Here is a 371,275-nt window from a genome sequence, read left to right as displayed (position 1 = left end):
GCCAGCTCCGCCACACAGTCCTCTTCCATATAACAGCGGATAAACTCCCAGTAGCGGGAGAGCTCATCCCGGGTGCCCACATGGCCAAAACTGAAGGTGTTCAGCACGGTGTCGTTATCTTCCGCCAGAATGTGCCCGACAATGCATTCATTTAACCGTTGCCGGTTGGTGGTGAAATAAATCTTATTCCAGGGAACGGTGATTATCTCGCCACTGACCTGAAAGATATGGACCTGCCGGGTTTTACGGTTAAAACGAACCGGGTAATGGGTATAACGGAACCATTCTTTTAACAGAATCCGCCCAAATAAAAGCAGGACAACAATAAAACCAACCGAGAATAAAATAATTCCGTAAGCACCACCTTGATAATCATCATGTAATATAGCAATAAGAAAAAAATCGATCACAAGTAATGCTACCGATAGAATAAAAGACATTATAACTCCAGTAATAACCCCCTTAGTTGAATAAAACTTATCAGTCACTTCCAGATAAGTGGTATTTATCCGAATTACCGTTTCAAAATCCAGCACCGCAGCCTCACCCGGGCAGTGTCTTTTCTGCCCCTGAATAAAGCGTCGTTTTTTCTCTTCCGCCGTTAATGGCCGGTTTAATTTAAATGGGATATAAAGCCCGGTGGTATGCATCAGCCCCATGTGTTACTGTCTCCTGTAGTGCCAGACATGGTAACGTTCATGGCCCTGTTATGAGCCATTTTATCCCTTATTTTCTGGTTGGCATCTTTCAGATACTGGTTTTTGGCATCGTAAACAGCACGGGGTTCGTTGGCCAGTACCGTGCGCCAGCGGCCAGGCCCATTATGCTCTGCTCCCACATTCACCGGGTCACCCGGCTCTGGCCGGCAGGCCATTTCCACCTCTGCTGACCACTGCGGGCGCCTGCTGGTCTGCGTGCCTATATACCTCGACACACTTTCCACCAGTGACAACGGCAACAGCAGCAGGGTGGGCAGCCATTCCAGCCGGGATTCCACCTGCAGCAGCATCTGTAAACCTGTGATGTACCCTTCCCTGCCATACTCCACCGGCGGGCAGTACAGCACTGTGGCAGCCAGCTCCGCCACACAGTCCTCTTCCATATAGCAGCGGATAAACTCCCAGTAGCGGGAGAGCTCATCCCGGGTGCCCACATGGCCAAAACTGAAGGTGTTCAGCACGGTGTCGTTATCTTCCGCCAGAATATGCCCGACAATGCATTCATTTAACCGTTGCCGGTTAGTGGTGAAATAAATCTTATTCCAGGGAACGGTGATTATCTCGCCACTGACCTGAAAGATATGGACCTGCCGGGTTTTACGGTTAAAACGAACCGGGTAATGGGTATAACGGAACCATTCTTTTAACAGAATACGGATCAAAAAATAAAAGCAGATACCAAATGCGACAAAATAAAAGATAAACCCAAGAATACTACCATTATTAAAAATAACAATCTTAGTTATAACAGAAAGAAAAAAAACAATCATGATACAGAACCCCATGATAAATGCGGTAATCATCCCTCGTGTAGAGTGAAACTTATCAATCACCTCGAGGTAAGTGGTATTTATCCGAATTACCGTTTCAAAATCCAGTACTGCAGCTTCCCCCGGACAGCGTCTTCTTCGTCCCTGAACAAAGCGCCGTTTTTTCTCTTCTGCCGTTAATGGCCGGTTCACTTTAAACGGAAAAAATAACCCTATATCATGTGAAATTCCCATTCCTATTAGCTCCCTTTAATTAATTTTTCCAATGCTGCCATTTCCATTTCCATGGTTGGCCAAATCTCCGGCACGTTACTCTCACTCTCGGGGATTTTTCGCCACCAGCAGGCGGATAACCATTTTTGAATATCATCTTTATTCTGAAGTGAAATATAAATTGAAGAACCAATCAGAACACCGAGAGCAATAGTTATTCCAACTGGACCAAGAGCAAACTGACTAAATAAAGCAGATACTACTAATGACCCACCACCTATTACTGATATACCATATGCTATAGCCAGATTTATATTTCCCCTTTTAAATTCACTCACACCATGATAAAAATCCCAAAATACTGTTATGAAACTAAATGCCGAGCAAATACGTATAATAAAGCGTAACGAGCTGGCTAGTTTGATTAATCCAACACGCCCAAAATGAAGCCGCACCAATGGTGTCAGGCGCAATGCCTTAAAATTGAAAATTATCCGTTCCGCCATATCTAACAGAGCACCACCAGCACCAACAACATCGGCAACAAATTTTGTGGCTTTCTCTTTACCCGCTAATTGCCCTTTCATCAGTTCGCTGGCGGTAAAACTAACGGCACTAACCTGTAAAACCACTGCCAGTGCGCTCCCGGCAAAAGGCAGTATCTGTGCGCCATCATGCGCAAAATTACGCCGCAGGTTTCTTTTTGCCAGAGCCAGTTTGTTTTTCCAGTGAGGTGGGTACAGTGTATTGCGTATTTCATCTGCAGACTGTAATGGCACTGGCCGGGAACTGGCAGCTACTGTGCCTCCCTGAAGGTGTTTGAGCTCGGTTATATCAACCAGTACCAGTGTTTTTTGCTGATGAACCCCTTCTGTAGCCAACCCGTTTACTGTCATTCTGCGTACTTCAATATCGACATACTGACGCATCATATGCGCTGGTATCCTGAAGTCAGGATCAACCATTTCGCCTGTTTGCCTGATAACCGCGTGAATAAAATGCCTTCGTTGACCTGTACTGGTTACCGTTTTCAGCCCCATACCGCAAGATGCAGCCAGAGAGACCAGACATGGGAGTATTTTATCTGCTGCCCGGCTCAACATTCCCGTCAACACGCCACTAACCGTGTTGAGATACCCTTCCAGTGCCAACTGAACCCGGCCAATTGACTGGTCCGTAATGCTGGTATAAAGAATAATCAGTTTATCCCAGGGAACATTACTGTAATCTTTATTCGCGTGGGTAATATTGATGACCAGCTCTGACCAGGCAGCATTATTCATGACTGCGGCCCGTAGCAGAATATTGCTGTCGCTCAACGTAGTTTCAGATAACTGATTTTGCACCCATGAGGCCACCATTGGTTTATCCTGCATAGCCTGCAGGCAATCCATCATGGTCTGGGTAAATAATGCGCCACTATTAATGTCTGTTGAATCGAAATTACCATTAAGATAATTCAGCAACCCAGGCCCTTTTAACCAGGCAAGATACATCGAGACCATGGGTGAAATAATTTGTTCATCATAAGATGACAATGCAGCATTATACGTTTCTAAAAATGCCTGCTCTTTTTCGCGGTCAATATATTTTTCATATTCTCCCCACCACATTGCTACCTGATACTGGAGTGACTGATTGTTATGGTGATAAAGCGCACTATGCTGTGCCCCGGCCATTGTGGGTAGCATACTCCCGGCTTTTACGGCAGGGCCATTAAGCGCGAGTTGCTCCATATTTTCTCCGAGCGTTAACTGGTCTCGCTCAAACTGATTAGTCAGTGCGTCTTTCAGACCACTTAAAGATGCAGACAGTGCCAGACCACGTGAGTATTCCGGGTTATGAGTAAACTGAGTCTCAAGCCGGTAACTGGCAAGCGAGGAAATGTCCTGAATGACTGCAACGGGATCTTGCAGAACAACAACGCAACCTTTTCCCTGATACAGAGCTTCTGCGGCATCCAGTATATATTGCCCAGCCAAAGGCCGCATTTGCCTGACTTCGGCAACAGACCATTTTTTGTGGCCAGAGGCATGTATTTTTGAGCTGTACTCCGCAACAGAAGAGACCAGACGGGTGATGGAAAATGTTTGTTCCGCCTTTCCTGCGGACAACCACTCCTCCATATCAAAGCGCTGCATCACCCGGCGGCGAAAGTCAGCATCTTCGTGCTTTTTACGTGTGGCTGCTGTCCATTCCACTTCAGACCAGCCAAACCAGAACACTCCATTTTTCATCCCAACCGGTTTTACAGGGAGTGTTATTAACGAAGCAGTCGCCAGTTCTTGTGGTTGCGTAATACAGGGCTCTCTTGCACCAGTAATGATATCTTCCGGAACACTTCCATCCTCAGGCAGGGGATAATAGTACCCCTCACCTGTAACATAATAATTTATCCAGCGGCCACCTGATTCATGCCATATATTAAGAAAACCTTCCCGCATGAGTCTTAATGTATATGCAGTATCGCCCTGCGCCTGTATGGGAATAAAAATATTTTCAGGCAAATGTGGCAATGCGTCATTTTTCTCCATAACAGCAGGACGTACAGGTAATACAGGCAGGCCATAGCGAATACAGAATTTACATCCCTGACGAACTATTTCCATTCATTCCCTCCTGGCATTTAATTATCCATTTATAGATCATTAATAAATAGCTTTATATGGCATTATTCATTTCCATCAATACTCTAATTACAGAATCAACTTAGCATGCTTGACAATATGTTGTTTCAGGCACATCAAAAGAGTTCAATTTTATGCCGACGTGAATCTTCACAGGTCATTTCCTGCCAGTGGTTATCATCCCAGAGATGGGTTTCATCCCGATAGCACCCAGGGGAACGCCGGACCTGCTCCAAAAATGTGACCATTTTGGGTGCTTTCCAGAACCCCTCTGGTTGCACCAGCCCATGAGAGGCAAAAGCAATACAATCTTCCTGGTCTGACAACCCGCACATTTCTGCCTGCTCCAGAAGTGCATTGATTTTACAGCTGGTTTGTTGGCACCCGTCAATGTCACCCGCGGATGTCATGTTTTTAAGAACAAGATTTATTTGCCCAATACGCCGTAATTGTTCCAATGGAAATACCATATTATCGCGACATACAGGCTCTGTATCCTGAGTAAATTCAAGAGTACGCCAGTTCCCGTCATGCCAGAAAGTCCAGAAAGGTATCCCTCTGGCTGATAACTGATTAAATAGTTGCGCAGGCTTCAACATCCAGTGAAGATGAAATAACACACGCGGATCGTAATAACGCAGAATATATCCCCGCTGTTGTTTATCTTTAAAATGCAACGCACCAATCAATGCGCTGCGTATTTCTGCAACCGTTAAGCTGCCCGATAACAGAAGCGTACACTCACGCGGAATATGCGTGGACATAAACGCCCACCACTCTTCAGGTGAGAATTGGTGTAATGGTATCAACCAAGGGTAAATATGCGCCTGAGGTGCCAGTACTGGCGATATGAGTTCAGTATACTGCCAGTGTTCGGGTAATTCCGGAACGTTCATACGATCAATCACAGCATACTGGTGCATTCCCAATGGGCGATGTTTCTCTAAATATTGAATAGCCATGGTTACCCCTGGCGCAAAGATATTAACGACTCACCCTGGCCAGCAGCTGCAGAAGCAACAGATTCACAGGCAGTAAATTTTGTGCAAGGAGCGCTCTGTGTGGCAGGAGCCATATAATCAAAATCAGCGCTTTTTACTTTAAAGCCCCCGGAAGTACCGCTCGTAATCTCCCCAGGCTCAAGGGTGATAAAAGACCCCCCGCATTGTAATGTGATTTTTTTCTTCGCTGAGATTAAGATTTCATCATCACTGCTTGTAACAGTAAGCGCGTTACGGGCAGTGATCTCCATAGCACCGGTTTGCGCCTGTAGCTGTACCTTCCCGGCAGCAGCAACCAGTTTCATTCCCAGTTCATGGGCAAAAACGACTATTGCTTTTTTTGCCACCATGGCGATACGCTGCATCGCTGTAATTTCAGTATTCTCTCCAGCACTGATTACCTGATTCTGGTTGGCACTTGACTGAATATGCGATGGTGTTGAAAAAGCGATGCCGCCAGGTGCGCCAACAACTATTGAAGGCTGTTGCAAACTGTCCACATTCCGTTCAACAAACCTTGTATGAGCATCATAATTCAACGGATCAATATCCGCCTGTTGCAAAATAACTGATAGTGCATGTATTTCAGACAACGCTTCTGACAGCTGGCTGCGAATCTCTGCCATTTCCAGTTGCTGCGACATCGCTTTCGGCTGTGCCTGTGACGTCAGCAGCAGGCCTTTTCCTCCACGAACGGCTACCCAGTCATCAGTGCGTAATTCAATTCCCTCACCGCGCTGCTGTTTCTCGCTATCCACCAGGTGGCCCAGGTTTAACTGGCTTTTGCCACCGTATTCAGTGGAGATTTTGATATGCTCCTGGCCGCGGTTATCCTCCAGGCGAATTTTATTGTTCGCCGGAGTGCGTAGCACATTTCGGCGATAATTACGGATGGTGACCAGATCCGGGTGTACTGAGTCATGCAGCACACCGGCAATATAGGGGCGGTCGGGGTTACCATCTTCAAACCCTATTGCCACCTCGGTTCCTGCCAGTAAAGGTAAGTGCAGGCCGAAGGTATCACCACCATAAGGCCGGGACTGACGTAGCCACATACTTTCCGAGCCCCGTTCCCAGTCATCCCGGTCAAACAACATGTTGACCCGATAACGCCCGAACTTATCAATATGCCCGTAAGGATCGTTTTTCGTTGTACTGGTCACCCTGGCGGGTAACGTCCCGGCCATTATTGGCCGACACCCCCGTGGTGGGCGAAAACTGTAATCAGGATTAGTCGGTATCGCGCCAAAACGCACTACCAGGCTTTTGTCTCGCCGTGCCTGGCTTATGACGGAAGTAATCGCCACACCTCGGGCGAAGGCTTCCGTCACCTCATGGCCGCCCGTTACCTTCAGTACCTGCCCCGGGCACAGCGTGGCACAACTGGACATCCCGGAAAGCGTTGCCAGCCCGTTCAGGTAGCGTTCATGGCGCATTCGGGCGTAGAACACCCCATTCTCAGGTGGAGGGTTGTGATCATAAATACTACCGGGAACGCGGTAGTTGTCGGCATAGTGGTACGCTTCACCATAAGTGCCCTGGTCATCACGGGCAACATCCACCCGAATATCCATATCCTCTTCAGCTTCCCGGTAGTTGTAATCCCGCAGGCTGACCGCTTTTTCCACCACCTGGTACCGGCTCTCAAGCCCCCATACGGACTCTTCCCCCCGGTCAAGTTGCCCGGAAACCGGAACCGAAGGGAGTACAGGGCCTGTTTCGTAACCCTGTCGGCTGTCGTAGAACTCCGCAACATCAATTCTCAGGCGCGTGTCGGTGGTGAAGCGAAACCAGATCCCCACCTCGCCGAGCAAGCGGGTAATAAACTGCAGATCATCCTCGTTGTACTGCATGACCTGTTCACGGCGTGGGTAAGTTTTGGTCAGTGAAAAGAGAAAATCCTGCCCACGCATTTTATGGCGCTCACGCAGGATTTTCTCCACGATTTGCGGAACTGACATATCCTGGTAAATCGCGTTATGACGAGTCCGGCAAAGCAGCGCCAGGCGGGGTTGCAACGTCACCGCATAGTGTGTTTCGTCTTTAGATGTGCTCAGGCGTTCAAACCCGGTGACCACGCCCTGAATGACTCGCACTGGCTGGCGAACTTTAATGCTGAACCCCTGGTCTGTTGGAGCCTGCAGCGTCAGTGATGCTGCTTTCATCAGCATGCTTTCCCGGCCAATGCCGTGGTCAGTACTGGTAAACTCAATGCGGTAACTGAATGGCTCACTCAGCGCTTCGCGGCCTTCAAAAGCCAGGACATCTGGCTGTGACTGGCAATCTTTAATCTTCAGTAAATGGTGGCTGTGGCTGAACAGCACCCGGGAAGGATTGCTGCTCATTGCACGCCTCCGCAGTCAGGGTTATCAATATCGCCAGCAGGCGCGCCAAATACCAGAGTGACACCTTCAGTTTCATGCCACCCCAGCGCCAGGCTCCGGGGCAGTTGTTTCTCCGCAAGGTAAGCCAGCAACTGCTGGCTCAGTACCGGCAAAATTTGCTGGTTAAGCAGGCTGTCGATATTGCGCGCACCGGTATCAGGTAACAGACAGGCACTGGTTAATGCGTCATACAGGCTGTTTTCTATTTGTGTTTTCAGCCCATAATGGCGCTGCAAACGCTGGTTTACCTGTGCCAGTTTCATCTCGACAATAGCGCGCATAGCAACAGGTGATAACGGGCGATAAACTACTGTCTGGAAACGCGCCAACAGCGCAGGCTGGAAATGGTCACGCAACAATGGACGCAGTAATTCATGTAAATCGCCATCTGTGGCTTGAGGCTGGTCATCGTGCATTTGCATCAGCAAGTCGCCACCCAGATTAGATGTCATCAATATCACTGTATTGCGGAAGTCTATTTCACGGCCTTCCCCATCACGCATAAAGCCACGGTCAAAAACCTGATAGAACAGGTTCATCACGTCCTTATGCGCCTTTTCGACTTCATCCAGCAACACCACACTGTACGGGCGTTTACGCACCGCTTCAGTCAGAACGCCACCCTGCCCGTACCCTACATAACCTGGTGGTGAGCCTTTTAACTGAGAAACCGTATGGGGTTCCTGGTATTCAGATAAGTTAATGGTAATCAGTGAGTTCTCACCACCATACAACGCGCTGGCCAGCGCCAGTGCGGTTTCCGTTTTACCGGTACCACTCGGGCCAACCAAAAGAAATACGCCCTGAGGACCATTTTCAGAGGTCAACCCGGTTTTTGCGGCCCGCAAGCGCTGGGCCAGGGCATTCAACGCAGCCTCCTGGCCAACCACTCGCTTGCCGATTTCATGCTCCAGGCTTAACAACTCAGTTTGCTCGTCTTTCATCAACGAAGAGAGCGGAACGCCAGTCCAGTCTGCAATAACATTTGCTACTGTACGGGGCTCAACATCCGGGTAAACCAGCGCCTGTTCCTGTTGAATCTGGCGCAATTGTTTAAGCAAAGAGGCCCTCTGTGCAGAGCCGGATGTATCACCTTTGCAAGCCAGAATTTGTTCAATCACAGCCTGTTCTTTACCGTATTGCGCTTCCAGTTCATCCAGCGCCACCACCAGGCTAATTTCTTCCTGTTCGAGCGCGGAAATACGCCCATCAGCCACGTCTCCTCCCGCATCGATATCAGCCTGAAGAGCCTGGCGCTCCATTTCCAGCGCAGTAATGCGCGAACGGTAGCCGGTTATAACCTCTGGTAACGTATCAAGGCTCATACGAACACGGGCAGCCGCGGTATCCAGCAAATCAACCGCTTTATCCGGCAACTGGCGTCCAGTCAGGTAGCGGCGTGATAAAGCCACCGCTGTACGCACCGCATCATCTGTAATATGAACACCATGATGTTGCACATAACGAGGCTTAAGACCTCTGAGCATCAGGCAGGCAGTGTCATCATCCGGTTCATCAACTTTCACCATTTGGAAACGGCGCTCCAGCGCGGCGTCGCGTTCAAAATATTGTTTATATTCGCTCCAGGTTGTGGCTGCGATAGTGCGCAATTCACCACGAGCCAGCGCGGGTTTGAGCAAATTAGCAGCGTCTGCACCACCAGCCTGGTTCCCGGCTCCAATAATGGTGTGAGCTTCATCGATAAACAGCAGTACGGGTTCAGATGATTGTTGTACCGCATCAATAATATTTTTCAGCCGCTGTTCAAATTCCCCTTTCACACCGGCTCCGGCCTGTAACAGGCCAAGATCAAGGGTGCGCAGGGTGACTGGCTTCAGGGATTCGGGGACATTCCCTTGTGCAATACGCAGAGCCAGCCCTTCCACTAACGCTGTTTTTCCGACACCCGGCTCGCCGACCAAAATAGGGTTGTTTTTACGTCGCCTCGAAAGAATATCTATCATCTGGCGAATTTCAGTATCACGCCCAAATACCGGGTCGATATCCCCTTTGCGGGCTTTGGCTGTCACGTCAACGGTAAATTTATCCAGCGTATTCTGTAATACGCTGTTCAGTGTTGCCGCATTGTCTGGCTGGCTTTCCGGGCGGCCCGCCAGGGTGGCATTATCAAGCAGTGAATGGGCAAGTTCGTCATTCTGCTGAGCTTCAAGCCGCTCGTCAGATTGTGTGTCAAGGAGTGACCGCAGGCGCTCTAACTGAATTTGCCTCAAAGTCAGCAACGGCCACAAACCATCACACGATACCAGGCGAGGTTTGTTAACCAGAGCCATCAGCAAGTGAACACTGCGAATCTGCTCTTCGCCAGCCAGTGATGCCCGTAACCAGGCTTCCTGTAACAACGCCAGAGTTTCATCCGATAATCGTGGCCGGTGATGAATCTGGCGAGGTAACGCATCCAGCCAGTTCATCAGGTCCTGCCACAGCGCATCCATATCCCATTCGTAACGGCGTCCCAATACCGTCAGGTCACCCTCGCCTTGTTCAAATAGCTTTAATAGCCAGTGCTCTGGGTGAATTTTCGCGTGAGCCCGGGTTTGGCACAGAGAGGCAGCACTTTCCAGTGCACGGGCACAGTAAGGGTTTAGACGACGCAACAGGTTCGCTGAATTTTCCATATTCTTTCACTCGCTGTCAGAGACCTTCAGGCACGCTACCGCCCATCGCTTTTCCTTGTTTTCAGGAACCTAAGCGCATCCGGTCTGGTTTGGGGTTTGTGGTATTTTTTGCTGAACACCCGCTTCACCGATGCTCAGCAAAAAGAAAAGCGGACAGCCGAAACTGCCCGCTTGAATAACTTACGCGGTGGCGCGCTCATTCCATGAATCAGAATGAATGATGTTGCCGTCTTTGTAAGTCCAGGTGATCTTTTCGTAACGCAGTTCAATGCGCTCCAGGTGATTGTGTTTCTCGTAAGCAGGGTCTTTGATGTCATGCATAACCGGGTTTACCTTCACCACCTTCACGTTCTCAAGTTTGGTGTTGAAGTACTCCACTTCCTGGCCCGCATCATTGATTTTGTACCACTTAAATTCAGCTGACTGCAGCGTCTGGCCTGTGGTCACCGCCTTGTATAAATACGGGCTGGCGGAATCAATTTCTTTGGTGAACAAAAAAGGTGTGTGGATACGGGTGCCAGTCAGTTTCCCGGTGTTGTTATCAGTCGGGATATACAGGTTGTGCTCCTGCGCCACCACTTCAATGCTGCCTTCACGGTCCTGAACATCTACAGAACCTTTGATATCAGCACCGCCATCGTCTTTCAGCCAAAGATAAACAGGAATTGCCATTTGTTACTCCATTTCGTTTCGTGACACGCCACCATCCAGTGATGGCGCAGAGGATAAACCTGCTGCCAGACAGGCATTCGCCTGTGGAACCAGGTTGATTTCGACACGGCGGTTAAGCGCACGGCCTTCCGCTGTATCGTTAGTTGCGACGGGGCGACTTGCACCATGCCCCTGAACCGCAAAACAGTTTTCCGGTATTTCGCCGGTATCGCGCATCCAGTCACGCACCGACTCCGCCCGTTGCAGAGACAACGCCTGGTTGAGTGATGTGCTCCCGGTGTTATCTGTGTGCCCGGTTATGCGAATCAGCCACCCTGGCCGGGCTTTAACCCCCACCAGCGCATTCACCAGCACTTTCGTGGAACCGGGTTTCAGCTCAGACTTCCCGGCATCGAACAAAGACATACTATCGAGGTGAATAATATTGGGTTGGCTTGTTTCCGGAGGTGTGGGAACAACAGGTTCTACCGGTACAACGTAAGACTGGATGGCGGCCATAACCGGTGCGCGTAAATGCTCCCCACGGTACAACCCCAGGCTCAGGTGAAGTGGGCTACCATTACGAGCCCAGCTATTCAGTTGGGCTGCGTGCAGGCGCAGCTCATTTACCGCTTGCGCCTTCTGCCTGTTATCTGCCGGGCCAATATGGTGGTAATGCTGTAAATCGAAACTGATGCGTTGCAGTAATTGCTGGTTGTTCCAGGCACTGCTGGCTAAAGCCACGCCGATGCTCAGCGTGAACAGCACAAAACCGTTGCACAACATACGCTGACCGGGCGTTACGCCTTCCCCCTCAGGCAGCAGCGGTAAAATAAAATCGGGTAACAGTGGCATCACTGTGCTGTCAGCCCCGGCAGGATGCCAGCCAGCGACGTCATTCAATGCTGTATGCCGGTGTAACCATTCGGCCCAGACTGAACGGGGTAAACTTCCCGCCAGAACCGGGCTTATTCCCCAAACCACTGCTGTGGGTTTAATGGGTGGCATATCCGGTTTTGTATCTATAAATACGGCGTGAACATAACGGTTGAACCAGTTTGCCAGGCTATTCATCAACACCGGGGGCTCAACAGACTGGGGATTCTGCGTATTAAGCCAGCCAGCAACTGTTTCCGGCACAGATGAACTATGCCAGACACGGATACGCCCCTCCGATGTTGCAGATTGCCAGTGCATATCTTTCACCATTGCGGTGCCCACCAGACTACTGAGCAATAGCGGCACAGCCTGCCCGGTTATACGGTGCAACTGGCTTATTTGCCAACGCAAAGCGAGCAACTGGCTGGTGAGCGTTTCCAGGTCACCATGTTGTTGTGGGCAAACGCAGACCATTACCGAAAGCTGGCGACCCCAGCCGGGGCGTTGAGACAACAGTTCGCGGGTAACTGCCGCCAGGTCATGCGGAGTTTCCACTCTTATCCAGCAACCCTGGCTCACAGTGAGAACCGGTGAGGCCTCTGGCCAGTTGCCTGGCAAATCACCGCAAACCAATACAACAGGCTGGCGGTATGCCACTCCGGGCAAGTCAGTAAACCAGGCAATAGCGCCTGGGTTTCCCCGGCGGTTTGCCATGCCCACCCATACAGCGGCACTTCCCCAAATAACAACCACCGCCAATACAGCAGAAAAACGCGAGACAGGCAGGAACCCGAGACAGAGCACACTGCTTAACAGTGCGGCCCATAACACCAGCAGTCGCTGTTGTGTGGGTGTCATTGAACCACCTCAGGCAACCGTGTTGCCAGAACCTGGTCCAGCCACAGATCCAGACCCAACCACAGTACAACCAGCATAAACACAGCCAGGCCAATACGTGCAGGCCAGGAGGAAAAACAACGCATTACCCCCACATCATCGAACCTTTCGTTCAGAACGGGTTGCACTGTTGTACAGGTGATGCCGCCAACTTTGTCATTAAGCGCATTGACCAGTTTGTTACGTTCCGGATCATCCAGTGAACGATAACTGCCCAAAAAACCTAACATCAAAACCCGGTGGAAACAGACCAAAACCGCCAGGTCTGGCGCAGGCTCACGCAACACTGCGCGCATGCGGTCGCAAAGGGTATCCCCCGCATTCATCGTGCCCAGGAAATGCCCTTCAAGAGGAATGCTGTACCACTGCGCACAGGCATCATCCTGAACACCACGACTTTTAACCGTTTCATCCAATAGTGCGCATTGTGCAGTGAGGATGTGCTGGCAGCTCACTTCATCCAGTTGTGTTGCTTTCAGCGCCTGTTGCGCCCCGGTAATGTTCTCGACACAGCGCTCCCACAATATCGCCCCTTCGCCGGACTTAAATTCAGGGCTGTGGCGTAAGCTGATAACCTGCAGCCAGGTACTATGCAAAAGTGAATCAATATCAACAGGTTTAGTAATTTCGAATGTTTGCTCACTCATGTTCTCAGTACCGCGTAAAGTTCAAGTTCAGGTTCGCCCAGCATGCCCGGGGTGTAGAACATGCAACTGCCGCTTTCCAGCATTTCTTTTGCCGCCGGATGAGACAAATCAAGGGAGAAGTACTGGTTTTCCAGGCGCAACGGGATAGCTGCCGGGACATGGTGCAAAGGCTTGAGTGGGATACCCTGACGAGACGCGTTCACCAGGCTGGTGACAAAGTCCGGGCTACCCACACGGCATTGCAGAGGAAATTGCTCCTGCAACCGCGCTGCAGGTATGGGTGAGCGTACCGAAAGGTAGTAGTCGGCCCCATCACGCAACCGGGGGTCATGCAGCCGCGCCGACCACAGCCGCAGGCGTGTGTCACACGTCAGTTCAATCGACACAACCCGTGATGGCAGGCTGGCTTCTAATAAATCACTCAACAAATTAAATAATGGTGGGAAGACATCGTTCAGTGCCTCATGGCGGTAGTGAGGAATAGCGGTAATCTGATGCTCCAGGGAAAATGTCAGCAAACTACCGGCAAGCCGGGCAAGCTCGGGATACAGACGTTCCACGGGTGATTGTGGGTGGTGCTGAAATTGCCCGAGTACCGGTTCAGCGCTGTTAAGGGCATTCAGTAACCAGAACAAAGACACATCTGCGACAGCAAAGTCTGCCATACGCTCATTGCTTTCACGCCTCATGGCCATCAACCGTGCAAGCCGCGCACGTAGTTGGGTCATCAGTTGTTCCAGGTGAACCACCAGCCATGAGCTACTGCGCACACTGAGTAACGGTGGAAGGAATGTCTCGTCCACACGCCATACTCCCTGTGAATCCTGAATCAGGCGAGCCACAGGGCAGGTAAGGAAATCACCATTCTTCTGGTGAGCAAAACGCAGGCTAAGTTCTGGCTGGAGTATGGCAATCTGGCGGTCATCATCCCCAAAGAGATTACGCACGTCATGCCAGGACTGGCGAAAGCGGACTGGGTGAGCGGCGACTTCTTCGGGTTTCAGGCAATTGCCACCATTGGCACGCATCCGGGGTAATGCGAGAAGCACTGTCGTTTCATGGGTTTCGCCAGCCAGGGGCAACGCGGGTGGCAATGCCTCCGCGTTGTTGGTATCAATCAATGTGCCGTCCTGGAAACGGACATGTAAGTGGCGGGCCTGGAGATGACCCAGTTTCAATGCATCAGCTTCAAACGAAACCTCAACCACTCCCCACGGATGGTTGAGCCCCATTCTGGCAATGCATTCGGCAGACCAGGCTGCATACGCAGCCTGTTGTTGGAAATGCTGGGGCGAAAGCATAATCCCTCGCCCCCATAACGGTTGTTCCGTTTTCATCGGCTTCCTGCCTTGTTAAGATTTCGCCTTTGGCATTCGGGAAACCAGCGACAGGTTGACATCCATGCCTTCGACCTGGAAATGGGGCACCGCGTACAGTTTCACACTGAAGAAACCCGGGTTATCACTGATATCTTCCACAACCACTTTCGCATCACGCAGTGGATGAGAAGCCTGCAATTCATCACCCGGATCAGTCATTTCTGTTACCAGCCCACTCACCCAGGTATTCAGTTCCAGTTCCAGTAAACGGCGATCTTTCGTGGTACCGATGTTTTCGCGTTGAATCAGCTTCAGGTAATGCGCAATACGCGACAGCAAGAATATGTAGGGTAACCGCGAATTAATGCGGCTATTCGCTGTTGCATCAGCCGTATCATACAGTGCGGGTTTTTGGGTGGAGTTTGCCGAAAAGAAACACGCATAATCGCGGTTTTTGTAATAGGAAAGCGGAATAAAACCGAGGTTGGCAAATTCGAACTCGCGGGTTTCAGGGATCATCACCTCAGAAGGGATCTTCACCTGGTTGCCCGTTCCCAGATCATACAAATGGATTGGCAGATCCTGCACTGCACCACCCGCCTGCGGGCCGCGAATTTGTACACACCAGCCATTATTGATAAAGCTGCGCACCATATTGGCAGCAAAGGCAAATGATGCATTGGTCCACAAATACTTGTCGTGATCCGGCCCTTTTACTTCTTCAACATAGTTAAAGCTACGTACCGGTACTGTGTCCGGGCCATAAGGCAGGCGTCCAAGTACTCGTGGCATCACCAGGCCAAGGTAACGGGAATCGTCCGTTTCACGAAAAGATTTCCATTTGATGTACTCCGCACGGTCAAAGTAGTTACCAATATCTTTAATGGCCGCGACTTCTTCCATTGAGTCTTTCAGAAAAAATGCCGGGCCTGCCGAGCCAATAAAAGGCATATGCGCTGCCGCAGACACTTTTGAGATATTGCGCAACAGTGCAACGTCCTGAGCCGATGCATCAAATTCATACGCAGAAATGAGTGCCGCTATCGGCTCGCCACCCGGTGTATCGTATTCAGCAACATATGTCTGCAAATACAGGCCGCTCTGAATAATTTCTGGTGCATCTTCAAAATCCTGGCGCAGGTCGTCTTTGGATAAATCCAGGAGTTCAATTTTGACGTTCTGGCGGAAGTCTGTTTTATCCACCAGCGATTTAACGCCACGCCACAAGGATTCCACTGACTGGAAGCTTTCATGGTGCATCACCGCATCCAGTTGGCGGCTGATTTGCCAGTCCAGTTCCGCTATATGGTGATCAATCAGGTGTTTATCCAGTTTTTCCACACGGGCTCCCGCTTTACTCAGGCACTCGAGGAAAACCTGCATGCCAGCAGTCAGGCGTTCATCGGCCGTAGCGTCAGACATCGCCTGTGCATCCTGCCAGATATCCAGCGCGCTAAGTTCTGAAACCGGGTTAAGATTAATTTTCTCAAACAACGAGGTATACACACTGCCCATTTCAGGGCGTTCCAGTACCACACTATCCCCAGTGGTTGCGCTTTCAGTATTTACAGCCATCAGCATTCCTTATTTAGTCCGTTAAAATTGTTACTGGTGTTATGCCTGTTTTGGCGCAAGCGCAGACAACTCATTACGCAGCTCAGCGCTCAGGGAAGGGTCAAGCAGGATTTTTTCCAGTTCCTTACGAAAAGACTGGTTATCCAGCAGATTTGCTTTCAGATCCCGGAGCAGGTTACGCATAGCCAGCATCGCTTTGAGTTGAGGGATTTGCCGTGCAACCTGTTCGGGAGAAAAATCATTCATATCACGGAATGTCAGGCTGACATTTTCTTCACTGCCGTCACCAGCAAGCGTATTCTCTACAGCCATGCTCACAGAGGGTGAATAGTCAGCAAGCACACTATTAAAGTTATTTTTATTAATGTTGATTTTATTCCGCTCAGATAATGCCAGTGTCTCCTTGCCGTTACTAAAATCACCAGCAACTAATAACTTTAAAGGCAATTCTGTTTTCTTCTGCGCCCCTCCTGTGTGCAAATCCAGTTTTAAGTTAATGCGGGCTTTAGGTATTTCCCTTTGGAAGCTGTCGCTCATATCCCCTCTCTCATTAGTGAATGTTTTATTGGTGTCATCCGGACTTCCGCCCGCACATACAATAATAGACAGATGAAAATATTCAAATACGTTAATTTGATTAAATAAATTATGAAGACAGTGCATTGCGTATTTAAACCTGAATAAGATAACAACTCCCTACATCCTTTACTGGGTGAAAATAACACATAACAATCATTATATAGAATAAAAACCCAAATAAAAGTAATAAATCAGAATAAAACAACAAAAAACAACCAATTATCAATTTAAAAACGCTGTAAACAGAGACCAAAAGGTAGGAAATACAGAGTAGTAATGGAGATAAAAACGAAGAAATACTCCTGCTTATCAATAAAAATATATGCATTATATAAAAGCAAAAAGAGAAGAATTAATAAAATCAATAGATAAAACCTTTTTATAAAGGAAAAGATACCAATTTCCTTGTATAAATCTCCTGCCAATAAATAACAACAATCAGTAACAAGGTAAAAAAAACGCTACTCATACAGCAATCTGATTCAGAAAATCAAAGAAAGAGATAATGGCTAAAATAAAAAGAGACAGCCGAAAAAAAATTATTTCAGGAAACATTCACCGCCATTCAGAAACATTAAAATATAGTCATATAAAAGGATTTTCTTTGTCCCCACCTACATTTATTATGCAACCAGACTGCTACAGGAATAAAAAAGGCCACCCTGCAATAAGCTAAGACGGCCTTGTTATCTTTATTAGTATGAGTCAGTGAGTCTCTTGTTCCAGATACCTTGCCAGTTGCTCAAAGTAACGCTCTTGCTCAACCCAGGCACGGTGCGCTTCTTCATGAGTGCACTGCATAAAATGCAGTGGTTCGCCAAGGCGTAACTGCGCCAGATGATATCTGTCTGCTTCAATCACACAGGCAATGCGTGGGTAGCCCCCCGTGGTTTGCGCGTCAGCCATCAATACGATGGGCTGCCCATTTGGCGGCACCTGAACCACTCCCGGAACCAACCCGTGGGACAGCAACTCATGGTCAGATTCGCGCTCCAGGCTGTTTCCCACCAGACGGTACCCCATGCGGTTACTTTGTGCCGAGAGTTGCCAGCCGTTACGCCAGAAATCCTGCCGGGCTGATGGGGTAAAATCCATATATTCAGGACCAGGTAATGCCCGTACCCGATTATTCCACAGCAACTGTTTAACCCCTCGTGAGCGCGTGACAATGCGTTCTGGCTCACCTGCCAGCAGGTTGTCTCCATCACGAACTAATCGCCCTTCCAGCCCACCAAAACCGCCTTTAAGATCTGTACTTTTTGAGCCCATAACCTCTGGAACCACAACCCCACCGCTGACGGCAAGGTAACTGCGCATCCCATGGCGAGGCTGGCGCAAACGGAGTTGATCCCCCGGCTTCACCGGAAAACACCAGCCCGTCCACAAGGGTTTTCCTGCAAGTGTTGCCTCACAGCCGGCACCAGTCAGTGCTACCCAGCCAGTTGACGTAAATTCAGCCACAAAATTGCCCAGAGTCACCTCCAGGCCTGCGGCAAATTGATCATTGCCGACCAGTAAGTTGGCTGTACGTAATGCGGGGAGGTCCAGTGCGCCACAGAGGCTAACTCCCAATTGGCGGAAACCAGAACGGCCAGCATCCTGAACGGAGGTATGTATCCCGGCATGATGTATTTTCAGCATACTCCCTCCTTTTGCGGAACAAAACGCACGCGGTCACCCGGCCTCAGTAACGCAGGAGGCTCACTATGTGGGTCAAAGAGTACAAGGGATGTTCGGCCAATCAGGTTCCAGCCGCCCGGGGTTTCCAGAGGATATATCCCGGTGTGTTGACCACCAATTCCTACCGTGCCAGCAGGCACATTCAGCCGCGGCTCAGCTCTTCTCGGGGTTGCCAGTTCGTGAGGCAACTCACCAAGGTAAGCAAACCCCGGCTGAAACCCCATAAAATACACCACATATTCCACACTACTGTGGCGTTCAACGACTTGTGCGGGAGTCATGCCACAATGCCGGGCCACTTCGCCGAGATCTGGCCCATGTTGCCCACCATACACGACCGGGAAATCCACGCGCCGGGATTGTGGCGTCCAGGCTTCACTCTCTTCCCACCAGCGTTGTAACCGTTCAATAGCATCCAGCGCATTGCTATTGGCAACACGGAGAATCACCGTGATATTGTTCATGCCCGCTATTGCTTCCAGTACCTCTGGCATTCCCTGCAGGCGCTGCATCAGCCCCCATATGCGCTGCTGGCTTTCCAGGCTTACTGGTGGTTCCAGAGATAAAACTACGCAATTCTCACCCAGTAAATAACACCGTGCTCGCTGCACTCCCGCCTCCTGTGGTACTGCTGACCCATGTTTCACAGAGAACTCATGCCGGGTTGTCTATATCCACAAACATCACATCCAGCCCATACTGCGCAGCTAACCATTCACCCAATGCTTTTATCCCATATCGTTCAGTAGCATGGTGGCCTGCGGCAAAAAAGTGGATACCCTGTTCGCGGGCCGAGTGAATCGTCTGTTCAGACACTTCACCTGTAATAAACGCATCTACACCAAACTGGGCTGCACTATCAATGAAGCTTTGCCCACCGCCGGTACACCAGGCGACACGCGTAATTTTTTCCGGGCCATTGTCACCACACCATAACGGTTTACGGCCTAAACGCGCCTCCAGCCAGGACGCGTACTCGGCCCCTGAAACCGGGATTGCCACTTCACCCCAGGGCACCAGCGGTTCAATCACACCTTTTACAGTAATCCCCAGCAGTTGAGCTAACTGGCTGTTATTTCCCAGCTCTTCATGAGCATCAAGGGGTAAATGCCAGCCATAGAGATTAATGTCATTAACCAGCAAGGTTTTCAATCGCTTCTGCTTCATACCACGAATAACGGGCGATTCACCTTTCCAGAAATAACCATGATGAACAATCACCGCATCCGCTCCCAGCCTTACAGCTTCGTCGAGTAACGCCTGACTTGCGGTAACGCCTGTGACAATCTTTTGCACTTCTGGCTGGCCTTCAACCTGTAATCCATTAGGGGCATAGTCATTAAAAGTTGCAGCATTCAACTTTTCGTTAATAACTTGTTCCAGTTCAATATTATTCATTGTTCATCCTTCATTTTTTCTCTTGCGGCTTCCCAGGCAGCCAGCGTATGCAAACGTGCCGTTTTATGGTCCACAACCGGACGGGGATAATCAAGAGTAACCCCTTGCTTATCTGCCCATTTCCACGGGTTATGAATGGCGCTGGCAGGAACCAGACTGAGTTCCGGCAGCCACTGGCGAATGAAATTCCCCTGAACATCAAAACGGGTACTTTGGGTTTCAGGGTTAAAAATACGAAAATAGGGTGCAGCATCGGTTCCCGTAGAGGCTGCCCATTGCCAGCCACCGTTATTGGCAGCAAAATCACCATCCAGAAGTTGCTCCATAAACCAGCGCTCACCCTCCCGCCAGTCAATCAGCAAGTCTTTGGTGAGGAAGCTGGCGGTAATCATCCGTAACCGGTTATGCATCCAGCCAGTACTGTTTAACTGCCTCATTGCGGCATCCACAATGGGGTAGCCAGTCTTTCCCTGCTGCCACGCACCAAGCAAAGCTTTATCATGTGACCAGGCGACGTTATCCGTCCAGCCAATGAAGGGCCGGTGTCGGCACAACGCAGGCCAGGCAACCAGCAAGTGGCGATAGAACTCACGCCAGATAAGCTCATTCAGCCATACTGCTGCTCCCTCTTCGTGTTCCATGACATGAGGATGCTCCGCCAGCAGTCGCCGGAAACACTGACGTGGTGACAATGCACCAGTCGCCAGCCAGGGGGAAAGCATGCTGGTTCCATCCTGTGCCGGGAAATCGCGCTGTTGCTGGTAATTCTGAACCCTCTGTTGGCAGAACATACGCAGCTTTTGTAATGCCGCTTTTTCTCCAGGGGGAAATTGGGTTGTATCTACTGGTTGCAGTGGGTAATCAAATTCAACTGGAGTGTCATCACTGATTGCCGGACCGCGAGCATGAGGAGCAGGAGCACACTGAGGCATTATTTCGCGCAAGCGGCGCAAGAATGCCTTGCTGAATGGCGTGAAGACACGAAACATTTCATTATTGCCTGTCAACACACTCCCCGGTGGTAATAAAACGCTGTCATCAAACCCCTGACAAGTGACTTTACCTGCCAGTTGCTGTTCCAGTTGTGCATCGCGGCGCCTTTCATTCAGTTCATATTGATAGTTATAAAACAGATGCGATACCTGGTGTGCTTCACAAAATTCCACCAGTGTGCCAACTGAATCAGTAAAGTCAGCCGCATTGAGGCAATAAAGTGGGATCCCTTTTTCGCCCAGGGAACGGCGCAGTAAAACCACCTGCTCACGAATAAACCATGCCTGGCGGGCAGCCATACTGTGTCTGCGCCATTGCTCAGGGGTGGCAATAAACAGGGCAATAACCTTAGCATCATCTTCGTTGCACGCAGCAGCCAAAGCCAGATTATCGGTAATGCGTAAGTCCTGACGAAACCAGACTAAATGGACAGTTTGTTGAGTAGACATCATGCTGACACTCTGCCCCCAACAACCGTAAAGAACAGGCATGACCGTAAGTGCCGCTTAATCTCAGGGTACAAGGCTGGCACAAACCATAAGTGAAAATTTAACCGGAAATGTCTGCCCGGGGCTGAGCCTTTTTTTTCTCGCATATCCACTCCTTATCACTTTTACCTGTAAGTTTAGCCAGGTATTTTGGCACTGGGAATGGATAAAAAAATGCCACGGAGAAAAACACCATGGCAGGGAATGTTCGAAGAATAGTGAAATGCGGTGGCATAAAACTCAGTAAAAGTCACCCGCCGCTGACTCTGCATGGGCCAGCCATACAGGTTTGTCGCTGGTTTTCATCCATATGCGGTGCAGATAACTATAAAAACGTGCACGGTCTTTCCAGAACAACATAACCGGCAATGCTAATGTACCAATGATAATGACACCGGCCCTGCGCAGGAGAATGCGGTGCAGAGGCCAGGATTGGTATAGCGACATAATGTTCTCCCCCCTTTTGGACCAGCTCAATGTGCTGGTAAGCATAAATAAGTTCTCTGCTGTAAATCATATCGGGAATGATGAAACTTTACCACTCATCCGACCACATAAATGGTCATTTTTTCACCTCAGGTGCAGAATGCCTGTAATTTAGTTACAAGATTGTTAATTTAATACTAAACATTAGTTATTTCACGGTTATGTTTTTATATTTTTTTTACACCCTGACGGCTTTTTTTTGCGAAATTTTTCCAGCCCTTTGCTTACCGTAACCCCCAGATAACCTCATAACTGGAGTAAACGTGATGAGTCTTTCCCTGGTCGCTGGCATAGTGCTGGTTTTTCTGCTACTCGGCTATCTGGTCTACGCCTTATTACATGCGGAGAAATTCTGATGGGTAATGCGATTTTGCTCACCATCAGCTATCTGCTGGTGTTGATATTACTTGCCCGCCCACTGGGGCATGGCCTGCGTTACCTGATTGAAGGTAACCTGCCACGCTGGATGCAACGCCCGGAACAAGGTATCTGGTTTATTACCGGAATACCGCGAAATGAGATGGGCTGGCGTGAATATTTAACAGCCATTCTGATGTTTAATCTGACAGGGATTGTGCTGTTATTTACGCTGCTGATATTACAAAACCACTTGCCACTCAACCCACAGCATATAGCTGGAATGACATGGGATCTGGCACTCAATACCGCTATTAGTTTTGTGACCAACACCAACTGGCAGGCATACAGCGGTGAAACATCGCTGAGTTATTTCAGCCAAATGGCGGGATTAGGTGTGCAAAACTTTTTATCCGCAGCCACTGGCATCGCGGTTGCGTTCGCACTGATCCGCGGCCTCACCCGCAAGAGTGCTCAAACACTGGGAAATGCCTGGGTTGATATCACCCGAATTACACTGTGGGTACTACTGCCAATAGCGCTGATAATGGCGCTTTTCTTTATTCAACAAGGCGTACTGCAAAATTTTGCGCCAGCACAACCCTTTACCACGCTTGAAGGGCTACATCACCTGTTGCCAGGGGGGCCAGTGGCTTCTCAGGAAGCGATCAAAATGCTGGGTACAAACGGTGGTGGGTTCTTCAATGCCAACTCAGCTCACCCTTTCGAAAACCCTACAGCACTGACTAATTTCATACAAATGCTGGCTATTTTTTTACTGCCCACCGCACTGTGCTTTGCATTTGGTGAAGTCGCGCGCGATAACCGCCAGGGCCAGACATTGTTATGGGCAATGGGAATTATTTTTGTCTTGTGCGCAGCTGTTGTTATGTGGGCCGAAACACAAGGGAACCCACACCTTGCCGCACTTGGTGCAAACAGCACCGCCAATATGGAAGGCAAAGAAAGTCGTTTTGGCATTTTGGCTACCAGCCTGTTTGCCGTGATTACAACCGCGGCCTCCTGCGGTGCAGTTAATGGCATGCACGACTCATTCACTGCACTGGGCGGCATGATTCCCATGTGGCTAATCCAGTTGGGGGAAGTGGTTTTTGGCGGTGTCGGCTCAGGCCTGTACGGCATGATCTTGTTTGTGATCCTCGCCGTTTTCATTGCCGGTTTAATGATTGGGCGCACACCAGAATACTTAGGCAAACGTATTACTCTTGCCGAAATGAAGTGGACAGCACTGGCTATTCTGGTCACGCCTGCACTGGTCTTACTGGGTACAGCACTGGCAACCCTGACACCTTTCGGCCGCGAGGCCATTCTGAATCCAGGCGCACACGGTTTCAGCGAGGTGCTGTATGCCCTGTCTTCCGCCGCAAATAACAATGGCAGCGCCTTCGCCGGGTTAAATGCCAACACGCCATTCTGGAACCTGCTACTGGCGTTTTGCATGTTCATTGGCCGTTTTGCCGTCATTGCCGCCGTCATGGGCATAGCCGGTTCTCTGGCCAGTAAACCGGCTCAAACACCACAAAACGGCACACTCCCCACCAGCGGCCCGCTGTTTGTCGGGCTGCTTATTGGCACTGTCATTCTGGTCGGTGCCCTTACGTTTGTTCCTGCACTGGCACTGGGTCCAGTGGTGGACAGCTTAAACCAATTGACCCATTAACGGAGCGCATATGACACGTAAAACACAGGCTCTGTTCGACCCAACACTGGGCCGCCAGGCAATCATTGATGCCATATTTAAACTTAACCCTGCGAGGTTATGGTACAACCCGGTGATGTTTGTCGTATGGGCCGGAAGTGTCCTGACGACATTATTGGGCCTGGCCATGCTAACAAAAATCACTCACGGAGAGGCCGGTTTTACTCTTGCTATCAGTGCATGGCTGTGGATAACCCTGCTGTTCGCTAATTTTGCGGAAGCCCTGGCTGAAGGCAGGAGTAAAGCCCAGGCCAGCGCCCTCAGAGGTGTCAAAAAGACCAGTCTGGCAAAACGCCTGTCTGAACCACATTATGGCAGCCTTCCAGAAACTGTACCGGCAGAGACCCTGCGCAAAGGCGATATCGTACTGGTTGAAGCGGGTGACATTATTCCGTGTGATGGCGAAGTCGTGGAAGGTGGTGCATCGGTAGATGAAAGCGCCATCACCGGTGAGTCAGCGCCGGTTATTCGTGAATCCGGTGGGGATTTCGCCTCAGTCACGGGTGGTACACGTATCCTGTCTGACTGGCTGGTTATTCGCTGCAGCGTCAACCCTGGCGAAACATTTCTCGACCGAATGATAGCCATGGTTGAAAACGCCAGTCGCCAGAAAACCCCAAATGAGATAGCTCTTTCTGTGCTGCTCTCAGCGCTGACCATTATTTTTCTGCTGGCGACTGCCACACTCTGGCCTTTTACCGCCTGGCTGGGTCATGCCGTCAGTATTCCGGTATTGGTAGCACTGCTGGTTTGCCTGATTCCCACCACCATAGGCGGATTATTATCAGCGATTGGTGTGGCAGGCATGAGCCGTATGCTCAGCGCCAACGTCATTGCCACCAGCGGTCGGGCGGTTGAAGCCGCAGGCGATGTCGATGTTTTGCTACTGGATAAAACCGGTACGATAACATTGGGTAATCGCCAGGCGGCCCGTTTTATGCCCGCGCCCGGGATTGACGAAAAGCGCCTGGCCGATGCCGCTCAACTGGCATCGCTGGCCGATGAAACGCCGGAAGGCCGCAGTATCGTGGTATTAGCGAAAAAACGCTTTAATTTACGTGAACGGGATGTCAGCCAGCTTAACGCAACATTTGTGCCGTTCACCGCTCAAACCCGCATGAGCGGTATTAATCTGGAAAACCGCATTATCCGCAAAGGCTCAGTAGACGCTGTTCGCCGTCATATTGAAGCTAATAAAGGCCGTTTCCCGTCACAAATAGATAAGCAAGTTGAAGAAGTCGCAAGGTCAGGCGGTACCCCACTGGTAGTCTCAGAAGGCGCTCAGGTATTGGGTGTTATTGAGTTGAAGGATATTGTGAAAGGCGGTATCAAGACCCGTTTTGCTCAATTGCGCCAGATGGGAATTAAAACCGTGATGATAACGGGTGATAACCGGCTGACCGCTGCGGCAATCGCCGCTGAAGCGGGCGTGGACGATTTTCTGGCGGAAGCAACCCCCGAGGCTAAACTGGCCCTGATTCGCCAGTATCAGTCAGAAGGGCGGCTGGTTGCGATGACAGGCGACGGAACAAACGATGCCCCGGCGCTGGCTCAGGCCGATGTTGCAGTGGCAATGAATACCGGAACCCAGGCAGCAAAAGAAGCGGGCAACATGGTTGACCTTGATTCCAGCCCAACCAAACTGATAGAAGTTGTGCATATTGGTAAACAAATGCTGATGACCCGGGGATCACTGACCACCTTCAGTATTTCCAATGATGTCGCAAAATATTTTGCCATTATTCCGGCCGCGTTCGCGGCGAACTGGCCACAATTGAACGCGCTGAACATCATGCACCTCCACTCGCCCAATTCAGCCATTCTCAGTGCGGTTATCTTCAATGCGTTAATTATTGTTTTCCTTATCCCACTGGCCTTACGCGGCACGCATTATAAGCCCCTTGGCGCATCTGCCATGTTACGCCGGAATTTACTGATTTATGGGCTGGGCGGGTTAATCGTACCCTTTATTGGTATCAAACTTATCGACCTGCTGCTCAGTGCCACAGGCTTGTTTTGAGGTGAATATGTCTCCGTTGCGTTCTGCTATTTCGCTGTTACTTGTTCTGACTGTACTGACTGGTGGTGTCTACCCCTTCATCACCACAGTGCTTGGGCAATGGTGGTTTCCATGGCAAGCCATGGGCTCTCGTGTTGAAATACAGGGACAAGTTCGTGGCTCTGCGCTGATAGGGCAGGAATTTACTCAGGCCGGGTATTTTCACGGCCGGCCTTCTGCTACCGCAGAGTTCCCTTATAACCCGATGGCTTCCGGCGGTAGTAATCTTTCTGTCGGTAACCCACTGTTAACACAAGAGTTAACCAGGCGAGCACAGTCACTCCGGCACAATAACCCACAAGCCACTGGCCCCATTCCCGTCGCTTTACTTACTGCGTCGGGCAGCGGCCTTGACGGGCAACTTCCTCCCGAGGCTGCTTTGTGGCAAATTCCACGTATTGCTGCCGCGCGCCATATTCCGAAGAGTGTGTTAACTACTCTGGTCGAACAGGCAACGCACTACCCAGTACCCGGTTTCATTGGTGAACCCGTTGTGAATGTGTTATCGCTGAATCAGGCTCTGGACAGTTACCGGCAGTCAAACTAATTAAGGAATATCCATGCACCAGGAACCACTACGCCCTGACCCGGACCGTTTAATTGCGCAAGTTAATCTCCCGGAGCGGGGTAAACTACGCATTTTTTTCGGCGCCTGTGCTGGCGTGGGTAAAACATGGGCCATGTTGCAGGAAGCACGCCGGTTGTACGAACAAGGGCTGGATGTGGTTGTTGGTGTTGTTGAAACCCACGGGCGCGAAGAAACCGCCAGGCTAACAGAAGGCCTGGTTTTTCTGCCTCCCAGGCGGCATGGGCACCGAGGGCGGGTACTGGAAGAATTCGACCTGGACGGTGCCCTGGCACGCCACCCGGCTCTGGTTCTGGTTGATGAACTCGCCCACAGTAATGCACCAGGCTCACGCCACCCGCGGCGCTGGCAGGATGTCGAGGAATTACTGGATGCCGGTATTGATGTTTTTACCACACTCAATGTACAGCACCTGGAAAGCCTGAATGACATAGTTGGTGCCGTAACTGGCGTTCAGGTAAGAGAAACCGTCCCCGACCCTATTTTTGATAATGCCAGTGATGTCGTTTTGGTTGATCTGCCGGCAGAAGATTTACGCCAGCGGTTACGTGAGGGCAAAGTCTATATCCCAGGCCAGGCAGAGCGCGCCATTGAGCATTTCTTCCGTACCGGGAATCTTATCGCGCTCAGGGAACTGGCATTACGGCGCACAGCCGACCGGGTCGATGGGCAAATGCAGGACTGGCGGGGAATCCAACAGCCAGGCAAAGTCTGGCACACCCGTGATGCCATTTTACTGTGTATTGGCGCCCGTAGTGGCAATGAAAAACTGGTACGTACCGCCGCCAGAATGGCAGCAAGGATGGGGTGTTCCTGGCATGCGGTGTATGTCGAAACCCCCCGTTTACACCGGTTGAATGAATCCAGGCGGCGGGCCATTCTCTCTGCACTGAGCCTGGCACAAGAATTAGGCGCAACTACAGCGACGTTGTCTGCCCCTCAGGAAATCAATGCCATTGTACGCTATGCCCGTGAACATAATCTGGGCAAGGTTATCACTGGCCGCCGCCAGGGGAAACGCTACTGGCCTGCACGTTCCTTTGCCGACAAACTGGCGCAACATGGGCCTGACCTCGACTTAATTGTCGTCGCTATGGATGACCGCCCTGACCCGACCGGCAATATGCCCGACACGCGCCGTTTTTTTGAAAAATGGCGAGTACAGCTACTGGGATGTGCTGTCGCGGCATTATTTTGTTTTGTGATAACGCTCTTTGCCAGCCTGTGGTTACTGGGCCTGGATACCGCCAATATGGTAATGATCTACCTGTTTGGAGTTGTCGTTGTCGCATTGTTATACGGGCGTGGCCCTTCGGTGTTCGCCACAGTAATCAATGTTGCCTGCTTTGACCTGTTTTTCATTGAGCCCCGTGGGACCTTCGCTGTCTCTGATGTCCAGTACCTGCTCACTTTCGCTGTAATGATGGCTGTCGGGTTATTAATTGGCACCCTGACCGCAGGTGCCCGTTACCAGGCACGCGTGGCCCGCCACCGGGAGCAGCGCACACATCATCTGTATGAAATTTCACGCGCCCTCGCCGTCACCCGAAACACTCAAGAGATAGCGCTCACCAGCCAGCAGTTTATCCGCCAAAGTTTCCAGGCCGATGCGCAATTATTACTCCCTGACAACCAGGGGCAACTGCGGCCAGTGAGTGATCAAGGCACACCAGTGTGGTGGGATGACGCGATTGCGCGCTGGAGCTTTGATAACGGGCACCCTGCTGGCGCGGGCACCGACACACTGCCAGGCGTACTCTGGCAGATTCACCCTCTGCGCACACAAGGGAAAACGCTGGGGCTGATGGTTATCATGCCCGATAATTTGCGCCAGCTAATGATACCCGAACAGAAGCGATTGCTCGAAACAGCACTGCTGTTGGTCACCTCAGCACTGGATCACCTGAATCTGATGGTCAGTGAAGAACAGGCACGGGTTGCCGGGGAACGGGAACGCATTCGTAATACGCTGCTGGCAGCACTCTCCCACGATTTGCGCACGCCGTTAACTGTGTTGTTCGGCCAGGCGGAAATTTTAACCCTCGACCTGGCTTCTGAAGGCTCACAACATGCTCCGCAGGCAAATGAAATTCGCCAGCAAGTGCTTAATACCACTCGTCTGGTGAATAACCTGCTGGACATGGCACGGATCCAGTCCGGTGGGTTTAATTTGCACCGGGCCTGGATCCCAGTGGAAGAGTTAATTGGTGGTGCTCTCCAGCAACTGGATCCGATAACGGGGGGGCGTGAAATCCATCTCAACCTGCCCGACCCCTTACTGTTAATTCATGTGGACGGAACATTGTTTGAACGTGTACTGATTAATCTGCTGGAAAATGCTGTGAAATACGCAGGCAATCAGGCACAGGTTGGGATTACTGTTCGCAGTGATGAATCCATCATTGACCTGGAGGTTTGGGATACCGGCCCCGGTATTCCTCCCGGCCAGGAGACCACAATTTTTGAAAAATTTGCCCGCGGCACCAAAGAATCCGCCATCCCAGGTGTCGGGCTTGGCCTGGCAATTTGTCAGGCAATTGTTGATGTCCATGACGGTGAGATTTATGCTGAGAACCGTACTGAGGGCGGTGCCAGTTTTCATATCCGCCTGCCCCACCTTACCCCTCCGGGGCTTGATGAAACTGACGAGGTGATGTGACTACTATTGTTGTTGTCGAAGATGAACAGGCAATTCGTCGTTTTCTACGCAATGCGCTGGAAGATGAAAATGTACGCATTTTTGAAGCAGACACATTACAGCGCGGGCTCATTGAAACAGCGACACGAAAGCCTGACCTGGTTATTCTCGATCTGGGTCTGCCTGATGGCGACGGGCTGGATTTTATTCGCGATGTACGCCAGTGGAGCCAGATTCCCATTATTGTGCTTTCGGCTCGCAGTGATGAGCAGGATAAAATCGCCGCACTGGATGCCGGAGCAGATGACTACCTGAGTAAGCCCTTTGGCATTGGGGAACTCCAGGCTCGTTTGCGTGTGGCCCTGCGCCGCACTTCTGGCAATGAGGAGGAGAACAGCCTGTACACCTTTGGTGACATTCAGGTTGATCTCGCAGCCCGGCGTATTTGCCGTAATGAAGCCGATATTCACCTGACACCCATTGAATTTCGTTTGCTGGCTGTACTGCTGCGCCATCATGGCAAAGTGCTGACTCAACGCCAGTTACTCAACCAGGTGTGGGGGCCAAACGCTGTCGAGCACAGCCACTACCTGCGCATTTATATGGGGCATCTGCGCCAGAAACTGGAGACTGACCCCGCACGCCCGCGCCATCTGTTAACTGAAACCGGTATTGGTTACCGTTTTATGCTGAATTAACGCAGCTTGCATCAGACTTAAAGAGCGCCACTGGCGCTCTTTAAGTCTGATGACAAACCTCATGTCCGCACAGAACAAGAGGGTGCTACCCAATAAAAACCAGGAAAATCAATTCATTGATTTTCGGCTGCTAACTAAAAAGAAGGAAAAAATCACGCTTTTTCCTTCTTTTTCATCAATCTGAGCGCCGCTGGCGCTCTTTTTGACTTATTCAGGAAAGAGAAACTGGCAGTTTCTCTTTCTGACTGACATTATTTAGCACTGCTCAGTACCGCACTCACAATTTCCACCGCTTCTGTTTCTATCTGTTTACGGTGCTCCGCACCCAGGAAACTTTCACAGTAAATTTTATAAGCGTCTTCCGTACCTGACGGACGCGCGGCAAACCAGCCGTTTTTAGTCATGACTTTCAGGCCACCAATTGCAGCACCATTGCCAGGCGCTGTCGTCACACGGGCAGTGATTTCATCCCCGGCAAGTGTACTGGCACTAACCATTTCCGGTGACAAACGGGATAACGCAGCTTTTTGCGCAGAAGTGGCAGACGCCTGCAGGCGGTTATAGCTTGGCGCACCAAAACGCGCAGCCAGCTCATCATAATGTTGTTGCGGGTTTTTCCCCGTCACTGCTGTAATTTCCGCAGCCAGCAGGCACATGATGATTCCGTCTTTATCAGTTGACCATGGCGTACCATCGAAACGCAGGAACGACGCTCCGGCGCTCTCTTCCCCACCAAAACCAAAACTGCCATCAAACAAACCGTCAACAAACCATTTAAACCCAACCGGCACTTCCACCAACTTACGGCCAAGGGCATCCACAACCCGGTCAATCATGGCTGAAGAAACCAGGGTTTTACCCACAGCGACATCACTACCCCATTGCGGACGATGCTGGAATAAATAATTAATGGCGACAGCAAGGTAATGGTTTGGATTCATCAACCCAACTGGGGTAACAATACCGTGACGGTCATAATCCGGGTCATTCGCAAATGCCAGATCAAATTTATCACGCAGTGCCAGCAGACCGGCCATGGCGCATTCAGAAGAGCAGTCCATGCGGATCACGCCGTCTTTATCCAGGTGCATAAAGCGGAACGTTTGATCAACCTGATCATTAACCAGAGTCAGATTCAGTTTGTAATGCTCAGCAATACGTTTCCAGTATTCAATGCCGGAACCACCCAGTGGATCCACTCCCAGTTTCAGGCCTGCTTTTTGAATAGCGGCCATATCAATGATATCGGCCAGGCCTTCAATGTACGCCTGAACAAGATCAACTTCCTGGACATGCCCACTTGCCAGCGCTTCATCCAGAGCCACGCGCTTAATACCCGCAAGGCCTGTTGCTAATAACGCATTGGCACGTTCTTCAATGAGTTTTGTTACACCGGTGTCTGCCGGGCCACCATTAGGTGGGTTATATTTGATACCACCATCTTCTGGTGGGTTATGCGATGGCGTAATCACAATACCATCAGCCAGCGGGCCACCTTGCTTGTTATGAACCAGAATCGCGTTGGAAACAGCAGGCGTCGGAGTGAAACCGTTATCCTGCTGAACAATGACATCCACACCGTTGGCGGCCAGCACTTCCAGAACAGAAATAAATGCTGGTTCAGAAAGCGCATGCGTATCTTTACCGACATAACACGGCCCGGTAATACCGTTCTGGGCACGGTTTTCTGCAATCGCCTGGGCGATGGCAAGAATATGGCTTTCATTGAAACTATGGCGACCGGCACTACCCCGGTGGCCTGACGTACCAAACTTCACCGCGTGCTCTGGATTACCTGACACAGGTTTCAGTACATAATACTGAGCGGTCAGTTGAGCGACATTAATCAAATCACTCTGCTGCGCAGGTTGCCCTGCTCGAGGATGGTTAGCCATTGCTGGTCCTTTTTGTCACAAGCGTTAAATAGTGCCGCAAACCTTTTCAATCAATTCTGCCGGGAACTGCATCGACTGCATAATATGCTCGACCATGCTACGTTTGCGGCCCGTATTGGTATTCGTGATAACCCAATAAGGGGTATCGGGAACTTGCTTAGGTTTAGTCTGATTACCATTCTTCAATAAGGTTTGCTCATTAACCGCAAAATACACCCGGGTGCGCCCATGTAAAGACTCCGTTGCCTGAGCAAATGTGGAAGAATCCAGAGAGTAGAGCGTTGAAAGCACCAGCATGAAGCGGTTAACCGCTTTCTTTTGCTCCGCATATTCATCTGACAGCAGTAATTCACGCATTGCCCGTACTTTATCTTTCGGTTTTTCTGGCGCTTTTTCAATACGTGAAACAGGAACACTGCTGTTCGTTGAAATTGTAGAAGAGGACAGCGCAACAGGTTGCTGACCAGAAGAGAGTTTCAGCATACGCCGCAAAATGTCTGACGCGCTTTCACCAATATGCAGTGTGTGGCTCGCAATGTAGCGATACAGCTCGTCATCAACTTCAATCGTTTTCATTTTAATCCAGTTACATATCTTTTCTGAATACAAATCATTGGGATTATAGAGTCAAAACCCAATGGCGAATAGCATCAACCCGGGATGGTGTCAAAAGTCAGAATTAACTGTAACCCTTGCAGCCGGATGGCAGAATAGCCAACATAATACTCTATTCCTGAGACAGCGAAAAAAAGAAGTTTTCTATGAAATTACACGCTCGCCTGCAATCTGCTCAACAAATGACTAACAATCCACCGATTGTGCTTATCCATGGATTATTCGGTACGCTGGACAATTTGGGGGTTCTGGCAAGAGACCTTGTGAAGGACCACGACGTACTGCAAATAGACTTACGCAACCATGGCTTGTCTGCACGCAGCGACACCATGACCTGGCCTGCTATGGCTCAGGATGTACTGGATACGCTGGACGAACAGCATATAGACCGGGCGATTTTCATCGGCCATTCAATGGGCGGCAAAACCGCAATGGCGGTGACACAACAAGCACCAAACCGGGTTGAAAAACTGGTCGCTATTGATATAGCCCCGGTCGATTATCATGTTCGCCGCCATGACACTATTTTTGCCGCTATAGACGCCGTCAATGCAGCCGGTGTCACTACCCGGCAAGATGCAGCAACCGTGATGCGTAACATTATCGATGAGGAAGGTGTTATTCAGTTTTTGCTGAAATCCTTTGTTAATGGTGAGTGGCGTTTTAATGTCCCGGTACTCAAAGCGCAATACAGCAATATTGTCGGCTGGGAAACCGTCGCGCCATGGCCGCACCCGGCACTCTTTATCAGCGGCGGGCAGTCACCTTATATTCAGGAACAGTATCGTGAAACACTGCTGGCTCAATTTCCTTGTGCCAAAGCCTGGGTAGTTGCAGGTGCCGGTCATTGGGTTCATGCGGAAAAACCCGATGCAGTCATCCGCGCGATTCGCCGTTTTCTTAACCCCGCAGACCAAAACTGATTAAAAAGCCGCCGACTGGCTGGCAAATGTGGCTTTCGCGTTGGCGCGTCATGTTGCCTGATGTATCATGGCGCGCTGTAATGCGCCCGAGCACGTTGCTCAAGCCACCTGTTTTCCTCACTATTCTAATCATGGCAAAAGAACAAACGGACCGTACGACATTAGATCTGTTCGCGGATGAACGCCGTCCGGGTCGCCCGAAAACAAATCCACTGTCACGTCACGAACAATTGCGTATTAATAAACGCAACCAGCTTAAACGCGATAAGGTTCGTGGGCTTAAGCGTGTGGAATTAAAATTGAATGCCGATGCGGTAGATGCGCTGAATGAGCTGGCGCAGGTGCGTAACATGAGCCGAAGCGAACTTATTGAAGAGATGTTGATGGCTCAGTTAGATAACACAAAACCCGGTCATATATAATCCACGCATTCCCGGCCAGTTTTTCCTTTTCATGTAGCAGCGTGTGCACCCGGTAGTGATAGCTGTTTCCGCATGGGAAGCTGTTCTGCTATCATTGCCTTATCTGTGGACAAACTCACGCCACCATAACATTAAGTTTCAAGAGGTTATTAAACTCATGGCGATCGTAGGCATTTTTTTCGGCAGCGACACCGGCAACACTGAAAACATTGCAAAAAGCATTCAAAAACAGCTTGGTAAAGATGTTGCTGAAGTGCACGACATAGCCAAGAGCAGCAAAGAAGATATTGAAGCCTTTGATATTCTGCTGCTTGGTATCCCAACCTGGTATTACGGTGAAGCACAGTGTGACTGGGATGATTTTTTCCCTACACTGGAAGAAATTGATTTTACGGGTAAATTGGTAGCCCTGTTCGGTTGCGGTGATCAGGAAGATTACGCCGAATATTTTTGTGACGCCCTTGGCACAATGCGTGACATTATCGAACCGCGTGGTGCGGTTATCGTCGGCCACTGGCCAACTGCCGGGTATCATTTTGAAGCCTCGAAGGGTTTGGCGGATGACGACCACTTTGTCGGCCTGGCTATTGATGAAGACCGTCAGCCAGAGTTGACAGCTGAGCGTGTTGAAAAATGGGTTAAGCAAGTTTCTGAAGAAATGCAGCTCGATAGCATTATTAATGCCTGATAATTCAACGGCGCAACTATATTGCGCCGGATTGATAGGTAAAACCGATAAAAATAATTGCTACATTTTTTTAACTTTTTCACGTTAGCGCTGTACAATGATCCAGTTGACAGCATGTTTTTTTGGTAAATGTGCCAGTGCTGTCAGATTATTATTTTTCAATTTTGCTGGAGACTTGCGGTTTTCTTTAGGGAGTGTCAAACCTATAATGAGACGCATTAACTTTAGCGTATTACGTCGTATGCCCATTCACGGGTACTTTGCAAGCAACAGGACATATTCCGCATGACTGACAATAATACCGCATTAAAGAAGGCAGGCCTGAAAGTCACGCTTCCCCGGTTAAAAATCCTGGAAGTGTTGCAGGAGCCGGACAATCACCATGTCAGCGCGGAAGATTTATATAAGCGACTGATTGACATGGGAGAAGAGATTGGTCTTGCTACCGTGTATCGTGTGCTCAATCAGTTTGATGACGCCGGTATCGTTACACGCCATAACTTCGAAGGCGGCAAATCGGTATTCGAACTGACGCAGCAGCACCATCATGACCATCTGATTTGCCTGGACTGCGGTAAAGTTATTGAGTTCAGCGATGATTCTATCGAAGCTCGCCAGCGTGAAATTGCTACCAGCCATGGTATTCGCCTGACAAACCACAGTCTGTACCTCTATGGTCATTGCGCTGAAGGCGATTGCCGTGATGATGAACATGCGCACGAAGGCACCAAATAATCGGGTGTACCCGTAAGCCTGTGTAATGTGACATCAACAAAAGCCAGGCTTAATACCTGGTTTTTTTGTCAGTGAGCTTTGTTCCGCTGGCAGGGCTTCCATCTCCCACAAGCGAATCAGCATTACTTAGCAATAACGCCCCTGCTGGTACGCGCTTGCCATCCGGGCTCACAGCGCGCACCTGCACATTACCGCTGACACAGAGCCGTATTTAAACTTTGCCGCTGCTTTACACAGGCGGATACCACTCTTATCGCCGCGCCAGTCTTCCTTGTATGCTTTATTGCCTGATAACAAGCAATTTCATTGGAGTGACCGCTTTCAGGAGACTCCGCCATTTCAATTGCGGTAAAAACCGCAAGCTCCAGGCCGAACATTTCGGCGAGATAACCGGACTGAAAATCCAGATTTGTGTTCCCTGTTGTGTGAGACAAATTGGTTTTGCAGTCAGAAAAGTGAAAACAACCAGACAGGTTAATTGAGGTTCTTTACTGAATCGCGAATGACCAGTTCACCGGGTAAACTCACGCAAGATTTATCTGTATGCGGTGAGATACCTAACAAACGTTCAACGGCCAGTTTGACCATGTCAGTCAAGGGGATTTTAATGGTGGTGAGTGCAGGAGAAACAAAACCGCCAATGCGCGAATCATCAAACCCGGCAACAGAAATATCGCCAGGCACCGCAATTCCCGCCTCTTGCAGCGCTTTCATGGCCCCTAATGCCATATCATCATTACCGGCAAGGATCAGGCTAAAGGGAACTGCCTGCTCAATCAGTTGCCGTGCAGCGGCATAACCACTTTCCATACTCCAGTCACCGGCCACTGCCAGAGCAGGTTCAGGAGTAAGACCCTGTTCAGATAACGCATCTAAATACGCCTGATAACGCATAATATTGGTTGGAGACCCATTCCTGCCGCTTATCCAGGCGATGTTGCGGTGCCCCATATCCAGAATAAAGGCCATCATCATTCGGGCACATTGATAGTGCAGGACGCTGATAGCGCATTCAGGATGGCGGGGTAATGTGCGGTTGAGGACAATAACCGGAACCGGGCTGGCATCAATAATCGCATCCAGTTTATCCGGAGTAAGGTATTGCGGGTAAACCATAATACCAGCGCATTTCATGCGCACCAGGTAATCAATAGCCGCCGTTTCATCTTCTGCTGAGTGCTTACCATCGGCAAAAATAAGCTGATGCTGGTATTGTTCGCTCCAGGTTGCTGCACCATAAATTAGTGTTGAGAAATAAGGGCCATTGTATAAAGCATTGGTCATCACAAAACCCACTAACCGTGTTTTCTGCGTCGCCAGTTGCTGGGCCAACAAATTAGGCCGGTAGCCAGTTTCTTCAATGGCTTTAAACACCAGGCGTTTAATTTCATCACTGACGATGTCTTTACCATTCAACACCCGGGACACGGTAGATTTAGATACCCCGGCGGCTTTCGCGACATCCAGCATTTTTACCATTGAAAAACGACTCCCCAAATTATCTACGGCCTGAAAGGCAGGTTAGCCTGAGCCCTGAAAACTGGCAGATGTATTCAGGGCTACACGACTGTAATGGGTTTCGCGTGCCGTTTCAATTTTGCGGCAACAAGAGTGGGGCCAGTAATGCTGGACCCCGAGTATTTAAGCAACAGAAAATAAAGGGTTACCGCTATCAACCCTGCCCGACTGCTGGTGAAATAGCAAAGCATGTTCATCGCTGTTCACCACCAGTACCGGCGTCGTAATGTCATAGCCCGCTTCAATTACCTTTTCTTTATCGAACTGAATCAACGGGGTACCGGCGGTCACATAGTCACCTGTTTTAACCAGCGTGGTGAAATGTGCGCCCTGGAGCTTCACTGTATCAAGGCCCACATGAATAAGTAGTTCAGCACCATTCGCGCACAGCATCCCGACAGCATGTTGAGAGTCAATGACCGAAGCCACTTCCCCATCGCAGGGGGCAACAATGACGCCGTTGTCAGGTAAAATAGCAATGCCATCACCCAGCAGCTTGCTGGCAAAGGTTTCATCGTTAACCTGGCTCAGGGAAACCAGCGTCCCTGAAACCGGGCTATTTAAAACCAGTTCACTGGGCACATGTTCTTTAGCGTGTGGTTCTGGCGCGTTTTGTTTATTTTCCGGCATTTCCGGTTCCGTAAAGCCCACCATAAACACCAGAGCGAAAGTCACCGCCACTGTCACGCCAAGCCCCACCAGCTCACCAATGAACGACTGGGGGTTTTCCGGGCTGATAGCATTCATAATGGTCAGCAACCCCGGGAGCCCGGCATACGCGTAGTAATAACTGCCAAAGAAACTGGCGACGCATGCCCCAGTAGCCCCACCGATACAGCCGCAAATAAACGGTTTTTTCAGGCGTAAAGTGACACCATAAATCGCGGGTTCAGTAATGCCAAACACCCCGGTTAACCCGGCAGACCAGGCAACCGGACGGAATGCGGCCTGGCGGGTTTTCATCGCACAGGCAAAGGCTGCAGCCATTTGCGCCACAACAGCCATCGTCTGGAACGCCTGGAAAGAGTCACGGCCATACATATCAAAGTTAGCCATGATGACAGGAGTAATCCCCCAATGGACACCGAAAATAACAATAACCTGCCATACACCGCCTATCACCGCCGCAGCCAGTGGTGGGGCCGCATTGAACAGCCAGTTATAGCCATGTGCAATACCATTTGCCAGCCCCGCCGTCACAGGCCCAATCACCACCAGCGTTAAAGGAACCATAACAACAACACAAACTAATGGTGTGAATAGCGGAGCCACCACATCAGGTAAAGCTCGTAATACCAGGCGATCCAGGTGCGCCAGTCCCCAAACCAGAAACAGCGGCGGTAACACAGATGAGGTATAAACTGTCTTCGCTAACGGAATACCGAGGAAAGTAAAGCCTTCGCCACTGGCTATTTTTCCGGCAATAACTGCCCAGTCCGGGTTGATTAATGCACAGCAGCACAACACGGCGATATAGGTATTGCACTTAAAATGTTTTGCGGCCGTTATCGCAATGAAAACCGGCAGAAATGCAAACGGTGTCCATGAGATAAAATTCAGTACGCCAAAAGTGCCTGTTGTATGAAAGGATGCGGAGAAATAATTGATGATGATAAGCAACCCTTGCAACAAACCCGCAGCGGCCAGCACGTAAATAACGGGCGCAAAAACCGCCGACATCGTTGCCACAACAGCATCCAGCGGGCGTTTTTTCTCTGTTGTAGCATTGGTTAACGTGTCGCTGTCAACCAGCCCGGAAAATGCCTGATATACATCGGCGACATGAGTGCCAATAACCACCTGGAACTGGCCCCCGCTCAGGACAACGGTAATTACACCAGTAAGATTTTTTACCCGCTCAATAGCCGATTCGGGAACTTCCTTTAACACCAAACGTAATCGAGTTGCGCAACGGGAGAAGCTTACCAGATTCGCTTCCCCACCAACTTCAGTGAGAATATTGTTTGCCAGCGCGCTGTAATCTCTGATAGTGCCCATAGCTGATCCTTTGTTTGTTTGCTCTCTGCAACCGGTTTCAGACTGACTGAATATGCACTACCTCTGCAACCGGTTTCAGAGAGAATTGCGGCAATTCTCACAGAATCAGCTTATGGATAAATCCGTTGAATTTATGGTGCTAACCGCTGTGCATAATGACGCGTACTGGCGGGAACGCTCTCAGGGGATAGTGCAAAAAATGTCTGTTACAGGTAAAAAAAAAACCGCAGTCGCGCACCACGACTACGGTCAGTTCTCACCCGGTAATGTCCGGGGGATTCAAACAATTAACCAGCGATTTTCGCCCAGGTATCACGCAACCCAACAGTGCGGTTGAATACCCGTTTTTCGGTTGTGCTGTAGCGCTCATCCAGGCAGAAGTAACCTTCACGCTCAAATTGCAGCGCTTTACCAGGCTGGGCGGATTTCAGGCTCATCTCTGCCACGCCTTGTTTAATCACCAGGGATTCCGGATTGACTGTTGACAGGAAATCATCTGCACCACCAGGGTTCGCAACACTGAACAGGCGGTCATACAAACGAATCTCCACTGGCAATGCATGGGCTGCACTCACCCAGTGAATAACCCCTTTCACCTTGCGCCCATCTGCCGGGTCTTTACTCAGCGTGTCTGCATCGTAACTGCAGAAAATGGTGGTGATATTCCCTTCGTCATCTTTCTCAACACGCTCGGCTTTAATCACATACGCATTACGCAAGCGCACTTCTTTACCCAGCACCAGGCGTTTGTATTGCTTATTCGCTTCTTCACGGAAATCTGCACGGTCGATAAAGACTTCGCCACTGAATGCCACTTCACGGCTGCCCATATCCGGGTTATTCGGATGGTTAGCCATGGTTATCATTTCACTCTGCCCTTGCGGGTAGTTTTCAATGACCACTTTTACGGGATCAATCACAGCCATTGCCCGAGGCGCATGTTCGTTCAGGTCTTCACGGATACAGGCTTCGAGCGCTGCCATCTCCACGGTATTATCCTGTTTAGTAATACCGATACGCTTACAAAATTCTCTCACTGAAGCCGGAGTATAACCACGGCGGCGCAAACCAGAGATGGTTGGCATACGAGGATCATCCCAACCTTCAACAATTTTCTCAGTGACCAGTAAATTCAGTTTACGCTTGGACATAACCGCATATTCAAGATTCAGGCGTGAGAATTCATACTGGCGCGGGTGAGCCGGAATCGTAATGTTATCCAGCACCCAGTCGTACAAACGGCGGTTATCCTGGAACTCCAGCGTACACAGAGAATGTGTAATACCTTCCAGCGCATCAGAAATACAATGGGTGAAGTCGTACATCGGGTAAATGCACCATTTATTCCCGGTCTGATGGTGTTCTGCAAATTTGATACGGTAAATCACCGGGTCGCGCATCACCATGAATGGCGAGGCCATATCGATTTTGGCGCGCAGGCAAGCGGTGCCTTCCTCGAACCCACCAGCACGCATTTTTTCAAATAACGCCAGGTTCTCTTCAACACTACGTGAACGGTAAGGGCTGTTTTTCCCGGGCGCTGTCAGCGTACCACGATATTCACGGATTTGTTCCGGAGTCAGCTCATCAACATAGGCCAGGCCTTTGTTAATTAATTCCAGCGCATACTGGTACAACTGATCAAAGTAATCGGATGAGTAATGGACATCACCAGCCCACTGGAAGCCTAACCACTGCACATCGTGTTTGATTGATTCAACATATTCGATGTCTTCTTTAACCGGGTTAGTATCGTCAAAACGCAGATTACATTGCCCCTGGTAATCTTGCGCAATACCAAAATTCAGGCAAATCGACTTGGCATGGCCGATATGCAAATAACCGTTGGGTTCTGGCGGAAAACGGGTGCAAATATGGTCATGCTTACCAGCAGCCAGATCTTCATCGATTATCTGGCGGATAAAATTTGTTGGGCGGGCTTCAGCCTCACTCATCGCAGAGTCCTCAAAGCGTAAACATCATTTAACGGAGAATGATCTAATAAGCGGCGCGTGGAAACAACCTTTATGTTGCAATAATTCTGGATTTATTGCTCTGCGTAGTTACTGCAGGCGTAAAAAACGGCTGAAGAAAACCTTCAGCCGTTGATTTACGTATCAGGCGGGATTAATTACTTTTTAATGTCGAACAAAATAGTCTGCCCGGCGATAACCTGGCCTTCTGCTTTTAATTCCAGGCCAGCGAAGTCGTCGATATTACTGCAGACAACCGGGCTAATCATGGAGCGGGCATTGGCATTCAGGTAATCAAGATCTAACTGCAGCACCGGTTGCCCGGCAGTTACAGTTTCGCCTTCTTCAACAAGGCGCGTGAAACCTTTACCGTTCAGTGCGACAGTATCAATCCCCATATGCACAACCAGTTCGGCACCACCTTCAGTTTCCAGGCAGAATGCGTGGTTGGTATTGAAGATTTTCACAATAGTCCCCGCTGCCGGAGCAACAACCATACTGTCGGTCGGTTTAATTGCCACACCATCGCCAACTGCTTTACTGGCAAAGGCTTCATCTGGCACCTGCTCAAGAGCAACAATCGCACCGGTAACCGGCGATACCAGTGAAACTACAGTTTCTGCCGTTGAAGTGGGAACAGACTGCAATTTAGCACCACTCTGTGCTGGTGCTGGTGCTGGTGCTGGCGCTGGTGCGGCTTCTACGTGCCCGGTAGTTTTCATGGCATTGGCAATTTTCTCTGCGATAAAACCGACAATGATCTGCACGCTGGTTTTATTCAGACGAATCACACCGGTTGCGCCCAGTCGTTTCGCCATCGCTTCATTAACCAAAGAAGAGTCTTTCACATTCAGGCGTAACCGCGTAATACAGGCGTCAATGGCAGTCAGGTTATCAGAGCCCCCCACGGCAGCAATATACTGGCGGGCAAGTTGAGCTGCGTTCTGCTCTTTCGATGCACCACCTTTGCTGACATTTGTGTCTTCACCATCAGCTTCGCTTCCGGCAACCGCCAGTTCACGGCCCGGCGTCATCAGGTTGAATTTGGTGATAGTGAAACGGAACACCACATAGTAAATAGCGAAGAACACCAGCCCCTGAGGTATCAGCATGTACCAGTGCGTAGCCAGTGGGTTACGCGAAGAAAGCACCATATCCACCAAACCGGCACTAAAGCCAAAACCGGCAATCCAGTGCATAGAGGCTGCGATATAAACAGAAATCCCCGTCAGGATAGCGTGAATCACATACAGTACAGGCGCAACGAACATGAAGGAGAATTCTAACGGTTCAGTTATCCCCGTAAAGAAGGCTGCAAACGCCCCCGCCATCATGATCCCTAACACTTTTGCTTTGTTTTCCGGGCGGGCGCAATGGTAAATAGCCAGAGCCGCACCAGGCAAACCGAACATCATGATTGGGAAGAAGCCAGCCTGGTAGCGGCCAGTAATGCCCGGGATCGCCTTGCCCGCTTCAATAGACTGAGCGCCACCAAGGAAATTAGGAATATCGTTGATACCTGCGACATCGAACCAGAACACGGAGTTCAGTGCATGATGCAAACCAACCGGAATCAACAAACGGTTAAAGAAAGCGTAAATCCCGGCACCCACTGAACCCAGTCTCTGGATATGCTCACCAAAATTAACCAGGCCACCAAAAATAATAGGCCATGTGTACATCATGATGAACGCAACAACAATCATCACGAAGGAAGTCAGGATGGGTACCAACCGGCGGCCACTAAAGAAAGAGAGTGCTTTAGGCAGTTCAACGCCACTGAAGCGGTTATAGAGTTCAGCAGAAATTATCCCAACAAGGATACCAACAAACTGGTTTTGGATTTTACCGAAAGCAGCCGGAACCTGGTCGACAGGAATCTTTTGAATCAGGGACACAGCCGCCGGTGAACATAATGTTGTCAGAACCAGAAAACCGACAAAGCCAGTCAGTGCAGCCGCACCATCTTTGTCTTTAGACATACCGTAAGCCACACCAATAGCAAACAGCACTGACATATTATCAATGATGGCCGAACCGGATTTGATGAAGAACGCCGCCAGCGCACTTTGACTTCCCCAACCAACCGGGTCAATCCAGTAGCCAACCCCCATGAGTATTGCCGCGGCAGGCAAGGTCGCAACAGGCACCATGAGCGCGCGACCAACGCGTTGTAAATAACCTAAAACACTCACATATTCCCCCTTGTAAGACCCGATAAGTCTTATCTAACTGTCTGTTTTTATTTTGACTGGCACTGAAATACCTGCACAGCTTTTGATATTACATCCAGAGTGTGTGAAAAAATAATTCGCATCGCAAATTAATTACACTCATTTGTGATAAAAATCACCAAAATTCTCTTATTACCTCCCTTTTAACTGGCCTGAAACCAAAACTTATTTTATCATTCGAAAAATCGAGACGGATTGACCCTGTTCGCTCTTCGACTGACGGAGCATTACACTTTAGAGCAACTCAATTCGGCTTTTCTGTTTCTTTCTATCTTCATGAGGTGAACAATGAGACTGATTCCCCTGGCTACACCACAGCAAGTTGGCAAATGGGCAGCACGCCATATCGTTAACCGCATCAATGCCTTTAAACCTACCGCTGAACGCCCTTTTGTTCTCGGCCTGCCTACGGGAGGCACGCCGCTTGAAGCGTATAAAGCACTTGTTGACATGCACAAAGCAGGCCAGGTTAGTTTTAAGCATGTAGTCACGTTTAATATGGACGAATATGTCGGCTTACCTAAAGAACATCCGGAAAGCTACCACAGTTTTATGTACCGCAACTTCTTTGAACACGTTGATATCCCGGAAGAAAATATCAACCTGTTGAATGGTAACGCACCCGATATTGATGCAGAATGCCGTCAATATGAGGAAAAAATCCGTGCTTATGGAAAAATCCACCTTTTCATGGGCGGGGTGGGTAACGATGGGCACATTGCCTTTAATGAGCCGGCATCTTCTCTGGCCTCACGGACCAGAATCAAGACGTTGACACACGAAACCCGGGTTGCCAACTCACGTTTCTTTGGTGGTGATGTCAGCCAGGTGCCAAAATATGCGCTCACTGTCGGTGTAGGCACATTGCTTGATGCCGAAGAAGTCATGATTCTGGCGCTGGGCCAGGTAAAAGCCCAGGCATTGCAGGCTGCAGTGGAAGGCAATGTCAACCACATGTGGACAATCAGTTGCCTGCAACTCCATCCTAAAGCTGTTATCGTTTGTGACGAGCCGTCAACGATGGAATTGAAAGTAAAAACATTGAAATATTTCAATGAATTAGAAGCTGAAAATATTAAAGATCTTTAAGCTCACGCTATTAACCGGGGGAAATTATGTACGCTTTAACCCAGGGCCGGATTTATACCGGCCGAGAAGTTCTCGATGACCATGCAGTGGTCATTGCCAATGGTCTGATTGACCGTATCTGCCCAGTGTCCGAACTGCCCGATACGCTGGCCCAACATGGCGTGAACGGCGCCATTATTTCCCCTGGTTTTATTGATGTGCAGCTCAACGGTTGCGGTGGCGTACAGTTCAACGACACAGCTGAAGCCGTCAGTGTGAAAACGCTGGAAATTATGCAAGCCGCCAACGAAAAGTCCGGTTGTACCAGTTTCCTGCCGACCCTGATTACTTGCAGTGACGCCCTGATGATGCAGGGAGTTAATGTGATGCGTGATTATCTGAGCAAACATCAGAATCAGGCACTTGGTCTGCATCTTGAAGGCCCCTGGTTAAATATCAAGAAAAAAGGAACACATAACCCGGAATACATTCGGTTGCCGGAAAGCCAGTTGGTTGATTTTCTCTGCCAGAATGCTGATGTCATTGCCAAAATCACGCTCGCCCCGGAAAAAGTACCGGCAGAGGTTATTAAGCAGTTAGTCAGTGCAGGTATTGTCGTTTCCGCCGGGCACTCCAATGCCACTTTGCGCGAAGCCAAAGCAGGATTCCGCGCCGGTATTAGTTTTGCTACGCATTTATTTAACGCAATGCCTTATATCACTGGGCGTGAGCCCGGCCTGACCGGCGCAATTTTTGACGAAGAAGATGTGTGGTGCGGTGTTATTGCCGATGGCCTTCATGTTGATTTTGCCAACATACGCACTGCGAAAAAAGTGAAAAAAGACAAGCTATGCCTGGTCACAGATGCAACCGCACCAGCAGGTGCAAACATCGACCAGTTCATTTTTGCTGGTAAAACAATATACTATCGTAACGGGCTCTGCGTAGATGAAAACGGCACATTGAGTGGTTCATCACTGACTATGATTGAGGGAATACGCAATCTGGTTGAGCACGTTAACATTGCGCTGGACGAAGCACTGCGGATGGCAACACTCTACCCGGCGCGAGCTATTGGCATGGACAAACATCTTGGAACAATTGAGCCGGGCAAAGTGGCCAATTTAACCGTGTTTACCCGTGATTATCATATTATTAAGACCATCGTTAATGGTAACGAGGTCGTTGCAGAGTAAGTAAGGCATGACAACTGGCGGACAAGCACAAATTGGCAATGTGGATTTGGTAAAACAACTGAATAGTGCGGCGGTTTACCGTCTGATTGATCAGGCAGGCCCCATATCACGTATTCAGATAGCCGAACTCAGCCATCTGGCACCCGCCAGTGTCACCAAGATTACCCGCCAGTTACTTGAGCGCGGGTTAATTAAAGAAGTCGATCAGCAGGCGTCAACCGGCGGGCGACGTGCCATTTCTATCATTACTGAAACACGTCTGTTCCAGGCAATTGGGGTGCGGCTTGGCCGCCATGATGCCACACTGACTTTATTTGATTTAAGTGCCCGCGCACTGGCTGAAGAACATTTTCCACTTCCCGAGCGTACTCAGGAAACGTTACAAGATGCGTTGCTGAAAACTCTCACTACATTTATCAATAATAATCAGCGCAAAATCCGGGAGTTAATTGCTATCTCTGTGATACTTCCAGGGCTTGTTGAGCCAGATACAGGTGTGGTGCGCTATATGCCTCACCTCCCGGTCAACGAGTGGCCGCTGGTGTCCGTTCTGGAAAAAAAATTCAATATCACCTGTTTTGTCGGTCACGACATTCGCAGCCTGGCGCTCGCCGAGCACTATTTTGGCGCAACCCGGGATTGTGATGACACCATTTTGGTGCGTGTGCACCGGGGAACCGGGGCTGGCATTATCTCTAACGGGCAGATATTTATTGGCCGCAATGGCAACGTGGGTGAAATTGGTCATATTCAGGTCGACCCGCTAGGTGAGCGTTGCCACTGCGGCAACTTTGGTTGCCTGGAAACCATCGCTGCAAACGCTGCTATTGAAAACCGGGTGCGCCAGCGTCTTGAGCAAGGCTATCCCAGCCGTTTATCCCTTGATGACTGCGATATTGCCAGTATCTGTAAGGCCGCCAACAAAGGCGACACACTGGCGACAGAAGTGATTGAACATGTTGGCCGCCAACTGGGGAAAGCAATCGCTATTGCCATCAACCTGTTTAACCCGCAAAAAGTCGTCATTGCTGGTGAACTGGTAGAAGCAGAAAAGATACTGATGCCAACCATTCAGGCTTGTATCAACACTCAGGCACTGAATGCATTCCGGACAAAACTCCCTGTTGTCCGTTCTCAACTGAATGACCGCTCAGCGATCGGCGCGTTTGCACTGGTTAAACGCGCTATGCTGAACGGCGCGCTTCTCCAGCGTTTGTTGGAAAATTAACAGGATTTTCGTCTGTTCCAGGCTATAGTTAGCCCCTTGAATGTGCTGATAAAGAGTATCGAATGACCATCCAGAACGTGATTTGCGATATTGATGGTGTGCTGATGCACGACAATGTCGCCGTGCCTGGCGCCAGTGAATTTCTGGCGCGCATCATGAGCAAAGGTTTCCCGCTGGTTTTACTGACCAACTACCCTTCACAAACAGGCCAGGATCTGGCTAACCGGTTCTCTGCAGCCGGTATTGAAGTGCCAGACTCCGTGTTTTACACCTCGGCCATGGCGACTGCAGACTTTCTGCGCCGTCAGGAAGGTAAAAAAGCCTATGTAGTGGGTGAAGGCGCATTGATTCACGAACTCTATAAAGCCGGGTTTACCATTACAGACATTAACCCTGACTTTGTCATTGTCGGTGAAACCCGGTCGTATAACTGGGAAATGATGCATAAAGCAGCCTATTTTGTCGCGAACGGCGCCCGGTTCATTGCCACCAACCCGGACACCCATGGGCGGGGGTTTTACCCTGCCTGTGGTGCATTGTGTGCCGGTATTGAGAAAATATCCGGGCGAAAACCGTTTTATGTTGGTAAACCCAGCCCGTGGATAATCCGCTCTGCGCTGAACAAAATGCAGGCACATTCAGAGCACACGGTTATTGTCGGTGACAACCTGCGTACAGATATTCTGGCAGGCTTCCAGGCCGGGCTGGAAACCATTCTGGTTTTATCCGGTGTTTCCAGTATGGACGACATAGATAATGTGCCTTTCCGCCCAACCTGGATTTACCCTTCTGTTGCTGAAATAGACATTCTCTGATTTTCGTCCACCACAACTTCTGACGGCGCACATGCGCCGTTTTTGTTATCTGCGCACCAAAACAGCACAATTAATGTTTATCTAACAAAACAAAGAAAATAGTGAAGATTCGTTAATTCAAGACGCCACAATCATATAAAAAATCACTTTTCCGCAGCAGCAGGTTAACTTTTATTTTTTGAGCCCTGAAAAGGCTTGCACCATTATGCACATTGGGGCATTTTCTTACTTACGGAATGCGGCAGACAGGATTTGCTGCACAATATAGATAAAACAACATCACCGCCCAGTTCGGTTAAACGGAGAAGTGTATGTGTTCGATTTTTGGTGTGCTGGATATTAAAACCGACCCGGCTGAATTACGAAAAAAAGCACTGGAGTTATCCCGCCTGATGCGTCACCGTGGCCCGGACTGGTCCGGCGTTTATGCCTGTGACAAAGCGATTCTTGCCCATGAACGTCTGTCCATTGTCGACGTTAACGCCGGTGCCCAGCCACTGTATAACCCGGAACACACTCATGCGCTGGCAGTCAATGGTGAAATTTATAACCACCAGGCTCTGCGTGCTGAATACGCTGACCGCTATGCTTTCCAGACAGGTTCTGACTGCGAAGTCATTCTGGCGCTGTATAAAGAAAAAGGCCCGGAGTTCCTCGATGACCTGCAGGGTATGTTCGCCTTTGCGTTATATGACAGCGAACAGGATGCATATCTGATTGGCCGCGACCATATCGGTATTATTCCGTTATATATGGGCCATGACGAACACGGCAACTTCTATGTCGCATCAGAAATGAAAGCACTGGTACCGGTTTGCCGCACCATCAGCGAATTCCCTCCGGGAAGTTACCTGTGGAGCAAAGACGGTGAAATTCGCCAGTACTACCAGCGTGACTGGTTTGAGTACGACGCTGTCAAAGACAACGTGACGGACAAAAACCAATTACGCCAGGCTCTGGAAGATTCAGTAAAAAGCCATTTGATGTCTGACGTACCCTATGGCGTACTGTTGTCTGGCGGTCTGGATTCATCTGTTATTTCGGCTATCACCAAGAAATTTGCCGCACGCCGCGTAGAAGATCAGGAACGCAGCGAAGCCTGGTGGCCGCAACTGCATTCATTCGCCGTTGGTCTGGAAGGTTCGCCTGACCTGAAAGCAGCGCAGGAAGTGGCTGACCACCTGGGTACGGTGCATCATGAAATTCACTTCACGGTGCAGGAAGGTCTGGATGCCATTCGTGATGTCATTTATCACATTGAAACTTATGATGTCACCACCATTCGCGCCTCCACGCCAATGTACCTGATGTCACGTAAAATCAAAGCAATGGGCATCAAAATGGTGCTGTCCGGTGAAGGTTCTGATGAAGTATTTGGCGGCTACCTCTATTTCCATAAAGCGCCCAATGCTAAAGAGCTCCATGAAGAAACTGTGCGTAAATTGCAGGCACTGCATATGTTTGACTGCGCCCGTGCGAACAAAGCCATGTCTGCATGGGGTGTGGAAGCGCGCGTTCCTTTCCTGGATAAAAAATTCCTTGATGTGGCAATGCGTATCAACCCGCAAGATAAAATGTGCGGCAACGGCAAAATGGAAAAACACATTCTGCGTGAATGTTTTGAATCCTATCTGCCGGCCAGTGTGGCATGGCGCCAGAAAGAGCAGTTCTCAGACGGTGTTGGCTATAGCTGGATTGACACACTGAAAGAAGTGGCTGCAGAACAAGTTACCGACCAGCAACTGGAAACCGCTCACTTCCGTTTCCCGTACAACACACCAACCTCTAAAGAAGGTTACCTGTACCGTGAAATTTTTGAAGAACTGTTCCCGGTACCCAGTGCGGCTGAGTGTGTACCAGGTGGCCCGTCAGTTGCCTGCTCTTCTGCCAAAGCCATTGAATGGGATGAATCATTCAAAGCGATGAACGATCCATCAGGCCGTGCTGTTGGTGTGCACCAGTCTGCATATAAATAACACTGCGATACAATTTCACTGCCAATGCCCGCTATATGCGGGCATTAAGGCTGATGGCAAACCTCATGTCCGCACAAAACGAGAGGTTCTCACCCAATAAAAAGTCTGGGAAATCAATTCATTGATTTTCGGCTTCTAACTAAAAAGAAGGAAAAACCACGTTTTTTCCTTCTTTTTCATCAATATGAATGCCCGCTATATGCGGGCATTTTTTATGCGGGCAGCAAACGCACATAAGCCAGAACTGTTATCTCGCCAGGCATTTCTGCAATACCGTATTCCTCAGGCGATTGCCGGCTGGCGCGCAAAAAACTTTATCACTGATAATGATGACTTTTTAACCAGATGATTTATAAAAGTCGTGAGATTTTGTTGATTATCACGCCAAGTCGTTCGCAAGATAGTCAAACAGACATTCAGAGCCACTTTTCGGGAAAAAATGTGTTGACGCTGCAAGGCCCAATACGCATAATGCGCCCCGCAACGCCGATAAGGTAACGCGAAAAAAGATGGCTACGTAGCTCAGCTGGTTAGAGCACAGCACTCATAATGCTGGGGTCACAGGTTCGATTCCCGTCGTAGCCACCATCTTTTTGCGGGAGTGGCGAAATTGGTAGACGCACCAGATTTAGGTTCTGGCGCCGCAAGGTGTGCGAGTTCAAGTCTCGCCTCCCGCACCATTTCCGTTAGCGTTGTCGGATGGGGTATCGCCAAGCGGTAAGGCACCGGTTTTTGATACCGGCATTCCCTGGTTCGAATCCAGGTACCCCAGCCATTTTTTTTGCGACTCCTGCGTGGAAACGCGTCAGTCGTTGGGGTATCGCCAAGCGGTAAGGCACCGGTTTTTGATACCGGCATTCCCTGGTTCGAATCCAGGTACCCCAGCCAGTCGTTTTCGGGCTGGTCAATAGCAGTACAATTTGGCTACGTAGCTCAGCTGGTTAGAGCACAGCACTCATAATGCTGGGGTCACAGGTTCGATTCCCGTCGTAGCCACCATTTTCTTGGGGTATCGCCAAGCGGTAAGGCAGCGGATTCTGATTCCGCCATCCGGGGTTCGAATCCCTGTACCCCAGCCAAATTTAAAAGACGTTACTTGTAACGCACCTGTTGGGGTGTCGCCAAGCGGTAAGGCAGCGGATTCTGATTCCGCCATCCGGGGTTCGAATCCCTGCACCCCAGCCACTCAATAGAAAAAGCCCGTTTATCGGGCTTTTTTTACATCTGTAGTTTACTGAACTGTAGTTTACTGAACTGTAGTTTCCCGAACAGTCATTTACTGAGTTCAGGCTTATTCAAACCCGCCGCAGAAAAGCCCGGCGGCAACCACCGGGCACAGAACTCAGCTCCGGCTACAAACCAATTGCATATTTCAGCACCTGTGTTTTGACCTTTCCGGCATTCGCTGCCGCCATCAGGCCTAAATTCCGGGCCAGCTTTACCGGCCCCAGCCGGTTAGAGAAACTGGCATAGAACAGATCCATCCCGGTTTGCATCAATATATTGTCGGGGTAGCGACGGGCCTGGTAACGCAGCAACACGTTTTTGGATGACCAGTCCTCACCATAACTACGGGCATTAATCAGCACATCAAGTAATGCTTCAACATCACGGTATCCCAGGTTAACGCCCTGCCCCGCCAGCGGGTGAATAGTGTGTGCCGCATCGCCAATCAGAGCCACACCTTGTTTGACATAGCGCCACGCGTGGCGGCGCACCAGCGGAAATGCTCCCCGGGCAACCACCACGGTCTCGCCAATACGTGCAGGAAAATGAGCCCGGATTTCATTCGCCAGTTGTACCAAAGGCAATTTATTCAGCGCCTGAATGCGCGCTGGCTTGTCATACCAGACAACCGAACCATAATTTCCCATTAGTGGTAACCACGCCCTGGGCCCGTCTGGCGTAAATTGCTGCCAGGTACGGTCTCCTGATTCCTGTGGCCGTTTTACCGTAATCAGCATGCAGGCCTGGTCATACTCCCAACCATGAATACCAATACCTGCCATCTCGCGTACTTTGGAATGCGCACCATCTGCACCCACCACTAACCGCGCAGTGAGCATCTCTCCGGAATCGAGTACCAGTTGCAGCCCTTTCGCAACAGTGGATAGCGAACGCAATGTTGCCGGGCAGAAGCACGTCACCGCCGGATGTGACGAAACGGCATCCCACAATGCGCGTTGCAATACTGGATTTTCAACCATATGACCTAAAACCGGCACACCTAATTCCCCGGCAGAAAAAACCACCCGGGCATTGTCCCATTCCCATGTTTCCAGCTCGCGCCAGGGGTGGCTGCGCATGGCGGTGACAGACTGCCAGACCCCAAGGCTATTTAATAAAGCGATGGACGCGGCACTGACCGCAGAGACCCGCACATCAGGGGGTAACTCCGGGTTAAAAACAGCTGGCGTCTGCTGCTCAATAAGCGCGACTGTAAAGCCATTTTGGGCAAGCCCCAGGGCCAGTGCCGCCCCAACCATACCGCCGCCAATAATCGCAACGTCAGTGGATAGATTCGTCATGGTTAATTATCCTTAGCACACATGGGCTAAGTGTACCGGATTTTCAATCCTGTGCGCTGTCTGTCTCTCACCTACTGGTCACAACAGCGCCAAAGCATTACAATACGCGCCCTGCATTCCTGGCGTTAACTGAGCAATGAGTCAATGACAAAAAAACTGCATATCAAAACCTGGGGCTGTCAGATGAACGAATACGATTCATCGAAGATGGCCAGTCTGCTGGAGACCACACACGGCTTTACTCTGACCGAAGTGGCTGAAGAAGCAGATGTTCTGCTGCTGAATACCTGTTCAATTCGTGAAAAGGCACAGGAGAAGGTTTTCCATCAGTTAGGCCGCTGGAAAACATTAAAGGACAAAAATCCTGAGCTCATTATTGGTGTAGGTGGCTGCGTAGCATCGCAAGAAGGTGAGCATATTCGCCAGCGCGCCCATTATGTCGATATTATTTTTGGGCCACAAACCCTGCACCGCCTGCCGGAAATGATCAAACAAGTCAGTGGCACTCGTAGCCCCGTCCTGGATATCAGCTTCCCGGAAATCGAAAAGTTTGACCGACTGCCGGAACCCCGCGCAGAAGGGCCAACGGCTTTCGTTTCTATTATGGAAGGCTGTAATAAGTACTGTACTTACTGTGTGGTGCCTTATACCCGCGGAGAAGAAGTCAGCCGCCCAAGTGACGACATTCTGCTGGAAATCGCCCAGCTCGCGGCGCAAGGTGTGCGTGAAGTTAACCTGTTAGGCCAGAACGTCAATGCCTACCGCGGTCCAACTTTTGATGGCGGTATCTGCACCTTTGCTGAACTGTTGCGCCTGGTAGCGGCCATTGACGGGATTGACCGGATTCGCTTTACCACCAGCCACCCAATTGAGTTCACTGACGATATCATTGAAGTCTACCGTGATACACCAGAACTGGTGAGCTTCCTGCACTTACCGGTACAAAGTGGCGCAGATCGCGTTCTGAATATGATGGGGCGCACCCATACTGCGCTGGAATATAAAGCTATCATTCGTAAACTACGTGCGGCACGGCCGGATATCCAAATCAGTTCTGACTTTATCGTTGGTTTCCCTGGGGAAACTGAACAGGATTTCGAGCAGACCATGAAACTGATTGCCGATGTTAATTTTGACATGAGCTTCAGCTTTATCTTCTCTGCACGCCCGGGTACCCCGGCAGCCGATATGGTCGATGATGTCAGCGAAGAGGTGAAGAAACAGCGCCTGTGGATCCTGCAAGAGCGGATTAACCAACAAGCGATGGCCTGGAGCCGCCGGATGCTGGGTACCACACAGCGTATACTGGTAGAAGGCCCTTCGCGCAAAAATATTATGGAGCTGTCAGGGCGTACTGAAAATAACCGGGTGGTTAACTTTGAAGGTACACCGGATATGATTGGTAAGTTTGTCGATGTCGAGATTGTTGATGTCTTCCCTAACTCATTGCGCGGGAAAGTGGTGCGCACTGAGGACGAAATGGGGTTGCGTATCACCGAATCTCCGGCGTCTGTCATTGCCCGTACCCGTAAAGAAAATGAACTGGGTGTAGGTACCTGGCAACCTTGATGTCGGTCTGGCCCTTTCGCAGGGCCAGTTCCCCTTGCATTCTGCGCAATCTATCCCCATATCCGCCTTAAGTGTTGTGCCCAGCCTTATGGGCAGGAATAATTTCACATGCCGCTCATGTGCGGCGCGTCTTCTTTGCTAACAGGCCCTGTGTGACCCAGAGGATAAGTTTGAATATCGAAACACGCGAATTAACGCTGGAGCCAGCAGACAACCAACGGCTGTTGAGCTTATGTGGCCCGTTTGATGACAATATCAAACACCTGGAACGCCGGTTAGGTATCGAAATTAACCGCCGTGACAACCATTTTAAACTGACCGGCGGCAGCCTGGTTATCAATGCCGCAGCAGATATTCTGCGTCATCTGTATGTTGATACTGCCCCGGTACGCGGCCAGACGAAAGACATTGACCCCGAACATATTCACCTTGCGATAAAAGAGTTCCGGGTGCTGGAGCAGGCTGCAGAAAGTGTGCCGGAATATGGCAAAGCGGTTAATATCAAGACCAAACGCGGTGTCATCAAACCACGCACGCCAAACCAGGCGCAATATATTGCCCATATCCTTGATCATGATATTACCTTTGGTATTGGCCCTGCCGGTACTGGTAAAACCTACCTTGCTGTTGCTGCTGCAGTCGATGCCCTGGAGCGCCAGGAAATTCGCCGCATTCTGCTCACTCGTCCGGCAGTGGAAGCCGGTGAAAAACTGGGCTTCCTGCCAGGCGACCTGAGCCAGAAGGTCGACCCTTATTTACGGCCACTGTACGATGCGCTGTTTGAAATGCTGGGTTTTGAGCGGGTCGAAAAGCTTATGGAGCGCAACGTTATTGAAGTTGCCCCACTGGCTTACATGCGTGGGCGAACCCTCAATGATGCATTCATTATTCTTGATGAAAGCCAGAACACCACCATTGAGCAGATGAAAATGTTCCTGACACGTATTGGTTTTAACTCTAAAGCCGTGATTACCGGGGATGTCACCCAGATAGACTTACCACGCAATACCAAGTCTGGCCTGCGTCATGCCATTGAAGTGCTGTCTGAAGTTGATGAAATTAGTTTTAACTTCTTCCACAGTGAAGACGTAGTGCGCCACCCGGTGGTTGCACGCATTGTTAATGCTTATGAAGCATGGGAAGAAGCCGACCAGAAACGTAAGGCAGAACTAGCCGAAACACGTAAACGTGAAGCGCTTGCTGCCCAAAACAGCCTGCAGGAGCACAAATGAGCCAGGTGATAGTCGATCTCCAGTTAGCCTGTGAGAACAATCAGGGGCTGCCAGACGAAGCCGCCTTCCAGCGCTGGGCTGATGCAGCCATTCTGCAATTTCAGGAAGAAGCAGAAATCACTGTACGCCTGGTCGATGAAGCTGAAAGCCATGAGCTGAACCATACTTACCGTGGTAAAGACCGGCCAACCAACGTGCTCTCTTTTCCGTTTGAAGCCCCGCCGGGCATTGAAATGCCACTGCTGGGTGATCTGGTGATTTGCCGCCAGGTTGTCGAGCGCGAAGCTCAGGAGCAGGAAATCACTACCGAAGCGCACTGGGCGCATATGGTAGTACATGGTTGCCTGCACTTGCTGGGTTACGATCACATCGAAGATGATGAAGCCGAAGAGATGGAAAGTCTGGAAACAGAGATAATGCTTGCTCTTGGCTATGCTGACCCGTACATTTCCGAGAAAGAATAACGGTATTTTGCTGTTATTCTTAAATGTAAATGATTGCCGGCCGGGTGAGTTTGCTCCGGGCCGGTTGTTTTTCAACTGATACAGGAACCCAAAATCACCGCCATGAGCGACGATAATTCACACAGTAGCGACACACCTCACAGTAAAAAGGGGTTCTTTTCCCTGATCCTCAGCCAGCTTTTTCATGGCGAGCCCAAAAACCGGGATGAGCTGCTCGCGCTAATTCGTGATTCTGAACAAAATGAGCTTATCGACCAGGATACGCGCGATATGCTCGAAGGGGTAATGGACATCGCTGACCAGCGAGTTCGCGACATTATGATTCCCCGCTCACAAATGGTCACCCTCAAACGAAATCAACCTCTTGATGAATGTCTGGATGTCATTATTGAATCCGCGCACTCTCGTTTTCCGGTGATCAGTGAAGATAAAGATCACATTGAAGGGATTTTGATGGCGAAAGACTTGCTGCCTTTTATGCGCAGCGATGCTGAGCCATTTAGCATGGATAAAGTGTTACGGCCTGCGGTGGTGGTACCTGAGAGTAAACGTGTAGACCGTATGCTCAAAGAGTTTCGTTCTCAGCGTTACCACATGGCTATCGTTATTGATGAATTTGGCGGTGTTTCCGGTCTTGTTACTATTGAAGATATCCTTGAGCTGATTGTCGGTGAAATTGAAGACGAATACGACGAAGAAGAAGATATCGATTTTCGCCAGTTAAGCCGTCACACCTGGACGGTGCGCGCCCTGGCTTCGATTGAAGATTTTAACGACACCTTCAGCACGCAGTACAGTGACGAAGAAGTGGATACAATTGGCGGTCTGGTGATGCAGGCGTTTGGTCACCTGCCAGCCCGTGGCGAGACTATTGACATTGACGGTTACCAGTTCAAAGTTGCCATGGCTGACAGCCGCCGTATTATTCAGGTTCATGTCCGTATCCCGGATGACTCTCCGGCGCCTACAGTGGAAGAATAATTGATGGCACTCGCCTTTTTGTCTCGCCAGTGGCAACGACTGCTGCTGGCGTTACTTTTCGGGGCCTGCGGTACGCTGGCCTTTTCTCCTTATAATTTCTGGCCAGCAGCGATTATTTCGCTTACAGGTCTTCATTTACTCACACTGAACCGCCGCTCATGGCAAAGTGCTGCGATTGGTTTTGTCTGGGGTTTTGGCCTGTTTGGAACCGGGGTCAACTGGGTTTATGTCAGCATCGCTCAATTTGGTGGCATGCCAGGCCCGGTCAACATCTTCCTGGTTATCTTGCTGGCAGCCTGGTTATCCCTGTTCCCTGCTCTGTTCAGCGGCCTGCTCAACCGCCTGCTTCCGTCAACCACATTATGGCGGCTGGCTCTGGCGAGCCCGGCGCTCTGGCAAGTCACCGAGTTTCTGCGCGGTTGGGTGTTGACTGGTTTCCCGTGGCTGCAATTTGGCTACAGCCAGATAGACGGCCCGCTAAAAGGCCTTGCCCCGGTTTTTGGCGTGGAAGGCATTACCTTTTTACTGATGATGCTCACCGGTTTTCTGGCCTTCGCGATTGCGCAAAAAAGCTGGCGTTCATTGGTTGCAGCATGTGTGTTATTAGTGCTGCCATGGCCCCTGCGCTACATCATCTGGTATCAGGCACAACCTGAGCGGGCGGTTAATGTCGCACTGGTTCAGGGCAATATTCCCCAGTCAATGAAGTGGGATGAAAGCCAGTTGCTGCACAGCCTGCAAACCTATGTCGACCTCAGTTCGCCCTGGGTGGGGAAAGCGCGCCTGGTTATCTGGCCGGAATCGGCAATCAGTGATCTTGAAGTTAACCAGCAACGTTTTTTGCACCAACTGGATGATACTTATCAGGCGCATAATACCGCGCTGGTTACCGGTATTGTGGATGCACGCCTGAATAAACAAAACCGTTACGATACCTACAATACGGTGATTACGCTTGGGGAAGGCAACCCCTATAACTATTTTTCCCCCGACAGGTATAACAAGAACCATTTAGTTCCCTTTGGGGAGTTTGTCCCGCTGGAATCCATTTTACGCCCACTGGCACCGTTTTTTGATTTGCCCATGTCGTCATTCAGCCGCGGGCCTTATAAACAAAAGCCACTGGAAGCGAATGGTTACAAGCTTACCACCGCTATTTGCTATGAAATCATTCTTGGCGAACAGGTGCGTGACAACTTCCGCCCTGATACGGATTTTCTGCTGACCGTCTCAAATGATGCCTGGTTTGGTCATTCAATTGGTCCGTGGCAGCATTTCCAGATGGCCCGTATGCGGGCGCTGGAACTGGCTCGCCCACTTCTGAGAAGCACCAATAATGGCGTGACAGCTGTTGTCAAACCTGACGGCGATGTGCAGGCAATTATCCCGCAATTTACCCGCCAGGTTCTGGATGCCACTGTCACACCAACCCGCGGTCTGACACCTTACGCTCGTTTCGGCAACTGGGGGGTCTGGCTGCTTTCATTGCTGGCGGGTTTCGCCGTAGTGGTCTGGGGCCTGGGCCGCCGTAAACGCTGATCCCTTCCCGGCGCAGGCTCCGTTCTGCGCCGTTTTTTTATCCGCTTGTTATGCTGCTGTAACCTTTATTTTCCTTTCTGGCACGACCTTTGCTTAGATATTTCCAGAGGTAACAACTGTTTGCTGCTATAACAGTAAACATTAATACCAGGTTGCACCATCAGGGTTCCCAACCAGCACCACAAAGGTGCAATGGTTTCTTTTTGCCTCTATTTGGTGCGTGGTGTATCGCAAAAAATACATCCGCATTACGCAATTTGTTTACATTCGCCTGGATTGAATGTTAATAAATTGAGTGTATCTACATACTAATTTTAACAACACAACTACAAACTCACGACAATAGCCCGGGTGATTACACTACGGGCTGCAATAAAGGAGTTGGATATGCAATTAGCAAAACTGGCCACAGCACTGTTAGCCGCGGGTATTTGCGTTGGTGTGGCTCATGCAGCAGATGCACCCCAGTCCACACTGGACAAAATTAAAAGTAGCGGTGTGGTTGTGGTTGGTCATCGTGAATCTTCCGTACCATTCTCCTACTACAACAACGAACAGCAAGTGGTGGGTTACTCACAGGATTTTTCTAACGCCATTGTTGATGCCATCAAAACTAAACTCAACATGCCAAACCTGACTGTGAAGCTGATTCCTATCACTTCTCAAAACCGTATTCCATTGCTGCAAAATGGTACCTTCGATTTTGAATGTGGCTCCACCACAAACAACCTCGAACGCCAGAAACAGGTAGCATTCTCTGATACTATTTTTGTTATCGGCACACGCTTGCTGGTTAAAAAAGGCAGCCCAATCAAAGATTTTGAAGATCTGAAAGGGAAAAATGTCGTTGTCACTTCCGGTACAACCTCTGAAGTACTGTTGCATAAACTGAACGACGAGAAACACCTTGGTATGCGCATCATCAGCGCGAAAGACCATGGCGACTCTTTCCGCACCCTGGAAAGTGGCCGTGCCGTTGCTTTTATGATGGATGATGCGTTACTGGCAGGTGAACGCGCCAAAGCTAAAAAACCAGGCGACTGGGTGATTGTAGGGACTCCGCAATCCAAGGAAGCTTATGGCTGTATGCTGCGCAAAAACGATCCTGAGTTTAAAAAGCTGATGGATGACACCATCGCCAAAGCTGAAACCTCCGGTGAAGCAGAAAAATGGTTTGAGAAATGGTTCCGTAACCCGATTCCGCCGAAAAACCTCAACATGAACTTCGAACTGTCTGATGACATGAAAGCGTTGTTCAAAAACCCAAATGATAAAGCATTAAACTAATTACAACACAGAGGGGCGGGAAAACCTGCCCTAACGATTGACCACAGGGACCAGGACAGACTATACGCCGGATGGTCGTTCCCCATCGGGCGCGAAAAGAGGTCTCTCATCAATCTTGGGGGGTAGCGATGCTACCCTCATTTTTTTCGGAGTTGAAATATGTCTATAAACTGGGACTGGGGAATCTTTTTTCAGCCTGCCCCTTTCGGGAACACCACCTATCTGGGCTGGTTATGGAGCGGTTTTCAGGTCACTATCGCATTATCAGTTTGCGCCTGGATAATCGCTTTTCTCGTCGGTTCGTTCTTCGGGATTTTACGTACCGTACCGCATCGTGGCATTTCAGCGATTGGTACCTGTTATGTTGAGTTATTCCGTAATGTGCCGCTTATTGTGCAATTTTTTACCTGGTATCTGGTTGTACCGGAATTGCTGCCACAAAACATCGGCATGTGGTTTAAAGCGCAGTTGGATCCGAATATTCAGTTTTTCGTCTCTTCCATGCTGTGTCTGGGCCTGTTTACTGCCGCGCGTGTCTGCGAGCAAGTCAGGGCCGCCATTCAGTCTTTGCCGCGTGGGCAAAAAAACGCCGGGCTGGCAATGGGCCTGACCCTGCCGCAAACCTATCGTTATGTTCTGCTACCCAATGCATACCGCGTTATTGTTCCACCGATGACATCAGAAATGATGAACCTGGTTAAAAACTCAGCTATCGCATCCACCATAGGCCTGATGGACATGGCGGCGCAGGCAGGCAAACTGCTGGATTATTCTGCTCATGCGTGGGAATCATTCACCGCCATCACGCTGGCCTATGTGCTTATCAATGCCGTCATTATGGTGCTGATGAGCATTGTTGAACGTAAAGTGCGTTTGCCAGGTAATATGGGGAGCAAATAATGTATCAATTTGACTGGAGTTCTATTCCGCCTTCCCTGCCCTTTTTAGCAGATGGCATGATTCTGACTTTGAAAATCACCCTCACGGCGATTGTATTCGGTATTGTGTGGGGCACCTTGCTGGCGGTCATGCGCCTGTCCTCTTTTAAACCCCTGTCCTGGTTTGCCAAAGCCTATGTCAACGTATTCCGCTCAATTCCGCTGGTTATGGTGTTGCTGTGGTTTTACCTGATTGTACCGGGCTTCCTGCAACAGGTATTGGGCTTATCCCCGAAAACAGATATCCGCCTGGTGTCAGCATTAGTCGCGTTCTCCATGTTTGAGGCCGCCTATTACTCGGAAATTATCCGTGCGGGTATTCAGAGTATTTCCCGTGGGCAATCCAGTGCGTCACTGGCACTGGGAATGACCCACTGGCAGACCATGCAATTAGTTATTCTGCCCCAGGCATTCCGCGCTATGGTGCCTTTACTACTGACACAAGGCATTGTTCTGTTCCAGGACACATCGTTGGTGTATGTGCTCAGTCTGTCTGATTTTTTCCGCACTGCATCCACGATTGGAGAACGCGACGGCACCCAGGTTGAAATGGTGCTGTTTGCCGGTGCGGTCTATTTTGTAATAAGTCTCAGTGCCTCCTTGTTGGTCGGCTGGTTGAAGAAAAGGACTGTGTGATGATCTCCCTGAAAAATATTTCTAAATGGTACGGCCACTTTCAGGTACTGACCGATTGTTCGACTGAAGTGCAAAAAGGTGAAGTTGTGGTGGTGTGCGGCCCATCGGGTTCCGGTAAATCAACCCTGATTAAAACCGTAAATGGCCTGGAGCCTGTTCAGCAAGGTGAAATCATTGTCAATGGCACCAAAGTGAATGACAAAAAAACCAACCTGGCACAGTTACGCTCCCATGTGGGTATGGTATTCCAGCACTTTGAATTATTTCCGCACCTGTCGATTATCGATAACCTGACACTGGCGCAGGTGAAAGTGCTCAAGCGTGATAAAGCTTCCGCACGGGCAAAAGGCCTGAAACTGTTAGAACGCGTCGGCCTGTCTGCTCACGCTAACAAGTATCCGGCACAATTATCTGGTGGCCAGCAGCAACGTGTGGCTATCGCCCGTGCGTTGTGTATGGACCCTGTCGCCATGCTGTTTGACGAACCAACCTCCGCACTGGATCCGGAAATGATCAACGAAGTGCTGGATGTTATGGTTGAACTGGCAAAAGAAGGTATGACGATGATGGTGGTAACTCATGAAATGGGCTTTGCCCGTAAAGTGGCAACCCGGGTCATCTTTATGGATGAAGGGAAAATTGTCGAGGACTCACCCAAAGAAGCGTTCTTTGCCAACCCTCAATCTGACCGGGCCAAAGACTTTCTGGCAAAAATCATTCACTAAATTGTGAAAAATCGTGCATTACATAACAGGCTGAAAGGTGACCCTTTCAGCCTCAGATTGATGAAAAAGAAGGAAAAAGCGTGGTTTTTCCTTCTTTTTAGTTAGCGGGCGAAAATCAATGAATTGATTTTCCTGTTTTTTTATTGGGTCACATCCTCTGGCACTGTGCAGGCATGAGGTTTGTCATCAGCCTCAGGGATTAAATGGCTGGCGATGAAACTGGTTATGCCCACATTTTGGGCAACGGGGCAATATATCCGGGGTATACACCGCCAGGTGATAATGGCAATGTTCGCACACCAGGTTACCCAGCCCCACCACCTCACCACTGTGGTAGACACCGTGACGGGTTAAATCCTCAAAGACTTCATGCCATTCCAGTTGCGTTTTATCAGTGATATCGGCAAGTTCCTGCCACAAACTCTCCTTAATCACGCGCATAAAAACACTGTCGTTGACTTCCTGCTGGCTTTCCTGATAACTCAGCGCAAACTCTTCCAAATCCCGGCGTACCGCACGCACCAGTTCATCCATCTCAGTACGCGTGAGTGCTCCCGACTCATTCATATGACGCCGGGCACTCGCCACCAGCGCGTCAATATCGCGCTCCCCATTACGTAAACGCTCACTCAAGGACGAAACAAGTTCACGGTAGTATTGCGCAACTTTACTCATGGCGCTGGCCTCCTGGACTTAACGTCTTCTAATAATAGACGTTATTCTGTCATGCCAGTGTTAGCCACCCCACAACCGCACCAAATATTTCTCACAGGTAACAGGGCAGGAAATCATTCTTACGGGCATGGAAGTGCTGTTTTGCCGCGCCCTAATCGGCTATGCTATGCCGATCTGAAAAAACACACACAGGCTACATTTGTAGCTTTCTATAGCACAGGACCACTCGCAGCCATGCAAGAGCAATACCGCCCGGAAGAGATAGAATCTAACGTTCAGCTTCACTGGCAAGAGAAGCGTACATTTGAAGTAACTGAAGACGAGAGCAAAGAGAAGTATTACTGCCTGTCGATGCTTCCTTATCCTTCTGGTCGACTACACATGGGTCATGTGCGCAACTACACCATTGGTGATGTGGTTGCCCGTTATCAGCGCATGCTGGGTAAAAACGTCCTGCAGCCAATTGGCTGGGATGCATTTGGTTTGCCCGCTGAAGGTGCTGCGGTAAAGAACAACACAGCACCGGCACCCTGGACTTACGACAACATCGAATACATGAAAAACCAGCTGAAAATGCTGGGTTTTGGTTATGACTGGAGCCGTGAACTGGCAACCTGCAAACCAGAATATTACCGTTGGGAACAGCAATTCTTCACCCAACTGTATAAAAAAGGTCTGGTTTACAAAAAAACCTCTGCGGTTAACTGGTGCCCGAACGACCAGACCGTGCTGGCCAACGAACAAGTTATTGATGGTTGCTGCTGGCGTTGTGATACCAAAGTTGAGCGTAAAGAAATTCCACAGTGGTTTATTAAAATCACTGACTACGCTGAAGAATTGCTTAACGACCTGGATAAGCTGGACCACTGGCCAGATACCGTTAAGACCATGCAGCGTAACTGGATTGGGCGCTCAGAAGGTGTGGAAATTACCTTTGACGTTGAAAACAGCGACCAGAAGCTGACTGTCTACACCACCCGTCCGGATACCTTTATGGGGGTCACTTACCTTGCTGTTGCCGCAGGCCACCCACTGGCGCAACAGGCAGCACAAGGTAACGCAGCCATTACCGCCTTTATTGACGAATGCCGTAACACCAAAGTAGCCGAAGCCGACATGGCGACTATGGAGAAAAAAGGTATCGCAACGGGCATTAACGCCATCCATCCGCTGACCGGCGAAGCGGTTCCGGTGTGGGTTGCTAACTTTGTCCTGATGGAATACGGCACGGGCGCAGTAATGGCAGTCCCGGGGCATGATCAGCGTGACTGGGAATTCGCCAGCAAATATCACCTGGCCATCAAACCCGTCATTCTGGATGCCGAAGGCAATGCACCAGACCTGAGCAATGCAGCACATACCGAAAAAGGCGTGCTGTTTAACTCCGGTGAGTTTGATGGTCTGGACTTCCCGGCAGCATTTAACGCCATCGCCGACAGCCTGGCCGCAAAAGGGGTTGGCGAGCGTAAAGTTAACTACCGCCTGCGCGACTGGGGGGTTTCCCGCCAGCGTTACTGGGGTGCGCCAATTCCAATGGTGACACTGGAAGACGGTACCGTGCTCCCGACGCCTGAAGACCAGTTACCGGTTATCCTGCCAGAAGACGTGGTAATGGATGGCATCACCAGCCCGATTAAAGCCGATCCTGAGTGGGCAAAAACCACGGTAAACGGTCAGCCTGCACTGCGTGAAACGGATACTTTTGATACCTTTATGGAATCTTCATGGTATTACGCTCGCTACACCTGTGCGCAATACGACAAAGGCATGCTGGACGAAAAAGCCGCGAACTACTGGCTGCCGGTTGACCTGTATGTGGGAGGAATTGAGCACGCCATCATGCACCTGCTCTACTTCCGCTTCTTCCACAAACTGCTGCGCGATGCAGGTATGGTCACCTCTGATGAACCCGCCAAACAGTTGTTGTGCCAGGGTATGGTGCTGGCCGATGCCTTCTACTACACCGGTGTAAATGGCGAGCGTAACTGGGTATCTCCGGTTGACGCCATTACTGAACGTGATGAAAAAGGCCGTATTGTTAAAGCGACTGACAGCGCAGGCCATGACCTGGTTTACGCGGGCATGAGCAAAATGTCCAAGTCCAAAAACAACGGTATCGACCCGCAAGTCATGGTTGAGCGTTATGGTGCCGACACCGTGCGCCTGTTCATGATGTTTGCTTCCCCGGCAGAAATGACGCTGGAATGGCAGGAATCGGGTGTTGAAGGGGCTAACCGCTTCCTGAAACGTGTCTGGAAACTGGTGTTTGAGCATACAGAAAAAGGAGCAGTCGCTGCTCTGGATGAAGCTGCACTGTCAGAAGACCAGAAAGTACTGCGCCGTGAACTGCACAAAACCATTGCCAAAGTGACCGATGATATTGGCCGTCGTCAGACCTTTAATACCGCGATTGCGGCCATTATGGAACTGATGAACCGCCTGACCCGCGCTGCACAGGACACTGAGCAGGACCGTGCACTGATGCAGGAAGCTCTGATTGCAGTAGTACGCATGCTGTATCCGTTTACTCCGCATATCTGCTTCAACATGTGGCAGGCGCTGGGTGGTGAAGGTGATATCGATAACGCGCCATGGCCGGTTGCTGACGAGCAAGCCATGGTTGAAGACACCCGTCTGGTTGTGGTTCAGGTCAATGGTAAAGTCCGTGGCAAAATCACCGTCCCGGCAGATGCCAACCAGGATCAGGTTCAGGCTCGCGCGGCACAGGAACACCTGGTCGCAAAATACCTTGAAGGCGTAACCATCCGCAAAGTTATCTACGTGCCGGGTAAATTGCTCAACCTGGTTGTTGGTTAAACGCAGGAGGACATGTGAGATATTTGCTCACTATCATCTTAAGTATGGCGGTGCTGGTCACCGCCGGGTGTGGCTGGCACCTGCGGGGGTATTCCGCGGTGCCAACCAGTATGCACACATTGATTCTGAACTCGGGTGACCCGAATGGCCCGCTGACCCGTGCAGTACGCAACCAGTTACGTCTTAATAACGTGACGATTGTAGAGGCATCTTCTGCTCGCCAGGATATCCCATCCTTGCGCCTGGGCGGTGCGTTAATACATAAAGACACCGCGTCTATCTTTGAAAATGGGCAGACGGCGGAATACCAGATGGTAATGACAGTAAACGCAACCGTGTTGATGCCAGGGAACGATATTTACCCCATTTCAACCAAAGTCTATCGTTCATTCTTTGACAACCCGCTCACCGCACTGGCGAAAAGTGCTGAGCAGGACCTTATCATCAAAGAAATGTACGACAAGGCAGCCGAACAACTGGTGCGTAAACTAATGTCAGTGCAGACAAAAGCGCAGCAGAGAAGTGAAGAGAATGACACGCCTGCAACGCATTCTTCTGCAGTAACGTCTCCCCGCCAGTCGGCTACGCTGACTCCCGCGCCTGCACAGTAATGGTTAAGTTGTATCCGGAACAACTCAGTACGCAGCTCAATGATGGGCTGCGTACTGTTTGGTTATTATTGGGCAATGACCCTTTGTTATTGCAGGAAAGCCAGCAGGCTATTTTGGACGCAGCCAAAGCTCAGGGCTTCGATGAGCATTACAGTGTACAAATTGATGCCACAACAGACTGGCAGGACTTGTTCACTCGTTGCCAGTCTATGAGCCTGTTTTCCAGCCGCCAGTCTCTGGTTTTGCAGTTCCCGGAAAATGGCCCAAATGCCGCTATTAATGCACAACTGGAAACCCTGGTTAGCCTGTTACATGAAGATTTATTACTGGTAATTCGTGGTAATAAACTCACCAAAGCGCAGGAAAATGCGGCCTGGTTTGCGGCAGTCAGTGCACAGGCGGCCCAGGTCACCTGCCAGACGCCCGAACAGGCGCAGCTCCCCCGCTGGCTTGCAGCCCGCGCCAGGCAGATGAAACTCTCCCTGGATGACGCGGCCAGTCAGTTACTCTGCTACTGTTATGAAGGTAACTTACTGGCCCTGGCTCAGGCACTTGACCGGCTTGCTTTACTCTGGCCTGATGGCAAACTGACGCTGCCCCGTGTTGAACAGGCTGTTAATGACGCCGCGCACTTTACCCCCTGGCACTGGGTAGATGCGTTGTTGGCGGGTAAGAGTAAACGCGCGTTACATATCCTGAACCAGCTCCAGCGAGAAGGTGATGAGCCGGTTATTCTGGTACGAACACTTCAGCGTGAATTGTTGCTGATGGTTAATCTGAAGCGCCAGTCATCCCAGGCACCACTGCGTACACTATTTGACCAAAACCGTGTATGGCAGAACCGCCGGGGGCTGCTGACTGAAGCACTGAACCGGCTACAGCCTGAACAGCTGTTTCAGGCTGTGAAGTTACTAAGCCAGACTGAGCTGACGCTTAAACAAGATTTTGGCCAGGATATTTGGCCGTCACTTGCAGCTTTGTCACTGTTACTCTGCCACGGCGCATTACCCGATACCTTTATTCATGGCTGATTCTTTATCTGAACTGATAGCACTCTATGGCGGCACCTTCGACCCGGTACATTACGGGCACATCAAGTCTGTCATCGCCATGGCAAAGGCGGCACAACTTAAGCAGGTTATCGTTCTGCCCAACAATGTGCCGCCACACCGCCCACAACCTGATGCCAGTAGTGAACAACGCAAAACCATGGTGCAACTGGCGGTAGCAGGTAACCCACTGTTTACTGTGGATTGCCGTGAACTGGAGCGGGACACGCCTTCCTGGACTGTCGCCACGCTGGAAACCTTTCGCCGTGAATACGGCCCGGAACAACCCCTGGCATTTATTATTGGTCAGGATTCCCTGTTAACACTCCACAAGTGGTACCAGCACGAAAAAATTCTGTCGTTGTGCCACTTGTTAGTGTGCCGCCGCCCCGGATACCCATTAACCCTCCCGGAACCAGGCCGCCAGCAATGGCTGGAAGATAACCTGGTAACAGAGGCACACCTGCTCCACCAGTCACCTTGTGGCTCAATTTTCCTTGCCGATACACCGGAGTATGCCATTTCAGCAACAGAAATTCGTACCCGGCTTGCCAACAACAGCCCGTGTGATGATCTACTGCCAGACAGCGTACTGGACTACATCCGCCGCGAGCATTTATACCAAAGCTGACATCACCTGTTGCAGCGCATCCAGCAATGACTGGTTCGCTGCATGTGACTTCACCGCGACACGGTAGTAACGCGCATCAAGCCCTGGGTAGTTAGCGCAAGAACGAATTAACATCCCCGCCTGTTCCAACAGCGCCCACTGTAAATCCAGCTCAGGGACATCGCAGCGAAAAAACAAATAGTTTGCCTGCGGCTGCCATGCCTGAATGCCGGGCACCTTACTCAGCGCCTGATACAACCACTGATTCTCTCTACGCACCCACTGCCATGTCTCCTGCTGATACGCTGTTTCCTGTAACACCTGTTCACCCGCGATGGCCGCCAGGGTGTTAATACTCCAGGGAGCACGCTTTGCCCGCAGGGATGCCATCGACGCCGTGTGGCTACTTAGCGCATAACCCAGTCGCAACCCGGGAATGGCATAAAATTTTGTCATCGAACGCAATACCCACACCCACGGCATGTTCCCCAGCACAGGAATAAAACCAGGTTGTTGCGGGACAAAATCAAGGAAGGCTTCGTCAACAATTAACCAAATATGATTATCCCCACACTTGTGTGCGATGCGCTCCAGCAAAGGCCAGTCGGGCAGCAATCCGGTGGGGTTATTTGGCGTACATAAAAAAACACAATCAAGCTCCGGGGTTAACGCACTAAGAATACCGTCATCTAACTGCCAGCCAGCACTTTCCTGCAACCACCAGGTATGCACCTGGCACTTAGCCTGGGCTAATGCACGTTGATACTCAGCAAACCCGGGAGATACCACTAAAGCCTGTTTTGGCTCCAGGGTTTTCACCAGGTCAAAAATCAGCTCGGTTTCCCCATTACCTGCCTGTATCCAGTCTGGCGGAACTGCGTGATAAGCCGCCAGCGCCTGGTGCAGTGATTGATAGGCTACATCCGGATACTGCTCCAGTTTATCCAGTGACTCTGCCAGGCGCTGGCGCACCCCCAACGGCATCCCCAGTGGATTAATGTTGGCGCTAAAATCCAGAAGAGTATCCTCATCAACCCCCAAATATTGCGCAACCTCGCGTCGATTTCCGCCATGCTGACTGGTGAAACGGGACATGATTTTTCCTTTTATTAAAAGCGTTATCATAGCGGAAACTTGCGCGCTATTAGATAATGCGGTCTGGACCGCAATCATTGCAGGAGAGAAACATGCGCTTATGGCTGGTACGGCACGGGCAAACTGAAGCAAATACCCGGCAGCTTTTTTGCGGTAAAAGCGAATCACCTCTGACGCCGACGGGTATTGGGCAGGCCTGTGTAGTTGCCAACCTGCTACGCAATGTGCCCTTCGACCATGTGTTAATGAGTGAACGAGAACGCGCCCGCCACACAACACAACTGATCCTGCAACCGCATCACCCACAACCACGTACCAGTGCCCTGTTGAACGAAATGGATTTCGGTGCCTGGGAAATGCAACACCATAGTACGCTGATTGAACAGGATAAGCAGTATCAGGCCTGGTGTGCTGACTGGCAGCATGTCACCCCACCGGAAGGGGAAAGTTTTGCCCACTTTACGGAGCGCGTCGCAAAACTTGCCCTGGCGGCCCGGTCGCTACAGGCAGACAACCTGCTACTGGTCAGCCACCAGGGCGTGATAAGCCAGTTACTGGCGCAACTGCTGAATATGCCACCCGCAGCCATGTGGCACTTTGCTATTGAGCAGGGAACATGGAGCCGTATCGACCTGAAAGGCGATTATGCAACTCTGCGTTATCTCAATAACCATGGAAACAGTACACATAATGATTAACCAACCCGCCGCACCACGGTTACCGGGCCATTCGGGCATTGACACCCCTTGTCAGCCTGTTATTCTCCGCTGCCAGAATTGCCTGCGCCGCTGTTTCTAAATTGTTTTACAAAAATGGCGATGCATTCCAGACCGGCCAGTGGGAAGATAGCTCGCCTGGCGCAGTGCCGCTGGCTGGCCAGCCGGGCTGTGGGCATCGGTATGGTATCATGCAGGCACCATCACACATTGTTAATCCACCAGGGGGAACACTTGCAGGGTAAAGCACTCCAGGACTTTATTGTCGACAAAATTGATGATCTGAAAGGTCAGGACATTATTGCCATTGATGTCAAAGGCAAATCCAGTATCACTGACTGCATGATTATTTGCACCGGCACCTCCAGCCGCCATGTCGTCTCCATTGCCGATCATGTTGTTGAGGCTTCACGTCAGGCCGGGCTGCAGCCATTGGGTGTGGAAGGTGAGAACGATGCTGACTGGGTAGTCGTTGACCTGGGCGATGTGATTGTGCACGTTATGCAGGAAGAAAGCCGTCACCTGTATGAACTGGAAAAACTCTGGAGTTAAGTGTGAAGCTTCAGTTAGTTGCCGTTGGAACCAAAATGCCCGACTGGGTGCAGACTGGTTTCAGTGAATATCTGCGTCGTTTCCCTAAAGATATGCCTTTTGAGCTGGTTGAAGTTCCGGCTGGCAAACGAGGGAAGAATGCGGATATAAAGCGCATTCTCGACAAAGAAGGCGAAGCCATGCTGGCCGTTGCCGGGAAAGGTAACCGAATCGTCACTCTGGATATTCCAGGCAAACCCTGGGATACGCCGCAACTGGCTGAACAACTGGAACGCTGGAAGCAGGATGGCAGGGATGTCAGCTTACTGATTGGTGGCCCCGAGGGGCTTTCTCCCGCGTGTAAAGCGGCAGCCGAGCAAAGTTGGTCCCTTTCCACACTGACACTGCCACACCCACTGGTACGTGTGTTGGTTGCGGAAAGTTTATACAGGGCGTGGAGTATCACCACGAATCATCCCTATCATCGTGAGTAATGCACCAGGTAGATTAAGCAGCGGATGAAATTACAGGATTCTTTTCGCGATTATACGGCTGAGTCCGCGCTTTTTGTGCGCAGGGCAGTAGTTGCCTTTGTTGGTATTCTGGCGCTGACTGGGGTACTGATAGCCAATCTTTATAATCTGCAAATCGTCCGGCATGATGACTACCAAACCCGCTCGAACGAAAACCGTATCAAGCTGGTTCCCATCGCACCAACCCGGGGCATCATCTACGACAGGAACGGTACACCACTGGCGCTTAACCGTACCATTTACCAATTAGAAATGATGCCAGAAAAAGTGGACAGCGTGCAGGGCACACTGGATGCGTTACGCCCGGTGGTTAACCTGACAGACGAAGATATTGCCAATTTCAAAAAAGAACGCTCCCGTTCACACCGTTTCACCTCTATTCCCGTCAAAGTTAACCTGAACGAAGAACAGGTGGCTCGCTTTGCCGTCAACCAGTACCGTTTCCCGGGGGTAGAAGTCAAAGGCTACAAACGCCGCTATTATCCTTATGGTTCGGCCCTGACTCATGTCATCGGTTATGTTTCTAAAATCAACGACCGTGATGTTGAACGCCTGGATAAAGACGGGAAATTAGCTAACTATGCCGCAACCCATGATATAGGCAAATTGGGTATTGAGCGTTATTACGAAGACCTGCTCCATGGCCAGACAGGCTATGAAGAAGTGGAAGTCAATAACCGTGGGCGCGTCATTCGCCAGTTAAAAGAAGTGCCACCTCAGGCCGGGCACGATATTTACCTGACACTCGACTTCCAGTTACAAAGCTACATTGAAACACTGCTGGCTGGCAGCCGGGCTGCAACCATTGTCACAGACCCGCGTACAGGTGCGATTCTCGCTCTCGTCTCCATGCCCAGCTATAACCCGAACCTGTTTGTCGATGGCATTTCCTCTAAAGACTATTCAGGCCTGCTGCATGACCCGGACACACCACTGGTCAACCGCGCGACACAAGGTGCCTACCCGCCGGCATCCACAGTGAAACCTTATGTTGCGGTATCAGCCCTGACTGCCGGGGTGATTACCCGCAGCACCAGCCTGTTTGACCCTGGCTGGTGGCAACTTCCTGGTTCTGAGAAGCGTTACCGTGACTGGAAAAAATGGGGGCACGGGCATCTGAATGTTACTAAGGCGCTTGAAGAATCAGCAGATACCTTCTTCTACCAGGTTGCCTACGATATGGGAATAGACCGCCTGTCTGAATGGATGGGCAAATTTGGCTATGGTCATCTGACTGGTATCGACCTGGCGGAAGAACGTTCAGGCAACATGCCAACCCGCGAATGGAAACTCAAACGCTTCAAAAAGCCCTGGTACCAGGGGGATACCATCCCTGTTGGGATTGGTCAGGGCTACTGGACAGCCACACCCATTCAGATGAACAAAGCGCTGATGACACTAATTAACAATGGCGTCATTAAAACACCACATTTATTGATGGATACAGTCGTGGATGGTAAGAGAGTGCCCTGGGTTCAAAAGGAAGACGGTCACATTGGTGACATCCATTCAGGCTTCTGGGAAATCGCCAAAGACGGGATGTATGGTGTGGCAAACCGCCCTAACGGCACAGCACACCGTTATTTCGCCGGTGCGCCATATAAAATTGCCGCAAAATCCGGGACAGCACAGGTGTTTGGCCTGAAAGCCAATGAAACCTATAACGCCCACAAAATTTCTGAGCGCCTGCGTGACCATAAACTCATGACCGCGTTTGCACCTTATGATAATCCGCAGGTCGCTGTTTCTATTATTCTGGAAAATGGCGGGGCAGGCCCGGCAGTGGGGACCGTCGTTCGGCAAATTCTCGATCATATTATGCTTGGCGATAACAACACCGCATTACCAACTGACTCCCCTGCCCAACACGTCGCCGGAGAGGATCAATAGCCCATGACTGACAATCCGAATAAAAAGTCCCTCTGGGATAAGATACACCTCGATCCCATGCTGGTCGTCACCATTCTGGCATTGCTATTATACAGCGCGCTGGTTGTCTGGAGTGCCAGTGGGCAAGACCCGGGCATGATGGAACGCAAAATCGCCCAAATTTGTATGGGGCTGGTCATCATGATTGTGCTGGCTCAGGTCCCCCCACGGGTCTATGAAGGCTGGGCTCCCTGGTTGTACATCCTTTGTATCGTGTTACTGGTTGCCGTTGATGCCTTTGGGGCAATATCCAAAGGGGCTCAACGCTGGCTGGATCTTGGCATAGTGCGCTTTCAACCGTCAGAGATTGCTAAAATTGCGGTTCCCCTGATGGTGGCCCGTTTTATTAACCGCGATGTCTGCCCACCCACACTAAAAAACACGGCAATCGCATTAGCGCTGATCTTTATGCCAACCCTGCTGGTTGCGGCTCAGCCAGACCTGGGAACATCCATCCTGATTGCCGCATCCGGTATCTTCGTGTTGTTCCTTTCCGGGATGAGCTGGCGCTTAATTGGTATAGCCGTAATACTGGTGGCGGCCTTTATTCCCGTTTTATGGTTTTTCCTGATGCATGATTACCAACGCGCCCGCGTCATGATGCTGCTTAACCCGGAGAGTGATCCACTGGGTGCGGGCTATCACATTATTCAGTCTAAAATTGCGATTGGTTCCGGTGGGTTGCGCGGTAAAGGCTGGTTGCATGGTACGCAATCCCAACTGGAGTTTTTACCAGAACGTCATACTGACTTTATTTTTGCTGTACTGGCTGAAGAACTGGGGCTGGTTGGCGTGCTGGCCCTGTTAACACTGTATTTATTACTGATTATGCGTGGGCTGTGGATTGCGGCACATGCACAGACCACCTTTGGCCGGGTGATGGCCGGTGGCCTGATGTTGATTCTGTTTGTTTATGTCTTTGTTAATATTGGTATGGTTAGTGGAATTCTACCGGTGGTGGGCGTTCCCCTGCCGCTGGTAAGTTATGGTGGTTCCGCGCTTATCGTACTCATGGCGGGGTTTGGTATTGTTATGTCGATACACACCCATCGAAAACTGTTATCGAAAAACGTATAAGAGGTAAGTGATGCGCAAGCAATGGCCTGGAGTTTGTGTTGCCGCACTTTTACTGGCGGCCTGTAGTGGGGAGCAACAGCAGGCAGGTGTTGAACAAGTGCCTGCCACACCAGTATGTAATGGACCACGCGTTGAGGTATCTGGTGCTGAACCGCACTATGAAACCCCATCAGCCACAGCGAACCAAAACTACCAAAGGGATGGACGGACTTATACCATTGTCCAGGACCCGTCACGCTTCAGTCAGAGTGGGCTTGCTGCTATTTATGATGCCGAACCAAACAGTAACCTCACGGCATCCGGCGAAGTGTTCGACCCGACCCAACTTACAGCTGCGCATCCGACCCTGCCCATTCCCAGTTACGCGCGAATTACCAACCTCGCTAATGGCAGGATGTTGATTGTTAAGATCAATGATCGCGGCCCTTATGGTGACGACAGGGTTGTCGCAGTATCTCGTGCCGTAGCCGACCGTTTGAATATGTCCAATAATACACGGGTACGTATCGACCCAATTCTGGTCGCTCAGGATGGCACAATGTCTGGTCCGGGTATGGCGTGTATTACCATTGCCAAACAAACTTATGCCCTGCCCGCCCGCCCGGATCTCACGTCCGGGTCAGGCAGTGCGTCTTCAGTTGTTCCTGCGGCACAACCGCAAAACAGCAATGTGCAGGCTATCAGTAACAGTACACTCCAGCCGCAAGATACCAGCGCCCCGGCACAAAACGGCAGTTTCCTGGCTCCGGCATCACAGGCAACCCCGAATGCAGGCGTGACATCTGGCAACGCAACTGTCGCGGCGGGAGACGCCACGTCACAAATGCTGACGCCGCCGAATCAAACATCGCCTGCCTCCACAGCTACACCCGCCACAGCCCCGGCCACAACTGAACCGGCACCGGCACCGGTTAACCCGGCTCTTGGCCTGCACAGTGATCCCGTCACTGCGCCCGGTTCTATTCAGGGGAGTGTTGCCGGGCGTAGCGCCACGGTAGCGAGCGGGGGTTATGTTGTCCAGGTGGGCGCGGTAAGTGATGCCGGGCGCGCGCAACAGTGGCAGCAAAAACTCAGCCAGCAATTTAGTGTACCCGGTCTGGTCACTCAGAATGGGGCTATCTGGCGAGTACAACTGGGGCCATTTAGCAGCCGTAGCCAGGCAATCAGCCTGCAACAACGCCTGATGAATGAAGCACAGCAGCAGTCATTTATTACTGCGGCCCCGGCTCAATAAGTTTCCTGGCGCCAGCTTTGTCAGTTTGCGTAAATAACATTAACAAACTCATGCGCAAAGTCTGGTGCCAGGTAAAAAACCATTTGTTATAGTAAGTCACTTTTTTAAATTCCATCACGGATGTTGCTGTTCTGACCATGAATACCACTTTCTCCGCTAATGCTGTAAAGCGTATTGCCTTTGGGGCTGCGTTAACACTGGCCGCAACTGGGTTAGCCAGGGCTGATGACCTGAACATCAAAACAATGATTCCTGGCGTACCACAAATCGACGCTGAATCATACATTCTTATTGATTACAACTCAGGCAAAGTGCTTGCCGAACAAAATGCCGATGAACGCCGCGACCCGGCAAGCCTGACGAAAATGATGACCAGCTATGTTATTGGTCAGGCAATGAAAGCGGGTAAATTTGATGAAAACGCTGTAGTCACTATCGGGAAAGACGCCTGGGCGACAGGGAATCCAGTCTTCAAAGGTTCATCGCTGATGTTCCTCAAACCCGGCATGCAGGTTCCCGTTTCTCAGTTGATTCGCGGGATTAACCTGCAATCAGGGAACGATGCCTGCGTGGCGATGGCGGATTTCGTGGCGGGTAGTCAGGACGCCTTTGTTGGCCTGATGAACAGCTACGTTAATGCACTGGGCATGAAAAACACCCATTTCCAGACTGTCCACGGTCTGGACGCTGATGGTCAGTACAGCTCCGCGCGTGATATGGCGTTACTGGGCCAGGCACTGATTCGTGATGTTCCAAACGAATATGCAGTCTATAAAGAGAAAGAATTCACATTTAATGGCATTCGCCAGATGAACCGTAATGGTTTGTTGTGGGATAAAAGCCTGAATGTAGATGGCATCAAAACCGGCCATACTGAGAAAGCAGGTTATAACCTGGTTGCTTCAGCCACTGATGGCAACATGCGCCTTATCTCCGCGGTTATGGGCGGGCGGACATTTAAAGGTCGCGAAGTGGAAAGCAAAAAACTGCTGACCTGGGGCTTCCGTTTCTTTGAATCTGTTAACCCTATTAAGGCAGGTAAAGAATTCGCTTCTGAGCCAGTATGGTTTGGTGACAGTGACCGTGCATCACTGGGTGTGGATAAAGACGTTTGGCTGACCATTCCTCGTGGCCGGATGAAAGACCTGAAAGCCAGTTATGTGCTGAACAATTCGGAATTACATGCACCACTGCAAAAAAATCAGGTAGTGGGTACCATTAACTTCCAGTTAGACGGCAAAACAATCGACCAGCGCCCACTGGTTGTACTGAATGAAATCCATGAAGGTAACTTCTTTAGCCGGATGATTGATTACATCAAACTGATGTTCCACCACTGGTTTGGTTAAAAACCGCACACTTGAAAGTGTGACGGCTGCCCCCATATACTAAGTAACACTGGAACTCCCGCTCAGGCGGGAGTTCGTTTTTTATTTTTGCTGGAGCTGACATGAAAACCAAACTGAATGAACTCCTCGAGTTCCCCTGCCCGTTTACCTACAAAGTAATGGGTCTGGCTCAACCTGAACTGGTGGACAGGGTCGTTGAGGTTGTACAGCGTCATGCACCTGGTGACTACACACCTCAAATCAAACCCAGCAGTAAAGGCAACTACCATTCCGTATCCATCACGATTACGGCAACCCATGTAGAACAGGTAGAAACACTTTATGAAGAACTGGGCAAAATTGAAATTGTCCGTATGGTTCTGTAGCAAAAACGTCGTTTTCCGTTACCCGGCCTGAAGGCCGGGTGTTTGTTTGCTCCGCTATGCTATACTGGCCGCCTGTATTCCCGACTCCGGAGACATCTGTTTTGTCTCAAAATACCATTCTTATTCGCCATCTTGGCCTGCAGCCTTATGAACCTGTATCACTCGCCATGCATCAGTTTACTGATACTCGTGATGAAACTACGCCCGATGAGATTTGGCTGGTAGAACACAACCCTGTGTTTACTCAGGGCCAGGCGGGCAAAGCTGAGCACCTGTTAGCGACAGGTGATATTCCCGTTATTCAGAGCGACCGTGGCGGCCAGGTAACTTATCATGGCCCAGGCCAACAAGTGATGTATGTGCTGCTCAACCTCAAGCGCCGTAAACTGGGTGTACGTGAGCTGGTAACGCTACTGGAACAATGCGTGGTCAATACCCTCGCAACACTGGATATTGACGCCCATGCCCGCCCTGATGCACCGGGTGTTTATGTAGGTGAAGATAAAATCTGTTCTCTTGGGCTGCGGATTCGCAAAGGGTGCTCATTTCACGGCCTGGCGCTGAACATCAATATGGATCTCACCCCATTTTTACGTATTAACCCTTGTGGCTACGCTGGCATGAAAATGACCCAGGTCAAACAGTTTCGTCCCGGTATACAAGTAGCAGATATTCAACCGGTTCTGCTGGATAATTTTTTGCATTTACTGGGTAACCCACCCATTCGTACAGTCAGTGAATAATCAAAAAAAACCGAAACAAGAATGATTTTGTTTCGGTTTATTAGTTTATTTAACGGGTTTTAATCCTTCTCTATTTTTTGCTTAATCGCTAGTTTACGTCTACCTTTTATTCATGTTGTGCAAGCACTTAGCACGACAGCAAACTTATATAAAAAGTGCTTTGCCGTTTTGTCTTTCAAAATGGCGGTATTTCCTTGTGCCCAAAACAGACAACGCTTTTTCAGTAAACAGACAACACATTATAAAAATGGGAGAACGAATGAATAATACTGGCAAGGATAATAATTTTCTTTCCCGTTCGAATAGTGCACGCCTGAGTGGTTTCCAGGCACTTCGTACTATCGACCTTAACTTATTGACGGTATTTGAGGCAGTTTACATTCACAAAGGCATTGTCAACGCAGCAAGAGCGTTGAATCTCACGCCTTCGGCTATCAGTCAGTCCATTCAAAAGTTGCGTAACGTCTTCCCAGACCCATTGTTTGTACGTAACGGGCAGGGGATCATGCCCACCAGTTATGCCGCCCACCTGCATGAATATATCAGCCAGGGGTTGTCATCCATACTGGGAGCACTGGAGTTTAATGAAGTCAGTAACGCGCAACGCACCATTACCATTGCAACCCATCCTTCTGTTGGCGCACTGGTGATGCCGACTATTTATAAAGCTATCCACCACCGTTGCCCCAATATCAACATTAATAATGTCCCGATATCGCAGGCAGAAACGCAGTTAAGCCAGCTTCAGGCTGATATGGTGATAGACACTCGTCGGCCGGTAATGAGCAAAATAGGCAGCTTTCGCTTGTTTGAAGAACGCGTGGTCATCGTCTGCCGCAATGATCACCCGGAGCTAACGGACGAAGTGTCATTAGATATTCTGAATAAACAACAGCAAACCATGCTGGTATTGCAGGATGATATCTTGCCGGATGTGCGTAATGTGGTTGAGCAGACATTCCCCGACCGGCAAATCACTTTCAGCAGTTACAATGTCCTGACACTGGCAGCCATGCTGGCTAACAGTGATCTGGTTGGTTTTATGTCTTCGGGGTTGTACCACATGTTTCGGGATAACTGGAACCTGCGTGAAGTTGAGTGTGAGGGCTTTGCCGGGGGAAAATTCGAAACGCACCTGTTTTATAACAAACTCAGCCAGCATGACGAGGTATTACGCAACTGCATGGAAACGATTCAGAATGCATTTGTGCAAAAACACGGAGAAGCCATGTTCTGACAGACAAACGCACAAAATAACAACTTATTTACACTAAAATCACGTTTTGCGTGCCCGGCAGGCTGCTTTCACAGCAATATAAATGTTATACTGCCTGCCATTAATTCAAAAATAGTTGATAAATACAACATTTGATTGAATTGAAACGTTTTCACTCGATATCCGCAACTGGAATACGCACGTTATGAGTAAACCCATTGTCATGGAACGCGGTGTTAAATACCGGGATGCCGACAAAATGGCGCTAATCCCGGTGAAAAACGTCGCCACTGAACGCCAGGAGCTGTTAAGAAAGCCGGAATGGATGAAAATCAAACTCCCGGCGGACTCCACCCGTATTCAGGGTATCAAAGCTGCCATGCGTAAAAATGGCCTTCACTCTGTTTGTGAAGAAGCATCCTGCCCTAACCTTGCCGAATGTTTCAACCACGGAACGGCTACCTTTATGATTCTGGGTGCGATTTGCACCCGTCGCTGCCCATTCTGCGACGTTGCTCATGGTCGCCCGGTTGCGCCCGATGCCGGTGAAGCAGAAAAACTGGCGCGCACCATTGCTGATATGGGTCTGCGTTATGTGGTTGTCACTTCCGTTGACCGTGACGACCTGCGCGACGGTGGTGCCCAGCATTTTGCCGATTGCATTGCCGCCATTCGCCGTGAAAGCCCAAATATAAAAATTGAAACACTGGTTCCTGATTTCCGTGGAAGAATGGACCGTGCGCTGGAAATTCTCACTGCCACACCGCCAGATGTTTTCAACCACAATCTGGAAAACGTTCCCCGCCTGTACCGTCAGGTACGCCCGGGCGCTGATTACAACTGGTCACTGAAATTACTCGAACGGTTCAAAGAAGCACATCCGGAAATTCCGACCAAATCAGGTTTAATGGTTGGGCTGGGTGAAACCAATGAAGAAATCATCGAGGTGATGCGTGACTTGCGCCGTCATGGGGTAACCATGCTAACACTGGGGCAATATCTGCAGCCAAGCCGCCACCACCTGCCGGTTCAGCGTTATGTCACCCCGGAAGAATTTGATGAAATGAAAGCTGAAGCGCTGGCAATGGGCTTTACTCATGCGGCATGTGGCCCGTTTGTACGCTCCTCTTACCATGCTGACCTGCAGGCGCGTGGTGAAGAAGTAAAATAAACCTGAGCCCACCAGGCTTGCAGAATAAAAAAACCGGCGCTGACCGGTTTTTTTATTCAATTTATAGCCCTGCCAGAAATAACAACCTGATAGTGGCCAGCTATATTTCATAGCCACAAGGCTACTCTTTGTTGTTCAGGCGCTCACGCGTGTCTTGCGCGTCATTTTTTTCGCCAGAGATTATCGACTGATTATTATCGTCTTCACTCATGGCTTTTTTGAAGCCTTTAACCGCTGAACCCAGATCGCTGCCCAGGGTCCGTAGCTTTTTAGTACCGAAAAGCAACACGATCAGCGCCCCGACAACCAGCAATTTAGTAATACTAATCTCACCCATATTTACCTTCTTAATCTCCAGCCATACTCGTTCGTAATACACTACACCCGCCACAGTGCATTACCTACATAGCCTTGTACTATTAACGGTTATTCATGCCCCATATACAAAATAATTCTGTAACAAAGTGAATCAAAGTCACCGCGAGTTACCCAAGCACCGGGGTCAAAAAACGCCGGTTTACCAACACCGGCAACCGGGCACGGACCTGTTCCACATGCGCCAGGGTAATGTCACTGACAATCATGCCTGGCTCAAGGCCGGCACAGGCAAGCATGTTACCCATAGGATCAATAATCTGGCTCATACCAATATTTTTCTCACCGCACTCACCACTTGCCACAATGTAACAAGTGGTATCAAGAGCGCGTGCCGCAAGTAATGTTTGCCAGTGATGCACTTTATTTTCACCTTTAAGCCAGGCTGCCGGCACCACCAGAACATGCGCACCAGCCAGTGCAAGGCTCATTGCCAGGTCAGGGAAGCGCAAGTCGTAGCAGGTCATTACACCCACCATCAGGTCGCCAACAGCAATCAATGGTGCAATAGCCTGCCCTGGGCAGACAAGCCGGGACTCCTGAACATTAAACGCATCATACAGATGCAATTTATCATAGCGCGCAGTCACCTGCCCGCGGTGCAGAGCCAGCAAGGAATTTGTCACCCGCCCCGAATCATCCGGGATATGCAGGGTGAACACCAGTGTCAGGTCACAATTTTCCGTGAGCTGGCGCATGCCCTGAATGAATGGTCCGTTGAGGGTTTGCCCGTGCCGTACAGAATAGCCGGGGTCAGTGTTGTCCCTCGCCTGAATAGCTTCTGGCAACACCAGTAAATTGACGCGTTTCTCAATAGCCTGGCTGACTAACAAACGGCATTGCGCTAAATTGTCCTGCCAGTCTGGCATAACAGCAAACTGCCCGGCTGCAACATTCATACAAACACTCCCCGACACATTGCGTGAATCAACACTACCCCATAGCCAGCTTGCGCGGTAGACTTTCCGCTTTAATGATTAATGAGATATACCTTATGCAGATGTTATTTGCTGTATTTATTGGCGGCGGCCTTGGGAGTATTTGCCGCTGGTTGATTAGCCAACGCCTGAACCCGCTTCATCATGCCATCCCAATGGGTACACTTTCAGCTAACTTACTCGGTGCTTTTATTATTGGTATCGCGCTGGCAAGTTTTAGCCGCCTGACTAACCTCGACCCGATGTGGAAACTATTAATTACCACCGGTTTTTGTGGTGGGCTGACGACGTTCTCAACTTTTTCATCAGAAGTGGTATTTTTACTACAGGACGGACGTCTTGCCTGGGCCGCGACCAATGTAGTGATTAACCTTGCAGGTTCACTTATTATGACCGGGCTCGCATTTTGGCTGGTTTCAGTGCTTGCTGCGCGATAATTTTTACTCACGACGTATGGCGTTAATGTAGGCTTCATCTTTCTCTGCCAGTATCTGCCTGAGTTAATCACACAAACATGGGCACTATAATGAAAGAAAGCCTGGTAAACATCAGTACGCTACTGTTAAGCGCACTCATTGTCGGTTGCTTCCTGAAACTTTACTTGTTTAGCTGAACAAGCTTACCGAACCCGGTAGCAACCGGGTTAACCTGTTAAGAAACCAGATTTTGAGCAAAAAAAACCCGCCTGAAGGCGGGTTTTGTCGTTCTCAGCCAGACGTTATTACAGAGCAATTACGTTAGCAGCAGAAGGGCCTTTGGCACCGTTAGTGATTTCGAACTCTACACGCTGACCTTCAGCCAGAGTTTTGAAACCATTGCTCTGGATTGCAGAGAAGTGTACGAACACGTCTTTGCTGCCATCTTCCGGAGTAATGAAACCGAATCCTTTGGACTCATTAAACCACTTAACGTTACCTTTAATCTTAGACATCAAAATTACCTTTTATGAAAAAACGACACAAATACCGTGTCGGTAACCAGTACATCAATTGTGGTGCCGTTTGTCCAGTTGATATTTACTAAAAAGTGATAAAAATCGCTATCTTTTTACTTTCAGGCTGATAACCCCTTGCTTTTCCGTGCAATGGGTACGAAAAAAAATTTTGCAGCCGTTATCAGAACTGGAAGCGCAACCAGGCAAACCAGACATTACCATTGTTATAAGTACCTGGGATGTACGTCATCTGGAACGTTGCCGGGCCGTAACCAACAGATGCCAGAGGCAATACCACCGGAATAGGGATATAGTTCCAGTTATCACGCGCTGTTACGCCCAGTGTATACCCCAACCCCACATGAAAACGTGAATCTGCGCTGACAGGCCGCCAGGTCGCCTCCCAGCCATACCCACCTATAGGCTCCCATTTGTTAAACGAGTCTTTAAACGCCATTAAATATAAACCGTGCCAGTTCCCTTTCTCATCCCAGCGAGAAACACCAAACCCGGCCCCCCAGGGGCGCTCATTGTAATTATCTGTTTTTTCTTTATCGTACGCAAAACGCGCATGCCAGGTGATAGCCGGAACGTACAAATCGTAGTGCTGAGGCTCACGCCATGTTTCACCCATGTTCCCTGTCAGAGTGCTGAACCACCCACCATCACTTGCCTGCACCTGAGATGAAAACAAACAGGGAACCAATAAACCACATACTACAAATAAATGCTTAATCATCTTGAACACTTTGTCGCCACCAAATACTTTCAAATATGCACAGACTACGGGTGCTTTTATTAACGAAACCTGAACAAAGAACCGGAAAAATTATTTTCTTGAAAATCAAGATGTATAATTCCGAAAAATACCTCAGTTTTTCCCACGCAAAAAAATGTTGAACCAGTGGCAATTATCTACGCCACAAACCAGACCTGGCGTACCTTACAAGAATTCATATTGTATTGATGAATTATTAATTACCCTTCTGACGAACCCGTTGAAATATCTAAATCTGGTATTCTTGTTTACGGGCTATCATAACATGCCATTTTACGAAAAATTTATCACACAGAAAAATCCTGGTTATTTTTATCACTAAATAACAGATATCAGCAGCCATTATTAATATTCTTTCAACCGCCGCGTATTTCCAGGTAAACAGATAGCCTGGCAATTAACCCAGGACCTGTTCAGGGCCGGCAGCCAACACACGCCCCCTTCACTGATACATTCAATCCATAAAACCGCAAAATATTAGATTTTATTGCTGTTTTATTGATTTTTGTCAGCAAAAAAAGTGGAATGATTAGGCACATTCCTCTGCGATACTTACATAATTTACACTGTGTTACTGAACGTCATGATTGCGACTTAGCGCTATAGCCATGCTATGCCACATGTCACCGTGCGCGTTTAGCCACAAACAGGGGAAACTATGCTCACTTTTTTTGAACTTGCCGTTGGTATTCTGGTAATCATCGGCGTTGCCCGTTACATCATCAAAGGCTATTCCGCTACTGGCGTATTATTTGTCGGTGGTCTGGTGCTGCTTATCATCAGTGCCATCATGGGCCACCGTATTCTGCCTGCCAGTGAAGCCAGCACGGGTTTTCTCAGCGTAGATATCGTGGAATACATCAAAATTTTGTTGATGAGCCGCGGTGGCGATCTCGGCATGATGATCATGGTGCTGTGCGGTTTTGCGGCATATATGACGCATATTGGTGCCAATGACATGGTGGTAAAGCTGGCATCCAAACCACTGCAATTCATCAACTCGCCTTATTTGCTGATGGTCGCAGCTTATTTTGTTGCCTGCCTTATGTCACTGGCGGTTTCCTCAGCAACCGGGCTTGGCGTGTTGTTAATGGCGACGTTGTTTCCGGTAATGGTCAATGTCGGCATCAGTCGTGGTGCCGCTGCCGCAATTTGTGCCTCTCCTGCCGCTATCATTTTGTCGCCCACATCGGGCGATGTCGTGCTTGCAGCCAAAGCGTCAGAAATGGATCTGGTTAATTTTGCCTTTAAAACTACGCTGCCTGTTTCTATTGCCGCAATTATCTGCATGGCCATCGCGCATTTTTTCTGGCAGCGCTTTCTTGATAAAAAAGAAAACATTACCAGCGAGCAACTGGACATCAAAGAAATTGACACCAGTGCACCCTCTTTCTATGCAATTCTGCCTTTCACGCCAATTATTGGGGTATTAATCTTTGACGGCAAATGGGGCCCCAGCCTGCATATCATTACCATTCTGGTTATTTGTATGCTGCTGTCAGCCATCATCGAATTTTTGCGCAGCTTTAATACCAAAACGGTTTTTGCCGGGCTGGATGTGGCATGGAGAGGAATGGCCGATGCTTTCGCCAACGTGGTCATGCTGTTAGTGGCTGCCGGGTTATTCGCCCAGGGGTTAAGCACTATTGGGTTTATCCAGAGCCTGATATCCATTGCGACATCCTTTGGCTCCGGCAGCATTATTCTGATGCTGGTGCTGGTTGTTCTGACTATGTTAGCGGCGATGACCACAGGCTCGGGTAACGCCCCGTTCTACGCATTTGTTGAGCTGATTCCGCGCCTGGCGCAGCAAGCTGGCATTAATCCGGCATATTTAACCATTCCGATGCTTCAGGCATCAAACCTGGGGAGAACTATCTCACCGGTATCTGGCGTAGTGGTGGCTGTTGCCGGTATGGCGAAAATATCCCCTTTTGAAGTGGTAAAACGCACGTCAGTGCCGGTTCTGGTTGGCCTGATAGTGGTCATTCTGGCAACCGAAATACTGGTTCCCGCCACTGTTATGCTCCCTTAATTCGCACAGCACCCAAAAAGGGGGCTCAGCTTGATGAAAAGAAGGAAAAAGCGTGGTTTTTCCTTCTTTTTAGTTAGCGGGCGAAAATCAATAAATTGATTTTCCTGGTTTTTATTGGGTGACATCCTCTTGTTCTGTGCGGACATGAGGTTTGTCATCAGACTCAGCTCCCGAAAAGGGCTACACTGTAGCCCTGAACACAACAGCAACAAACGTAATGACAGGCACATGATTAACCGCATAATAACTGGCGCTTTTCTCGCCGCACTGTTTTCGCTTGCCATACCAGGCTATGGCGCTCCACTGCAGGCACAGCGCTATAGTGACTTTGACCACTATGTTCTGGCGCTTTCCTGGCAGCCGGGTTTTTGTGAAACAATGCACCAAAGCCAGCGCGCATTACCCGCAGAATGCCAGAACCAGCAGGAACAGGCAGACAAAACACAGTTTCTGACCATTCACGGGTTATGGCCAGACCTGCCTCGCAGTATTGCCCGTCAGGGAGTGGACAGGCGCCGCTGGATGCGGTTTGGTTGTGCAACCCGCCCGGTTCCTGATATGCCAGAAGTAAAAGCCAGCAGAAAATGCGCCGCTCCTGATACGGGCATTTCGCCTTCGCTGGCAGCGCAACTGGTGCAACACATGCCGGGCGCAGGTGGCACTTCATGCCTTGAACGCTATGAATACGCAAAACATGGGGTCTGTTTTGGTTTTGTACCCAATGACTACTTTGGCACCATGTTGCGGCTTAATAGTGAGATTCGCCACAGTATCCCTGGCGCTTTTCTTGCCAGCCATTATGGCGAAACCGTTTCGCGTGATGCGCTTAACCAGGCAATCAGCAAGGCTTATGGCGAGAAAAGTGTAAAAGCTTTCCGTTTTATGTGCCACGGCAACCCGGCATGGCTGACAGAAATCCAAATCGCCATTCGGGCTGGCAGCATCAACGCACCATTATCGGCAGGCAGTTTTGCGCCGGGCGCTCACCCCGGTAACTGCCCGGCACAATTCCGCCTGGACGCGGCCGGTTTCTGACACATTTTTTATGCCTGTTATTTAATTAACGGGCACTTTCTTCCCCCTGAATATGGCATCCAGTGGGAATAATTATGTGCTCACTTAAGCCCTTTCGCCCATCGTCACGCCTCCTGAGTGACTGTCACCCCTTCATTCTTGTCATAATTTAATTTTACCCACGCACCATAAAAACGTTATTTATTCTCACGCCCGGGGTTATATCCGGTGATAACACTATAATTAATATAATGATTAACATAGAAGTTACATTTAACAATCAATGCGCTAACAAAGCTATTTTTTAAAAACAAGTGTGCAGATCAACAAAGTGGGTATTTATATCTAATGCTTGATATACATCTCAAAATATTAATAAACATGTCAGGAACGCTTTAAGTGCAGAGAATGTTACCAGTATCATGTTACCGGTATCAGCACAGAACGAAGGGTTTTCCTTTTCGTACTACGCTCAAGTTCATAGGGGTTATTCCATGACAGAATTAACACACGCATATAGTGCAGGCACCCTTCTGGGGATTGCTGCTGCCTCGGTAGTTGTTCTTCTAATCCTCATTATGCGTTTCCGGGTACATGCATTTCTGGCCCTCACTCTGGTCAGCATTCTGGTGGCGCTGGTAACAAAAGTGCCTTTCGACAAAGTGGTTCCCACGCTGTTAAATGGATTTGGCAGTACACTGGCGAGTGTAGCCTTGCTGGTGGGTCTGGGTGCCATGATTGGCCGGCTGCTTGAGGTTTCTGGTGGAGCGCAAGTTCTCGCAGACACCCTGGTTAACAAGTTTGGTGAGAAGCGCGCACCACTGGCAATTGGTGTTGCCTCGCTGATGTTCGGCTTTCCTATCTTTTTCGATGCAGGCCTGGTGGTGATGCTGCCAATTATCTTCAGCGTGGCGAAGCAATTCGGTGGTTCCACACTGAAATATGCTTTCCCGGCTGCCGGTGCTTTTGCAGTCATGCATGCGCTGGTTCCGCCCCACCCAGGCCCGGTTGCCGCCAGTGATTTACTGGGTGCCAATATTGGTCTGTTGGTTATCCTTGGCCTGATTATCGCTATCCCGACCTGGTATATCGGTGCGTACCTCTACGGGCAATATGCTGGCAAAAAATTTGACGTGAAATTACCGTCATCATTTTTGGGTGACATTGAACGTGACGCGTCGCATCAGCCCCCCTCTTTCGGCATGGTAATGACAATTCTGATGCTGCCGCTGATCCTTATCTTTTTAGATACAGGCCTGAATACGGCAACCGTTATCGGCTGGGTATCAGCAGATAACACACTGGTACAAATCTTACGTATGCTGGGTAAAACACCGGTAGCCCTGCTGATTACTGTGTTCTTCGCACTGCAAGTTTTCAGTGGCAGCCGTAGCCGCCAGCACCTGGAAAAAATCTGTGATGGTGCGCTGGGGCCAATTTGCGCCATCGTGCTGGTAACCGGTGCCGGTGGGATGTTTGGTGGTGTACTGCGCGCCAGTGGTATTGGTAATGCGCTGGCCGATGTTCTGAGCAACATTGGGTTACCGCTGATTGTCGCAGCATTTGTTGTGTCGGCAATTTTGCGTGTGGCTCAGGGTTCGGCAACGGTTGCGTTAACCACCACAGCGGCACTGGTTGCACCGATGGTGCAGGCAACACCAGGCCTCAGCCAGTTCGACCTGTGTTTTATTGTGATTGCTATCGCAGGCGGCGCTACCGTGCTGTCACATGTGAACGACTCAGGCTTCTGGCTGGTTGGTCGTTTCCTTGAAATGGATGAGAAAACCACACTGAAAACCTGGACTGTAATGGAGACCTTGCTGGGAACAATTGCTTTCCTGCTGGCAGCCCTGGGGAGTCTTATCCTGTAAGCCTGTACCTGAACGGTTCCGGTAACGCCCCGGTATGGCAGCTTTACCGTTAGTTACCGTAAAAGTAAAAAAAGGCTGCCAACAAATGGCAGCCTTTTTACTGTATGAACAATTAATTATGCTGTTTTGGTGCGAATCAGGTAATCAAATGAGCTCAGAGACGCTTTTGCCCCTTCGCCAGTCGCAATGATTATCTGCTTGTACGGCACGGTGGTGCAGTCACCCGCAGCGAATACCCCTTTCACACTGGTTTCGCATTTCGCATCAATAATAATTTCACCCATGCGGTTGCATTCAACAGCCCCGTCAAGCCAGGTGGTATTAGGCAGTAAACCAATCTGCACAAAAATCCCGGCCAGTGACAACTGATGCACATCACCACTATTACGGTCACGGTATTCAAGGCCGGTCACTTTAGTGCCATCGCCTTTCACTTCCGTGGTTTGCGCATTCAGAATGATATCCACGTTGCTCAGGCTGCGCACTTTGTCCTGCAATACCTGGTCGGCTTTCATTTCTGGCGCGAACTCAAGCAAGGTGACATGTTCAACCACACCCGCAAGGTCAATCGCCGCTTCAACACCCGAGTTACCACCACCAATCACGGCAACACGTTTACCTTTAAACAGCGGGCCATCACAGTGCGGGCAATACGTTACGCCGCGAGTACGGTACTGGTCTTCACCAGGAACCCCCATATTGCGCCATTTGGCACCGGTTGCCAGAATGATGCTGCGTGCTTTCAGCGTTGCACCGGATGCCGTCTGAATCTGATGCAGGCCACCTTCAACATCTGCCGGGATCAGTTTCGCCGCACTCTGGCTGTCAATCACATCCACATCATAATCATCAACATGGGATTTAAGCGCACCCGCCAGTTTTGCACCTTCGGTTTTCGGCACTGAAATATAATTTTCGATATCTACTGTATCAAGGATCTGGCCGCCAAAGCGCTCCCCCATCAACCCGGTACGAATACCTTTACGTGCAGAGTAAACGGCTGCGGCAGCGCCTGCCGGGCCGGAGCCCACAATCAACACATCATAAGCATCGCGCTTGCTCAGCTCTTCTGCAGTGCGTTTTTCTGCACCGGTATCCACTTTGGCGACGATTTCTGCCAGAGTCATGCGCCCCTGACCAAATTCCTGACCATTCACAAACACCGCAGGAACACCCATGATGTTGCGTTCAGTTATCTCATTCTGATAAACACCGCCATCAATCGCAGTATGTTTAATACGCGGATTGAGGATAGCCATTAAATTCAGTGCCTGAACAACATCCGGGCAATTGTGGCAAGAGAGCGAATAGTAAGTTTCAAATTCGAAATCGCCGTCGATATCGCGGATCTGCTCAAGCAGAGCCTGCGCTTCTTTTGACGGGTGCCCACCGGTCCACAGCAATGCCAGCACCAGTGAGGTAAATTCGTGTCCCAACGGTGAACCAGCAAAACGCGGCCCCTGTTCACTGCCTGGGTTAGTTATCAGGAACGACGGTTTACGTACATTCCTTGTGTTGTCTTCTTTAACAGAAACTTTGTCAGATAATTCCGCTATTTCTGCCAGAAGCTCCTTGATTTCAGCGGACTGTGCACTGTCATCCAGTGTGGCAATCAACTCAACAGGTTTAGTCAGACGCTCAAGGTAACCCTTAAGCTGTGTTTTCATGGTTGCGTCGAGCATGTTTATCTCCCTGGCAAGAAATTCGGGTGCCAGGCACCCGAATGCGTTGATTCATCGCCCGTCAGTTCGGGCGATTTTTTTGACCAGTGCAAGTGGCTATTACAGCACTTGCACCAGTGAGGTGTGGTAATTAGATTTTACCAACCAGGTCCAGAGACGGAGCCAGAGTGGCATCGCCTTCTTTCCATTTAGCCGGGCAAACTTCGCCTGGGTGAGTCGCAACGTACTGAGCCGCTTTCACTTTACGCAGCAGGTCAGAAGCGTCACGGCCGATGCCTTCAGCAGTAACTTCGATAGCCTGGATGATGCCTTGTGGGTCGACGATGAAAGTACCGCGGTCAGCCAGACCTTCATCTTCACGCATATTTTCGAAGTTACGGGTCAGGGTGCCGGTCGGGTCGCCGATCATCGCGTATTTGATTTTAGCGATGGTGTCAGACTCGTCGTGCCATGCTTTGTGAGTGAAGTGGGTATCAGTCGATACAGAGTAAATATCAACACCCAGTTTCTGGAATTCGTCGTAGTGGTCAGCTACGTCGCCCAGTTCTGTCGGACATACGAAGGTAAAGTCAGCCGGGTAGAAGAAGAACACGCTCCAGCGTCCTTCAACACTCTTTTCGGTAACTTCGATGAATTCACCGTTTTTAAATGCCTGGTTTTTGAAAGGTTTAATTTTGGTATTAATTAAGGACATCTATACTTCCTCCGTGTTATCGACGGGATATAAAGTAGCGAATATTCGTCACTTCAGCCAATGCGTTTACGTTATCAAATCAATAAGCAATACCTACTATGCACGCTTATTGTTGCAACCTGACGTATGAACCGCCAGACCAGCACGCCCTGTCGGGAGCCTTAAAATAAAAAGGCCACCCGGAAGGCGGCCCGAGACTGAAATACCACTCAGTACTTCAGTGCCATAGCTGGCGTATACTGTCACTCCATTTTTCAGGCGTAACAACTCAAGATTACACCATCTGTCTGGCTGGCGGACAATGCTTCCGGCCTTACATCCTGCCTATGGCTGTGATTGGTTTTACATATCAAACAAGCCGAGGCTCCTTTTCTCCGGCATAAGCCTGTCTGTATATAACAGTGGCTATGGTGCCGGGCCTGTAATACAGGCATAAATAACCATACATAAAAAAGGGAATATAAATCAAGAACGCGCTCACCATCCGGGCATTATCTGTGGCAGTCACATGCAAAAAGTTATTAGCAGCACAGCATGTAACCGTTGAACAACAAAAAACCAAAAACAAGAATTATCCATATTCACAACCTCTAAAAACCGGCCACTCCACTGCTTAAAAGGTGAGTAAAATCGCGGCTCACCTTATATACCGGAAAGATTTCGTGATGTAACACATGCTTTCATTATGGAACGCACATCACAAAACAACATGCTGAAGCACAATAATCCATATCACTGACGATTTAAGCCAGACGCAAATAAACGGAAATACCGTACCGTAGCCTCATAAAAACAACCCTATGCTGGAGTTACACTATGTCTTATGTCAGCGAAACAGGCGATATACTGTCCATCCAGGCACAAAGAGCGCGCCGGATGAATCTGTTTGTCTCGATCTCAGCTGCCGTGGCTGGCCTGCTGTTTGGTCTGGATATCGGCGTTATATCAGGTGCTCTGCCTTTTATTACTCACTACTTCACCTTAACCAGCCAGGCACAGGAATGGGTTGTCAGCAGCATGATGCTCGGTGCGGCGCTGGGAGCACTTTTTAATGGCTGGTTATCTTTCCGTTTGGGCCGCAAATACAGCCTGATGGCGGGCGCAATTCTGTTTATACTCGGTTCGCTTGGCTCAGCGATGTCCACCAACCTGGAAATCCTTCTGCTATCCCGTGTTGTGCTGGGAATTGCGGTTGGGATTGCTTCTTACACCGCGCCACTGTATTTGTCTGAAATGGCATCAGAGAATGTACGTGGCAAAATGATCAGCATGTACCAGTTGATGGTGACACTGGGTATCTTGCTGGCGTTCTTATCAGATACCGCTCTGAGTTATAGCGGTAACTGGCGCGCCATGCTCGGTGTTCTGGCACTGCCGGCACTCGCTTTACTGGTGATGGTGGTATTCCTGCCAAACAGCCCACGCTGGCTTGCGGCAAAAGGCCAGCACAACCAGGCAGAAAAAGTACTGCATATGCTGCGCGATTCCTCAGAAAAAGCCCGCGAAGAACTGAATGAAATCCGTGAAAGCCTGAAAGTTAAACAAGGTGGCTGGGCACTGTTTAAAAGCAACCACAACGTGCGCCGTGCGGTATTCCTGGGGATGTTGTTGCAGGCAATGCAGCAATTTACCGGGATGAATATCATCATGTATTACGCGCCCAAAATTTTCCAAATGGCGGGGTTCACCAGTACTCAACAACAAATGATGGCCACGGTGGTTGTTGGGCTGACCTTTATGCTTGCTACATTTATTGCCGTGTTCACTGTTGATAAATCCGGGCGTAAACCTGCACTGAAAATTGGTTTTACGGTGATGGCGCTGGGGACACTGATTCTCGGCTATTGCCTGATGCAGGTAGAAGGTGGGCACAGCTCTGGCGCACTGTCCTGGTTGTCTGTTGGTATGACTATGATGTGTATTGCAGGTTATGCCATGAGTGCTGCACCGGTCGTGTGGATCCTGTGCTCTGAAATTCAGCCGTTGAAATGCCGTGACTTTGGTGTGACCTGCTCCACCACTACCAACTGGGTTTCCAATATGATTATTGGGGCCACTTTCCTGACACTGCTCGACAGCATTGGCGCCGCGGGTACCTTCTGGCTGTATACCGCGCTGAACGTTCTGTTCATCATTGTCACCTTTGTACTGATTCCGGAAACCAAAAACGTCACACTGGAACATATTGAACGTAATCTGATGACCGGTAAAAAACTGCGCGATATCGGCCAGTAATAACCCACCCCCAAAAACCTGGCGCTGTTACCGGCGCCAGGTTTTTCATATTACAACCACCAAAACAATCACAGTTTCACCAAACGCTCTGCCGCCGCATCCAGCGTTGCTTCCTGCTTGGCAAAGCACAGGCGAATCAGTTTATGGGGGAACGGGTCGGCACAGAATACAGACAACGGTATTGCCGCCACACCCTGTTCAGCCGTTAACCAGCGGCAAAAGCTCACATCATCCATATCAGAAATGGCACTGTAATCCGCCAGTAAGAAATAGGTTCCACTGCAGGGTAAAACCTCCAGGCGGCTGGCAGCTAATGCCTTAACAAAACGGTCACGTTTCGCCTGGTAAAACGCTGGCAGTGTACGGTAATGTTCCGGTTCTGCCTCCAGCATATCTGCCAGGGCCAGTTGTGCCGGAGTATTCACCGAAAAGGTCAGGTACTGGTGAATTTTACGGATCTCCACACTGATGGCAGCAGGAGCCACACAGTAGCCCACTTTCCAGCCTGTCATATGGTAAGTTTTACCAAATGACGATACCGCCACAGCGCGCTCACGCAACGCTTCATGCGCCAGTACACTGGCATGGCCTTCAGGCGCAAAACAAATGTGCTCATACACTTCATCGCTCAGCACATAGATTTCCTGGTCTGCAATAGCCTGCCATAACTGGACGAAATCGCTCTGTTGCCACAGGGTTGCGGTGGGGTTATGCGGTGTATTGAGGATAACCATACGGGTTTTCGGCGTAAGCATGTTTTTGAATGCGTCCCAGTCCACCCGGAAATGCGGCGGCTGTAACGCCAGGCGCTTCACCACGCCACCAGCCAGTTCAATAGCCGGGGCATAGCTGTCGTAACTGGGGTCAAAACAAATCACTTCGTCACCGGTGCGCACTAATGCAGTAATGGCTGCATACAAGGCTTCTGTCGCTCCGGCAGTGACGGTGACTTCACTGTCAGCATCCGGCAGCCAGCCATACAACTCAGCGGTTTTGCGGGAAATCGCCTCACGCAATGGCTGAGCCCCGGTCATCGGTGCATACTGGTTCGCTCCCCTGGCGACATGCCAGGCAAGGCGCTCTTGTAAATAACGAGGCCCGTCAAAATCAGGGAACCCCTGAGACAGGTTAATGGCTTGGTGAAGCTGTGCCAGAGCGCTCATCTGGGTGAAAATAGTGACACCCGATGCTGGTAACTTACTTTTTGGAATCAAAGGGTTACTACTCTTCATTCTCTCCCCTTTCCGGTATTTTGTTGTAATGCTTGTGTTGCTGCAACTATAACACGATGTTAATATTTGGCAATCAAGACGCTTAGACGTCCAAATAATAATGTTATGCCCGAATAACTCCTGCACATAATAAGGAACGTAATGACACAACAACTGCAACTGGCGGAATTAGTCGCGGCCTGTCGCTGGCTCGGTGCCAAAGGCTGGGCTCCCGCAACTGGCGGCAACATGTCTTTGCGCCAGGACTCCGAATGGTGCTGGCTGAGTGAATCCGGTAAAGATAAAGGCAGCCTGACAGAAAGCGATTTTTTGCAGGTCAACATTGGCGACAATACCGCGCCCTCCGGGCGTACACCTTCTGCGGAAACCGGGCTGCATACCCTTATTTACCGCCTGTTCCCTGAAGCACAGGCGGTTCTCCATGTTCACACTGTTAACGCGACCGTGTTATCTCGCCTGGTCAAAGGCAACCGCCTGACACTTCAGGGCTACGAAATGCAAAAATCCCTGCGCGGCCAGTCGTCGCACCTGGATGCCCTGCAACTCCCGGTGTTTGATAACAACCAGGATATCAGTGCACTGGCGCAACGAATTAACTCGGAAACCAGCAAAGACGACCTGCAATGGGGGTTCCTGCTACGCGGCCACGGCCTGACCTGCTGGGGAAGAAGTGTTCAGGAAGCCCGCCGCCATCTGGAAGGGCTGGAATTCTTATTTGAATGCGAAATACTGCGCCGCCGCCTGGAGGTATTATGATTAAAGCCATCGTGACGGATATAGAAGGCACCACCAGCGATATCCGCTTTGTACACAATGTATTATTCCCTTATGCACGCCAGCATCTCGCTGCATTTATTGCCAGCCATGAGCAACAACCCGATGTTGCTGCTGAACTGGATGCCGTGCGCAACGAAATCGGCCAGCCACAAGCCACTACCCGCGAAGTGGTCAGCGCACTTCTGGCCTTTATGGATGAAGACCGCAAATCAACCCCGCTCAAAGCCCTGCAAGGCATGATCTGGCAAACCGGTTATCAGCAAGGTGACTTCACCGGTCACCTCTACCCGGATGTGCTGCCAGCACTGCAAAAATGGCAGGCTTCAGGTATTGCGTTATATGTTTATTCGTCTGGCTCTGTCGCCGCGCAGAAACTGCTGTTTGGTTACAGTGACGCAGGTGATATCACGCCGTTGTTCAGCGGGTATTTCGATACACATGTTGGCCACAAGCGGGAAACAGCTTCTTACCAGGCAATCGCCCGCAAAACGGGTTTTGCACCAGGTGAATTACTGTTTTTATCAGACATACGCCAGGAGCTGGATGCCGCGCGCGAAGCAGGCTGGCAAACCGTACAACTGATTCGTGGCGCGGCGGATAACGCCAGCCAGCACCCCCAGGTTGGCGACTTTAGCGCCATCAACCCAGAGGCATAACTGAATGAGCACACTTACCATTTATTCCGAAAACGATGCCAGCCAGGCGCTCTGGCACAGCCAGGACGCAGAGGCTATCCGCGAACAACTCAATGCCGCCGGTGTGCGTTTTGAACGCTGGGAAGCTAACCAGCCACTGGGAGAAGCGCCGACACCAGAAACAGTGCTGACAGCCTACCAGCACGAAATTGAAAAGCTGGTTGCCGAGAAAAACTACCAAAGCTGGGATGTTATCAGCATGCGCGCCAGTCACCCGGAGAAAGCGGCGCTGCGGGAAAAATTTCTCGCTGAACATACTCATGGTGAAGACGAAGTCCGTTTCTTCGTTGAAGGCGCGGGTTTATTCTGCCTGCACCTGAATGGCAAGGTTTACCAGGTCTTGTGTGAAAAAAATGATTTAATTTCTGTTCCCGCAGGCACACCACACTGGTTCGACATGGGTTCACAACCCAATTTCACCGCCATTCGTATTTTTGATAACCCGGAAGGCTGGGTGGCAAAATTTACCGGTAACCCTATTGCTGATACTTACCCGCGCATTGACTGAATCCTGCCTGCGGCCAGGCTGACTGGTTACCTGGCCGCGCCACTCTTCAGGCCTGAGCTTTAAACACCCCGTCGCGCACCTGTTCCGGGGTAATCACGCCACTGTCCAGTACCCAGCCACTAATCAGTTCTGCCGGGGTGACATCAAACGCCGGGTTGCAAACTTGCGCATTCGCTGGCGCCCACTGCACCGCGCCAAAACTCCCTGCCACGCCGGTTACTTCCACTGCCGCCCGTTGCTCAATAGGAATAGCCTCGCCATTCGGGCAGGATGAATCCAGGGTGGTAACCGGTGCCGCAACATAAAACGGAATACCGTGGTACTTTGCCAGCACCGCCAGGCTGTAAGTGCCAATTTTATTCGCCACATCGCCATTGGCGGCAATGCGGTCAGCACCCACCCATACAGCATCCACCTCGCCTTTTGCCATCAGGCTGGCCGCCATGGAATCACAAATCAGTTGGTAGGGAATATTCAGTTCTCCCAGTTCCCAGGCGGTTAAACGCCCGCCCTGCAATAGCGGGCGTGTTTCATCCACCCAAACCTGCTGCACATTGCCTGCCAGAAAGGCTTTGTGAATCACCCCAAGCGCAGTTCCGCACCCTGCCGTCGCCAGCCCACCGGTGTTGCAATGAGTTAACAGGCGGCTGCCGGGCGTAACTAACTTACTGCCAGCCAGAGCAATAGCGTCACACAGTTGTTTGTCTTCCTCCACCAGCCGCCAGGCTTCATTAACCAGGGCACCGGCCCAGTCGCTCTGGCCCAGCGCCTGTTTCATCCGGTCGAGGTTATTCATCAGGTTAACGGCTGTTGGCCGGGCGGCGCGTAATGTTTCCAGCGCCGCCCCCAGCTTTTCACGGCTCTCACCACGTTCCGCCAGCGAAGCCAGTAACAGACTGGCAGATAGCCCTATCAGGGGCGCACCACGCACCCGTAAAGCATGGATATGGCCCACCAATAATTCGACTGTACTGGCATCCAGCCAGTTTGACTGTTGCGGTAAGGCCTGCTGGTCGAGGATCCACAGTTGGTTGTTGGCAATGCGCAAGCTGGTGGTCTGGAGATTATTCATTTTAGTTAAATCCTTGTTGCGTTGATGTGTTCTATTGTGTCAGGATGGAAAGCGGATGTATAGACGTCTGAACGGCTTATTAACCAGAATGCCAGAACTGAAGAGGAAAGAAGTCACATGTCGCACTACCGCACTTTTACCGCCAGGGACGCCGTTGCCTGGGCTCAACAACATGGTGGGCTGGCGAACCCGGAAACACTGACCCATGCTGAAGAAGTGGGCGACGGTAACCTTAACCTGGTGTTTAAGGTGTTCGACAACGCAGGAATAAGCCGCATTATTGTTAAACAGGCGTTACCTTATGTGCGCTGCGTAGGGGAATCCTGGCCATTAACCCTCGACCGCGCCCGCCTGGAAGCGGAAACCCTTATTGCCCACTACCAGCACTGCCCACAACATACAGTCCATATTCTGCACTTTGACCCGGCACTCGCCGTCATGGTGATGGAAGATTTATCCAGTTACCGTATCTGGCGCGGCGAACTGATTCGCGGTGAATATTATCCGCAGGCCGCCAGCCAGTTAGGTGAATACCTGGCGCAGGTGCTGTTTCATACTTCCGATTTTTACCTGCACCCGCACCAGAAAAAAGCCGAAGTCGCGCGGTTTATTAACCCGGACATGTGCGAAATCACTGAAGACCTGTTTTTTAACGACCCGTACTGCCAGCACGAACGCAATAATTACCCTGCGGCACTGGAAAGCGAGGTTGCCGCCCTGCGTGAAGACACAGACCTGAAGCTTGCTGTGAGCGCCCTTAAACACCGCTTTTTCTCCCATGCGGAAGCACTACTGCACGGTGACATCCACAGTGGTTCTGTTTTTGTCGCCAAAGGCCGCCTTAAAGCCATTGATGCCGAATTTGGTTTCTTCGGCCCCGCCGGGTTTGACCCGGGTACAGCAATTGGCAACCTGTTGCTCAATTACTGTGGATTACCCGGTTTGCTCCCGCTGCGTGAAGCCGCCGATGCACGCGAGCAACGCCTGGCGGATATTTGCGAATTTTGGCACACCTTTACGGAGCGCTTCCAGGCACTGGCGCGCGAGAAAACCCGTGACCAGGCGCTGGGTTGCCCCGGTTACACCAGCCAGTTCCTGAACAAAGTGTGGCACGATGCGATTGGCTATGCAGGTACGGAGCTTATCCGCCGCACTGTAGGGTTATCCCATGTAGCTGATATCGACACCATTACCGATGACGCCATGCGCCTTGCCTGCCAGCGCCAGGCGCTGGCACTGGGTAAGGCGTTGATTCTGATTGCAGATAAAATTGACAACGTGGAAGAGTTTATCGCGCGGGTGCGGCAGTACAGTTAACCCCGTTCAGGGTGAAGAGAGTCACTTACCAATGGCTCTCTCCCTCTGGCAGTAATATGTTGCTCCACTGCGGTGAACATCGCTCCAGACGATATCAACGCTGGCGTACCGGAAATCAGCCCAGGTACTGAAAATTGACAGCCCGGCGTTACAGCCAGTGCTGCAGATATTCGCTGCGCATCCACCAACACATCACAGGGCTGAATAACCTGAGGCCTGGTCAGCCGCATATTGCGGCTGTATTCGGGTTTCAGCAACGATATGCCTTCTTTAACGCCTTATTTAACGCCTTATTTTTGCTGCTTCGCTTCCAGCGTGGCGAACCACGGAGCGATAAAGTCCTGAGACTGGCCCCAGCCTGGAATAATTTTACTCAGGGATGCCATATTCACATTACCCGAATGGCCTGCCAGCAAGGCCTGGGGAATTACCGCAGCTTTAAAATCGTAGGTAGCCGGTGTCGGCTCGCCAGCAATTTTGTAAGCAACCAAACGGACATTGATAGCGCCAATCAGTTTTGGGTCAACAGCTGCTGTCACTTTCCACGGGCTGTTGGCCTCGCGCATCAGTTGTAAATCCTGGTTAGACGCATCAATGCTGTACAGTTTGATTTCAGTACGGCCATTCTCTTCCAGCGCTTTATAAGCCCCCTGGCTGAACGCATCCCAGGTACCCCAGATTGCGTCAATTTTCCCTTTCGGGTATTTCGCCAGCACCGCGCCCACTTTATTGGCCGTATCGCCCTGCACATCAGAAGAGACTGCGCCAATGGATTCAAGTTCATGGATCCCCGGGTTGTCTTTGCGCATTTTTTCGTATTCAACCTGGCGGCGCTCCATCGGTGGGAAACCGGCCACCCACAGCTTGATGATATTGGCTTTACCATTGAAGTCTTTTACCAGTTGGCCAAAGGAGAGCCGCGTCAGTGAAGCATCATCCTGCTGGGTGGCAGTCACACCCGGAATGTTACCTGTTACCGCTGTATCAAAGACTGACACTTTGATCCCGCTATCCACAATACGTTTTACCAGTGCTGTTGAATAAGGTTCGCGGCCCTGAGACAAGATAATCCCGTCGTATTTCTGGCTGATAGCCTGGTTTACAAAATCCTGAAAGCGCGCATCATCGCCATTGGTTAGAAACACGGTCACTTTGAACCCCAGCTTCTTGCCCTGTTGAATGGCACCGGCAAGAAACTGCGAAGTATTATCATCTGAGCCCAGATTACGAATCACCGCGATTCTTATTGGCCCATTGTGGTCTGCAATTGCCGCAGGCACTGGTGCAAGTGTGGCAGCAAAACTGGTGGCGGTACCAGCCAGTAACCCAAGGGTAATTAACGAGTACTTCAGCATTTTCATTATTGTCTGTTTCCTGTCTGTTTTAGATGATGTTGTGCAATATGTTGCAGGTTTGCCCCACACAAAATTCGCCTGATTAACGGCGCTGGATATAAGTCAGGGCCAGAGCGCCTGCCAGTACCAGGCCTTTAATGATGTCCATGGCGTAATACGGTACAGAGATCATCACCAGCCCGTTTTGCAGCACACCAAGAATGATGGCGCCCAGCAAGGTTCCCAGCGCATTGGGTTTCCCTGAGCCTGCCAGTGAAAAACCTATCCAGGCGGCAGCCACGGCGTCCATCAGGTAGCCACTGCCTGCGTTTACCTGAGCTGAACCAATGCGTGACGCCAGTAAAATCCCACCCAACCCGGCAAGTAACGAGGCCAGCACATACGCCAGCACACGGTAGCGTGTGGTGCGAATACCAGACAGCCTCGCTGCTTCCGGATTTCCTCCAATGGCATACATCCGGCGGCCATGAGTCGTCAGCGAGAGGCCAAGTTGTGCCACCACTGTAACCACCAGCATGATTATTACGATGACTGGCACCTGGCCCAGTTGGCTGAAGCCCGGCGGAATAAGGCCTTGCGCCATATCACCACTCGGCAGCACCATATTCTCCGTAATGGAACCACCGTAGCTGTAAGTCATCGCCACGCCCTGAATAACAAACAGACTGGCAAGGGTTGCCAGCATGTCGGGAATTTTCAGAACCACAATCAGAAAGGCATTAAACAACCCAACCAGGCAGCACAACGCCAGCGTGATGACTATCGCCTGCGTTGTGTCAAAGCCGTACCAGACAAACAGGGAAATCACCAGGGCATTGGCAAGTGAAGCGGTCGAGCCCACCGATAAATCAAAGCCGCCAACAGTCAGCGACAACGACACGCCCACCGCAATCACGGTTACGATAGCGATAGAACGCAGAATATTGATAATGTTATGCGGGTCGAGAAAGTTATCTGTCGTTAGCCCAAATAACCCAATCAGGGCCACAACAGTGAGCAACATTCCCCACTTATAGAAAAAATCAAACAGACGCTGGCGCCCGGGGGCCTTCGCTTCAAGGGACAGGGCTTTACTCACGCGGGTGTTCCTCCAGTGGAATACATCAACAAAATTTCTTCGCTGGCCTCACGACTATCCAGTTCCGCCACAATACGCCCATCCCAGAGCACACAAATTCGGTCACACAACCCAACCAGTTCGGCAAATTCGCCACTGGCGTAAATCACCCCTTTTCCCTGCTCCGCAAGACCGGATATCAGGGTAAACAAATCGGTTTTAGCCCTGACATCCACCCCTTTAGTGGGTTCATCAAAAATCAGTACATCGGCGTTGCCTTTCAGCCACTTACCAATCGCTACCTTTTGTTGATTACCACCAGACAGGCGCCGTAACACCTGATCAGGCCCGTGAGTGCGCACACTAAGGCGCGCTATCACTTCTTCTGCCCAGCGCCTGGCGGCACCGAAACCAAACAAACCGCCACGGGAAAAGTGTTTATCCGCGCTGACGGATAAATTCATGGCAACCGGCTCATCAATAAAAATGCCCTCTTTGCGCCGCTCTTCCGGCACCAGAGCTATGCCACGAGAAACTTCGTGCGCCGGGCTTACTGGCCGCCATGTTTTACCACGCAACACCCCATGAGCCACCTGGCAAGGTGAAGCGCCAAATAAGGCTTTGCACAATTCCGTTTTACCCGCGCCTGCCAGCCCGGCAATACCCAGAATCTCCCCCTCGCGCAGGGTTAAACTGATATCGCGTAACAGATGTTCATCATTCAGCCCTTCAACCGCCAGTAATACAGGGGCATCTGCCGCCACACCGGTCCGTTCCGGGTAGAGGTTATCCAGGGTGTGGCCCAGCATTTTCTCTACCACTTCCTCGCCAGACAGCGATGCCATTGCCCCGGTTTCAACCAGGCGGCCATCACGTAATACTGTGAGCGTGTCGCAGATAGCTTTAAGTTCATGAATGCGATGGGAGATAAACACCACGCCAATCCCCTGAGCCTGAAGACGCCGGACCACGGCAAACAGGCGGTCGCTTTCATGCTGGTCAAGGGGAGCGGTGGGTTCATCGAGGATCAGAAAGCGGCAATGGTGAGACAGCGCACGCGCGAGCAACACATGTTGTTTCTCAGCAAGGGAGCAATGCTCAATGGTTTTTTTTACATTAAGGCTGATATCCAGTTGTGCCAGTGCTTCGCGCGCCTGCTGCCAGACAGCGCGCCAGTTAAACCCATGCCCGGGAGCCGCCAGGTGGTCAAGCATGATGTTTTCACCCACGCTGAGTCCGGGTACCAGCGCAACATCCACTTCCTGCTGTACCAGGTGAATGCCCAGTTGCTTTGCGTCACGCGGTGTACGCAATTGCACCGGTTCACCATCAAGCAAAATCGCCCCTTCATATTGCGCCCATATACCAGACAACACAGCCATAAGGGTTGATTTTCCGGCACCATTCGCCCCCGTCAGCGCGTGAACACTTCCGCCTCTAAGAGTGAAATCCACGCTCTGCAAGGCATTAAAACCACCAAAGCTGATGGAAATACCACGCATCTCAATCTGGTGAGGTTGTGCCATAAATGCCAGTCTCTATGAAATTAACCAAATAATTGAGTCTGATGACAAACTTCATGTCCGCACAGAACAAGAGGATGCCACCCGATAAAAAACCTGGAAAATCAATTCATTGATTTTCGTCCGCTCACTAAAAAGAAGGAAAAACCACGCTTTTTCCTTCTTTTTCATCAATCTGATAATTCATGGTATTTTTCATATTGCCCCGGCCATGACAATGAATGAAATGGCATAACATAAAGCGAAATATTATTAGCCATCCGGACATCCAGACGCATTATTGGGCAGATAATATAAAACAGAGAGGATTGCTTCTGTCCCCACTCAGACAACGGACGAAAATCGCCTGAACACAGACAGAAACCGAATATATGCGACATAACGGCAGCCGCGTTGTGCCAGGCCCGGCAAGCTTCAGGCCCCAGCCTGGCGCACAGAACCAATGTGCGTGTGTTACCAGAACAGCGCAAACTGGCGCTACAGGAAACTGGCACCAGTACACCTGCAAGCGGCACTGAAAAATATCGAAGCCGTAACTCGTTAAATGATTGCGACCTGCACAGACTTATTACACGCAGGCCGCCATAAAGCGCCGTCGAATATCTTCCGTGGGCAAGTTTCTGCCAATGATAACCAGCCGGGAACAGGCTGTTTCACTGTCACGCCAGGAGGAGCCATAATCAAACCCCACCACGCTGTGTATTCCCTGTACCACCAGGCGTTCTGGTTTTCCCGCAACCGCCAGCACACCTTTATAACGCAACATATCCGCACCCCAGTTTTCCACGCACCAGTTCATAAACTCACCTGCCGCATGCAAATCCAGCCAGCCTGCTTCGAGCACCAGAGACGAAATGGCGTCATCCCAGTGCCGGGTTACGCGTGGCTGTGAAAGTGGCTGGAAGCTTAGCGCCTGGTCCAGTTGTGGCCGGGCAATAAAAAAGCCACGCTGCACAGTGGCGTCATCACTCAGCGTGAAAGCAGCCAGATCAAGCCATAACGCTGCAGGGCACTCCCCGTTGGTTACCTGGTAAATCGCGGCACGCGGGTTGATACGGTTAAGGCGGGCCATTACGGCATCGCGTTCCTCGGGTGTCACCTGGTCACCGTGGGTGACCAAAATCCGGTCAGCAAACCCCACCTGAGAAACCGCCACCGGGTGCTCATCCAGTTGCCGGTGAATGTGTTGCGCATTCGCCAGGGTCACCACGGCGTCCAGTTGCAATGACTCACGTAAGCGCTCATCCACAAAGAAGCTTTGAATAACCGGAGCCGGGTCGGCAAGCCCCGTGGTTTCCACCACCAGCCGGTCAAAATTCAACCCACCATCAGCCCGCTTATCCAGCAGGCCATGCAATGCCGCGGTGAACTCGCCACGCACATTGCAACACAGGCAACCATTGCTTAACTCCACAATACTGACGTTATCACCTGCTTCCAGTAATGCGCCGTCAATATTCACCGGGCCAAACTCGTTTTCCACAATCGCCACAGCTCCCGCTTGCGGCTGGTGCAAAAAGTGGTTAAGCAGGGTGGTTTTCCCTGCCCCCAGAAACCCGGTCAGCAAGGTGACAGGGACTGTTATTGATTGCATAAATATCCTGTATTAACAGCAGCGCGGGCCGCCATTGCCGCCATAACGGGCATCCTGGCGCTCACGGAAAAATTCTTCATAACTCATTGGTGTCTGTTCGGGGTGATTCAGCCGCATATGCTGCACATAGTTGTCATAATCCGGCACCCCGACCATCAGTTTGGCGGCCTGACCCAAATACTTTCCGGCTTTTGCAAGCGTATCAAACATGTTTCCTCCTTCCGCCTGCCCTGGTCATCACAGGGGCGGTTGCCCGCCCCTGCCGCTTTAATGTGCGTTACGAGCCGAGTGCGTTGCTACCGGTGTTTCTGGCGGCATTGCTTCCCACGGCACTTCATTCACTGTCGGTTTATCACTGTTCAGCGCTTTCAGGCAGCAGCGTAATGCAAACCAGGCCAGCACCACGACAACGACCATGAAAAACAGCGTCAGCCCGGCATCAAGGCGGTTGTTAAATATCAGCCGCACCAACTGGCCTTCTGTGTATTTCGCCGGAATCGTGCCGGTATCGATCATGGTCTGGAATTTGTTGGCGATAGCCAGGAAACCAACACGCGGGTCGCTACTGAAGGTTTTCACCCAACCGGCAGACAAGGTACAAATCAGTAACCAGGCGGTCGGCACCAGCACAACCCAGGCATAACGCTGGCGTTTCATTTTAAACAGCACAACCGCACACAACAGCAGCGCCATGCCTGCCAGCATCTGGTTGGCAATCCCGAACAACGGCCAGAGCGTATTAATCCCGCCCAGCGGATCGACCACGCCCTGATACAGGAAATAGCCCCAGGCCAGTACACACAGCCCCGTAGCAACCAGGTTAGCCGGTAATGAATCCGTGCGTTTCAGGCCAGGTGAAACCAGGCCGAGTAAATCCTGGAGCATAAAGCGCGCGGAACGCGTGCCTGCATCCACCGCCGTCAGAATGAACAAAGCTTCAAACAAGATAGCGAAGTGATACCAGAAAGAAACATCCATCAGGCCACCCAGCGCCCCATGAAGAATGTAGGCCATACCTACCGCCAGCGTTGGGGCACCACCAGCGCGGGAAACTATACTTTGTTCACCCACTTCACGGGCAATGTTGTGCAGAATATCCGGTGTTATCTGGAAGCCCCAACTGCTGACCACATGTGCGGCCGATGTCACCACATCAACGGTATTGTCCGGCACCAACAGTGCAAGCGGGCTGTTCATAGCAAAGTAAACACCCGGGTCAATCACACACGCCGACACCAGCGCCATAATGGCCACGAAGGATTCCATCAGCATGCCACCATAGCCAATAAAACAAGCCTGGTTCTCATTCGCCAGCATCTTCGGTGTAGTGCCAGAGGCAATCAGTGCATGGAAACCAGACACCGCGCCGCAGGCAATAGTAATAAACAGAAACGGGAACAAATCCCCGGCCCATACCGGCCCGGAGCCATCAACAAAACGAGTCAGGGCTGGCATTTTCAGCTCAGGGCGAACCAGCAAAATACCCACCGCCAGGCCAAGGATAGTGCCAATTTTAAGGAAGGTAGACAGATAATCGCGAGGAGCCAGCAGCAGCCAAACCGGTAACACGGCAGCAATGAAACCATACACGCCCAGCATAATGGTCAGTTGTACACCCGTGAAATCAAAAAAAGCCGACCATGTGGGGCTTGCCGCCACCCAGCCACCAGAAATAATGGCGAACACCAGCATCACCAGGCCAATAACCGAAACTTCACCAATCCGCCCAGGGCGCAAATAACGCAGGTACACCCCCATAAACAGCGCCAGAGGAATGGTAAACGCAACGGTCCAGGTTCCCCACGGGCTGTGGGTCAGTGCTTTCACCACAATCATTGCCAGCACCGCAAGAATAATCACCATTATCATAAAACAGGCGACCAGTGCGATAACACCGGCAGTATTCCCCATTTCCGCTTTAACTAACTCCCCCAAAGAGCGGCCATCGCGACGGGTAGAAACAAACAGCACCATAAAATCCTGTACTGCACCGGCCAGCACTACACCAGCCAGTAACCACAGCATACCGGGTAAATAGCCCATCTGCGCCGCCAGCACCGGGCCAACCAGAGGCCCCGCCCCGGCAATCGCGGCAAAATGGTGGCCGAACAATACTTTTTTATCTGTCGGGACATAATCCAGCCCGTCGTTATGGCGCACGGCAGGTGTCATGCGGGTGGCATCCACCGACAGCACTTTATTGGCAATAAACAGCCCGTAATAACGATAAGCGATTAAGTACACGCAGGTTGCCGCTACGACAATCCATAATGCATTAATTTGCTCACCCCGATTTAACGCAATGTAGCCCAGAGCAAAGGCACCCAATAGTGCCAGTATGCCCCAGACAAGGTGTTTCCCCGTGTTATTCATAGGGTTTCCTTTTTTATTTTCACAACAGAGGTTTGACAGAGGATATGTGCGCTTATTTGACCTGCTTCTGTGGGTAAAAAACGCTGCAGGGATCATGCTTTAAGCAAAATGTTAAATAAAATGAAAAGGAATGTAATTTCGATGTAAATCACAAAACAGCGGCAGATCACTGCATCATGCAAAAATGTACCCGGGGCTTGCATCGTATAAAAATAAAAATAAAAATGAGAGTAATTTTCATTAACCATGATGGCGATATAGTGAAACAACCCGTTCTGTTTTTCATCTCCTGCCTGATGGCGCTGTTGTCCTGCTCCGCACAGGCCAGCGGCTGGCCACGCACATTCACTGACAGCAAAGGAACCCATACGCTTCAACAGGCGCCTGTACGCATTGTTTCCACCAGCGTCACACTCACGGGTTCGTTACTGGCGCTGGATGCGCCAGTCATTGCCAGCGGTACAACCAGGCCTGGCAACAAAGTGTCTGATGAACATGGCTTTTTACGCCAGTGGGGAGAGATAGCTGTTCAGCGTAACATCCAGGCCCTGCCTCCCGGAGAGAGCAACCCGGAACTGATTGCCACCCTGCGCCCGGACCTGATTCTGGTGAGCGCGACGGGCCTCGATTCAGCAATGGCTGAGTGGGATAAGTTGTCAAAAATAGCGCCAACAATCGTAATTAACTATGGTGACCAAAGCTGGCAGGAATTACTGACCGAACTGGGGAAAATTACCGGGCACGAACAGCAAGCGGCAGCGCGTATTGCCCAATTCAGTACGCACCTTGCACAGGTAAAATCTGCGATTACATTGCCGCCTCAGCCGGTAAACGCCCTGGTGTGGAATGCCCGCGCTTCGCAGGCTAATGTCTGGACAAGGGTGTCTGCTCAGGGGCAGTTACTTTCCCAACTGGGATTTACCCTGAGTGAACCCGGCCAGGAACAGCGCATGGTCAGCCTGCGAGGCACACGCCAGGATATTATTCCACTACAAGGCGAAAACCTGGTTGTCGGGCTAACCGGGCAAACATTTCTGCTGTTTGCCGCCAACTCACAAGATGTGGCATCGGTAGAAAATCACCCTCTACTGGCTCACCTTCCGGCAGTAGAAGCCAGGCGTGTCTATGCCCTGGGTGGGGATAATTTCCGCCTGGATTATTACAGTGCCAGCCACTTACTGGACACATTAGCGAAGTTATTCCCTGCCCACTAATCATCGCTACCACACCGGCCCTGCTCCCGTTCCACCTTGAGTAAACCGTGGCGAGCCGGGCCGAAAACACCTGCCAGTTATTTGATTCAGAACAGTAAATACGCAATAAAAGCATAAAACAGCAAAAATAATGAAAACGCTATTGATAATTATTTCTATTTGCAATAGCGTATTGCTCGCTGTTAATCACCGTGCCTGTAGCACTTATAAAAAATAAGGCGTCTTGCTGGCTGCCGGATTTTGCCAGACAAGCCGTTCCGCGCACTTTCACGCATTTTGTTGCCCGGTTTCCGTGGGAGGGAGCCTGTACCGGCAACAAGACGAGCAGGAACTCAACATGATTAGAAAACGCAATACACTGGCTACGCTGGTGCATCTGGGAATTTATGGCTTTGCGCTTCCGGTCTCAGCAGCCAGCACGACAACACAAGAAGACACCATTGTTGTCAGTGCGGCGGAGCAAAACCTTCAGGCCCCGGGTGTTTCAACCATTACGGCTGAAGAAATCAAAAAACACCCCGCCGCACGCGATGTGTCAGAAATTATCCGCACCATGCCTGGCGTGAACCTGACCGGTAACTCAACCAGCGGTCAACGTGGTAACAACCGCCAGATCGATATTCGCGGTATGGGGCCCGAAAACACCCTTATCCTGATAGACGGTAAACCCGTTACCAGCCGTAACTCCGTGCGCCTGGGCTGGCGTGGTGAACGAGATACACGCGGTGATTCCAACTGGGTTCCTGCTGAGATGATCGAGCGCATTGAAGTCATTCGCGGCCCGGCGGCGGCGCGTTATGGTAATGGTGCGGCAGGTGGCGTGGTCAATATCATTACCAAACCCAGTTCCAGTGAATGGCACGGCTCATGGAACACCTATTTCAACGTTCCACAACATAAAGATGAAGGCGCCACCAAACGAACCAACTTCAGCCTGACAGGGCCAGTGGGTGGAGACGTAAGCTTCCGCCTGTGGGGAAACCTGGCGAAGACACAGGCCGATGCCTGGGACATCAACAAGGGCCATGAAGAAAACCGCACAGGCACGTTTGCCGGTACTTATCCCGCCGGGCGCGAAGGTGTTATCGATAAAGACATTAATGGTCAGTTGCGCTGGCAGTTCGCCCCTATGCAGTCACTGACTTTTGAGTCTGGTTACAGTCGCCAGGGCAACCTGTATGCAGGCGACACCCAGAACACCAATACCAGTGCGCTGGTAAAAGAGAACTATGGGAAAGAAACCAACCGCCTGTACCGCCAGACTTACTCCCTGACCTGGGCAGGCGCCTGGGATAACGGTGTCTCCACCAACACCTGGGCGCAGTATGAGCACACGCGCAACTCACGCCTGAGTGAAGGGCTGGCTGGCGGGACCGAGGGGTTATTCTCCAGTAACAAATTTGTCGATATCGACCTGAGCGATATCCTGTTGCACAGTGAAGTGAACCTTCCGCTTAACCTGCTGGTCAACCAGACTCTGACTCTGGGTAGCGAGTGGAACCAACAGCGGATGAAAGATAATGCGTCGAATACCCAGGCATTGTCAGGTGGCAGTCTTGACGGGGTTTCCAGCACCAACCGCAGCCCATACGCCAGTGCGGAAATCTTCTCACTGTTTGCCGAAGACAACATGGAACTGACCGACAGTACTATGTTAACCCCGGCGTTACGTTTTGATCATCACACCATTGTGGGGAATAACTGGAGCCCGTCACTGAACCTGTCTCAGGCGCTGAGCGACGACTTCACACTGAAACTGGGGATTGCCCGCGCGTATAAAGCCCCCAGCCTGTACCAGACCAACCCGAACTACATTCTCTACAGTAAAGGCCAGGGCTGCATGGACAGCTCAACAGCCTGTTATTTGCAGGGGAACGCAGACCTGAAAGCCGAAACCAGTATCAACAAAGAGATTGGTTTAGAGTTTAAACATATGGGCTACCAGGCAGGGTTGACCTGGTTCCGTAACGATTACCGTAACAAGATTGAAGCGGGTTATTCTGCTGTTGGCGCCACCGGCTCCACCAATATCTATCAGTGGGAAAATGTGCCGAAAGCCGTGGTTGAAGGGCTGGAAGGAACGGTGAATGTGCCTGTTACTGATACAGTGGCCTGGAATAATAACCTGACCTGGATGCTGCAAAGTAAAAACAAAGAAACCGGTGACCGCCTGTCGATTATTCCGCAGTTTACCCTTAACTCAACGCTGAGCTGGCAGGTACGCAGCGATGTTTCTCTGCAAAGTACCCTCACCTGGTACGGACGCCAGAAACCGAAGCTGTACAACTACCAGGGCGAACCGGTTTCAGGCAGTGAGAAGACCGAAGTCAGCCCCTACAGCGTGATTGGCCTGAGTGGTACCTGGGATGTTAACAAAAACCTGAGCTTTACTGCAGGAGTGGATAACCTGTTTGATAAACGCCACTGGCGTTCCGGTAACGCGCAAACCACCGGTAACAGCAACACCAACTCTTATATGTACGGCGCGGGGGCCGCAACCTATAACGAATCTGGCCGGACGTTCTTTATGAGTATGAATACCCAATTTTAAATCTCCGCGGCGTCTGGTTCTCAGGCGCCGTTTTTATTGAAACGCTCCCCAGTTTCGTCTGGCACAGCGTCACATTACTCGCCGTTCCTTTTTCAAGAAATCACAGTAAAATAACGCGTTATATGCTGTGCCTGTTGAGTAAACCTGATGCATCACAATGCCTGCACGCCCTGTGCACTTTGCAGAAGCGGCCATAACCCGCAACACAACAGAATGTATAAATATGAAAACATCTGTCTGGCTGGTGCAGGCGCGGTATAATGATGTTTTCGGGAGTACCGGTTGCCCGCCTTTATGCCACGGTGGTATACCCGTTCAACGCGAACTTGCGTTAGCGGCATAAACCGTTAAAATTTAGACAATTAGCAGCGTTACTCTGTACATATTGAACAACTCTGGTGACAGTACGCTCCCATTAATCACCTCAACAGGTTCTGGCTATGTCAATACCCACACACCGGCAGCTTATCGCCGTTGCTATCCGCTCTCCGGAAGAGGCGCTGCCTTTCCCGCTGGATCAAATCAAGCAATCACTACTCGATGGCGTCACCGTGGAAGCACTGATGTCCACGCTTAATCAAAAAGGGATCCGCGCCTGGCGCGAAAGTGAAAGCGACCAGGGCGATGTTACAGCCTTCTGGATCCAGGGTGGTGGTGAACAGGCGGTGCTTATTTCCTGCCAGTACGGCGATATCCCCATTCACTGAGCCAGTGAAAAATCAGAAAAACGTCGCTCTGGCCCGGTTATTCACTTTTTCTTTTTGCCTTCCTGCACGCACAGCCGCAAAATAAAACAGCATTCCATTATGCAATGGATCCGTTCTGCGACAGGAAAGCCGCTTATGTCAGAAATTGTACTGCCCAGCATCAGTGAGTTTATCGCTCAAGTTTCTCCCCTGAATTCATTACCCGTCAGTGCGCAAAAAACCATTGCGAGCCACTTGCGTATTCGCTACCTGGCGGCCGGGGAAACCCTGCCTTTCGATGCCAGCGAAGAAGAGCGCTGGCTGTATGTGGTGCGCACCGGGGCGCTGGAACAACGCTGGCGTGATGGCGTATTGCGGGCCCGTCTCGGGCCAGAAGACTTATTTGGCTTTACCTTTCTCGAAGGAGTACCGGGCAATCCGGAAGATTGTTATAACGTGACCGCGTTACAAAACACCCTGCTCTATCAAATTCCGCATTCTTTGTTGAAAAACCTGCTGAACACCTGGCCAGAATACGCCACCCATTTTTCGATTAACGCCCATGAACGGCTGGGCTCTGCCATGAATGTGGTCTGGTCAAACGACGAAAAAGGGTTGTTTGTTCGCAAGGTTGCGGATGTCGCCAGCGATGTGATTTCTGTCGTTCAGTCAGAGACCACTATTCAGCAAACCGCCTGGCAAATGCGCGGTATCGACCGTTGCTCTACGGCAGTAGTCATGGAAGATGACCAGATTGTTGGCATTATTACTGACCGGGATATGTCATTACGTGTCGTCGCCCAGGGGGTTGATACCCGCCGCCCGGTCAAAGAGGTCATGACACCTTCACCGGTCACTATTGGCCCGAACGAACTTATCATGCAGGCAGTCGCCTTAATGATGCAGCACGGCATTCGCGGGTTGCCCGTCGTCAACCAGAACCGGCCTGTCGGGCTGTTAACCACCTCACATCTGGTGCAGCACCACCGGGTGCAGGCCATTTTCCTGATTGAAAAAATTAACCACTGCAATACGGTTGAAGAACTGTCTGCGCTGGCCGTTGAACGCCAGGCGGTGTTTGAAGCGTTGGTGGAAGGCAATTTGCACAGCGAAAGCACGCATCTTGTCATGACCATGATTATGGATGCCTGCACCCGCAAGTTAATTAACCTGGCCATTCAGCACCTGGGAACACCCCCGTGCGAGTATGCCTGGCTGGTGGCAGGCTCCCACGCCCGTAACGAAGTCCACATGATGTCAGACCAGGACAGTGCGCTGGTGCTGGCCGATACTGCAACGGAAAGCGATATTATTTGGTTTATGCATATGGCGATGTATGTCAGCAACGGGCTGGATATGTGTGGTTACCCACTGTGCACGGGCAACTATATGGCTGTCTCCCGCCGCTGGTGCCAGCCTGCGCATGTCTGGCAGGAATATTTCAAAAAATGGGTGTGCAACCCGGAATACAGCCAGTTGCTCAATGCCACCGTATTTCTGGAAACCCGGGCGCTGGCAGGCAATGCTGCCCTGTGTGAAACAGTACAGCAAACGCTGCTTGATAGCATTGCCCGGTGTCCGGGCTTTTTACGCGCACTCACCCGTGATGCCGTTCAGACCAGCCCGCCACTGGGGATTTTTAATAACCTGGTGCTGGAAAAAAGTGGTACGGACACCAAAACGCTGAATATCAAACGCTATGCCCTGACGCTGATTATTGACCTGGCCCGTATTTACGCACTGGCGGCAGGTTGTAGTGAAACGCGCACCGAAGCCCGGTTTATTGCCGCCAGGGATAAAGGCTTATTATCAGCAGACAGCTGTACCAATATTATCGACACGTTCCATTTTCTGACCCGTCAGCGCCTGTTACATCAGTGCCAGCAAATTCGCCAGGGTCAGCCAGCAGACAACCAGATAAACCCACAGGATTTTGGCAGTTTCGAGCGCAAGCATCTCAAAGACGCGTTCAGGATAATTTCAGGTTTGCAGGATGCCGCGAAGTTGAGGTTTGTGAAAGAATGAGGCTGCAATTCCCCTGGCCCGGCCCCACCCAGCGTTGGCGCAAATTACACCAGCAACAGCAGCGCTGGCAGCAGACTGGTGGCTTACCTCCGGCGTTGCAGCGCCTGGTGAATACTCCCCTTCCGGGTGCAGATACCTTGTTGCACGATTACCCCTGGCTGGCGTTTGATTTTGAAACCTCCGGCATGAACGCAGAACAGGCGCATATTCTGAGCATTGGCTTTGTACCTGTGCTTGCCCGGCAAATCGCCCTTGATCAGGCGCAACACCACTATGTTTCCTCCTCCGTAACAATAGCAGCCCAAACCGCTGTTCTCACTCATATTACGCCGGAAATGCTGAAAAATGCCGCTGGCATTGATGCAGTAATGGAACAGTTGTTCACCCACCTGGCCGGGCATGTTGCTGTGGTACATGGCAAAATGGTGGAGGCCCGTTTTATCAATCATTACCTGATGACGCGCTATGGGCTGGACACTCTACCCATTATCTGGCTGGACACGCTTGAAATGGGGCGTCGGCACCAACGTCTGCAACAGGATGGCAGGGAAGACTACCGGCTGGCATCATTACGTTCCCGCTGCGGTTTACCTTCCTATACCGCACATAATGCGCTGAGTGATGCTGTCGCGACAGCCGAGCTTGCCCTGGCTCAACTGGCCTGCCGCTTTTGCAGCATCCCGCCAACTATTGGCGCTATTCTTGGTTAGCACCTGGCATTCACCTGTTTTTCCGAGGTTACCTATCGGCTTATCTTTCACTTATCATCATTAAATAAAAACTATAAAAATACTTACTTTTCATTACGTTATAAATAAAACTATTCATGACCTGTGTCACTTTGTTTCCTGATTATCTGCCCACAATAGCGGCTCCACACTATGGAGAGAAGATAAAGGAGCCCTATGTCTGTTTCCCCCACTCACGATGAACCTGCGGTGACACCCGGTGCCTGGCTGGCACTGGCCTTTGCCGTGGTATTTTTCTCCGGTATTGCCAGTGGCGATAGCTGGTACGGCATTTTTGATTTCACTACATTAAATGGCGCATTTGGCCGTGTGGTCTCTGGTGTGCAACTGAATGATGGCACGCTAACCACCAGCACCATAAGCTTTCGCGGTGTTGGCGGGCATGGTGCGATGGACGGCTTCCTGTTTGCTCTGGGGCTGATACCCGCCGTGATGTTTGCGCTGGGCATGATAAACGTCCTGGAGCACTACGGCGCGTTGCGTGCCGCCCGCCGTTTACTCACTCCACTGCTGCGCCCTTTATTGGGGTTACCAGGCCATACCGGGCTGGCCCTGATTGGCAGCCTGCAAAGTACTGATGTTGGGGCATCATTAACCCGTAATCTCGCCGAACAGGGCGAAATCAGTGAAGACGAACGTGATGTTTTTGCGATGTTTCAGTTCTCGGCGGGTGCCATGCTGACCAATTTTTTTGGTTCTGGTGCGGTGTTATTTGCCCTGGTTGCTGCAGACGGCTCAGTGGTCGTTCCCGCCTCAATTGGTAGCTGTATTGCCGTGATGTTTATCATGAAGATTGTCGGCGCAAACATGATGCGTCTGTGCCTGCTGACCCGCAGGGGTAAAACTGCCACCCCACCTGTTACCCGCAAGGAGAGCTGATATGTCGACAACCCCGCGCCCTATGGTGACAGATATTTTTATTGAAGGCGCCCGTAAAGGCTGGACCGTCGCCACGACCAGTACATTACCAAATGTGGTAATGGCGTTTATTCTTATAAAAGCACTGGAAATTACCGGAACCTTGTCTCTGATAGGCAAAGTGTTCGCGCCTGTAATGGGGGTGTTCGGTTTGCCTGGTGAAGCCGCTGCGGTTCTGATTGGCGCCTGGATGTCAATGGGAGGTGCTATTGGTGTGGTTATCGGCCTGTTTGAACGCGAAATACTGGCCGGTGAGCATATTGCGATTCTGGTGCCCGCCATCTATCTGATGGGTTCGCAGGTACAGTATCTCGGCCGTATTCTTGGGGTAATTGGTACCCGCGCGGCGCGCATACCGCTGATGATTGGCATCTCATTGCTTAACGCCTTCCTCGCTATGTGGCTAATGCGCATCATTCTCTGACGATAAGGATACTGAATATGGATATGAACCATTACACCCGTCTGCTCAGCCAGCTGGTCAATATTGATTGTGGTACCCAGACGCCGCAAGGTGTCGCCACGGTAGCATCACGGCTTTGTGCCTTGTGGCAGGAAGCTGGCTGGTTTACCCGCACAGTAGAACTGGACGATGCCTGTGGGCCAGGTTTGCTGGTCACTAACCGCCATGAAGCGGCACATTATGATGTACTGCTCATCGGCCATATGGATACCGTTTTTCCTCCAGGGACTGTAGCACAGCGCCCAATGAGCGAAGACGAAACCCGGATATATGGCCCGGGCGTGTCAGACATGAAAGCCGGTTTACTGAATATTTTCTTCGCCCTGAATAACCTGACCAAAACAGACAATGAGCGGTTGTCGATTGCGGTTGCCATGAACCCGGATGAAGAAGTCGGTTCTCCCTGGTCTCAGCAATGGCTGAGCGAACTGGCTAGCCGTGCCCGTGTTGTACTGGTTTGCGAAGCGGCCCGTGCCGATGGTTCACTGGTTAAAGCACGTAAAGGCGTGGCAACCTGGGAAATACACTTTAGTGGGGTCGCAGCCCATGCGGGTAATGAGCCGGAAAAAGGGCGCAGTGCGATTACCGCCCTGGCACATACAGTACTGGCCGTTAACCAGCTTGCCAGTCCGGATGCGGGGACAACAGTGAATGTGGGGATTATCAGCGGAGGGGATGCGCCAAATATTGTCGCGGCCCACGCTTCTGCCACAGTCGATATCCGTTTCTGGGAAAACAGTGATTACGAAAGGGTAAAAGAGGCTCTGTTCACATTGTGCAGCAAACCGGGGTACAACGGAGTGGCGCTGTCTGCTCACTGTCTTGCCCATAAACCTGCCATGACGCCAGGCAAAGCGACCGGGGCGCTAATGCATCATATTGAACAGGCTGGTGAGCGTTGTGGCGTGCCCATAACCTGGCAAGCGGTTGGCGGAGGAAGTGATGCGAATTTAACCGCGGCATTAGGGATCCCTACCGTGGATGGACTGGGGCCTGTTGGAGGTGGTTTCCATTCACCTGATGAATACCTGGAAAAGGCGTCTGTCGCACCGAGAATCGCGCTCTTAGGCGAAATTATCAGCAGATTACCTTGCAGTGAGGATATAGTAGAAAACACTAATAATTAATTAATCTTATCTATAAGTGCTATTTTTAACTAAAAATAGTCATAATGAAAAAGTATTAGTCTACTACCAGTTTAAGTAGCCCCCGATGACAAGCCGATTAAATCGGTTACAATGTCGGCGAATAACATAAAAATTAATCCGTGAAAATTGCCCGGCCAGTGGCCGGGATTTTTTTCTTGCCTGCTACAGATACCTGCAAATGGCAAAGAACAGGGAAGTAAAACAACCCGCAATACTTTGCCTGAATTGCGTGTTCAGCCATGGCGCAGGTATAACCGGGGTACGTGCAGTATCACCGCCCCACTCCCCGGCTATACATCAGGTTAAAACGATTCCCAGTCCCCAGCGGTACTGACTTCTGTCCGGCTGGTTTTCTTCACCGGCGAACTGAGTGCTGCTTTCGGTGCAGAATGGCCCAGGTTTGCCTGACGCCCAATGTTGTCGCGCTGATCCGTGGACAGGCGGAATTTCGCCACAGAACGCTGCAGGCCTTCCGTCTGGCGTTCCAGTTCTGCTGCTGCAGTGGCAATTTCCTGAACCAGTGAGGAGTTTTGCTGGGTCACACTATCCATCTGGGTAATCGCAATCCCCACCTGAGACACACCTTTACTCTGCTCTTCAGAAGCACTGGCTATCTGCTTCATTATTTCGGTCACATTGGAGACAGCTTTAACAATATCCCCCATGGTGCTACCTGCTTCATCCACCTGGCGGGAACCGTTATCCACCCGTTGTACTGAGTCGCTGATAAGCGCTTCAATCTCTTTTGCTGCCCCGGCGCTACGCTGGGCCAGGTTACGAACCTCACTGGCCACCACGGCAAAACCACGCCCCTGCTCACCAGCACGAGCGGCTTCAACTGCTGCGTTCAGTGCCAGAATGTTGGTCTGGAAAGCGATACTGTTAATCACATTGGTAATTTCAGCAATTTTCTTCGAACTCTCGGAAATCCCCTGCATGGTACTGACCACATCGCCAACCAGGCGACCGCCTTTGCTGGCCGTTTCAGAAGCCTGCTGCGCCAGCGCACTGGCATGATTAGCGTTTTCCGCATTGAGCTGCACAGTAGACGTGATTTGTTCCATACTGGCCGCGGTTTCCACCAGGGCAGCGGCCTGCTGCTCAGTGCGCGAAGAGAGGTCGTTGTTACCGGACGCAATTTCCGTCGCCCCCTGCCAGATATTCTCGGTACCAGAGCGAATTGCGCTGACCGCAGTCCGCAGGCTGTCCTGCATTGCCCTGAGTAATGGCACCAGTTTCCCGACACAGTTACGCCCTTCATCCACCAATGGCTGGCTCAAATCCCCTTCCGCTATGACACGGAAATGCTCGCGGATCCTGTCCAGCGGTTTTACCAGGAAACGGACTAAATAGCGGTCGGTGAACAGCAACAATGCAAGACCAATCAATACGGCAATAATAATGATGGTTTTAGTCACCGACGTCAGGTGAGCAACTTCTCTGCGCGTCTCATCAAGCTGAGCGCCAGCGGCTTTATTGTAGCTGGTTGCCGCTGCGCCAAAGGCACGGCTTAACGCAGGCGTCACATTGTGCGCATGATTGCGGTATTGATCCGCAGTACCAGAGCGCGCCAGCTCCATTTGTGGTGTAACGCCTTCTTCATACAACTTTTGCCATGCGTTGATAACCTTGTCGGAGGTCTCTTTATCCATAGGGCCTGGCGAGCCTTGTTTAAAAACAGCCAGTTGATGCGCCATATTGTCCAGCGCTTCTTTGACTGGCCCAAAGTCTGCCTCAGTCGGCATTTTGCCATCCGCTTTGTTTTCCATTAAGCGGGTCAGGCGGGTTATAAAACGGAAGTATTGATCATTACCACGGCTCAGCGCATTCATCTGATCCGCCAGTAACTGACCTTTGGTATTTCCTGCGGTCTGCTGGTCAAGGGAGTAGACACTGTAGGCACCGACACCACACCACAGCAGGCAAAACAAGCCCAGCACTGACAGCATGACCGAACGAATTGTAAAATTTTTAAGGAAGCCCATATCTGCACCTTGTAACTGGTTATTATTTAATCGCAGTTCGAAACATCTGAAGGGGTTATCGGCACCCGGTGCAGAACATGTAACTTATTTTTTTATTGTCACGATGTAATTTGATGGCCGCTCACAAATTACCGCTAAAACATTGGGGAAATCAGGTCAGCCGGTGTTGTTTATCCGGATACATTTTCGCCGGGCAGTGGCTGTCTCCTGCCATCTGGCATAGCTCAATTTCAATCGTATTGCATATTGCGTCCAGAGCGAGATCGTTCGCTTCTGTTCCGAAGGGCTCTTCCAGCTCTTCCGCCAAAGTATCCAGCGAGATAAAAGTATAAGAAATAAAGACAGAAACCAGCGGAGTAAAGACGTGGATCTGGTTTATCAGCGCAAAAGGTAACAATGTACAAAAAGCATAGACTGTGCGGTGCAAAATCAGTGAGTAGGCAAACGGCACTGGTGTATTGGCGATACGCTCACAACCACCCAAAATACCAGAGAGTTGATTCAGGTGTGCATTAAGGTTCTGGTAGAGAATATCGGAAATCCGCCCACTACGGCGCGCCTCAGCCACCTTTTCCCCCATGATTAACAATAACCGGTTACAGGGGGTTTGCTGGGTATTCACGAAAGTGGCTACGGGCAGTTCAATAAACCGTTGTAACACTGCGGCTACCGGTTTATGGCGCAACTGGTAATTAAGGCAGTAGCAAAATGCCAGCAGGTCGTTTTTCAGGCTTTGCTGATAGTGAGCATCGTTGGGAAATAAGGTTATAACTTCACGCATTAATGAACGGCAATTAATTAGCAGGCTGCCCCACAATTGGCGCGCCTCACAATAACGCGCCCATGACGCACTGTTACGGAACCCAAGGAAAATCGCAATCGCAATACCCAACAGGCTGAAGGGCGCAAGGGTTATTTTAACATGCAGGCTTTCATACCAGCTATATACCCCAAGCAATATCAAGGATAACAGCAAATTCAATAATAACCGTGAGTATATTTTAGACATCACGGAACCGTGCCACGCAAATAACCGCGTGAACCAGTGTTGAGCCGGGCGAACAATCATAATAGTCAGTCTGTGTCAGTCATAACGCGTAGTGCGCTTATTGTATGCAGGCCGGGTAACGCTAGCACAAGGGCACGTTCAACTCTAGCCAAAAAGCTAAACGACTTATGTCAGCCAGCCGCATTAAAAGAGGAAATCATGAGTAGAATAAAGGGGATTATTTGAGTGTTTTTTCCCTGCCAGCCAGCCTGCAACATAATAACCAGCGGCAAGGCCAATACAGCAGATAACAGACCATAAATGGGTAAAAAACCTTTTTTTTAACTACCACTGTTAGCTTTACGACAATTTCTCAGCGTAATTACAGGGTTTTAACCACAGAAACAGAAACATATAACCAACAGGCTGGCAACATCCCCAATACTTCCCGCCACAAAAATAATCCCCTTATTTTTAAACCGGAATAGCCTTATTGACTATGCGTCACTCCACGATACAGAGAAGAAAAAAAAGCCTGCTAAATAGCAGGCCTGAAACCGATGACACCCTCACTTAAACAGCGGAATACCATTGGTAAGTACAAGGGAATACCCAAACAATTAATTCATTGATATACGATACATCGCTACAGTAACAACCGGTTAGTGGTTAACCGATAATGCATCGTAACCTTTCCAGCGGTAATTCAGCATTGATACTATCCAGCAGAAAATAAATAAGCCGACCACCACAAACCCGGCATTACCTAAATTATCATTGAGTAAACTCACGATATTCCAGAAGCCACCCTGTAAATCCAGTTTTTCCATAACCAGGCCAAGCGCTTCCATACCACCAATAAACAGCGCAACGACCACAGAAGTTCCGGTAATGGTCATATTGTAATAAAGCTTGCGTTGGGGTTTGTTAAACGCCCAACCATATGCGCCAACCATCACAAAATTATCCAGCGTATCAATCAACGCCATTCCACTGGCAAATAACGCCGGGAAGACCAGTATTGACCAAATCGAAATGCCGTTGGAAGCTGACGCCGCCGAAATACCCAGTACACCAATTTCCGTTGCGGTATCAAAGCCCAGGCCAAACAAGAAGCCAACAAGATACATCTGCCAGCTATGGGAAATTAACCGAAATGTCCGCTTAAACAACCAGCTCATGATGCCGCCGCCAATGGCATCTTCCATAACATTGTTTGCCGGCTCGCCACGTTTCAGGCGGCTAAATGCGTGCCATACTCCACGCAAAATCACCAGATTCACCAGTGCCATAGCCAGTAAGAACACGGCAGAAACCGTTGTGCCTATTACACTACCGGTTTCATGAAACCAGTCCATTTTATGCTGAAAAGCCGCCGCTGTGGCTGCAATGGCAATCGTGGCAAGAATCACAATGCTGGAGTGCCCCAGCGAAAACCAGGCACCCACACCCAGTGGACGTTTCCCTTGCTGCATCATCTTGCGGGTAACATTGTCGATAGCGGCAATATGGTCAGCATCCACGGCATGGCGTAAACCATAGCACCAGGCCAGCAAACTGGCAGCCATCAGCGCCGGGCTGTGGCTGAAAGAGATAAACGCCCAGCCCCACGCGCCAAGGTTAGCTAATAACAAAGCACTGACCAGTGACACGGCGCGCCCATCCAGATGAGACATTTTCAACAACATAACAGGTTCCTTGGTTATCCCTGCAACCGGGCAGCCGCGACCAGCGCCTGCCCCCATGAAAGTGCGCCGTCTCCTGCCGGAAGAGCATGGGGAAACAACACATGATAATCGCCAAGCCAGTGCTGAAGGCGCTGGCGAAAAAGCCGATTGTGAAAAACACCGCCTGCGCAGACCACGGTAGTAATACCCTGTGTCCGGGCATGCTGACTGGCCAGTTGAGCGAACCCCCGAGCCAGCGCATCATGAAACACCCAGGCTTTTTCTGGCACCGTTGCATTCAGCGCCAGAAAAGCGGGCCAGAAAACAGCCAGGTCCAGCATGTTATTCTTCACGGGTAAGGGAATGGTGTGGCGCAAGCCTGAGCACTGCAAAGCCAGCGCCTCAAGGCTACAGGCCGCTTCCCCCTCCCAGGTTTGCTGGTCTGCCACACAACCCAGTGCTGCGGCTACTGCATCAAATAACCGCCCGGCAGAAGACGCCAGCGGTGCATTAACTCCCCGGACAATGGCTTTCTCCAGCACAGCCCAGGGGTGCGCCAGCAAACTGGCGCAGTACGGGTTGCTCTGCCAGCCTGGCACAAAAGCCAGACATTGCGCCAAAAAATTACGCCAGGGCTGGCGTGCGGCCAGGTCTGCGCCGGGTAAAGCAACAGGGGGCAACCCACCCAGGTGGCGGCACTGGCGGTAGTCCACCAGCAAACACTCCCCACCCCACAACGCGCCATCACTGCCCATGCCAATACCGTCCAGGCTGAGCCCTATCACAGGTTTGGTGGACCGTGGTAAACCATGCTCGCCCATACACGCGGCCAGGTGCGCGTGGTGATGCAATACCGTTTGTACCGGTAACCCCATGTCACGGGCAATACTGTAAGTCCGGTAACCCGTATGCGCATCGGCCACGATATGCCGGGGAGTAAAACCATAGACTTCGCACATCACATGCCAGGCCTGCCACCACTGTTCCTCCACCTGAGGGTCGTGCAGATCCCCCAGGTGCTGGCTGAGAACAGCCTGGTGACCACGCGCCAGGCAGAAGGTATTTTTAAGGTCGCCCCCCAGGCTCGCCAGCGGTTCCACTGACGCAAATCCAGGTGGTAGCAGTAAGGCATCGGGGACAAAGCCTCTGGCCCGGCGCAGCATTGCACCATCGGCAGCCAGTACTGAATCATCCATGCGTTGCAGAATGTCGCGGCTATGCAGCAGGAAACCATCAGCGATACCCGCCAGGTCGCTACAGGCGTCTTCATTACTCAACACGGGAGGCTTGCCGCTCAGGTTGCCAGATGTCATCACCAGTGGGCGGTTCACGCCCTGCATCAATAAATGCTGAATAGGGTTGGCTGGCACCATCACCCCCACTTCGTTCAACCCCGGCGCGATGGCGGAACACAGATTATTAACCTGCGTTTTATCCACCAGCACAACGGGTGCTGCCGGTGTTAACAACAGTTTCTGCGTGCTGGCGCTCAGTGATGCGGCATCTGGCAGCATCACCGCCAGCGGTTTGCCTGGGCGCTGTTTGCGCTGGCGCAGGCGCATCACCGCCTGCAGGCTGGTAGCGTCACAGGCCAGGTGAAATCCGCCCAGGCCTTTAACCGCCACAATCTCTCCACGCAACAAACAGGCGATAGCCTGCTGTAGTGCCGCTTCCCCTGCCAGTGCGGGTTCCCCACTATGCTGCCAGGAAAGTTGCGGGCCACATTCCGGGCAGGCGACAGGCTGGGCGTGGAAACGCCGGTCAGCCGGGTTCTGATACTCGCGCTCACACAGGGTGCAGAGCGGAAAAGCGGCCATTACAGTATTTGGCCGGTCATAAGGCATCGCACGGATAATCGTGAGGCGCGGGCCACAGTGTGTACAGTTGATAAAAGGATAGCGATAACGGCGTTCAAGCGGGTCATTCATTTCAGCGAGGCAGGCCGGGCAAGTTGCCGCATCCGGGGCTATTTGCGTCACCATTGCGCCTTGTGTTGCGCTCTGGCGAATGGTAAACCCCTGCGGCTCTGCAACCCAATGAAAGGGAGACGGCTCAATGCTGTCAATCCGCGCCAGCGGAGGGCAGTGTTGATGTAAACCGTCAACAAATGCCTGGCTGTTGCCATACAGGCGCACCAGCACGCCAGCGCTGTCATTGCAGACATCGCCAGCCAGATTCAAACGTTGCGCCAGTTGCCAGACAAAGGGACGAAACCCCACACCCTGAACTTTGCCGCGAATGCGTAAGCAAATACCGTTATCGTTCATCTTTTTATCATGCGCTGCGAGCCAGGCCCGCAGCGCATTTCCAGCCTTATGCGATAGCTTCGCGCAGGCGTGCTTTCATATCGTTGTAAGTGGTTTGTGCATAATTCTCTGCCCAGCGCTGGTCTTCAATCGCCGTCACGTTAACCGCACAATATTTGGTTTCCGGTGTTTTGGAGATGGGATCCAGATTGTCCTGAGTCAGTTCGTTACATGCGCCAATCCACCACTGGTAGGTCATGTACACGGCACCCGTATTGATACGTTCGTTGATATTGGCACGGCTGATAACTTTCCCGCGGCGGGAAGCCACCCAGACCAGTTGCTGGTCTTTCACACCAAGGCGTTGCGCATCTTCCGGGTTAATCTGGACAAAGCCCGGTTCATCCGCCAGCGTTTGTAGTGCAGCACAGTTACCGGTCATAGAACGGCAAGAGTAGTGGCCCACTTCACGCACCGTACACAAAACCAGCGGGTAGTCGTTATCCGGCACTTCAGCCGGTGCACGCCACTGTGCAGCAAACAACTTGCCTTTGCCGGTATCGGTATCGAACTTGTTATCTTTGTACAGATACTGGGTCCCTGGGTGGTCAAGGGTTGGGCAAGGCCACTGAACGTGCCCCATATCCCCCATTTTTTCGTAGGTCGCGCCATAGAACAGCGGGCACAACTCACGCAACTCATCCCAAATTTCCTGGTTATTTTCGTAGTGCATCGGGTAGCCCATTGCTGTCGCAAGCAGGCTGATAATTTCCCAGTCACGTTTTACGTTGTACTGCGGCTCAATGGCTTTTTCGAAACGCTGGAAACCACGGTCTGCACAAGTGAAGACACCACCATGCTCACCCCATGACGTCGCAGGCAGCAGCACATCCGCCACTTCTGCGGTTTTGGTCATGAAGATATCCTGCACAACAACAAAATCGAGCGCTTCGAACCCTTTACGCACCAGACCCAGGTCGGCTTCGGTTTGCAGCGGGTCTTCGCCCATGATGTAGTAGGCTTTGATTTTCCCTTCCAGCGCCAGGTGTGGCACTTCAGTAATGCGGGTACCCACTTTGTCATCCATGATTGCCGGGTCAATGTTCCAGGCTTTGGCAAACTTGGCACGCACATCGGCGTCGGTAACATTCTGGTAGCCAGGGAACTGGTTAGGCAGAACCCCCATATCACAGGCGCCCTGTACGTTGTTCTGACCACGAACCGGGCCAACCCCAACATTTTCACGTCCCAGGTTGCCGGTCAGCAAAGCAAGGCTTGCGAGGCCTTTCACCACGTCAACAGCCTGGCCAAACTGAGTAACCCCCATCCCCCACATGATGGTGGCGGAAGGTGCTGCAGCATAGGTACGCATCGCCTGGCGGATTTGTTGCGCGCTCACCCCGGTCAGGTGTTCTACGGCTTCCGGTGCGTAGTCTTTTACCACTTCACGGTAAGCATCCAGACCTTCGGTATATTTCGCAACGTATTCTTTGTCGTAGAGATTTTCTTCCAGCAGAACGTAGGCGAAGGCATTGACCAGCGCCATGTTACAACCGTTTTTAATTTGCAAATGCTGGTCAGCAATACGGGCGGTTTCAATGCGACGCGGATCGCAAACAATGATTTTGGCACCATTTTCTTTGGCTTTAATCACCCGGCGCGCCACGATGGGGTGTGAATCCGCACAGTTGTAGCCAATAACCAACAGGCAACGGGAATTTTCAATGTCACCAATGGAGTTACTCATTGCCCCATTACCTAATGTTGCCTGTAAACCGGCAACCGACGGGCCATGGCACACACGCGCACAGCAATCGACGTTATTGGTATTGAGCACTGCACGGGCAAACTTCTGCATCACAAAGTTAGTTTCGTTACCCGTACCGCGAGAAGAACCGGTAGTCATGATAGACCGTGGGCCATATTTGGCTTTGATATCGCTTAAACGCTTTGCGGTATAGCTAATCGCTTCTTCCCAGGAAACAGGCTGAAGCTTGCCGCCTTTTTCATAGCGAATCATCGGCTGCTGGAGGCGTGGCGTCAGCAATTTGGTATCGTTCAGGAAGTCCCAGCCATAGTAACCTTTAAGGCATAATTCGCTCTGGTTGGTTTTCCCGTCTGCGGCTTCGGCACGGATAATTTTGTTGTTTTCAACGACAAGTTTCAGTTTGCAGCCTGCTCCGCAATAGGGGCAAACACTGGTAATTTTTTTCATCTATAACAGACCTGTTAAAAGTTGAAAGTCACTGAGGTTAAAACATCAGCGAGGTGGAGGTATCCAGAGCAGCACGGCGGCGTTTTTCCGCACTCATTGACTCCAGCTTATTTCTGTCGACACAAACAATTGCGTTGGTCGGGCAGGCTTCAACACAGGCAGGGCCATTTTCACGGTGAAAACACAGGTCACATTTGTGCGCTTCTGCTTTTTCAGCCTGAATATTCAACCCGGCACCGCTGTTACGCACCACCGGTTTCACAACGACATCCATCGCGCCATATGGGCAGGCAACAACACAGGTTTTACAACCAATGCAGCGTTCTTGCATGACATGAACAAAACCTTTATCGCGGCTGATGGCGCCGTTCGGGCAAACATTGGCACAGGGAGCATCTTCACACTGTCGGCACATGGTTGCCGTCGAGATATTGACGCCTTTAATAACGTGAATGCGTGGTTGAAAAGTCTGTGGCGTCAGCGCAGCGCAATCCTGGTTTTCCTGGTGAGATACCACACATGCCACTTCACATGTGCGACACCCGATACATTTGCTCGCATCAGCAAGGATGAAACGGTTCATCTACTTCTCCAGCAGTAATAGTGGTTTCCGCGCTTATTAAGCACGTTTCATGCCAATTATTAACCAACTGTTATTTAACACTTTTATTTTTTATTCTTGCCAAAAAAAATGTCATCGACATAAGTGACGATGACATTTGACAACATGATGACAGCGAAAAATCAGCAGTCTGGCTCCAGTAAAGCAAAGCCGCCCTGCCCTTCCCAACTGGCAAGCCGGGCATAGACGTGTTCCACGGCAGCAATCACCGGTGCGGTCATGGGGTAATAAAAGCCCACGATATCGGGCTGAATCCCGAGAAAAATCACCTCGCCCACATCCTCTTTGATTTGGTCAACCAAATAGTTCAGTGGCATGTTATGGGTGGTCATCATGAACATTTCAGCAATATCATCCGGGTTGATAACCCGGATTTCCCCGGGGTTGAGCCCCATTTCGGTGGCATCGACCAGCAGCAGGCGGTCTGGCCGTAATTCCCGAATCGCCACGACGTCATTTTCCGGGGCGCTACCGCCATCTATCAGCACCCAGTTACCCTGAGGCGCCGACCGAAAGCGTTCGGCCAGTAACGGACCGGCGCCGTCATCGCCCATCATGCTGTTGCCAACACATAACAGAACATCAGTCATGTTGCCTCCTGACCATCAGGTACACTGCCGGCTCCTGGTGAATAGCCTGCAACATGGACAGCATTTGCTCACTCCAGCTTTGTTGCTCTGCCGTTTGCTGACTGCGGGCGTTATCAAACGCGTAAGCCAGCATATCGACATGAGTACTGTCGATAACGATTTCACCATAACGCGGCACACCTTCCATTTTACGCCGCGCCTGGCTGCCCGCTTCGAGTGTTGCCACCCATGCCTGGTAAGCCGGATAAGGACACGTTAACGCGGCCTTCAGGCAGTCAATCACCCCCAGATGATGGCCAATCGCCAGGCTGTAATACACCACTTGTTGGGCATCTGCGGGCGTATTGTCGTTTTCATCGACAAATTTGCGGCTCAACTGGCTGAACACCACGGTTTCACTCATCAGACACGCTCCCCAGCCACCAGATTTTGCAGATTGCCGACAATTTCACTCAGGCGCGGATCATTTTCGCTCGACAACCAGCTCCCCACTTTCTCTTCACCCTGCGCCAGCATACGCAGATAATCATTGGCAATCTGGCGGCCATAGCGGTAACCCGCCAGGCGGCGTGCTTCACGCTCAACACGCACACGCAATGGCTGGACCATATCCGGGTGTAATAACTGAGCAGGCTGGTTATCCACTTCGCCCGGCAAACGGGCATGGATTTTCTGCTCAAGCAGCCCCAACGCCATGGCAAAACCATACAGTGTGGCTGCCGGTGTCGGCGGGCACCCCGGAATGTAAACATCCACTGGCACGATTTTGTCGGTACCGCCCCAGACGCAATACAGGTCATGAAAAATGCCGCCGCTGTTCCCACAGGCCCCGTAAGAAATACAAATTTTCGGATCCGGGGCTGATTCCCAGGCACGCAACGCCGGTGAGCGCATCGCGCGGGTGACCGCGCCAGTGAATAACAGGATGTCGGCATGGCGTGGAGATGGCACGACTTTGATGCCGAAGCGTTCAGCGTCAAACAGGGGAGAAAGCGTGGCGAAGATTTCAATTTCACAGCCGTTGCAACCACCACAGTCCACCCGGTAAACATAGGCGGAACGTTTAATCTTTTTCAGCAATGACGCTTTCATCTGCGCAATGGATTCATCCACTGTCATGGGGACCGGGATCCCGTTGGCGTCGCGTGGCCCTAACAGGTTGCTCATCAGCTGGCCTCCTTCATCTGGCGACTGAAATCAATTTTGTCTGACGGCGCAAGGCACTGCTGACGCTTGCAGTCCGGGCAGGTTTCAAAACTTTCCCGGCGGGATTCGGCGCGCGGGTCACCCTCGTGGGCTAACAGAGCAATGGCGTAATCAATCTCTTTTTGTACCGCAAAAGGCTTGCCGCATTCCCGGCAATGGCACAGGTCAAAACGCGCCTGCTGGAGGAAATCCTCTTTACGCCATACAGCAAGTTCGTACTCCTGGGAGAGCTTAATCGCCGCAGTTGGGCAAACTTCTTCGCACCGGCCACAAAAAATGCAACGCCCAAGGTTAAACTGCCAGGCTTGCTGGTCAGTTGCCAGGTCTGTTTCCACGCTCAGTGCGTTAGACGGGCAGGCATTAACGCAGGCTGCGCAACCAATGCATTGCTGAGGGTTATGTTGCGGCTTACCCCGGAAATTTTTATCAACCTCAATCGGGCTGAGCGGGTAGCTTTGCGTCGCCACCCCGGTTTTCAACGCTTTTTTGATAAACGTAAACATCATTACTCCTCTGCGCCCACCAGACGCGGGCGCCAAAGACGTTATTTCAGTGGCGAGTTTTTGCGTTCAATGCTGTAACGTTCGAGCTCTTTATAAGGCACAACTTTGCTTTTACGTTTACGCACATCCACTACCGTCATACGGTCCGTGCAGGAGTAGCACGGGTCAAGGCTGCCGATAATCAACGGTGCGTCAGACACGGTATTACCGCGCAACATATAACGCAGAGTTGGCCAGTTGGCATAAGTTGCGGCACGGCAGCGCCAGCGATACAGCTTCTGGTTGTCGCCAGTCATACTCCAGTGGATATCATCGCCACGCGGCGCTTCTGCAAAACCTAAAGCGAAGCGGTGGGGAATGTATGTGAAGCCTTCCACCATCAGCGGGCCGCCTGGCAGGTTATCCAGACCGAAATCAATCATATTCAGTGCGGTAAATACTTCGTTAATTCGCACTTTGAGGCGGGAAATGACATCGCAGCCCTGTTCACTGTGGACTTCCATCGGCAGTAATCCGTAACCGACAAACGGGTGATCGGCACGGGTATCGCGGGCATGCCCGCTGGCGCGCACCATTGGGCCCACGTTACTGAAGTCACGGGCTATTTGCGGGTCAAGGCGGCCAATTCCCACAGTACGCTGTTCAATATTTGGCGTACTGAGCAGAATATCGACCAGATCCTGCACGTCACGGCGCATCTGCTGAGCCAGCTTACGTGTCTGAATCATGTCATCTTTGAGCATGTCGCGGCGAATACCGCCAATCAGGTTCAGCCCATAGGTTTTGCGCGCACCGGTCAGGATTTCAGCCATTTTCATAGACTGCTCACGTACCCGGAAGAACTGCATAAAGCCGGAGTCAAACCCGACAAAGTGGCAGGCCAGCCCGAGGTTGAGCAGGTGGCTGTGCAGGCGTTCCACTTCCAGCAGAATCGCGCGAATCATCTGCGCCCTTTCTGGTACCTGAATCCCCATAGCATTTTCCACAGAGGTGGTGTAGGCCGTGCTGTGTGCAAAACCGCAAATACCGCACACCCGGTCAGACAGGAATGTCACTTCGTTGTAACCCATGCGGGTTTCAGCCAGTTTTTCCATACCACGGTGGACATAGAACAACCGGTAGTCGGCATCAATGATGTTCTCGCCATCAACAAACAAGCGGAAATGCCCCGGTTCATCAGAGGTGACATGCAATGGGCCAATCGGCACCACATTGTTTTTCTTGTCACCCAGTTCATTAATGAACGGGTAAGTTTCCTGATCAGTGGTTGGTGCCGGGCGCTGGCGGTAATCCATGCTGTCTTTGCGCAGTGGGTACAAATCATCCGGCCAGTCATCAGGCAGCACCAGGCGGCGTTCATCGGGTAACCCGACGGGTTGCAGACCATACATGTCGCGCACTTCGCGCTCACCCCACACCGCAGCCGGTACGCGTGGCGTTACCGCCGGGTACTCCAGTTTCACCGGGTCCACTTCAACACGGACTGTAATCCAGCAACGCTCGCCCTGCTCCATCGACAGAACATAGTAAACTGCGTAGTTACCACACAGCTGACGTTCGTCATTACCAAACAGCACTGACAACCATCCACCTTGTTGGTAGTAGAGATGTTCAACCACCTCTGGCAACCGGTCGACCTTAACCGTTAACGTTATCTGGTCTTTGGTCTGCCAGGCAGCTTCCAGGATAACGCCCGGGAAAGCCTGATGTAGCGCAGCAATATACTGCTGGCCGATTTTTTCTTCTGACATGAATACACTCTCTTAAATCACGCCACCAACAAGGAGACGAACGCTAAAAAGGCAAAGCCGAACCCGGCCCAGGTAACCCGGGAGGTGGCAAGAAAACGCAGTCGCGCCATGCTGTTCTCAAACAGAGCAATCACCAGCACGCCAACCACCAGTTTGACCAGCGCGATAACCACCGCCAGCGCCAGACCAGACCAGGAGAACTGCGTCATTTGCCCCCAGGGGATAAACACACCCAGAAACAGTTGCAGCACCACCAGTTGCTTCAGGCTGATTGCCCATTTCATGACGGCAAACCCGGCACCGCTGTATTCCGACAGCGGCCCTTCCTGCAGTTCCTGTTCAGCTTCCGCCAGGTCGAACGGCAGTTTGCCCATCTCAATGAATGTGGCGAAGCCACAGGCAACCAGTGCCAGAACCAATGAAATACTGTGGGAAACAGGCCAGTGCGCAATAATCAATGCGATATTGCCCACATTAGTGGAACCGGCCACTAACGCTGCCACCCACAAACCCAACAGCAACATGGGTTCAACCAGCACCCCGAGCATCGCTTCACGGCTGGCCCCAAGACCGGTAAACGGGCTGCCGGTATCCAGACCTGCGATAGCGAAGAAAAAGCGCACAATGGCAAACAGGTAGAGAAGCGTTATCAGGTCACCCAGTGGTGCAAGGGGAGAAGCCTTTGTCACCACCGGCAACGCGGTGGCAATTGTTAGCAACACCCCACACATCACAAAAGGTGTCAGGCGGAACACCCAGCCAGATGCCGCAGGTGCCACGCTCTGGCGGCCCAGCAGTTTGACTAAATCTCGGTATTCCTGGAGCAGACCCGGCCCACGGCGGTTATGCAGCCGGGCACGGGCAACGCGCGTCACACCAGTAATCAGGGGAGCCAGTGCAAACAGCACCAGCGCCTGAATACAGGCCAGTAACACAGTATTCATCTTCAGACTCCTCGGGTAATGACAACAACCAGCAATACAGCCAGTTCGATTAAGGCCAGGCGACGGAATACCCCCGCCACACATTCACTCTGCCAGCCCGGGAATAAACGCACCGGGTTCAACCAGGTACGCAGTTTCAGTACCGGTGCAAACGCCCCTTTCACTGGCATGGCAAAACCATGCGCCGTAATCACCATTGATTTTTCGTGGTCGTAGCCGCATACCCAGGCCATGCCTTTACTGCGGGCAGCCAGGCGGTCACCTTTGAGCAACAACATCAGCAGGAAAGGCAGGAATGGGCAGGCCACCAGCAGCAGTGTCATCATGGGTTGAGAAACAGTGGTATGGGCGGTAACCAGCGGTAATGGCACAGCCTGTTGCAGTAATGGCAACAGCCAGGGCGCCGCCACACCAGCCACCACGCAGCACAATGCCAGCCCGATAACACTGAGGTTCATCAATACCGGTGCATGGCGGGCCTGTTCAGCCTCGGCGGTACGTGGCGCGCCGAGGAACGTTACGCCATACACTTTCGCCATACACATCACCGCCAGCGCCCCGGTGATTGCCAGGCCTACTGCCATCAGCGGCCCAAAGAAGCGGCCAATAAACACCGGTGCATTACTCAAATGGAAGAAAGACTGGTAAATCAGCCATTCACCGGCAAAGCCGTTCAGTGGAGGCAATGCCGCCATCGCCATCAGCCCCACCAGCATGGCGAGAGAAATCGCCGGCATGCGTTTACCCAGACCACCAAGTTTCTCAATATCGCGGTAGCCCGTGCGGAACCATACCGCCCCGGCGCCAAGGAATAAGGTGGTTTTAAACAGGCTGTGGTTAATCAGGTGATATAAACCGCCAGTCAGCCCAAGGGCAATCAGCACGGTGTCATTCAGCGCACAGCCAATCAGCCCAACGCCAAGCCCCAGCAGAATAATGCCGATGTTTTCCAGCGCGTGGTAAGCCAGCAGGCGGTTAATGTTGTGCTCCATCAGTGCGTACAACCCGCCAACAAAGGCGGTTAACATGCCCAGCAACAGCACCACAACGCCCCACCAAAGCGGCAACTGGCTACCCAGTAATGACAACGTGAGAATGCCGTACAGGCCCACTTTCAACACCACAGCCGAGAACAGCGCCGCTGCTGGCGCAGCAGCATTGGCATGGGCCTGCGGTACCCAACCATGCAAGGGAATAATGCCAGCCAGCAGGCCAAAACCCAGCAAGCCGAGGATCCAGATGGCAGGTGTTAACGGGAAGGCACTGACTGCGGGCTGTAAGTCGACAAAATCCAGAGTGCCGTAACGCGCCCGGAGAAGCCATGCGCACACCGCCAGCAATACCGTACCCAGGCGGCCCAGCAAGAACCACAATTTGCCAGACTGGCTGCACCCGGTAAGAAACACCGCGCACAACGCCATAATTTCAGCCATCACAATCAGCATGGCGAAATTCGTGGCGGTTACCGCCAGTACGGCTGCGGCCATCAGCAAATTCAATAAGAAGCCATTGCAACGGACATCTGTATGCCGGTGCCAGGCAATGTTGAATACACTGACAAACAGTGACGGGATACACAACGCAATCAGCCAGATACTGCTCAATGCGGTTAACTGAAACGTCATATGCATAAAGCTGAACGGGCTGGCAGCCTGAGGCGCAGCTCCGGTCAGCACGGCACCCGCCGCCAGGATAGCCATCAGGCTGCTGACAGCGCCACACACCCCGGCCAGTAAGCCACTCAGTGTGCGGGAAAAGGCAAAGACAAGCGCCAGTACTGCGGTAATGATAAAACCGAGCACCGCGCCGTCCATCAACGACAACGCATTCATTTAGTCGCCTCCGTCCCGGTATTGAATAAAGACAAATCCCCCAGACTGGCATTCACTGTCAGCGCACGCTTACGTTTGCTGGCCAGCGCCAGATCAGCGTTATCCACAACACGCAGTGCTTTGGTCGGGCAGGTACGTACACAGGCCGGGCCCTGTTCATCGAACTGGCATAAATCACATTTCACAGCCACCGCCCGAATACCTGGCACCCAGTCCAGCATGCTGCTGACTTTGGCCGGAGCGGGCGGAGCCGGCGGCGCTTTGGGTGTATTGACGTTGGCGGGAATATCCAGCGGGCGGCTGCCGGAGAACTCAATAGCGCCAAATGGGCAGGCGATGCCGCAGAGCTTGCAGCTCACACACAAACTTTCATTGAGCTGCACTGCGCCATCAACACGTTTAATCGCGTTGACCGGGCACACGGTCGCGCACGGCGCGTCTTCACAGTGGTGACATAACTGCGGCGCGGATTCATTTTTATTGCGCATGACTTTCAGACGCGGCAGCGATTGCAGCCCCTGCTGACGATGCGTTTCAGAACAGGCCGCTTCACAGGTATGGCAACCTATGCACAGCCTTGAGTCGGCGATAACAAAACGATTCACCGGGTATGTCCTCGGGTCGATGGTCATTTTTGACGAAAACATGCCGCAAACTGTCAATTTCGACAGATATCGACACAGGTTAAGGCTCAGGCCAGTGCGTGGCGGGCCAGTTCTTGTTTAAGCTCACTCATATTCAGTGGCGTATCATCATGTACGGCCTGATACAGGCTGTCGTAGACACTGCCAATCTTGCCAAGGTAGTGGTCCAGAACCTGCTGGCGGTCGCGGATATTCACGGTGTTATCTATCTGCCCGGCATTGTTTAGTTCAGCCGTACCAATCAGCAGTCGGGTGTTATCATCACGGGTGCTTAAGGCATATTCGATGGTGTGGCAGTTAAAGCCCGTAGCTGGCTCAATGTGCACAATGAAGTGGTCAAATAACACAAAGCAGAGGTCCTCGTCGGGGCTGCATCCCACGGCGTGGTACAGGTGTGCTTTTGATAACGTGACGGCCTGAATCAGGGTATTGCAGTAGGTATGCCACTGATCCTGTAGCTGGCGATGCCGGTCGGCAATGTATTCAGCTTTTTCGCTCAGTTCCCAAATGGTCATGTTGCGTTACTCTTTTAATGGAAGTTCCCTCCATAAGCACATAACGTGCCAATTTTTAACATATTGTTTTTCATGTTTTTATTTTAAAAACACCTTAATAACCTGACTTTTGACATGTCATTTTCGTCACCTTCGTCATCGCTGACGACACTTCTTTACCTGGCAAAAAATAAAACATGGCACTTTTATTGCATTTGGTGCGCAGGGTGATTCACGAGGAGCAGTTATGCACGAAATTACGCTCTGCCAGCGCGCTGTCGAACTAATGGAGCAGCAGGCTCGCCAGAATAACGCACAACGTATTACCGCTGTCTGGCTGAAGATTGGCGCGTTCTCCTGCGTGGAAACCAGCGCACTGACTTTCTGTTTCGAACTGGTGTGCCGCGGCACGCTGGCAGAAGGTTGTGCCCTGCATATAGAAGAACAACAGGCTGAGTGCTGGTGCCCACAGTGCCAGCAATATGTCACGTTATTAACCCAGCGCGTGCGCCGTTGCCCACAGTGCCAGAGCGATGAGCTCCAGATAGTGGCCGACGACGGTATGCAGATAATGCGCCTGGAAATCGAGTAGGAGTGCTGTATGTGTACCACTTGTGGTTGCGGTGAAGGCAACCGTTATATCGAAGGCGATGAGCATAATCCCCACTCACCTTTCCGTAGTGCGCCTTTCGCGGCGTCGGCCGCTGTTGCTCATAAACTGAGTATCACCGGGCTGGTGCCGGAAACCGCACACTTCACGCCAGATGAACTGACAGGCGGCGACCTGCATTATGGGCACGGTGAAGCCGGTAGCCATGCGCCAGGCCAAAGCCAGCGCCGTATGCTGGAGGTTGAAATTGATGTTCTGGACAAAAACAACCAACTGGCTCGCCAGAACCGCGCCTGGTTTGCCAAACAACAACAGTTAGTGCTCAACCTGGTCTCCAGCCCCGGTTCTGGTAAAACAACCCTGCTGACAGAAACCCTAAAACGCCTGCAAGGACGCGTGCCGTGTGCGGTTATCGAAGGCGACCAACAAACTGTCAACGATGCCGCACGTATCCGTGAAACCGGCACACCGGCAATCCAGGTGAACACCGGTAAAGGCTGCCATCTTGATGCGCAAATGATTCACGATGCCATGCACCGCCTGCCGCTGAACAACCACGGCATTCTGTTTATTGAAAACGTGGGTAATCTGGTTTGCCCGGCAAGCTTTGATTTAGGTGAACGCCATAAAGTGGCCGTGCTGTCTGTCACTGAAGGTGAAGACAAACCACTGAAATACCCGCACATGTTCGCCGCCGCCTCGCTGATGATCCTCAATAAAGTCGATTTACTGCCATACCTGGATTTTGACGTAGAAAAATGCCTCGCTTACGCCCGTGAAGTTAACCCGGCGATTGAAATCATTTCGCTGTCCGCCACCAAAGGCGACGGCATGGAGACCTGGCTTAACTGGCTGGAGGCACAACAATGTGTATAGGCATTCCCGGGCAAATCAGTGCCCTGTTGGATGACAACCAGGCAAAAGTCGATGTCTGTGGTATCCAGCGCGATGTTGATTTAAGTCTGGTTGGGCAGCACGATGAACAGGGTCAGCCGCGCCTGGGTCAATGGGTACTGGTGCATGTTGGTTTTGCCATGAGTGTCATCGATGAGCAGGAAGCCCGGGATACTCTGGAAGCCTTACAAAACATGTTTGACGTTGAGCCCGATGTGGGTGCTCTGCTGTATGGGGAGGCGCGTTAATATGCATCTGGTCGATGAGTATCGCGACCCCGAACAGGTCCGTAAACTTCTGGCACACCTCGCCCAGCGGGCTCCGCTGCTGGGCGCCACGCCAGAACATCCACTGCGTATCATGGAAGTGTGTGGCGGCCACACCCACGCCATTTTCAAATTTGGCCTGGATCAGTTGTTACCACCCAATATTGAATTTATTCATGGCCCCGGCTGCCCGGTGTGTGTGCTGCCAATGGGGCGCATTGACACCTGTATTGATATTGCCCGCCGACCGGGGGTTATTTTTTGTACTTTTGGCGATGCCATCCGTGTACCTGGCCGCAATGGTTCTCTGCTGGATGCCAAAACGGCAGGCGCGGATATCCGTATTGTCTATTCGCCTATGGATGCGCTGAAACTGGCTCAGCAAAACCCGGACCATAAAGTGGTGTTCTTCGGGCTGGGTTTTGAAACCACCATGCCAGCTACTGCTATCACCCTGCGCCAGGCAAAAGCGAAAAACATCAATAATTTTTACTTTTTCTGCCAGCACATTACCCTGATCCCCACGCTGCAAAAATTACTGGAGCAGCCAGATAACCAGATAGATGCGTTTCTGGCTCCCGGTCATGTCAGTATGGTTATCGGTACCCAGGCTTATAGTTTCATTTCGCAACAATTTAATCGCCCTTTAGTGGTTGCTGGTTTCGAACCCCTTGATCTACTGCAAGGCGTAACCATGCTGGTTGAGCAGAAAATAGCGAATCACGCATGCGTGGAAAACCAGTACAGCCGCGTGGTACCTGATGAAGGCAACAAGCTGGCACAACAGGCAATTGCCGATGTGTTTGTGGTGAATGGCGACAGTGAGTGGCGTGGTCTGGGCGTGATTGACGCATCCGGAGTGCATTTAACCCCGGAATACCAGTGTTTTGACGCCGAACAACACTTTAACCCGGTGCGCCAGTCAGTCAATGACGACCCACGGGCCAGGTGTGGCGATGTGCTTACCGGCCGGTGTAAACCGCACCAGTGCCCATTGTTTGGAAAAACCTGCAACCCACAAAGCGCGTTTGGTGCGCTGATGGTGTCTTCAGAAGGTGCCTGTGCTGCCTGGTATCAATATCGAGCAGAGGAACCAGTGGCATGAAAACCGTTACCCTCGCCCACGGCAGTGGTGGGCAGGCAATGCAGCAACTTATCGCCCGGCTGTTTATGCGCGCCTTCGACAACCCCTGGCTGGCAACCCAGGAAGATCAGGCGCGCTTGCCGCTGGATGTATTAACCAAAAGCGGCGACCACCTGGCATTTTCCACTGACAGCTACGTCATCGACCCCTTGTTCTTTCCCGGTGGGGATATTGGCAAACTGGCCGTTTGTGGTACCGCCAATGATGTTTCCGTCAGTGGCGCGGTTCCACGCTGGATTTCCTGCGGGTTCATTCTGGAAGAAGGCCTGGCTTATGACACCCTGGAACAGGTTGTCACCAGTATGGCGCAAACAGCCCGGGATGCCGGTATTGCCGTGGTCACCGGGGATACCAAAGTGGTGCCGCGCGGTGCCGCAGATAAGCTGTTTATCAATACCGCCGGTATCGGCGCTGTGCCCTGTCACCTGAACTGGGGCGCAAACCAGGTTGCGCCGGGCGATATTATCCTGGTCAGTGGCACACTGGGCGACCATGGCGCAACCATTCTTAACCTGCGTGAATCCCTTGGGCTGGATGGCGAGTTACGCAGCGACTGTGCCGTGTTAACCCCACTGATTCAGTCAGTGACTGGTCTGGAAGGCATTAAAGCCATGCGCGATGCCACACGCGGTGGTGTTAACGCCGTTCTGCATGAGTATGCGGCAGTCAGTGCCTGTGGTATGGAAATCAATGAAGCCAGCCTGCCTTTACACCCGGCGGTGCGCGGTGTGTGTGAATTACTGGGGCTGGACGCACTGAATTTTGCCAATGAAGGTAAACTGGTTATGGTTGTGGCTCGCGACAAAGCCGAAGGTGTGCTGGCACAACTTCGTGCTCACCCCCTGGGTGCAGAAGCGGCCATGATTGGCGAGGTAGTCGAACGCAAAGGTGTGCGGGTGACCGGTTTATACGGGGTAAAACGCACCCTGGACCTTCCTCACGCGGAGCCATTACCGCGCATTTGTTGATGGCATGCGTTTTTGGCGTTTCTTTTTTGCCATTCGTTAAGATGTACTAAAGTCTCACATGAAAATAATAACAAGGTGCGCCATCAGGCGCGCCTGACTGGATGGGCACTATGTCATATACACCGATGAGCGATCTCGGGCAGCAGGGGCTGTTCGATATCACCCGGACTTTATTGCAACAAGCTGATTTATGCGCGCTTTCTGAAGCACTTACCCGCCTGGTTCGCCAGGCCGGGCTGGCAGACCAGGCGAATATTCTGCTGTGGCAGTCCCATCATCAACGTGCCAGTTTTTATGGCACCGATGGCAAAGGCTCGCAACTGGAATATGAAGATGAAACTGCGCTGGCAAACGGCCCGCTGCGCCGGATATTGTCACGCCCGGAAGCACTGCACTGCCAGTACGATGAATTTAAAGACACCTGGCCGCAACTGGCGCAAATGCCGTTGTATCGCGCTTTTGGGCACTACGGCCTGTTACCCCTCGCAGCCGAAGGCCATATTTTCGGTGGCTGCGAATTTATTCGCCAGAACCCGGAGAACTGGAGTGAGAAAGAGTTTGCCCGCCTGCAAATCTTTACCCAGGTGGCCGGTGTGGCCGCGGAGCAAATTCAGCATCGCCTGACATCCAGTTACGAATACCAGATATTGTGCCGGGAAAGGGACGATTTCCGCATTCTGGTTGCCATTACTAATGCCGTCTTATCAAAACTGCATCTCGATGAACTGGTCAGTGAAGCGGCAAAAGAGATCCATCACTACTTTAATATTGATTCCATCAGTGTGGTGCTGCGCAACTCGCGTAAAGGCAAAGTCAGCATTTGGTCTGCTCATTATGTGGACAAAGCCGCCCCGGTGCATGACCAAAGTGAAGTGGATGAAGCTGGCACCTTATCTGAACGGGTGTTTAAAAGCCGCGAAATGCTGCTGGTTAACCTGAACCAGCGCGATGAACACGCGCCTTATGAACGTATGCTGTTTGAAATGTGGGGCAATCAGATCCAGACACTGTGTCTGTTGCCACTGATGTTTGGGCAAAATATTGTTGGCGTACTGAAACTGGCTCAGTGTGAAGAGAAGGTATTTACTGCCAGTAATATCAAATTATTACGCCAGATTGCCGAGCGTATTGCGATTGCCGTGGATAATGCGCTGGCTTACCAGGAAATTCACCGCCTGAAAGAAAAACTGGTGGATGAAAACCTGGCGCTGACCGAACAAATTAATAATGTGTCCAGTGAGTTTGGTGAAATTATTGGCCGCAGTGATGTCATGTCATCGGTTATGAAACAGGTGGAAATGGTCGCGCAAAGCGACAGTACCGTGCTTATCCTTGGGGAAACCGGTACTGGCAAGGAACTGATTGCCCGCGCCATCCATAACCTGAGTGGGCGCAATAACCGGCGCATGGTAAAAATCAACTGTGCTGCCATGCCCGCTGGTTTACTGGAAAGTGACCTGTTCGGCCATGAACGTGGCGCCTTTACCGGTGCCAGCACCCAGCGTATTGGCCGTTTTGAACTGGCAGATAAAAGCTCGCTCTTTTTAGACGAAGTGGGCGATATGCCACTGGAATTGCAGCCCAAGTTATTGCGCGTATTACAAGAAAAAGAGTTTGAACGCCTGGGCAGTAATAAAATTATCAACGCTGATGTAAGGCTGATAGCCGCAACTAACCGGGATTTGAAACAGATGGTCGCCGACCGGGAGTTTCGTAGCGACCTCTACTACCGGCTGAATGTTTTCCCCATCCAGTTACCTCCTCTGCGTGAACGCCGTGAAGATATTCCATTACTGGTTAAAGCCTTTACCTTCAAGATAGCGCGCCGTATGGGGCGCAGCATTGACAGTATTCCGGCGGAGACACTGCGTACCCTAAGCCGTATGGACTGGCCAGGTAACGTGCGTGAACTGGAAAATGTGATTGAACGTGCTGTATTACTGACCCACGGCAGTGTGCTGCAACTCTCTTTACCAGAGCAGGTTACGCGGAATGACCGGGCCAGTTTTGAACCGCCGGAAGATACCGACATCCCCTTACAGGGGGAAGATGAAAGCCAGCAAATTCTGCGCGTTCTGAAAGAAACTAATGGGGTGGTCGCCGGGCCGCGAGGCGCCGCACAACGCCTGGGTATTAAACGCACCACACTGCTTTCCCGGATGAAGCGGCTGGGGATAACCAAAGAAATGATTGAGTAAATAACGGCAGGCGCCGGGCGCGTCACCCCGGTGCCGCACAGTCAGGCACAGTGAACCCGGCGTTATTTTGCCTGGTGCATACAGAGTGCAATTGGCGACACCACATTACCGATAACCAGCGACTGGGCATTCACCGGATTAATATACAACACCAGCGAATTGCCAAGGCTCAGGCGCTTAAACACCAGTGGGAAAATATCATCAGGAAGGTCATCATGCCCCATGCGCTCCATGCTGGTCACTTTTAAGCGGTACTGGTTCAGCTCAATATTGTCGTAGTCGAACAAAGCCATGCGGGACAATGAATAGAGCTGATTCTGGTAGCGAACGTTACCCGATAACATGAACTGCCCGGTCTTTTTCCCGGAGGCATGAAAGGTAATAGTGCCGTCGTAAGCAAGCGGCACAGCGGAAGCTGCGTCCTCATAATGCAGGCTGGCTTCGCAATTAAGTTGTACCGGGTCTGCCGTACTGGTGATTTTAACAACCGCCAGTGCGCACATTGCCACCACCAGCACCCCTGCCAGAATCCGCGACACCATCATTTCCGTCTCCAGTTATATTTATAGGTGCTGTCGCAATACAGCAGGTTGTTCAGCCCTTTTTCCTGTGAGCAGGTAGCAATAAATATGCGCCCTGCCCGGCCTAAATAAACCTGATTTTGAATCTGGAAATAAACCACAGCCGGTTCACTGAGGCATTTTTCTTTCAGTTCTGGAGCCGCAATATTAAGGATTTCCAGCGTGTTTTTTCTCATCTCCGGAGATAACTTCTGCCAGGCGTTCAACTGGCATAACCCCAGTTTCCCTTGCGGGTAAACCTTGCTGTACAGTGGTGAGACATGCACTTCCCGGTAATTTTTTACCGCCAGGGTACTCACCAGCAAAATAGCCGCAATCAGGACTAAATTTACGACCAGAGGAATAAGCGGCAAACGCTCAGAAGGGTGGGAAGGGGTTACGCCTGGTTGCGTTTCGTTGGTGGCTCCGTCAGGTTGTTCGTCTGCGGCTTGCACCCAGGGGACTACCGAAATGGCGGAATTAAAGTAGAAGCCAACACGCGGCACGGAAATAATAATGTCATCGTCATCTATCCACGCAGACAGTGTCTTGCGCAAAATACTGATGTACTGATTAAGGGAACTGTTTGAACCAGCATGCCCCTGAGACTCCCAAACCTTATCGAGAATGTCTTCACGTTTAAAAACCTCCCCCGGAGCAGACAGTAATAAAGCAAGAATACGATTAGCGGTAGGAGTCAGTGTTTTTGCTTCATCCTGATGTTGCGCATCTTGCATCTGGATGACGCCATTTTCCGTGTCATAAATGACAGTATTAGCGATAAGATAATTCATATGGGATAAGGTTAAGGCCGCCTTTAGTGTCCGTGTGCTTCCTGTCACCAGGATGGGCAAAGCATAGCATAGTTCTGCAACTATGCCGTTGTACAACCATGCGGTTATACAGCGACATAGTTTGACTATTTTTATACCACTCCTTTGATACCATTCCTTTTATACCACTCCAGGCCAGCAACACTACCGGTTTTCCCGGCATGGTGACCAAACGCTGCAGTCACTGGTTCCCCAGGCCGGTGGCTAATTTCAGCAAAGCTCCCTTAACTCATCACTAGTGCGCATACTGAAATACCGTCGCCTCCTGCCCGGAAACCCGTTGCCATGCAACGGTGGTGCGCGCTTTGCTTTGCGGTTCGTGCAACGCCAGTTCAACTTTATGCAGCATATTAAGGAAATACAAAGTGATATAAAAATCACTGTTCTTCGTGCAGTGAATTTTATTCATGATATTGCGTTTCTTATTCGAAACAGACTTCACATTATTACCTGTGATCCGGGCAATTTGTTTTGCGCGCATGCAAGAAAAATAGTCATTAATAAAAGTCTGTTCACAAGGAGTAAACAATGGCTTCTGTGGGTTTTGCTCATCTTCCAAATTCAGGTTACTCGTTGTTTGGTGTATCTCTTTGAGCTGTACTGCCAAATCATTACGTAACTGAGTGATATTATTATCGACACAAACAAATTGATTTAACCGCTCTGGGGAAAACTCACTAACAATATTGTAAAAATAGCTTGAACAAAAAATCAGATCCCAGTCTTCAAGATCCAATTTTTGGAAACGCTGTAGTTCCAGAAATGGTGTGGCATCAACCACAACAACCATACGGAGGTGAGCGATATTTAACCGGCTCTTTCTGACAACATCATCCAGCACTTTTTTTATAGCCAGTGTAATAAAATAGTTTTCACCATCAATATGAATTTGATTGTTCATAATAGACCCTTTAAGTCTTAGTCTTGTTAATAACGCAGACAATAAACGGGCTTCAGTCATGCACACTATTCAGGAACCAGGCTTTGCGCTCTGAAGCGTTTACTTTTACTTTTCTTCCCCACACTGGCAGAAGGACATGTGATATCACTCAGGCATATAAAACCACTCACACGACTAAATGTAAAATTAAACACCTTTAAATTGAGAATTTTAATTGTTTAAAACCAATTAATATAAATAAAACAGAATAAAACACCTTAAAAACTTAATGCAAACGAACCACAAAATAGAAAATTCCGAAAAAATAGCGCACGGAATAAATCTTAAAAGAGTTATTTATGTGATGCATGTAGCATTTTTAATGCATTTTAATGTTTGATTTTAACAATACAGCAACCAAAAACATTAAATACAAAACATCTCACCAACATTATGAACATCCTGGATCTTTTGCAATATGAATACTGGCCATGGCATTTAGACATCGGCAGCAGAAAGGAACCATTTCACTGCCAGTGAATCGGAAGTTCGCTTGCAGGTATTAATTTTCTTATTAACACCCATTGCATGCGAAATATAACAGGCAGGCTAAATCTGTTAGTTACTGTGGGTGGTAAAACAGCCACTCTTCACGGGTTAATTCCCATAATGCTGTTTCAAGCGTGCCACAGACATAATTTCTATTGAACGATTTTATCTTGCGCATATGCTGGGCTTCAGAAATAACCGCTGAACGCGTATTGAGCTCAGCCTTTTCAACCCGCAATACCGGGCGGTTAAGTTCCCTGAACCAGTATGTATTGACACACTCGCATGCTTCCGCCATCAACCCCTGATATTGATATTCAGGAGCCAGCCAAAAACCACGGTGGTTATCTTTCTGGTCATAAAGACCGATAATACCAATCAACGTATCTGGTGCCGCTTTTAAACGTAACGACCATATCCAGGCTCGTTGCTCTTCTATTGCAGGTAGCGCAACTCCCGAGAGGAATTTTTGCGCGCCATCAGCCGGATATGGCCAGGGAACCGTTGCCACCAGATAACGGACAATCTCCCAACGCGGGAAAGTCGCCTGTATCTGCGGGGCATCACTCAGGTTAAGAGGGCGTAACAGCAAACGTTGTGTTTCCAGATAAGGCACCATGCTAACTCCAATAATCACAGTATGTGATGTCTGGTGTGATTACCGCTCCCAGAAAAAAGGAATGACTGATTGCGCCGGTAGCGGTTTCCCTAATAAATATCCTTGCAGTACATCACACCCCAGCCCGGTAAAAAAGTCCTTTTGGGCCTCGGTCTCTACGCCTTCTGCCACTACATTGAGTTTAAGTGAGCGGGCAAGATCAATTATCAAAGCAACAATTGCCGTGTTTTGCGAGCCTGGGTCAGTATCTATAATAAAAGCACGATCAATTTTCAGTTCACTGGCTGGCAGGGCTTTCAGGTAGAGCAAATTCGCATAGCCGGTTCCGAAATCATCAATAGAGATTTTCACACCGCGCGCCTTCAACTGTGCAAGGCGGGAAGCGCTTTCTTGCGGGTTATTGATGGCGGAGGTTTCCGTTATCTCAAGTGTCAACACATCCGGTGGTAGTTGGTATTTTTCGAGGCAGGCCAGCACTTGCGCTACCAGCCCAGGCTGTGCCAGTTGCAGGGCAGATAAATTCACGGCCACCGACCAGTGAGTGGCGCCTTGCGCGTGCCATTGTGCTAACTGGCGGCAGGCTTCATCCAGCACCCAGCTTCCCACAGCAATGATCAGGCCGTACTTCTCCGCGCAAGGCAGAAAGCTGTCTGGTGCCAGCAGGCCTTTTTCCGGGTGTTGCCAGCGAATTAATGCTTCAAAACCAATAATAGCGCCAGTGGGAGCACTAAATTTAGGTTGGTAATAGAGGCAAAACTCCTGATTTCTGAGTGCCTGATGCATTGCCGAAACCAGCTGGTTTTCCTGGATTTGGCTTTCGCCCATGCCAGCCTGGTAAAAATGAAAGTTATTACGCCCATGCTGCTTGGTGTAATACATGGCGGTGTCGGCATTAAACATTAACTCACGCACATCGCGACCATCTTCCGGATAAAGGGCAATACCCACGCTCAAACTCACCCGTGCAGATTGCTGCGCGACACTATAAGGCGTAGCCACATTGTCCACCAATTGTTTGGCGAGCGTTGCGGCATCCATTGCCCGTGTTACTGGCATGAAAAGCACAAACTCATCGCCACCAAGCCGGGCAAGAATGCCACGGTCCATCAGCACTCGCTTCATTCTTGCCACGACATCCACCAGCAAGAGATCCCCGGACTGGTGACCTAAGCGGTCGTTAACCTGCTTAAAATCATCCAAATCAAGGAACATCAACGCAAAACGCCTGTTTTCACTGCGCGCTTCATCCAGTGCGGCAGCCAGTTGTTGTTCCAGCCAGCCCCGGTTAGGTAGCCCGGTTAACCAGTCGTAATGCGCACGCTTCTCCAGTTCCGCATTCGCACGGGCTAACAAATTAACCAGTTCGCTGGTTTTAGTATGCAGGCGCGCATCCAGCACTGAAGTCAACAGAGCAATACCCAGAATTGTCAGGCTGACCAGGGTAACCAGCAGAGCCATCCAGTTACGGTTAAGCCCATGGGCACCATGAGCATGCGCCGGGAAACAGGCCGCCATCATTCCGGTATAATGCATCCCGGCAATGCCCCCTCCCATAATACAGGCGGCAATAACCCGGTACGCATGAACAGACCGGCGGCGCTGGCGCAAATGGAAAGTTAAATACAGGGCACAGCCTGCCGCGATAAAAGCGACCATAAAAGAGGCCGCAACCCAGTATGGGTCCCAGGTGATGGCGGGGAAAATCTCAACAGCCATCATGCCGGTGTAGTGCATGGCAGCAATGCCACTCCCCATGGAGATACTGCCCGTGATTAACCGGCGTAGTGGCAACACAGCGTGGCACACCATGCGCAAAGCAAAGAGCGATGCCGCAATGCCCATCAGTAAAGAAAGTAGTGTCAGCGGCAGGTTGTAAGCAAGCTTAACCGGCATAACCATCGCCAGCATGCCAATAAAATGCATAGCCCATATACCAATTCCCATTGCTGTTCCACCGCCAGCCAGCCACCAACAGGCTGCCCGGTTTTTTACTTCCATGACTCTGCCCGCCATATCCAGAGCAGTGTAAGAAGCAACGACAGCAACCAGGAAAGAAATAGCCACAAGAACAGGATTATAGTGGACAACCATCATACAAACATCTCAGATAAACACAGTCCAGGGCTCATATTAAGCCGGGTAAACATACCAGAGTAAAAACAGCGCACCGCCGGACCGGGAATACGTGCTTGCCTATGGCCAGAAATTAGCACAGCTATTGTGGCTAAAAGCCTCATATCTAATCAACAAAAATAACGCCAGGCAAAACCCCATTTATTTTCTGGTTTTAATTGCGTTACTTCACATAGTTACATCAACTAAACGTAATACACTAAAAATCCCCCAACGGATAAGAAATATCCTATATGAAAAATAAGCATCCCAACCTATCACCACTCGCCGAGATATTTTTACAGTCAGTTCTCCAAAAATACCGAAATCACTCGCCTCATGTGAGCATGCCCACAGGTTATCAGGCAAACATCCGCTACCGGCAGAGATAAAACAAAGCATATCTACCCGCCGATACACAAGAGAGTCTGCCAGGCCAGGGACAGATGTTCACTTGTTTTGTTGTTGGGTAGTGTGCATTTTGCTTTATTGGTGCCTGGGGTGCTGAGCGCTCTGGTTCAGGCAAAGATGATGTATGGAACCATACTGTCTGCTAAAAGCGAACTTAATTTCAATACATAAGCAATTTACAGTGATAAAGCTCTCATTTATTAACCTTAAAATATCACTTTATTGACATATAAAAGACTCTTCATCACATAAATAAGGGCAAAAATATCATCTAATTTAGCTATTGCCCTCAAACTATAACGGTATAATCTGTCACATAGGGCGTAATTATACGTCTGGTTATCTTGATTTTATTTTACATAGCAAGCAGGCTGGCTTATTTGCGCAGGGAAACCTGCCCATGGTATTCGGCATCATACTCATGTAATGCATTGATAGAAAACAATTTGCGTTAGAATAAGCCAGCTATTTTTCTCTCCCTGTTTATGCTGTTTTCCCTGACTATTCCTTCGCTATACCCATATAATACGCAATGTTAAACTCCACTTACTCTTCAGCATTACTTTTGGTGTAAGTTACCCGCTTATTTCAAAATCCCACATTAATTATAAGAATTTTCACGTTATAAACGGCATGACACAACATTATAAAAAACTACAATAACTGCCGTAATTTCAATGTAATGATTAGTTGAGTGATTAACTCAGTACAAGGGAACAGGCAGGATAGTGGCAACAGCAGGCAGAGGAATAACGCGCTGCATTCATCTCATTCAGTCATCAAACAGAGTGTATGGCAGTCAATACATATTGCTGTAATGCATGAGAGCACAAGATAACTGTTACACCTGAATTATTTCATCAAAAAGGATGTCTGATGATTTATCTAATTGATAAAGTGCTGTATTTCCGCCCGGATGATGGCGCTATCTGGTGGAGCACACCCAATGAAAGTAACACGGTTCTGACTACTACAGCCAGCCGTCTGCTATGGCTTTTGCTCGAACGCCAGGGTGAGTTATTAATGCGTGACGACATTATTTACCATGTCTGGACGCGCCATGGTCTGGAAGGCTCAAACAATAGTCTGAACCAGTACATCTCTACCATTCGTCGGTCACTGGGCGCATTTGGTCTTGAAGGCGAAATTATCAAGACAGTGCCGCGACTGGGTTTTATGTTTTCCCGGGAAATTAACGTTACCCGCCTCCCTCCCGCTCCACCGCCATCAAGTAAGGAAGATCTCCAGGCAAGGTTCATGGTACAGGAACCAATACAGCCCCCGGCATATCCTGCCCAACGAGTTGCCACAACGTTACCGGAGCCCCCCAAAAAAGGATGCGCATGGTATCAACGCAGCTGCTCACCATATACCGTTGTGCTGGCACTGCTGGTACTGCTAATTGCAGGCGGGCTGGTCACCCTGCTCCATTTAACCGGTTCATCCTCTGTGTATGAAGCAAAGCGGGTTGGTGTTATTGGCCATTGTGAACTTTACAGCCTGCCGCCGCACCCTAATGAAGGGCATCCCAATACCATTACTCTGGCAAGCCAGTTAGTTGCTTCCAGTGAGCTCCCGTGTCGTGAATCCGGCGTATTTTTCTTTCAGGCCGACCCTGGCGTATTTGAAAAATCTACCGGGCGTTTCTATGTTGCCTCTTGCGAAAAAGAGAGGGATACCCTGCAGTCCTGCGTCAGTTTCATATCTAATAATGCTGAAAAGGTACTGAGTAACTTAGTGGAGTAAACACTGAGCCACCGGGCGACAACGTGTCTGGCGCAGACAATTCAGGCAGAAATATAATGAAAGTCCCGCCTGGGTATTATTTTTCACCCAGGCGGGATAACGACAGCAGCCGTTGAATGGTTCAAGCTATCAATTTAGGGCATTACTGAGCGTAACCTTCTTGATTCATGTGCTCAGCCACCAGCGTTTCATCTTGTTCTTCAGTAATTTCTGGTATTGTCAGACTGGCGCTGACACCCCAGTAGTAGCACACCAGGCTGATAACGACTGACAGGAACATATCCCAGGGTGAGCTGATGACCCCAGAGCCGCCAAACGTGCCAAGCCCGGAAATAACCATCATGGCAATGTAATAGGCCAATAACCACCATGCACACCCCACATCACGCTGATGATGTTTTCCTTTCCTTGCAAACAGTGCGTACAAAGCCCAGGCAACAATCAAAATAGGCAGCAGAATGATGTTAACCGACCAGCCACTCCAGTAAACCAACATGGTACTGGCAACAAAAGCCAGCGGGCTCAACAGATTAAACAGCGGCAGGCGGAAAGGACGGTGTAAATGAGGCAAATGGCGACGGAAAGCCCCGGCAGAAATCGGACCTGGCAGATAAGTAAAGACCGTTGCGGAAGTCACTGCGCCAATCAACCCACCCCAGACCTGGAATTCAGAGGGCAAAGTCCATGCAATAGCCAGTACCAGAGACAGCCATAAAGCACCGCGCGGCACACCTGATTTTTCGTCTATTTTGCCAAACACTTTAAATAAATGGCCATTACGCGCCCAGGCAAATAATACGCGGCTTGCGCCAGCAAGGTAGATGTTGCCTGTGCCTGCAGGAGAGATAACCGCATCCACCAGGATAAGGTTAATCAACCAGGTAATGCCAAGGCTGCGAGCCAGATCAGCATAAGGTGATTGCAGAACCTGTTTCAGTCCATCCCAACCGTGCGCACTCAGCGCTTCAGATGGTACTGCCCCCAGGAAAGCATATTGCAGCAGCAAATAGATAACGAAACTTAACCCAATTGCAATCATGATAGACAGCGGAACATCGCGTTGCGGGTTCTTTGCTTCACTGGCGAAATCCACTGCCTGGCGGAACCCCAGGTATGCAAAAACAATCCCGGCTCCGGTCAGTGAGGAGAAAATGCCGTGAGCACCACCAGGCGGTGGCGGTGGCACATCCAGGTTGGCGCCGTGGAAATACATGAACAGAGTAACAATTGTCAGCAATGGCACAATAAATTTGAAAGCGGTAACAATGGTATTAACCCGGCCAAAGACTTTCACACTCCAGTAGTTCAGCAAGAAAAAGACTAACAACAAGCCAATCTGGACCGCAAAACCTGCCGCTGTCGGGCTGCCATCCGTATGACCCAGTGCAGGCCACCAGTAAACGGCATACTGGCGTACCGCTTCTACTTCCACCCCTGCCGTACTGGTATAAGCAAGTAATGAACTCACACCAATGACAAAACCAACTACATTACCATGTGAGTAGTTAGGGTAACGAACAAATCCCCCGGCGCGTGGTAACGCCGATGATAATTCAGCAAAAACCAGTCCGATTAATAATACAATTATGGCACCCAGGATCCATGCCCAGCCTGTCTGTGCACCGGCATATCCTGCACTGGTGAGTGCAGCATAAAGCCACCCAGAGCCAATCATTGACCCTATTCCCAGCAGAGTGAGATCAACTAATCCCAACCCTTTTTTCAGCCCATGTTTCACCATCTGACCTACCTCTTATTTTCAGTTCCGGCACTCACTGGCCCGGCTATCTGAACGTTTTGTTGATGTGATGTGTTGTGTGACAGGACTTCAAAAGCAGGTTGTATGCCAGCCAGAGTATCTATGGGTAAATAAATGTGTCTTTTTATAATTAAGGTGTCGCAAGGTAAATGAATAATGAAATTTGCAAACCTGGCCGGTTAATTCGGCCAGGATAAGACAAGTGGGCGACGGATAAACGACAGGGTATTTGCAAACAGCAACCTGATCGCACCTTAATAGTGCGCAATGCACAAAAATAGTGCAGAAGTAGTCAGGGCGGGTATTACGCGAGATAAACGCCGTTAAGCCAGGCGAATGACATCCAGGTTTTACACCACCAATAAAGCGTTATGCCTGATTCACTGGAGCCTGAGCCTCAGGAGCTTTGTTACCTGTTAGTATGCCCGTTCAGGCTAATTAACACTGGAGGCTGGCGCAGCGCACCAATATAACGCATAGCGCACAAAAAAAGTGCATAACTTATTAACGCTGGCGTCATGTGAGCTAAACGGCGTTAAGCCCGGTGAGTGGAGTCCAGGTTTGGCACCAATAAAGCGGTATACCCACTTTATTGGTGCCTGAGTGCCTGGTACTTTGTTGCCTGTCAGTATGCCCGTTCCGGCAAATTAACGCTGGCGGCGGGAGACGAAATCTCGCCGTGCCTGGCCGGTGTATAACTGGCGCGGACGGTAAATCTGCAAAGGTTCATCGACGGTTTCATGCATCTCATTCCAGTGTGCAACCCAGCCCAGAGTGCGCCCCACGGCAGTTACAACCGTAAACATGGTTGATGGCAGGCCCATCGCTTTAAGAATCACCGCAGTATAAAAATCCGCACTTGGGAATAACTTATTCTTAATAAAGTAGCTGTCATTCATGGCGATATCTTCCAGAGCCATGGCAACCTGTAACAGGCTGTCCTCCATCCCCTGCTCTTTAAGCACCTTGTGGCAGGTTTCGCGTAAAATCGCCGCACGCGGATCCGAATGGGTATAACGTGAATTACCAAAACCCAGACGGCGGAATACCGAAGGTTGTGCCATAGCGCGCTGAATAAATGCCGGTATTTCATCAATCTCACGGATCTCTTCCAGCATGCTCATACAGGCTTCATTGGCCCCGCCATGTTGTGGCCCCCATAAAGAAGCCAGGCCAGCAGCAATACAGGCAAAAGGATTCGCACCAGATGACCCGGCGGTGCGCACAGTCGTGGTGGAAGCACACTGCCCGTGATCAGCATGGAGGATTAAAATCTGGTTCATTGCCTGCTCAAGTACCGGGTTCACCACATAGGGTTCAGCCTGTATACCAAACAACATGTGCAGAAAATTACCGGCATAGGAGAGGGAATTACGTGGATAATTGGCGGGTTGCTCAACCGTATACTTATAGCTCATGGCTGCAAGCGTTGGCATTTTTGAAATGAGGCGCACTTCAGCCAGCCGGCGATGTTCCGGGTTTGAGACATCAACCATTTCATGATAGAAAGCCGCCAGCGCCCCTACCAATGCACACATTAACGCCATCGGGTGGGAATCACGGCGAAAGCCACTGCACATTCTGGCCATTTGCTCGTGCACCAGTGTATGGCGAGTAATTGTATGGCTAAATGCCTGATATTCCTCTTCGGTTGGTGCGTCACCGTATAGCAGAATATAACTCAACTCCAGGAAATCACACTGCATCGCCAGCTGGTCAACGGGGTAACCGCGGTGTAGCAGTATGCTTTGTTCAGTATCGATATAACTAATAGCAGATTTACACCCGGCGGTATTACTGAAGCCTGGGTCGTAACTACACAGCCCTTGTTGCCCTAACGGGCGCAGATCCAGAGCTGACTGCCCAAGGGTACCGGGTAGCACATCCAGCCCCACCGACGAGTTATCGTCTGAGAAAAGGGTAAGTTGTTGTGTCATGATGTTTATCTCTTCCTGCCTGTCAAAGTATCAATAATGAGCGATGCGGCCCTGTATCAGCACCTGACCCCACCAGAGTAATAGTAAATATCACCGGTATTGGGTTCTTTGATATCAACTCGTCAAACATCACATTGCCCGGTATAGCTATACGTCCATTGCTATATCTGCTCAGCGGGTACTGGCGAGAATGCGTCAACACCTGATTAGTCGCACTGTCTGAGCCACACTACCACTTTCAGGTAGCCCTGCGCAAAGACGATTCCAGTATCCAGATGTGACCTCCTCAGTATTTTATGCGCTATAAGCCCTCAAATAATCAGAATTAAAAATCAAATAGATATAAAAAATCAGATAAACACACCGAAAACTTCGTTAATTCATTTATAAATACCATAAGAGACATAATTTGTTCACACTGCAACTCCTATTTATATCAGCAGGGACTGGCATCAACGATGCTTACAGGTTACAAATTCGAATCTATTCGCCGCCTTAACAATCAGGGAATCATTGCCTGGGAAATGCTGTCAACACTGCGTCCCAATATCGACGCGGAAGTATATTTCTCCTCCCTTCCCGAGGAAAAACGCATATCACTTTTTGCAAACCAGGTAAATTATGCACTTTATACACCCTGTGCTCAGCGCTATTATATTAATGCTGACTCAGGCGTATTCCTGTCATCAACAATGGCAGAAGTGATCGCTGGCCATAATTTCTACCGACCAAAATTTGCACTCGAACTCACCGACCTGTGTAATATAGTGCAGTTCTCATCGGTACAGATCAGAAAATTACGCCAACGCATCTCCCAATTACACGCAATGAACATTCAGGTATGGGCCGATGATGTCACCCCCGCTTTGATTCAGTTTCTGCTCAAAGAAAGATTCTTTTTTTATGGGGTTAAAATAGATAAACATGTATTCTGGAACCTGCGCGGGTACCAAAAGCGCCTCAATGATTTGGTCGGTAAGTGCCAGACACTTTGTGATAAGGTATTGATTGAAGGTATAGAAAACCACCACGACTTTTTATCAGCACAAATCAGCGTGGCCGATTATGGCCAGGGTTATATGTGGAAACCAGTTGCACATTCATTTAATTTGTAAACCCCTGCCGGATAAATTCAGAAAAATACACAGCCTACCGGTTTTTTATTCTTACAGCGTGAAGCGTGATTACTTCTCCCAAACCTATTTATGTAACTAAATAAACCACCAGTTATTTTTATTCTCATTTCATTCACAATACCAGGAATGCGCCATATTTTTTATCTTTTTATATTCTTTTTTAATTTTGAATATTACTTTATATAGCACTTAAACATTCGGGCCCTGAACGGCTACGACGGTTCCCCGGTAAGTTCAGTCGGATTCCAGAAACACCTACCGGTCATTATCAAAGCCAGATTTTCTTAAATAAGAACATATTGATATGAAGGTTAAAAATATTGCTTACGCCTGCGCACTGGCAGTGATTTCTTTCGCCAACCAGGCGGATGATAATACCAGCATGCATGTTACGCTGCAGGTGATGAAGTCCTGCTCACTCTCAGCCAGTGATATGGATTTTTCCCGGCACAGCTCTGCTGATACCAGCGAGATAACAGCCAGCAGTGAACTCAGTATTACCTGTACCAAAGGCACGCCCTGGAAACTCACCGCAGATTCTGCAGATCAGGCAAACGGCACATTCTACCTGCACCCATCCAGTGATATGACAGATGCCGCGAACATTGCCTACAAACTCTACAGTGACGCCAGTAAGTCAGAGCAAATCACCAGCACTGACGGGCTGGAAAGCACTGGCACCGGTACCCTACAAAACCAGACACTGTATGGCGTGATTGAAGCCAACGCACTGACAAGCGCGGTCGCAGGCCAGTACGACGACGATGTAAACCTGTATTTAACCTATTAACCGATGAAAACCAGAGCACTCATTCTCATTTCCTGGCCGTTTTTCATGCTGGCGCTTACACACTATGCACTTGCGGCCACCTTACAGGTTGCCCCGGTGAATATCGGGATGACAACTGAACAACAAGCCACAGCTGTATGGCTCACCAACACAGGTAGCCTGCAAGAAAGTGCGCAAATTCGCCTGTATCAATGGAATCAGGTGAACGGGAAAGACGTTCTTGAACCCACGACGACACTGGTCAGCAGCCCGGCAATAACCTCGCTGGGGGCAGGTCAAAAGCAACTTATCCGCTTGATTGCGCTTAAGCCTTTTACCGCAGATAAAGAGCACAGTTTTCGGCTGATTATTGATGAACTGCCCGGCGAACAAGCGAACAAGGATGACCACCATGCCATCCATTTTTTGCTGCGCTATTCCATTCCGGTGTTTATCGCCAGCCATTCACTTCCCGGCAATGATAACCGTAAAACAGCCACCTGCCAGTGGGACTCTGCCCACCGGCAACTGGTATTACACAACCAGGGTTCGCGCCATATAAAACTCAGTGACTTGCAAGTCGAAAACCAGCAGGGCCGCCAGCTGCACCATGAGGATGGTTTAGTCGGTTATCTGTTACCCGGATCCTGGCAGGCTATTTCTGTGCCTGCATCGTTATTGAATCAGGCCGTCACTTTGAAACTGACACTCAATGAAGTGCCTTATGAATGCCCGCTCAACCATACTGTTGCTACTTTTAACAGGGTTACAGCCGCAACTCACCTGCGCTGAAACAACGCTCGTGGGAAGTCATGTTCAATGGTTGTCAGTCAGTGTTAATCAGGCTCAGTCACCGGGATTATATGCCGTACAAGTAGCTGGCACGGAAATAGGGCTTAAGCAGCAGGATTTACGCACCCTGGGCATTGGCCCTGCCAGCAGCAAATTACCGCAAGGTGAATGGGTTAAATTAAGTGATATACCGGGTATATCAGCCACGTTCGATGCGCTTAACCAGCAGTTATTCCTGTCTGCCAGAATGGCCGCATTGTCCAGGCGCCAGTACCTGGAAAACCAGCCCCACGATGTGCAACCTGGCATGCCCACTACTGACACACGCCTGGGTCATCTGACTTTGGGCTACAGCCTGAATGCCACTCATTCGACTGGCTACCAATATGCCTGCGCACAAACCAGTCTGACATCATCAGGATGGCTTCCCGGTACCCTTTACAGTAGCTTTAACAGCCGTGTGGCAGAAAACCCACAAGAAACGCAGGACCGGACTACCCGGCTAATGACCGCCTGGCAACTGGATGACAGCCAGCACCAAATTTCCCTGACGCTGGGCGATGCTATTACTTCCGGTGTTAGCTGGAGCAGGCAGGTGCGTTTTGGTGGTATTCATCTTGCCCGCAACTTTCAACTGACGCCACAACTGAATACGTCACCCCGAGCCGAATACAGCAGTACCGCAGTACTGCCATCAACCGTGGATTTATACATCGACGGACTGAAACAGAGCAGCCAGCAAGTTGTGCCAGGCCAGTATATTCTCGCCACACAACCCACTTTCACGGGAAATGGTCAGGCCGACATTGTGATTACCGATATCAATGGGCAGCGTAAAGTGGTCTCACTGGATTTGTACGGTGCGCCGCAGATGCTGGCCGCAGGGTTGAGCAGCGGTACGCTGGATGTGGGCTGGATGCGACAAAATTACAGCCTTAACTCAAATGACTATGCTGCGAAGCCGATGCTGGATGCCGGCTGGCGCTATGGTGTCAATAACACACTGACTTTGGCACTGCATACCGAACAACAACGCGCAGCCCGGAATGCCGGAGTCGGTGCTTACTGGCTACCATCACCCTGGGTTGGCGTGTTAAGCGCCCATATCGCTGTCAGCCATTCCCTTACGGCACCTGGGAAGCAGTGGGGTGTTGGCTGGCAATGGAATGGCCGGGGATACGCATTCTCTGCCAGTACCACGCTGCGGGAAAATACGTTTACCGATATCGCCAGCACCAGTGGCGCTGTGGCCGCGCGGCGCAGTGACGCCGTCTGGGCCAGTACCCGGTTAGGGCCACTGGGGCAACTTGGCATGGGCTGGGTACGCCAGCACACCGCAGGAAACGATGAACAGTACCTGAACGCCTCGTGGTCCAAAACCTTTTCCCACGGGGTGAATACCAACATAACCTGGACGCGGGATATTGCCGGCAGAGATTCACAAATCAACTTCACACTGGCTGTTCCATTCGGTTTTCATGACCAGGTCTCTGTTCAGAGTAGTGGCAGTCGCCAGCAATGGCGCTATCGCCACCAGGCCGATAATGACCAGGGCGGCTGGTCCTGGGATGCCGGGCAATCCAATGGCTACCAACAATATCACTATGCTGATGTTGGCAACCTTAACCGCTATGGCGAATGGCACCTCGGTATCAACAAAGCGGAAACAGAAACCAGTGGCTGGTTAACGGGCGAAGGCAGCCTGACGCTGCTCCGTGGACACATCTATGCCATGCGCCAAAGCCACCAGGGGGTTGCGCTGGTGTCCAGTAACGGTATTCCATCGGTTCCGGTCTACCAGGAAAACCGCCTGGCGGGCAGGACAGACGACAAGGGATGGTTACTGCTAACAGAACTGCCAGGATACCACACCAGCAAAATATCCATCGACCCGCTTAAGCTGCCGGCCTCCGTTCTGACACCGGTAACGGAGCGCTATATTTCACCAGGAACCGGGCAGGTCGTGCTGGTTGATTTTGGCATGAAAGAAGCGCTTTCCGTTGTGGCGCGCCTGGTTGATGCCCACGGTGCCCCGTTACCCCTGGGAAGCCAGGTCCGAATCAAGGGTGACAGTACCACCAAAAGTGTGGCCCGTGATGGCATGATTTGGCTGGAGAACCCGACACTGCCTGCTGAACTGGAAGTCACCACTAACCAACACCGATGCCATGCCCGCCTGCCCGCCAGGCCTGCCGGGCAGGCTTATCTGCAACCAGGGAATATTCTATGTCAGTGATGGCTCACATACTGAAAGTGGCTTGCCTGTGCGCTTGCCTGATATGCCCGGCAAAAGCTATGGCCGCCAGTTGCTGGATAACCCATGGCGCCAGTATTGCTTTTGGCACCATCGCAACAGACAGTGTTAACCAAACGCAAACCCGTGTGGGCTACGCGTGCCAGGCAGATTATGGCACAACCCAATACTTTGCCGTCTGCCTGTCCAGCCAGGAAGAACCCCCGTTCATTATGACCTCTAACGGCGATGAACAGGGCCACACTTACTCATTGCAATTTAATCTGTACAACGCCAGCGACAGCTCGCAAATGCTGGCATCTTCAACAAGTGGTAACCTGATACAGCAGGTGTTTTCTGCCGGAAACAATCAGCAAACAAGCGGCACTTTCCCGTTAATTGCCCGCATGCCATCCGGCCAGAGCCCGGTGCCCGCCAGAAGTTACTTTAACTATTCACTGGGAATAAAAATCACCTGGAACACCAGTACCCAACAAAGCACGTTAACCCCCTGCCAGAACGGCATTAGTAGCGGCAGTGCCACTGACAGCTCCAGTAACGCGAATGCAACCATTTCTACTGGCTGCTTTATTGAAAGTGTCAGTGCGCTCGACTTCGGTACTGTCAGTGCTGACAGTATCCGTTCTGGCATACGCTCCACCGCTACATTACGCACCCACTGCCCTCCGGGAACCCAGTTTTCGATAGGTCTTGATAACGGAACCCATGCCACGGGCACCACGCGGCAACTTTGCAGTGCCAGTGGCGACTGCCTGGCTTATTCACTCTGGCAGGACAGCGCAACCACATCCCCCTGGGGGAACAACCGTGGGGAAAATACGCTGGAAACAACCAACAGCAATGGGAATGTCCAGGATTACACCATTTATGGCGTTGTTCCCGCACAGTCGCCCCCCGCAGCAGCGACCTACACCGATGATGTTGTCGTCACGCTGAGTTATTAAGCACCCTGTAAACAGAAAGACAGAGAAACAAAATGACCTGGCTGATTGCTTCCACAGTAATTTACAACCCTGAAGATGGCGTGCTGACACATATCAGTACCCCGGATGATCAGAGTATCACCCTCACCACAACCGCTAACTTGTTACTGGCATTACTGATACACCACCAGGGGATTGTGGTGGAGCGCGATACCCTGCTGCATGAAATTTGGGACCAACGTGGGCTGCGAGGTTCCAGTAGTTCGTTGAACCAGTACATCAGTATCCTGCGTAAGACACTGAGCAGTTTTGGCCTGAATTTTCCCACTATCATCACGGTGCCCAGGGTGGGCTTTATGTTCAACAGTGAGCTGGTTGTCAGCCAGCAATCAGGGCTTTCCCCTATTGAGAGCCCGTCACAGGAAAGCCGGGGGCAAAAAATACCGCTGCAAAACACCCCGGTGCGCAGGAAACAGGCACCGTGGTTATTCCCACTCGCTGTCGCCCTGGCCAGCATACTGTTTGTGGTGTTGACCCCGGCACCCGCCGCTATTCCTGCAACGCCGGTGTTCCTGTTAACACAAGTTAATCAGTGCCCGGTCTACACCTTTACCAAACTGCCCGATGCCTGGCAAAAACCAATACAGGCTCTGGCGAAAACGGCTCTGTCCATTGAACATCTGTCCTGCCAGCAGGGCACGGTATTTTATCTGCATGCACAGGATGCAATTGTCTATCAGGGCAACGGGCAACTGGCGATCATTGAGTGCTCGCTGGCGCAGCAAACCAGCGAAACCTGTCTGACTCACTATTTCCGAGGGTGGTCATCATGAAATGTCGGCCACGCTGGTTTTACCTGAGCGTATGCACTGTAACCGTTATGCTGTCAGCAACCCTGACTGGCTGGCACATCCACTCTGCTCCGCTGGATTTTAGTTGCCACGGTAACCTCGTGTACCACGATACGCTGGAGAGCGCCCCGGTGCGTTTTGACGGTGAAATTGTCGCTAACTTTTTACCTGATGGTGAAGGCAGCCTGAATATCAAGGGCATTTATACTTACCACAATCAGCAAGTCCCCGTTTCCCGCCAGGCGTTAATCTCGTGGAAAACGTTACACAATAACCTTTACGATGTGCGGGTAACCAGCGTGATACCTTACAGCCAGCAAAGCCTTCCGGCTGGCCTGTTTGACCACACAATTATTGGCCTGAAAGTGGGTGAGCACCAACAATTGCGCTTCAACCGCCTGCCCGGCGGCGCAGTGAATCTCAGTGATTTTTATTCTCCCGTTCTGGTTTGCACTGAATAAGAACGGAAGTACCACTTGAAATCAAACAATCTGCCTGTGGTGTCAGCCAGCTTTCATATTGCCGATATATACTGGGCACCTATTTTGATTACAGGAGGCAATCATGGCACATGCGTTACCGGACATCGCGTTCTTTCACCAACTGGCAGATGCCGCTGCACAGCAGACTCTTCCGCGTTTTCGTTCAGCTCAGGAATTGCATGTTGGCAGCAAGCCCAAGGAGGGGTTCCGGTTTGACCCCGTCACCGATGCAGACCGGGAAGCAGAACGGGTAATCCGCCAGATTATTACGGAACATTACCCGGAACACAGCATTCTCGGTGAGGAATTTGGGGCAACAGGGAGTGGCCCATTGCAATGGGTGCTGGATCCTGTGGACGGCACCCGCCCTTTCCTGTGTGGTTTACCGGTTTGGGGAACACTGATTGGGTTGTATGAACATGGCCGGGCGCGCATGGGGATGATGAGTCAGCCCTTCACCCAGGAACGGTTCTGGGCTGATGGTAATGCGGCCTGGTGGCGCAGCCCGTATGGCGAACACCGCCTCACTTCCCGTACTGGTATTTCACTGTCTCAGGCGATTTTACACACTACCTCGCCTGAACCTGTTCCCCGCTTCCCGGCAATCCGTTTTACTGACCTGGCCGAACGTGTACTGATGACCCGCTATGGCGGTGAATGCTACGCCATCGCCATGGTTGCCGCAGGCCATATTGATATTTGTGTCGAATACGGCCTTCAACCTTACGATATCGCCGCACTGGTTCCCCTGATTGAACAGGCTGGAGGTGCCATTACCACCCTGGATGGCGGCAGGCCAGAACAAGGTGGCAATATTGTTGCCACTGGTTGCCCGGTACTGCACCAGACAGTGCTGGACTGCCTGAACGGATAACACCTGTGTTGCCAGCCCCGGGCTGGCAATCTCTCTACTCGAATACCGCCCCGCTTCAAACATCAATTATTTTGAATGATATCCGCAAATTGTTTTAATTTTAATCACACCGTGGTCACCTTACTATTATCACATCAAGGCGAAACGCCTTATACAGACCAACTAACTTAAGGAATACGACCATGAAATCCATCAAAACTTTCGTTGCAATTGCTGCTCTTTCTGTAATGTCTTTTGGTGCTTTCGCGCAGACCATTAGCGCAACGGCTTCCACACTGGATGGCGCTGAAGCTCAAATCGCAGCGCAGGCAAAACAGGCTGGTGCAGCTTACAACATCACAGAAGCATACGTTGGCAACCAGGTGCATATGACTGCCAACCTGAGCAAATAAGCCGTGCGCCCTCTGCCAGGCCGCCAGTCTTAACGTGCTTGCGGCAGTGGCAGGTTAACCAACAGAAGGAATACAAAATGAAAAAGACAAATCTTGTTACCGCTCTGCTGCTGGTTGCTACATTTTCTTCAGGTGCCATGGCTGCAGGCAACACGTTTTCGCGCCCGGAAGCCGGGTCAAATATCGACAACACGGTTCACCAGAACCATATTGAAGCCAGCCACGCGTTCGACAGAGAAAATTTGACTGCCGGTAATATGCTGTAATTCAGTAAATGCCGGGGCTCCGGGCAGGGTTCCACCTGCCCCGCCCTGCACGAATGCCCTTTATCTCTGGTTCTTCACCAACACCTCTTGTCCTGCTTTGCAACAAACACGCTCTGCGCTGAACGGCACTTTCTCCTGGAATGGTAATGAACACCTGCGCGCTGTTTGACTCTGTGCACGGAATGCTTTCTCTGCCCGCAAAGTAAATCAGTGACATATCTTTCACTAACACCAACAGCGATTGTCACTTGCCAGGCATGCCGCTATCATTCCGGCATGATGCGGGGGGCATGAATGATGATAGATAAATATTCCAGTACACCGGTTTATTTACAGCTTGAGCAATATCTTAGCGAAGAGATAGCCAGTGGGAAGTTAAAGCCTGGCGATGCACTTCCGTCGGAAAATACACTGTGTGCTGAATTCTCAATTTCCCGCATGACTGCACGTAAAGCAGTGGATTACCTGGTTCGCCAGGGAAAAGTTGAACGCCGCCGTGGGCAGGGTACTTTCGTCGCCCGGCAGGAAAATAACCTGCGTATTTCACTGCCGCTGGACAGGCATCTTTCATCCAGCGAAGCCACTCTCGGAGCAGGCAAAGAAGTCACCAACCACCTGATTTGCCTCGTGCTGCAAAAATCCCCGCCTTCCATTGCCGCTCAGTTACATATTCCTGCGGGTACGAATATCTGGTTTATGAAACGCCTGCGTTTAGTGGGTGATGTGCCTTTTGTCTTTGAACAATCCTGGATGCTGGCCGCCCCTTTCTCCGACCTGAGTGAAACCGATCTCAACCGTTCGAAATATGCTTATATTGCCCGTAAAGGTTTTACGGTTGAACGCTCCGAGAAAGAGATTCGGGCTGAACTGCCTTCACAAGAAGTGCGCGATATGTTGGGCATCAACCGGGAGGAGCCAGTGCTTCATGCCACCTCTGTCGCCATGTTACGCGGGTTTGGCCCCTTCGAAATTTCCGATATTTATTATAATCAGCAACACTACCGCTTTACCCTGACAGCAACCCGAGACTAACCCGGTCACAGAAAACAGTTTGTGATCGTAAGCTTATTTTTTATTCACTGGGCTAGACAACTATACATACAAAACACTTATACTTATTCCCGAGCAGTGCCCCGTGCCATGCACATTAATTACAGGAAAAAAGAATGAACAGGACAGGTGCCTTTCTACAGGATTTAGGCAAAGCACTGATGATGCCTATTTCTGTTATTGCGGCTGCCGGAATATTTCTTGGCCTTGCCGCTGCCCTACAAAACCCGGCCATCGTTGGTGAGCACATTATTCATGCTCAGGCCATGCAAACAGTTATTGGTTTTATCAGAAAAGTATCAGGTGCATTATTTGTTAACCTGCCACTGCTATTTTGTATTGCCACGGCAATTGGTCTGGCAAAAGATGAAAAACCCACTGCAGCACTGGCAGCGGTTATTGGTTTTATCACTTTTCATGTTGGCGTTAATTATAGTTTAACCATCCAGGGCCTGACACCAGAAACCACTTCGGCCACGGCACTTATTTCCAGCGGAATGACACAGTCTGCTGCAGTAATGTATTCTGCCGAATTCACCCACGTACTGGGGATATTTTCATACCAGATGAGTGTATTAGGTGGCGTGCTCAGTGGTCTGATAACCGTACTGCTGCATAACCGCTTTTACACGATAAAACTTCCCACAGCTATTGCCTATTTCGGCGGGCGGCGGTTTGTCCCGATTATTACAGTCATGGTTTTACCGTTAGCCGGGGTAACCACATCACTGATTTGGCCTGTTATTGCCAGCGGCATTATTTCCCTTGGGCAGTTTATTGGTGAATCAGGCCCTTTTGGGACATTTATTTATGCTTTTACTGAACGTATTCTTATTCCAACCGGGTTACACCACATTCTTAATGAAACGGTTCGGTTTACTCCGGTGGGCGGCATGCTTCACATAAATGGTGAGAGTATTACTGGCGCGCTGTCTATCTTTAACTATGCGCTGGCGCATCCGGGAGAGATTTCCGACACCATTACCCGCCATGCCACTCGCTTTCTGGCTCAGGGGAAAATTCCGGTGATGATGTTTGGCTTACCGGGCGCTGCACTGGCTATTTACCGCTGCGCCCGGCCTGAGCATAAGCAACGAGTCAAAGCGCTGATGCTGGCTGGCGCGCTGGCATCTTTTACTACCGGCATTACGGAACCGCTGGAGTTCAGTTTTATTTTTGTTTCACCGGTATTATTTATTTTCCATGCCATTATGACCGGCTTATCTTTCGCCTGCTCACAATTACTCCATATTATGATTGGCAATATCCAGGGTGGTTTTATCGATTTTATGGTGTTCGGTGTTCTGGGTGGGAAAGCAACACAGTGGTGGTTCAGCCTGTTACTCGGTTGCATTTGGGCACCGGCTTATTACTTCACATTTAAATGGATTATTTTACGCAGTAATGTCAAAACGCCTGGGCGTGAAACAGACAGTGAAACACCTGCCGTGGTTAGCGCCCACCACCAGGAAGATACGCTGAGTGAACAAATTATTACCGGGCTTGGTGGCAGAGAAAATATTCACGCAGTGGACTGCTGCTTTACCCTGTTACGGGTAAAAGTACATCAGACAGAAAAAGTGAGTGAAAGCCTGCTCAGGAAAACCGGTGCCAGTGGGTTTATTCGGGCAACAGAACACGATATTCAGGTTATTTACGGCCCACAGGTGGAAAGTGTTGCCACTGCTGTAAAACAACATTTATTGACACAACCAACCCATTAAGGGAATTCGTAATGAAGAAAGAATTTAATATTGTCCTTGTCGGTGGTGGTTCCACCTGGACGCCAGGTCTGCTCAAAGCGTTATGTAAATTAAAATCTCGCCTGCCATTAAAAAAACTGGTGATGTTTGACATCAATGAAGAACGCCAGAAAGTGATTGGTGAGTTTGCCAAAGTTTTATTCAGTGAATCTTATCCGGAATTAGAATTTACTTACACAACGGATAAAGCAACAGCCTTTCGCGATATGGATTTTATTTTCTGCCAAATGCGTACTGGCGGTTTTGCCATGAGGGAGAAGGACGAAAAGATCCCTCTTAGCCTGGGGGCGATTGGCCAGGAAACCTGTGGGGCCGGAGGTTTTGCTTATGGTATGCGGTCCATTGGCGACATGATTGACCTGGTCGAACAGGTGCGCCAGTATTCACCGGACGCTTGGATCCTTAACTACACCAACCCGGCCGCGATTGTTGCTGATGCCCTGAATAAACGCTTCCCGGACGAAAAGCGCCTGCTGAATATTTGTGACCAGCCCGTCAACCTGCTGCGTTCCTATGGACGCCTGCTGGGCAAAGACCCGTCAACCTTTGACCCGGTCTATTTTGGCCTGAACCATTTTGGCTGGTTTACTCATTTATACGATGAACACGGCCAGGATCTGGCTCCGGTACTGAAATCCTTTATTGCTGAGAATGGTTTCAAACCGGTTGATGCCGAACAGCGGGATAAATCCTGGCTGGAAACCTACGCCGCAGTCGCGGATATGTTGCGCGATTTCCCGGATTACCTGCCAAATACCTATCTGCAATATTATCTTTACCCTGAATATAAACTGAGCAAGCTCAATTCCCACTATACCCGCGCTAACGAAGTAATGGACGGGCGGGAAAAACGGGTTTTTGATGAATGCCGCCAGGCAGTAGCAGAAGGTACCACCCGGAATGTTCATGTTGTGCATAATGATGCGCACGGCGACATGATTGTCGAACTCGCGGAATCCATCGCCTTTAACCTGAAAAAGAAATTTATTGTCATGGTGCCTAACCAGGGTCTGGTGGAAAACCTTGATGATGATGTGATGGTGGAAGTTACCGCAGAAATCGGTTGCCATGGGCCAAGGCCTTATGGCGTAGGTAAAATTCCGGTCTTTTATAAAGGGCTTATCGAACAACAGTTCGCCTATGAACGCTTAACAGTTGAGGCCTGGTTCGAAGGGTCTTACACCAAAGCATTACAGGCGCTGACATTAAACCGTACTATTGTGGATGCGAAAAAAGCCCGCAGGATATTAGATGCACTGATTACTGAAAACAAAGCCTGGTGGCCGGAATTGCACTAAACACAGCGTAACGCACTGGCGCAGGCCCATTCATATAGCCCTGCGTCAGTGCCATTCAGCCTGAATATTAACGCGGCCAGGCTCTGTCCATCGGGTCGGCAACGTCGCTGCGCGACAACCCAATATCTTTTAACTGCGCATCACTTAAATGCGATAACACACGTTGTGTTTTACGGCGCGCCCGCCAGTGTTTCCATGCCTGCCAAATCAGCACAAAGCCTTTAAACGGTGCCCTGGAACGGTTTTCATAAAACTCCATTATCTGCCTGCCCCCCATCTTGATGCCGTGGCTTTATCATCGCAGGGAAAGGCCGCACCAATACAGATGCAAAAATTACTTTTCTTTACCGTACAGATAACTCAATATGAGATCTGCATGGTGTTTTTTCACCCAGTCTGTACTGGTTTTCTCTTCTGTATGGCATCAATCAGGGATACAGCATGACTCGTTACCAATATCTGGCAACACTGCTTGCTCAGCGCATTGAACAGGGGCTCTGGAAGAGTGGAGAGAAATTACCGTCGGTGCGACAATTAAGCGCCGAGCACGGTGTCAGCATCAGTACGGTTCAGCAGGCCTACCAGGTACTGGAAAACCTGCAGCTGATCACTCCCCAGGCCCGTTCAGGCTACTTTGTTGCGCCATGTAAAGCACAACCCCCCGTCCCCGCAATGAGCCGCCCGGTACAACGGCCAGTGGATGTCACACAGTGGGATGAAATCATGACCCTGCTGGAAAGCCGGAAAGATAAAACAGTTTTGGCGCTGGGCAGTGGCTCACCTGACCTGAGCCAGACGACACTTAAACCATTGTGGCGTGAATTAAGCCGCCAGGTGCAACACAATCCTGATACCGTACTGGGTTATGACGACCTGGCAGGAAAAGCCGAATTACGTCAACAAATTACCCGCTTAATGGTAGACAGCGGCACCCTGGTTAGTGCCGATGACATCGTCATTACCAGCGGCTGCCAGGGCGCGCTCAGTGCCGCCCTGCTGGCGGTGTGCAAGCCCGGTGATATTGTGGCGGTTGAGTCACCCTCGTTTTACGGCACCATGCAAATGTTACGTGGTTTTGGTATTAAAACCATTGAAATTCCAACGGACTCCTGCCTTGGAATCAGTATTGAAGCACTGGAACTGGCGCTGGAACAGTGGCCCATTAAAGGTATTATTCTGGTGCCCAATTGCAATAATCCCCTGGGCTTTATCATGCCGGACGACCGTAAGCGCGCCGTTGTTTCTCTGGCGCAACGCCATGATATTGTGATTTTTGAGGACGATATTTATGGTGAGCTGGCTAACGACTACCCGCGCCCACGCACCGTTAAATCTTTTGATATAGACGGGCGCGTGTTGTTGTGCAGTTCATTTTCCAAAACCCTGGCACCGGGTTTGCGGGTGGGCTGGATTGCACCGGGCCGGTATCTTGACCGGGTACTGCACGCCAAATATGCCACCGCAGGCACTAATGTTCCTGCCACACAGTTGGCGGTAGCAGCGTTTATTCGTGACGGGCATTATACCCGCCATGTGCGCCGTATGCGCCGGGTTTACCAGCAAAACATGGAAGCCTGGACCTGCTGGGTTCGCCAGGATTTCCCCGATGGCATCTGTGTTACCCGCCCGGCAGGTGGCTACATGTTATGGATAGAACTCCCCGAACAGGTGGATATGGTGTGTGTTTCTCGCTGCCTGGCAAAGCTTAAAATTCAGGTAGCTCCGGGCTCGATGTTTTCGGCATCGGGCAAATACCGTAATTGTCTGCGGATTAACTGTGCCCAGCCATTAACCGAAACCAACCGGGAAGCCCTGCGCCAGATTGGTAATGTGGTGTATGAAGCGCTGGAGGACGCTAATACACTCACACCACCGAAAGCGCCAGTCTGACACGCCAGGCAGTTGCACAAGGATGTGCGCAACAGCCCGGCGTTTCACTCACTTAAATTTGCGCCATGCCGCCATCAACAAACAGTTCAATGCCATTCACAAAGCTTGCTGCATCGGAGGCAAGAAAGGCCACAGCCTTGCCAATTTCTGATGCTTCACCCAGGCGGCCCAGCGGCACCTGAGCTGCCAGCGTGTCGTATAACCCCTGGCGGTATTCGTCAGGCACCAGGCCGCCAAGACCCGGTGTACGGATTGGGCCCGGGCTGACCACGTTCACGCGGATATTGCGCACTTTCAAATCCAGCACCCAGGAGCGGGCAAAATTACGCACAGCGGCTTTGCTGGCACTGTACACGCTAAAGCTGGCAGTCCCTTTCACTGAGGTGGTTGAACCGGTGAGGATGACGGACGCGCCGTCCGTCAACAACGGCAGTGCTTTTTGCACGGTGAACAACACGCCACGCACGTTGGTGCCGAAGATGTCGTCAAAATGCTCTTCGGTGATTTCGCCCAAAGGCAGCATATCGCCACCGCCTGCATTAGCGAAGAGAATATCCAGTTTCCCGACTGTTTTCGCGATTTGCGCGTAAACCTTATCGAGGTCTGCCAGTACCGATGCATCGGCTCGAATTCCGGTAACACTACCGCCGATATCCGCGATGGCGGAATCAAGCACTTGCTGGCGGCGGCCAGTGATGAATACCCGGGCACCTTGTGCCACCAGCTCTTTTGCTGTTGCCAGGCCAATACCACTGGTGCCACCGGTAACTAATGCAATTTTACCGTTCAGTTGTTTGCTCATTTTCATTTCCTCTATTCAGCAGTCTTATTTAGCAACCCGCCCGATGTGTGCGGTGTATGGCGCTACAGTACCGCGGGCATATTTATTGAAAAATAGCGAAAAATTAAAATGACTATTCACAGGTGTGTATAATCAAGAAAAACTGATACGTGGAGGTGAAAATGGACCAACTGGTAGCCATGCGGGTATTTGCCCGGGTTGTGGAGTCAGGTAATTTCACCCGGGCGGCAGATTCACTGAATATGCCTAACGCCACGGTCAGTAAATTGGTTCAGGAACTGGAAGCACACCTTGGCGTTCGTTTACTGCAACGCACCACCCGCCGCGTAACAGTCACGCCAGAGGGCCATGAGTATTATGAAAAGAGCACGCGAATATTGCGCGACCTGGAAGATATCGACAACGCATTCAGTACCGCACGCAGCAAACCACGTGGAGCGTTACGTGTTGATATCGGTAGTTCCACTGCCTGCGATGTGTTAATTCCCGCTCTGCCGGATTTTCTGGCCCGTTACCCCGATATTCGCCTTGATTTAGGCGTTTCAGACCGCTCAGTAGACCTGGTTAGTGATAACGTGGACTGCGTGATTCGCGGTGGCGCACTGGAAAGCTCGTCGCTGGTTGCCCGTTATATTGGCTCCGCCACTTTCGTTACCTGCGCCACTCCATTTTACCTCAAATGCTACGGGACACCGGCTACCCCAGAGGAACTGAAAAACGGGCACCGGCTGGTGAGCTATGTATCGCCACAAAATGGCAAGGCCACACCGTTTCGCTTCGAACGCCAGGGAGAGAGAAAAGAAATTAAGATTGACCACCGTATTGGTGTTAACGAAAGCAATGCACACCTGGCGGCAGCCCTGGCCGGGATAGGGATTGTACAGACATTCCGTTATTGTGCCGGAAAGGCAATCGAAGCCGGTGTGCTGACAGAAATTCTGCAGGAGTGGCGCCCGGCACCCTATCCTTTCCATGTGGTTTACCCACAAAACCGCCACGTCACACACCGGTTACGTGTGTTTATTGAATGGCTGCTGGAATTCTTTCCGCAACGTGTGGCGGGTGCGCCTCATCAACCTGGCATTCATCAACCGGGCAAATAGTGGCAGGCATAGCTGGTACTACTTTTTCTTGTTAAGCATCGATTTTAAATCGGCAAATGGGTTATAGGTGGCAGCACCAACGTCTTTTTGTGCATCTTCCCCTGCCACAACGCTTGTGCCGTACTGCTCCGCTTCCGTGTACTTCGAGTGTTCGTGATCATGGCAATACAGACACAATAATTCCCAGTTACTGCCATCTTCCGGGTTATTGGTATGGTCGTGATCGATATGGTGAACCGTTAATTCACGCAGGTTGGAGTACACGAACTCGCGTGAACAGCGCCCGCACACCCACGGGTAGATTTTCAGTGCTTTTTCACGGTAGCCACTTTCCAGCCGTGCGTAGTTTTTAGGGATCAGAGCCATTGCCGTATTACCTGTCGAGTAGAAATAATTTCACACTATATCCCATAACGGGGGAAAGTGTCTGGCGAACAAACCGGCCTGCTGGTGTCAGTAACCTTCTCACTTCTGAAAAACAGCGAGGCCGCGCCTCATTGACCAAGCAATGAAGACAACTGCCATCAATAATCAACTCGAACATGGAATTCTGTAGCTGAAAAAAGTGGCACATATCCCCCATAAGAAACTGAGCGGACAATTTCAACGGGAAGGCGGCCGTCAGATAAAGAAATGATGTTGGGTTATTGTGTGAATGCCGTGCCAGAGAAAAAATGCCCACTGTGCGCCAGGCAGACGTTTGAAAGAATAACCAGCGATATTGCTGGCTCGTTTCGCCGTTTTTTACCAGGGCCAGGTGTTATTTTCATAGTCAAGGAACAGATGTTTTTTATCATTACGGTGTAGCTCAATGACATTAACCATTCCGTTGACGCTGGTTTTCACGTCAATCTCTGCTTCAACTGCGCCGTCCAGCGTGCCCATCGCTGTCGCGACCCAGCCCGGATGAACAGACAGTACAGTATGTTCACCCTGTTTCAGATCCATATAAATACAACGAGCCAGCATATTCAACGCCACTTTACTGGCACGGTAGAGCTCCAGACCTATGCCAGGTTCGGTATTGCCCGCAATGCTGCCCCGGTGTGACGACATAAAAACCAGCGTGCTGGCAGGTTTCATGAACGGCAGAAGGTGTCTGGCCAGACGGGCAGGCCCAAAGGTATTGGTCATCATTATTTGCTGGAATTCAGCATCCGACGCCTGCAACACGGACTGATGCAAGGGTCCGTAGATCCCGGCAACCATAAAAATAATGTCAAACGCCCGTGCACCAAGGCTGTCGATAAAGGGCCTGATATGGCTCGCATCAGTTACATCAATCTCGCCGGTCGTGAGGTTATCCGGATAATCCCTTTCCAGAGCAAGCAGGGAAGATACATCAGCATCTGGTAAGTGCGTGGCAAAAACTTCCCAATCTTTTTTCAAATAAGCTTCTGTCAGCCCCAGCCCAAGCCCTTTCTCAGCCCCAACAATCAAAATACGCTGTCTTTTCATTATTGCTGTGCTCCTGGTTACTGTGCGGTATAACCGCCATCTGCCATTAATATTGTTCCCGTAACAAAGCTGGCTTTAGGTGATGCAAGCCAGGTAATTGCTTCGGCAATTTCTTCCGGCTGAGCCACTCGTCCAAGTGGGTGAACATGACCATAGCTGGACAACGTGGCACGGCTGTCTTCCACGATACCGGAAAGAATATTCGTTTCGACGACGCCGGGTGCCACCGCATTAACCCGGATACCATACTCAGCCGCTTCCAGAGCCAGCACTTTGGTCAACTGGGCTATTGCGCCTTTAGAAGCCGAGTAAACCGAAGTTGCTTTCATGCCAACCATGCTCACAACGGACGCCACATTGACAATCGCTCCCTGTCTGCGGGGCTGCATGACCTTCAGGCTTTCTCTACTCAGGAGAAAATATCCTCTGGCATTAATGGCCATAATGCTGTCCCACTCTTCAGCCGATGTCTCGGTAGCAAGTTTATTCAGGGTCTTACCCGCATTGTTGATGAGAATATCCACCCCACCGAATTCTGCCTGTGCGAGCTTCACAGCGTCGATAACCTTCTGCTCCTGGCTGACGTCACAAATATGAGTCACCACCTGATTTTCCCGGGCCAGAGAATGAACCTCCGGGTTAATATCCAGGGCCAGCACCTTCACTTCATGGCTCAGCATTAGCTTTACTGTCGCCCTGCCAATATCGCCTGCGGCCCCCGTAACAATCGCCACTCTGTTTTTCAAACCTAAAAAATCTGTCATGTTTACTCCTCTCCTCATTTCCTTCATGGCAAAAAGGATATGAGAAGCAGATAAACGTAACAATGTTGATTACTGTACAAACATTATCTATTTCTCTCATAATCACTTTTGACACACGGAAATAATGGAAAGAAATTATCCTTTCGTATTTACAGGAGGCGTAGTGTCCGGATTCCCATCAATACTGACACAGAAAATGATCTCTGCCTTTCTGGCACTTGCACCGGATGAAGGCTACTCACGTACACCGATGAAGGAGGTCAAACTGTTGCGGGTAAATGAATCTATGCCTCATACACCCGTTCTTTATGAACCCTGCATAGTTATTGTTCTGCAGGGAAAGAAAACAGGCTTAATGGGCGGACAGGCGTTCATCTATGATGCCGGGCATTATCTGGTTGTCTCAGTCCCTGTTCCGTTTACCAGCCAGACAACTGCCAGCCAGGAGGAACCTCTGCTGGCCATGTCTGTATCGCTCGATGTCGCACTTATCGCCGAATTAATGATTGAAATGGGGGGAAAAGACATAAGCGATAATGAGAGTGCAGGGATAATGTTTTCCACCCCGCTGGGAGGAGAGCTGTCAGATACGGTTTATCGGCTTCTGACAACACTTTCTGATGAGGAGCAAGCCAGAATTCTGGGGCCGGGTATTCTGAAAGAACTTTATTATCGTGTGCTGATTGATACTCAGGGATCCTCAATAAGAGCGGCGCTCTCCGGAAAGGGGCATTTCAGGCAAGTTGCTGCGGCTATACGTACTATGCATACCCGGTTTATGGATAATATTGACATCAATATGCTGGCGAAAGTAGCCGGGATGAGCATTCCTTCTTTTCACCGCCATTTCAGAGCATTCACTGGCACAACACCAAAACAGTACCTTATTTCTATCAGGTTACACCAGGCGCGTTTTTTAATGGTAAAACGAAATGTCACTGCCAGCGAAGCCTCTTTAAGGGTTGGTTATGTCAGCCCGACACAATTCAGCAGAGAATTTAGCCGGTTCTTTGGTAGCCCACCACAAAAAGAAGCGCACCGTCTACGCCATTTATTAAAGGTTAAAGCTGAGTCATACTGGCCGGAATAATTTCATACTGATCACGATGTCGGCGCATTTAATATTAATACGATCTCAACCTGCCATTACCGGAATGGCAGGTAAGGCAATGTGACCCCCTCACTTCGAACCACGAAAATGCTTTGCCCGGAGGGTACCCCAATGGAGATACAACTGGGTGACTATACCTTACTCAAACCGGTATTAAGAATTCAGACATGTTCAAAAAGATGATCCAGAAATACCCGCACTGCGGGATTAGAACGCCGGCTTTCATGCCACAGTACCGAAATATTATGCCGCTCTACTGTATAGCCCGCCAGCAGAGGAACTAACTTTTTATCTTTTACCCACGAATCCGCTATAAAGCTCGCAACCATCCCTATTCCGGCACCAGCAGTAATTGCCGCTACAACGGCTTCACTGACATCAACAATAATACTGGATGAAGGCACAATTTCGATCTCCTTTTCGCCAACCCGAAACGGCCAACGAAAAATCTGCCCGGTATTCTGGTAACGCAGATTGACCGTTTTGTGCTCATTCAGATCATACGGGTGTTCCGGCGCGGGATGCCGGGCCAAATATTCAGGCGAAGCATAACAACCTATGTGATAGGGAGAAAGATGGCGTGACAACAGATTTGAATCTGCGAGTTCGCCGAGCCGGACGGCGATATCAATATTCTCATCAACGATACTTATCACATGATCACTTAACCGTAAGTCAATCTTCACTTTTGGGTAAATTGCGCAGAACTGCGGAATAACCGGCGCAATCAAATGAATACCGACCGGTAACGATGCCGCAATTCTCAATATTCCCGCTGGCTCAGCATGAGCGCGCTTTGCCAGTTGCTCAATCTCATCAGCATCGCGCAACAGCCGTAGTGCCCGCTCATGAATCTCGCGCCCTTCCTCAGTCAAAACCAGAGAGCGAGTGGTACGGATAAATAAAGTGACCCCGAGAAGCTGTTCCAGTCGTTGAACGCTCTTACTTACCGCTGAAGGTGAAATGGACAAAGAGCGTGCCGCAGCAGTGTAGCTGCCGAGAGAACCAGCGCGAGCAAATGCAATAAGACCCGTGAGCCTTTCAAAACCAATTTGTTCCTTCATGGCACAATTAAAGCGAAACTGAACCCAATTATCAATCCTGGATAACAGTTATATTGTTTGTTACGAAAGTCCTTTTATTAAAGTGAGACGATAATGACTGACGTAATGAAAGCAGTACAACTGCGAGCTTTTGGCGGGCCGGAAAACCTGTTGTATGAAGATGCGCCAGTACCTGCGGTGGGAAGCGACGAAGTACTTGTACATGTACATGCAGCCGGTGTTAATCCCCCTGACTTGTATTTGCGAGACGGTTATCGGGCGCTTCCGCCTGAATGGTGGCCAAAACCAACATTTCCACTCATCCCCGGAACTGATGTATCAGGAGTCATTGCAGCAGTCGGTGAAAATGTCTCTGCATTCAGCCCAGGGGATGAGGTCTATTCAATGGTGCGTTTCCCGGAAGGGATAATGAATGGCAGCGGTGCCTACGCAGACTATGTGAGTATTCCTGCATCACAGGTCGCATTCAAACCTCACAGGCTTACACATATTCAGGCTGCTGGTGCGCCGATGTCGCTGCTTACAGTCTGGCAATTTCTTGTCGAACTGGGTCACAACGCACCAAATCCATTTCAGCCATTTCAGCATACACCTGTTTCACTGGAAGGACGGACAGTACTGGTAAATGGTGCTGGCGGTGGCGTGGGGCATCTTGCCGTACAAATAGCTAAGTGGAAAGGGGCACGAGTTATTGCCGTTGCATCGTCCCGGCATGAAGAACTTTTACGCAATCTGGGTGCAGATGAGTTCATCGATTACACCCAAAAAGCAGCGGAGACTGTAGTAAAAAATGTCGATCTCGTCCTGGATACTGTTGGTGGCCCAAACATGGAGCGCTTCCTTGGTTGCATCAAACAGGGCGGAGCATTATTTCTGGTTAATCCTTTGGGTTTTTCCGGACAGAATGAGGCCGTTGAAAAGGGTATTACCGTATCATCAACGCAAGTACGTTCTGATGGTGCGCAACTTATTGAGGCCAGTAATCTTCTGGATAAAGGAATTATCCGGGTGGTCGTTGATAGTACCTATCCCTTAGCCAGGGCATCAGATGCGCATAAGCGCGCTGAGTTGGGAAGTATTCAGGGCAAGATTGTGCTCACAAATTTTTGATCTCGCTTCACCTGCCTGCCATTCATTGATGTTATGTGAATGGCAGTGTTTCGATGCGGTTCAGGAGGCAGCGGCCTCAGGCACATTAGTACCCATTCCTTCGGGCAGAAACGGGACAATTTCGGTCAGTTCATCCTCGCTCAGTCTGAACTCTGCTGCGCCAAGCAATCCGTCAATTTGCGCCGGACGGCGTGCACCGACTATCGCGCCGGATACAGCTGGTTGTCTCAGCACCCACGCAATCGCTACAGCCGCAGGTGACAGACCGTGGCGTTCACCAATCCGACGGAAGGTTTCAACCAGCGCAAGGTTCCTGGTCAGGCGCGGTTCCTTAAAGTCAGGACTTCGGAATTTACGCCAGTCATCATCGGGGAGGCTGGCAATCCGCTCACGCGTCATTGCCCCGCTCAACAGGCCCGATTGCAAAGTTGAATAAGCGATAATGCCGGTGTTCGTCTGCTCGCAGAATGGCAGGATGTCGGACTCTGCCTCACGCATAAGCGCCGAATAAGGCGGCTGTAGTGAGTCAATATCCGTCACTGCCTGTGCTCGTTTGAGTTGCGCCACATCGAAATTGGAGACACCGATAGCACGCACCTTCCCCTGCTTACGTGCTTTGTCTACCGCAGCAAGTGCGGCCTCAATGCCGTCATCCGGTCCGCCTGCAGGAAAAGCAGGCCAGTGGATCTGATACAAGTCAATGGTTTCTGTACGCAGGCGGCGCAGGCTTTCGTCAATTTCTCTGGCCAACGAGTCTGGTGCCAGTGAATGCGAAATCTGCCGAGTTGCCGGATCCCAAACCAGACTGCCTTTTGTGAATACCAACGGACGACGCGAAGCCGGCACCCGGCGCAAAAGCTGCCCGACAATTTCCTCTGCGTGCCCCAGGCCGTAAACGGCAGCGGTATCTATCCAGTTAACTCCCCTTTCTACTGCATACTCCAGCGCAGCCAGACTTTCAGCGTCATCCTGCGCTCCCCAGCCAAATTCCCAGCCCGCCCCTGCGATGGCCCAGGTTCCCAGGCCGACAGGAGAAATAGTGAAATCGGCATTGCCCAATTTGTTCTGTTGCATCGTTTAATTTCCCAATGAATTAGACAACTTCATTGTGGCACGCCATATATGAGACGATAAGCTATGTTATCTTTTATGAACTACTGAATATTTCTCATTAATATGACAATCGATCTCCATGAACTGGATGCCTTTGAAGCCGTTGCACGGCACAGAAGTTTCCGCAAGGCTGCCGCTGAAAGGGGGGTATCTGCTTCAGCGCTGAGCCATGCCCTGCGCGGGCTTGAAGAACGTCTGGGTGTGCGACTACTCCATCGCACCACACGTAGCGTAACGCCAACAGAGGCAGGCCACCGTCTGCTGGCCCGGCTCGCACCTGCTCTCCGCGATGTGGCCGATGCCCTCTCCGATGTGACGGCATTACAGGCTGTACCAACAGGAACGCTTCGTCTGAATGTACCGCGCCCGGCAGCCTGGTTGGTACTGTCAGCAATATTACCGGGTTTCGTGGCGAAGTATCCCAGAGTGAAAGTCGACGTTGTGACCGACGATGGTCTGGTCGATATTGTGGATGATGGCTTCGACGCAGGCATCCGTTTCGGCGAGAGTCTGGCCGGAGATATGGTCGCTGTGCCTGTCGGTCCCTCGCAACGCTTTGTCTGCATTGCCGCACCGTCATATCTGAATGCGTATAATGCGCCAAACATACCGACAGACCTGCTGAATCATGCCTGTATTTGTCGCCGCTTTCCAGGCGGTCATTACTATAACTGGGAATTTTTGGTTGCCGGTAAGCCGCAGTCCATCGCCGTTTCTGGCCCCCTGGTATTCGACGACGATATGCTGATGGTCCAGGCTGCACGCGACGGTGCAGGTATTGCCTACCTCTATGAAGCAATGGTGAGAGAGGATTTAGCTGAAGGCAGGCTGGTTTCTTTACTGGAAGCTTTTAGTACGCCGCCAGGCCGTTTTTTTCTCTACTATTCCGGGCGGCGGCATCTGCCCACGGCGCTGCGCGCATTTGTGGATTTTATTCGTAAATAGAATTCCCCATGCCAGAGCGTTACTACGCTTTTCCAGGGTAACTCGCCCGCATGATTGACTTTGTCAACGGCCTGAACACTTATCTGCCAGGCCTCTATAACGACGATGAATATGACAAAAGATGTTAACAGTGTGTACTGATAACCTGTTTTCATGGGGCATGAGTCTGGTGTGCGCTTATTTTTCGCTCAGAAAAGTAATGCGCGGGCGTGCTTCCCATCACTTTGCGGAACATGGTGATAAACGCATTGACCGATTCATATCCTAATTTTATCGCCACATTTTGTACCGAGACACCACTCGCCAGCTCCTGCAGGGCAATAATCAAATGTAGTTGCTGGCGCCAGCGCCCAAAAGACAAGCCCGTTTCCCGCACCATTAAACGCGCCAGCGAGCGTTCGCTAAGTGCCAGTCTTTTTGCCCAGGTTGTTAAGGTGCTGCGGTCATCAGGGTGACTGACCAGAACGTCGGCCATAGTGCGGATTTTCGGGTGAGACGACACAGGCAGACTCAGTTTCTGTTGTGGCATGGTGGCTAACTCATCAAGTGTCACCCTGGTCAGTCTGGCGACATGGCTTTCTGATGAATAATCAACACCTTCCTGAGTCAGGCGATCAACCAGTTCTTTAATAAGCCCGGAAATCGCCAGCGTGCAGCATCGTTCGGGCAGTGCGGCGGCACCCGGTTCAATAAACAGATAATTGAGATGTGCATTCCAGGTGGCTTTCGCACTGTGTGCAATACCACCGGGGATCCAGACGGCACAGTCGGGCGGCACTATCCAGATATCATTTTCAGCACGGCAAATTACCGCGCCATACAGGGCAATAATCAACTGCCCTTTGCGATGCGTATGCACCGGCACTTCTGCTGCGTAATCAACAAAATCCAGATGTCGTGCCACAGCGGGGCAAGACGTGGAATCCGGGTCAAACAACGTATTGGCGAGTGAGCGGGACATACAATTGACCACATTTAGGTATTTTTTGACAGAATAGAGTATTTAAGCATATACGCAAGCCGGTAATAATCTTCGGCATGAACAAAACCAACGTTAGCCACTTTCATTTTTTACACGCGATAAGCCATCGTTTACACCGTGCGGCGACCACCACACTATTGAATGATGCCAGCGCGTTGATCTACTCCGCGAAGAGCTTCATCGCAGCGATGCTCGCATACTATATTGCCCTGTCGATAGGCCTGGACAGGCCTTCCTGGGCAATCATCACCGTTTATATCGTTTCACAAACCTCTGTCGGCGCATCGCTGAGCCGGTGCCTGTACCGCCTGGCAGGCACTGTAGTGGGTGCAGGCATGACGGTGTTAATCGTGCCCACATTCGTGAATATGCCTGTTTTTTGCAGTGTGATACTGGCCGCCTGGATAACCTTCTGCCTCTATTTGTCACTTCTGGAACGTACACCCCGCGCCTACAGTTTTGTACTGGCAGGTTACACCGCGAGCCTGATTGGTTTTCCCGCAGTTTCCGACCCGGGCGCGATTTTTCACATCGCCATAGTACGGGTACAGGAGATAATCATTGGAATATTCTGCGCAGCGTTGATTCATCGCTATGTGTTACCGGCACGAATCTCTGCCTTGTTTAACAGCAAACTATCGCAAACGTTACAGGCGGCGCGGCAACGGGTTGCGGACACCTTAGCGCGCAAACCAGATGCAGTTTCTGTTCCTCTGCATACAGCACTGGCTCTGCAATTTCTGCAAGGCATCAGCCATCACATTCCCTATGACTTTGCGCTCTCTGTACCAGTGCGGCAGGCCAGAAAAGGGATCCACGACCGTCTGGCGCGGTTAATCATTGTCAACTGTGAGTTACACGACCGCCTTGTGCTGATGCCCGTGATGCCAGTCGATATGCAAACACTGCTTGACGATGTCCGGACCTGGCTTGTCGGTAATAATGGAAGGGCAGGTAACAACGCGGCTGAATCCCTCAAAAAACGCAGTGAACAACTGCTGTGCCGGTATGCAACTCAGGTCCTGACGCTCGACGATGCTTTACAGGTCAGTCTTGTGCACTACCTGGCTGAAGCTATTGAGCTGGTACAGCAGTGCGGTCGCCTTTCTGATGCCATTTATGACACGAGGCCTGCGGACGGGCCAGCAGAAACAAATACAGTGAAAGGCTACGTATTCCACCGCGACGCCCTCAGTGCGTTTCGCTCAGCCCTGGGGGCTTTCTCCATCATTCTGAGTGGCTGCCTGGTCTGGATTTTTTCTGGCTGGCAGGATGGCGTCACGGCAGTCTCTCTCCTTGGGGTTTTTTGCACACTGTTTGGTAGCTTCGATACGCCCGCCCCGCATATTGTGAAATACATTATTGGCTCGGTCTGGGGGGTTGTGCTTAGCCTGATTTACAGTTTTGCCCTGCTCCCCCAAGTCAGTAATTTCACCGTGCTGGTAGCGGTCTTTGCTCCAGTCTATTTGTTTGCCGGTTCGCTCCAGGCAAGGCCGCCAACCACTTTTATGGCGATGGGAATAACCCTGACACTGCCCATCTTGTGCGAACTGGGTGCGCACTACAGCGGAGATTTTTCCGTAGCGGTTAACACTGCCATTGCCCTCTTCTTTTCAGCCGGCTTTGCCGTGGTTGGGATGAGTCTTCTGCAAACCATACAGGCAGATACGGCGGTAAACCGCCTGCTGAAACTTTGCCAGCGCGATATTCGCCGCAGTGTGAAAGGCGTACTGAATATCGACGAAACCCACTGGACCAACATGATGATTGACCGGGCAGCCTTACTGCTACCGCGTTTACAGCGCAGTGGGCGGTCACCAGAATGGGCGCAGCATCGCCTGTTACACGCACTGCGCGTGGGGCTCAGTGTGATGCGCATACGCCGATATGATTCCCATAAGAACCCTGGAATAACTGAATTGTTCACGCTCCTTGTTCGTCCGGCAGACACCGGCATCTTACTTCAGCAACTTGCCACTCTCATGGAGCACAGCTTACCTGCAACCGATGAACCATCGCGCCAGTATGTTTTCCGGTTGGTTGATTTGTACTGCGTAATCCGTAATCAGAATAGGGAACCTGTTGATGATCAATGACATCAATATCGGGGGCGTTTTTATTCCTGGCCTGCTGGTGATCGCTCTCTTCGCGCTGGCCTGCACACTATTACTTGTGCCGCTGTTCACCCGCAGCCGGGTTTACCGCCGCCTGCCGTTTCGCCCACTACTCGAACTTTCCACTGTTATTGTTACTTTTTACCTGCTGCTGCAGGGCCTGACCACGTTGGGGTTACTCACATGAAATCATTACTGTCTCTATTGAGCCGCTATGCGCTGACACTCAGTGTCGTGGCGATATCCACTCTGCTGGCTTTTATTTGCTGGAAACATTATGCGCAAACGCCCTGGACACGCGATGGCAGGGTTCGCGCGGAGGTGGTGCAGATTGCGCCGGATGTCTCCGGGCCGGTGCTTAACGTGGCAGTGCGTGATAATCAGTGGGTTAATCGTGGTGATGTTCTTTACTCCATTGACCCACACTGGCTTAAGCTGGCAGTTGTCAGCGCACAGGCAGACGTTGAGGCCAAACGTCATGAGATGTTGATGCGTCAGGATGCAGCCAGGCGGCGCACTCAGATAAAAAGGATGGTTTCCGGCGAGGATTTACAGCAAACAACCAGTGCAGCCAGCGTGGCTGCAGCCAATTATCATGGTGCGCTGGCCGCGCTGGAACTTGCCGAGCTGAATTTGGCTCATGCCACTGTTCGTTCGCCGGTTGCGGGCTATGTCACGCACTTGCGGCTTCACCCCGGAGACTATGCCACAGAAGGAGAAACTAAAGTTGCTATCATTGATGCCCATAGTTTCTGGGTAGTTGGCTATTTCGAAGAAACCCGGTTGCGCCATATTCATGTGGGAAATATGGCGCACATTTCGCTGATGGGGTTTGACTCGGTTATCACGGGGCATGTAGAGAGTATCGGGCGTGGGATAGGTGATAATAATGACGCGACGGGTCAGCTTGGCCTGCCAGATGTTGATCCAACATTTAGCTGGGTAAGGCTTGCGCAGCGCATTCCGGTTCGGATTCATATCGACACCCTGCCGAAAGGGGTTGAACTGGTGGCAGGGTTATCAGCCAGTATATCCGTCACACCATAATGGCAGGTATTTTCTCAACTGGAGAGATATACCCGACAGCAATATTTTTAGTTTCTGAATTTATGGTGCAGATAAGTATATATTCCCTCAATAAATTAACTCTGGTATTACCTTATGAATAGCAGAACAGAATTTATAGCAGACTTAATTACCTGGATAAATGACAATATCGAGTCACCACTCAAATTAGATGACGTAGCCATTAAATCCGGGTATTCAAAATGGCACTTGCAACGATTATTTTTCACAGAAACAGGTCAGTGCCTTGGGGCATTTATCAGAGAGCGAAAGTTATACCTTATTGCTGAGGAACTTATTAAGTCAGACGATTCATTGATAAACCTGGCGATACGGTTTGGCTTTGACTCGCAACAATCATTAAACAGGGCGTTTCGTCAACGATATAATCTTCCGCCACATCAGTACAGAAAGAAATATTGCTATCAGCATTCGGCACCCCCGAAAGAAAGATAAAAACCGGGTTACATAACAACCAGAAAAACATTCGTAAGCCAGCACGGCTGCGACCTCTCTGTGTCCGTCCTTCACCCGGATTTCACATAAACGAGTCCGGGTCAGGCATTGTTTGAGAGATGAGCATAAAGTTTTGTCTGTCCTTTTAGTGCCAGAAGCGTGCCAGAACGAATATTACGCATGCGTGACAGCCCACCGGGCAGCATACTCTAACATTCTGTTACATCCGGAGTCAGAAACACTCGCAATCAGAGTGTAATTTTATTAAGACAATCAAAGCAATTAAGCGTGGGGGATAGATGCGAAAGCGAGAAGCAGAAATAGACTTCGGTGCCGAGCATATCATTATCAAACGGCGTTACCGGGCGTTAGGCGCATTAAACGATTTACTGATAGCGTTATGGTTTCTGATTGGCAGTATTTTCTTCTTCTATGACGCCCTGATGACTGACGGAACATGGCTATTTGTGGTTGGCAGCATGCAGTTGATGCTAAGGCCAGCCATCACTCTTGCTGAACTCATTCATGTTCGAAAAGCTTATGCGAGAAATTAACTTTTTCTGCCAGGCAATGCGTAACGGCTCACGGCGGTGTTACATTCACTTGCCAACGGCTGATGATAAACGTCAGTAATTATCTCTGGTTAACACTTTATATCAGCCGTTGTATGAAGCCCCGCACAGTAATGAAGGATGGCAACGAATGAGACAGGTCATTTGTGCGTCAGGTATGGTGTTTGTGTTGGTCAGTTGTGCACTCTGGCGACCAGTATCGCCTTAGTTGGCGGCACAAGGTAAAAATTACGAGCGCAGGATTCTGAAAAATAACCAACAGGCTTCTGCGCGCTATTCTTGAAACACCTTTGTTCATCTGGGATAACTATGAAAGTATTTGCAAGTGGTATACGTGATGTCATTGAAGGCGAAAATATCAGGGTAGTAACACCTGTCAATATTTATCAGTGCACATTGGGTGACGACGTCTTTATCGGACCATTTGTCGAAATTCAAAAAGGCTGTGTGATTGGCAACAGAAGCAGAATTCAGTCTCATACCTTTATTTGTGAAAATGTTACGCTGGGAGATGACTGTTTTATCGGCCATGGCGTTACTTTCGCTAATGACCTGTTCAAAACGGGTGGCCCTGATTCCTGTGCTGAAAACTGGATTCAGATTGTATTAGGCAATGCAGTTACGGTGGGTAGCGGAGCAACGATTCTGACCACAGAAATTTGCAGTGGCGCGGTTATTGGTGCCGGTAGCGTAGTCACTAAACCTGTACTGGTTAAAGGGATTTATGCGGGGAACCCGGCAAAACTTTTGCGATTGCTTTAAGCATTCTCCCAGTCAAATGTCGGCCCGGGTGCATTATCAGGTCAGGGCCGACTTACCTCCCATGATCCCCACGCCCCATACTATGCACTCCTCCCATACGGGCAGTACCGGCAGGTTTTTGTACAGAGTTACGACCAAATGAGCACATTAATTTTCCGCATAATTTCAGTAAGTTAGAAAAAATTTACTCATGAAAACTGGTTTACGCAAACGTGATTTATCCGAGTAGTAAGCCAGTTACCTCAATTTTTCATAAACTTATTTGCACGATTATGTCTTCCTCAGTTAAGCAAGAAGACAACGGTTACTGATTTTGGCGGCTTAGCTGACAACAATTGTCGTTAGCAGATATAAGGGAAAATGATGCAATTGTTATTTATTGAGTTATCTGACGCTCCATCATGGGTACCTGCTTTATTGCTGGTCACGCTCTCATTCGCAGTAGGTTTTCTGGCCCGGTTTATACTTCTCCGGGTCATCCGTTACTGGCAGAAACGCGACAGGAAGCTCTTCAAATCACTGGAGAAGCATCTGCGTGGCTCCATGTTTCTGTTCCTCCCCTTACTATTAATCAATGTTGGGGTTCATTATATCAATATCCCCACAAACGTCCTTAACCTGATTACATCAACTGCCAATATATTTATTATATTATCATTTTGTTCCGTTTTAATTCGCCTGACAAATGTCGTTCAGGATATGTTGTTCATACGCTATGACATTAACCTTTCGAATAATCTGCGCGCCCGTAAGATCCGCACACAAATAATATATGTTAAGAAAGTTGCTATTGTACTGCTGGTGTTATTCTGCCTTTCTTTGATTTTACTCAGTTTCCCTGGTGTCCGAAAATTTGGCACGACAATTCTGGCGGGTGCCGGAGTGGCAGGAATTATCATAGGCTTTGCTCTACAGAAATCACTGGTCAATCTGTTTGCCGGCATTCAGATAGCCTTTACCCAACCAATAAAAATTGACGATGCGGTGGTGGTAGAAAAGGAATGGGGCTGGATTGAGGAAATAAACCTGACTTATGTTGTGGTGCGTATCTGGGATTTGCGCCGGCTGGTGCTGCCTATTACCTATTTTACTGAAAATGCCTTTCAGAACTGGACACGCAATAATGCACAAATATTAGGTTCTGTATTTCTTTACGTGGATTACTCGATGCCACTGGAACCCCTGCGCAAACATTTTGAAAAAGTACTCAGTGAAACAAAGCTCTGGGATCAACAGACCCAGGTACTCCAGGTTACTGATACTACTGAAAAAACCATGACAATCAGGTTATTAATGACTGCACAAAACTCCCCTACAGCCTGGGACTTACGCTGTTATGTACGGGAAAAAATGATTGAATTTATTCAGCAAAATTACCCGCAGAGCCTTCCGCATGTACGGGCGACACTGAACAACTCAACAGATTCAGTAACGCAACAAGACCACGATTAATAGCTGGGAAAATATACAGAACAAACGGACATGCCTTTTCCCTGGCATGGTGCATAAACCCGGGCCGCTCAGCGGCCTGCAACAATTTTATTATGCACTGTGCAAAGCAAATATATCCAAAAGTAAACACCCTTGTATCTCACTGGAATTTATGTCTGAAGTGATACTTAACACACCAAAGAGTAAGATTATTCTCAGTTTTCATTATGTCACGATTAATTCACTCAAATCGCCGAAATTTACTCTAGAGTTAATGGCTGACCACCCATTCTTAAAGCATTTAATATAGGAATTTCATATGGCTATTGATATGTATTTAAAGGTTGATGGTGTAACTGGTGAATCTAAAGATTCAAATCACTCCAGCTGGATTGATGTATTGTCATTTAACTGGGCAGCGGAACAGCCGGGTAATATGAGTGTGGGTGGCGGTGGCGGTGCGGGGAAAGTTAATTTCCAGGACCTTTCAGTACAGGCATTAATAGATAAAGCAACACCGACCATTCTTAAATTCTGCGCCAATGGTAAACATGTCAGTAAAGTTGAGTTGTCAATTTGCAAAGCCGGTGGTTCGCAAATTGAGTATTCCCGTATTGTTCTTGAAGATGTTCTGGTTACCAAAACCAGTTTCAGCGGCGTGGGCCATACCGACACAGTTATGGTGAATTACCTGTTTCAGGCATCTAAAGTCAATCTGCATTACTGGGAACAATCTACTCAGGGTACAAAAGGTGCAGAAACCTCATCTGGCTGGGATATCAAACAGAATAAAGAACTTTAATCAATGCCGGAGATCCCGCTATGGCAGATATAACCTCCGAGATAAATACTGTCGTCTCTGACACATCGCGGTTTAATGCAGCTCAGATGCATATTATCATCGCGTTCGTTAATGAACTGGATAATGACACATTGCATCAGTTTGAAAACGGTTCAGAACGCTCCATCATGGACTGCTATACACAGTTACTTTCCGCCTGCAGAACACCGGGCAGGCGGCAACGTGATGAAGAGTATGAGCTGGAATCATTAACGGGTGTTGACCGTCGTAATATCACGATGCGCAGTAACCCTGATTTTTTTGAGCGCTTCCGAACATCACCAGCTCATATGTATGGCTATGGCGGTAATATCTACCGGGATCAGACGAAAAGTTATTACGATATAGCAGGCAAAGTACTGGCTGGTCTTGGTGGACTGGCGACTTTCGGTGCGGGCACTGCCGTAATCGCGGCAACACAAACCGGTTCATCTCTTTCCGTTATCGCTGCCCGTTATGCCTTATCTTCTTTAGGTGCAACCGGCCTGGCATCCGGGGCAATGGCTCTGTTGCGCAATAACTTCTCAGATGTACAAATTGCGACAAATAAAGATTTTCTTGAAACCATAAAGTCTGTTGCCAAACTGAGAAATAAACTGAATGATTTTTTTCAGGGACTGTATGGCAAGGTATTAAAAGATAGCGAAAAAGCGGAAAAAGCGCTGAACGATGAGATGGGTTCCCATCCGTTACGTTATTCTGCTGGTTCAGAGAACCAATTGGTGCGCACCAACCTTACCCCGATACAAAGTTTAATCACAGAGGATTTTGCTAACGCAAACTACGATATCAGCGCCAAAATTCTGCCACAGGATGAGCATGCGGGCTGGCATATCTCTGTTACATCCATGCGCGGTGGCGAACGGATACTGAACAGAACCAATATGCTTGTTCTGCAACAGGTCGTTAACCGGCTTTAACCTGTTCTGCCCCCGTGTTGTAAGTTTGTGGTTGTGAAGTATATCGTTTGAAATGCCACTGTCAGTGTGACGGACAGTGGCATTTAGTGGCAACAGGCTCAAAACGGACAGATGGCGTAAAGATGGTTTTCGCCGGGGAGCGTACCAAACAACCCTGATGATCAGTTATGTTGGTGATGGCGACCACACTGACCACCATTATGCTGGTGCCCACCGCAACATGAGCGGGCAATACCCGTCACATTCATTGCTCCTTGCTCATGATGTTTCCCGGCATGTTGATCATGGCAACAGGCATGGCCTGCGCCGTGGTGGCCCTGAGCCTGTTCACACTGGCCGTGGTGTTCTCCATGGTGCCGCGATGGCCGGCCTTGTTCAGCTGTTGTCAGCTGCACCATTTCTGCGTTATTGGTTACCAACAGTGCCAGTGTTGCCGGGATATCGCGCGTAGTTGCCTGCAATACACGCATACCGGCATCCAGTAGTTTGCCCAGCATATGCTGGCCTATATTACGCACCACAATGCAGGTCACCTGTTTACTCTGCAACGTGCTGAACAGTGCGCGTTTTGCTTCGCAACTGCTCTCATCAAAAGCCGGATTGGTAAATTCACCCAGTTTTTCGCCCTGGTCCGTGTAAAGCGCAAATGAGTCTGCTTTGGTGAAGTGGGGAGATAACTGCCCTTTCAGGCAGGGAATAGCAATTGTCATGGTGGAGTCCTCAGTAAGGGCGCAGGTCTGGCCGTACGCCATTAATAGCATATGCCATATATAGCACTATTAATGGCATATGCCAATTACTGAAAAATCCGTTACAGGGTGAAGTCTGGCACTGAGTCAGTCGCGGCCCGCAAGATCCAGCGCTTTGCCATTTACCAGGCAGTCTGCCACTTTGGCGCGCGCACGTTTCACCAGGTTTGCCAACGTTTGCCGTGACACCTGCATTACTGCTGCGGCTTCCAGTTGTTGCATGCCGTTAAGGTCAACCAGACGCATTGCCTCAAACTCATCTGCACCCATTGCCACCCGTTCCAGGCTGTTCATTGGGATACCGTTAGGCTTAAAGCAACTGTTTGCCGGGCACCCGCAGATATTACGGGGTATTTTCGGTCGTGCCATGGTTCTCTCGCAGAAACAGGTTAGTAATGGCCTGGTACTATACCGGGCCACAGTGAGCAGATAAACACCATGCTTATGCTGATGAAGAGCCCGGTCCACTCTCCCCTGTACCACGGGAAATTTTCTGGTGCAGGGTTTTGCGGGTGATCCCCAGGCGGCGGGCCGCCTCACTTTTATTGCCCCCGGTCACTTCCAGCATACGGGCTATCGCCGCCTGTTCTATCTCTTCAAGGGACATATCATCAAACACCAGTGGCGAAGGTTCCTGGTCATCACCCGGATTCAGCGTAGGTGGCAGTACCTGCAAACCCACATAGTCGCCTATTGCCAGTACCACCGCGCGTTCCACTGCATTTTCCAGTTCACGAATATTGCCCGGCCAGCGGTATTTCAACATACAGTCCATTGCCTGCGGGGTAAATCCTTTGAGTTGTTTGCCATTGCGCCTGGCAAACCGGGTAAGAAAAGCATCAGCTAATAACGGAATATCCTCCACGCGCTCGCGCAATGGCGGCAAGGTAATCGAGACTACGTTCAGGCGATACCACAAGTCCTGGCGAAATTCGCCGGTCGCCACCCGGTCCTGCAAATCACGGTTGGTTGCCGCTAACAACCGCACATCAATCTTCTGCGGCTGGTCTTCGCCAAGGCGCTGTACTTCACGCTCCTGAATCACACGCAGTAACTTAACCTGCATGGGCAATGGCATTTCGCCAATTTCATCCAGAAATAACGTACCTTTGTTTGCCGCGGCAAAGCGGCCCGGACGCGCTTTTTCTGCCCCGGTAAAAGCGCCTTTGACGTGGCCAAACAATTCAGATTCCAGCAAAGTTTCACTCAGCGCGCCGCAGTTAATGGCGATAAACGGCCCGTTACGCCGGGGGCTGTTGTCATGAATCAGGCGGGCTATGCGCTCTTTACCGGTTCCTGATTCACCGCCAATCAATACAGTTGCTTCACTGGGAGCAACAGCCTGTACCAGGTTCATCACCTGGCGCATGGCATCGCTGCGGGCCACCATGCCTTCCTGTAGCTGAAGATGGGTTGCCAGTACATCACGCAGTTGCTGGTTCTCACTACTCAGCGCTACATGATCCAGTGCCCGCTCAATGGTCATTTTCAGTTCATCAAAATCGAGCGGCTTGGTGAGGTAGTCCCAGGCACCCGCTTTCATTGCTGAAACGGCTGTTTCGGTATTAGCCCAGGCGGTCATGATGAGCACAATAATTGCCGGGTTCCAGGCTTTGATTTGCGTTAAAGCTTCAATACCATTAAGCCCGGCCATGCGGATATCCATCAGTACCAGGTCGAAAGGGGTTTCATGACACAGACGAACTGCGGTTGCGCCATCTTCCGCGCCCTGAACCTGGTAACCCCACTCACTGAGTAAGGTAATCAACATGATGCGATGCCCCGGGTCGTCATCCACCACCAGCAATGTTTCAGGGTTATTTTTCATGGTGTTCGCTCCGGTAAATGGGTAACCAAAGGGTGAAAACACTGCCTGAGCCCGGTTCGCTTTCTACAGTGATTTCCCCCCGGTGTTTTTCAATAATTTGGTGGACAATGGCAAGCCCCAGCCCGGTTCCGCTGGGTTTGGTTGTGAAATACGGTGTGAAAATTTCGCTTAAATGCTGTTTGTCGATACCACTACCGTTATCCGCGACCGAAACGGCCAGTTTGGTGCCCATATTCGCCACCCGTACCGCCACAGAAATGGTGCCACCTTCTGGTGTCGCCTGGATGGCGTTGATAACCAGATTCAGCAGGCATTGAGCCAGGCGGTCAGCGTTATGCTCCACCTCCGGTAATGGCCCGCAAGGTAAAAACACCAGGGAAAGATGTTTATTTGCAGCATCGTTTTGCACCAGGCGAATTGCCCGCTCAATAACGGGAGTGATATCACCCGGTTGCAGTGAAAACTCACCAGGTCTTGCAAAATCCAGCAATTCAGAAACCACCCGGTTCAGCCTGTCCACCTCTTCGGATAAAGTGCGCGCAGCCAGATGTTCGGGGGCCTCTTTGGAAAATTTCCCCCCCAGATAAGTTGCCAGGCCTTTAATCGAACTGAGTGGGTTGCGGATTTCATGGGCCACCCCGGCCGCCATTTCACCCAGTGCGCTCAGGCGGGCCTGCCGTTCAACCTGTGCCTGAAGTTGTTTTACTTCTGTCAGGTCGCGCAACACAAATACCGTGCCGCTAATGTGCCCGTTACCACCACGTACTGGCGAAGCACTGATACTGACCGGGATTTTATGCCCCCCGGCGTTGTTGAGCTGATATTCCTGCTCCAGTAAGCGCCCATTTTCTGGCATGGCATTGCGTATTGCTGCCCAGTCCAGCCCTTTTACCTGAGCCAGAGGGTGTTTTTCCCAGAGGGCTGGTAATTGCAACAGTTCAATAGCCTGCCGATTAGCGGAGATGATGCGCTGCCGTGTGTCGCAAGTGAGCAAAGCCAAAGGCAGGCTGGCGATGACTTCGTCGGCCATCGCCCTGGTGTCACGCAGGAGTGACTGTGAACGCCGGTAGTGGTGAGCCCAGAACAAGGAGATAAAACCCGCCATACCGAGCAAAATCACCAGTACAGCGAGCAGGTAATTGTTACGCCGGGTTTGCGCAAAGGTGGTTTCAAAGCTGGCCGGGTCGATACCCACAGCAACCCATTGTGGCAAGGCGTTGTCTGCCCCATCATCATAGCCGCGCATCATGCGCATCATCCCGTTTCCGCCGCCCATCATGCCGCGCCCACGCAAGGGGTTAAACCGCTGCCAGACCTGGAAAACCTGCCTGCCATCATTCAGTTTTATATGCCTGCGCCAGGTATTGGGCTGTTGTGGTGAGGGGCGCTGGTCTGCAGGCAGTTGCTGCCCTACCCGGCTGGCATCGCTGTCCGCCAGAATATTGCCGTTATCATCAGTCATCATCAGAAAGATGACGCCTGGCTGGTGAGCCGTCTGTTCAACCAGGGTTTGCAGGCGGTTGTCCCGGCCGCCACTCATGCTCATCCGCGCGCCTGTTTCCAGCGCCCAGACAATGGCATCTGCCCGGTTATTGAGGTTTTGTTGCAAGTACACCCGTTCCTGTTGCGTACTGCGCAGGGATAACCCGAACACAGCAGCCCCCAGTACAACCGATAACCCCACCATCAGCCAGGGCGACAGGCCAAAAAAAGTTCGTCTGGAGTCACTTAACATTGTTTATCCCCTGGCAGCGTAGTGAGTATTCACCCGGTCGCTGAAGTGTAACTTTTTTACCCACTTTTTTTATGATCTGGGTAAATAATTCACATATAAATATCAGAAATTATTTTTTATCCATAAAAAACAATAAATTAAATATTGGCACAGCACTTGCAAACCTAAGAAGCAAGAAGAACATTTGCCAGGTTACAACACTATTCCTGGCTGTTGACTATCAGGAGACAAATCATGAAACGTACAACATTACGCAAACTGCAGGCCGCTATGGTTATCGCCACACTGGTGGGGGGTTTTTCACTGGCCAATGCGGCAACAGAAACCCCTCAGACAGGCAATGCAGTTATTACTGATGCCCAGGCCCAACAACATTTCCAGACCATGAATGTTTTGCGCCAGAAAGTCTTTGATACCCAGCAGGCACTGGATAACGAGTACAACCAGGCGAAACCAGACCAGGCAAAAATTGCCGCGCTCACCCAACAGCTTGGTCAACTCAATGCCCAGTGGTATGCCAGCCGCAGTGAATGGCACAGGCAAATGATGGATGCAGGTTACGCCCGTGGACCTCGTGCCGGCAATGATGGTGACCGGGGTTACGGGATGGGTTATGGCATGGGCTACGGCATGCGTAACGGTGGTTGCGGGGGTTATGGTATGCGTGGCTGGTAAACGCCAGGCTTATATACTCTGCGTATTTTGGCGGCGCCATACGCACCAGCCGCCATTATACAGCGCAGTGACCGGCTCCTCCGGTTAAGTGCCAGACGCCGGGTTGAATACCCGGCCCAAATAATGCCGGCCAGAGCCACCCGGTGGCGGTGTTCACCGATATGAGCCAAAGCCGCAAAGCAGGTTGCGCAGGGTATCGCTGTGCTCTGGATTCATTTATTCAGCTACCTGATACCCTGAAGCAACACTGCATCATTCCGTAATAGCAGGGTAATAGCAGGCAACTGGCACCGGGGCTGCATGCGTCAGGTGTTGGTTATACTCACTCACCAGGTTAACCCCGGTGGTGTCTTTCCCGCCAGTCTTTAATCATGTTCTGCGTAACTTCTTTCTTGTAGCAAATGGGGGAATAGCCTCCGGGCTTACTCCACGCGCTACGCCTGCCGCACGAGCTTCCGTTACGTGCGCTGTTGTACGGGCACGCACAGACGCCCGGGTAAGCAGCAATGGAATCATCAATAATCGCCTGCTTTACCTGGTCATCAGAAACCGTCGTTTTCGCCATTGCGGGCAGACAGAGGAAACCCAGTGCCAGCAATGTGGCAACAGCAGATCCCCGTGCAAAAGTGATCATCATTCCGGCTCTCCTTAAGAATATTCTTAAAATAATTGCATATTTGCATCCGGAAGCAACTGAAATCGCTTTTTAGCCACACTGCTACAGAATTGTCTCCCCCTGCCGATAAGTTATTTTACTTAGGGAAACCTTGAGCATGGTGAGTGAAAGATGAGTACTGATATTTACGGTGAACTGTTTGCACAATCAGACATGCCGATGGCGCTTCTGGATTTACGTGGTGTTTTTGTGCAGGTTAATCCCGCTTTTAGTGCCATTTTGGAACGTGAAGCAGACCAATTGACAGGCCATTCCTTTCGTGAGTTCACGGATGTGCATGATCTGTCACTGCACGCATCATCATTTAACTGCCTGCTCACTGGAGAAAAGAAAAGCGTCACTTATGAACACCATTTTGTACGTAATGATGGTGAATCTATAGTTGCTCAGGTGGATATTGGCGTACTGACCAAAGAAGGGCAACTGGTTAATTTTTATGTTTATGCCAGAGATATTTCGGCATTCAAGAATAAAGAAGAAAAGCTTTATGAACGCAACCAGTTTCTTGAAGCCAATCTGCAACAACAGGAAGATTATTTCAGTATTTTCATTAACAACAGTAAAGACGCATTTATTGAATTCAACGAATCTGAACGTGTAAGCCGTATTAACACTGCAGCTAAAAATTTATTTTCTCTGGATGATTCTGTTATTAATAAACCACTGTGTGAGAAGATTTTCCTGCATAAACATACCAGCCCGGCAGGCTGTGCATTTCATGATGTTTTTTATACCGATACCGGAGAAGCACTGAGCGCCCGTAAGCGGCTCTATGGGCGCGATAAAAACGGGCGCACCTTTCCAGTTGAGCTGGCTATCAGCTCATACCGGCTGGATGAACAAGTATTTTACTCCGTCTTTGTGCATGACATTAGTGAAAAAATAGACACGCTGAAAAAGCTGATTGAAAGCAAACTGCGGCTGAATGAAATCACTGATAACATTCCGGTATTGATTGCTCACGTAGATAAACATATCAATTTTACTTTTCTCAACAAGATGTATGAGAAATACTTCCCTTGCAAAATTGAGCAATTACTGAATACGTCAGTATTTAATTTATACGACCGCAAGTTTTTTGCACCACAAGACTTCAAAATTAAAAAAATTTATGAAAAAATGACCTATTCCTTTGAGAAGGAAATGAATATCAATGGCAAAACGGTTGTCTTTAACAACACAGTGGTTCCGGCCAGAAAACTCAATGATGGTTTCTATTTACTCACTACCGATATTACAGAATTTAAAAAATTACAGGATATCTACAAATACGATGCCAACCATGATCTTCTGACCGGGCTACCCAACAGACGCGCAGTTGATCACTACCTGGAAAATTACCGAAGTCCATCATTCAAAAAATTTTCTGGCATCAGTATTTTGTTTTTTGATCTTAATGATTTCAAAAAAATTAATGACAACTACGGGCATGATGTGGGCGACAAGACACTGATTGCTTTCGCACGGATTGTAAATGGGTTATTGCGCCGGGAGGATTTCTTTGCACGCCTGGCGGGCGATGAATTTTTGCTGATTACTGAGGGTTTTAAAGATGCCCGGCAGGAAACAGAGGCTCTGGTTGAAAAAATCCGTCGGGCTCTGGATGCCCCGATTGTCATCAATGATATACCGATAACGTTACATGCCAGCATTGGTATCGCTGTAGAAAAACAGATAAAACAAATTGATCTTGATAAATTAATTATCGAAGCCGACAAAAATATGTACCTGGATAAAAAACAGCACAAGGGCGCTCCTCAGGAGAAGTAACGCCCTGCCAGGGATTGCTCAAACTTCGGTCCAGGTGCGTAATAAGTTGTGGTACATGTTGAGTAACGACAAAAGTTCCTCGCTGTCGCCATGGCGGGCTTTCAGACACTGAATAGTATTATCCAGTTCATATAACATGGCGCGTTGCTTTTCATCACGCACCATTGACTGGATCCAAAGAAATGACGCCACCCTGGTCCCTGATGTCACCGGGGTCACACAATGCAGGCTGCTTGCAGGGTACAGCACCAGATGGCCTGCCGGGAGTTTAACCCGGTGCTCGCCATAGGTATCTTTAATAACCAGCTCCCCACCTGTATAACTCTCTGGCGCGCATAAAAACAAGGTGGCAGATAAATCTGTGCGCATCCAGCCAGCATTACCATTTTGCCTGACCGCGCCATCCACATGAAAACCATAGGTTTCCCCTTGTTGATAGCGGTTGAATAATGGCGATGACAAAGCGCGGGGTAATGCCGCAGAGAAGAATTGCGGGTTGCGGTTAAGGGCCTGCCGGACTGCATTTTGCAGCGCATCATACAACGCAGTTTGGGTATTTATTTGTTGGTTATGCTTAACCTGTGCACCCTGGCTGCCTACCGTTACTCGCCCATCCACCCATTCAGCCTGGGCAAGCTGTGCACTGAAGGTGATCAGTTCGTCTGACGTCAGGACATCAGGAATGTGATACATCATGATGGTGTTCTCTTCTGTATGTGGGGACAGAGCCCCACACAAATCAGTTAAAAATGCACGTTGGCAGTCAGCAGGAATGTACGGGGTTCACCAGGGTGATAGCGATAGCCGCTCTTATTAATGGAGGCGACATAATCTTTATCGAAGAGGTTATATACGTTCAGTTGCAGGTCCAGATTGCGGTTTACCCGGTAACCCAGTTTGGCATCTGCCACCCAGTAGCCTTCTGTGTGGTCCGGTGTACCCACTGCGCCATCACTCCCCCGGCGCAGGCTGCCCACATAGCGCGCCCCTGCTCCAACAGAAATCGCGTCCGTTGCCTGGTACTGGCTCCATACGGTGAAAGCATGTTTGGGTGTATAGGCCAGGGCAGATGAACCATCCTGTGCCACGGTATCCCCTTCTTTCACAGAGGCATGCTGCTGGGTATACCCCATACTGACCTGCCAGTCAGACGTAATATTGCCAATCGCAGACAGTTCATAGCCTTCCACTCGCTTCTTCCCATACTGGGAGTAAGTGCCGTCATCATTACTGGCAACTTCATTCTCGATATCGGTACGGAACAGGGCTGCGTTCAGCAACAGGCGCTTATCAAGAATTTCCCATTTGGTGCCAATTTCACTGGATTTGGCTTTCTGGGGTTTAAAATCAGTGCGGTTCGCGCTGTTACCACTACCACCAGCAGCCAGGGCGAAGGTGCTGCCACCTGGTGGTTGCTGAGAAATAGCATAGTTAGCATACAGGTTGCCCTGCGAAGTCAGGCGATACAGCGCCCCTGCTTTCCAGTTAACCAGGTTGCCAGATTTCGCGGTATCAACCGTGGTGACAGGCGTTCCTGTTGGCGCACCTGCCGGGCAGGCGACCGCCCGACGCCCCGTGCCTCCACATACTGTGGCGCTGTCGTAATCCGTGTGGTAGTTATCAAGGCGGATCCCACCATTAACCTGGAAGCTGTCGGTCAGTTCCAGTGTGTCAAACGCGTAAATCCCAAACGTGTCTGTCTGCCCATTAGCATTTGCGCCGTTGCGAGACAGGCCACCCACAGAGATACTGCTGATGGGGTGGTAGATATTGACGGCTGGCGGGGTGATTGCATCAACGCCGTAGTTGGTCTGTTTCTCACGGGTAAATTCAACCCCGGCACTGACATCATGCCCCACAAAACCGGTGTGGAATTTCGAGGTCAGGTTGGTCTGGTTGGTAAGAATACGGTTGCTGACATCTTTGGTATTAGCCAGACGCGACCATTCCCAGGTATCCACATTGTTGCTGTCTGGCTGGGTAATATTACTCGCGCCACCCATCACTGCGGTCAGCAGGTATTTCTGTTTCACGCGTGACCAGCGGGTGGTATTACGCAGCGTGGTGTTGTCGGTTAGATCATGCTCGAAACGCAGCGTGAAGCTGTCTGTTGTCGACTTATCAAAGTCAGAATCAGTACCGTAGTAATTTTTTGTGTTCACTTTGCCGGAACTATTCAGGGCGCGGGTGGCGGAAGAAGGCGCTGAATACCCAGGCAGCCCAATAGTTGGGATACCACCATCCGGTGTATTGTTCTGGTGAACGTGCAGGTAATTAATATACAGGCGTGTTGGTGTATCCAGGCCAAATGCCAGTGATGGCGCAACACCGTAACGCTCATTTTCGACATTATGCCGGCCAGCATCATGGGTTTTCTCACCCATCAGGTTCAGGCGAAAAGCGCTGTTTTCCCCAAATGCCTGGTTGTAATCCAGCGTGCCACGGCGCATCCAGGCGCTGCCAGCACTGACGGACGCATCTAACCCTGAATCCAGACGGGGTTGTTTGCTTATCATATTAATAGAGCCCGAAGGTGCACTGCGGCCATAATCAGTGCCTGCCGGGCCTTTAATCACCTCAACCTGTTGGGTATTGAAGGTATCACGGGTAACACTGCCAATATCACGAATACCATCAACATAAATGCTGCCAGAGGTATCCACTCCGCGCATATACACCGCATCACCTGTAGAAGAGCTACCGTTCTCCCCTGCGTAAAATGCCCCAACGCCCGGCACATTTTTCAGGGCATCAGTCAGGTTTGTGACGCCCTGGTCCTTAATCATTTGCTCCGGAATCACTGTTACTGTGCGGGTTGTATCTACCAGTGGTTGGGTAAATTTAGGGTCAGCTGATACACCGGGTAAATAAAGTGAAGGTGCCTGAGCCTGAATGACCAGAGTCTCTTCTTTTTTCTGTGCCGTGTTATCAGCGGCATGAGCGACAGATGTTGACGCACCAAGGCATAGCCCGGTGAACAACGTCAGTGAGTTAAAGTTGCCAAACGGCTGGTTGCGATTTTTATCCATGTGAAATAAAGGTTTTTATTGTTATGCAGGTATCACCGGGCTACCTGACAGCATGCTGTCAGGCTCTCATTCCATATTGCATAGCCCGAATATCAAATGATAAGAATAATAATTATCATTTTGATTATCATGCTTACACATTCTCTCCATTTTGTGAATACATTTCATTACACAAATTCACAAAATCAACAATTTTGAATGAAGTATGAATAAGACGTGTCGAATGGCTGAATGAGAAGAGGTATTGAAGGGAAAAGGAGCTTTCTGTAGGTGAGAAGAGAACGGGTGCCTTCTCAACCTGTCACCAGCTCACTATTGCCTGGCGGCAAAGCAATGTTGGTTGTTGAATGTTGGTTGTTAGTAGTGCGGAAACGACATTTCTGAGCAAATGCTGTACGTTGAGCGCGTCTGATTAGTGTCACCACACCAGGACAACGCTTCGTTTTCTGTGTCCTGGTGTGGTGAGCTATCAATATCTGAACTTCAATCGGCCTTACGAATTACACGAGCCGGATTCCCTACTGCCAGCATGCCAGCTGGAATATCTTTGGTTACCACACTTCCGGCCCCAATCACGGCACCATCACCAATGGTGACACCCGGTAATACAGTGACATTCCCGGCTATCCACACATGGTTGCCAATGGTAACAGGCAAGGTTGTTCCGATATGCCGGCCACGCTTGCCTGCATCCATGGGGTGCAATGCGGTATACAGCGACACATTCGGGCCAATAAAAACGTGGTCACCAATAGTCACGAACCCCGGGTCCAGCAACGTAAAATTAAAATTGATAAACACATGGTTGCCGAGTGTTGTGGTACAGCCATAATCCACACGTAACGGCTTTTCAATATGCACATCATCGCCAACTTTGCCGAAAATTTCCCGAATCAACGTGCTCTTTTGGGAAACCTCCCGGGCTCCACACTGGTTAAACTGGTCCACCCGGTCACGGGTGCAATAACGAATCTCCACCAGTTCAGCATCGTTAATCCAGTATTCCCGGCCTTCCACCATGGCCTCAAATGCAGCACCCATTGTCATCTCCCTCGTTGCCATCTGTTCCACCTGGCGGGCAATGCCAGGCTACGTTAATCCTGCAGCGCATATGTGCGATACCTTTCCACAGTTTATTGCGCGCCTGGTGTTATTTAACAAGAGGGGCAACATAGCAGGAAACAGGTTTAGCTATTTCCTGTATGTTTTCAGTGTGTTTATCCATGACTCAGTCAGTTGAACCGGTGTGTTTCTGTTCATCCGGTTTCGCCTTATCCGGTTTCTCTGTGCTGGCTTCCGTTGCTTCTCCGTTGACAGGCGAAGTATCTGTTTGATCTTCCGGCTCCTCAGGCGGTTCACTCTCTTCGTCAGTATTAACCATGGCAGCCTGAATATCTTCTTCCTCAATAACCGGGTTAAGCGCAGCCCCAATTGGCGAAGTCGCCAGGCTGTCCGGCATCACCACATGGGGTAAAGGCACTTCGGTAGTAGGAACAGGGTGTATTTTTACCGGGCGGTTGAGCAGCGCGATAACCAGCGCGCAACAGGCAAAAAAGATATACAGCATATTGCTGCCAAGCGGTTGCATCACCGCACCAACCACCAGCGGCCCGATACTGGCACCAATACCAAAAGCCATTAACAGACAGGCAGTGAGTGACACCCGCCGTTCTGGCATCACCTGGTCATTCGCCAGAGCAACCTGGAGTGGGTACAGGGAAAACTGCATCATACTGACGGCAAAGGCCACGCCCAGCAGGAATTGATAAGGCAGAGATAACAGCACACCCGGGACTAAGGCAAAAATGGCATACAGTAGCGCAATAATAAATAGCAGCCGCTGGCGGTCAAAACGGTCTGAGAGCCAGCTTAAGGGGAACTGGGAAACCAGCCCGGCAAAAATCGTCAGGCTCATAAACATCCCTGTCTGCTCTGTCGTGAAACCTTTCTCACTGGCAAATACCGGAGCCAGGCCGTAAAACGCGCCAATCGCCATGCCACTAACCAGCGTTGTCGCCAGTAATTTGGGAATGGTACGGACAAAATACCCCAGTTCCATGGGAGCCGGTGACATCGCTTTCGCATTGGTACGGGTTGTCAGCGCTATGGGCACCAGGCACAGGGCAAAACACAATGCCACTATCAGCAACGTGCTGATACCAAAGCCCGTTTGTACTGCAAGAATCACCTGGCCGCCACTGAGCCCCAGGTAGGTTGCCACCATGTACAGACCAAAAATGACACCACGCTGAGAAGATTCAGCCTGATCGTTAAGCCAGCTTTCCAGCACCATGTACTGGCACATCATGCACAGGCCGATTATCAGGCGCAGGAAGATCCACAAGGGTATGAAGTTGGTTAACCCATGGCCAATGACTGAGGCGGTGATTATCCCCGCACAGGCTACATAAGCACGGATATGCCCCACTCTGGCAATCAGGTTATGCCCAACTTTTCCCCCCACCACTAAGCCCACATAGTTTGCGGCAATGATGGCGCCAATCAGTGTGCCACTGACCTGCTCATGAGCCAGGCGTAACGAAACATAAGTGGTCAATAACCCGGAACCCAACAGCATGAGTAAGGTCGTAACATATAAGGGTAAAAACGCATTAAGAACTTTTCTCATCAGGCTCCCTGTCATTACATCGTTGGACAATAAGCAAATATATAAAGATAGCTTCTTTGCCAGCCAGGGGATACATGCAAAAACCTTTATTGCCGGGCGGGCACTGGCTGCAGATGACGGGCACAAAATGGCAGGAGCACTGAAAGCGGAAGTGGACAAGTACTGGCCTGACAAGAACGCCTGACTTCCTCACCGGCATCTAAAGCCAGAGATGAATACTGGTGCCGGGGTATTACCGTAAGAGGAAAGTCAGCTGGTGTAACAAGTAAAAAATCACCGTCAATAAAAAACCGGGGGCTTATACAACTCCCGTTTTTTATTCCCTGAAAACTTATATAATAAGATTCTGCATATTGGTGGTACTTCCTGCTTAAGAAAAAAATAAAATATAATTTTGTCAGTAATATTTTTTAACACAGCCACCAGGCGCACTTTATTTAACAACCGACTTTCACAAATAATCTTTGGTGATTATCACAACCTAATGAACTTCGCAGAACCATTTATTCCAGGGATAGTTACTGTTACAACAAAACCTGAGTCCGAAATATTATCAGCCATATCAGAAAGACAGGCAGATTCAGGAAAATTTGCTGTATTATTAATAAGACTGGCCTCAGGCTGACACACCCCCGCCTGGTCACATTGCATGAGGACGATTGATGATTTCACGCTGGCAGTTTGTACTGACGCAAGTGTTCCACAAACTCTGGTTCAGAGCCACTCTGTTTGCCATTGCCGCCATTCTCACAGCACTGATATCTATTGCTGTAAAATCATTTATCCCACCCGCATTTTCCGGGATAGTCGGCGCGAAAGCGGTCGATAATATTCTGAATATTCTGGCGTCCAGTATGCTGGCCGTCACGACCTTTTCACTGAGCATTGTTGTCACCGCCTATGGCTCTGCCACAACCAATGTCACGCCGCGTGCAACTCGCCTGGTGGTGGAAGACACCACAACCCAAAATGTACTCGCCACTTTTATTGGCTCTTTTCTTTTCAGCCTGGTGGGGATTATCGCCCTGAATATGGGCGCTTATGGCGAGCGTGGTCGGGTAATTTTGTTTGTTGTAACACTGGTAGTGATTGCACTGATTGTACTGACGCTATTGCGCTGGATTCAGCACCTGACTTCTCTGGGCCGCGTGGGGGAAACAACTGCCCGGGTGGAGAATGCAGCTTTGCGGGCATTTCACGCACGGGCTGAATCCCCCTGCTTAGGTTGTTTCCCGTGGGTGGAAAGTGGCACACAACCTGAGGGGACACAGGCAATTTTTTCGCCTTCCGTAGGTTATGTTGAACATATTGATATTGGAAAGCTTGCCGCCATGCTCGCTGACAGCCCGATACATGTTTATATCGCCGCCCAACCCGGGCACTTTGCGCATCCGTCCCAGGCAGTCATGTACACCACTGAAAAATGCAGTGATGCGTTCCGGCAGCGTCTGTTGTCTGCACTGAGTATTTCAGATGCCCGCTCTTTCCACCAGGATCCGCGTTTTTGTTTGTGCGTGATGGCTGAAATTGCCTGCCGGGCACTGTCACCAGCCGTGAATGACCCAGGCACCGCTATTGATGTTATTACCCGTGGTGTAAGGGTATTATCGGTATGGGCTGAACAGACGGAACAAGCCGAACAAAAAGCACAGGTTCTCTACCCGCAAATTCATCTTGCTCCTCTCAACCCCGACAACCTGTTCGACGATATTTTTTCACCTGTGGCGCGCGATGGCGCTGCTATGCGTGAAGTGCAATTGAGGCTATTAAAATCACTGGCAATGCTGGCAAAAGCCTGGCCCGAACGCTACGCCAGTGTGGCTCGCAAGCATGCCGAAGAAGTGATGAACCATGTCACCCGCGCCGGGCATATTCAGCCAGATAGGGTATTACTGCGTAGCACTTTTGACGCGCTGTTTACCAGGGAGTTAGCCAAAGGTGAGAAAAACAGTGCCACCCGGTTATAACAATCCTTTTAGGGTAAAAGTTAACCGGGTTGCTTCATTTAAATCCATTTTTTTGAGATCCTGTGGCAGAACCCAGGCTATTTCCTGGAACTCTTCATTAAACGTAATTTCTCTATTAGCACTAATACAGTCAAATATCAGGTAAATCATATAAATTTCTTCTGTTGTGCCATCGGCATAAGTTTTATTTCTGATATCATCGCGAAAAGCCCAGGGCTTAATTTGGTTTATGATCAGTGCATCCCCCAGTTCTTCCCGAACTTCACGCCGCAGCGCAGATTCCATGGTTTCCCCCGGCTCCATTCCACCACCAGATAATGCCCACTGACCTGGAAATACGCCACGATCGTCTGCCATTTTACATAGCAAATATGCTCCTTCATTCTGAATGATGGGGCACACTATGGTTCTCTGCCGCATGAATTTTTCCTGTATTAGTTTATTTTTGGCATATTACACCCGGGCAGTAAAATAATCTGCCAAATTAACACACTGGATTACTCTCAATACACTCTTCTACTGGCTGTGTTACCACCACAAACAAGGGGCAGTTCCCTGCCCCTGACATCTTTAAGAGAGAAAAAACGCGCCAGGCTGTTATTCCCACTGAGTGCTCACCTGACAACCTGGTTTAATCAACGATGTGACGAAGAAACCGAATGCTGATTCTTCGTCACCTGTGAACGCCGGTTGGCAGTTGTCGGGTTGCCTGTGGATTCTTCCCGCCCGGTGATGACCATCCCCTGGGTTTCACGCCCGAACGCCACCAACACACAAATCAACACGGCGACGGCCCCGGCCACACAAGCCATCGCAAAGCCGTAGTTGCCCTGATGCGTTTCAGCAATACGCGCCTGAAGTGTTGCGTTAACTGATGCCAGTAGATTTCCCAGTTGGTAGACAAAGCCCGGCAAGACAGCACGGGCATTGGCGGGTACCAGTTCGTTCAGCCAGGTTGGAACCACACCCCAGGCACCCTGCACCATAAACTGCATCAGGAAAGCCCCTAAACCAATGGTGAAAGAACCACTGGAGAACGCCCACAACGGTAACACTGGCAACGCCAGAAACGCCGCAGTAATAATGGCTTTTTTACGGCCAATATGCTCGGAAAGCGCGCCAAATAAGATCCCCCCCATCATTGCCGCAATGTTATAGCAAATGGCAATAATGCTGACAGTATGGGGAGAGAAGCCATGTTGAATTTTCAGGAAGGTGGGGTAAAGATCCTGCGTACCATGGCTGAAGAAGTTAAAGCACGCCATCACAACAACCAGATACAGACACAGTTTCCAGTGCATGCGTAATATTGGCATCAGCGCAGTACTTTCTTTACGCGCGCGGGCAGACAACCACACCGGGGATTCTGGTACTTTAAACCAAATGTAGGGCAGCATAAGTACCGGTAATGTGCCAATCAGGAACATACCACGCCATCCCACCAGGCTGTAGAAAATGCCAAAAACAATCGAAGAGAGTAAGTAGCCACAGGGATAGCCTGCCTGAAAGATCCCGGACATCAACCCACGGGAACGGTCTGGAATCGTTTCCATCGCCAGCGACGACGCCACACCCCAAATCCCCCCCATCGCAATACCGTAAATCAGCCGGAACGCCATAAAGGCACCTAATGTAGGGGACCAGGCAGAGAGTAACTCGAACAGCGAGAACATCGCGACATTAAGCATTAGCACCGGTTTGCGCCCATAACGCTCTGCCAGGCGTCCGAATAACAATGCCCCAATCGGCCTTACAGCCAAAGTTAACATGATTGCCAGCGAGACTTCCGCCACACTCGAGTGGAAATAGCTGGCCAAATCACTCAGTACAAAAACCAGGATAAAAAAATCAAACGCATCGAGAGTCCATGCGCCAAAACAGGCAAAAGCAACATGACGCTGCACTGGCGTCCAGGTAAGAGGTGTAAAAGACATGGATATTTCCTTTCTGTATTTGCGCACCGTGCTGTGCTGGCGAGCGCAAAGCCAGGCAAGGAGGCAGGGAAAAACCCTTGTCGGATTGGCGCTGCCAGCCCCTGTGATATCACGAAAAGCAGAATTGTTACTGGTTTGTTATAGCAACAAAGTTACAACAATTGATTAAAAAACTTGTTTCATACTGTAATAATAGACTGCTTAGTATTTCTGAATGTCATATTTGATTAATGGTAAATGCCACAGACATATTGATTGAGAATAAAGCTGCGTATCAGCCAATTTACCAGTCGCTGGCCCGGCAAAAACACACAAGGAGGGAAAAAATGGAAGCAATACACAGACTGGCTTTTGATATTTATTAGTTTCCAGCCCAATGTAACAGTAAAGCCATTGCATTATAGTGTTCAGAATATAATACGCGGCAATGTGGGTTTAGTTTCATTGCCGCCAGTACAAAATCGGTACAGAAATGAGTTTGCCTGTTAACCTTAACCTTTAGCGCACGCCGGGAATTCTGGCGAGCCCTTTAGAGGCGCCGGGAAGTTGCTTATCGACCATTGCAATGATCTCCGGGCGGGCTTCCCGGGGGTGGCCTGAATGGAACGGTGGCGCAGGATCATACTCAATGGCAAGTTGCGCGACTTCTGCGGCCTGTAGCCCCCGCAGTTTTGCGGCAACCCGAAGAGCAAAGTCAATACCTGCTGTTACACCACCGCCGCTCATAAACCGGCCATTGTCATCTTCAACAAAGCGATCCGGAACCGGGATTGCACCATATTCAGATAACTTATTGATAAAAGCCCAGTGGCAAGCGCTTCGTTTTCCCTTGAGGATCCCCGTCGCTGCAAGAACCAGCGAGCCATTGCAAACTGACGTAACGTATTTCGCACCATCGGCGAGACGTCGAATCTGTTTTAAATACTCCGGCTGCATGGGTACAGACAAATTCGATCCCCCAGGGACCAGAATCAAATCCGTTTTTTCAATATCGGCCAGTCGTTCGGTCTTACCGTAGACAACACCGAATTCGAGAATGACGTTCCCCCCATTAAGACTTGCATAGCGAACATTTGTGTTCGGTATTCTGTGAAAGATTTCGCTTGGGCCGGCAAAATCAAGCAGTGTTCCACCATCGTAATTGACAATTAAAATATTGAGGGGCTCATTTGAATCAAATTCTCCGGTATTATTTCCCTGATCCAGTGCATCAGGGGCATGACCAGACAGGGTGACACTTTTCCCCTGTGCATGAGCGTTACTGATAGCGCCATTTGCCATAATGGCCCCAAGAGCAGCAGCACTTCCGTATTTAAGGATATCCCTACGGGAATGACCGGCTCTGTGCTGTGAACCCTCAAATGAACTATATTGATTATATTCTTTCAAGGTTACTTCTCCTTATATTCCGATCTTTGTTCAAGAGAATCGGATTTAATACGAGTCAGTTAAATTATCCTTTGTGGCGTAATGCCGGGCGGATAGTTGACTTAAATCAGGAGCACAAACAATGAAGTGAGGCGTTTTATTAAAACGACAACCCAAAATTAAAGCTGTGAGGCGCCCCCATCAACAATAAGTTCCGTGCCAATGACATATGACGATTCGTCACTGGCAAGGTAGACCGCTGCATGGGCTATATCTTCTGCCTTACCCATGTGGCCGGCCGGGATTGTTTTCGCCATCGCCTGTTTGCGCTCGCGAACTTCCTCATCAGATAAGCCCCACTTGCTTATTAATGGTGTATCAATCGCGCCGGGAGCAATGGCATTAAACCGGATCTTCCTGTCAAGAAACTCATAAGACCAACTGCGGGCAAGTGAACGTACTGCAGCCTTGGCTGCGGCAGTTAACGAGATACCATGCTTACCGGTTTGCGCGACGAAAGAGGTATTAAGGATAAATGAAGAACCCTCACGCAGGATGGGCAATGTAGCCTGTAGTGTAAAAACTACGCCCTTGACATTGATGTCCATGATATCGGTATAAAGGCTTTCAGAAATTTCTTGAAGGGGTGACGGAAAGGCCAGGCCTGCATTTGCAAACACCACATCCAGGCCACCAAAACTCTCTTTCACCTGCATCGCGACCCTCTGCATATCTGCAAGCGAACGAACATCGCCTTTCAGAACAACAGCATGCTCTCCAAGCTCTGCTTTCACATCGCCAAATACAGATTCATTACGCCCCGTCACTATTACCCGGGCACCTTCGGCGACGAAGAGTTTGGCCGTCGCCAGGCCAATTCCGCTGGTGCCTCCGGTGATTAATGCAACTTTATTCTGCAGTCTCATTTTGTCTTCCTCTCTTTGTTTCTTTATTGATCAGGCCTGAGACCTGACACACCGCGACCCAGGGTCGCTACGATTACTTGTTCCGATTGTGTAACACGCAACGAATGGCGTAAAGGTCGTATAAACCTCAAAAAAGGACATCATATAAGAGAAGAAAACAAGTCAATGGTGAGTGAGAATGGCAATGCCGGTTGCAACCACGGCGCAGGGTGGCGTTAATAAGGTAATCACCAGCAGAATGGCAGAGCAACTGCCATGATGTGTTGGGCGATAACACTGGGAGTGTCAGATATTCTGTGCCATTCCCGCACTATACGAATCACAGGGAATAAACGTGGCCCGGCGCCCCCGATTGCGATTAAACCTTCAGGGAACGCCATTTGGTCAGGTTTCAATCAGAAGAAATGGGTAATGCCTGTCCAGAGCCTGAATCAGGCATTGTCGCAGTGAGTCATTTATTGTGAAGGGCGGCTGCAAAATGCCATAACGCTGCAGAATTTTAAGGTGAAACAACATGCTGAATGCTTTTGGTCGATTCTCAGCGGCTGCGAAGTAACCGACTCTGCCGACGAATGGATTGTGGTGGATGCCCGTACAGTTTAACAAAGGCCCTTCTCATCCGCTCGGAATCGACAAACCCAACAGCCCGGGCAACCTGTTCAATTGATTCACTGCCATCCAGTAACCGAATACGTGCAGCTTCAACACGCAAACGCTCTACTGCCCTTGCTGGCGTTTCCCCCGTTTCCCGGAGAAACGCCCGACCAAATTGCCGAACACTTAATCGCGCGACTTCGGCGAGTCTTTCGACAGGCAACGCTTCAGCTAAATGTTCTCTGGCAAAATTGAGGGTTATCCGAATACGATCTGATTCTGGCTCCATTTGTGACATAACAGAAAATTGAGACTGCCCTCCCGCTCTGCGGTACGGAACAACCAGCAGCCTGGAGACGTTTCGGGCCGTTTCCGGCCCCATGTCTTTCTCTATCAGCGCCAAAGCCAGATCTATTCCTGCAGCGATTCCTGCTGATGTCCAGATGCCATCATCTTCAGTGTATATGCTATCACCATCAACCCGGATAAGCGGAAAACGTGACTGTAACTGAGACATATACCGCCAGTGAGTCGTTGCCCTTCTACCATTGAGTAATCCAGTTTCTGCAAGCAAGAAAGCACCTGTGCAGACACTTGCCACCCGAGGTGTCTGTTCAGCCAGTTGCTTCGCAGCTGCAATATTCGCAGAAGTTTGCATACAACTGATATCACCACCGACAAATAAAACGGTATCAAGTTCTACTTGCCCGGCAGGACGCGCTGCAACAGGGAGCCCTGCATTACCAATAAGTTGCCCACCTGACTGGGAGATTATATGAAGCTCATAAGGGCTACGTTCAGCGGCTGCAGCTACCTGATTAAAAGCCGAAAGCGGCCCGGCGAGATCAAGAGCATCGTGACCATTGCAAATGAAGAATCCAACTCGATGCATTTTATGAAAGGGCTCAATAATTGATAACTTGACTTATTTTATGGGAAATATGCTTTTTCAGTCAAACCGGTATTATTATTACTCCCACTCAGAACGTTAAAGTCCGCTACGACCGCAGGTCACAGGGAAAAGCCAGAAAGTAACGACTATGACTATAAAAAATCCATTTCTGATTATACGGTTAGCAGGGTCTACAAACGCATAAAATATCATGTGTACAACAGCCCGAGCCACCTGCTACCGGAAATGATGACTAATTGGATGTTGCCGCTTCCTGAGGAACATTCCTGAAGCTGATAGCAAGACGGTTATAAGCATTGATCAGGCCGATTGCCATGGTAAGATCCGCCAGTTCCTTATCCCCAAAGACGGCAGATGCGGCTTTGAAAGCTGCGTCCGGGACATGAGTTTCTGAAACTCTGGTCACAATTTCAGCCCATGCCAGTGCCGCTTTTTCACGTTCGGTAAAAACGTCACCCGCTTCATCCCAAACCTGTACCAGCGCCAGCTTAACAGGCGTAAGCCCCTTTTTCAGCAGAAAGCGGGTGTGCATGTCCAGGCAGAAGGCGCAACCATTAATTTGGCTCACGCGAAGATTCACTAACTCTACAAGCGTATTTTCCAGGCCACATTGCGCAATGTAGGCGTAAACGCTGCCAAGCGCTTTAACGCCAGCTGGAGAAGTTTTATTGTAATCAATACGTTGGCTCATTTTTTATTTCCTTTATCGTTGAAAGTGAGTAAAGCTTACCAGCTGGATTTACACTGAAAAGAACCAAAACGAGCAGATTTTGATGTACCACGAAGGCAGCCATATGAATGAAAAAAAGTTTAAACTCACGATAGTAAGTGATGCCAGGGTATCGCTGTCCGAACAGATCCGTCGCGGGATTACGGAGGCTATCATGAGCGGAGTACTACAACCCGGCGCAAGATTGCCCTCATGGATAGACCTGGCCACACAGTTGGGCATTTCACGCGGCACGGTAAAAACCGCTTATGAACGTTTGTCAGATGAACAGCTTGTCGAGATGTCTCGCTCCCGGGGAACCTGTGTTGTCGAAAATCTGCCCTTAAGTTCTGCAGCAGATACAGTGCCTGAATTTGTCCCAACCTCAGAGTTGTATCAGAACTTTTTATTTCCTACTGGCGATTTTCAGATGGGTATCCCTGCGAGCGATGTTTTTCCTGTGCCTTTGCTGTCACGTCTGTTTGCTGCTTCTGCCCGTAAAGTCATGTCTCTAAAACAAGTTTATTGCGATCCGCGGGGGGAAAATGAGCTGCGCCGTGAGATAGCCGGTCAGTTGACACTTTCCAGAAGAATCAAATGCCATTCATCTCAGGTTTTTGTCACCACGGGCTTCACTGGCGGGCTCGGCCTGGTGCTGCATGCCCTGTCTTTACAGGGTAAAAAGGCATGGGTTGAAAATCCGGGCTTTCCCCCGGCAAGGAAGGCGCTCGCCCTTGCCGGACTGACAACCGTTGCTATACCGGTTGATTCGCAGGGAATGGATATAGAATACGGTATACGTCATGCTCCGGATGCCTCAATTGCGCTGGTTACTCCAGGGCAACAAGCTCCGTTGGGTATGACTCTACCGCCTGAAAGGCGTAACCGATTACTTGAGTGGGCCAATGAAGGGGATCGCTGGATTATTGAGGATGATTATCTCGGTGAACTCCAGCTGAGCCGACGTGCAGCACCCTCACTGGCGGCACAAGATACTTTCGACCGGGTCATCCATATCGGATCTTTCAGTAAAACAATCAGTCCATGCCTGCGTCTGGGATTTGTCGTTGTTCCCCCTTCACTCGTCGAAGCCGTTGCAGATGTTGCTGCCTGCCTTTCACCTGCTCCGGATCCCGCTATTCAGCTCACGGTGCTGGCTTTTTTGAACGGCGGTCATTTTTTACGTCATCTGCGCAAAATGAAAAGGGTTTATCACACCCGAAGCCTTGAACTGGCCCGAATCATGGGTAATTTTGGCTACAAAACACATATTCACGGTTTGTCGGTTTTAATTGATCTTCCTGATGGTGCTCAGGACAAGGCCATCGCGCATCATGCCTGTCATTTTGGATTAGCACCTTCTCCTCTTTCTGCCTGGTATCTGCCGAACACATCTTCTCGCGCAGGCTTGTTGCTTGGGGTGTCGGGGAAAGAAGGCGAGCCGTTAATTCAGGCCTGCGAGCGGCTTGACAGCATAATACGCAAATTATCCTGACTGACATATTCCAGTGAGGTCGATGAAATCAGTGATGCCGACAGGCAAGAATGAACGCAGGGATTAACCCCGGAGAAGGCTGAAGCGGGTAAGGTGTGCAGAAACACGTATGGCGTATAACGCAGAGCGAAAGAGATGATCGATTAAACCGATCGATGTAAGAAAATTGATCTGCAAAATGAATTATCCAGCCTGGTAGTCCCTGTGCTAAATTCCCAAAAACTTACTTAATGTATTGTTTATTAATTTATTTCCTGCCTTCCGGCGGGCGGCTTTCTTTTGTCCTGCGAGCACGGCACCGGAATGCGACAGCAGGTGATTGAATGAAAAGATGTGCCAGATGTAACAAGAAAAGAGGCGTTCTGGACCGGATCTTCGGGCTGGATAAAGAATTCTGCGATGACTGTCTGATGGTGGTTAACCAGGAAATCAGAGAAAAACGCGTTGTATCAAAACCAGCACGAAAATCACCGGAACGTTCTTCCTGATAATGTTTAGTACCCGGCAGGTTATTGCTCCTGATGGAGTGACAACTCTGAACCTTCCCTCGTTTACATTCCCTTAGTGCAATGAAAATCAACATGGATATCAGCGTCATCATTCCTGCATTCAATGCAGCTGACAGCATCGGAGCTCTGGTCCATACACTACTTGGCGAAACAACGCTCAATACTGAAATTATTGTTGTGGATGACGGTTCAACCGACGAAACATGGACGGTACTCAGAACCATTACAGATGAACGGCTTATTCTCATTCGTCAGGAAAATCAGGGGGTGTATGCTGCCCGTAATACTGCACTGGCGATTCACCGTGGTGATTGGGTGGTGTTCCTGGATGCGGATGACCGGGTTGCAGCAGATTTTCTGCAGGAACGGCTGCGCACAGCACGCGAAGCACAGGCCGATGTCGTCCTTTTCAATGCCCGGCATGCAGACAGCGCCGGAGATCTGCGACATCCCGTTCATCGCAAACAACCTTACGGCCATACGCTGACCGGTCAACAGTGGATACGCCATTGCGTTAGCCAGAGGGAGTGGCCGCATTACCTGTGGCTGCAGATAATCCGTTCAGCGTATATCCGCGAGCATGACCTGCGATTTCAGGAAGGGAAAAGCCATAAGGACATTCTCTGGACGATACAGCTTGCCACCGCAGATGGCCGGTTTTATTTTTCTGACCGACAGGATTACCTGTGGGTGAATAACCCGGCGTCAATCACCCACCGCCCGGATTATTACGATATCCGCGCGGTCAGCTATAGCGACGTGATTGCAGATATTCTGGCGTTTAGCGCACAGAGGCAGTACCGGCCAGTCCGAAGAGAGCTGGTCAGGCATGCGCTGGTGGAAAGCCGCCATTTTCTGGGTCTGTACCGGCGCAGGGTGAGTGACCGGCAGGTGGTCCGGGCTTGTTTTCGTGCACGCATAGCCTTCCGCCATCTGGTACCCGGCGTAAGCAACCTGAGCGATGTTTTTTTCCTTCTGAAGCTGGCCCGCAATATTTATCTGCCTTGTGTCCGCAATACTCCCGCAGCCGTTTCGCAGGCGCGACGTTAATCTTCAGATACCGCCTGAGCAATCGCCGCCAGGAACTTCCCCCTGATAAAGCATTAGATCAATGCCCCGGCACAGGACGCAAGAAATTACTCAGCCAGGGTAATAGAATTCAATTCGTATACCACTCGGCTCATAGCACATCATGTGCATGGAGGGCCCCTCGCTTATCAAGGTAGGTTCGAATTCAATTTCGACCTGATTTGCCTTCAACACATCAAGAATCTGATACAGGCCATCTTTACTCTCTACCAGCAAGGCCAGGTGATGGAGTCCAACATTGTTTTTGCGATTGAACCGAACGGGCTCCTCTGTTTGCGTTTTCCAGAGCGTGAGCATCACTGCCCCGTCTTTAACAAAGATGGCCGGATAGTCTTCGCGTCGTTTAACTTCCTGCCAGCCCAGTAAATCAGTGAAGAACGCCGCGCTCTCTTCAAGATTTGATACGGCTAAGCCAATATGTTGTACACCATGAGTCACTGCCATCGTTTCTGTCCTCTTTTTGAAAGGCTGTGGTCAGGGATGATTGTCCTTCGGCAAACATGCCCGCGGTATGTGAAATCTGTTTTTACGCCCGGAAAACCGTGCAGCATCAGCAGGATCGGCGATGCCGGCTCGCCGGCCTTGCGGTAAAAAAACATTAACGTCGTCTGACTGCTTATGGCGGTAATGCACCTGTGTGGCAGGTGTGTTATCTGCTGTTGATAACTCCGGAAGTGAAGACATCACACCACCCTTTGTAACCTTTAAAGTAACATATTGAAGGTTACATGTTATTATGGTAACCTGTAAAAACAATTTTATGAGTTACGGTTCAGTATGGAATTTAAACATCTTGCATCTCAGCCTCTCTTTCTGGCCGATAACCTCGCGCTGGATTTCATCAACAGTGAATACGGGACAGGTGATGAGCGTCATGATTGTTTTGAAGACGATCTCTGCGTCCTGGAGTGGCTTGAAACGGCAGGTCTTGTACCGAAAGGCACGAAGGCTCCTTCCGGGTTACTGACCGAAGCCCGCCAATTCCGTGAGGCCGCCAGGGCAGTGGTGCATGCTGCTATGGAGTCCGTTGCAGCTGACCTGACCGTTATTAACAAAGTGCTCGGGGACGGAAAACCCGAGACGAGGCTGCAATGGGACGAAGGGATACAGCGATACCGTATTGATGTTCGTTCAGGCACGCACAGCCCCGCGTGCCTTCTCTGGCCCGTTGCCGACGCGCTGGCGAAACTGATTACTGACGACAAATTTGAATATGTGCGCCAGTGCGAAGCCCATAACTGTATTCTGCTTTTTCACGATTTGAGTAAATCGCATCGCCGTCGGTGGTGCAGCATGGCGACCTGTGGTAATCGTATGAAAGTCGCCGCGTTCCGGAACAGGAAGAATTCGTAACGACGCCAGTACCCTACACAGGGTTGCAACTCCTTGCAGCCCGTCACGTTTGCTTCAGCAGGCAAAGATCTGACGGTCTCCTGAGCCGGGTATCACTTAAACCCACCCGGTTTTCCGCCGTACAGACTGACTGATTTTTACAGTTTTTTTTGACCATCCCGTCCCGAATGCAGGCTTCATCCTACACACTGAGAACATACAGAACGCCCCGCAGGAACCCTTCAGTGCGGCTACAAGTAACCAACACCTTTCATGCGGTCACTGCTGTGCATTACAGGAAATGGGTGAGTGGGGGTCAATTGAAATGGTACGCCTCTATGCACACCTGGCGCCGAATCATTTGACAGAGCATGCGAAGAAAACAGATGCCATTTTTGGCAGTCACGACACAAATACGACACAAGGAGAAAATCAGGCGGGTTTAAGAATAGCGTAATTATTTGATTTGAAGTGGTACGCCCTACAGGATTCGAACCTGTGACCCACGGCTTAGAAGGCCGTTGCTCTATCCAACTGAGCTAAGGGCGCATGACACAAAACATCTCCGGCACATACACCTGGAAACGCGAGGAATTATACGGTCAGGGCCTTGTGAGTCAATGGCTTTTGTTCTGTATGCTGGCGAAATAAGCGTATTAAGTGCAAACGCCGGGCCAATGTTGTCAGCTGCACAGCTAAAACAGTGCTGATAAGCGCCAGCAAGTTAGGGGATGCGTGTACAAGGCCGCTACGCAAGGGGTAGCAATTGTGTTTATCCACACCAGGCAGCCAGAGAAATAAACTTAGTACAGTCTTGTGCGCTACATGTGTAAATAGCTTTAAATCTGCTGAGTTACACATGCCAACCAAAGGAAATCTGCACAGGTGACTGACAGCGCGCCTCGCTTCTGACAAAATATACACATTCCCTTCCCTTTTTTATTACAGATGGAATTCTCACGCTGATGGCAGCAACAATTATTGATGGTAAAACGATTGCGCAGCAGGTACGGCGCGAAGTCGCGGAAAAAGTACAGGCTCGCCTGGCCGCTGGTAAACGTGCGCCGGGGCTTGCTGTTGTGCTGGTCGGGGAAAACCCGGCATCACAAATTTATGTAGGCAGCAAACGCAAGGCTTGTGAGGAAGTCGGTTTTATTTCCCGCGCGTGGGATCTGCCGGAAACCACTACTGAAGCAGAATTGCTCAGCCTTATTGATAAGCTGAATGCGGACCCGAGCATTGACGGGATTCTGGTTCAGCTTCCTCTGCCTGCCGGCATTGATAATGTTAAAGTGCTGGAACGTATCGCGCCCGATAAAGACGTGGATGGCTTCCACCCTTATAACGTCGGCCGCCTGTGCCAGCGCGCACCTCGCCTGCGCCCCTGCACCCCTCGTGGTATCGTTACCCTGCTTGAACGCTACAATATTGATACCTATGGCCTGAATGCGGTGGTCATTGGTGCTTCAAACATTGTTGGCCGCCCAATGAGCATGGAGTTATTGCTGGCTGGGTGTACCACCACCGTAACTCACCGCTTCACCAAAAATTTACGCCACCATGTAGAAAATGCAGACTTGCTGATTGTTGCTGTTGGCAAACCGGGTTTTATCCCTGGTGAATGGATAAAAGAAGGCGCAATTGTGGTTGATGTGGGCATCAACCGGCTGGAAAATGGCAAAGTAGTGGGTGATGTGGTGTTTGAAGATGCCGCGGCTCGGGCTGCTTACATTACGCCAGTGCCCGGTGGTGTGGGCCCAATGACTGTCGCGACACTGATTCAAAATACGCTTCAGGCTTGTGAAGAATACCATGATGGAGAAGTACAATAATGGCAACATTTTTTCTGGGCAAACATCCCCATGTTGAACTGTGTGACTTGTTAAAGCTGGAGGGCTGGGCTGAAAGTGGCGCACAGGCCAAAATTGTTATCGCCGACGGCCAGGTTCAGGTAGATGGCGCAACAGAAACCCGTAAGCGCTGTAAAATCGTTGCCGGGCAAACTGTCACTTTCGCCGGTTACAGCGTTACAGTAGCAGCCTGATTGCTGCAGCCAGCAGTTATTCATGTCACAAAGCTGGCAAATACCAAAGGCAAAAAAAGCGGCATAAAGCCGCTTTTTTACCAGTTGAAAAACAAACTGTTATTTCCTGCGCCAGGTGGTTCCCTGCGGGCCATCTTCCAGCACAATACCCATTTCATTCAGGCGGTCACGCGCTGCATCGGCTGCCGCCCAGTCTTTTGCCTTACGGGCATCCAGGCGCTGCTGAATCAGTGCTTCAATTTCAGCCACTTCGCCGTCATCTGCCTGTGCACCACTTTGCAGGAAGGTTTCCGGGTCTTGATCCAGAATCCCGAGGACAGCGGCGATATCACGCAACGCAGCTGCAAGGCCATTAGCAGCAGCCATATCCTCGCTTTTCAGGCGGTTAACTTCCCGGGCCATATCAAACAGTACAGAGTAGGCTTCAGGTGTGTTGAAGTCGTCATCCATTGCTTCGCAGAAGCGCGCTTTAAAAACTTCACCACCCATAGCAACAGCCGCTTTATCTGTACCGCGTAGAGCAGTATATAAACGTTCCAGAGAAGCACGCGCCTGTTTCAGGTTCTCTTCGCTGTAATTAAGCTGGCTGCGGTAATGCCCGGACATCAGGAAGTAGCGCACTGTTTCTGCATCGTAATATTTCAGTACATCACGCACAGTGAAGAAATTGCCCAGGGATTTGGACATTTTTTCACGATCCACCATAACCATCCCGGAATGCATCCAGTAATTCACATAGTCGCCGTCGTGAGCACAGGTGGACTGGGCGATTTCGTTTTCATGGTGCGGGAACATCAGGTCGGAACCCCCGCCGTGAATATCGAAATGGCTACCCAGATGCTTGCAGTTCATGGCAGAACATTCAATATGCCAGCCTGGACGGCCTTCGCCCCAGGGAGATGCCCAGCTCGGTTCACCTGGCTTGGACATTTTCCACAGCACAAAATCCATGGGGTTACGCTTGGCATCGGCAACATCAACCCGCGCACCCGCCTGGAGCTGTTCCAGGTCCTGGCGGGATAATTGCCCATAAGAGGCGTCTGTCGGCACAGAAAACATGACATCGCCGTTATCAGCAACATAAGCATGCCCGCGCTGAATCAGTTTTTCGACAATCTCGATAATTTCGTGAATATGATGCGTTGCCCGGGGCTCACAGTCAGGCCGCTGAATATTCAGTGCATCAAAATCAGCGTGCATCTCGGTTATCATGCGGTCCACCAGCGCGGTAAAGCCTTCGCCATTTTCCGCCGCACGCTTAATAATTTTGTCGTCAATATCAGTGATGTTACGCACAAAGTTAACATCATAGCCCAGAGAGCGAAGGTAGCGCACCACTACGTCGAACGCGACAAATGTCCGCCCATGGCCAATATGACACAGATCGTAAACAGTTATTCCACACACGTACATGCCAACTTTCCCGGCATGAATGGGTTTAAATTCTTCTTTTTGACGGCTCAGAGTATTGAAAATCTTTAACATCAGCGATTCCATGTATGTGTGTGGTAAAAAAGCAATAATCTATATTACCCCAAAATTCCTTTCTAAAGCAGCATGCATTGCAAGGTGATCGAACCTGATGAGTGTGCTATAACAACGGGCTATTGTGGCCTGCAGCGCAGGCTTAAGCACTACATGGCAGAATAGGATGCACAGCATGGTTACTTTTCATACCAATCATGGCGATATCGTTATCAAAACTTTTGACGATAAAGCACCGGTAACAGTTAAAAACTTCCTGGACTACTGTCGCGAAGGGTTCTACAACAACACGATTTTCCACCGTGTTATCAATGGTTTTATGATTCAGGGCGGCGGTTTTGAACCGGGCATGAAACAAAAAGAAACCAAAGACACCATTCAGAACGAAGCCAATAACGGCCTGAAAAACACCCGTGGCACGCTGGCGATGGCTCGTACTCAGGCTCCACATTCCGCTACTGCACAATTCTTTATCAACGTTGTTGATAACGACTTTCTGAACTTTAGCAGCGAAAGCCTGCAAGGCTGGGGCTACTGCGTGTTTGCTGAAGTCGTGGAAGGCATGGATGTGGTGGATAAAATCAAAGCCGTTTCTACTGGCCGCAGTGGTATGCACCAGGATGTTCCGAAAGACGACGTAGTAATTGAAAGCGTGACTGTCAGCGAGTAATCGTGGCAACACTCTTTATCGCAGATTTGCATCTGTGCACAGAAGAACCGGCGATTACCGCCGGTTTTCTGCGTTTTCTGGCACAGACAGCACCACAAGCAGACGCACTGTATATTCTCGGGGATTTGTTCGAAGCCTGGATTGGTGACGATGACCCGGAGCCTCTTCACCAGCAAATAGCCGATGCCATTCGTACCCTGGTGAATCAGGGCGTGCCCGTCTATTTTATTCATGGCAACCGTGATTTCTTGCTGGGCAAAGCATTCGCCCGGCGTAGCGGTATGACATTACTGCCCCAGGAGCAGTGCGTGTCACTGTACGGGCGCCCGGTTATTATCATGCACGGCGATACCTTGTGTACTGATGACCATGCGTACCAGGATTTTCGCCGCAAAGTTCACACGCCCTGGATCCAGCGCCTGTTTCTTGCCCTGCCGCTGTTTATTCGCCGCCATATTGCACGGAAAATGCGCGCCAATAGCCAGCAGGCGAATCAACACAAATCGCTGGCGATTATGGATGTCAACCCACAGGCAGTCCAGGAAGCGTTCACGCGTCATCAGGCGCAATGGCTGGTGCACGGGCATACGCATCGCCCGGCGATTCATGAGCTTGAAGCCAACGGTCAACCTGCATTACGGGCCGTATTAGGCGCCTGGCATACAGAAGGCTCAATGATTCGTGTTACCGCAGAAGAGATGGCTCTGATCCACTTTCCGTTTTAACCCATTTTGTTATGGTTTAATGCCCATTTCACCACTACGCAACCGTTTTCCTTGCCCGCTTTACGTGCTATTCTCTGAGCCCTTCTCCGCAACAGTCTGTCGTTGTTTTGTTTATTCACAGGAGTTTTGAGACGCATGTCTTCCACCCAAAACCCGGCGCGTATCGCCATTGTGATGGGGTCCAAAAGTGACTGGGCTACCATGCAGTTTGCCGCTGAAGTCCTGACTGCTCTGGACGTTCCTCACCATGTGGAAATTGTCTCCGCCCACCGTACCCCCGATAAACTGTTCAGTTTTGCCGAACAGGCACAGGGAAAGGGTTTTCAGGTTATTATCGCCGGTGCTGGCGGTGCTGCGCACTTGCCAGGCATGATTGCCGCCAAAACTCTGGTGCCGGTGTTGGGCGTGCCTGTACAAAGCGCTGCACTGAGCGGTGTGGACAGCCTGTACTCTATTGTTCAAATGCCGAAAGGGATCCCGGTAGGGACACTGGCAATTGGCAAAGCGGGTGCCGCAAATGCCGCGTTGCTGGCGGCTCAAATTTTGGCCCAGCATGATGCCCCACTGCTTGCCCGCCTGGAAAACTGGCGCCAAACGCAGACTGAAGATGTGCTGAACAACCCGGACCCGCGGGAGGCTGAATAATGCAAGTTTGCGTACTGGGTAATGGCCAGCTTGGGCGTATGCTGCGCCAGGCCGGGGAGCCTCTGGGGGTCACTGTCTGGCCAGTTGGCCTGGACGCAGACCCGCAAGCCGTTCCCTGGCAGCACAGTGTTATCACCGCTGAAATTGAACGCTGGCCTGAAACCCCGTTAACCCGCGAGCTGGCAAACCATGCAGCATTTGTTAACCGCGATGTTTTTCCGGTCATTGCTGATCGCCTGACACAAAAGCAATTGTTCGATAAATTGCAGTTGCCTACTGCACCCTGGCAATTGCTCGCCTCTCGGCAGGAGTGGCCTGCAGTCTTTGCCCTGGCGGGTGAACTGGCAATTGTTAAACGCCGCGTGGGTGGCTATGACGGGCGTGGTCAGTGGCGCCTGCGCCCGGGTGAAACAGACAACCTGCCAGTTGAGTGCTACGGCGAGTGTATTGTTGAGAAAGGCATTAAATTCTCTGGCGAAGTATCTCTGGTTGGCGCTCGCGCTAAAGACGGCACCAAGGTGTTCTACCCTCTTACCCACAACCTCCACCAGGACGGGATCCTGCGAGCCAGTGTGGCATTCCCCTCCGCCAGTGCTGAGCAACAGGACCAGGCTGAGTCTATGCTGTCGGCTGTCATGGATGAACTGGGGTATATCGGCGTGATGGCAATGGAGTGTTTTGTGACACCTGCCGGGTTGCTGATTAATGAACTGGCGCCCCGTGTTCACAACAGTGGTCACTGGACACAAAATGGTGCTTCCATCAGCCAGTTTGAACTGCACCTGCGCGCAATACTGGATTTACCCTTGCCGCGCCCGGTGGTCAGCGCGCCTTCAGTAATGATTAACCTGATTGGCACACCTCGTAGTTGGGAGTGGCTCAAATTGCCACTGGTTCACCTGCACTGGTATGAAAAAGAAGTGCGGCCAGGCCGGAAAGTGGGCCATCTGAATCTGTCAGATGCGGATAAAGGGCACCTTTCTGCCTCACTTGAAGCGCTGCTCACGCTTTTACCAGAAGAGTACGCCAGTGGTATTGCCTGGGCACAATTACAGTTGCAGTAACCAATAAGGCTGGTTCAGTTCACAACCTTTAGTTTACTGGCTGTTAGCAGGAAGTCGCAGGCGTCTGTAGAGTAAAGACAAGCGCACAAGGCGCTTGTCTTTTTTTATCAGAAGTCGTAACGCAGACGAACGAGGTTCATATCACCCAGCGTTTTATCGGTGCTGGAGGTAAATACGTGTTCATAGTCAACACGGAAGCCGTAATCCAGCTGGAAACTAACCCCCAGGCCATTATCAATGCGCTGATAGTTTCGGTCGTTGACATATTCCAGGCGGTCACCCATAAAATACGGCTGAACAGACTGCAGGCCATACTGCCCAACCGGGAATTTGTACCCGGCAAAGTATTCAATCCCCCAGGCGTCACCTGCAAAGTAGTCATTAACAGTGCTCTTTTTCGAGACCAGGAAGTTCTGATACCAGCCACCACCGAAGGAGAAAGTCCAGTTATCCGGTTTCCAGCTCAACGCTGTACCTAAAATATTCTGGTTCTGGGTTTTGCTGTCACCGTTAGAAGGGTCACGCATTTCTGCACGGGTCATGTTCCACGCAGTACCCCATGTCAGGTCTTTAGTGATGTGATAATCCACACCCAGTGAGCCGCCGCCTTTACGTTTATAGCGCAGCCCATTGCCTGGCAAATATTCGTCATCGTCAAACAACCAGGCGCCATACAGGTCAACATTACCAACTGCTTTTTTGTATTTCAGCATGCCGCGTGAACGGTAAGAACCATCGTAGTCGCCATTGATACCGTTACCTGGTGCCTGGGCAAGCATGTCGTAATCCCAGATATCAGTTTTTGCACCAACCACATCATAATAAATACTGTTTTGTTTACCGTAAGTCAGCGTACCCCAGGTAGCACTTTTCAACCCGGTATACAGCATACGGCGGTTAGTATTATTTGCGCCTTTGGCATAATGGTCATCCCAGTTAAATACCGCCGGGATATTAACGCCCAGTTCGTAATAATTTATCCAGCTGATATCATCGAACAGATAATAGTCAGAAGCGAAACGAAAACGTGTCCCGCCATCAAATCCATTACGTTTGTAAGAACCTTTATCACCATCACCTGTCATATTATTAAACTGAGGGCGAATACTCCCACCTACAGTGAAATTTAACCGGCTTAATGGATCCCCTGCTTTTGGATCCTGTTTCAATAACGTAATCTCTGCATGAGCTGGAACCATCATTGCAGTTAATACCACTGCGGTGCTGACTGCCTGCGCCAGCACTGTTATTTTTTTGTTCATTTCTATTCCTTACCAATAGGTGCTAAAACCACTTTAGCAAGGAGAAGATTACCTGCTATTTATTAAATTTTATTTATTAAAATTATCAATCAGTGCTACTGAAAAAAATAATATTATGAATATTTATTACAAAAAATGATAAAAAAAAAATAAGTATTATCATTTTGTGCGAAGCAAGATAATTAATTCGCATTATTTATCAAAAAAAGAAAAAGCACCCAATAAATAAGTGCTTTTCTTTCACAATCTGTTTTCTTTTTATTTACCCCTGAACTTGCCGATACAGGGCTTTGCCTTTTACCAGACGCACACCCAGCCAGCCGCCAAATAGAGCCAAAACCAGCGCACCTGATACGGGCAGAGCGAGCCATAAACGCCAGTCAGGTGACCAGGGGAAATCAAATACCTGGGTTTGTAGCAAAGCCAGCGCACTTTCGGCCCCTCCTGCGGCAACAATGCCCGCCACCACACCAAGGGTAATAAACTCCCACCATAGTGACTGGCGCAGCAGGTTTTTACCCGCTCCCAAAGTACGGTAGACCAGTAATTCCTGGTGACGCTGGCGCATACCAACCTGCACCTGAGCCAGAAGCAGTAATACACTGCACAGTGTTACCAGCACCACCATCACTTCCAGTGCCCGGCTTACCTGCTGTAATACCATTCCCACCTGGTTTAAAATGGCGCGGATATCCAGCAGGCTCACTGTCGGGAATTCACGGTTAAGTTGTGTCAGAAAGGATTCCCCCTGCTCCCAACGGAAACTGGTAAGCCAGGTTTGCGGCTGATTGTTGAGCGCACCTTCAGGGAAAATAAAGTAGAAGTTCGGCCGCAGGCTTTCCCAGTCGACTTTACGTAAGCTTGATATTGTTGCTGTGAAAGTGTCAGTATCACCAGTAAATGTCAGTTTATCTCCCAGCTTCAAATTCAGCCGTTTAGCCAGCCCTTCATCAACAGACACCTCCCCGGTTGCTGGCGGCCAGTTACCGGCAACAATCGGGTTATGCGCAGGTTTTACACGCTGCCATGTCAGGTTGAGCTCACGGTTGAGTGCTTCATCTTTGTTACTATCAGTGGTATCGCCATTAATTCCGGTTAAACGCGCCCGGACGATGGGATAAAACCGGTCGGGAATAACCTGGTGCTCTGCCAGAAAGCTTTTCATTTCACCTAACTGTTCTGGCGCGATATTTATCAGGAAATAGTTAGGGCTTTCCGGCGGCAACTGCTGTTGCCAGCGATCCAGTAGATCGCCACGCAATACCAATAACAGCGCCAGTAGCATGAAAGAGAGGGAAAAGGCCGCAATCTGGCTCAGCGTTGTCAGAGGCTGGCGCAGCAGACGGTTCACTGCAAGGCGCAGTGATAACACCCGTGTAGTGAAACGCTTTAATATCCACAGGGCCAGCCAGCCTGCCAGACCGCACAGCAATGCCACCACGCAACTTCCCGCCAGAACTGACCACAGCAACATGTTGTTGCCGACCAGCAATGCCAGCAGTGCTACCACCACCAGCGCCATAACAGGCAGATAAATAGTAAGCGGCCAGCGGCGAGCTATGGCATCGCGCCGCAGCACCCGCACGGGCTGAGTGGCCAGCAAGATATGGTAAGGACGCGCCCCAACCAAAAAGGCTATCACCACCATCCCACCCAGTGCCCAGATTAATGGCATCAGCCCCGGTTCAGGCAACGTTGCAGGTAACACCGGGCGCAGTAATGCCAGCAAGATGGATTCACATACTTTGCCCGCCAGCAGACCCGTACCGGCAGAGACCAGCAATAATAATGACCACTGACCAATAATCAGACGGCGCAGTGCCTTACGCCCTGCGCCAAGGGTTTTCAACACGGCAACCAGGTCATAACGAGACCGGCAGTAATGATTCATTGCCACAGTAACAGCGGCGATTGCCAGCAATAACGTCAATAATGCAGACAAAAGCAAAAACTGACGTGAACGCTCAAGGGATTTACCCAATGCACTGTCTTCCTGCTCCGGGCTGTACCACCGGTATTCAGCCGTTAACTGTGGTAATAGTGCATTCTCAAAACGGGTAATTTGCCCGGGTGTACCGGCAAATTTATACAGCCAGCGCACCCGGCTGCCTGGCTGAACAGCCCCCGTTGCCGGGACATCAGCCAGATTCATCATCAGGCGTGGTGCAAGCTGGAAAGGATTAAACCCGGCATCAGGCTCCTGAATAACTTCGCCAGCCACCCGTAAGGTGGCATCGCCCACGTCCAGTTCATCGCCCGGTTTCAGGCTGAGCAATGCCATCAGGCGGGGAGCCAGCAATACTGTTCCCGGTTGTGGCCCCCGTCCTGCAGGGTTTGTGACCAGGCTGCCATACAGCGGGTAGTAGCTATCAACGGCTTTAACATCAGCCAGTTGCGGCGTATTGCCAGCAAAAGTCATGGTCGAGAACAACAACTGGGTACTGACCTTAACGCTTTCTTTCTGCGCCAGCGCCAGCCAGGTATCAGGAATGGGGTGTGAGCTGCGTAATGCCCGGTCGCCTGCCAGGAAATCCCGGCTCTGAGCACTCAGCCCCTTTTCCATTCGCTCGCCAATACTGCTCAGCGCAAAAACACAGGCAACAGCGAGGCTCAGGGCCACCCAGACAATCAACAATGATGGCGTGCGCCATTCGCGCCAGAACCAGCGAGCTATCATAGCTCCTCCTGCAATTTGCCATCCTGTAGCCGTAACCGCCGGTCACACCGTGCCGCAAGTTGTAAATCATGGGTAACCAGCAGCAGCGTTGCCCCACTTTCCCGGTTCAGAGTAAACAACTGTTCGGCAATGCGATCCCCGGTTTTGCGGTCAAGATTACCGGTCGGTTCATCCGCAAATAATACTGCCGGGTTACCAATAAACGCTCTTGCCAGCGCTACGCGCTGTTGCTCACCTCCAGATAGCTGGGCAGGAAGATGATGAAGGCGCTTTTCAAGCCCCAGTTCAGTTAATAAACCCCGGGCATGAGAAAGACTCTGAGCTGAATTTTCACCACGCAACAGAGCGGGTAGTTGCACATTTTCCAGAGCAGTCAACGTAGGCACCAGCATAAATGACTGGAAGACAAAACCGACACTGGCCGCACGCAGTGCAGCCCGGGCCTCTTCATCCATTTGGTGCAATGGTTTACCCAACAACCAGACCTCACCTTCAGTGCCATCATCCAGCCCGGCTAAAATTGCCAGCAGAGTTGACTTCCCTGAACCCGACTCACCAATCAGGGCGATACTTTCCGCTGGTTTGACAATCAACTCAACTCCGGTGAGGATGTTGAGCTCATGTTCACCCTGACCGACGGACTTACAAAGACGATGTACTTCAACACTATTTTCCGCTGGCATGTGCCCTTCCTGTTGTTGTTCCTGTTAACGTTCCGTGCCGTGGCTGCGGACACGCTGTTAATTCTGGGTGACAGTCTGAGTGCTGGTTACAGAATGTCAGCAAACAGTGCCTGGCCGGCAAAACTTAATGAAAAATGGCAGGCAAAGCAGATAGATGTTATTAATGCCAGTATCAGTGGTGACACCGCCGCTCAGGGCCTCGCCCGCTTGCCTGGTTTACTGGCGCAACACCACCCACGTTGGGTACTTATAGAACTTGGTGGTAATGACGGTTTGCGTGGTTTTGCCCCACAAACCATTAGCACAACTCTGGGTAAAATCATTACACAAGTTAAAACAGCAAATGCACAACCTGTGCTAATGCAGATACGCCTGCCGCCAAATTATGGCCGCCGCTATACCGAAGCGTTTCAGGCCATCTACCCACAACTGGCAGAAAAATACGCCATTCCATTGCTGCCTTTTTTTATGGAAGAGGTCTACCTGAAGCCACAATGGATGCAGGATGATGGTATTCACCCTAACCCGGATGCCCAGCCTTTCATTGCCAACTGGATGGCTGAAAAACTGGCACCTTTGTTAGTTAAACATGAGTCATAAACAATCAGCGCTTTTAACGGGTAAAGTTATGCAAAAATCAGTATTTATCACAGGCAGTTCCAGTGGAATTGGTCTGGCCTGTGCTCATGCGCTGAAGCAACGCGGTTATCATGTTCTTGCGGGTTGCCGTAAAGCAGAAGATGTTGAACGTATGACATCACTGGGTTTTACTGGCATTCAACTCGACGTTGATGACGAAGCCAGCGTCAGGCAGGCTGCACAAGAAGTGCTTCGCCATACAGGTAACCAGCTCTATGGGCTATTTAACAATGCCGGGTTCGGGCTCTATGGGCCGTTAGAAACCATTAGCCGGGCACAACTGGAAAAACAGTTTTCCACCAACTTTTTTGGCGTGCATCAACTCACAATGTTGTTGTTACCCGCCATGAAAGCGCAGGGTGAAGGGCGAATTGTAATGACCAGCTCGGTAATGGGGCTGATTTCCACACCCGGCCGTGGAGCCTATGCGGCAAGTAAATACGCTCTGGAAGCCTGGTCTGATGCGCTGCGCATGGAGTTACGCTATACCGGTATTCAGGTCAGCCTGATAGAACCCGGCCCAATCCATACCCGTTTTACCGATAACGTCAACCAAACCCAGGCCGATAAACCTGTCCAAAATCCGGGCATTGCCGCACGCTTTACCCTTGGCCCGGAGGCCGTTGCTGCAAAAGTGTGCCATGCTTTTGACAGCACCAGGCCACGGTTGCGCTACCCGGTGACCGTGGTCACCTGGGTGGTGGGTTTCCTGAAACGGCTGTTGCCTGGCCGCATTATGGATAAAATTTTGCGTACCTGAGTTGAAGCTCAGCGTCTCACCCCCATGTAGATTAGAAAGTCCTGACTGAGAAAAAAGCATGTCCGTACAGAATATTGTTGAGATTACTGAAGCGAATTTACATACCACACTGGAACAATCAGTTACCACACCGGTATTGTTTTACTTTTGGTCTGACCGTAGCCAGCAGTGCCAGGAAATGACGCCGGTGCTGAAAGGGCTGGCTGCGAAGTATAATGGCCAGTTTATTCTTGCCACTGTGGATTGTGACAACCAACAGATGGTCGCCTCGCAATTTGGGTTACGCGCTATCCCAACGGTGTATTTGTTCCAGAACGGTCAGCCCGTTGATGGATTCCAGGGGCCACAGCCCGAAGAAGCTGTACGCGCGCTGCTGGATAAGGTCCTGCCGCGTGAAGAAGAGGTAAAAGCACAGGAAGCAATGGCATTAATGCAGGAAGGCAAGCACACCGAAGCCCTGCCGCTACTGGTTGATGCCTGGAAGTTGTCCGAACAGAGCAGCGAAATCGGCCTGTTACTGGCGGAAAACTATATTGCGCTGAACCGTTCTGATGATGCAGAAACAGTGCTGGCCACTATCCCGCTGCAGGATCAGGACACCCGCTACCAGGGGTTACAGGCACAAATTGATCTGCTGAAAAAAGCTGCCGACACCCCGGAAATTCAGTTACTGCAACAGCAAGTTGCAGAGAACCCGCAGGATGCAGAGCTCGCTACCCGCCTTTCTTTGCAATTACACCAGGTGGGGCGCAATGAAGAAGCACTGGCGTTGTTGTTTGGCCACCTGAAACAGGACTTGAGTGCAGCAAATGGCGAAACCCGTAAAGTGATGCAGGAGATCCTCGCGGCCCTGGGCACCGGGAATCCACTGGCTTCACAATATCGCCGCCAGCTTTACTCACTACTTTATTGATTATTCGAGATTACCTGGTGTAAACCCTCGAATATAGTAGCACCTCCTGTTTATTTTTTAGGGTAGAATTACTCTCACTATTAAACAGGAGGTTTTTTATGCTAATCGTGATCCCGGTTCTAATTGTTGTTGCACTGGTGATCGTCTCTGCCGGGGTGAAAATTGTCCCGCAGGGTTTTCAATGGACAGTTGAACGTTTTGGTCGTTATACCAAAACACTGATGCCTGGCCTGAACCTGGTTGTGCCGTTTATGGATCGTATTGGCCGTAAGATCAATATGATGGAGCAGGTTCTGGATATCCCTTCCCAGGAAGTTATCTCTAAAGATAACGCCAACGTCACGATAGATGCCGTCTGCTTTATTCAGGTGATTGATCCGGCGCGTGCTGCCTATGAGGTCAGCAACCTTGATCTGTCTATCATGAATCTCACCATGACAAATATTCGTACTGTACTGGGCTCAATGGAGCTTGATGAAATGCTCTCGCAGCGCGACAGTATCAATACCCGTCTGTTGCATATTGTTGATGAAGCAACCAACCCCTGGGGCGTGAAAGTCACACGTATTGAAATTCGCGATGTTCGCCCGCCAGCTGAACTGATTGCCTCCATGAACGCGCAAATGAAAGCTGAACGTACCAAGCGTGCTTACATTCTGGAAGCCGAAGGGGTTCGTCAGGCTGAAATTCTCAAAGCTGAAGGGGAAAAACAGTCGCAGATCCTGAAAGCAGAAGGTGACCGTCAGTCTGCATTTTTACAGGCAGAAGCGCGTGAGCGTTCTGCTGAAGCAGAAGCACAGGCAACGCGTATGGTTTCTGAGGCCATTGCTGCGGGTGATATCCAGGCTGTGAACTATTTTGTTGCACAGAAATATACTGATGCTCTGCAACAGATTGGTTCCGCTGAAAACAGTAAAGTCGTTCTGATGCCGCTGGATGCCAGCAGCCTTATGGGCTCTATCGCGGGTATCAGCGAGTTAATTAAAGACAGTCAGGTGCAACGGAAAATAAAATGATTCCACTGATTGCTGCACATCCGCATGCATTCTGGTTGAGTCTGGGCGGCCTGTTACTGGCCGCTGAAATGCTCGGTGCCAGTGGTTACCTGCTGTGGAGTGGTATTGCTGCGCTGGTAACCGGCCTGATTGCCTGGCTCCTGCCGGTGGGCTGGGCCTGGCAGGGTACCAGTTTTGCCGTGTTGACTGTGCTGTGTGCTTTTTTATGGTGGCGCTGGCTGAGCCAGAAAAACATCAACCAGCCCGGTCAGCAACTCAACCAGCGGGGCAACCAACTGGCAGGCCAGGTCTTTGTGCTGGAAAATAACCTGGTCAACGGGCATGGCCAGGTACGGTTGGGCGACAGTGTATGGCCAGTGAAGGCCGATACCGATTTACCTGCCGGAACCCGTGTGCGCGTTGTGCGTGTTGAAGGAATTACTTTACGTATTGAAGTATCCGGCTCCCTTGGGGCATGAACCCTGATGCCAGTATTTCCCTGTGCAGCAGGTTAGCGCTGCGCAGGGGTATTGTGGTGGCAACACCCGGCAAGATTATCAATAATCGGGCAATCAGCCGTGTCATCGCCTGGGCAATTTTCCGCCAGCGCCTGCAGGCGTGTTTTCATTTCCAGCAATTCCTGAATATGTAAATCGATCTCGTCAATTTTTTGCAGCGTTCGCGCTTTCACATCGGCACTGTGCCGCGCAGGATCATTAAATAAATGCACCAGTTCACGGCACTCTTCCAGGGTGAACCCCACCTGGCGTGCCTGGCGCAATAATGTCAGTTCTTCCAGGTGCTTAGGGTTATAGCTCCGGTAGCCATTTTCACCACGCAGTGGCGGCGTCACCAGCCCTTTTTCTTCATAAAAACGAATGGCTTTGCTGGTTAAGCCTGTTTTTTTCGCCACATCGCTAATATTCACATCACCTCCTTGACCTTCCCCTTAATGGAAGGTTTAACCTTAATCATAACGCAATATCATGCTGATGATTTGCACAAGATAACTTAGTGCTTCGCTCCGCCAAAAAATTGGCGTGAATGCGGGCAATTACAAACAGGAGTGGTTATATGTCTCATATTACTCTCGCACTGGATGGCCTGTCTTGCGGCCACTGTGTCAAACGTGTCAAAGAAAGTCTGGAAAAACGCAGCGATGTTGAAAGCGCTGAAGTTACGCTCAACCAGGCAGAAATCACCGGTAGCGCAAGCGCAGAGCAGTTAATTGCCACCGTAAAAGAAGCCGGGTACGAGGCTCAACTGGCCAGCCACCCAAAATCTGAGCCGCTGGCAGAGTCAAACACTCAGCCGGAAGTACTGGCAGCGGCAGATAATGAGCTTCCGGCAGACACTACCACTGATGACAGCCAGCATTTGTTGATAAGTGGCATGAGCTGTGCCAGCTGTGTTTCCCGGGTGCAAAATGCGCTGGCGCATGTGCCCGGCGTAACCCAGGCACGGGTCAACCTGGCAGAACGCAGTGCACTGGTTCTGGGTGATGCCCCTGCCAGTGCACTGATCCAGGCTGTACAACAGGCCGGGTATGATGCCGAAGCCATAGAAGATGACCAGCAGCGCCGTGAACGGCAACAACAAACAGCGCAACATGCGATGTCTCGTTTTCGCTGGCAGGCCATCCTCGCGTTGCTGGTTGGTATCCCGGTGATGGTCTGGGGCATGGTTGGCGACCATATGGTGGTCACCGATGCAAACCGCCAGCAATGGTTGTGGATTGGCTGGCTGACACTGGCCGTCATGGTTATCGCTGGTGGTCATTTCTACCGTAGCGCCTGGAAAAGTCTGCTGAACAGAACCGCGACTATGGATACGCTGGTGGCGCTGGGAACAGGTGTTGCCTGGCTTTACTCCATTAACGTCAATCTGTGGCCCCATGCTTTTCCGGACCAGGCCCGCCACCTTTATTATGAAGCCAGCACCATGATTATCGGGTTAATTAACCTGGGGCATATGCTGGAGCAACGTGCCCGCCAGCGCTCTTCCCGTGCACTGGAGCGCCTGCTGGATTTAACTCCGCCAACCGCACGGGTTGTCACTGAAAAAGGTGAAGAAACCGTTCCGCTTGCTCAGGTCACTAAAGGGATGACCCTGCGCCTGACTACCGGTGACCGGGTACCGGTTGACGGAGAGATAACTCAGGGTGAAGCCTGGCTGGATGAAGCCATGCTTACGGGGGAACCCGTTCCCCAACATAAAAGTGCGGGCGAAGCGGTTCACGCAGGGACACTGCTACAGGATGGCAGCGTGCTGTTCCGTGCCGAGGCCACCGGCAACCAGACAACGCTGGCGCGGATTATCCGTATGGTGCGCCAGGCGCAGTCCAGCAAGCCACAAATTGGGCAGATGGCGGATAAAATCGCTGCGGTATTTGTGCCAGCGGTTGTCGCAATTGCTTTGTTCAGCGCAGCCATTTGGTATTTCTTTGGACCGGCTCCGCAAATTGTTTATACCCTGGTGATTGCCACTACGGTATTAATTATTGCCTGCCCGTGCGCACTGGGCCTCGCTACGCCCATGTCGATTATTGCCGGTGTTGGCCGTGCCGCTGAATTTGGCGTACTGGTTAAAGATGCCGATGCCCTACAACGTGCCAGCGAAGTCGATACAATCGTGTTCGATAAAACCGGCACACTAACAGAAGGCAAACCCCAGGTAACACAGATAGCCACTTTTAGTGAGCTGGATGAATCAGCAGTGCTGCAGTTTGCCGCCAGCCTTGAACAGGGTGCCAGCCACCCACTGGCGAAAGCGATTGTTGATAAAGCTGGAACAACGACATTACTGCCCACCAGGAGTTTTCGCACTCTGGGTGGTAAAGGTGTACAGGGTGAAATTGACGGGCGGCAAGTCTCATTGGGTAACCAGGCGATGATGGAAGAAACGGGTGTGGATACCCTTCCCGCACGTCAGTCGCTGGATAATGTCGCAAGCCAGGGGGAGACACCTGTATTACTGGCTGTGGACGGCACCCTGGTGGCATTATTCGCCATTGCCGACCCACTGCGTGAGACCAGCCGGGCTGCACTTGAGCGCCTGCATGGGATGGGATACCACCTGGTGATGCTGACAGGCGATAACCCCGTTACCGCGGGCGCTATCGCCAAACAGGCGGGAATTGATACGGTGATTGCTGGCGTGCTGCCTGATGGCAAAGCAGAAGCCATTACCCAATTGCAACAGCAGGGCCGGCATGTGGTGATGGTTGGCGATGGTATCAACGATGCTCCTGCGCTGGCACAGGCAGATGTTGGGGTTGCCATGGGTGGCGGGAGTGATGTCGCCATCGAAACCGCAGGCATGACGTTAATGCGCCATGACCTGCAAGGGGTTGCTGACGCCATGTCGATATCCAGGGCCACCTTAAAAAATATGAAACAAAACCTGCTGGGTGCGTTTATCTACAATGCGCTGGGGATCCCGGTTGCCGCCGGGGTGCTCTGGCCACTGACCGGCACACTGCTCAACCCGGTAGTTGCAGGCGCAGCAATGGCGCTTTCCTCTATCACGGTGGTCAGTAACGCCAACCGGCTGTTACGCTACAAACCCCGGTAAAGCCGGGTAAACAGGTGGTTTGCCATCAACCGCAACACCCCGGATAACGGGGTGTTCATATTGATGAAAAAGAAGGAAAAAACGTGGTTTTTCCTTCTTTTTAGTTAGCAGACGAAAATCAACAAGTTAATTTTCCTTGTTTTTTATTAGGCGACACCCGCTTGTTCTGTGCAGACATAAGGTTTGCCATCAACCGCAACACCCCGGATAACGGGGTGTTGCTTTTTTTGCCTGCCGGGTTAGCATGGTGTTTTACCGGGACTTGAACGAATGCCATTTTTCAGCCGTTTAAAAGCATTATTGAATCAGTGGGTTAATCAGGGCTACTCCTGGCCTGCACTTGATGTTGTTCTGCCCGGAGGCCGTTATTTACACCTGGTTGGCAGTATCCATATGGGAACGCCCAATATGGCTCCCTTGCCTGCCAGGCTCATACGCAAGCTTCATAGTTGTGATGCGCTAATTGTTGAAGCCGATATTCTGACCGGTGATTCCCCGTTTAACAATGTTCCCTGGTGCGACCCACTGGAAAGCCGCCTCAGTGCCGAACAACTGGCAGAAGTAGAACAGGTAGCAAATGAAGCAGGTGTCGCTATGAGGCAGTTGGATGCCCTGCCTTTCTGGCAAATAGCGCTGGTGCTCCAGGCGCACCAGGCACAGCGACTGGGGTTAAGACCGGAATACGGCATTGACTGGCAATTACTGAATGCCGCACAGCAAAGTGGGCGCAAGATTTTAGAGCTCGAAGGTTCAGACCAGCAAATCGCCCTGCTCAATACCCTGCCCGATGATGGCCTGCCACTGTTACTGGATACACTGACTCACTGGCGAACCAATGCACACTTACTTCAAGTGATGATTAGCTGGTGGCTTCAGACCCCTCCGGCATCCGGCAATACGTCATTACCAAACACCTTTGGCGATCAATTGTATGATGTATTAATGAATCAGCGTAATATTACCTGGAATGCGTATCTGCAGCAGTTGCCTCCCGGGCGCTATGTCGTCGCTGTTGGGGCACTACATTTATACGGTAGCGGGAATCTGCCTGAGTTGTTGCAGGCAAAAAAAAACGGCCAGTAACAGGGTACTGGCCCGTCAAAGAGGAATTCAAATAGTTATTTTTATGATGAGCCTGAGGCTCACATCAGAATTGTCTCGCAGCACGAGCATAATGGCTACGGTTGTTTAGCAATCTGGTACTATTTTTTTTCCCTCCCCCAGGTTTATTCTCCCTGTAGTTCACTATTAACCAGACGAAAACGCCTTATGACTCCGGCAATTAAATTACTCGAAAAAAACAAGATATCTTTCACTCTTCACAGTTATGACCATGATCCGAATGAGACCAACTTTGGTGATGAAGTGGTGCGTAAACTGGGTCTTGATGCCCGTCAGGTTTATAAAACGTTACTGGTTGCCCTGAACGGTGATATGAAACATCTTGCAGTCGCAGTAACACCAGTATCCGGGCAACTTGATCTGAAAAAAGTAGCCAAAGCGCTGGGAAGCAAAAAAGTCGAAATGGCTGACCCGATGGTGGCACAGCGTGTCACAGGGTATCTGGTTGGCGGAATAAGCCCTCTGGGGCAGAAAAAACGTCTGCCAACGGTGATTGATGCGCCTGCCAGCAACTTTGCGACGATGTACATTTCAGGGGGTAAACGTGGGCTGGATATTGAGCTGGCACCGGCAGACCTGGCTAAATTACTCGATGCAACCTTTGCTGATATCGCGAAAATTGATTAAACCGCGATTGCAGTAGCCAGTGATGTTTAGAGGTAGCTGTTAGCCTGATAATTATTTCATCCTCAGGTGAAATCAGCTACACTCTGCTTCTTTTCTCCTCACTTGTTATGGTTTTGTTACTCATGAGCCACAACCCTCAGGTGTTACCGGCAACTCCCCAGAATAATGTGAAAGCACGTACTTCATTTGGGATCCTTGGCGCTATCAGCCTTTCGCATCTCCTTAACGACATGATTCAGTCGTTAATTCTGGCTATCTACCCGTTATTGCAAAACGAATTTTCACTCAGTTTTGTGCAAATTGGCCTGATTACCCTGGCCTTTCAGCTAGCCTCTTCATTGCTACAACCAGTAGTGGGTTATCTTACTGATAAATACCCTATGCCCTGGTCGCTGCCTGTTGGGATGTGTTTCACCTTGTGTGGTCTGGTATTACTGGCACTTGCTGGTAGTTTTTACACGGTTTTGCTGGCTGCGGTGTTGGTGGGTACAGGGTCATCAGTTTTCCATCCTGAGTCATCCCGTGTGGCGCGCATGGCTTCTGGTGGGCGTCATGGGCTGGCTCAGTCCCTGTTCCAGGTTGGCGGTAATTTTGGCAGCTCACTTGGGCCATTGCTGGCAGCTATCCTGATTGCTCCTTATGGCAAAGGCAATGTGGCGTGGTTTGTGCTGGCAGCTTTACTGGCAATCATTGTACTGATTCAAATCAGCCGCTGGTATGCCCGGCAACAGCGCACTGCCAAACAACGCCCTAAAGTACATATCACCAACCCGCTGCCGCGTAACAAAGTTATCCAGGCGGTCTGTGTTCTGCTGTTGCTGATTTTTTCTAAATACTTCTACCTTGCCAGTATCAGCAGTTATTTCACCTTTTATCTGATGGATAAATTCGGCCTGTCAGTGCAAAGCGCCCAGTTGCACTTATTTGCATTCCTGTTTGCCGTTGCGGCCGGAACAGTAATTGGTGGCCCGGTAGGCGATAAGATTGGTCGTAAATATGTAATTTGGGGGTCGATACTGGGTGTTGCGCCCTTTACCCTGCTTTTGCCCTGGGTTTCATTGTTCTGGACCAGCATCCTGATAATGATCATCGGTTTTATTCTGGCTTCGGCATTCTCTGCCATTCTGGTGTATGCCCAGGAGTTGTTGCCAGGCCGAATTGGGGTGGTTTCCGGGTTGTTCTTCGGTTTTGCATTTGGTATGGGTGGGCTGGGCGCTGCGGTTCTGGGAATTGTGGCTGACCACAGCAGTATTGAGCTGGTTTATAAAATATGTGCTTACCTGCCACTGATTGGTATCTTGACGATTTTTCTGCCTGATAACCGCGTAACACATTAAAAACAGGTGAATAAATATTACCGGGGCTGAGCTGAAGGCTTGCTCTGTCTGGTCTAAAATGCGATACCCTGGCAATACGGGCAACTCACAATAAAAAACAGTGCTGTTGGTTATAAAACACAAATAATCACTACCTTTTCTGTCAGGCTGGCGTAAGGTTATTTGTCTGGTGGTTATTATTTAACAGTTACTTTACATACGAGTTAAAACAGCCAGCAGCCTGGCAGATGCCAGGCTTAGCCGTGCGCTTACCGCTCCCAATAAGCTTCTTCCAGGCTGTCTTCCCGCTCCGGTAAACCTCGTGTCAGCCTTGGAGAGTGCTGGTTAAGCACCTGGTAGCTGACCCGGTTGGCATATTTACACACCTGAGCCAGTGAGGAATATGTCAGCCAGGTGCGGCTGTGTTTACTGGAATTAGGCACTTGCTGGCGGTGGTAGTTATTGGCAGTAATATCGTGCAACAAGGCGGCCAGCGCGCCATCGCCAGCACCGTTGGTGTTCATGATTTTTTCCGGCCCGCCCATATAAGGCGCAATATGGGAGAACACCCGTACTGGAGAAACACAATCGTTCTGGCGCATTGCCCGGCTGAACTCGTACTGGTTAAATTCGGCTATTGCGCCGGGTAACAGCGGGTGCTGAGTTTTACGTTTGTTTTCATCTTCGGTGTAACCGGCCATAAACAGGCCAACCGGCCCGGCAGTACACAGCACAAGATCCACCCAGTCGAGCGCACGGTTTGCCGCCAGTAGCGGGTCACTTTCACCTGTCAGAGCTTCCCCCTCTTCTTCATTCATTGCCAGAATATCAACATTATCGCGCAGAAAATCCTGCCACCACTGTGCCTGTTCAGTAATGACATACCTGGTTCCAAGGGTAATCACTACCGGGACATTATGTTTTTTGGCGTAAGCAATGGCCTGCATAGTGGCGTCGCGCATAGGTTCCTCTGGCGCGCACCGGACCAGGTAAGCCGATAACACCAGTGCAGAGGCTCCGGCGATTACCGCTTCAGGGATACTTTCCGGGCGCAGGTGGTTCATCATGCCAGGGCTGATGGCAAAAGTCCGTTCGCCATTGTCGCTTATCAGCGTAAAACAGCGCCCGATGGCACCATCCACCCCTTGCAGATAATTCAGATCTGTCCGGCTGGATGTATTACACAGGTAACGGTATGCATAACTGCCCGGTGTAATGGAACTGCACATCACCCCTAACAAAACCGAACGGTCATCAGCCAGTACTGAGTAGTTATGCATCGTGTTGCCAATCGTCCCACCAGCAAACTGGTGCGTGATTAACTGATTCTGGGTAAGTTCCTGATATAACGCTTCTGCTTTAGCATCATCAATCACCAGAGAGTGGCCCTGACTCAGGCCATAACGCCTGATGAAATCATCATCCACACGGGCTTCGATATCGACCAGTGTCTGGTCAATACCCACAATCCAGGCATTTGTCTGCTCACTTTCAGTTTTAACCTGCGCCAGTAACGGATCACGGGCACTGACCGGAAAATAGTGTTTGGATTTACGTTTACCAGGAAATTTCATCGTGTTTTTGCGAAGGGAGAGAAAACGAGCCGGAAGTTTAGCACACCCGGCCCGTTTCCTGCGATCACCGATAATGCGCGGTGAGGGCCGACATCATAGCGATATGTGAAGCATCATCATTAAGCGCCGGAATATAATGGTATGTTTCTCCCCCGGCTTCCAGGAAGATTTCACGGTTCTGAACAGCGACTTCTTCGAGCGTTTCCAGGCAGTCGGCAGCAAACCCGGGGCACATGACCTGGATATTCTTCACGCCTTTTTTTCCCAGTTCTTTCAGGGTTTCATCAGTATATGGAGTGAGCCAGGGCTCGCGCCCAAAACGCGACTGGTAGGTCATCATGACTTTTTCTGGGGCGATGCCAAGCGCAGACACCAGTGCGCGGGTTGTGTCACGGCAGCGTTGCGGGTAGGTATCCCCCTGGCTTGCATAGCGCTGGGGAATGCCATGGTAAGACAGTAACAGCAGTTCTGGCTCACCAAACTCGGCAAAACTGGCTTTAACCTTACCGACCAGTGCGGAAATATACTGGGTATCATCCGCGTAATCACGAATAAAGCTGACAGCAGGAATTGACCTTTTGGTAGCGAGAATACGTGCCAGTTCATCCCAGACGGCGGCGACAGTCGAACAAGAATACTGTGGGTAAAGTGGCAGTACAATCAGGTGCTCAACACCCTGCGCCAGCAGGCTGTCAACGGCATCAGACATAGCGGGCTGGCCGTAGCTCATTCCCAGCGCAACAGGTGTGTCAGGTAATTGAGCCTGCAATGCCTGAGCCTGGCGCTTACTGTAAACCATCAATGGCGAGCCTTCTTCCATCCAGACCGACTGGTATAGTTTTGCCACTCGTGGCGAACGCACTGGCAGAATCACGCCACGCAGCAGAGGCCACCACAACCAGCGTGGGGTATCCACCACCCGGCGGTCGCTCAAAAACTGGCGCAAATAACGTTTAACCGCTGCAGGGGTCGGGGCATCAGGTGTGCCTAAATTAACCAGTAAAATACCTGTTTTTTGCTGAGTCATTTCCATCTCTCTTACGACTAACGGCCTGATAATTGTAACCGAATGACGTGTTTTGGAAACCAATCACAGTAACAGGGTAAAACTCGCAGATAAAGCACAGAGGGAAAAGTGCCAGCCCGGACGGGCTGGCAGCAGGAAACTTAACCGAGGATACGTTCCAGTTCAGCACGCACATCGTTCACGGACTGGGTACCGTCGATTTTGGCATAACGGGTATTACCAGACTCGGCTTCTTTGCTGTAATAACCAATTAATGGTGCAGTCATTTGGTGGTATTCCACCAGACGTTTACGTACCGTATCTTCCTGGTCATCTTTACGGATGGTCAGCTCTTCGCCCGTCACGTCATCTTTCCCTTCCACTTTCGGCGGATTGAATTTCACATGATAAACACGGCCAGAAGCGGCATGAACCCGGCGGCCAATAATACGGTCTATGATAAGCTCATCCGGTACGTCGAATTCCAGAACATAATCAACGGTGATACCGGCTTCTTTCATGGCATCAGCCTGAGGAATTGTACGCGGGAAACCGTCTAACAGAAAACCATTGCGGCAGTCTTCCTGAGTAATGCGTTCTTTAACCAGTGCAATTACCAGTTCGTCAGTGACCAGCTTGCCTGCGTCCATCAAGTCTTTTGCTTGTTTACCCAGGGCTGAGCCGGATTTTACTGCGGCACGTAACATGTCGCCGGTAGAAATTTGCGGGATCCCATACTTCTCCATAATAAATTGAGCCTGAGTTCCCTTACCAGCGCCAGGAGCGCCGAGCAAAATAATACGCATTGCGTAATTCCTCTTACGAATGGATTTTAATACATCAAAATGAGGCGAAAACCATACCACTAAGGCTGCATCACCACAAGAAAGCCAGCGCTATGGAAGCGATTCCGCCAGCGAATAACCTTAAAAAAAGAAAAGATATGAACGTCTGCAGAAAAAATACCGCCCTGCCAGGCAGGGCGGTATTGATATCAGGAAACCAGTAACTGGTTCATACGGCGGATAAACTGGTTTGGATCTTCCAGTGTTCCACGTTCAGCAAACATCGCCTGGTCGAGTAACAACTCTACCCACTCTTTGAAGTCCTCTTCTGAACTGGTGTCAGAAGCCCGTTTAACCAGTGCATGGTCCGGGTTCAGTTCAAAGATGTATTTCACTTCCGGCACTTTCTGCCCCGCTGCGGCAAACAGTTTTGCCATCTGGGTACTCATTTCGTCGTTATCGGTTGTGACAATGGCTGGCGTATCCGTTAAACGGTGAGTCAGGCGCACATCTTTAACACGTTCACCCAGCAGAGCTTTTACGCGATCAACAAATGGCTCAAGCGCTTTTTCCGCTTCTTTGGTTTGCTCATCCACTTCGTCTGCCAGTTTATCCAGAGATTCGTCAGCTTTGGCGACAGACTGGAAGGATTTGCCATCGAACTCAGTCAGGTAGCTCATCATCCACTCATCGACGCGGTCGGAAAGCAGAAGTACTTCAATGCCTTTTTTGCGCAGCAGTTCCAGATGCGGGCTGCTTTTCGCGGCGGCATAGCTGTCTGCGGTGATGTAGTAGATTTTATCCTGCCCTTCTTTCATCCGGCTGACATAGTCTTCCAGAGAAACGTTTTGTACAGAAGAGTCGTTATGCGTCGAGGCAAAGCGCAGCAGTTTTGCAATAGCCTGCTGGTTCGCCTGGTCTTCTGCCGGGCCTTCTTTCATTACCAGGCCAAACTGATCCCAGAATGTCTGGTATTTTTCACTCTCATTTTTTGCCATTTTTTCCAGCATTTGCAGCGCACGTTTACTTAGTGCGTTACGCAGGTTGCGGGTAATGGCGCTGTCCTGGAGGATCTCACGAGAAACGTTCAGTGGCAGGTCGCTGGAGTCTATCAGACCGCGGACAAAGCGCAGATAATTCGGCATGAACTGTTCCGCATCGTCCATGATAAACACACGCTGAACATATAATTTCAGGCCATGTTTGTGGTCACGGTTCCACATATCCCACGGGGCCTGAGAAGGGATATATAACAGGCTGGTATATTCCTGTTTGCCTTCAACACGGTTATGGCTCCAGGCCAGTGGGTCAGTGAAGTCATGGGCGATGTGCTTATAAAACTCAGTATATTCTTCGTCTTTAATTTCCGCGCGGTTACGCGTCCACAGAGCCTGTGCTTTGTTGATTTTTTCCCAGGAAACAACGGTTTCACCGTCTTTCTCTTCCTGTTGTTCAATTTCTACCGGCAGCGCGATGTGATCAGAATATTTGCTGATGACAGAGCGGATGCGCCAGTTATCCAGAAACTCATCTTCGCCCTCACGCAAATGCAGGGTGATTTCAGTACCACGGTCTGCTTTTTCAATATCTGCGACGGTGTATTCACCTTCACCAGCCGATTCCCAGAACACCGCTTCACTGGCTGTTGCACCAGCAGCGCGAGTGCGCACAGTCACTTTATCGGCCACAATAAAAGCAGAGTAGAACCCAACACCGAACTGGCCAATTAACTGGCTGTCCTGCGCCTGGTCTGAACCCATGGATTCCAGAAACGCTTTGGTACCGGATTTAGCAATAGTCCCCAGGTGGTCGATAACCTCATCGCGACTCATACCAATGCCGTTATCTGAAATAGTGATGGTTCTTTTTTCTTTGTCGCAGGAAACCCGCACACGCAGTTCGCCATCACCTTCATAAAGTTCCGGTTTGGAGAGTGCACGAAAACGCAGTTTGTCTGCGGCATCGGATGCGTTGGAGATCAATTCACGCAGGAAAATTTCTTTATTTGAATAAAGAGAATGGATCATCAGGTGCAGAAGTTGTTTTACTTCTGACTGAAAGCCACGGGTCTCTTGTCCTTTCATGGTTGTGATACCTCAACAGTTCGGGCAACAAAATAAACAATTTGTGTTGAGGGAGGAGATGGGGACAGGGAAACAAGATTTCAAGCAGAAACCCTGAAACAGGGCTTCTGTTTGGTTAAAAGCTAATCTTTTGGCGACCAATCAGTGAATGTGAGAGCGTTGTGCCATCCACCATTTCCAGTTCACCACCCACAGGTACACCATGTGCTATGCGGCTGGCTTCAACACCATATTGCCCGCATAAGCCAGCAATATAGTTGGCGGTAGCCTCCCCTTCCACTGTGGGGTTAGTGGCGAGAATCACTTCTGATATTTTTTCTGCCTCAAGGCGTGCTTCAAGCCTGTCGAGACCGATGTCATTCGGACCGATGCCATCCAACGGAGACAAATGCCCCATCAGCACAAAATAACGGCCGGAAAACTGCCCGGTTTGCTCGATAGCATAAATATCGGCCGGACTTTCCACGACACAAATCTGGCCATTTTCCTGACGACGTGGGTTACTGCAAATCGGGCAGATTTCCTGCTCGGTAAAGGTCCGGCAATCAGCACAGTGACCAATTTCCGACATCGCCCGAGTCAGTGACTGCGCCAGGCGCATTCCCCCACTACGGTCACGCTGCAACAGCGTATAGGCCATACGCTGAGCAGACTTTGGCCCTACGCCAGGAAGGCACCGAAGTGCCTCCATTAACTGCGTTAGCAGTGGGCTGGTTTGCATCAGAACGGCATCTTAAAGCCAGGTGGCAATTGCATACCGGAAGATACAGACGCCATTTTTTCTTTCTGGTTTTCTTCCACCCGACGTGCGGCATCGTTGAATGCTGCAGCCACCAGGTCTTCCAGCATATCTTTGTCGTCTTCCAGCAGGCTCGGGTCGATTTCGACGCGGCGGCAGTTGTGTGCGCCATTAATGGTCACTTTTACCAGGCCGGCACCGGATTCACCAGTCACTTCCATGCTGGCGATCTCTTCCTGCACTTTTTGCATTTTTTCCTGCATTTGCTGGGCTTGCTTCATCAGATTGCCCAGACCACCTTTACCGAACATACGCTTCTCTCTATAGGCTGTGGCCGCAAGCCGCCAGGCGGTTTACGGCAGTTAAGGTTGACTTATGCAGGCATCCTGCACATCAAATAGGACGGATACTATCTTCATCAAGATCGGCATCGAAGAAACGCCGAAGTGTCTGGATATTATTATCCGCCAGAATCGCCTCGCGCGCCTGGGCCAGTTTTTCTTCATAAATGGCCTGGCGCCACTCCAGTGGCGTCCGTTGCGCGAGATTATCATCTTCTGTAATGGTCAATTCAATGGGTTGACCAGTAAGAACCCGCAAAGCCTGCTGCAGGCTTTGTTGGGCAGAGGCTGAATTCAGGTGACGCTGCCCCGAACGCAGGTGCAACACAATTTGATTACCTTCCTGCTCACGCCAGGCATTCAATGCCAGTTGCTGAACCAGTTTCGGCACATTGAGTTGTTGCACTTGCGCAGCCCACTCATCACGCTCTATCGCTTCTTGTGCAAGTTTTACAGCCAGTTCTGGCGTTTTCTCATGCTCCAGAGCGCTACGTAATGCTTTAGGTGTCGCAATGGGGTCAGCCACTGCCTCTGGCACACTCTGCGCCTTCCAGCGATATGCTTCTTTTTTAACCGGTTTTGCCGCTGCATTTTCTGCGGCAGGGCGAGCCTGTACACGATCCGTCACTGCTGCCAGCCGCTCAAGGGCTGAAGTGTTCACCGGCCGCGCTCTGCCTGACGCTGCCGGTTCACGCTTTTTTGACGGGTTATCTCCCTGCTGGCGCTGCAACTGATTGCGTGCCTGTAACACCTGACTGACAGCACTGGAAACCTGCCCACTGGCAGGAACAGGCGTTGGTTTAGCGGGTGCCTGAGGTGAAACTGGCGGCACATCGCTCCCGGCAGGTGAAACCGGCTGGACTGACTCAGTTTGCGGGTAGGGGCTCAAAGCCTGACCAGGCTGACCAGAATGCTCAGGTTGTGTAACCGGTGCCTGAGGATGGAATGCCAGAGCCCGTAGCAGCGCCATTTCAACACCCATTCGGCGGTCTGGTGCCCAGGGCAATTCTTTACGCCCAATCAACAATGTTTGGTAATAAAGCTGTACATCACCAGGTGGTATCTGCCGCGCCAGTTCACGCAGGCGCTGTTCCTGGGTATCGTTTTCCAGAGGCGGTACAGAGGGAGAAAGCTGCAACATGGCAATACGGTGCAAATGGCTGAGCATATCCACCAGTAACGCTTCCCACTCCACGCCGCGGGCACCTGCTTCTGCCACCTGGCTCATCACCCGTTGCCCGTCAGCCTGTAATAAGGCATCAAGTAAATTAAGCGCCTGGAAATCATCCAGTGTACCCAGCATCGTGCTGACCGCAAGCGTGGTGACTTTCCCCTCCCCACTGGCAATTGCCTGATCTGTCAGGCTCAGTGCATCACGCAGGCTACCATCTGCCGCGCGGGATAACAGTTGCAACGCACGGTTTTCAAACTCGACCTGCTCGGCTGTGAGAATTCGTTCCAACTGATGACGGATTTGTTCAACATCCAGCGCCTTGAGGTGAAATTGCAAACAGCGGGAAAGAATAGTCACCGGTAATTTTTGCGGGTCAGTGGTTGCCAGCAAAAACTTCACATGCGGTGGCGGCTCTTCCAGCGTTTTCAGCAACGCATTAAAACTGTGGCGAGAAAGCATATGCACTTCGTCTATCAGGTAGACTTTGAAGCGACCGCGCGTTGGTGCGTACTGAACGTTGTCCAGCAGGTCTCGCGTATCTTCAACTTTGGTGCGGGATGCGGCGTCGATCTCAATCAGGTCAACAAACCGCCCTTGCTCTATTTCCCGACAGTTTTCACAGACACCACAAGGTGTTGCCGTGATACCTTTTTCGCAATTCAGACCCTTCGCCAGCAAGCGGGCAATAGAGGTTTTCCCCACGCCACGCGTGCCTGAAAACAGCCAGGCGTGATGAATACGGCCCAATGACAGACCATTGGCCAGCGCAGTCAGGACATGCTCCTGACCCACTACATCAGCAAATGTTTGGGGGCGCCATTTACGCGCCAGTACCTGGTAACTCATCAGAGATAGGCTCGACTTCGCGGGAAGGTGAATTCAGGTTGGATAATGTAACATAAGCCCCGCCAAATGAGCGAGGCTCCGTCTCACGAATTAGTGCCCCGGGAAAGGCACCAGGCTAAATGCGGTCACGCCAACATCAGCAAGGCGTTGTTCCCCACCTAAATCAAACAGGTTAATAATAAACGCGGCATCAGTGACTTCACCACCAAGCTGGCGAATCAGTTTTACCGTGGCATCAATAGTGCCGCCGGTTGCCAGCAAGTCATCGACTACCAGCACACGGTCGCCCGCTTTGATTGCATCAGTGTGGATTTCCAGCTTGTCAGTGCCATATTCCAGTTCATAGGTTTCACTAAGGGTTTTACGTGGCAATTTTCCTGGCTTACGCACAGGAACAAACCCAACCCCCAGACCCAGTGCTACAGGAGCACCAAACAAAAAGCCACGGGCTTCAGTCCCGACGACCTTGGTAATACCGGCCTGTTTGAAACGCTCAACAATCAAATCAATGCTGAGGGCAAAAGCTTTCGGATCTTCCAGCAAACTGGTGACATCACGGAACAGAATCCCCGGTTTTGGATAATCCTGAATGCTTTTAATGCTGTTTTTAAGATATTCAAGCTGCTGCGCAGTTGCGGTCATAGGTAGTTGCCTATAAAAACGGTGTTACTCACAGAACGCAAACAGGCTGATGCCTGGCTGGTTACACAATAGCCAGCGCGCCCTGTGCTCGAAAACGCTCGAATTTACTGTCTGCGGGGCGTAATTGCAACTCCTGCGACAGGCGTTTAGCTTTTTTGTTGTTTTTCATCAACAACAGGGATACGGGCGAGAAAAATAAAAAGCAACAACAGCATCACCACTAATATTCCTCGTACCCACCAAAGCTTAACCACCCACAGCGAAATGGCAAACGTCACTGCAACCAGCGCGATAGCCCGCGGCTTTGCGCCTGGTGGCATGGCCCGATATTGCTGCCAGTTGCGTAAATAACTGCCAAACCAGGAACGGTAGAGCAGCCAGTGATGAAAGCGGGGAGACGAGCGGGCAAAACACCAGGCTGCCAGAAGTACAAAAGGCGTGGTTGGTAATAACGGCAATACGACCCCCAACACAGCAAGTGCTACCGATAACCAGCCGGACATGATTAAAATAAACCTCAACATGTTCAACCTTTCCTTCTGCGTGGTGGCATTTGCATTTGTAGAGGGCCCGGAGAATTTATGAAACAGGACACCCTTCTCCGCCAGCTTGAAGACCAGTTTGCCGGGTTAGCCCGCCGCCTGGCACCGCTGGCCACACACCGTTCATTATCTGCCCGTTTTGATAAACAACTGTTCTTAACCAGAAGCACACAAATAAGTGATTATCTGGGTGAAACGCAAGAAAATTTACGCCATTTGCGTACTGTTGCACAAGAAGGGAATGTGGTTCAAACCACCTGGCTTGCCGAACGATTAGTTGCCCAGATTTCGGCGTTGCAGCGTGAAGCGGCAACCTGGCCTTTACGCCAGTACGATAGCGCTCACAAAGGTGCGAGCGCACTGCGTAACAGTCTGCTTAAACACCAGGACTACGAAAAGCGCCTGGTCGAAATGCTGCAGGCACGCGAAACTCAGTTAAACTGCACCACGTTGCTTACAGAACAACAACAATTATTGCGTGAAAAAACGGCACTGGAAGGCAGGCTTGCCCGCTGCCGCAGCGCACTTGAACGCATTGAAGATGCACTGGAACGCGTCGTTCGCTAACACATTTACGTTTATTGCCCACAGAATAACGGTGCCAGGTTAACCTGGCTGAATATCGGGAGATAACATGTCACTGGAAACTGCCCCTGACGATGTCAAACTGGCTGTCGATTTAATTATGCTGCTGGAAGAGAGCGGGATTGCGCCACAAGTGGTGCTGTCCGCACTGGAAATGGTGCGCAAAGATTTCGAACGCAAAGCGCAGGAAGCGTAAACCTCCTGCGCATCAAAGTATCAGCGTTAGTCAGCCAGTTTCGGCGTGGCATGATCCGTTTTGTTATTTTCAACAGTACGGCTGACTTCCGTTACGGTATCGCCATTATTGTTATACAAGTGAACATCCAGTTGGTTGAAGGCTATTTCTATCCCATTTTCACGGCACAGCCTGTCAATAGCCCGGTTCAGTTCATCCACAGTATAACTACGGTCACGTAATTCACGCACATACAGGCGTAATTCGTGATCCAGCGTGCTGGCGCCAAATGTGGTGAAGAAGACCGAAGGTTCAGGGTCGCGCATGACTTTGGGGTGCTCCATTGCTGCCTGCAATAACACCGCCTTCACTTTATCCAGATCCGAACCATAAGCCACTCCCAGGCTTATCACCACACGAGTAATCGTATCTGACAACGACCAGTTGATAAGCCGCTCGGTGACAAACGCTTTATTCGGGATTATCACTTCTTTACGATCAAAATCCGTAATGGTGGTGGCGCGGATACGGATCTTACTCACTGAGCCAGAAAACGACCCAATTGTAATAGTGTCACCAATGCGCACCGGCCGTTCAAACAGGATTATCAGGCCGGAGACAAAGTTACCGAAAATCTCCTGTAAACCAAAACCCAAACCAACGGACAATGCAGCCGCCAGCCATTGCAGTTTGTCCCAGGAAACCCCCAGCGCACCGAACACGGCCATAGTACCAACCGCGATTATCACATAATTCAAAATGGTGGTAATGGCATAGGAAGAGCCCTGGCGCATATTAAGCCGCGACAATACCAGTACTTCCAGCAAACCGGGTAAGTTGCGAATTAACGCCCAGGCTACCACAGTGACAATGACCGCAAACAACAGACTCCCCAGGGTAATATTTCTGATAACCGCACTGCCCGCCTCTGTGCCACTGGAATGCCACAATACAATACTGTCCAGATAAGCAAAGACAGTAATTAAATCTGACCAGATCATCCAGAAGAACAGCCCGAACAGCGCAAACATCAATAATGTTGTGATACGCAATGTCTGCTGGTTAATTTGGTCAAGGCCCAACGGCGGCTCTTCAACAGGCTCCGCGCCTTCCGCCCCTTCTTTCACCATGTTTTGGCGGCGAGCCAGCGCACGCCGGTAAGCAATACGCCGTGCGGCCACACTCAACCCGCGCAACACTGTCTGGTAAAGTAAGTTCCACAAAATGACCAGATAGACGGTATCAATCCAACGGTTAGCCAGACGCAGTGTGGTATAGAAATAGCCCATCACTGTCAGTACCAGTAATCCGACAGGCACCAGAGCGAGTATGGAGACAGTAATAAGCCTTATTGAGTGCGATTCTTTATCGCGCCAGCTGTCCCGGCACATAGGCCAAACCAGCCCGGTAATCAGCAGTAAATTGAGCAGAATGATGGACTGCCCAAGAACGTCATCCATCAGGTGCAGTGGCGACAATTCACCCACCACTGACCAGAACAGTAAAGGCAGTAAAGCAATGCTGATGCGAATTATCTGACGGCGATAATGGCTGGTAAGGTTTACCGGCATCATAAAGTGTTTTACTGCAACACCATCCGTATCCAGAATGCGCCAGCACAAGCCAAAAACCAGCAAATAAACCGCCAGTTCTTTACTGAAACTCCATATCAGCTCACTAATATTGAGTTGTAAAAACAGGATGCACCAGCCGCAGGCAATGATAACCAGGCACACAGGTAGCGCCTTGAACAAAGTCAGCAGTATGGCTTTAGGGGTATGCAACTGGCTGTCATTACGCAGTTGACCTACGTTGGCGCTGAGTTTCGCCAGAGTGTTATTTACCCAACGGAAACGCCAGCGAATAATCCCCGCCAGTAATAACCAGGGAAGGCTGGCAAGTATTGCAACCAGCGCAGTGGTAAGGCTCCAGTTGTTTGCCGTAATTTTCAACTGTCCGAGTTGTGTTTTGAGTGCTTCAGGAAATGCTGTCACCCAACTCCAGTTCATGGGTTTATTACTGTTCACCCAAAAAATCTGCTGAGTTACCGTTTTCTGTAAACGGGTGGATACACTCATCAGTTGTTGCTGGTTAATTTGTAATGCAATCGCCATCATCAACTGGTTACCCAGTTGCTTGTTTAGCTGATCCAGTAAATCCTTACGGGAATCCAGAACCTGGCTCAGCGCACTATTAACTTCATCGTTCACTTCATCTTTATGGCCCGCTTCAATTGTCGCGATATAATTATCGCTTTGCAGCAACGCATCACGTTTCTGACCGATATCAAACTGCTCAAGGCGCAGGTCGGCAATCTGGTTCGTCATATCTTCAAGGTCATCAGCCCGTGGCAGAGACTGCTGCTGCTGATATAAAATACGTGAGAGCAACAAACTCCCCTTCAGCATGGCGATTTGCTCTTTCAGGTTGTGCTCAGCCTGAACGGCACGGTCGAGCCAGTTTTTAACCCGAATATTTTGTTGAACCAGTTCATTGCCTTCCTGGGTCGCCTTGATCAACCGGTCGCTCAGTTGACGGTTAATTGCCAGCTCTTGTTTTACCAGCGGGTTGTTCTGGATGGCACTGGCTTCATCTGTCGTAGCTGCTTCCTGAGCGGTTTGCTCAGTGAGTGACAGACGCTTATGGCTGATAGCTGCCTGAATCAGTTGCAGGTCATGCTCAAGCTTATTGATATACTGCGTATTGTAGTCACGCTGTTTTTGCAAGGAGTCCTGCAAAACCGTATTACCAGACAAGCTCTTACGCTGCTCATCTATTTGCGCATTGAGTAATGCCTGTTGTGCCAGCAACAGCTCTTGTTGACTCTGACGCAGCTGTGTGCCATCCGGGCCATTTCCGCTCAACTCAGTCTGGATTTGCTGTAACTGCTGAGAAGCGTTAAACAGGGTGTTCTGTACACGCTCAGGCTGTGTCTGCAATGCAACCAACTGGCTGTTAATACTGGATAACTGTGTTTGCGCGGACTGCAGGTTATCCAGCAGGCTTCCCATTTTGCTTTCAAGAGAGCGAATGGAGAGTTTGGCGTAATACTTCGCCTGTTCATCATCACTGGTGGTATTTGCCAGCGCAGCAAGAGACTCTTCCGCTTTATTCATTTTGTCCGGCGCCTGGGCAATTTGTTGGCGCAGAGCATCTGAATCTTGTTTCACCTGATCTATTTTTGCCAGGACATCCAGCGTTTTATTCAGGTCAGCAAGACTGAGTTTTTCCTGAGCAGACAGGCTCTTTTGTTTGTTAAGCGCATTAATCTGATTTTGTACATCCGCTTTTGTCGGTACATCACTGTTCGTTTGCGCACTGGCAAACGGCACAATACCGGCAAAAACGCCGCAACAAAGCAAAAGAACAACACAGGCTGCTTTTCTGACAATTTGTGTAAGTTGCATAATTTTTGGATGTGTAATAGATGAAACGTCTGGCGGAATCGCACTCAAGTTTCTATGATAAGACGCGCAGGATAGCACGCCTTCTGCTTATGGAATAGTGAATGCTGCAGAGCTACGCCAGGCGAAGTCTGAAACTACAGTTGTACCTGGTTTACGTCACGCAAAAGCCATGAACAAAGCGAAGCCTGCCAAAAATTGTGTGAAGAGCTCAGTGCTGCTGTGGCTGTGATTGTAAGCCTGTACAATGCTGGTACATTTCCAGTAACACATCGACATAGACACGGGCTTCAGCTTTTAAATCAAAGGTTTCTGGTGCAAACAACCAACTTTCCATTAACCCGCACATATAACTACGCATCAAAATAGCGGCGCGCCTGGAAAGTAAATTAGCCGGGAGTAAACCGGCATCCATGCACTGGATTATTGCGTTTTCAATACGCTCATACTCCTGGACATAGAGGTCACGTTTTGCCTGATGGACGGTAAGCATTTCACCCACAAATTCGCATTTATGGAAAATAATTTCCATCATGGAACGACGGCGTTCATCTTCAACTGTCGCTTCCAGAAGATAAACCAATAGCTCACGCATCACAGAAAGTGGATCGTCAGGAAATTTTGCCCGATACTCAATTTCTAAGTCATTTATTGTTGAATCGGTTAATGCCCAAATTTCATTAAAAACATCTGACTTATTTTTGAAATGCCAATAAATAGCACCCCGGGTGACACCAGCCTCTTTGGCTATATCAGAAAGGGATGTTGAAGATACGCCGTACTGTGAAAACAAGCGAATTGCTGCATCCAAAATCTGCTGCCGGGTCTCCATTGCTTGTTGTTTGGTTTTTCGTGCCATATGTCGGTGAATTTACAGGGGTAAGGCTTACATACATTTTTGAATGTATGTAACATAACATGTTCTAAATAGAAACGCAGCAATGGGATTATGGACAAGCGTTAGCGTTCCATTGATCAACTTTGAAATCGGACACTCGAGGTTTACCTATGAACAAAAACAGAGGGTTAACGCCTCTGGCGATGGTTCTGATGCTTTCAGGCAGCTTAGCGCTTACAGGATGTGACAATAAACAGAATCAGCAACATGCGATGGGCACGCCTGCTGTCGGTGTGGTAACGCTGAAAACTGAACCCTTGCAGATCACAACCGAGCTCCCGGGCCGCACCAGTGCGTTCCGGGTTGCTGAAGTGCGCCCTCAGGTCAGCGGGATCATCCTCAAACGTAATTTTGTTGAAGGAAGTGACATTAAAGCGGGTGAATCGCTTTATCAAATTGACCCCGCCACTTATCAGGCCACTTATGACAGTGCAAAAGGTGATTTAGCAAAAGCAGAAGCTGCAGCCAATATTGCCAGACTGACCTTAAAACGTTACCAGCCGCTGTTGGGTACCAAATATATTAGCCAACAAGACTACGACACAGCACAGTCAACCTTACAACAGGCCAATGCTTCAGTGCTGGCAGCAAAAGCCGCTGTCGAAACTGCGCGCATTAACCTGGCCTACACCAAAGTCACCTCACCTATCAGTGGGCGGATTGGAAAATCCTCTGTGACAGAAGGTGCCCTGGTACAAAATGGGCAAACCACTGCATTAGCAACAGTGCAGCAGCTTGACCCTATTTATGTTGATGTCACGCAATCAAGTAACGATTTTCTGCGTCTGAAACAAGAGCTGGAAAACGGTACGCTGAAGCAAGAAAACGGCAAAGCAAAAGTCGAACTGACAACAACCGAAGGTTTTACATACCCGCAAAGCGGCACACTGGAATTTTCTGACGTCACTGTCGACGAAACCACTGGCACCATTACTCTGCGCGCTATATTCCCTAATCCTGACCACACATTACTCCCGGGTATGTTTGTTCGTGCACGACTGGAAGAAGGTGTCCGGCCAGACGCACTGCTTGTTCCGCAACAAGGTGTAACACATACACCGCGTGGTGATGCCACCGCGATGATTGTAGATAAAGACAACAAAGTGGAAGTGCGCCAGGTTACAGCAAGCCAGGCTATTGGCGATAAATGGCTCGTCACGAAAGGACTCAAGGCAGGTGACCGCGTAATAATCGAAGGGCTACAGAAAGTCAAACCTGGTGCCACGGTGACTGCGCAAGAAGTCACAACTGACGAGAAGACCAGCGAAAAAGCCCCAGAAAAAACGTCAGAATAATCCGTCTTAACTAAAACAGGAGCCGTTAAGACATGGCTAAGTTTTTTATCGATCGCCCAATTTTTGCCTGGGTAATCGCAATTATCATCATGCTCGCAGGTGCACTTGCTATCCTGAAACTGCCTATAGCGCAATATCCAACGATTGCGCCTCCGGCAATTCAGATTACAGCCAGTTACCCAGGTGCGGATGCTAAAACGGTACAGGATACAGTCACTCAGGTCATCGAACAGAATATGAACGGCATCGATGGCCTGATGTATATGTCTTCTACCAGCGATTCCTCCGGTACTGTGCAAATCACTCTGACATTTGATTCCGGTACGAATCCGGACATTGCTCAGGTCCAGGTGCAGAACAAACTGCAATTAGCAATGCCGCTACTTCCTCAGGAAGTACAGCAGCAAGGTGTGAGTGTTGAAAAATCGTCCAGTAGCTTCTTGATGGTAATGGCGATGATCAGCACTGACGGCTCAATGACGCAGGATGATATCGCCGACTATGTAGGTTCAAATATTAAAGATCCCATCAGCCGTACCTCCGGCGTGGGTGATGTGCAGTTGTTTGGTGCCCAGTATGCAATGCGCATATGGATGGACCCCAACAAACTAAATAACTTCCAGCTCACACCAGTAGATGTTATTGCCGCTATCAAAGCACAAAACGCTCAGGTAGCCGCTGGTCAGTTAGGGGGTACTCCACCCGTTAAAGGCCAACAACTTAACGCCTCTATTATTGCGCAAACCCGCCTTAACTCACCGGCGCAGTTTGGTAATATTCTGCTGAAAGTGAATCAGGATGGTTCCCAGGTTCGCCTGAAAGATGTGGCAAAAGTTGAACTGGGTGGTGAAAGTTATGATGTAATCGCCCGCTATAACGGCAAACCTGCTGCAGGCCTGGGGATTAAACTGGCAACCGGTGCTAACGCTCTGGATACCGCTGCGGCAGTTCGTGCCACTATTGATAAACTGCAACCTTTCTTTCCTCACGGTCTGAAAGTGGTTTATCCCTACGACACGACCCCGTTCGTTAAAATCTCCATTAAAGAAGTGGTCAAAACGCTGGTAGAAGCTATTTTGCTGGTGTTCCTGGTTATGTATTTGTTCCTGCAGAACTTCCGGGCAACACTGATTCCTACCATTGCAGTACCAGTGGTCTTGCTGGGTACATTTGCCATTCTTTCCGCCTTTGGCTTCTCGATAAATACCCTAACGATGTTCGCCATGGTTTTGGCGATAGGGCTATTGGTGGATGACGCCATTGTTGTGGTGGAAAACGTCGAGCGTGTTATGGCAGAAGAAGGGCTACCGCCTAAAGAAGCCACACGCCGTTCTATGGGGCAAATACAGGGCGCTCTGGTTGGTATCGCACTGGTGCTGTCCGCTGTATTTATTCCGATGGCATTCTTTGGCGGATCCACCGGGGCCATTTACCGCCAGTTCTCCATCACTATCGTTTCGGCAATGGTGCTGTCAGTTCTGGTTGCGATGGTCCTGACACCCGCACTGTGTGCCACCATGCTCAAACCGATTAAAAAGGGCGAACATGGGGCCACAAAAGGCTTCTTCGGCTGGTTCAACAATATGTTCACGAAGAGTACGCACCACTACACCAATAGTGTGGCAAATATTCTTCAGAGCACAGGCCGTTATCTGGTGCTGTATTTGGTGATTGTCGTGGGTATGGCATGGCTGTTCCTGCGCCTGCCCAGTTCATTCCTGCCTGATGAAGATCAGGGAGTATTCCTCACTATGGCACAATTGCCAGCCGGGGCGACTCAGGAACGAACGCAAAAAGTGCTGGATGAAGTTACCAACTACTACCTGACCAAAGAGAAAGACAACGTGAACTCGGTGTTCACCGTTAATGGCTTTGGTTTTGCTGGCCGAGGGCAGAATACGGGGATTGCGTTTGTTTCACTGAAAGACTGGAGTGAGCGCCCGGGTGAAGCCAATAAAGTTCCGGCGATTACAGCCCGAGCCAGTGCGGCATTTTCGCGCATCAAAGATGCCATGGTCTTCGCGTTCAACCTCCCGGCTATTGTGGAACTGGGGACAGCGACAGGCTTTGACTTCGAACTTATCGACCAGGGAGGCCTGGGGCACGATAAACTAATGCAGGCACGTAACCAACCGTTCGGCATGATTGCTCAGCATCCGGATACCCTGGTTGGTGTTCGTCCCAACGGACTGGAAGATACGCCACAGTACAAAATCGACATCGATCAGGAAAAAGCGATGGCACTTGGTGTATCTGTCAGCGATATCAATACCACGCTCGGCGCCGCCTGGGGGGGAAGTTACGTTAACGACTTCATCGACCGGGGCCGTGTGAAGAAAGTGTATGTGATGTCTGAAGCCAAATACCGCATGCTGCCCAGTGACCTGAACTATTGGTATGTGCGTGGCAGTAACGGCCAAATGGTACCATTCTCTGCATTCGCTACCGCCCGTTGGGAATATGGTTCTCCGCGTCTGGAACGTTACAATGGCTTGCCATCCATGGAAATATTAGGCCAGCCAGCACCAGGTAAAAGTACCGGTGAAGCTATGGCGCTGATGGAGCAACTGGCAAGTAAATTACCTTCCGGAATCGGTTATGACTGGACGGGTATGTCTTACCAGGAACGTCTGTCTGGTAACCAGGCCCCTGCACTGTACGCCATTTCACTGATTGTGGTGTTCCTGTGCCTTGCCGCTCTGTACGAAAGCTGGTCTATACCGTTCTCGGTAATGCTGGTAGTACCGTTGGGGGTTGTTGGTGCGTTACTTGCAGCTTCTCTCCGTGGCCTGAACAACGACGTTTATTTCCAGGTAGGCTTACTTACCACTATCGGGGTATCGGCGAGGAACGCCATCCTGATTGTTGAGTTCGCCAAGGACCTGATGGAAAAAGAAGGTAAAGGTCTGGTAGAGGCGACGCTGGATGCTGTTCGTATGCGTCTGCGCCCTATCCTGATGACCTCGCTGGCATTTATCCTGGGCGTTCTGCCTCTGGTATTGAGCTCTGGTGCAGGTTCCGGCGCACAAAACGCCGTTGGTACCGGGGTGTTTGGCGGGATGATTTCTGCCACTCTGCTGGCAATTTACTTTGTTCCCATGTTCTTCGTTGTGGTTCGCCGCCGCTTTGGCAGCAAAGGTGAAGACGCTGAACACAGTCACGACACACCACAGTCACATTAACTTGTGGTATGTATCACCAGACAAAGGCCGCCTTGTGCGGCCTTTACTTTTTTAGCTTACCGCCGGGTTTCAACCTCCCCCGAAAATCTGCAGGTTTGTGGGTTCACGTTGTAGCTACAGCCGTCGCCTTCCTCCACCAAACAACTGGCGCCGGTTTGTCATTAATGGCTGAATATTCAGCTGGCAGACTTGTTATGGTACAGTCAGCCCCCATATCATCCTGTGGGAGACGATTAGCGGCATTTTAATGCCATATTCCACATCAGGGCTTCCCGGCGTATGCTTGTATTTAAGAGTCCTGGAGCGGTGTTACAAAGCAATGCTGCACTGGGGGTGTCGCGGTGAGCGTAAAGAGAGTGAATCCGGACCACATGGCATTCTGCCTGGTAGTTACCAGATAACAAGACGCAGTCAATGGCGTTACAAAAACCTGTACCCGTGTAACCATTAATGTGGATTACGTTAAAATACATCTAATAAGAAAGTACGAGAAGCGTAACGTTAAATTGCCATTTTTCTGGGGAGAAAAACCAGGATTATTCCGACATTATTTATAACTCATGGCAAAAACATAATTATTCAAGATTTAACCTGTATATTGAATCTGAAAGAGTCAGGCAGTACTCACTAAGGGTAAGCTGTTTTAAATCATCTTTTTCAGGAAAGCCGTGTCAGACAGGGAATTTCTCATTATTTGGAATTTTTACACTATTCAGGTGAAAATTACTTAACTGTGACTTATAGTTAAATCATTAATCTGGTGGTGTAAAACATCAAGAACTCTCTTTTGTCAGCCCCGAAGTATTGTATTTATCAGAAAATTTTCGATAATAAGGGGGTACCATATGGACGAATACTCACCAAAAAGGCATGATATAGCGCAGCTCAAATTCCTCTGCGAATCACTTTATCATGATTGCCTCTCGAGTCTCGAGGGCAGTACCCATACCTGGGTTAACGATCCTACATCTCCAGCCAGCCTGCAGATGAACGATCTGATTGAGCACATCGCTACCTTTGCACTTAATTACAAATTAAAGTACGAAGACGATAGTGACTTGGTAGAGAAAATAGATGAATATTTGGACGACACTTTTATGTTGTTCAGCAGTTACAGCATTAATGCAAAAGATTTACAGAAGTGGCGCAGAACAGGCCTTAACCTGTTTCGGTGTTTTTCTACGGTGAGTAAAGAAAATCCCGTTAGCCATTCCTGTTAGTATGAATATTTCTTAAGGTAAAGTTATGTCTATCACCAAACCGTTAACAAAAACCGATTATTTGATGCGCTTAAGGCGTTGTCAGACCATCGACACCCTCGAAAGAGTGATTGAAAAAAATAAATATGAACTTTCTGATAGTGAACTGGCAGTATTTTATTCAGCAGCAGATCATCGCCTTGCAGAACTGACGATGAATAAATTGTACGATAAAATCCCATCTTCAGTATGGAAGTTCGTCCGCTAAGTGACTTTCTGATTCAAACACAATTATGAACCTGAAGATAACACACTTCTGGTTCTGTTCTGTTATGGTTCAAAAAAACCGGTTTCCCGGCGGCGTGGTTACATCCGCCCCTTTCATCGCCCCTGGTTGAGCGTTCCCGGGTTCTGCCCGGCAGGCGACAACTGTTATGCAAATTTTCCGGGAAACTGTTACTGGTTACTGAGCACCACCTCTCTACAATTCAGAGAATATTTCCTGAATTGTTTTCTGTAGAGGCTTGTATGACGGAAATTCAGCGCCTGCTGACTAATACCATAGAGCAACTGAATCATCGCGAGAAACGGGATAACCGGCCGAGGTTTAGTATCAGCTTTATTCGCCGTTATCCGGGGCTGTTTGTAGCCATGTACGCGGGGTGGCTGGCAACACTCGTTGTTATCGTGAAATCACCAACACTTGAGGATTTTGTCTGGCTGCATGTTGGGCTGTTTGTATTGCTCAACGGTTTCTTCTTCTTTGATATCAATCCACGTTACCGGTATGAAGATATAGACCTGCTTGATTTTCGCGTCTGTTATAACGGCGAATGGTATAACACACGCGATGTACCTGGTGAGTTGATAAATAATATTCAGGCTTCCTCACAAGTCAGCAACCAGCAAAAAGATTTATTGGCTAAAATGTTGGTCAATAAAAAACGGCTGACCTTTTATGATATCTATAGTCTGGATAATCAGACATCTTAGCCCGGTAGAGTAATTGCTCTGGGCAACTCAATACCGGGCTCAAGGCTCGCTACGCACTCAGTTGTTGTGCAAGCTGGCGCAGTGTATCGGCAATTTGTTGCAAATCGCGGGTGTTATCCTGTTTTGGCCCTGTGGAGTTACGTACCACCAGTTTGGCAGGCAGAACAGATGATGAACGCCCGTCTTCTTTCTGCCCTGCATTAAGTAAACGCCGCACCGCTTCTTTACCCTGTAAATCCAAATCCAGAGAAACCGTTGTCAGCGCAGGGTAAAAGAACGAGCTTTCCCAGGTATCGTCATACCCAATTACCGATTTCTGCCCGGGAATGCTCAGCTGATGCTGATGGAACGCACTGAGTACGCCCAGCGCCATTTGATCGTTACCGACCAGTACTGCAGAAAATGAAGGGGTTTCACGCAACATCTGGAGTGCGCCAGCATACCCGCTACGGGCATCCCAGTCGCCATGCAGAACTGTTACGGGTTTTAGCCCATAACTGTCCAGTGTCTCACGCCAGGATTTCAGGCGTAACCGGGCTGATACAGAGTGCGCGGGCCCCGCCAGTATCGCAATCTCGCGGTGCCCCTGTTCATAGAGATATTTCACACTGGCGCGCGTACCGTCGGCCGGATTAAACGAAACGTTAAACACGGAACTGAAAGGATCCACATCCAGAAACAGGCAAATGATATCATCGTTCTCAACAGCGATTTTTTCTGCATTTTCGCTTTCCAGGGGCACATTGATTATCACTTTATCAACCCACTGAGACTTCAGTTCATTGATAGCACTTTGGATACTTTGTTCTACGTTCTCATCAATCATGGAAATCAATACCTGATATCCATCCTGGTTTGCATAGCGTTTCACCGCTGCAGCCACCTGTGAAGGGGCATGTAACGCCAGTGAAGTGGTAACCAGACCAATCGTATTACTTTGTTTTCCCACCAATTGCTGCGCAAGACGATTAGGTACATAGCGCAACACCTCGATAGCTTCCTCCACTTTCCGGCGCGTTGTTTCAGACACATTGGCTGATTTATTCAAAACCCGGGAGACCGTCTGGTATGAGACGCCTGCATACCGGGCAACATCTTCTAATGTCGCACTTTTAGACTTCATCTTTCCTTTTCCACGTAGGCTACTAATCAAATTGTATCAGGCGTTAGTCTGAAATACCTGTGGAAAAACCGCCTCACTGATACCAATCAAAAAAGTAACACGCTCACATAACAAAAACATGTGAGCAACCTCACCACACGATAACAAAACCAGCTGTTTTGTTTGCGTCAAATCACATTACCGCTTGTTCTAAATTGCAAGAAATCATAATTAAGCATTTTATTACATCGATTATGTGAACGTAATACAAACAATAAGAGGGTATCATGAATACGACGCTACGCACACTCACTGTCGCGTTGACCACTGCGCTGACTTCAACCTGGGCGATGGCAGACAACGCTATCGATTTTCACGGCTATCTTCGCTCTGGTATTGGTGTCTCCAGCGATGGTGGCATGCAGGAATGGCAGAAAAATAAACTCGGCCGTTTGGGTAATGAAACAGATACATACGGCGAGCTTGAACTGGGTTCACAGGTGTATAAAAAAAATGATGTCAGCTTCTACCTGGACAGCATGGTCAGCATGGTTTCCGATGGTTCCAATGACAATGAAACCACTATTGGCAATGATGCACAGTTCGGTTTGCGCCAGTTAAACCTGCAAATCAAGGGTCTGGTGCCTGGCGATAAAGATGCCGTTATCTGGGGTGGTAAGCGTTACTACCAACGTCATGATCTGCATATTATTGATACAAAATATTGGAACATTTCCGGTGCAGGTGCAGGTATTGAAAACTATAGCCTTGGCCCGGGGGCAGTTTCTTTCGCATGGATAAGAGGTGATGCGAACGATGTCGACTACCGCGTGAACAATGATAATAACGTCAACATCAACTACCTTGATTTGCGTTATGCCGGTTTAAAACCCTGGCAGGGCTCCTGGGTGGAAGTCGGTATTGACTATGCCATGCCTAACCCAACCAATACGCAGAAAAGCTATGGTGGGTTATATGATGCGGATAATGGTGTCATGCTGACGGGTGAAATTAGCCAGGATATGTTCGGTGGATACAACAAATTGGTGGTGCAGTATGCCAACAAAGGCCTGGCGCAAAATATGGTTTCCCAGGGTGGTGGCTGGTATGACATGTGGAATGACACCAGTAGAGCCACGGGCTACCGTATTATTAACACAGGTTTGATTCCAATTACCGAACGTTTCTCATTGAACCATGTGCTTACCTGGGGCTCAGCTAACAATATTACCGCCACGACAGATAAAACGCGGTTGATTTCACTGGTTGGCCGGGCACAATATCAATTCACCAACTACGTCCGCGGAATTGGTGAAGCAGGCGCATTTTACCAAAAAGACACGTATAACGATGGCTCCAATTACAAACAGAGCGGTGAGAAGTATACTATTGCGCTGGCACTGGCGGATGGCCCGGAATTTATGTCGCGCCCGGAACTGCGTATTTTTGCTTCATACCTGACAGATGGCGAAAAACGCGATACCTTCCGCGACAATACAGCCAGCGATACATGGAATTATGGCGTACAGGTCGAAGCCTGGTGGTAAGTATTACCTGACTTAATCATCATCATTATATCTCTTTTTTGATGTTATTTTTCTGACATCATAGCCACTGCATATTATTTTTTAAGGCAATCATTATTTTGATTGCCTTCTTTTTTAGAAAAATAATAAAAAAGCCGGTGCCCGACCAGCTTTTTAAATATAATTAAATACCCCATTATAACTGTAAGAAATGCTTTTCCAGAAGTTGACGCAGATTATCAGACTGGGTACCAAAAATAGCATGAACCTCGTTGCCAAGAATAATTACACCAAGCGCACCTTCACTCTGCAAAGCCTGTGAATCGACCTGTGACAGCTGTGCTACGGTTACCCGCAGGCGTGTCAGACAGGCATCAATATGGCAGATATTATCTCTGCCACCAAAACCGCTAACCAGGCGCTCAGCCTGCGCTTTATCTGTGTCATTCATTACACATTCTACTTCATGGCGAAAATACTGGAGAAAGGATGTCAGGCTTACCATAGGCGGTTCCTTATACTGATAATTACAGGAAAGAAATAGAAAACACGCCCACTATATTCAGGGCGCAGGATGGCACTATAAGAAGGGCATATTCCCGCCGCCAAAAGGCAGGCGGGAATAAATGACTAACATGCGCAGGAGAGTACCCGGCAATCCCATGCAGTCAGGTTTACCGTGCCAGAAACCGGCAACCCGGTCAGCATATCGGTATACCCCTGTGGCAGGACGAGGTTGTGCTGCTTGTCGCTGTAGTTTTCCAGAAAAATATAATTCTGCTTCCCGTCTGTGCGTTGGTGTGCGGTAACACCAGGCGGCAATGGCACAGACAGAGGCCCGCACAAGCCTGATTCAGCAATGATATTGCCGAAAAAATCACGCTGGAAAGCCAGATCATTACGTGATGCAACATACCATGCTTTACCCTGACCAAATGCATTCACAGTGACCGCTGGCCTGCCTGCGTAAAAATCTTCCCGGTAACAGGCCAGTGCTTTTGCATTTTCTGTATTAATAAGTTCACACAAGTGCCGAACACGATACGGCCCCTGCAAGCCCGCCTCATTACCGGCAAGCCCCTGAACCAGGTTGCTTTCACCTTCAGCCAGACTGTCAATCTCCTCCGCCCAAATACCCAACACCTTACGTAATGGGCCAGGAAACCCGCCTAAATGGCACAGATCACTCTCGTCAACAATGCCACTCCAGTACGTAGCAACGAATTGCCCGCCCTGTTCAACAAAGGTTTCCACCCGGCTGGCAAACCCCTCACGAACCATGTAGAGCATTGGAGCAATAACTAGCTGATACGAGGATAAATCAGCATCCGCATTTATCACGTCAACACTGATTCCCTGTTCCCAAAATGGGCGGTAATGCTCTGCAACCGTCTTTTCATATTCGAGCCCCAGGTTACGTGGCCCTTGTGCGTTATCCATTGCCCAACGGCTTTCCCAGTCGAAAATAATTGCAACCTGCGCTTCAACCCGGCACCCAACCACCGGCGACAGGTGCTGAAGGATATCGCCCAGTTTGCAGACCTCTCGGCCAACACGGGTATCAATATGCCCTACATGATCTACCACAGCGCCATGAAATTTCTCTACCGAACCCCGGCTTTTACGCCACTGAAAATATTGCACGGCATCCGCGCCATGAGCGACAGCCTGCAGTGAAGAAAGAATATGCATTCCGGGCTTTTTGAGCTTACTGGTCGGCTGCCAGTTGGTCACACTGGGTGTTGATTCCATTAAAACAAAGGGTTTGCCCTGTTTTAAAGTACGCATCAGATCATGATACATCGCGGTATAGCAGGCCAGAGTGGTTTCATCTTTATCCTGGTGCCACATGGGGTAGCTATCCCAGGAAATGAAATCGATGGCCTGCGCCAGTTTCCAGTAATCATAGTCGTAGAAATATTCCATAAAGTTAGTCGTGACCGGCAACGCTGAGTTTGCTGCTTTGAGCGGTGCGATTTCATTACGACAAAAATCAACGACCTGGTCTGTAGTAAACCGCCGCCAGTCAAGGTTCAGCCCATGAACAGACTCTTCACCCTGCGGAGCGGGTGACTCAATCTGCGACCAGTCTGTATAGGTATGGCTCCAGAACGTACTCCACCAGGCATGGTTAAGCTCATCGAGCGACAAATAACGTTGTTGCAGCCATTCACGAAAGCGCGCCTGGCAAGCCGGGCAGTGACATTCACCGCCGTATTCATTGGAAACATGCCAGCCGATAACCCCCGGATGATGGCTGTACCGTTCAGCCAGACGAGTATTTAACTGGCGAACTTTTTCACGGTATACAGGCGAGGTCAGACAGTGATTATGGCGGCCACCATGCAGAGCTGGCACTCTGTCGCGCCCTACTCGTAATACCTCCGGGTAAGCCTGTGATAACCAGGCTGGCCGGGCACCACTGGGAGTGGCAAGGAAAACGGATATACCACTGGTATATAATTTATCCAGCACATTATCCAGCCAGCCAAACTGGTATTCACCTTCTTTTGGCTCAAGTTTTGCCCAACTAAAAATACCCACCGACATAATATTGCACTTTGCCTGTTGCATCATGGCAATATCTTTTTCCAGAATATTGGGATAATTATCCCACTGTTCCGGATTATAGTCGGCACCATGCAATAAGGTAGCGACCTTTGAACTCAAAGGTGGAAACTTATTCATAAAAAACCCTTAGAATGAAATGAAAACCTAATTAAAAACTTTTATTGATGGTAGCACCTCGCCCTGGCAATTAAATAACGCCTGATTTTCACGCGCATTACCCAACTTCCAGTGGTCATTGATATATTTCATCCCAGCTTCTGTCGCCCATGTATTTCCCGGAGGCGTTATCCAGGCTGGCTCCCAATAAAATATACCTTTGCCACGCTGCTGAGGTACATCAATCACACTTTGCATTAAATCATGTAAATAATTCGCCTGACCTTGCACGGTAGCCGGATATCCTCCGGCTACTTCTTCTTTTTGTTGAAAACTGTTCTCGGCTTTATCGCAATTTGCCAGGGTCCAGGCATATGCGGTTTCCACTACAATGACATCTTTGTGGTAACGTTTGCTGATATCATCCATATTGGACTGTAGCGCGCTTATCGGGCCATTCCAGTAGGTGTACATCGATAATCCAATGACATCAAACGGCACATCGCGTTTAGTTATTTCATCAAACCACCAGCGGAATGTATCATTTTTGGTGCCCTCAGCCAGGTGCAACATAATTTTGACGTGGTCGTCTGGCCCGAGGCTGGATTTCAACCCACTAATAGCCGCTTTTAATAATCCGGCGAGCCGGTCAAATTCGCCGCCCCCCTCTCCCCAGCTTTTGCCTTCTGGCCAAAGGATGCCACTATTGATTTCATTACCTATTTGCACCATATCCGGTAATGCACCTGCCTGCCGGAACTGCTGTATGGTGTCACGGGTATAATCATGAATAGCTGTGACCAGTTGGTCGTAGTTCATTCCTTGCCAGGCTTTTGGCTTGAACTGTTTTCCTGGATCCGTCCAGAAGTCACTATAATGAAAATCAAGCAACACTTTCATACCCAGCGCTTTTGCACGCTTTGCCAGAGCAAGAGTAGTCGCCAAATCATTGTCGCCGCCACCGTAAGGATGCCCGGCGCTGTCTTTCGGGTTTACCCATAACCGTAACCGAATATAGTTAAAACCATTGGCTTTTAAAATCGCCATCGCATCCTGTTGTTGATGTTGTGCGTTATAAAATTTCGCGCCCTGATGCTCCACTTCATATAAAGTAGAAACATCAGCACCTTTAATAAAATCAGCGGGTTCATTACGTAATGGTTTAATCACCACCGTTTCACTGGCAAAAAGCGGTAAACTGGTTGCTGCTGCCAGTCCCCAGATAACAAAAGAAAGCACGGTCTTTTTCATAATGATTACCCTTTGGTACTCCCTGAAGTCAGGCCTGAAACAAAATACTTCTGTAACGCCAGATACAATATGGCGACAGGTAATGCTATTAACACAGCACCTGCCGCATATGTGGTATAACTGGCCCCCATTTTTTGTGCTACCAGGTTATATAACCCAATAGGTAAAGTGTATTTATCCGGCGTGCGTAAAATGGTACTGGAAAGGATAAAATCCCCCAATGGGCCGGTAAAAGAAAACAGCGCGACCACCGCAATAATCGGCTTTGATAGCGGCATAATTATTTCCAGAAAAATACGTAAATTACTGGCACCATCCATGCGGGCAGATTCATCTAAATCTTTCGGTATCGCATCCAGGTAACCTTTCATCAACCAGGTGTTCATCGGGATCATGCCAGCGACATAAATAAGTACTAACGCCAGGTGGCTGTTAATCAACCCCAACAGTTGCGACAGCACGAAGATGGCAATCAACGCCGAGAACTGCGGAATCATTTGCAGCAGCAAAAACAGCATCAGCCCATTCTGCCGCCCTTTAAAACGAAAACGTGAAAAAGCATACGCCGTAAAACTAACACTAATTAATGTCAACACCATGGTCATCAGGCTTATTTTCATTGAATTCCAGTACCACGTCAGGTAATTGACCTGACCATTAAATAAGTCCTGATAATGTTGAAAAGAAAGATTTTCTGGAATAATGGAGGTACTGAGCAGGCTGTTCCCGGCATTTAATGATGCCCCCACAGTCCAGACCAACGGATAGATAATAATCACCGAAACCACCACCACAACCAGCCAGGATAATGACAGGCGTATCCATTTTTCACGCTTAATGCTTTGTGTTTTCATCCTGAATACTCCTTACGCCATCTCGTCATTCTTGAATGATTTCGTGGCACGAAATTGCCACAGTGCAACACCCACAACAAAAACCGACAAAAGAATGGTGATAGTTGCAGCAATAGCGTATTGCGAAGATGACATCGTCAGCTTATAAATCCATGAAACCAGAATATCTGTCCCCCCCGCATTAGAGCCGACTACTGCCGGGCCACCATTATTAAATAAATAAATAATATTGAAATTATTAAAGTTGAATGTGTATTGAGTAATAATAATGGGTGCAATGGAATAAAGAACCAAAGGTAAAGTAATGGTGCGTAATTTGGTAAATGTACTGGCTCCATCCATAGTTGCGGCTTCATATAAGTCATCTGGAATTGCCTGCAGAACACCCGTTGTCATTGCAAAAACAAATGGAAAGCCAAGCCAGGTTTGCATCATGATCAATGCTGTTTTAGTCCAGAATGGATCAGTCATCCAGGCTTTAGGGCTTATTCCCAAAAAAGACAGAATAGAATTATTAATGACACCAAAGGAGTCATTAAACATCCCGGCAAAAACCAGAATCGTGACAAATCCAGGTACAGCCCACGGAAGAATAAAAATAGTACGAATCACAGGCTTAAAGCGCAGATCTTTTTGATTCACCAAAATTGCCAGCATAACACCTACAGTGCATTGCAATGTTGTTGCCAGTAAGGTCCACACTACCGTCCACTGCAACACATCAAAAAAGGTATTACGCCAAATTGACAGGGTAAAAATATTGATAAAGTTTTTAATTCCCACCCAGTCCACCAGTTTTGCTGGCGGGGTGTGGTACAGGTTGTAATTGGTAAAGGCGATAGCAAAACCAAATAAAATCGGGAAGATAACCACAAAAACCAACAGGATAAAACCTGGTGTTATCATTAAATACGGGAACCCTTCATTGAGCAGGTTCTGATACTGGCGGCGCACGCTGTGTAACGGTATACCGCTATCCCGACAGCGGCCGTTTACCCAGGCATCACGTAATGAAAGCACATAAACCGCCCCCCCTAAGCCAATGATCAACAGGCTTAATATTCCTTCCGCTAATAAGAAGACAGAATTATCACGGGGAACTTCTTCACCAAGCGTCCATAACCCCCACAGACCTTCCCTCAAAAAATCATGGAATACGCCCAGGAAACTACTGAGTAGCACCAGAAAAATAAGCCCTTTTGCCCACTGACGGTTATAAAACTGACCGAAACCAGGCAGGCAGGCCAGCAACAACGCTGCCCACGCATGACGACCTGGCCTGGTTGATGCGGATAAACTTTCACTGGAACTGATAATCACACCTGGCTCCTTCTGCTGTACGGGGAAGCCAGGCTCCCCCGTAACAAAACAATACCTGGAATTACTGGTTACTGGCCTGCATGGCTTCTATTTGCATTTTGATTTGTTTAACTGCGCTATCGAGCGCATCTTTTGGCGACTGCTTACCCGTCATAATCAGTTGCAGTGCCGCATTCGCAGGCCCCCAAACCTCACCCATTTCAGGAATACCCGGCATGGCGACCGCAAATTTTGACTGCTCAGCAACAGCACTGGCGCGCTCATCATTTTTAATCACCGGATCATTCATAACAGCCAACAATGGCGGGATCTCTTTCGTCACTTCATAACGCGTTTTCACGTATTTCGGCTGGTTAATAAAGGTGATGAATTTATTGGCAAGGGTTTTATCTTTGCTCCAGGTAGAGACTACATAACCTTTAACGCCCAGAAACGCGCTCATCGGTTTACCATTTTCCAGCAGGGGTAATGGTGCCACGCCATAATTCACACCAGCTGCTTCATAAGGCTGGAACGCCCAGGGACCATTAATGACTGCAGCAGCTTTTTTCTCTGTAAATAATGAATCAATTGCATTCAGACCGTTTTCCCCAATGATTCCGCTGGGAAATAACTGTTCACTGTAGAATTTTTTCAACGTAGTGACAGCACTCACGGCACCGGGTGTATTCAGCCCAATATCCAGAGGATTGAGTTTGCCGTTGCTGTCTTTACCGAAGATATACCCGCCCATCGGGCTGATAGCGCCCCAGCTATAATAAAGCTCGTCAAATTTTGCCAGCAGACCAATCTTGTTCTGTTTATGTTGCTGACGGGAGAAGTTAAACCACTCATCCAGTGTCTTGAATGGGGTTTTCACAAGATCTTTGTTATAAATCAGCACCAGTGTTTCAACCGCTTTAGGCAAACCATACTGTGTGCCATTCATCTGGAATGCATCCACCGATGAAGGGGTAAAACCTGTAAGTATCGATTTATCAAGCGTCAGCGGCGCTAAAAGCCCCTGTACCACCGCACCACCGAGCTGATCATTTGGAATGACCAGTACATCCGGACCAATGCCTGCGGGTCCGTCGAGGCGTAATTTTTCCAGTTGCTGAGCAAAGGGCATCTCAAGAACATTCACTTTAACCTGATACTGCTTTTCAAAATCACTGATGGCACCTTTGATGCCGTCTGATTTCTTAATATCCTCCCAAACAGTAAGCTGCTGTGCGGCGGCGGATGCCTCAAATGCAACGAACTGGCTGGCTGCCAGCGCGGAAAGTAACAGGGTGGAGCATAGCGTAATTTTCATTATCGACCTCTTGTGAAGGTATTACATTTAAGATGTTCTGCTAATTTTTTTGTTTTTCTCGTAACTAAGTCATTTTCATAATTTAAATGCTTTTTGATGATGACATCACTCACCATCAACAATGTTATACGTTACTCTTTAGAAATAATCAGAACCATCACTTAGTGATTATTCTGTGATCATGATTGCAGAAATGAAACAGCAGCATACTGCCTGCCATAACTGAGATATATAGTTTCAGCATCTCAAAAAACCATCCTGCTCTTGCTTGCTTTCATGGTGTGTTATACGTAATACATAAAAACCATAAAACAGCATTAGCGGCATTCATTAAGCCAGGAGAAGTGGATGTCCAGCATACAGCTCAGAAACGTCACCAAGCGTTTTGGCAAAACCGTCACGCTGCACAATATTCAACTTGATATCGAAGATGGAGAGTTTGCGGTATTCGTCGGCCCGTCAGGGTGCGGCAAATCCACACTGTTGCGCATGATCGCGGGCCTTGAGGATGTCAGTGAAGGCGAGATAATGATTGGGCCAACGGTTGTTAATGATATTGCCCCGGCACACCGTGGGGTGGCAATGGTCTTTCAGTCCTATGCCCTGTATCCGCATATGACCGTTGCTGAAAATATGGGTTATGGGCTGAAGGTGAATAAAGTCCCCAAAACAGAGATCCGCCATCAGGTAGAAATGGTTGCCAAAACACTACAACTGACCCACCTGCTTGAACGCAAACCAAAGCAACTTTCAGGCGGACAGCGCCAGCGTGTCGCTATTGGTCGGGCAATCGTGCGTAAGCCACAGGTGTTTATGTTTGATGAGCCTTTATCCAACCTGGATGCTGAACTGCGGGTTGAAATGCGCCTGCATATCGCCCGGCTGCATCAGGAGATGAAAACTACCATGGTGTATGTTACCCATGACCAGGTGGAGGCCATGACGCTGGCAGATAAAATTGTGGTTATGAATTATGGCAAAGTGGAACAGACCGGTTCACCAATGCACCTCTATTACAACCCGGTTAACCGGTTTGTCGCCGGGTTTATTGGGTCGCCAAAAATGAATTTTTTGCCTGCGACAGTAAAACACTGGCATGAGGGGGAACTGGTGGTGGACATTGCCGGGCAGCAAACGCTGACACTCGCGTTGCATACACAGCAATTACATCCAGGCGATAACATCACACTGGGAATCCGTCCTGAGCATTTACAGGTGGGTGAGCAGGCGGGATGCCAGCTTCTGTTCCAGTGCGAAGTGGTGGAACGCCTGGGTAACAATACCTGGCTGTTTGGCCAGTGTTACGGCCATGACAACTTCAAAGTACTTATTCCGTCAGATATTCATTTCAGCCCCTGGCAGAAGATAACAACGTATTTTGAAGCCAGGCAGTGTATGGTCTTCAACGACGCGGGGCTGCGTATCAGTGCTGAAATTCAGGTTCCTGATAATACCCTGCCTGTATATCAGACAGAGGCTCAGGCGATCCCTGCCTGAGCGCTGGCCTATTTACGTAACAACTGCTGCAGGCGTCTTTGCCTGCGGCGAACCAGCCAGTCGTGCAGCACAAATACCCGGCACCCGCGCACCAGTAACAACCCACCCCAAATACCCAAAGGCCAGAGAAACCACAATATTTCGTGGCTGGTGAGCAGATTTATTACAGCAAGCCCCCCGCAAATCACCGCCCAGGTGAATAATGAACGCAGAAACCTGCTTTCTTCATCCAGCCGGGCATTGGCGGACAAAACACGCTGGTCGGCCCCCTCTTCTGCTGGCTCACTGCGCTCATCAGCCTGGCTCATTAATTCAGCAACCTGGCACTCAAATACCGCCGCTAATGCACTCATGGTTTCAATACTTGCCTGTTCACCATTCTCAATACGCTGAATTGTGCGAACACTCAGTGCCGATAATGCCGCCAGTTGTTCCTGCGACCAGCCTCTGGCAAGGCGCAGGGCTTTAATATTGTTGTACTGCATCCTGGTTCTCCTTTGTTCAGTTGACGATAAAGACTGTCCGCCAACCCCGGTGAAAACGCCACGACAGTAACCTGACAGCAACCCGACAATCACCCGCCACCCGCCTGACACCACGGCAACAGGCCTTGTTTGCAGGTAAATACACAAGTATCTGGCAAACAACCTCACACCCGGCCAGGAAACAGCTATTATCCTGTATAGCAAACCATACAGGAGGCAGTATGAAAAAATACCCTTATCCTGTTAGTGAAGTACGCCGTTTTTTGGAGCCTGGCCCCATCGTGCTGATCAGTTCTCACTGGCAAGGGAAAGACAATATCATGACGCTCGGCTGGCAAACTGTCATGGAGTTTTCACCTTCCCTGATTGGCTGCATGATTTCCGCAGGTAACCACAGTTTTGAGATGATTAAGGCCAGCAGAGACTGCGTAATTAATCTCCCGGAAGTTGAGTTACTCGATACTGTTGCCCAAATAGGGAACTGTTCAGGGAGTGACACCGACAAATTCACCCGTTTTGGTTTGACACCAGAGCCCGCGCAAAGTGTTGGAGCGCCAGCAGTTGCCGAGTGCTTTGCCAGTTTTGAATGCCAAATCTATGATGACGCACTGGTCGACAACTATAACTTTTTTATTTTCGAAGTGGTTTGCGCTCGGGTAAAAAGCCTGACTGACTGGCCCCAGACCATGCACTATACCGGTGATGGTATTTTCCGCCTCGATGGTGAAACGGTAAACCGCCATCAGTGGTTCACCAAAGTGAGTTGATGGCGGTGACTGTTCTCATACTTCCTGAGGTATTACCCAGGCAGAGACCAACTGAGCTGGTAACGCAGGGTTGATGTGGCGAGGATGTCATCCTGGTGCACACTCGGGCTCCAGGAATCATCACCACCAATCCCCATATGAAACGCATCCAGATTCAGCCATACACCCGGCTCTTCTGCCAGTAAATGCACATGGCTGGTTGCACGCAGTTGTTGCAGGCTGTAACGGCCAATCCCGAAGTGGAACAGGCCCTGCCACTGGTGGCCAGCGTAACGTAGCGAGCGGGTGTCACAACGCAGGCCGTTTTCACTGGGGAAAATATAAGGGGTATGCAGTTCTGGCAGTGGTAATGTCCAGCGCCCCTGGCAGGCAGCCAGTTTTCTGTCCGGGTAGTTTTCATGTGGACCAAGCCCGTCCCAACTGACTACAGGCGCCAGGCCCGCCAGGTGGCACACCAGGCCAATACGCGGCGGCGGTGGAATATCTGCCGCCACCTCAACCCGGACATCAAGCTGCAATTGCCCGTTGCCGTCTATCTGCCAGCGTTTTTCACTGATAAAGCAACAGTGTTGTTGATGTAACCAGGCATGCCGTGTTTTGATGACTACCCCTTCTGTTGATTCATGAGCTTCACACTGTAAAACCTGCGCCTGTAAATCATAAAACCCTGCAGCTTTCCAGCGCTCTACCCAGGCATTCGGGTCAACCCGTGCGGCTTCACTGGTGCCAATGTCGTTATCCAGTGGCGCACGCACAAACTGATCTTCAAGAGGGCCGAGCAGGTGTGCTGTCTCGCCGGTAAAACACTGCACCAGCGTGCCCAGTTTGCGGTCAAACACCCAGCGGTTATTCCCGGATGTAACCTGGTACACCTCGTTATCTTCCAACAGTTGTGGGCGCGGAAGTTGAGGCGCGGATAGCGCTGACGCGGGTAACGGGAGTGAATCGGCCACCGGCCACTGCGCCCAGGCACAGCGCTGCCCGGCCTGAGCCCACTCAGTATCGGCTAAATATTCAACCCAGACCGTAAACCAGCGCGGCTCACAGCCCTGACGTTCAGGGAATGGCGGGATAACCAGACACCGACTGGACTCAGGAGCCAGTACCAGTGACTCCCGCCCGTCAAGCAACACTTCACCGGCTTGTGTCAGCGCCCAGCACAGGCATTCGTTATCTGTGGTACGGAACAGATATTCGCTGGTAACCTGCAATTGCTGAGGCTGGCTGGCATCCCAGTGAAACTGGAAAAACTGCTGAGCGCGTTGTACTTCATATAATGCCGGGTGTGGAGTGCGGTCCGGAAACACCAGTCCATTCAGGCAAAACTGGCGGTCATTGGGTTTATCGCCGAAGTCCCCACCGTAAGCCCACCATGGTTTGCCCTCTGGCGTATATTTTGTCAGCGCCTGGTCTACCCAGTCCCAGATAAAGCCCCCTTGCAGGCGTGGATACTGGCGGAAAGCCTGCCAGTAACGGTAGAACCCGCCCAGGCTATTTCCCATCCCATGCGCGTATTCGCATAATATCAACGGGCGATGTTCGTCTGGCATCCCCACCCATTTTTTAATCGACCATTTGGGGACCTGTTCAAAAGGCTGATCTTCATCTACACGGGCGTACATCGGGCAAATAATATCAGTGGCCGCGGTATTGGCACCGCCACCTTCATATTGCACCGGGCGGCTGGGGTCAGTACTTTTCACCCAGCGCCATAACGCGTCATGAGCCGCGCCATGACCGGATTCATTGCCTAAGGACCAAATAATTATGCATGGATGGTTACGATCCCGCTGAACCATGCGGGTAACCCGCTCACTCATTGCCGCAAACCAGCGCGGGTCTTGTGCAAGGCGTGACATGGGCTGCATGCCATGAGTTTCAATATTGGCTTCATCCACAACATACAAGCCATATTCATCGCATAACTGATACCAGAGCGGGTGGTTGGGGTAGTGCGAACAACGTACCGCATTAATATTGTGTTGTTTCATCAATACAATATCCTGGCGCATGGTGGCCTCGTCCATCACCTGGCCGTGCTCCGGGTGGTGCTCATGGCGGTTCACACCGCGAATGAGCAGTGGCCTGCCATTTAACTTCAACAACCCGCCAGCAATGGTTACTTCGCGAAATCCTACCTCGCAGGCTTCGGCATCAATACAGTTGCCTGCGCTATCCAGCAATGTCATTGCCAGGCGGTACAAATGTGGCGTTTCCGCACTCCAAAGCGCGGGTGAGGAAACGGATAAAGTAAGCCGGGCCTGTTCAGGGTAATGACCACGTTCATCAATCACGGGTCCGCCCACCGGTTGTGTTCCCCGGGTGATACACACCCCATGCCGCCACAGGCTGGCCTCAATCTGGTACTGTTGCGGATGATCGCCGTCCACACTCACATTCAGCATTAATTCAGCACGGGAATAGTCACTGTTGAAGGTAATTTGGTGGTGATAATCCGCAATATGCGTATCGGGCTTATGCAGCAGCGTAACATCACGGAAAATCCCGCTCATGCGCCACATATCCTGGTCTTCAAGCCAGGTACCATCGCACCAGCGCAGTACCATTACAGCAAGGTGGTTTTCACCGGGTTGCAACCAGGGCGTCAGGTCAAATTCAGCAGGCAGGCGGCTGTCCTGGCTGTACCCCACCCAGTGACCGTTGCACCACAGGTAAAATGCAGAATTCACGCCATCAAAAATAATGCGTGTTTGCCCGCTATCAAGCCAGTTCTGCTCCACAGTAAACACGCGCGAATAGCACCCGGTAGGGTTATCCACGGGTACCTGCGGCGGGGTTGTAGCAATAGGGTAATTCACATTGGTGTACACCGGCACATCAAACCCCGGTAGCAACTGCCAGTTTCCCGGGACCACCGCCTCTATAGCTGATTCCAGTGGCCGGGTAACCCATTCTGCAGGCACCGCTTCAGGGCGGGGAAACCAGGTGAATTGCCATGCCCCATTCAGGCTTAACCGTCCATTACCCGGTTTTTTATGCACAGCGCTCACTTCATCGGGCCAGCCCGCAAGTGGAGCATGGCTCGCCAGACGATGCCAGTGAGTCACTGATGGGTTCTCCCAGTCACGGCGTGCAACCAGGGCAGACAAAGCAGAAGAAGGTTCAGAACAAGGCGTGGCAGACATAGTTCCCTCATAAATTGCGAAGCGCTCACATTCACAATAATTTGAATGAATATGAGCACGCCGTAAATACCAGGAAATAGAATAAGCGAAGCGGATCACATCCCGTTTACGAAGACAATTTCGCAACCTGCTTCGCCAGCATATGTAACTGCTGTGCTAATACCTCTGGCTGAGGTCTGCCCTTGCCTGCCTCACCAGTCGATTCACGCGTCACCAGCGTAACTGGCAGGCATTGTGATGCAGGCGTTTTTTTCCCCGCCACACTGTTTAGCCAGAACACACAGGACTCACCTAACTGGCGAAAATCCTGGCGGATGGTGGTTAAAGGCGGGGTAAACCATGCGCTGTCTGCTGTATCGTCAAAACCAACCACACTTATCTCACCCGGCACGGAGATACCGCGCTCAGCACAAGCGCGCAACACACCCAAAGCCATTTGATCATTAGCAACCAAAATGCCCTGCGGTTGGTAACGGAGTAATGCCTGAGCCTGCAGATAACCGCTGTAAGCACTCCAGTCGCCCTCACCTTGTGCGACAGGTTGTAAACCTGCCTGTGCCAGTGTATTCATCCAGCCGGCCCGGCGTTGTTCAGCACTGACAGAAGATAATGGGCCATGAAGCAACGCTATGCGGTTTAATGACAGTGACAAAAGATGTTTCGCACCCAGCGCCGCTCCCTGTGCGGCGTCAAAAGTGACGCTGGGTACCTGAGCGCTGGCGGGAACATCCAAAAAGAGTATCGGGGCATGCGTATAACGCTCCACCAGCGCTGATGCCTGACTGGTGGACAGAGGTAAATTAATTGCTACAGCTTCCACTCGCTGAGCCAGTAGGGTATCCAGTGCACGGCAACACGCCTGTTCATTTAACTCCTCCAGCATAGCGATGGAAACATCCACGCCAACCTGTGACGCCTGGGACTTAATCGCCGCCGCAATTTGCGAAGGCGCATGCAGGGACAAGTCTGTGGTTATCAACCCCCATATACGCCGCCTTTTCCCTGCGAGCTGTCGGGCTGCCGGATCTGGCACATAATGGAGCGCCTGCATTGCCTGTTCGACATTCTGCCGGGTACGAACCGATACATTTGCCGCCCCGTTAATAACACGAGAAACTGTCTGATAAGACACGCCCGCGCGTGCTGCGACATCATATAAGGTTATCGTTTTATTGCTCATAACCGGCCCCTGAGAGTAAAAGCGCTATACTACCTCAGAGTGGGCTTTTCAGATCAGAAAGTGTATTGCCTTGTGATTTCTGGCTACTTTCAGCCATGTGCTTCTCGTGGCGGCGTGTGGCGAACCAGGGAAGTGTCAGTTGAATAAGTGGCCCAATACTCACTGCATACAACACCGTGCCAATCCCCAGACTTCCCCCCATCAAAAAACCAACAAGCAGCACTGTCAGTTCAATAGCTGTTCTGATACGCCGTATCGGCCAACCCATTCTGTTATGCATCCCGGTCATCAGCCCATCACGAGGGCCAGCGCCAAACCCGGCGCCAATATATAAACTGGTGGCCAGTGCATTCAGCACTATCGCAGCAACCAAACACAGGCTGCGTACCCATAAATCTGTGACTGGCGGGAAAACAGCCAGTACTGCATCAGCCACCAGCCCCAGCACAACCACATTGCTGATAGTTCCCAGACCAGGCTTCTGGCGCATTGGCCACCACAACAATAAAACCAACGCCCCCACCAAAATGACGGTTTGCCCGAGCTTCAGCCCGGTCAGTTGGGCAAGCCCCATATGAAACACATCCCACGGATCAAGCCCCAGGTTGGCGCGGTAAAACACCGCAATTGAGATGCCATAAAACACCAGACCTGTGTACAACTGAACTAAGCGGCGCAACATAATACTTTCCTGTTCTTTGCAGACATGTTTATACTCTGCTCAATAATGGACTTAATAATAAGGTCCAGTTTATAAAAAGTGGACTGCTATGACTCAACGACAACTACGCAGTGCTTCGTTATTGAAAATACTGGGCCAGTGGCATCATCCGGACACGCGTATTCCCGTTTATCGGCAACTGGCTGAAGGACTGCGCTTACTGATACTTGATGGCCGGTTGCCTTTAAACAGCCGGTTACCCGGAGAACGAGAACTGGCAGATTCACTGGCACTGAGCCGCACAACCGTGGCTAATGCACTAAATCAGTTGCGTGAAGAGGGTTACCTGCAAAGCCGCCAGGGATCGGGTTCAGTTACTCGCCTGCCTGATACACAGGTAATCCAGCAGGCCTCTACGGTTCCCGGCGATACACTGGATCTGGCTACCGCCGCCCTTCCTGCCAGCCCGGCAATCCACCGGGCTTACCAGCGCGCCATTACCGGGCTGACAGAACACCTGGGTTCCACTGGTTATGATTCACGGGGTCTGCCGCGCCTGAGAAAGGCAATTGCACGTCATTACTGCCAGCGAGGTCTGGCTACCACACCAGACCAGGTCATGGCGGTCAATGGTGCGGTCAGCGGGCTGGCGCTCTTGTTACGCCTGTTCACCGGGCCCGGGGACAGAGTGTTGGTTGACCATCCCACTTACCCTATGGCGCTGGACGCCATCCGGGGTGCTTCCTGCCGCCCGGTAGGCGTCACCCTGCCGGCGAATGAAGGCTGGGACTATGATGGTTTTGCCGCCACACTGGCTCAAACATCTCCCCGCCTTGCCTACCTTATCCCGGATTTTCATAACCCAACCGGGCGCTGTATGAGCCTTGCAGAGCGTCAGAACATCGCGGCTATTGCACAACGCAGCCACACCCCGTTGGTGGTTGACGAAACCATGGCTGAATTATGGTATGACGCCCCTCCACCACCACCTCTGGCCTGTTTTGGCGATGCGGAAAACATAATTACTCTGGGTTCTTGCGGCAAAAGCTTTTGGGGAGGTTTACGTCTGGGATGGATACGAACTTCCCCTGGGGTGATAGCCCGTCTGGTCCAACAACGTAACACCCTCGATTTGGGTTCTCCGCTGCTTGAGCAACTCGCTGCGGCTATTTTGATAGAAGAGGAAGAGGCAATTTTACAGGAAAAACGCCAACAACTGCGGGTACAGCGCAACCAGTGTCTGGCATTGATACAGTCATACTTTCCAAACTGGCAAACAACCTCCCCAGTTGGAGGCTTATCATTCTGGGTCACACTGCCTTCCCCAGTTGCAACACGGTTTGCAGCCAGTGCAGAGAATATTGGCATTCACCTGGGACCCGGCCCGCGGTTCGGTATAGATGGCGCTTTTGAACGTTTCTTACGCCTGCCTTTCACGCTGGAAACGGCCAGAATGGAGATAGCACTGATGCGCCTGGTTCCGGTGTGGCAACAACTTGCTCTGGTTCGCTCACCCGTAAGCAATACGATGATTTAACACATGCTCGCCAGACACCCGGTCGCACCAAAAAGAGAACGGCGAGCCAGAAAGCTCGCCGTTTTGAATATCATCCATGATGCACATTACCTTTGAGGCAATGCCACCTTAACAAGTCGTTATGAACACTCAAGGTAATTCCGGTTGCACAAAAATGATATTTTTATGACACTATTATTTCATATAAATTTCATTTTCATGTCATTAATATGACAATCGGCATTAAACCACGGTAAATATTCATGCCATACAGTTACAATCAATAGATCTGATATTGCCGTATAACATGAAAAAAGTGGCAAAATCAATGTTGCCGCGGAACCGGAAAACCTTTTACAGAAATAACAAACCCATTATCTCTGCGCTTTATTTTTGCACCGGCATCACACCAGTCTGAAGCTATGCGAAAAAACTCATCACTCCCCACATTCCAGCCAAGGCGAACATGCTTAACAAACCCGGAGCGCAATAATTCACATGCTTCATTGTAACTGTGAGCCACACTCACATTATCGTCAGCCATTATTTCCTCTTCTTAAGAAGTTTCCTCAATGCTTTGATTTCTTTAGCGTTTAATGGTTGAACCCCTTCTTCCTCTTCTGTGTGCTGGTTATCAATGTCATCTTCCTTAACCCCAGCATCAAGGCTTGCAAAAGCTATTCTCAAAAACTCTTCTGTTACCGCACCCAATGTTTCCCCATGCAGTTCAGCATAACTACGCACTTGTTCTTTAAGCTCACTGCTAATTTTTACATTTAGCACTGCGGTTTCCATATGCTTTCCTTTGAGTTTATATAGCGCAATAATATTATTCTTATTACACGAATTACCAGGAAAAATCCATCACTATTCTGTTGCGGAAAAATGACTGTCAATACAGACAGGAAAATAAATGTGATCTGAAACTCACTCTGTAGCAATAAATTTCATTGTTACATTGATATACTTATTTTTACTGTTGTTGTTTTTCGGGAAATGGAATGAAAAAACGGTGTATTGTGATCCTACCCACGTAATGTGGACACAGCCCTAAGCGAGGTTCTGGTTTTCAAACTGTTCCGGGCTGAGGCCACCACCGATCGTAATCACACCCGATATAATTAAATACCGTCGTCCGCATTATTTCCCGACTGATAAAGCGTTCACCATGGATGCATTCGACTTTCAGTGACAGGAAGAAGCTTTCCGCACAGGCGTTATCGTAACAGCAGCCCTTTGCACTCATGCTACCGCGCAGGTTATATCGCTTCAGTAGCGCCTGATAATCTGCTGAGCAATACTGCCCGCCACGATCCGTGTGGACGATGATATTTTCCGGACATTTACGCCGCCAGAGCGCCATCTGTAACGCATCGCAGGTCAGTTTCGCCGCCATTCGTGAGGACATCGACCAGCCAATAACGGCACGAGACCAGAGGTCAGTCACCACCGCCAGATACAGTCAGCCTTCATCCGTGCGAAGGTTCGTGATGTCTCCGGACCACTTCTGGTTCGGACCACTGGCATAAAAATTCTGTTTCAGCAGGTTTTCTGACACCGGCAGGCCGTGCTCACGGTAACTGACCGGGCTGATAGCGACGTTTGAGCCAGGCATACCAGCCGCTTCGGGCAACCCGAAGCACCTGGCACATGGCTTTGACGCTGAATTCAGCCTGATGCTTTTTGATGAAGACATACTTCATTTCAGGCGCTTCGCGAAGTATGTCGCGGCCTTTTGGAGAATGACCAGCTCTTCATCCCCTTCAGCCAGTTGTCGCTTAAGGCGGGCAATTTCGACGGACATTTCCTGTTCACGTTCGGAAGATGAATGTGTATTTTTCAGCCAAATTGATTTAAGTTAAGTCACTTTTTGGATATTATGCCTGCGATATCAATATGATTTATATGGAATAATCAAGGGTGTTCCCCTGTGATAGCAAGTCGGTACAAGGAGCGATCTGCTAACACCTGAAAAATTACTGCAAGTCGCTTACAGCAAAGGGACCGTACCAACCCGAGTACGCTATAACTGGATTACTGACGATGAAACTGGGCGATTAAAAGCTGTCGGCTATCATACCAGTACTGAAAGCGGGCGTGATCAGGTTCGTGTTCGTATGCTGGAAAAACAAAGGGATGGTAGCTATGAATTTTAGGGCGACGAGAGAAGCGATAAGCCGCTGATCACATGGACACCAGCGAGTACGCCGGGATCGCAAAGTAGCTGGAATACAGGCAATAACAGCCCGCAGGCGGGTACTGTAACGATTCCGGGGCTTGAACATCCTGATATTCAGGGCGTAACTATCACCACAACGCCAGTACCGGAAGAGAAGGACTTTCGGGATTACATTCTGGTGTTTCCGGGGAACATCCACCCGCCGATCTACATCTATCTCAGTAAACCTCCGGTAGAACTGCTGGAAGTTGATCTATACAGCAACTTTACAGGTAGGCCGCGAAATGGTACTCACGCAGATCACATGCCATCGGCAGCAGCAGTGAGAGCATTCTTGCGACGTGAATATCCTGATGCAAAACCTGCTGAAATTGACAGTATGGCGAAGGATGTAGCAGCAATCATTATTCCCTCCGAAATCCACCAGAAGTTAAGTGCTACCTATGGTGGTAGGAACAATCCAGTACAACTCCAGCAGGATTCAAAAAACTTAAGGGCAGCATTAGAACGAGATATTGAAACAATTAGACCTGCTCTAAAAGAACGTGGCTTAACTGATGGTCAGATCGATGAAGCCAAAGCTAAGATGCACCAACTGAATCATGAACAAGGGTTATATTAATGACCGTAAATGTTGAAAAATTAATCAATAGCTTAGGGAAACCGTATCAGGATATTTTTGATGCAGGACTTATTCCTTATAAGACTAAACCTACGGGCTATCCGGGTGATCCCGTTCTTACTTTAAGTATGATGAATGAAGGCATTTATCTTGCGTTCAAGCGGGATGGTGTAACTCTTTATTCTATAGAGCTTTTTTTGCAAAATCCCAAGAAAGCTAATTATCGTTTCCCTAATGAGCTTCCATCACCTTTAGAGGCCGAAATGGTACGTCCGTGGGTTCATGCTCAGTTTGGTTCCCCTGATAAATTTCTGCCGCCAAGGAAGCGTTTACGCAAAGATGTTGGTTACACAGATCTTTTTACTGTTATGGATTTCCACATTCCGATCAGTATGCAGATCGACTATGATTTGCAGGAACGAGTAAAAGAAGTTGCATTCATCACAACTTCTGAAGTTCGTTGGTGATCAATCGCAGGCGGTCTAGACTAGGCCGCTTTTTCGTCCTCGCTAAAAGTACTGGTCCTTACATCACAAAACAATCAAAACCCAGCCCATCCATTTTTTGACAAAAAATCTTAAGTAATCTTTTACTCAGAAAAAAGTACAGTCAGTATTTTTCTGCACGATTTAAAATCCTGTTCGTCTGATCAGGTCCAACCCCGCCGACCAAATGCCGTGTATTCAGATCTCAGTACTGAACTTTTCACTAACCCTACATTGCCTAAAAACGCACGGTCAAAAATCTCTTTTGGGTACTCCCTAACGATACTCGTTTTTCTCGTCTCGTTAAGTATCATTTATATGTTGTACGGGTTTAAATGATACTAATCAGCGGTGAGGACAGGAAAATGATTTTTGGTTATGCGAGAGTCTCAACAAAGGATCAGAATCTTGAGCGTCAGTTGGCAGTACTGGAAATCTGTATGTGACAAAATCGTTACAGAGAGAGAATCAGGGAAGTCCACCAGCGAAAGACTTGAACTGTTGAACCGCCTTTCACACCTCCGCGAAGGTGATACTCTTATTACTCATACAATCGACCGCCTTGCACGTAATACTCGCGATTTACTGGAAATGATTGATAGCCTCGTTGAACGTGGGATCACTGTTCAGTTCCTTGCTAACTCATGAGTTTTGATAACTCCCCACAATCACGCCTGATCCTAACCATGATGGGGGCAGTCGCCGAATTCGAGCGAAGAATGATCGCATCACGCCGCAACGAAGGGATTACCCTTGCTAAAGAAGCTCGTAAGTACAAAGGCAAGCAAAAGAACAAAGAATTGCACAGTAAAATCATTGAAATGCTTCAAGCAGGGAAGAACACACCGGACGAGATCGCAAAACTGTGCGATTGCGGTCGAGCTACCGTGTTTCGCATAAAGAAAGAGATGCTTGCCAGTACTGGTAGTATTGAGGACTGATATAGCGGAAGAGAGCAAAGGAAAGGATTGCATAGGGTATTGTTTCTCGAATCCTTTCGATATCCAAACGTTACTTTATACGAGGCTTTATAGCCTCTTCTTTATTTTATTATTAATCAATGTGTTACAATTTATTTTTTGCGTTTTATTACTACAGTAATTAACTGTCATTCACCACAGTGATTGCCATTAAAGCGTGTTATTTCGGCTTAACAGGCAATGGGAAAACAATCAGTAAAAACGCAAACAGAAGAATAGCCACTGCATTACGCCTGCTCACTACTTGTTATTCAACCAGCCTGGCGGACTATACAGGTAACATGCCCACACCCGGCGGAAGTACTCCACCAGGTGTGAACAACCAGAGGCAGCGCTATGTTCAGGTATCCAGGCTAAAGGCAGATCCAGGATCACTTTGAATACCGTCACTACCTTCAAGCTGTTCAATGTTGAAGAACTTCACTACATTGCGGCTATCAAGACAAATCAGTAGCACATTCATCTTTCGGGGATGCATTGCTCCGCCCTGCATTACCTGATGGGGTTCTCGCCAGACATACATCATGATTTTATTACCATCATCATCAAACAAATAGTTACGAGGCTCCCCTAATCGGGCAATAATCCCCGTTTCAGTGGAAACCCCTTTGGTGATGATTTTATTCAAGTGTAACTTGCTGTCTGGGCTCAAAAAGCTGTTCTGCATACCCGCAGGGTAGCGATGCACCCAATGTCTCTCGACAACTTCACCATTAATTAATGCTGTCAGTTGCGTTGTCTGTGCAGCTTGTTGCCCCTGAGGCCCTGTCCAGTTCTGCATCCAGACTGCTATTTGTTTACCTTGTGGCGACCAGAGTGTGCGTGACGGCACACCGTACTGTTGAATCAGCCTGGTTAATGAAGTGCTTCCATCAATAATCCCCGACTGCGTTGCCGACACAGTGTTTGCGCTAAGAGCAGGAACAGCGGGTGGTTTTGCCACACAACCCGTTAAGCCAATTGCAGCAATGACATACAGTGTTTGTATTATTTTCATTGTTTTTTCCCAAAAAACATCCGGGCCAGCCTGGATTACAGACTACTGACACAGCCAGAACAGTATTCTCATTGCTGGTATAAGCGCTGTAACCCGCCCCCGGCAAAGAGATGTCTCATGGATGAGACGAACAAAGCCCGCACAATGGCAATTTAAACACAAAGCCTGCAGGCAGAAAAAGTGCTGTCAAAGCTACCAAAGAAAATGCCTGGAAATGAAGTCGTAATGTCTCATTTTATCAATCAGTAATATGACCAATTCTTACTTTTGAAATATTTCACCACATGAAGAACAAAATAAGACCTTTTCCACCATAACTATCTACCCAAACTTTACCAACTATTAACTTTATTCATCCAGATGAGCTTTCGTTGAAGTTCACTCTATTACACTGCACAGACAATTCTTATTTGATTTATTTTTTTAGCTGCTGGGGCATTTATGTCTTTGAATGAAACACCGTTACACACTGCTAATGAGCAAGGCATTAGCCACGGGTCACTGGTCTTTGCTATAGCCCGGGGGCTGATTGTGCCACCTGCGGCTATCTGGCAAAACAAACACTACCGGTTGAAATTTTTACTACGTTCGCTGTGGTACTGGAAACCGACCAACAGCATGCTGACAGCTTTAGCGCAATTACCTGAATTCCCGGCGTTATTACAAGCGCAGGTCACGCTGCCCAGCAAACCGCACCGCCATTATTTGCGCCTGGGTCTGACTGCTTCACAGCGAGCTCATGCTGTTGTGGCTCACTACCATTTTTTACATCAACACACCAGCCCAACACTTTTCGAGGCACTGACAGCCAGCGAACCAACTCTGCTATTCAGTTTTACCGGACGTAACGAAGAGTTATTCTCACTCAAAGCTTCTACCGCCCGTAATGCAGAACGCGAAGGTGAAAGCACGCTGTGGTTGTTTATGGGCAACGATTTACTGGCAAGTTTGACGTTCTCAATCACAGGCTCTGCACAATGCCCGGTACTGTTTATTGGCGGTGTACAGGGGCCACGCCGCCAGATTACCAATGACACCATTAAACAGGCCACCAAAGCCTGCCATGGCCTGTTTCCCAAGCGTATTTTGTTGGAAGTTATCTGGCAATTATGCAACCAGTGGCATCCAGAAAAGATCTATGGCGTGAGTGATGCAGGGCATGTATTCCGCGGATGGCGTTACCGTTTCAGTAAGGCACGCCATCTTCATGCAAGTTATGACGAATTCTGGGAATCCGTTAGCGGTACCAAAGCCGGCCGGTATCAGTGGCAGCTTCCGGCATGCCTTCCGCGGAAAAGCCTTGATGATATCGCCAGCAAGAAACGCGCGGAATACCGCCGCCGTTACCTGTTGCAGGATGAGATCGAGCAAAAAATACTGACACTAATCGCTGATGGCCCGCAAAGCAGTTCATAATTTCCCGGCACACAGCCAAAGGTACTCCCCCCAAATAACGTCATTCAGTATCCGCAGGTTGAGCGAAGCAATACATCTCAGCCTGCATGCCTTTTATTACCAAAACAAGGGGAAAACCAGAGCGTGCAGAACGCACAAATGGGTGGGGGCCCTGCCAGCTACATCCCGGCACACACGTCGCCTGCTGCGGCTGCTTCCTTCCGGACCTGACCGAGTTCACAAGTTAGTGTTGCGGGAGAACCAACAGAGCCCCCATTGAGAGCGTTGTATTCCAACGCGCGGGGCGCATTATCTCTGTTGATCCTGGTAATTGCAAGTCAACAGGGTCTGGATGCCGGTTTATTGCACAGTTGACTTTGTTTCTTCCTTATCTGCCACCGGGTATAGTCATGTGGATGGAGCAAAGGAGTAACATATGGCCTCAACAGACAATTTCGCGCAGCGGGTGTACCAGATAATTGCGGCGATTCCCTCCGGCAGAATAACCACTTATGGTGATGTGGCTCGTATGGCTGGTTCACCGCGCGCGGCTCGTCAGGTAGGTGGCGTGCTCAAACGGCTACCAGAAGGCTCACGCCTGCCATGGCACAGGGTTGTGAACCGCACAGGCCAAATCTCACTGACCGGCTCAGACCTCAGCCGCCAGCGCCAGGCATTACTGGCAGAAGGTGTGCAGGTATCCGGGAATGGGAAAATCGACCTGCCACGCTACCGTTGGCCTGAATAAAAGAAAACAGCGCCCAGAGGCGCTGTCAGATTAATGAAAAAGAAGGGAAAAGCGTGGTTTTCCCTTCTTTTTAGTTAGCGGGCGAAAATCAATGAATTGATTTTCCAGGCTTTTTATTAGGTGACCTCTTCTCGTTCTGCGCAAACATGAGGTTTGTTACAGACTCACAAAAATGGCATCGGGTGATTAAACAAAATCAATTACCGGTTTGCATTTGTGATTGCTGCTGTTGCGGCAAGAAATGCGTAGGTACAGGCTCCGCTTCAGTTACTTTTCCCGGTTGTACTGCAACCGCGGTATTTTGCAACGGAATCAGACGCAGGTCAGTACTGTTCACACCATTAGTGATTACCGGTTTAAAGGAATCAGACATAAAGATCAGCTTGCCGTCCACGGTAATCGCAGCACTTAACAAAATCCGGGCATTCTGGCGGATGTCGGCCAGGTCGTAAGGCAGCACATAGCTAAAGGGTGCCTGGTGGCCTTCAAGGTTAACCACTTTCTGCGATAAGACTCTCGCAGGTGAATCCGCGCGTGAAGCATCAGACAAGGTTACTGTCAGTACCGCATTTTGTGGCAATGCCAAACGCTGGTTAATAACAATATTACCGGACAGATGAGGTTTCTGCATATCAGCCTGTGAAGCGAGGCGAGAATAGGCAAAGTTCGGGTTCGGGACTTCATAAGTATTGCGAAATTGTTGTGCACAGCCAGCCAGGACAAAAGCAGCAGCCAGACCGCAAATTACGGGTGTCAGTTTCATCGTTTTTCTCCTTCTCCTGCCACCTGCCGATACAGTCGATATCGTTGTGGTGGGGGGTTGGTTTATTGCTTATCAGGGTAAGTCTGGCATATTACCTGATTTTTTGCTGGTAAAAGACTGTAAATTCAGATAATTGAACCCATCGGACCAGTTAAAAATCCAGGTTATACTTAACAGGATGTGTCGTATTGCGTCCGGGTGTGCCGGCCTTCCGCTTTTATGCGTGTTTGTCTGCATTGAGGAAGGAAGTACCGGTACGCTGGTTGTGTCGCAAAACCGCGCATCAGGCCATATGGTCACTACACACACCGACTAAAAACTCCGCAGCCAGAGGGTGTACTATGAGTCAGGCGTTAAATAATTTGTTAGCCCTGTTAAATCTTGAAAAAATTGAAGAAGGCCTGTTTCGTGGGCAAAGTGAAGACCTTGGCCTGCGCCAGGTATTTGGCGGCCAGGTCGTTGGGCAGGCGCTGTATGCAGCAAAAGAAACGGTTCCCGCAGAACGCCTGGTGCACTCCTTTCACAGCTATTTTCTGCGCCCCGGAGACAGCAAGAAAGCCATTATTTATGATGTCGAAGTACTGCGTGATGGCAACAGCTTTAGTGCCAGGCGCGTGTCCGCCATTCAAAATGGCAAGCCAATCTTTTATATGACAGCATCATTTCAGGCACCTGAGCCTGGTTTTGAACACCAGAAAACCATGCCAGAAGCCCCGAAACCGGAGTCACTTAAATCCGAAACGGATATTGCCAAACTGTTTGAGCATATGCTCCCTCCACTGGCTAAAGAAAAATTTTTAAGCGATAAACCGCTGGAGATCCGCCCGGTCGTGTTCCATAACCCTTTAAAAGGCCATGTGGATAAACCTGAACGCCAGGTCTGGATGCGGGCGAATGGCACAATGCCGGACGATTTACGCATTCACCAGTACTTACTGGGTTATGCATCTGACTTTAACTTTCTGCCCACAGCTTTACAGCCGCACGGAATAGGGTTTCTGGAACACGGGATGCAGGTTGCCACTATTGATCACTCTATGTGGTTCCACCGCCCTTTCAGCTTTAACGAGTGGTTGCTCTACAGCGTGGAAAGCACTTCAGCATCCAGTGCCAGAGGTTTTGTACGCGGCGAGTTTTATACGCAGGATGGGGTTTTGGTGGCTTCAACAGTGCAGGAAGGCGTTATGCGCCAGCGGGGTTAACCTGTTCGAATAGCCCACAAATGAGAGTTTGTGGGCTGGCATAAAATGAACTCAGGCCGCTATCTCCGTATCACCCTGAGTTCAACACCTGTTTAATGCTGGCGTAGTTGGCGCACCAGGGTAGCCATGCGCCGTGTTCGGCAATACAGGATGAACAGCACAAATGCCTGGCAATTGAATATCCAGCGCGCCGCACACAATGCCACGAATGCAAGACAAACTGCCCACTGCCCGCCACCACCCCAGAACAGGCCTCGTACTCCTTGCCCCACCGTTAGTACCACTAAGACCACAAATAACCAACTCAAACATGTAATACCCGCCACATACCCCCTTGAGGCAAGCGATACACATACCAGGGAGGTTACCAGCATCACAATTGCTGGCACAAAAAAACTCAGGGCATGTTCTGCCGGGGTCAAATGGGTAAAGTTACTCAAAAAAACCAGCACATTGAAAGCAAACGCCATCAACAGGAGAAACATTACAATTGCCAGGGGAAAGCCATTTTGCCGGGGGAGTGAGGCAGGCGGTGTGTCAAAATACCGTTCCAGTTCAGGGGTTGAACAGGCGAGCAGGCTCTCATCATTTCTGGTAATCGCCTTCTCCAGTTCCCGGCCATGCTCCAGCAACTCACTAAAGATTGAGCCTGAAAAAAACTTAATCAGAGACATCAGAACACCGCAACCGACTGGATAATAACGATAATATACCTCCCGGCACATGGTTCTGCGTACAGAGAAATATTTCTGGAAGTGGTGTTGGTCACCACAGGTCAATGACCTTGAGTAACTTCGAAACATAACGGATTTACCTGCCCCACTCAAGCACAAACAAGGACAAAGGTGCGTGTTTTTTCTGCTATTACAATTGTCTAATTACCCCGTTTCCCGTAGTAGAGTGATAACACTATCTGGTTCAAACCTAGTTTTCTCCAGGTAAATGCCACTCCCTGACGGAGAATGAATAACCATTTCATGGTGCGGCGCACAAGTCGCCACTGCTGCCCGAGAATGCTGGTAACCATTATGTTGGGGGACGGTAATCAAGGTTATAAAGGTGCTTTGCACTACGGATAAAGCAAAGAAAGTGGCACCGATGTTACGCACCACAGCAGAAGTGGTTCTGAAATACGTTCGTCGAGAATGGTGATTTCAAACGGCTACTACTGCAAGGAGGTTTTCTGAGCGAGTCGGGCGGTTCAAAAATATACTGGCCTTATTAGATTAAAGTCCTGGCCTTATGACCAGGACTTTGTCATCAATCGGAGAGACAACTGTCTCTCTTTTTTATGCCTGGCTATTACACCAGGCACTCAGCAACCAGCGGGATTATGCGTTGTAAGCATTTTCACCGTGGCTGTTAACATCCAGACCTTCACGTTCCTGATCTTCCGGAACACGCAGGCCAACAGTCATATCGGCAATTTTGTAACCAATGAAGGCAACAACGCCAGACCAGACAATGGTAATCAGCACGCTTTCCAGTTGAACCATGAGTTGATGGCCCATAGTGACACCCTCTGCGAAACCAACACCACCCAGTGAAGAGGATGCGAAGATACCGGTCAGGATACAACCTACGATACCGCAAACACCGTGAACGCCGAACACATCACACGGGTCATCAACACGCAACCAGCGTTTCAGTGCAGTAACCCCCCACAGGCCAGCAATGCCCGCCGCGATACCAACGATAAGCGCACCACCAACACCGATATAACCACAAGCAGGCGTTACCGCAACCAGACCCGCGATAGCACCAGAACAAGAGCCCAGCAGAGACGGTTTACCACGAATCGCCCACTCACCAAATACCCAGGCAAGGATAGCCGCAGCAGTTGCAACAACGGTATTAAGGAAAGCCAGACCAGCGATTTCATTCGCCGCACTTGCTGAACCCGCATTGAAGCCGAACCAGCCAACATACAGAATCGCGGTACCAGTAAATACCATTGGCAGGTTATGCGGTTTGAACGCTTCTTTGCCGAAGCCAACGCGTTTGCCCATCATATAGGCACCCACCAGGCCAGCAACTGCTGCGTTAATATGCACCACTGTACCGCCAGCGAAATCCAGCGCTCCATGGGTTGCCAGCAGACCGCCGCCCCAGACCATATGCGCAATCGGCACATAAGACAGGGTCATCCACACAACAACGAAGATCAGCACTGCAGAGAAACGAATACGTTCAGCCAGGGCACCAACAATCAGGCCAACGGTGATACACGCGAAGGAGCCCTGGAAGGAAACATGGATGTACTGATAGAAAGTACCCATCAGATCGGTAATTTTGATGCCTTTCAGCATGGTCCAGTCAAAGCTACCGAAGAAATTGTTACCAGTGCTGAATGCCAGGGTATAGCCATAGACCACCCACAACACGCACACCAGCGCGAAAGTTACAGAAACCTGAGTCAGCATGGACAGCACGTTCTTGGAACGAATCAGTCCACCGTAAAATAACGCAATCCCAGGAATCGACATGAACAGCACCAGTGCGGTGCAAATCATCATAAAAGCGTTATCGGCTTTATCAACTACTGCTGGTGCAGCCATTGCAAGTGATGGCAACAATGCCAGCGCCCCGAGGCCAAGTTTAATGCCAAATTTACTCATTTTATCCATCCCTTTCACCATTGCCAGGAATCAGAGGGCCGCTTCGTCGGCTTCGCCCGTACGAATACGAATGACACGTTGTAATTCAGCAACGAAAATTTTGCCGTCGCCAATTTTGCCTGTGTAGGCAGCTTTACTAATTACATCAATAACTTCGTCGAGTTGATCGTCAGCAATGGCTACGTCAATTTTCACTTTTGGGAGAAAGTTAACGCTGTATTCTGCTCCGCGGTACAACTCGGCGTGCCCTTTCTGGCGACCAAAGCCTTTCACTTCGGTCACTGTCAGCCCCTGAATGCCAATAGATGAAAGCGCTTCACGGACGTCTTCCAGTTTGAATGGTTTAATTACCACGGTAACCAGCTTCATAAATCCCCTCCAGTAAGAAATCGGTAAGTGCCGCAGCGAACAGGGATTACTAAGCAATCAACGTGCCAAAAGTATAAATCAGCAACTTTCAGCGTCTTAATGAGGTGAGAGGCGGGTTAACTGAAAAGACCGGAAACAATGTTGTCGCCAGGAACATTCCTGAAAAATAAAAACGCACCTTTTTGGTGCGTTTTTATAAAAAACACTGCACCAATAGTGCAATGGGTTAAATGTTCGCCAGATAATGGTGCATTACATAACAGCAGACTCTTCATAGCTGCTGGAGGCTAATTCTTCACCAGCCAACTGTAACTGATACATTTGCCAGTAACGCCCACGCTTCGCCAGGAGTGCCTCATGCCGGCCACTCTCAACTGCCTGCCCACGGTGCAACACCAGAATAGTATCAGCCTGGGTAATGGTGGAAAGCCGGTGAGCAATTACGACCAGAGTGGTTCGCTGGCGTAAGGCACTGAGTGCATGTCCTATCGCCTGCTCGGTGCCTGAATCAATATTGGCAGTCGCTTCATCCAGAATAAGTATTTCCGGGGTATCAACCAGTACCCGGGCAAGTGCCAGCAACTGTTTTTGCCCGACCGACAACGTATTGCCCTGCTCACCTAATTGGGTATGAATACCTTCAGGCATTGAGCGCACAAGGTCAGCCAGTTGCACGGTCTCCAGCGCCTGCCAGACACGCTCTTCACTGATATCCCGCCCCAGTGTCACATTCATATATAGCGATTCAGCCATCACCACCGGATCTTGCTGCACCATCGCCACACCTTTGCGCAGGACACTATGGCTCAGGCTTTCTAACGGACGGCCATCAAGGCGTATCTCCCCTTGTGACCACGGGTAATAACCCATCAATAAATTTGCCAGTGTGCTCTTGCCACTGCCCGTGTGCCCAACCAGAGCGATAAAGCTTTTCGCTGGTGCCTGCAGGTTAATATCACGCAGCACATTCTGACCATCGCGATAGGCAAAAGAGAGTTCAGAGACATCAATACGCCCGGATGCCAGTGGTTGGTTATCCGGGCCATAGTGCTGTTGTTGGCAGTCCATTAACTCAAATACGCGTTCCCCTGCTACAACCGCCTGCTGCAGCATCGACTGCTGGGTTGTTAACTGAATCAAAGGCTCATTCAAACGCCCCAGATAGCTGATAAAGGCGTACAGCACCCCGACTTCAATTGCGCCATTACCGGCATACCCGAACTGAAACAACAGCCCACATAAAATTAGTGCTGAGAACAGGCTCAATAGAGGGCGTAGCAGAAAGCCTTCCAGTTTCAGGGTTTGCATACGCGCGTCATAGTGTGCTTCACTGGCATCCGCCAGTTTTTTACCAAAGCGCATCTGCTGGCGAAATTGCTGGATAACCCCCATGCCATTAACCGCTTCATTAAAACCGTCATTGATATCCGCGAGGTAACTGCGTACCCGCCGGACAATTGGCGTACTCAGGCGTTGGTAAATCAGCATAACCACCAGAACGGCAGGGAAAATAACGATAGCCACCAGCGCCATACGCCAGTTTAATGAGAACATCGCCACCAGCATCGCACCAATTAATGCAGCGCTGCGCAACACAGTTGCTACCACGGTGACATACAAATCGCGGATAACCTCGGTATCATTTGTCACACGGGAGATCAGTTGACCGACAGGTTGGGTGTCAAATGCACTCACTGGCTGGCGCAACGCTGCATCCATTACATCAGTACGCAATTGTTGCACAACCCCCACAGCCGCCTCGTTAAACAACAAAGCCTGAGTGTAATGCAGCAATGCGGCCAGCCCCTGCAACAGGATATAAGCGGCGGCCAGCCCGCCGATCATCGCCAGCGGCAGTTGTTTTTCCGCAACCAGGTGGTCAATAAAGTAACTGATTAAGGCCGGGCCACTCACTTCCGCCGCCGAAGCCACCCACAGCATAATCACCGCTTTGATGATAGATTTACGCCAGGGAGAGCCATAGGCCAGAAGACGTTTTAGTGTCGGCCATAATGCAGGTTGAGATGGGTTACGCATGAGCCTGCTCCCCGGTTTCATCCTCTTCGTCCAGGGCGGCTTCCAGTTGTTGGTAACGGTACATATCACGATACCAGCCTTGCTGATTCGCCAGTTCAGAGTGGTGGCCGCGTTGCGCCACATTCCCTTGTTGAAGAACCAGTATTTCACTGGCTTCCGTTAACGCCGACAAGCGGTGGGCGCTGATAATCAATGTGTGCCCTGCGCCCCATTGCCTCAGGTTATGCAGAATTTGCTGCTCGGTTCTGCCATCAACCGCAGATAACGCATCATCAAGGATGAGTATTTCAGCATTGAGTAAAAGTGCGCGTGCAATAGATATACGCTGTTTTTGCCCACCGGAGAGCATCACCCCACGTTCACCCACTTCCGTTTCATAACCTTGAGGCAGGCGCAGAATATCGTCATGCACACTGGCCAGTTTTGCAACAGCTTCAATTTCAGCCTGGCTGGCACCGGGTTTGCCAAGCGCGATATTGTTTGCCACCGTGTCAGAGAATAAAAAAGGTGTCTGATTGACGACTGCCAGCCGTTGATGCCAACTGTTAAGCTGCAACTGCCGTAATGGCATACCATGAAATGAGATATCACCGTCATCTGTGTCAAAGTGGCGTTGTACCAGCGACAACAGCGTGCTTTTTCCGCCACCTGTAGGGCCACATAAACCGAGAATCTTCCCGGGTGCCAGGGTAAAATCAACCTGATGAAGTTGTGGGTGCTGACTCCCCGGCCAGGTAAAACTATTGATCTGGCAAACCAGTGTTCCCGGCCCTTCGGGTAGTACCTGCATGCCATCTTCCACAACCGGTTTTTCCGCCAGTAAATCACGAATACGGCTGTAGGCAGCACTGCCACGTTCCACAATGTTGAACATCCAGGCAAGCGCCAGCATCGGCCAAATCATCAGCCCAAGGTACATCGCAAAACTTGTCAGTTGCCCAAGCGTCAACATTCCCTGGCTGACCATCCATGCTCCCCCGCCAATAGCGAGCATATTCGCCGTTGCAATAGCGACATAAATGGTTGGATCAAAACGGGCATCCACCGTAGCGACACGCATATTTTTCTCACCGGTATCCCGGGCATCTTCAGCAAATAAGGCAGACTGGCGGTCTTCGAGACCGAAAGCTTTAATCATGCGGATACTGGTCAGACTTTCTTGCGTCCGATCATTGAGGGAGGAAAAAGCGGCCTGAGCCAGTTTGAAGCGTTGGTGCAACTGGTCACCATAGCGCTTGATAACCAGCGCCATAACAGGCATTGGTAACAACGCCAGCAATGTCAGTTGCCAGCTAATCTGGGTACACATCACTACCAGCACGGCGCAGCCCATCACCAGAGAATCAACCAGGGTCAGTACCCCTTCGCCAGCGGCAAACACCACCCGGTCAACATCATTGGTTGCCCGGGCCATCAGATCACCGGTACGGTGGCGCAGGTAAAATGCCGGGCTCTGGCGGCTCAGTTGCCGGTAAAAATCCGCGCGTAGCTCAACCGCAAGCCGGTAAGATGCGCCAAATAACAGCACCCGCCAGACATAACGCAGCAAGTACACCACGACAGCGATAACGGCCATTACCCCAATCCACAGCAGTAATTTGCTGAGAGTGAAATGTTCCAGTGTGACACCATCGACAATAATCCCCACCAGCTTAGGCGGGGCAAGTTGCAAAATTGCAATCACAATGAGTAACGTTACCGCACCCAAATAACGGCGCCATTCCCGGCGGAAGTACCAATGAAGTTGAGCAAATAATCGCACAGCAACGAGTCCTGAAACTGGCCTTACACGAGCCAGTTTGTTGAATGAAATGGTTCAAATAGTGAACGAGTGCCTACAGTGGCAATGATGTGGTGTATTTTATCTGTTCCATGGCAAAACTCGAAGTGACATCGCTCAGTCCAGGCACATTGTTGACTAAACGCTTATAAAAATCATCAAACCGCTTCATATCCGCCACCTGAACACGCAACAAGTAATCGTATTCACCCGCCATGCGCCAAAACCCCAGCACTTCAGTCATTGCAGAAACAACATTGACAAACTGGTTATACCATTCGCTGCTGTGATTCTGTGTTTTTATCAGCACAAATGCCGTGAGATTCAGCCCGAGAAGCTCCGGGTTCAGCAACGCCACTTTACCCAGAATATATCCTTCATCCTCAAGGCGTTTCAGCCGTTTCCAGCAGGGGGTGGTGGTCAGATTAACGGCATCCGCCAGCGCCTGCAAAGAGTATGTGCAATCTTCCTGCAGTAGCGCCAACAAACGACAGTCCGTTTTATCTAGCATACCCACCTCAAAGAGAAATATTTTCTCTCAATACTGAATATGGCAGAGAAAATAGCAACTTTTTTTTCTCCAGGTTGCGGTACGCTGAGCACAAATTGACAAACGGGCCAGAGCCATGAATAACTGGGTAACACACGCCATTCGTGAAATTAACGCCGATTACCAGCGTTCCGCTGATACACATTTAATTCGCCTGACACTTCCTGCATTTCCGGGAATCCATATTTATCTCAAAGATGAAAGCACACACCCCACAGGCAGTCTGAAGCACCGGCTGGCACGTTCACTGTTTTTGTACGGGTTATGCAATGGCTGGATAAAAGAAGGCACCACGATAATCGAAGCCTCTTCGGGATCCACCGCAGTTTCGGAAGCCTACTTTGCCCGTTTGCTTGGCCTGCCTTTTATTGCCGTCATGCCTGCCTGCACGGCCAAACGTAAAATTGAACAGATTACGTTCTATGGTGGTCGTTGCCATTTTGTTGACAGCCCCTGCCAGATTTATGATGCCTCAGAAACACTGGCCCGCGAGCTTAACGGCCATTATATGGACCAGTTTACCTATGCCGAGCGGGCAACAGACTGGCGTGGTAACAATAATATTGCCGACAGTATTTTCCGCCAAATGGCAAGCGAACCCTATTCTGAACCGGAGTACATCGTCATGAGCGCGGGCACTGGTGGAACATCTGCAACCATTGGGCGTTATCTGCGTCACCAGGGGCATCAAACCCGCCTGATGGTTGTCGACCCGGAAAACTCAGTGTTCCTGAACTACTGGCAGGATGGCGACAACCAGCGCCGGAGTGAGACCGGAAGCCGCATTGAAGGGATTGGCCGCCCGCGTGTGGAACCATCGTTTATTCCCGGTGTGATTGACGACATGATGCGTGTGCCAGATTGCGCCACAATTGTCGCCATGCAATGGCTTGAAACCATTCTGGGCCGCAAAGTGGGCGCATCCACAGGTACTAATATGTGGGGAGTACTGAGCCTCGCGGCACAAATGCGTGATGCCGGGCAAACCGGTTCAATTGTTACCTTACTGTGCGATAGCGGCGAGCGTTATCTGGAAAGTTACTACAACCCTGAATGGGTTGCGGCCAACATTGGCAATCTTAGCGAAGCCCGCCTGGCTTTACAGGCCTTATTGAAGTAACAGACTGCCGGCTTCCATCGTGCTGATGCAAGCCTGGTCACACCCACGAAAAACCAGTAGTCAGCATGGTGCGGGTTTCATTTTTACACAAACCCGCACCTTCCTTATCATGAAGCTGGTGAGCCAGCGGCAGGCGCGTTACCATACCCTATCTGTTTTTACTTATTACAAGGTTTACTATGAAACGTGCTGTTGTTGTGTTCAGTGGTGGGCAGGACTCCACTACTTGCCTGATTCAGGCACTACACCAGTATGACGAAGTGCACTGCGTCACATTTGATTATGGGCAGCGCCACCGGGCTGAAATTGATATTGCCCGTGAACTGGCACTGAAACTGGGTGCGAGAGCACACAAAGTGCTGGATGTTGGTTTGCTGAATGAACTGGCGGTAAGCAGCCTGACACGGGACAGCATTCCGGTGCCGGATTACGACCCAAATGCCAGTGGCATCCCTAATACCTTTGTCCCCGGGCGTAATATTCTGTTTTTAACCCTGGCCGCTATTTATGCCTGGCAGGTAAAAGCTGAAGCAGTAATTACCGGTGTATGTGAGACTGACTTCTCCGGTTACCCGGATTGCCGCGACGAATTCGTGAAAGCGCTGAACCACGCCGTTAACCTCGGCATGGCCTGTGAAATTCGCTTTGAAACGCCACTGATGTGGATAGATAAAGCACAAACCTGGGCCCTGGCTGATTACTGGGGAAAACTCGATTTGATTCGCACCGAAACGCTGACCTGCTATAACGGCATTAAAGGCGATGGTTGCGGCGAATGCGCAGCCTGTAACCTGCGAGCCAATGGCCTGAAACACTACCTGGCCGATAAAACCGCTGTCATGGCGGCAATGAAGCAAAAAACAGGCCTGCGTTAAACCAGCACAGCTACTGGCATGCTGGTGCATGCCAGTGCAATTCAGCCAATCATCTGCATCAGTTTTTCTTTTAATTCCCCTTCAACTGGCAATGCTTTCTGGCTTTTCAAATCGACACAAACAAATGTAATCAGCGCATCCGCCACCACCTCGCCCCCAGGCTGAAGTGTAATAACCTGGCTTAGTACACCACTTTTCCCATTGAGTTGTTGCAGTTTACTGGTCACCAGTAAACGTTCCCCCAGCAAGGCTGGGCGCCGGTAATTGATATTGATATTGACTACGACAAAGGCAATATTTTGTGCACTCATCCAGCGAAAGCTTTCTTCTTCTTCCAGTGCGGCCCAACGGGCTTCTTCAAGGAATTCTAAGTAACGTGCATTATTCACATGCTGGTAAACATCCAAATGGAACCCGCGAACAGTGATTTCAGTCTGCATAACCATAGCCTGTATGCCTTTATGTTGTTATGAGGTAAGGAGGCCACACCAACTGGTATGACCTCCTTATTGTGGCAAAAATTAACAGTTATGCAACATTCACAATGTGATGCGATCGATATTCCGTTCAACCAGTGAATGGCCAATACCTGGTACATCACTCAGTTCGTCAACGGAGGAAAAAGCACCGTACTGCTCACGCCACTCAACAATCGCCTGTGCTTTCTTCAGGCCAATACCACTCATGGCACTGGCTAATTCCTGTGCGCTGGCCTGGTTAATACTGACTTTTTCTGCTGTGCTGACCGCAGCCTGAACAGGTGGCTCAGGCTGTGCCCAGGTTGGCGCTATCCCAACACCCATACCCAAAGCCAGAACGAAAGCCGCAGATTTAAAACTGGTCTTCATGCCGTTTCTCCTTGTGTTTTAACAGCCCGGGAACAGTAAACCGAACCAAACAGCAGCACAAACGGTGAATTACAGGAATGGAAAGGGCCGCGAAAGCGGCCCTTGTGTGTTGCATCTTATTGCAAAAGAATGCGAGCAGGCATGTTATTGCTGTTGTTGCACAACATCACTGACTTTGATTTTCGCTTCCTTACGCAAAGTATTGAGCAGCGATTCCAGCGCAATTTGCGCATTGTTGCTGGCAACCTGGTTTGCCATTGCTGCTTTTTGCGCCTCAGGCATGTCTCCAGCTTCAACAGCATCCAGAGCAATAATAAGCACATTACCCTGCAAATCATTACTGGTACCGTACACAGACTGACCTTTCGCTGGTAACGGTAGTTCAAAGGCAGCGCGTGTTACCGGGTCCTGACCACTGCGCGTCAGAGTTTGCTTTTCGCCAAATTTAAGGCCCGCCGCTTTCATGGCATCATCGCCTTTACCGGCTTTTAACTCAGTGAGCAGCTTGCTGGCCTCAATACGAGCCTGCTCATTGGCTTTCTGCATTTTCACCGCAGCAACAACCTGGTCATGCACCTCTGACAGCGGTTTCGTGCTTTCAGCTTTGTGTTGTGCAATACGCACAACAAACGCACGGTCGCCATCTACAGTGATGATGTCAGAGTTACTACCCGGCGCACCATCCTGCCCCAGTAAGCCACCGTTAAAGATAGCATCGGTAACGGGTTTAAAGTTCAGTTCAGCCGGAACAGAATCTTGTGAGAACCAACCGGTTTCTACCGCTTTAACACCAGCAACCTGTTCTGCCGCGTCCAAAGACTGGTTGTCGTTGCTGGCCGCATCACTGACTTTCTGTTGCAATGCATAATAGGCATCCAGCGCTTTTTCACCTTTCACTTTTGCCGTGATTGAGTCACGCACATCTGCGAGCGGTTTAACCACAGCCGGCTGAATGTCATCGAGACGAGCGACCAGGAAGCCGACAGAAGATTTGATAACACCTGATAACTGGCCTTTTTTAGTCAGCCCGGCATTTTTCAGCTCATCCGGCGTGGTTGATGGCTCCAGCCAGCCCATGTCGCCACCCTTACGGGCAGAAATAATATCTGTGGATTTTTCTTTCGCCAGAGCGGCAAAATCAGCGCCATTTTTCAGTGCATCCAACACGTCCTGCGCATCTTTCTCCGTTTTGGTCTGAATCACACTGTAGCGATCGCGCTGTGGTTGAGTAAACTCATCACGGTGTTCATCGTAATAGGCCTGGATATCGGCATCTGTCACGTTAGTTTTCATATCCGCAGCATCCAGCTTGATATAACTGACGCGGAATTGCTCTGGTACCAGGTAAAGTGACTGGTGCTGGCCGTAATATGCTTTAACTGCATCCTCTGGCGCAGTCTGTTTATCTGCCAGCGCTTTAACATCGATGGTAGCTTCACGCACAACTCGTTTTTGGGAAACCAGTGCAGCCAGCCGGTTTACTTCACCAGGCAAAACGAACCCAGTGCCTTCTACCGCATCAATCAACTGCTGAGTCGTAAGCTGGTGGCGCAGGCTCTCTGCGTAGCGTTCTGGCGTATAGCGGGCATTTGCCAGCACGGTATTAAAGCGATTGTTATCAAATTTACCGTCTACCTGGAAAGCCTGGGAGTTAAAAATATTCTGTTTAATCTGGTCATCGCTGATACTCAGACCGAGATGTTTTGCATACTGGTCAATCAATGCTTCATCAATCAGGCGCTGCAGAACCTGTTGACGCATTTCCTGCATATAGCCTTCATTCGAAGCCAGCACGGAATACTGGTCTCCCAGCCGTTGCTGCAAGCTGCTGCGTTGAGCAACAACTGCATTTTCAAACTGTGCACGGTCAATCTTCTGCCCGTTAACTTTTGCGGCAAAATCGTTGTTACCGCCAATTAGGTAGCTGCTTACCCCAGTCAAAACGAATGACAGGATAATTGCCCCCAGAATGATCTTGAGTACGACATTGCTGGATGCCGCACGTAACGTGTCCATCATGGTGTAACAACACTCCGCTGTAATGTGACAAAACCTGGTGTAATGGCATGTTGTACATGGGTAAGTTTCCCAAAGCCGTTACACGCGAAAGCGTATTGTGAAAGAAACCGGGGCAGTTGTCAGCCCGTATAACACAGAAAGTCATACAGAAAAGAAAAAAGGCACATCTTAGATGCGCCCTTAAGCTGTTTACTTGCCAGCGCCCCGCCCTGACGGGGGTGCTAATCAGTTAACCGCGTCTTTCAGCGCTTTACCTGCACGGAAACCCGGAACTTTTGCAGCAGCAATGGTAATTTCTTCACCCGTTTGTGGGTTACGACCCGTGCGGGCTGCGCGTTCACGAACGGCAAAAGTACCAAAACCTACCAGTGCTACGTCGTCCCCGGACTGCAGGGATTCAGTAACGGAAGCAATCAAAGCGTCTAATGCACGTCCAGCCGCAGCCTTGGAAATATCAGCATTTGCGGCAATTTTGTCGATCAGTTGAGATTTATTCACTCTTCTCTTCCTCTGTTTATTTTTTTTGTATCGCACCTGAATCCTTCAAAGTACGACCGCGAAGCAGTTATATCAGGCCTGCCATGCCCTTACAACTCCCAACCCGATGTTTATTTGGTCAGGAGAAAGACATATCCCCAGCCAGCGTCCTAAAGTAGCCAGGCAAAAAAAAGCTGGCAAGTGACAATTCACCTGCCAGCCCTGTTTTTCCAGGCACTCTTTGCGTCAGGTCACTATTTTGCGCTAACGACTTCCATTCCAAACGGTGAGTTTTGCAAAGCCAGAGACAGAACTTCCTCAATGCGCTTCACTGGATGAATATCCAAATCAGCCAGAATGTTATCCGGAATCTCTTCCAAATCGCGTTTATTCTCATCCGGGATAAGCACCGTTTTAATACCACCACGGTGAGCCGCCAGTAACTTCTCTTTCAGCCCACCAATAGGCAGCACCAGCCCACGCAAGGTGATTTCCCCGGTCATAGCGACATCAGCACGAACCGGGTTACCTGTCAGGCAGGATACCAGCGCTGTACACATCGCGATGCCCGCACTTGGACCATCTTTTGGTGTCGCACCTTCAGGCACATGCACATGGATATCACGTTTTTCATAGAAATCGCTGTTGATACCCAGCTTTTCAGCCCGTGCACGCACGACAGTTAAGGCAGCCTGAATAGACTCCTGCATCACTTCACCCAGCGAACCGGTATAGGTCAGCTTGCCTTTACCCGGAACACATGCAGTTTCAATAGTCAGTAAGTCACCACCAACTTCGGTCCATGCCAGCCCCGTTACCTGACCGACACGGTTCTCGTTATCAGCACGCCCGTAGTCAAAACGCTGAACCCCAAGAAAATCCTTCAGGTTATCGCCATTGATTTCAATTTTCTTCAATGACTTATCCAGCAGCAGTTGTTTCACTGCTTTGCGGCACAGTTTGGAGATTTCGCGCTCCAGCCCACGCACGCCTGCTTCACGGGTGTAATAGCGGATAATGCCGACAATCGCACTGTCATCAACCTTGATTTCAGTTTTCTTCAGTGCGTTACGCTCAACCTGTTTCGGTAACAGGTGTTGTTTGGCAATATTCAGTTTTTCATCTTCGGTGTAACCAGAAAGACGAATCACTTCCATACGATCCAGCAACGGGGCCGGAATATTCATGGAGTTGGATGTCGCAACAAACATCACATCAGACAGATCGTAATCCACTTCCAGGTAATGGTCGTTGAATGCGATATTCTGTTCCGGATCCAGAACTTCCAGCAATGCTGAAGCCGGATCACCGCGCATGTCAGAAGACATTTTGTCGATTTCATCCAACAGGAACAGCGGATTTTTTACCCCCACTTTCGCCATTTTCTGAATCAACTTGCCTGGCATTGAACCAATGTATGTCCGGCGATGCCCACGAATCTCGGCTTCGTCGCGCACCCCGCCCAATGCCATACGCACATATTTACGCCCGGTGGCTTTGGCAATGGACTGCCCCAGAGAGGTTTTACCTACCCCTGGCGGCCCAACCAGACAAAGGATTGGCCCCTTAATTTTGTTCACGCGGCTCTGAACAGCAAGATACTCGAGAATACGGTCTTTCACCCGTTCCAGACCATAGTGATCGGTATCCAGAATTTCCTGAGCCTGGCGCAAATCTTTTTTCACTTTGCTGCGAGAATTCCACGGAACCTGAACCATCCAGTCAATGTAACCGCGAACCACTGTCGCTTCCGCAGACATCGGCGACATCATTTTCAGTTTTTGCAGCTCAGCTTCCGCTTTTTCACGCGCTTCTTTCGGCATTTTCGCCGCTTCAATTTTGCGTTTCAGCGCTTCGCTTTCATCCGGTGCGTCATCCATTTCGCCAAGTTCTTTCTGAATAGCTTTCATTTGCTCATTCAGATAGTACTCGCGCTGGCTTTTCTCCATCTGCTTTTTGACGCGGTTACGGATACGTTTCTCAACCTGCAACAGGTCAATTTCCGATTCCATCATCGCCATCAGATATTCGAGACGTTCGTTAACATCAGACATCTCAAGCACGGACTGCTTATCTGCCAGTTTCAATGGCATGTGCGCAGCTATGGTGTCAGCCAGACGCGCCGGGTCATCAATGCTGTTCAGTGAAGTCAGCACTTCCGGCGGGATTTTTTTATTCAGCTTGATATAGCCTTCAAACTGATTAATGGCGGTACGAACCAGGACTTCTTGTTCACGCTCTTCAATCACCGGAGACTCAAGGTATTCAGCCTGAGCAATGAAATGCTCGCCGTTATCCGAGAGTGTCGTGATCCGTGCGCGCTGTAAGCCTTCGACCAGCACTTTTACCGTACCATCCGGCAGTTTGAGCATCTGCAGAATAGAAGCCACAGTGCCGACAGTGAAAAGGTCGTTTATACCAGGCTCATCCGTCGAGGCCTCTTTCTGCGCCACCAGCATGATTTTCTTGTCGTTATCCATCGCCGCTTCCAGGCAGCGGATAGACTTTTCCCGTCCGACAAATAACGGAATAACCATATGCGGATAGACCACCACATCGCGCAATGGCAACACGGGGATTTCTATGCGTTCAGAACGCTCAGGATTCATAGAGCTCTCTCTTAGTTTTAACCTGTTCATACCACCATGATACAGGCGATTGTTTCCGCCAGGTGATGAGGCGCTCGTGAACCCTCTTCACGGCATCACCAACAAGTAAAACAGTATATGGGGATAATTCCCGGACATTCAACGGCAGGCGGGCACGAAAAATAAATGGGGGATTAAATCCCCCATTTTTTGGTAACTGCTTGTTGACGAATGATTAATTATTCGCCAGATGCCTGTTGTGCTTCTGGCTTGCCATAAATCAGCATCGGTTCAGACTGCCCCGAAATAACAGATTCATCGATAACCACTTTCTCGACATCATCCATAGATGGCAAGTCATACATAGTATCAAGCAGAGCAGCTTCAACAATAGAACGCAGGCCACGGGCACCCGTTTTACGCTGCATTGCTTTTCTGGCAATAGCATCAAGCGCATCATCACGGAATTCCAGCTCAACACCTTCCAGGTTAAACAACGCCTGGTATTGTTTAGTCAGCGCATTTTTTGGCTCTTTGAGGATTTGGATCAACGCCTCTTCACTCAACTCGCTCAAAGTTGCGACAACTGGCAGACGACCGATGAACTCCGGGATCAAACCAAACTTGATCAAATCTTCTGGCTCAACCTGCCCCAACAGCTGGCTTTCACTGGCTTTCTGTGACTTACCTTTTACCGTCGCGCCAAACCCAATGCCAGAACCTGTTTCAACACGATTGGCAATAACTTTATCCAGACCCGCAAATGCACCGCCACAGATAAACAGAATCTTTGAGGTATCAACCTGCAAAAACTCCTGTTGCGGATGCTTGCGCCCGCCCTGAGGGGGAACCGCTGCAACCGTACCTTCAATCAGTTTTAGCAACGCCTGCTGCACACCTTCACCTGACACATCACGGGTGATGGACGGGTTATCAGACTTACGTGAAATCTTGTCGATTTCATCGATGTAAACTATGCCACGCTGCGCTTTCTGCACATCGTAATCACATTTTTGTAGCAATTTCTGGATAATATTCTCAACGTCTTCACCCACATAACCGGCTTCGGTCAGTGTGGTTGCATCCGCCATGGTGAAGGGAACATCCAACAAACGTGCCAGCGTCTCAGCCAGCAGCGTCTTACCACTCCCGGTAGGCCCGATAAGCAAAATGTTACTTTTACCCAGTTCAACACCATTGCTGGTATCGCCGTTACGCAGACGCTTATAGTGGTTGTAGACCGCTACGGACAGCACCTTTTTAGCCGGTTCCTGGCCTATGACGTAATCGTCAAGGTGGCTGCGAATTTCATGGGGAGTTGGCAGCGCACTACGCTCGCGATGCGGGGCCACTTCTTTAATTTCTTCGCGAATAATGTCGTTACATAAATCGACGCACTCATCGCAGATATACACTGACGGCCCGGCAATCAGCTTACGCACTTCATGCTGGCTTTTGCCGCAAAAAGAGCAGTACAGCAATTTGCCTGAACCGTCTTTGCGCTTATCTGTCATCAGTAAAACCTCTTTTCTGTTACTTTATGCCGCACACGACGACGCAGTTGCCACTCTCAGGCGCAGCTGGCTACACGGGCTGGGCCACCAGAAACTTATTACAGTATAGCGGCTCAGCCACTCCTGGGCGTTAATTACGGTGAGTTAATATTGAGTCAACTAAACCGTACTCTACCGCTTCTGGTGCAGAGAGGAAACGATCGCGCTCAGTATCACGCTCAATTTCCTCCAGCGGTTTGCCTGTATGCTCTGCCATTAGTTCATTCATCCGCGCTTTAACTTTCAGGATTTCACGGGCATGAATTTCGATATCCGTTGCCTGCCCCTGATAACCGCCCAGCGGTTGGTGGATCATGACTCTGGAGTTTGGCAGGCAGAAACGCTTACCCTTAGTACCTGCTGTCAGCAAAAATGCGCCCATTGAAGCTGCCTGGCCCATACAAATGGTACTGACATCAGGTTTAATAAATTTCATGGTGTCGTAAATAGACATACCCGCGGTAATCACACCGCCTGGAGAGTTAATATACAAGTAAATGTCTTTTTCCGGGTTTTCTGCTTCGAGGAACAACATCTGCGCCACAATCAGGTTCGCCATGTGGTCTTCAACCTGACCCGTCAGGAAGATAACTCGCTCCTTAAGCAGACGGGAATAAATATCGTAAGAACGTTCACCGCGTGAGGTTTGTTCCACAACCATCGGCACCAACGCCATATGGGGTGCAAATTGTTCTTTTTCGCCACTGTATGACATTTTCCGTCTCCTTTATCGTTGTTAGAACTGACAGGTCGTACTGATTTTACCTGAGCTTACCAGGTATAACTATGCCCGGCGCCCCAAAGGTTTGTTACAGACGGATTATCAACCAGTATTCCAACAGTTACCCACAAGAGATGGGGCCAGCCCCATTTATTTTCAAGCATAACAATCTTTCAGCGTTACGCTACCACTGAAAACAGGATTACGCACGTTTCGCACTGACAAAAAAAAGCCCGCCACCAACCGGAGACGGGCTTTAATACTGACAGAGAGGTACCGGCAGTATTACGCCTGCTGGTTCATCAATTCATTGAAGGAAACAGCTTTGTCGCTAACTTTGGCTTTTGCCAGAACAGTTTCAACAGCCTGCTCTTCCAGCGCAACGTTACGCATATTTTCCATCAACTCTTTGTTTTTACCGTAGAACTCGATCACTTCAGACGGATCTTCGTAAGCAGAAGCCATTTCTTCGATCAGCGCCTTAACACGGTCTTCATCAGCTTTCAGCTCGTTGCTGCGAATCACTTCGCCCAACAGCAGGCCAACAACAACACGGCGTTTAGCTTGTTCTTCAAACAGTTCACGCGGCAGTTCCAGCGCTTGTTTTTCGTTACCACCGAAACGCTGAGCAGCCTGGCGACGCAGTACATCGATTTCGCTGTCGATCAGTGCGGCAGGCACCTCAATTTCATTCGCTTTAACCAGGCCATCAATTGCCTGAGACTTAATGCGGTTACGCACCGCACCTTTCAGTTCGCGTTCCATGTTTTTACGCACTTCAGCACGCAGACCTTCGACAGAACCATCGTCAACGCCGAAACGTTTGATGAATTCCGGGGTCATTTCCGGCAGTTCGCGCTCTTCAACTTTTTTCAGGTTGATAGCGAATTTCGCTGCTTTACCTTTCAGGTTTTCAGCGTGGTACTCTTCCGGGAAAGTCACATCAATAGTGAACTCTTCACCCGCTTTATGACCAACCAGCGCTTCTTCAAAGCCCGGGATCATACGGCCCTGGCCCATCGCCAGAACGAAATCAGACGCTTTACCGCCTTCAAACTCTTCGCCGTCAACAGAACCAGAGAAATCAACAGTTACGCGGTCTTCAGCGGCCACTTCACCATCTTTGTCTTTCCAGGTAGCCTGCTGTTTACGCAGGGTTTCCAGCATGGCGTCTACATCAGCTTCAGTCACTTCAACAACCGGTTTTTCAACTTCGATTGTTTCAATACCCTGTAATTCGACTTCCGGGTACACTTCAAATTCAACAGAGTAAGTGAAGTCTTCGCCCAGTTTGTATTCGCCCGGAACATAGTTCGGTGCGCCAGCCGGGTTAATTTTTTCTTTGATGATAGCATCAACAAAGTTGCGGCTCATCAGGTCACCCAGTACGTCCTGACGCACTGATGCGCCATAACGCTGAGCAACGATATTCATCGGTACTTTTCCTTTACGGAAGCCGTCAATACGGACTTTTTTAGCCACGTTGACCAGCTCGCTCTTCACCGCATTCTCGATGTTATCCGCAGCGATAGTGATAGTTACACGGCGGCCAAGGCCCTGAGTGGTTTCTACTGAAACTTGCATCTTGTTACCTCAAAAAATCACAGTGCTCGGTCAACTCTGGAAGCCCTAATGTATTTCGCTTCACAGAACCGGGATGGTTTCTGTATCCAGAACGCACTCCCTGTCACCAGAATCATCCCGAATACATTCCAAAAATTAAGACGCAGCATTATAGCGGCATCATCTGAGGGAGTCGAGAACCGCAACTAACGGATAACCGCACCGATTCACATTCTCGACATCCATCCACCTGTTTACCCGAATTCCTCCGGTAAACAGGCAAAAGAAAACGGCCTTATGGCCGTTCTGACTGACAACAGCTAACAGCCCGGTTAACAAACCAGGTCTGCCATCGGGCTGCGCAAATAAAGAAAATCAATTCATTGATTTCAAGCCACTGAGCCCAGGCAAAGAGAAAATACCTGTTCCGCTGTTAATAGCTGCAAAGACCCAACAAAAACAAACGGCCTGCAGGCCGTTTGCTGATAGCCGATTATCACCATACCGGATAACCGCCATTATTGACAACAACCCTGTCAGGCCAGTGTACCCGCCCCACGACAAGGAGGAGAAGGTAAAACAGTGTCCTGCAAATTCTCCCACTCTGAAGCAGAGTAAGTATGCAATGCCAGTGCATGCACCTGCCCGGCAAGTTCTTCGGCCAGCACTGTATAGACCTGGCGGTGGCGCGCTAACATGCGCTCAGCGGAAAACTTATCGCTGACAAGCACAACCTTAAAGTGACTTTCTGAGCCTGCAGGCACATTATGGCGATAACTTTCATCAATAATATCAATAAACACAGGGTCAAACGCCGCCTGTAACTTCGCTTCAATCTGTGCGCGCATCATAGTAAGTTCTCCCCCGACAACAACAGGTTGCCCGTCCCTTTAAATGTTAGCCGCTTTTACCTGTTAGCGAAGCATATGGCAATAAAATTTTCCCTCGAGTCTGATTGCTCTGAATGCAGACAACAGGTCTAATAGCCGGGGTTCTGGTGCGCGAACCGCTGGTTTTTTCTTCCTTATTACAGGGAAAAAGGCCGAAGCAGCAGATAAAACAATTTTCCCTGCTGCCTGCTTCCCCCTGTCACCAGCAATGTTATGATGGCGGGGACTTTTTTGGATAGAAAATGGTACTTGAGAGATAATCATGTTAAAAAAACTCTTTTTCCCGTTAATGGTGATGTTTGTCCTCGCAGGCTGCGCCACGCCGCCCACCACCATTGATGTTACCCCGAAAATTACATTGCCTTCCCAGGATCCCAGCCTGATGGGTATCACCATCAGCATTAATGGCGCAGACCAACGTCCGGATCATGCGCTGGCTCGAATCAACCGTGATAACCAGCTTGTCACGCTGACAGCCTCCCGAGACCTGCGTTTCCTGCTTCAGGAAGTGCTGGAAAAACAAATGACCGCCCGTGGCTACATGGTTGGTCCGAACGGCGCAGTTGACCTGCAAATCATCGTCAACAAGCTGTATGCCGATGTCTCACAGGGCAACCTGCGTTATAAAATTGCCACCTCAGCCGATGTCTCTATCATTGCTACCGCGAAGAACGGCAATAAGATGACCCGTACCTACCGTTCCAACTATTCTGTTGAAGGCGCGTTGCAGGCCAGCAACAAGAATATTGCGAATGCAGTTAACTCCGTGTTGAGCGACACCATCTCTGATATGTCACAAGACACCAGCATTAATGAGTTCATCAAACAGAACGCTCGCTAATACTAATCATCTATTACAGCCAGTTTGCCGCGGCAAACTGGCTGATGAGTAAGCCATGCCCACGCAATATTTACGGATATTTCAACAGCCCCGGTCTGCAATTCTGTTAATTCTGGGGTTTGCTTCAGGACTGCCACTCGCACTCACCTCAGGTACACTTCAGGCCTGGATGACGGTTGAAGGTATTGATCTTAAGACCATCGGTTTTTTCTCTTTGGTCGGTCAGGCTTATGTATTCAAGTTTCTCTGGTCCCCCGTGATGGACCGCTATACTCCCCCATTTTTAGGGCGCAGGCGAGGCTGGCTGGTTATTACCCAGGTTTTTCTGGTTCTCGGTATCGCCGCCATGGGGTTTCTGGACCCAGAGAGCCAGTTACGCTGGATGGCGGCACTTGCGGTCTTAATTGCTTTTTGTTCCGCCTCACAAGATATTGTGTTTGATGCGTGGAAAACCGATGTGCTCCCGGCTGATGAACGCGGTACTGGCGCGGCTATCAGTGTGCTGGGTTACCGCCTGGCAATGCTGGTATCTGGCGGCCTGGCCCTATGGCTGGCAGACAAATGGCTCGGCTGGCATGCCATGTACTGGTTGATGGCTGCACTCCTGGTTCCTTGCATTATCGCCACACTGCTGGCACCAGAACCACTGGATGCCATCCCGGTTCCCCGTTCGCTTGAGCAAGCTGTTTTACACCCACTGAAAGACTTTTTTGGCCGTAACAACGCCTGGCTTATTTTGCTGTTAATTGTGCTCTACAAGCTGGGTGACGCATTCGCCATGAGCCTGACCACTACTTTTTTGATTCGGGGTGTGGGGTTTGATGCAGGTGATGTGGGGCTGGTGAATAAAACCCTTGGCTTATTCGCCACTATTGTTGGTGCTTTGCTGGGCGGGGTACTGATGCAGAGACTGACTTTGTTCCGCGCGCTGCTCATTTTCGGTATCCTGCAAGGTGCTTCTAATGCCGGTTACTGGCTACTGTCTGTCACTGATAAGCATATCTACACCATGGGTGCTGCAGTTTTTTTTGAAAACTTATGTGGTGGAATGGGCACATCTGCTTTTGTCGCTCTGCTCATGAGCCTGTGTAACAAGTCATTCTCGGCCACACAATTTGCCCTGCTCTCCGCGCTTTCCGCTGTTGGTCGCGTTTATGTCGGCCCACTGGCGGGCTGGTTTGTTGAACTGTACAACTGGCCAACGTTTTATCTTTTTTCCATTTTTGCTGCTTTACCTGGCATCGCACTGCTGCTGGTGTGCAAGAAGACACTCGAACACACACAACAAACCGAACAGTTTCTTCCGCGAGAGTTTTTCCCTGTCGCGTATGCCGTTGCCCTTAAAGCGCTGCTACTGGGTTGTCTGGTGTTATTGTGCGGATTAGCGTTACTGGGGTTCCAGGCTTATGGTTACCTGGTTTTCTTACCTGGTGCACATATCACTGAATGGGGAGCAATTCTGATGGCTACCGGGTTGTGTGGGGGGGCCATTCTGGATGCAATGGCACTGCGTAAGTCAGCCCTTATTTAAAACTCAATATCAATTCAAATGATTAACGGGCTGGTATTATTTCAGCATATAATTACGTGAAGTAACAAATATGTTTATTTTTGCACCAATTCCCTACAAAACTATATTGCTAATTTGTGCTGAATCGACAGAAATAAATTAATGTTCTACGCTTTTTTTATATTTACATTTTATCGATTCAGCTAATTTTTCTTTAATATTAAGTTTTCTTAATGTCTGTAACTTGTCTTTTAAATGTTAATTAGTTGTTTATTTTTTTAATTGGTTATACCATTTACCCTTACAGCAACAGGCGCATGATCTGTTTAGGTTATAACAGGTGCCACTTAGCCGCCTTTTACTGTTTTTGTCATATTCAGCAACATATGTGACACGAACAGCAGAACCCGGTAACACCTTGCTGACACTAAGCCAATCATGTTTACAGTAATGTAACCATCCCGTAAAATGCCAGCACACTTTAAGCGCCACCAGATCCCGTGGAATTGAGGTCGTTAAATGAGACTCAGGAAATACAATAAAAGTCTGGGAATGCTGTCATTAGTTACAGCCACTGTATTACTCAGTGGCTGTGACTCGGCACTTCTCAACCCTAAAGGACAGATTGGCCTGGAACAACGTTCACTGATACTGACAGCCCTCGGGCTGATGTTGATTGTCGTTATTCCTGCCATCGCTATGGCAATTGGCTTTGCCTGGAAATATCGGGCATCAAACAAGGATGCTAAGTACACGCCCAATTGGGCGCACTCAAATAAGATTGAGGCTGTCGTTTGGACTATCCCTATTCTTATCATCCTTTTCCTTGCCGTACTGACCTGGAAAACCACCCATTCACTTGAGCCCAGCCGCCCAATTGCCAGCGACCAGAAACCGCTGAAAATTGAGGTTATCTCAATGAACTGGAAATGGTTTTTTATCTATCCGGAACAAGGTATTGCGACAGTCAACGAGATTGCCTTCCCGGCACATCGCCCTGTTGAATTCAAGCTTACCTCTGAAGACGTGATGAACTCGTTCTTTATTCCACGTTTGGGCAGCCAGTTGTATACCATGCCAGGCATGCAAACCAAACTGAACCTGATCGCCGATGAACCCGGTATTTACGATGGTATCTCTGCCAGCTACAGCGGTAAGGGGTTCTCCGGGATGAAATTTAAAGCGATTGCGACGCCTGACGAAGCCGGTTTCGACCAGTGGGTTGCCAAAGTTAAACAGTCATCGCTGACAATGGATGACATGGCAGCATACAAAAAGCTGGCACAACCCAGCGAATACAACAGTGTCGAGTACTTCTCCAGCGTGAAACCTAATTTGTTTGCCGATGTGGTTAATCAGTACATGTCCCACGGTAAGCACATGGCAACGCAAGCTGAAGGTGCAGTGATGCATCATGAAGGCATGCAGGGCATGGATATGGGCGACACGGAAACCTCTCACAAGGGCGCCGAGGAATAAATACGATGTTCGGAAAACTTTCACTGGATGCAGTCCCTTACCATGAACCCATTATCATGGTTACGGTCGCAGCCATTATTATCGGTGGTCTGGCAATAGTCGCCGCCATCACTTACTTCGGTAAGTGGACCTATTTGTGGAAAGAGTGGTTCACGTCCGTCGACCACAAAAAACTGGGCGTGATGTACATCATTATGGCAATTGTCATGCTGTTGCGTGGTTTTGCTGATGCCATCATGATGCGCAGCCAACAGGCACTCGCTTCTGCAGGCGAAGCCGGCTTCCTGCCGCCTCACCACTACGATCAGATTTTCACCGCACACGGTGTAATTATGATCTTCTTCGTGGCAATGCCTTTCGTTGTTGGTCTGATGAACCTGGTTGTGCCATTGCAAATCGGCGCACGTGACGTCGCCTTCCCATTCCTTAACAACCTGAGTTTCTGGTTCACTGTTGTGGGTGTGGTGTTGGTTAACCTGTCACTGGGCGTAGGTGAATTTGCACAAACTGGCTGGCTGGCTTATCCGCCACTATCTGGAAGCGAGTATAGTCCAGGCGTTGGGGTCGATTACTGGATATGGAGCTTGCAGCTCTCCGGTATTGGTACCACGCTTACCGGGATTAACTTCTTCGTGACTATCCTGAAAATGCGCGCACCGGGCATGGATATGTTCAAAATGCCTATCTTTACCTGGGCATCTTTGTGCACCAACGTACTGATTGTCATTTCCTTCCCAATTCTGACTGCGACTATCGCGCTGTTGACGCTGGATCGTTATCTGGGCACCCATTTCTTTACTAATGATATGGGCGGCAACATGATGATGTACGTCAACCTGATTTGGGCATGGGGCCACCCGGAAGTGTACATTCTGGTGCTGCCGGTGTTCGGGGTCTTCTCCGAAGTGACCGCCACCTTTGCGAAAAAGCGCATGTTCGGTTACACCTCCATGGTGTGGGCGACCGTGTGTATCACCCTGCTTTCCTTTATGGTCTGGCTGCACCACTTCTTTACCATGGGTAGTGGCGCGAACGTGAACGCCTTCTTTGGTATCACCACAATGATTATCGCAATCCCGACAGGGGTTAAGATCTTCAACTGGCTGTTCACCATGTATCAGGGACGTATCACCTTTAACTCCGCAATGCTGTGGACCATTGGGTTTATTGTCACCTTCTCTGTTGGTGGTATGACCGGGGTTCTGCTGGCGGTACCTGGTGCTGACTTCGTTCTGCATAACAGCCTGTTCCTGATTGCTCACTTCCATAACGTTATAATCGGTGGTGTGGTATTTGGGTGCTTCGCGGGTATGACTTACTGGTGGCCTAAAGCCTTTGGTTTTACCCTGAATGAGAAATGGGGTAAACGTGCTTTCTGGTTCTGGATTATTGGCTTCTTTGTCGCCTTTATGCCGCTGTACGCACTGGGCTTTATGGGGATGACCCGCCGTCTGAGCCAGCATATCGACCCGGCATTCCATCCGTTGCTGATGGTTGCGGCGGGCGGTGCTGCACTGATTGCTATGGGTATCCTGTGCCAGTTGACTCAGTTCTATGTTTCTATCCGTGACCGTGAGCAAAACCGCGATCTGACGGGTGACCCGTGGGGTGGACGTACACTGGAGTGGTCAACTTCATCTCCGGCTCCGTTCTATAACTTTGCCCATGTGCCACACGTTCATGAGCGTGATGCATTCTGGGAACTGAAAGAGAAAGGCGAAGCATACAAAAAACCTGCGCATTATGAAGAGATTCATATGCCGAGAAACAGCGGTGCGGGCATCGTTATCGCAGCATTTGCAACTGTGTTTGGTTTTGCCATGATCTGGCATATCTGGTGGCTGGCAATTGTTGGCTTTGCTGGAATGATTGTCACCTGGATTGCGAAGAGCTTCGATGAAGACGTGGATTACTACGTACCGGTTGCCGAGATCGAAAAACTGGAAGAACAGCATTTCGATGAACTCAACAAAGCAGGGCTGAAAAATGTCAACTGATACTCTGACTCACTCAAAAGCCCATGACCATGGGCACCACGATGCAGGGCCGAATAAAGTGTTCGGCTTCTGGATCTACCTGATGAGCGACTGCATTCTGTTCTCGTGCCTGTTTGCCACCTATGCAGTGCTGGTAAACAACACCGCAGGCGGCCCGTCCGGGAAAGACATTTTCGAACTGCCGTTTGTGCTGGTTGAAACTTTCCTGCTGTTGTTCAGTTCTATTACCTATGGCTTTGCTGTCATTGCCATGAACAAAGGCAACAAAAGCCAGGTTATGTCCTGGCTTGTGCTGACCTTCTTGTTTGGTGCCGGCTTTATCGGGATGGAACTCTATGAATTCCACCACCTGATTGCCGAAGGCTTTGGCCCGCAGCGCAGTGGCTTCTTATCCGCGTTCTTCACGCTGGTAGGTACTCATGGTCTGCACGTCACCTCTGGCCTAATCTGGATGGCGGTCATGATGTTCCACATTTCTCGTCGTGGGCTGACCAGTGCTAACCGTACACGTATCATGTGCCTGAGTCTGTTCTGGCACTTCCTGGATATCGTGTGGATTTGTGTATTCTCGGTTGTCTATCTGATGGGGGCAATGTAATGAGTCATTCAACTGATAACAGCGGCGCTCATCACGGCAGCGTAGGAACCTACCTGACCGGGTTTATTCTGTCCGTTATTCTGACCGTTATCCCCTTCTGGATGGTGATGACCGGCGCGGCCTCTCATGGTGCGCTGATTGGTGTTGTCATTGTTACCGCAGTGGTGCAGTTACTGGTTCATCTGGTGTGCTTCCTGCATATGAACACCTCTTCAGAAGAGCGCTGGAACCTGGTTGCCTTTGTCTTTACCGTGCTGATTATCGCCATTCTGGTGGTGGGCTCGATTTGGATTATGTGGAACCTTAACCACAACATGATGCTGGACTAAGAGCGGCTAAAATGATTAAGCAATACCTGCAAGTTACCAAGCCCGGCATTATTTTCGGGAACTTGATATCCGTGATCGGAGGCTTTTTACTGGCCGCAAAAGGGAATATTGATTATCCCTTGTTTGGCTTTACGCTGCTGGGTGTAAGCCTGGTGGTTGCCTCAGGTTGTGTGTTCAACAACGTGATTGACCGTGACATCGACCCTAAGATGGAACGCACTAAAAATCGCGTAATGGTCACAGGCCTCATTTCTCCGGAAGTGGCGTTGGTTTACGGCAGTTTGCTGGGTATTGCTGGCTTCATGATGCTGTTCTTTGGCGCTAATCCGCTGGCTATGTGGCTGGCGGTAATGGGATTCGTTGTCTATGTAGGCATTTACAGCCTGTATATGAAACGCCATTCAGTTTACGGAACCTTGATTGGCAGCCTGTCTGGCGCGGCTCCACCAGTTATCGGTTACTGTGCTGTGACTAACGAGTTTGACACTGGTGCATTTATCCTGCTGGCTATTTTCAGCCTGTGGCAAATGCCGCACTCTTATGCCATTGCGATTTTCCGCTTTAAAGATTACCAGGCAGCAAACATTCCGGTGTTGCCTGTAGTAAAAGGCATTTCCGTCGCAAAAAACCATATTACGCTGTATATCATTGCGTTTATGGTGGCAACGTTAATGCTCTCTTTAGGTGGTTATGCCGGGTACAAATATCTGGTGGTTGCCGCGGCAGTCAGTGTGTGGTGGCTTGGGATGGCGTTATCAGGTTATAAAACCGAAAACGACAAAGTCTGGGCGCGCAAACTGTTTGTGTTTTCCATTGTCGCAATTACCTCACTCAGCGTGATGATGTCGGTGGACTTTATGGTTCCGGACTCCCACAGCCTGCTGACTTATGTCTGGTAATTTTCCAGCTTCAACACAAAAGGTGCCCCTGGCACCTTGAGTCTGATGACAAACCTCATGTCCGCACAGAACGAGAGGATGTCACCCAATAAAAAACCAGGAAAATCAATTTATTGATTTTCGGCTGCTAACTAAAAAGAAGGAAAAACCACGCTTTTTCCTTCTTTTTCTACAATCTGAAGGTGCCCCTGGCACCTTTTTTTATTCATATTACTCGTATCATTTGCAGCATCAGCCACACCTTACGTGATCATCTTTGTAATATTTGCTAAACAAGCTGGCATTTACCCCACCGGACACCCCGCTCTACACTATGCCCGGCTTTTCTTCAGAGGTAACAATGAACGATAACAAAATGACACCGCTTGAATTGCGGGCAACCTGGGGGCTGGGTACAGTATTTTCCCTGCGTATGCTGGGCATGTTTATGGTATTGCCGGTTTTGACAACATGGGGTATGGCTCTGCAAGGTGCTAATGAAGCGCTGATAGGTCTTGCTATCGGTATTTATGGTCTGGCTCAGGCCGTGTTTCAAATTCCTTTTGGATTGCTTTCAGACCGCATTGGCCGTAAACCGTTAATTGTTGGTGGGTTGGCTATCTTTGTCGTCGGCAGTGTTATTGCCGCCACCACACACTCCATTTGGGGCGTCATTCTGGGCCGTGCATTACAAGGTTCAGGTGCGATTGCCGCCGCGGTAATGGCCTTACTGTCTGACCTGACACGGGAACAAAACCGCACCAAAGCCATGGCGTTTATTGGTGTCAGCTTTGGCATTACTTTCGCTATTGCCATGGTTGCCGGGCCGATTGTAACCCACCGGATAGGCCTCAATGGCCTGTTCTGGATGATTGCCCTGCTGGCAAGCCTGGGGATTCTTATTACCTTACTGGTTGTGCCTGGCAGCAAAGACCACGTACTGAACCGCGAATCAGGTATGGTGCGCGGGTGTTTTAAACAGGTGCTGGCTAATCCCAGCCTGCTAAAACTTAATGCCGGCATTATGTGCCTGCATATTTTGCTGATGTCCACGTTTGTCGCCCTGCCTGGCGAGCTGGAATCCGTTGGTTTCCCCGCTTCCCAGCACTGGAAACTCTACCTTGGAACCATGCTTATCGCTTTCATCGGCGTAGTACCCTTTATCATCTATGCCGAAGTGAAGCGTAAAATGAAGCGTGTCTTCGTGGGTTGTGTGGCAACCCTGGTGGTTGCCGAAATCGTATTATGGGGTGCGGGTGAAGGGTTCTGGGAACGGGTTATCGGGGTGCAGTTGTTTTTCCTCGCCTTTAACCTGATGGAGGCCATTCTGCCATCACTTATCAGTAAAGAGTCGCCTGCTGGTTACAAAGGCACTGCGATGGGCGTTTACTCCACCAGCCAGTTTCTGGGAGTTGCGCTGGGCGGCACGTTAGGTGGCTGGCTGGACGGGCACTTTGATTCACAAACCGTCTTTCTGGGGGGCGCGTTAGTGGCTGTATTGTGGTTATTACTCAGCACCACAATGAAAGAACCGCCTTACGTCAGTAGCCTGCGTATTGAACTACCAGACTACGCGATTGATGACGATGTACTGAAAGCGCGACTGCTGGCGAAAGAAGGTGTGAAAGACGCACTGATAGTCAGTGAAGAGCGCAGTGCCTATGTGAAGATTGACAGCAAAGTCACTAACCGGGTGGAAATTGAATCACTGGTGAAAAGCGCCTGATGCCAGGTTAATTTAAGTGGGCTGTGATACAGCACAGCCCACTGGGTTATCAGTCACGGAAGTTATTGAACTGGAATGGTTGCCCAAGATTGCCACCACGCACCAGCGCCATAACTGACTGTAAGTCATCACGAGATTTTCCAGTAACCCTTACTTGTTCACCCTGAATCTGTGCCTGGACTTTCAGCTTACTGTCTTTAATCAATTTAACGATTTTTTTTGCCAGCGCCGTGTCAATCCCCTGCTTCAGGCTGGCCTCAACACTCCAGGTTTTACCGCTGTGCTCAATAGTTTCTGGCACTTCGAGTGAGCTGCCTTCAATACCGCGTTTAAGCAGTTTGGCGCGTAAAATATCTACCAACTGGCTCACCTGAAAATCAGACTCACTCTCAACTTTGATGGTGTTATTTTTGTCATTGAATTCAAAACTGGCTGTTACGTTACGAAAGTCAAAGCGCGTTGCCAGTTCGCGGGTGGCGTTTTCCACCGCATTGCGTACTTCCTGAACTTCCACTTCTGAAACAATATCGAATGACGGCATGATTCTTCTCCCCTTTCTTCTGTTGCCAGCATGATACCCAGTGAAACGCACAAAACAACCCACAGGCAGTACTAAGCCGCTGGACAATGCCCTTATTACCACTGACAGACGCTTTTACCAGCAAAAGCATACCAACAGGGGATGGTGAGACATAGCGATTCGCTGCAACATGAACATTTTCAGGTATATAATCATATCATGTGCTTTGAACTGTTCTTGATACAGGATAAACCTGTCAGGATCCGGTGTTCATGCGGCCATAAAGGGCGACATGATGTATGACGAGAAAACCTGCCAGGAGGGGAAATGAACATTACTGTACTGGGGTGTGGCGCGTTAGGTCAGGTTTGGCTGTCGGCTTTATTATCCCAGGGGCATCAGGTTCAGGGGTGGCTGCGTGTGCCACAAGACACTTTCGTATTCAACCTGGTTAACCTGGATGGAAGCAAAGTTCAGCACCGTGTTCAGGCAAATTCCCTCAGCCAGCTTGCTCAGTGCGATCTCCTGTTGGTAACGCTTAAAGCATGGCAAGTCTCCAACGCGGTCAAAAGCCTGGCATCGCATTTGCGACCAACCTGCCCTATTCTGCTTATTCATAATGGCATGGGTACGCAGGAAGAGCTAAGACAGTTACAAAACCCTTTATTAATGGGTGTCACCACGCATGCTGCCCGTCGGGAAGGCAACCAGGTGATTCATGTCGCCAGCGGCACCACACATATTGGCCCCGGCAATAAACAAGGGGAAGCCTGGAGTGAAATGGCCGATGTCCTGCAGGCAGTTTTACCAGATGTCGCATGGCATGACACTATTCGGGCAGCCTGCTGGCGGAAACTTACCGTCAATTGCGTAATCAACCCACTGACTGCGTTGTATGACTGCCCTAATGGCGGTTTGAAAGCCTTCCCTGAGCATATCAATGCTATTTGCAGCGAAGTGGCTCTGGTTATGGAGCGCGAAGGGTTGCATATTTCGCAGGAAAACCTGGTAAGTTATGTAAACCAGGTTATCGACAATACTGCCGAAAATATCTCCTCCATGCTGCAGGATGTCCGTATTCAGCGCCATACAGAGATTGATTATATCACCGGCTACCTGCTGCAACGCGGGCGAGCTCACGGCCTTTCTCTGCCGCAAAACAGCCAACTTTATGAACAAATCAAACGTAAGGAGAACGATTATGAGCGCCTCGGCACTGATATGCCTGGCTCCTGGAACTGAAGAAACCGAAGCTGTCACTACTATTGACCTGCTGGTGCGTGGTGGCGTTGCGGTCACTACCGCGAGTGTCGCTACGGATGGTGATTTAGTTATTACCTGTTCCCGGGGTGTAAAATTACTGGCCGATGCGCCGCTGGTTACGGTAGCAGACAATCCCTATGATGTTATTGTCCTGCCGGGAGGTCTTGCTGGGGCAGAATGTTTCCGCGACAGCCCGTTATTAGTGGAAACAGTACGCCAGTTTCACCTGTCCGGGCGCATTGTTGCGGCTATCTGCGCTGCCGCAGGCACAGTACTGGTTCCTCATGAGATTTTCCCCATCGCAAACATGACGGGTTTTCCCGGTCTGAAAGACCGGATCCCTGAAGAACAATGGCAGGAAAAGCGCGTGGTATGGGATCCGCGCGTAAATTTACTCACCAGCCAGGGGCCGGGCACTGCAATAGATTTTGCCCTGAAGATTATTGATTTATTACAAGGGCCGGAAAAAGCCCGTGAAGTTGCCAGCCAGCTGGTTCTGGCCGCCGGGATTTATAACTACCAGAATTGATGGCATCAGGCACCTGAGAACTGGTATTTAACAGCCAGTTTGTCAGGTACCTGTTGCATTTTCCCCTTAAGTCATTGTCCTGTTACTTACTGGTAAGCCCCGGCTGAATAGGTCAGCTCATAGCTGTGGCTATATATTTCAATAATATTGCCGAAGGGATCTTCCATATACACCATACGGTATGGTTTCTCACCCGGGTAATACTCACGCACAGGCATGCGCTGTTTACCACCAGCAGCAACGATTTTAGCGGCCAGCCCTTCCACATCCGGGTCCTGCACGCAGAAATGGAATACACCCGTTTTCCAGTATTCAAAGTTATTTTCCGGCTTTTCTGCAGCGTTAAATTCAAAGATTTCAACACCAACCCGGTCACCGGTAGAGAGATGAGCGATACGGAAAGAGGACCAGCCGGCACCAAAGACATCGCTGCACATTACGCCAATAGCGCTGTCATCTTCCGTGATTGTGGTGGGTTGCATAATCAGGTACCACCCCATCACTTCGGTGTAAAACTTCACGGCGGCGTCCAGGTCGGTCACCGACAACCCGATATGCGAAAAGGCGCGTGGATAAGTTTGGTTCATATCAATTCTCCTCAATTTGTATTCCACAAGCCTACGCTCTCAAAACTATAATAAGAACCACCAACAACTAATGGTTTCTATAAGAGTTCGTAATGGTTAATCCACAATGGTTACGTTCATTTGCTGCACTGGCAAAACGGGGAAACTTCACCCGGGCGGCTGACAGCCTGTTACTGACACAGTCGGCTGTCAGCCAACACGTTAAACAACTGGAGGCCGAGTATGGCCAACTGATCATTCGCCACTCCCGGCATGTTGAATTAACGCCAGCAGGCCATGTACTGTTGCGCTTTTACGACGAAATATGTGGTGCTGAAAAACGCCTGAACGCGAGCCTTGCCGCCCGGGATGATGACCAGGGGGAAATCAGTGTGATAAGCCCTGGCAGTATTGGATTATCGCTGTATCCGTTGTTACTTGACTTACAACAGCAATGCCCGGATCTGACAGTTCGTTACCGTTTTGCACCGGATAAAGAAGTGCTGGATGCGGTACTGAATAACCATTTCGAACTGGGTATTGTGCCGTTAAAACCCGACCATCCCAGCCTGAATGCCGAGTTCTTCGCTAACGAATATCTGGAGTTGATTGCCCCGGCAGGAGCCAGTGTGCACACCTGGCCTGACCTTGAAAACCTCGGTTTTATTAACCACCCGGATGGGAATGTAATGGCAACCCGTTTACTCAGCCGCTGGTTTCCGGCTAACCCGGGTGTGTCCAGCCTGCCAGAAAACGGGTTTATTAACCAAATAGGCCTGATACTTGAACCTGTCGCCCGGGGCATGGGCTTTACTGTATTACCACGTTTTGCCCGCATGGCATTTGCGCGCCAGGAGGCAATTCAGGCGTTGGAACTGGGCCCGGAAGTGGTTAACCCACTGTGGTTAATCTACCGGGCCGAATGGCCACTCTCGCGCCGGGCACAACGAGCCTTGAGCGTATTACGTACCAGTTGTGAAACACCACGGGCAACGCCTGCATAAAACGCCACGCTGTTTGGGTTCCGCACACCTGAAGCAACAAGCCGGCCTGACTGATTTATTTACCCTGCCAGACAGTGGCTGATACTCCCGGTAAAGCCAGTGCCATGCCATCAATAACGCCACTTCCTTCAAGGCAATGCCAGCTTTTCTCTGCCAGCAAGGCAGAGAAAGGCAGCGTACAAGTGGTTTTCTCCCCACGATTCAGGGCAACCAGCACTCGCTCCTTTTGCCACACACGGACAAACACCAGCACGTCACCGGCCGCAAAAACCACCTGGCAGCCACCATGGCGCAGAGCCTTACTTTTTCGGCGTATCGTTGCAATACGCCGGTACAGACTTAACAGCGCCAGGTCCTGCTGTGCTTTATCCCACGGGAAGGGTTTACGACACATAGGGTCGTTGCCGCCATCGAGCCCCACTTCATCGCCATAATAAATACAGGGAACGCCAGGCCAGCAAAACAACCAGATAACGGCCAGTGGCAGGTGGGCAACATCTTTCCCCAGCAGTGTTTTAAACCGCGCTGTGTCGTGGCTGTCGAGTTGGTTAAACATGCGTAACTGCTGTTGGTGAGATAACCCGGCCCGGTAATCCTCAAGCCAGGCTGCACAGGTTTCAGCGTCAATATGATTAGGGTCGTACGAAATATCCGTGTTAGCCAGAAACCCCCAAACCGGGAAGCTGAACCCACGGTAATTCATCGCGCTGTGTTCAGCATCGTTATGCAACCACTGACGGGCATCGCCAAAGTGCTCACCAAACACAAATGCCTCAGGGTTTACCTCGCAGGAAGCCTGAGTGATACCAGCAATATGTTGCTGGTTATTTTTAGCTCCTCCCGCCTCACCCAACATTTGTACGACATCCAGCCGCCAGCCATCCATATTCCAGGGTGGCTGTAGCCAGTGGCGCACCACGCTGTTCTCACCCCGGTAGATTTCATCCACTACACCAGCACACCCATAATCAAGCTTGGGCAGGCTGCTGTAACCCAGCCAGTTCAGCGCCTGACCTGATTCATCAAAATGATACCACTCACGCCAGGGGGAATCCGCATGGTGGCAGGCTCCCTGCGAATGTTGCTGGTAACGGTCAAACCAGGGGTGAGTATCTCCGGTGTGGTTAAAGACACCATCCAGAATCAGGCGCATTCCCTTGTTCCTGGTTTGTTGCCGTAAACGCAATAAGGCATCATTGCCACCGAACGCCATATCCACCTCGCGGTAATTCTGGGTATCGTATTTATGCACGCTGGGGGCCGTGAACACCGGGTTAAGATACAGGGCTGTTACTCCAAGCTTCTGCAAGTAAGGCAGTTTTTCAGTGATGCCATCCAAATCTCCGCCATAAAATGTCGATCCTCCCGCTTCGTGTGTCAGAGGTTCATGCCAGGCCTTATGCCGGGTTTCAGTCCCGGCTGAATGGTGCCAGTAAGAGTGGTCTGCCTCGGGCTTACGCTGGTGACTACGGGCAAAACGGTCGGGAAATATTTGGTAAAACACCTGGTCTGCGACCCAGCCGGGCCCTGTATCAGGGTAATCAACTGCGAAAGTTTCCAGCCGCGGCGGCGGGAATGCACCCATTCCCCGTGGCGAAAACCATTGCTGGCGGTCGGCCCATAACAGTTTAAAGCTGTAGCGGCGGCGTGGTTGTCCCTGAGCAAGGCTGATTCGCCCGCGCCAGGCTACCACGCCCCTGGCAGGAGCCGTACTCTGCCGCTTCATCGGCATCATCAGCTCTTCGTTATCTTCTTCATAACGGATAACAACACGCTGCGGTAAATCATTACCAGCGAGCCACAAAGTCACGACCAAATGGTTATCATGAATCGTGACAAACGGCGTAACTGGCAGGTGCCAGGCTGTTAACATAATCGCTCTCCCCTCTCTGGAATTGCGCCACCTTGCCATAATCGTTACACAGGAAACTCACCATTAGCGACTTTATTCGGGGAGGATAACGGGGGAGGAGAAAACGGAAAGAGAAACAGACTCACCCCGGGGAGAAACCAGACGCCTCCCCGGAGCAAAAAAGCTAGTCGTTATCTGATACAAGCACAGCTTTGCGGTTATCCGCACGGCATTTAATCACCCAGCCAGCCAGCAGTAAAACAATCCAGACGATACCGACATAAAGCGAAATGCGGGTTTCAGGATGGTAACCAATCAAACCAATAATAAAGACCAGGAACACCAGCCCAACCACTGTAGTGATTACACCACCCGGTACTTTAAACTTCAGCGCGGCAACTTCACTGGCGGGTAAACGGCGGCGGAAAGCTATTTGAGACAGCAAAATCATAATCCACACCCATACAGTGGCGAACGTGGCAAGGGAAGCAATCACCAGAAACACATTTTCCGGCATGATGTAGTTGAGGTACACCGCAACCAGCAATGCCCCGGTCATCACTATAACCGTTACCCAGGGAATGCCTTTACGCGATGTTTTCGCGAAGATTTTAGGCGCACTGCCCTGCTCCGCCATCCCGTGCAGCATGCGCCCCACGCCAAAAACATCGCTATTGATGGCAGACAGTGACGCAGTCAGCACCACAAAGTTCAGGATGCTGGCCGCAAAGGTAATCCCCATATGCTGGAATGTCAGAACAAACGGGCTGCCATCTGTACCCACTAAATTCCACGGGTAGATGGACATAATGACAAACAGCGTCCCCACATAGAACACCAGAATACGCAGCGGGACTGAGTTAATAGCACGCGGAATAGATTTCTCAGGGTCTTTGGCTTCACCTGCTGTAATACCGATGATTTCAATCCCGCCATAAGCAAACATCACCATTTGCAACGACATAATCATCCCCAGCCAGCCATTACTGAAGAACCCGCCATGACTCCACAGGTTGTGTACTCCGGTTGGTTCTCCGCCATTGCCGATGCCCCACAGGATAATCCCGACTCCGGCAACAATCATGATGATAATCGTGGCAACTTTAAAGAATGAGAACCAGAACTCCAGTTCCCCAAACACTTTGACACTCATCAGGTTGATGGCGCAAATAATCAGCACCACACTCAACACCCAGATCCAGTGCGGGACAGCCGGGAACCAGACGCCCATATAAATACCGAATGCGGTTACATCCGCAATGGCGACAATCAGTATTTCAAAACAGTAGGTCCAGCCAGTAATATACCCTGCTAAAGGACCGAGATTTTCCTGGGCATAACGCGAAAACGAACTTGCAGAAGGGTTGTGTACCGACATTTCCCCCAAAGCACGCATTATGATATAAGCGGCGACACCGCCAATAATGTATGCCAGCAATACACTGGGGCCTGCCATTTTTATCGCATCCGCGGAGCCGTAAAACAGGCCGGTACCAATTGCCGAGCCCAGCGCCATAAAGCGGATGTGACGCGTACTCAGACCACGTTTGAGTTTGTTCGCGTTTTCCATGTTTCTCTTACCATCTGACAAAATAAAAAACCACGGAGCAGAACCCCGTGGTTAAACAAATAATTCTGTTTAGTGTGCGGTGGATGCCACTTCACCACCTGCGACTTTATCCCACACAACCGAAATAAGCAGCATCACAAGCGTTGGCATCAACCAGGCCAGCCCTTCTTCCGCCAGTGGCAAATGGGTTGACCATGCAGGCAGAATAGCGCTGAAAGGTGAAGCCTTCACACCATCAATTAACCCAAAGAGCAGGCTGATTAACATGCCTGGCGCAATAATACGCGTCGGGTTACTCCACCATGGGCGGGTGAAACTCAATACGACCAGCACAATACAAGGCGGGTAGATAGCCGTGAGCACTGGTACTGAAATTTTAATCAGGTGAGTCAGCCCCAGGTTGGATACCACCATGGAGAACAGACCAAGGATAAACACCAGAGTGCGGTATGAAACTGGCAAATACTGGGCAAAGAATTCAGCACAGGCACAGGTCAACCCTACAGCCGTTACCATGCAGGCAACAAAAATGAGTATTGCCAGTAACAAACTGCCATAGATACCAAATGTATGTTGCACATAAGCATGGAGAATGGCCGCACCATTAGCAGACTGGGGCACCAGGGAGCTGCTGTCAGAGCCCAGGCGGAACAGGCACAGGTACAACAGCGTCAAACCCACACCAGCGATCAGACCAGCCCAAATCGTATAACGGGTTAACAGGCGTGATTCAGTCACACCGCGGGAACGCGCGGCATTCACAATGACAATACCGAACACCAGAGCGCCCAGGGTATCCATCGTCAGGTAGCCATTGACGAAGCCATTAGAAAACGCTGCATTCTGATATGCCTCTGTTGCGTCACTCAAACCACCTGCAGGCCAGAAAATCGCAGCGCCACCCAAAATAATTAATGCGCCAATTTTTACGGGAGCCAGAAAATGGCCTACGGTATCAAGCAACTTCCCTGGGTAGAGGGAAATCCCAATCACCAGCGCAAAATAAATCAGGCTGTAAATCAGTAAAGGGGTGGGACCATCGCCTGCCAGCGGAGCGATCCCTACTTCAAATGACACGGTTGCTGTGCGGGGGGTGGCAAAAAATGGCCCAACAGCCAGATAACAGATGGTTGCCAGCACCAGGCCTGCATGGCGGCCAATGGGGGAGCTGAGGTTATCAATACCGCCACCGACTTTTGCCAGCGAGATAACAGTGAGAACTGGCAAACCTACTGCCGTAATAAGAAAACCAGCGGCGGCAACCCAAACATGTGGGCCTGCCTGTAAACCGACCATGGGAGGGAAAATAATGTTCCCTGCGCCAACAAACAACGCAAAGGTCATAAAACCTAAAGCGATGATGTCACGGGATGTTAATTGACGGGTCATATCGTACTTGTAGCCTGTGGATGTGGTTATGTTGTTTGCAGAAACGAAAAACCTGAATGACAGAAAACACACTACGCTGAATGCCCCGAAAACCAGTAACGGGTATGACTATGCTGAATAGCGGCCACAGACAGAATATGTGGATGGCCAACAACACAGCACGCACAGCGGGATATGCTCATGATTAACCATAATTAAGAATAGTTTTCCGGTTAATAACGCAATCCTGGTGCATTCATGCACAAACAGGGGCGCAATTAAAACGCTTATAGCGTTTAAAGGCAAGAAGCGATCCGAAAACAAGCGGCTTATTCCGCAATCAAACCAATAAGCAGACATTATCGCTATTTTATCGTCATAAGAACCGCTTATAGTTCGAACAAAAAGTCGCCATCACGATGCATTTGTTTCATTCATTCTGCGAGACAAAAGAAAACAGGCCATAAGTATGGCCTGCAGGAAAGTTATGTTTACAGTTAAATCAGGCCTGGGCTGCCAGCACCTTGTCACTCACCAGCAAACGCTCTGGTAATTCAAAAGAAAAACAGCTTCCTTTGCCTGGTACACTCTCAATGCTCAGACGGGCATCATGATGGGTAAGCGCATGTTTGACTATTGCCAGGCCAAGACCACTGCCTCCGGTCTGGCGAGAGCGTGCTTTATCTACCCGGTAAAAACGCTCTGTCAGGCGTGGCAGGTGCTCAGGAGAGATCCCCGGCCCATTATCCTGCACAGAGAAACGCGCGCCATGAGCCACTTTTTCCCATTTAACCTGAATATGTGTCCCTTCCGGAGTATGGTTCACTGCGTTATAGACCAGGTTAGACATAGCGCTACGAAGCTGCTCTTCACTGCCATAAACCTGTAACGCCGGGTCAACCATAAAACTTATCTGGTGACGCCCCTGGCTCAAGGTTTGCGCTTCACGCTCCACCAGACGCAACATCAGAGGAACATCAATTTTATCAGTAAGACTCAGCGCTGGCGCCGCTTCAATACGAGATAACGTCAGCAACTGGCGTACCAGACCTTCCATGCGGGAGGTTTGTTCACGCATCGTAATCAATGCTTTTTCCCGCACCACGCCTTCCAGTGGCTGGTCCTGCATCATCTCGAGATAGCCCTGCAGCACTGTCAGTGGTGTACGCAATTCGTGGCTGACATTGGCAAAAAAGTTACGCCGTGCACCCTCAAGTTGATGCATCTGAGTCACATCACGCACCACCATCAGCCACTGGCCGTCGGTATAAGGCATGATACGAAATTCAAGATGGCGGCCATTGTTCAACACCTGATTGAAAGGACGCGCAAAATCGCGTTTTTTGATGTACTGGTTAAATTCCGGGTAGCGCAGCAAATTAACAATATTTTGCCCGTTATCATCCGGCCAGCGTAAGTTAAGCAACTGAATAGCTAGGCCATTACACCAAAATATGGCACCTACTTCTGTCATCATTACCAGTGCATCTGGTAATGACTCCGCCCCACTACGAAACCGCTTGATCAGGTTACCCAGCTCTTTGCGCCGCTTTTTATTGCGCATCTGCATCTGGTGAATACCATACATCAGCGGCTCCCAACTCCCGGAGCCTGTTGGTGGCGTCATACTGCGATCAACCCATAGCCACCAGGAAAGACGTAACAGATTCCAAAAATGCCAGACAAGCAGGCCTGTCACACTCGCCAGTAAAAACCAGGGGAGATAACCAAAGAACGCCCCCAGCAATAAAGCAGGTATGCAACACAGCGCCAGTTCAAGTACCAGCCTTCGCCATGACAACCGTTCAAGCACGGGTCATACTCCATCCAGATAATTAAAAACGGGCTGAAAAGCGATAACCCGTACCGCGAACGGTTTGAACCATACGGTCATGCCCACTGAGTTCCAGTGCCTTACGTAAACGGCGAATGTGAACATCTACCGTTCTGTCCTCAACGTAAACATTCGTCCCCCATACATGATTAAGGAGTTGTTCACGGCTGTAAACCCGTTCCGGGTGTGTCATGAAAAAATGCAGCAACTTAAATTCTGTCGGCCCCATATCCAGTGGGTTCTCACCAGTCATTACCCGGTGAGAAGACGGATCCAGGCTGAGCCCCTGAATCTCAATCACTTCTTCTACTGCCATAGGAGAGATACGGCGCATCACCGCTTTAATACGCGCGACCAGTTCTTTGGGTGAAAACGGCTTGGTAATATAATCATCTGCCCCAATTTCCAACCCTCTGACCCGGTCCTCTTCTTCACCGCGGGCCGTCAGCATGACTACCGGTATATCCCGCGTCATCGCTTCACGTTTCAGGTGCTTGATAAACTGAATCCCGGAGCCGCCCGGCAACATCCAGTCGAGTAAAATTAAATCCGGCCAGGGTTCGTTGAGCTGGTTTACCGCACTGTCATAATCTTCCGCCTCAACAGCCTGAAAACCATTTTGTTCGAGCACAAAACACACCATTTCACGAATGGGTGCTTCATCTTCCACAACCAGAATTCGTCTCGCCATAATCAGCCCTGTAAATATATACAATAATTTAACGCGGCGTCATTATGCGTCAGTTTTATGACAGTTTTATGAAAAAAATGACCATTACATGACCTGTCATATCATTTTATGACAAAGCGTTTCCTTCTGCTGCAATACAAGTAGCAACGCATATTCTCACTGGAATCCGCTACGCAGCTTACGACAACACACCTGCAACTTAATGCGTCACATGTATATAATCACCACTTCGCTTTCTGACCGGGACAGGTTATGCGCATTCTTCACACCTCTGACTGGCATCTGGGACAAAATTTCTATACCAAAAGCCGTGCTCCGGAACATGCAGCCTTTCTAAACTGGCTAACCGAAATGGTTGAACAGCACCAGGTTGACGCCGTCATTGTAGCAGGCGATATTTTCGATACAGGCTCACCGCCCAGTTACGCGCGCGAATTGTATTACCGCTTTGTTGTTCAACTCCAGGCAACCGGCTGCACACTTGTCGTGCTGGGCGGCAACCATGACTCCGTCGCCACACTGAACGAATCGCGTGAATTGTTGGGCTACCTCAATACCTGGGTTATTGCCAGTACATCAGATACCGAAGCCCCCATTTTATTACCGCTTCGCAACGGGGAACCCGGCGCGGTACTCTGCCCGGTTCCTTTTTTGCGCCCACGCGATATCCAGATAAGCCAGTCCGGGCAAAGTGGTCAGCAAAAACAACAGGCGCTGGTCGGGGCCATTCACCACTATTACCAGCAAGGTTACCAGGCAGCCTGCGAATTACGCGGTGAGCGCAAACTCCCTATTATTGCCACCGGCCACCTGACAACCGTTGGAGCCAGTAAAAGTGATGCTGTGCGCGAAATCTATATCGGTACTCTTGATGCCTTCCCTGCCAGTGCATTTCCGCCAGCTGATTATATTGCGCTGGGGCATATTCACCGCCCCCAAAAAGTCACCAGTAGTGAGCATATCCGCTACTGCGGGTCGCCCATTGCACTCAGTTTTGACGAAACCAACAACACCAAAATGGTTCTGATGGTGGATTTCACTGAAGGTAAACTGAGCACCGTAACGCCACTCCCGGTGCCGGTAACCCAACCATTGTTAATGCTTAAAGGCTCACTGGAAAGCATTAAACAGCAACTGGAAGCATGGCGGGATGCCCCTTCCACGCCAGTCACCTGGCTTGATATTGAACTCACTACAGACCAGTATCTCCACGACATGCAAAAACAGCTACAGGCACTGACCGCTGATTTACCAGTAGAAATTGTGTTATTGCGCCGCAGCCGCGAACAACGGGAAAAAATCATCGCTAACCAACAAAAAGAAACCCTGAGCGAACTCAGTACCAGCGAAGTTTTTGAGCGCCGTCTGGCACAAGAAAACCTGGATGAAAACCAGGCTTCCCGCCTGCGCGGGTTGTTTGCAGAAACCCTGCACCGCCTGGAAGAGGAACCTGGCTCATGAGAATTCTGACGCTACGGTTGAAAAACCTCAATTCACTCAAAGGTGAATGGAAAATCGACTTTACTCAGTCGCCGTTCAACAGCAATGGTTTATTTGCCATTACCGGGCCAACCGGTGCAGGCAAAACCACATTACTGGATGCCATTTGCCTGGCGTTATATCACCAGACACCACGTCTCAGCACCATTTCCCAGTCCAGTAACGACCTGATGACCAGGGATACCGCAGAATGCCTTGCTGAAGTGGAGTTCGAAGTCAAAGGCGTTGCCTGGCGAGCCTTCTGGAGCCAGAACCGGGCACGCAACCAGCCCGATGGAAAACTCCAGGCGCCAAGAGTGGAACTGGCGCGTTGCGCAGATGGCAAAATTGTAGCCGATAAAGTGAAAGACAAACTGGAAACCATTGCCCGCCTGACCGGGCTGGACTATGACCGGTTCACTCGCTCAATGTTGCTCTCTCAGGGACAATTTGCCGCTTTTCTTAATGCCGATGCAAAAGCACGGGCAGAATTACTGGAAGAACTCACCGGCACCGAGATTTATGGGCAAATATCCGCGCTGATTTTCGACACATGGAAACAACACAAACAACAACTGGAACAGTTACAGGCCAAAGCCAGTAGTGTGCAGTGCCTTACGGACGGTGAACGGGCAGAGCTGGAAAACCAGGTTTCCTCTCTGGTACAGCAGGAGCAGCAGTTGCTTACGCAACAACGCCAGGTGCAGTCTGCAGTTCAGTGGTTGCAACAATTAACGCAGCAACAGCAGCAAATCAGCCAGCTTGAGCAAAAACTGGCCCAGGCGAAGCGTGATTTTGAGGCTGCTGAACCAGACCGCGCACGCCTGGCACTCGCGCTGCCCGCCGAAAAATTACGCCCTGTCTGGCAGACATGTACAGACCAGATGGCACGGGTTCACCACCTGGAACAGCAACTGGTTGCGTTATCACAACGCCTGAGCACTGCGGGCCTGGTGCGCCAGCAGGTATGGCTTTCAGCCCGTAATAAATCCACTTATATACAAAAGCAACGCCAGGCCATTACTGACTGGCTGAGCGAACACAAAGCCGTGGGTGAATGGCAGCACGAACTGGCAGGCTGGCGCAGCAGCTTTGCCCGCTATCGGGATGACAGCAAACAACTTACAGCCTTGCAGCAAACCCTGACGGCACAGCAAGAAAAACTGGCAACACAGGCACACCCGGCACTCTCATTAACCGCTGACGAAACCGTTGCGCGCCTGGCAGAACACCAGCAACACCAGGCAAAACGCGAACAACTCCGGCGCCTGGCGTTTGAGTTTGCCCCACTTCAGCAACAGTACCAACAGTTACAACAGCAACGCAATGAACAGCAGCAACGTTATCAACAGGCAGGAGAACAACTTGCCGAACGGCGCAAAACCTGGGCCGAAGTTAACCAGCAGTACCAGGACGTAGCAAGGATCTGTGAGCTGGAAAGCGCCATTGTTAACCTGAATGCCGAGCGGGAACGCCTGCAGGCTGGCCAACCCTGCCCATTATGTGGAGCAACAGAGCACCCGGCAGTTGCCCATTACCAGGCACTGAAACCAGACGAAAACCAGCGGCGCAAAACTGAACTGGAAGAGCGTAAGCGCCTTCTGGCAGAAGAAGGTGCAACGTTAAAAGGCCAGCATGATGCACTGGCTGCACAAACAGAACAATTAACCCGCCAGCAGGCCAGCGTTGAACAGGCACTGGAACACCATCAACAGCAATGGGCCGAATTATGCCATGCGCTGAACCTGTCGGCGGCACCAGGTGACGATATCACGCAGTGGCTGAGCGACAATGACGCTTACCAGGCTCAACTCCAGGCACACCAGGTATGGCTGGGGCAACAAGCGCTGGTAGATCAGACCCGGGCGCAAGTCACCGAATTATCACAATCGTGCGAACAACAACGCCTCATACTGCAAACAACACTGGCAACATGGCAATTGCCCTGGCCGCAACCCGGTGAAGTTGAAGCCTGGCTGGCTGCTCGTGAAAAACACCGTGAACAATTCCTCCGGCAACAAACCTTGCTGGCACAATTGAATACAGACGACGAAGCCATCAGGCTAATCCTCCGGACACTGGAAGACGATGGCAGTGATACACCGCTACCCGACGAAGAGACTCAGCAACAGCGGATTCAGGACTGGTCACGCCATAACAGCGAATGGGTGGCGTTACACAGCCAGTCTGAAGCGCTGACCCAACAGTTGCAGCAAGAAAAAGAGCAACTGGCACAGCACCAGCTCGCACTGGATAACGCCCTGCAGGCCAGCCAGTTTGCATCCACAGAAGCCATGACGGCGGCATTGCTCGATGACACCACTCGCCAGCAACTGGCAGACCGTCTGGCCGCCCTGGCTCAACAGGTACAACAGCAAACAGCACTGGCAGAACAGGCTAAACAACAGCTTGCCACGCATATTGCGGCACGGCCAGAGCACCTTAGCGAGCAGAACACCCAGAGTGAGCTGGAAGCACAACTGGCGCTGGTTAACACTCAGTGGCGTGAGAATACCTCCGGCCAGGGGGCATTGCGCCAGCAACTGGTGCACGATACCCGCCAAAGAGAACAACAACAAAGTCTGCTTCACTCCCTTGAACAACAGCAGCAATTAGTCACCGACTGGGGCGCGTTGAATGAAATGATCGGCTCAAAAGAAGGTGATAAGTTCCGCAAGTTTGCACAGGGGCTGACACTGGATAACCTTGTGTGGCTGGCTAACCAGCAACTGCACCGGTTACATGGGCGTTATCTGTTACAACGTAAAGACAACGAAGCACTGGAATTGCAAGTGGTGGACACCTGGCAGGCCGATGCAGTGCGTGATACCCGAACATTGTCAGGTGGGGAAAGCTTCCTGGTCAGCCTGGCGCTGGCGCTGGCGTTGTCTGACCTGGTTAGCCATAAAACACGTATTGACTCATTATTCCTTGATGAAGGCTTTGGCACCCTGGATGCAGAAACACTGGATACCGCCCTTGATGCACTGGATACTCTCAATGCCAGCGGAAAAATCATTGGTGTTATCAGCCATGTAGCCGCAATGAAAGAGCGTATTCCGGTGCAAATAAAAGTCCGTAAAGTGAACGGGCTGGGGTACAGCCGGCTGGATAAACATTTCGCTGTGGACAGCTAGCGCACAAAAGTAAGTGATGGCTCACTGCTGTGCAGGGCGTGAGTACAGGCAATATGCAGCTGTACTCACACCTGCGATACCCTTTAGCAATACACCCGTTTTTGCCAAAAGCCACGTCAAAAACGGTGTCAGTAATGGCTCACTTTCACACTGACACTTGCTGACCCTGGGTTTGGGCTTATTTCTCCTGCGGCCATAACCAGGCAGCGCCACGGACACCACTGGAATCACCGTGTTTTGCCTTGAGAACCGGAGTGGTGCATTCGCCCCCAAATACCCAGTTATTCATCAACCCCGGCACGGTTTGGTACCAGCGGTCAACATTGCTCATCCCACCACCGAGCACAATCACATCCGGATCAAGCAGGTTCACTACATGAGCCAGAGATTTAGCCAGCCTCTGTTCATAGCGGCATAAGGCCTGCTCTGCCAGAGTATCACCACCTGCTGCCCTGGCGACAATATCACTACCACGAAGTGAGTGGCCACTCAGCCGCTGGTAATCGGTCGCGAAGCCTGTCCCGGAGATAAAGGTCTCAATGCAGCCACGCTGCCCGCAATAGCAAGCAACGTCATTCCGGTAGCGTAGCTCATCGTCATCCATCCACGGCAGTGGATTGTGCCCCCACTCACCGGCAGTCCCGTTGCCTCCCGCATGGCAGCGCCCACCAATGGCGATTCCGGCGCCACACCCGGTGCCAATAATCACTGCGAATACCACCCCGGCACCCGCTGCCGCGCCATCAACAGCTTCAGACACCGCAAGGCAGTTGGCATCATTTGCCAGGCGAACCGGTTGCCCTAATTTTGCGGTGAGATCCTGGTCCAGAGGCTGCCCATTAAGCCAAACAGAATTGGCGTTTTTGACCAGGTGCGTTTGTGGTGACAAGGTTCCCGGAATACCAATGCCGACAGTACCCTGTTGCCCGGTATGGGCCTGAGCCTGGTTAACTAACTCAACAATGACATTCAATGTTTCCTGGTAATCACCGTGTGGGGTTGCCACCCGGTGGCGAAATAGTTGCTCACCCGCGTCACTCAAGGCTATTACTTCCGTTTTTGTCCCACCCAGATCAATGCCAATTCTCACCTGTCACTCCTTATTTTCTGGCCCAATGAACAGAGCCTATGTTGCGTATCAGGAAAAGGCAATGAAAGGCTCGCGCCAATTGGGTATCATGCCCGCTGCCTTTTTACTAACAGCCGGGGAACAAACATGCTGTGGTTCAAAAATTTAATGGTCTACCGCTTAAACCGTGACGTATCACTGCGTGCGGAAGAAATGGAACAAAAACTGGCTGATATGGCATTTCGCCCATGCGGTAGCCAGGATATGGCAAAAACAGGCTGGGTTGCACCGATGGGAGCCAAAGGTGGCGATGCATTAACTCACGCTGTAGCCGGGCAAATTATGATTTGTGCCCGCAAAGAAGAAAAGATTATCCCTTCACCTGTTATCAAGCAGTCACTGGAAGCAAAAATTAATAAACTCGAAGCCGACCAGGGGCGCAAGCTACGCAAAACAGAAAAAGACTCACTCAAAGATGAAGTGCTGCAAGACTTACTGCCCAGGGCATTCAGCCGTTTCAGCCAGACCATGATGTGGATTGACACTGTCAATGGCCTGATCATGGTAGACAGCGCCAGTGCCAAAAAAGCAGAAGACACACTGGCATTGCTGCGCAAAAGCCTCGGTTCATTACCCGTTGTGCCGCTCAGCATGGCAAACCCCATTGAGCTCAGCCTCACTGAATGGCTGAAAACGGGTAATGTTCCGCAAGGGTTTCAGTTGCTGGATGAAGCTGAGCTCAAAGCCATTCTGGAAGGTGGTGGTGTGGTACGCTGCAAAAAACAGGATCTGATGACTGACGAAATCACCGTGCATATTGATGCCGGTAAAGTAGTCACCAAACTGGCTCTGGACTGGCAACAGCGCGTGCAATTTGTGATTGCGGACGACGGCTCGCTGAAACGCTTAAAATTCGCCGACGAATTACGTGAGCAGAATGACGATATCGACCGTGAGGATGTCGCGCAACGCTTTGATGCTGATTTTACGTTGATGACTGGCGAACTGTCTGCCCTGATTGCTCAACTGACTGAAGCGCTCGGTGGGGAAGCAACTAACCAGTAAGCCAGCAAGGCTTGTGCCGGTAAGCAAACAGAAAAGCCCGTGAGAGTGCGGGCTCAGGTGAATCGCCAATCTGCCTGTTCGCCTTAGCATACAATAACAAAACCCCACTTTTTTAGTGGGGTTCGCACCAGGTTAAAGCACCATAAAATGGGCTTTCCCTACCTTTCATTTCATTGCTAACCGCTTATAAGTAGCGGCACAAATACGCGGTTGCTTCAGCCACTTTCAGGTGAAATTCGCTGTTAGCAGGTACATTAAACTGGGCACCCGGTCCAAAAGTATTCCATTCACTTTCACCTGGCAGTTGTACCGTTAACGCCCCGGAAACAACGGTCATTTCTTCCGCCTGCCCGGTACCAAAAGTGTATTCTCCGGGTTCCATCACCCCAACACTGGCCCGGCCGGCACTTTCGCTAACAAAACCAATGGATTTCACATTACCGTCAAAATATTCATTCGACTGAAGCATTTACTGAACCCTTATGAACTGACAAAAAAACACTATAAACAGCAAATTGCAGGCCGTCACCCAAATTCACAAGTCAGTTCATGATTTCACTGGCAAGCCTCGCCACCAGTGTGTTAGACAATAATACTGGTATATCAAGCGCCTTTTGCAATAAATCTCTGTGCTTTATTTGATAGCAAGGACTATCCAGCACTAAAACATCTGCACCCTGGTCCATCATTTTACGCCCGGTAGCCACTAAAGCGTCATCATCCTGGGTTAATGGGTTTGCCAGACCATACACTGGCGACATATATAACCGCCCCCATTTTGCTTCCTGGCCTGCCTGAAACTCTGGTTGAGGCAGGATGACACCAACCTGATGCCCACCCACAATGGAGGCAACCAATGGAGGGATCAGGCGTTCAGGTTCGAGCAACATCGCATTTGCGGTGTGCAGGCCATGAAAACGCACATGGCTTAACAACAAAATTACTTCAAAACCCTGGTTATCCAGAACCTTAAGGATAGCGTGTAATGCCTGTTCAATTTTGTATCGCGATAAACGAACACGTTGAAAATCGGCCAGTAACGCCAAAATAGTTGGTTCGCTGGCGTCGTCATCAGCCCCGTATTGCGCCAGCACTTCGGCATGTGTTTTGTTACCCAGAAGAGTAAGGTAAGTAATTTGTTGCTCAGAAATATGCTCAGACAGTAAAGGCAGCATTTCACCGACGGGCATAGTGTCGATACACAGTATCGCCATTGTCGACTGCAACACATTTTTACCATGATCTATAACAGCTTGATTTAACATGGTCTTTAACCACTGCATTGGAAAAATTGATCATAAAATGATCATTAATTCTGGCAGCAATTGGTAAAAAGTCTTGTGAATAGATTTACCAATCGTAACCAAACGTAAATCACGGCATCTAAACATGAGCAGATACTGATAAACCAGCAGATAAAAACCATGGTTACACACCGTTGCGCAGGGAGATGCTGACTGATACAGGCACAATGCCAACCGCAAAGAATACAGGTTTCTTACCCACCGTATTCTTTGTGTTAACATCTCCACCACACATAGTTAGTATAGCGGTAATCCATGTAAGCCGGGGAATTAAAGGAATTAGCTGGCCGCTTTGCTGGCACCGGAAGCCGGAATACGTTGCAGAATATCGGCAACGATTTCAGAAGGGCTCTGAGAAGCATCAATAAAGTGATGAGCAGATTGCTGGTAGAGCGCTTCACGCGCTGCCAGTACTTCAGAAATTTCATCGGTAATTGTTTTGCCTGTTAGCGTAGGGCGCTGGCCTTCATCGGGAAACGCTTCAAGACGATTAGTCAGCGTATCCACAGAGGCGCGCAAATAAAGAACCAGCCCTTGCTCACGCATAAACTCACGGTTTTCGTCGCGCAGTACTATACCCCCACCGGTCGCAACCACTGCACCTGGCTGGGTTGCCGACTTCAGAGCCTGGCTTTCCCGCAGACGGAAACCATCCCAGCCTTCCTGCTCCACGATTTCTGCCACAGACATTCCGCTTGTTGAGAGTAACCAGTGATCGGTATCAATAAACTGCAGCCCCAGCGCCTGGGCCAGCGCCTGACCAATAGTGGTTTTTCCGCTTCCCCTGGGGCCAACAAGAAAAATGGGTTGCGTCATGGATTTACATTCCTCTTTTTTCACAACGAACGATAACAGGTATCAGTGGCCTGCCACTTTACCATTAATCAGGCCCTGTACACATGTAAATCTTTCATTACATTTAGATTTCTAAAACAAGAAACTCCTTATTACACAAGGATTCTCTAATAAAATTCACTGTAAACAATTCATGTCAGAAGCGGGCAATAACCATACTGGAAATACCCGGTGAAACACAAGAGCAATGGCCTGCAAACGGTAACAATATTATGAAAAGCTTTACGCTGTAGCCCCTTTATACTGCACGTAAATGATGCACACTGAATACTTCACCTGCAGGAGATACACATTATGCAACCCGAAGAAAAGAACCTGATAGACGGGCTGTTTCAGCGCCTTGAAACAGCTGAACACAGCGGCTCACCTCGTGATGAGCAGGCCATGCAATTAATCCAGCAACACCTCACAAAACAACCCGAAGCGCCTTATTATATGGCGCAGACGCTGTTAATTCAGGATGCCGCTATTCGCAAACTTCACAGCCAAATTCAGCAATTGCAAGACCAGGTCAGCCAGTTGCAAACCGAAGCCGCCCACCCCAAAAGTGGAGGTTTTCTGTCAGGGTTGTTTGGTGGTGGGCATACCGCCACACCTCAGCCACAGGCGGGTTACTCCGCAGCACAACCCCCCGTTGGATATCCCCCACAGCAGAGCACTTATACGCCATATAATGGGCGTAGTGGCGGTGGTTTCCTTACGGGCGCCCTGCAAACCGCTGCGGGTGTTGCCGGCGGTATGGTACTGGGGAATATGCTTACTGGTCTGTTCCATTCATCTCGCCCGGAGGAAATCGTGAATATCATTAACGAACCTGCTTCCGGCCTGAATGGCTTTATGCCCGGCATTCAGGGTAACGACACAGCATTTCAGCCCGATGGCAACCAGGAATTTACCGATACCGCAGACCAATTTTATGGCGACCCGGGGCTGGGAGATGATAATTCATTTACCGGCAATGATAATTCCTTTCTGGATAACAACACTGATTTTGGCAGTGGTTTCGGCGACGGGTTTAACAGCGATGACGACAACTGGATTTAACCCCTGCCCGCATCCTGGTGCCTGGCTGCGGTTTCATACTCAGTGAAACCGGGGTAATCTATGCTTGTTAACATCAAAGAAACATCAACTTACGGGAGCGACGCGTGGACAGAAAAATAGGCTTTATTGGTTGTGGAAATATGGGGAAAGCGATTCTCGGCGGGTTAATTAACAGCGGCAAAGTCGCTGCCAGCCAAATCTGGGTCTATACCCCATCCGCCGATAAAGTCACCGCACTGCATCAACAATGGGGAATTAACGCCGCAGAAAGTGCAGAAGAGGTTGCTGTACAGGCCGATATAATTTTCGCAGCCGTTAAACCCAACATCATTCTTCAGGTGCTCAGCAACATAAACAGCAGCCTGAATAAAGATGCAGTGCTGGTTTCTGTCGCAGCCGGTGTCACTTTGGATCAACTGGCGACTGCAGTAGGCCATGACCGCAAAATCATTCGGGCCATGCCGAACACTCCCTCGCTGGTGAATATGGGCATGACGTCGGTAACTTCTAACGCACTTATCACAGAAGAAGATCTGCAGGACGTTCTGGAGATATTCCGCAGTTTTGGCGAAGCAGAAGTTGTCAGCGAAGCCATGATTCACCCGGTTGTGGGTGTCAGTGGCTCATCTCCGGCTTATGTGTTCATGTTTATTGAAGCCATGGCCGATGCCGCCGTGCTGGGTGGCATGCCGCGCGCCCAGGCATACCGTTTTGCAGCTCAGGCTGTAATGGGGTCAGCCAAAATGGTTCTGGAAACCGGGCAACACCCGGGAGCATTGAAAGATATGGTGTGTTCGCCAGGTGGAACTACCATTGAAGCGGTAAAAGTGCTTGAAGAAAAAGGGTTCCGTTCCGCAGTTATTGAAGCTATACAGCAGTGTATGGAAAAATCCAAAGCACTCAGTAAAAGCTGAACTTAGAGGCGATTGCCGGGTATTCAATACTGGCGCGCAAACACAAATGCGCGCCATTTATTTGCTTGTTGCCCAGGGCGTGGTTACTCAAGGCCTAAGGCGTTTTTCATCGTCCAGAATAAATCGGTCTGGTCTGTCAGGCCCACAACGTTAGCAGCATGAGGGCCGTAAGCCGCCACCCGCAACTGTGTACCCGTATGCGCCTGGGAATCCTCTTCCGAATTACCGTAGCTCATCACCATAATGGCGCCATCTTTGGTATTCAGTGCCTGAGTCAGGCCCGGAGCTCTGGTCTTTGGCGGAATAATCTGGCTGGCGTGCGCATGGTCTGCGGTTACAATCACCAGGGTATTGCCGTCCTCACGCGCAAACGCCAGTGCTTTTTGTACGGCTTCATCCAGGTCCACAGTTTCACCAATTTGCCCACATGGGTTCGCCGCGTGATCCTGCTTATCAATCGATGCCCCTTCTACCTGCAAGAAGAACCCTTTTTTATTCTGGCTGAGCAGGTTAATAGCTTTCTCTGTCATTTGAGCAAGTGTTGGCACTGACGCGGTGCGCGCCGGGTTCACTTCACAGGTGACAGGTGGTTTTTCCAGGTTGCCATAGTGCGAGGCTTTTGGGCCATTCCAGCGTACAGGCATATTGCCCTCAGAGAATAACCCCAGCACCGGCTTACTCTGATTCGCAGACTGAACAGCCTCAAGTGCGTTAGCATCCGTTACCACCTGGTAGCCTCGTTTTTCGGCCTGTTCAAGCAAAGACATCCCGGCCCAGTCGCCAGCAACGGCGTTTTCTGCGAAGGTTTTGGCACCACCGCCTAAAGTTACATCGGCACGGGCATTCAATAATTGTTCACTGATAGACCCCGCCCCACCGTTTTGCAGGGCATTCGCCGCGCATTTTTCCAGTGTTGCTGTTGGGCCATAGCACTTACGAGATGTTACATGAGCAACCAGCGCCGCTGGTGTGGCATCCTGAATTTCGGCTGTGGAAACATTACCGGTGGCCAGCCCGGCGGCTTTTGCCAGCTCCAGAATAGTGGGGTGAGGCTTGCTATTCACATCCACACCCAGCGCACCGTTGTAGGTTTTCACCCCGGTACTCCACGCAGTAGCCGATGCCGCTGAATCTGTAACATAGTCAGGTTTATGGGTTTGTTTATCGAGTGAGTAGTGGGTGTACTGGCCGGTAAGCGGCAGTGCGTCAATGCCCTTGAAATAACCACCTGCCCCCATCGCATAATTACGTGCAGCCGTAATTTCAGAATCACCCATGCCATCGCCAATCAGCAAAATTACATTTTTTGCGGGTTTATCACTGAGGGAGTCGCGTAACGCCTGGGTTTGATCCTGAGTAATGCGCCTTGCTCCACCAGGTGCAGATAAATCACCTTGTGCAGCTCTGTCCATAAGATTGGGGTTTTCTGCAGCGCAAACAGCTACCGAAATGAGCAATGGTAATAACGCCATACCACAGGCTGGTTTGAGCATTTGTCTCTCCTTGTAAAATTATTTACCTTTTGCAATACAGCGAGACAATAATTAATCATTATGACAGCGCCATGACAAATATATAACAAAGGCCATCAAGGCTTGATTCGCTCCAGCAGAGGTAAAAACCAGAAAAAAACTTAATAATGCAATATTTTTTTTATATTCTGGCTCAGCAAATCAATATTCTGGTCGGGTATATTCTCCCCCGGACGAAGGTCATCAAGTGCTGTTTCAATATTACCAATAACGCTCTGGCGCTGTTGTTCACCCATCCCTTTCAATAGGGCGGTAACAACCACTTCCAGCGCTTCAACCTGAGCTACAAGTTCCCTTGTAGCGTCTTCTTTCTCCGCCAGCGTGACAAGCAAATCAGCAATTAAGTTTTTCATGCTGCAGTTCCTTGAAGGAATACGAAAATAATTCGCTATATTGTGCGTCCAGTTAGAAGAATAACAACACTATTTGTAGATGGCCCAACAATTAGCCGGGAGAATCTATAATTTTAAATGGTAATAAATGATTATTCAGGCACCCTAAAACCGAATATGCCATCAGATAAACAGAACTCATAACACAAACGCCCCGGCTCACCAGAAGATTAACCTTCACGCCTGGCAGCAGCCAGTTGGTTTCGCTTACGCAGCACCAGAGCAAACTGCAAAATATTCAGTACAACAACCACACCAGTAACAACAAACACCCAGCGGAAACCGATTATTGCCGAAACGCTGGCTCCCATCAATGGCCCAACGACATTGCCCATATACATAAATGACTGGTTATACCCAAATATACGCCCGGTTACCTGCTCAGTGGAATATTTCACCAGCAATGTTTGCACTGCAGGGAGCATTGCACCATCAGCAAAGCCTAATAAAAACCGCAGCACAGCCAGTTGCACCGGCGTAGCAACAAAGCTCATGGAGAAAAACAACACCACGGCAAAGACCAGCGCACCCATTAAAATTTTATCGGTGCCAATCCGGTCACCCAGGCGGCCAAGGCGTGGTGCGGCGAGTAAAGCCGGAATACCCGGGATAGCGGCAATCAGCCCACTCATAAACGCAATATTATTACTGCCAGGGTCAAGATACTTAATAAACAGGGCAAGAATCGGCCCAATAGAACCATTACACAGCTGAATTACCAGTGTAGTCACACACAAACTAACTATCAAAAAAGGGTAAGGCAGTGCTTTGAATACGGCTTTACCACTTAACTGCCCAGCCTTATTTTGTACTGGCCTGGCCCGCTCTTTAATTAAAAACAGAGTCACTAAGAAGCTGACCATCAACAAGGCAGAGGTGAGTAAAAACACCGGCCGTAGCCCGAAGTTATCCGCCAGAATCCCACCCATTAATGGGCCAACTATCACACCGCTTATCTGGGCGGTAGATAAAGTACTAATCGCCCAGCCACTGCGTTCCCGCGGAGCCTGAGAAGCAACCAGCGCCAGAGCATTAGGAATATAGCCTGAAGTCAGCCCCATCACACCGCGCAGAATAAACAGTTGCCAGACATTGGTGGCAAAGGCTTGTAGTAAAATAGTGACAGCCATGCCCAGTGATGCGCGCAGTAGCATCAGCTTCCGCCCTTTACGGTCGGCAAGGCTGCCCCACCAGGGGGCAACAACGGCGGAAACCAGAAAAGTAATGCTGAACGTAAACCCGGACCACATCGACAGTGCTTCGTGGGAATGCACACCCAACTGGGAAATATACAACGGCAAAAAAGGTAAAATCTGGCTAATCGCCAGCCCGGTAAAAAAGCAGCCAAACCAGACTGAAATAAGGTTAACTTTCCAGGATTCCATACAGAAAACACTGTGAGATAAAGAGTATCAAGTCATGCCAGCATAACAGCGAACTTTTCATCTGCCCTCACATAACATGCCGTTATTATTATTTTGGTGGTTTATCGGGTAGCAGGCGTGATTTGTAGTACAAATGTAGCAACCCATATGCAGGTATGCTACCCATACAGCATCTCATTCGGTACAAATCGCCGTTTTTTTCGATGAAAAAATGGACAAAACAACAGCACTTTGTTCCCCTTTTCACTTCCTGTTCATGAAGCACATGAATCCACCTCGCCAGCATGATATGGTGTCGTTTTTGATAAGCCTCAGGAATGTGCGACATGGCAAAGTTACGTGTGGGGATCGTGTTTGGTGGCAAATCTTCCGAGCATGAAGTGTCCCTTCAGTCGGCAAAAAATATCGTCGACGCCATTGATAAAACAAAATTCGACGTTGTCCTTCTGGGTATTGATAAGCAAGGACAGTGGCATATTAACGATGCATCCAGCTACCTCCTGAATGCAAACAACCCGGCGTTAATCGCCCTGAACCGTTCAGATAAAAATGTGGCACTGGTACCGGGAATTGAGCAAAACCAGCTGATAGACTCTGACAGCGCACATTCTCTGGGCCAGATTGACGTGATTTTCCCAATAGTTCACGGCACGTTAGGCGAAGATGGCTCATTGCAGGGCATGTTGCGCATGGCAAATCTGCCTTTTGTCGGTTCCAGTGTACTGGGTTCCGCCATGTGCATGGACAAAGACGTTACCAAACGCCTCCTGCGTGATGCCGGGTTAAAAATTGCGCCGTTTGTCACACTGACCCGCACCAATCGTCATCGCTATGATTTCCAGACACTGGAACGGCAATTTGGTTTACCGATGTTTGTTAAACCGGCTAACCAGGGGTCCTCTGTCGGCGTCAGCAAAGTGACCAGCGAAGCCGAATTCATCATAGCCACAGAACTTGCTTTTGAATTCGACCACAAAGTTGTCGTTGAACAAGGCATTAAAGGGCGAGAAATTGAGTGTGCTGTACTGGGGAATGGTGACCCACAGGCCAGCGTATGCGGTGAAATTGTCGTGAAAAGTGCATTTTACTCTTACGACACAAAATACATTGATGACAAGGGTGCTGAAGTTGTTGTCCCGGCAGCGCTTCCTGAAGAAGTCAGCGATAATATCCGCACTATTGCTGTAAAAGCTTACCAGGCTCTGGATTGCCTCGGTATGGCGCGAGTGGATGTTTTTCTGACACCAGATAACCAGGTCATCATTAATGAAATAAACACGTTGCCTGGTTTTACCAATATCAGCATGTACCCCAAATTGTGGCAGGCCAGCGGGTTAAGCTACCAGGCGTTGATCACCCGCCTGATAGAACTGGCTCTGGAACGCCACCAACAAGACAATGCACTGAAAAGCAGCGTTGCGCATTAATTGCTTTCATCATGTTCTTCTGCCGCTGCCTGCGGGTGGCGGCGAATAATTTTCCCCGCAAGCCAGAAACTGATAACCCAGGTAACCAGCCCCACAGCATAACTTTTCCACCCTTCAGTGGGAAAACCGGCCACTCCTATCACACCATTGAGAATAAAAATCAGCCCAATAGCGAACACATAATAGTGCCAGTCACGGCGAAGTTTCGTACTCAGAGTCATACACAACAGGCTCCATTACCCAATAAACATTCATTATCCAATATTTTGCACAACCAGTCTGTGTAGTGTGTCGCGCTGTAGAGACGCTCTGCCAAAAGCACAGAAAGATGACAAGTATTACAGTCTGTAAAAACCAGGATTATTCTGCAACTCAATTATCACTATTCTGATGTCCGGCATGACACCTTGCTGCAACACTCTCGGTACTTTCTCAGTATTAGCCATGCGCGTAACAATTACGGCAAGAAGGTGCACTATGACAGACCTGCCAATTCGTAACCTGCCCCGGGCTCGCCCTAAAACAACGCTGCCCGGGAATATTGCTTATGCAGTTTTCGTATTATTTTGTTTCTGGGTAGGTTCACACTTACTCAATATGTTGTCTCACTCGCAAGGTATTTTTGAACACTTGCTACAAACAAACAACCAGGCAGACGGGCCGGTTATTGAAATGAGTATGCTGGTCAGCACTATTTTTGGGTTAGTGCCTGTGCTGGCTGTCGGTTTTATTCTGGCGGTACTGGCGCTGGTGTTTAAACTACGCCATCTGTAATTTTTCTTGCCGGGAGTGATGTGCTCCCGGCAATCAGCAACAGACTGTCAGGCCACTTCCACTTCCTCCGGCCCCGGAATATTATCCAGCTCCCGCTCAAAACTGCGCAGACGCTTATAAATTGACATCAATTCTACCAGGGTTGTCCAGGAACTGATTAAATACTGGAATGCGCCACGAACTTGTCCGAACACATTGGTAATCTGCGTCATCAGCCCCAGCGTAATAGTGCCCGCGGCAATCGAAGGAAATAGCAGGAAAATACCAAAGACCGTATCTACCTGCAGGTAAAGAATACGCACAATATTAAAGTACATATAGTGGAAATAGAGGCGGAAATAGTTTTTACGCACCCCTGCATACAGATCTTTAACCGTGGGTGGTGTTGCGCGCATGTTGTCGTCTTCGCCATACACCAGTTCTTTTCGGTAAGCCGCTTCGACGCGCTGGTTTTTGAACGCAAGCCCCGGTAATTTTATCCCAACCAGAGCCAAAAGACCGGTACCAAACAAGGACCAGACAATTGCCGCGATCACCAGGCCATAAGGAATTTCCCCCACAATAGGGAACTCCTTTACATGGGGAGATAGCGCCACCAGCACAGGCAGGAAAGCAATCAGAGTCATAATGGCGTTAATCAGGCTGACGCCCATATCTTCCAGTGTCGAGGCAAAGCGCATGGTATCTTCCTGCACACGCTGTGCAGCCCCTTCAATATGGCGCAGGCGCTGCCAGTGTTCCATATAGTGTTCGTTCATGGCACTACGCCAGCGGAACACATAGTGGCTGATAAAGAAGTTATTCAGCACTCCCACTACCACTGCTATCAGCGCGATCCCCAGAAAAACCCCCACCTCATGATAAAACTGATGGATAGGCACGGAATTAGGTTTTGCCAGTGCACGCTGGATCAAGTCATAAAATGGCTGGTACCAGGCGTTAATAGCCACACTGACTTCCACCAGAAACCAGGTAACAAAGACAATTAAAGCAGAACCAAGAATGGACCAGTATTGCCAGCGATGCGGGCTGATTTTAAACCACACCACAGCAAAGGCGCCCACGCAAAACAAGTAGTAAGCATAAAACACCAGATAGCTCCCGGACCAGAAACGCGCGGCACTAATCGGTACGTTATTTGTGGCCCCGGCCAAATGCTCCAGCCAACGCTCCCCACCAGCCTGCCAGAAAATAACTGCTATCATCACCCAGATAAAAGCCGACAGAAAAAAGGCTGCCGGTCTGGGAAAAAAAGACTTGAACATGAAAAAACTCCTGAAAATAACGTCTCGTTATCGGGCTATTGCTTACTGCGACGCTGGCCGGATTTCCGTCTCCATTAACCATAACGCTTTCTACTACCCGGGCGTTGCAAAACTTGTTTCAAAGCATGAAACCGATTGACAAAATCACGCCCCGGCCCATTGTTCCAGGATGCTGGCGACGGGCTGAACCAGCACCGGGTTACCCGGCACAGTAAAATTACGCCAGACATCATTGTGATGGGCAATCAGCACCTGTGCATTTGCCGCAGGGCGGTTTGCCGTGGTATGCGCATCTTCTGCCACTGTTACACGGTACCCAAGGCCGGCAGCGCGCTTTATTGTCGCATCGACACAATAATCAGTGGCGCATCCGCACACGACAAACCCGGTAATGCCAGCGGCTTCCAGCTCCTGGGCCAGAGAAGTACGCCAGAAGGCATCACAGGCTGTTTTCGTTACCCGTAATGCCGATGTGGGTTGATGAAGTTCCGGAAGTACTTCAAAGGCTTCTGTACCTGGCTGCATGTCTGCTTCCGCATGTTGAATGAAAATCACCTGTTCAGCGGCATCAATCAGTTGATTAATACGCTGGCAACAGATGTCTCGCGCCACACGCTGCGTTGCAAACACCCCCAACTGCATGTCGACCACCATGACTACTCGCTGCTGTACCATTGCCATTTTCCCCAGAAAAACAAAGATACTACCACAGCACAAATCGCCAAACACAGCGCCATACAAAGTGAGCGAATAACCTGAAAACCAGGCGGTTGACAATGATTTGCATTTAACACTTTGCACATGTGCCAGAAGTAGTATAAATACCCATATTATTGAGTGGTTTTACACGCAGGGTTCACCTTGAAACGTTGTCTGTTTGCCGTTACGGCATTATTGATGTCATTACAACCGCTGGTAGTGAAAGCCAGCTCATCACCCGACCCACTGCTCACAGCAGATATTGTTGACCGTTACGCCAACCTGATTTACTACGGTACCTCCGCCACTGGCATGGCTATGGTGGTAATTGACGGAAATCAGCGGGTTTTTCGTAGCTTCGGTGAGACAAGGCCTGGCAGTAATGTCCGGCCTCAACTGGATTCGGTTATTCGCATTGCTTCGCTGACCAAACTGATGACCAGTGAAATGCTGGTTAAACTGGCGGAACAAGGGGTGGTGAAACTCAATGACCCGCTAAAAAAATACGCCCCTGCCGGTGATGCTGTACCTAGTCACAATGGCGTTCCTATTACGCTGGAAAACCTGGCGACCCATACCAGTGGTTTGCCGCGCGAACAGCCCGGGGGAGCCGCGCACCGCCCGGTATTTGTCTGGCCGACTTATTCCCAACGCTGGAACTGGTTGTCGCATGCCAGCCTGAAAGTCACACCAGGTAGCGTGGCTGCTTATTCAAACCTGGGGTTTGACCTGCTGGCTGACGCGCTGTCCCGCGCGGCCGGGCAATCCTGGGTTTCACTGTTCGACGCTTACATTACTCGCCCACTCGGCATGAAAGACACCACTTACACGCCTTCACCAGACCAGTGCAGAAGGTTAATGGTGGCCGAAAAAAGTGCCAGTCCGTGCAATAACACCCTGGCGGCCATTGGTAGTGGAGGCGTGTATTCAACACCGGCGGATATGATGCGCTGGATGCAGCAATTTTTATCCTCTGATATCTACCACCGCTCTGCACAGGCAGACAGAATGCAAACGCTGATTTATCAACGCGCGCAGTTAACCCGCCTGGTTGGGATGGATGTTCCTGGTAAAGCAGATGCGCTGGGTTTAGGCTGGGTTTATATGGCGCCCAAAGATGGCCGGCCGGGAATTATTCAAAAAACCGGGGGTGCAGGTGGTTTTATTACTTATATTGCGATGAACCCACAAGAGAACATTGGTGTATTTGTGGTAGTAACCCGTTCTGCATCAACCCGCTTTACCAATATGAGTGATGGCGTAAACGATTTGGTTGCCGCGCTGAGCAATAACAAACCGCTGGTTATCCCGTCATCCTGACGCTATCGGCGCCCACATACAGTTGTTGTGGGCGCGAATCGTAAAATAACCATTTGCCATTCAGGTATACTGGCATCACTGATAACAACGATGAAGAGCAGAAAGCACTATGTCTGAATTTAATCTGGCTAACCGCCCGCGTCGGTTACGCAAATCACCTGCCGTTCGGGCCATGTTCGAAGAAACCACACTGACCCGCAATGATCTGATTCTGCCAATATTTGTTGAAGAAGGCCTGGATGATTACACTCCGATTGAAGCCATGCCTGGTGTAGTGCGCATCCCGGAAAAACGCCTTGCTTATGAAATTGAGCGTATTGCCAAAGCCGGTATTCGTGGTGTGATGACCTTTGGTATTTCTCACCATACAGATGCCACAGGTAGCGATACCTGGAATGAAAATGGCCTGGTCGCCAGGATGTCACGTATCTGCAAATCCACAGTACCGGAAATGGTAGTGATGTCTGATACCTGCTTTTGTGAATACACCAGCCACGGCCACTGCGGTGTGCTGTGCGACCACGGGGTGGATAACGATGCAACCCTGGTAAACCTCGGCAAACAAGCAGTGGTTGCTGCTGCTGCGGGAGCTGATTTTATCGCCCCGTCAGCTGCAATGGACGGCCAGGTAAAAGCCATTCGCCAGGCACTGGACGCTGCCGGTTTCAGTGAAACCGCTATCATGGCCTATTCTACTAAGTTTGCTTCGTCATTTTACGGCCCGTTCCGTGAAGCAGCGGGTACAGCCCTGAAAGGGGACCGTAAAACCTACCAAATGAACCCGTTAAACCGCCGTGAAGCCATTCGTGAATCTCTGCTGGATGAAGCAGAAGGCGCAGATGCGCTGATGGTAAAACCCGCGGGCCCGTATCTGGATATTGTGCGTGATATTCGCGAACGTACCACGCTACCACTGGCCGCCTACCAGGTGAGCGGCGAATACGCGATGATTAAGCTGGCCGCACTTGCCGGAGCAATTAACGAAGAAAACGTGGTACTGGAAAGCCTGGGAGCAATCAAGCGTGCTGGTGCTGATGTCATTCTCAGCTATTTCGCGCTGGATCTGGCAGAGAAGAAAATTCTGTAACCGGATCAGATACTGACTGGCTATATTTCCCTATAAAACACCAGATGAATACCATCTGGTGTTTTACATTGAGGACTGATATCCCCCATCACTTACGATGGGGAGAATCTTAAACAATATAAGAATGGTTTTATTACCGGGGATAACTAACGTTCAAATAACCCATTGATTATGGGAGTGAACGATATCTAATGGTCTAATACCAGATTTATCAGACAGATTAATTAGCATTGAAGCAATGCCATATGATGTGCATTGATCATGGTGAAAATTTGTTTTCAAATGCTTCAATATTGTTTGTAGATTATCATGTGATTCCATAAGAAAAACCCCTCGATTAGGGTTAAAATAATACACTTTTTTACCATCACATATTAAAGCAGTTGCATGAAGAGACTCATATGCATGCCCTTTATCATGTGTTATTAACAGAATTGCTTCGCCAGCATTCCCTTCAGGCCTTTTAATCAGATTATCCAGTTTATCTGAAATACCCATCCCTCTGATCAAATTATATCTTATTACGGCTTTATTAAATTTATTGGTTTTACCATTCAGAAGATGATAAGAGTCCAGTGTTTTGCAAGCTGTCTCCAGGCCAACACCATTATGTATAGTTGACTGAACCATATTTGCGTAAATATAAAAATCCTCAAGCGCACTTAAGCTAAAACCTTGATTACGATTCGCTGCAGTGCTAATCATGCCATCTAAACTATCAGTTATCCACTTAAGACTCATACCATAACAACGACCATTACTATTATGCCCTGAGAGTTCAGAACTATTAAGCAGACCTTTATAACGCTTTGCTATATCAATTTCTTGTATCATAAAAAATCCCGGTTATTTATATAAAATATTCTGCATTCCCTTGTGAAGATCAGTAAAATTAAAACGAGAAAGCATACAAACCTTATCCTTTATCTACAGAACCCAATAAAAATAAGAATCAACTAAAAGAGTGCCCACCAATATTTAGCACTTTCACAATACGCTCTTGTTCTTTAATGATAAAAAAAACCCGATGCTCATGGCTCAATCTAATGCTAAAAAGTTGAATATCTTTTTTTTGCTTCACTTGTTTATAACGAAACTGGCTCCCAATCATATCAGCTGCATTTCTCGGATGTTGCCCGGCAAGGATTAGTCTTCGCCACATATAATAATTTCGCATTGTCGCAGGCTCTACCGGAATGTGCCTTCTGAATTTATACTTTTCTCTGGGCGCACTCTCGTCAAAAGTCCAGCCAGTGTCTCCCGGGGCTTTACTCCGCCCTGCTTTAGCTCTGAATGATGAATAGCCTGAACCGGATTTTCTTGAATAACCCGAACTGGATGGTGTTGAATATCCTGAACCGGATTGCACTGAATACCTTGCGCCTGATGCCCCTGCTCCAGATGGCCTTGAACACCCTAAATTAGATTGCACTGGACGCTGTGAATTAAAAGGATTTAAATATTCTGGATTAGCATGCGAAAAATAAACAGGATTACATTCATCAGCAGAAAAATACTCATCCTCACTGGCAGTGAAATATTCCGAATCTGAAATAGCCTCTTCAAGATCAAATTCATTTAATTCAACAATAACCATTCACACCTCATTATCCTTATGGCGATAAGCTTACCAACCACCACCTGATAATGTAATAAACCCGTTTAAGATGGCAGTATATTAGCTATATAAACTTCATGTAAATAAAGACATAAACAAGTGGTAGCGCAACGTGTCTGCAGTCACCTCATTCATTTTAACAATGCTCAATTATCCCCTTCTGGTCTACCTAAAGTCAAATTACACCCATTATCTTTATAGTACTTTACAGTCACATTCATTCTTCACTGCGTGAAAAACCCTTTCTCCCACATGATAAATGAGCCACTTTACATATTACCTTTTTTATTCCCTGGTACATCCGGGACAAAAACATCTGTTTATTTTACCGTTCATTGTGACTTCGTTAAGGCCTGAGGGTTCTATTATGACGTTGGACCTGGTGCATAAACCCCAATTCCATCGTTTTATTAAGATTTAAGACAGGAACCTGTCGGCGTTATTGAGTTGCCGAGTAGTACCAACAAAAAAAACAGGAAACCTGGCTTCCTGCTTTTTTTAGAACAGTAACAGACCCAGAGCCAGAACTATTGCGCCGTTCAGGTAGCAGCTTCTGGTTCCTGAGTCAGCATGACCAGGTCTTTATCCCAGGCTTTGAAAATCCGGGTATTGGCAAGGCTACTGCAGCGATCGCATAACGGCAGAATATACACCCCATCCACTTTACCGACCTTAATCACCCTTCCTGCTTCAGTTACTTCGCGGTCGCAACCAAAGGCTTCACACTGTGTTGCGCGTTTCCCGCGTTGAGCTTCCCAAAACGCCAGCCAACTTCTGAAGCCTTCTGGTAGCGTTAACTGTGTGGCACCCGACTCAATTTTCAATGAAACCGTCGTCATAAATGTATCCTTACATTTGTGTCACCGGGCAATATTACCCGTGCAAATTGTGCGGGTAACAGAGGGTAATTCAAGCGCTACTCAGTAAAACTTTGCGTGGTTACGCATCCTTACACAGTGAACTGTTAATATTTGCAGTAAGGATCACGCAACAGCACCTGAATTCACTCACTCAATACCCACCGGGAGCGGCCCAGGTAGCTACGCAGCATGTCCACTGCCAAAAAAGCGACCAGGCTCACGCCCATCACTGGCAGGCAATACCCAAGTGCGAGTGCGCACACCACCACGGCAATACGTAACCCACCAGGTAACGCAGACCAGGCGGCACTCAACGGCTGTTCACTTCGGGCCGGGCGGCGTAACCACCACTGGCGGTAACCCAGTGCAATTAACACGCACAACCCCAGGCCAAACACTGCCAACAGGATTTGGTTAGCAAGACCAAAGAGTATGCCCATATGAGCATCAATACCCCAACGGGTGAGTTTCGCCACCAGAGGGAAATTGGCAAAATGCACAGCATCAACAATCCGGAAATTCACCGGATTAACTGAAACCGCATCAACCTGTGTGGGCCACGCGCGGTTAATTTCTGTCACGGTCCAGGCCGTGCCCATTTTTTTCGGCGGGCGAATTTCAATTTTATTGGCTGATATGCCCGCCTGCCTTGCTGCAGCCAGTACTTTATCCCAGTCCTGGACAGGTACTGCCATCACCATGCCTCCTTGCATGTGATGCATGGCATGCGGGTCTATCGGTGTGGGTGTACCATCTGCCGTCAAAGATGTACTGACTTGCGGTGTCATCCAGCCCAGTTCATTACGTAGAGTATCAATGTTGCCCCCGGCCCAGCGCGACCAGGTCAGCCCGGTGGCAGAGAAAAACACCATCCCCACCAGCAAGGTTAACCCCAGCACAATATGCCAGTGGCGGGTGCGCGCTTTGGCACCACGCACTGGCCCATTGCGCCGTTTTTTTACCCGGGTTTGCCACCACAGCAACATGCCACCCACGGCCGCCACCCACATCCAGGAAGCAGCCAGCTCGCTGTAATTACGGCCAAAAACGCCCAGTTGCAAGCTACGGTGAAATTCATCAAGCCAGGTGCGTAACGGTAAAATCCCACTGGTTCCGTATACCGGCATATCACCGGTTACCGTCAGGGTATACGGGTTAATAAACACGGCACGGGAACGTGAAGCCCCCAGCTTCGGGTCAGCAAACTGTACCCGGGTAGTATCTTGCGGGCCGGGTGCCGGGCGCACAGCATAGAAGGGCTCAGCAGGCCCCACATAACGCCTGGCGGCTTCCACCTGGCGGGATAACGGCTGAGCGTCACCTTGCGGGGTGACAAATAACGCGCCGGCATACCAGGCATTTTCCAGTTGCGGAGTCAGGACATAGGCCGTGCCAGTCAGTGCGGCAAGGAAAATAAACGGTCCGACAAACAGACCAATATAAAAGTGCAACCGGCGCAGCATCTGTACAACAGCGCCCCGGCCACCAGCCGGTAATATTTCAGAAGTCATGGCTTACCTGTAATCAATTATCCAGAAATGACACAACTGTGCAGTTATCAAGAAAGCCGCACAGCAAAATAAGTGTTAGTGGATAGCCAAAACAGGCGGAGCCCGGGCGAGGAATGGACGAAACCACCCTTGGAGAGCCGGCACACAAACCTGCACAACAGCAGGTGTGCGCCGCAACGTAATCAGGCACCACAATAATAACGTGGCAACCCAGAAGATAAGCGGCATATGCAGTAATAACTGGCAATAGCCACAAGCCGCATCATCCATCCAGTTCGCCTGCGGGGTGGTTGTGTCGTTGTGCACAACATCGTGATAAGCAGTGTTTTTCCTGGAGGATGCGTGGTGCATCCCGTGATGTTCTCCGGCGTGTTTATGAGCCATTGCTGGCTCATGCTGTACCATCGCCATGCCGGGCATTAGCATGTTGCCTGTTTCAGGCATCATCAACCCTTGCCGCACCAGCGCTTTTGACACAACAGGCGCAACAAACAGCATAAAAATAGCGAGCAGAGCCAGGAAAATACCCACCCGGCCTGCTCTGGCGTGGAAACGATGCAACACAACATGGCCTGCCAGAACAAAATGTTGCGCAATTGTACATGAACAGAAATTGTTTTGTTGCAAAAAAATGGCAACCAACCGCACGCCATAAGAACGTCACCCCGTTGACATGCACCTGTCATGTTACCGCTTTAAGGTCAGCCTCAAAATAGAGGAGGAATGACCGTGTTTAGTATCGACAACGTACTGGATGAGTTATATCCCCACCACAAGCCCGGCGAGCGCGCCGTGCGTATGCTCAAACGCTTACTTCACGAACAGGATTTCCAGCAGTTTGCGCACGATTATCGTCACCTCAAGGGGCTGGATATGGTGGAGCAGGTGCTTGAGCACTTGCAAATACAGTGTGATATCCCGGCAAGGGATCTGGAACAAATTCCCGGACATGGGCCATTAGTTGTAGTAGCCAATCACCCCACCGGCACCGCCGATGGTCTGTTACTGTTGTATGCCATTTCACGCGTTCGCCGCGATATCAAAGTAGTGGCAAACCGCATTCTTAGCCAGCTCGAACCGCTTTCTTCGTTGTTTATCGCTGTGGATAACATGAACAACCAGGTGCGCAAATCGGCAGTTACCGAAATGGATAATCACCTTGCCGCGGGGGGCGTATTAATCTTTTTCCCTGCCGGGGAAGTGGCTCGCTGGCGGCCAGAAGGAATCAGTGACCGGCCATGGTCTGCCGGGTTTATCAAGCTCGCCAGGCGTTATCAGGCACCGATTCTGCCAGTACGAATTCAGGCACGTAACAGCGCACTGTTTTATCTTACTTCCCTGATTTCACCAGGGTTATCGCTACTGTTACTGATTCGCGAAATGTTCCGCCTGCGCGGTAGCAGGTTACCCGTCAGAGTTGGTGAACGCATTCCCTGGGATGGCTGGCAAGCGACCCAACCAGCCCGTGAACTGGCAGTACGCTTTCGCGAGCATGTCCATGAGCTTGGGAAACGCGACACAGGGTATTTCCGTACGGAAAAAGGCATTGCCCCGGCGGAAGACAGGCAAACCCTGCGCCAGGCACTCAGCCAGGCTGAATGTCTGGGAAACGCTCCCGATGGCAAACGTATTTACCTCTGGCGGCGCAATGGCGCAGAGGAAACGCCCATTTTGCGTGAGCTGGGAAGGTTACGGGAAATCGCCTTTCGGGCTGTGGGCGAAGGTACCGGGAAACGCCGTGACGTTGACGCCTGGGATGACGATTACTGGCACCTGGTGTTATGGGATGACGACGCGCTGGAAATTGTTGGAGCCTATCGTTTTATGCCCGGCAAAGATGCGCTGAAACAACGGGGTTACACCGGTTTATACAGCCACAGCCTGTTCGACTACCAGCAGGAAATGGAACCCATACTGGCACAAGGGATTGAGCTGGGTCGTAGCTTTATTCAGCCACGTTACTGGGGGAGACGCGGCCTGGATTACCTGTGGTATGGCATTGGCGCCTGGCTGGCACGTAACCCGGACTACCGTTATTTATTTGGGCCAGTGTCTATTTCGGGTGGCATGCCGCTGGCTGCCCGCCACTTGTTGGTGGCTTTTTACCGCTTATGGTTTGCCCCTGTCTGCCCTCTGGGCGTGTCGCGCCGCCCCTGGCCTTCTTCACTCCCGGAAGTGCTGGGGGAGTTTACGGGCACAGATTACCAGCAAGACCTGGCGCACCTCAAACAACGCCTGAATAACCTGGGGTGCGGTATCCCGCCACTGTACAAGCAGTATTCGGAACTGTGTGAACCCGGTGGCGTGCAGTTTATTGATTTCGGCAGCGACCCGGACTTCAACGATTGCATTGATGGCCTGGTTCTGGTTGACCTTACTTATCTGAAGAGCAGTAAGTACCAGCGTTATATCGGCACTCATTTGCCACAGGATGCCTGATAGCTGCCATCCCGTCAGCCTGGCGGGATGGCTCAATATTGCAAAAATAACTGATTATAATTATCATTTACCCCCTTATTCTTCGTTTCAGGCTACCCGCCGTATGCGTACCCTGCTTGTTGCTTTATGCCTGCTATTCAGCACACTGGTTTGTGCCAAAACAGTCACTGATATTACTGGCCGCCAGGTCACTATTCCGGATAACCCGCAACGCATTGTGTTGGGTGAAAGCCGCATGTTGTATACCCTGGGCTTACTGGAGCCGGGTTACCCAGCAGATAAGATTGTCGGCTGGCCGGGTGATATGGCGAAGTACGACCCGCAAACCTGGTCAGTGTGGTTAAAAGCCTTCCCACAACTGGCCTCGGTAACCCAACTGGGCGACAGTTTTCTGGATCAAAGTAACATTGAGCAGGTTATCCGCCTGAAACCAGACCTGGTTATCCTGCCGCAACTGGCAAAGGGCAGCCATTCAGAAAGCCAGTTCATTGAATTACTGGCGCAGGCCCACATACCGGTGATTAAAATCGATCTGCGAGTCGATCTTCTGCACAACACCGTACCCAGCATTCGCCTGCTGGGCGAGGTATTAAACCAGCCACAGCGGGCGCAGAGTTTTATTGATTTTTACCAACAACATATGGATCAGGTGAAAAAACGGCTGGCTGCAATTCACGGCCCTGAGCCCACGGTGTTTTTACATCTCCACCTCGGCAGACGAGACACCTGCTGCACGACTGTCGCCCATGGTAATTTGGGGCAATTACTGGATTTTGCTGGCGGGGACAATATTGCCAGGCCACTGCTTAAAGGGGTTTTTGGTAATCTGTCATCAGAACAATTGCTCGCCAGCCAGCCTGAGGTCTACATTGGCACGGGAATGAGCAACAGCGGGCGCACGTTGCAACTCGGCCCTCTGGTCAGCCAGCAACAGGCACAAAACAGCATTAAACGCGCGATTGCGGCCCAACAGCCCCTGAGCTACCTCAATGCGGTACGTCAGGGGAACGCATGGGGATTGTGGCATAATTTCTATCTCAGCCCTTACCATGTTGCGGCAGTCGAATTCTTTGCAAAAACATTCTACCCACAACAATTTGCCGACATTAACCCGGAACAAACACTGAAAACACTTTATCAGCGCTTCCTGCCAATCCCTTACAGCGGCACATTCTGGGTCAGGCTGCCAGTCGCCAAATAATGTCTGGCGGTCAAAGTATCTGACGGAAACCCGGATAACCCAATCACCCGCGCGGTGGGCTCTGCTATCGCGCATTGCCAGACTCCCCCAAGCAACCTGGCCTGGGGCCGCATTTGCACTGCTATTTGTTCCATTGCTTCTTCGTAGCTGGTAAGCAATCCACGGGCAAAAGGTGATAACAGCACCACCAGTAAACTATTTTGTTCAGCCAGCGGCAAACGTGCGGTAATATTTTTCGCCAGAGTTTCCGGTTGATAATTACGCACAGTGCAGTGCTGGAGTGTCCGGCCAGCTTTAAGAATTTGCGAAACATCTTCGCATTCCGTCATGACCAGGCCCGGTTGTAATAATGGCACCAGTAATGTCATCAACCTGGCCTGCAACCCGCGCATCAACGCCCCCTGCACCGGCCAGACAATGACGCCTTTGGGTAAATTAGCTGGTGCGCCCGCCCCCGCAGGTAACAACAACACCACCAGGCCAGTACACTGTGCCAAAGTTTCCAGTGGAAGCGCCACTCCCGGGAACACCAGTGTCAGAAAAGCCTGCTGCGAATTTTCTGGCGTCAGGCTGGATATACGCTGCCAGCAAGGCTGCCCACCAAATACAGGCAACTGGCTAATCAAGTGGGTATCGCTATCATTCACCATTACATTAATCAATAAAGGCCGCACAAGAGACTGCATGCCAATAAAAAGTTCAGCAAACGATTGTCTGTCCATTTAAGCATTCCTGTAATCGTTTTTTCCGAATAATACCTGTTGATTTAACTTAAAGCGATGATATATCTCTTTTCCAGCACAGGTACTTGTCGATAAATACCACGGAAGAAATCAGCTCAGGCCTTCCTTGTTTAGCCATGGTTTTTGTTACAGCCAGTATGCTGTTAAGCTGAAATAATCACAGGGAGAGAACAGGTATGTCCATTCAGGAAATAACCCGTTGGGTGAGCGAACTGATTAACCAGCACCACTATTGGGCGGCTCCCATTGTCTTCTTGCTGGCGTTTGGCGAATCACTGGCGTTCCTTTCCCTGCTACTCCCTGCCACGGTTATTTTGCTGGCACTGGGCGCCTTGCTGGCAGACAGCGTGGTGCCATTCTGGTGGCTGTGGGCGGCAGCCAGCGCAGGAGCATGGCTGGGTGACAGCGTCTCATACTGGCTGGGGTATCACTTCAAAGACAACGTCACCAACTGGTGGCCACTTTCACGTAAGCCCTGGTTACTGGCACGCGGCCACGCTTTCTTCGAACGCTGGGGCACACTGAGTATTTTCTTAGGCCGCTTTTTCGGCCCATTACGCGCTATTGTACCGCTGGTGGGCGGCATTTGTGCCATGCCACGTCTGCCATTCCAGTTGGCAAACCTGGCATCAGCCTGCCTGTGGGCATTTGCCATGCTGACCCCGGGGGCGTTTGCCATGCCCTGGTTAATGGCCTGGCTCAATTAACGGGGTTTGTGGTGCACCACTTTACCTGTTCTGGCCCATCCACCCGGATGGGCCTCAGCTTGATGAAAAAGAAGGGAAAAGCGTGGTTTTCCCTTCTTTTTAGTTAGCGGGCGAAAATCAATGAATTGATTTTCCGTTTTTTTTATTGGCTGACACCCTCTCGTTCTGTGCGGACATGAGGTTTGCCATCAGGCTCTGGCCCATCCACCCGGATGGGCCTTTTTATCTGCCAGCATTAATGGCTGTGTGCTCCGGCCGCAATGCTTGCGATATCCGCCGGTGTGGTACGGCAACAGCCGCCAATTAACCGGGCACCGCTTGCCAGCCAGTCTGGTAAATAGTGAGCCAGTTGGTGGCAGGCTTCACCACTGTGGTGCCAGGTTTTGGTCACGGCATCGTATTGTTCGCCTGAATTGGGGTACACCACCAGTGGCAACGCAGTCAGTTGGTGAAGTATGGTTAACGCAGCCGTGGTTTTCTCCAGCGCAATGCAGTTCACGCCCAGCGCAATCACCTGCGGGTAATCTTTCAGAAAACTCACCACTGTGGCTAACGGCGTGCCATCGCTCAGGTGCTCACTGTCACGCAGCGTAAATGAGAACCAGGCTGGCAGCGCAGGAAACTCGTGTACCAGTAAACCAACTAACGCCTGGGTTTCAGCAAAAGAAGGCTGTGTTTCACAAGCCAGCAGATCCACACCACCCTCAACCAAAGCCGCAATACGCGGGCGGTGAAAATCCTGAAACTCCACAGCTGTTCGCTGGTAATCACCACGGTACTCAGAGCCGTCTGCCAGAAAAGCGCCATAGGGGCCAACAGAACCGGCCACCAGTAACGCCGGGGAACCTGAATGTTCTGCCAGGTAATCCTCACGCGCCTGGCAGGCAAGGCGTGCACTTTGGGTAATTAATTCCAGTGATTGCTCATGGCTGATGCCGCGTGCAGCAAACCCGGCAGGCGTGGCCTGGTAACTGGCCGTGATGGCAACCTGTGCCCCGGCACGGAAATAATCCAGGTGAACCTGGTAAATCAGTTGTGGGTTTTCCAGCAGTACTTTCGCTGACCAGAGGCTGTCTGCCAGATTGCATCCCCGGCTTTCCAGTTCCGTTGCCATTGCGCCGTCCAGCACTAAAAAAGGGCTGTGTTGTAACGCGTGTTGTACGGGATCAATCAGTGACATGTTCCACCTCCGGTTGGTTACGTTTTGCCAGATACTGAGTGAGGTAATAAACGCCGTAGCACAGGGCAACAAACGGCAGCCCGCACCATAATGCAATGCGCTGCTCCGGGTCAAACGCCAGGCCAACACAAGCTAACAGGCACAGAACAAACCCTAACACTGGTGTCACCGGGAACCAGGGAGCGCGGTAATGTAATTCACTTAATGCCCGCCCGGCGGCAATATGCTGGCGGCGGAACACATAATGCGCAGCACAAATACTCAACCACACCGCCACCACGGCAAACCCGGAAATCGCCGAAAGCGCCACGTACACGGTGTCGGGGGCAACCACGCTGGAAAACAGCGCCAGCACACCGCCCAGCATGCTTACAGATAATGCAGTGAGTGGCACACCACGGCGGGTAAGGCGGGAGAAACAGGCCGGTAGCGTGCGTTCACGGGACAACGACCACAGCATGCGGCCGGAAGCATACAACCCGGAGTTAGCGGCAGAGAGAATCGCCGTGAGGATGACGAAGTTAAAGATATCCGCAGCACCAGGGATCCCCACTTTCTCAAACACCAGCACAAACGGGCTTTTCACCACACCCGCCTGTTCCGCGGGAATTAATGCCGCCAGCACAAAAACAGTGCCAATAAAAAAGATTATCAACCGGGCAATAGTGGTGCGAATGGCAACCGGGATCACTTTTTGTGGGTTTTCCGTTTCACCGGCAGCAATGCCGATTAACTCTGTTCCGGAAAACGCGAAGTTCACCGCAACCATCGTCATCAAAATGGGCAGTCCACCATGAGGAAACCAGCCATTATTGGTAATATTGTGTAGTAACGGAGCCGGAGAACCATCTTTCATTGGCAGAAAACCGAAGATGGCTGCGGCACCCAGCACAATAAACGCCACAATAGTGATAACTTTAATAATTGAGAACCAGAACTCCCCTTCGGCAAAAAAACGGGTAGACACCACATTCAGGCCGAAGATCAGCACACAAAAAACCAGGCACCACACCCAGACTGGCACCTGCGGAAACCAGTACTGCATACAAAAACCGGCCGCGGTAAAACTCGACCCTAATGCAACAGTCCAGGTAAGCCAGTACAGCCAGGCGACAGTATACCCCGTTGCCGGGCCAAGGTAGCGGGCTGAATACACATGGAATGCCCCCGTTTCCGGCATGGCGACAGAAAGCTCACCCAGGCATTGCATCACCAGCCAGACAACCAGTGCGCCTATCAAATACGCCAGTAACGTGCCCAGTGCGCCAGTGGTAGAAATAATATAGCCCGTGTTAAAAAACAGCCCGGTACCAATCACGCCCCCTAAAGAGAGCATAATCAGGTGGCGGGTTTTCATGGTGCGCTTAAGCCGCCCTTCTTCCTGCCCCTGGGCTGCGTGCGATGTGGTGGTGGAGTCCTGCATATTACCTTCTGAACGTATAGACGTCTAAACTTCCGAATGATGTCTGTTATACCGTTATGGCGGGTAAAATGCAAAAAACAATTTACAAAACAATACAGAAGCAGGGGATCTACTCAATCGCTCCGCAAGTATACCCGAGTGCACTGGCATGCATACCAGTGCACTCAACGGGTGACCCAGGCCTTCGCGCGCGTTACTGCACTTTTTTCAGTAAAGCGGCAGCCACAGCTTCTGAACTTGCAGGGTTCTGCCCGGTTATCAGGTTGCCATCTTCCACAACATAGGGCATCCAGTCCGGGCCTTTAGAATAATGAGCACCCGCTGCAATAAACTCATCTTCAATCAGGAAAGGAACCACATGAGTTAATTCAACAGCGTCTTCTTCACTATTAGTAAAACCGGTGACATTACGCCCTTTAATCAGCAACTCACCCTGGTTATTTTTCACATGGCGCAATACACCTGGCGCGTGGCACACAAACGCAATGGGCTTCCCGGCACGGTTGAACGACTCAATCAGTTCAATGGATGTGCTGGATTCAGCCAGATCCCATAATGGCCCGTGGCCGCCTGGGTAAAATACGGTGTCAAAATCCGCTTGCGATACAGTCTCCAGTTTGACTGTATTCGCCAGCGCATCCTGGGTAACTTTATCTGTTTTGAAACGTTCCGTTAGCGCGGTCTGGAAGTCAGGCAAATCACTTTTTGGATCCAGCGGCGGCTGTCCTCCTGCTGGTGAAGCCAGTACCACTTCAGCGCCTGCATCCTTAAAGACATAATAAGGGGCCGCAAACTCTTCCAGCCAAAACCCGGTTTTCTTACCCGTGTTGCCTAATGCGGAATGTGAAGTCAGAACCATTAAAATTTTCATGTTTACTCCTGAATATGGGCAGTACAGATGGTTTAATTTTTTAGAAATGCTTCGGCGGCAGTGATTTTCTCCTGGTAAGGTGCGCGAAGGCGAAGATTAGCGTGCCCGGCACTCTCCTGAACAACGACCAGTCTGGCATGGCTGAAACGCCTTCATGTTGCGAAGAATGGCCGACAAATCATCGAACTGTTGTTGAGGCGTCATGTTAGTTACCTGTTCCGTTGTCTTGATGATTAATGGCAGTCAGCTTAAAGATTCTGGCATTCAGGTGGTAACAACGCTATTTTCACGGGGGCATAAATAAATTTATGGGTGAAGCGTGTCTTTAATACGATTGCGTACATTTATGGAAGTTTACCGCCAGCACTCCATTTCTGCAGCGGCCCGCGCTCTGAACCTGACACAACCTGCCGTGTCGCAACATATCAGTGGGCTGGAAGTCGCAATAGGCAGGCCACTGTTTGAACGGCAATCTCAGGGGGTTGTCCCGACAGCAACCGCTGACGACTTAGCGGCAGATATCGGCGATAAACTCGATGCGGCAGAATCGGCACTGGCCTCTGCCAGAGCGCGCTCGATGGATGTCTCCGGCACATTACAAATTATTGGCCACTCCGACTTTATGGCTGAAAAGCTGGCAGACGTTCTTCTGCCATTACTCCAGAGTGGAATCCGGATACATCTGCACACCGGAGATGGCCCTGAGGTTACCCAGATGGTGCTGGAAGGGCACTGTGACCTGGGGATCACCGCACACCCGGTTACCGATACACGCTTAAAAAGCGAAGTCATTTTCACAGACAACATTATTGCTGTCGCTTCACCAGAGATTGCCGCCCGTCTGAATCAAAGCAACAACTTCGCTCACGACTTACTCAAGGAGCCGCTTCTGGCTTACAACCTTGAGCTGTCGCTGATTAAAGAGTGGCTGGATAAAAATAAGATCCCCAGTTCAGCCCTGCTCCCTGCTGTAGTGGGAAAAGATTTACGCGGGCAACGCAGCCTGCTGTGTAAAGGTTTCGGCTGGACAGCGATGCCTGGTTTTTTATGCCGCACCGAGATTACACAAGGAAAACTCAGCCAGTTACTGGCACCAGTCAGTAACACAGAAATTCGCTATAGCCTGATCTGGCTACCCAGTGCATTACGCAAACCACGCCTGGCTCACGCCCGGCAAACGCTGCTACAAATATTAAACGGCCACGAGTGAAATCGCTCGGCGTGGCGGACTGGTAGACAGTACCACCAGCAAATGCAGGCTTACGCAATTTGTGCCAGAAAGCCTGGCAAGAATGGTATTATCACGCCAATGCACTAAACCAGCCCACAGGCACAAACTTAACCTCCGGGGACAACCAATGAACCAGGCCATTCCGCTCAAGTTTTATGACATCGTCGATGAGTATTCGACAGAAACTGAACAGGCTGTCAGCGAGGCTGAACGTGACGCGCTGGCACACTACTTCCAGTTGCTGATTACCCGTTTAATGAATAACGAAGAAATTAGTGAGCAGGCGCAGGCAGACATGGCAACCGAAGCCGGTATTAATGCACAACGTATTGATGAAATTGCTAATTTCCTCAACCAGTGGGGTAATGAATAACGCCCGCAAGCGCATTAAAGGCAGAGTATTCCTTCTCATCCGGTGCATCAACACGCCTGAATATTTCCCTGTCAGGCTCGCCTTTACATAAGATAGCGGTCAGACTTAAACCAAAGACGTAGTCTGCCCGCGCATTGTGCTTTACACTGCGCGCTGCGAAATGAGTGAACAACGAGTAAGTAAGCGGTAATGACCATGAAAGGAACAATCACAACCTGGTTCCAGGACAAAGGCTTTGGTTTTATCAAAGATGAAAACGGCGATAATCGCTATTTCCATGTCATCAAGGTATCCAACCCTGAGCTGATTAAGAAAGATGCGGCGGTCACTTTTGAACCTGGCACCAATAACAAAGGGTTATCAGCCTTTGCGGTGAAAGTGCAACCGGAAAGTAAATACTTGTATATCGCCGGTGAGCGCGTAAAACTCACGTCGATTAAGTCTTACCTGGTTTACAGTGAAGAAGAGCCTGTCGACACCCGAATTGATAAAGAAAACGCAGTGTTGTCTGTTGGTATACTGATGAACAGCATCAGGCCGAAATCGGCACAAAAAAGCGGCGAGATGCGCTCAGTAAAAAAACTGGCGATCACCACTTTTCAGGGAACTACGCTCATCTTCACTGAAGATGAAATTGACATTGATGCAACAGTGAAAATGCTCAAAGTCTGACGTATTAAGAGCCGGGGCAGAAACACCTGCCCATGGCTCACACACCACCGTGAATACGCCCCATTTTCCCAATGCGCTGGGCACCTACTTCATCAGCACCTGAAATTGTGGGTTAAACTCGTCAAAAATAGGCAGAGCCGCCGCCCCAAGTGCTGCGGTGTCCATGCCCGACATGCCCATTTTCACCCGCATGCCATCCAGGTAACGCCCACGTACCGACTGGTAAAACGGTGGCAGGCGTGCCAGCACTTTCTCCAGCAAAGGCGCTGGCATCATACCGCCCACAACCACGGTCTGCGCATCAAAAATACACTCCAGTATATTGATCGCCTGGCGCAGAGGTGGCAGCGCCGTCTCCACCCAGCGGTCAAACAGTGAGTCATCTACAGCCAGCAAGTCATCGGGCAGCGCCTGGTAGGGGTCAAGGCCACAAAACTCATACGCCGCCTGCAAAGAGACATAGCGCTCAAGGCAGCCATGGTTCCCGCAATAACAGGCCTTACCACCCGGCTGAACCACGATGTGCCCCACTTCCCCCGCATTATGTGCATGACCGGAATAAATATGGCCATCGGTAAAAATACCGGCTCCCAGGCCAGTGCCAATATACAGGTAAATAAACGAACTCAGTTGCCGGGCCACACCATGAAAACGCTCACCAATTGCCGCAACCGTGGCGTCATTTTCCAGTGTGACGGGCAGACCAATAAGCGCAGAGAGCGTAGCGGCAACATCGACATGCTGCCAGCCATTAAGCGTTGTCGGCCCGGCAGAGGAAATGCCTTCCACACCAAACGGCCCGGGCATTACCACCCCGACACCCAGCACTTTTTGCCAGTCCAGCCCCGGCAAGGCTTTAATCTCATTAATCACCGCCATAATGCGCACAAATGTGGCATCGGGTTGAGGCTTTTGCACCATAATGAGTCGCCGGAAATGAATTTCACCGGATAAATCCACCAGCACAATAATTAAAGTCTGGTGATCCAGATGAATCCCTACCGACCAGGCGCTGGCCGGATTCAGGCTTACCGGAACCGCCGGTTGACCACGCCCGGTCACTTTGCGTGGCGCATGGCTGAGTAAAATTTCTGCCTGCTGTAGTTCCGCCACAATATTTGAAACGGTTTGCGGCGTCAGCGCGGTAAGCCGCGCCAGCTCTGCCCGTGTCAGTTCACCATGTAGCCGAATAGTTTCAATAACCACTCGCCGGTTATGCGCGCGCGCGTGTTCGAGGTTGGTTCCTGAGGTCTTCATCTGTTCCTTTCCTGGCGGCCCTGCGGGCAGTATCTTCTGCCCCCTGGCGGATAGCAACGGTTAAGCAAACTTTATGCCCTGCTCAGCGACTGGCATAAAGCTTGCTTCGACTATACTCAGTGAAGGCGTCAGCCTGACCTTTTTGTCATCCTGATTAAATCAATCAAATTGATTTAATAAATCATAAACGGTTTTACGCCCTGTCACCCGGTTGCTCACAGCAAAAAAAAGCCACCAGGGAAACAGGGCTGGGGGAGAACACCATGAGTCACCACAGCATACACCGCTTCCGCCTCACCCTGCTGGCTATGCTTGCTGTTTGTACCAGCGCCACAGCCGCCACACAAATCAACGCGTTATTTATGACCCAGGCAGCCTACAGCGAAAACGATATTCGTGCCATGACCAGTGATTTCCAAAAACAGCACCCGGATATTCACGTCAACCTGGAGTTTGTACCTTATGAGGCGCTGCATGACAAAATTGTCGCGGCCCGGGGCGCAGGCACCAATGGCTACGATGTTGTGCTGTTTGATGCTATCTGGCCGGCAGAATTTACCCGCTTTAACCTGCTGAAGGATGTCAGTGCACGTATTCCCGATACTGAACGTGAAAAGATTTTTCCGGGAGCCATGAACACCGTGGTTTATAAAGGGAAAACGTTGGGTATGCCGTGGATTCTGGATACCAAATATCTCTACTACAACAAAGCCATGCTCAGTAAGGCCGGGATAACCCAGCCGCCAGCCACCTGGCAGCAGGTAATGGACGATGCCAAAATCATTAAAGACAAGGGCATTGTGAAATATCCGCTGGTCTGGAGCTGGTCACAATCTGAAGCCCTGGTGTGTGATTACACCACGCTGGTATCGGGTTTTGGCGGCAGCTTCTATCACAACGGCAAACTGGATTTCAGTTCCCCGGCTTCGCTCGCTGCGCTGAAACTGATGAAAAGCTCGCTGGATGAAGGCCTGACTAACCCGGCTTCACGCGAATACCTTGAAGAAGATGTGCGTAAAGCCTTCTCTAATGGTGATGCCGCATTCGCCCTGAACTGGACCTACATGTACAACATGGCAAATGACCCGAAACAGAGCAAAGTGGCAGGTGATGTCGCAATTATGCCTGCCCCGGGTGATGCGCCTGGCAAAGCCGGTGCGGTAAATGGCTCGATGGGGTTAGGTATCACGCAGGGCAGCCAGCATCCGGAACAGGCATGGCAGTTTATCAGCTACATCACGTCACAACCGGTACAGGATAAATACGCCAAACTGAGCCTGCCCATCTGGAAAGCGTCTTATACCGACCCGACGGTCGCTCAGGGACAGGAAAGCCTGATTAAAGCCGCGGATACTTCGTTGAATGTCATGCTTTCCCGCCCGGAAACAGCAGACTATTCACGCCTGTCTAATACCCTGCAGCAACAACTCCAGGCGGTATTACAAGGCAAAGCCACACCACAAGACGCCATGAAAGCCGTAGATAAAAGCGCGGCACGACTGCGTTAAGGAAGCGTGATGCTGAATTTGCAACAACGCGAACACCGTCAGGCATGGGTGCTGTTAGCACCCATGGTTATCATGATGCTGTTGCTAACAGCCTGGCCGTTGCTGCGCACTCTGTGGTTAAGTTTTACCGATGCAGCGCTTATCAGCACCGGAACCGGCCCAAACTATGTTGGGCTGGATAACTACTTATACGCCCTGACTGACCCGGATTTCCGGGATGCATTTGGTCGCACACTCTACTTCACCATTGTTACTGTGGCTATCGAGGGTGTACTGGGCGTATTAGTGGCGCTGCTGCTTAACCAAAAATTCCTCGGGCGCAACATTCTGAGAGTGTTGGTGATCCTGCCCTGGGCGCTCCCCACCATTGTTAACGCCATGATGTGGCGGCTGAACTTTAACCCGGATTACGGCAGCATCAATGCCCTGCTCACTCAACTGGGTATTCTGGACAGCTACCGCTCCTGGCTGGGTTCAACCGACGCCGCACTGAATAGCGTGATGTTTGCCGATATCTGGAAAAACTATCCACTGGTGACCTTACTGGTGCTTGCAGCATTGCAATCCATACCGGAAGACTTGTATGAAGCGGCAAGGCTTGATGGTGCCAGTGCGTGGCGGCGTTTTCGCGCCATCACCTTTCCGGCCATTGTTGCCCCACTGGGCGTGGCTTTGGTTCTGCGCACCATTGATGCCTTCAAAGTTTTCGACATCATCTACGTTATGACGCGTGGCGGGCCTATGGACAGCACCAAAACCCTGAGCTTTTTCGTTTACCAGGAATCGTTCAGCTATATGCGGGCAGGCAGTGGTGCGGCTTATGCCATTCTGATGGCACTGATGTGCGGCGTGCTGATTGCTGTTTACCTGCTGATGCTATTACGCCAACGCCGCAGGAGTACCGCCCATGAAGCGTAAAATTCGCACCTTTCTGCGTTACCTGGCTGCCCTGATCGTGGCGTTGTCTATTCTGGGCCCGATGGCGTGGCTATTTTTAATGAGTGTCAGCTCTACCGCCGACCTCACCCGCATTCCCCTTGAATGGTTGCCACGCCAGTGGGATTTCAGCCGCTATGCAAGCCTGGTTTCACTGGCACCAGGTAAGCCAGGCGCACTTTTTCTGCACGCACTGTTAAACAGCATTCTGGTTGCCTGTGGGGCTACGCTGGTGTCGCTGGTGCTTGCAGTCCCGGCTGCGTTCAGTTTTTCCCGCTATCCAGGCCGTGAAGGGTGGTTGTATGCCGGCCTGGGCATTTACATGGTGCCGCCCGTGGCCTTTGTACTGCCGCTCTATTTTATTCTTGAACAACTCGGGCTGCTTAATACCCGCACTGGCCTGGTTCTGGTTTATTGCTCGCTTATCCTGCCTTTTCTCACCTGGATGCTCAAAAACCAGTTCGATACCCTGCCCCGCGATATTGAACAGGCCGCACGGCTTGATGGTTTGCGGTTTTGGCAGGTTCTGTTGCGCATCACGCTGCCACTGGCAAAACCGATGCTGGGAGCGTCTGCACTGTTTGGCTGGCTCCTGGCCTGGGATGAATTTTTCTACTCATTACTGTTTACCAGCAACCTTGCCGCACAAACGCTGCCCGTTACGATTGCCGGTTTTACTGCCGGGCGCGCAACCGATGACGGCCTGATAGCCGCAGTCGGCATTCTGGCATCCGTTCCGCCACTGTTTATTGCTATCTGGTTGCAAAAAACGCTGGTGGGTGGGCTTGCCAGCGGTGGAAGTAAAGGATAACTATGCACAATTTAACCACGCCTGTGTTGTATGTCGCGGGCAATATCAATGTCGATATTATTATGGGTACTCTGACACAGTGGCCCTCACCTGGCACAGAAGCCATGATGGAGCACAGTGCGCTGCGCCCTGGTGGCTCAGCCGGGAACTGCGCACTGGCTCTCTCGGCAATGGAAATTCCCCACCGGGCTATTTCCTGCCAGGGCAATGATGCTTTCACGCCGTGGCTCGCCGGATACTTCCCGGAAAGTGCTGCCGGTTGGCCGGGCTATGCCTGCGAAACCTCTTTCACTGTGGGCGTAACACACCCGGACAAAGAGCGGTCATTTCTCAGCAATTACGGCCATATCACTCGTCTCAGTGCCGACGACATTCTGCAACAACTGCCGGAACAAGCCATCCCGGGGGATATTGTCCTGCTGTGTGGCACTTTTTTATGCAGCACGCTGTTCAGCCAGTACACCACTTTGTTGCCTCAACTGCGCAAGCAGGGTTACCGCATCGCGGTGGATACCGGCTGGCCGCCCTCTGGCTGGACACCAGCATTGCGCGCTGATGTATATACCTGGTTACCCAACTGCGACTGGTTACTGCTCAACGAGGTGGAAACCCTGGGACTCTCAGGGATGGAAAACCTGGAAGACGCCGGAGCGGAACTTGCCCGGCAACTCAGTTCCAGGGGGGGATGTGTGGCGAAATGCGGCCCGAACGGGGCCCGGTTATGGACCACACAATATCATCAGCACGCTCCGGGCCAGCCGGTCAGGGTTGTTGACACCATTGGCGCCGGCGACAGTTTTAATGCCGGTTTTCTGGCCGCACTTTGCCAGGCGCAATCCCCCGAAGACGCGTTGTACTGGGGAAACGCCGTTGCCGCTCATGCCATCAGTAGCTCACCACGCAGTTACCCTGACTGGCAGGCGCTACAACACCATATAGAGGAGATGTCACATGGCCGGGGTTGAACTGGTAAAAGTTGCCAAGCGTTATGGGAAACAAACTGTTCTGCACCCACTGGATTTGACCATCCCGGATGGCAGCTTCACCGTACTGGTAGGCCCTTCCGGATGTGGTAAATCCACCCTGCTACGGTTACTGGCTGGTCTGGAAAGTGCCTCTGGCGGATCTATCTTAATGAATCAAAAACAGATAAACGATCTTGATCCGGCAGACCGGGATATCGCTATGGTATTCCAAAGCTACGCGCTCTATCCCCACCTGACCGTCGCTGAAAACCTCGCTTTTCACATGCAGGTCAAAAAAGTGGATAAAACCACGCAAAAGAGCAAAATCACCCAAATAGCCACCATGCTGGGGATTGATAAATTGCTCAGCCGCTACCCACGAGCTTTGTCCGGCGGGCAGCGCCAGCGTGTGGCAATGGGCCGGGCTATGGTGCGCAACCCTCAGGTGTTTTTGTTCGACGAGCCACTGTCCAACCTGGATGCTCAGCTACGTATGGAGCTACGCGCTGAAATAAAATCCCTGCATCAGCGTTTTAAAGCCACCATGATTTATGTCACCCATGACCAGGTTGAAGCCATGACACTGGCCGACCAAATTGTAGTGATGCGTGATGGCGTGATTGTTCAGCAAGGCAGCCCGTTAACTATCTACGACCAGCCACGCAATACTTTTGTGGCCCGCTTTATTGGTTCGCCGCCGATGAACCTGCTGGAAGGCACTATTCAGCTTCGCCAGAGCGAGCCGGGCGTACAGTGCGGCGAACTCTGGATACCGTTGCCACCTCACTGGCACGAAGCCGCGCGCTTACAGGCCGACAAACCGGTCATTGCCGGGTTACGCCCACAGGACATCGTTATCGCGCCACAAGGCACCAGCGCTCAGGTGAATATTATGGAGGTCACCGGGGAATCCACATTGCTGCATCTGGACTGGCAGGGGTTTGCCGTCCACGTTCAGGTTACGGGGCGGCCTGCTACCGGGCCTGGGCAAACGCTGGCGTTAGTGGCGAAAAGTGACAGGTTGCACCTGTTTGACAAAGCCAGCGGGGAACGGCTGGTTCAAGGAGAATAATGTGAGTAGTAACGGGGGCCTGAAGCCCCCGTTCAGATTGATGAAAAAGAAGGAAAAAGCGTGGTTTTTCCTTCTTTTTAGTTAGCAGGCGAAAATCAATGACTTGATTTTCCTGTTTTTTTATTGGGTGACATCCTCTCGTTCTGTGCGAACATGAGGTTTGTCAACCGACTCAACGGGGGCCTGAAGCCCCCGTTTAATATAGTCATGTAGCAATAAACTCAGAACGATTCCCAGTCACTCTCTTTGGAGCTACCGCCCGCCAGCGCCAGTTGACTTTTTCTCGCCGGAGCCAGTCCTTTACGCGCTGCTGATTGCCCCTGATTACCACTCGTATCACCCGGCAAGCGGAACACCGAAACAATTTCAGTCAACCGGTGAGCCTGCTCTTCCAGTGACGCCGACGTGCCGGAAGACTCTTCCACCAACGATGCGTTCTGTTGTGTTACGGTATCCATCTGAGAAATCGCACTTCCCACCTGGGAAATACCTTTGCTTTGCTCCACAGATGCCGATGCAATCTCCGCCATAATGCTGGTCACACTGGAAACAGATTTCAGGATGTTATCCATCGTGGTGTTTGCCAGGGAGACCTGCTCATAACCGGTGTTAACATTGCTGACTGATTCATCAATCAGAGTTTTGATCTCTTTTGCCGCACCCGCACTGCGCTGGGCCAGGTTACGCACTTCACTGGCTACCACCGCAAACCCACGCCCTTGTTCGCCAGCACGAGCCGCCTCAACCGCGGCGTTAAGCGCCAGAATGTTGGTCTGGAATGCAATGCTGTCGATAACATTGATGATGTCGGCGATTTTTTGTGAGCTGCTGGTGATATTTTTCATGCTACTGATAACACCCTGTACCACTTCACCACCTTCATTCGCCGCTTTGGATGCAGTTTGTGCCAGCGTACTGGCCTGGGCTGCGTTATCAGCGTTCTGTTTTACCACAGCACTCAACTGTTCCATGCTGGCCGCTGTTTCAGTCAGCGCTGCTGCCTGCTCTTCTGTACGCGATGACAAATCGACGTTACCTGCGGCAATTTCACTGGAGCCGTGGTAAATCTCGCTGGCACTACCACGAATTTGCGAAACGGTTTTCACCCAATTTTGCTGCATGGTCTCCAGAAAGGGAATTAACTGCCCCACTTCGTTATTGCCCAGTGGCTGCGTGGATTTATCCAGATGACCTTGTGATAACACCTGCAAATGTTGTTTTACCCACTCCAGCGGGCGGCCAAGGAACACAGATAAGTAACGCTCACTCAGCACCAGGATCACCAGACCAATAATCATCGTAATAATAATAGTGGTACGCGACACAGAAACCCAATTATGAATACGACCATTGGCTGCTGTTTTAAGATCATGAATCTCCTGGTTATAAGCGAGAATGGCGTCGGTGAAATTGGTCCGCAGCGGATTATATTTATCATTTGTCAGTTGAGTAAAGGCGTCCAGGTTATTTGCCTTCACCGTTTCGAACATTGGCTTAATTGCCTGAGTAAACAGTGTCAGAGAGCTGTTGTAAATATTATCAATAGCAGCACTACTGATGTTGGCATGGTCTGTCACTTTGAACTGATCAAGCCCCCCTTGCAGGAAATCAATATCCTTACCAATTCCATCCACTAACTGCTGATAACTGGCTGTATCCCCATTTTTTTGTGCGACCATCGCACGGTCCATAGCCAGCTTAACCTGGTAGTAACGCGAACTGGCACCATTAATAATGTCGCCATTCACCTGCTGGACATTGGTGAGCTCGACTTCTTCTTTCAGGCTGCCCAGTGCATGCAGAGAGAAAAAAGAGACCCCACTCCACAACAGAGTGAACAGGATAAGGATAGATAACATTATAACCTTTATTTTAAGGTTGCGAATAAAGTGCATATAACCCCCGGAGTATTTAAGTGATAACAAGCCAGGTGTTGAGATGAGAAACAGGAATACAGCATAATGCTGTTGCAGTATTTCCGTATCTGGAGCGCAACACCTGTAATTAATATCGGCACAATTACATTTTTAGTTAATATTTTTATCATTTATCTCACAAAAAAATTCACAGAAAAACAAATGTAACATTTTGTTTTTACTGCATTTTGAAAAATAAAGATGGAAAAACAAAAAAAACCGCAAAAAATTTCACCAACAAAATTTATTCAAAAAATAATTATTTTTTTAAAACTAAAACAATCCAACAAAAGTATGATTTATTCATTAATTAAGCAGAGATAACTGAGAATAAAACACATTTCATTCCTACTAATCTATCCTTGCGTTACCACAGAGAACAACCTGAATTAAAAAAACCATACTTTGCTCACAATTTCCCTTATATACCTCAGTTAATAACGAGTCAGGAAACAGCCCTCCCTTTTGTAACAAAGAACCCGATGAAGTCCCGTTAACGGGAAGCCATTGAAGCTCAGTCTGAGGATGATATGAACAAATTTGTCGCACTTTCTGCTTTACTGGCCTTTGCCGTTGCTCCCATTGTTCAGGCTGCGCTACAGCACGGGCAAAACAACCAGCAGAAGCAGAACAAAAAAGACCCTGGCCAGAACAGTAACGGTGATAACAAACGGCCAGTACAACCACGCTAAGTTGGCACTTATCCGTTGCTGAACGCACAGAAGGAAACCCTCAGGGTTTCCTTCTTGTTTAATGCATGACATTGTTTTTCGTGCGCCGGGACGGTAAAACCCGCCACTATTGCAACTGACGGCAGACCCCATTTACCCGCTAAAAACACCCGACACGTTGCGCTGCATGGAAGATTCGTCCGGTTATGCTTTGCGGGCTATCAGTACATAACTTAACAGCGCCAGCAGATAGCTCCCACCCAGAACCACGCCCATAGAAATAAAAGAGGTGCCGCCAATGCCAGTTAAAGGTGCGCTCACGCCCCCCATTATGAACATTAAGGTGCCTAAAAAAGCGGATGCAGTACCTGAATGTTGCCCTTGTGCCTGCATCGCCATGGCTCCGGCCAGGGTACAGACTGCGCTGTTAATGGATACGGCTACGAACAACACAGGAACAATAACCGACAGCGGTGCCCCCACCACACCACACAGCAAGAGTATTACTGCGGCAATGACCGACAGAACCAGAGCACCAACCAGAACAGGCTTTTCTCCCCAACGCCCCGAGAGTTTCACCGTGCCAAGGGAAAATACGATAAGCCCGACACCATTCAAAGCAAACAGGTAACTATACTGCTGTGGCGTCAGTTGCCAGTGAGACTGAAAAACATAAGATGAAGCACCAATGTACGCAAATAACCCGGCCAGCATAAACCCCTGCACCAGGCACAACCCCATGAATCGCCGTTCACGCATCACTGCAATAAATGATGCTGCCATATTACCTTGCTGTTTTTGCCGCCGTTGAGGCGGGTAACTCTCGGCTAATTGGGTGAACACAACAACCAGCATCGCAATCCCCACCAGGGCCAGAGTAATAAACAACCCCTGCCAGCCGGTCAGCGCCAGTTGCAGCCCACCTAATACCGGTGCGGCAATCGGAGCCACACCGTTAATCGCCATCAGTAAAGCAAAAAACTGCGTCAACTCTGGACCGGCGTAACAGTCACGCGCAATGGCCCGGGACAATACTGCTCCCCCCGCCCCGGCCAGCCCCTGGATAAAACGTGCCACTATTAAATCAGGCATGCGGGTTGCCATCGCACAGCCAATTGATGCCAGAATAAAAATAACCAGAGAAGCCAACAGAGGTACTTTGCGCCCCATTCGGTCACTTAACGGGCCGAAAACCAGTTGCCCCAACCCCAAACCAACCAGAGACGCGGTGAGAGTCAGTTGCGTCACCGAAGTGGCTACCTGTAAATGCGCAGTAATATCCGGCAACGCAGGTAGATAAAAATCGGTGCACAGTGGCCCCAACGCAGCCAGCATGCCAAGTATCAGAGCATACTGCGTACGTTGTTGTATTGACATGATTTATTCCTTTTTACTGGTGTCGTTGCGCTGAGTGTCTGGAAACAGAGTGTGCAATATGGCGAGGTAATTACTTTGCAAACATTGCGCATCAACTGGCCGGTGCAGGCGAACATGGCGGCGAACCAGAGTGCCTTCAGTGAGCACCGCCATTACTTCACTTAGCGCATTGATTTGCGTTGTATCCAGATGCGGATAGCGCGCTTTCAGCATGGCGCATCCTTGTTCAAATAAACGCAAGTCCGCCTCAACCACCAGTTGAGCAATGCGTGGGTTACGGGTTGCTTCAGCACTGATTTCCAGCAACAGTGCATCATCGTGGCTGTCAAATGCGGCAATACCAGCCAGGCCACGGGTAAACTCATCGGCCTTGCGCACTAAATCATGATTGACGGCCAGCATATGCTCCACCCGGGCACCAATAATCACCTTGATAATCGCTTCCACAATGGCGTCTTTATTCTGAAAACAGCGGTAGATTTGGCCCGGCCCGAGTTGCGCTTCCCGGGCGATATCCGCCATAGAAGTACCATGCAGCCCTTTATCCCGAAAGCATGTTCGGGCAGCCTGAATAATTGCGTCTCGCCTGGCATCCTGGCGGCTTATACGGTCCGTAGTCATAAATATTCCGTGATAGCAGGAATTGCGGGAATCACACCCCACAAATGAGAACATTCATTCTCATCCAGGCAGAGAAAAGATTCAACAAACCGTGGTAAGCAATTTGTGCCAATGGGGAGGAAACAAGGAGGAATGTGGGGAAATAGCAGGGAATGTGCCAGAAGACTGGCACATTGTTACTGTTATGCATGAGCTTCACGCTCAGCCTGAGCAAACACACCACGCGCGACAGCGACCGCTTTCAGCGCTGCCGGAAACCCTGCGTACAGCGCCATTTGCAACATCACTTCTGTAATCTCTTCGCGGCTGCAACCAACATTCAGTGCTCCCTGAATATGCACAGCCAGTTGAGGCTCGCAATGGCCCATCGCGGTCAACGCCGCAACCGTTGCGATTTCCCGTGATTTAAGATTGAGTTGCGGGCGGGAATAAATATCACCAAAACCAAACTCCACAATATAGCGGCCGAGATCAGGGCAGATATCCGCCAGCCCGTTAACCACTTTTTCGCCTGCTTCACCATCAATTTCAGCAAGCTTTGTTAACCCTTTTTCATAGCGTGACTGTTGCATGTGTTACCTCCGGTTAATCAGTACAGGTAACAGGCTAAAAGTTAGAGTTAACTCTAAGTCAAGAAAATATTACCGCAACAAAAAGGCCACTTATTCACGAAGATAATCACACCTGAGCATTCTGATGCGCCACCTGTTCCCGCAATGCCTCATCATAGAAAGCAATTTTATTGTCCAGCGCCTGCAGATGCGCCTGAGCCTGAGCGATGTGCGCCTGCAATACCGCCTGGTGTTCCGCCAGCATTTGCCGCCGTTGGGAAAGAGTGACAGCCCCCTTTTCCCGTAACGCCGCATAGGCACAGATTTGCGCCAGAGGCATGCCGGTTTCTTTCAGCCGGGTAATGAATTTGACCCATTCAATATCTTTTTCATTAAACTGCCGGTGGCCACTGGTATCGCGTGCAATACGAAGCAAACCCAGAGTCTCGTAATAACGCAATGTATACGGGCTTAACTGAGTACGTTCGGCAAAACGGGCAATTTTCATCAGTTCTCCAGAATTATAGTCGTGTGGTGGCGTTATTTTCAGTGAAGAGGAATAAGGCTTTTTTTATTTACCTTACCTCACTCAGAGTTTTCGGGGAAAAGGTGTGTCTCTCCCGGACAGCGTTCTCCATCGCCAGGCATAACGTGCCGCCAGCAGCACCATGAAACCAGCAAGAACAATCATGCCTGTACCTCCACACAGCCAGTATCAAAACCCAGTTGCCGGATAAGCCGTTTCTGCCACTCAGGGACACTTGCCTGGTGCTTTTTCACCTGCCGCCGGTACATCACATACAACGGGTAGCGGGAAACGACATCATCACGAAACTGCAGATAACGAGGCGACAGGCTCCACAACCAGGCGCGTTGTATCCAGAAATCCACCAACCATAAGTTTTTTGCCATTCCGCGCCCATGCAACGCACAGTATGCAAACAGATAGGCGATATAAGCCCGGTAATCACCACTGATATTCCCCGACAGCAAAATTGCCGGGCAGAGTTGCTCCAGTCCATGCTGAACTTTTTCAGAAAAGTCAGAGAGAACCAGTGTACAGGCAAGGTCATAGTGGGCAAGTGCGTGCCCGGCTTGCTGAGACTGGTATAACAACTGTTCCCTCGCCTCTGCGAGGCGTATTACTTCTCCTGGCGGAGATCCCCGCATGAGTTGCCTTTCAAGTAACCGGCTGTGTAAAAACCAGGCGTGAGCATCCCCCTGGTCACCTGCCTGGACAAAGACGCGTTGTGCCTGTAATTCATTCTCAGGCAGAGCCATGGCTGACAGAGTCCGTGGATTCGCACCCGACTGAACATCGGCCAAAAAAAGTGCTGCCTGGCGCCCTCCCTGCTGTGCCGCGCGCATAAGTATTTTCCCCAGCGCTTTGCCATACCCCAGCGCAGCAAGATTATTACAGGCCTGCCAAAACTCTGCCGCAGCCGCGTGCTGAATTCTGTCCTGCAGCGCCAGTAACTGGCTGGCAGATAGCGCCTGTTTCAGACCTGAAACACCATCTGGTGTCGCTGCCAGTAATGCCAGCAAGGCATCCAGTACAGAACTTCCCCGGGCGCGGGTCAGTGCGACCAGACTCGACAGCACCTGCTGCCTGTCTGCCTGTGGAGCATTTTCATTGCCCAACGCAAGTGCCAGAAGCGAGAAGACCTGACTGCTGTGTGTCAACCAAAAAGCCGGAGCGTCTATTACAACAAGTGCAGCAACGCACTGATAAATCTGCCCGGCAAACCAGGATGTTAACCGCCACTTTCGCCCGTACCTGTTAAGCAAAAAATGTTCGCAAAACCGGGCATAGGCCAAATAACCGCTGGCCTGAGCTTCCGGATGTAAAGAAAGAGACAGCAACTGGCGAAAGCGCGCATCCAGACGGCGAATACGGTACGTTTTCCCCGGCAGAGGCCACAACACCGGGTTATTTATCTTGTCATAAACTTCTATGCGCCGCAGTTGGTTACGATCCTGCAAACTCAGGCTCTGGCAATGTTCGCTACTGAGAAAGCGCTTCACTGCCTGGTAATGAGTGTCGCCATAATGTAATGGGGACAATAACCGCACCCACTGCTCACGGACCACAATATTTTCCGGGTCACACTCCAGTGTGCGGTTAAACCAATACAGGGCGGGGAAGCGGGTCTCTGAGTAAGTGGGCAACCGCAATGCCAGAGAGACGGACCCTTTATTGAGCGGTAACGCGCCAAACTGCCGGGCAAATGCCAGTGTGTCTTCATCAAACTGATGTGCCGGAAACGTCACTGGCCATAAGCCATTTCTCACCCCACCAGGCATACCCAGGTAACCCGTTGCATTCATCAACAGCATAAAGACTTCGGGGCAATAACCGCCTGAAGCTATCGCCTGTACTGCCCATGAAAAACCCGCGGTATTTGCAATCACCACACGAGGTACAGGTTGTTCACCAGGGGCAACAGATACACCGGTCCGAAGTGTTTCACTGGCAATAGCAAACCAACTTTCTGCCAGCAATAAGCAAGGCGTGGCATCTTCCGGACAGGCAAAGTGCCATGCCAGTAACTCGGCATGAACGTTGTCGCGAGCAAGCTGATATTGTGGAAACAAAAAAGCCAGCGAACTTATCAATCCCCGTCCACCCGCAGGCAAGTCCGTATATTGAGCCTGCCGAACAGAGTCAAAAATCCGGCTAAGTGCCCGGTAATTTTTTTCTTTTAGCAAACAATGCAGGTGGTGCTGCAATTCATACAATTCATCCAGAGATGAATACATCCACACGCCCCATTAATTCTCAAACAAGACAAGCCAGTCGCAAAGATCCCTGCAACCGGCAAAAATAAACATAAATTGGCTGGATCCTGGCGCAGGCATTGCTGTAAGTCAATTTACCAGGTTTAGTTGGTTTACCTGTAATTAATTGAAATTAAATACATTACCGAAAGATGAAATTAAGAATTATCCTACACCATGTTTATTTTCAGAAATCAT

The 371,275-nt window shown here is 50.2% G+C and carries 330 protein-coding genes, 8 tRNA genes, 1 other RNA gene, 7 pseudogenes and 1 other annotated feature; of the genes and pseudogenes, 173 read left to right on the top strand and 173 right to left on the bottom strand.

Annotation, left to right across the window (positions count from 1 at the left end):
- The 17 genes from A9B99_RS17575 to A9B99_RS17495 all read right to left on the bottom strand — a co-directional run.
- A partial coding sequence (locus A9B99_RS17575) for a DUF6708 domain-containing protein (RefSeq protein ID WP_331710064.1) occupies positions 1–440 on the bottom strand: 440 nt, incomplete at its 3' end.
- 209 nt (positions 441–649) lie between these two features.
- Complete coding sequence (locus A9B99_RS17570; RefSeq protein ID WP_064599724.1) at positions 650–1,723, bottom strand: DUF6708 domain-containing protein; 1,074 nt, start codon at positions 1,721–1,723, stop codon at positions 650–652.
- Positions 1,724–1,728: 5 nt separating this feature from the next.
- Positions 1,729–4,311 carry a T6SS effector BTH_I2691 family protein gene (locus tag A9B99_RS17565; protein ID WP_064599723.1) on the bottom strand — a complete coding sequence of 861 codons (2,583 nt, stop codon included), beginning with the start codon at positions 4,309–4,311 and terminating at the stop codon, positions 1,729–1,731.
- A 134-nt stretch (positions 4,312–4,445) separates the two neighbouring features.
- Complete coding sequence (locus A9B99_RS17560; protein ID WP_064599721.1) at positions 4,446–5,291, bottom strand: DUF4123 domain-containing protein; 846 nt, start codon at positions 5,289–5,291, stop codon at positions 4,446–4,448.
- A 2-nt stretch (positions 5,292–5,293) separates the two neighbouring features.
- Positions 5,294–7,675, bottom strand: coding sequence for a type VI secretion system Vgr family protein (locus tag A9B99_RS17555; protein ID WP_064599719.1), 2,382 nt, complete (start codon positions 7,673–7,675; stop codon positions 5,294–5,296).
- Positions 7,672–10,350: a type VI secretion system ATPase TssH gene (gene tssH / locus A9B99_RS17550; RefSeq protein ID WP_064599717.1), complete on the bottom strand. Its 2,679-nt coding sequence runs from the start codon at positions 10,348–10,350 to the stop codon at positions 7,672–7,674. The genes A9B99_RS17555 and tssH overlap by 4 nt, the downstream gene beginning before the upstream one ends.
- Positions 10,351–10,530: 180 nt before the next feature.
- On the bottom strand, positions 10,531–11,022 hold the full coding sequence (hcp, locus tag A9B99_RS17545; RefSeq protein WP_064599715.1) for a type VI secretion system effector Hcp: 492 nt from the start codon (positions 11,020–11,022) through the stop codon (positions 10,531–10,533).
- Between the two features lie 3 nt (positions 11,023–11,025).
- The gene (locus tag A9B99_RS17540) at positions 11,026–12,738 is read right to left on the bottom strand and encodes an OmpA family protein (RefSeq protein WP_064599713.1); all 1,713 of its coding nucleotides are present in this window, start codon (positions 12,736–12,738) and stop codon (positions 11,026–11,028) included.
- Entirely contained in the window at positions 12,735–13,424 is a 690-nt protein-coding gene (gene tssL / locus A9B99_RS17535) for a type VI secretion system protein TssL, short form (protein ID WP_064599711.1), read from the bottom strand. The genes A9B99_RS17540 and tssL overlap by 4 nt, the downstream gene beginning before the upstream one ends.
- Positions 13,421–14,761 (bottom strand): type VI secretion system baseplate subunit TssK, encoded by a 1,341-nt coding sequence (tssK, locus tag A9B99_RS17530; protein ID WP_064599709.1) that lies wholly within the window; start codon positions 14,759–14,761, stop codon positions 13,421–13,423. The genes tssL and tssK overlap by 4 nt, the downstream gene beginning before the upstream one ends.
- Before the next feature lie 15 nt (positions 14,762–14,776).
- Positions 14,777–16,324 (bottom strand): type VI secretion system contractile sheath large subunit, encoded by a 1,548-nt coding sequence (gene tssC, locus A9B99_RS17525; RefSeq protein WP_064599707.1) that lies wholly within the window; start codon positions 16,322–16,324, stop codon positions 14,777–14,779.
- A gap of 33 nt (positions 16,325–16,357) precedes the next feature.
- On the bottom strand, positions 16,358–16,855 hold the full coding sequence (gene tssB / locus A9B99_RS17520; protein ID WP_064599783.1) for a type VI secretion system contractile sheath small subunit: 498 nt from the start codon (positions 16,853–16,855) through the stop codon (positions 16,358–16,360).
- A gap of 747 nt (positions 16,856–17,602) precedes the next feature.
- Positions 17,603–18,538: a 5-oxoprolinase subunit PxpC gene (gene pxpC, locus A9B99_RS17515; protein ID WP_064599706.1), complete on the bottom strand. Its 936-nt coding sequence runs from the start codon at positions 18,536–18,538 to the stop codon at positions 17,603–17,605.
- Complete coding sequence (gene pxpB / locus A9B99_RS17510) at positions 18,532–19,188, bottom strand: 5-oxoprolinase subunit PxpB (protein WP_064599704.1); 657 nt, start codon at positions 19,186–19,188, stop codon at positions 18,532–18,534. Before pxpB ends, pxpC begins: the two co-directional genes overlap by 7 nt.
- Positions 19,189–19,231: 43 nt before the next feature.
- Positions 19,232–19,975, bottom strand: a complete 744-nt coding sequence (locus A9B99_RS17505; RefSeq protein WP_064599702.1) for a type 2 GTP cyclohydrolase I — start codon at positions 19,973–19,975, stop codon at positions 19,232–19,234.
- A complete protein-coding gene (gene phrB / locus A9B99_RS17500) occupies positions 19,972–21,420 on the bottom strand; it encodes a deoxyribodipyrimidine photo-lyase (RefSeq protein WP_231889208.1) in 1,449 nt (482 codons plus the stop codon). Before phrB ends, A9B99_RS17505 begins: the two co-directional genes overlap by 4 nt.
- Before the next feature lie 276 nt (positions 21,421–21,696).
- Complete coding sequence (locus tag A9B99_RS17495; protein WP_064599699.1) at positions 21,697–21,903, bottom strand: YbfA family protein; 207 nt, start codon at positions 21,901–21,903, stop codon at positions 21,697–21,699.
- 305 nt (positions 21,904–22,208) lie between these two features.
- Between A9B99_RS17495 and kdpF the strand changes: the two genes are divergently transcribed.
- Genes kdpF through kdpE form a run of 6 tightly spaced genes read left to right on the top strand, consistent with a single transcriptional unit; the run spans position 22,209 to position 30,000 of the window.
- Entirely contained in the window at positions 22,209–22,298 is a 90-nt protein-coding gene (gene kdpF / locus A9B99_RS23650) for a K(+)-transporting ATPase subunit F (RefSeq protein ID WP_064599697.1), read from the top strand.
- Positions 22,298–23,980, top strand: a complete 1,683-nt coding sequence (gene kdpA, locus A9B99_RS17485; protein WP_064599695.1) for a potassium-transporting ATPase subunit KdpA — start codon at positions 22,298–22,300, stop codon at positions 23,978–23,980. The genes kdpF and kdpA overlap by 1 nt, the downstream gene beginning before the upstream one ends.
- Before the next feature lie 10 nt (positions 23,981–23,990).
- Positions 23,991–26,039: a potassium-transporting ATPase subunit KdpB gene (gene kdpB / locus A9B99_RS17480; protein WP_064599694.1), complete on the top strand. Its 2,049-nt coding sequence runs from the start codon at positions 23,991–23,993 to the stop codon at positions 26,037–26,039.
- 7 nt (positions 26,040–26,046) lie between these two features.
- Positions 26,047–26,625, top strand: a complete 579-nt coding sequence (gene kdpC / locus A9B99_RS17475; RefSeq protein ID WP_064599780.1) for a potassium-transporting ATPase subunit KdpC — start codon at positions 26,047–26,049, stop codon at positions 26,623–26,625.
- A gap of 13 nt (positions 26,626–26,638) precedes the next feature.
- Positions 26,639–29,323, top strand: a complete 2,685-nt coding sequence (kdpD, locus tag A9B99_RS17470; protein ID WP_064599692.1) for a two-component system sensor histidine kinase KdpD — start codon at positions 26,639–26,641, stop codon at positions 29,321–29,323.
- On the top strand, positions 29,320–30,000 hold the full coding sequence (kdpE, locus tag A9B99_RS17465) for a two-component system response regulator KdpE (RefSeq protein WP_064599690.1): 681 nt from the start codon (positions 29,320–29,322) through the stop codon (positions 29,998–30,000). The genes kdpD and kdpE overlap by 4 nt, the downstream gene beginning before the upstream one ends.
- Before the next feature lie 251 nt (positions 30,001–30,251).
- Here the strand turns inward: kdpE and pgm are convergent, their stop codons facing one another.
- Positions 30,252–31,895 (bottom strand): phosphoglucomutase (alpha-D-glucose-1,6-bisphosphate-dependent), encoded by a 1,644-nt coding sequence (gene pgm, locus A9B99_RS17460; RefSeq protein WP_064599688.1) that lies wholly within the window; start codon positions 31,893–31,895, stop codon positions 30,252–30,254.
- Positions 31,896–31,919: 24 nt separating this feature from the next.
- Positions 31,920–32,471: a replication initiation negative regulator SeqA gene (gene seqA / locus A9B99_RS17455; RefSeq protein ID WP_064599686.1), complete on the bottom strand. Its 552-nt coding sequence runs from the start codon at positions 32,469–32,471 to the stop codon at positions 31,920–31,922.
- Positions 32,472–32,656: 185 nt separating this feature from the next.
- On the opposite strand from seqA, the gene ybfF reads away from it, so the two are divergent.
- From ybfF to fur, 4 genes are all read left to right on the top strand, one after another.
- Positions 32,657–33,433, top strand: a complete 777-nt coding sequence (gene ybfF, locus A9B99_RS17450) for an esterase (RefSeq protein WP_064599684.1) — start codon at positions 32,657–32,659, stop codon at positions 33,431–33,433.
- A 131-nt stretch (positions 33,434–33,564) separates the two neighbouring features.
- The gene (ybfE, locus tag A9B99_RS17445) at positions 33,565–33,855 is read left to right on the top strand and encodes a LexA regulated protein (RefSeq protein WP_036110697.1); all 291 of its coding nucleotides are present in this window, start codon (positions 33,565–33,567) and stop codon (positions 33,853–33,855) included.
- Between the two features lie 157 nt (positions 33,856–34,012).
- Positions 34,013–34,543: a flavodoxin FldA gene (gene fldA, locus A9B99_RS17440; protein ID WP_064599682.1), complete on the top strand. Its 531-nt coding sequence runs from the start codon at positions 34,013–34,015 to the stop codon at positions 34,541–34,543.
- Positions 34,544–34,828: 285 nt separating this feature from the next.
- On the top strand, positions 34,829–35,278 hold the full coding sequence (fur, locus tag A9B99_RS17435; RefSeq protein ID WP_064599680.1) for a ferric iron uptake transcriptional regulator: 450 nt from the start codon (positions 34,829–34,831) through the stop codon (positions 35,276–35,278).
- A gap of 204 nt (positions 35,279–35,482) precedes the next feature.
- Here the strand turns inward: fur and A9B99_RS17430 are convergent.
- From A9B99_RS17430 to nagE, 5 genes and pseudogenes are all read right to left on the bottom strand, one after another.
- A pseudogene (locus A9B99_RS17430) lies at positions 35,483–35,721 on the bottom strand (ChiP family protein); the annotation flags it as partial.
- Between the two features lie 31 nt (positions 35,722–35,752).
- Positions 35,753–36,757 carry a LacI family DNA-binding transcriptional regulator gene (locus A9B99_RS17425; RefSeq protein ID WP_064599677.1) on the bottom strand — a complete coding sequence of 335 codons (1,005 nt, stop codon included), beginning with the start codon at positions 36,755–36,757 and terminating at the stop codon, positions 35,753–35,755.
- A 162-nt stretch (positions 36,758–36,919) separates the two neighbouring features.
- A complete protein-coding gene (locus A9B99_RS17420; protein ID WP_064599675.1) occupies positions 36,920–38,794 on the bottom strand; it encodes a beta-glucoside-specific PTS transporter subunit IIABC in 1,875 nt (624 codons plus the stop codon).
- A 287-nt stretch (positions 38,795–39,081) separates the two neighbouring features.
- Positions 39,082–40,749: a glutamine--tRNA ligase gene (gene glnS / locus A9B99_RS17415; protein WP_064599672.1), complete on the bottom strand. Its 1,668-nt coding sequence runs from the start codon at positions 40,747–40,749 to the stop codon at positions 39,082–39,084.
- A 176-nt stretch (positions 40,750–40,925) separates the two neighbouring features.
- A complete protein-coding gene (nagE, locus tag A9B99_RS17410; protein WP_074388824.1) occupies positions 40,926–42,962 on the bottom strand; it encodes an N-acetylglucosamine-specific PTS transporter subunit IIBC in 2,037 nt (678 codons plus the stop codon).
- A gap of 327 nt (positions 42,963–43,289) precedes the next feature.
- Between nagE and nagB the strand changes: the two genes are divergently transcribed.
- The 13 genes from nagB to A9B99_RS17350 all read left to right on the top strand — a co-directional run bounded on the left by nagB (position 43,290) and on the right by A9B99_RS17350 (position 50,469).
- A complete protein-coding gene (gene nagB, locus A9B99_RS17405; RefSeq protein WP_064599671.1) occupies positions 43,290–44,090 on the top strand; it encodes a glucosamine-6-phosphate deaminase in 801 nt (266 codons plus the stop codon).
- Positions 44,091–44,116: 26 nt separating this feature from the next.
- Complete coding sequence (nagA, locus tag A9B99_RS17400; RefSeq protein ID WP_064599669.1) at positions 44,117–45,265, top strand: N-acetylglucosamine-6-phosphate deacetylase; 1,149 nt, start codon at positions 44,117–44,119, stop codon at positions 45,263–45,265.
- Between the two features lie 7 nt (positions 45,266–45,272).
- Positions 45,273–46,493: a DNA-binding transcriptional regulator NagC gene (nagC, locus tag A9B99_RS17395; RefSeq protein ID WP_064599668.1), complete on the top strand. Its 1,221-nt coding sequence runs from the start codon at positions 45,273–45,275 to the stop codon at positions 46,491–46,493.
- A gap of 62 nt (positions 46,494–46,555) precedes the next feature.
- Positions 46,556–47,308 (top strand): HAD-IIA family hydrolase, encoded by a 753-nt coding sequence (locus tag A9B99_RS17390; protein WP_064599665.1) that lies wholly within the window; start codon positions 46,556–46,558, stop codon positions 47,306–47,308.
- 311 nt (positions 47,309–47,619) lie between these two features.
- Positions 47,620–49,284 carry an asparagine synthase B gene (gene asnB, locus A9B99_RS17385; RefSeq protein WP_064599664.1) on the top strand — a complete coding sequence of 555 codons (1,665 nt, stop codon included), beginning with the start codon at positions 47,620–47,622 and terminating at the stop codon, positions 49,282–49,284.
- A gap of 214 nt (positions 49,285–49,498) precedes the next feature.
- Positions 49,499–49,633: a hypothetical protein gene (locus A9B99_RS24390; RefSeq protein WP_269448079.1), complete on the top strand. Its 135-nt coding sequence runs from the start codon at positions 49,499–49,501 to the stop codon at positions 49,631–49,633.
- Between the two features lie 162 nt (positions 49,634–49,795).
- A tRNA-Met gene (locus A9B99_RS17380) sits at positions 49,796–49,872 on the top strand.
- Between the two features lie 7 nt (positions 49,873–49,879).
- A tRNA-Leu gene (locus A9B99_RS17375) sits at positions 49,880–49,964 on the top strand.
- 20 nt (positions 49,965–49,984) lie between these two features.
- Positions 49,985–50,059, top strand: a tRNA-Gln gene (locus A9B99_RS17370).
- A gap of 38 nt (positions 50,060–50,097) precedes the next feature.
- Positions 50,098–50,172: transfer RNA gene (locus tag A9B99_RS17365), tRNA-Gln, on the top strand.
- Between the two features lie 34 nt (positions 50,173–50,206).
- Positions 50,207–50,283, top strand: a tRNA-Met gene (locus A9B99_RS17360).
- Positions 50,284–50,289: 6 nt separating this feature from the next.
- Positions 50,290–50,363 (top strand) — tRNA-Gln (locus tag A9B99_RS17355).
- Positions 50,364–50,395: 32 nt separating this feature from the next.
- Positions 50,396–50,469 (top strand) — tRNA-Gln (locus A9B99_RS17350).
- Between the two features lie 167 nt (positions 50,470–50,636).
- Here the strand turns inward: A9B99_RS17350 and ubiF are convergent.
- Positions 50,637–51,812, bottom strand: coding sequence for a 3-demethoxyubiquinol 3-hydroxylase (gene ubiF, locus A9B99_RS17345; protein WP_064599661.1), 1,176 nt, complete (start codon positions 51,810–51,812; stop codon positions 50,637–50,639).
- Positions 51,813–51,956: 144 nt separating this feature from the next.
- Between ubiF and miaB the strand changes: the two genes are divergently transcribed.
- From miaB to A9B99_RS17300, 9 genes are all read left to right on the top strand, one after another.
- Positions 51,957–53,381 (top strand): tRNA (N6-isopentenyl adenosine(37)-C2)-methylthiotransferase MiaB, encoded by a 1,425-nt coding sequence (miaB, locus tag A9B99_RS17340; protein ID WP_064599660.1) that lies wholly within the window; start codon positions 51,957–51,959, stop codon positions 53,379–53,381.
- A gap of 170 nt (positions 53,382–53,551) precedes the next feature.
- Positions 53,552–54,613, top strand: a complete 1,062-nt coding sequence (locus tag A9B99_RS17335; RefSeq protein ID WP_064599657.1) for a PhoH family protein — start codon at positions 53,552–53,554, stop codon at positions 54,611–54,613.
- Positions 54,610–55,077 carry an rRNA maturation RNase YbeY gene (gene ybeY, locus A9B99_RS17330; protein ID WP_064599655.1) on the top strand — a complete coding sequence of 156 codons (468 nt, stop codon included), beginning with the start codon at positions 54,610–54,612 and terminating at the stop codon, positions 55,075–55,077. The genes A9B99_RS17335 and ybeY overlap by 4 nt, the downstream gene beginning before the upstream one ends.
- A gap of 102 nt (positions 55,078–55,179) precedes the next feature.
- Positions 55,180–56,058: a CNNM family magnesium/cobalt transport protein CorC gene (corC, locus tag A9B99_RS17325; RefSeq protein ID WP_064599652.1), complete on the top strand. Its 879-nt coding sequence runs from the start codon at positions 55,180–55,182 to the stop codon at positions 56,056–56,058.
- A 3-nt stretch (positions 56,059–56,061) separates the two neighbouring features.
- On the top strand, positions 56,062–57,597 hold the full coding sequence (gene lnt, locus A9B99_RS17320) for an apolipoprotein N-acyltransferase (RefSeq protein ID WP_064599650.1): 1,536 nt from the start codon (positions 56,062–56,064) through the stop codon (positions 57,595–57,597).
- Positions 57,598–57,984: 387 nt separating this feature from the next.
- Positions 57,985–58,884: a glutamate/aspartate ABC transporter substrate-binding protein gene (locus tag A9B99_RS17315; protein ID WP_064599649.1), complete on the top strand. Its 900-nt coding sequence runs from the start codon at positions 57,985–57,987 to the stop codon at positions 58,882–58,884.
- A gap of 159 nt (positions 58,885–59,043) precedes the next feature.
- Positions 59,044–59,784 (top strand): amino acid ABC transporter permease, encoded by a 741-nt coding sequence (locus A9B99_RS17310; protein ID WP_064599648.1) that lies wholly within the window; start codon positions 59,044–59,046, stop codon positions 59,782–59,784.
- On the top strand, positions 59,784–60,458 hold the full coding sequence (gltK, locus tag A9B99_RS17305) for a glutamate/aspartate ABC transporter permease GltK (RefSeq protein ID WP_064599647.1): 675 nt from the start codon (positions 59,784–59,786) through the stop codon (positions 60,456–60,458). The genes A9B99_RS17310 and gltK overlap by 1 nt, the downstream gene beginning before the upstream one ends.
- Positions 60,458–61,183 carry an amino acid ABC transporter ATP-binding protein gene (locus tag A9B99_RS17300; protein WP_064599646.1) on the top strand — a complete coding sequence of 242 codons (726 nt, stop codon included), beginning with the start codon at positions 60,458–60,460 and terminating at the stop codon, positions 61,181–61,183. Before gltK ends, A9B99_RS17300 begins: the two co-directional genes overlap by 1 nt.
- Before the next feature lie 192 nt (positions 61,184–61,375).
- Here A9B99_RS17300 and A9B99_RS17295 read toward each other — a convergent pair whose 3' ends face one another.
- Complete coding sequence (locus A9B99_RS17295; RefSeq protein ID WP_064599643.1) at positions 61,376–61,858, bottom strand: zinc ribbon-containing protein; 483 nt, start codon at positions 61,856–61,858, stop codon at positions 61,376–61,378.
- Positions 61,859–62,092: 234 nt separating this feature from the next.
- Here A9B99_RS17295 and leuS point away from each other — a divergent pair, with 234 nt between their 5' ends.
- The 4 genes from leuS to nadD are packed head-to-tail and all read left to right on the top strand — an operon-like array spanning position 62,093 to position 66,966.
- On the top strand, positions 62,093–64,675 hold the full coding sequence (leuS, locus tag A9B99_RS17290; protein ID WP_064599641.1) for a leucine--tRNA ligase: 2,583 nt from the start codon (positions 62,093–62,095) through the stop codon (positions 64,673–64,675).
- A gap of 14 nt (positions 64,676–64,689) precedes the next feature.
- Positions 64,690–65,286: an LPS assembly lipoprotein LptE gene (lptE, locus tag A9B99_RS17285; protein WP_064599640.1), complete on the top strand. Its 597-nt coding sequence runs from the start codon at positions 64,690–64,692 to the stop codon at positions 65,284–65,286.
- Positions 65,286–66,317, top strand: coding sequence for a DNA polymerase III subunit delta (holA, locus tag A9B99_RS17280; protein ID WP_064599638.1), 1,032 nt, complete (start codon positions 65,286–65,288; stop codon positions 66,315–66,317). The genes lptE and holA overlap by 1 nt, the downstream gene beginning before the upstream one ends.
- The gene (gene nadD / locus A9B99_RS17275) at positions 66,310–66,966 is read left to right on the top strand and encodes a nicotinate-nucleotide adenylyltransferase (RefSeq protein WP_064599636.1); all 657 of its coding nucleotides are present in this window, start codon (positions 66,310–66,312) and stop codon (positions 66,964–66,966) included. The genes holA and nadD overlap by 8 nt, the downstream gene beginning before the upstream one ends.
- On the opposite strand, the gene cobD is transcribed toward nadD, so the two are convergent.
- Positions 66,952–68,040 (bottom strand): threonine-phosphate decarboxylase CobD, encoded by a 1,089-nt coding sequence (cobD, locus tag A9B99_RS17270; protein ID WP_064599635.1) that lies wholly within the window; start codon positions 68,038–68,040, stop codon positions 66,952–66,954. The two genes, nadD and cobD, sit on opposite strands and share 15 nt — an antisense overlap.
- Before the next feature lie 92 nt (positions 68,041–68,132).
- Here cobD and A9B99_RS17265 point away from each other — a divergent pair, with 92 nt between their 5' ends.
- From A9B99_RS17265 to lipA, 11 genes are all read left to right on the top strand, one after another.
- The gene (locus tag A9B99_RS17265; protein ID WP_064599633.1) at positions 68,133–68,738 is read left to right on the top strand and encodes an adenosylcobalamin/alpha-ribazole phosphatase; all 606 of its coding nucleotides are present in this window, start codon (positions 68,133–68,135) and stop codon (positions 68,736–68,738) included.
- Between the two features lie 252 nt (positions 68,739–68,990).
- Positions 68,991–69,308, top strand: coding sequence for a ribosome silencing factor (gene rsfS, locus A9B99_RS17255; RefSeq protein WP_064599629.1), 318 nt, complete (start codon positions 68,991–68,993; stop codon positions 69,306–69,308).
- 2 nt (positions 69,309–69,310) lie between these two features.
- The gene (rlmH, locus tag A9B99_RS17250) at positions 69,311–69,781 is read left to right on the top strand and encodes a 23S rRNA (pseudouridine(1915)-N(3))-methyltransferase RlmH (protein WP_064599627.1); all 471 of its coding nucleotides are present in this window, start codon (positions 69,311–69,313) and stop codon (positions 69,779–69,781) included.
- A 24-nt stretch (positions 69,782–69,805) separates the two neighbouring features.
- On the top strand, positions 69,806–71,710 hold the full coding sequence (mrdA, locus tag A9B99_RS17245; RefSeq protein WP_064599625.1) for a peptidoglycan DD-transpeptidase MrdA: 1,905 nt from the start codon (positions 69,806–69,808) through the stop codon (positions 71,708–71,710).
- Positions 71,711–71,713: 3 nt separating this feature from the next.
- Positions 71,714–72,826: a peptidoglycan glycosyltransferase MrdB gene (gene mrdB, locus A9B99_RS17240; RefSeq protein ID WP_064599623.1), complete on the top strand. Its 1,113-nt coding sequence runs from the start codon at positions 71,714–71,716 to the stop codon at positions 72,824–72,826.
- A gap of 10 nt (positions 72,827–72,836) precedes the next feature.
- Positions 72,837–74,060 carry an endolytic peptidoglycan transglycosylase RlpA gene (rlpA, locus tag A9B99_RS17235; RefSeq protein ID WP_064599621.1) on the top strand — a complete coding sequence of 408 codons (1,224 nt, stop codon included), beginning with the start codon at positions 72,837–72,839 and terminating at the stop codon, positions 74,058–74,060.
- Between the two features lie 137 nt (positions 74,061–74,197).
- The gene (dacA, locus tag A9B99_RS17230) at positions 74,198–75,409 is read left to right on the top strand and encodes a D-alanyl-D-alanine carboxypeptidase DacA (RefSeq protein WP_064599619.1); all 1,212 of its coding nucleotides are present in this window, start codon (positions 74,198–74,200) and stop codon (positions 75,407–75,409) included.
- A 101-nt stretch (positions 75,410–75,510) separates the two neighbouring features.
- Positions 75,511–75,774: a DUF493 family protein YbeD gene (gene ybeD, locus A9B99_RS17225; protein ID WP_036109542.1), complete on the top strand. Its 264-nt coding sequence runs from the start codon at positions 75,511–75,513 to the stop codon at positions 75,772–75,774.
- A gap of 101 nt (positions 75,775–75,875) precedes the next feature.
- The gene (gene lipB / locus A9B99_RS17220) at positions 75,876–76,517 is read left to right on the top strand and encodes a lipoyl(octanoyl) transferase LipB (RefSeq protein WP_064599617.1); all 642 of its coding nucleotides are present in this window, start codon (positions 75,876–75,878) and stop codon (positions 76,515–76,517) included.
- Between the two features lie 259 nt (positions 76,518–76,776).
- Positions 76,777–77,754 (top strand): YbeF family transcriptional regulator, encoded by a 978-nt coding sequence (locus A9B99_RS17215; RefSeq protein WP_064599614.1) that lies wholly within the window; start codon positions 76,777–76,779, stop codon positions 77,752–77,754.
- A gap of 184 nt (positions 77,755–77,938) precedes the next feature.
- On the top strand, positions 77,939–78,904 hold the full coding sequence (gene lipA / locus A9B99_RS17210; protein ID WP_036109550.1) for a lipoyl synthase: 966 nt from the start codon (positions 77,939–77,941) through the stop codon (positions 78,902–78,904).
- Between the two features lie 121 nt (positions 78,905–79,025).
- On the opposite strand, the gene tatE is transcribed toward lipA, so the two are convergent.
- Together tatE and A9B99_RS17200 are read right to left on the bottom strand one after the other, a co-directional pair.
- Positions 79,026–79,241, bottom strand: coding sequence for a twin-arginine translocase subunit TatE (gene tatE, locus A9B99_RS17205; RefSeq protein ID WP_064599612.1), 216 nt, complete (start codon positions 79,239–79,241; stop codon positions 79,026–79,028).
- Between the two features lie 148 nt (positions 79,242–79,389).
- Positions 79,390–80,178 carry a deaminated glutathione amidase gene (locus tag A9B99_RS17200; protein ID WP_064599610.1) on the bottom strand — a complete coding sequence of 263 codons (789 nt, stop codon included), beginning with the start codon at positions 80,176–80,178 and terminating at the stop codon, positions 79,390–79,392.
- 74 nt (positions 80,179–80,252) lie between these two features.
- Between A9B99_RS17200 and crcB the strand changes: the two genes are divergently transcribed.
- Positions 80,253–80,654 (top strand): fluoride efflux transporter CrcB, encoded by a 402-nt coding sequence (gene crcB / locus A9B99_RS17195; protein ID WP_064599608.1) that lies wholly within the window; start codon positions 80,253–80,255, stop codon positions 80,652–80,654.
- Positions 80,655–80,938: 284 nt separating this feature from the next.
- Here the strand turns inward: crcB and cspE are convergent, their stop codons facing one another.
- Both cspE and pagP read right to left on the bottom strand, forming a co-directional pair.
- Complete coding sequence (gene cspE, locus A9B99_RS17190) at positions 80,939–81,148, bottom strand: transcription antiterminator/RNA stability regulator CspE (protein WP_002439184.1); 210 nt, start codon at positions 81,146–81,148, stop codon at positions 80,939–80,941.
- Positions 81,149–81,332: 184 nt separating this feature from the next.
- Positions 81,333–81,890 carry a lipid IV(A) palmitoyltransferase PagP gene (gene pagP, locus A9B99_RS17185; RefSeq protein ID WP_064599776.1) on the bottom strand — a complete coding sequence of 186 codons (558 nt, stop codon included), beginning with the start codon at positions 81,888–81,890 and terminating at the stop codon, positions 81,333–81,335.
- A gap of 697 nt (positions 81,891–82,587) precedes the next feature.
- Between pagP and dcuC the strand changes: the two genes are divergently transcribed.
- From dcuC to A9B99_RS17170, 3 genes are all read left to right on the top strand, one after another.
- Positions 82,588–83,964 carry an anaerobic C4-dicarboxylate transporter DcuC gene (gene dcuC / locus A9B99_RS17180; protein ID WP_064599607.1) on the top strand — a complete coding sequence of 459 codons (1,377 nt, stop codon included), beginning with the start codon at positions 82,588–82,590 and terminating at the stop codon, positions 83,962–83,964.
- 228 nt (positions 83,965–84,192) lie between these two features.
- Positions 84,193–84,999: a ribonuclease T2 family protein gene (locus A9B99_RS17175; protein WP_064599605.1), complete on the top strand. Its 807-nt coding sequence runs from the start codon at positions 84,193–84,195 to the stop codon at positions 84,997–84,999.
- Positions 85,000–85,472: 473 nt separating this feature from the next.
- Positions 85,473–86,849: a GntP family permease gene (locus A9B99_RS17170; protein ID WP_064599774.1), complete on the top strand. Its 1,377-nt coding sequence runs from the start codon at positions 85,473–85,475 to the stop codon at positions 86,847–86,849.
- Between the two features lie 116 nt (positions 86,850–86,965).
- Here the strand turns inward: A9B99_RS17170 and ahpF are convergent, their stop codons facing one another.
- Both ahpF and ahpC read right to left on the bottom strand, forming a co-directional pair.
- Complete coding sequence (gene ahpF, locus A9B99_RS17165; RefSeq protein ID WP_064599603.1) at positions 86,966–88,531, bottom strand: alkyl hydroperoxide reductase subunit F; 1,566 nt, start codon at positions 88,529–88,531, stop codon at positions 86,966–86,968.
- Between the two features lie 130 nt (positions 88,532–88,661).
- Positions 88,662–89,225 carry an alkyl hydroperoxide reductase subunit C gene (gene ahpC / locus A9B99_RS17160; protein WP_064599601.1) on the bottom strand — a complete coding sequence of 188 codons (564 nt, stop codon included), beginning with the start codon at positions 89,223–89,225 and terminating at the stop codon, positions 88,662–88,664.
- An 816-nt stretch (positions 89,226–90,041) separates the two neighbouring features.
- On the opposite strand from ahpC, the gene A9B99_RS17155 reads away from it, so the two are divergent.
- Complete coding sequence (locus tag A9B99_RS17155) at positions 90,042–91,460, top strand: sugar porter family MFS transporter (RefSeq protein WP_064599599.1); 1,419 nt, start codon at positions 90,042–90,044, stop codon at positions 91,458–91,460.
- Positions 91,461–91,528: 68 nt separating this feature from the next.
- Here the strand turns inward: A9B99_RS17155 and A9B99_RS17150 are convergent, their stop codons facing one another.
- Positions 91,529–92,692 carry a pyridoxal phosphate-dependent aminotransferase gene (locus tag A9B99_RS17150; protein WP_064599597.1) on the bottom strand — a complete coding sequence of 388 codons (1,164 nt, stop codon included), beginning with the start codon at positions 92,690–92,692 and terminating at the stop codon, positions 91,529–91,531.
- Positions 92,693–92,833: 141 nt separating this feature from the next.
- Between A9B99_RS17150 and A9B99_RS17145 the strand changes: the two genes are divergently transcribed.
- Genes A9B99_RS17145 through A9B99_RS17135 form a run of 3 tightly spaced genes read left to right on the top strand, consistent with a single transcriptional unit; the run spans position 92,834 to position 94,672 of the window.
- Complete coding sequence (locus A9B99_RS17145; protein ID WP_064599595.1) at positions 92,834–93,448, top strand: methylthioribulose 1-phosphate dehydratase; 615 nt, start codon at positions 92,834–92,836, stop codon at positions 93,446–93,448.
- The gene (gene mtnC / locus A9B99_RS17140; protein WP_064599593.1) at positions 93,445–94,125 is read left to right on the top strand and encodes an acireductone synthase; all 681 of its coding nucleotides are present in this window, start codon (positions 93,445–93,447) and stop codon (positions 94,123–94,125) included. The genes A9B99_RS17145 and mtnC overlap by 4 nt, the downstream gene beginning before the upstream one ends.
- Before the next feature lie 4 nt (positions 94,126–94,129).
- A complete protein-coding gene (locus tag A9B99_RS17135; protein ID WP_064599591.1) occupies positions 94,130–94,672 on the top strand; it encodes a 1,2-dihydroxy-3-keto-5-methylthiopentene dioxygenase in 543 nt (180 codons plus the stop codon).
- 46 nt (positions 94,673–94,718) lie between these two features.
- Here the strand turns inward: A9B99_RS17135 and mtnA are convergent, their stop codons facing one another.
- Positions 94,719–95,744 (bottom strand): S-methyl-5-thioribose-1-phosphate isomerase, encoded by a 1,026-nt coding sequence (mtnA, locus tag A9B99_RS17130; protein ID WP_064599589.1) that lies wholly within the window; start codon positions 95,742–95,744, stop codon positions 94,719–94,721.
- A 117-nt stretch (positions 95,745–95,861) separates the two neighbouring features.
- Here mtnA and mtnK point away from each other — a divergent pair, with 117 nt between their 5' ends.
- Positions 95,862–97,061, top strand: a complete 1,200-nt coding sequence (gene mtnK / locus A9B99_RS17125; RefSeq protein ID WP_064599587.1) for an S-methyl-5-thioribose kinase — start codon at positions 95,862–95,864, stop codon at positions 97,059–97,061.
- On the opposite strand, the gene A9B99_RS17120 is transcribed toward mtnK, so the two are convergent.
- From A9B99_RS17120 to cstA, 7 genes are all read right to left on the bottom strand, one after another.
- The gene (locus tag A9B99_RS17120) at positions 97,058–97,318 is read right to left on the bottom strand and encodes a hypothetical protein (protein WP_064599585.1); all 261 of its coding nucleotides are present in this window, start codon (positions 97,316–97,318) and stop codon (positions 97,058–97,060) included. The two genes, mtnK and A9B99_RS17120, sit on opposite strands and share 4 nt — an antisense overlap.
- 33 nt (positions 97,319–97,351) lie before the next feature.
- The gene (locus A9B99_RS17115; protein ID WP_064599584.1) at positions 97,352–98,422 is read right to left on the bottom strand and encodes a sugar ABC transporter substrate-binding protein; all 1,071 of its coding nucleotides are present in this window, start codon (positions 98,420–98,422) and stop codon (positions 97,352–97,354) included.
- 76 nt (positions 98,423–98,498) lie between these two features.
- Positions 98,499–99,494: an ABC transporter permease gene (locus A9B99_RS17110; protein ID WP_064599582.1), complete on the bottom strand. Its 996-nt coding sequence runs from the start codon at positions 99,492–99,494 to the stop codon at positions 98,499–98,501.
- Positions 99,491–100,999, bottom strand: coding sequence for a sugar ABC transporter ATP-binding protein (locus tag A9B99_RS17105; protein WP_064599580.1), 1,509 nt, complete (start codon positions 100,997–100,999; stop codon positions 99,491–99,493). The genes A9B99_RS17110 and A9B99_RS17105 overlap by 4 nt, the downstream gene beginning before the upstream one ends.
- Positions 101,000–101,564: 565 nt before the next feature.
- Entirely contained in the window at positions 101,565–102,590 is a 1,026-nt protein-coding gene (locus A9B99_RS17095) for a CobW family GTP-binding protein (RefSeq protein ID WP_064599578.1), read from the bottom strand.
- Between the two features lie 12 nt (positions 102,591–102,602).
- Positions 102,603–102,800: a YbdD/YjiX family protein gene (locus A9B99_RS17090; RefSeq protein ID WP_036109624.1), complete on the bottom strand. Its 198-nt coding sequence runs from the start codon at positions 102,798–102,800 to the stop codon at positions 102,603–102,605.
- Between the two features lie 57 nt (positions 102,801–102,857).
- Entirely contained in the window at positions 102,858–104,963 is a 2,106-nt protein-coding gene (gene cstA / locus A9B99_RS17085) for a pyruvate/proton symporter CstA (RefSeq protein WP_064599577.1), read from the bottom strand.
- A gap of 296 nt (positions 104,964–105,259) precedes the next feature.
- Between cstA and fepB the strand changes: the two genes are divergently transcribed.
- From fepB to A9B99_RS17040, 8 genes are all read left to right on the top strand, one after another.
- On the top strand, positions 105,260–106,177 hold the full coding sequence (fepB, locus tag A9B99_RS17080) for a Fe2+-enterobactin ABC transporter substrate-binding protein (protein WP_156519091.1): 918 nt from the start codon (positions 105,260–105,262) through the stop codon (positions 106,175–106,177).
- A gap of 337 nt (positions 106,178–106,514) precedes the next feature.
- A complete protein-coding gene (locus A9B99_RS17075; RefSeq protein WP_064599573.1) occupies positions 106,515–108,728 on the top strand; it encodes a TonB-dependent siderophore receptor in 2,214 nt (737 codons plus the stop codon).
- A 440-nt stretch (positions 108,729–109,168) separates the two neighbouring features.
- Positions 109,169–109,435, top strand: a complete 267-nt coding sequence (locus A9B99_RS17065; RefSeq protein WP_051691374.1) for a hypothetical protein — start codon at positions 109,169–109,171, stop codon at positions 109,433–109,435.
- 135 nt (positions 109,436–109,570) lie between these two features.
- On the top strand, positions 109,571–111,439 hold the full coding sequence (locus tag A9B99_RS17060; RefSeq protein WP_064599570.1) for a putative nucleotidyltransferase substrate binding domain-containing protein: 1,869 nt from the start codon (positions 109,571–109,573) through the stop codon (positions 111,437–111,439).
- Positions 111,436–112,149, top strand: a complete 714-nt coding sequence (locus A9B99_RS17055) for an exonuclease domain-containing protein (RefSeq protein ID WP_064599568.1) — start codon at positions 111,436–111,438, stop codon at positions 112,147–112,149. The genes A9B99_RS17060 and A9B99_RS17055 overlap by 4 nt, the downstream gene beginning before the upstream one ends.
- Before the next feature lie 195 nt (positions 112,150–112,344).
- On the top strand, positions 112,345–113,067 hold the full coding sequence (locus tag A9B99_RS17050) for a nucleoside recognition domain-containing protein (protein ID WP_064599566.1): 723 nt from the start codon (positions 112,345–112,347) through the stop codon (positions 113,065–113,067).
- Position 113,068: 1 nt separating this feature from the next.
- Complete coding sequence (locus A9B99_RS17045) at positions 113,069–113,530, top strand: YjiG family protein (protein ID WP_064599564.1); 462 nt, start codon at positions 113,069–113,071, stop codon at positions 113,528–113,530.
- A gap of 17 nt (positions 113,531–113,547) precedes the next feature.
- Positions 113,548–114,696 (top strand): M20 family metallopeptidase, encoded by a 1,149-nt coding sequence (locus A9B99_RS17040; protein WP_064599562.1) that lies wholly within the window; start codon positions 113,548–113,550, stop codon positions 114,694–114,696.
- Positions 114,697–115,019: 323 nt separating this feature from the next.
- On the opposite strand, the gene A9B99_RS17035 is transcribed toward A9B99_RS17040, so the two are convergent.
- The 15 genes from A9B99_RS17035 to hycA form a co-directional block, all read right to left on the bottom strand.
- Positions 115,020–116,702: a methyl-accepting chemotaxis protein gene (locus tag A9B99_RS17035; RefSeq protein WP_064599560.1), complete on the bottom strand. Its 1,683-nt coding sequence runs from the start codon at positions 116,700–116,702 to the stop codon at positions 115,020–115,022.
- Between the two features lie 151 nt (positions 116,703–116,853).
- Positions 116,854–117,771 carry a bestrophin family protein gene (locus A9B99_RS17030; RefSeq protein ID WP_064599558.1) on the bottom strand — a complete coding sequence of 306 codons (918 nt, stop codon included), beginning with the start codon at positions 117,769–117,771 and terminating at the stop codon, positions 116,854–116,856.
- 581 nt (positions 117,772–118,352) lie between these two features.
- Positions 118,353–119,378 carry a HoxN/HupN/NixA family nickel/cobalt transporter gene (locus A9B99_RS17025; RefSeq protein WP_064599772.1) on the bottom strand — a complete coding sequence of 342 codons (1,026 nt, stop codon included), beginning with the start codon at positions 119,376–119,378 and terminating at the stop codon, positions 118,353–118,355.
- 14 nt (positions 119,379–119,392) lie between these two features.
- Positions 119,393–121,624 (bottom strand): carbamoyltransferase HypF, encoded by a 2,232-nt coding sequence (hypF, locus tag A9B99_RS17020; protein WP_064599553.1) that lies wholly within the window; start codon positions 121,622–121,624, stop codon positions 119,393–119,395.
- A 46-nt stretch (positions 121,625–121,670) separates the two neighbouring features.
- On the bottom strand, positions 121,671–123,818 hold the full coding sequence (fdhF, locus tag A9B99_RS17015; protein ID WP_064599551.1) for a formate dehydrogenase subunit alpha: 2,148 nt from the start codon (positions 123,816–123,818) through the stop codon (positions 121,671–121,673).
- Positions 123,819–123,855: 37 nt separating this feature from the next.
- Positions 123,856–124,401, bottom strand: a complete 546-nt coding sequence (hydN, locus tag A9B99_RS17010) for an electron transport protein HydN (protein ID WP_064599549.1) — start codon at positions 124,399–124,401, stop codon at positions 123,856–123,858.
- A 161-nt stretch (positions 124,402–124,562) separates the two neighbouring features.
- On the bottom strand, positions 124,563–125,030 hold the full coding sequence (gene hycI / locus A9B99_RS17005; protein ID WP_064599546.1) for a hydrogenase maturation peptidase HycI: 468 nt from the start codon (positions 125,028–125,030) through the stop codon (positions 124,563–124,565).
- Complete coding sequence (locus tag A9B99_RS17000) at positions 125,023–125,433, bottom strand: formate hydrogenlyase maturation HycH family protein (protein ID WP_064599544.1); 411 nt, start codon at positions 125,431–125,433, stop codon at positions 125,023–125,025. The genes hycI and A9B99_RS17000 overlap by 8 nt, the downstream gene beginning before the upstream one ends.
- Positions 125,433–126,197 (bottom strand): NADH-quinone oxidoreductase subunit B family protein, encoded by a 765-nt coding sequence (locus A9B99_RS16995; protein ID WP_064599542.1) that lies wholly within the window; start codon positions 126,195–126,197, stop codon positions 125,433–125,435. Before A9B99_RS16995 ends, A9B99_RS17000 begins: the two co-directional genes overlap by 1 nt.
- Positions 126,197–126,739: a formate hydrogenlyase complex iron-sulfur subunit gene (locus tag A9B99_RS16990; protein ID WP_036109678.1), complete on the bottom strand. Its 543-nt coding sequence runs from the start codon at positions 126,737–126,739 to the stop codon at positions 126,197–126,199. The genes A9B99_RS16995 and A9B99_RS16990 overlap by 1 nt, the downstream gene beginning before the upstream one ends.
- 41 nt (positions 126,740–126,780) lie before the next feature.
- On the bottom strand, positions 126,781–128,490 hold the full coding sequence (locus A9B99_RS16985) for a hydrogenase large subunit (protein WP_064599541.1): 1,710 nt from the start codon (positions 128,488–128,490) through the stop codon (positions 126,781–126,783).
- Between the two features lie 17 nt (positions 128,491–128,507).
- Positions 128,508–129,434 carry a respiratory chain complex I subunit 1 family protein gene (locus A9B99_RS16980; RefSeq protein WP_064599540.1) on the bottom strand — a complete coding sequence of 309 codons (927 nt, stop codon included), beginning with the start codon at positions 129,432–129,434 and terminating at the stop codon, positions 128,508–128,510.
- Positions 129,435–129,436: 2 nt separating this feature from the next.
- The gene (gene hycC / locus A9B99_RS16975; RefSeq protein WP_064599539.1) at positions 129,437–131,266 is read right to left on the bottom strand and encodes a formate hydrogenlyase subunit 3; all 1,830 of its coding nucleotides are present in this window, start codon (positions 131,264–131,266) and stop codon (positions 129,437–129,439) included.
- Positions 131,263–131,871 carry a 4Fe-4S dicluster domain-containing protein gene (locus A9B99_RS16970; RefSeq protein WP_064599537.1) on the bottom strand — a complete coding sequence of 203 codons (609 nt, stop codon included), beginning with the start codon at positions 131,869–131,871 and terminating at the stop codon, positions 131,263–131,265. Before A9B99_RS16970 ends, hycC begins: the two co-directional genes overlap by 4 nt.
- An 86-nt stretch (positions 131,872–131,957) precedes the next feature.
- A complete protein-coding gene (hycA, locus tag A9B99_RS16965) occupies positions 131,958–132,425 on the bottom strand; it encodes a formate hydrogenlyase regulator HycA (protein ID WP_064599534.1) in 468 nt (155 codons plus the stop codon).
- A gap of 226 nt (positions 132,426–132,651) precedes the next feature.
- Between hycA and hypA the strand changes: the two genes are divergently transcribed.
- The 6 genes from hypA to flhA all read left to right on the top strand — a co-directional run bounded on the left by hypA (position 132,652) and on the right by flhA (position 138,484).
- Positions 132,652–132,996 (top strand): hydrogenase maturation nickel metallochaperone HypA, encoded by a 345-nt coding sequence (hypA, locus tag A9B99_RS16960; RefSeq protein ID WP_064599532.1) that lies wholly within the window; start codon positions 132,652–132,654, stop codon positions 132,994–132,996.
- A 9-nt stretch (positions 132,997–133,005) separates the two neighbouring features.
- Positions 133,006–133,890: a hydrogenase nickel incorporation protein HypB gene (hypB, locus tag A9B99_RS16955; RefSeq protein ID WP_064599530.1), complete on the top strand. Its 885-nt coding sequence runs from the start codon at positions 133,006–133,008 to the stop codon at positions 133,888–133,890.
- Entirely contained in the window at positions 133,881–134,156 is a 276-nt protein-coding gene (locus tag A9B99_RS16950) for a HypC/HybG/HupF family hydrogenase formation chaperone (RefSeq protein WP_064599528.1), read from the top strand. Before hypB ends, A9B99_RS16950 begins: the two co-directional genes overlap by 10 nt.
- A 1-nt stretch (position 134,157) precedes the next feature.
- A complete protein-coding gene (hypD, locus tag A9B99_RS16945; protein WP_064599526.1) occupies positions 134,158–135,279 on the top strand; it encodes a hydrogenase formation protein HypD in 1,122 nt (373 codons plus the stop codon).
- Positions 135,276–136,286: a hydrogenase expression/formation protein HypE gene (hypE, locus tag A9B99_RS16940; protein WP_064599524.1), complete on the top strand. Its 1,011-nt coding sequence runs from the start codon at positions 135,276–135,278 to the stop codon at positions 136,284–136,286. The genes hypD and hypE overlap by 4 nt, the downstream gene beginning before the upstream one ends.
- A 110-nt stretch (positions 136,287–136,396) precedes the next feature.
- Positions 136,397–138,484 (top strand): formate hydrogenlyase transcriptional activator FlhA, encoded by a 2,088-nt coding sequence (flhA, locus tag A9B99_RS16935; protein WP_064599522.1) that lies wholly within the window; start codon positions 136,397–136,399, stop codon positions 138,482–138,484.
- Between the two features lie 62 nt (positions 138,485–138,546).
- On the opposite strand, the gene A9B99_RS16930 is transcribed toward flhA, so the two are convergent.
- The 5 genes from A9B99_RS16930 to A9B99_RS16910 form a co-directional block, all read right to left on the bottom strand.
- Positions 138,547–139,029, bottom strand: a complete 483-nt coding sequence (locus A9B99_RS16930; protein WP_064599520.1) for a FidL-like protein — start codon at positions 139,027–139,029, stop codon at positions 138,547–138,549.
- Positions 139,026–139,781, bottom strand: a complete 756-nt coding sequence (locus tag A9B99_RS16925) for a winged helix-turn-helix domain-containing protein (RefSeq protein ID WP_197499287.1) — start codon at positions 139,779–139,781, stop codon at positions 139,026–139,028. The genes A9B99_RS16930 and A9B99_RS16925 overlap by 4 nt, the downstream gene beginning before the upstream one ends.
- Positions 139,782–140,112: 331 nt before the next feature.
- The gene (locus tag A9B99_RS16920) at positions 140,113–140,778 is read right to left on the bottom strand and encodes a hypothetical protein (protein WP_064599512.1); all 666 of its coding nucleotides are present in this window, start codon (positions 140,776–140,778) and stop codon (positions 140,113–140,115) included.
- Positions 140,779–141,379: 601 nt separating this feature from the next.
- Complete coding sequence (locus A9B99_RS16915; protein ID WP_064599511.1) at positions 141,380–141,925, bottom strand: GNAT family N-acetyltransferase; 546 nt, start codon at positions 141,923–141,925, stop codon at positions 141,380–141,382.
- A gap of 39 nt (positions 141,926–141,964) precedes the next feature.
- Positions 141,965–144,019: a putative bifunctional diguanylate cyclase/phosphodiesterase gene (locus A9B99_RS16910; protein WP_064599510.1), complete on the bottom strand. Its 2,055-nt coding sequence runs from the start codon at positions 144,017–144,019 to the stop codon at positions 141,965–141,967.
- Between the two features lie 1,305 nt (positions 144,020–145,324).
- Here A9B99_RS16910 and A9B99_RS16905 point away from each other — a divergent pair.
- Complete coding sequence (locus A9B99_RS16905; RefSeq protein ID WP_064599508.1) at positions 145,325–146,194, top strand: winged helix-turn-helix domain-containing protein; 870 nt, start codon at positions 145,325–145,327, stop codon at positions 146,192–146,194.
- 142 nt (positions 146,195–146,336) lie between these two features.
- Here the strand turns inward: A9B99_RS16905 and A9B99_RS16900 are convergent, their stop codons facing one another.
- Both A9B99_RS16900 and A9B99_RS16895 read right to left on the bottom strand, forming a co-directional pair.
- Entirely contained in the window at positions 146,337–147,935 is a 1,599-nt protein-coding gene (locus A9B99_RS16900) for an APC family permease (RefSeq protein ID WP_064599506.1), read from the bottom strand.
- A 665-nt stretch (positions 147,936–148,600) separates the two neighbouring features.
- Positions 148,601–149,893 carry a citrate synthase gene (locus A9B99_RS16895; protein WP_064599504.1) on the bottom strand — a complete coding sequence of 431 codons (1,293 nt, stop codon included), beginning with the start codon at positions 149,891–149,893 and terminating at the stop codon, positions 148,601–148,603.
- A 521-nt stretch (positions 149,894–150,414) separates the two neighbouring features.
- On the opposite strand from A9B99_RS16895, the gene A9B99_RS16890 reads away from it, so the two are divergent.
- From A9B99_RS16890 to A9B99_RS16830, 13 genes are all read left to right on the top strand, one after another.
- Positions 150,415–151,005, top strand: coding sequence for an EAL domain-containing protein (locus A9B99_RS16890; RefSeq protein WP_197499286.1), 591 nt, complete (start codon positions 150,415–150,417; stop codon positions 151,003–151,005).
- Positions 151,006–151,330: 325 nt separating this feature from the next.
- Positions 151,331–151,816, top strand: coding sequence for a Csu type fimbrial protein (locus A9B99_RS16885; protein ID WP_064599498.1), 486 nt, complete (start codon positions 151,331–151,333; stop codon positions 151,814–151,816).
- A gap of 45 nt (positions 151,817–151,861) precedes the next feature.
- On the top strand, positions 151,862–152,587 hold the full coding sequence (locus A9B99_RS16880; protein WP_197499285.1) for a fimbrial biogenesis chaperone: 726 nt from the start codon (positions 151,862–151,864) through the stop codon (positions 152,585–152,587).
- A 10-nt stretch (positions 152,588–152,597) separates the two neighbouring features.
- Positions 152,598–154,823, top strand: coding sequence for a fimbria/pilus outer membrane usher protein (locus tag A9B99_RS16875; RefSeq protein WP_231889207.1), 2,226 nt, complete (start codon positions 152,598–152,600; stop codon positions 154,821–154,823).
- The gene (locus tag A9B99_RS16870; RefSeq protein ID WP_064599492.1) at positions 154,814–155,785 is read left to right on the top strand and encodes a Csu type fimbrial protein; all 972 of its coding nucleotides are present in this window, start codon (positions 154,814–154,816) and stop codon (positions 155,783–155,785) included. Before A9B99_RS16875 ends, A9B99_RS16870 begins: the two co-directional genes overlap by 10 nt.
- A 32-nt stretch (positions 155,786–155,817) precedes the next feature.
- The gene (locus tag A9B99_RS16865; RefSeq protein WP_064599490.1) at positions 155,818–156,597 is read left to right on the top strand and encodes a winged helix-turn-helix domain-containing protein; all 780 of its coding nucleotides are present in this window, start codon (positions 155,818–155,820) and stop codon (positions 156,595–156,597) included.
- Positions 156,594–157,076 carry a hypothetical protein gene (locus tag A9B99_RS16860; protein ID WP_064599488.1) on the top strand — a complete coding sequence of 161 codons (483 nt, stop codon included), beginning with the start codon at positions 156,594–156,596 and terminating at the stop codon, positions 157,074–157,076. The genes A9B99_RS16865 and A9B99_RS16860 overlap by 4 nt, the downstream gene beginning before the upstream one ends.
- Positions 157,077–157,179: 103 nt before the next feature.
- Complete coding sequence (gene hisN / locus A9B99_RS16855) at positions 157,180–157,971, top strand: histidinol-phosphatase (RefSeq protein WP_064599486.1); 792 nt, start codon at positions 157,180–157,182, stop codon at positions 157,969–157,971.
- Between the two features lie 182 nt (positions 157,972–158,153).
- Complete coding sequence (locus A9B99_RS16850) at positions 158,154–158,363, top strand: YdgH/BhsA/McbA-like domain containing protein (protein WP_064599484.1); 210 nt, start codon at positions 158,154–158,156, stop codon at positions 158,361–158,363.
- 77 nt (positions 158,364–158,440) lie between these two features.
- Positions 158,441–158,629: a hypothetical protein gene (locus A9B99_RS16845; protein ID WP_064599482.1), complete on the top strand. Its 189-nt coding sequence runs from the start codon at positions 158,441–158,443 to the stop codon at positions 158,627–158,629.
- A 294-nt stretch (positions 158,630–158,923) separates the two neighbouring features.
- Positions 158,924–159,661, top strand: a complete 738-nt coding sequence (locus A9B99_RS16840) for a GntR family transcriptional regulator (protein WP_064599480.1) — start codon at positions 158,924–158,926, stop codon at positions 159,659–159,661.
- A gap of 134 nt (positions 159,662–159,795) precedes the next feature.
- Positions 159,796–161,403, top strand: coding sequence for a PTS transporter subunit EIIC (locus tag A9B99_RS16835; RefSeq protein ID WP_064599478.1), 1,608 nt, complete (start codon positions 159,796–159,798; stop codon positions 161,401–161,403).
- A gap of 11 nt (positions 161,404–161,414) precedes the next feature.
- Complete coding sequence (locus tag A9B99_RS16830; RefSeq protein WP_064599476.1) at positions 161,415–162,740, top strand: 6-phospho-alpha-glucosidase; 1,326 nt, start codon at positions 161,415–161,417, stop codon at positions 162,738–162,740.
- 67 nt (positions 162,741–162,807) lie between these two features.
- Here the strand turns inward: A9B99_RS16830 and A9B99_RS16825 are convergent, their stop codons facing one another.
- On the bottom strand, positions 162,808–162,999 hold the full coding sequence (locus A9B99_RS16825) for a DUF1127 domain-containing protein (protein WP_064599473.1): 192 nt from the start codon (positions 162,997–162,999) through the stop codon (positions 162,808–162,810).
- Between the two features lie 182 nt (positions 163,000–163,181).
- On the opposite strand from A9B99_RS16825, the gene A9B99_RS16820 reads away from it, so the two are divergent.
- Positions 163,182–164,630 (top strand): aminotransferase-like domain-containing protein, encoded by a 1,449-nt coding sequence (locus A9B99_RS16820; protein WP_064599471.1) that lies wholly within the window; start codon positions 163,182–163,184, stop codon positions 164,628–164,630.
- Positions 164,631–164,682: 52 nt separating this feature from the next.
- Here the strand turns inward: A9B99_RS16820 and A9B99_RS16815 are convergent, their stop codons facing one another.
- A complete protein-coding gene (locus A9B99_RS16815) occupies positions 164,683–165,432 on the bottom strand; it encodes an SDR family oxidoreductase (RefSeq protein WP_064599469.1) in 750 nt (249 codons plus the stop codon).
- A 161-nt stretch (positions 165,433–165,593) separates the two neighbouring features.
- Between A9B99_RS16815 and A9B99_RS16810 the strand changes: the two genes are divergently transcribed.
- On the top strand, positions 165,594–166,535 hold the full coding sequence (locus A9B99_RS16810) for a LysR family transcriptional regulator (RefSeq protein WP_064599468.1): 942 nt from the start codon (positions 165,594–165,596) through the stop codon (positions 166,533–166,535).
- A gap of 18 nt (positions 166,536–166,553) precedes the next feature.
- Here A9B99_RS16810 and yajD read toward each other — a convergent pair whose 3' ends face one another.
- From yajD to A9B99_RS16795, 4 genes are all read right to left on the bottom strand, one after another.
- Positions 166,554–166,901 carry an HNH nuclease YajD gene (gene yajD / locus A9B99_RS16805; RefSeq protein WP_036109773.1) on the bottom strand — a complete coding sequence of 116 codons (348 nt, stop codon included), beginning with the start codon at positions 166,899–166,901 and terminating at the stop codon, positions 166,554–166,556.
- Positions 166,902–166,908: 7 nt separating this feature from the next.
- Positions 166,909–167,217: a class I SAM-dependent methyltransferase gene (locus A9B99_RS24425; RefSeq protein ID WP_331710063.1), complete on the bottom strand. Its 309-nt coding sequence runs from the start codon at positions 167,215–167,217 to the stop codon at positions 166,909–166,911.
- 62 nt (positions 167,218–167,279) lie between these two features.
- Positions 167,280–167,993: an SDR family oxidoreductase gene (locus A9B99_RS16800; RefSeq protein ID WP_064599466.1), complete on the bottom strand. Its 714-nt coding sequence runs from the start codon at positions 167,991–167,993 to the stop codon at positions 167,280–167,282.
- 17 nt (positions 167,994–168,010) lie between these two features.
- On the bottom strand, positions 168,011–168,757 hold the full coding sequence (locus A9B99_RS16795) for an SDR family NAD(P)-dependent oxidoreductase (protein ID WP_064599464.1): 747 nt from the start codon (positions 168,755–168,757) through the stop codon (positions 168,011–168,013).
- 163 nt (positions 168,758–168,920) lie between these two features.
- Here A9B99_RS16795 and A9B99_RS16790 point away from each other — a divergent pair, with 163 nt between their 5' ends.
- Positions 168,921–169,847, top strand: a complete 927-nt coding sequence (locus A9B99_RS16790; protein WP_231889206.1) for an AraC family transcriptional regulator — start codon at positions 168,921–168,923, stop codon at positions 169,845–169,847.
- Positions 169,848–170,029: 182 nt separating this feature from the next.
- Here A9B99_RS16790 and A9B99_RS16785 read toward each other — a convergent pair whose 3' ends face one another.
- Complete coding sequence (locus A9B99_RS16785) at positions 170,030–170,932, bottom strand: LysR family transcriptional regulator (RefSeq protein WP_064599461.1); 903 nt, start codon at positions 170,930–170,932, stop codon at positions 170,030–170,032.
- A 93-nt stretch (positions 170,933–171,025) separates the two neighbouring features.
- On the opposite strand from A9B99_RS16785, the gene A9B99_RS16780 reads away from it, so the two are divergent.
- The gene (locus A9B99_RS16780) at positions 171,026–172,042 is read left to right on the top strand and encodes an NADP-dependent oxidoreductase (protein WP_064599460.1); all 1,017 of its coding nucleotides are present in this window, start codon (positions 171,026–171,028) and stop codon (positions 172,040–172,042) included.
- A gap of 60 nt (positions 172,043–172,102) precedes the next feature.
- Here A9B99_RS16780 and A9B99_RS16775 read toward each other — a convergent pair whose 3' ends face one another.
- Positions 172,103–173,116: an aldo/keto reductase gene (locus A9B99_RS16775; protein ID WP_064599459.1), complete on the bottom strand. Its 1,014-nt coding sequence runs from the start codon at positions 173,114–173,116 to the stop codon at positions 172,103–172,105.
- A 102-nt stretch (positions 173,117–173,218) separates the two neighbouring features.
- Between A9B99_RS16775 and A9B99_RS16770 the strand changes: the two genes are divergently transcribed.
- Positions 173,219–174,100, top strand: coding sequence for a LysR family transcriptional regulator (locus A9B99_RS16770; RefSeq protein ID WP_197499284.1), 882 nt, complete (start codon positions 173,219–173,221; stop codon positions 174,098–174,100).
- A gap of 151 nt (positions 174,101–174,251) precedes the next feature.
- Here A9B99_RS16770 and A9B99_RS16765 read toward each other — a convergent pair whose 3' ends face one another.
- Entirely contained in the window at positions 174,252–175,061 is an 810-nt protein-coding gene (locus tag A9B99_RS16765) for an AraC family transcriptional regulator (RefSeq protein ID WP_064599455.1), read from the bottom strand.
- A gap of 77 nt (positions 175,062–175,138) precedes the next feature.
- Here A9B99_RS16765 and A9B99_RS16760 point away from each other — a divergent pair, with 77 nt between their 5' ends.
- The 4 genes from A9B99_RS16760 (at position 175,139) to A9B99_RS23390 (ending at position 178,717) form a co-directional block, all read left to right on the top strand.
- Entirely contained in the window at positions 175,139–177,178 is a 2,040-nt protein-coding gene (locus A9B99_RS16760; RefSeq protein ID WP_064599453.1) for an FUSC family protein, read from the top strand.
- Entirely contained in the window at positions 177,168–177,383 is a 216-nt protein-coding gene (locus A9B99_RS16755; RefSeq protein WP_064599451.1) for a DUF1656 domain-containing protein, read from the top strand. Before A9B99_RS16760 ends, A9B99_RS16755 begins: the two co-directional genes overlap by 11 nt.
- Entirely contained in the window at positions 177,380–178,243 is an 864-nt protein-coding gene (locus A9B99_RS16750; RefSeq protein ID WP_064599448.1) for an efflux RND transporter periplasmic adaptor subunit, read from the top strand. Before A9B99_RS16755 ends, A9B99_RS16750 begins: the two co-directional genes overlap by 4 nt.
- A 114-nt stretch (positions 178,244–178,357) precedes the next feature.
- On the top strand, positions 178,358–178,717 hold the full coding sequence (locus tag A9B99_RS23390; RefSeq protein WP_074388823.1) for a helix-turn-helix domain-containing protein: 360 nt from the start codon (positions 178,358–178,360) through the stop codon (positions 178,715–178,717).
- Between the two features lie 30 nt (positions 178,718–178,747).
- Here the strand turns inward: A9B99_RS23390 and A9B99_RS24290 are convergent.
- Positions 178,748–178,825 (bottom strand): annotated as a pseudogene (locus tag A9B99_RS24290) (Hok/Gef family protein); the annotation flags it as partial.
- Between the two features lie 191 nt (positions 178,826–179,016).
- Between A9B99_RS24290 and A9B99_RS16740 the strand changes: the two are divergent.
- From A9B99_RS16740 to A9B99_RS16715, 5 genes are all read left to right on the top strand, one after another.
- Positions 179,017–179,271, top strand: coding sequence for a YrhK family protein (locus tag A9B99_RS16740; protein ID WP_064599444.1), 255 nt, complete (start codon positions 179,017–179,019; stop codon positions 179,269–179,271).
- A gap of 327 nt (positions 179,272–179,598) precedes the next feature.
- A complete protein-coding gene (locus A9B99_RS16735) occupies positions 179,599–180,051 on the top strand; it encodes an acyltransferase (protein ID WP_064599442.1) in 453 nt (150 codons plus the stop codon).
- Between the two features lie 363 nt (positions 180,052–180,414).
- Entirely contained in the window at positions 180,415–181,503 is a 1,089-nt protein-coding gene (locus A9B99_RS16730) for a mechanosensitive ion channel family protein (protein ID WP_197499291.1), read from the top strand.
- A 298-nt stretch (positions 181,504–181,801) separates the two neighbouring features.
- Positions 181,802–182,284, top strand: coding sequence for an Hcp family type VI secretion system effector (locus A9B99_RS16720; RefSeq protein WP_064599435.1), 483 nt, complete (start codon positions 181,802–181,804; stop codon positions 182,282–182,284).
- Positions 182,285–182,304: 20 nt separating this feature from the next.
- Positions 182,305–183,243 carry a hypothetical protein gene (locus tag A9B99_RS16715; protein WP_064599433.1) on the top strand — a complete coding sequence of 313 codons (939 nt, stop codon included), beginning with the start codon at positions 182,305–182,307 and terminating at the stop codon, positions 183,241–183,243.
- A 161-nt stretch (positions 183,244–183,404) separates the two neighbouring features.
- Here A9B99_RS16715 and A9B99_RS16710 read toward each other — a convergent pair whose 3' ends face one another.
- The 4 genes from A9B99_RS16710 to A9B99_RS16695 all read right to left on the bottom strand — a co-directional run bounded on the left by A9B99_RS16710 (position 183,405) and on the right by A9B99_RS16695 (position 187,555).
- Positions 183,405–183,953: a NifB/NifX family molybdenum-iron cluster-binding protein gene (locus tag A9B99_RS16710; RefSeq protein ID WP_064599431.1), complete on the bottom strand. Its 549-nt coding sequence runs from the start codon at positions 183,951–183,953 to the stop codon at positions 183,405–183,407.
- Between the two features lie 126 nt (positions 183,954–184,079).
- A complete protein-coding gene (locus A9B99_RS16705) occupies positions 184,080–184,361 on the bottom strand; it encodes a DUF134 domain-containing protein (protein WP_064599429.1) in 282 nt (93 codons plus the stop codon).
- A gap of 73 nt (positions 184,362–184,434) precedes the next feature.
- On the bottom strand, positions 184,435–185,820 hold the full coding sequence (locus A9B99_RS16700; RefSeq protein ID WP_064599427.1) for a sigma-54-dependent transcriptional regulator: 1,386 nt from the start codon (positions 185,818–185,820) through the stop codon (positions 184,435–184,437).
- Positions 185,810–187,555 (bottom strand): ATP-binding protein, encoded by a 1,746-nt coding sequence (locus tag A9B99_RS16695; RefSeq protein ID WP_064599425.1) that lies wholly within the window; start codon positions 187,553–187,555, stop codon positions 185,810–185,812. Before A9B99_RS16695 ends, A9B99_RS16700 begins: the two co-directional genes overlap by 11 nt.
- 234 nt (positions 187,556–187,789) lie before the next feature.
- Here A9B99_RS16695 and A9B99_RS16690 point away from each other — a divergent pair, with 234 nt between their 5' ends.
- Positions 187,790–188,230, top strand: coding sequence for a hypothetical protein (locus A9B99_RS16690; RefSeq protein ID WP_064599424.1), 441 nt, complete (start codon positions 187,790–187,792; stop codon positions 188,228–188,230).
- Positions 188,231–188,564: 334 nt separating this feature from the next.
- On the opposite strand, the gene A9B99_RS16685 is transcribed toward A9B99_RS16690, so the two are convergent.
- On the bottom strand, positions 188,565–188,795 hold the full coding sequence (locus A9B99_RS16685) for a hypothetical protein (protein WP_231889211.1): 231 nt from the start codon (positions 188,793–188,795) through the stop codon (positions 188,565–188,567).
- A gap of 222 nt (positions 188,796–189,017) precedes the next feature.
- Between A9B99_RS16685 and A9B99_RS16680 the strand changes: the two genes are divergently transcribed.
- Positions 189,018–190,676 carry a GGDEF domain-containing protein gene (locus A9B99_RS16680; RefSeq protein WP_064599422.1) on the top strand — a complete coding sequence of 553 codons (1,659 nt, stop codon included), beginning with the start codon at positions 189,018–189,020 and terminating at the stop codon, positions 190,674–190,676.
- Positions 190,677–190,694: 18 nt separating this feature from the next.
- Here A9B99_RS16680 and ybiX read toward each other — a convergent pair whose 3' ends face one another.
- From ybiX to A9B99_RS16660, 4 genes are all read right to left on the bottom strand, one after another.
- A complete protein-coding gene (gene ybiX / locus A9B99_RS16675) occupies positions 190,695–191,372 on the bottom strand; it encodes a PKHD-type hydroxylase YbiX (RefSeq protein ID WP_064599420.1) in 678 nt (225 codons plus the stop codon).
- Between the two features lie 47 nt (positions 191,373–191,419).
- Positions 191,420–193,705 carry a catecholate siderophore receptor Fiu gene (locus tag A9B99_RS16670; RefSeq protein ID WP_064599418.1) on the bottom strand — a complete coding sequence of 762 codons (2,286 nt, stop codon included), beginning with the start codon at positions 193,703–193,705 and terminating at the stop codon, positions 191,420–191,422.
- Between the two features lie 483 nt (positions 193,706–194,188).
- Positions 194,189–194,767, bottom strand: coding sequence for a sugar O-acetyltransferase (locus tag A9B99_RS16665; RefSeq protein ID WP_231889205.1), 579 nt, complete (start codon positions 194,765–194,767; stop codon positions 194,189–194,191).
- Positions 194,768–194,933: 166 nt separating this feature from the next.
- Positions 194,934–196,334, bottom strand: a complete 1,401-nt coding sequence (locus A9B99_RS16660; protein ID WP_082917897.1) for an MFS transporter — start codon at positions 196,332–196,334, stop codon at positions 194,934–194,936.
- A gap of 22 nt (positions 196,335–196,356) precedes the next feature.
- Between A9B99_RS16660 and A9B99_RS23930 the strand changes: the two genes are divergently transcribed.
- Both A9B99_RS23930 and A9B99_RS16655 read left to right on the top strand, forming a co-directional pair.
- Positions 196,357–196,518 carry a hypothetical protein gene (locus A9B99_RS23930; protein ID WP_156519082.1) on the top strand — a complete coding sequence of 54 codons (162 nt, stop codon included), beginning with the start codon at positions 196,357–196,359 and terminating at the stop codon, positions 196,516–196,518.
- A gap of 478 nt (positions 196,519–196,996) precedes the next feature.
- Positions 196,997–198,301 carry a DUF2254 domain-containing protein gene (locus A9B99_RS16655; RefSeq protein WP_064599414.1) on the top strand — a complete coding sequence of 435 codons (1,305 nt, stop codon included), beginning with the start codon at positions 196,997–196,999 and terminating at the stop codon, positions 198,299–198,301.
- Here the strand turns inward: A9B99_RS16655 and nudI are convergent.
- The 6 genes from nudI to A9B99_RS16625 form a co-directional block, all read right to left on the bottom strand.
- Positions 198,296–198,721, bottom strand: a complete 426-nt coding sequence (gene nudI, locus A9B99_RS16650; RefSeq protein WP_064599412.1) for a nucleoside triphosphatase NudI — start codon at positions 198,719–198,721, stop codon at positions 198,296–198,298. The genes A9B99_RS16655 and nudI overlap by 6 nt on opposite strands.
- A gap of 215 nt (positions 198,722–198,936) precedes the next feature.
- A complete protein-coding gene (locus A9B99_RS16645; RefSeq protein ID WP_082917896.1) occupies positions 198,937–200,235 on the bottom strand; it encodes an MFS transporter in 1,299 nt (432 codons plus the stop codon).
- A gap of 498 nt (positions 200,236–200,733) precedes the next feature.
- Entirely contained in the window at positions 200,734–201,624 is an 891-nt protein-coding gene (locus tag A9B99_RS16640) for a DJ-1/PfpI family protein (RefSeq protein WP_064599410.1), read from the bottom strand.
- 158 nt (positions 201,625–201,782) lie between these two features.
- Complete coding sequence (locus A9B99_RS16635) at positions 201,783–202,529, bottom strand: SDR family oxidoreductase (protein WP_064599408.1); 747 nt, start codon at positions 202,527–202,529, stop codon at positions 201,783–201,785.
- A 538-nt stretch (positions 202,530–203,067) separates the two neighbouring features.
- Positions 203,068–204,015 carry a GlxA family transcriptional regulator gene (locus A9B99_RS16630; protein ID WP_064599406.1) on the bottom strand — a complete coding sequence of 316 codons (948 nt, stop codon included), beginning with the start codon at positions 204,013–204,015 and terminating at the stop codon, positions 203,068–203,070.
- Positions 204,016–204,268: 253 nt separating this feature from the next.
- Positions 204,269–204,727, bottom strand: coding sequence for a carboxymuconolactone decarboxylase family protein (locus A9B99_RS16625; RefSeq protein WP_064599404.1), 459 nt, complete (start codon positions 204,725–204,727; stop codon positions 204,269–204,271).
- A 103-nt stretch (positions 204,728–204,830) separates the two neighbouring features.
- On the opposite strand from A9B99_RS16625, the gene pdxR reads away from it, so the two are divergent.
- Positions 204,831–206,240 (top strand): MocR-like pyridoxine biosynthesis transcription factor PdxR, encoded by a 1,410-nt coding sequence (pdxR, locus tag A9B99_RS16620; protein ID WP_064599767.1) that lies wholly within the window; start codon positions 204,831–204,833, stop codon positions 206,238–206,240.
- A 569-nt stretch (positions 206,241–206,809) separates the two neighbouring features.
- On the top strand, positions 206,810–207,799 hold the full coding sequence (locus A9B99_RS16615) for a glycosyltransferase (protein ID WP_064599403.1): 990 nt from the start codon (positions 206,810–206,812) through the stop codon (positions 207,797–207,799).
- A gap of 90 nt (positions 207,800–207,889) precedes the next feature.
- Here A9B99_RS16615 and A9B99_RS16610 read toward each other — a convergent pair whose 3' ends face one another.
- Positions 207,890–208,282 carry a VOC family protein gene (locus A9B99_RS16610; protein ID WP_064599401.1) on the bottom strand — a complete coding sequence of 131 codons (393 nt, stop codon included), beginning with the start codon at positions 208,280–208,282 and terminating at the stop codon, positions 207,890–207,892.
- A 333-nt stretch (positions 208,283–208,615) separates the two neighbouring features.
- Between A9B99_RS16610 and A9B99_RS16600 the strand changes: the two genes are divergently transcribed.
- Both A9B99_RS16600 and A9B99_RS23385 read left to right on the top strand, forming a co-directional pair.
- On the top strand, positions 208,616–209,191 hold the full coding sequence (locus A9B99_RS16600) for a CGNR zinc finger domain-containing protein (RefSeq protein WP_064599397.1): 576 nt from the start codon (positions 208,616–208,618) through the stop codon (positions 209,189–209,191).
- A gap of 271 nt (positions 209,192–209,462) precedes the next feature.
- A pseudogene (locus A9B99_RS23385) lies at positions 209,463–209,627 on the top strand (integrase); the annotation flags it as partial.
- A gap of 15 nt (positions 209,628–209,642) precedes the next feature.
- Here the strand turns inward: A9B99_RS23385 and A9B99_RS16595 are convergent.
- Positions 209,643–209,719 (bottom strand) — tRNA-Arg (locus tag A9B99_RS16595).
- Between the two features lie 416 nt (positions 209,720–210,135).
- Here A9B99_RS16595 and folD point away from each other — a divergent pair.
- Complete coding sequence (gene folD / locus A9B99_RS16590; protein ID WP_064599395.1) at positions 210,136–211,002, top strand: bifunctional methylenetetrahydrofolate dehydrogenase/methenyltetrahydrofolate cyclohydrolase FolD; 867 nt, start codon at positions 210,136–210,138, stop codon at positions 211,000–211,002.
- A complete protein-coding gene (gene ybcJ, locus A9B99_RS16585) occupies positions 211,002–211,214 on the top strand; it encodes a ribosome-associated protein YbcJ (RefSeq protein WP_064599393.1) in 213 nt (70 codons plus the stop codon). The genes folD and ybcJ overlap by 1 nt, the downstream gene beginning before the upstream one ends.
- Before the next feature lie 99 nt (positions 211,215–211,313).
- Here the strand turns inward: ybcJ and cysS are convergent, their stop codons facing one another.
- Positions 211,314–212,699, bottom strand: coding sequence for a cysteine--tRNA ligase (gene cysS / locus A9B99_RS16580; RefSeq protein ID WP_064599391.1), 1,386 nt, complete (start codon positions 212,697–212,699; stop codon positions 211,314–211,316).
- A 175-nt stretch (positions 212,700–212,874) separates the two neighbouring features.
- On the opposite strand from cysS, the gene ppiB reads away from it, so the two are divergent.
- The 4 genes from ppiB (at position 212,875) to purK (ending at position 215,803) form a co-directional block, all read left to right on the top strand.
- Positions 212,875–213,369, top strand: coding sequence for a peptidylprolyl isomerase B (gene ppiB, locus A9B99_RS16575; RefSeq protein WP_064599764.1), 495 nt, complete (start codon positions 212,875–212,877; stop codon positions 213,367–213,369).
- A gap of 2 nt (positions 213,370–213,371) precedes the next feature.
- Complete coding sequence (lpxH, locus tag A9B99_RS16570) at positions 213,372–214,094, top strand: UDP-2,3-diacylglucosamine diphosphatase (RefSeq protein WP_064599389.1); 723 nt, start codon at positions 213,372–213,374, stop codon at positions 214,092–214,094.
- A gap of 135 nt (positions 214,095–214,229) precedes the next feature.
- Positions 214,230–214,739 carry a 5-(carboxyamino)imidazole ribonucleotide mutase gene (purE, locus tag A9B99_RS16565; RefSeq protein WP_064599388.1) on the top strand — a complete coding sequence of 170 codons (510 nt, stop codon included), beginning with the start codon at positions 214,230–214,232 and terminating at the stop codon, positions 214,737–214,739.
- Positions 214,736–215,803: a 5-(carboxyamino)imidazole ribonucleotide synthase gene (gene purK / locus A9B99_RS16560; RefSeq protein WP_064599386.1), complete on the top strand. Its 1,068-nt coding sequence runs from the start codon at positions 214,736–214,738 to the stop codon at positions 215,801–215,803. The genes purE and purK overlap by 4 nt, the downstream gene beginning before the upstream one ends.
- 107 nt (positions 215,804–215,910) lie before the next feature.
- Here the strand turns inward: purK and A9B99_RS16555 are convergent, their stop codons facing one another.
- The 3 genes from A9B99_RS16555 to ybbA form a co-directional block, all read right to left on the bottom strand.
- Entirely contained in the window at positions 215,911–217,065 is a 1,155-nt protein-coding gene (locus A9B99_RS16555; protein ID WP_064599384.1) for a porin, read from the bottom strand.
- Between the two features lie 262 nt (positions 217,066–217,327).
- Positions 217,328–219,742, bottom strand: a complete 2,415-nt coding sequence (gene ybbP / locus A9B99_RS16550; RefSeq protein ID WP_064599382.1) for a putative ABC transporter permease subunit YbbP — start codon at positions 219,740–219,742, stop codon at positions 217,328–217,330.
- A complete protein-coding gene (gene ybbA / locus A9B99_RS16545; RefSeq protein ID WP_064599760.1) occupies positions 219,739–220,425 on the bottom strand; it encodes a putative ABC transporter ATP-binding protein YbbA in 687 nt (228 codons plus the stop codon). The genes ybbP and ybbA overlap by 4 nt, the downstream gene beginning before the upstream one ends.
- Here ybbA and tesA point away from each other — a divergent pair.
- From tesA to A9B99_RS16520, 5 genes are all read left to right on the top strand, one after another.
- Entirely contained in the window at positions 220,396–221,025 is a 630-nt protein-coding gene (tesA, locus tag A9B99_RS16540; protein ID WP_156519081.1) for a multifunctional acyl-CoA thioesterase I/protease I/lysophospholipase L1, read from the top strand. The genes ybbA and tesA overlap by 30 nt on opposite strands.
- Complete coding sequence (locus A9B99_RS16535) at positions 221,015–221,824, top strand: SDR family oxidoreductase (protein ID WP_156519080.1); 810 nt, start codon at positions 221,015–221,017, stop codon at positions 221,822–221,824. The genes tesA and A9B99_RS16535 overlap by 11 nt, the downstream gene beginning before the upstream one ends.
- A 58-nt stretch (positions 221,825–221,882) precedes the next feature.
- The gene (locus A9B99_RS16530; RefSeq protein ID WP_064599378.1) at positions 221,883–222,737 is read left to right on the top strand and encodes a co-chaperone YbbN; all 855 of its coding nucleotides are present in this window, start codon (positions 221,883–221,885) and stop codon (positions 222,735–222,737) included.
- Between the two features lie 98 nt (positions 222,738–222,835).
- Positions 222,836–223,753, top strand: coding sequence for an SPFH domain-containing protein (locus A9B99_RS16525; RefSeq protein WP_036109966.1), 918 nt, complete (start codon positions 222,836–222,838; stop codon positions 223,751–223,753).
- Positions 223,750–224,211 carry an NfeD family protein gene (locus tag A9B99_RS16520; protein WP_064599376.1) on the top strand — a complete coding sequence of 154 codons (462 nt, stop codon included), beginning with the start codon at positions 223,750–223,752 and terminating at the stop codon, positions 224,209–224,211. Before A9B99_RS16525 ends, A9B99_RS16520 begins: the two co-directional genes overlap by 4 nt.
- Positions 224,212–224,243: 32 nt before the next feature.
- Here the strand turns inward: A9B99_RS16520 and cueR are convergent, their stop codons facing one another.
- Positions 224,244–224,660 carry a Cu(I)-responsive transcriptional regulator gene (gene cueR, locus A9B99_RS16515; RefSeq protein WP_064599374.1) on the bottom strand — a complete coding sequence of 139 codons (417 nt, stop codon included), beginning with the start codon at positions 224,658–224,660 and terminating at the stop codon, positions 224,244–224,246.
- A 146-nt stretch (positions 224,661–224,806) separates the two neighbouring features.
- Between cueR and copA the strand changes: the two genes are divergently transcribed.
- Positions 224,807–227,305, top strand: coding sequence for a copper-exporting P-type ATPase CopA (copA, locus tag A9B99_RS16510; RefSeq protein WP_064599372.1), 2,499 nt, complete (start codon positions 224,807–224,809; stop codon positions 227,303–227,305).
- Positions 227,306–227,423: 118 nt separating this feature from the next.
- On the opposite strand, the gene A9B99_RS23925 is transcribed toward copA, so the two are convergent.
- Positions 227,424–227,582 carry a hypothetical protein gene (locus A9B99_RS23925; RefSeq protein ID WP_156519079.1) on the bottom strand — a complete coding sequence of 53 codons (159 nt, stop codon included), beginning with the start codon at positions 227,580–227,582 and terminating at the stop codon, positions 227,424–227,426.
- On the opposite strand from A9B99_RS23925, the gene A9B99_RS16505 reads away from it, so the two are divergent.
- The 3 genes from A9B99_RS16505 to A9B99_RS16495 all read left to right on the top strand — a co-directional run bounded on the left by A9B99_RS16505 (position 227,576) and on the right by A9B99_RS16495 (position 230,391).
- Positions 227,576–228,388, top strand: coding sequence for a TraB/GumN family protein (locus tag A9B99_RS16505; protein WP_064599370.1), 813 nt, complete (start codon positions 227,576–227,578; stop codon positions 228,386–228,388). The two genes, A9B99_RS23925 and A9B99_RS16505, sit on opposite strands and share 7 nt — an antisense overlap.
- A gap of 186 nt (positions 228,389–228,574) precedes the next feature.
- The gene (gene ybaK / locus A9B99_RS16500; RefSeq protein WP_064599369.1) at positions 228,575–229,054 is read left to right on the top strand and encodes a Cys-tRNA(Pro)/Cys-tRNA(Cys) deacylase YbaK; all 480 of its coding nucleotides are present in this window, start codon (positions 228,575–228,577) and stop codon (positions 229,052–229,054) included.
- Positions 229,055–229,161: 107 nt separating this feature from the next.
- A complete protein-coding gene (locus tag A9B99_RS16495; RefSeq protein ID WP_369935712.1) occupies positions 229,162–230,391 on the top strand; it encodes an MFS transporter in 1,230 nt (409 codons plus the stop codon).
- Positions 230,392–230,639: 248 nt separating this feature from the next.
- On the opposite strand, the gene A9B99_RS16490 is transcribed toward A9B99_RS16495, so the two are convergent.
- From A9B99_RS16490 to A9B99_RS16450, 9 genes are all read right to left on the bottom strand, one after another.
- The gene (locus A9B99_RS16490; RefSeq protein ID WP_064599365.1) at positions 230,640–231,944 is read right to left on the bottom strand and encodes an inosine/guanosine kinase; all 1,305 of its coding nucleotides are present in this window, start codon (positions 231,942–231,944) and stop codon (positions 230,640–230,642) included.
- Positions 231,945–232,008: 64 nt separating this feature from the next.
- Entirely contained in the window at positions 232,009–232,971 is a 963-nt protein-coding gene (hemH, locus tag A9B99_RS16485) for a ferrochelatase (RefSeq protein ID WP_064599758.1), read from the bottom strand.
- Positions 232,972–233,111: 140 nt separating this feature from the next.
- Positions 233,112–233,756: an adenylate kinase gene (gene adk / locus A9B99_RS16480; protein ID WP_064599363.1), complete on the bottom strand. Its 645-nt coding sequence runs from the start codon at positions 233,754–233,756 to the stop codon at positions 233,112–233,114.
- A gap of 188 nt (positions 233,757–233,944) precedes the next feature.
- The gene (htpG, locus tag A9B99_RS16475; RefSeq protein ID WP_064599361.1) at positions 233,945–235,819 is read right to left on the bottom strand and encodes a molecular chaperone HtpG; all 1,875 of its coding nucleotides are present in this window, start codon (positions 235,817–235,819) and stop codon (positions 233,945–233,947) included.
- Between the two features lie 115 nt (positions 235,820–235,934).
- Entirely contained in the window at positions 235,935–236,540 is a 606-nt protein-coding gene (gene recR, locus A9B99_RS16470) for a recombination mediator RecR (RefSeq protein WP_064599359.1), read from the bottom strand.
- On the bottom strand, positions 236,540–236,869 hold the full coding sequence (locus A9B99_RS16465) for a YbaB/EbfC family nucleoid-associated protein (protein ID WP_036109998.1): 330 nt from the start codon (positions 236,867–236,869) through the stop codon (positions 236,540–236,542). The genes recR and A9B99_RS16465 overlap by 1 nt, the downstream gene beginning before the upstream one ends.
- Before the next feature lie 82 nt (positions 236,870–236,951).
- The gene (dnaX, locus tag A9B99_RS16460) at positions 236,952–238,919 is read right to left on the bottom strand and encodes a DNA polymerase III subunit gamma/tau (RefSeq protein ID WP_064599357.1); all 1,968 of its coding nucleotides are present in this window, start codon (positions 238,917–238,919) and stop codon (positions 236,952–236,954) included.
- Positions 237,555–237,619, bottom strand: a sequence feature (DnaX frameshifting element). It overlaps the preceding gene by 65 nt.
- A 90-nt stretch (positions 238,920–239,009) precedes the next feature.
- Positions 239,010–239,561 (bottom strand): adenine phosphoribosyltransferase, encoded by a 552-nt coding sequence (apt, locus tag A9B99_RS16455; protein WP_064599355.1) that lies wholly within the window; start codon positions 239,559–239,561, stop codon positions 239,010–239,012.
- Positions 239,562–239,707: 146 nt separating this feature from the next.
- Complete coding sequence (locus A9B99_RS16450; protein WP_064599353.1) at positions 239,708–240,085, bottom strand: DUF454 family protein; 378 nt, start codon at positions 240,083–240,085, stop codon at positions 239,708–239,710.
- 57 nt (positions 240,086–240,142) lie between these two features.
- Here A9B99_RS16450 and priC point away from each other — a divergent pair, with 57 nt between their 5' ends.
- Together priC and rsmS are read left to right on the top strand one after the other, a co-directional pair.
- Entirely contained in the window at positions 240,143–240,670 is a 528-nt protein-coding gene (gene priC / locus A9B99_RS16445) for a primosomal replication protein PriC (RefSeq protein WP_064599351.1), read from the top strand.
- Positions 240,671–240,737: 67 nt separating this feature from the next.
- Complete coding sequence (rsmS, locus tag A9B99_RS16440) at positions 240,738–240,884, top strand: pleiotropic regulatory protein RsmS (RefSeq protein WP_064599349.1); 147 nt, start codon at positions 240,738–240,740, stop codon at positions 240,882–240,884.
- Between the two features lie 26 nt (positions 240,885–240,910).
- On the opposite strand, the gene mscK is transcribed toward rsmS, so the two are convergent.
- On the bottom strand, positions 240,911–244,270 hold the full coding sequence (gene mscK, locus A9B99_RS16435; protein WP_074388822.1) for a mechanosensitive channel MscK: 3,360 nt from the start codon (positions 244,268–244,270) through the stop codon (positions 240,911–240,913).
- A gap of 208 nt (positions 244,271–244,478) precedes the next feature.
- On the bottom strand, positions 244,479–245,126 hold the full coding sequence (acrR, locus tag A9B99_RS16430; protein WP_064599345.1) for a multidrug efflux transporter transcriptional repressor AcrR: 648 nt from the start codon (positions 245,124–245,126) through the stop codon (positions 244,479–244,481).
- A gap of 149 nt (positions 245,127–245,275) precedes the next feature.
- Between acrR and A9B99_RS16425 the strand changes: the two genes are divergently transcribed.
- The 5 genes from A9B99_RS16425 to A9B99_RS16405 all read left to right on the top strand — a co-directional run bounded on the left by A9B99_RS16425 (position 245,276) and on the right by A9B99_RS16405 (position 251,834).
- On the top strand, positions 245,276–246,460 hold the full coding sequence (locus A9B99_RS16425) for an efflux RND transporter periplasmic adaptor subunit (protein WP_064599343.1): 1,185 nt from the start codon (positions 245,276–245,278) through the stop codon (positions 246,458–246,460).
- Positions 246,461–246,492: 32 nt separating this feature from the next.
- Positions 246,493–249,642, top strand: coding sequence for a multidrug efflux RND transporter permease subunit AcrB (gene acrB / locus A9B99_RS16420; protein WP_064599341.1), 3,150 nt, complete (start codon positions 246,493–246,495; stop codon positions 249,640–249,642).
- An 845-nt stretch (positions 249,643–250,487) separates the two neighbouring features.
- Positions 250,488–250,862 (top strand): Hha toxicity modulator TomB, encoded by a 375-nt coding sequence (tomB, locus tag A9B99_RS16415; RefSeq protein ID WP_064599340.1) that lies wholly within the window; start codon positions 250,488–250,490, stop codon positions 250,860–250,862.
- 25 nt (positions 250,863–250,887) lie between these two features.
- A complete protein-coding gene (locus A9B99_RS16410) occupies positions 250,888–251,109 on the top strand; it encodes an HHA domain-containing protein (protein ID WP_036110043.1) in 222 nt (73 codons plus the stop codon).
- Between the two features lie 260 nt (positions 251,110–251,369).
- The gene (locus A9B99_RS16405; protein ID WP_064599338.1) at positions 251,370–251,834 is read left to right on the top strand and encodes a YlaC family protein; all 465 of its coding nucleotides are present in this window, start codon (positions 251,370–251,372) and stop codon (positions 251,832–251,834) included.
- A 49-nt stretch (positions 251,835–251,883) separates the two neighbouring features.
- Here the strand turns inward: A9B99_RS16405 and A9B99_RS16400 are convergent, their stop codons facing one another.
- Positions 251,884–252,957 carry a LacI family DNA-binding transcriptional regulator gene (locus A9B99_RS16400; protein WP_064599336.1) on the bottom strand — a complete coding sequence of 358 codons (1,074 nt, stop codon included), beginning with the start codon at positions 252,955–252,957 and terminating at the stop codon, positions 251,884–251,886.
- A gap of 266 nt (positions 252,958–253,223) precedes the next feature.
- On the opposite strand from A9B99_RS16400, the gene A9B99_RS16395 reads away from it, so the two are divergent.
- Positions 253,224–254,483: a maltoporin gene (locus tag A9B99_RS16395; RefSeq protein ID WP_064599334.1), complete on the top strand. Its 1,260-nt coding sequence runs from the start codon at positions 253,224–253,226 to the stop codon at positions 254,481–254,483.
- A gap of 175 nt (positions 254,484–254,658) precedes the next feature.
- Here the strand turns inward: A9B99_RS16395 and A9B99_RS16390 are convergent, their stop codons facing one another.
- The 6 genes from A9B99_RS16390 to A9B99_RS16365 form a co-directional block, all read right to left on the bottom strand.
- A complete protein-coding gene (locus tag A9B99_RS16390) occupies positions 254,659–254,967 on the bottom strand; it encodes a glucose PTS transporter subunit EIIB (protein ID WP_064599332.1) in 309 nt (102 codons plus the stop codon).
- A gap of 125 nt (positions 254,968–255,092) precedes the next feature.
- Positions 255,093–257,150: a beta-galactosidase gene (locus A9B99_RS16385; protein WP_064599330.1), complete on the bottom strand. Its 2,058-nt coding sequence runs from the start codon at positions 257,148–257,150 to the stop codon at positions 255,093–255,095.
- A gap of 27 nt (positions 257,151–257,177) precedes the next feature.
- Positions 257,178–258,380, bottom strand: a complete 1,203-nt coding sequence (locus A9B99_RS16380) for a glycoside hydrolase family 53 protein (RefSeq protein WP_064599328.1) — start codon at positions 258,378–258,380, stop codon at positions 257,178–257,180.
- A gap of 5 nt (positions 258,381–258,385) precedes the next feature.
- Complete coding sequence (locus A9B99_RS16375; RefSeq protein ID WP_064599326.1) at positions 258,386–259,234, bottom strand: sugar ABC transporter permease; 849 nt, start codon at positions 259,232–259,234, stop codon at positions 258,386–258,388.
- A gap of 12 nt (positions 259,235–259,246) precedes the next feature.
- On the bottom strand, positions 259,247–260,554 hold the full coding sequence (locus tag A9B99_RS16370; RefSeq protein WP_064599323.1) for a carbohydrate ABC transporter permease: 1,308 nt from the start codon (positions 260,552–260,554) through the stop codon (positions 259,247–259,249).
- Positions 260,555–260,615: 61 nt separating this feature from the next.
- Complete coding sequence (locus A9B99_RS16365; protein WP_064599319.1) at positions 260,616–261,851, bottom strand: extracellular solute-binding protein; 1,236 nt, start codon at positions 261,849–261,851, stop codon at positions 260,616–260,618.
- Positions 261,852–262,199: 348 nt separating this feature from the next.
- Here A9B99_RS16365 and A9B99_RS16360 point away from each other — a divergent pair, with 348 nt between their 5' ends.
- Positions 262,200–263,348, top strand: coding sequence for an ABC transporter ATP-binding protein (locus tag A9B99_RS16360; RefSeq protein WP_064599316.1), 1,149 nt, complete (start codon positions 262,200–262,202; stop codon positions 263,346–263,348).
- An 8-nt stretch (positions 263,349–263,356) separates the two neighbouring features.
- Here A9B99_RS16360 and A9B99_RS16355 read toward each other — a convergent pair whose 3' ends face one another.
- On the bottom strand, positions 263,357–263,833 hold the full coding sequence (locus A9B99_RS16355; protein ID WP_064599313.1) for a helix-turn-helix domain-containing protein: 477 nt from the start codon (positions 263,831–263,833) through the stop codon (positions 263,357–263,359).
- 221 nt (positions 263,834–264,054) lie between these two features.
- Here A9B99_RS16355 and A9B99_RS16350 point away from each other — a divergent pair, with 221 nt between their 5' ends.
- Positions 264,055–264,600: a flavin reductase family protein gene (locus A9B99_RS16350; RefSeq protein WP_064599310.1), complete on the top strand. Its 546-nt coding sequence runs from the start codon at positions 264,055–264,057 to the stop codon at positions 264,598–264,600.
- Between the two features lie 32 nt (positions 264,601–264,632).
- Here the strand turns inward: A9B99_RS16350 and A9B99_RS16345 are convergent, their stop codons facing one another.
- From A9B99_RS16345 to yczE, 3 genes are all read right to left on the bottom strand, one after another.
- A complete protein-coding gene (locus A9B99_RS16345; RefSeq protein WP_064599307.1) occupies positions 264,633–267,746 on the bottom strand; it encodes a beta-galactosidase in 3,114 nt (1,037 codons plus the stop codon).
- Between the two features lie 106 nt (positions 267,747–267,852).
- Positions 267,853–268,926 carry a LacI family DNA-binding transcriptional regulator gene (locus A9B99_RS16340; protein WP_064599304.1) on the bottom strand — a complete coding sequence of 358 codons (1,074 nt, stop codon included), beginning with the start codon at positions 268,924–268,926 and terminating at the stop codon, positions 267,853–267,855.
- A gap of 34 nt (positions 268,927–268,960) precedes the next feature.
- Positions 268,961–269,608: a membrane protein YczE gene (gene yczE, locus A9B99_RS23645; protein ID WP_064599301.1), complete on the bottom strand. Its 648-nt coding sequence runs from the start codon at positions 269,606–269,608 to the stop codon at positions 268,961–268,963.
- 88 nt (positions 269,609–269,696) lie between these two features.
- Between yczE and yczR the strand changes: the two genes are divergently transcribed.
- A complete protein-coding gene (gene yczR, locus A9B99_RS16330; protein ID WP_064599298.1) occupies positions 269,697–271,124 on the top strand; it encodes a MocR-like transcription factor YczR in 1,428 nt (475 codons plus the stop codon).
- Positions 271,125–271,428: 304 nt separating this feature from the next.
- On the opposite strand, the gene A9B99_RS16325 is transcribed toward yczR, so the two are convergent.
- From A9B99_RS16325 to A9B99_RS23370, 3 genes and pseudogenes are all read right to left on the bottom strand, one after another.
- Complete coding sequence (locus A9B99_RS16325; protein ID WP_064599296.1) at positions 271,429–271,647, bottom strand: hypothetical protein; 219 nt, start codon at positions 271,645–271,647, stop codon at positions 271,429–271,431.
- Positions 271,647–271,898: a hypothetical protein gene (locus A9B99_RS16320; protein ID WP_064599295.1), complete on the bottom strand. Its 252-nt coding sequence runs from the start codon at positions 271,896–271,898 to the stop codon at positions 271,647–271,649. Before A9B99_RS16320 ends, A9B99_RS16325 begins: the two co-directional genes overlap by 1 nt.
- Positions 271,899–272,153: 255 nt before the next feature.
- Positions 272,154–272,943: pseudogene (locus tag A9B99_RS23370) on the bottom strand (IS3 family transposase); the annotation flags it as partial.
- Positions 272,944–273,061: 118 nt separating this feature from the next.
- On the opposite strand from A9B99_RS23370, the pseudogene A9B99_RS24525 reads away from it, so the two are divergent.
- From A9B99_RS24525 to A9B99_RS16290, 4 genes and pseudogenes are all read left to right on the top strand, one after another.
- Positions 273,062–273,487: pseudogene (locus A9B99_RS24525) on the top strand (S-type pyocin domain-containing protein); the annotation flags it as partial.
- Between the two features lie 99 nt (positions 273,488–273,586).
- Positions 273,587–273,904 (top strand): hypothetical protein, encoded by a 318-nt coding sequence (locus tag A9B99_RS24280; RefSeq protein ID WP_064599292.1) that lies wholly within the window; start codon positions 273,587–273,589, stop codon positions 273,902–273,904.
- Entirely contained in the window at positions 273,904–274,371 is a 468-nt protein-coding gene (locus tag A9B99_RS16295; RefSeq protein ID WP_064599290.1) for a DUF6392 family protein, read from the top strand. The genes A9B99_RS24280 and A9B99_RS16295 overlap by 1 nt, the downstream gene beginning before the upstream one ends.
- A 383-nt stretch (positions 274,372–274,754) precedes the next feature.
- A pseudogene (locus A9B99_RS16290) lies at positions 274,755–275,330 on the top strand (recombinase family protein).
- Between the two features lie 379 nt (positions 275,331–275,709).
- On the opposite strand, the gene A9B99_RS16285 reads toward A9B99_RS16290, so the two are convergent.
- Positions 275,710–276,366, bottom strand: a complete 657-nt coding sequence (locus tag A9B99_RS16285) for a hypothetical protein (RefSeq protein WP_064599289.1) — start codon at positions 276,364–276,366, stop codon at positions 275,710–275,712.
- A gap of 441 nt (positions 276,367–276,807) precedes the next feature.
- Here A9B99_RS16285 and A9B99_RS16280 point away from each other — a divergent pair, with 441 nt between their 5' ends.
- Positions 276,808–277,782 carry a VirK/YbjX family protein gene (locus A9B99_RS16280; RefSeq protein ID WP_156519078.1) on the top strand — a complete coding sequence of 325 codons (975 nt, stop codon included), beginning with the start codon at positions 276,808–276,810 and terminating at the stop codon, positions 277,780–277,782.
- Between the two features lie 149 nt (positions 277,783–277,931).
- Here the strand turns inward: A9B99_RS16280 and ffs are convergent.
- Positions 277,932–278,028, bottom strand: an RNA gene (gene ffs, locus A9B99_RS16275) — signal recognition particle sRNA small type.
- A 169-nt stretch (positions 278,029–278,197) separates the two neighbouring features.
- On the opposite strand from ffs, the gene A9B99_RS16270 reads away from it, so the two are divergent.
- Positions 278,198–278,509: an MGMT family protein gene (locus A9B99_RS16270; RefSeq protein ID WP_064599287.1), complete on the top strand. Its 312-nt coding sequence runs from the start codon at positions 278,198–278,200 to the stop codon at positions 278,507–278,509.
- A gap of 196 nt (positions 278,510–278,705) precedes the next feature.
- On the opposite strand, the gene A9B99_RS16265 is transcribed toward A9B99_RS16270, so the two are convergent.
- Positions 278,706–279,272, bottom strand: coding sequence for a YbaY family lipoprotein (locus A9B99_RS16265; protein WP_064599285.1), 567 nt, complete (start codon positions 279,270–279,272; stop codon positions 278,706–278,708).
- A gap of 341 nt (positions 279,273–279,613) precedes the next feature.
- Between A9B99_RS16265 and tesB the strand changes: the two genes are divergently transcribed.
- Positions 279,614–280,474, top strand: a complete 861-nt coding sequence (gene tesB, locus A9B99_RS16260) for an acyl-CoA thioesterase II (protein ID WP_064599283.1) — start codon at positions 279,614–279,616, stop codon at positions 280,472–280,474.
- A 92-nt stretch (positions 280,475–280,566) separates the two neighbouring features.
- On the opposite strand, the gene A9B99_RS16255 is transcribed toward tesB, so the two are convergent.
- The 6 genes from A9B99_RS16255 to A9B99_RS16230 form a co-directional block, all read right to left on the bottom strand.
- On the bottom strand, positions 280,567–281,148 hold the full coding sequence (locus tag A9B99_RS16255; protein ID WP_064599281.1) for a hypothetical protein: 582 nt from the start codon (positions 281,146–281,148) through the stop codon (positions 280,567–280,569).
- Positions 281,149–281,805: 657 nt separating this feature from the next.
- Complete coding sequence (amtB, locus tag A9B99_RS16250) at positions 281,806–283,092, bottom strand: ammonium transporter AmtB (RefSeq protein WP_064599754.1); 1,287 nt, start codon at positions 283,090–283,092, stop codon at positions 281,806–281,808.
- Positions 283,093–283,122: 30 nt separating this feature from the next.
- Positions 283,123–283,461 (bottom strand): P-II family nitrogen regulator, encoded by a 339-nt coding sequence (gene glnK / locus A9B99_RS16245; protein ID WP_002891893.1) that lies wholly within the window; start codon positions 283,459–283,461, stop codon positions 283,123–283,125.
- A gap of 252 nt (positions 283,462–283,713) precedes the next feature.
- Entirely contained in the window at positions 283,714–285,498 is a 1,785-nt protein-coding gene (locus A9B99_RS16240; RefSeq protein ID WP_064599279.1) for a SmdB family multidrug efflux ABC transporter permease/ATP-binding protein, read from the bottom strand.
- Positions 285,491–287,260: a SmdA family multidrug ABC transporter permease/ATP-binding protein gene (locus A9B99_RS16235; RefSeq protein ID WP_064599277.1), complete on the bottom strand. Its 1,770-nt coding sequence runs from the start codon at positions 287,258–287,260 to the stop codon at positions 285,491–285,493. Before A9B99_RS16235 ends, A9B99_RS16240 begins: the two co-directional genes overlap by 8 nt.
- A 73-nt stretch (positions 287,261–287,333) precedes the next feature.
- Positions 287,334–287,789: an Lrp/AsnC family transcriptional regulator gene (locus A9B99_RS16230; protein WP_064599274.1), complete on the bottom strand. Its 456-nt coding sequence runs from the start codon at positions 287,787–287,789 to the stop codon at positions 287,334–287,336.
- A 115-nt stretch (positions 287,790–287,904) separates the two neighbouring features.
- Between A9B99_RS16230 and A9B99_RS16225 the strand changes: the two genes are divergently transcribed.
- Together A9B99_RS16225 and queC are read left to right on the top strand one after the other, a co-directional pair.
- On the top strand, positions 287,905–288,948 hold the full coding sequence (locus A9B99_RS16225) for a PLP-dependent cysteine synthase family protein (RefSeq protein ID WP_064599272.1): 1,044 nt from the start codon (positions 287,905–287,907) through the stop codon (positions 288,946–288,948).
- Between the two features lie 179 nt (positions 288,949–289,127).
- Positions 289,128–289,823: a 7-cyano-7-deazaguanine synthase QueC gene (gene queC / locus A9B99_RS16220; RefSeq protein ID WP_064599270.1), complete on the top strand. Its 696-nt coding sequence runs from the start codon at positions 289,128–289,130 to the stop codon at positions 289,821–289,823.
- Positions 289,824–289,864: 41 nt separating this feature from the next.
- Here the strand turns inward: queC and A9B99_RS16215 are convergent, their stop codons facing one another.
- The 9 genes from A9B99_RS16215 to bolA all read right to left on the bottom strand — a co-directional run bounded on the left by A9B99_RS16215 (position 289,865) and on the right by bolA (position 300,443).
- Positions 289,865–290,263: an acyl-CoA thioesterase gene (locus A9B99_RS16215; protein ID WP_064599751.1), complete on the bottom strand. Its 399-nt coding sequence runs from the start codon at positions 290,261–290,263 to the stop codon at positions 289,865–289,867.
- A gap of 99 nt (positions 290,264–290,362) precedes the next feature.
- The gene (locus A9B99_RS16210) at positions 290,363–290,671 is read right to left on the bottom strand and encodes a ComEA family DNA-binding protein (protein WP_064599268.1); all 309 of its coding nucleotides are present in this window, start codon (positions 290,669–290,671) and stop codon (positions 290,363–290,365) included.
- Positions 290,672–290,815: 144 nt separating this feature from the next.
- Positions 290,816–292,690 carry a peptidylprolyl isomerase gene (ppiD, locus tag A9B99_RS16205; protein WP_064599266.1) on the bottom strand — a complete coding sequence of 625 codons (1,875 nt, stop codon included), beginning with the start codon at positions 292,688–292,690 and terminating at the stop codon, positions 290,816–290,818.
- A 225-nt stretch (positions 292,691–292,915) separates the two neighbouring features.
- On the bottom strand, positions 292,916–293,224 hold the full coding sequence (hupB, locus tag A9B99_RS16200; RefSeq protein WP_269448077.1) for a nucleoid-associated protein HU-beta: 309 nt from the start codon (positions 293,222–293,224) through the stop codon (positions 292,916–292,918).
- Between the two features lie 197 nt (positions 293,225–293,421).
- Positions 293,422–295,776: an endopeptidase La gene (gene lon, locus A9B99_RS16195; RefSeq protein ID WP_064599263.1), complete on the bottom strand. Its 2,355-nt coding sequence runs from the start codon at positions 295,774–295,776 to the stop codon at positions 293,422–293,424.
- Between the two features lie 218 nt (positions 295,777–295,994).
- Positions 295,995–297,269, bottom strand: coding sequence for an ATP-dependent protease ATP-binding subunit ClpX (clpX, locus tag A9B99_RS16190; RefSeq protein ID WP_064599261.1), 1,275 nt, complete (start codon positions 297,267–297,269; stop codon positions 295,995–295,997).
- 130 nt (positions 297,270–297,399) lie between these two features.
- A complete protein-coding gene (gene clpP, locus A9B99_RS16185; RefSeq protein WP_064599259.1) occupies positions 297,400–298,023 on the bottom strand; it encodes an ATP-dependent Clp endopeptidase proteolytic subunit ClpP in 624 nt (207 codons plus the stop codon).
- A 291-nt stretch (positions 298,024–298,314) separates the two neighbouring features.
- On the bottom strand, positions 298,315–299,613 hold the full coding sequence (tig, locus tag A9B99_RS16180; RefSeq protein WP_064599257.1) for a trigger factor: 1,299 nt from the start codon (positions 299,611–299,613) through the stop codon (positions 298,315–298,317).
- 515 nt (positions 299,614–300,128) lie between these two features.
- Entirely contained in the window at positions 300,129–300,443 is a 315-nt protein-coding gene (gene bolA, locus A9B99_RS16175; protein ID WP_064599256.1) for a transcriptional regulator BolA, read from the bottom strand.
- A 301-nt stretch (positions 300,444–300,744) separates the two neighbouring features.
- Between bolA and A9B99_RS16170 the strand changes: the two genes are divergently transcribed.
- The 8 genes from A9B99_RS16170 to A9B99_RS16135 all read left to right on the top strand — a co-directional run bounded on the left by A9B99_RS16170 (position 300,745) and on the right by A9B99_RS16135 (position 309,840).
- On the top strand, positions 300,745–301,323 hold the full coding sequence (locus A9B99_RS16170) for a lipoprotein (protein WP_064599254.1): 579 nt from the start codon (positions 300,745–300,747) through the stop codon (positions 301,321–301,323).
- 55 nt (positions 301,324–301,378) lie between these two features.
- Positions 301,379–302,854 carry a muropeptide MFS transporter AmpG gene (gene ampG, locus A9B99_RS16165; protein WP_064599252.1) on the top strand — a complete coding sequence of 492 codons (1,476 nt, stop codon included), beginning with the start codon at positions 301,379–301,381 and terminating at the stop codon, positions 302,852–302,854.
- A gap of 498 nt (positions 302,855–303,352) precedes the next feature.
- Positions 303,353–304,312 (top strand): cytochrome o ubiquinol oxidase subunit II, encoded by a 960-nt coding sequence (gene cyoA, locus A9B99_RS16160; RefSeq protein ID WP_064599250.1) that lies wholly within the window; start codon positions 303,353–303,355, stop codon positions 304,310–304,312.
- 5 nt (positions 304,313–304,317) lie between these two features.
- Complete coding sequence (gene cyoB, locus A9B99_RS16155; protein ID WP_064599248.1) at positions 304,318–306,309, top strand: cytochrome o ubiquinol oxidase subunit I; 1,992 nt, start codon at positions 304,318–304,320, stop codon at positions 306,307–306,309.
- Entirely contained in the window at positions 306,299–306,907 is a 609-nt protein-coding gene (locus A9B99_RS16150; protein ID WP_064599245.1) for a cytochrome o ubiquinol oxidase subunit III, read from the top strand. The genes cyoB and A9B99_RS16150 overlap by 11 nt, the downstream gene beginning before the upstream one ends.
- Positions 306,907–307,236, top strand: a complete 330-nt coding sequence (locus A9B99_RS16145) for a cytochrome o ubiquinol oxidase subunit IV (protein ID WP_064599243.1) — start codon at positions 306,907–306,909, stop codon at positions 307,234–307,236. The genes A9B99_RS16150 and A9B99_RS16145 overlap by 1 nt, the downstream gene beginning before the upstream one ends.
- 11 nt (positions 307,237–307,247) lie before the next feature.
- Positions 307,248–308,135 carry a heme o synthase gene (gene cyoE / locus A9B99_RS16140; RefSeq protein ID WP_064599241.1) on the top strand — a complete coding sequence of 296 codons (888 nt, stop codon included), beginning with the start codon at positions 307,248–307,250 and terminating at the stop codon, positions 308,133–308,135.
- A gap of 340 nt (positions 308,136–308,475) precedes the next feature.
- The gene (locus A9B99_RS16135; RefSeq protein WP_064599239.1) at positions 308,476–309,840 is read left to right on the top strand and encodes an MFS transporter; all 1,365 of its coding nucleotides are present in this window, start codon (positions 308,476–308,478) and stop codon (positions 309,838–309,840) included.
- 49 nt (positions 309,841–309,889) lie between these two features.
- On the opposite strand, the gene A9B99_RS16130 is transcribed toward A9B99_RS16135, so the two are convergent.
- Positions 309,890–310,381 carry a YajQ family cyclic di-GMP-binding protein gene (locus tag A9B99_RS16130; protein WP_064599236.1) on the bottom strand — a complete coding sequence of 164 codons (492 nt, stop codon included), beginning with the start codon at positions 310,379–310,381 and terminating at the stop codon, positions 309,890–309,892.
- A 306-nt stretch (positions 310,382–310,687) separates the two neighbouring features.
- On the opposite strand from A9B99_RS16130, the gene panE reads away from it, so the two are divergent.
- Together panE and yajL are read left to right on the top strand one after the other, a co-directional pair.
- Positions 310,688–311,602, top strand: a complete 915-nt coding sequence (panE, locus tag A9B99_RS16125) for a 2-dehydropantoate 2-reductase (protein WP_064599234.1) — start codon at positions 310,688–310,690, stop codon at positions 311,600–311,602.
- Positions 311,562–312,152 carry a protein deglycase YajL gene (yajL, locus tag A9B99_RS16120; RefSeq protein ID WP_064599232.1) on the top strand — a complete coding sequence of 197 codons (591 nt, stop codon included), beginning with the start codon at positions 311,562–311,564 and terminating at the stop codon, positions 312,150–312,152. The genes panE and yajL overlap by 41 nt, the downstream gene beginning before the upstream one ends.
- 86 nt (positions 312,153–312,238) lie before the next feature.
- Here yajL and A9B99_RS16115 read toward each other — a convergent pair whose 3' ends face one another.
- Positions 312,239–312,739, bottom strand: coding sequence for a lactoylglutathione lyase family protein (locus A9B99_RS16115; RefSeq protein ID WP_064599230.1), 501 nt, complete (start codon positions 312,737–312,739; stop codon positions 312,239–312,241).
- A gap of 92 nt (positions 312,740–312,831) precedes the next feature.
- On the opposite strand from A9B99_RS16115, the gene A9B99_RS16110 reads away from it, so the two are divergent.
- Positions 312,832–313,722, top strand: a complete 891-nt coding sequence (locus tag A9B99_RS16110; protein ID WP_064599228.1) for a LysR family transcriptional regulator — start codon at positions 312,832–312,834, stop codon at positions 313,720–313,722.
- A 55-nt stretch (positions 313,723–313,777) separates the two neighbouring features.
- Here the strand turns inward: A9B99_RS16110 and malZ are convergent, their stop codons facing one another.
- The 5 genes from malZ to phoB form a co-directional block, all read right to left on the bottom strand.
- Positions 313,778–315,595: a maltodextrin glucosidase gene (gene malZ / locus A9B99_RS16105; RefSeq protein WP_064599227.1), complete on the bottom strand. Its 1,818-nt coding sequence runs from the start codon at positions 315,593–315,595 to the stop codon at positions 313,778–313,780.
- A 163-nt stretch (positions 315,596–315,758) separates the two neighbouring features.
- Complete coding sequence (proY, locus tag A9B99_RS16100; RefSeq protein WP_064599222.1) at positions 315,759–317,144, bottom strand: proline-specific permease ProY; 1,386 nt, start codon at positions 317,142–317,144, stop codon at positions 315,759–315,761.
- Between the two features lie 69 nt (positions 317,145–317,213).
- Positions 317,214–318,533, bottom strand: coding sequence for a branched-chain amino acid transporter carrier protein BrnQ (brnQ, locus tag A9B99_RS16095; RefSeq protein WP_064599215.1), 1,320 nt, complete (start codon positions 318,531–318,533; stop codon positions 317,214–317,216).
- 481 nt (positions 318,534–319,014) lie between these two features.
- Positions 319,015–320,325 (bottom strand): phosphate regulon sensor histidine kinase PhoR, encoded by a 1,311-nt coding sequence (phoR, locus tag A9B99_RS16090; RefSeq protein WP_064599214.1) that lies wholly within the window; start codon positions 320,323–320,325, stop codon positions 319,015–319,017.
- A gap of 22 nt (positions 320,326–320,347) precedes the next feature.
- Positions 320,348–321,037, bottom strand: a complete 690-nt coding sequence (gene phoB / locus A9B99_RS16085) for a phosphate response regulator transcription factor PhoB (protein ID WP_036110201.1) — start codon at positions 321,035–321,037, stop codon at positions 320,348–320,350.
- A 252-nt stretch (positions 321,038–321,289) separates the two neighbouring features.
- Here phoB and sbcD point away from each other — a divergent pair, with 252 nt between their 5' ends.
- Together sbcD and sbcC are read left to right on the top strand one after the other, a co-directional pair.
- Entirely contained in the window at positions 321,290–322,498 is a 1,209-nt protein-coding gene (sbcD, locus tag A9B99_RS16080) for an exonuclease subunit SbcD (protein WP_064599212.1), read from the top strand.
- Complete coding sequence (gene sbcC / locus A9B99_RS16075; protein WP_064599210.1) at positions 322,495–325,653, top strand: exonuclease subunit SbcC; 3,159 nt, start codon at positions 322,495–322,497, stop codon at positions 325,651–325,653. The genes sbcD and sbcC overlap by 4 nt, the downstream gene beginning before the upstream one ends.
- A gap of 178 nt (positions 325,654–325,831) precedes the next feature.
- On the opposite strand, the gene mak is transcribed toward sbcC, so the two are convergent.
- Complete coding sequence (gene mak, locus A9B99_RS16070) at positions 325,832–326,743, bottom strand: fructokinase (protein WP_064599208.1); 912 nt, start codon at positions 326,741–326,743, stop codon at positions 325,832–325,834.
- A gap of 126 nt (positions 326,744–326,869) precedes the next feature.
- Here mak and rdgC point away from each other — a divergent pair, with 126 nt between their 5' ends.
- Complete coding sequence (rdgC, locus tag A9B99_RS16065; protein WP_064599206.1) at positions 326,870–327,787, top strand: recombination-associated protein RdgC; 918 nt, start codon at positions 326,870–326,872, stop codon at positions 327,785–327,787.
- Positions 327,788–327,971: 184 nt separating this feature from the next.
- Here rdgC and ppnP read toward each other — a convergent pair whose 3' ends face one another.
- From ppnP to aroL, 3 genes are all read right to left on the bottom strand, one after another.
- A complete protein-coding gene (gene ppnP, locus A9B99_RS16060) occupies positions 327,972–328,256 on the bottom strand; it encodes a pyrimidine/purine nucleoside phosphorylase (protein ID WP_064599203.1) in 285 nt (94 codons plus the stop codon).
- A 73-nt stretch (positions 328,257–328,329) separates the two neighbouring features.
- Positions 328,330–329,013, bottom strand: coding sequence for an AroM family protein (locus A9B99_RS16055; RefSeq protein ID WP_064599749.1), 684 nt, complete (start codon positions 329,011–329,013; stop codon positions 328,330–328,332).
- Positions 329,014–329,370: 357 nt separating this feature from the next.
- On the bottom strand, positions 329,371–329,907 hold the full coding sequence (gene aroL, locus A9B99_RS16050) for a shikimate kinase AroL (protein ID WP_064599202.1): 537 nt from the start codon (positions 329,905–329,907) through the stop codon (positions 329,371–329,373).
- Between the two features lie 333 nt (positions 329,908–330,240).
- Here aroL and A9B99_RS16045 point away from each other — a divergent pair, with 333 nt between their 5' ends.
- Positions 330,241–330,990: a DUF2076 domain-containing protein gene (locus tag A9B99_RS16045; protein WP_064599200.1), complete on the top strand. Its 750-nt coding sequence runs from the start codon at positions 330,241–330,243 to the stop codon at positions 330,988–330,990.
- A 104-nt stretch (positions 330,991–331,094) separates the two neighbouring features.
- Positions 331,095–331,904, top strand: coding sequence for a pyrroline-5-carboxylate reductase (gene proC, locus A9B99_RS16040; protein WP_064599198.1), 810 nt, complete (start codon positions 331,095–331,097; stop codon positions 331,902–331,904).
- 83 nt (positions 331,905–331,987) lie between these two features.
- Here proC and phoA read toward each other — a convergent pair whose 3' ends face one another.
- From phoA to A9B99_RS16025, 3 genes are all read right to left on the bottom strand, one after another.
- Positions 331,988–333,397 carry an alkaline phosphatase gene (gene phoA, locus A9B99_RS16035; protein ID WP_064599196.1) on the bottom strand — a complete coding sequence of 470 codons (1,410 nt, stop codon included), beginning with the start codon at positions 333,395–333,397 and terminating at the stop codon, positions 331,988–331,990.
- Between the two features lie 140 nt (positions 333,398–333,537).
- Positions 333,538–333,789 (bottom strand): anti-adapter protein IraP, encoded by a 252-nt coding sequence (gene iraP, locus A9B99_RS16030; protein ID WP_064599194.1) that lies wholly within the window; start codon positions 333,787–333,789, stop codon positions 333,538–333,540.
- Positions 333,790–333,998: 209 nt separating this feature from the next.
- Complete coding sequence (locus A9B99_RS16025) at positions 333,999–335,213, bottom strand: multidrug efflux MFS transporter (RefSeq protein WP_064599192.1); 1,215 nt, start codon at positions 335,211–335,213, stop codon at positions 333,999–334,001.
- Positions 335,214–335,539: 326 nt separating this feature from the next.
- On the opposite strand from A9B99_RS16025, the gene ddlA reads away from it, so the two are divergent.
- Positions 335,540–336,640 (top strand): D-alanine--D-alanine ligase, encoded by a 1,101-nt coding sequence (ddlA, locus tag A9B99_RS16020; protein WP_064599189.1) that lies wholly within the window; start codon positions 335,540–335,542, stop codon positions 336,638–336,640.
- On the opposite strand, the gene A9B99_RS16015 is transcribed toward ddlA, so the two are convergent.
- Positions 336,637–336,861: a DUF2754 family protein gene (locus A9B99_RS16015; RefSeq protein ID WP_064599187.1), complete on the bottom strand. Its 225-nt coding sequence runs from the start codon at positions 336,859–336,861 to the stop codon at positions 336,637–336,639. The genes ddlA and A9B99_RS16015 overlap by 4 nt on opposite strands.
- 256 nt (positions 336,862–337,117) lie before the next feature.
- Here A9B99_RS16015 and A9B99_RS16010 point away from each other — a divergent pair, with 256 nt between their 5' ends.
- Entirely contained in the window at positions 337,118–337,414 is a 297-nt protein-coding gene (locus A9B99_RS16010; protein WP_064599186.1) for a DUF2755 family protein, read from the top strand.
- Between the two features lie 47 nt (positions 337,415–337,461).
- Here the strand turns inward: A9B99_RS16010 and sbmA are convergent, their stop codons facing one another.
- Positions 337,462–338,679, bottom strand: a complete 1,218-nt coding sequence (sbmA, locus tag A9B99_RS16005) for a peptide antibiotic transporter SbmA (RefSeq protein WP_064599184.1) — start codon at positions 338,677–338,679, stop codon at positions 337,462–337,464.
- Positions 338,680–338,823: 144 nt separating this feature from the next.
- Positions 338,824–339,354 (bottom strand): isochorismatase family protein, encoded by a 531-nt coding sequence (locus tag A9B99_RS16000; protein WP_064599747.1) that lies wholly within the window; start codon positions 339,352–339,354, stop codon positions 338,824–338,826.
- 219 nt (positions 339,355–339,573) lie between these two features.
- On the opposite strand from A9B99_RS16000, the gene ampH reads away from it, so the two are divergent.
- Together ampH and hemB are read left to right on the top strand one after the other, a co-directional pair.
- Positions 339,574–340,698: a D-alanyl-D-alanine-carboxypeptidase/endopeptidase AmpH gene (ampH, locus tag A9B99_RS15995; protein WP_269448080.1), complete on the top strand. Its 1,125-nt coding sequence runs from the start codon at positions 339,574–339,576 to the stop codon at positions 340,696–340,698.
- Between the two features lie 109 nt (positions 340,699–340,807).
- Positions 340,808–341,785, top strand: coding sequence for a porphobilinogen synthase (gene hemB, locus A9B99_RS15990; RefSeq protein WP_064599182.1), 978 nt, complete (start codon positions 340,808–340,810; stop codon positions 341,783–341,785).
- 153 nt (positions 341,786–341,938) lie between these two features.
- On the opposite strand, the gene A9B99_RS15985 is transcribed toward hemB, so the two are convergent.
- The 5 genes and pseudogenes from A9B99_RS15985 to A9B99_RS15965 form a co-directional block, all read right to left on the bottom strand.
- Positions 341,939–342,619 (bottom strand): hypothetical protein, encoded by a 681-nt coding sequence (locus A9B99_RS15985; RefSeq protein ID WP_064599179.1) that lies wholly within the window; start codon positions 342,617–342,619, stop codon positions 341,939–341,941.
- A 118-nt stretch (positions 342,620–342,737) separates the two neighbouring features.
- Positions 342,738–343,382, bottom strand: a complete 645-nt coding sequence (locus A9B99_RS23640) for a hypothetical protein (RefSeq protein WP_064599177.1) — start codon at positions 343,380–343,382, stop codon at positions 342,738–342,740.
- 560 nt (positions 343,383–343,942) lie between these two features.
- Positions 343,943–344,242, bottom strand: a complete 300-nt coding sequence (locus A9B99_RS15975; RefSeq protein WP_064599175.1) for a hypothetical protein — start codon at positions 344,240–344,242, stop codon at positions 343,943–343,945.
- Positions 344,243–344,445: 203 nt separating this feature from the next.
- Positions 344,446–345,774 (bottom strand): annotated as a pseudogene (locus tag A9B99_RS15970) (PepSY-associated TM helix domain-containing protein); the annotation flags it as partial.
- 75 nt (positions 345,775–345,849) lie between these two features.
- The gene (locus tag A9B99_RS15965) at positions 345,850–346,338 is read right to left on the bottom strand and encodes a DUF2946 domain-containing protein (protein ID WP_156519077.1); all 489 of its coding nucleotides are present in this window, start codon (positions 346,336–346,338) and stop codon (positions 345,850–345,852) included.
- 165 nt (positions 346,339–346,503) lie between these two features.
- Between A9B99_RS15965 and olsF the strand changes: the two genes are divergently transcribed.
- Together olsF and A9B99_RS15955 are read left to right on the top strand one after the other, a co-directional pair.
- Positions 346,504–348,213: a bifunctional ornithine lipid synthase OlsF gene (gene olsF, locus A9B99_RS15960; RefSeq protein ID WP_064599742.1), complete on the top strand. Its 1,710-nt coding sequence runs from the start codon at positions 346,504–346,506 to the stop codon at positions 348,211–348,213.
- 103 nt (positions 348,214–348,316) lie between these two features.
- The gene (locus tag A9B99_RS15955) at positions 348,317–349,414 is read left to right on the top strand and encodes an ABC transporter substrate-binding protein (RefSeq protein ID WP_064599740.1); all 1,098 of its coding nucleotides are present in this window, start codon (positions 348,317–348,319) and stop codon (positions 349,412–349,414) included.
- Here the strand turns inward: A9B99_RS15955 and A9B99_RS15950 are convergent.
- Complete coding sequence (locus tag A9B99_RS15950; protein ID WP_064599169.1) at positions 349,372–350,136, bottom strand: hypothetical protein; 765 nt, start codon at positions 350,134–350,136, stop codon at positions 349,372–349,374. The two genes, A9B99_RS15955 and A9B99_RS15950, sit on opposite strands and share 43 nt — an antisense overlap.
- Before the next feature lie 197 nt (positions 350,137–350,333).
- Between A9B99_RS15950 and A9B99_RS15945 the strand changes: the two genes are divergently transcribed.
- On the top strand, positions 350,334–350,864 hold the full coding sequence (locus tag A9B99_RS15945; protein ID WP_064599167.1) for a DedA family protein: 531 nt from the start codon (positions 350,334–350,336) through the stop codon (positions 350,862–350,864).
- Positions 350,865–351,099: 235 nt separating this feature from the next.
- Here A9B99_RS15945 and mmuM read toward each other — a convergent pair whose 3' ends face one another.
- From mmuM to A9B99_RS15930, 3 genes are all read right to left on the bottom strand, one after another.
- Positions 351,100–352,044 (bottom strand): homocysteine S-methyltransferase, encoded by a 945-nt coding sequence (gene mmuM / locus A9B99_RS15940; protein WP_064599165.1) that lies wholly within the window; start codon positions 352,042–352,044, stop codon positions 351,100–351,102.
- Positions 352,031–353,467, bottom strand: coding sequence for an S-methylmethionine permease (mmuP, locus tag A9B99_RS15935; RefSeq protein WP_064599163.1), 1,437 nt, complete (start codon positions 353,465–353,467; stop codon positions 352,031–352,033). Before mmuP ends, mmuM begins: the two co-directional genes overlap by 14 nt.
- A 193-nt stretch (positions 353,468–353,660) precedes the next feature.
- A complete protein-coding gene (locus A9B99_RS15930; protein ID WP_064599161.1) occupies positions 353,661–354,338 on the bottom strand; it encodes a type 1 glutamine amidotransferase domain-containing protein in 678 nt (225 codons plus the stop codon).
- A gap of 319 nt (positions 354,339–354,657) precedes the next feature.
- On the opposite strand from A9B99_RS15930, the gene A9B99_RS15925 reads away from it, so the two are divergent.
- The 3 genes from A9B99_RS15925 (at position 354,658) to A9B99_RS15915 (ending at position 356,614) form a co-directional block, all read left to right on the top strand.
- Positions 354,658–355,548: a LysR family transcriptional regulator gene (locus A9B99_RS15925; RefSeq protein WP_064599159.1), complete on the top strand. Its 891-nt coding sequence runs from the start codon at positions 354,658–354,660 to the stop codon at positions 355,546–355,548.
- Positions 355,549–355,696: 148 nt separating this feature from the next.
- Entirely contained in the window at positions 355,697–355,942 is a 246-nt protein-coding gene (locus A9B99_RS15920; RefSeq protein WP_064599157.1) for a DUF2543 family protein, read from the top strand.
- Positions 355,943–356,131: 189 nt separating this feature from the next.
- The gene (locus A9B99_RS15915) at positions 356,132–356,614 is read left to right on the top strand and encodes a cold-shock protein (protein WP_064599154.1); all 483 of its coding nucleotides are present in this window, start codon (positions 356,132–356,134) and stop codon (positions 356,612–356,614) included.
- Positions 356,615–356,698: 84 nt separating this feature from the next.
- Here A9B99_RS15915 and A9B99_RS15910 read toward each other — a convergent pair whose 3' ends face one another.
- Positions 356,699–357,871 (bottom strand): ROK family transcriptional regulator, encoded by a 1,173-nt coding sequence (locus A9B99_RS15910; protein WP_064599151.1) that lies wholly within the window; start codon positions 357,869–357,871, stop codon positions 356,699–356,701.
- Positions 357,872–358,179: 308 nt separating this feature from the next.
- On the opposite strand from A9B99_RS15910, the gene A9B99_RS15905 reads away from it, so the two are divergent.
- From A9B99_RS15905 to A9B99_RS15885, 5 genes are read left to right on the top strand one after another with little or no spacing between them, the layout of a single operon-like run.
- Entirely contained in the window at positions 358,180–359,379 is a 1,200-nt protein-coding gene (locus tag A9B99_RS15905; protein ID WP_231889210.1) for an extracellular solute-binding protein, read from the top strand.
- Positions 359,380–359,388: 9 nt separating this feature from the next.
- Complete coding sequence (locus tag A9B99_RS15900; RefSeq protein ID WP_064599147.1) at positions 359,389–360,297, top strand: carbohydrate ABC transporter permease; 909 nt, start codon at positions 359,389–359,391, stop codon at positions 360,295–360,297.
- On the top strand, positions 360,287–361,126 hold the full coding sequence (locus A9B99_RS15895) for a carbohydrate ABC transporter permease (protein WP_064599144.1): 840 nt from the start codon (positions 360,287–360,289) through the stop codon (positions 361,124–361,126). The genes A9B99_RS15900 and A9B99_RS15895 overlap by 11 nt, the downstream gene beginning before the upstream one ends.
- Positions 361,127–361,128: 2 nt before the next feature.
- A complete protein-coding gene (locus A9B99_RS15890) occupies positions 361,129–362,091 on the top strand; it encodes a carbohydrate kinase family protein (protein ID WP_064599142.1) in 963 nt (320 codons plus the stop codon).
- A complete protein-coding gene (locus A9B99_RS15885) occupies positions 362,078–363,163 on the top strand; it encodes an ABC transporter ATP-binding protein (RefSeq protein ID WP_064599140.1) in 1,086 nt (361 codons plus the stop codon). The genes A9B99_RS15890 and A9B99_RS15885 overlap by 14 nt, the downstream gene beginning before the upstream one ends.
- Before the next feature lie 221 nt (positions 363,164–363,384).
- On the opposite strand, the gene A9B99_RS15880 is transcribed toward A9B99_RS15885, so the two are convergent.
- Entirely contained in the window at positions 363,385–365,058 is a 1,674-nt protein-coding gene (locus A9B99_RS15880) for a methyl-accepting chemotaxis protein (RefSeq protein ID WP_064599139.1), read from the bottom strand.
- Between the two features lie 551 nt (positions 365,059–365,609).
- Between A9B99_RS15880 and A9B99_RS23920 the strand changes: the two genes are divergently transcribed.
- Positions 365,610–365,771 carry a hypothetical protein gene (locus tag A9B99_RS23920; RefSeq protein ID WP_156519076.1) on the top strand — a complete coding sequence of 54 codons (162 nt, stop codon included), beginning with the start codon at positions 365,610–365,612 and terminating at the stop codon, positions 365,769–365,771.
- Positions 365,772–365,954: 183 nt separating this feature from the next.
- On the opposite strand, the gene A9B99_RS15875 is transcribed toward A9B99_RS23920, so the two are convergent.
- The 5 genes from A9B99_RS15875 to A9B99_RS15855 all read right to left on the bottom strand — a co-directional run bounded on the left by A9B99_RS15875 (position 365,955) and on the right by A9B99_RS15855 (position 371,059).
- On the bottom strand, positions 365,955–367,127 hold the full coding sequence (locus A9B99_RS15875) for a multidrug effflux MFS transporter (protein ID WP_064599137.1): 1,173 nt from the start codon (positions 367,125–367,127) through the stop codon (positions 365,955–365,957).
- 3 nt (positions 367,128–367,130) lie between these two features.
- A complete protein-coding gene (locus tag A9B99_RS15870) occupies positions 367,131–367,748 on the bottom strand; it encodes a TetR/AcrR family transcriptional regulator (protein WP_064599135.1) in 618 nt (205 codons plus the stop codon).
- 182 nt (positions 367,749–367,930) lie between these two features.
- Entirely contained in the window at positions 367,931–368,320 is a 390-nt protein-coding gene (locus tag A9B99_RS15865; RefSeq protein ID WP_064599133.1) for a carboxymuconolactone decarboxylase family protein, read from the bottom strand.
- 106 nt (positions 368,321–368,426) lie between these two features.
- Positions 368,427–368,807 (bottom strand): MerR family transcriptional regulator, encoded by a 381-nt coding sequence (locus A9B99_RS15860; protein ID WP_064599131.1) that lies wholly within the window; start codon positions 368,805–368,807, stop codon positions 368,427–368,429.
- Positions 368,808–368,986: 179 nt separating this feature from the next.
- Positions 368,987–371,059 (bottom strand): DUF4034 domain-containing protein, encoded by a 2,073-nt coding sequence (locus A9B99_RS15855; RefSeq protein WP_064599129.1) that lies wholly within the window; start codon positions 371,057–371,059, stop codon positions 368,987–368,989.
- Positions 371,060–371,275: the final 216 nt, after the last annotated feature.

Origin of the sequence: Mangrovibacter phragmitis (assembly GCF_001655675.1) — a bacterium.
In the GTDB taxonomy this organism is placed as follows: Bacteria; Pseudomonadota; Gammaproteobacteria; order Enterobacterales; family Enterobacteriaceae; genus Mangrovibacter; species Mangrovibacter phragmitis.
Note: the sequence above shows the minus strand (reverse complement) of the source record. Positions and strands in the feature narration are given on the sequence as shown.

Excerpts from the sequence above, each read along its gene's own strand:
- A9B99_RS17570 (WP_064599724.1), bottom strand. The coding sequence starts at position 1,723 with ATGGGAATTTCACATGATATAGGGTTATTTTTTCCGTTTAAAGTGAAC.
- A9B99_RS17565 (WP_064599723.1), bottom strand. The coding sequence starts at position 4,311 with ATGGAAATAGTTCGTCAGGGATGTAAATTCTGTATTCGCTATGGCCTG.
- A9B99_RS17560 (WP_064599721.1), bottom strand. The coding sequence starts at position 5,291 with ATGGCTATTCAATATTTAGAGAAACATCGCCCATTGGGAATGCACCAG.
- A9B99_RS17555 (WP_064599719.1), bottom strand. The coding sequence starts at position 7,675 with ATGAGCAGCAATCCTTCCCGGGTGCTGTTCAGCCACAGCCACCATTTA.
- tssH (WP_064599717.1), bottom strand. The coding sequence starts at position 10,350 with ATGGAAAATTCAGCGAACCTGTTGCGTCGTCTAAACCCTTACTGTGCC.
- hcp (WP_064599715.1), bottom strand. The coding sequence starts at position 11,022 with ATGGCAATTCCTGTTTATCTTTGGCTGAAAGACGATGGCGGTGCTGAT.
- A9B99_RS17540 (WP_064599713.1), bottom strand. The coding sequence starts at position 12,738 with ATGACACCCACACAACAGCGACTGCTGGTGTTATGGGCCGCACTGTTA.
- tssL (WP_064599711.1), bottom strand. The coding sequence starts at position 13,424 with ATGAGTGAGCAAACATTCGAAATTACTAAACCTGTTGATATTGATTCA.
- tssK (WP_064599709.1), bottom strand. The coding sequence starts at position 14,761 with ATGAAAACGGAACAACCGTTATGGGGGCGAGGGATTATGCTTTCGCCC.
- tssC (WP_064599707.1), bottom strand. The coding sequence starts at position 16,324 with ATGCTGATGGCTGTAAATACTGAAAGCGCAACCACTGGGGATAGTGTG.
- tssB (WP_064599783.1), bottom strand. The coding sequence starts at position 16,855 with ATGAGCGACAGCTTCCAAAGGGAAATACCTAAAGCCCGCATTAACTTA.
- pxpC (WP_064599706.1), bottom strand. The coding sequence starts at position 18,538 with ATGCTGAAAATACATCATGCCGGGATACATACCTCCGTTCAGGATGCT.
- A9B99_RS17505 (WP_064599702.1), bottom strand. The coding sequence starts at position 19,975 with ATGAATAATATTGAACTGGAACAAGTTATTAACGAAAAGTTGAATGCT.
- phrB (WP_231889208.1), bottom strand. The coding sequence starts at position 21,420 with ATGATGTCTACTCAACAAACTGTCCATTTAGTCTGGTTTCGTCAGGAC.
- A9B99_RS17495 (WP_064599699.1), bottom strand. The coding sequence starts at position 21,903 with ATGTCGCTATACCAATCCTGGCCTCTGCACCGCATTCTCCTGCGCAGG.
- kdpF (WP_064599697.1), top strand. The coding sequence starts at position 22,209 with ATGAGTCTTTCCCTGGTCGCTGGCATAGTGCTGGTTTTTCTGCTACTC.
- kdpA (WP_064599695.1), top strand. The coding sequence starts at position 22,298 with ATGGGTAATGCGATTTTGCTCACCATCAGCTATCTGCTGGTGTTGATA.
- kdpB (WP_064599694.1), top strand. The coding sequence starts at position 23,991 with ATGACACGTAAAACACAGGCTCTGTTCGACCCAACACTGGGCCGCCAG.
- kdpC (WP_064599780.1), top strand. The coding sequence starts at position 26,047 with ATGTCTCCGTTGCGTTCTGCTATTTCGCTGTTACTTGTTCTGACTGTA.
- kdpD (WP_064599692.1), top strand. The coding sequence starts at position 26,639 with ATGCACCAGGAACCACTACGCCCTGACCCGGACCGTTTAATTGCGCAA.
- pgm (WP_064599688.1), bottom strand. The coding sequence starts at position 31,895 with ATGGCTAACCATCCTCGAGCAGGGCAACCTGCGCAGCAGAGTGATTTG.
- seqA (WP_064599686.1), bottom strand. The coding sequence starts at position 32,471 with ATGAAAACGATTGAAGTTGATGACGAGCTGTATCGCTACATTGCGAGC.
- ybfF (WP_064599684.1), top strand. The coding sequence starts at position 32,657 with ATGAAATTACACGCTCGCCTGCAATCTGCTCAACAAATGACTAACAAT.
- ybfE (WP_036110697.1), top strand. The coding sequence starts at position 33,565 with ATGGCAAAAGAACAAACGGACCGTACGACATTAGATCTGTTCGCGGAT.
- fldA (WP_064599682.1), top strand. The coding sequence starts at position 34,013 with ATGGCGATCGTAGGCATTTTTTTCGGCAGCGACACCGGCAACACTGAA.
- fur (WP_064599680.1), top strand. The coding sequence starts at position 34,829 with ATGACTGACAATAATACCGCATTAAAGAAGGCAGGCCTGAAAGTCACG.
- A9B99_RS17425 (WP_064599677.1), bottom strand. The coding sequence starts at position 36,757 with ATGGTAAAAATGCTGGATGTCGCGAAAGCCGCCGGGGTATCTAAATCT.
- A9B99_RS17420 (WP_064599675.1), bottom strand. The coding sequence starts at position 38,794 with ATGGGCACTATCAGAGATTACAGCGCGCTGGCAAACAATATTCTCACT.
- glnS (WP_064599672.1), bottom strand. The coding sequence starts at position 40,749 with ATGAGTGAGGCTGAAGCCCGCCCAACAAATTTTATCCGCCAGATAATC.
- nagB (WP_064599671.1), top strand. The coding sequence starts at position 43,290 with ATGAGACTGATTCCCCTGGCTACACCACAGCAAGTTGGCAAATGGGCA.
- nagA (WP_064599669.1), top strand. The coding sequence starts at position 44,117 with ATGTACGCTTTAACCCAGGGCCGGATTTATACCGGCCGAGAAGTTCTC.
- nagC (WP_064599668.1), top strand. The coding sequence starts at position 45,273 with ATGACAACTGGCGGACAAGCACAAATTGGCAATGTGGATTTGGTAAAA.
- A9B99_RS17390 (WP_064599665.1), top strand. The coding sequence starts at position 46,556 with ATGACCATCCAGAACGTGATTTGCGATATTGATGGTGTGCTGATGCAC.
- asnB (WP_064599664.1), top strand. The coding sequence starts at position 47,620 with ATGTGTTCGATTTTTGGTGTGCTGGATATTAAAACCGACCCGGCTGAA.
- A9B99_RS24390 (WP_269448079.1), top strand. The coding sequence starts at position 49,499 with ATGCGGGCAGCAAACGCACATAAGCCAGAACTGTTATCTCGCCAGGCA.
- ubiF (WP_064599661.1), bottom strand. The coding sequence starts at position 51,812 with ATGACGAATCTATCCACTGACGTTGCGATTATTGGCGGCGGTATGGTT.
- miaB (WP_064599660.1), top strand. The coding sequence starts at position 51,957 with ATGACAAAAAAACTGCATATCAAAACCTGGGGCTGTCAGATGAACGAA.
- ybeY (WP_064599655.1), top strand. The coding sequence starts at position 54,610 with ATGAGCCAGGTGATAGTCGATCTCCAGTTAGCCTGTGAGAACAATCAG.
- corC (WP_064599652.1), top strand. The coding sequence starts at position 55,180 with ATGAGCGACGATAATTCACACAGTAGCGACACACCTCACAGTAAAAAG.
- lnt (WP_064599650.1), top strand. The coding sequence starts at position 56,062 with ATGGCACTCGCCTTTTTGTCTCGCCAGTGGCAACGACTGCTGCTGGCG.
- A9B99_RS17315 (WP_064599649.1), top strand. The coding sequence starts at position 57,985 with ATGCAATTAGCAAAACTGGCCACAGCACTGTTAGCCGCGGGTATTTGC.
- A9B99_RS17310 (WP_064599648.1), top strand. The coding sequence starts at position 59,044 with ATGTCTATAAACTGGGACTGGGGAATCTTTTTTCAGCCTGCCCCTTTC.
- gltK (WP_064599647.1), top strand. The coding sequence starts at position 59,784 with ATGTATCAATTTGACTGGAGTTCTATTCCGCCTTCCCTGCCCTTTTTA.
- A9B99_RS17300 (WP_064599646.1), top strand. The coding sequence starts at position 60,458 with ATGATCTCCCTGAAAAATATTTCTAAATGGTACGGCCACTTTCAGGTA.
- A9B99_RS17295 (WP_064599643.1), bottom strand. The coding sequence starts at position 61,858 with ATGAGTAAAGTTGCGCAATACTACCGTGAACTTGTTTCGTCCTTGAGT.
- leuS (WP_064599641.1), top strand. The coding sequence starts at position 62,093 with ATGCAAGAGCAATACCGCCCGGAAGAGATAGAATCTAACGTTCAGCTT.
- holA (WP_064599638.1), top strand. The coding sequence starts at position 65,286 with ATGGTTAAGTTGTATCCGGAACAACTCAGTACGCAGCTCAATGATGGG.
- nadD (WP_064599636.1), top strand. The coding sequence starts at position 66,310 with ATGGCTGATTCTTTATCTGAACTGATAGCACTCTATGGCGGCACCTTC.
- cobD (WP_064599635.1), bottom strand. The coding sequence starts at position 68,040 with ATGTCCCGTTTCACCAGTCAGCATGGCGGAAATCGACGCGAGGTTGCG.
- A9B99_RS17265 (WP_064599633.1), top strand. The coding sequence starts at position 68,133 with ATGCGCTTATGGCTGGTACGGCACGGGCAAACTGAAGCAAATACCCGG.
- mrdA (WP_064599625.1), top strand. The coding sequence starts at position 69,806 with ATGAAATTACAGGATTCTTTTCGCGATTATACGGCTGAGTCCGCGCTT.
- mrdB (WP_064599623.1), top strand. The coding sequence starts at position 71,714 with ATGACTGACAATCCGAATAAAAAGTCCCTCTGGGATAAGATACACCTC.
- rlpA (WP_064599621.1), top strand. The coding sequence starts at position 72,837 with ATGCGCAAGCAATGGCCTGGAGTTTGTGTTGCCGCACTTTTACTGGCG.
- dacA (WP_064599619.1), top strand. The coding sequence starts at position 74,198 with ATGAATACCACTTTCTCCGCTAATGCTGTAAAGCGTATTGCCTTTGGG.
- ybeD (WP_036109542.1), top strand. The coding sequence starts at position 75,511 with ATGAAAACCAAACTGAATGAACTCCTCGAGTTCCCCTGCCCGTTTACC.
- A9B99_RS17215 (WP_064599614.1), top strand. The coding sequence starts at position 76,777 with ATGAATAATACTGGCAAGGATAATAATTTTCTTTCCCGTTCGAATAGT.
- lipA (WP_036109550.1), top strand. The coding sequence starts at position 77,939 with ATGAGTAAACCCATTGTCATGGAACGCGGTGTTAAATACCGGGATGCC.
- tatE (WP_064599612.1), bottom strand. The coding sequence starts at position 79,241 with ATGGGTGAGATTAGTATTACTAAATTGCTGGTTGTCGGGGCGCTGATC.
- A9B99_RS17200 (WP_064599610.1), bottom strand. The coding sequence starts at position 80,178 with ATGAATGTTGCAGCCGGGCAGTTTGCTGTTATGCCAGACTGGCAGGAC.
- crcB (WP_064599608.1), top strand. The coding sequence starts at position 80,253 with ATGATTAATGAGATATACCTTATGCAGATGTTATTTGCTGTATTTATT.
- cspE (WP_002439184.1), bottom strand. The coding sequence starts at position 81,148 with ATGTCTAAGATTAAAGGTAACGTTAAGTGGTTTAATGAGTCCAAAGGA.
- pagP (WP_064599776.1), bottom strand. The coding sequence starts at position 81,890 with ATGATTAAGCATTTATTTGTAGTATGTGGTTTATTGGTTCCCTGTTTG.
- dcuC (WP_064599607.1), top strand. The coding sequence starts at position 82,588 with ATGCTCACTTTTTTTGAACTTGCCGTTGGTATTCTGGTAATCATCGGC.
- A9B99_RS17175 (WP_064599605.1), top strand. The coding sequence starts at position 84,193 with ATGATTAACCGCATAATAACTGGCGCTTTTCTCGCCGCACTGTTTTCG.
- A9B99_RS17170 (WP_064599774.1), top strand. The coding sequence starts at position 85,473 with ATGACAGAATTAACACACGCATATAGTGCAGGCACCCTTCTGGGGATT.
- ahpF (WP_064599603.1), bottom strand. The coding sequence starts at position 88,531 with ATGCTCGACGCAACCATGAAAACACAGCTTAAGGGTTACCTTGAGCGT.
- ahpC (WP_064599601.1), bottom strand. The coding sequence starts at position 89,225 with ATGTCCTTAATTAATACCAAAATTAAACCTTTCAAAAACCAGGCATTT.
- A9B99_RS17155 (WP_064599599.1), top strand. The coding sequence starts at position 90,042 with ATGTCTTATGTCAGCGAAACAGGCGATATACTGTCCATCCAGGCACAA.
- A9B99_RS17150 (WP_064599597.1), bottom strand. The coding sequence starts at position 92,692 with ATGAAGAGTAGTAACCCTTTGATTCCAAAAAGTAAGTTACCAGCATCG.
- A9B99_RS17145 (WP_064599595.1), top strand. The coding sequence starts at position 92,834 with ATGACACAACAACTGCAACTGGCGGAATTAGTCGCGGCCTGTCGCTGG.
- mtnC (WP_064599593.1), top strand. The coding sequence starts at position 93,445 with ATGATTAAAGCCATCGTGACGGATATAGAAGGCACCACCAGCGATATC.
- A9B99_RS17135 (WP_064599591.1), top strand. The coding sequence starts at position 94,130 with ATGAGCACACTTACCATTTATTCCGAAAACGATGCCAGCCAGGCGCTC.
- mtnA (WP_064599589.1), bottom strand. The coding sequence starts at position 95,744 with ATGAATAATCTCCAGACCACCAGCTTGCGCATTGCCAACAACCAACTG.
- mtnK (WP_064599587.1), top strand. The coding sequence starts at position 95,862 with ATGTCGCACTACCGCACTTTTACCGCCAGGGACGCCGTTGCCTGGGCT.
- A9B99_RS17115 (WP_064599584.1), bottom strand. The coding sequence starts at position 98,422 with ATGAAAATGCTGAAGTACTCGTTAATTACCCTTGGGTTACTGGCTGGT.
- A9B99_RS17105 (WP_064599580.1), bottom strand. The coding sequence starts at position 100,999 with ATGGCACAACCTCACCAGATTGAGATGCGTGGTATTTCCATCAGCTTT.
- A9B99_RS17095 (WP_064599578.1), bottom strand. The coding sequence starts at position 102,590 with ATGCAATCAATAACAGTCCCTGTCACCTTGCTGACCGGGTTTCTGGGG.
- A9B99_RS17090 (WP_036109624.1), bottom strand. The coding sequence starts at position 102,800 with ATGTTTGATACGCTTGCAAAAGCCGGAAAGTATTTGGGTCAGGCCGCC.
- cstA (WP_064599577.1), bottom strand. The coding sequence starts at position 104,963 with ATGAATAACACGGGGAAACACCTTGTCTGGGGCATACTGGCACTATTG.
- fepB (WP_156519091.1), top strand. The coding sequence starts at position 105,260 with ATGGCGCTGTTGTCCTGCTCCGCACAGGCCAGCGGCTGGCCACGCACA.
- A9B99_RS17075 (WP_064599573.1), top strand. The coding sequence starts at position 106,515 with ATGATTAGAAAACGCAATACACTGGCTACGCTGGTGCATCTGGGAATT.
- A9B99_RS17065 (WP_051691374.1), top strand. The coding sequence starts at position 109,169 with ATGTCAATACCCACACACCGGCAGCTTATCGCCGTTGCTATCCGCTCT.
- A9B99_RS17060 (WP_064599570.1), top strand. The coding sequence starts at position 109,571 with ATGTCAGAAATTGTACTGCCCAGCATCAGTGAGTTTATCGCTCAAGTT.
- A9B99_RS17055 (WP_064599568.1), top strand. The coding sequence starts at position 111,436 with ATGAGGCTGCAATTCCCCTGGCCCGGCCCCACCCAGCGTTGGCGCAAA.
- A9B99_RS17050 (WP_064599566.1), top strand. The coding sequence starts at position 112,345 with ATGTCTGTTTCCCCCACTCACGATGAACCTGCGGTGACACCCGGTGCC.
- A9B99_RS17045 (WP_064599564.1), top strand. The coding sequence starts at position 113,069 with ATGTCGACAACCCCGCGCCCTATGGTGACAGATATTTTTATTGAAGGC.
- A9B99_RS17040 (WP_064599562.1), top strand. The coding sequence starts at position 113,548 with ATGGATATGAACCATTACACCCGTCTGCTCAGCCAGCTGGTCAATATT.
- A9B99_RS17035 (WP_064599560.1), bottom strand. The coding sequence starts at position 116,702 with ATGGGCTTCCTTAAAAATTTTACAATTCGTTCGGTCATGCTGTCAGTG.
- A9B99_RS17030 (WP_064599558.1), bottom strand. The coding sequence starts at position 117,771 with ATGATTGTTCGCCCGGCTCAACACTGGTTCACGCGGTTATTTGCGTGG.
- A9B99_RS17025 (WP_064599772.1), bottom strand. The coding sequence starts at position 119,378 with ATGTTGTTGAAAATGTCTCATCTGGATGGGCGCGCCGTGTCACTGGTC.
- hypF (WP_064599553.1), bottom strand. The coding sequence starts at position 121,624 with ATGAACGATAACGGTATTTGCTTACGCATTCGCGGCAAAGTTCAGGGT.
- fdhF (WP_064599551.1), bottom strand. The coding sequence starts at position 123,818 with ATGAAAAAAATTACCAGTGTTTGCCCCTATTGCGGAGCAGGCTGCAAA.
- hydN (WP_064599549.1), bottom strand. The coding sequence starts at position 124,401 with ATGAACCGTTTCATCCTTGCTGATGCGAGCAAATGTATCGGGTGTCGC.
- hycI (WP_064599546.1), bottom strand. The coding sequence starts at position 125,030 with ATGACTGATGTTCTGTTATGTGTTGGCAACAGCATGATGGGCGATGAC.
- A9B99_RS17000 (WP_064599544.1), bottom strand. The coding sequence starts at position 125,433 with ATGAGTGAAACCGTGGTGTTCAGCCAGTTGAGCCGCAAATTTGTCGAT.
- A9B99_RS16995 (WP_064599542.1), bottom strand. The coding sequence starts at position 126,197 with ATGAGCAACCTGTTAGGGCCACGCGACGCCAACGGGATCCCGGTCCCC.
- A9B99_RS16990 (WP_036109678.1), bottom strand. The coding sequence starts at position 126,739 with ATGTTTACGTTTATCAAAAAAGCGTTGAAAACCGGGGTGGCGACGCAA.
- A9B99_RS16985 (WP_064599541.1), bottom strand. The coding sequence starts at position 128,490 with ATGTCAGAAGAAAAAATCGGCCAGCAGTATATTGCTGCGCTACATCAG.
- A9B99_RS16980 (WP_064599540.1), bottom strand. The coding sequence starts at position 129,434 with ATGAATACTGTGTTACTGGCCTGTATTCAGGCGCTGGTGCTGTTTGCA.
- hycC (WP_064599539.1), bottom strand. The coding sequence starts at position 131,266 with ATGAATGCGTTGTCGTTGATGGACGGCGCGGTGCTCGGTTTTATCATT.
- hycA (WP_064599534.1), bottom strand. The coding sequence starts at position 132,425 with ATGACCATTTGGGAACTGAGCGAAAAAGCTGAATACATTGCCGACCGG.
- hypA (WP_064599532.1), top strand. The coding sequence starts at position 132,652 with ATGCACGAAATTACGCTCTGCCAGCGCGCTGTCGAACTAATGGAGCAG.
- hypB (WP_064599530.1), top strand. The coding sequence starts at position 133,006 with ATGTGTACCACTTGTGGTTGCGGTGAAGGCAACCGTTATATCGAAGGC.
- A9B99_RS16950 (WP_064599528.1), top strand. The coding sequence starts at position 133,881 with ATGTGTATAGGCATTCCCGGGCAAATCAGTGCCCTGTTGGATGACAAC.
- hypD (WP_064599526.1), top strand. The coding sequence starts at position 134,158 with ATGCATCTGGTCGATGAGTATCGCGACCCCGAACAGGTCCGTAAACTT.
- hypE (WP_064599524.1), top strand. The coding sequence starts at position 135,276 with ATGAAAACCGTTACCCTCGCCCACGGCAGTGGTGGGCAGGCAATGCAG.
- flhA (WP_064599522.1), top strand. The coding sequence starts at position 136,397 with ATGTCATATACACCGATGAGCGATCTCGGGCAGCAGGGGCTGTTCGAT.
- A9B99_RS16930 (WP_064599520.1), bottom strand. The coding sequence starts at position 139,029 with ATGATGGTGTCGCGGATTCTGGCAGGGGTGCTGGTGGTGGCAATGTGC.
- A9B99_RS16925 (WP_197499287.1), bottom strand. The coding sequence starts at position 139,781 with ATGCAAGATGCGCAACATCAGGATGAAGCAAAAACACTGACTCCTACC.
- A9B99_RS16920 (WP_064599512.1), bottom strand. The coding sequence starts at position 140,778 with ATGAACAATCAAATTCATATTGATGGTGAAAACTATTTTATTACACTG.
- A9B99_RS16915 (WP_064599511.1), bottom strand. The coding sequence starts at position 141,925 with ATGGTGCCTTATCTGGAAACACAACGTTTGCTGTTACGCCCTCTTAAC.
- A9B99_RS16910 (WP_064599510.1), bottom strand. The coding sequence starts at position 144,019 with ATGATGGTTGTCCACTATAATCCTGTTCTTGTGGCTATTTCTTTCCTG.
- A9B99_RS16905 (WP_064599508.1), top strand. The coding sequence starts at position 145,325 with ATGATTTATCTAATTGATAAAGTGCTGTATTTCCGCCCGGATGATGGC.
- A9B99_RS16900 (WP_064599506.1), bottom strand. The coding sequence starts at position 147,935 with ATGGTGAAACATGGGCTGAAAAAAGGGTTGGGATTAGTTGATCTCACT.
- A9B99_RS16890 (WP_197499286.1), top strand. The coding sequence starts at position 150,415 with ATGCTGTCAACACTGCGTCCCAATATCGACGCGGAAGTATATTTCTCC.
- A9B99_RS16885 (WP_064599498.1), top strand. The coding sequence starts at position 151,331 with ATGAAGGTTAAAAATATTGCTTACGCCTGCGCACTGGCAGTGATTTCT.
- A9B99_RS16880 (WP_197499285.1), top strand. The coding sequence starts at position 151,862 with ATGCTGGCGCTTACACACTATGCACTTGCGGCCACCTTACAGGTTGCC.
- A9B99_RS16870 (WP_064599492.1), top strand. The coding sequence starts at position 154,814 with ATGTCAGTGATGGCTCACATACTGAAAGTGGCTTGCCTGTGCGCTTGC.
- A9B99_RS16865 (WP_064599490.1), top strand. The coding sequence starts at position 155,818 with ATGACCTGGCTGATTGCTTCCACAGTAATTTACAACCCTGAAGATGGC.
- A9B99_RS16860 (WP_064599488.1), top strand. The coding sequence starts at position 156,594 with ATGAAATGTCGGCCACGCTGGTTTTACCTGAGCGTATGCACTGTAACC.
- hisN (WP_064599486.1), top strand. The coding sequence starts at position 157,180 with ATGGCACATGCGTTACCGGACATCGCGTTCTTTCACCAACTGGCAGAT.
- A9B99_RS16850 (WP_064599484.1), top strand. The coding sequence starts at position 158,154 with ATGAAATCCATCAAAACTTTCGTTGCAATTGCTGCTCTTTCTGTAATG.
- A9B99_RS16845 (WP_064599482.1), top strand. The coding sequence starts at position 158,441 with ATGAAAAAGACAAATCTTGTTACCGCTCTGCTGCTGGTTGCTACATTT.
- A9B99_RS16840 (WP_064599480.1), top strand. The coding sequence starts at position 158,924 with ATGATGATAGATAAATATTCCAGTACACCGGTTTATTTACAGCTTGAG.
- A9B99_RS16835 (WP_064599478.1), top strand. The coding sequence starts at position 159,796 with ATGAACAGGACAGGTGCCTTTCTACAGGATTTAGGCAAAGCACTGATG.
- A9B99_RS16830 (WP_064599476.1), top strand. The coding sequence starts at position 161,415 with ATGAAGAAAGAATTTAATATTGTCCTTGTCGGTGGTGGTTCCACCTGG.
- A9B99_RS16825 (WP_064599473.1), bottom strand. The coding sequence starts at position 162,999 with ATGGAGTTTTATGAAAACCGTTCCAGGGCACCGTTTAAAGGCTTTGTG.
- A9B99_RS16820 (WP_064599471.1), top strand. The coding sequence starts at position 163,182 with ATGACTCGTTACCAATATCTGGCAACACTGCTTGCTCAGCGCATTGAA.
- A9B99_RS16815 (WP_064599469.1), bottom strand. The coding sequence starts at position 165,432 with ATGAGCAAACAACTGAACGGTAAAATTGCATTAGTTACCGGTGGCACC.
- A9B99_RS16810 (WP_064599468.1), top strand. The coding sequence starts at position 165,594 with ATGGACCAACTGGTAGCCATGCGGGTATTTGCCCGGGTTGTGGAGTCA.
- yajD (WP_036109773.1), bottom strand. The coding sequence starts at position 166,901 with ATGGCTCTGATCCCTAAAAACTACGCACGGCTGGAAAGTGGCTACCGT.
- A9B99_RS16800 (WP_064599466.1), bottom strand. The coding sequence starts at position 167,993 with ATGAAAAGACAGCGTATTTTGATTGTTGGGGCTGAGAAAGGGCTTGGG.
- A9B99_RS16795 (WP_064599464.1), bottom strand. The coding sequence starts at position 168,757 with ATGACAGATTTTTTAGGTTTGAAAAACAGAGTGGCGATTGTTACGGGG.
- A9B99_RS16785 (WP_064599461.1), bottom strand. The coding sequence starts at position 170,932 with ATGAAGGAACAAATTGGTTTTGAAAGGCTCACGGGTCTTATTGCATTT.
- A9B99_RS16780 (WP_064599460.1), top strand. The coding sequence starts at position 171,026 with ATGACTGACGTAATGAAAGCAGTACAACTGCGAGCTTTTGGCGGGCCG.
- A9B99_RS16775 (WP_064599459.1), bottom strand. The coding sequence starts at position 173,116 with ATGCAACAGAACAAATTGGGCAATGCCGATTTCACTATTTCTCCTGTC.
- A9B99_RS16770 (WP_197499284.1), top strand. The coding sequence starts at position 173,219 with ATGACAATCGATCTCCATGAACTGGATGCCTTTGAAGCCGTTGCACGG.
- A9B99_RS16765 (WP_064599455.1), bottom strand. The coding sequence starts at position 175,061 with ATGTCCCGCTCACTCGCCAATACGTTGTTTGACCCGGATTCCACGTCT.
- A9B99_RS16760 (WP_064599453.1), top strand. The coding sequence starts at position 175,139 with ATGAACAAAACCAACGTTAGCCACTTTCATTTTTTACACGCGATAAGC.
- A9B99_RS16755 (WP_064599451.1), top strand. The coding sequence starts at position 177,168 with ATGATCAATGACATCAATATCGGGGGCGTTTTTATTCCTGGCCTGCTG.
- A9B99_RS16750 (WP_064599448.1), top strand. The coding sequence starts at position 177,380 with ATGAAATCATTACTGTCTCTATTGAGCCGCTATGCGCTGACACTCAGT.
- A9B99_RS23390 (WP_074388823.1), top strand. The coding sequence starts at position 178,358 with ATGAATAGCAGAACAGAATTTATAGCAGACTTAATTACCTGGATAAAT.
- A9B99_RS16740 (WP_064599444.1), top strand. The coding sequence starts at position 179,017 with ATGCGAAAGCGAGAAGCAGAAATAGACTTCGGTGCCGAGCATATCATT.
- A9B99_RS16735 (WP_064599442.1), top strand. The coding sequence starts at position 179,599 with ATGAAAGTATTTGCAAGTGGTATACGTGATGTCATTGAAGGCGAAAAT.
- A9B99_RS16730 (WP_197499291.1), top strand. The coding sequence starts at position 180,415 with ATGCAATTGTTATTTATTGAGTTATCTGACGCTCCATCATGGGTACCT.
- A9B99_RS16720 (WP_064599435.1), top strand. The coding sequence starts at position 181,802 with ATGGCTATTGATATGTATTTAAAGGTTGATGGTGTAACTGGTGAATCT.
- A9B99_RS16715 (WP_064599433.1), top strand. The coding sequence starts at position 182,305 with ATGGCAGATATAACCTCCGAGATAAATACTGTCGTCTCTGACACATCG.
- A9B99_RS16710 (WP_064599431.1), bottom strand. The coding sequence starts at position 183,953 with ATGACAATTGCTATTCCCTGCCTGAAAGGGCAGTTATCTCCCCACTTC.
- A9B99_RS16705 (WP_064599429.1), bottom strand. The coding sequence starts at position 184,361 with ATGGCACGACCGAAAATACCCCGTAATATCTGCGGGTGCCCGGCAAAC.
- A9B99_RS16700 (WP_064599427.1), bottom strand. The coding sequence starts at position 185,820 with ATGAAAAATAACCCTGAAACATTGCTGGTGGTGGATGACGACCCGGGG.
- A9B99_RS16695 (WP_064599425.1), bottom strand. The coding sequence starts at position 187,555 with ATGTTAAGTGACTCCAGACGAACTTTTTTTGGCCTGTCGCCCTGGCTG.
- A9B99_RS16690 (WP_064599424.1), top strand. The coding sequence starts at position 187,790 with ATGAAACGTACAACATTACGCAAACTGCAGGCCGCTATGGTTATCGCC.
- A9B99_RS16685 (WP_231889211.1), bottom strand. The coding sequence starts at position 188,795 with ATGGCGAAAACGACGGTTTCTGATGACCAGGTAAAGCAGGCGATTATT.
- A9B99_RS16680 (WP_064599422.1), top strand. The coding sequence starts at position 189,018 with ATGAGTACTGATATTTACGGTGAACTGTTTGCACAATCAGACATGCCG.
- ybiX (WP_064599420.1), bottom strand. The coding sequence starts at position 191,372 with ATGATGTATCACATTCCTGATGTCCTGACGTCAGACGAACTGATCACC.
- A9B99_RS16670 (WP_064599418.1), bottom strand. The coding sequence starts at position 193,705 with ATGGATAAAAATCGCAACCAGCCGTTTGGCAACTTTAACTCACTGACG.
- A9B99_RS16665 (WP_231889205.1), bottom strand. The coding sequence starts at position 194,767 with ATGGCAACGAGGGAGATGACAATGGGTGCTGCATTTGAGGCCATGGTG.
- A9B99_RS16660 (WP_082917897.1), bottom strand. The coding sequence starts at position 196,334 with ATGAGAAAAGTTCTTAATGCGTTTTTACCCTTATATGTTACGACCTTA.
- A9B99_RS16655 (WP_064599414.1), top strand. The coding sequence starts at position 196,997 with ATGATTTCACGCTGGCAGTTTGTACTGACGCAAGTGTTCCACAAACTC.
- nudI (WP_064599412.1), bottom strand. The coding sequence starts at position 198,721 with ATGCGGCAGAGAACCATAGTGTGCCCCATCATTCAGAATGAAGGAGCA.
- A9B99_RS16645 (WP_082917896.1), bottom strand. The coding sequence starts at position 200,235 with ATGTCTTTTACACCTCTTACCTGGACGCCAGTGCAGCGTCATGTTGCT.
- A9B99_RS16635 (WP_064599408.1), bottom strand. The coding sequence starts at position 202,529 with ATGAGACTGCAGAATAAAGTTGCATTAATCACCGGAGGCACCAGCGGA.
- A9B99_RS16630 (WP_064599406.1), bottom strand. The coding sequence starts at position 204,015 with ATGCATCGAGTTGGATTCTTCATTTGCAATGGTCACGATGCTCTTGAT.
- A9B99_RS16625 (WP_064599404.1), bottom strand. The coding sequence starts at position 204,727 with ATGAGCCAACGTATTGATTACAATAAAACTTCTCCAGCTGGCGTTAAA.
- pdxR (WP_064599767.1), top strand. The coding sequence starts at position 204,831 with ATGAATGAAAAAAAGTTTAAACTCACGATAGTAAGTGATGCCAGGGTA.
- A9B99_RS16615 (WP_064599403.1), top strand. The coding sequence starts at position 206,810 with ATGAAAATCAACATGGATATCAGCGTCATCATTCCTGCATTCAATGCA.
- A9B99_RS16610 (WP_064599401.1), bottom strand. The coding sequence starts at position 208,282 with ATGGCAGTGACTCATGGTGTACAACATATTGGCTTAGCCGTATCAAAT.
- A9B99_RS16600 (WP_064599397.1), top strand. The coding sequence starts at position 208,616 with ATGGAATTTAAACATCTTGCATCTCAGCCTCTCTTTCTGGCCGATAAC.
- folD (WP_064599395.1), top strand. The coding sequence starts at position 210,136 with ATGGCAGCAACAATTATTGATGGTAAAACGATTGCGCAGCAGGTACGG.
- ybcJ (WP_064599393.1), top strand. The coding sequence starts at position 211,002 with ATGGCAACATTTTTTCTGGGCAAACATCCCCATGTTGAACTGTGTGAC.
- cysS (WP_064599391.1), bottom strand. The coding sequence starts at position 212,699 with ATGTTAAAGATTTTCAATACTCTGAGCCGTCAAAAAGAAGAATTTAAA.
- ppiB (WP_064599764.1), top strand. The coding sequence starts at position 212,875 with ATGGTTACTTTTCATACCAATCATGGCGATATCGTTATCAAAACTTTT.
- purE (WP_064599388.1), top strand. The coding sequence starts at position 214,230 with ATGTCTTCCACCCAAAACCCGGCGCGTATCGCCATTGTGATGGGGTCC.
- A9B99_RS16555 (WP_064599384.1), bottom strand. The coding sequence starts at position 217,065 with ATGAACAAAAAAATAACAGTGCTGGCGCAGGCAGTCAGCACCGCAGTG.
- ybbP (WP_064599382.1), bottom strand. The coding sequence starts at position 219,742 with ATGATAGCTCGCTGGTTCTGGCGCGAATGGCGCACGCCATCATTGTTG.
- tesA (WP_156519081.1), top strand. The coding sequence starts at position 220,396 with ATGTACTTCAACACTATTTTCCGCTGGCATGTGCCCTTCCTGTTGTTG.
- ybbA (WP_064599760.1), bottom strand. The coding sequence starts at position 220,425 with ATGCCAGCGGAAAATAGTGTTGAAGTACATCGTCTTTGTAAGTCCGTC.
- A9B99_RS16535 (WP_156519080.1), top strand. The coding sequence starts at position 221,015 with ATGAGTCATAAACAATCAGCGCTTTTAACGGGTAAAGTTATGCAAAAA.
- A9B99_RS16530 (WP_064599378.1), top strand. The coding sequence starts at position 221,883 with ATGTCCGTACAGAATATTGTTGAGATTACTGAAGCGAATTTACATACC.
- A9B99_RS16525 (WP_036109966.1), top strand. The coding sequence starts at position 222,836 with ATGCTAATCGTGATCCCGGTTCTAATTGTTGTTGCACTGGTGATCGTC.
- A9B99_RS16520 (WP_064599376.1), top strand. The coding sequence starts at position 223,750 with ATGATTCCACTGATTGCTGCACATCCGCATGCATTCTGGTTGAGTCTG.
- copA (WP_064599372.1), top strand. The coding sequence starts at position 224,807 with ATGTCTCATATTACTCTCGCACTGGATGGCCTGTCTTGCGGCCACTGT.
- A9B99_RS16505 (WP_064599370.1), top strand. The coding sequence starts at position 227,576 with ATGCCATTTTTCAGCCGTTTAAAAGCATTATTGAATCAGTGGGTTAAT.
- A9B99_RS23925 (WP_156519079.1), bottom strand. The coding sequence starts at position 227,582 with ATGGCATTCGTTCAAGTCCCGGTAAAACACCATGCTAACCCGGCAGGC.
- ybaK (WP_064599369.1), top strand. The coding sequence starts at position 228,575 with ATGACTCCGGCAATTAAATTACTCGAAAAAAACAAGATATCTTTCACT.
- A9B99_RS16495 (WP_369935712.1), top strand. The coding sequence starts at position 229,162 with ATGGTTTTGTTACTCATGAGCCACAACCCTCAGGTGTTACCGGCAACT.
- A9B99_RS16490 (WP_064599365.1), bottom strand. The coding sequence starts at position 231,944 with ATGAAATTTCCTGGTAAACGTAAATCCAAACACTATTTTCCGGTCAGT.
- hemH (WP_064599758.1), bottom strand. The coding sequence starts at position 232,971 with ATGACTCAGCAAAAAACAGGTATTTTACTGGTTAATTTAGGCACACCT.
- adk (WP_064599363.1), bottom strand. The coding sequence starts at position 233,756 with ATGCGTATTATTTTGCTCGGCGCTCCTGGCGCTGGTAAGGGAACTCAG.
- htpG (WP_064599361.1), bottom strand. The coding sequence starts at position 235,819 with ATGAAAGGACAAGAGACCCGTGGCTTTCAGTCAGAAGTAAAACAACTT.
- recR (WP_064599359.1), bottom strand. The coding sequence starts at position 236,540 with ATGCAAACCAGCCCACTGCTAACGCAGTTAATGGAGGCACTTCGGTGC.
- A9B99_RS16465 (WP_036109998.1), bottom strand. The coding sequence starts at position 236,869 with ATGTTCGGTAAAGGTGGTCTGGGCAATCTGATGAAGCAAGCCCAGCAA.
- dnaX (WP_064599357.1), bottom strand. The coding sequence starts at position 238,919 with ATGAGTTACCAGGTACTGGCGCGTAAATGGCGCCCCCAAACATTTGCT.
- apt (WP_064599355.1), bottom strand. The coding sequence starts at position 239,561 with ATGACCGCAACTGCGCAGCAGCTTGAATATCTTAAAAACAGCATTAAA.
- A9B99_RS16450 (WP_064599353.1), bottom strand. The coding sequence starts at position 240,085 with ATGTTGAGGTTTATTTTAATCATGTCCGGCTGGTTATCGGTAGCACTT.
- priC (WP_064599351.1), top strand. The coding sequence starts at position 240,143 with ATGAAACAGGACACCCTTCTCCGCCAGCTTGAAGACCAGTTTGCCGGG.
- rsmS (WP_064599349.1), top strand. The coding sequence starts at position 240,738 with ATGTCACTGGAAACTGCCCCTGACGATGTCAAACTGGCTGTCGATTTA.
- mscK (WP_074388822.1), bottom strand. The coding sequence starts at position 244,270 with ATGCAACTTACACAAATTGTCAGAAAAGCAGCCTGTGTTGTTCTTTTG.
- acrR (WP_064599345.1), bottom strand. The coding sequence starts at position 245,126 with ATGGCACGAAAAACCAAACAACAAGCAATGGAGACCCGGCAGCAGATT.
- A9B99_RS16425 (WP_064599343.1), top strand. The coding sequence starts at position 245,276 with ATGAACAAAAACAGAGGGTTAACGCCTCTGGCGATGGTTCTGATGCTT.
- acrB (WP_064599341.1), top strand. The coding sequence starts at position 246,493 with ATGGCTAAGTTTTTTATCGATCGCCCAATTTTTGCCTGGGTAATCGCA.
- tomB (WP_064599340.1), top strand. The coding sequence starts at position 250,488 with ATGGACGAATACTCACCAAAAAGGCATGATATAGCGCAGCTCAAATTC.
- A9B99_RS16410 (WP_036110043.1), top strand. The coding sequence starts at position 250,888 with ATGTCTATCACCAAACCGTTAACAAAAACCGATTATTTGATGCGCTTA.
- A9B99_RS16405 (WP_064599338.1), top strand. The coding sequence starts at position 251,370 with ATGACGGAAATTCAGCGCCTGCTGACTAATACCATAGAGCAACTGAAT.
- A9B99_RS16400 (WP_064599336.1), bottom strand. The coding sequence starts at position 252,957 with ATGAAGTCTAAAAGTGCGACATTAGAAGATGTTGCCCGGTATGCAGGC.
- A9B99_RS16395 (WP_064599334.1), top strand. The coding sequence starts at position 253,224 with ATGAATACGACGCTACGCACACTCACTGTCGCGTTGACCACTGCGCTG.
- A9B99_RS16390 (WP_064599332.1), bottom strand. The coding sequence starts at position 254,967 with ATGGTAAGCCTGACATCCTTTCTCCAGTATTTTCGCCATGAAGTAGAA.
- A9B99_RS16385 (WP_064599330.1), bottom strand. The coding sequence starts at position 257,150 with ATGAATAAGTTTCCACCTTTGAGTTCAAAGGTCGCTACCTTATTGCAT.
- A9B99_RS16380 (WP_064599328.1), bottom strand. The coding sequence starts at position 258,380 with ATGAAAAAGACCGTGCTTTCTTTTGTTATCTGGGGACTGGCAGCAGCA.
- A9B99_RS16375 (WP_064599326.1), bottom strand. The coding sequence starts at position 259,234 with ATGAAAACACAAAGCATTAAGCGTGAAAAATGGATACGCCTGTCATTA.
- A9B99_RS16365 (WP_064599319.1), bottom strand. The coding sequence starts at position 261,851 with ATGAAAATTACGCTATGCTCCACCCTGTTACTTTCCGCGCTGGCAGCC.
- A9B99_RS16360 (WP_064599316.1), top strand. The coding sequence starts at position 262,200 with ATGTCCAGCATACAGCTCAGAAACGTCACCAAGCGTTTTGGCAAAACC.
- A9B99_RS16355 (WP_064599313.1), bottom strand. The coding sequence starts at position 263,833 with ATGCAGTACAACAATATTAAAGCCCTGCGCCTTGCCAGAGGCTGGTCG.
- A9B99_RS16350 (WP_064599310.1), top strand. The coding sequence starts at position 264,055 with ATGAAAAAATACCCTTATCCTGTTAGTGAAGTACGCCGTTTTTTGGAG.
- A9B99_RS16345 (WP_064599307.1), bottom strand. The coding sequence starts at position 267,746 with ATGTCTGCCACGCCTTGTTCTGAACCTTCTTCTGCTTTGTCTGCCCTG.
- A9B99_RS16340 (WP_064599304.1), bottom strand. The coding sequence starts at position 268,926 with ATGAGCAATAAAACGATAACCTTATATGATGTCGCAGCACGCGCGGGC.
- yczE (WP_064599301.1), bottom strand. The coding sequence starts at position 269,608 with ATGTTGCGCCGCTTAGTTCAGTTGTACACAGGTCTGGTGTTTTATGGC.
- yczR (WP_064599298.1), top strand. The coding sequence starts at position 269,697 with ATGACTCAACGACAACTACGCAGTGCTTCGTTATTGAAAATACTGGGC.
- A9B99_RS16325 (WP_064599296.1), bottom strand. The coding sequence starts at position 271,647 with ATGGCTGACGATAATGTGAGTGTGGCTCACAGTTACAATGAAGCATGT.
- A9B99_RS16320 (WP_064599295.1), bottom strand. The coding sequence starts at position 271,898 with ATGGAAACCGCAGTGCTAAATGTAAAAATTAGCAGTGAGCTTAAAGAA.
- A9B99_RS24280 (WP_064599292.1), top strand. The coding sequence starts at position 273,587 with ATGCCATCGGCAGCAGCAGTGAGAGCATTCTTGCGACGTGAATATCCT.
- A9B99_RS16295 (WP_064599290.1), top strand. The coding sequence starts at position 273,904 with ATGACCGTAAATGTTGAAAAATTAATCAATAGCTTAGGGAAACCGTAT.
- A9B99_RS16285 (WP_064599289.1), bottom strand. The coding sequence starts at position 276,366 with ATGAAAATAATACAAACACTGTATGTCATTGCTGCAATTGGCTTAACG.
- A9B99_RS16280 (WP_156519078.1), top strand. The coding sequence starts at position 276,808 with ATGTCTTTGAATGAAACACCGTTACACACTGCTAATGAGCAAGGCATT.
- A9B99_RS16270 (WP_064599287.1), top strand. The coding sequence starts at position 278,198 with ATGGCCTCAACAGACAATTTCGCGCAGCGGGTGTACCAGATAATTGCG.
- A9B99_RS16265 (WP_064599285.1), bottom strand. The coding sequence starts at position 279,272 with ATGAAACTGACACCCGTAATTTGCGGTCTGGCTGCTGCTTTTGTCCTG.
- tesB (WP_064599283.1), top strand. The coding sequence starts at position 279,614 with ATGAGTCAGGCGTTAAATAATTTGTTAGCCCTGTTAAATCTTGAAAAA.
- A9B99_RS16255 (WP_064599281.1), bottom strand. The coding sequence starts at position 281,148 with ATGTCTCTGATTAAGTTTTTTTCAGGCTCAATCTTTAGTGAGTTGCTG.
- amtB (WP_064599754.1), bottom strand. The coding sequence starts at position 283,092 with ATGAGTAAATTTGGCATTAAACTTGGCCTCGGGGCGCTGGCATTGTTG.
- glnK (WP_002891893.1), bottom strand. The coding sequence starts at position 283,461 with ATGAAGCTGGTTACCGTGGTAATTAAACCATTCAAACTGGAAGACGTC.
- A9B99_RS16240 (WP_064599279.1), bottom strand. The coding sequence starts at position 285,498 with ATGCGTAACCCATCTCAACCTGCATTATGGCCGACACTAAAACGTCTT.
- A9B99_RS16230 (WP_064599274.1), bottom strand. The coding sequence starts at position 287,789 with ATGCTAGATAAAACGGACTGTCGTTTGTTGGCGCTACTGCAGGAAGAT.
- A9B99_RS16225 (WP_064599272.1), top strand. The coding sequence starts at position 287,905 with ATGAATAACTGGGTAACACACGCCATTCGTGAAATTAACGCCGATTAC.
- queC (WP_064599270.1), top strand. The coding sequence starts at position 289,128 with ATGAAACGTGCTGTTGTTGTGTTCAGTGGTGGGCAGGACTCCACTACT.
- A9B99_RS16215 (WP_064599751.1), bottom strand. The coding sequence starts at position 290,263 with ATGCAGACTGAAATCACTGTTCGCGGGTTCCATTTGGATGTTTACCAG.
- A9B99_RS16210 (WP_064599268.1), bottom strand. The coding sequence starts at position 290,671 with ATGAAGACCAGTTTTAAATCTGCGGCTTTCGTTCTGGCTTTGGGTATG.
- ppiD (WP_064599266.1), bottom strand. The coding sequence starts at position 292,690 with ATGATGGACACGTTACGTGCGGCATCCAGCAATGTCGTACTCAAGATC.
- lon (WP_064599263.1), bottom strand. The coding sequence starts at position 295,776 with ATGAATCCTGAGCGTTCTGAACGCATAGAAATCCCCGTGTTGCCATTG.
- clpX (WP_064599261.1), bottom strand. The coding sequence starts at position 297,269 with ATGACAGATAAGCGCAAAGACGGTTCAGGCAAATTGCTGTACTGCTCT.
- clpP (WP_064599259.1), bottom strand. The coding sequence starts at position 298,023 with ATGTCATACAGTGGCGAAAAAGAACAATTTGCACCCCATATGGCGTTG.
- tig (WP_064599257.1), bottom strand. The coding sequence starts at position 299,613 with ATGCAAGTTTCAGTAGAAACCACTCAGGGCCTTGGCCGCCGTGTAACT.
- bolA (WP_064599256.1), bottom strand. The coding sequence starts at position 300,443 with ATGATGCGCGCACAGATTGAAGCGAAGTTACAGGCGGCGTTTGACCCT.
- A9B99_RS16170 (WP_064599254.1), top strand. The coding sequence starts at position 300,745 with ATGTTAAAAAAACTCTTTTTCCCGTTAATGGTGATGTTTGTCCTCGCA.
- ampG (WP_064599252.1), top strand. The coding sequence starts at position 301,379 with ATGCCCACGCAATATTTACGGATATTTCAACAGCCCCGGTCTGCAATT.
- cyoA (WP_064599250.1), top strand. The coding sequence starts at position 303,353 with ATGAGACTCAGGAAATACAATAAAAGTCTGGGAATGCTGTCATTAGTT.
- cyoB (WP_064599248.1), top strand. The coding sequence starts at position 304,318 with ATGTTCGGAAAACTTTCACTGGATGCAGTCCCTTACCATGAACCCATT.
- A9B99_RS16150 (WP_064599245.1), top strand. The coding sequence starts at position 306,299 with ATGTCAACTGATACTCTGACTCACTCAAAAGCCCATGACCATGGGCAC.
- A9B99_RS16145 (WP_064599243.1), top strand. The coding sequence starts at position 306,907 with ATGAGTCATTCAACTGATAACAGCGGCGCTCATCACGGCAGCGTAGGA.
- cyoE (WP_064599241.1), top strand. The coding sequence starts at position 307,248 with ATGATTAAGCAATACCTGCAAGTTACCAAGCCCGGCATTATTTTCGGG.
- A9B99_RS16135 (WP_064599239.1), top strand. The coding sequence starts at position 308,476 with ATGAACGATAACAAAATGACACCGCTTGAATTGCGGGCAACCTGGGGG.
- A9B99_RS16130 (WP_064599236.1), bottom strand. The coding sequence starts at position 310,381 with ATGCCGTCATTCGATATTGTTTCAGAAGTGGAAGTTCAGGAAGTACGC.
- panE (WP_064599234.1), top strand. The coding sequence starts at position 310,688 with ATGAACATTACTGTACTGGGGTGTGGCGCGTTAGGTCAGGTTTGGCTG.
- yajL (WP_064599232.1), top strand. The coding sequence starts at position 311,562 with ATGAGCGCCTCGGCACTGATATGCCTGGCTCCTGGAACTGAAGAAACC.
- A9B99_RS16115 (WP_064599230.1), bottom strand. The coding sequence starts at position 312,739 with ATGAACCAAACTTATCCACGCGCCTTTTCGCATATCGGGTTGTCGGTG.
- A9B99_RS16110 (WP_064599228.1), top strand. The coding sequence starts at position 312,832 with ATGGTTAATCCACAATGGTTACGTTCATTTGCTGCACTGGCAAAACGG.
- malZ (WP_064599227.1), bottom strand. The coding sequence starts at position 315,595 with ATGTTAACAGCCTGGCACCTGCCAGTTACGCCGTTTGTCACGATTCAT.
- proY (WP_064599222.1), bottom strand. The coding sequence starts at position 317,144 with ATGGAAAACGCGAACAAACTCAAACGTGGTCTGAGTACGCGTCACATC.
- brnQ (WP_064599215.1), bottom strand. The coding sequence starts at position 318,533 with ATGACCCGTCAATTAACATCCCGTGACATCATCGCTTTAGGTTTTATG.
- phoB (WP_036110201.1), bottom strand. The coding sequence starts at position 321,037 with ATGGCGAGACGAATTCTGGTTGTGGAAGATGAAGCACCCATTCGTGAA.
- sbcD (WP_064599212.1), top strand. The coding sequence starts at position 321,290 with ATGCGCATTCTTCACACCTCTGACTGGCATCTGGGACAAAATTTCTAT.
- sbcC (WP_064599210.1), top strand. The coding sequence starts at position 322,495 with ATGAGAATTCTGACGCTACGGTTGAAAAACCTCAATTCACTCAAAGGT.
- rdgC (WP_064599206.1), top strand. The coding sequence starts at position 326,870 with ATGCTGTGGTTCAAAAATTTAATGGTCTACCGCTTAAACCGTGACGTA.
- ppnP (WP_064599203.1), bottom strand. The coding sequence starts at position 328,256 with ATGCTTCAGTCGAATGAATATTTTGACGGTAATGTGAAATCCATTGGT.
- aroL (WP_064599202.1), bottom strand. The coding sequence starts at position 329,907 with ATGACGCAACCCATTTTTCTTGTTGGCCCCAGGGGAAGCGGAAAAACC.
- A9B99_RS16045 (WP_064599200.1), top strand. The coding sequence starts at position 330,241 with ATGCAACCCGAAGAAAAGAACCTGATAGACGGGCTGTTTCAGCGCCTT.
- phoA (WP_064599196.1), bottom strand. The coding sequence starts at position 333,397 with ATGCTCAAACCAGCCTGTGGTATGGCGTTATTACCATTGCTCATTTCG.
- iraP (WP_064599194.1), bottom strand. The coding sequence starts at position 333,789 with ATGAAAAACTTAATTGCTGATTTGCTTGTCACGCTGGCGGAGAAAGAA.
- A9B99_RS16025 (WP_064599192.1), bottom strand. The coding sequence starts at position 335,213 with ATGGAATCCTGGAAAGTTAACCTTATTTCAGTCTGGTTTGGCTGCTTT.
- ddlA (WP_064599189.1), top strand. The coding sequence starts at position 335,540 with ATGGCAAAGTTACGTGTGGGGATCGTGTTTGGTGGCAAATCTTCCGAG.
- A9B99_RS16015 (WP_064599187.1), bottom strand. The coding sequence starts at position 336,861 with ATGACTCTGAGTACGAAACTTCGCCGTGACTGGCACTATTATGTGTTC.
- A9B99_RS16010 (WP_064599186.1), top strand. The coding sequence starts at position 337,118 with ATGACAGACCTGCCAATTCGTAACCTGCCCCGGGCTCGCCCTAAAACA.
- sbmA (WP_064599184.1), bottom strand. The coding sequence starts at position 338,679 with ATGTTCAAGTCTTTTTTTCCCAGACCGGCAGCCTTTTTTCTGTCGGCT.
- A9B99_RS16000 (WP_064599747.1), bottom strand. The coding sequence starts at position 339,354 with ATGGTACAGCAGCGAGTAGTCATGGTGGTCGACATGCAGTTGGGGGTG.
- hemB (WP_064599182.1), top strand. The coding sequence starts at position 340,808 with ATGTCTGAATTTAATCTGGCTAACCGCCCGCGTCGGTTACGCAAATCA.
- A9B99_RS15985 (WP_064599179.1), bottom strand. The coding sequence starts at position 342,619 with ATGATACAAGAAATTGATATAGCAAAGCGTTATAAAGGTCTGCTTAAT.
- A9B99_RS23640 (WP_064599177.1), bottom strand. The coding sequence starts at position 343,382 with ATGGTTATTGTTGAATTAAATGAATTTGATCTTGAAGAGGCTATTTCA.
- A9B99_RS15975 (WP_064599175.1), bottom strand. The coding sequence starts at position 344,242 with ATGACGACGGTTTCATTGAAAATTGAGTCGGGTGCCACACAGTTAACG.
- A9B99_RS15955 (WP_064599740.1), top strand. The coding sequence starts at position 348,317 with ATGCGTACCCTGCTTGTTGCTTTATGCCTGCTATTCAGCACACTGGTT.
- A9B99_RS15950 (WP_064599169.1), bottom strand. The coding sequence starts at position 350,136 with ATGGACAGACAATCGTTTGCTGAACTTTTTATTGGCATGCAGTCTCTT.
- A9B99_RS15945 (WP_064599167.1), top strand. The coding sequence starts at position 350,334 with ATGTCCATTCAGGAAATAACCCGTTGGGTGAGCGAACTGATTAACCAG.
- mmuM (WP_064599165.1), bottom strand. The coding sequence starts at position 352,044 with ATGTCACTGATTGATCCCGTACAACACGCGTTACAACACAGCCCTTTT.
- mmuP (WP_064599163.1), bottom strand. The coding sequence starts at position 353,467 with ATGCAGGACTCCACCACCACATCGCACGCAGCCCAGGGGCAGGAAGAA.
- A9B99_RS15930 (WP_064599161.1), bottom strand. The coding sequence starts at position 354,338 with ATGAAAATTTTAATGGTTCTGACTTCACATTCCGCATTAGGCAACACG.
- A9B99_RS15920 (WP_064599157.1), top strand. The coding sequence starts at position 355,697 with ATGAACCAGGCCATTCCGCTCAAGTTTTATGACATCGTCGATGAGTAT.
- A9B99_RS15915 (WP_064599154.1), top strand. The coding sequence starts at position 356,132 with ATGACCATGAAAGGAACAATCACAACCTGGTTCCAGGACAAAGGCTTT.
- A9B99_RS15910 (WP_064599151.1), bottom strand. The coding sequence starts at position 357,871 with ATGAAGACCTCAGGAACCAACCTCGAACACGCGCGCGCGCATAACCGG.
- A9B99_RS15905 (WP_231889210.1), top strand. The coding sequence starts at position 358,180 with ATGCTTGCTGTTTGTACCAGCGCCACAGCCGCCACACAAATCAACGCG.
- A9B99_RS15900 (WP_064599147.1), top strand. The coding sequence starts at position 359,389 with ATGCTGAATTTGCAACAACGCGAACACCGTCAGGCATGGGTGCTGTTA.
- A9B99_RS15895 (WP_064599144.1), top strand. The coding sequence starts at position 360,287 with ATGAAGCGTAAAATTCGCACCTTTCTGCGTTACCTGGCTGCCCTGATC.
- A9B99_RS15890 (WP_064599142.1), top strand. The coding sequence starts at position 361,129 with ATGCACAATTTAACCACGCCTGTGTTGTATGTCGCGGGCAATATCAAT.
- A9B99_RS15885 (WP_064599140.1), top strand. The coding sequence starts at position 362,078 with ATGGCCGGGGTTGAACTGGTAAAAGTTGCCAAGCGTTATGGGAAACAA.
- A9B99_RS15880 (WP_064599139.1), bottom strand. The coding sequence starts at position 365,058 with ATGCACTTTATTCGCAACCTTAAAATAAAGGTTATAATGTTATCTATC.
- A9B99_RS23920 (WP_156519076.1), top strand. The coding sequence starts at position 365,610 with ATGAACAAATTTGTCGCACTTTCTGCTTTACTGGCCTTTGCCGTTGCT.
- A9B99_RS15875 (WP_064599137.1), bottom strand. The coding sequence starts at position 367,127 with ATGTCAATACAACAACGTACGCAGTATGCTCTGATACTTGGCATGCTG.
- A9B99_RS15870 (WP_064599135.1), bottom strand. The coding sequence starts at position 367,748 with ATGACTACGGACCGTATAAGCCGCCAGGATGCCAGGCGAGACGCAATT.
- A9B99_RS15865 (WP_064599133.1), bottom strand. The coding sequence starts at position 368,320 with ATGCAACAGTCACGCTATGAAAAAGGGTTAACAAAGCTTGCTGAAATT.
- A9B99_RS15860 (WP_064599131.1), bottom strand. The coding sequence starts at position 368,807 with ATGAAAATTGCCCGTTTTGCCGAACGTACTCAGTTAAGCCCGTATACA.
- A9B99_RS15855 (WP_064599129.1), bottom strand. The coding sequence starts at position 371,059 with ATGTATTCATCTCTGGATGAATTGTATGAATTGCAGCACCACCTGCAT.